General features: G+C 63.0%; 404 protein-coding genes and 11 pseudogenes (2 of these 415 only partly in view). 167 read left to right on the forward strand and 248 right to left on the reverse strand.

Going from position 1 to position 457,338, the window contains the following annotated elements:
- Positions 1-380, forward strand: the final stretch of a protein-coding gene (gene ilvD / locus SINAR_RS0103580; protein ID WP_027997780.1) for a dihydroxy-acid dehydratase. Its footprint begins 1,294 nt before the window's first position; 380 of the gene's 1,674 nt are visible here — the last part of the coding sequence; its start codon lies off the left edge, out of view; it ends in the stop codon at positions 378-380.
- A 260-nt stretch (positions 381-640) separates the two neighbouring features.
- Here the strand turns inward: ilvD and guaD are convergent, their stop codons facing one another.
- Positions 641-1,984 (reverse strand): guanine deaminase, encoded by a 1,344-nt coding sequence (gene guaD, locus SINAR_RS0103585; RefSeq protein ID WP_027997781.1) that lies wholly within the window; start codon positions 1,982-1,984, stop codon positions 641-643.
- Positions 1,981-3,219: a urate hydroxylase PuuD gene (locus tag SINAR_RS0103590; protein ID WP_027997782.1), complete on the reverse strand. Its 1,239-nt coding sequence runs from the start codon at positions 3,217-3,219 to the stop codon at positions 1,981-1,983. Before SINAR_RS0103590 ends, guaD begins: the two co-directional genes overlap by 4 nt.
- 148 nt (positions 3,220-3,367) lie before the next feature.
- Here SINAR_RS0103590 and SINAR_RS0103595 point away from each other — a divergent pair, with 148 nt between their 5' ends.
- Positions 3,368-4,315 carry a LysR family transcriptional regulator gene (locus tag SINAR_RS0103595; RefSeq protein WP_027997783.1) on the forward strand — a complete coding sequence of 316 codons (948 nt, stop codon included), beginning with the start codon at positions 3,368-3,370 and terminating at the stop codon, positions 4,313-4,315.
- A gap of 20 nt (positions 4,316-4,335) precedes the next feature.
- Here the strand turns inward: SINAR_RS0103595 and xdhC are convergent, their stop codons facing one another.
- From xdhC to uraH, 4 genes are read right to left on the reverse strand one after another with little or no spacing between them, the layout of a single operon-like run.
- Positions 4,336-5,181: a xanthine dehydrogenase accessory protein XdhC gene (xdhC, locus tag SINAR_RS0103600; protein WP_027997784.1), complete on the reverse strand. Its 846-nt coding sequence runs from the start codon at positions 5,179-5,181 to the stop codon at positions 4,336-4,338.
- 35 nt (positions 5,182-5,216) lie between these two features.
- Positions 5,217-7,553, reverse strand: coding sequence for a xanthine dehydrogenase molybdopterin binding subunit (xdhB, locus tag SINAR_RS0103605; RefSeq protein WP_027997785.1), 2,337 nt, complete (start codon positions 7,551-7,553; stop codon positions 5,217-5,219).
- 13 nt (positions 7,554-7,566) lie between these two features.
- Positions 7,567-9,048, reverse strand: coding sequence for a xanthine dehydrogenase small subunit (gene xdhA / locus SINAR_RS0103610; protein WP_027997786.1), 1,482 nt, complete (start codon positions 9,046-9,048; stop codon positions 7,567-7,569).
- A gap of 5 nt (positions 9,049-9,053) precedes the next feature.
- Positions 9,054-9,425 (reverse strand): hydroxyisourate hydrolase, encoded by a 372-nt coding sequence (gene uraH / locus SINAR_RS0103615; protein WP_027997787.1) that lies wholly within the window; start codon positions 9,423-9,425, stop codon positions 9,054-9,056.
- A gap of 167 nt (positions 9,426-9,592) precedes the next feature.
- Here uraH and puuE point away from each other — a divergent pair, with 167 nt between their 5' ends.
- Together puuE and alc are read left to right on the forward strand one after the other, a co-directional pair.
- Positions 9,593-11,008, forward strand: a complete 1,416-nt coding sequence (puuE, locus tag SINAR_RS0103620) for an allantoinase PuuE (RefSeq protein ID WP_027997788.1) — start codon at positions 9,593-9,595, stop codon at positions 11,006-11,008.
- Positions 11,009-11,017: 9 nt separating this feature from the next.
- On the forward strand, positions 11,018-12,040 hold the full coding sequence (gene alc, locus SINAR_RS0103625) for an allantoicase (RefSeq protein WP_027997789.1): 1,023 nt from the start codon (positions 11,018-11,020) through the stop codon (positions 12,038-12,040).
- 160 nt (positions 12,041-12,200) lie between these two features.
- Here alc and SINAR_RS0103630 read toward each other — a convergent pair whose 3' ends face one another.
- Together SINAR_RS0103630 and SINAR_RS0103635 are read right to left on the reverse strand one after the other, a co-directional pair.
- Complete coding sequence (locus tag SINAR_RS0103630; protein ID WP_027997790.1) at positions 12,201-13,493, reverse strand: NCS2 family permease; 1,293 nt, start codon at positions 13,491-13,493, stop codon at positions 12,201-12,203.
- Positions 13,494-13,758: 265 nt separating this feature from the next.
- A complete protein-coding gene (locus SINAR_RS0103635; protein WP_027997791.1) occupies positions 13,759-14,469 on the reverse strand; it encodes a phosphoribosyltransferase in 711 nt (236 codons plus the stop codon).
- A 151-nt stretch (positions 14,470-14,620) separates the two neighbouring features.
- Here SINAR_RS0103635 and SINAR_RS0103640 point away from each other — a divergent pair, with 151 nt between their 5' ends.
- Entirely contained in the window at positions 14,621-15,790 is a 1,170-nt protein-coding gene (locus SINAR_RS0103640) for a M20 aminoacylase family protein (RefSeq protein WP_027997792.1), read from the forward strand.
- A 6-nt stretch (positions 15,791-15,796) separates the two neighbouring features.
- On the opposite strand, the gene SINAR_RS0103645 is transcribed toward SINAR_RS0103640, so the two are convergent.
- From SINAR_RS0103645 to SINAR_RS0103690, 10 genes are all read right to left on the reverse strand, one after another.
- The gene (locus SINAR_RS0103645) at positions 15,797-17,578 is read right to left on the reverse strand and encodes an adenine deaminase (RefSeq protein ID WP_027997793.1); all 1,782 of its coding nucleotides are present in this window, start codon (positions 17,576-17,578) and stop codon (positions 15,797-15,799) included.
- Positions 17,575-18,498 carry a nucleoside hydrolase gene (locus tag SINAR_RS0103650; protein ID WP_027997794.1) on the reverse strand — a complete coding sequence of 308 codons (924 nt, stop codon included), beginning with the start codon at positions 18,496-18,498 and terminating at the stop codon, positions 17,575-17,577. Before SINAR_RS0103650 ends, SINAR_RS0103645 begins: the two co-directional genes overlap by 4 nt.
- A 6-nt stretch (positions 18,499-18,504) precedes the next feature.
- Positions 18,505-19,533 (reverse strand): ABC transporter ATP-binding protein, encoded by a 1,029-nt coding sequence (locus tag SINAR_RS0103655; RefSeq protein ID WP_027997795.1) that lies wholly within the window; start codon positions 19,531-19,533, stop codon positions 18,505-18,507.
- Entirely contained in the window at positions 19,526-20,305 is a 780-nt protein-coding gene (locus SINAR_RS0103660) for an ABC transporter permease (protein WP_027997796.1), read from the reverse strand. Before SINAR_RS0103660 ends, SINAR_RS0103655 begins: the two co-directional genes overlap by 8 nt.
- Positions 20,302-21,129, reverse strand: a complete 828-nt coding sequence (locus SINAR_RS0103665; RefSeq protein ID WP_027997797.1) for an ABC transporter permease — start codon at positions 21,127-21,129, stop codon at positions 20,302-20,304. Before SINAR_RS0103665 ends, SINAR_RS0103660 begins: the two co-directional genes overlap by 4 nt.
- An 86-nt stretch (positions 21,130-21,215) precedes the next feature.
- Entirely contained in the window at positions 21,216-22,238 is a 1,023-nt protein-coding gene (locus SINAR_RS0103670) for an ABC transporter substrate-binding protein (RefSeq protein WP_027997798.1), read from the reverse strand.
- Positions 22,235-23,275, reverse strand: a complete 1,041-nt coding sequence (locus SINAR_RS0103675; protein ID WP_027997799.1) for a LacI family DNA-binding transcriptional regulator — start codon at positions 23,273-23,275, stop codon at positions 22,235-22,237. The genes SINAR_RS0103670 and SINAR_RS0103675 overlap by 4 nt, the downstream gene beginning before the upstream one ends.
- Positions 23,276-23,431: 156 nt before the next feature.
- Complete coding sequence (locus SINAR_RS0103680; RefSeq protein ID WP_027997800.1) at positions 23,432-24,181, reverse strand: FkbM family methyltransferase; 750 nt, start codon at positions 24,179-24,181, stop codon at positions 23,432-23,434.
- A gap of 280 nt (positions 24,182-24,461) precedes the next feature.
- The gene (locus SINAR_RS0103685) at positions 24,462-24,926 is read right to left on the reverse strand and encodes a cyclic nucleotide-binding domain-containing protein (RefSeq protein ID WP_027997801.1); all 465 of its coding nucleotides are present in this window, start codon (positions 24,924-24,926) and stop codon (positions 24,462-24,464) included.
- A 96-nt stretch (positions 24,927-25,022) separates the two neighbouring features.
- Positions 25,023-27,734 (reverse strand): ABC transporter ATP-binding protein, encoded by a 2,712-nt coding sequence (locus tag SINAR_RS0103690; RefSeq protein ID WP_027997802.1) that lies wholly within the window; start codon positions 27,732-27,734, stop codon positions 25,023-25,025.
- A 286-nt stretch (positions 27,735-28,020) separates the two neighbouring features.
- On the opposite strand from SINAR_RS0103690, the gene SINAR_RS1000000137300 reads away from it, so the two are divergent.
- Complete coding sequence (locus SINAR_RS1000000137300) at positions 28,021-28,695, forward strand: hypothetical protein (RefSeq protein WP_027997803.1); 675 nt, start codon at positions 28,021-28,023, stop codon at positions 28,693-28,695.
- On the opposite strand, the gene SINAR_RS0103700 is transcribed toward SINAR_RS1000000137300, so the two are convergent.
- The 9 genes from SINAR_RS0103700 to SINAR_RS0103740 form a co-directional block, all read right to left on the reverse strand.
- Positions 28,692-29,858, reverse strand: a complete 1,167-nt coding sequence (locus tag SINAR_RS0103700) for a glycosyltransferase family protein (RefSeq protein ID WP_027997804.1) — start codon at positions 29,856-29,858, stop codon at positions 28,692-28,694. The genes SINAR_RS1000000137300 and SINAR_RS0103700 overlap by 4 nt on opposite strands.
- Complete coding sequence (locus tag SINAR_RS0103705; protein WP_027997805.1) at positions 29,840-31,087, reverse strand: glycosyltransferase family 4 protein; 1,248 nt, start codon at positions 31,085-31,087, stop codon at positions 29,840-29,842. Before SINAR_RS0103705 ends, SINAR_RS0103700 begins: the two co-directional genes overlap by 19 nt.
- 6 nt (positions 31,088-31,093) lie before the next feature.
- The gene (locus SINAR_RS0103710; protein ID WP_027997806.1) at positions 31,094-32,308 is read right to left on the reverse strand and encodes a glycosyltransferase family protein; all 1,215 of its coding nucleotides are present in this window, start codon (positions 32,306-32,308) and stop codon (positions 31,094-31,096) included.
- Positions 32,309-32,387: 79 nt separating this feature from the next.
- On the reverse strand, positions 32,388-33,563 hold the full coding sequence (locus SINAR_RS0103715) for an ABC transporter permease (protein ID WP_027997807.1): 1,176 nt from the start codon (positions 33,561-33,563) through the stop codon (positions 32,388-32,390).
- Positions 33,560-34,558, reverse strand: a complete 999-nt coding sequence (locus SINAR_RS0103720; RefSeq protein ID WP_027997808.1) for an ABC transporter permease — start codon at positions 34,556-34,558, stop codon at positions 33,560-33,562. The genes SINAR_RS0103715 and SINAR_RS0103720 overlap by 4 nt, the downstream gene beginning before the upstream one ends.
- Before the next feature lies 1 nt (position 34,559).
- Positions 34,560-36,461, reverse strand: a complete 1,902-nt coding sequence (locus SINAR_RS0103725) for an ABC transporter substrate-binding protein (RefSeq protein WP_027997809.1) — start codon at positions 36,459-36,461, stop codon at positions 34,560-34,562.
- Positions 36,458-38,350 (reverse strand): ABC transporter ATP-binding protein, encoded by a 1,893-nt coding sequence (locus SINAR_RS0103730; RefSeq protein ID WP_027997810.1) that lies wholly within the window; start codon positions 38,348-38,350, stop codon positions 36,458-36,460. Before SINAR_RS0103730 ends, SINAR_RS0103725 begins: the two co-directional genes overlap by 4 nt.
- A gap of 307 nt (positions 38,351-38,657) precedes the next feature.
- Positions 38,658-39,626 carry a polysaccharide lyase family 20 protein gene (locus SINAR_RS0103735; RefSeq protein ID WP_027997811.1) on the reverse strand — a complete coding sequence of 323 codons (969 nt, stop codon included), beginning with the start codon at positions 39,624-39,626 and terminating at the stop codon, positions 38,658-38,660.
- An 8-nt stretch (positions 39,627-39,634) separates the two neighbouring features.
- Entirely contained in the window at positions 39,635-40,984 is a 1,350-nt protein-coding gene (locus SINAR_RS0103740) for an adenylate/guanylate cyclase domain-containing protein (protein WP_027997812.1), read from the reverse strand.
- Positions 40,985-41,422: 438 nt separating this feature from the next.
- Between SINAR_RS0103740 and SINAR_RS0103745 the strand changes: the two genes are divergently transcribed.
- Positions 41,423-42,760, forward strand: a complete 1,338-nt coding sequence (locus SINAR_RS0103745) for a nucleotide sugar dehydrogenase (protein WP_027997813.1) — start codon at positions 41,423-41,425, stop codon at positions 42,758-42,760.
- Here the strand turns inward: SINAR_RS0103745 and SINAR_RS0103750 are convergent.
- The gene (locus SINAR_RS0103750) at positions 42,750-43,952 is read right to left on the reverse strand and encodes a DUF3095 domain-containing protein (protein WP_027997814.1); all 1,203 of its coding nucleotides are present in this window, start codon (positions 43,950-43,952) and stop codon (positions 42,750-42,752) included. The genes SINAR_RS0103745 and SINAR_RS0103750 overlap by 11 nt on opposite strands.
- Before the next feature lie 214 nt (positions 43,953-44,166).
- Between SINAR_RS0103750 and SINAR_RS0103755 the strand changes: the two genes are divergently transcribed.
- The gene (locus tag SINAR_RS0103755) at positions 44,167-44,997 is read left to right on the forward strand and encodes an MBL fold metallo-hydrolase (RefSeq protein ID WP_027997815.1); all 831 of its coding nucleotides are present in this window, start codon (positions 44,167-44,169) and stop codon (positions 44,995-44,997) included.
- A gap of 182 nt (positions 44,998-45,179) precedes the next feature.
- On the opposite strand, the gene SINAR_RS0103760 is transcribed toward SINAR_RS0103755, so the two are convergent.
- The 4 genes from SINAR_RS0103760 to SINAR_RS0103775 all read right to left on the reverse strand — a co-directional run bounded on the left by SINAR_RS0103760 (position 45,180) and on the right by SINAR_RS0103775 (position 50,697).
- A complete protein-coding gene (locus tag SINAR_RS0103760; protein WP_027997816.1) occupies positions 45,180-45,950 on the reverse strand; it encodes a polysaccharide deacetylase family protein in 771 nt (256 codons plus the stop codon).
- Positions 45,947-47,044 carry a glycosyltransferase family 4 protein gene (locus tag SINAR_RS0103765; RefSeq protein WP_027997817.1) on the reverse strand — a complete coding sequence of 366 codons (1,098 nt, stop codon included), beginning with the start codon at positions 47,042-47,044 and terminating at the stop codon, positions 45,947-45,949. The genes SINAR_RS0103760 and SINAR_RS0103765 overlap by 4 nt, the downstream gene beginning before the upstream one ends.
- An 84-nt stretch (positions 47,045-47,128) precedes the next feature.
- Positions 47,129-49,249 (reverse strand): mechanosensitive ion channel family protein, encoded by a 2,121-nt coding sequence (locus SINAR_RS0103770; protein ID WP_027997818.1) that lies wholly within the window; start codon positions 49,247-49,249, stop codon positions 47,129-47,131.
- A gap of 161 nt (positions 49,250-49,410) precedes the next feature.
- On the reverse strand, positions 49,411-50,697 hold the full coding sequence (locus SINAR_RS0103775) for a glycosyltransferase family 4 protein (protein WP_027997819.1): 1,287 nt from the start codon (positions 50,695-50,697) through the stop codon (positions 49,411-49,413).
- 396 nt (positions 50,698-51,093) lie between these two features.
- Here SINAR_RS0103775 and SINAR_RS0103780 point away from each other — a divergent pair, with 396 nt between their 5' ends.
- Positions 51,094-51,936 carry a sulfotransferase domain-containing protein gene (locus SINAR_RS0103780; RefSeq protein WP_027997820.1) on the forward strand — a complete coding sequence of 281 codons (843 nt, stop codon included), beginning with the start codon at positions 51,094-51,096 and terminating at the stop codon, positions 51,934-51,936.
- 20 nt (positions 51,937-51,956) lie between these two features.
- Here the strand turns inward: SINAR_RS0103780 and SINAR_RS0103785 are convergent, their stop codons facing one another.
- The 4 genes from SINAR_RS0103785 to SINAR_RS0103800 all read right to left on the reverse strand — a co-directional run bounded on the left by SINAR_RS0103785 (position 51,957) and on the right by SINAR_RS0103800 (position 55,963).
- Positions 51,957-53,165 carry a DegT/DnrJ/EryC1/StrS aminotransferase family protein gene (locus SINAR_RS0103785; RefSeq protein ID WP_027997821.1) on the reverse strand — a complete coding sequence of 403 codons (1,209 nt, stop codon included), beginning with the start codon at positions 53,163-53,165 and terminating at the stop codon, positions 51,957-51,959.
- A gap of 63 nt (positions 53,166-53,228) precedes the next feature.
- A complete protein-coding gene (locus SINAR_RS0103790) occupies positions 53,229-53,915 on the reverse strand; it encodes a PIG-L deacetylase family protein (RefSeq protein ID WP_027997822.1) in 687 nt (228 codons plus the stop codon).
- 52 nt (positions 53,916-53,967) lie between these two features.
- Positions 53,968-54,648, reverse strand: coding sequence for a sugar transferase (locus SINAR_RS0103795; protein WP_027997823.1), 681 nt, complete (start codon positions 54,646-54,648; stop codon positions 53,968-53,970).
- 61 nt (positions 54,649-54,709) lie between these two features.
- Positions 54,710-55,963, reverse strand: coding sequence for a polysaccharide biosynthesis/export family protein (locus SINAR_RS0103800; RefSeq protein WP_027997824.1), 1,254 nt, complete (start codon positions 55,961-55,963; stop codon positions 54,710-54,712).
- Positions 55,964-56,381: 418 nt separating this feature from the next.
- Here SINAR_RS0103800 and SINAR_RS0103805 point away from each other — a divergent pair, with 418 nt between their 5' ends.
- From SINAR_RS0103805 to SINAR_RS0103825, 5 genes and pseudogenes are all read left to right on the forward strand, one after another.
- The gene (locus tag SINAR_RS0103805; protein ID WP_027997825.1) at positions 56,382-57,734 is read left to right on the forward strand and encodes a lipopolysaccharide biosynthesis protein; all 1,353 of its coding nucleotides are present in this window, start codon (positions 56,382-56,384) and stop codon (positions 57,732-57,734) included.
- Between the two features lie 313 nt (positions 57,735-58,047).
- Entirely contained in the window at positions 58,048-58,887 is an 840-nt protein-coding gene (locus SINAR_RS0103810; RefSeq protein WP_027997826.1) for a sulfotransferase domain-containing protein, read from the forward strand.
- Positions 58,888-58,947: 60 nt separating this feature from the next.
- A complete protein-coding gene (locus SINAR_RS0103815) occupies positions 58,948-60,162 on the forward strand; it encodes a glycosyltransferase family 4 protein (RefSeq protein WP_027997827.1) in 1,215 nt (404 codons plus the stop codon).
- Between the two features lie 31 nt (positions 60,163-60,193).
- Positions 60,194-61,459: pseudogene (locus tag SINAR_RS01000000133030) on the forward strand (O-antigen ligase family protein); the annotation flags it as partial.
- Positions 61,460-62,043: 584 nt separating this feature from the next.
- Positions 62,044-64,032 (forward strand): polysaccharide biosynthesis tyrosine autokinase, encoded by a 1,989-nt coding sequence (locus SINAR_RS0103825; RefSeq protein WP_027997828.1) that lies wholly within the window; start codon positions 62,044-62,046, stop codon positions 64,030-64,032.
- Positions 64,033-64,180: 148 nt separating this feature from the next.
- Here the strand turns inward: SINAR_RS0103825 and SINAR_RS0103830 are convergent, their stop codons facing one another.
- The 3 genes from SINAR_RS0103830 to SINAR_RS0103840 all read right to left on the reverse strand — a co-directional run bounded on the left by SINAR_RS0103830 (position 64,181) and on the right by SINAR_RS0103840 (position 67,698).
- A complete protein-coding gene (locus SINAR_RS0103830; protein ID WP_027997829.1) occupies positions 64,181-65,635 on the reverse strand; it encodes a thrombospondin type 3 repeat-containing protein in 1,455 nt (484 codons plus the stop codon).
- Between the two features lie 191 nt (positions 65,636-65,826).
- Positions 65,827-66,753 carry a sulfotransferase family protein gene (locus tag SINAR_RS0103835; RefSeq protein ID WP_027997830.1) on the reverse strand — a complete coding sequence of 309 codons (927 nt, stop codon included), beginning with the start codon at positions 66,751-66,753 and terminating at the stop codon, positions 65,827-65,829.
- Positions 66,754-66,825: 72 nt separating this feature from the next.
- The gene (locus tag SINAR_RS0103840) at positions 66,826-67,698 is read right to left on the reverse strand and encodes a hypothetical protein (protein WP_033056979.1); all 873 of its coding nucleotides are present in this window, start codon (positions 67,696-67,698) and stop codon (positions 66,826-66,828) included.
- 473 nt (positions 67,699-68,171) lie between these two features.
- Here SINAR_RS0103840 and SINAR_RS01000000133035 point away from each other — a divergent pair.
- The 5 genes and pseudogenes from SINAR_RS01000000133035 to SINAR_RS0103865 form a co-directional block, all read left to right on the forward strand.
- A pseudogene (locus SINAR_RS01000000133035) lies at positions 68,172-69,092 on the forward strand (methionyl-tRNA formyltransferase); the annotation flags it as partial.
- Between the two features lie 463 nt (positions 69,093-69,555).
- Positions 69,556-71,658 carry a polysaccharide biosynthesis protein gene (locus tag SINAR_RS0103850; RefSeq protein ID WP_027997832.1) on the forward strand — a complete coding sequence of 701 codons (2,103 nt, stop codon included), beginning with the start codon at positions 69,556-69,558 and terminating at the stop codon, positions 71,656-71,658.
- 193 nt (positions 71,659-71,851) lie between these two features.
- Positions 71,852-73,078 carry a glycosyltransferase family 4 protein gene (locus SINAR_RS0103855; RefSeq protein ID WP_027997833.1) on the forward strand — a complete coding sequence of 409 codons (1,227 nt, stop codon included), beginning with the start codon at positions 71,852-71,854 and terminating at the stop codon, positions 73,076-73,078.
- A 69-nt stretch (positions 73,079-73,147) separates the two neighbouring features.
- Positions 73,148-74,230 carry a glycosyltransferase family 4 protein gene (locus SINAR_RS0103860; RefSeq protein WP_027997834.1) on the forward strand — a complete coding sequence of 361 codons (1,083 nt, stop codon included), beginning with the start codon at positions 73,148-73,150 and terminating at the stop codon, positions 74,228-74,230.
- Positions 74,231-74,496: 266 nt separating this feature from the next.
- Positions 74,497-75,660 (forward strand): calcium-binding protein, encoded by a 1,164-nt coding sequence (locus tag SINAR_RS0103865; RefSeq protein WP_027997835.1) that lies wholly within the window; start codon positions 74,497-74,499, stop codon positions 75,658-75,660.
- 158 nt (positions 75,661-75,818) lie between these two features.
- Here SINAR_RS0103865 and SINAR_RS0103870 read toward each other — a convergent pair whose 3' ends face one another.
- The 7 genes from SINAR_RS0103870 to SINAR_RS0103900 form a co-directional block, all read right to left on the reverse strand.
- Positions 75,819-76,757 (reverse strand): NAD-dependent epimerase/dehydratase family protein, encoded by a 939-nt coding sequence (locus SINAR_RS0103870; RefSeq protein ID WP_027997836.1) that lies wholly within the window; start codon positions 76,755-76,757, stop codon positions 75,819-75,821.
- Positions 76,758-76,760: 3 nt separating this feature from the next.
- Positions 76,761-77,753 carry an ATP-grasp domain-containing protein gene (locus SINAR_RS0103875; protein ID WP_027997837.1) on the reverse strand — a complete coding sequence of 331 codons (993 nt, stop codon included), beginning with the start codon at positions 77,751-77,753 and terminating at the stop codon, positions 76,761-76,763.
- On the reverse strand, positions 77,750-78,490 hold the full coding sequence (locus SINAR_RS0103880) for a PHP domain-containing protein (RefSeq protein WP_027997838.1): 741 nt from the start codon (positions 78,488-78,490) through the stop codon (positions 77,750-77,752). The genes SINAR_RS0103875 and SINAR_RS0103880 overlap by 4 nt, the downstream gene beginning before the upstream one ends.
- 47 nt (positions 78,491-78,537) lie before the next feature.
- Positions 78,538-79,377 carry a 3'(2'),5'-bisphosphate nucleotidase CysQ gene (gene cysQ / locus SINAR_RS0103885; RefSeq protein WP_027997839.1) on the reverse strand — a complete coding sequence of 280 codons (840 nt, stop codon included), beginning with the start codon at positions 79,375-79,377 and terminating at the stop codon, positions 78,538-78,540.
- Complete coding sequence (nodQ, locus tag SINAR_RS0103890) at positions 79,374-81,275, reverse strand: bifunctional sulfate adenylyltransferase/adenylyl-sulfate kinase NodQ (protein ID WP_027997840.1); 1,902 nt, start codon at positions 81,273-81,275, stop codon at positions 79,374-79,376. Before nodQ ends, cysQ begins: the two co-directional genes overlap by 4 nt.
- Positions 81,275-82,174 carry a sulfate adenylyltransferase subunit CysD gene (gene cysD / locus SINAR_RS0103895; RefSeq protein ID WP_027997841.1) on the reverse strand — a complete coding sequence of 300 codons (900 nt, stop codon included), beginning with the start codon at positions 82,172-82,174 and terminating at the stop codon, positions 81,275-81,277. Before cysD ends, nodQ begins: the two co-directional genes overlap by 1 nt.
- A gap of 206 nt (positions 82,175-82,380) precedes the next feature.
- Positions 82,381-83,610 carry an ROK family transcriptional regulator gene (locus SINAR_RS0103900; protein ID WP_027997842.1) on the reverse strand — a complete coding sequence of 410 codons (1,230 nt, stop codon included), beginning with the start codon at positions 83,608-83,610 and terminating at the stop codon, positions 82,381-82,383.
- 224 nt (positions 83,611-83,834) lie between these two features.
- Between SINAR_RS0103900 and SINAR_RS0103905 the strand changes: the two genes are divergently transcribed.
- The 6 genes from SINAR_RS0103905 (at position 83,835) to SINAR_RS0103930 (ending at position 90,074) form a co-directional block, all read left to right on the forward strand.
- Complete coding sequence (locus SINAR_RS0103905) at positions 83,835-85,073, forward strand: extracellular solute-binding protein (protein WP_027997843.1); 1,239 nt, start codon at positions 83,835-83,837, stop codon at positions 85,071-85,073.
- A gap of 235 nt (positions 85,074-85,308) precedes the next feature.
- Positions 85,309-86,190: a carbohydrate ABC transporter permease gene (locus tag SINAR_RS0103910; RefSeq protein ID WP_027997844.1), complete on the forward strand. Its 882-nt coding sequence runs from the start codon at positions 85,309-85,311 to the stop codon at positions 86,188-86,190.
- On the forward strand, positions 86,190-87,035 hold the full coding sequence (locus SINAR_RS0103915; RefSeq protein WP_027997845.1) for a carbohydrate ABC transporter permease: 846 nt from the start codon (positions 86,190-86,192) through the stop codon (positions 87,033-87,035). Before SINAR_RS0103910 ends, SINAR_RS0103915 begins: the two co-directional genes overlap by 1 nt.
- Positions 87,032-88,057 carry an SIS domain-containing protein gene (locus SINAR_RS0103920; RefSeq protein ID WP_027997846.1) on the forward strand — a complete coding sequence of 342 codons (1,026 nt, stop codon included), beginning with the start codon at positions 87,032-87,034 and terminating at the stop codon, positions 88,055-88,057. The genes SINAR_RS0103915 and SINAR_RS0103920 overlap by 4 nt, the downstream gene beginning before the upstream one ends.
- A complete protein-coding gene (locus SINAR_RS0103925) occupies positions 88,054-88,995 on the forward strand; it encodes a PfkB family carbohydrate kinase (RefSeq protein WP_209439296.1) in 942 nt (313 codons plus the stop codon). Before SINAR_RS0103920 ends, SINAR_RS0103925 begins: the two co-directional genes overlap by 4 nt.
- Positions 88,992-90,074 carry an ABC transporter ATP-binding protein gene (locus SINAR_RS0103930; protein ID WP_027997848.1) on the forward strand — a complete coding sequence of 361 codons (1,083 nt, stop codon included), beginning with the start codon at positions 88,992-88,994 and terminating at the stop codon, positions 90,072-90,074. Before SINAR_RS0103925 ends, SINAR_RS0103930 begins: the two co-directional genes overlap by 4 nt.
- Positions 90,075-90,172: 98 nt before the next feature.
- On the opposite strand, the gene SINAR_RS0103935 is transcribed toward SINAR_RS0103930, so the two are convergent.
- From SINAR_RS0103935 to SINAR_RS0103960, 6 genes are all read right to left on the reverse strand, one after another.
- Positions 90,173-91,033 (reverse strand): IclR family transcriptional regulator, encoded by an 861-nt coding sequence (locus tag SINAR_RS0103935; protein WP_027997849.1) that lies wholly within the window; start codon positions 91,031-91,033, stop codon positions 90,173-90,175.
- The gene (locus tag SINAR_RS0103940) at positions 91,030-91,413 is read right to left on the reverse strand and encodes a RidA family protein (protein WP_027997850.1); all 384 of its coding nucleotides are present in this window, start codon (positions 91,411-91,413) and stop codon (positions 91,030-91,032) included. The genes SINAR_RS0103935 and SINAR_RS0103940 overlap by 4 nt, the downstream gene beginning before the upstream one ends.
- Positions 91,414-91,449: 36 nt before the next feature.
- Complete coding sequence (locus SINAR_RS0103945) at positions 91,450-92,217, reverse strand: amino acid ABC transporter ATP-binding protein (RefSeq protein ID WP_027997851.1); 768 nt, start codon at positions 92,215-92,217, stop codon at positions 91,450-91,452.
- A 14-nt stretch (positions 92,218-92,231) separates the two neighbouring features.
- A complete protein-coding gene (locus SINAR_RS0103950; RefSeq protein ID WP_027997852.1) occupies positions 92,232-92,891 on the reverse strand; it encodes an amino acid ABC transporter permease in 660 nt (219 codons plus the stop codon).
- A gap of 5 nt (positions 92,892-92,896) precedes the next feature.
- Entirely contained in the window at positions 92,897-93,559 is a 663-nt protein-coding gene (locus tag SINAR_RS0103955) for an amino acid ABC transporter permease (RefSeq protein WP_027997853.1), read from the reverse strand.
- 97 nt (positions 93,560-93,656) lie between these two features.
- Positions 93,657-94,499 carry a transporter substrate-binding protein gene (locus SINAR_RS0103960; RefSeq protein WP_027997854.1) on the reverse strand — a complete coding sequence of 281 codons (843 nt, stop codon included), beginning with the start codon at positions 94,497-94,499 and terminating at the stop codon, positions 93,657-93,659.
- Positions 94,500-94,657: 158 nt separating this feature from the next.
- Here SINAR_RS0103960 and SINAR_RS0103965 point away from each other — a divergent pair, with 158 nt between their 5' ends.
- From SINAR_RS0103965 to SINAR_RS0103990, 6 genes are all read left to right on the forward strand, one after another.
- Entirely contained in the window at positions 94,658-95,716 is a 1,059-nt protein-coding gene (locus SINAR_RS0103965) for a D-TA family PLP-dependent enzyme (RefSeq protein ID WP_027997855.1), read from the forward strand.
- Positions 95,717-95,977: 261 nt separating this feature from the next.
- Positions 95,978-97,003, forward strand: a complete 1,026-nt coding sequence (locus tag SINAR_RS0103970) for a sulfate ABC transporter substrate-binding protein (RefSeq protein WP_027997856.1) — start codon at positions 95,978-95,980, stop codon at positions 97,001-97,003.
- Positions 97,000-97,866 (forward strand): sulfate ABC transporter permease subunit CysT, encoded by an 867-nt coding sequence (gene cysT, locus SINAR_RS0103975; protein WP_027997857.1) that lies wholly within the window; start codon positions 97,000-97,002, stop codon positions 97,864-97,866. Before SINAR_RS0103970 ends, cysT begins: the two co-directional genes overlap by 4 nt.
- Complete coding sequence (gene cysW / locus SINAR_RS0103980) at positions 97,856-98,731, forward strand: sulfate ABC transporter permease subunit CysW (RefSeq protein ID WP_027997858.1); 876 nt, start codon at positions 97,856-97,858, stop codon at positions 98,729-98,731. The genes cysT and cysW overlap by 11 nt, the downstream gene beginning before the upstream one ends.
- A gap of 15 nt (positions 98,732-98,746) precedes the next feature.
- Positions 98,747-99,850: a sulfate/molybdate ABC transporter ATP-binding protein gene (locus tag SINAR_RS0103985; RefSeq protein ID WP_027997859.1), complete on the forward strand. Its 1,104-nt coding sequence runs from the start codon at positions 98,747-98,749 to the stop codon at positions 99,848-99,850.
- A 138-nt stretch (positions 99,851-99,988) separates the two neighbouring features.
- Entirely contained in the window at positions 99,989-101,353 is a 1,365-nt protein-coding gene (locus tag SINAR_RS0103990; protein WP_027997860.1) for an FAD-binding oxidoreductase, read from the forward strand.
- 69 nt (positions 101,354-101,422) lie between these two features.
- Here the strand turns inward: SINAR_RS0103990 and SINAR_RS0103995 are convergent, their stop codons facing one another.
- The 19 genes from SINAR_RS0103995 to ehuR form a co-directional block, all read right to left on the reverse strand.
- On the reverse strand, positions 101,423-101,983 hold the full coding sequence (locus tag SINAR_RS0103995) for an RES family NAD+ phosphorylase (protein ID WP_027997861.1): 561 nt from the start codon (positions 101,981-101,983) through the stop codon (positions 101,423-101,425).
- Positions 101,984-101,989: 6 nt separating this feature from the next.
- Positions 101,990-102,361, reverse strand: a complete 372-nt coding sequence (locus tag SINAR_RS0104000) for an antitoxin Xre/MbcA/ParS toxin-binding domain-containing protein (RefSeq protein ID WP_027997862.1) — start codon at positions 102,359-102,361, stop codon at positions 101,990-101,992.
- Positions 102,362-102,437: 76 nt separating this feature from the next.
- Positions 102,438-103,223: a crotonase/enoyl-CoA hydratase family protein gene (locus SINAR_RS0104005; RefSeq protein WP_027997863.1), complete on the reverse strand. Its 786-nt coding sequence runs from the start codon at positions 103,221-103,223 to the stop codon at positions 102,438-102,440.
- Positions 103,220-104,089 carry a hydroxymethylglutaryl-CoA lyase gene (locus tag SINAR_RS0104010; protein WP_027997864.1) on the reverse strand — a complete coding sequence of 290 codons (870 nt, stop codon included), beginning with the start codon at positions 104,087-104,089 and terminating at the stop codon, positions 103,220-103,222. Before SINAR_RS0104010 ends, SINAR_RS0104005 begins: the two co-directional genes overlap by 4 nt.
- Complete coding sequence (locus SINAR_RS0104015; protein ID WP_027997865.1) at positions 104,086-106,074, reverse strand: acetyl/propionyl/methylcrotonyl-CoA carboxylase subunit alpha; 1,989 nt, start codon at positions 106,072-106,074, stop codon at positions 104,086-104,088. Before SINAR_RS0104015 ends, SINAR_RS0104010 begins: the two co-directional genes overlap by 4 nt.
- Before the next feature lie 18 nt (positions 106,075-106,092).
- Positions 106,093-106,476 (reverse strand): RidA family protein, encoded by a 384-nt coding sequence (locus SINAR_RS0104020; protein WP_027997866.1) that lies wholly within the window; start codon positions 106,474-106,476, stop codon positions 106,093-106,095.
- 14 nt (positions 106,477-106,490) lie between these two features.
- The gene (locus SINAR_RS0104025; protein WP_027997867.1) at positions 106,491-108,098 is read right to left on the reverse strand and encodes a carboxyl transferase domain-containing protein; all 1,608 of its coding nucleotides are present in this window, start codon (positions 108,096-108,098) and stop codon (positions 106,491-106,493) included.
- A gap of 49 nt (positions 108,099-108,147) precedes the next feature.
- Positions 108,148-109,311, reverse strand: coding sequence for an isovaleryl-CoA dehydrogenase (locus tag SINAR_RS0104030; protein WP_027997868.1), 1,164 nt, complete (start codon positions 109,309-109,311; stop codon positions 108,148-108,150).
- Positions 109,312-109,674: 363 nt separating this feature from the next.
- A complete protein-coding gene (locus SINAR_RS0104035; RefSeq protein ID WP_027997869.1) occupies positions 109,675-110,946 on the reverse strand; it encodes an MFS transporter in 1,272 nt (423 codons plus the stop codon).
- A gap of 416 nt (positions 110,947-111,362) precedes the next feature.
- A complete protein-coding gene (doeB, locus tag SINAR_RS0104040; RefSeq protein ID WP_027997870.1) occupies positions 111,363-112,367 on the reverse strand; it encodes a N(2)-acetyl-L-2,4-diaminobutanoate deacetylase DoeB in 1,005 nt (334 codons plus the stop codon).
- Between the two features lie 4 nt (positions 112,368-112,371).
- A complete protein-coding gene (gene doeA / locus SINAR_RS0104045) occupies positions 112,372-113,553 on the reverse strand; it encodes an ectoine hydrolase DoeA (protein ID WP_027997871.1) in 1,182 nt (393 codons plus the stop codon).
- Between the two features lie 45 nt (positions 113,554-113,598).
- Positions 113,599-114,588, reverse strand: coding sequence for an ectoine utilization protein EutC (eutC, locus tag SINAR_RS0104050; RefSeq protein WP_027997872.1), 990 nt, complete (start codon positions 114,586-114,588; stop codon positions 113,599-113,601).
- Positions 114,585-115,589 (reverse strand): hydroxyectoine utilization dehydratase EutB, encoded by a 1,005-nt coding sequence (gene eutB / locus SINAR_RS0104055; RefSeq protein ID WP_027997873.1) that lies wholly within the window; start codon positions 115,587-115,589, stop codon positions 114,585-114,587. The genes eutC and eutB overlap by 4 nt, the downstream gene beginning before the upstream one ends.
- The gene (gene eutA, locus SINAR_RS0104060) at positions 115,586-116,371 is read right to left on the reverse strand and encodes an ectoine utilization protein EutA (protein WP_027997874.1); all 786 of its coding nucleotides are present in this window, start codon (positions 116,369-116,371) and stop codon (positions 115,586-115,588) included. Before eutA ends, eutB begins: the two co-directional genes overlap by 4 nt.
- Positions 116,371-117,033, reverse strand: a complete 663-nt coding sequence (gene ehuD, locus SINAR_RS0104065) for an ectoine/hydroxyectoine ABC transporter permease subunit EhuD (protein WP_027997875.1) — start codon at positions 117,031-117,033, stop codon at positions 116,371-116,373. The genes eutA and ehuD overlap by 1 nt, the downstream gene beginning before the upstream one ends.
- A 2-nt stretch (positions 117,034-117,035) precedes the next feature.
- Positions 117,036-117,695, reverse strand: a complete 660-nt coding sequence (gene ehuC / locus SINAR_RS0104070) for an ectoine/hydroxyectoine ABC transporter permease subunit EhuC (protein WP_027997876.1) — start codon at positions 117,693-117,695, stop codon at positions 117,036-117,038.
- Positions 117,696-117,797: 102 nt separating this feature from the next.
- Positions 117,798-118,649 (reverse strand): ectoine/hydroxyectoine ABC transporter substrate-binding protein EhuB, encoded by an 852-nt coding sequence (ehuB, locus tag SINAR_RS0104075; RefSeq protein ID WP_027997877.1) that lies wholly within the window; start codon positions 118,647-118,649, stop codon positions 117,798-117,800.
- Positions 118,650-118,707: 58 nt separating this feature from the next.
- Positions 118,708-119,493: an ectoine/hydroxyectoine ABC transporter ATP-binding protein EhuA gene (gene ehuA, locus SINAR_RS0104080; RefSeq protein ID WP_027997878.1), complete on the reverse strand. Its 786-nt coding sequence runs from the start codon at positions 119,491-119,493 to the stop codon at positions 118,708-118,710.
- Between the two features lie 176 nt (positions 119,494-119,669).
- A complete protein-coding gene (gene ehuR / locus SINAR_RS0104085) occupies positions 119,670-121,055 on the reverse strand; it encodes a MocR-like ectoine utilization transcription factor EhuR (RefSeq protein ID WP_050577436.1) in 1,386 nt (461 codons plus the stop codon).
- Between the two features lie 104 nt (positions 121,056-121,159).
- On the opposite strand from ehuR, the gene SINAR_RS0104090 reads away from it, so the two are divergent.
- Positions 121,160-121,654: an Lrp/AsnC family transcriptional regulator gene (locus tag SINAR_RS0104090; protein WP_027997880.1), complete on the forward strand. Its 495-nt coding sequence runs from the start codon at positions 121,160-121,162 to the stop codon at positions 121,652-121,654.
- 134 nt (positions 121,655-121,788) lie between these two features.
- On the opposite strand, the gene SINAR_RS0104095 is transcribed toward SINAR_RS0104090, so the two are convergent.
- From SINAR_RS0104095 to SINAR_RS0104110, 4 genes are read right to left on the reverse strand one after another with little or no spacing between them, the layout of a single operon-like run.
- Positions 121,789-123,486, reverse strand: coding sequence for a dipeptide ABC transporter ATP-binding protein (locus SINAR_RS0104095; protein ID WP_027997881.1), 1,698 nt, complete (start codon positions 123,484-123,486; stop codon positions 121,789-121,791).
- A complete protein-coding gene (locus SINAR_RS0104100; RefSeq protein ID WP_050577437.1) occupies positions 123,483-124,382 on the reverse strand; it encodes an ABC transporter permease in 900 nt (299 codons plus the stop codon). The genes SINAR_RS0104095 and SINAR_RS0104100 overlap by 4 nt, the downstream gene beginning before the upstream one ends.
- Before the next feature lies 1 nt (position 124,383).
- Positions 124,384-125,355, reverse strand: coding sequence for an ABC transporter permease (locus SINAR_RS0104105; RefSeq protein ID WP_027997883.1), 972 nt, complete (start codon positions 125,353-125,355; stop codon positions 124,384-124,386).
- A gap of 50 nt (positions 125,356-125,405) precedes the next feature.
- Positions 125,406-126,107, reverse strand: a complete 702-nt coding sequence (locus SINAR_RS0104110) for a creatininase family protein (RefSeq protein WP_027997884.1) — start codon at positions 126,105-126,107, stop codon at positions 125,406-125,408.
- A gap of 177 nt (positions 126,108-126,284) precedes the next feature.
- Here SINAR_RS0104110 and SINAR_RS0104115 point away from each other — a divergent pair, with 177 nt between their 5' ends.
- From SINAR_RS0104115 to SINAR_RS0104150, 8 genes and pseudogenes are all read left to right on the forward strand, one after another.
- On the forward strand, positions 126,285-126,857 hold the full coding sequence (locus SINAR_RS0104115) for a MarR family winged helix-turn-helix transcriptional regulator (protein ID WP_050577419.1): 573 nt from the start codon (positions 126,285-126,287) through the stop codon (positions 126,855-126,857).
- Positions 126,858-126,936: 79 nt separating this feature from the next.
- Positions 126,937-128,520: an ABC transporter substrate-binding protein gene (locus SINAR_RS0104120; protein ID WP_234710562.1), complete on the forward strand. Its 1,584-nt coding sequence runs from the start codon at positions 126,937-126,939 to the stop codon at positions 128,518-128,520.
- Positions 128,521-128,749: 229 nt separating this feature from the next.
- Positions 128,750-129,709 carry an isoaspartyl peptidase/L-asparaginase family protein gene (locus SINAR_RS0104125; RefSeq protein WP_027997887.1) on the forward strand — a complete coding sequence of 320 codons (960 nt, stop codon included), beginning with the start codon at positions 128,750-128,752 and terminating at the stop codon, positions 129,707-129,709.
- Positions 129,702-129,892 (forward strand): annotated as a pseudogene (locus SINAR_RS1000000137645) (IS5/IS1182 family transposase); the annotation flags it as partial. The gene SINAR_RS0104125 and the pseudogene SINAR_RS1000000137645, both read left to right, overlap by 8 nt.
- A 318-nt stretch (positions 129,893-130,210) precedes the next feature.
- Positions 130,211-131,707 (forward strand): NAD-dependent succinate-semialdehyde dehydrogenase, encoded by a 1,497-nt coding sequence (locus tag SINAR_RS0104130; protein WP_027997888.1) that lies wholly within the window; start codon positions 130,211-130,213, stop codon positions 131,705-131,707.
- 120 nt (positions 131,708-131,827) lie between these two features.
- The gene (locus tag SINAR_RS0104135; protein WP_027997889.1) at positions 131,828-133,204 is read left to right on the forward strand and encodes an aspartate aminotransferase family protein; all 1,377 of its coding nucleotides are present in this window, start codon (positions 131,828-131,830) and stop codon (positions 133,202-133,204) included.
- Positions 133,205-133,215: 11 nt separating this feature from the next.
- Positions 133,216-134,289 carry an alcohol dehydrogenase family protein gene (locus SINAR_RS0104140; RefSeq protein WP_027997890.1) on the forward strand — a complete coding sequence of 358 codons (1,074 nt, stop codon included), beginning with the start codon at positions 133,216-133,218 and terminating at the stop codon, positions 134,287-134,289.
- Between the two features lie 245 nt (positions 134,290-134,534).
- Positions 134,535-135,704: an ATP-binding protein gene (locus SINAR_RS0104150; protein WP_027997891.1), complete on the forward strand. Its 1,170-nt coding sequence runs from the start codon at positions 134,535-134,537 to the stop codon at positions 135,702-135,704.
- A 227-nt stretch (positions 135,705-135,931) separates the two neighbouring features.
- Here SINAR_RS0104150 and SINAR_RS0104160 read toward each other — a convergent pair whose 3' ends face one another.
- The 5 genes from SINAR_RS0104160 to ugpB all read right to left on the reverse strand — a co-directional run bounded on the left by SINAR_RS0104160 (position 135,932) and on the right by ugpB (position 140,871).
- Entirely contained in the window at positions 135,932-136,564 is a 633-nt protein-coding gene (locus SINAR_RS0104160; protein WP_027997892.1) for a glutathione S-transferase family protein, read from the reverse strand.
- A gap of 108 nt (positions 136,565-136,672) precedes the next feature.
- Positions 136,673-137,722, reverse strand: a complete 1,050-nt coding sequence (locus SINAR_RS0104165; protein ID WP_027997893.1) for a sn-glycerol-3-phosphate import ATP-binding protein UgpC — start codon at positions 137,720-137,722, stop codon at positions 136,673-136,675.
- Entirely contained in the window at positions 137,722-138,570 is an 849-nt protein-coding gene (gene ugpE / locus SINAR_RS0104170) for a sn-glycerol-3-phosphate ABC transporter permease UgpE (RefSeq protein WP_027997894.1), read from the reverse strand. Before ugpE ends, SINAR_RS0104165 begins: the two co-directional genes overlap by 1 nt.
- 8 nt (positions 138,571-138,578) lie before the next feature.
- Positions 138,579-139,460: a sn-glycerol-3-phosphate ABC transporter permease UgpA gene (gene ugpA / locus SINAR_RS0104175; RefSeq protein WP_027997895.1), complete on the reverse strand. Its 882-nt coding sequence runs from the start codon at positions 139,458-139,460 to the stop codon at positions 138,579-138,581.
- A 115-nt stretch (positions 139,461-139,575) separates the two neighbouring features.
- Positions 139,576-140,871 carry a sn-glycerol-3-phosphate ABC transporter substrate-binding protein UgpB gene (gene ugpB / locus SINAR_RS0104180; protein ID WP_027997896.1) on the reverse strand — a complete coding sequence of 432 codons (1,296 nt, stop codon included), beginning with the start codon at positions 140,869-140,871 and terminating at the stop codon, positions 139,576-139,578.
- Positions 140,872-141,248: 377 nt separating this feature from the next.
- On the opposite strand from ugpB, the gene SINAR_RS0104185 reads away from it, so the two are divergent.
- Together SINAR_RS0104185 and SINAR_RS0104190 are read left to right on the forward strand one after the other, a co-directional pair.
- Positions 141,249-142,538 carry an SDR family oxidoreductase gene (locus SINAR_RS0104185; protein WP_027997897.1) on the forward strand — a complete coding sequence of 430 codons (1,290 nt, stop codon included), beginning with the start codon at positions 141,249-141,251 and terminating at the stop codon, positions 142,536-142,538.
- On the forward strand, positions 142,538-143,011 hold the full coding sequence (locus SINAR_RS0104190) for a DUF2269 family protein (protein ID WP_027997898.1): 474 nt from the start codon (positions 142,538-142,540) through the stop codon (positions 143,009-143,011). The genes SINAR_RS0104185 and SINAR_RS0104190 overlap by 1 nt, the downstream gene beginning before the upstream one ends.
- An 18-nt stretch (positions 143,012-143,029) precedes the next feature.
- On the opposite strand, the gene SINAR_RS0104195 is transcribed toward SINAR_RS0104190, so the two are convergent.
- From SINAR_RS0104195 to SINAR_RS0104215, 5 genes are all read right to left on the reverse strand, one after another.
- Positions 143,030-143,968: a choline ABC transporter substrate-binding protein gene (locus SINAR_RS0104195; RefSeq protein ID WP_027997899.1), complete on the reverse strand. Its 939-nt coding sequence runs from the start codon at positions 143,966-143,968 to the stop codon at positions 143,030-143,032.
- A 68-nt stretch (positions 143,969-144,036) separates the two neighbouring features.
- Entirely contained in the window at positions 144,037-144,867 is an 831-nt protein-coding gene (locus SINAR_RS0104200; RefSeq protein ID WP_027997900.1) for an SDR family NAD(P)-dependent oxidoreductase, read from the reverse strand.
- Positions 144,864-145,361, reverse strand: a complete 498-nt coding sequence (locus SINAR_RS0104205; RefSeq protein ID WP_027997901.1) for an acetone carboxylase subunit gamma — start codon at positions 145,359-145,361, stop codon at positions 144,864-144,866. Before SINAR_RS0104205 ends, SINAR_RS0104200 begins: the two co-directional genes overlap by 4 nt.
- A 3-nt stretch (positions 145,362-145,364) precedes the next feature.
- Positions 145,365-147,557, reverse strand: a complete 2,193-nt coding sequence (locus SINAR_RS0104210) for a hydantoinase B/oxoprolinase family protein (protein ID WP_027997902.1) — start codon at positions 147,555-147,557, stop codon at positions 145,365-145,367.
- Between the two features lie 17 nt (positions 147,558-147,574).
- Positions 147,575-149,704 (reverse strand): hydantoinase/oxoprolinase family protein, encoded by a 2,130-nt coding sequence (locus SINAR_RS0104215; protein ID WP_027997903.1) that lies wholly within the window; start codon positions 149,702-149,704, stop codon positions 147,575-147,577.
- 113 nt (positions 149,705-149,817) lie between these two features.
- On the opposite strand from SINAR_RS0104215, the gene SINAR_RS0104220 reads away from it, so the two are divergent.
- Positions 149,818-150,597 (forward strand): helix-turn-helix transcriptional regulator, encoded by a 780-nt coding sequence (locus SINAR_RS0104220; RefSeq protein ID WP_027997904.1) that lies wholly within the window; start codon positions 149,818-149,820, stop codon positions 150,595-150,597.
- Positions 150,598-150,613: 16 nt separating this feature from the next.
- On the opposite strand, the gene SINAR_RS0104225 is transcribed toward SINAR_RS0104220, so the two are convergent.
- Genes SINAR_RS0104225 through SINAR_RS0104235 form a run of 3 tightly spaced genes read right to left on the reverse strand, consistent with a single transcriptional unit; the run spans position 150,614 to position 154,742 of the window.
- Positions 150,614-152,854, reverse strand: coding sequence for a xanthine dehydrogenase family protein molybdopterin-binding subunit (locus tag SINAR_RS0104225; RefSeq protein WP_027997905.1), 2,241 nt, complete (start codon positions 152,852-152,854; stop codon positions 150,614-150,616).
- Positions 152,854-153,351 carry a (2Fe-2S)-binding protein gene (locus SINAR_RS0104230; RefSeq protein ID WP_027997906.1) on the reverse strand — a complete coding sequence of 166 codons (498 nt, stop codon included), beginning with the start codon at positions 153,349-153,351 and terminating at the stop codon, positions 152,854-152,856. Before SINAR_RS0104230 ends, SINAR_RS0104225 begins: the two co-directional genes overlap by 1 nt.
- A 2-nt stretch (positions 153,352-153,353) precedes the next feature.
- On the reverse strand, positions 153,354-154,742 hold the full coding sequence (locus SINAR_RS0104235) for a c-type cytochrome (protein WP_027997907.1): 1,389 nt from the start codon (positions 154,740-154,742) through the stop codon (positions 153,354-153,356).
- Between the two features lie 142 nt (positions 154,743-154,884).
- Here SINAR_RS0104235 and SINAR_RS1000000135010 point away from each other — a divergent pair, with 142 nt between their 5' ends.
- Positions 154,885-155,058 (forward strand): hypothetical protein, encoded by a 174-nt coding sequence (locus SINAR_RS1000000135010; RefSeq protein WP_084617026.1) that lies wholly within the window; start codon positions 154,885-154,887, stop codon positions 155,056-155,058.
- 33 nt (positions 155,059-155,091) lie between these two features.
- Positions 155,092-155,355, forward strand: coding sequence for a hypothetical protein (locus SINAR_RS0104245; protein ID WP_027997908.1), 264 nt, complete (start codon positions 155,092-155,094; stop codon positions 155,353-155,355).
- An 11-nt stretch (positions 155,356-155,366) separates the two neighbouring features.
- On the opposite strand, the gene SINAR_RS0104250 is transcribed toward SINAR_RS0104245, so the two are convergent.
- Positions 155,367-155,957, reverse strand: coding sequence for an alpha-ketoglutarate-dependent dioxygenase AlkB (locus tag SINAR_RS0104250; protein WP_027997909.1), 591 nt, complete (start codon positions 155,955-155,957; stop codon positions 155,367-155,369).
- 83 nt (positions 155,958-156,040) lie between these two features.
- Complete coding sequence (locus SINAR_RS0104255) at positions 156,041-156,604, reverse strand: metallophosphoesterase family protein (protein ID WP_336884847.1); 564 nt, start codon at positions 156,602-156,604, stop codon at positions 156,041-156,043.
- 100 nt (positions 156,605-156,704) lie between these two features.
- On the opposite strand from SINAR_RS0104255, the gene SINAR_RS0104260 reads away from it, so the two are divergent.
- From SINAR_RS0104260 to SINAR_RS0104270, 3 genes are read left to right on the forward strand one after another with little or no spacing between them, the layout of a single operon-like run.
- A complete protein-coding gene (locus SINAR_RS0104260; protein WP_033056988.1) occupies positions 156,705-157,271 on the forward strand; it encodes a (2Fe-2S)-binding protein in 567 nt (188 codons plus the stop codon).
- The gene (locus SINAR_RS0104265; RefSeq protein WP_027997912.1) at positions 157,268-158,251 is read left to right on the forward strand and encodes an FAD binding domain-containing protein; all 984 of its coding nucleotides are present in this window, start codon (positions 157,268-157,270) and stop codon (positions 158,249-158,251) included. Before SINAR_RS0104260 ends, SINAR_RS0104265 begins: the two co-directional genes overlap by 4 nt.
- A gap of 1 nt (position 158,252) precedes the next feature.
- A complete protein-coding gene (locus SINAR_RS0104270) occupies positions 158,253-160,544 on the forward strand; it encodes a xanthine dehydrogenase family protein molybdopterin-binding subunit (RefSeq protein WP_027997913.1) in 2,292 nt (763 codons plus the stop codon).
- Positions 160,545-160,617: 73 nt separating this feature from the next.
- Here SINAR_RS0104270 and SINAR_RS0104275 read toward each other — a convergent pair whose 3' ends face one another.
- Positions 160,618-161,946: a four-carbon acid sugar kinase family protein gene (locus SINAR_RS0104275; protein WP_027997914.1), complete on the reverse strand. Its 1,329-nt coding sequence runs from the start codon at positions 161,944-161,946 to the stop codon at positions 160,618-160,620.
- A 20-nt stretch (positions 161,947-161,966) separates the two neighbouring features.
- Positions 161,967-163,223, reverse strand: coding sequence for a 3-oxo-isoapionate-4-phosphate decarboxylase OiaX (gene oiaX / locus SINAR_RS0104280; protein ID WP_027997915.1), 1,257 nt, complete (start codon positions 163,221-163,223; stop codon positions 161,967-161,969).
- A gap of 137 nt (positions 163,224-163,360) precedes the next feature.
- Between oiaX and SINAR_RS1000000136440 the strand changes: the two are divergent.
- From SINAR_RS1000000136440 to SINAR_RS0104310, 7 genes and pseudogenes are all read left to right on the forward strand, one after another.
- Positions 163,361-163,495: pseudogene (locus SINAR_RS1000000136440) on the forward strand (transcriptional regulator NanR); the annotation flags it as partial.
- Between the two features lie 30 nt (positions 163,496-163,525).
- Positions 163,526-163,618 (forward strand): annotated as a pseudogene (locus SINAR_RS1000000135015) (RidA family protein); the annotation flags it as partial.
- A 246-nt stretch (positions 163,619-163,864) separates the two neighbouring features.
- On the forward strand, positions 163,865-164,164 hold the full coding sequence (locus tag SINAR_RS0104290; RefSeq protein WP_027997917.1) for a hypothetical protein: 300 nt from the start codon (positions 163,865-163,867) through the stop codon (positions 164,162-164,164).
- Positions 164,165-164,447: 283 nt separating this feature from the next.
- The gene (locus tag SINAR_RS0104295) at positions 164,448-165,719 is read left to right on the forward strand and encodes an efflux RND transporter periplasmic adaptor subunit (protein ID WP_027997918.1); all 1,272 of its coding nucleotides are present in this window, start codon (positions 164,448-164,450) and stop codon (positions 165,717-165,719) included.
- Positions 165,720-165,846: 127 nt separating this feature from the next.
- Complete coding sequence (locus tag SINAR_RS0104300) at positions 165,847-169,092, forward strand: efflux RND transporter permease subunit (protein WP_027997919.1); 3,246 nt, start codon at positions 165,847-165,849, stop codon at positions 169,090-169,092.
- Between the two features lie 47 nt (positions 169,093-169,139).
- A complete protein-coding gene (locus SINAR_RS1000000135020) occupies positions 169,140-169,289 on the forward strand; it encodes a hypothetical protein (RefSeq protein ID WP_419761319.1) in 150 nt (49 codons plus the stop codon).
- Between the two features lie 14 nt (positions 169,290-169,303).
- Positions 169,304-170,209 carry a dihydrodipicolinate synthase family protein gene (locus tag SINAR_RS0104310; RefSeq protein WP_027997920.1) on the forward strand — a complete coding sequence of 302 codons (906 nt, stop codon included), beginning with the start codon at positions 169,304-169,306 and terminating at the stop codon, positions 170,207-170,209.
- 8 nt (positions 170,210-170,217) lie between these two features.
- Here the strand turns inward: SINAR_RS0104310 and SINAR_RS0104315 are convergent.
- A pseudogene (locus tag SINAR_RS0104315) lies at positions 170,218-170,517 on the reverse strand (RuBisCO large subunit C-terminal-like domain-containing protein); the annotation flags it as partial.
- Between the two features lie 144 nt (positions 170,518-170,661).
- Here SINAR_RS0104315 and SINAR_RS0104320 point away from each other — a divergent pair.
- The gene (locus SINAR_RS0104320; protein WP_027997922.1) at positions 170,662-171,375 is read left to right on the forward strand and encodes a transcriptional regulator NanR; all 714 of its coding nucleotides are present in this window, start codon (positions 170,662-170,664) and stop codon (positions 171,373-171,375) included.
- Positions 171,376-171,560: 185 nt separating this feature from the next.
- Here SINAR_RS0104320 and SINAR_RS0104325 read toward each other — a convergent pair whose 3' ends face one another.
- From SINAR_RS0104325 to SINAR_RS0104335, 4 genes and pseudogenes are all read right to left on the reverse strand, one after another.
- Positions 171,561-171,854, reverse strand: a complete 294-nt coding sequence (locus tag SINAR_RS0104325) for a HigA family addiction module antitoxin (RefSeq protein ID WP_027997923.1) — start codon at positions 171,852-171,854, stop codon at positions 171,561-171,563.
- 13 nt (positions 171,855-171,867) lie between these two features.
- Positions 171,868-172,038, reverse strand: a pseudogene (locus SINAR_RS1000000135025) (type II toxin-antitoxin system RelE/ParE family toxin); the annotation flags it as partial.
- Positions 172,039-172,099: 61 nt separating this feature from the next.
- On the reverse strand, positions 172,100-174,094 hold the full coding sequence (locus SINAR_RS0104330; protein ID WP_027997924.1) for a glycosyltransferase: 1,995 nt from the start codon (positions 174,092-174,094) through the stop codon (positions 172,100-172,102).
- Complete coding sequence (locus SINAR_RS0104335) at positions 174,076-175,308, reverse strand: HlyD family secretion protein (protein ID WP_027997925.1); 1,233 nt, start codon at positions 175,306-175,308, stop codon at positions 174,076-174,078. Before SINAR_RS0104335 ends, SINAR_RS0104330 begins: the two co-directional genes overlap by 19 nt.
- 269 nt (positions 175,309-175,577) lie before the next feature.
- Between SINAR_RS0104335 and SINAR_RS0104340 the strand changes: the two genes are divergently transcribed.
- Complete coding sequence (locus SINAR_RS0104340; protein WP_027997926.1) at positions 175,578-176,552, forward strand: NADPH:quinone reductase; 975 nt, start codon at positions 175,578-175,580, stop codon at positions 176,550-176,552.
- Between the two features lie 50 nt (positions 176,553-176,602).
- Here the strand turns inward: SINAR_RS0104340 and SINAR_RS0104345 are convergent, their stop codons facing one another.
- The 8 genes from SINAR_RS0104345 to SINAR_RS0104380 all read right to left on the reverse strand — a co-directional run bounded on the left by SINAR_RS0104345 (position 176,603) and on the right by SINAR_RS0104380 (position 187,794).
- Positions 176,603-178,342, reverse strand: a complete 1,740-nt coding sequence (locus SINAR_RS0104345; RefSeq protein ID WP_027997927.1) for a M14 family metallopeptidase — start codon at positions 178,340-178,342, stop codon at positions 176,603-176,605.
- A 4-nt stretch (positions 178,343-178,346) separates the two neighbouring features.
- Positions 178,347-179,195 (reverse strand): ABC transporter permease, encoded by an 849-nt coding sequence (locus SINAR_RS0104350; RefSeq protein WP_027997928.1) that lies wholly within the window; start codon positions 179,193-179,195, stop codon positions 178,347-178,349.
- Between the two features lie 6 nt (positions 179,196-179,201).
- Positions 179,202-180,125, reverse strand: coding sequence for an ABC transporter permease (locus SINAR_RS0104355; protein WP_027997929.1), 924 nt, complete (start codon positions 180,123-180,125; stop codon positions 179,202-179,204).
- Between the two features lie 63 nt (positions 180,126-180,188).
- Complete coding sequence (locus SINAR_RS0104360) at positions 180,189-181,724, reverse strand: ABC transporter substrate-binding protein (RefSeq protein ID WP_027997930.1); 1,536 nt, start codon at positions 181,722-181,724, stop codon at positions 180,189-180,191.
- Between the two features lie 39 nt (positions 181,725-181,763).
- Complete coding sequence (locus tag SINAR_RS0104365; protein WP_050577420.1) at positions 181,764-183,605, reverse strand: ABC transporter ATP-binding protein; 1,842 nt, start codon at positions 183,603-183,605, stop codon at positions 181,764-181,766.
- Positions 183,602-185,380, reverse strand: coding sequence for an acetyl/propionyl/methylcrotonyl-CoA carboxylase subunit alpha (locus tag SINAR_RS01000000133045; RefSeq protein WP_050577421.1), 1,779 nt, complete (start codon positions 185,378-185,380; stop codon positions 183,602-183,604). Before SINAR_RS01000000133045 ends, SINAR_RS0104365 begins: the two co-directional genes overlap by 4 nt.
- Positions 185,377-186,981 (reverse strand): 5-oxoprolinase subunit B/C family protein, encoded by a 1,605-nt coding sequence (locus SINAR_RS0104375; protein WP_027997932.1) that lies wholly within the window; start codon positions 186,979-186,981, stop codon positions 185,377-185,379. The genes SINAR_RS01000000133045 and SINAR_RS0104375 overlap by 4 nt, the downstream gene beginning before the upstream one ends.
- A 45-nt stretch (positions 186,982-187,026) precedes the next feature.
- The gene (locus SINAR_RS0104380; RefSeq protein ID WP_027997933.1) at positions 187,027-187,794 is read right to left on the reverse strand and encodes a LamB/YcsF family protein; all 768 of its coding nucleotides are present in this window, start codon (positions 187,792-187,794) and stop codon (positions 187,027-187,029) included.
- A 276-nt stretch (positions 187,795-188,070) separates the two neighbouring features.
- Here SINAR_RS0104380 and SINAR_RS0104385 point away from each other — a divergent pair, with 276 nt between their 5' ends.
- The 6 genes from SINAR_RS0104385 to rpiB all read left to right on the forward strand — a co-directional run bounded on the left by SINAR_RS0104385 (position 188,071) and on the right by rpiB (position 193,158).
- Positions 188,071-188,742, forward strand: coding sequence for a GntR family transcriptional regulator (locus SINAR_RS0104385; protein ID WP_033056992.1), 672 nt, complete (start codon positions 188,071-188,073; stop codon positions 188,740-188,742).
- A gap of 331 nt (positions 188,743-189,073) precedes the next feature.
- Entirely contained in the window at positions 189,074-189,844 is a 771-nt protein-coding gene (locus SINAR_RS0104390) for a FadR/GntR family transcriptional regulator (protein ID WP_027997935.1), read from the forward strand.
- Positions 189,845-189,867: 23 nt separating this feature from the next.
- On the forward strand, positions 189,868-190,860 hold the full coding sequence (locus SINAR_RS0104395) for a TRAP transporter substrate-binding protein (RefSeq protein WP_027997936.1): 993 nt from the start codon (positions 189,868-189,870) through the stop codon (positions 190,858-190,860).
- A 71-nt stretch (positions 190,861-190,931) separates the two neighbouring features.
- A complete protein-coding gene (locus tag SINAR_RS0104400; RefSeq protein ID WP_027997937.1) occupies positions 190,932-191,399 on the forward strand; it encodes a TRAP transporter small permease in 468 nt (155 codons plus the stop codon).
- An 11-nt stretch (positions 191,400-191,410) separates the two neighbouring features.
- Positions 191,411-192,688 (forward strand): TRAP transporter large permease, encoded by a 1,278-nt coding sequence (locus SINAR_RS0104405; protein WP_027997938.1) that lies wholly within the window; start codon positions 191,411-191,413, stop codon positions 192,686-192,688.
- A gap of 23 nt (positions 192,689-192,711) precedes the next feature.
- Positions 192,712-193,158, forward strand: coding sequence for a ribose 5-phosphate isomerase B (gene rpiB, locus SINAR_RS0104410; protein WP_027997939.1), 447 nt, complete (start codon positions 192,712-192,714; stop codon positions 193,156-193,158).
- Positions 193,159-193,175: 17 nt separating this feature from the next.
- On the opposite strand, the gene SINAR_RS0104415 is transcribed toward rpiB, so the two are convergent.
- The 3 genes from SINAR_RS0104415 to SINAR_RS0104425 are packed head-to-tail and all read right to left on the reverse strand — an operon-like array spanning position 193,176 to position 196,123.
- Positions 193,176-193,856 carry an ABC transporter ATP-binding protein gene (locus SINAR_RS0104415; protein ID WP_027997940.1) on the reverse strand — a complete coding sequence of 227 codons (681 nt, stop codon included), beginning with the start codon at positions 193,854-193,856 and terminating at the stop codon, positions 193,176-193,178.
- On the reverse strand, positions 193,853-195,094 hold the full coding sequence (locus tag SINAR_RS0104420) for an ABC transporter permease (protein WP_027997941.1): 1,242 nt from the start codon (positions 195,092-195,094) through the stop codon (positions 193,853-193,855). Before SINAR_RS0104420 ends, SINAR_RS0104415 begins: the two co-directional genes overlap by 4 nt.
- A 6-nt stretch (positions 195,095-195,100) precedes the next feature.
- Positions 195,101-196,123 carry an efflux RND transporter periplasmic adaptor subunit gene (locus SINAR_RS0104425; RefSeq protein WP_027997942.1) on the reverse strand — a complete coding sequence of 341 codons (1,023 nt, stop codon included), beginning with the start codon at positions 196,121-196,123 and terminating at the stop codon, positions 195,101-195,103.
- A 133-nt stretch (positions 196,124-196,256) separates the two neighbouring features.
- Here SINAR_RS0104425 and SINAR_RS0104430 point away from each other — a divergent pair, with 133 nt between their 5' ends.
- Positions 196,257-196,949 (forward strand): TetR/AcrR family transcriptional regulator, encoded by a 693-nt coding sequence (locus SINAR_RS0104430; protein ID WP_027997943.1) that lies wholly within the window; start codon positions 196,257-196,259, stop codon positions 196,947-196,949.
- Between the two features lie 651 nt (positions 196,950-197,600).
- Here SINAR_RS0104430 and SINAR_RS0104435 read toward each other — a convergent pair.
- Entirely contained in the window at positions 197,601-198,608 is a 1,008-nt protein-coding gene (locus SINAR_RS0104435; RefSeq protein WP_027997944.1) for a LacI family DNA-binding transcriptional regulator, read from the reverse strand.
- Positions 198,609-198,786: 178 nt separating this feature from the next.
- Here SINAR_RS0104435 and SINAR_RS0104440 point away from each other — a divergent pair, with 178 nt between their 5' ends.
- The 5 genes from SINAR_RS0104440 (at position 198,787) to SINAR_RS1000000137650 (ending at position 204,474) form a co-directional block, all read left to right on the forward strand.
- The gene (locus SINAR_RS0104440; RefSeq protein WP_027997945.1) at positions 198,787-199,815 is read left to right on the forward strand and encodes an ABC transporter substrate-binding protein; all 1,029 of its coding nucleotides are present in this window, start codon (positions 198,787-198,789) and stop codon (positions 199,813-199,815) included.
- Positions 199,816-199,989: 174 nt separating this feature from the next.
- Positions 199,990-202,218 (forward strand): ABC transporter permease, encoded by a 2,229-nt coding sequence (locus SINAR_RS0104445; protein ID WP_027997946.1) that lies wholly within the window; start codon positions 199,990-199,992, stop codon positions 202,216-202,218.
- Entirely contained in the window at positions 202,215-203,276 is a 1,062-nt protein-coding gene (locus tag SINAR_RS0104450) for an ABC transporter ATP-binding protein (RefSeq protein WP_027997947.1), read from the forward strand. The genes SINAR_RS0104445 and SINAR_RS0104450 overlap by 4 nt, the downstream gene beginning before the upstream one ends.
- Positions 203,277-203,339: 63 nt before the next feature.
- Positions 203,340-204,140 carry an inositol monophosphatase family protein gene (locus SINAR_RS0104455; RefSeq protein WP_027997948.1) on the forward strand — a complete coding sequence of 267 codons (801 nt, stop codon included), beginning with the start codon at positions 203,340-203,342 and terminating at the stop codon, positions 204,138-204,140.
- On the forward strand, positions 204,127-204,474 hold the full coding sequence (locus SINAR_RS1000000137650; protein ID WP_234710565.1) for a sigma factor: 348 nt from the start codon (positions 204,127-204,129) through the stop codon (positions 204,472-204,474). Before SINAR_RS0104455 ends, SINAR_RS1000000137650 begins: the two co-directional genes overlap by 14 nt.
- On the opposite strand, the gene SINAR_RS0104465 is transcribed toward SINAR_RS1000000137650, so the two are convergent.
- The 13 genes from SINAR_RS0104465 to SINAR_RS0104535 form a co-directional block, all read right to left on the reverse strand.
- Positions 204,471-205,256, reverse strand: coding sequence for a COG3904 family protein (locus tag SINAR_RS0104465; RefSeq protein ID WP_027997949.1), 786 nt, complete (start codon positions 205,254-205,256; stop codon positions 204,471-204,473). The genes SINAR_RS1000000137650 and SINAR_RS0104465 overlap by 4 nt on opposite strands.
- Positions 205,243-206,541: a hypothetical protein gene (locus SINAR_RS0104470; protein WP_027997950.1), complete on the reverse strand. Its 1,299-nt coding sequence runs from the start codon at positions 206,539-206,541 to the stop codon at positions 205,243-205,245. Before SINAR_RS0104470 ends, SINAR_RS0104465 begins: the two co-directional genes overlap by 14 nt.
- A gap of 217 nt (positions 206,542-206,758) precedes the next feature.
- Positions 206,759-208,321, reverse strand: a complete 1,563-nt coding sequence (locus tag SINAR_RS0104480) for an adenylate/guanylate cyclase domain-containing protein (protein ID WP_027997951.1) — start codon at positions 208,319-208,321, stop codon at positions 206,759-206,761.
- 8 nt (positions 208,322-208,329) lie between these two features.
- Entirely contained in the window at positions 208,330-208,695 is a 366-nt protein-coding gene (locus SINAR_RS0104485) for a response regulator (protein WP_027997952.1), read from the reverse strand.
- A 24-nt stretch (positions 208,696-208,719) separates the two neighbouring features.
- Complete coding sequence (locus SINAR_RS0104490) at positions 208,720-211,473, reverse strand: response regulator (protein WP_027997953.1); 2,754 nt, start codon at positions 211,471-211,473, stop codon at positions 208,720-208,722.
- Positions 211,470-212,228: a Tll0287-like domain-containing protein gene (locus SINAR_RS0104495; RefSeq protein WP_027997954.1), complete on the reverse strand. Its 759-nt coding sequence runs from the start codon at positions 212,226-212,228 to the stop codon at positions 211,470-211,472. The genes SINAR_RS0104490 and SINAR_RS0104495 overlap by 4 nt, the downstream gene beginning before the upstream one ends.
- 113 nt (positions 212,229-212,341) lie before the next feature.
- Positions 212,342-214,261, reverse strand: coding sequence for a D-apionate lactonase (apnL, locus tag SINAR_RS0104500; RefSeq protein ID WP_027997955.1), 1,920 nt, complete (start codon positions 214,259-214,261; stop codon positions 212,342-212,344).
- Positions 214,258-215,292 carry a Gfo/Idh/MocA family protein gene (locus SINAR_RS0104505; RefSeq protein WP_027997956.1) on the reverse strand — a complete coding sequence of 345 codons (1,035 nt, stop codon included), beginning with the start codon at positions 215,290-215,292 and terminating at the stop codon, positions 214,258-214,260. Before SINAR_RS0104505 ends, apnL begins: the two co-directional genes overlap by 4 nt.
- A 39-nt stretch (positions 215,293-215,331) precedes the next feature.
- Positions 215,332-216,399 carry an ABC transporter permease gene (locus SINAR_RS0104510; protein WP_027997957.1) on the reverse strand — a complete coding sequence of 356 codons (1,068 nt, stop codon included), beginning with the start codon at positions 216,397-216,399 and terminating at the stop codon, positions 215,332-215,334.
- Positions 216,399-217,949: a sugar ABC transporter ATP-binding protein gene (locus SINAR_RS0104515; RefSeq protein ID WP_027997958.1), complete on the reverse strand. Its 1,551-nt coding sequence runs from the start codon at positions 217,947-217,949 to the stop codon at positions 216,399-216,401. Before SINAR_RS0104515 ends, SINAR_RS0104510 begins: the two co-directional genes overlap by 1 nt.
- Positions 217,946-218,590 carry a DUF2291 family protein gene (locus SINAR_RS0104520; RefSeq protein ID WP_027997959.1) on the reverse strand — a complete coding sequence of 215 codons (645 nt, stop codon included), beginning with the start codon at positions 218,588-218,590 and terminating at the stop codon, positions 217,946-217,948. The genes SINAR_RS0104515 and SINAR_RS0104520 overlap by 4 nt, the downstream gene beginning before the upstream one ends.
- A 209-nt stretch (positions 218,591-218,799) precedes the next feature.
- Positions 218,800-219,741, reverse strand: a complete 942-nt coding sequence (locus tag SINAR_RS0104530) for a D-ribose ABC transporter substrate-binding protein (protein WP_027997960.1) — start codon at positions 219,739-219,741, stop codon at positions 218,800-218,802.
- A 66-nt stretch (positions 219,742-219,807) separates the two neighbouring features.
- Positions 219,808-220,635 (reverse strand): phosphogluconate dehydrogenase C-terminal domain-containing protein, encoded by an 828-nt coding sequence (locus SINAR_RS0104535; protein WP_027997961.1) that lies wholly within the window; start codon positions 220,633-220,635, stop codon positions 219,808-219,810.
- Between the two features lie 193 nt (positions 220,636-220,828).
- Here SINAR_RS0104535 and SINAR_RS0104540 point away from each other — a divergent pair, with 193 nt between their 5' ends.
- The 6 genes from SINAR_RS0104540 (at position 220,829) to SINAR_RS0104570 (ending at position 230,057) form a co-directional block, all read left to right on the forward strand.
- Positions 220,829-221,437 carry a TetR/AcrR family transcriptional regulator gene (locus SINAR_RS0104540; protein ID WP_027997962.1) on the forward strand — a complete coding sequence of 203 codons (609 nt, stop codon included), beginning with the start codon at positions 220,829-220,831 and terminating at the stop codon, positions 221,435-221,437.
- Positions 221,438-221,543: 106 nt separating this feature from the next.
- Positions 221,544-222,698 (forward strand): efflux RND transporter periplasmic adaptor subunit, encoded by a 1,155-nt coding sequence (locus SINAR_RS0104545; RefSeq protein WP_027997963.1) that lies wholly within the window; start codon positions 221,544-221,546, stop codon positions 222,696-222,698.
- A 125-nt stretch (positions 222,699-222,823) separates the two neighbouring features.
- Entirely contained in the window at positions 222,824-225,973 is a 3,150-nt protein-coding gene (locus tag SINAR_RS0104550; protein ID WP_027997964.1) for an efflux RND transporter permease subunit, read from the forward strand.
- A gap of 177 nt (positions 225,974-226,150) precedes the next feature.
- Positions 226,151-227,107, forward strand: coding sequence for an AraC family transcriptional regulator (locus SINAR_RS0104555; RefSeq protein ID WP_027997965.1), 957 nt, complete (start codon positions 226,151-226,153; stop codon positions 227,105-227,107).
- Between the two features lie 276 nt (positions 227,108-227,383).
- Positions 227,384-227,842: a (2Fe-2S)-binding protein gene (locus SINAR_RS0104565; protein ID WP_027997966.1), complete on the forward strand. Its 459-nt coding sequence runs from the start codon at positions 227,384-227,386 to the stop codon at positions 227,840-227,842.
- A 1-nt stretch (position 227,843) separates the two neighbouring features.
- Complete coding sequence (locus SINAR_RS0104570) at positions 227,844-230,057, forward strand: xanthine dehydrogenase family protein molybdopterin-binding subunit (protein WP_027997967.1); 2,214 nt, start codon at positions 227,844-227,846, stop codon at positions 230,055-230,057.
- A gap of 713 nt (positions 230,058-230,770) precedes the next feature.
- On the opposite strand, the gene SINAR_RS1000000135030 is transcribed toward SINAR_RS0104570, so the two are convergent.
- The 4 genes from SINAR_RS1000000135030 to SINAR_RS0104590 form a co-directional block, all read right to left on the reverse strand.
- Entirely contained in the window at positions 230,771-230,968 is a 198-nt protein-coding gene (locus SINAR_RS1000000135030; protein WP_084617032.1) for a hypothetical protein, read from the reverse strand.
- Between the two features lie 9 nt (positions 230,969-230,977).
- Positions 230,978-231,157 (reverse strand): hypothetical protein, encoded by a 180-nt coding sequence (locus SINAR_RS0104580; protein WP_027997969.1) that lies wholly within the window; start codon positions 231,155-231,157, stop codon positions 230,978-230,980.
- Positions 231,158-231,226: 69 nt separating this feature from the next.
- Positions 231,227-231,730 (reverse strand): hypothetical protein, encoded by a 504-nt coding sequence (locus SINAR_RS01000000133055; protein WP_050577423.1) that lies wholly within the window; start codon positions 231,728-231,730, stop codon positions 231,227-231,229.
- 90 nt (positions 231,731-231,820) lie between these two features.
- Positions 231,821-233,038, reverse strand: a complete 1,218-nt coding sequence (locus tag SINAR_RS0104590; protein ID WP_027997970.1) for an MFS transporter — start codon at positions 233,036-233,038, stop codon at positions 231,821-231,823.
- Positions 233,039-233,155: 117 nt separating this feature from the next.
- Here SINAR_RS0104590 and SINAR_RS0104595 point away from each other — a divergent pair, with 117 nt between their 5' ends.
- Positions 233,156-233,749 (forward strand): TetR/AcrR family transcriptional regulator, encoded by a 594-nt coding sequence (locus SINAR_RS0104595; protein ID WP_027997971.1) that lies wholly within the window; start codon positions 233,156-233,158, stop codon positions 233,747-233,749.
- Between the two features lie 213 nt (positions 233,750-233,962).
- Here the strand turns inward: SINAR_RS0104595 and SINAR_RS0104605 are convergent, their stop codons facing one another.
- The 6 genes from SINAR_RS0104605 to SINAR_RS0104630 form a co-directional block, all read right to left on the reverse strand.
- Positions 233,963-234,754, reverse strand: a complete 792-nt coding sequence (locus SINAR_RS0104605) for a hypothetical protein (RefSeq protein WP_027997973.1) — start codon at positions 234,752-234,754, stop codon at positions 233,963-233,965.
- A 49-nt stretch (positions 234,755-234,803) separates the two neighbouring features.
- Positions 234,804-236,072 carry an alpha/beta hydrolase gene (locus SINAR_RS0104610; RefSeq protein ID WP_027997974.1) on the reverse strand — a complete coding sequence of 423 codons (1,269 nt, stop codon included), beginning with the start codon at positions 236,070-236,072 and terminating at the stop codon, positions 234,804-234,806.
- Between the two features lie 236 nt (positions 236,073-236,308).
- Positions 236,309-237,274: a formylglycine-generating enzyme family protein gene (locus SINAR_RS0104615; protein WP_027997975.1), complete on the reverse strand. Its 966-nt coding sequence runs from the start codon at positions 237,272-237,274 to the stop codon at positions 236,309-236,311.
- Between the two features lie 138 nt (positions 237,275-237,412).
- Complete coding sequence (locus SINAR_RS0104620) at positions 237,413-238,378, reverse strand: DUF2950 family protein (protein ID WP_027997976.1); 966 nt, start codon at positions 238,376-238,378, stop codon at positions 237,413-237,415.
- Positions 238,379-238,396: 18 nt separating this feature from the next.
- Positions 238,397-239,773 carry a DUF3300 domain-containing protein gene (locus SINAR_RS0104625; protein WP_027997977.1) on the reverse strand — a complete coding sequence of 459 codons (1,377 nt, stop codon included), beginning with the start codon at positions 239,771-239,773 and terminating at the stop codon, positions 238,397-238,399.
- 154 nt (positions 239,774-239,927) lie between these two features.
- Complete coding sequence (locus SINAR_RS0104630) at positions 239,928-240,797, reverse strand: hypothetical protein (RefSeq protein WP_050577424.1); 870 nt, start codon at positions 240,795-240,797, stop codon at positions 239,928-239,930.
- 390 nt (positions 240,798-241,187) lie between these two features.
- On the opposite strand from SINAR_RS0104630, the gene SINAR_RS0104635 reads away from it, so the two are divergent.
- On the forward strand, positions 241,188-242,189 hold the full coding sequence (locus tag SINAR_RS0104635) for an HAD family hydrolase (RefSeq protein WP_027997979.1): 1,002 nt from the start codon (positions 241,188-241,190) through the stop codon (positions 242,187-242,189).
- Between the two features lie 291 nt (positions 242,190-242,480).
- Here SINAR_RS0104635 and SINAR_RS0104640 read toward each other — a convergent pair whose 3' ends face one another.
- Genes SINAR_RS0104640 through SINAR_RS0104650 form a run of 3 tightly spaced genes read right to left on the reverse strand, consistent with a single transcriptional unit; the run spans position 242,481 to position 245,388 of the window.
- The gene (locus tag SINAR_RS0104640; RefSeq protein WP_027997980.1) at positions 242,481-242,873 is read right to left on the reverse strand and encodes a response regulator transcription factor; all 393 of its coding nucleotides are present in this window, start codon (positions 242,871-242,873) and stop codon (positions 242,481-242,483) included.
- A gap of 7 nt (positions 242,874-242,880) precedes the next feature.
- Entirely contained in the window at positions 242,881-243,546 is a 666-nt protein-coding gene (locus tag SINAR_RS01000000133060; protein ID WP_234710566.1) for a response regulator transcription factor, read from the reverse strand.
- Between the two features lie 9 nt (positions 243,547-243,555).
- The gene (locus SINAR_RS0104650; RefSeq protein ID WP_150851984.1) at positions 243,556-245,388 is read right to left on the reverse strand and encodes a sensor histidine kinase; all 1,833 of its coding nucleotides are present in this window, start codon (positions 245,386-245,388) and stop codon (positions 243,556-243,558) included.
- Between the two features lie 304 nt (positions 245,389-245,692).
- Between SINAR_RS0104650 and SINAR_RS0104655 the strand changes: the two genes are divergently transcribed.
- From SINAR_RS0104655 to SINAR_RS0104705, 11 genes are all read left to right on the forward strand, one after another.
- Positions 245,693-246,916, forward strand: a complete 1,224-nt coding sequence (locus tag SINAR_RS0104655; RefSeq protein ID WP_234710567.1) for a hypothetical protein — start codon at positions 245,693-245,695, stop codon at positions 246,914-246,916.
- Positions 246,917-247,038: 122 nt separating this feature from the next.
- Complete coding sequence (gene aspT, locus SINAR_RS0104660) at positions 247,039-248,727, forward strand: aspartate-alanine antiporter (protein WP_027997983.1); 1,689 nt, start codon at positions 247,039-247,041, stop codon at positions 248,725-248,727.
- Between the two features lie 24 nt (positions 248,728-248,751).
- Positions 248,752-250,338: a bifunctional aspartate transaminase/aspartate 4-decarboxylase gene (locus SINAR_RS0104665; protein ID WP_027997984.1), complete on the forward strand. Its 1,587-nt coding sequence runs from the start codon at positions 248,752-248,754 to the stop codon at positions 250,336-250,338.
- 126 nt (positions 250,339-250,464) lie between these two features.
- On the forward strand, positions 250,465-252,138 hold the full coding sequence (aspT, locus tag SINAR_RS0104670; protein ID WP_027997985.1) for an aspartate-alanine antiporter: 1,674 nt from the start codon (positions 250,465-250,467) through the stop codon (positions 252,136-252,138).
- A 141-nt stretch (positions 252,139-252,279) separates the two neighbouring features.
- Complete coding sequence (locus tag SINAR_RS0104675) at positions 252,280-253,251, forward strand: AAA family ATPase (RefSeq protein WP_027997986.1); 972 nt, start codon at positions 252,280-252,282, stop codon at positions 253,249-253,251.
- Between the two features lie 15 nt (positions 253,252-253,266).
- A complete protein-coding gene (locus tag SINAR_RS0104680; protein ID WP_027997987.1) occupies positions 253,267-254,262 on the forward strand; it encodes a DUF58 domain-containing protein in 996 nt (331 codons plus the stop codon).
- Positions 254,263-254,784, forward strand: a complete 522-nt coding sequence (locus SINAR_RS0104685; RefSeq protein ID WP_027997988.1) for a DUF4381 domain-containing protein — start codon at positions 254,263-254,265, stop codon at positions 254,782-254,784.
- On the forward strand, positions 254,771-255,775 hold the full coding sequence (locus tag SINAR_RS0104690; RefSeq protein WP_027997989.1) for a vWA domain-containing protein: 1,005 nt from the start codon (positions 254,771-254,773) through the stop codon (positions 255,773-255,775). The genes SINAR_RS0104685 and SINAR_RS0104690 overlap by 14 nt, the downstream gene beginning before the upstream one ends.
- A complete protein-coding gene (locus tag SINAR_RS0104695; RefSeq protein WP_027997990.1) occupies positions 255,772-257,340 on the forward strand; it encodes a VWA domain-containing protein in 1,569 nt (522 codons plus the stop codon). The genes SINAR_RS0104690 and SINAR_RS0104695 overlap by 4 nt, the downstream gene beginning before the upstream one ends.
- The gene (locus SINAR_RS0104700) at positions 257,337-258,677 is read left to right on the forward strand and encodes a BatD family protein (RefSeq protein ID WP_027997991.1); all 1,341 of its coding nucleotides are present in this window, start codon (positions 257,337-257,339) and stop codon (positions 258,675-258,677) included. Before SINAR_RS0104695 ends, SINAR_RS0104700 begins: the two co-directional genes overlap by 4 nt.
- Before the next feature lie 182 nt (positions 258,678-258,859).
- Complete coding sequence (locus SINAR_RS0104705) at positions 258,860-260,839, forward strand: BCCT family transporter (protein WP_027997992.1); 1,980 nt, start codon at positions 258,860-258,862, stop codon at positions 260,837-260,839.
- 281 nt (positions 260,840-261,120) lie between these two features.
- Here the strand turns inward: SINAR_RS0104705 and SINAR_RS0104710 are convergent, their stop codons facing one another.
- Entirely contained in the window at positions 261,121-262,779 is a 1,659-nt protein-coding gene (locus SINAR_RS0104710) for an arylsulfatase (RefSeq protein WP_027997993.1), read from the reverse strand.
- 314 nt (positions 262,780-263,093) lie between these two features.
- Here SINAR_RS0104710 and SINAR_RS0104720 point away from each other — a divergent pair, with 314 nt between their 5' ends.
- The gene (locus tag SINAR_RS0104720; protein ID WP_027997995.1) at positions 263,094-264,119 is read left to right on the forward strand and encodes an IS110 family RNA-guided transposase; all 1,026 of its coding nucleotides are present in this window, start codon (positions 263,094-263,096) and stop codon (positions 264,117-264,119) included.
- 285 nt (positions 264,120-264,404) lie between these two features.
- A protein-coding gene (locus SINAR_RS1000000135040; protein ID WP_234710575.1) for an IS630 family transposase occupies positions 264,405-265,350 on the forward strand; the annotation gives its coding sequence in 2 pieces (ribosomal slippage) (positions 264,405-264,743 and positions 264,745-265,350; 945 coding nt in all).
- A gap of 112 nt (positions 265,351-265,462) precedes the next feature.
- Here the strand turns inward: SINAR_RS1000000135040 and SINAR_RS0104735 are convergent.
- The 3 genes from SINAR_RS0104735 to SINAR_RS0104745 all read right to left on the reverse strand — a co-directional run bounded on the left by SINAR_RS0104735 (position 265,463) and on the right by SINAR_RS0104745 (position 272,215).
- Positions 265,463-265,915, reverse strand: coding sequence for a Ros/MucR family transcriptional regulator (locus tag SINAR_RS0104735; RefSeq protein WP_027997998.1), 453 nt, complete (start codon positions 265,913-265,915; stop codon positions 265,463-265,465).
- A 65-nt stretch (positions 265,916-265,980) separates the two neighbouring features.
- The gene (locus tag SINAR_RS0104740) at positions 265,981-269,031 is read right to left on the reverse strand and encodes an Ig-like domain-containing protein (protein WP_027997999.1); all 3,051 of its coding nucleotides are present in this window, start codon (positions 269,029-269,031) and stop codon (positions 265,981-265,983) included.
- Complete coding sequence (locus SINAR_RS0104745; RefSeq protein WP_027998000.1) at positions 268,937-272,215, reverse strand: cadherin-like domain-containing protein; 3,279 nt, start codon at positions 272,213-272,215, stop codon at positions 268,937-268,939. The genes SINAR_RS0104740 and SINAR_RS0104745 overlap by 95 nt, the downstream gene beginning before the upstream one ends.
- A gap of 251 nt (positions 272,216-272,466) precedes the next feature.
- Here SINAR_RS0104745 and SINAR_RS0104750 point away from each other — a divergent pair, with 251 nt between their 5' ends.
- A complete protein-coding gene (locus SINAR_RS0104750; protein WP_027998001.1) occupies positions 272,467-272,823 on the forward strand; it encodes an SPW repeat protein in 357 nt (118 codons plus the stop codon).
- Between the two features lie 314 nt (positions 272,824-273,137).
- On the opposite strand, the gene SINAR_RS0104755 is transcribed toward SINAR_RS0104750, so the two are convergent.
- The 6 genes from SINAR_RS0104755 to SINAR_RS0104780 all read right to left on the reverse strand — a co-directional run bounded on the left by SINAR_RS0104755 (position 273,138) and on the right by SINAR_RS0104780 (position 279,561).
- A complete protein-coding gene (locus SINAR_RS0104755) occupies positions 273,138-274,220 on the reverse strand; it encodes a Gfo/Idh/MocA family protein (RefSeq protein WP_033056997.1) in 1,083 nt (360 codons plus the stop codon).
- An 11-nt stretch (positions 274,221-274,231) separates the two neighbouring features.
- Positions 274,232-275,017 (reverse strand): ThuA domain-containing protein, encoded by a 786-nt coding sequence (locus SINAR_RS0104760; RefSeq protein ID WP_027998003.1) that lies wholly within the window; start codon positions 275,015-275,017, stop codon positions 274,232-274,234.
- Positions 275,018-275,340: 323 nt separating this feature from the next.
- On the reverse strand, positions 275,341-276,369 hold the full coding sequence (locus SINAR_RS0104765) for an ABC transporter ATP-binding protein (RefSeq protein ID WP_027998004.1): 1,029 nt from the start codon (positions 276,367-276,369) through the stop codon (positions 275,341-275,343).
- 15 nt (positions 276,370-276,384) lie between these two features.
- Entirely contained in the window at positions 276,385-277,215 is an 831-nt protein-coding gene (locus SINAR_RS0104770) for a carbohydrate ABC transporter permease (RefSeq protein WP_027998005.1), read from the reverse strand.
- A complete protein-coding gene (locus SINAR_RS0104775; RefSeq protein WP_027998006.1) occupies positions 277,215-278,201 on the reverse strand; it encodes a carbohydrate ABC transporter permease in 987 nt (328 codons plus the stop codon). The genes SINAR_RS0104770 and SINAR_RS0104775 overlap by 1 nt, the downstream gene beginning before the upstream one ends.
- A gap of 88 nt (positions 278,202-278,289) precedes the next feature.
- Positions 278,290-279,561, reverse strand: coding sequence for an ABC transporter substrate-binding protein (locus SINAR_RS0104780; RefSeq protein ID WP_027998007.1), 1,272 nt, complete (start codon positions 279,559-279,561; stop codon positions 278,290-278,292).
- 452 nt (positions 279,562-280,013) lie between these two features.
- Between SINAR_RS0104780 and SINAR_RS0104785 the strand changes: the two genes are divergently transcribed.
- Positions 280,014-281,030: a substrate-binding domain-containing protein gene (locus tag SINAR_RS0104785; RefSeq protein ID WP_027998008.1), complete on the forward strand. Its 1,017-nt coding sequence runs from the start codon at positions 280,014-280,016 to the stop codon at positions 281,028-281,030.
- 21 nt (positions 281,031-281,051) lie between these two features.
- Here the strand turns inward: SINAR_RS0104785 and SINAR_RS0104790 are convergent, their stop codons facing one another.
- Entirely contained in the window at positions 281,052-281,711 is a 660-nt protein-coding gene (locus tag SINAR_RS0104790; protein WP_027998009.1) for a GntR family transcriptional regulator, read from the reverse strand.
- 87 nt (positions 281,712-281,798) lie between these two features.
- Here SINAR_RS0104790 and SINAR_RS0104795 point away from each other — a divergent pair, with 87 nt between their 5' ends.
- The 4 genes from SINAR_RS0104795 to SINAR_RS0104810 all read left to right on the forward strand — a co-directional run bounded on the left by SINAR_RS0104795 (position 281,799) and on the right by SINAR_RS0104810 (position 286,071).
- Positions 281,799-282,404 carry a TRAP transporter small permease gene (locus SINAR_RS0104795; RefSeq protein ID WP_027998010.1) on the forward strand — a complete coding sequence of 202 codons (606 nt, stop codon included), beginning with the start codon at positions 281,799-281,801 and terminating at the stop codon, positions 282,402-282,404.
- A complete protein-coding gene (locus tag SINAR_RS0104800) occupies positions 282,404-283,669 on the forward strand; it encodes a TRAP transporter large permease (RefSeq protein ID WP_027998011.1) in 1,266 nt (421 codons plus the stop codon). Before SINAR_RS0104795 ends, SINAR_RS0104800 begins: the two co-directional genes overlap by 1 nt.
- 28 nt (positions 283,670-283,697) lie before the next feature.
- The gene (locus SINAR_RS0104805; RefSeq protein ID WP_027998012.1) at positions 283,698-284,693 is read left to right on the forward strand and encodes a TRAP transporter substrate-binding protein; all 996 of its coding nucleotides are present in this window, start codon (positions 283,698-283,700) and stop codon (positions 284,691-284,693) included.
- 160 nt (positions 284,694-284,853) lie between these two features.
- The gene (locus tag SINAR_RS0104810) at positions 284,854-286,071 is read left to right on the forward strand and encodes a TIGR03862 family flavoprotein (RefSeq protein ID WP_027998013.1); all 1,218 of its coding nucleotides are present in this window, start codon (positions 284,854-284,856) and stop codon (positions 286,069-286,071) included.
- Between the two features lie 39 nt (positions 286,072-286,110).
- Here the strand turns inward: SINAR_RS0104810 and SINAR_RS0104815 are convergent, their stop codons facing one another.
- On the reverse strand, positions 286,111-286,338 hold the full coding sequence (locus tag SINAR_RS0104815) for a hypothetical protein (protein ID WP_027998014.1): 228 nt from the start codon (positions 286,336-286,338) through the stop codon (positions 286,111-286,113).
- Between the two features lie 193 nt (positions 286,339-286,531).
- On the opposite strand from SINAR_RS0104815, the gene SINAR_RS1000000135045 reads away from it, so the two are divergent.
- Both SINAR_RS1000000135045 and SINAR_RS0104825 read left to right on the forward strand, forming a co-directional pair.
- A complete protein-coding gene (locus tag SINAR_RS1000000135045; RefSeq protein WP_017266304.1) occupies positions 286,532-286,693 on the forward strand; it encodes a Thivi_2564 family membrane protein in 162 nt (53 codons plus the stop codon).
- A 145-nt stretch (positions 286,694-286,838) separates the two neighbouring features.
- Entirely contained in the window at positions 286,839-287,975 is a 1,137-nt protein-coding gene (locus SINAR_RS0104825; RefSeq protein WP_027998015.1) for a PQQ-dependent sugar dehydrogenase, read from the forward strand.
- A gap of 24 nt (positions 287,976-287,999) precedes the next feature.
- Here SINAR_RS0104825 and SINAR_RS0104830 read toward each other — a convergent pair whose 3' ends face one another.
- The 8 genes from SINAR_RS0104830 to SINAR_RS0104865 form a co-directional block, all read right to left on the reverse strand.
- On the reverse strand, positions 288,000-289,913 hold the full coding sequence (locus SINAR_RS0104830) for an adenylate/guanylate cyclase domain-containing protein (protein ID WP_027998016.1): 1,914 nt from the start codon (positions 289,911-289,913) through the stop codon (positions 288,000-288,002).
- A 239-nt stretch (positions 289,914-290,152) separates the two neighbouring features.
- Positions 290,153-291,052, reverse strand: a complete 900-nt coding sequence (locus SINAR_RS0104835) for an N-acetylneuraminate lyase (RefSeq protein WP_027998017.1) — start codon at positions 291,050-291,052, stop codon at positions 290,153-290,155.
- Between the two features lie 12 nt (positions 291,053-291,064).
- Positions 291,065-292,000 carry a dihydrodipicolinate synthase family protein gene (locus tag SINAR_RS0104840; protein ID WP_027998018.1) on the reverse strand — a complete coding sequence of 312 codons (936 nt, stop codon included), beginning with the start codon at positions 291,998-292,000 and terminating at the stop codon, positions 291,065-291,067.
- Entirely contained in the window at positions 291,997-293,274 is a 1,278-nt protein-coding gene (locus tag SINAR_RS0104845) for a TRAP transporter large permease (RefSeq protein WP_027998019.1), read from the reverse strand. The genes SINAR_RS0104840 and SINAR_RS0104845 overlap by 4 nt, the downstream gene beginning before the upstream one ends.
- Positions 293,275-293,793 (reverse strand): TRAP transporter small permease, encoded by a 519-nt coding sequence (locus tag SINAR_RS0104850; protein WP_027998020.1) that lies wholly within the window; start codon positions 293,791-293,793, stop codon positions 293,275-293,277.
- Between the two features lie 54 nt (positions 293,794-293,847).
- On the reverse strand, positions 293,848-294,819 hold the full coding sequence (locus SINAR_RS0104855) for a sialic acid TRAP transporter substrate-binding protein SiaP (protein ID WP_027998021.1): 972 nt from the start codon (positions 294,817-294,819) through the stop codon (positions 293,848-293,850).
- Positions 294,820-294,847: 28 nt separating this feature from the next.
- Positions 294,848-295,549 carry a transcriptional regulator NanR gene (locus SINAR_RS0104860; RefSeq protein WP_027998022.1) on the reverse strand — a complete coding sequence of 234 codons (702 nt, stop codon included), beginning with the start codon at positions 295,547-295,549 and terminating at the stop codon, positions 294,848-294,850.
- 150 nt (positions 295,550-295,699) lie between these two features.
- Entirely contained in the window at positions 295,700-296,059 is a 360-nt protein-coding gene (locus SINAR_RS0104865; protein WP_027998023.1) for a DUF2188 domain-containing protein, read from the reverse strand.
- Positions 296,060-296,470: 411 nt separating this feature from the next.
- Between SINAR_RS0104865 and SINAR_RS0104870 the strand changes: the two genes are divergently transcribed.
- Complete coding sequence (locus SINAR_RS0104870) at positions 296,471-297,454, forward strand: TAXI family TRAP transporter solute-binding subunit (RefSeq protein WP_027998024.1); 984 nt, start codon at positions 296,471-296,473, stop codon at positions 297,452-297,454.
- Between the two features lie 251 nt (positions 297,455-297,705).
- Positions 297,706-300,219, forward strand: a complete 2,514-nt coding sequence (locus SINAR_RS0104875; protein WP_027998025.1) for a TRAP transporter permease — start codon at positions 297,706-297,708, stop codon at positions 300,217-300,219.
- 7 nt (positions 300,220-300,226) lie between these two features.
- On the opposite strand, the gene SINAR_RS0104880 is transcribed toward SINAR_RS0104875, so the two are convergent.
- The gene (locus SINAR_RS0104880) at positions 300,227-301,222 is read right to left on the reverse strand and encodes a substrate-binding domain-containing protein (RefSeq protein ID WP_027998026.1); all 996 of its coding nucleotides are present in this window, start codon (positions 301,220-301,222) and stop codon (positions 300,227-300,229) included.
- Positions 301,223-301,373: 151 nt separating this feature from the next.
- Between SINAR_RS0104880 and SINAR_RS0104885 the strand changes: the two genes are divergently transcribed.
- The 3 genes from SINAR_RS0104885 to SINAR_RS0104895 all read left to right on the forward strand — a co-directional run bounded on the left by SINAR_RS0104885 (position 301,374) and on the right by SINAR_RS0104895 (position 304,941).
- Complete coding sequence (locus SINAR_RS0104885) at positions 301,374-302,723, forward strand: uracil-xanthine permease family protein (protein WP_027998027.1); 1,350 nt, start codon at positions 301,374-301,376, stop codon at positions 302,721-302,723.
- 113 nt (positions 302,724-302,836) lie between these two features.
- Positions 302,837-304,237 carry an amidohydrolase family protein gene (locus SINAR_RS0104890; RefSeq protein ID WP_027998028.1) on the forward strand — a complete coding sequence of 467 codons (1,401 nt, stop codon included), beginning with the start codon at positions 302,837-302,839 and terminating at the stop codon, positions 304,235-304,237.
- Positions 304,234-304,941, forward strand: coding sequence for a sulfite exporter TauE/SafE family protein (locus SINAR_RS0104895; protein WP_027998029.1), 708 nt, complete (start codon positions 304,234-304,236; stop codon positions 304,939-304,941). Before SINAR_RS0104890 ends, SINAR_RS0104895 begins: the two co-directional genes overlap by 4 nt.
- A gap of 19 nt (positions 304,942-304,960) precedes the next feature.
- Here the strand turns inward: SINAR_RS0104895 and SINAR_RS0104900 are convergent, their stop codons facing one another.
- A complete protein-coding gene (locus tag SINAR_RS0104900) occupies positions 304,961-306,040 on the reverse strand; it encodes an NAD/NADP-dependent octopine/nopaline dehydrogenase family protein (protein WP_027998030.1) in 1,080 nt (359 codons plus the stop codon).
- Between the two features lie 202 nt (positions 306,041-306,242).
- Between SINAR_RS0104900 and SINAR_RS0104905 the strand changes: the two genes are divergently transcribed.
- From SINAR_RS0104905 to SINAR_RS0104940, 8 genes are all read left to right on the forward strand, one after another.
- The gene (locus tag SINAR_RS0104905; RefSeq protein ID WP_027998031.1) at positions 306,243-307,226 is read left to right on the forward strand and encodes a LysR family transcriptional regulator; all 984 of its coding nucleotides are present in this window, start codon (positions 306,243-306,245) and stop codon (positions 307,224-307,226) included.
- Between the two features lie 87 nt (positions 307,227-307,313).
- Positions 307,314-308,414: an extracellular solute-binding protein gene (locus SINAR_RS0104910; RefSeq protein ID WP_027998032.1), complete on the forward strand. Its 1,101-nt coding sequence runs from the start codon at positions 307,314-307,316 to the stop codon at positions 308,412-308,414.
- A gap of 76 nt (positions 308,415-308,490) precedes the next feature.
- Positions 308,491-309,474, forward strand: coding sequence for an ABC transporter permease (locus tag SINAR_RS0104915; protein ID WP_027998033.1), 984 nt, complete (start codon positions 308,491-308,493; stop codon positions 309,472-309,474).
- A 10-nt stretch (positions 309,475-309,484) separates the two neighbouring features.
- Positions 309,485-310,276, forward strand: a complete 792-nt coding sequence (locus tag SINAR_RS0104920; protein ID WP_027998034.1) for an ABC transporter permease — start codon at positions 309,485-309,487, stop codon at positions 310,274-310,276.
- A gap of 2 nt (positions 310,277-310,278) precedes the next feature.
- Positions 310,279-311,349, forward strand: a complete 1,071-nt coding sequence (locus SINAR_RS0104925; RefSeq protein ID WP_027998035.1) for an ABC transporter ATP-binding protein — start codon at positions 310,279-310,281, stop codon at positions 311,347-311,349.
- An 81-nt stretch (positions 311,350-311,430) separates the two neighbouring features.
- Entirely contained in the window at positions 311,431-312,897 is a 1,467-nt protein-coding gene (locus SINAR_RS0104930) for an NAD(P)-binding domain-containing protein (protein WP_027998036.1), read from the forward strand.
- A gap of 31 nt (positions 312,898-312,928) precedes the next feature.
- Positions 312,929-313,432, forward strand: coding sequence for a CMD domain protein (locus SINAR_RS0104935; RefSeq protein ID WP_027998037.1), 504 nt, complete (start codon positions 312,929-312,931; stop codon positions 313,430-313,432).
- A gap of 1 nt (position 313,433) precedes the next feature.
- Positions 313,434-314,012, forward strand: coding sequence for a peroxidase-related enzyme (locus tag SINAR_RS0104940; RefSeq protein WP_027998038.1), 579 nt, complete (start codon positions 313,434-313,436; stop codon positions 314,010-314,012).
- Positions 314,013-314,126: 114 nt separating this feature from the next.
- Here SINAR_RS0104940 and SINAR_RS0104945 read toward each other — a convergent pair whose 3' ends face one another.
- From SINAR_RS0104945 to SINAR_RS0104975, 7 genes are all read right to left on the reverse strand, one after another.
- Positions 314,127-315,053, reverse strand: a complete 927-nt coding sequence (locus SINAR_RS0104945; RefSeq protein WP_027998039.1) for a MurR/RpiR family transcriptional regulator — start codon at positions 315,051-315,053, stop codon at positions 314,127-314,129.
- Positions 315,054-315,061: 8 nt separating this feature from the next.
- Positions 315,062-316,108: a C45 family autoproteolytic acyltransferase/hydrolase gene (locus tag SINAR_RS0104950; protein WP_027998040.1), complete on the reverse strand. Its 1,047-nt coding sequence runs from the start codon at positions 316,106-316,108 to the stop codon at positions 315,062-315,064.
- A complete protein-coding gene (glnQ, locus tag SINAR_RS0104955) occupies positions 316,098-316,826 on the reverse strand; it encodes a glutamine ABC transporter ATP-binding protein GlnQ (RefSeq protein WP_027998041.1) in 729 nt (242 codons plus the stop codon). Before glnQ ends, SINAR_RS0104950 begins: the two co-directional genes overlap by 11 nt.
- Positions 316,823-317,479, reverse strand: coding sequence for a glutamine ABC transporter permease GlnP (gene glnP, locus SINAR_RS0104960; RefSeq protein WP_027998042.1), 657 nt, complete (start codon positions 317,477-317,479; stop codon positions 316,823-316,825). Before glnP ends, glnQ begins: the two co-directional genes overlap by 4 nt.
- A gap of 163 nt (positions 317,480-317,642) precedes the next feature.
- Complete coding sequence (gene glnH, locus SINAR_RS0104965; protein ID WP_027998043.1) at positions 317,643-318,389, reverse strand: glutamine ABC transporter substrate-binding protein GlnH; 747 nt, start codon at positions 318,387-318,389, stop codon at positions 317,643-317,645.
- Positions 318,390-318,618: 229 nt separating this feature from the next.
- A complete protein-coding gene (locus SINAR_RS0104970) occupies positions 318,619-319,962 on the reverse strand; it encodes an aspartate aminotransferase family protein (RefSeq protein WP_027998044.1) in 1,344 nt (447 codons plus the stop codon).
- Entirely contained in the window at positions 319,959-320,849 is an 891-nt protein-coding gene (locus tag SINAR_RS0104975; RefSeq protein ID WP_027998045.1) for a MurR/RpiR family transcriptional regulator, read from the reverse strand. Before SINAR_RS0104975 ends, SINAR_RS0104970 begins: the two co-directional genes overlap by 4 nt.
- 92 nt (positions 320,850-320,941) lie before the next feature.
- On the opposite strand from SINAR_RS0104975, the gene SINAR_RS0104980 reads away from it, so the two are divergent.
- The 4 genes from SINAR_RS0104980 (at position 320,942) to SINAR_RS1000000137655 (ending at position 322,616) form a co-directional block, all read left to right on the forward strand.
- Entirely contained in the window at positions 320,942-321,802 is an 861-nt protein-coding gene (locus SINAR_RS0104980; RefSeq protein WP_027998046.1) for a beta-keto acid cleavage family enzyme, read from the forward strand.
- A gap of 165 nt (positions 321,803-321,967) precedes the next feature.
- Positions 321,968-322,153, forward strand: a complete 186-nt coding sequence (locus tag SINAR_RS0104985; protein WP_027998047.1) for a membrane protein — start codon at positions 321,968-321,970, stop codon at positions 322,151-322,153.
- 14 nt (positions 322,154-322,167) lie between these two features.
- On the forward strand, positions 322,168-322,395 hold the full coding sequence (locus SINAR_RS1000000138260; RefSeq protein ID WP_084617047.1) for a hypothetical protein: 228 nt from the start codon (positions 322,168-322,170) through the stop codon (positions 322,393-322,395).
- A gap of 32 nt (positions 322,396-322,427) precedes the next feature.
- Positions 322,428-322,616: a hypothetical protein gene (locus SINAR_RS1000000137655; RefSeq protein WP_027998048.1), complete on the forward strand. Its 189-nt coding sequence runs from the start codon at positions 322,428-322,430 to the stop codon at positions 322,614-322,616.
- Between the two features lie 70 nt (positions 322,617-322,686).
- Here SINAR_RS1000000137655 and SINAR_RS0104995 read toward each other — a convergent pair whose 3' ends face one another.
- The 11 genes from SINAR_RS0104995 to SINAR_RS0105045 form a co-directional block, all read right to left on the reverse strand.
- On the reverse strand, positions 322,687-323,895 hold the full coding sequence (locus tag SINAR_RS0104995) for an MFS transporter (RefSeq protein ID WP_027998049.1): 1,209 nt from the start codon (positions 323,893-323,895) through the stop codon (positions 322,687-322,689).
- 226 nt (positions 323,896-324,121) lie between these two features.
- The gene (locus SINAR_RS0105000; protein WP_027998050.1) at positions 324,122-324,553 is read right to left on the reverse strand and encodes an OsmC family protein; all 432 of its coding nucleotides are present in this window, start codon (positions 324,551-324,553) and stop codon (positions 324,122-324,124) included.
- Positions 324,554-324,632: 79 nt separating this feature from the next.
- Entirely contained in the window at positions 324,633-325,661 is a 1,029-nt protein-coding gene (locus SINAR_RS0105005; protein ID WP_027998051.1) for a trans-3-hydroxy-L-proline dehydratase, read from the reverse strand.
- A gap of 65 nt (positions 325,662-325,726) precedes the next feature.
- Positions 325,727-327,418, reverse strand: coding sequence for a cis-3-hydroxy-L-proline dehydratase (lhpI, locus tag SINAR_RS0105010; RefSeq protein WP_027998052.1), 1,692 nt, complete (start codon positions 327,416-327,418; stop codon positions 325,727-325,729).
- Entirely contained in the window at positions 327,415-328,416 is a 1,002-nt protein-coding gene (locus tag SINAR_RS0105015) for a 4-hydroxyproline epimerase (protein WP_015243442.1), read from the reverse strand. The genes lhpI and SINAR_RS0105015 overlap by 4 nt, the downstream gene beginning before the upstream one ends.
- A gap of 14 nt (positions 328,417-328,430) precedes the next feature.
- Complete coding sequence (locus tag SINAR_RS0105020; protein WP_027998053.1) at positions 328,431-329,672, reverse strand: NAD(P)/FAD-dependent oxidoreductase; 1,242 nt, start codon at positions 329,670-329,672, stop codon at positions 328,431-328,433.
- Entirely contained in the window at positions 329,672-330,394 is a 723-nt protein-coding gene (locus SINAR_RS0105025; RefSeq protein WP_027998054.1) for an amino acid ABC transporter ATP-binding protein, read from the reverse strand. The genes SINAR_RS0105020 and SINAR_RS0105025 overlap by 1 nt, the downstream gene beginning before the upstream one ends.
- Positions 330,387-331,040 (reverse strand): amino acid ABC transporter permease, encoded by a 654-nt coding sequence (locus SINAR_RS0105030; RefSeq protein ID WP_027998055.1) that lies wholly within the window; start codon positions 331,038-331,040, stop codon positions 330,387-330,389. The genes SINAR_RS0105025 and SINAR_RS0105030 overlap by 8 nt, the downstream gene beginning before the upstream one ends.
- 12 nt (positions 331,041-331,052) lie before the next feature.
- Positions 331,053-331,718 carry an amino acid ABC transporter permease gene (locus SINAR_RS0105035; RefSeq protein ID WP_027998056.1) on the reverse strand — a complete coding sequence of 222 codons (666 nt, stop codon included), beginning with the start codon at positions 331,716-331,718 and terminating at the stop codon, positions 331,053-331,055.
- Between the two features lie 67 nt (positions 331,719-331,785).
- The gene (locus tag SINAR_RS0105040) at positions 331,786-332,592 is read right to left on the reverse strand and encodes an ABC transporter substrate-binding protein (protein WP_027998057.1); all 807 of its coding nucleotides are present in this window, start codon (positions 332,590-332,592) and stop codon (positions 331,786-331,788) included.
- Between the two features lie 184 nt (positions 332,593-332,776).
- Positions 332,777-334,294 carry an aldehyde dehydrogenase (NADP(+)) gene (locus SINAR_RS0105045; RefSeq protein WP_027998058.1) on the reverse strand — a complete coding sequence of 506 codons (1,518 nt, stop codon included), beginning with the start codon at positions 334,292-334,294 and terminating at the stop codon, positions 332,777-332,779.
- A gap of 245 nt (positions 334,295-334,539) precedes the next feature.
- Here SINAR_RS0105045 and SINAR_RS0105050 point away from each other — a divergent pair, with 245 nt between their 5' ends.
- Both SINAR_RS0105050 and SINAR_RS0105055 read left to right on the forward strand, forming a co-directional pair.
- Entirely contained in the window at positions 334,540-335,577 is a 1,038-nt protein-coding gene (locus SINAR_RS0105050) for an Ldh family oxidoreductase (RefSeq protein ID WP_027998059.1), read from the forward strand.
- A gap of 58 nt (positions 335,578-335,635) precedes the next feature.
- A complete protein-coding gene (locus tag SINAR_RS0105055; RefSeq protein ID WP_027998060.1) occupies positions 335,636-336,007 on the forward strand; it encodes a YkvA family protein in 372 nt (123 codons plus the stop codon).
- 90 nt (positions 336,008-336,097) lie between these two features.
- Here the strand turns inward: SINAR_RS0105055 and SINAR_RS0105060 are convergent, their stop codons facing one another.
- The 3 genes from SINAR_RS0105060 to SINAR_RS0105070 all read right to left on the reverse strand — a co-directional run bounded on the left by SINAR_RS0105060 (position 336,098) and on the right by SINAR_RS0105070 (position 339,132).
- Positions 336,098-337,060 carry a dihydrodipicolinate synthase family protein gene (locus tag SINAR_RS0105060; RefSeq protein WP_027998061.1) on the reverse strand — a complete coding sequence of 321 codons (963 nt, stop codon included), beginning with the start codon at positions 337,058-337,060 and terminating at the stop codon, positions 336,098-336,100.
- A 121-nt stretch (positions 337,061-337,181) separates the two neighbouring features.
- A complete protein-coding gene (locus tag SINAR_RS0105065) occupies positions 337,182-337,892 on the reverse strand; it encodes a GntR family transcriptional regulator (RefSeq protein ID WP_027998062.1) in 711 nt (236 codons plus the stop codon).
- A 181-nt stretch (positions 337,893-338,073) separates the two neighbouring features.
- On the reverse strand, positions 338,074-339,132 hold the full coding sequence (locus tag SINAR_RS0105070) for an adenylate/guanylate cyclase domain-containing protein (RefSeq protein WP_027998063.1): 1,059 nt from the start codon (positions 339,130-339,132) through the stop codon (positions 338,074-338,076).
- Positions 339,133-339,302: 170 nt separating this feature from the next.
- Between SINAR_RS0105070 and SINAR_RS0105075 the strand changes: the two genes are divergently transcribed.
- From SINAR_RS0105075 to SINAR_RS0105095, 5 genes are all read left to right on the forward strand, one after another.
- Positions 339,303-339,752 carry an SRPBCC family protein gene (locus SINAR_RS0105075; RefSeq protein ID WP_027998064.1) on the forward strand — a complete coding sequence of 150 codons (450 nt, stop codon included), beginning with the start codon at positions 339,303-339,305 and terminating at the stop codon, positions 339,750-339,752.
- A 147-nt stretch (positions 339,753-339,899) separates the two neighbouring features.
- Entirely contained in the window at positions 339,900-340,451 is a 552-nt protein-coding gene (locus SINAR_RS0105080) for a DUF1003 domain-containing protein (protein ID WP_027998065.1), read from the forward strand.
- A 176-nt stretch (positions 340,452-340,627) separates the two neighbouring features.
- Positions 340,628-340,903, forward strand: coding sequence for a hypothetical protein (locus tag SINAR_RS0105085; RefSeq protein WP_027998066.1), 276 nt, complete (start codon positions 340,628-340,630; stop codon positions 340,901-340,903).
- A 48-nt stretch (positions 340,904-340,951) separates the two neighbouring features.
- Positions 340,952-342,016 carry a polysaccharide pyruvyl transferase family protein gene (locus tag SINAR_RS0105090; RefSeq protein ID WP_027998067.1) on the forward strand — a complete coding sequence of 355 codons (1,065 nt, stop codon included), beginning with the start codon at positions 340,952-340,954 and terminating at the stop codon, positions 342,014-342,016.
- The gene (locus SINAR_RS0105095; RefSeq protein ID WP_027998068.1) at positions 342,003-343,427 is read left to right on the forward strand and encodes a Coenzyme F420 hydrogenase/dehydrogenase, beta subunit C-terminal domain; all 1,425 of its coding nucleotides are present in this window, start codon (positions 342,003-342,005) and stop codon (positions 343,425-343,427) included. The genes SINAR_RS0105090 and SINAR_RS0105095 overlap by 14 nt, the downstream gene beginning before the upstream one ends.
- On the opposite strand, the gene SINAR_RS0105100 is transcribed toward SINAR_RS0105095, so the two are convergent.
- The 3 genes from SINAR_RS0105100 to SINAR_RS0105110 form a co-directional block, all read right to left on the reverse strand.
- Positions 343,340-344,302 (reverse strand): glycoside hydrolase 5 family protein, encoded by a 963-nt coding sequence (locus tag SINAR_RS0105100; RefSeq protein WP_027998069.1) that lies wholly within the window; start codon positions 344,300-344,302, stop codon positions 343,340-343,342. The two genes, SINAR_RS0105095 and SINAR_RS0105100, sit on opposite strands and share 88 nt — an antisense overlap.
- Positions 344,303-344,371: 69 nt before the next feature.
- A complete protein-coding gene (locus SINAR_RS0105105) occupies positions 344,372-344,971 on the reverse strand; it encodes a histidine phosphatase family protein (protein WP_027998070.1) in 600 nt (199 codons plus the stop codon).
- Positions 344,968-346,071, reverse strand: coding sequence for an inositol-3-phosphate synthase (locus tag SINAR_RS0105110; protein ID WP_027998071.1), 1,104 nt, complete (start codon positions 346,069-346,071; stop codon positions 344,968-344,970). The genes SINAR_RS0105105 and SINAR_RS0105110 overlap by 4 nt, the downstream gene beginning before the upstream one ends.
- A 150-nt stretch (positions 346,072-346,221) precedes the next feature.
- On the opposite strand from SINAR_RS0105110, the gene SINAR_RS0105115 reads away from it, so the two are divergent.
- Positions 346,222-347,961, forward strand: a complete 1,740-nt coding sequence (locus tag SINAR_RS0105115; RefSeq protein ID WP_027998072.1) for a protein kinase family protein — start codon at positions 346,222-346,224, stop codon at positions 347,959-347,961.
- Between the two features lie 21 nt (positions 347,962-347,982).
- On the opposite strand, the gene SINAR_RS0105120 is transcribed toward SINAR_RS0105115, so the two are convergent.
- Positions 347,983-349,008, reverse strand: a complete 1,026-nt coding sequence (locus tag SINAR_RS0105120) for a Gfo/Idh/MocA family protein (protein ID WP_027998073.1) — start codon at positions 349,006-349,008, stop codon at positions 347,983-347,985.
- On the reverse strand, positions 349,001-349,993 hold the full coding sequence (locus SINAR_RS0105125) for an MDR/zinc-dependent alcohol dehydrogenase-like family protein (RefSeq protein WP_027998074.1): 993 nt from the start codon (positions 349,991-349,993) through the stop codon (positions 349,001-349,003). Before SINAR_RS0105125 ends, SINAR_RS0105120 begins: the two co-directional genes overlap by 8 nt.
- A 328-nt stretch (positions 349,994-350,321) precedes the next feature.
- Between SINAR_RS0105125 and SINAR_RS0105130 the strand changes: the two genes are divergently transcribed.
- The 8 genes from SINAR_RS0105130 (at position 350,322) to SINAR_RS0105165 (ending at position 358,862) form a co-directional block, all read left to right on the forward strand.
- The gene (locus tag SINAR_RS0105130; protein ID WP_027998075.1) at positions 350,322-351,428 is read left to right on the forward strand and encodes an NAD-dependent epimerase/dehydratase family protein; all 1,107 of its coding nucleotides are present in this window, start codon (positions 350,322-350,324) and stop codon (positions 351,426-351,428) included.
- On the forward strand, positions 351,425-352,546 hold the full coding sequence (locus SINAR_RS0105135; RefSeq protein WP_027998076.1) for an NAD-dependent epimerase/dehydratase family protein: 1,122 nt from the start codon (positions 351,425-351,427) through the stop codon (positions 352,544-352,546). Before SINAR_RS0105130 ends, SINAR_RS0105135 begins: the two co-directional genes overlap by 4 nt.
- A gap of 74 nt (positions 352,547-352,620) precedes the next feature.
- Positions 352,621-353,694: a glycosyltransferase family 4 protein gene (locus SINAR_RS0105140; protein ID WP_419761324.1), complete on the forward strand. Its 1,074-nt coding sequence runs from the start codon at positions 352,621-352,623 to the stop codon at positions 353,692-353,694.
- Between the two features lie 4 nt (positions 353,695-353,698).
- Positions 353,699-354,829, forward strand: coding sequence for a CgeB family protein (locus tag SINAR_RS0105145; RefSeq protein ID WP_027998078.1), 1,131 nt, complete (start codon positions 353,699-353,701; stop codon positions 354,827-354,829).
- Positions 354,826-355,911, forward strand: coding sequence for a CgeB family protein (locus SINAR_RS0105150; protein ID WP_027998079.1), 1,086 nt, complete (start codon positions 354,826-354,828; stop codon positions 355,909-355,911). Before SINAR_RS0105145 ends, SINAR_RS0105150 begins: the two co-directional genes overlap by 4 nt.
- Positions 355,908-357,026, forward strand: coding sequence for a CgeB family protein (locus SINAR_RS0105155; protein ID WP_027998080.1), 1,119 nt, complete (start codon positions 355,908-355,910; stop codon positions 357,024-357,026). Before SINAR_RS0105150 ends, SINAR_RS0105155 begins: the two co-directional genes overlap by 4 nt.
- Before the next feature lie 19 nt (positions 357,027-357,045).
- On the forward strand, positions 357,046-358,086 hold the full coding sequence (locus SINAR_RS0105160) for a UDP-glucuronic acid decarboxylase family protein (RefSeq protein ID WP_027998081.1): 1,041 nt from the start codon (positions 357,046-357,048) through the stop codon (positions 358,084-358,086).
- Between the two features lie 2 nt (positions 358,087-358,088).
- Positions 358,089-358,862 carry a TIGR04290 family methyltransferase gene (locus tag SINAR_RS0105165; RefSeq protein ID WP_027998082.1) on the forward strand — a complete coding sequence of 258 codons (774 nt, stop codon included), beginning with the start codon at positions 358,089-358,091 and terminating at the stop codon, positions 358,860-358,862.
- A gap of 57 nt (positions 358,863-358,919) precedes the next feature.
- On the opposite strand, the gene SINAR_RS1000000136450 is transcribed toward SINAR_RS0105165, so the two are convergent.
- The 5 genes from SINAR_RS1000000136450 to SINAR_RS0105190 form a co-directional block, all read right to left on the reverse strand.
- Positions 358,920-359,111, reverse strand: coding sequence for a hypothetical protein (locus SINAR_RS1000000136450; protein ID WP_033046178.1), 192 nt, complete (start codon positions 359,109-359,111; stop codon positions 358,920-358,922).
- Between the two features lie 57 nt (positions 359,112-359,168).
- Complete coding sequence (locus SINAR_RS0105175) at positions 359,169-359,513, reverse strand: hypothetical protein (RefSeq protein WP_027998083.1); 345 nt, start codon at positions 359,511-359,513, stop codon at positions 359,169-359,171.
- 95 nt (positions 359,514-359,608) lie between these two features.
- A complete protein-coding gene (locus SINAR_RS0105180; RefSeq protein ID WP_027998084.1) occupies positions 359,609-360,739 on the reverse strand; it encodes an NAD(P)/FAD-dependent oxidoreductase in 1,131 nt (376 codons plus the stop codon).
- A gap of 78 nt (positions 360,740-360,817) precedes the next feature.
- Positions 360,818-362,326, reverse strand: a complete 1,509-nt coding sequence (locus tag SINAR_RS1000000138145; RefSeq protein ID WP_027998085.1) for an amino acid ABC transporter permease/ATP-binding protein — start codon at positions 362,324-362,326, stop codon at positions 360,818-360,820.
- A gap of 60 nt (positions 362,327-362,386) precedes the next feature.
- Positions 362,387-363,223 (reverse strand): ABC transporter substrate-binding protein, encoded by an 837-nt coding sequence (locus SINAR_RS0105190; RefSeq protein ID WP_027998086.1) that lies wholly within the window; start codon positions 363,221-363,223, stop codon positions 362,387-362,389.
- Between the two features lie 224 nt (positions 363,224-363,447).
- Between SINAR_RS0105190 and SINAR_RS0105195 the strand changes: the two genes are divergently transcribed.
- The gene (locus tag SINAR_RS0105195; protein ID WP_027998087.1) at positions 363,448-364,518 is read left to right on the forward strand and encodes a LacI family DNA-binding transcriptional regulator; all 1,071 of its coding nucleotides are present in this window, start codon (positions 363,448-363,450) and stop codon (positions 364,516-364,518) included.
- A 61-nt stretch (positions 364,519-364,579) separates the two neighbouring features.
- Here the strand turns inward: SINAR_RS0105195 and SINAR_RS0105200 are convergent, their stop codons facing one another.
- From SINAR_RS0105200 to SINAR_RS1000000135055, 4 genes are all read right to left on the reverse strand, one after another.
- Positions 364,580-365,554 carry a DUF3618 domain-containing protein gene (locus SINAR_RS0105200; protein ID WP_027998088.1) on the reverse strand — a complete coding sequence of 325 codons (975 nt, stop codon included), beginning with the start codon at positions 365,552-365,554 and terminating at the stop codon, positions 364,580-364,582.
- The gene (locus tag SINAR_RS0105205; RefSeq protein WP_027998089.1) at positions 365,551-365,970 is read right to left on the reverse strand and encodes a phage holin family protein; all 420 of its coding nucleotides are present in this window, start codon (positions 365,968-365,970) and stop codon (positions 365,551-365,553) included. Before SINAR_RS0105205 ends, SINAR_RS0105200 begins: the two co-directional genes overlap by 4 nt.
- On the reverse strand, positions 365,963-366,535 hold the full coding sequence (locus SINAR_RS0105210) for a hypothetical protein (protein ID WP_027998090.1): 573 nt from the start codon (positions 366,533-366,535) through the stop codon (positions 365,963-365,965). The genes SINAR_RS0105205 and SINAR_RS0105210 overlap by 8 nt, the downstream gene beginning before the upstream one ends.
- A 189-nt stretch (positions 366,536-366,724) precedes the next feature.
- Entirely contained in the window at positions 366,725-366,898 is a 174-nt protein-coding gene (locus SINAR_RS1000000135055) for a hypothetical protein (protein ID WP_084617055.1), read from the reverse strand.
- 158 nt (positions 366,899-367,056) lie between these two features.
- On the opposite strand from SINAR_RS1000000135055, the gene SINAR_RS0105220 reads away from it, so the two are divergent.
- The gene (locus SINAR_RS0105220; RefSeq protein ID WP_027998091.1) at positions 367,057-367,740 is read left to right on the forward strand and encodes a BON domain-containing protein; all 684 of its coding nucleotides are present in this window, start codon (positions 367,057-367,059) and stop codon (positions 367,738-367,740) included.
- 97 nt (positions 367,741-367,837) lie between these two features.
- Here SINAR_RS0105220 and SINAR_RS0105225 read toward each other — a convergent pair whose 3' ends face one another.
- Positions 367,838-368,341 (reverse strand): DUF4142 domain-containing protein, encoded by a 504-nt coding sequence (locus SINAR_RS0105225; protein WP_027998092.1) that lies wholly within the window; start codon positions 368,339-368,341, stop codon positions 367,838-367,840.
- Positions 368,342-368,568: 227 nt separating this feature from the next.
- Here SINAR_RS0105225 and SINAR_RS0105230 point away from each other — a divergent pair, with 227 nt between their 5' ends.
- The 4 genes from SINAR_RS0105230 to SINAR_RS0105245 all read left to right on the forward strand — a co-directional run bounded on the left by SINAR_RS0105230 (position 368,569) and on the right by SINAR_RS0105245 (position 371,652).
- Positions 368,569-368,748, forward strand: a complete 180-nt coding sequence (locus tag SINAR_RS0105230) for a hypothetical protein (RefSeq protein ID WP_027998093.1) — start codon at positions 368,569-368,571, stop codon at positions 368,746-368,748.
- Positions 368,749-369,009: 261 nt separating this feature from the next.
- Positions 369,010-369,411, forward strand: coding sequence for a cupin domain-containing protein (locus SINAR_RS0105235; RefSeq protein ID WP_027998094.1), 402 nt, complete (start codon positions 369,010-369,012; stop codon positions 369,409-369,411).
- Positions 369,412-369,595: 184 nt separating this feature from the next.
- A complete protein-coding gene (locus tag SINAR_RS0105240; protein WP_027998095.1) occupies positions 369,596-370,333 on the forward strand; it encodes a response regulator in 738 nt (245 codons plus the stop codon).
- Positions 370,333-371,652, forward strand: coding sequence for an ATP-binding protein (locus tag SINAR_RS0105245; protein ID WP_027998096.1), 1,320 nt, complete (start codon positions 370,333-370,335; stop codon positions 371,650-371,652). Before SINAR_RS0105240 ends, SINAR_RS0105245 begins: the two co-directional genes overlap by 1 nt.
- Before the next feature lie 175 nt (positions 371,653-371,827).
- On the opposite strand, the gene SINAR_RS0105250 is transcribed toward SINAR_RS0105245, so the two are convergent.
- From SINAR_RS0105250 to SINAR_RS0105270, 5 genes and pseudogenes are all read right to left on the reverse strand, one after another.
- Entirely contained in the window at positions 371,828-372,568 is a 741-nt protein-coding gene (locus SINAR_RS0105250; protein ID WP_033057001.1) for a VOC family protein, read from the reverse strand.
- A gap of 142 nt (positions 372,569-372,710) precedes the next feature.
- A complete protein-coding gene (locus SINAR_RS0105255) occupies positions 372,711-373,757 on the reverse strand; it encodes an alpha/beta fold hydrolase (RefSeq protein WP_027998098.1) in 1,047 nt (348 codons plus the stop codon).
- Between the two features lie 121 nt (positions 373,758-373,878).
- Positions 373,879-374,258: pseudogene (locus SINAR_RS0105260) on the reverse strand (helix-turn-helix domain-containing protein); the annotation flags it as partial.
- Positions 374,259-374,304: 46 nt separating this feature from the next.
- A complete protein-coding gene (locus SINAR_RS0105265; RefSeq protein ID WP_027998100.1) occupies positions 374,305-376,059 on the reverse strand; it encodes a cytochrome c biogenesis protein DipZ in 1,755 nt (584 codons plus the stop codon).
- A 171-nt stretch (positions 376,060-376,230) separates the two neighbouring features.
- The gene (locus SINAR_RS0105270; protein WP_027998101.1) at positions 376,231-376,905 is read right to left on the reverse strand and encodes a type 1 glutamine amidotransferase domain-containing protein; all 675 of its coding nucleotides are present in this window, start codon (positions 376,903-376,905) and stop codon (positions 376,231-376,233) included.
- A 198-nt stretch (positions 376,906-377,103) separates the two neighbouring features.
- Here SINAR_RS0105270 and SINAR_RS01000000133070 point away from each other — a divergent pair.
- From SINAR_RS01000000133070 to SINAR_RS0105285, 3 genes and pseudogenes are all read left to right on the forward strand, one after another.
- Positions 377,104-378,034: pseudogene (locus SINAR_RS01000000133070) on the forward strand (LysR family transcriptional regulator).
- 142 nt (positions 378,035-378,176) lie between these two features.
- Entirely contained in the window at positions 378,177-378,890 is a 714-nt protein-coding gene (locus SINAR_RS0105280) for an SDR family NAD(P)-dependent oxidoreductase (protein WP_027998102.1), read from the forward strand.
- Positions 378,891-378,944: 54 nt separating this feature from the next.
- A complete protein-coding gene (locus SINAR_RS0105285) occupies positions 378,945-379,184 on the forward strand; it encodes a tautomerase family protein (protein ID WP_027998103.1) in 240 nt (79 codons plus the stop codon).
- Between the two features lie 66 nt (positions 379,185-379,250).
- On the opposite strand, the gene pqqE is transcribed toward SINAR_RS0105285, so the two are convergent.
- The 6 genes from pqqE to SINAR_RS0105315 form a co-directional block, all read right to left on the reverse strand.
- The gene (gene pqqE / locus SINAR_RS0105290) at positions 379,251-380,378 is read right to left on the reverse strand and encodes a pyrroloquinoline quinone biosynthesis protein PqqE (RefSeq protein WP_027998104.1); all 1,128 of its coding nucleotides are present in this window, start codon (positions 380,376-380,378) and stop codon (positions 379,251-379,253) included.
- On the reverse strand, positions 380,375-380,671 hold the full coding sequence (pqqD, locus tag SINAR_RS0105295; RefSeq protein WP_027998105.1) for a pyrroloquinoline quinone biosynthesis peptide chaperone PqqD: 297 nt from the start codon (positions 380,669-380,671) through the stop codon (positions 380,375-380,377). Before pqqD ends, pqqE begins: the two co-directional genes overlap by 4 nt.
- Positions 380,668-381,438, reverse strand: a complete 771-nt coding sequence (gene pqqC / locus SINAR_RS0105300; protein ID WP_027998106.1) for a pyrroloquinoline-quinone synthase PqqC — start codon at positions 381,436-381,438, stop codon at positions 380,668-380,670. Before pqqC ends, pqqD begins: the two co-directional genes overlap by 4 nt.
- Complete coding sequence (gene pqqB, locus SINAR_RS0105305; RefSeq protein ID WP_027998107.1) at positions 381,435-382,346, reverse strand: pyrroloquinoline quinone biosynthesis protein PqqB; 912 nt, start codon at positions 382,344-382,346, stop codon at positions 381,435-381,437. The genes pqqC and pqqB overlap by 4 nt, the downstream gene beginning before the upstream one ends.
- Positions 382,347-382,387: 41 nt before the next feature.
- A complete protein-coding gene (gene pqqA, locus SINAR_RS0105310; protein WP_003528714.1) occupies positions 382,388-382,483 on the reverse strand; it encodes a pyrroloquinoline quinone precursor peptide PqqA in 96 nt (31 codons plus the stop codon).
- 342 nt (positions 382,484-382,825) lie between these two features.
- Positions 382,826-383,767 (reverse strand): LysR family transcriptional regulator, encoded by a 942-nt coding sequence (locus tag SINAR_RS0105315; RefSeq protein WP_027998108.1) that lies wholly within the window; start codon positions 383,765-383,767, stop codon positions 382,826-382,828.
- Between the two features lie 101 nt (positions 383,768-383,868).
- Between SINAR_RS0105315 and SINAR_RS0105320 the strand changes: the two genes are divergently transcribed.
- From SINAR_RS0105320 to SINAR_RS0105360, 9 genes are read left to right on the forward strand one after another with little or no spacing between them, the layout of a single operon-like run.
- Positions 383,869-384,918, forward strand: coding sequence for a class 1 fructose-bisphosphatase (locus SINAR_RS0105320; protein ID WP_027998109.1), 1,050 nt, complete (start codon positions 383,869-383,871; stop codon positions 384,916-384,918).
- Between the two features lie 10 nt (positions 384,919-384,928).
- Positions 384,929-385,798 carry a phosphoribulokinase gene (locus SINAR_RS0105325; protein WP_027998110.1) on the forward strand — a complete coding sequence of 290 codons (870 nt, stop codon included), beginning with the start codon at positions 384,929-384,931 and terminating at the stop codon, positions 385,796-385,798.
- Positions 385,799-385,808: 10 nt separating this feature from the next.
- A complete protein-coding gene (gene tkt, locus SINAR_RS0105330) occupies positions 385,809-387,896 on the forward strand; it encodes a transketolase (RefSeq protein WP_027998111.1) in 2,088 nt (695 codons plus the stop codon).
- Between the two features lie 2 nt (positions 387,897-387,898).
- Positions 387,899-388,978 (forward strand): class II fructose-bisphosphate aldolase, encoded by a 1,080-nt coding sequence (gene fba, locus SINAR_RS0105335; protein WP_027998112.1) that lies wholly within the window; start codon positions 387,899-387,901, stop codon positions 388,976-388,978.
- Between the two features lie 32 nt (positions 388,979-389,010).
- The gene (locus SINAR_RS0105340) at positions 389,011-390,471 is read left to right on the forward strand and encodes a form I ribulose bisphosphate carboxylase large subunit (protein ID WP_027998113.1); all 1,461 of its coding nucleotides are present in this window, start codon (positions 389,011-389,013) and stop codon (positions 390,469-390,471) included.
- 39 nt (positions 390,472-390,510) lie between these two features.
- Complete coding sequence (locus tag SINAR_RS0105345; protein ID WP_027998114.1) at positions 390,511-390,900, forward strand: ribulose bisphosphate carboxylase small subunit; 390 nt, start codon at positions 390,511-390,513, stop codon at positions 390,898-390,900.
- Between the two features lie 11 nt (positions 390,901-390,911).
- Positions 390,912-391,847 (forward strand): CbbX protein, encoded by a 936-nt coding sequence (gene cbbX, locus SINAR_RS0105350; protein WP_027998115.1) that lies wholly within the window; start codon positions 390,912-390,914, stop codon positions 391,845-391,847.
- Complete coding sequence (gene rpe / locus SINAR_RS0105355; RefSeq protein WP_027998116.1) at positions 391,844-392,530, forward strand: ribulose-phosphate 3-epimerase; 687 nt, start codon at positions 391,844-391,846, stop codon at positions 392,528-392,530. The genes cbbX and rpe overlap by 4 nt, the downstream gene beginning before the upstream one ends.
- A gap of 3 nt (positions 392,531-392,533) precedes the next feature.
- Positions 392,534-393,124: a thioredoxin family protein gene (locus SINAR_RS0105360; RefSeq protein ID WP_027998117.1), complete on the forward strand. Its 591-nt coding sequence runs from the start codon at positions 392,534-392,536 to the stop codon at positions 393,122-393,124.
- A gap of 258 nt (positions 393,125-393,382) precedes the next feature.
- Here SINAR_RS0105360 and gfa read toward each other — a convergent pair whose 3' ends face one another.
- The 9 genes from gfa to SINAR_RS0105405 form a co-directional block, all read right to left on the reverse strand.
- On the reverse strand, positions 393,383-393,952 hold the full coding sequence (gfa, locus tag SINAR_RS0105365; RefSeq protein ID WP_027998118.1) for an S-(hydroxymethyl)glutathione synthase: 570 nt from the start codon (positions 393,950-393,952) through the stop codon (positions 393,383-393,385).
- A gap of 120 nt (positions 393,953-394,072) precedes the next feature.
- Complete coding sequence (locus tag SINAR_RS0105370) at positions 394,073-394,864, reverse strand: lanthanide ABC transporter permease protein PedC (protein ID WP_027998119.1); 792 nt, start codon at positions 394,862-394,864, stop codon at positions 394,073-394,075.
- Positions 394,861-395,589 carry a lanthanide ABC transporter ATP-binding protein PedB/LutE gene (locus tag SINAR_RS0105375; protein WP_027998120.1) on the reverse strand — a complete coding sequence of 243 codons (729 nt, stop codon included), beginning with the start codon at positions 395,587-395,589 and terminating at the stop codon, positions 394,861-394,863. Before SINAR_RS0105375 ends, SINAR_RS0105370 begins: the two co-directional genes overlap by 4 nt.
- Positions 395,576-396,223 carry an ATP-binding cassette domain-containing protein gene (locus SINAR_RS0105380; protein ID WP_027998121.1) on the reverse strand — a complete coding sequence of 216 codons (648 nt, stop codon included), beginning with the start codon at positions 396,221-396,223 and terminating at the stop codon, positions 395,576-395,578. Before SINAR_RS0105380 ends, SINAR_RS0105375 begins: the two co-directional genes overlap by 14 nt.
- Positions 396,220-396,981 (reverse strand): ABC transporter permease, encoded by a 762-nt coding sequence (locus SINAR_RS0105385; RefSeq protein WP_027998122.1) that lies wholly within the window; start codon positions 396,979-396,981, stop codon positions 396,220-396,222. The genes SINAR_RS0105380 and SINAR_RS0105385 overlap by 4 nt, the downstream gene beginning before the upstream one ends.
- The gene (locus SINAR_RS0105390; protein ID WP_027998123.1) at positions 396,974-397,945 is read right to left on the reverse strand and encodes an ABC transporter substrate-binding protein; all 972 of its coding nucleotides are present in this window, start codon (positions 397,943-397,945) and stop codon (positions 396,974-396,976) included. The genes SINAR_RS0105385 and SINAR_RS0105390 overlap by 8 nt, the downstream gene beginning before the upstream one ends.
- 63 nt (positions 397,946-398,008) lie before the next feature.
- Positions 398,009-398,452 (reverse strand): cupredoxin domain-containing protein, encoded by a 444-nt coding sequence (locus tag SINAR_RS0105395; protein ID WP_050577439.1) that lies wholly within the window; start codon positions 398,450-398,452, stop codon positions 398,009-398,011.
- A gap of 53 nt (positions 398,453-398,505) precedes the next feature.
- Positions 398,506-399,480 (reverse strand): YVTN family beta-propeller repeat protein, encoded by a 975-nt coding sequence (locus SINAR_RS0105400; RefSeq protein ID WP_027998125.1) that lies wholly within the window; start codon positions 399,478-399,480, stop codon positions 398,506-398,508.
- A gap of 1 nt (position 399,481) precedes the next feature.
- Positions 399,482-400,669: a lanthanide ABC transporter ABC transporter substrate-binding protein PedA1 gene (locus SINAR_RS0105405; RefSeq protein ID WP_027998126.1), complete on the reverse strand. Its 1,188-nt coding sequence runs from the start codon at positions 400,667-400,669 to the stop codon at positions 399,482-399,484.
- Positions 400,670-400,794: 125 nt separating this feature from the next.
- On the opposite strand from SINAR_RS0105405, the gene SINAR_RS0105410 reads away from it, so the two are divergent.
- On the forward strand, positions 400,795-401,304 hold the full coding sequence (locus tag SINAR_RS0105410) for a DUF3280 domain-containing protein (RefSeq protein WP_027998127.1): 510 nt from the start codon (positions 400,795-400,797) through the stop codon (positions 401,302-401,304).
- 39 nt (positions 401,305-401,343) lie between these two features.
- Here the strand turns inward: SINAR_RS0105410 and SINAR_RS0105415 are convergent, their stop codons facing one another.
- The 7 genes from SINAR_RS0105415 to SINAR_RS0105445 all read right to left on the reverse strand — a co-directional run bounded on the left by SINAR_RS0105415 (position 401,344) and on the right by SINAR_RS0105445 (position 407,693).
- Positions 401,344-401,889, reverse strand: a complete 546-nt coding sequence (locus SINAR_RS0105415) for a PQQ-dependent catabolism-associated CXXCW motif protein (RefSeq protein ID WP_027998128.1) — start codon at positions 401,887-401,889, stop codon at positions 401,344-401,346.
- Complete coding sequence (locus SINAR_RS0105420; RefSeq protein WP_027998129.1) at positions 401,886-402,755, reverse strand: substrate-binding domain-containing protein; 870 nt, start codon at positions 402,753-402,755, stop codon at positions 401,886-401,888. Before SINAR_RS0105420 ends, SINAR_RS0105415 begins: the two co-directional genes overlap by 4 nt.
- Positions 402,712-403,242, reverse strand: a complete 531-nt coding sequence (locus tag SINAR_RS0105425) for a c-type cytochrome, methanol metabolism-related (protein ID WP_027998130.1) — start codon at positions 403,240-403,242, stop codon at positions 402,712-402,714. Before SINAR_RS0105425 ends, SINAR_RS0105420 begins: the two co-directional genes overlap by 44 nt.
- A gap of 78 nt (positions 403,243-403,320) precedes the next feature.
- A complete protein-coding gene (gene xoxF5 / locus SINAR_RS0105430) occupies positions 403,321-405,126 on the reverse strand; it encodes a lanthanide-dependent methanol dehydrogenase XoxF5 (RefSeq protein WP_027998131.1) in 1,806 nt (601 codons plus the stop codon).
- A 176-nt stretch (positions 405,127-405,302) separates the two neighbouring features.
- On the reverse strand, positions 405,303-405,713 hold the full coding sequence (locus tag SINAR_RS0105435; protein ID WP_027998132.1) for a c-type cytochrome: 411 nt from the start codon (positions 405,711-405,713) through the stop codon (positions 405,303-405,305).
- Positions 405,714-405,726: 13 nt separating this feature from the next.
- Positions 405,727-406,557 (reverse strand): S-formylglutathione hydrolase, encoded by an 831-nt coding sequence (fghA, locus tag SINAR_RS0105440; protein WP_027998133.1) that lies wholly within the window; start codon positions 406,555-406,557, stop codon positions 405,727-405,729.
- A gap of 8 nt (positions 406,558-406,565) precedes the next feature.
- Positions 406,566-407,693: an S-(hydroxymethyl)glutathione dehydrogenase/class III alcohol dehydrogenase gene (locus SINAR_RS0105445; protein WP_027998134.1), complete on the reverse strand. Its 1,128-nt coding sequence runs from the start codon at positions 407,691-407,693 to the stop codon at positions 406,566-406,568.
- A gap of 170 nt (positions 407,694-407,863) precedes the next feature.
- Between SINAR_RS0105445 and SINAR_RS0105450 the strand changes: the two genes are divergently transcribed.
- Positions 407,864-408,493 carry a hypothetical protein gene (locus tag SINAR_RS0105450; protein ID WP_027998135.1) on the forward strand — a complete coding sequence of 210 codons (630 nt, stop codon included), beginning with the start codon at positions 407,864-407,866 and terminating at the stop codon, positions 408,491-408,493.
- A gap of 58 nt (positions 408,494-408,551) precedes the next feature.
- Here SINAR_RS0105450 and SINAR_RS0105455 read toward each other — a convergent pair whose 3' ends face one another.
- Entirely contained in the window at positions 408,552-409,613 is a 1,062-nt protein-coding gene (locus tag SINAR_RS0105455) for a quinoprotein relay system zinc metallohydrolase 2 (protein WP_027998136.1), read from the reverse strand.
- 206 nt (positions 409,614-409,819) lie between these two features.
- Here SINAR_RS0105455 and SINAR_RS0105460 point away from each other — a divergent pair, with 206 nt between their 5' ends.
- Positions 409,820-410,641 (forward strand): quinoprotein dehydrogenase-associated SoxYZ-like carrier, encoded by an 822-nt coding sequence (locus SINAR_RS0105460; RefSeq protein WP_027998137.1) that lies wholly within the window; start codon positions 409,820-409,822, stop codon positions 410,639-410,641.
- A gap of 55 nt (positions 410,642-410,696) precedes the next feature.
- Here the strand turns inward: SINAR_RS0105460 and SINAR_RS0105465 are convergent, their stop codons facing one another.
- From SINAR_RS0105465 to SINAR_RS1000000138150, 7 genes are all read right to left on the reverse strand, one after another.
- Positions 410,697-411,050, reverse strand: coding sequence for a hypothetical protein (locus SINAR_RS0105465; protein WP_027998138.1), 354 nt, complete (start codon positions 411,048-411,050; stop codon positions 410,697-410,699).
- Entirely contained in the window at positions 411,047-411,724 is a 678-nt protein-coding gene (locus SINAR_RS0105470) for a hypothetical protein (protein WP_027998139.1), read from the reverse strand. The genes SINAR_RS0105465 and SINAR_RS0105470 overlap by 4 nt, the downstream gene beginning before the upstream one ends.
- Positions 411,725-411,819: 95 nt before the next feature.
- Positions 411,820-414,063, reverse strand: coding sequence for a PAS domain-containing hybrid sensor histidine kinase/response regulator (locus tag SINAR_RS0105475; protein WP_027998140.1), 2,244 nt, complete (start codon positions 414,061-414,063; stop codon positions 411,820-411,822).
- A complete protein-coding gene (locus tag SINAR_RS0105480; RefSeq protein ID WP_027998141.1) occupies positions 414,060-415,229 on the reverse strand; it encodes an FIST signal transduction protein in 1,170 nt (389 codons plus the stop codon). Before SINAR_RS0105480 ends, SINAR_RS0105475 begins: the two co-directional genes overlap by 4 nt.
- A 42-nt stretch (positions 415,230-415,271) precedes the next feature.
- Positions 415,272-415,961: a response regulator gene (locus SINAR_RS0105485; protein WP_027998142.1), complete on the reverse strand. Its 690-nt coding sequence runs from the start codon at positions 415,959-415,961 to the stop codon at positions 415,272-415,274.
- A gap of 213 nt (positions 415,962-416,174) precedes the next feature.
- Positions 416,175-416,384: a hypothetical protein gene (locus SINAR_RS1000000137670; protein WP_027998143.1), complete on the reverse strand. Its 210-nt coding sequence runs from the start codon at positions 416,382-416,384 to the stop codon at positions 416,175-416,177.
- 337 nt (positions 416,385-416,721) lie between these two features.
- Entirely contained in the window at positions 416,722-417,141 is a 420-nt protein-coding gene (locus tag SINAR_RS1000000138150; protein ID WP_027998144.1) for a substrate-binding domain-containing protein, read from the reverse strand.
- 129 nt (positions 417,142-417,270) lie between these two features.
- Here SINAR_RS1000000138150 and SINAR_RS0105500 point away from each other — a divergent pair, with 129 nt between their 5' ends.
- Complete coding sequence (locus SINAR_RS0105500; RefSeq protein ID WP_027998145.1) at positions 417,271-418,302, forward strand: four-carbon acid sugar kinase family protein; 1,032 nt, start codon at positions 417,271-417,273, stop codon at positions 418,300-418,302.
- Positions 418,303-418,305: 3 nt separating this feature from the next.
- Positions 418,306-419,007 (forward strand): FadR/GntR family transcriptional regulator, encoded by a 702-nt coding sequence (locus tag SINAR_RS0105505; RefSeq protein ID WP_027998146.1) that lies wholly within the window; start codon positions 418,306-418,308, stop codon positions 419,005-419,007.
- Positions 419,008-419,091: 84 nt separating this feature from the next.
- On the opposite strand, the gene SINAR_RS0105510 is transcribed toward SINAR_RS0105505, so the two are convergent.
- Genes SINAR_RS0105510 through SINAR_RS0105520 form a run of 3 tightly spaced genes read right to left on the reverse strand, consistent with a single transcriptional unit; the run spans position 419,092 to position 422,347 of the window.
- Positions 419,092-420,198, reverse strand: a complete 1,107-nt coding sequence (locus tag SINAR_RS0105510) for an iron-containing alcohol dehydrogenase (RefSeq protein WP_027998147.1) — start codon at positions 420,196-420,198, stop codon at positions 419,092-419,094.
- The gene (gene pdxA, locus SINAR_RS0105515) at positions 420,195-421,160 is read right to left on the reverse strand and encodes a 4-hydroxythreonine-4-phosphate dehydrogenase PdxA (RefSeq protein WP_027998148.1); all 966 of its coding nucleotides are present in this window, start codon (positions 421,158-421,160) and stop codon (positions 420,195-420,197) included. The genes SINAR_RS0105510 and pdxA overlap by 4 nt, the downstream gene beginning before the upstream one ends.
- Positions 421,157-422,347, reverse strand: a complete 1,191-nt coding sequence (locus tag SINAR_RS0105520; protein ID WP_027998149.1) for a sialidase family protein — start codon at positions 422,345-422,347, stop codon at positions 421,157-421,159. Before SINAR_RS0105520 ends, pdxA begins: the two co-directional genes overlap by 4 nt.
- Positions 422,348-422,664: 317 nt before the next feature.
- Here SINAR_RS0105520 and SINAR_RS0105525 point away from each other — a divergent pair, with 317 nt between their 5' ends.
- The 5 genes from SINAR_RS0105525 (at position 422,665) to SINAR_RS0105545 (ending at position 428,621) form a co-directional block, all read left to right on the forward strand.
- Complete coding sequence (locus tag SINAR_RS0105525) at positions 422,665-424,164, forward strand: ABC transporter substrate-binding protein (protein WP_027998150.1); 1,500 nt, start codon at positions 422,665-422,667, stop codon at positions 424,162-424,164.
- Positions 424,165-424,248: 84 nt separating this feature from the next.
- Complete coding sequence (locus SINAR_RS0105530) at positions 424,249-425,163, forward strand: ABC transporter permease (RefSeq protein WP_027998151.1); 915 nt, start codon at positions 424,249-424,251, stop codon at positions 425,161-425,163.
- A 14-nt stretch (positions 425,164-425,177) separates the two neighbouring features.
- The gene (locus tag SINAR_RS0105535) at positions 425,178-426,101 is read left to right on the forward strand and encodes an ABC transporter permease (RefSeq protein WP_027998152.1); all 924 of its coding nucleotides are present in this window, start codon (positions 425,178-425,180) and stop codon (positions 426,099-426,101) included.
- Positions 426,094-427,740 carry an ABC transporter ATP-binding protein gene (locus tag SINAR_RS0105540; RefSeq protein ID WP_027998153.1) on the forward strand — a complete coding sequence of 549 codons (1,647 nt, stop codon included), beginning with the start codon at positions 426,094-426,096 and terminating at the stop codon, positions 427,738-427,740. Before SINAR_RS0105535 ends, SINAR_RS0105540 begins: the two co-directional genes overlap by 8 nt.
- Positions 427,740-428,621 (forward strand): dihydrodipicolinate synthase family protein, encoded by an 882-nt coding sequence (locus SINAR_RS0105545; protein WP_027998154.1) that lies wholly within the window; start codon positions 427,740-427,742, stop codon positions 428,619-428,621. Before SINAR_RS0105540 ends, SINAR_RS0105545 begins: the two co-directional genes overlap by 1 nt.
- Positions 428,622-428,823: 202 nt before the next feature.
- Here SINAR_RS0105545 and SINAR_RS0105550 read toward each other — a convergent pair whose 3' ends face one another.
- From SINAR_RS0105550 to SINAR_RS0105570, 5 genes are read right to left on the reverse strand one after another with little or no spacing between them, the layout of a single operon-like run.
- Complete coding sequence (locus tag SINAR_RS0105550; RefSeq protein WP_027998155.1) at positions 428,824-429,774, reverse strand: carbohydrate kinase family protein; 951 nt, start codon at positions 429,772-429,774, stop codon at positions 428,824-428,826.
- A 57-nt stretch (positions 429,775-429,831) separates the two neighbouring features.
- Entirely contained in the window at positions 429,832-431,034 is a 1,203-nt protein-coding gene (locus SINAR_RS0105555; RefSeq protein WP_027998156.1) for a trans-sulfuration enzyme family protein, read from the reverse strand.
- Between the two features lie 43 nt (positions 431,035-431,077).
- Entirely contained in the window at positions 431,078-431,914 is an 837-nt protein-coding gene (locus SINAR_RS0105560) for a carbohydrate ABC transporter permease (protein WP_027998157.1), read from the reverse strand.
- Entirely contained in the window at positions 431,911-432,819 is a 909-nt protein-coding gene (locus SINAR_RS0105565) for a carbohydrate ABC transporter permease (RefSeq protein WP_027998158.1), read from the reverse strand. Before SINAR_RS0105565 ends, SINAR_RS0105560 begins: the two co-directional genes overlap by 4 nt.
- A 58-nt stretch (positions 432,820-432,877) precedes the next feature.
- A complete protein-coding gene (locus SINAR_RS0105570) occupies positions 432,878-434,128 on the reverse strand; it encodes an ABC transporter substrate-binding protein (protein WP_234710568.1) in 1,251 nt (416 codons plus the stop codon).
- Between the two features lie 140 nt (positions 434,129-434,268).
- Between SINAR_RS0105570 and SINAR_RS0105575 the strand changes: the two genes are divergently transcribed.
- From SINAR_RS0105575 to SINAR_RS1000000138265, 6 genes and pseudogenes are all read left to right on the forward strand, one after another.
- Positions 434,269-435,123, forward strand: a complete 855-nt coding sequence (locus SINAR_RS0105575; RefSeq protein WP_084617072.1) for a MurR/RpiR family transcriptional regulator — start codon at positions 434,269-434,271, stop codon at positions 435,121-435,123.
- A gap of 19 nt (positions 435,124-435,142) precedes the next feature.
- Positions 435,143-435,820, forward strand: coding sequence for a phosphoribosylanthranilate isomerase (locus SINAR_RS0105580; RefSeq protein ID WP_027998161.1), 678 nt, complete (start codon positions 435,143-435,145; stop codon positions 435,818-435,820).
- A 153-nt stretch (positions 435,821-435,973) separates the two neighbouring features.
- Positions 435,974-437,074 carry a glycosyltransferase family 4 protein gene (locus SINAR_RS0105585; protein WP_027998162.1) on the forward strand — a complete coding sequence of 367 codons (1,101 nt, stop codon included), beginning with the start codon at positions 435,974-435,976 and terminating at the stop codon, positions 437,072-437,074.
- Between the two features lie 127 nt (positions 437,075-437,201).
- Complete coding sequence (locus SINAR_RS0105590) at positions 437,202-439,406, forward strand: amylo-alpha-1,6-glucosidase (protein WP_027998163.1); 2,205 nt, start codon at positions 437,202-437,204, stop codon at positions 439,404-439,406.
- A 164-nt stretch (positions 439,407-439,570) separates the two neighbouring features.
- Positions 439,571-440,296 (forward strand): ribonuclease activity regulator RraA, encoded by a 726-nt coding sequence (locus SINAR_RS0105595; RefSeq protein WP_027998164.1) that lies wholly within the window; start codon positions 439,571-439,573, stop codon positions 440,294-440,296.
- A 2-nt stretch (positions 440,297-440,298) separates the two neighbouring features.
- Positions 440,299-440,486: pseudogene (locus tag SINAR_RS1000000138265) on the forward strand (2-hydroxyacid dehydrogenase); the annotation flags it as partial.
- Positions 440,487-440,502: 16 nt separating this feature from the next.
- On the opposite strand, the gene SINAR_RS0105605 reads toward SINAR_RS1000000138265, so the two are convergent.
- The gene (locus tag SINAR_RS0105605; protein WP_027998165.1) at positions 440,503-441,459 is read right to left on the reverse strand and encodes a dihydrodipicolinate synthase family protein; all 957 of its coding nucleotides are present in this window, start codon (positions 441,457-441,459) and stop codon (positions 440,503-440,505) included.
- A gap of 67 nt (positions 441,460-441,526) precedes the next feature.
- On the reverse strand, positions 441,527-442,258 hold the full coding sequence (locus tag SINAR_RS0105610) for a FadR/GntR family transcriptional regulator (protein ID WP_027998166.1): 732 nt from the start codon (positions 442,256-442,258) through the stop codon (positions 441,527-441,529).
- A 101-nt stretch (positions 442,259-442,359) separates the two neighbouring features.
- Here SINAR_RS0105610 and SINAR_RS0105615 point away from each other — a divergent pair, with 101 nt between their 5' ends.
- The gene (locus SINAR_RS0105615; protein WP_027998167.1) at positions 442,360-443,064 is read left to right on the forward strand and encodes a GntR family transcriptional regulator; all 705 of its coding nucleotides are present in this window, start codon (positions 442,360-442,362) and stop codon (positions 443,062-443,064) included.
- A gap of 198 nt (positions 443,065-443,262) precedes the next feature.
- Here SINAR_RS0105615 and SINAR_RS0105620 read toward each other — a convergent pair whose 3' ends face one another.
- The 9 genes from SINAR_RS0105620 to SINAR_RS0105665 form a co-directional block, all read right to left on the reverse strand.
- On the reverse strand, positions 443,263-445,065 hold the full coding sequence (locus SINAR_RS0105620) for an NAD(P)/FAD-dependent oxidoreductase (RefSeq protein WP_027998168.1): 1,803 nt from the start codon (positions 445,063-445,065) through the stop codon (positions 443,263-443,265).
- Positions 445,066-445,133: 68 nt separating this feature from the next.
- Entirely contained in the window at positions 445,134-446,207 is a 1,074-nt protein-coding gene (locus SINAR_RS0105625; protein ID WP_027998169.1) for a 2,3-butanediol dehydrogenase, read from the reverse strand.
- A gap of 170 nt (positions 446,208-446,377) precedes the next feature.
- Positions 446,378-448,252: a sigma-54-dependent Fis family transcriptional regulator gene (locus tag SINAR_RS0105635; protein WP_027998170.1), complete on the reverse strand. Its 1,875-nt coding sequence runs from the start codon at positions 448,250-448,252 to the stop codon at positions 446,378-446,380.
- Between the two features lie 165 nt (positions 448,253-448,417).
- Complete coding sequence (gene lhgD, locus SINAR_RS0105640) at positions 448,418-449,632, reverse strand: L-2-hydroxyglutarate dehydrogenase (protein ID WP_027998171.1); 1,215 nt, start codon at positions 449,630-449,632, stop codon at positions 448,418-448,420.
- A gap of 295 nt (positions 449,633-449,927) precedes the next feature.
- Positions 449,928-451,562, reverse strand: coding sequence for an alpha-amylase family protein (locus SINAR_RS0105645; protein ID WP_027998172.1), 1,635 nt, complete (start codon positions 451,560-451,562; stop codon positions 449,928-449,930).
- On the reverse strand, positions 451,559-451,954 hold the full coding sequence (locus SINAR_RS0105650; RefSeq protein WP_027998173.1) for a sensory rhodopsin transducer: 396 nt from the start codon (positions 451,952-451,954) through the stop codon (positions 451,559-451,561). The genes SINAR_RS0105645 and SINAR_RS0105650 overlap by 4 nt, the downstream gene beginning before the upstream one ends.
- 8 nt (positions 451,955-451,962) lie before the next feature.
- Positions 451,963-453,192 carry a D-arabinono-1,4-lactone oxidase gene (locus SINAR_RS0105655; protein ID WP_027998174.1) on the reverse strand — a complete coding sequence of 410 codons (1,230 nt, stop codon included), beginning with the start codon at positions 453,190-453,192 and terminating at the stop codon, positions 451,963-451,965.
- 1 nt (position 453,193) lies between these two features.
- Entirely contained in the window at positions 453,194-453,571 is a 378-nt protein-coding gene (locus SINAR_RS0105660) for a sensory rhodopsin transducer (RefSeq protein ID WP_027998175.1), read from the reverse strand.
- Positions 453,572-453,718: 147 nt separating this feature from the next.
- Positions 453,719-455,536: a thiamine pyrophosphate-binding protein gene (locus tag SINAR_RS0105665; protein WP_027998176.1), complete on the reverse strand. Its 1,818-nt coding sequence runs from the start codon at positions 455,534-455,536 to the stop codon at positions 453,719-453,721.
- 143 nt (positions 455,537-455,679) lie between these two features.
- On the opposite strand from SINAR_RS0105665, the pseudogene SINAR_RS0105670 reads away from it, so the two are divergent.
- A pseudogene (locus SINAR_RS0105670) lies at positions 455,680-457,333 on the forward strand (phospholipase D-like domain-containing protein).
- Here the strand turns inward: SINAR_RS0105670 and SINAR_RS0105675 are convergent.
- Positions 457,228-457,338: the 3' end of a putative bifunctional lysylphosphatidylglycerol flippase/synthetase gene (locus SINAR_RS0105675; RefSeq protein ID WP_027998178.1), read on the reverse strand. It continues 831 nt past the right edge of the window; only the last 111 of its 942 coding nucleotides appear in the window; the start codon falls outside the window, past its right edge; it ends in the stop codon at positions 457,228-457,230. The pseudogene SINAR_RS0105670 and the gene SINAR_RS0105675 overlap by 106 nt on opposite strands.

The raw sequence follows: 457,338 nt of genomic DNA on the forward strand, positions 1-457,338 counted from the left end.
TTGTGCTGCGCTATCTTGGGCCGAAGGGTGGTCCCGGAATGCCGGAAATGCTAGCGCCAACCTCTGCAATCGTCGGGCAGGGGTTGGGCGACAAGGTCGGTCTTATCACCGACGGCCGGTTCTCTGGCGGCTCCTGGGGGCTGCTGGTCGGCCATGTCACCCCGGAAGCGTTCGAGGGGGGCACGATCGCTCTGGTCGAGGAGGGGGACCTTATAACGATCGACGCCGAGGCCCGCCTGCTTCAGCTCGAAATTGATGCCGAGGAGATCGAGCGCAGACGCCGAAACTGGCGTCAGCCGCCGCCGCGCTACACGCGAGGTGTGCTGGCTAAGTTCGCCGCGCTCGCCAGCCCGGCGAGTAAAGGAGCAATCACAGGGTAGAGCGGCCCGCAGCAGAAGTCGGTGCAAAGCGTGCACGACGGAACCTAATGGAAACTCCGCAATGGATATGGCTTATATCGCGTTAGATACGGTGCGCCTGCGGTCAAGAGCGATCTGAAGCTTTTCGCGTATCAGATGGCGGGACAATGGTTCGCATCGTTTCAACGCGAGGCGCCGCCGCCTATTTCCGGCTCGGTGATTACGCTATCAGGATCCGCTAGGAGGCGGATGAGGGCGGATTGCCACTGCAGGTTTCCTTGCTATGCCGTCGCCAGTGCCCTGACGGCCTCCGCCCTTGCCTGGCGCCGACCGCTCTTCATCGGTCTGCCCGCCACGTAGACCTCCGCTACCGAGCGGTCGTCGCCCATTGTCTGAAGAATGAAGAGCTCTTCGGCAAGTGACGAGGCTACCTGCATCCTGAGCTCCATCGCCGGCTTGGCCCGGCTGTCGAGGACAACAATATCCGCATCCGCGCCGGCATGCAGCGAGCCGATCCGATGTCCGAGATCGAGCGCGCGCGCGTTGCCGAGCGTCATCCTATAGAAGGAATTGAGTGGGGAGAGCCGCTGGCCCTGCAGGTGCAGAACCTTGTAGGCCTCGCCCATCGTTTCCAGCATCGAAAAACTCGTGCCGCCGCCGACATCGGTCGCAACCGCGTGGCGCGCGCCGAGCCTGTCGAAGCGATCGCGGTCGAAGAGGCCGCTCCCCAGGAAAAGGTTGGAGGTCGGACAGAAGACTCCCACCGACCCCGTCTCCGCGAGCACCGAGATCTCGCGGTCGCTCAGATGAATGCAGTGGCCGAGCAGGGTCTTGCGACCGAGAAGCTCGTAGCGTGAATAGATGTCGGTATAGTCCTTCGCCTCCGGATAGAGCGAAGTCGCGAAAGCAATTTCGTCGCGGTTTTCGGATAGATGGGTCTGAACGTAGCAATCCGGATGTTCGGCGGCGAGCACGCGGCTCGCCTCCATTTGCTCCGGAGTCGAGGTGATCGCAAAGCGCGGACTGATCGCGTAATGCGCGCGGCCGCGACCATGCCACCTGGCGATGAGTTCCTTCGTCTCAGCATAGCCCTTCTCTGGCGTATCGCGCAGCGCGTCCGGAGCGTTGCGGTCCATCATCACCTTGCCGCCGATCATCAGCATGCCGCGCTCTTCCGCTGCAGTGAAGAAAGCGTCGACGCTTTCCGGATGCACCGAACAATAGGCCACTGCGGTCGTCGTTCCGTTAGAGAGGAGCTCGTCCATGAAGCGGCCGGCGATGAAGGCGGCGTGCTCAGGCGCCTTGAACTTCTGCTCCTCCACGAAGATATAGGTGTTCAGCCACTCGAGGAGCTGCGCTCCATAGGACGCGATCGCCTGTGTCTGCGGGAAATGCAGGTGCGTATCGATGAATCCGGGCAGCACGAGGTGCGGCCGGTGATCGGCAACTTCCGCGGTGTGCCCGGCCTGTTCGGCCACGTCGGCGTAAGGGCCGACGCCCGCGATCTTGCCGTTCCTAACGAAAACGGCGCCGTCCTCGAAAAAGCGATAGGAGCCGGCATCGTCATGGCTCTCGGGCTCCTTGACGAAAGTCAGCACGCGGCCGCGGATCAAGAGAACGCTCATTGGACTTTTCCTTCCTTTACGGTCGTCTCGTACCAGGTGGCGATAAGTTGGCGTTCCTCCTCGGAGATGCCGGTGACATTGGCGGGCGGCATGGCATGCGAGCGCCCCGCCTGCAGGTAGATTTCGCGGGCATGAGCGACGATGTCGCCGTCGGCTTCGAGGACCACACCCTTCGGCGGCACGATAATGCCTTCCCAGCCGGGCTCGCGCGCATGACACATCGAACAGCGGCCAAGCACGGTGTCGCGCACTTTGGAAAAGTCCGGTGACGCGACGACGGCCTCGGTGGCCGTTGAAGCCCTGGCCTCTCCGCCTTCGGAGAGGACCTTGGGCACGGTGGAGAGCCACATGATGGCGATGAACAGAAGCACCGTCGCGAGCCAGGTCCAGGTCGGGCTGCCCTTGTTGGCGTGGCGCGTGTTGAACCAGTGGCGGATCGTGACGCCCATCAGGAAGACCAGCGAGGCGATGATCCAGTTGTATTGTGTGCCGAAGGCGAGCGGATAATGGTTCGACAGCATCAGGAACAGCACGGGCAGCGTCAGATAGTTGTTGTGCGTCGAGCGCTGCTTCGCCTGCTTTCCGAGAGCAGGATCGGGCGTGCGGCCCGCGATCAGGTCTGCAACAACCTTCTTCTGGTTCGGAATGATGATGAAGAACACATTGGCCGACATGATGGTCGCCGTGAAGGCGCCGAGATGCAGATAGGCGGCACGACCCGTGAAGAGCTGGGTGTAGCCCCAGGCGACGGCGACGAGGATGAAATAGAGGAGCACCATCAGCCGAGTATTGTCGCTGCCGAACGGCGAGCGGCAGATCATGTCATAGGCGAGCCAGCCGAAGCCCAGCGAGGCCAGCGAGATGGCGATCGCCACGGGCTTCGAGACGTCGAGCACGCTCGGGTCGATGAGATAGAGGTCCGCGCCGGCGTAATAGACGAGCGCAAGCATGCCGAAACCGGAGAGCCAGGTGACGTAGGACTCCCATTTGAACCAGATCAGATGCTCCGGCATGTTTTTCGGCGCGACCAGATATTTCTGGATGTGGTAGAAGCCGCCGCCATGCACCTGCCACTCTTCGCCATAGGCACCCACCGGCAGGCCCGGACGCTGCTTCAGCCCCAGGTCGAGCGCGACGAAGTAAAAAGATGAGCCGATCCAGGCGATGCCGGTGATGACATGCAGCCATCTCACCGCAAATGTCAGCCAGTCCCAGGCGATGGCATACTCGTACATTGAGTTCTCCCCATTTCTCTCGCACTCATTATGTGTCATTGCTTGGGGAGGCGGGAACGGCGCCATCGCACCAACTCTTTCAAAAAAAACTATAAAATCGAAGAGGAACCGGGGCGTTAGGTTGCCGCGGAGGAACAGAGGCGGAAGCATGTCCTATCTCGATAATGTGCGCGTGTTCGTGCGCGTCGTGGAACTTGGAACGCTGTCGGCAGCGGGTCGCGATCAGCGCGTCACGCCGGCGGTTGCCAGCAATAGAATCAAGGAGTTGGAGCGGCATATGGGCGTGCGCCTGTTCAACCGCACGACCCGTAAGCTGACACCCACGGAGCACGGCCGTGTCTTCTATGAAGGCGCGGTCAAAATTCTCGAGGCCGTCAACGAAGCGGAGAGCGCCATTGCCGATCTTTCAAGAAATCCGAAGGGAGCGCTGAAGATCACCGCCCCGCTCGGCATCGGCCGGCGGCTGATCGCGCCCGGAATACCGGAATTCCACGATCGCTATCCCGACATCGAGGTACGGTTGCGTCTCTCCGACCATAATGTCGACATTCTCGCCGAAGGCGTGGATATCGCCTTCAAGCTCGGCATACTCGAGGATTCGAACCTGCGCATGCGCGGCATCATGAACTGCGACCGCGTACTCTGTGGCTCACCGCGCTATTTCGAAAGGCGCGGCATCCCTTCGTCGCCGGACGACCTCCTCAGCCACAGCCACGATTGTCTCCTGCTGCGCTATCCCGGGTCGAAGGAATATTACTGGACGTTGCAGACAGCGGATGGCGTTCGCAAGTTCGAGGTCGGCGGTCCCTATGATTCGGATGATGGCGACGTGCTCACCCAGTGGGCGCTGGACGGACGCGGCATCGTCAACAAACCGCTCTTCGAGGTAAAGCAGCATATCGACGAGGGCTTGCTCGTCCCGGTGCTCGAGGAGACGCCGCCGCTCGGCGCACAGCTCGCTGCGATCTACCCGCACAAGCGCTTCCAGGATCCGAAGGTCCGGCTGATGATCGACTTCATGGCCGAGCGCTGTCAGCGGCTGATCGGCAAGATGCTTGCCGATCCTGGCCCACCGGCGGCCGAGACGGGGACATGAGAGGCGACGACTCCGGCGAGCTACGCGTTCACCGGCTTCCGTCTGTTCTGAGGGGGCAGTGGCTCACGATTCAGCGCTGCAGTCATGATCTCGGCCGCGGCAAGCGCCGCGATCACCGGCGGCCTCTTGTCCTTCACCGCCGTACCGCCGATCGGGCAGACGAGCCACTTGCAAAGCTCAGGACGATTGACCTCTCGCGACAGCCAGTTCTTGAAAGTCGCGCGTTTCGTCTTCGAGCCTATCATCCCGACGTAGCTGGCGTCTTCGCGGCCGAGGGCTTCGGCCGCGATCAGGAAATCGAGTGCGTGATCATGGGTGAGGACGACGAAGGCGCTGCCCGGCGGGGCATCGCGTACGATGGCTTCGGGCATTGCAGTCAGGCAGGTTTCGATACCCGGCACGTCTGCGGCAGAGAGTTCGTGCTCGCGCGTGTCTACGAGAACGGTCCTGAGGGGCACCAGCGACAGCGCCATGGCGAGCGCATTGCCGACATGGCCCGCCCCGAAAATATAGACATGCGGCCGCTGCGCGATTTCGTCATCGCTGCGCTCGATTAGCCTGGCGCGCGTCTCCTTGTCGGCGATCCTGAAGGAAAGCGCGACGCGCCCGCCACAGCACTGGCCGATTTCCGGGCCGAGCGGGATGTTCAGGCGGCTGTCAGCCGCTCCCTGAAGGAGCTTTCGCGCATGGTCGATCGCCATATATTCCAGCTGGCCGCCGCCGATCGTCGCGAAGGTGCGCTCCCTGGAAACGAGCATCCAGGCATCGGTGTCCCGCGGCGTCGAGCCTGCGGCTCCCGCCACCTCGACAAGAACGCAGGCCGATTCACGGCTCAAGAAGTCCCGGATGTCCTTTCTGCCCGTCATCTCAGTCATCCATTCTCTTCGCTGGGCGATCGTCTCTACCCCGCTTTGACGGCGGCGCGAAGGCGCTCGACCGCCATCAATACGCGCTCCGGCGTTGCCGGCGCATCGATGCGCGGCGGAATACGATAATCGGCGACGCTCGCCGCCGCCATGGATATCGCCTCCAGCACCGAAATCCCCAGCATGAACGGAGGTTCCCCGACCGCCTTCGAGCGCCGGATCGTCTCCTCACGGTTCACCGACCATTCAGCGAGACGCACGTTGAAGACGCGCGGGCGGTCGGAAGCGAGCGGAATTTTGTAGGTGGAAGGCGCATGCGTCCGCAAGCGGCCCTTGGCATCCCACCAGAGCTCTTCCGTCGTCAGCCACCCCATGCCCTGGACGAAGGCGCCCTCGACCTGGCCGAGATCGAGCGCCGGGTTCAGCGACTTTCCGGCATCGTGGATGATATCGGTGCGCTCGACCTGGTATTCGCCGGTCAGCGTGTCGACGCTGACCTCGGAGCAAGAGGCGCCGTAGGCGAAGTAATAGAACGGACGGCCACGGCCCTCGGCGCGGCTCCAGTGGATCTTCGGTGTCTTGTAGAAGCCGGCCGCGGAAAGTTGTACGCGGGCGGAATAGGCCGCCCTGACAAACTCGGAGAAGGCGATGCGTTCGGCACCGATCCGGACCGTATTCGGCTCGAAGGCGACATCCGCCTCGCTCACGCCGTAACGTTCGGCCGCGAAGCGCACGAGCCGCTCCTTGATCTGCTGGCAGGCATTGGCGGCTGCCATGCCGTTCAGGTCCGAACCGGACGAAGCGGCCGTCGCCGAGGTGTTCGGCACCTTGCCGGTCGAGGTCGCCGTCACCTTGATACGGTCGAGATCGACCTGGAATTCGTCCGCCACGACCTGCGCCACCTTGGTGTAGAGCCCCTGCCCCATCTCGGTGCCGCCGTGGTTCAGCTGGATCGAACCATCCGTATAGACGTGGATCAGGGCGCCCGCCTGATTGTATTCCGTCTTGGTGAAGGAGATGCCGAATTTCACCGGCGTCAGCGCGATGCCGCGCTTGACGACGGGGCTCTCGCGGTTGAAGGCGATGGCCGCTTGCCGCCGGGCGGCATAGTCGGACGAAGCCTCGAGCTCTTCGATGATGCGGCCGATGATGTTGTCTTCGACTGTCTGGTGGTACGGCGTCAGGTTGCGCCCTTCGCCGCCGTAGAAATTGAGCTTTCGGATTTCGAGCGGGTCCTTGCCGAGCGCATAGGCGACGTCTTCGATCATCCGCTCGCCGCCGACCATGCCCTGCGGTCCGCCGAAACCTCGGAACGCGGTATTCGAGACCGTGTTGGTCTTCAGCGGGCGCGAGCGCAGCCGGACATTCGGGTAGAAATAGCAATTGTCGGCGTGGAAGAGCGCGCGATCGGTCACCGGTCCGGAAAGGTCGGCCGAGAAGCCGCAGCGCGCGGCGAAGACCGCGTCCACCGCCTCGATCCGTCCGTCGTCGTCGAAGCCGATCTTGTAATCGACATGGAAGTCGTGGCGCTTGCCGGTTGCCGTCATGTCGTCGTCGCGGTCGGGGCGCACCTTGACCGCACGACGGAATTTCCTGGCGGCCACCGCAGCCACCGCTGCGAAGAGGTTTGCCTGCGTCTCCTTGCCGCCGAAGCCGCCGCCCATGCGGCGGACATTGACGGTTACCGCATTCGAGGGCACCCCCAGCACATGGGCCACCATGAGCTGGGTCTCGCTCGGATGCTGGGTCGAGGAGAAGACCGTGACTTCATCGTCCTCGCCGGGAATGGCGAAGGAGATCTGGCCTTCGAGATAGAAATGATCCTGGCCGCCGATGCGCATCTCGCCCGAAACGATGTTCTTAGCCCTGGCGAAGCCGGCATCGATATCGCCGCGTTCGAGCTTCAGGGGATCGATCACCAGCGGATAATTCGCGGCGGCCGCCTCGAGGACATCCGTCACATGCGGCAGATCGCGATAGGCGATCTTCGCCTTCGCCGCCGCGCGGCGGGCGGCCTCGCGCGAGGTGGCGATGACCGCGAAGATCGGCTGGCCGTGGAACTCGACCTTGTCGGTCGCAAAGACCGGATCGTCATGCTTGTGCGCCGGGCTGATGTCGTTCTCGCCGGGTATGTCCACCGCCGTGAGTACACCCACGACACCAGGAGTGTCACGCACCGCCTCGAAGTCCATCGACAGGATTTCTGCATGCGCGCGTTGCGACAGCCCCAGATAGCCGTGGAGCGTACCGGAAGGCTCCGGAATATCGTCTATGTATTCGGCCGTTCCGGAAACGTGTTTGTGGCCGGATTCGTGGCGTTCCTTGTCGTGTACGCCGCCGCGGACGCGATCGAGTGGCTGCATCACATTCATGGGTCCACCTCCTCTAGATCGCCACCGCAACGGTGCGGTCGATCCGGACATTGCGCGTTTCCTGCGTTTCCAGATGGAAGCGCCGCAGGAGGTTCCTGGCGACGAGCATCCGATATTCAGAAGAGGCGCGCCAGTCGGTGAGCGGCGTGAAGTCCTGCTCGTAGGCCGCGAGGCCAGCCTCGATCGCAGCGTCGTTCCACTGCGCGCCCTTGAGAACGGCTTCCACATTCGACGCACGCTTCGGCGTGCCCGCCATACCTCCGAAGGCGATGGCCACGTCGGCAACCCTGCCGTCGCCGTCGAGCTTCACGCGGAACGCGCCGCAGACTGCGGAAATGTCCTCGTCGAAGCGTTTCGAAATCTTGTAGACCGCGAAGCGGTCGGCCTTGCCCGGAAAAGGAATCCGGACGGACTCGAGGAATTCGCCGGGTTGGCGATCCTGTGTGCCGTATTCGATGAAGAACGCTTCCAGCGGCAGCGTGCGGCGGCTTGTTCCCTTGCGCAGGGTCACCGAAGCGCCAAGTGCGATCAGCGCAGGCGGCGTGTCGCCGATCGGCGAACCGTTGGCGATATTGCCGCCGACCGTGCCCATATTGCGCACCTGCTCGCCGCCGATGCGGTCCCAGAGTTCGCGCAATTGCGGGAAGTGCCGGGCGATGACCGGATAAGCTTCCGTGTAGCTTACGCCGGCAGCAAGGGTGACCCCATCGGCGTCGACGGAAATCCGCCGCAGCTCTTCAAGATGCGAGAGATGCACGACCGGCGCGATGTCGCGCATGAATTTCGTGACCCAGAGACCGACATCGGTCGAACCGGCGACGATCGTCGCCTTGGGGTTTGCCTCGATAACCGCAGCGAAATCGTCCAGCGAGGCCGGCAGCACGATGCGCTCGTCTTCGCCGCCGATCTCGACGCGGCGGCCGTCCCGTAGCGCCTCCAGCTGTCGCGTGATCTCCTCGCGCTCGACAATCAGCGGGTCTTTGCCGAGCTCACCGACCGATGCGACCGCCTCCGCCGCGCGGATGATCGCGGCATAGCCGGTGCAGCGACAGAGATTGCCCTGCAGCGCTTTCTCGATTTCCTGAACGCTCGGCTTTGCATTCGCCATCCAGAGACCGTAGAGCGACATTACGAAACCGGGTGTGCAGAAACCGCATTGCGAAGCGTGGGTGTCGACCATCGCCTGCTGCACGGGATGCAGCGGCCCGTTCGGCTGCGCAAGCGCCTCCACCGTTACCACATGGCAGCCGTCGAGGGACGCGACGAAGCGGATGCAGGCGTTGACGGATTCGTATTTGAGCTTGCCGTCGAGAAGCCTGCCGACGAGTACGGTGCAGGCGCCGCAGTCGCCTTCCGCGCAGCCTTCCTTTGTCCCGCGCAGCTTGCGGTCGATGCGCAGGAAGTCCAGCAGCGTTTGCACCGGCGAGACATCGGCAAGCTCGACGGACCGGTCATTCAAAAGGAAGCGGATGGTATTGCGGATTTCGGTCGTCATTGCCGTCAGCTCCCGCGATAGGTGGAATAGCCGTAGGGCGAAAGCAGCAGAGGCACGTGATAATGCGTGGCGCGATCGGCGATCCCGAAGCGTATCGGGATCACGTCGAGAAACGGGTGCGCGCCGCGCTCGGCCGCGGGGCCCAGATATTCGCCGGCATGAAAGTGCAGTTCGTAGGCTCCGGTTTCCATCGTGGAGCCGCTGAGAAGCGGCGCATCGCAGCGCCCGTCATCGTTGGTGCGGGTCGAAGAGAGAAGCTCCGTCCGTTCGCCTTCGATCCGGTAGAGATCGATGCGCAGGTTGCCTGCCGGTTTCCCGCTCGCCGTGTCAAGCACGTGGGTCGTCAGACGCCCGGGCGTTCCGTCTTGAACTTCCATTCTGTCGCTCCTCCGAAATTCAGCATCGAGGATAGAGTATCCGAGGCGCGGGCGCCCTTGTGTAGCGGGCTCAACCTTCGAGACTTTCAAATTTTTCGGGGGGAATGACAGAGCGGGATTCTCGCTACGAATTGGACGACGAGACAATCTCTGGAGGAGCTGCTGCTATGAGATATCCCCGCGATCTCCTGGGCCATGGTCCGAACCCGCGTATCGCCTGGCCCGAGGGCGCCCGGATCGCCGTGCAATTCGTGATCAATTACGAGGAGGGCGGAGAGAACTGCGTGCTTCACGGCGACGCGGCTTCGGAGGCCTTTCTCTCGGAAATCGTCGGCGCTCAGGCCTGGCCCGCCCAGCGCCACTGGAACATGGAGTCGATCTACGAATACGGCGCGCGCGCCGGTTTCTGGCGGCTGCACCGGTTGTTCACCGAGCGGCAAATACCAGCCACGGTCTACGGCGTCGCCACGGCCCTCAAGCGATCGCCTGCCCAGGTGGCTGCCATGCAGGACGCCGGCTGGGAGATCGCCTCCCACGGCCTCAGATGGATCGAACACAAGGATTTCGACGCCGAGCGCGAGCGCGCCGAGATCGCCGAGGCGATCCGCCTTCACACGATCGTAACGGGCGAACGGCCGACCGGCTGGTATACCGGCCGCTGCTCCGTGAACACGCTCGACCTCGTGACAGAGGCGGGTGGCTTCGACTACGTCTCCGACGCCTATGCGGACGACCTGCCCTATTGGCATGAACATGCCGGCCGGCACCAGCTCGTCATCCCTTACACTCTCGACGCCAACGACATGCGCTTCGCGACCCCGCAAGGCTTCAACAGCGGCGACCAGTTCTTCAGCTATCTGAAGGACAGTTTCGACGTTCTCTATGCCGAAGGCGTCGCGGGGTCTCCGAAGATGATGAGCATCGGTCTGCACTGCCGTCTCGTCGGGCGACCCGGCAGGGCCGCCGCCCTGGCGCGATTCCTCGACTATGTGAAGAGCCACGACAGGGTCTGGCTCGCCCGCCGCGTCGACATTGCCCGCTACTGGGCAGAGACCTATCCGTTTCAACCGAACGAAGACCGGCCGTCGCGACTGTCGAAGGATGACTTCATTGGTCGCTTCGGAGGGGTATTCGAGCACTCCGACTGGATCGCCAGACGCGCCTTTGCGGGTGAGCTCGGCCCGGTCAACGACACGGCGACGGGACTGCACGCGGCACTCTGCGCGGTTTTCCGCGAGGCAAGCGCGGAGGAAAGGCTTGCCGTCCTCAATGCCCATCCCGACCTGGCCGGCAAGCTCGCCCAGGCGAAGCGCCTGACCGAGAGCTCGACCTCGGAACAAGCCTCGGCCGGCCTCGACGCGCTGACGGATGGGGAGCGCGAGCGTTTTACGAGGCTCAACGATGCCTATGTCGAGAAGTTCGGCTTTCCCTTCATCATGGCCGTAAAGGGGCGCAGCAAGGACGAAATCCTCGCCGCCTTCGCGAGCCGCATCGGCAACGAACGCGACGCCGAATTCGACACGGCCTGCCGCCAAGTGGAGCGGATCGCGCTGTTGCGGCTGCGCGACGTGCTGCCGGACTAAGTCGGGACCATGACACGTGCCGACGAAGTCCTCCCCGGCTTTGCAGCGGGGAGGATCAACCTCGCTTCTGCGGGCCTTGGCGCACGGGCGCTCCTTGCGACGGACGAATTCTTCGGCCCGCCGGAGCGCATGCTCAAGGACGAGCCGGCCGTATTCCACTCCGGACTCTATGACGACCACGGCAAATGGATGGACGGCTGGGAAACCCGCCGCCGCCGCGGTGCCGGCCACGACTACGCGATCATCGCGCTCGCCGCAAAAGGGCGGATTGCCGGCTTCGACGTCGACACGTCGCACTTCACCGGCAATTATCCGAGCGCCTGCTCAATAGAAGCGTGTCATTCGGCGGAGGGCCCGGACGAGGCGACCGAGTGGGTTCAGTTGCTGCCGATCAGCGACCTCGGCCCGAACGCGCATCACTTCTTCGCTGCGCAATCCGACGCGGTCTACAGCCACGTCCGGCTGCGCATCTACCCGGACGGCGGCGTCGCCCGGCTGCGGGTCTACGGCACTCCGGCACTCGACCTCAAGGCTGCGGCGAACGATACGATCGATCTCGCCTCCTGCCTGTCCGGTGGCCGGGTCGTCGCCTTCTCCAACGGACATTACGGCCACGAGCGGCTCATTGCGCCCGGCCGCGGTGCGAATATGGGCGACGGTTGGGAAACGCGCAGACGGCGCGAGCCGGGCTACGACTGGATCATCGTCAAGCTTGCCGCACGCGGCCACGTCGAGCGGATCGTCGTCGACACGGCGCACTTCAAGGGCAACTACCCGGATGCCTGCTCGCTGCAGGCGGCTGATCTCACAGGCGTTGCTGCCGGGTGCGACATGCTCGCTGCCTCCTCTGCGATGTTCTGGAACGAGCTTCTGCCGCACCGGAAGCTTTCCGCCGACAGTATCCATGAGTACGGGGCCGATATGCTGCGTTTTGCCGATCCGGTCACGCATGTGCGCCTGAACATCTACCCGGACGGCGGCGTCAGCCGGCTGCGCATCTACGGCCGGATCGCCGAGGAGAAGCGCGGGTAGGTCTCTCGGCGCGCCGAACGACTGCCGAAATGACGGTCCAACTCCTCGATTCTGCTTCTCCGTAACCCCCAAAGGGTCCTGGTGCCGGCGATCCGACGGTCGTCGGCGCCTTTGGCCGGGCGGCGGCCCGGCCAAAGGCATACCGCGCGCAACTGTTCCGTCACTCGGCGAAGAAAGCGAAGCGGACGATGAACAGTGCCGCGACAAGCTGGGTCGCCGGGTGGATGACGTTCCACTTGCCGGTGCAGACCTTCAGGACGACATAGCTGACGAAGCCGAAGGCGAGACCGTTGGCGATCGAATAGGTGAACGGCATGGCGATCGCCGTCAGGGCGGCAGGCGCCGCTTCAGTCAGGTCGTCCCATTCGATCTCCGTGAGCTCGCGCATCATCAGGCCGGCGACGTAAAGCAGTGCCGGCGCGGTCGCATAGGACGGGACGGCGGCAGCAAGCGGCGAGATGAAGAGTGCAGCGAGGAACAGCACCGAGATCGTCAGCGCCGTGAGACCGGTGCGCCCTCCCGCCTGCACGCCCGAGGCGCTTTCGACATAGGCGGTCGTGCTGCTGGTGCCCATCAGCGAGCCGGCGACGATGGCCGAGCTGTCGGCAAGCAGTGCACGCCCGAGACGGCTGGGCTTGCCCTCGCCCACCAGTTTCGCACGCTTGGCGACACCGATCAGCGTCCCGGTCGCGTCGAAGACCTCGACGAGCACGAAGACGAGAATGACATGGACGAGACCGCCATGCAGGGCGCCCATGATGTCGAGCTGGAGGAAGGTCGGCGCAATGCTCGGAGGCGCAGAGACGATGCCCTGGAATTCCGACACGCCGAGGAACATCGACAGGACCGTCACCACTAGGATGCCGATGAGGATGGATCCGCGGACATTGAGTGCGTCGAGGACGGCGATGACGAAGAATCCGAGGATCGCGAGCAGCGGTCCGGTCTGCTTGAGATCGCCGAGGCCGACCAGCGTCGCCGGGTTGTCGACGACGATGCCGGCGTTTTTCAGGGCGATGATGCCCAGGAACAGGCCGATACCGGTCGCGATCGCGCTGCGCAGCGAGTGCGGTATGCCCGCAATCAGCCAGCTTCGGACCCCCGTGACCGTCAGGAGCAGGAAGATGATGCCGGAGATGAAGACGGCGCCGAGTGCCTGCTGCCAGGTGAAGCCGAGGGCGGCCACGACTGTGAAGGCGAAGAATGCGTTGAGGCCCATGCCGGGCGCCATGCCGATCGGCCAATTGGCGACGAGCGCCATGACGGCCGAGCCGAGGGCGGCGGCAAGACAGGTCGCGACGAAGATCGCGTTGCGGTCCATACCCGTGGTCGACAGGATGTCAGGATTGACGAAGATGATGTAGGACATCGTAAGGAACGTCGTGACGCCGGCGATCACTTCCGTGCGGACGGTCGTGCCGTGCTCCTTAAGCTTGAAGAGTCGTTCAAACATTTTTCCTCCCTTGGCAGACGTCATCTCGACGCAGCCGAACGACAGAGACCGGGTGTGTTGCTCCTCCAAGAGCCCGGCCGTTGCATGTTGATCGCGCCCCGCTTTTCTTCGGGTATGATCCAGGCCGTGCGGCCTCGCCGGATGGGATGCCATCGCAAGCACCCGATTGTGCGTTTTCGCGCGCATGATCGCTAGCCACCGATTTCGACGCCGGATGCGAAAGACTTTCAAGTTTTCCAGAGCATTCCCTCGGGCACCGGGGATGCTAGATCCGGGTATCGGACGCCGTCCAGGTACCGTCGCCGTCGCGGACGAGCATCGGCGTCGCGAAGACGCCGACAGTCCGATCCGGCCATTGCGGAGAGAGATCGGCGAGCGGCCGGCGCCACCGTTCCGACTGCAGCATGGCGGCACCGATCGCGACCGGCTCGACGCCGCAGGCCGCCATCAGCGACAGGCCGGCAAGGATCGAGGCTCCGCTCGATATCACATCGTCGATCAGCACGACGCGCCGACCCTGCAACAGCGGCAGCATGCGGGGATCGAGATAGAGCCGCTTTTTCTGACCGGGCGTCGTGATGGACGACAGGGGAACGGAGAGATCGTCGGCGTACCAGAACTTTCGCGAGGTTCCGAGCGGCACATAGCGCTTGTGGCCGAGCTTGCGGGCAACGGCTGCGGCGAGCGTCAGGCCGAGTGTCGGAAGACCCGCGACCATTTCCGGTCGGAAGGGCGCCAGTCGGGCGGCCAGTTCCTCCGCGAGCGCGTCCTCCACCTCGAAGCTCGCCTGATTGATGATCAGCGAGGCCAGCGCGTGCCTGTCGTCCGCAAGCGGCCGGATCGGCAGGAGGATCTGGCGTCCGTCCGCGAGAGTGGCTGGATATGAGGTGCGGAAGCCGCCGTCCCCGGCAAGGCTACCGGGCGGAAAGACCTCCTGCCAGTAATCGTGCGGCTCAATCGCCTTCGTTTGCGTCATACCAAGCGTCCATTCGGCTGAGTAAAAGGTTCTGATCCCCGAGTTTTTCGTCTATACCGATTGCCGCTTCGATCAAACCGAAAGGGCACACCCGAGCGGCCAAAGCTGGGGAATTCAGGCCCTTTCCAGACTGCTCAAGGAATGCCTGCCGATGCGCGTGCCCCCCGGGATTGCCGACGATCTCAACTTTCTCACGGCCATTCGCCGCGACCTGCACGCTTATCCCGAACTCGGCTTCGAGGAAGAGCGGACGAGCGATCTTGTAGCGAAGCTCCTCGGAGAAGCAGGCCTCAAGGTCCATCGCGGCCTCGGCAAGACAGGCGTCGTAGGCACGCTGCAGGTCGGCAACGGCACGCGCGCGATCGGCCTGCGCGCCGACATGGATGCGCTCGCCATGCCGGAACTCGCCGATCGGCCCTACAAATCCACCGTAGCGGGGAAGATGCATGCCTGCGGCCATGACGGCCATACGACGATGCTGCTCGGCGCGGCGCGCCACCTTGCGGCGACGCGCAACTTCTCCGGCACGGTCCATTTTATCTTCCAGCCCGCCGAGGAAGGCCGCGGCGGCGCCAGGCGCATGGTGGAGGACGGGCTGTTCGGCCTTTTCCCTTGCGACGCGGTCTACGGTCTGCACAACATGCCGGGCCTTGCAGTGGACGAGATGGCCGTCGTGGCGGGACCGCAGCTTGCCTCCTCGGACAGCTGGCGCATCACCTTCCGCGGCGTCGGGACGCACGGCGCAAAGCCGCATCTCGGCCGCGATCCGATCACGGCGGCAGGGACGTTCCTTGCTTCCCTGCAAACCGTGGTCGGCCGCGTCGTCGACCCGCTGCAGCCGGCGGTCGTCAGCGCCTGCGCCCTGCAAGCAGGCGATCCCAAAGCGCTGAACGTCATCCCCGACACGGTCGAGATCGGCGGCACGGCGCGAGCCTATACGCCGCATGTGCGCGATCAGCTGGAAGAAGAGATCGGCCGCTTGGCGAAAGGGACCGCGGCGATGTACGGCATCGAGGCCGATTATCGTTTCGAGCGGCGTATCCCCCCGGTCGTCAACGATGCGGACGCGACGGCACGCGCCCTTTCGGCAGCCCGGTCCGTCGTCGGCGAGAAGGCGCTGACCAGCTTCCCGCCCTCGACCGCCGGTGACGACTTCGCCTTCTTTGCGCTGGAGGCGCCTGGCTGCTATGTCTGGCTCGGCAATGGCCCCGCCGTCGACGGCGCGCTGCACCATAACAGCGCCTACGACTTCAACGACGCGGCGATCGGTCCCGGCGCTGCCTTCTGGACCGCACTGGTGGAACAGGAGCTCAAGGCCTGAAGAGCGTCAGAACGTCTCCAGGACCGGGCTTTCCAGCAGCTTGCCGGTCGATACGTCGGCAATGCCGCGATCCGTCTGGTGCGGCCCGGCATTGCAGGCGAGCGTCGCCCCGAAGCAGGCCTTGAACACGAGATAGGGAGGCTGCCACTCTACGATGCGGCCGGCAGCCTCGCGAATGGCCGCAAACCCTGCTGCGACCTCGGCAAGCGGCGCATCGGAGACAAGTCCGCAAAGCGGCAGCGGCAGCAGCGCCTCGATCTCCCCTTCGGCAACGACCGCCATTCCGCCGCCGGCGTCAATCACCGCATTGGCGGCTATCGTCATGTCGCGGGGGTTGCCGCCGAAGACCGTGAGATTGTGGCTGTCATGCGAAACGGTCGTCGCAAAGGCGCCGCGCCACGTGCCCCAGCCTTCAAGCAGACCGACCCGTGGACGGCTGTCGGCGCGGCCATGCCGATGGGCGACGGCAATCAGCGTCGTGCCGTCAGGCGGCACCAGATGTCCGCCCGCAACCTCGGCACTCGCCTCGCCCCATCGGGTGAAGCGCGGCCGGTCGATCGTTACGACGCGTGCCGTGCTGCCGGAAGCAGCGATGCGGAAGTCGTCCTCTGCCAGTCGTTCGATCTTCATCGTGTTTTGCAAAGGCGAGACATCGGCCGCGACGGGCGTCTGAAGCATCTCGCCGCCGCTCGCCACCAGTCTGCCGTTCGCCAGCACATGACGCGCGCGGAAACCCTTGATGTCCTCGAACAGGACGATGTCGGCACGGCGGCCCGGTGCGATCAGGCCGAGATCGGCCCTTCCCAGCCGCCGGGCGGCATTGAGGGTTGCCGCCTGCAGCGCCCACTCGGCCTTCAGTCCGTAGCGGACGAGGCGGCGGACCACGTCGTCGAGGCCGCCGTCGCGGTGAAGGTCGTCCGGGAACACGTCGTCGGTACAAAGCGTGACCGTCTGCGGCAGATGCCCGAGAGCCCGGAGCGCCGTCACGAACTCGGGAAGAAGATGATCGTGCGAGCCGCGCAGCTCGATGGTCAGTCCCGCGCGAAGTTTGGCAATGAGGTCCTCACCCGAGACGAGCTCGTGATCGGAGCTGACGCCGGCCGTCACGAAGGCTTGCAGATCGGCTCCCGCCAGGCCGCGCGCATGCCCGCTGACGGGTTTGCCCGCCTTCAGTCCCGCCTGGACGATCGCAGTCATGCGCGGATCGCCGTCGATGACGCCGCGCATGTTCATGACCTCGGCAATCCCACCGATCTCCGGCCAGGACAGAATATCCGCGACGGCAGCGGCGTCGAAATCCGCGCCGGCGACCTCCAGACCGGGAGCGGAGGGTACACAGGACGGCGCCAGCACAACGGCGCGCAAGGGCAGACCACCCATTGCGTCGACGGCCCAACGCACACCGGCAATTCCGCTTACGTTGCCGAATTCATGCGGGTCCCAGACCACAGTCGTCACGCCGCGCGGCACCACGGCGGCAGCGTAGACCGCGGGCGTCACCATCGAGCTTTCGACGTGCATATGCGTGTCGATAAGGCCGGGCGAAAGATAGGTTCCCGACGCATCGATCAGCGTGTCTGCGTCGCTGCGCGACCCGGGCGCATGCACGCTCGCGATCAGGGCGCCGATGATCCCCACATCCGCTGCGCGGCATTCGCCAGTCACCACATCCACGACGGTAGCGCCCGCCACGAGCACGTCGAAGGACGCATCGCCACGTGCGGCGGCAGCGGCGCGCGCCCGCAAGCCGGCGTCATTGAGGTCGGCGGGTTGCTCCAGCGCAGTCATCTGGCGGCTTCCTTCGCGAGCGCATCGAGCAGACGCCGACGGGCATTCTCCGGATCGACATCCACCGCATAATGGGCATTGAACGTCGCCTGGCTCGCCCGGGTTTCAACTACGGTCCGCCCGCGCGTCAGGGTACCGGCAAGCTCGACATCGATGCGCGCAGGGTGAAACGACACTGCGTTTCCATCGACCAGTGCGACGGCCGCACAGGGATCGTAGATCGCCATGCCGGCCCGTCCGCGGCTCGTGCCGATCGCGATGTAGCCGGCGAGAAGATCGGCAAGCAGCGGTGCCATAGCGCCACCTGCGGCGCGTATGGGCTCCACATCCCCCGGATAGGCGACGACTTTCCGGCAGAGTTCGAGATCGACCATCCTCAGTGGCAGGCCGTGGGCAAGCACGATAGCGAGCGCTTCCGGATCGGCAAAGGCGTTGAACTCTGCGGATGCCGTATGATTGCCGCTGGAAACGCCGCCGCCCATCCAGGTGAGTTCGTCGATCCGGCCGGCAAGGTCGGGACGCGCCAGGGTAATCGCCGCGATATTGGTCAGCGGACCGAGCGCCAGTATACGACGGGGGCCGTCGCTCTCCTCCAGCCAGCGGCAGAGCGCAAGGAAAGCGTCGCTGTCCCGCAGGGCGGGTGCATCGGGGAGGCTCAGCCCCGCCGTCGGCATGCCTGTCTGCCCGAGAATGCGCTCCGCCGTCTCGAGCTTTCCGAGCACGGGGAGCGCCCGTCCCTGATGGATCGGAAAGGTCCACCCGAAGGCTCGCGCCGCGGCGGCGGCGTTGCGCTTCACCTGTCCGAGCGGCACATTGCCGAAGACCAGCGAGACGCCGTCAATGGCCTCATTGGCGTGAAGGACGACGAGCATCGCGCCGATGTCGTCGAAGCCCATATCCGTGTCGATCCAGATGCCCATGGCGGATCAATTGAACCTTTCCAGCTTCGCGGCCCTTTCGACCGGCAGATCGAAGGCGAGCGTGGTGCCGGCGGCGTGTGCCGGTACGGCCGCATCGACTTCGGCCTTGACGGCGCCGAGCGGCGTATCGAGCAGGTATTCGCGCGTGCTGCCGGAAAAAGAGGCCCCGCGCACGGTGCCCTGGAAAGGACCTGACCCCAGGGTCACCATGCGCGGACGCCAAGCCAGCCCCGCCGCATCATGCGGCAAAGACCCGGCAAGCTCGATCGGGCCGTTTCCGGCGCGAAGTTTGCCGCTTTCCACGGCAAAGATGTTCTCGAAGCCGACGAAATCGGCCACGAAGGCGGAAGCCGGCCGGTTATAAATCTCCTCGGGCGTGCCAATCTGCTCGATCGCACCGTTCAGCATGACGACGATGCGGTCGGCCAGTGACAGCGCCTCGCCCTGATCATGGGTGACGAAGATCATCGTGACACCGGTTTCCCTCTGAACCCGCTGCAACTCCGTGCGCATCTCGAGCCTCAGCCGCGCGTCCAGATTCGAAAGCGGTTCATCGAGAAGGAGCACCTTCGGCTCCATCACCATGCTGCGCGCAAGTGCCACGCGCTGCTGCTGGCCGCCGGAAAGCTCTGCCGGCTTCCGGTCGGCAAAGCTCGTCAGCCCTACGGATTTCAGGCCGGCACTTACCCGGTTTTCGAGATCCGCTCCGGAGAGACCCTTCAGTCGCAAACCGAAGGCGACATTCTCGAAGACGGTAAGATGCGGGAAAAGCGCATAGGACTGGAAGACCAGACCGACGGATCGCCTGTTCGCAGCGACGCGGGTGATGTCGGCACCGTCCAGGCCGATACGGCCCGATTGCGGCTTCAGCAGGCCGGCGATGGATCGCATCGTCGTCGTCTTGCCGCAGCCCGAAGGCCCGAGAAACGCGACCAGCTCGCCTTTCCGGATCGATAGGTCGAGATCCTTCACCGCGACGGTGTCGCCATAGGCGAGCGTCAGTTTTTCGAGGCTGAGGAAGGCGGGATCAGACATAGCGGGAAAATCCTAGGAAACGCTCGGCGAGGAAGACGATGCCGATGGACAAGAAGGCAAGCAGCGCCGACAGCGCCGCGACCGAGGGGTCATAGGTGATCTCCATATAGGAGAGCATGTCGATCGGCAGCGTGCGTACGCCGGGGCCGGAAAGGAAAAGCGAAACCGGCACCTGATTGAAACTGGTGACGAAGCCGAGAATGAAGGCGGCGAGAATGCCGCTGCGGATATTCGGCATGACCACCCGGAAAAAGGCGCCGGCACGCGAGGAACCGAGCAGCACCGCGGCCTCCTCGATATCGGAGCGCAGATTGTTGAGGCTCGCCGAGACGACGCGCACCGCATAGGGCAACACGAGCGCCGTGTGAGCGAGGAAGAGCGCGAGCGTGATGTTGAAGCCGAACGGAACGACGAGATAGCGCAGCAGCGCCAGGCCGACAATGATGCCGGGCACGATGATCGGCAGGGCGACCACCGTGCGAACCGTTTCGCCGAAGGGCAGCCGGTAGCGCGAAAGCGCGTAGGATGCCGGGATCCCTAGGATGAGTGCTGTGGCCGTCCCGCCGATGGCAAGCAGCATCGACATGGCGAAGCTCTCTCGGAAACTCTCGACCGCGAAAACCTTCGCGACCCACTTCAGCGACAGGCCTTGCGGCGGAAAGGCAAGCGTTTCGCCCCCGGACAGGGATGCCGCGACGATGATGAAGAAGGGGCCGATCAGAAAAGCGGTGACGAGAACGAGCACCGCTGCCGGGAAGAGACGGGAATTCATCGCTTGCTCCTCGCGGTGGCGAGCCGCTTCAAGAGAAGGTTGGCTGCGAAGCTCATGACGATCAGAATGAAGGCGATGACGCTTGCAGAGACGAAATCATTGGCAACGGTCACGCGTTGATAAAGCAGCGTCTCCAGCATCAGGACCTTGGAGCCTCCGAGGATCGCCGGCGTGATATAGGCCGTCAGGGAGCCGGTGAAGACGAGCGTTCCGCCGATGACCAGACCTTCCTTCGTGAGCGGCAGAATGACCTTCCAGAAGACTTGGAACCAGTTGGCGCCGAGTACCCGCGCGGCGGGGATCGCATCCTTCGGCATGTTTTCGAGCGCGCTGATCAGCGCCAGGATCATCAGCGGCAGGAAAAGTTGCAGAAGCCCGACGAAGACCGCCGTCTCCGTGAAGAGGAAGCGCACCGGTTCGTCCGTAAGGCCGACGCTCGTCAGTGCCTGATTGACGATCCCGGTCCTCCCCAGAATGACGATCCAGGCATAGGTGCGCGCGACCGGCGATATCATCAGCGGCAGCACCACGAGACCGATCATCCGGCCCTTGCCTTTCGGCGGCAGGTTGACGATCGCAAAGGCTGCGGCATAGCCGATGACGGCAGCGACCACGGTTACCGTCGCGCCGAGCCTCAGCGTGCGCAGGAACACCGTCCGATTAAGCGGATCGGAAAGGAAGCCGGTATAGGCGGATACGGACCAGCCATCAGCATTGCGGAAGCCTTCGGCGAGCAGGATGACAACCGGCGCCAGAAAGACGACGGCGGCGAATACGGCCGCCGGCAAGGCTAGCGCCAGCGCCTCGGCCCGGTTGTGGAACATCTCGAAACCTTTCCGCGGGAATGCCGCAGTTGAAAAGGGGCGCGACGCCAACAGGTCAGGCGTCACGCAAGGACAGGACCTCGGACTTACTGACCAACCTTGGCGTTCCACTCGGACAGCCAGACGTCCCGGTTGTCGAGTGCCACTGCCGACGGGATGAGCTTCAGGTTCTTGACCGTTTCTTCCCCGTAGGTCAGATTCTCAGCGATCTCCGGCGAAACCTTCACTTCCTTGTTGGCCGGGCTGTCGACGAGCTTTTCGGCGAGCGCCGTCTGAATTTCCGTCGACAACCAGAAGTCCATGAACTGAAGTGCCAGATCCTGGTTCTTGGAGCCCTTGGTCAGGACCATGACGTTCATGCCGCCGGTCTGACCTTCCTTCGGAGTCGCCCACTTGATCGGCAGGTCCATCTTGGTGAAGCCTTCCCAGGAGAACCGGCCGATGGGCGCCGCCCAGATTTCCTCCTGCTGCATCAACTGCACGAGCTGCGAGGATTTGACGTAGAACGTGACGATATCGTCCTTCTTCTCGCCAACGGCCGCAATCGCCGCCTTGAGGTCCGGCGTATTCTGGCCCAGCGCTTCACCGATCATGTATAGCGTCGGCGGCCCCTGGTTGGTCGTTACGTTCGGGAGTGCCACGTGGCCGGCGAGTTTGTCGCCGAGCAAGTCGGCCCAGGACGTGACTTCCACCTTGTCGGATCGATAGACGATCGAGGTGGCGTAGAAGGTGTAGCCGATGCTCATGCCGTCGCCGTTCGGGTCCTTGGCGACGTCGTAGAGCTTGTCGAAATTGCCAAGCTTCGATGTATCGATCTTGTCGATCAGGCCGGAGCGTGTAGCGGAAAGCGCATCCGCCATGGAAACGACCGCCATGTCCACGACCGGATTCGCCTTGTTGGCTTCCATCTTGGCAAGGCGTTCGACGCTGTTGCCCGTTTCGACGACGAGCTTGCAGCCGCACTTGGCCTCGAAGGGATCATAGACCAGTTCCTTGAACGCGTCCTGGGCGAAGCCGTAGACGGAGATGGTCAGGGTCTTCTCCTGAGCGGACGCGGCATGGGCGCCGATCAGGAGGAGCGCGCTCGAGGCGAGCAGGATTTTGTTCATGGCTGCGGTTCTCCTTCGCTGACAAGTGGTGGCGTCGCCGAGGACTGGCGAACGACGAGCTGCATGGGCACTTTCGATATGGTGGCGGCGACGGGCGCGCCGTCGGATGGAGATCCAGTTTCGCGGGAACCGATCGCCTGCACCAGCGCCTCGACGGCGAGCGTCGCGATACGCTCCATATCCATCCGGATCGTGGTCAGCGCCGGCGTCACCACCGGCGACCAGATCAGGTCGTCGAACCCGGTGACGCTCGCCTGCTCGGGGACATGGATGCCGGCGCGTTGCAGCTCCGTGAGCGCGCGCAGCGCATGAAGGTCGGAGACGGCCGCAAAGGCCGTTACCCCTTCCGCCACCTTGCGGGCGAGCCCGAGCGAGCAGCCCTTGCCGTGTATCTGCTCCAGTCGTTCGATCCACAGCGTCTCCGTTTGCACGCCTTCGCGCGCGCCCGAGCGAAGGCCGCCGACGCGATCGTTCTGCACGTTTGACGCAGGGTTGTTGCCGATGATCAGCAGGCGCCTGTGGCCGAGGCCGACCAGATGCTCGGCGATCTGCCTTCCGCCATCCCAATGGTCCGCCGCCACGGTGTTTCCAGGCGTCGACGGCGTGTCCACGACTGCGACCGGGCAACCGACGTCGGCAATCCGGGTGCCGCGACGCGGCACGATGACCATGCCGTCGACGCCCCGCTCTATGAGCCGTTCGATCGCCCTCGTCTGCACGGTGACGTCGCCGCGGGAATCGGCGATCAGGACGCCGTAGCCGGCCGAAGATGCCGCATACTCGATTGCCTGGGCGATCTGGGGAAAGAGCGGATTGCTGATATCGGGCAGAACCAGTCCAATGACGGCGCTCCTGCCGGTCCTGAGCGCCCTTCCAGCCTGGCTGGGCACGTATCCGATCTCGGCCGCGATCGAGCGGATTCTCTCGGCAAGTTCCGCGGAAACGCGCCCCTTGCCGGAGAGCGCATTGGAGACCGTCGCCGCGGAGACGCCAAGAGTGGTGGCGATCCTCGTCAGTTTGGGTCCGGAACGTGCCAAGGCCTTGTCCTCCGCCGCAACGGATGATTAAACGATTAAGCAGCGATACATCAGCCGTTCGTGCCTGTCGAATCTTTTTTGCCGCAGATCTGAGGCGAGCCCACAGAGATCACCCATCCGTGGGTGCGGAAACGGCTCAGCACCCGGGCGCCGCCCTCAACGCGCGACGAAGAGCAGGTCGAAGCCCCTGAGTTCGCCTCTGGAGACCGATTTGCGGATCGCTCTCAAGAGCGCCGACGGGTTCTCCAATCGGAAGCCGCGCATGCTTCGGACAAGGCGGAAGGTCGCCGCCGCAGTCCTGATCAAGCGCAGGACGGCGGGTCCGGAGAGCGACGCCGCCAGGATCTGCGGGTGTACGGCGAGAAGCACGCCCGCGGTCCTCTTCCGGTCGATCGCCCGAAACTGCTCGAGAACTTTGTATTCGTAACCCTCGATATCGATCTTGAAGCAGAGCCGGTCGGTCCTTGCCATCGCCTGAAGCTCAGGAATGGTGATCGTCTTTGCCTCGATCGACATGCCGGTGTCGTCGGCGATGAGCGCCGACGTTTCCGAACTCCCGAAACCGCCGCCCACCGAATTGAGAACGAGACATTCGTCCTGCGAAAGGGCGGCGTTGACCAGTTCGACCTCACCGGTGTTGGCGCTTTTCATCTCTGCGAGAATGCCGAAACAGACCGGATCAGGTTCGACGACAATAACGTTGTCGGCAGTCTGGGCCGCCCAATAGGGCGTGACCCCGATCCAGCCGCCTATATCGATATAGGTCGTGCTGCCGTCGACGAAGCGCGCGAGGTTGCGAAAAGTTCCGGGCTCCCACTGACCGGCCTGCAAACGGCAAAAGAAGCGCGCCTTTTCCGGCTTGTCTGGGAAATAAACGGTTCTCTGGAAATAGGTTATGGCGCGCATCGCGCTTCTCTAGAGCATTTTCCAGCGAAGTGGAAACCGGTTCGCGTGAAGAAAATGCGGTAAATGAGAACGGGACCACCGTTCCGATCCATCGGGGCGAAAAGGCTCTCTACAGCGCCGCGCCCCTTATCAGACGCGCAAAGGTCGCAGCAGCGCGTTGATCTGCTGCATTGCCCTTCAACCGATTACGATCAAAGGAAACATGCAGCAGCACATGATCTCATAATCGGGACCGTTTTCCGGGAGGAAGTCGCGGGACTGAGAAATGGGCGGATGAGGCTCAGGCCTCTGCCCTCTGGGCGCGGCTGCGCGCCTCCGTCAACTCGGAAGTCGTCTGGCTGAGGCGGTCGGCGAGCACCCGCATGATCTCCACTGCCATCTCCGGGAAATCAGCCAATAATTTCAGGAAATCGTCCTTCCGGATGCGCAGTGCCTCGAGTGGAGTGGTGGTCTTGACCGTTGCCGTGCGCGGCGTATTGCAGAGAATGGCGATCTCGCCGACGATCGAATTCTGCTCCACTTCGGCTACTTTCAGCTGTCCGTTCGACGTCGATACGAGCACATCCGCATTGCCCGACAGGATCACGTAGGCAGCGTCGCCGATGTCCCCCTGATGAAACAGATCTTCTCCCGCGCTGTACATCACCCGATCGGAGGTGAAGGCCAGAAGCTTGAGCTTCGCAGGCGGTAAGCCGGAAAACAACGTTATCCGGCGCAGCATTTCCACTTCATCTTTTAGGAGCATAACAGTCCATGTCTCCGAATGCGTCGCGGTTGGTGCAAACAGGTCCTAACCCGTGCCGGCGGGAACATATGCTTGCCTCCTGACGACAATATTACATCAAGATGCCAGTTCCTTGTAGTCGCTGTCTTTTGAGCGCGTTTCCACCGGTTCGTCGCGCACCAACCGTCCGTTTTCGAAATGCGCAACGCGGTCGAAGAGTTCCGCCAGGTCCTGATTGGCAAGAACCCACAATATGGCGGGCTTGCGCTCACCTTCCCTCAGGAAGGCAAAGGCCTTCCGGGTGATCTGGTCCTGCGTGCGCTGATCGAGCGCCAGAAGCGGCTGATTGAAGATGTAGAAATCCGAGACCCGGATCAAGGCACGCGCGAGATTGAGCTTCTGGCGCTGGCCGGACGTCAGCCGCTTGCCGCCGGCGCCGACGTCGAAGTCCAGCCCGAACACAAGCACCTTGTTGTAGAGCCCGAGCGACTCGAAAAGGTCGCGCACGATTGCGCGTATCCGCTCCGAGCCGTCCGTATGTTTGTGCCCGATGCGCCCGAAGAGCACGTTATCAATGATCGTCGCCGAGGCCATGTAGCGGTCCGGCTGATAGTGCTCGATAATTCCGACGAGGTCGGCCGGAAGTCCATCGCTGAACTCACGCCGCGCCTCGACGATCTTGCGCATGAGATCGTCCGTCAGCAGACCGAAACGATGCCGCGGCTCGATATAGCCGAAGCAGAGGCGGATGATCCTGATGGCATCGTCCTCGGACACTTCTTCGAGCGGCCTTCCCCTCACCTTCTGCAGAAGCGCCTCGTAGGCGGGTATTTCCTCGGCCGTCATGAAGGTGAGTTGCTGGAAGAACGGATGGTCGGGCGGCAAGTCGCGGAACAGTTCCACGACGTTCTCGGCGATCTCGAGCCCCATTTGGTAGAAGGTCTCGTGCAGGCCGGCCCGCTTCAGAACGGTCTTGAAGAAGGGATGATCCTCGAGCGCGATCTCCCAGCGGTTGCTGTCGGTGACCGTCCCAAAGAGCAGGTTCTCCCCGACGGTCGCCTCGATATTGTAGGAACCGGGTTCGAAGAAGACGACGAGATCGCTGAGCTTCTCGGCCTCGAGCCGTTGCCGAAGCGCACTGCGCATCGCCACGATCTCGCCGGCGAAAGCCTCGTGCTCGGTCGGATCGATGGTCGAGCGGACAGCCAATGCCAGGACGTCGTTGCTCAATAGAACGATGTCGAGCACAGCCCTGATTTTCGCGAAGAGGTCGTCCGGGCCGGTCGCGCCGGCGGCCTCATAGTCGATCCAGTCGCTGTTCAGGTCGTAATGCGGATTGCCGGCGAGCTTCGCCTCCACCAACTCCCATCTGCGGTGAGCTTCCCGATCGCCCTCATAAACCACCTCCGTCAACGGAGCATGCTTGAGCCCGTAGAGGAGGTTGTCGCCGAGACTGCCCTGAAAGGCGAAGACGTCGGATGAGGCGTAGGAGATGCGCCGACCCACCACCGCTTCGGGCAGATCGTGAATATCAGCGTCGCCGATGACGATCCGTCCGGTCGCAGGCCAGGTCAGCCGGCCGAAAGCCTCGGCCAGCGCCTCGCCGCCCCCCGACGTGCCGCCGGTAATCGCGACCGTTTCGGCGGGCCTGATCTGCAGCGACACATGCTCCACGACCTTCGAGCCGCCATCGTCGGCGACCGAAAGGTTGACGGCCGCCAGCGCTCCGGTGAGCGGCGTTGCCGGGTGCACGGAGATCGCCTGCACCTTGGGGTCTATCAGCGGTTCGACGCTGAATTGCTCGACGACCTGGGCATATTTGACCTGCACGTCCTGACGCACCTGGTCCCAATCGATCAATTCCTTCAAGGGGCCCGGAAGATCCTTGTAGGCGCCGATGACCGCGACAAGCTGGCCGATATCGAGACGGCCCTGAAGCGCAAAATAGCCGCCGATCGAATAGAACAGGAACGGCGTGACCTGGGCCAGGAAGTTGTTCAGGAATTTGACCAGAAACTTCCACTGATAGAGGTCGTAGCGGATCTTGAATATCCGGCCGAGGCGCGCGGCGATGTCGGCCCGCTCGTAGTTGGACGTATCGTGGGCACGGATCGTACCGATGCCGTCGACGATCTCGCTCACGCGGCCCGACAGTTCGCGGGCCGTCAGCTGGCGTTCGCGCCCGAGCACCAGCAGCCGCCGGCGCATGCGCGGGATGATGACCGCCTGAACCGCGACGATCGCAGCGGCAATGATACCCAGCCAGAAGCTCTGGAGGAGGATGAAGATCAGCGCCGTCAGGGCCTGGCCGCCGAGAAGAGCGGGCTGCACGAAGGCGTCTCCCGTGAAGCCGCCCATCGGCTCCACCTCGTCCTTGATCATGGTCGAGATCTCGGCCGGCTTCACGCGCTTGAGATGGCCGGGGGGGAAGCGCAGGACCCGGTCGATAAGTTCGAAGCGGATGCGCCGCAGAAGCCGCTCGCCGAGCCGGCCCTTATAGGTGTTGATGTAGAATTTGAAGAGCCCGTTGATGATGACGAGCACCAGGAACACCAGGCTCAGGGCCAGCAGCATGCCTTCCCTGCCGAGATCGAACCCCGAGAAGAGGTTGACCTCACCGAAGAACGGCAGATCGAAGGAAATCGGCAGGAACGGTTGGGTCGCCTCGGGGCTGTCGAAACCTGCACCCTGGATGGGTCCGTTGACGATCTGCTTCGGCAGATCGAAGGAGAGGAAATAGGGTACCATCGACAGCGCCACGACCAGCAATATCCAGAGCTGCTGCTTGCGGGTGTGAGTCCAGATGTAGCGGGAAAGACGTGGTTCCATGTGCCGGTAAAGAGACCTATCTGAAATTCGGGATCGCACGGCGATTCTGCCGGCGGACTACAGCGCCGCACTTGGTGCCGCTCCGTCTGATCGTCAATGGGCCTGCGCTACCTCCACGAAATCGTGACCACCCGGCATGAGAGCAAAGCGATGCGCCATGTCAAGCCTCCGACAGATCTGCAGCACCGCCTGTTGTTACCCAGGCCCCTTGCCTCCGACTTGATCCTGCGGCCCCGCATCCGGCGGGCGGCTTGCGCTCGCCAGACCGTGAGCTTACAACAGCCGCATGACGCAGGCCAGCCACTCTCCGCACCTTCCCGAAGATTGGCGCGAAAACGCCCATGATCTTGCCCGGGGGCTGGCTGCCTATTCCGGCAGCAGGCTCGTCGGTGGCATAGCCAGGGTCATTGCGAAGCATCCGCAAGCGAACATCGCCAACGCCTTCAACCACAAGCAGGTCGACTGCAAGATGTGGGCCCGCGACAAGCTCTTCGAGAGCACCGGCGCAGACTGTCGCCGGGTCATCGTGCTCGGCGGCTGGTACGGCGTTCTGTCGGCCATGCTGCTCGAAGATTCGCGCTTCGACATCGAATTCGCCGTGAGCTGCGACATCGATCCCGCGGTTGAGCCGGTCGCGCGCACACTCAATGCAACCTTCGGCGACAGATTCCATGCGATGACGGCCGATATGCACACGCTCGACTATCGCGCCCTGAATGCGGATCTGCTGATCAACACGAGCTGCGAGCACATCGCCGAACTGCGGAACTGGCTGGACCTCCTTTCGCCCGGCACGCGCGTCCTCCTGCAATCGAACGACTACTTCAGCGAGCCCACCCATATAAGCTGCGTCGGGTCGCTCGAGGAGTTTCAAGCGCAGGCGCGTCTCGCGCGGATCGACTTCGCGGGAGCGCTGCCGACGAAAAAATACACGCGCTTCATGCTGATCGGGTCGGTCTAAGTCCTGACGGACTGTCTCGACGAAAGCCGCTCGCCGATGATCCTCGCCGTTCCGGCGGCTCCGTCGAGGTCGAGCGGCGGGATGGCCGGCCTCGGCCGTGCAAGCATCGCCCTCACCTTCGCGGCCAGAAGCTCGGACGTGATCCCCTCCTCCGGCAGCACGCCGGCGAGATCGAGCTGTTCGAGCCGTGCCGCCCGCGTGCTCTGTTCGGTTTCGCCACCGGCGGTAAATGGGATGAGGAGGCACGCGCAGCCGGCACGCAGAATGTCGCACACGGTGTTGTAGCCGGCCTGCGAGACGGAAAGGCGGGCACCGCCGAGCAACCCACCGAAATCCTGCCGGAAACGAAAGAGACTGACGCCCTCCGGAGCAGCGGCCGCGAATGTATCGAAATCCGCCTGCGGCAGGTTCGGGCCGGTTAGCAGACACCAGCGAAGTGCATTCGGCAGAAGTTTCGCGGCCTCGAGCGCCGCGCCGATCAGCTCCCTGCCGACAGCGCCTCCGCCCGCCGATACCACGATGTCGAATTTCTCGGCCGCTTCATTCGGCGGCGGCGGGGCGACGAGGCCCGTATAGACGACCTTGTCGCGGATTTCGCCCGCAAGGGGAAATGTCTCCTCGATACGGGCGAATCCGGGGTCGCCGTGAACGAGTACGAGATCGAAATGGTTTTTAACGAGTTCGACGGTCTCCTCGGCCCTTCCGGGCTTGACCCTCTCCTGCAGAATGTCGCGCAGCGATGTCGCCACGAGCGGTGGCCGGTCGCTCGCCGCAATTTCGGCGAGCAGCGGCAGCAGTTCGAACCGCATCTGACGACGCCCGAAGGGGAAGGCCTCGATGATGACGACGTCCGGTTCCGTGCGACGGAAGGCCTCGATGAGCAGATCCCTTCGGTGCTCCTGCAAAGCGGCCGTGACCGGGTTTCCGCCGCGGTCGACAAGCCCGGAAAATCCTTTGTCGCCGGCGGTCACCGCCGGCAGTGCGACGGTTTGCACACCTTCCCCCGGAAAGCCCGGCACCGGCGTGCCGCCGGTCACCATCGTGACCTCGAAATCCCGCTCGGCCAGCGCTCCGGCAATGCGGCTCGCGCGGGCCAGATGCCCTATACCGAGAAGATGCTGCACATAGAAAAAGACGCGAGGCCTCAAGGACTTCTTCTCCATTCGCTTTCGAAGAGCGCGACCAACTGACGGACGCTGGAGTGGTGGTCGAACTCGCTGCGCACGCGCCGTTCCCCCGCGGCGCCAAACCGCCGGCGCAGCTCCGGGTCGCGGATCAGCCGCTCGAGTGCCGCGGCAAGAGGCTCCGGGCTTTCCGGTGGCACCACCAGGCCGTTTTTGCCATCTTCAAGCAATTCAGGAATGCCGGAGACTGCAGTCGAGACACAGGCAAGCCGCTGGCTCGACGCCTCCACGAGCACATTCGGCAGGCCGTCGCGGTCACCATTGGCCGCCACCCGGCAGGCCAGCGCGAAGATGTCGGCCTCGCGGTACCGGCCCAAAACATCCTTCTGATCGAGTGCCCCGTGCCAGCGGATGCGATCCTCCAGGCCAAGCTTTGCGGCAAGCTTCCGGAGCCCGCCGGTGAGCTCTCCCGCACCGATATGCTCGAAGCGCCAGTTGAGATCCGCAGGCAACAACGACAGCGCCTTCAGGAGGACGTCGTATCCCTTCTTGGGAACGGCGCGCCCGACGCTGACGATGCGCACCGGATCGTCGGGATCCGAGCCGTCGCGCCGGGAATGCTCGCCTTCGAAGCCCGGGAATCGATCGAGATCGAGGCCGTGATAGCTCAGATGGACCCGGGTCTGGTCCTTCGACAGGTCCCGCAGATGCTCATAGCCGCTTCGGGTGCAGGTCACCGTCCAGCGGGCCCGGTCGAGCTTGCTCGAAAGCTCCCAATCCTCGGAGGTCCAGATGTCCTTTGCATGGGCGGAGCAAGTCCAGGGTATGCCGGTGATCATGCTGGCATAGTCCGTTACCGAGGCCGGCGTGTGAATGAAGTGGGCATGAAGCCACGCGGCGTCTTCCGGCCATTCGGTGACAAGCACCAGCGCCTGGCCAAGACGGCGGAAGCGGTTGCGTGAAACGTCTCGCGCGAGGTCCCGGAGGAACTGCCCGAGCACCCGCCGGAAGCCTGGCTTCGGGACGGTCTTCACCAAGGCGCGGAAAACGCGCCACGGCTCCTCATGGAGATATTCAGGCAGGTAATGGACGGCCGCGCGTATTTCGTCATGGACGGGATGGCGTTTCCTGTCGGTCGGACGGCGCAGGGCGATGAGGACGAGCTCATGCCCTGCTTTTTCGAGGCCCAGCAGTTCCTGGGCGATGAACGTTTCCGAAAGGCGTGGATAACCCTTCAGCACGACGGCAATCTTCGGTTTCGGCGACACGTGTCTTCAGTTCGATCTTTTCACGACGGCCAAATGCTCGATCGATCTGTGATCGAGCCATTCGCCGACGATGTCGGATATGTGGACGAGCCCTTCCAGCCTCAGGCCATTGGCGCGGAGCGACGGCGGCGCGCGCTGCGGCAGCGCCTTCAGGGCGGCAGCAAGGCGTAGCGGTTCTTCCGCCTCCTGAGGAAGCAGCATGTCGACGAGCCCGAGTGCGGAGGCACGCTGGGCACGGATCAACTGTTCTTCCCGCGGCTGAAGGCGCGGCACGATGAGAGCCGGCTTATCGAAGGAAAGGATCTCGCAATAGGTGTTGTAACCGCCCATCGATACGACGCCCTTGGCGCCGGCGATCAGCTCCTCCATGCGATTGTCGAACTCGATGATCTTGATGAAGGGGATCTTGCCTCCCTTCTTGATCAGCTTGTTGCGCTGCTTTGCAGGCATATAGGGGCCGAGGACGACGAGCGCGTTATGCGTGAGTTCGGGATCGTCCTGATAGGCGTGGATTACGTCATGGATGAGGTCCGCTCCGTCGCCGCCGCCGCCGGTGGTGACCAGAATGTAATCGCCTTCCGGCTTGTGGCCGGGCAGCCCGTCGTGAGGAACGCTCCTTTGCAGAAAACCTACGAAGTTCATGCGGTCGCGCACGGCTCCCGGCACATCGAGCCCGACCAGCGGATCGTAGAAGTCCGGCGGCCCGTAGACCCAGATCGAATCGTAGAATTGTTCGATCTTGCGCATTGTGTCGCGCCGCTTCCATTCCTCTTCGAGGAGGTGCGGCGCGTCCATGATTTCGCGTAGGCCAAGCACCAGCCTGGTGCCGTGCGTCTTCAGGTAGGCGAGCGTATCCTCCACCTCGCCGCGCAGACCCATCGGCTCCTTGTCGACGACGAAAATATCCGGCCGGAAGGTTTCCGCTGTCGAACGGATGATCGACTGCCGCATTTTCAGCGTCTCGTGCAGCTCGATGTGGCGGTCCAGCGAGGTATATTCGCCGTTTCGGAGCTTTATGACGCTCGGGATCTTCACGAAGTCGACGCGGGCGCGATAATCGAAGGCGCCGGCGATGGTCGCACCGGATATGATCAGTATCTGCAGTCCGCTGTAGTCTTCCACCAGTGCATGGGCGATGGCGCGACAGCGTCTGAGATGGCCGAGCCCGAAGGTATCGTGGCTGTACATGAGGATGCGGGCATCCTCGAAGCGCCGTGTCATACGAAAAACCTTTCGCTCAAAGATAGAACCGTCGAAGTCTATTGCAGCGATCGCTTGCAGCCAACAGCGATACCGGGGCTTATTTGTAGGGATCGGCGGCGTCGCGCAACCCGTCTCCCAGGAAGTTGAACGCCAATATCACAAGAATGACAGGGATCGTGGGGAAAAGCAGCCACGGATAGAAGGCAATGACGCTGACGCTCTTTGCCTCGGTGAGCAGGATGCCCCAGCTGGTTATCGGAGGACGTAGCCCGAGGCCGAGGAAGCTCAATGCCGTTTCTCCGAGGATCATACCGGGTATGGAGATCGTTGCCGTGGCGATGAGATGGGACATGAAACCCGGAACGAGGTGGCGCCCTATGATGCGTCCGCTTTTGGCGCCCATCAACTGCGCGGCAAGGACATAATCCTCCTCCCGGAGTGCAAGCAGCTTCGAGCGCACGGCGCGCGCCAGGCCGGTCCAGTCGAGCAGGCCGAGAATGACGGTGATGCCAAGATAGATGAGAAGCGGGCTCCATGTCGCCGGCATGATCGCCGCCAGAGAGAGCCAGAGCGGAATGCTCGGTATCGACTGCAGGACTTCGATCAGTCTCTGGACCACAAGGTCGAAGATCCCGCCATGATATCCGGCAAGCCCGCCGATGACGATGCCGAGAACGAAGCTGACGGTGATGCCGAGAAGTCCGATCGTCAGCGATATCCGCGCGCCGTAGATGATCCGCGACAGCACGTCGCGGCCGAGACGGTCCGTGCCCAGGAGGAAAAGCTGCCCTCCCTCCGCCGGGCAAACCAGATGCAGATTGCCTTCGAACAACCCCCAGAAACGGTAGTCGTCGCCGCGGCAGAAGAACCGGATCGGCTCGACGACCGACGTATCGTCCGCGTAGTTGCGCTTCAGCGTATCCATGTCAAGCGTCATCGTCCGCCCATAGACGAAGGGGCCGACGAACTCACCCTCGTGGAAAAAGCGAACGCTCTGCGGCGGCGCATAGATGAAATCGACATTGCGCGTGTGCAGGTCGTAGGGCGCGAGAAACTCGCAGATCAGGATCATGCCGTAGAGCACCGCGAGGAAGATGCCCGAGACGAGCGCGATCTTGTGGCGCTTGAACTTCCACCACATCAGGCGCAGCTGCGATGCCTGGTTCACCCGCACCTGCTCCTCGGTCATGACCTCCACGGAATAGGGGTCGAAGGGCGCGGTCGAAACGTAGTGCGGAAGGGGCTCGCCGGGCGCCGGGATCGGTGACGTCACTTTGTGCTCCTGCCTTGCAGACGAATTCGAGGATCGAGGACGGCGAGCGCCAGATCGGAAACCAGCACTCCGATCACGGTGAGGAACGCGAGGAACATCAGGAACGACCCGGCGAGATACATGTCCTGGCTCTGCAGCGCCTTGATCAGCATCGGTCCGGTGGTTTCGAGGGACAGCACGATCGCCGTGATTTCCGCGCCCGAAATGATCGCCGGCAGGATCGACCCGATGTCCGAAATGAAGAAATTGAGCGCCATGCGCAGCGGATATTTGAGCAGGGTCCGCGTGGGCGAAAGCCCCTTGGCGCGGGCGGTCACGACATATTGCTTCTGGAGTTCGTCAAGCAGATTGGCCCTGAGGCGCCGGATCATGCCGGCAGTACCGGCCGCGCCGACGATGATGACCGGGATCCAGATATGCTCCAGTATCGACTTCGCCTTTTCCCAACTCATCGGTTCGGAAAGATACTTCTGGTCCATCAAATGGCCGATCGAAGTTCCAAACCATATGTTGGCGAAATACATGAGGACCAGGGCCAGCATGAAATTCGGGACTGCGATGCCGATGAGGCCGATCAGCGACAGGCCGTAGTCGCCCCAGCTGTACTGGTGCGTGGCAGCATAGATGCCGATCGGAAAGGCGATGACCCAGGTGAAGATGATGGTGACGAAGGAGACCAGAACCGTGAGCCATAGGCGCTCGCCGACGACCTCGCTCACCGGCAATTCATATTCGAAGGAATAGCCGAAATCGCCCTGGAGCATCCCCGCGACCCAATGGACATAGCGCAGGATCGGCGGCTGGTCGAAGCCATACTGCTTACGCAGCGCCTCGATCTGTTCCATGTTGACGCCTTCGCCCTGCGCCCTGATCTCAGCAATGTAGCTTTCGAAATAGTCGCCCGGGGGCAGCTCGATGATGGTGAAGACGAGCGCGGAGATGATGAGGAGCGTCGGGACCATGACTGCGATGCGCCAGAGAATGTATCGCAGCATCTCAGTCGTCCTGTTCCAACCAGAAGGTGTCGGGCTTGTAGGCGCCGAGATAGCTCGTCGGATCGAAACCGTACAATCCCTCATCGGGGAAATTGCGCAGCTTCTTCGTGACGAGGATCGGCTGCAGCGAGCTGTTGACCAGCCCGATCGAGAAGACCTGGTCCGTGTAGATGGACAACATCTGTCTCCAGATGTCAGCCCGCTCGGCATCGTCCGCGGAATGCCTCCAGCGCTTGAGCAGGTCCAGGAGCTCGACGACCGGGGGAAGGTCGGGCGCCTCGCCCATTTCGCCATGCGACATATAGTTCAATCCCCAGACGGGCCACTGCAGCTGGTCGTCTGTCGTCGGTGCAAGCTGGGCGGGGCTCATGTCCGCGGTCGGCACGCCGTTGTCGATGCCGAACCACATCGACATGATGATCTCGCCGCCGACCGCGCGGCTGCGGAAGGTATCGCGCTGCGAGGTGCGAATGAAGAGCGAAATGCCGATCTCGCGCCAGTAATCGGTTATGAGCTGCAGCACATCGGTATCGAGCGTGCTTTCGCCGGCCGTCTCTACGACGATCTGCGCCTTTCGGCCGTCGGGAAGGATACGGATTCCGTCGCTGCCGCGCTTGGCCAATCCAGCCGCGTCGAGCAGTGCATTCGCCTGCTCCGGATCATGGGCGATCCAGGCACTTGCGAATTCGGGCCGGAAGAGAGGACTTTCCGGCAGCACCGTGTCGGCGCTTTCCTTCGTCAGCCCATAGAAGGCCGCCATGTTGATTTCGCGACGGTCGATTGCAAGCGACAGCGCACGACGGACGCGCACGTCTCTGAGCAGCGGCCGCCACACCGGGTCGGCAGAGTTGAGGTTCGGCAGCAGCGCCAGGCGTGATCCCGACGTTTTCTTCCAGAGCTTCACCTCGACCGGGTGCCGTTTCTCCGCATCTTTGAGATAGGTATAATCGACGAAATCGATCCCATATGCCTGCAGGTCGCTTTCGCCCGTGCCGGTCTTTGCCGGAATGAGCGAGGACGAGCTGACGCTGAGCACGAAGCGGTCGATATAAGGCAACTGCAAGCCGTTTTCGTCCACCCGGTGGTAGTAGGGGTTGCGTTCGAAGACGAATTGTTCGGCCGGCAGGGGCGTGGTGTTGCGCCACGGGTCGAGGGTCGGCAGATCCGGATTCTCGGGCCGGTAGGAGCGCGCCATGCGCATGTGGAGCTGGCTCCACTTTTTGACCCGCTGCTCCTTCAGGAACGCCTTCAGCTTGTCCTCGTCCTGATATTTCGTGTGGAATTGCTTAAGATAGGCCGAAGGCATGACGACGACCAGTGGCTGCGGTGCGGCGAGTTCCTGCAGGAAAACCGGATTCGGCCTCGGCCAGGAATAGCGAACCGTTCGCTCGTCTACGATTTCGAACTTCGCCGCCTGTCCGTCCATGACCATCGCCGGCGGCAGGCCGGCCGGGGTAAGATCCTCGTTAAGGAGCACGTCTTCGAAGCAGTAGCGGAAGTCCTCGGCCGTCAACGGCGAGCCGTCCGACCACTTGTGGCCCTCGCGCAGATGGAAGGTGAAGATGCGGTCCTCGACCGTCTCGTAGCTTTCGAGAATGTCGGGCAGGAGATTGAGCTTCTCGTCGTAGCCGACCAGGCGGGTATAACCGTAGATCGTCATCAGGCGAATGTCCTTCGCACTGCCGATCAGGCTGCGGATCGTGCCGCCGTGGCGGCCGGGTTTGCGTCCCATCGCTGCGACATCGATCACCCGCGGCGTCTTCGGCAATCGTTCGCCGACGGGCGGAAGCTTGCCTTCCTGGACGAGGGCGGCGAGCGCGTCGGGTCCCGCCGCCGCCGCAAGCATTGCTTTCGGAAATGCAGCCGAAGCGAGAATACCGAGCGCAGTTCTTCGGGTGATCATCGGCGTAACTCCCTGGCATCCACCGATCTGCGGGCGAGGACATAATGCCCGCCACCGAGATCGGCGGGAATAAGAGCTTCGTTCTCGCCGCCGTCGGAGAATTGCGCACCCCAGCGCTGCTGGTCCGATCCACCGCTCGCCTGAAGGGAATCGAAGTCGAGCTTACGGTCGAGGTCGGGATAGGGAACTGCGGCGAGGAGCGACTTCGTGTAGGGGTGGACCGGATTGCGCATCAGCACCTCACGCGGTGCCAGCTCCACGATCCGGCCCGCGCACATGACCGCGATCCGGTCGGCCATGTAGTCGACCACCGCGAGATTGTGCGAGATGAACAGCATCGTCAGGCCGAGCTCTTTCTGCAAGTCCTTGAGAAGATTCAGGATCTGCGCCTGCACCGAAACATCGAGCGCAGAAACGGGTTCATCGCAGATCAGAAGCTGCGGCACGAGCGCGAGCGCCCGGGCAATTCCGATGCGCTGCCTTTGGCCGCCGGAGAAGCTGTGGGGATAGCGATTGATGAAGCGCTGGTCGAGCCCGACCGACTGCAACAGGGCGCGAACGTGTTCCTCGCGTGACTTCGGCGTCCCTCGACCGTGAATCTCCAGCGGCTCGCTGAGGATGTTCTTCACCGTCATGCGCGGCGAAAGCGAGGAGACGGGATCCTGGAAGACCATTTGGATCTTCGCCCGCAAAGCTTTGAGTTCCCCACCGTCGAGCTTCAGAACGTCGAGCGCGCCGTCCCCGTCGTCAAAGGTGATCGTCCCCTTATCAGGCGTCACAGCCCGCATCAGGATCTTGCTCACGGTCGTCTTGCCGCAGCCGCTCTCGCCGACGAGCCCCAGGCATTCGCCGCGGCGGATGTCGAAGCTGACATTGTCGACAGCGCGATGCCGATATGCGGTGCCGCTGCCGAACCAGCCGGAGCTGCGCGTGGAAAACGTCTTCGAAAGGTTGCGGACGGACACGAGGACATTGGGACCCGCGGCTTTCCTGACTTCGCGGTCGCCGACGATCGCGCCGGCCTTGACCGGCACCTCGCGCAACGCCTTCAGCCGCTCGCCGGGTTTCATGTCGAAGTGCGGCACGGCAGCCATCAAACCCTTGAGGTAGGGATGCCGAGGATTGCGGAAGATCGCATCCACAGGTCCGGCCTCGACGATCTCGCCATGGTAGATAACGACCACCTCGTCGGCCATGTTGGCCACGACCCCAAGATCGTGGGTGATCAGAAGCATGGCCATGTTGAGCTTGCTTTGAAGCTCGCGCAGGAGCTGCAATATCTGCGCCTGAACCGTCACGTCGAGTGCCGTCGTCGGTTCGTCCGCGATGAGCAGTGCCGGACGACAGATCAGCGCCATCGCGATCATCGCGCGCTGTCGCATGCCGCCGGAAAGTTCGAAGGGATACATGTCGTATGCCCGCTTCGGATTGGAAAAGCCGACATAGCCGAGCAGTTCCTCCGCCCTCTCGCGGCGCCCCGCCTTGTCGACGTCCGTATGGATCTTCAGCACTTCGGAGATCTGGTTGCCGATCGTGTGAAGCGGCGACAGCGATGTCATCGGCTCCTGGAATATCTTGCTGATGCGTGCGCCGCGGATCTGCTGGATATCGCGCCCGTCCGTATCCAGCGAAAGCAGGTCGACGGGCTTCGCCTCGGCTTCGGGATCGTTGAACAGCACCCGGCCGCCGACACTTGCCACGCTCGGCAGGATGCCCATGATCGCCTGGCTGATCGCCGACTTGCCTGAGCCCGACTCGCCGACGAGGGCTGTAACCCGCCCGGGCAGGATTCTGAAATTTGCTCCCCGGACGGCTTCGACCTCGCCGCCGAGCACCGAGAATGTGATCCGCAGACCCTCAACTCGCAGCAGGTCCGCTCCTGACGTCATCGCAGCACGCTTCCCTCAATACCCCTCCTGCACGATCCCAACTCGAGGCCGCCCCCAAATAAAATCATGCAGCCATTTCCTGCAGCGCCGCGTCTGATCGGACGCGCAAAGCTCGCTGCCCCCCTTTAGCGCTGCATGCCTTTGCCTTTTGATCGGCTAGGATCGACGGAAACATGCAGTAGCCTAACAGCGAAGTTTGCTCGCCCCGCCGGGCGCACTGCAACTTTTTGCCACTGAAAAACAGTAGCCTAGGTTAAACGGGCTGTCCAGCATGCCAGCCGAAAGGTCCGGAAGCGTCGAAGCGGCCTTACGAAAACGGGCAGCTGCCGTTGGTCAGGACGTCCTCGCAGCGCGGGGAACGCCGGAAATCGTCGTAATAGAGCGTCCAATCGGTCGTGTCGGCGGCCCGATAAGGTCCGAACTTGAAGTACTGGTTCTCACCGAGACCCTTGTCCGCATGGCCCACATGGCCCTTGACGGTGATGATCGGCTGGCCGTTGGCAAAGAGCTCTATGTGGCCCGAGCCGTCGGGACCAGGTCTCGTGAAGACGACGAAATCGATCCAGCCGGACTTCGGGTCCGGCAAGGGATTGCCATGGTTGGTTATGGTGATCCCGTCCGTGCATGAATTGAAGAGGGTACCGTCTTCCGGCTTCCAGTTGCCGTCGGTCGCCACCAGCATGCGCATCTGGTTGACTTCCGGACGGAGCCAGACCGGCGCCTGGCCTGGCGCGCAACGCGCCGGTACGCCATCAAGGCCGGCGGAGACCGGAGGCAGATGGTTGGTTTCGACCGTGGCGAAGAGCTTTCCGAAGTTCATGCGCAGCGCCAGGAAGGGGCTGAAGTCGCCCTCGGCACCGGGATCGATCTCCCGCTTCCACTGCGCGATGAGATAGCGGTGGTCGTCGCTCGGCACCGGATCGTCGAACTTTACCGAGAAACCGTACCATACCCCCTTGTCGTAGGGCACACGCAGCTCGGTCTTTTCCCAAATCTCCGCGCGCTCGCTGCAGCCATCGTGATCGGCTGGGCATCTGGGGACGATGCTGAGCTTCAATCCGCCATTGCCGGAGTGCTTGACTGCGCTCTGGAACTCGTATGTGCCGGCGCTCTGCTCGAAATTCTCCCGGTAGTAGAGCCCGCCTTCGGGTGCAAAATCCGTACCCTCGAAACCGTCGAACAATTTCCGTTCGTAAGCTGGCGGCTCATCCGCCGACTGGGCATAAGTAACACCCGGCGAGGCAATCGCCGCCGCCAGCAGAGCTATACGAAACATCGGTCCCCTCATTGAAGCATCTTGTCGATCAGACCGCGTGGGCCAGGCGGCCGTTTCTTGTTGCGGTAGAGCAACATGACATGTTCAGCCTCGGAAAGTCCATCCTCGGTTGCATCATATGCCCGCTCCTGCGCGATTGCAGCAAGGGCGGTATCCCGCGGGTAGAGGACCGTGAACTTCTGACGAACCCCGCGCAGTTTCTCCTGCCCGAGCGTTTGCCATTCCCCGCCGCAATAATTCACGAAGGCCTCGCTCGCGACGACGCTGTGGGCGTATTTCTTCGTCAGGTTCTGCAGCCGCTGAACCTCGTTCACCGCGGAGCCGAACACCGAGAAGGTCAGCCGGTCGCGCAGGCCGACATTGCCGAACATGACGTTCCCGACATGCAGGGCGATGCCGTAGCCGATCGGCTCGCGGCCCTGCCTCCTGCGTTCCGCGTTGAGGGCCGCCATGCGCGCCGTCGCCGCGCCCACGGCGGCGAATGCCTCGCGGCTGGCCATCTCCGACGGCTCCTTGTGTCGGCCGCAGGGATAGACGCCGATGAAGCCGTCGCCGATGAAGCTCAGGATCTGCCCGCCGTTGCGGTTGAAGGGCGTGGCGATCGCGTCGAAGAAACCGTTCAACGACTCGATATAGGCCTGCCGGCCTTCCTTTTCGGCAAGCATCGTCGACTGGCGCATATCCGCCATGACGAGAACCGCGCGTACCGTCTCGCCGTCGCCGCGCCGGACCTGGCCGCTCATCACGCGGCGCCCGGCATTGGCGCCAAGATAGGTGGTCAGCATGTTGTCGGCGAGCTTGCCAAGTACCGCCACCTTGGCGGCGATCGCCAGATGGTTCTGAAGCCTCAGAAGGGCGGCGATGACGTCGTCGTTGAAGCCGCCCTGGCGGTCCGTCGTCCAGGAGCCGACCATGCCGTGTTCGGATTCTGCCCCAAGGGGCTGCATGAAGGCTATGTAGTCGGTCGCTCCCTGCTCCTTCAGCTCGTCGAAAATCGGGAACTCCGACGGCAAGGACGGATCGATTCGGCGCCTGACATGGTCGAGATTGTTGCTGAGCAGGTAATAATAGGGGCTGCGCAGGAATCGCTCGGGATTAAGCGCCAATTCCTCGTGGCGCAGGCCACTCACCTCTACGCCCTGCCCTCGCCACCAGGTAAAGCCTAGGGCGTCGTAAAGCGGATGGAGCATCGAGAAAGACAGATGGACGCGCATGAGCGGCAGGCCTGCCGCCGCCAGCCGCTCGCAGAACCCGCGCACGATGGTTTCGAGCGTTTCGTCGCTGAGCGAGGTTCGCATGAGCCAGTCAGCGACCTTGTCCAGGAGGATTTGGGAAACGTTGTCGTTGATCGGGCTCATGCCATATCCTCATCGTCGCGGCAACGGTCTCCGCCAGCGTCGACCGCGAAGCAGCGATCGCTCGCTCGCGGCAGCACTGAAGTGGGTACCCGTCGGTGAAAGAAGGCTCCCGCCGCCTCCCGCGGCCGTTCGTGCAGCGATCGGGTCACCGCTGCGCTCCTGCAGATATTCACCGCAGAACACATTTTCCAGAGACCACGAGCGATTTTTGATCGTTGCCGGATCGTACACGCAACGGCCCTGCACATTGCACCCTGAAATTGCTGGGGTCCCTCATGACCGCATGCCTGCCCGGCCAGACAAAACGACGCAGGCCGTCGGGCGTGCGGCGCCGCAGAGCGCTTGACTTGCGGTGGCTTTCCCGCCAACAAAACGGCACCGGGGTCCGCAGCCGGATCGCTGAAACGGCCCTCCCGGCAACAGAACTGGAAGCCAATCTTGACCTCTCCGCATCACGACAGGCTGCTCGAATCGATTTCCGGCCGCACCGCTCACGTCGGCGTCATCGGCCTCGGCTATGTCGGCCTGCCGCTTGCCGTTGCAATCGCGCGCTCCGGCTTCCATGTCACCGGTTTCGACATAGACCCGGGCAAGATCGTCGCGCTCGACGCCGGGAGCTCCTATATCGAAGCAGTTTCGGACGCGGCGCTTGCCCGCGAAGCCGGCGCCGGGCGCTTCCGCTCGACGACCGACTTTTCGGACCTTGGCCTTTGCGACGTCATCATCATCTGCGTGCCGACGCCGCTCACCAGGCACCGCGATCCCGACCTCTCCTTCGTGGAGAATACGTCACGCGCGATCGCTGACCGCTTGCGGCCGGGTCAGCTCGTCGTTCTGGAGTCGACCACCTATCCCGGCACCACCGACGGTATCGTGCGCTCCATCCTGGAGGAAACGGGGCTCAAGTCCGGCACCGACTTCTTCGTCGGCTTCTCGCCGGAGCGGGAAGATCCGGGCAATCGCGCCTACGAGACCACGAGCATTCCCAAGGTCGTGGCCGGAGACGGCCCAATGGCCGCAGCGCTGATGGAGCGGTTCTACGCCGCCGTGGTCACGACGGTGGTACCGGTCTCGTCCAACGCGACCGCAGAGGCGGTGAAACTGACCGAGAATATCTTCCGCGCCGTCAACATCGCGCTCGTCAACGAGCTCAAGGTCGTCTACGAGGCGATGGGCATAGATGTCTGGGAGGTCATCGAAGCCGCCAAGACGAAGCCGTTCGGCTACATGCCGTTTTATCCGGGGCCAGGACTCGGCGGGCATTGCATTCCGATCGATCCCTTTTATCTGACATGGAAATCCCGCGAGTACGAGCTGCCGACACGCTTCATCGAGCTCGCCGGCGAGATCAATTCGGCAATGCCCCGTCACGTCGTCGCCAGGCTCGCCGAGGCCCTCGACCGGCGGGAAGGCAAGGCGCTCAGCCGCTCGGCGGTCCTCGTCATCGGGCTTGCCTATAAGAAGAATGTTCCGGACATTCGCGAAAGCCCCTCCCTGAAGCTGATAGAACTCATCGAGGAACGCGGCGGCAAGGCCGCCTTCTACGATCCTCATGTGGAAGAAATTCCCTCGACCCGCGAACACCTGGCATTGAAAGGCCGGCGGTCGGTCGTTTTCGACGAAGCGAGCGTGCGCCGCTTCGACGCCGTGCTTATCGCGACCGACCACGATGCCGTCGACTATGCCGCGCTTGCCGGCTGGTCACCGCTGATCGTCGACACGCGCAATGTTTTCGCGCGCCACGGCCTTGCAGCAGAGCACATCGTCAAGGCTTGACTGCCTTGGGCATGTCCCCTTCAAGTGACAGGTCCCCTCCGGAAAGCGCGGCCTTCAGGTTCCGTGCGGCCACCGCGTAGCCGCCCGCCGCACCGTCGATGAAGTGCATGTGGTCTCTGCTCATCGGTGTCGGAACGATGCATGTCATCAGTGCCGAATCTTGCCGGTGGAGGCCATAGCGGCAGATGCCCGCTGCCGCTCCCTGCTGCAGGCGTTCCTCGATGCGGCACAGGCGATCGATGCTGACGTCGATCGTCATCTTCAGCCCGTCGTCGAACTTGCGGAAGTCGGAGTTGCTGGCGAGGTCGCGCCTATATCGCTTGACGTCGAACCGTGCGAAATTGATGCCGAGCCTGAAACAGAGAAACAGTGCAAGGCTCTGCGCGGCAACGAAGGACCAGGTCAGGAAGCGCCGGCCCCGCGGAGCGGCGGCGCGCGATTCCACCGTAATGCCGCGCATGGAAAGATGCGGCTCGGGACCATTTTCCGGCACCGGATGCCCGCCCCGCTCCTCGCCCTCAGCCAGGTGCACGATATCGCCGATCAGTGTCTGGAACTCAGGACCGACGCCGCGCGCTCCGGGCACCGCGATGATCGATACGATCGCCCCATGGCGCGAGACGATCGGGTCCCAGCGGCAGGACAATCCGGTCAGGTCGGGTCTCGTCCCAGGCGCAGCGGCCGCGATCTGGTAGCGGCCCGCCTTCATTTCCGTTTCCGCCCAGCTGGCTCCGCCGCCGGAAAACATGGCGTAGGAGACTTCGTTGCTCGCCTTGAAGCGCGCGACACGCATGTCGAACCCGTTGGCGCGCACATCGGAGACCGGGACGATCGCGGCGCGAAGCTCGAGGTCCAGCTCTTCCGCCACCCATGTCTTTGCCGCGGCGAGTATCTCTTTCGCCTTCGCGGCCAACCCTCCGGGCACGGCAGCGAGTGCCCCGTCGCCGCCGAAGACGAAGGCGAGATTCTTCTCGTCGAGCCCGTTCATGAGTGCCGAGATAACGCTCGCACCCGCCATGTTCACGCTCTTGTACCGCCCCTCAGCGATCGCTCCTGTCGAATCGACGATATCGGCCAGGGCGAGAAACCAGCCCTCAGGCAAGGGCCGGTAGTTGGCCTCGTCGGCGACGCCCTCGAAGGCCTCGAACAAAGGAAGGCTTGCGTAAAATTCCCTGTCGGCCGGCTGCACCATGGTGCCAAACTCCTGGATCTCGATGATTTCAGGTGGGATCGACTCAAAATCATGATCGATAATGCACCTTCTCTTCGAAGAATAGTTTCCCCTTCGTGCCATGCAATCCGCACGCGACCGTACCAATGGCATTGCAGGACCCTCATGATTTGTGCTTGTCTAATCACTGCGCCCGGGCAAAGTGCTACGGCAGGCAGGATAAAGCCGGAACGGAATGCAGGACGATACACTTCGAGTGAAGTTTTGGGGCGTACGAGGCAGCTTGCCGGTATCCGGCGAGCAGTTCCTGCACTACGGAGGAAATACGCCCTGCATCGAAATTCGCTGCGGCAAAGAGGTGTTGATCTTCGACGCAGGATCGGGCCTGCGCGAAGCCGGGCTGTCGCTGATGTCCGAAGGCGTATCCGAATTCGACGTTTTTTTCACCCATACCCACTATGATCACATCATCGGCCTGCCCTATTTCAAGCCGATCTACCGCTGCAGTTCCGCTGTCCGCTTCTGGTCCGGCCACCTCCACGGCAAAATGTCCACGGCCGAAATGATCAACGAATTCATGAGGCCGCCATGGTTCCCTGTCAGCACGGGCATCTGTCAGGCGAGCCTCGACACCGTCGATTTCCGCCCGGGCGAAACGCTGTCGCCGCGAAAGGATGTTTCCATCCGCACCATGAGCCTCGTGCATCCCGGCGGATGCGTCGGCTACCGTATCGAATGGGGCGAACGGGCGGTCGCCCTCATCTACGACACGGAACACGAACCCGGCATTCTCGATCCCGCGCTTCTCGAGTTCATCGCCGGAGCCGATCTGATGGTCTATGACTGCACCTATCTGGAGAGCGAGATGCCGACCTTTCGCGGCTATGGGCACTCGACCGGAATGCATGGATCACAGCTCGCCAAAGCTGCCGGCGTCGCGCGCCTCGCCATGTTCCACCACGATCCGTCGCGCACCGACGCGGCGCTCGCCGCCATGGAGCAGGAAGTCCAGGCTTTCTTCTCGGGCGCCTTCGCCGCGTGCGACCGTCAGGTGATCGATCTATAGGACCGCAGACCCTGGTCTTTTAACCGGCTGAAGACGAAGAGTGGGATACGCATCAGAAGTGAAGATTGCGCAAGGCGAAACGAACGCATGATCTGTCAGGCGGTTACTGGTCCTCGCAAGCTTACGGGGGTCCGAACTTCGGGCAACCGGCCGTGCTCCTTAGCAAGGCATTGCATGCCTGACTACCGATCCAAGAGCTCAGCGATCTTGCGCCAGCGGCACGCCGCGTGCGAGGCGGTGATGTCGAAAAGCCTGGAGAGGAATTCCCATACGCTCTCGTCGTGAACGAGGTGATGGGTGAGAATTCCCACCGTCCCGCCCCCCTTTTCGATTTCGTCCAGCCGGCGATCGATGTCGCGAAGGATATCGCCATGAGGGCGGCAGCCGCGGGTGCCGTGCCAATCCAGCACGTCCACATGGGCGTTTATGAGCTGCAGCCCCGGGACACGCAGCGCGGCGGACTTCCCCCCGTCCTCCGGTCCGAAAACCGAAAGCGCCGCAAAGCCGATCTCGCGCAGTCGAGGGACCAGACCCGGATCGATCCGGTTCCATGGCGGAACGAGGAGCGGCACCAGACCGGCGGGATAAAGCGCGCGCAGGCGGGCCCATCCGGCCTGCAAGTCGGCGGCGACCGCCTCGCGCGGCCTGTGAGCGCCGAGCTCCTGGCGTTTTTCAGTCGCCGGGGCATGGTTTCGATGCGACCATCCGTGGACGGCAACTTCGACATGCGGACGTCCGGCGAGGCAGCGCGAAAGGCGCTCGTCGGTATTTGCCGGTATGACGGCCAAGGTCACCGGCACCGAAAAGCGCCCGGTGAGGTCAAGCAACCGGTGGAGAGCGGCCGTCGGTTCGACGGCATCGTCATCCCGTAGCCAGAGATCGATAGATTCGCCTGCCTCCTGCAGGCGATCGAGCCTGTCGACGAGCGTCTGCCACATCGGTTCCGTCGTCATTTCCTGCTCCCCAAGAAGTCGGTGAATATCTCGGCAAGACGTGCGGCGGCGGAAGGAAGCGAGCGGTGCTCGAAAACGAAGCGCCGCGCGCGGTCGCCAAACTGCCTGCGCGAGGCTCCGTCCACCAGGAAGTGCCGAACCGCCGACGCCAGGGCGCCGACGTCGCCGGCCGCCGTCAGATATCCCGTTTCACCGTCACGCACCACTTCCGGCACACCCGCCGTGTGCTGCGCCACGACAGGGAGGCCGGCAGCCTGCGCCTCCAGATAGGATAGTCCGTAGGCCTCTCCGCAGCCCGGCCAGGCATAGAGGTCACCGCCGGCAAGAATCTCGGGAATCGCCTGAGGCGCCCTTTCGCCAAGCCAATCCAGCCGTTCTGCGGGAATGGCCGAGAAGGCGTCCATGACCTCGGCGCGTGCAGGACCGTCGCCCACCACCGTAAGCGTCCAGGGCGCATCGGCGATGAGGGCGAGCGCGCGGGCAAGCATGCGGTAGCTATCCATCTTGTCGCCCGGACGCATCATCGCGACGGCGAGCAGCCGGTTCCCTTCGGCCCCGGTTCTTCGCAGGTCGCGAAACGGAGACACATCGATGAACGGCGCGAGCAGCGCAGAACGCACCTCCGGTATAGCCTCTTCGAGCCCCTCCCGGTCACGATGGGTGAAACAGATGTTGACCGCAGCCTGCCTTGCCCCGGCGGCGACCTCATCTTGCGCGAGTTTCCAGGCGCCCAGGTTGCGCCGGTACGAATAGGAACTCTCGGCGGTGACGTAAGGAATGGAAAACTCCGCCGAGAGTGCGGGGCCGATGAGATCCGGAGCCTTGTAATAAGGGTGATAGCAGAACCAGACGTCTGGCGCGCCTCTCCACCGCCAAAGTCGCCGCAGCCGGGCGATCTCCCGCTGCGCTTCCTTGCGCAAGGCAGACAATGCCTGGTCCGACGCTTCGCGCGAGAAGGTGCGCAATTGGGATGCGATGACGATATCGTGCCCTGCCAGCCGGAGCGCTTCGATCAGCATGCGCGCCATCTGCCTGTCACCGGAAGGGACGGGGTGGTCAGGCGACTTCAGCGGCGCGTGAAAGGCGATCTTCATGCAGCGCGAGCTATCCCCGCGTTCCATTCCGATGTCAACAGGCTCTTATTCGCCCCAGCGGCGGTCCGGCGGCAGCAATCGCCGCTATTCCGCCGCGGCCTCCCCGCCTTGGGCGAGCGCCGCGTTCTTCCTGGCGATCGCATCGCGTGTGGCGGCAGCCGCCGCCGGCGCCGATTGCGCGTCGTCGCCGGCCACTTGAACCGTCGGCGAGGCAAACTGGATGCCGTGGGTCTTGAAGGCCTCCTTGATCATGGCCTGGGCCCGGCGCCTGACCTGGGTCTGATGGCCCGGCATGGTCTTCATGGCGAAGCTCAGGGTTATGCCGTAATCGCCAAACTGCTCCACGCCCTTCATCTTCACCGTTTCGATGATCATCGGCGCGAGCTCCGGGTCCTCGAGCAAGGCGGCTCCGACTCCCTTCACCACCTTTTTCACCTTGGCGACATCGGAGTCGTAGGAAACATTGATCAGGAACTTGTCGATAACCCAGTCGCGGCTCATGTTCTGTACCGCGCCGAGCGAACCGAAGGGCACGGTAAAAACCGGTCCGCGGTGATGCCGCAGCTTCACGGAGCGGATGCTGAAAGACTCCACCGTGCCCTTGTAGCTGCCACTTTGAATATACTCGCCGACCCGGAAAGCGTCATCCATCATATAGAAGATGCCGCTGATGATGTCCTTGACGAGCGTCTGAGAGCCGAAGCCGATGGCGACGCCAAAAACGCCGGCCCCGGCGATCAGCGGGCCGACCTCAACGCCGAGGCCCGAAAGCACCATCATGCCGGCGACGACCGCGATGAAGGCCGCGAGAAAATTGCGTAGGATCGGAAGCAGCGTGCGCAGGCGCGTGTTGCGCGCGAGCTCCGCGGAATCCTGCACGGCCAGGCTTGCGCGCGCCATGCGGAGGTTGATGGATTCCTTCGCCAGCTGCCAGACGAGATCGGCCGCCAGGAGTATGACGATGCCGGCCAGCACGCCGCGGAAGATGCGGTTGATTGCATCGTCCTGCATCATCTGCGCGCCGTCTAAGCGGAAGACCATGGCGAGCCATACTGCCGCGATCGCGATGATCACGAGTCTCGCCCCTCGCTCGATCAGAACATTACGCAGGACGCGGAAGTCCTCTGCGGCGGCGGCATCGAGCATCGTCTTGGTCGCTGCGCTGGTGAAGCGAAGCAAAGGCGGCAGCCCGAGGACATAGACGCCGAGCCAGAACAGCACCTCCATGCCCGCAACCCAGAAGAACCAGAGCAAGACCAGGAAGGAAACGACCAGTGCATTGCGGAGGACGCGGCGCGCGGGCGCCATCGCGGCGACCGGCCGTCGCAACGTCGTGTCGATCGCAAGTCCGAGAACGACGAGCCCCAGGACCGCGGATGTTAGGTCGCGGACGTCTTCGGGGAACGCAAGCGCCCGCATCATGTCGCCGATGGCCCATACGGAAGCGACGATACAGATGAAGAGAACGGACCGTCTGAGCCAGTAACGGGCACCATCCGGAGTAAGCGACCCATACAACCTCGCCGGATCCGTGGTCGCGGCGCCCCGGATTGCAGGCGTCAAAACGGCCGACGCAACCGCGATCAGTATGCGCGCCATGATCCAGGCTATCAGCAGCGGCGCGACCGCAGCCCCAAGGTTATGCGGCCAATCGGCGGCCACGAAAGCAGCTACAGCAGCAATCGCAAAGGCCACAAGCGGAGCGATGCTAACGAAGGCGGCCAATCCGCTCGCCGCTTGCGCGTTGTTGCGTCCGGCACTGCGCCGCAGGACATTGCGCAGAAGGAACTCCGCGCCGTAGCCGATCAACAGAACCAGGGCAAAAGCCCATATGATCGGCAAGCCTCCCTGACTCTCCAGGTCGCCGGATACGCGCTCCCTCGCCGCCCGCCATTCGGGCAGCACACGCGGAGCAGCGCTCATCAGCGCCGTGATGTGCCTCCTGGCTTCGGCCGTCCAGCGTGAAGCGAAGCTTTGGGGCGGCGCGACGGCAACAGGCTCGGAAGCCGCCTGCCTGGTCTCGATCCATTGACGAACCTCGGGGTCGTCCAACAGCCGGATGAGCTGCTGGACCTTGGCAGGAGGCGCGGTCGCCGGCTCCTGAGCCGCCAGGGGAACGGCAGCAGCGAAGGTAAATTGAAGAAGGAAGACGACAACTGCTGCGAAGACGGCGCTCCGTCGGCCGCTCCTTGCACCTGCACTCATGCGATAGCCCCTCTCATCGCCCGAACATTCGGCGACAATAGTGGCATATCAACACTTACGCGTCACCCCGCAATCCCGTGCGCTTCGAAAGGGGATCGGTGCTCCGCGCCAGACGCCGGCGCGCCCATGCCGGCATGAGCCCTCGGGTATATGATTGGGCCTCAGGCCGGGTCAGGTTCGACAGCCGCAACGGTGGCGGCCTTTTCGCGGGAGGAGTGTTTCAGGGCCGACGAAGCGACTGCGTCCCATTGCGAAAGAATGCGATCCGGCAAATATCTCTTCGCGCTCGCCTCGGCATTTGCAGCAAGCCGGCTTCTGAGCTCGCCGTCGCCGAGCACGCTGGACAGCGCTTCGGCAAGCGCATCCACATCGTTGCTGGGAACGAGGAGACCATCCTCGCCGTGCTCCACCATGTCCGACGGGCCCCACTCGCATGCGAAGGAGACCACGGGAAGCCCCGCAGCCATTGCCTCGAGCAAGACTATGCCCCAGCCCTCGTAGCGGGACGACAATACGAAGACGTCGGCCGTCTCCACCCATAGTCCGGGTCTTTGCGTCACGCCCGGCAGCTCCACCCTGCCTCTCAAATCCAGCGCATCCCGCAGCGCCTCGAGCGATTTCCTGTCATCGCCCTCGCCCCAGATGACGAGCTTCCATTCGGGGTGCCTGGAGGCGATCCGCGCAAAGGCCTCGATCAGGAGATCGAAACCTTTCTGGCGCGTGAGCCGGCCAACCGCGGTCAGGATATTGTTGCCGCGTCTCTTCTGCCATTCGCCCGGCAGATCGACGGCATTGGCGATCACCCATCCCCTGCTGCGCATCTTCTCCGGAAAGTAGTCGAGCGCCCCTCGGGTCATCGTCACGAGGCCGAAGGCGCGCGGATACAGCCGATGCTGAACCCATTTCCAAACCGCACCGAAAGGCTGCAGCGCCGGATTGTTGCGTTCGGATACGATCACTGGAACCGGCAGCCCGATCGTCGCCAGCAACGTCAGCACGTTCGTTCGGGTCAGGAAGCTCAAGACGAAATCGGGCTGCGAACGGCGAATGGCGGACCGCAGGCGATGGATCCTCTTAAGCACGAGCAGGCCGCCCTCGATCTTCCCGGTCCTTTGCGGCGGCAGACCGAGACGTTCAATTTCGATCTTCGGATCCAGCTCGTAGTAAGGTCTCGCATCCGGGGGCTCGAGAGTGACGAGCGTCACCGCGCAGCCCAGACCGGCCCAATGGTTGGCGACCAGTTTTACCACATGCTCCGTGCCGCCAGCGCCAAGGCCCGGCAGCACGATTGTTGCACGCGCTCCGGAAATGTCCGGTGCCTCAAGCGCGGGAGAATTCGAGGTGTCATTCTCCTCTAAATGCCCCTCCCCTGCAGGCTGGCGAGCGTCACGGACCGGATTCGTGGCTGCGGCGGCAGCGACGGTTTCTCTTCGCCAAAGGGACGTCATCTGGTGGCTCCATTCCGCCTTCGCGATGCAAAACTCGCGATCGTGACCAATGCTGATTGGAATGTTTGCGGGCGCGCCTCACGCCCTATGCATTGACAGAATGCGTGTTTTTCATTTCATATTCAAATTGCTTAAACGAATGCCTGAAAATGCCAGCCGTGGAATTCCCCCGGCACCGCAAGTTTATTTATTTGTTTCGAAGAATCAATACCGCACAACACGAACGACCGCTGCCAACGGTAAGTATTTCCTGTTTTCAGCCCAAGTCCCATTGAGAAATGGGTTGTAGAATTATTCCTGACACACTGTTCTGTACCGCGCAATCATCGCACCAACACTACACTAACCGAAACATACGCTCAGCGGTGGTTATCTCGAGTTTTATGGAGACGTACGATGGCTAGCATTCTCAGGCGGGCATGGCGTCGGGTGGAGAAGCGGGTACGGCTCACCGCCTATGCGGCGCGAGCTGACAGTTTCCTGATCTCCTATCCAAAATCGGGCCGCACCTGGTTCCGCTACGTTCTTTCCCACTATTTCGCGGCCACCTCCGGCGTGCCGGAGCCGATAGACCTTCACAACATGTTCTCTATCGTACCGAATTTCGATCTCGACCCGGTGCGGGGAATGCCGGGCTACCGCTTCCGCGAAGCGGAAGGCGCCATTCCAACGATCCTCGTCAGCCACCTGGATTATCGCCCCAGCCTGTTCCTCAGGCGCCCGGTCATTATGATGGTAAGAGATCCGCGCGATGTGATCGTTTCGGCCTATTTCCATGCAACTCGGCACAAGCACCGCTTCGCCGGCACCCTCACGGAGTTCATAAAGGACCGTGACCAGGGCATGCCCGCGATGATCGACTACCTCAATCGCTGGGCAGGCGGCTTGTCCAATCGCGCCCACTTCGTTCTGAGCTATGAGGGTCTCTCCTCCGACACGGAAGAACGAACCAAGGCGGTACTCGAATTCCTCGGCTGTCCCGTCGACCGGAGGGCGCTGCGGGCAGCGGTCGATGCCGGGCGGTTCGAGGCCATGCAGGACAGAGAGCGGGTAGAAGGCATTCCGGCTCATGACTACGATCGAAGCGACGTGGAAAGCCTGCGCATGCGGCGTGGCAAGGCGGGCGGCTTCAGAGACTATCTGGACGGGGCGCAGGTCGCAGAGGTCGAGCGTTTCTGTTCGACCGATCTGACAATTGACGCCAAGCGTCTCGTCGGCCACACCGGACTAAACGTCTGATCCGGCGCCTGCGCCCCCCACTACCGCGTAGAACTGCTTTGAACTGACGCAGTGTCGAGGGCTGGCCTGCCGATGCTGGCCCTTGCAAACACCTCCCGCAGGACATGCGCCGTCTTCTCCATTGCTGCGGTATCGAGCGCCGGGTCGACAAGGAAGGCCAGGCTCGTCTCGCCGAGTTCCCGTGCGACCGGCAATCTCTGCGCCGGGGTCATGCCGATGTCCGTAAAGGCCTTTTCCCGGTAGATTTCCGAGCAACTGCCGCTGAAGCATGCAACACCGGCGCCGTTGATCTCGGCAATGATCCGGTCCCTGTTCCAGTCGGGCCGCAGACGCTCCGGCCGCACGAATGTGTAGAACCGATACCAGGCGTGCTGAATTCCACGGGGCGGCAACGGCGTGCGCAAAGCCTCGATCTCCCCGGCCGCTCTGGCGATAATGGCCGCATTATGCGCTCTTATGCTGCGCCACTCCGCCAGACGCTGCAGCTGACGCGACCCCATGACCGCCTGGATCGACATCATGCGCCAGTTGGTGCCTATGGACTCGTGCAGCCAGCGGAAGCCGGGAGGATGCTCCCTGTTGTAAACGGTCTCGTAGGACTTGCCGTGGTCCTTCCGGCTCCAAGCTTTCTTCCAAAGCTCGTCGTCGTTCATTGCCACAAGCCCGCCCTCGCCTCCTGTAGTGATGATCTTGTCCTGACAGAAGGAGAAAGCCGCGACATCACCGAAACTGCCGACCGGCCGGCCGTCGATCTCGGCCCCGTGCGCCTGAGCGCAATCCTCTATCACCCAGAGACCCTTCTCGCGGGCGAGTGCCATGATGGCAGGCATGTCGCAGGGCCAGCCGGCCAGATGCACGACGACGACGCCCCTGGTTCTCGGCGTCAGCTTGGCCCTTATGGTTTCGGCGGTGATGTTCTGGCTGTCGCGATCGACATCGGCAAAAATGGCGACTCCGCCCGCCATCGGTACGGTGGAGGCCGAGGCGATGAAACTGCGCGGCGTCACGATGACCTCGTCGCCGGGCTCCAACCCAAGCGCGAAAAGCGCCAGATCCAGCGCCACCGTTCCATTGGCGAGAGCCACCGCATGCTTGACGCCCAGGAATTGCTCGTAGGCAGCCTCGAAGTTGCGTACGTGCGGACCCGTCCAGGCATTCACCTCGCCCGATCTGAGGATCGACACGACATCCTCGATCTGCTCCTCGTCGTACACCGGCCAGCGTCCCATCTGTCCCTCCAATTGAATTGGTCTTAAGGCAATGACTGAATGATCCGTCCGATGCCGCGTCGGCTAAACGACGTGACGGATCAGAACGAATCCTTCGGCCGCTTTCCGCATGACTGTCGCGCCGCGCAAGGTCGCCAGTGCTCTGAGAGTTGCGATCGAGCGTTCATGCGGCGGCTGGCGCACTTGCGAAGCAAACATCTCCATCGCGTCGAGCTTGGCCTCGATATGGTCGCTGATATCGACGAAGACATTCGGCACGAACGCCGGCGACAGATAGGGCGCGTTCCAGTTGGTCTCGGACAGGGTTTCGTAGGCGAGGATGAGCTTCGGGAACTCTGCCTGATGCGGCCGGCAGGCGACCAGCGCCGAGGTGAAGGTCAATTGATGGTCCATATGCATGTCCCCGACGAAGGGCAACAATACGGTCTGCGGAGCCAACCGGCGGACAAGCTCGAACAGGGCGGCATTGACGGTCGCATGCGCCGTTTCCGCGAGCTGCGCCGCCGGCAGCCGCAACCATATGGTTTCCTTCACGCCAAGGGCGCGATGCGCCTGCTTCGCTTCGGCCTGTATTCGGGCAGTTCCCTCCGGCTCGAAGGCGGGGGGCTTTCCCTCCGTCACGACGGCGACGAAGACCTCCTCGCCCTCCGTCGCCAGCCTCGCGATCGTCCCGCCTGCGCCGAGCACCTCGTCATCGGGATGCGGGGCGACGACCAGAGTGCGCCCGAAAGATATCTGCCCGCCACCCATGAAACCTCCTGATCAAAATATCTGGCGCCTTGGCGCGTGCGCATCCAGCGCATCACGCCTTCGGCATCTCTGCACCGAGGCGCCGCGAGAGAAACTCCTTGGCTTCCTGCAGGTGCCTCGCATGAACCCGCTCGCCGGTGACCAGCGTCTTCAACGTCAAAAGAAGAATCCGCGCATCGAGCCAGAGACTGGCATGTGCGACATACCAGAGATCGAGAGCGATCTTCTCCTCGTCCGAAAGCCGCGTATTGCCGTTCACCTGTGCCCAGCCGGTCATGCCCGGAGCGACGCGGCAGCGCATGCGGCCGAGTTCGCCGAAGCCTGAGATAGTCGCTAAGGGAAGCGGGCGCGGGCCTACCATCGACATGTCGCCGGAAAGCACCGCAATGAGTTGCGGCAGTTCGTCGACGCGCAGCCGCCGCAACAGCGCGGTAGACGCAGTCTGCCGCAACTCATCCGGCAGAAGCGTACCGTCGGGTGCGCGCGCATCCGTCATCGTGCGGAACTTGGCAACCGTGAAGACAAGCATCCCCGCACCGGCGCGCGCCTGAGTGAAGAACAGCGGCAAGCCCAGGCTCGCCCACACGACGGCCGCGGTGCCCGCCATCAGCGGCAGGCACAGTACGAAAAGGGTTCCGGCGAGCAGGGCGTCGAGAAAACGCTTGAGCCGGTAATATCCCAAAGAAGCGGGCAAACCGAGGCTGACGGCTGCAGGTTCTCTATAGGTTTTCAACTCGATATTCCCTTGGCGCGCGAGCGCGTAGAGCGTTTTTCGAAATCTCTGAAATTAAGTCTTACATTCCGGCAATAGCCACCATGAGAACGTCGCCCGGAACGAGTTCCGTCAGGGGCGATGCCTTTATGCTGATCGGCGTACCGCCAACCGGGTTTCGGCGAATCTCATAGGTGTATGAAACCTGCTTCTTCTTGGACTCGTCTTCGGCCACAGCGGCCATCAGGAGTATTTGCTCTTCGGCGGAATGCTTTCCGGCAATGAGCTTTTTGACAGCGATCTCACGCGCTTGAAGCTGAGTCAGGATGTCCTTCTCGCGGTCGGCTGCAAGCTTTGCCAGTTCCAGCTTCAACCCGCTCAGCTCCTGGCGCGAGCGCGCAAGCGTGGCGAAGGTCTGGAGAAGCTGCGCCTGCTCGGCCGAAGCATTGTTTTCCGCGCGGGACAGATCGCTTTCGGTGTTCAGCCCGCGCTTGCGCAAGGTAGCGATACGCTCCACGTCTTCCTTGCTGTTCTGGACCACGTCCTTTTGCTGCAGGATGAGTTGGTTCAGTATCTCTATTCCACCTTCGGACTGGGCGATGCCCTCCGTCAGTATCTGCGCTTGCGACTTGTTGGCCGCCAAGTCCGCCTTCAGGATCCTTTCCTCGAGTTCTATCACGCCAGCGAGCGGCACGCCGGTCACATAGTCCCTTGCGACCTCAGGCACATCGGCGAGATTGATCTTGTCGCTCGATTTCAACTGGGCCACGAGCCTGGCCGCATAGATGGCCTCGTGAACGATCTCGGCATTGGCGGCTTCGACCTCCGCGCGCAAGCGGGCGCGTGCGATGATCCGGTCGGACGCGCTCGCCGCAACCACCTGAATGCCTCCCGCAAGACCAATTGCCTGTTCGACCGTCAGCCCGCTGTAGAAGGGGAACGAGCCCGGAGTCTTGACCTCACCGAGAACGAAAATCGGCCGGAAAGTCGAAATATCGAGAGCAATTTTCGGATCGACGAGAACGTCGCGCCTGCGGTACTCGCCGCGAAGCCTCTCCAGAGCCTCCGGCACCGTGAGTCCGACGACTTTGACCCCGCCGATAAGCGGAAATTGCGCTTCGCCGGAACCGGAGATGGCCGCGGTGACCGGCAACTCGGCATCGTCGAGGAAATCGAAGGTCAGAACATCTCCGGTGTTCAGCCGGTAATCACCGGCCTGAGCGGGCATTGTCCCGATCAGCGGCAACGCAAGCACCCAGAAAACCATCAGCAGCAGGAACGCGCCAAGCTTCCAACGGGGCAAAATCGCCCCATAAACGGCCGGTGAAATCCCCATTCCACAGCCTCCAAAAAGCAATAAAAGAAAACTCTACCAAAAAATATTGGGCGACTATATTCTTCGACGCGCTGTCACGTCAAAGGTTTTTAAATATTCTCGGCCCTCCGCTGCCGAATTTGCTCCTTGAGCCATTCCTGTATGGGAATAAAATTTTTTAACGATTCAAGCTGTTACCCAAATTCATTGCATCTCTAGAGGAAGTTTGTCGGGGAAAGAACGGTTCACCTTGCATTAGACGCGGACAGCTCGTGAGCCTGCCGGAAAGGTTGTTCGCCGCCTCTTTCTCTGACGAAATTCACGCGAGTCTATGCGAGAAATCAAGTGGCCGACCCTGCCGTGAGCGGCGTACGACTGTCGGCTCCAGCAGAACATTTGCATATACTTATTGTGTTCCCTTCAACGACAGGCGGTTCCAGTGGCGTTCCGAAAGAAGCTCCTCAAAAAAATCGGCGGATTGCGGCAAATTCTCAGCCGAGAGAAAACGCTGCTGGAGCGCTTGCAGAGCATCGCGCACCTGCTCACCGGAAACATGCTGAGCTCGGTTATCGGTCTCATCGGCTTTGCCCTCACGGCCAGGGCACTCGGCCCGGCGGGCTACGGCATCCTCGCACTGTGCTTCTCCTATACGCGCGCTGTCGAGAGGATCGTAAGCTTTCAGTCGTGGCAACCGCTCATCAAGTATGGCGCGCATTCGCTCGCGGAAAACGCCGACGACGCGACTGAGCTTCGGTCCCTGCTCAAGTTCGGCCTGCTGCTCGATCTTTCCGCAGCACTTGCGGGGTGGCTGCTTGCCGTCCTGCTCATTCTGACGGCTGCGCCCTGGCTTGGTATATCGGAGGACGGAGCCAGCCTTGCCATCCTCTACTGCGCGGTCCTGCCGTTCCAGGTCTCCGGCATGCCGACCGCCGTTTTGCGCCTTTACGGGCGCTTCATGGCGATCGCCTACGGCCAGGTTATCACGAGCCTCCTGAGGGTCGCTCTTTGCACGATCGGCGTCGCCACCGGCGCCGGACTTTTAGAATTCACGCTGATATGGATGGCGTCGCAAATCACCGGGACGCTGGTCGTCCTCGTTCTCTCGCTGTTGGAATTGCATCGGCATGGCATTCTTTCGGGCCTGATGAGCGCTCCGCTTCGCGGCATTACGGCAAAATTTCCGGGGCTCTGGAAGTTCGCGATCTCGGCGAACCTCTCACTCACCATTCGTTCGAGCGCCAACGAACTCGACACGCTTCTCGTCGGCTACCTCGCCGATCCGACTTCCGCAGGCTTGTATCATATCGCCAAGCGCATTGGCCGGATCGCGCAGCAGGCTGGGGTGCAGGTCCAGGCGGTCCTCTATCCGGAGCTCGCCCGTGCCTGGGCTACCAAAGCGGTCGGCGCCTTCCATCGGGCGGTTGCGCAGATGCAGGGGCTCCTCCTCGCTTTCGGCCTGCTTCTCATCGGCGGCCTCTATCTTCTGATCGGGCCGCTGCTCACCTGGGCCGCCGGGCCGGATTTCGCGGCTGCGGGGCCCCTCGTCGTGGTGCAGTCAATCGCGGTCACCATGACCCTGTGCGGCGCCGTCATCCGCTCGGCACTTCTCGCAATGGGACGCGAAAACGAGATCCTGCGCAGCGTCACAATCGCCGCAATCGGCTTTCATGCGACCGCATTTGCCCTCATCCCGGCCATAGGCGCCATGGGAGCCAACGTCGCCCATATCGTCATGGCCTCCATCTGGCTGTCTACGATGATGCTGAGCTACCGCCGAACCCCGGCGGCCTGAGCCTTGAAACGCCAAAATTAAAGAAGCATCTTGCCTCCGGCATGTTTTTCTGTGAAATTCCTCTCCAGATTTTATTCATTTCAACTATTGCTAGGATTAACACTTAAACTGAGGTCATCTTTACCGGATTCTCGCGCAGATTCTGCTGCTTCGCCGCGGAACATCAACCTATACATTCACACAGACAGACGGCCGTAGCGACACCTCGTTCGCGCAACGATTTCGGAACTGTTGACCCAGCTGCCCCTTGGAAGGCGGCGCGCCGATCATTTCGGCGCAATTGCCTGCGAGGCGATCGACGAAAGGGCCACAGATGGAAATGCGGGATATCGACTTCCTGATCATCGGTGCGACGAAAAGCGCAACGACCTGGCTTCAGCAATCCCTGCAGCAGGACGCCGGAATATTCATGCCGGATCCCGAACTGCATTACTTCAGCCGTTATTACGACCGCGGCGACGAATGGTATCTCGAACATTTCGCAGGACAGGAACACCGGCGGCTGCGCGGTGAAAAATCAAACTCCTACATGGACCTGCCGGAAGCGGCAGAGAGAATAAAGGAAAAGCTGCCCCGGGCGCGGCTGATAGCGCAGCTTCGCAATCCGGTAGACCGGGCCTATTCCGACTACTGCATGCTTTACCGCCGCGCCGAAGTCGGGCGTGATATCGCCCAGTACCTCGACCCGCGACAAGGGGCCGGCGGACGCTTCCTGAACGGCGGCCTCTACTTCCAGCAGCTGCAGGGTTATCTCGACCGCTTCCCCGTGGATCAGCTTCTCGTGCTCCTCTACGAGGACCTGAAGGTCGATGCCGGCGCGCAGCTCGCCCGCGTCGGCAGCTTCCTCGGGGTCGAAACCGATGTGCCGGTGAAGCCGCTTGCAAAGAAGGTGAAGGACAAATCTGAACCGGTCGTCAGTCCCAACCTGCGCCGGCTCCTGCGCCCCTTGAAGCCTGTGGCTGCTCCGTTCCGGCAGAATGCCGGCTTCAAGAAGCTGCGATCGCTGATTGCCGGCGAGCTTCAATATGCGCCGCTCAGCCGTGACCTGCGCGAGCGGATGACGGACTACTTCGCGCCTGAAACGGAAAAGCTTGGCGCCCTCGTCGGAAGGGATCTGACGGACTGGCTCAGGAACAGAAGCATCGAGAAATGACATCCGGCCCGGCTGACCCGGGCCTCCAGACCTTTCAGCAGTTCCTTTGGGATCTAAGATATGACGTCTTCTGTCACACTTGATCTTCGGCAACCGGAAACGCCCACCATAAGCAGCGGCGCGCGACAGGCGGTCGTGTGTCTTCCATTCATCGGAGATCTGGTCGGCGGAAGCCACATGTCCTCGCTCGGCTTGATACGAAATCTCCCCAAGTCCCGTTTCGCACCGCTGGTCGTGCTGCATCATCCCGATGGGCCGGTCGCAGATCTGTTCCGCCGGGAAGGGATCGACTTCGTGGCCGCTCCGGTTGTGAACCGGCTGGAGCGGGCGGCTCCGCGCGACGGCGCCGCAGTCGTCAACGTCATGCGCACAGTTCCGGCCCTTGCACGATTCCTGAGAGCCAGCAATGCCTCGATCGTGCACACGAATGATGGCCGCACACATCTCATCTGGGGCCTTGCTGCCCGGGCCGCGGGTGCGAAGCACCTCTGGCACCACCGCGGCGACGCAACGTCGTTCGGACTGCGCCACGTCGCGCCCTGGCTTCCAAATCGGCTGGTGGCCGTATCGAAATTCGCATCTCCCCGGCCCGGGTTTTTCTCGGCCGCGGGCAAATGCAGCGTCGTTCACAGTCCCTTCGACGTCAGCAAAATGGCGGGATACGAACGCGAAGAAGCCCGCCGCAACGTGCTCGACGCCATCGGGAGTTCGCCCGAGACGAAACTTCTCGGTTATGTCGGAACCCTGGTGGACCGCAAGCGGCCGGTCCTGTTCGTCGAAGCGGTCGCGGCCCTGAGGCGGCTGTCGCCCCAGACCAAGGTTGCGGGCCTGTTTTTCGGCAACGCGCTCAACGGGCTCGACGATGCTGCGAGATCGCGCGCCGAGGCGCTTGGGGTTACCGATTGCATTCATTTCATGGGATTTCGTTACCCGGGCGAGCCCTGGATCGCAGGACTGGACGCTCTCCTGGTAACGGCTGTGAACGAACCGCTCGGAAGAACCCTTGTCGAAGCGATGCTGCTCGGCACACCGGTCGTCGCGAGCGACTCCGGTGGAAATCCGGAGGTGGTCGAAAATGGCCGGACCGGCATGCTCGTTCGCGCGGACGACCCGGATGAGTTCGCCAGGGCCTGCCTGACGCTGTTCGGCGATGCTGAACTTCGCGGTCGCATCGTGGAAACGGCGCGCAGCGAAGTACGCACCCGTTTCAGTTACGAGCGCCACCTAGATGCGATTACGTCGATCTACGACGAACTGATAGGTGCGAGCCCGTGACGGGCACCCCGATAAACGGCGTGAGGCGGTCGTGTCAGAGACAGATATGACAACGGCACATCAACTTCATTTTGGTAGCCAGCCCAACAGAGTGAATCTCCGCCTTGCGGCGATCGAACGCAGCATCGCCTATTTGGCCGTTTTTCTGGCGCCCTACGCCACATTACGGTTTTCCGAACTCTTCTTCACATTCAGCGATTTCTTTTTTTGCGTCAGCCTGTTTCTTCTTTTGATCACCGGGCGGATCAGGAGCAGACCGCTCGAACAGACGACGTCGATTTGGATCTTCGCCTTCACCCTGTTGTTCGTCGGCATGATGCTTGGCAGCCTGTTCCACGGCAGTCCTCAGCGAGGGCTGATCGTGATGGCGCAATATCTCTTCGCCTATCTGATCCTGATGGTCATCCTCATCCGTGACGACCCGACGGAAGCCTATCGGCTCGCCGGCGTCTTCCTGGCCAGTGTCATTCTCATCGATATTCATGGGATCATCACGTTCTATACGGTGGGGTATGTGCCCGGCGAGGGCAAGGGCGTCGTGACTGGCGGCAAGCGCCTGGCCACCCTGTTGCGCAATCCCAACCTGGCCGCGGCGATAAACGCCCTGACGCTGCCGATTCTGCTGTTTTTCTGGTCCTCGGGCCGCGTAAAATCATATCTTGCCTTGCCGGCCCTCGCGATAGTCATCGTCACCGTCGTCCTGACAAGTTCGAACAGCGGGCTGTTTTCAACGTCGCTTTGCCTTGCCGTCTACATTGCCATGATCTCGACGCCGCGGCTGCTCCTGCGTCTGGCACTGGGAATGGCCATTGTCGTTGGCGGCGCGGCACTGTTCGGCAATAAGGAGATGCTGCCAAAGACATTCCAAACACGCGTTTTGGGCGCATTGTCTTCCGGTGACATATCCGAAGCCGGGACGTTTCTTTCGAGAGCCGCACTGATGGAGGAAGCGGTCCATATCATTTCAGAGGAACAGATAAAGCTCGTGGGGCTCGGTGCGGATCAATTCCGTGAGAGAAGCGTTCAAAGCGCTCCGGTTCACAACCTCTATCTTCTCCTCTGGGTCGAGGGCGGATTGCTCGCCCTCATCGGCTGGCTGATGTTTTCCGGTGTCGGCATGCTGCTGGGACTCGCGATCCTAAGGGTCGGCGGGGACAAACGCGCACTAGCGGCAGTGGTCACGACAGTCCTGGTATTTCTCGTGATAGCTTTGTTCAATCCGCATATGTATGCGAGATATTGGACCATGCCCATGCTGCTGTCTTTCGGAGTCGGTCTTACGCAGCTGCGTGGTGCGGTAACGGGTCAGGGTTCCCTTCCGGTCACCCGCGGTCATGATCGCCGGGAAGGTCGGCCCGGAGCGAACAGCCAAGATCGGCGAAATCGCCGACGCGATGAGGCCGAGGGAGCGTCGGGGAGACTGACGACCAAATGGGACGGCACTGACTACAACCAGGATTGACTGTTTCGCCGACATCGGCCACCCGCGAGGAGGCCGACCCCATCAGGTGGAACGGAGCGTTCGATCTTCCCGGAGGAGTTGTTGCTCCGGTGTTTCTTTCGACGGCAGTGGACAGGAATCCAATGACCCGAGCTCCGACCCCCAATGGGGGCACATGAGAACATGCAGGGCGCGGTTTTTGCTGGTCGAGCTGCAAAAACCGGGTTACTGTTGAGACTGCTCCCCGCGTTTTGATCGGAGCGCATTGACTTGGCCTCTGCGACTTAGTTTGGCCTCGGCCTGCCGAGGACACCGGTCAAAGAGGACATGCTTGTGCCGCCAAAGTAGATTTGGCGCCGTTGAACTAATTTATTGCACCTTACTCAACATTTTACTAAAGTAACGAAATACAGAAAATTTTTTGATATTTGCAGGTTTCCATGACGACATTCGTTCCCGATGGCGGCCTATCTGCCCGCGCTCATCACCGAGAAACTGTGGATTTCGCCCCTCAGCAGAGCGGGGCAACCGTCGGCCTTTTCGATCTCTGGGCCGTGGTCAAGCGGCGGTTCTGGCTTCTTGCTTTCATCATAATCGGCTGCACGCTACTATCTGCGATTGCATCATTCACGCTCCCCAAGTCCTACACGGCCAGTTCGGAAGTGGTGCTGGAGCGCAAAGATGTCCGACCCTTTGCCACCGATGCAGCTTTGACATCCATCGAGCGCGACCGGTCGGCGGCTGAAACAGAGATGGACGTCTTGCAGTCGCGGAAGTTCGCCGGCCGTATTGTGGACCGGTTGAACCTCATCGATCATCCCAACTTCAATCCGTATGCGCCAGGCGGGGAGAAGTCGGGCGCCCCGAGCGTCGTGGACCGCATCAAGGATCTCATCGGTATTCGCCGTGCCTCGACCTCCGACCAAGTCGTGCCGGATACAAGGACACAGCGGGATCACGCGATCTCCGCACTGCTGTCCCAGTTCCAGGTAAGCCGGACGGGCGAAAGCCTCGCCGTGCGGCTTGTTGTAACCAACCAGGACCCTAAGCTGGCCCAACAAATCGCGAACACGATTGCCACTCTCTATGTCGAAGCCTCGCTCGAATTCAAACAGGACGAGCGGGTCGCGGACAAGGAGCGCGCACTCAACACCGGCGGTGCAGTGGCTTTCCTTCGGCAAAGCATGACGCAGCCGCTTTTGATCACGTTGCGCAACGAAGAGGCCCGGCTGCTGCAGAGCAAGGCCGAACTCGCCGCCAAGTACGGCAAAAATCATCCTCAGATGATCGATGCGGAATCACAGATTGCCGGTATCCGCAGCATGATTGAGGATGAAGTCCAGCGTATTCTGTCCGACCTCGAAGCCGAGTCCCTGAAGCCCAGCGCGCGGATCGTGTCGACAGCGGAACTCCCCAATTCACCGTCGTTTCCCAAGCCCGGCCTTATCATTCCGGCGGCATTCGCCGGTTCCACGCTGCTGGCCTGCGTACTCGCGCTGTTGCTGGAGACAACCGACACACGTGTCCGCAGCGGACAACGAGTCGCGCAGCTGCTGCGTATCCCCAATCTCGGTTATGTACCGAAGGTACCGAAGCATCTAATCTCTCCGGGCGCAAAGCGATCCTCGTGCATTCCGGACTGGAGCAACTTCACCTCCGCCGAAGCGGAGCGGGCGGTTTACATGGCTTGCCGCTTTTCCGACGCGAAGCAACTGCGGCGCATTGTGATGGTAACCTCCTGTATTCACGATGTTGCAAACGCGTCGACGGCCTGGGGAATCGCAACGGCCGCAGCGGCGGACGGCCGCCCGACCGCCTTCGTGAATCTTGATTTCAATCGTCACAATGTTCCCTACCTGAAAGGCATGGAGCGTTCCCCGGAAACGATCGAACGCTACCTCAGGAATCAGGCGGTCATAGGCGAGGTCGTGCAGTCCATCCCGACCTTGCCCGGCTTTGGATTCATCGACGCGACGCACGTGATGACGGAACCATTCAGATCGCTGGACTCCGACAAGCTCTGTGAACTCATCATGGACCTGAAGCAAACCGGATATGACTTCATCGTGCTGCATGCTCCGCCGGTGCTCGCCTCCGGGGATGCAACGTGGCTGGCGCCTTTTGTCGACGGTGTGATTCTCATGGCCAATTGGGGCAAGGCGACTGAAGAGCAGCTGCTGGAAGCTGCCGCACAGCTCCGGATGAACCATGCGCATCTGATCGGTACGGTGATTAACCAGGTCAATCCCGATATCCATAGACGTCACCACTATGGCGGCTTCGTCATAACCTCCAAGCGTATCCCCGTCAGCCGCTGGCACCAAGTTCGCGGCAATGGAGCACTCCCGGAGCGTGGGGACGCAGACGTCAACACGCTTTACACTCCCGCAACCAGACCTTCGATCACGCGTCCGTCGAATGTCGCTTAGAGCGGTTCCAGGAGAAGTGCATAGCGGTTTGCCGTCCCCCGACTTGCGGTAAAGCAAACGGTCAGAGCATTTCCGCGATTCGGAGAAAAGCGGAAACGCTCCGGGCGCGTCAGTAAATGAAGCAATACAGGTGACGCCAGGGGCCGCTTCAATCGCGAACGGCCGGCATCCCGTCCGCGACATCTCCCGCCATGAAATGGAGAAACGCCTCGAGGTTTGTCCAGCCGTCGCCATCCTTGTCCTGAGGTCCATCGCCGGCATCTGTCGGGTCGGTGCCGTGCTCGACCTCCCAGTCATCTGAAATGCCGTCCATGTCGCTATCCCGGTAGGGCACTCCGGCATCGAGTTCCGGCCAACCGCCGACGTCCTCCGGATCGCTCGCAAGCAAACGTCCGCTGCGGTTCCTGACCGCCTCTATGATGCGGCGGTCGACGGCATCGCGCTGCGGCTTTGTGGCACCGGCACTTGCCAAAACGTCCTCGTAAGCAGTTTCAGGCGAGGTGGCGCGGATCGCCGGGGCAGCAAACGCTGTCGCCGAAACGAATCTCCTTTGCTCCTTCGCCAAAACGAGGCTCTCATCCTGCCCGGGGTCGGTCCGGTAGGGTTCGTCGTAATTGTCCTTCAGGTAAATCGCGTGACCGCGTCCGCTTTCTTCGAAGAGATGGACCATGTGGTCGTTTCGCAGCTTCTCCCCCGCGATCTTGTAGTTACCGACCACATTGGCCTGAATACGCGCCCATTCATCGCCGAGGCTCAGGACATATTGCCACTTAGGCGAGAAAAACACGTTGTTCACGATATCCGCGACCGCGCCGGGAATTTTCATTTTGATCAGCGGATTTCTGAACTGGCCGAAAGCAAAGAGGGAGTGATGGACCGAGACGTTGCCGCCTTTCGTGAACAACATGTTGCGTGCACGCTTGTCTTTCCCGGGGCCGCCCCGCAGGAGCGGTTCGCTCGCGATACCCCACTGCCAGGTAAAATTGCTCGCATCTTCCGAATCGATCGTCTCATCCGATCCCCAGCTGGCGGAGATATGATCAAGCATGATGTCTCTCGCCGCCTCGGAGTACATTCCAAGCCCTCCGGAACAACAAGCCTTCACGGCATGCGGCCCGGGGCGAAGACGAATGTGCCTGATGATCACGTCATTGGTCACGATTTCTATCGAAGGACGAATCTGCGTCTCGCCGTTCCGGATGGCGATCCCGCCCCCCGGCGCCGTTTCTCCCGCAATTGTCAGGAATGGATTACGAACGACGAGCGATCTTTCGCGAAGAACAATGGTGCCCCCTGTACGCAGGATACAAACGCGCGGTCCGGACGCTTCGATGCACGCGCGCAGGGAGCCCGGCCCTTCCTCATTCGTGTTGACGACGTAGATTGCCTTGCCCCCTCGTCCGCCGAGAGAGCCGGCGCCGAAGCCCTCGGCCGTGGGAAAGGCGCGTTGTCTGCCGTCGGGCAGCTTGGGTGGAAGAGGCTCGGCCAGAGCTTCGCGCGAGATGCCGGCCCATGGTCCGCAGAGCAAGCCCGCCAAGATCAGGCAACGGGCTATCGTGGAACCCAGTGCTCTTACATCATGCGACTGAAAGATCACCGTCATGCTCTCGCGCCGCCAGGCCGAAACTGAAACGCTTTGATTGCCGAAGCATCCGGCTGCGGCAGTATTCTCGAATGCTGCTGAAAGCACCATGCGAAGCCACGGCCAAGCCGCGCCATAGCGGGACCCTCGAGGTTCTTGCGAAAGCGCCCGACGAACATAACAGAACCCCCCGCAGAGATACGGCACCGACTTCACAGATAGCCGTAGCGTCGGAGCATCCAGCCGCCCAGCCGCCGAAAGGAAACCTGCTGACCGGCCGGCATCCGCGTTCGCCAGGCCTCGTCCTTGTTGAGCGCGATCGATGCGTTCATGCGCAGCCGGTTGCCTGCCACCTGATGTCCCGGCCCCATCGCCTCGCCATTGCGCAGCGATGTGCCTATCCGGCTCAAATCGAGCTCGAGGAACGCGCCGATTTTCTGCATCACAGTGACAGGATCGGATGCGAAATCCTCGTATCTGACACGCATGACCCTCTCGGGGCCCAATTTCCGCGAGAGATACTCCACCGCAAGATTGACCATGCTCCATCGCACGGCTGTTCTGAAGACCGACTTCGGCTTGATTTCCTTCTGCAGGCCCGATTTGGCGTCGCGCTCATAGCCCTTCAGCAAGGACCAAGCTACACCGCGCCCGTCGCGCACCAGATGAATGACCCGCATATCGATCCCGGGGATCTGCGCAACGGCCATCGCTCTCCCCGGCAGCTTCGAAGAATCGACGATCATTTGCCGGCCCGAACAGGCCTGCATCGCGCTGAACAAGCGTTTCGTATGAAGCGTGTAAAGCGAAAATCGTTTCCCGAGACCGAAGCCGCTGAGCAATCTCGTCAACATCGAAAGCCCTTCGAACTTTTGCTGGAGGGCGCAATACTCCTCCATCAGCCCGGACTCCTGGCCAATGGACCACTCCTGGAGAACCGAGTTCCAGAAGGAACAGTCGCGAATAGCATTGCCGCATGCACAATATTCGTTGTGACGCCACACGTGCCGTGTGAGCGAGGTTATCTCTCCCGCTCCCATCACGGCGGCATGCTGTCCTAACGCAATGTCCAGGATGGTCGACCCGCTGCGTCCGTAACCTGCGATATATGCGATGCGAACTGGTTGCGAGGACATCATAAAGCCTTTCTAGAGGTTTGATTTCGGCTCCGGAAAACGGTGACATTCCGGTTCGGGCGCGTCGGGCTCGCTTCACGGTGCCCGGAAGTCCAGCAGAAGCTTTTCGATCTCCGATCCGCCACCGACCCGCTCCAGCGCGGCGAAGGAACCGTCCTCCTTCAATTCGAACAAGGTTCCGGCGTTCTCCTGTGCGCGGTTCGTACGGGTCACCACGACCAAGGCGCCCGGGCCGCGAAGATAGGAGTGGATGTTCTCGATTGCCGTCCGGATCTGGTCCGGCGAAAAGTAGTTCGTATTCAAAATATTTGCGGCTCTCACAAAATCGAACCGCCCGGCCAGGTGCGCCGACCGGCTCATGATATCGTCTTCGACGAAGTTTATTTTGCCGTTGTCAGCCAATGATCGTGTGATCATTTGCACCTGCCTGCTCTTGCCGGCCCGCACTCGGGCGCGCAGACGCGGTTGCAACAGCACTCGCGCCAACAGGAGCGGCGCGAATGCCAGCGTCACATAATCCAGCCTTCTGATCCAGGGACGAACGATGATGCCGCTCAGATCATATTGTAGCGGCCATCCTTCCGGGTCGCAGAAGACGGTGATCCCAGGAGCAAATTCGACGATGTGGGCCTCTACGAAGAGATCAGTTGCCGTAATGCGGACCGTGGCGCCGCAACTTTCGAGGAACCTGGCCAGTTCCACCGTCGTCAAGCCGGTGGAAACACCCACATCCATGACCTGTTGGAGAGAAGCCGCGCGCTCGGCAATGAAGGGCCGAAACGCGACCTCCAATTCCCGAAATCGAGACGGCTGGGTCAGCTTGAAGGTGCCGTTGCGCATCTTCAATCTGGCAAAGAAGGCTGATTCCGATACCAGGTCGATCGTGTTGGCAGTCAACGAATAAAATTCTTTCGCACTTACGGTCATGGCGCAACAACCCGTTTCCATTCAACCAAAAGTGAACATCTTCGGAACCTGAAATACCGTTCCGTTGCAGGGGCCGGTGTCGCCCCTCCTGAAAATCCGCCACCAGGGTGGCGACGTTCTATGCGTTTCGAGTATTCAAAAAATCTTATCTAATGCGCGGGATTCCTGCTGGCTTTCACCCGCTCCGGCAAGAGGTATCATAATTTCCGAGGCGCAGCAATTTGCAACGTTAGCTGGTGTTCGGCAATGGCCATTTTGGACGAAACTCGAGTTGCAGCTCGTGGATCACGATGATCGTCGTTCGGGCCGCACCAAAATCCTAAACGCGATCGGCTCCGAAAAGCGCGATGCAGGCGCAAACTTGCACGCATTTCCTCATCCGCTCTGGACTTCCGCACCGTAGTTGTGTTCGATAGGCCGATATTGTTCTTGTATTTTTATGCCGTCGGCTCGACGGCCGTCAGTCATTTCATAATCAGCTTTGTGGTGTGACCATGCGTATCGTATTCGTCGGCGCCGTCGAAAGTTCCAAGATCGCCTTGGAAGCGCTCATAAGGGCGAAGCGCACTCCGGTGCTGGTGATAACGCTGCCACCGGAAGCAGCGGGGCGCCATGCCGACTTTGTGGACCTCGGAGAGCTCGCGCGAGCCGCCGGGACCGCGATCCATTACACGACGGACATCAATGCCCCTGAGACGCTGGAGGCCGCAGCAGCGGCTGCCCCGGATCTCTCGCTCGTCATCGGCTGGTCGCAAGTCTGCCGGCAGCCGTTCCGGGAAATCGCGCGCGAGGGCACCGTCGGCTTTCATCCGGCAGCCTTGCCGCGCCTGCGGGGTCGCGGTGTCATTCCCTGGACCATCCTGCGGGGTGAGGAGAAAACAGGCTCGACCCTTTTCTGGCTGGACGACGGGGTCGATTCCGGACCGATTCTATTACAACGGCAATTTCGCCTTGTTCCCGACGAAACTGCGCGCAGCCTTTATACAAAGCACACTGAAAATCTCGCTGAGATGGTCGTCGAGGCCGCGGCCCAAGTCGAGGCGGGAAACGCCGCGCGCATTGTACAGGACCAGACGAAGGCGAGTTATTGCGCAAAGCGCACGGCGGAGGACGGCTTGATCGATTGGCGTCAGCCCGCCGCGTCCGTATTGCGCCTGATCCGCGCGGTCGGTGCCCCCTATCCGGGTGCCTTCACATTCTGCAACGGTCAGAAAATTCGCATCGATGCCGCAATCCCGGTCGAGAACTCCGGGCAATATATCGGGTTGACGGGCCAGATTCAGGCCGATACCAAACGAGGATTCATCGTGCTGTGCGGCGACGGGGAATGCATTGAAGCGCTCGCCTGGGAATGGGCCTCGGAAAGACGGCCTCCAACCCACGCCAAGCTCGGCGGAACGATCTTGGACGAGGCCCGGCGACCCGCGACGACCGTATCTCGGCCGGGAATCGACCCTGCTGCAGACCAAAGTCAAACGTCCCGAAATACATAAGAAAAGTAGAAAAACGATAATCGACACAATACTCGAAACCTGTTTACAACCCGTTAAAGACGTGCTTTTTTATTAACGTACTTGAATATGACAAGGAATTTTGCGCCGCGATCAAACCGATCGCGTGTGCGCCTATTTTTGTTGAACTCAATTTATCCAGCCTTTCGAGCAAGTCGAAGAGACAAACTTACAGACGCACTGTTCTTGCCCACCATAAGAGCTTTGGGGTCGTGCGTTCGTCGTTCGGCGGAACGATAGGGCTTATAAATATTAGGAAGGGGCCGTCATGCAGCGTATACACGCCGCCGCGAAGGCAGTTCGTAATCATTTCCTGATGTTGCCGTCTATGTTGGGAGGGGAGAGGAGCAGCAGAGCACCGGCCGGAATGTTTTGGGCGATCAGCGGAGCCGCCCTTGATATCGGCTTCAGAAGGATAAGGGGAGCGGTCCGCAGCGTTCAGAAATATCCTGCCCTCTATCTTACCGACCTGGCATCGGTCGGCGTCGCACTCGCCGTGGCATTGTTGCTGCGCTACGGCATTGCAGAACTTTCTGCACGCCCGGGCACCGCTTCGGTGCTGCTCTGGTCCGGCGCGCAATACCTCGTCATATGCGCGGTCGTCTTCCCGCTTTCCGGCCTTTACAGCCGGAATTGGAGATATGGCTCCATTTCCGACCTTTTCATCATCCTGCGGGCAGTGTTGCTGACCTCCTTGCTTCTTGTCTCGCTGCTGTTTTTCTCGACGAGACTCACCGACATCCCCCGCACTGTCGTCCCGATGCAGTCCCTCCTGCTCATCGCCTTCCTCGCAGCTGCGCGGCTGAGCTTTCGCGCCGAGGAATTCGCGCTGAGAAGGCCCATTTTCAAGTCCGGGCGCAACAAGGACGAACAAGGCGACAATAATCGAATTCCGCTGCTTCTCGTCGGTGCGGGCGATGCAGCCGATCTTTACCTTCGGGCGCTCGCACGTGATCCCAACGCGACGTATACGCCCGTCGCTTGCCTGGACGGAAGCGAGGATCAGATCGGCATGAGCCTGCGCGGCGTGCCGATCGCCGGCCGTATTCAGGACTTCGAGCAGGTGGTTGCGGAGTTGCAGCAGCAGGGCAGACAGCCGCGCCACATCGTCTTCACGGAGGCCCCAGCAGGCTTCGGCGAGGAAGCATCCGACGACCTGTTGAGATCCGCCGAACGACTGGGCATTGCCGTTTCGCGCCTTTCCCAGATGACGGAGCTGAAGCGCGCCAAAGGCGACAACCCCTACGAGCTGCGCTCGATCGAACTGACCGATCTCCTGGAACGACCGCAGGCGGCCCTCGACCGGGAGGCTATCGGTCGGCTCGTTCGCGGCCGCAGGGTGCTCATCACTGGAGCCGGCGGCTCGATCGGCAGCGAGCTGACGACCCAGGTCGCCGCCTGCGATCCGGCGGAGATCGTCATGATCGACAACACCGAATACAATCTTTACGCGATCGACATGACGCTTACCGAAAGCTTCCCGGAGGTCCCGCGTTGGAGCTATCTTTGCAGTGTCCGGCGCAGTCAGCGCGTGGAAGAGATATTCGAGCGGCACCGGCCTGAACTCGTCTTTCATGCCGCGGCTCTGAAACATGTGCCCATGGTGCAGATGAATCCCTGCGAGGGCGTGCTCACCAACGTCGTCGGCACAATGAACGTCGCGAATGCGGCTAAGAAATACGGCACGCTCGCAATGGTCCAGGTGTCGACCGACAAGGTCGTCAACTCGACCAGCGTCATGGGCGCGACGAAGCGTCTTGCCGAGCTCTACTGCCAGGCGCTCGACCTGAACGGCCTCGAAACGGGTCTGGGCCCGCGCTTCATGACGGTCCGCTTCGGCAACGTGCTCGGTTCCAGTGGTTCGCTGATCCCGCTCTTCAAACGGCAATTGGCTCGCGGCGGTCCGCTGACCGTGACCGACGCGAATATGACGCGCTTCTTCATGACGATCCGAGAAGCGGTGGAACTCACCCTGCAGGCCTCCGCCTATGGCTTTGAGAAGCAGCTCGGTCAGGGCGAAATCTTCGTTCTGGACATGGGCGAGCCGATCAAGATCATCGATATCGCCCGCAGGATGATCCGGCTTGCCGGCTTCACCCCGGACCGGGAGATCGAAATCAAGATCATCGGCTGCCGACCGGGCGAAAAGCTCTTCGAGGAGCTTTTCGACGAAACCGACAAGCGCATAGATTCGCCGGTGCCGGGCGTTCTCGGCGCAGTCCCCGAGCCCATACCCCTGCCGACGCTGAGGGACGCTTTCGCGCGCCTCCAGCGCCATTCGGAGCGGGGCAACGAGGCCGCAGTCGTTGCGGTCATGCGCGAGTTGCTGCCGCGATATGAGCATGAGGCCGAACACACGCGGGCGGCCGCCAGCAAGCGCACGCCGTCACGAGCCAAGAGCCGCGTCAAGGCCAAGGCGGGCAAGTCAGGATCCGGCTATGGCGCGGAGCTCCGCTTGCCCGGGAGGTGAGGACGACGCGCACGATCGGTGCGCTCGCATCTGACGGCTGTCGCGGCTAGGCAGACCGCCGATCGCAGGCCGCGTCGTGGCCAGATTTTGCGGCAGACGAGAAGAGTGTCCTGGCGCAGCCCGCATAGGCGGGCGACGCAGCAAGACGTTTGAATACCACCGCTCAGAGGTGGAGCCATCCGGGAGACGAGCAGTGAATCTTGTTGAAAAGACTTCTCGCACCAAGACCGAACACATCACGCAACGTCCGGCGAAACACAGCGGAGCGGTTTGCCCGTCTCGGCAGAAGCGAGTGATCGCCGTCGTCGCCAGCCTGACGGCATCTCTCGTGATCTTTCGGCTTGAACTGCTGAAGCGATTGGTCGCAGCCGGACACGACGTCATAGCCTTCGCCCCCGAACGCGACCCCCGGGTCGAGCAGGAGCTTGCGCGCATCGGGGTAGATTTCGTCCAGATCCCGATGGCGCGCACCGGCCTCAATCCCCTGGAGGACCTGCGGACGTTCTGGGCGCTGCGGCGACACTTCGCCCGCCTGAAGCCGGACATCATCCTTCCCTACACCATGAAGCCGATCATCTATGCCGGAATCGCGGCCAGGACGCTTGGAATAAAAGAGCGCTGCTTCCTCGTAACAGGCCTCGGACACATTTTTTCGGACGCCGCCGGGGGCTCACTCAAGGCGCGGGCCATCCGTCACCTCTGTGTTCGGCTGTACCGTGTGGCGCTGCGGGGTGCCCGCGTCGTCTTCGTTTATAACGACGCGGATGCGAACGACATTCGCCGCTACCGGATGCTGCGGGGCGATCTCTCGCCGACGATGATTTCCGGGTCAGGCGTCGATCTCGACCATTTCACCTTCTCCAAGCCGCCCCGCGGCGGGCCGACCTTCCTGATGGTCGCGCGACTGCTGCGCGACAAGGGCGTCGTCGAATATGTCGAAGCCGCGCGGATCGTGCGACGCGCTTTCCCGCATGCCAGATTTCAACTGCTCGGCCATTTCGACAGCAACCCGACGGCGATTTCCCGCGAGGAGATCGATGGCTGGGTGCGCGAGGGGATCCTCGACTATCTTGGCACGACAGTGGACGTAAGGCCGTATCTTGCGGCGTGCAACGTTTTCGTTCTGCCGTCCTATTACCGCGAAGGAATTCCGCGGAGCATTCTCGAGGCCCTGGCGACGGGACGGCCCGTGATCACGACCGATCTGCCGGGCTGCCGCGACACCGTGCGGCCGGGAGCCAACGGCATGGCCGTGAAACCGCGCGACGTCGCCGCACTCGCCGACGCGATGGCCTCCTTTGCGCAGGACCCGGACCTGGCAGAGAAAATGGGAAAGCGGTCGCGAGAGCTCGCGGAAACGACGTTTGACGTCCACATGATCAACGCAATGCTGTTCGCTGGCATGCATCTAGCCGATTGAAGAGGCTTTCATGGCGCCGCAGATCGGCCACCGAGAGCATCGCCGGAGCGGCAGACAAAAGGCGCTGCGATGATAATGCATGTCATAACCAACTTCACCGCGAGTGCGGGCGCCGAAACGATGCTGGCGCGTCTGCTGCACGGAGCGACGGACGAGCGCATCATCGTGGTTTCCCTCATCGGCGTTTCCGAGAGGAACCGTCGTCTCGCCGACAATCCGCGAGCTGCCTATGTTTCGCTGGGAGCCGAATCGCTTGCAGCGCTTCCGGGCGCGATCCTGCGGCTTTCCAGGCTGATCCGGAAGGAGCGGCCCGACGTGATCCTCTGCTGGATGTACCATGCGATGGTCGCCGGCACCCTGGCTGCGGGCATGGCGCGGTATCGGGCTCCGGTCTTCTGGAACGTCCGCCAATCCCTGGACGATCCCACCTCCCTTACGCGCAGTTCCCGAGTCGCGATTGCGGCTGCGAAACTGCTGTCGCACCGGCCGGCGGGAATAATCTACAACAGCGCGCGCGCTCTCGATCTGCATCGCGCCTATGGCTATTCAAACCGGAACGCGGTGGTGATTCCCAACGGATTCGAACTTCCGCATCTCGCGGCCCCCGAACCGCGAACGCCCCGGCGCATCGGCATTGTGGGCCGCTTTCACCCGCAGAAAGATCACGGAACGTTCTTCAAAGCGGCCGCTCAAGTGGTGAAAACTCACCCGCAGGCAGTCTTTTTCGCAGCCGGCAACGGACTGGTTCGCGACAATCCGGCCGTTACCGGGCTGATGGCGCAAGCCGGCCTTCCGGCTCACGCCGTCGATCTCCGGGGAGAGATCAACGATATGCCCGCATTCTATCAAAGCATCGACCTCCTGGTTCTCTCATCGCGGACCGAAGGCTTCCCGAACGTTATTGCGGAGGCCATGAGTTACGGTAAGCCGATCGTCACGACGGACGTCGGCGATGCGGCCGCAGTTGCCGGAAAAGCCGGCATTGCCGTACCGCCACGCGATCCGCAAGCGCTCGCCGATGCAATGCGCGCCTTTCTCGACCTGCCGGAAGCGGAGTATGCGCGCTATTCGCGTACCGCGCGGGAACGCATCGAAAATGAGTACGCAATTGCCGCCGTGGCTGCAAAATATTCAGAATTCCTAATGGCTTAAAGTGAAGAATTGCCCACAACCAATCCATCTATTCCTGTCGCGTTTTCAGCGTTTTTCCGCAGGCACATGCAATCACAAGTGATTGCGAAAGATCTTCCCACGCAGTTGAAAGTATTTTGGCATTTCTAAGATAAGTAGTGTATACAGCTTTTCCTTGGGAAAGTGAACGTAACCTTGTCGGCAGGGCGCGACTATAGGCTGAGGATCACTTTTGCGCCCTATTCTCAATTTACCCGCTCTCCGGCACACAGCTAGAGGAGATCGAAATGATTCTGAAGGGAACCAATCTGTCCGACACGATCCGCGGCACCCTGAGCGATGATGAGATTTGGGGCTATGCGGGCGACGATTACCTCTACGGCGGCGATGGCAACGACCAGATCTTCGGCGGCGACGGTAACGACTACATCGTCGGCGGCCTCGGCGACGACTATGCCGAAGGCGGCGATGGCGACGACCGGTTCGACGGCGGCCTTGGGCACGACACGTTCAAGGGGGGATTGGGGAACGACATCTTCGATGGCGGTGACGGCAGCGACACCCTCGAAGGCGGAGACGGTCATGACCAGATCCTGGGCGGCCGGGGACACGACAAGATTTTCGGTGGCGCGGGCGAAGAATACATCGACGCAGGCGACGGTGACGACATCATCTATGCCGGCTCGGGAGACGACGGCTTCAACAACCGGGTCAATCCCGCAACCGGACAGGTCACGCAGCAGGCGGTCGCCGGAGGCGCCGGCGACGACAGGATCTATGGTGAAGAAGGCAATGACGCTCTCAAGGGCCAATCCGGCAATGATTGGGTCTATGGGGGCATCGGCAATGACATCGTCGATGGCGGCGACGGGAACAACTATCTCGACGGCGGCGACGGCGACGACATATTGGACTCCGAGGGCGGCGTCGACGAGGCGCACGGGGGCAGCGGCAACGACCGGATCGCCGTAGGCGCCGGCAACGACGTGGCCTTCGGGGATGACGGCGACGACCTCATGTCCGGCGAACGGGGCGACGATGTGCTGAGCGGCGGCAACGGCCACGACCGCCTTTTCGGCGGCGACGGCAACGACACCCTGCGCGGCGACGCGGGCAGGGACGTTCTCGTTGGCGAGGCGGGTGCCGATTTTCTATGGGGCGGAGCCGATTCCGACCGATTCGTCTTCAAAGGTGCCCCGGTTCTCAGCGGCCAGGACACCATCATGGATTTCCAGGACGGCGTCGATATCCTCGTCATCGAGAAGCTCGGGGTCGCCCAGTACTCCAGTTCAGGCGCCGCGGGCACCGTCTACGCCTATGACGCCACCGGCGGCGACGTGCTGGTACAAGGCTACGACTCCACCGGCCAAGCCTTCTCCATTCTGGTGGACGATCCCAACGGCACCCTTAGCGCCGCGAACTTTTCGAGCAGCGATTTCCTCTTCGCCTGATCGCCGAAGGGGGCGTCGGCGCTGCACGTCCAGAGCGTTTCAGTGTTCGTTGAAATACCGGAACGCTCCAAGTTTTTGAACCTAAACACTTCCAGGCGGAAAGCGGCGAGACTTCGCCTGGAAGTGCTGGGTGGAGGGCGTTGCGCGGCGAAATGCCCTTACGCGGTCGTACTCCCATCCTGGAAATCCGTCAGACCCGTTATCGATCTCCATGCTTCGATCCCCTCACGGAAGGAGAGCGGCGCATAGTTCAGCTCGCTTGCGGCCTTGGAAACGTCGAGAGCCCTGAAGCCGCGCGGCTGCGCGTCGACGCTGCCGCCCTCAACTGAAATGAGATGGCGTTCCGCACCGACGGCATCGGCGACGATCTGGGCGGCTTCCAGCGACGTGGAAGCACGCCCGCTTCCCGCATTGAAGACGCCGCCGCCCTCTGCCTGCTCCGCGGCATCAAGCGCCAGCGTCACGACATCGTCGACATAAACGAGGTCGACGCTGTATTGCCCTCCGTCCTGAATAATCAGGGAGCGCCCGCTTCCAAGCGTGCGCACGAAAGTGGGCACCATTCCGGTGCCGTGCATGCCGGGGCCGTAAACCGAAGCGAGGCGGAGCACCGTCACCGGCATCGCGCCGGATTTCCCGAAGGCGATCAGACAAATCTCGGCGGCGAGCTTGCTTGCCAGATAATAGCTCGCGCGGTGCACCGGAAAGGCCGGACTCGCTTCCGAAGCGGGGCCTGGGCCAGGAGCATAGACCTGGGCCGATCCGAACTGGACAAATCGCTTCACGCCTTGCGAGGCCGCATCCATGGCGACGTGGATGGCCCCATTCGTGTTGATCTCGAAGCAGCGCGCGGCCTGACGCGCATCGCTGAGATCGGCGGGAATGTAGGCGGCAAGATGAAGAACGGCGTCGGATCGCCCCAGCGGAGGAAGGGGATCGCCGACCGACCATCTCTCGACGCGGAGACCCGCGCCCGTTCTGACTGCGGCCCGCTCGGGATCACGCACGAGTGCAGTGACCTCGCAACCTCTCTCCAGAGCGCGATCGATCAGTCTGGCACCGATGAAGCCGGTCGCGCCGGTAACCGTCAGCCGCATTCCTCACACCGTTTCGTCGAGCTTCGCTGTGGCGGTAACCAGATCACCGGGTCTCACTACGGTTTCGGACCAGTGCCGCAATATCGTCACCGGCGTGATCGGGGGCTGCTCGACCGGCTCGCCGAAGAGGAGATGGCGGATGCACATCTCCACCTCGTTGAAACCTGCATGGATCCTGACGGCCGTCGTTCCGGAAAACCGCGCATTAATCTCGAAAATGCGGGGAACACCGTCGTCCAGACGAAACTGGAAGTTAGCCGGGCCATAGGCGCCGAGAGCGTCGGCAGCTTCCGCCATCGCCTCGTTCAGTGCGGGGAAAGGCTCGGCAAATGCCCTGTAGGTATTGCCGTCGCGCAGGTCTCTGCGCATGACGATCGTCGCACGGCACTTCCCGCCGAAGGTCAGCGTCCCGGCGGTATATTCGCTCGTTTCGGAACCGACATATTTCTGGATGACGATGTCGGGCTGCTCTTCGACCGCACGCGCCAGTTGTTCGCGGTTGCGAATGACGCTGAATCCGATCGAACGTGCCCCGACTCTCGGCTTGACGATGAGCGGAAATCCGCAATCCCGTATCAGCATGTCTTCGTCGCCCGGCAGACAGGAGGGAACATATCCCAGGCCCCGCTCGCGAAGGAACTCGGAAGTCAGCCACTTGTCGTTGGCGATGGACACCACCCGCGGCGAACTGATGATCACTTTGGTTCCGTAGGTTCTCTCGATCGTTTCCCTGTTCGCCGCAAGGACCGGGAGTTCCACGTCGGTGCCCGGGATCAGGATGTCGGGCCGTTCGGCATGCAGGAGCTCTCCAAGACGGTCCAGATATGAAGGGTCCCTGGCCATTGGCACGAGATAGGCGGCATCGCCCCAGTAAAGCCCCGCCGAGAGCGGGCTTGGGTCCCCCACGATTATCCTTGCGTTCAAAGCAGAGCGCCGCAAAGCGCGAATGATGCCCTGCCCGAGCAGGGCACCTGCCCCAGTGATAAAGACCTTCATGACCGCCCCGCTCCCAATTCCAGTAGCTGATCTCTGCAATGGCCCAGTTCGTTCAGCCGATGCGCATCGGAGCCGATCGAAACGAACGGATTGACCTCTTCGCACAACCCGAGAAATGCCGGCATATCGACGAGGTAAGACGAATTGATCTCGATGGCGATCCGCCGTTCGAGCGTCGCCCTCATCATGTCCCGGAAGTAGGATTCCGGGAAGCGGCCGTGCTGCCTCAGGCTCATTCCGCCCGGATGCGCCAGGACGTCGATGGGCGCGTTCCTGACCATCCCCATCGACAGGCGGAACTCGATCTCGGCGGTCTCTTCATAGGAGAGCTGCTTGAAGTCCAGATAGCTGCCGCGGCCGTCCGGGAGCCTGTGAACGACTCCCAGAACGATGTCGCACTGATCCAGCACATCCTGCGACACGTCGAGCCTGCCGTCGTCATCCATAGCTTTCGTCTCGCAGCCGACATAGACGCTCATATGGTCGAAACCACGCGCAGCGGAACGGATCTCGTCCCGGAATTGGGGAAACCACGATGTGTCTTCGCGCACGTGCTCCGTGAACGCCAGCGCTGCGAGACCGCGTTCACTGGCCGTTTGCAGGATTTCAAGCGCAGTCGCCTGTCCGTCGGTCCAACGCGTGTGGACCTGGAACTCCACGTTCAATCGCTCTCCGTCGAGATCCCTGTACCGGCAGAAAACGGGCTTGCCGGCGCGAATTTTCTCCTGCCCGTCCATGCTTCACCCGGCCCTTTGACAATCGCTTTCGGCTGACATTTCGCTGTTTACGACAGCACGTGAGCCGCCTGGAGGCTCTCGGCACCCGACCGGTGGAGTAAAGGCATGTCGGCCCAGGCGATGAAATGCGGATTTGCGAAGTCGCTGTCGTCGTCCTGCATCGTCTTGCCATAGAGCAGGCGCGAGCCGTCCAAGCGGACAACCGAGCCGCCCGCGGCTCTGAGCACCGCGTCGCCGGCGGCCGTATCCCACTCCATCGTGCGGCCGAAACGCGGATAGACGTCGGCCCTGCCTTCCGCCAAGAGGCAGAATTTGAGCGACGAACCTACGGAAGCGTAGTTCATGACGCCATGGCCGGCGAGGAAGGCTTCCGTCTCGGAACTGTTGTGCGAGCGGCTTGCAACCGCCGTCAGCTCCGCACCCCGCACCCGCGCCCGGATGGCCTGCCGGTGCTCGAGTTCCCAAGCCGCGTCGAGCAGAAGCTTCTCCGCCCTGCCGCCATCGGCGACATAGGCGCAGCGCAGCGCGGGCGCGTAGACGATGCCGGCAACCGGCACATTGCCCTCGATGAGGGCAATGTTGACCGTGAAATCGTTGCGCCGGTTGATGAATTCCTTCGTGCCGTCGAGCGGATCGACAAGAAAGAACGTGCCGCCGCTGATATCCGGGACACGGCCGGAGCAGACTGACTCCTCGGCTACCACGGGGATCTGCGGGAACGCCGCTGCAAGCCTCTCGAGAATAATCGCCTCGGCCCGCTCGTCGGCTTCGGTGACGGGCGAGTGATCGTCTTTGTAGCAGACCCCCGGACCGGCATCGTAGACCGAGAGAATTGCCGTACCCGCGTCGAGCGCCATGCGCTCGAGCATTTCGCAAAGGGGCGTCATCTGTCCTCCATCCTGCGGTCGAGGAATTCCTCGATCGCGAGCGCCAGCTCGGTTGGTTCATGACCGATGGTGCGTATATGAAGTTCCGGGTTTTCCGGGGCCTCATAGGGCGAGGACACGCCGGTGAAATTCGCGATTTTGCCGGCGAGCGCCTTTTCGTAAAGCCCTTTCGGATCGCGGCGCGCGCACTCGTCGAGCGGAGTATCGACGAATATCTCGATGAACTCGCCCTTCTCCATCAATTCCCGTGCCATCCGGCGCTCGTCGCGGAACGGCGAGATGAAGGACACGAGAACGATCAGACCGGCATCGGCCATGAGCTTGGCCACCTCCGCCACGCGGCGGATGTTCTCGACCCGGTCCTCTTCGGTGAAGCCGAGGTCCCGGTTGAGGCCGTGACGGACATTGTCGCCGTCGAGCAGGTAGGTATGTTTGCCCTGGGCGTGGAGGATCCTGTCGAGCTCGTTGGCGATGGTCGATTTCCCGGAGCCGGAAAGCCCGGTGAACCAGAGAACGGCAGGGAGCTGGTTTTTCATGGCGCTGCGGGCGCTCTTGTTCACCTCGAGCGCGTGCCAGTGGACGTTGTCTGCGCGCCGGAGCGGAAAATCGATCAGCCCCGCGCCGACTGTAGCGTTCGTTACCCGGTCGATGATGATGAAATTGCCCGTGGCCCGGTTGTCCCGATAGGCGTCGAAGGCGATTGGCGCCTGTGTCGAGATATTGCAGACGCCCACTTCATTCATCTGCAGCGACTTCGCGGCCTCACGGAAGAAGCTGTTGATGTTGACCTGATGCTTGAGCGTGGTGATTGTCGCGCTGACGCTGTCGGTCTCCGTACGCAGAATATAGCTTCGTCCCGGCATCATCGGGTTCGTATCGAACCAGATCACATGCGCCTGAAACTGGTCCGCCACGAAGGGCCGGGAGGCAGAGGCGACGAGCATGTTGCCGCGGGACGCATCCACCTCGTCGGCGAGGACCAGCGTTACCGCCTCGCCCTCCCCTGCCGTTTGCAGCTCGCCGTCATAGGTCACGATCGCCTTGACCGATGTGCGCTGCCCGCTCTTCGCGACGACGACGGGATCGCCCACGGAAATCCTGCCGGAAGAGATCTGCCCGGCATAGCCGCGAAAATCCGCATTCGGCCGCACGACCATCTGTACCGGGAAGCGGAACGGCTTGGCCTTGTCCATCGGGTCGAGTTCGACCGTTTCGAGATAGTCGAGAAGCGCCGCGCCCCTGTACCAGGGCGTATTGGCCGAAGCAGAGATGACGTTGTCACCATATCGCGCGGAGATCGGGATCGGCCGGATGCTGGCGAAACCGAGTTCTTTCGCGAAGGCCATGTAGTCGGCGACGATCTCGTCATAGACCTGCTGGCGAAAATCGACGAGATCGATCTTGTTGACGGCCAGTACGACATGGCGGATGCCGAGCAGAGCCGCGATATAGGAATGGCGCCGGGTTTGCTGGAGAATGCCCTGCCGGCTGTCGATGAGTATAATGGCGAGATCCGCCGTCGAGGCGCCGGTTACCATGTTGCGCGTATATTCCTCGTGGCCGGGCGTGTCGGCGACGATGAACTTGCGCTTGGACGTGGCGAAATAGCGATAGGCGACGTCGATGGTGATGCCCTGCTCGCGCTCGGCCTCGAGTCCGTCGAGAAGCAAGGCGAGGTCGATCTCCTTGCCGTTGGCGGCACCGGGAGAGCCGACGCGCCCGAGGCTTGCGAGTTGATCCTCGAAGACCAGCTTCGCATCGTAAAGCAGCCGTCCGATAAGGGTGGATTTGCCGTCGTCGACCGAGCCGCAAGTGATGAATCTCAGGATCGACTTGTGGTCGTGCTCGGCCAGATGCGCTTCAATGTCATGCGGCGGTATGGATTGAAGATACGACATCAGAAGTAGCCCTCCCGCTTCTTTTTCTCCATCGCCCCGACCTCATCCGTGTCGATGAGGCGGCTCTGCCGTTCGGACGTGCGCACCGTCAGCATCTCCCGCAATATATCGGGGACTGTGGCGGCCTCGGACTCGATCGCCCCGGTCAGCGGGTAGCAGCCAAGCGTGCGGAAACGCACCAGCTGTTCGGTAACCTCCTCTTCGGGATGGATGGGCATGCGGTCGTCATCGACCATGATCAGCATGCCTTCGCGCCTGACGACCGGCCGGCGGGCCGCGAAATAAAGCGGCACGATCGGAATTTCCTCGCGCAGGATGTATTGCCAGATGTCGAATTCGGTCCAATTCGAAAGCGGGAAGACACGCATCGTTTCGCCCTGGCCGACACGCGTATTGTAGGTCTTCCACATTTCAGGACGCTGGCGCTTCGGATCCCAGCCGTGCTGGGCGCTGCGGATGGAGAAAATGCGCTCCTTGGCCCTCGACTTCTCCTCGTCGCGCCGCGCGCCTGCAAGCGCCGCGTCGAAGCCGTATTTTTCCAGCGCCTGCCGGAGGGCCATCGTCTTCATGACGTGGGTATGAACATTGGAGCCGTGCGTGAAGGGCCCGATGCCCTGATCGATCCCGTCCTGATTGACGTGCACGAGGAGGTCGAAGCCGAGGTCTCGCGCCATCCGGTCGCGGAACTCGATCATCTCCCGGAACTTCCATCTGGTGTCTACATGCAGAAATGGAAAAGGCGGTTTGGCGGGGTAGAACGCCTTCATCGCCAGATGCAGCAAGACCGAGGAGTCCTTGCCGATCGAATAGAGTACGACCGGGTTGGAAAATGTTGCAACGACTTCTCGAATGATATGAATGGCTTCGGCTTCAAGCCGCCGAAGATGGGGAAGAGACATATCGCAATCCCTCTGATTTTAAATAATAAAAATTGGTATGCGAATAAAAACGCTGCCGCCTGCGAAATATTGCAAGGGCTATCAAATAATCGTACAGCAGTTAAATGTGGTTCCGCCGACTGGGCGCATTTAAGCGCTATCTCGCTAATATTTCAAGTAAGAATAGCAATCCTTTTTCCGCGAGCGAATGGGCACGTCGGTAGAAATCACGGCGATCCGGCGGACCGCGTCTTCAGGATCGCCGAAAAGCGCGGGTCGAACGTCCGGCTGATCGGCTCGGCGGCGGCACCGATCGCAACCGCCCACGGATCCGTGAAACCCAGTTGCAGCCGCGGTGCGCTGCGCTGCCGCCGTTCGGCAATCGACGGCAGCAGCGGATGAAGGACGTCCATCAGAAGGCGGGCAAGCCCTGGGGGCATTCCGCCGCACAGAATGATCGTCTGGGGATCGAAGACCGTTTCGAGGATCTGGATCGTCGCCTGCAGTTCGTAGGCCGCGTCTTCGACCCAGTCAGCAAGACGGCTATCCTGCAAAGCTGCGGCGGCATCGATGCGGCCATAGAGATTCGGATCGGCAGGGTCGATCTCGAGAATGTCGCAGAGCGACGCGATCGATATGCGATGCTCGAGCGGCGTCCTCCTGTCGTCGGTCCCGCCGCGCGGCCGGCACAGGATCATGCCGATCTCGCCGGCATTGCCATGAGCGCCACGGTAGAGTTCGCCGTCGAGAATGAGCCCCGCACCGAGCCCGTACCCAAGATAGACGCAGAGGGCATGGTCCAGCCCATGGGCAGCACCAACCAATTTCTCCGCAGTCGCAGCCGCCGCCGCGTCGTTCTGGAGCCGCACGTCGAGGGCCGTCCCCGCCGAGAGCCGTTCCAGCAAAGGAAAGCTCTGCCAGGCAGCCATCATCCAGGGATCGTCGGCGTCGGAATCAATTCCGAACGGGCCCGGCATCGCAACGCCCAGCCCCACCAGACGATCTCTCGATTCCGGCGCGATCGCCGCCAGCTCCTGCCGTGTCTTGTCGATCAGAGACAGTATGGCCTCGACACCCACCTCAGGACCGCCGGCCGGCAGTTTCGCATCCTTGCGGGTGAGCACTGTGCCGATCAGGTCCACGGCAACCGTGCGCGTCACGTGGCGGTCGATCTGCAGACCAATCGCAAAGGCGCCTTCCGGCACCAGCCGATAGGGAGTCGATGGCTGTCCCCGCCCCTTGCGCACTGCGGCAAGCGACGCCACGAGCCCGTCGTTTTCGAGCTCGTCCACGATGTTGGAGACGGCCTGTTTGGTGAGTGCGGTCGCACGCGCCAGCTCGGCCCGCGACAGGTGCCCGTTCAGCCGCAGGGCATCGATCATGACACGGCGGTTGTGCGCGCTCGTACCTTCCTGATTGGTACCGCTCTTGGCCCGGATCGGGCGGATCTCGTTCATGAACAAATCCTCTTGACACATCTGGACTATTGAACAAGAAATAAGTCAAGACAATTGACTTATTAAGAGGTCGGAGAACCTCGGGGGAACGATAGCGGCCCGGAAATGCCCGCGAACGCTCCGGTTTGATTTGTCGAAGGCGGCCGCGAAAAGCGGCAGAATTCCTGTTTGGCGTGCGCCAAGCGCGCCGCGAAGACTGCAACGGTCAGCTATTGGAGGCGACAATGTTGAAATCCACACGCAACGCTTTGATCGGCGCGACGCTCATGGGGGCCGGTTTCGCCGGCCACGCCCAGGCGGAGACGACGCTGAACGCGCTTTTCATGGCGCAGGCCGCCTATAGCGAGGCCGATGTCCGCGCCATGACGGACTCCTTTGCCAAGGCCAATCCGGACATCAAGGTCAATCTCGAATTCGTCCCCTATGAAGGGCTGCACGACAAGACGGTGCTCGCGCAGGGCTCCGGCGGCGGTTATGACGTCGTCCTCTTCGACGTGATCTGGCCGGCGGAATACGCGACCAACAACGTTCTTCTCGACGTCACCGACCGCATCACCGACGAGATGAACAAGGGCGTGCTGCCGGGCGCTTGGACGACGGTGGAATATGACGGCAAACGCTACGGAATGCCGTGGATTCTCGACACCAAGTATCTCTTCTACAACAAGGAAATCCTCGAGAAAGCCGGCTTCACGGAACCGCCGAAGACCTGGGAGGAGCTTGCCGAGCAGGCCAAGACCATCAAGGACAAGGGGCTGCTCGAAAGCCCGATCGCCTGGAGCTGGTCTCAGGCGGAGGCGGCTATCTGCGACTACACGACGCTGGTCAGCGCCTATGGTGGCAAATTCCTCGACGGCGGCAAGCCGGCCTTCACCGCCGGCGGCGGGCTCGATGCGCTGAACTACATGGTGACGAGCTACACGTCGGGACTCACCAACCCGAACTCCAAGGAATTCCTCGAAGAGGACGTGCGCAAGGTTTTCCAGAACGGCGAAGCCGCCTTCGCGCTCAACTGGACCTATATGTACAACCTCGCCAACGATCCCAAGGAGAGCAAGGTTGCCGGCAAGGTCGGCGTCGTCCCGGCTCCGGGCGCCGCCGGCAAGAGCGAGGTCTCGGCCGTCAACGGATCCATGGGGCTTGGCATCACGACGACCAGCAAGCATCCCGAAGAGGCGTGGAAATATATCGTCCACATGACCTCGCAGGAAACGCAGAACGCCTATGCCAAGCTGAGCCTCCCGATCTGGGCCTCTTCCTATGAGGACCCCGAGGTGACCAAGGGCCAGGAAGAGCTGATCGCCGCCGCCAAGCGTGGACTTGCCGCCATGTATCCGCGCCCGACGACGCCGAAATATCAGGAGCTTTCGACCGCACTGCAGCAGGCGATCCAGGAAGCACTGCTCGGCCAAACATCTGCGGAAGACGCGCTGAAGAGCGCCGCCGAGAATAGCGGTCTCTGATCCGATCCGCCGTGAACGGTCGTGTCCCTGATTTGCGTGAGGGTTCTGTCAGCCCAAGGACTTGGGCTGACTGGATTCCTGTGACTAGCACGGGAATGAGGAAGTCCACTGGCGCGACGGCATCTGAAACGCATCGGGGGATTGCACCCGCCCCTCCTCCCTCATCCCTGTGCGCCGTGTCCGCGGCGCGGGAGAGAAACCTTGCCGTCCGCAACCGAAAAAGAGGTTTCCATCCTTGACCGGCACCTGGATTTCGACGCGCGCGTGGCTTCTGATGTTGCCGCTCCTCGTGGTGATGACCGCCGTCATCGGCTGGCCGCTCGTCGACACCGTTCGGCTCTCCTTCACCGATGCGAAGCTCGTCGGCACCGAGGGCGGCTTCGTAGGAACGGCCAACTACATCAAGATGCTGGGCGGATCGAATTTTCAGCGGGCACTCGTCACCACGACCTGGTTCGCAGTCATTTCGGTTGCCGCAGAAATGGTGCTCGGCGTCCTTGCCGCACTTCTTCTCAACCAGCAATTTCGCGGGCGAACGGCGCTTCGTGCATTGATGATCCTGCCATGGGCACTGCCGACGGTGGTCAACGCGACGCTCTGGCGGCTCATCTACAATCCGGAATACGGCGCTCTCAATGCCGCGCTGACGCAGCTCGGCCTCCTCGACAGCTATCGCTCCTGGCTCGGCGAGCCGGGAACGGCGCTTGCCGCGCTGATCGTCGCGGATTGCTGGAAGAACTTTCCGCTGGTGGCGCTGATCGCACTCGCGGCCCTGCAGGCGGTGCCGCGCGATATCACCGCCGCGTCGCTCGTCGACGGTGCCGGCCCCTTCAACCGCTTCCGCTTCGTCATCATGCCCTATCTCGCCGGCCCGCTGCTGGTGGCGCTGGTGCTGCGGACCATCGAGGCATTCAAGGTCTTCGACATCGTCTGGGTGATGACGCGCGGCGGACCGGCGAACAGCACGCGCACGCTGTCGATCCTCGTCTATCAGGAGGCGTTTTCCTTCCAGCGGGCCGGCTCCGGCGCGTCGCTGGCGCTCATCGTCACCCTGCTCGTGACCATTCTGGCCGCCGCCTATGCGGCGCTCCTCCGAAAAGCCGCCGGAGCTTCGTGATGGAACGCCAAAGCCCCCTCTTTTCCGTATTCATCCATGCGAGTGCCCTGCTTCTCGCCTTCGTCATCCTCGCGCCGGTCGCGTGGCTGTTGATCATGAGCATTTCGCCTGCCGCGGACCTCAGCGCCAAGCCGCTGGCCTGGTGGCCGAGCGACATCGACCTCTCGCGGTACCGCACCCTTTTGTCGGCGGTCGAGAACAGCGCCGGTGCGGCCTTCATCGCGTCGCTCCTGAACAGCCTCAAGGTCGCCGGCATGGCGACGCTCGCCGCAATCGTCGTCGCTGTACCGGCCGCCTGGGCCGTGTCGCGCACCCCGGCCGTCTCCTGGTCGCTCTATGCGGTAATCGCCACCTATATGCTGCCGCCCGTCGCCCTCGCCGTACCGCTCTATATGGGTCTTGCCTATCTCGGACTGCTCAATTCGGTCTACGGTCTGGCGCTGGTCTATCTCACCATCCTCGCTCCTTTCACGACGTGGCTCCTGAAGTCGGGCTTCGATTCCATTCCGCGGGAGATCGAAAGCGCCGCGATGATCGACGGCGCGCGGCTGGATCAGATCCTGAGGCTCCTGACGCTGCCGCTTGCCGCCCCCGTCATGGCGACCTCGGCGCTCTTCGCCTTCCTGCTTGCCTGGGACGAATTCTTCTACGCGCTGCTCTTCACCTCCGACCAGCGCGCCAAGACCCTCACGGTCGCCATCGCGGACCTCGCCGGCGGTCGTGTTTCGGACTACGGGCTGATCGCAACTGCCGGAGTTCTTGCCGCCCTGCCTCCGGTGCTGATCGGCCTCATCATGCAAAGGGCCCTGATTTCCGGGCTCACCAGCGGCGGCGTCAAGGGATGACCATGAGCATATCGAATGACCGCCCGGCCGGACTCCTTGCAATCGATCGGGAGATGGCGCGCCAGCATGCCGACGCGATCGCCTCCTATGAAGGAGCGGCAGTCACAGCACGCCGGGTCGCCGCATCGCTGACATCGACAGGCCGGCTTCTGCTGCTCGGCATGGGCGGCTCACATGCAGTCGGCCGTGCAGTGGAGCCGCTCTATCGCGCTCTCGGCATCGACGCGGTCGCGCTGCCGCTTTCCGAGCAGCTCGGCCAACCGCTTTCGATCGAAGGCAAGACCGTTCTCGTCACGTCGCAATCGGGCGAAAGCGCGGAAGTGCTGCGCTGGTTCCGGGAAACGGACGGCGGCACAAGCGAGACATTCGGTCTGACGCTCGAAGAGGATGCCTTCCTGGCCAAGGCCGCACCATCGCTTGTCGGAGCAGGCGGAACGGAGCGGGCCTTCGCCGCCACCCGCAGCCTGACGGTGACCTTCGCGCTGCACCTGGCGATCCTCGCCGCCCTCGGCGCCGATCCGGCAGACGCACTTCGCGCGCTTGCGGCTCCTGAGGCACCGGCAATCGACGGTGCCCTCGCAACGCTCGCCGATGTCGGCGCGATCGTCACCTCCGGCCGCAAACTGCAGGGTCTCGCCGAAGCCATCGCCCTTGGGCTTACGGAACTCTCCCGGCTCCCCTGCTTTTCGCTCGAAGGCGGCCAGTTGCGCCACGGACCTATGGAGATGCTGGGTCCTTCCATCGGTGTCGTTCTCTTCCGCGCAGCCGATCCAACCGCCGCGCTGGTCGAAGCCATGGCGATTTCGGCAGTCGAAGCGGGGTCGCCGGTCGTCGTCTTCGACGCATCGGGCGAACCTCCGGTCGCGGGTGCCACGACGATCCGCTTCAACCCGGCGGCGGGCATGGCCGCGATTTTCGCAATGCTGCCCGTCGCCCAGTCCCTGATGGTCGCCTTTGCCGATGCCCGCGTCGAAAATGCCGGCACGCCGGTGCGATCCTCCAAGGTCACCCGGAGCGAATGACGATGCGTCCGCTTGCAGCCATCGGCAACGTCAATGTCGATCTTATACTCGGCCCGGCCGAACCCTGGCCGAAGCCCGGCACCGAGGTCATCGTCGATCATGACGAGCTGCGCGTCGGCGGCTGCGCGGGCAACAACGCGCTCGCCTGGGATTCGCTTGGCGTCGACTACGTCATCGCCGCCAATGTCGGCAACGACCAGTTCGGCGCCTGGCTCAAGGAGGCATTCGGCGAGCGGTCCCGCAGCTGGCCGGTGGAAGCCGTCGGCACGACGCTTTCCGTCGGCATCACCCACCCCGACGGGGAACGCACCTTCTTCACCACCCGCGGGCATCTGCCGCTGTTCAGCTTTCCGGAAGTGCGCTCGATGCTCGACGGGGATCGACTCCGCGGCGGCTATGCGCTGCTCTCCGGTTCCTTCCTGACGGACGCGCTCAGCCTTGCCTATGACGAGCTATTCGACTGGGCGGATGCGCACCGGATCGCCCTCGCGCTCGACACCGGCTGGCCGCTCGAGGGCTGGACGGAGGCCAACAGGCTGAAGACGCTGGGCTGGCTGAAACGCTGTCACTGCGCCCTCTTCAACGAGGTGGAGACGACCACGCTGACCGGGCGTTCCGATCCGGCCGAAGCCGCGCTGAGCCTGAAGTGCGAAATGCCCGACGACGCCATCGTCGTCGTCAAGCGCGGCCCCAATGGGGCGCTCGCCATCGATCGGGACGGCGGAATGTTTTCCGTACCGGCGCCGCAGGTTCAGGTCGTCGATACGATCGGCGCCGGCGACGTCTTCAATGCGGGCTTCCTGGCGGCACTCGCCGCCGAGATGCCGCTCGAAGCCTGTCTCAAGACCGGGGTCACGATCGCCTCGGAAGCGATCTCCACCCTTCCGCGCCGCTACGGCAAGCCCCTTTCGGCCTTCCTCGAGGAATCCAGGCGATGAGCGCTCTCGAAATCCGCAACATTCATAAGCGCTACGGCGAGGTGGAAACGCTGAAGGGCATCGACATCGCACTCGAAAGCGGCGAGTTCCTCGTGCTGCTCGGCTCCTCCGGCTGCGGTAAGTCCACGCTCCTCAACATCATCGCCGGGCTGGCCGAACCGAGCGGCGGCGACATCCTGATCGGCGAGCATTCGGTCCTGGGAGTCCATCCCAAGGATCGCGACGTCGCGATGGTGTTCCAATCCTATGCTCTCTATCCGAACCTGAGCGTCGCCCGGAACATCGGCTTCGGCCTCGAAATGCGCGGGGTGCCGCGGACCGAGCGCGACAAAGCGGTGCGCGACGCAGCAGGGCTGCTGCAGATCGAGAACCTGCTCGACCGAAAACCGAGTCAGCTTTCCGGCGGCCAGCGTCAGCGCGTCGCGATCGGGCGGGCCTTGGTGCGCAATCCGCAGGTCTTCCTCTTCGATGAACCGCTGTCGAACCTCGATGCCAAGCTCCGGATGGAGATGCGCACCGAACTCAAACGCCTGCACCAGATGCTGAAAACGACGGTCGTCTACGTCACCCACGACCAGATCGAGGCGATGACGCTCGCAACCCGCATCGCCGTGATGCGCGACGGCCGCATCGAGCAGCTCGCCACGCCGGAAGAGATCTACGACCGCCCCGCAACCCTCTATGTCGCCGGCTTCGTCGGCTCGCCCCCGATGAACACTCTCGACGCCGAGATGACCGCAAACGGCCTGAAGCTCGACGGCTGCGAGGAGATGCTCCCACTGCCGGCCGCGTTCAAGGGCAGTGCCTCGGCGGGACGGCCGGTCAAGGTCGGCATTCGGCCGGAAGCCTTGCGGCTTTCGGGTGATTCACAAGGTCCTCAATTGACCGCCCATGTCGAGGTCGTGGAGCTCACCGGACCGGAACTCGTGACCACCGCCACGGTCGGAAAACAGCGGATCACCGTTTGCCTGCCGCCACGTACGGCGCTGAGTGTGGGATCGGCCCATGTCCTCACTTTCGATGAAACGGCCCTGCATCTGTTCGATCCGGAAAGCGGGCGCTCACTGCTGCCGGGATGAGGCGAAGCCCGATCTACCACCGCCAACGCAGAGGGGGTGTCAGCGCCCTCCTACAATCCGATCGATCGCGCTAAAATCTTTGACCGGTTCGGTTCCGTTCAAAGACCGCCAGCCGCCCGGGCCATCGCCGCGGGGTCATTGCGATAGCCAAGCTTTTCGGAGAGTTCGCCTGCCCCCTCGATCAGCACGCGGAGATAGGCTTCGCGATTGCGCAGGCCGTCCTCCTTCGGCGCGACGAGGCAGAGCGTTGCGATGCAGATGGCTTCCGCGTCGTAGACCGGGACGGCGAAGCAATGCGTGAAGCTGTCTACGATACTGTTGAAGGTGAAATAGCCTTCCTGCTTGGCCTTGCGGACCTGGGCAATGAATTCGGAGGGATCGAGGCGCGTGCCATCCGGCAGAACGAAATCCTCCGTCGGTATAAAGGCCAGTATTTCCTCGTCGCTCATGTGATCCACGAGTAGGCGGCCGGACGCGGTCCACGGGATGGCGACGGGCTCGCCGATATTGGTGGAGATGCGGAACGGGCGGCTCCCCTCGTTCATCAGGACGACGGCATATTTGTTGCCCTCGAGCTGGCACATCTGCGCCGTCTCGCGCGTCTCCTCGGCGATCCGCGCCAGAAGATGCTCGCTTTCGCGCATCAGGTCGAACTGTTCGGCGTATGCCGCACCGAGGAAATAGAGCTTGCGGCCGAGAAAGACGCGGCCGTCATCGCCGCGATATTCGATGATCCCCTGGCGGATGAGCAGGTTGACCAGCTCATAGACCGACGACCGCGGCGCACCGATCCCTTGCGCGATTTCGTTGGGGCGCAACGGCTGACGCTGCAAACGCAGGAAATCGAGGATCTCGAAAGCCCGGTCGAGCCCCCTTGCCCTGCGATTGGTCGTGTCTTCCGCCTCCGCCACCGCGCCCTCCTTGCCGCTTCTATCCCGGCCCTTCAGAACTGACCTCATTTAGCCTTGTAGGCGACGCAGTCAACTTCCACCTTGCAGTCGACCATCATGCGCGACTGGACGCAGGCCCTGGCCGGGGGGTTCGCGTCGAAATATTCCGCATAGACGCCGTTGAAGGTCCAGAAGTCCCTGGGATCGTCGAGCCAGACGCCGACACGCACCACATGTTCGAGCCCATAGCCGGCTTCATGCAGGATTGCGATCATGTTTTCGATCGCCTTGCGGCTCTCCGCGACGATCCCGCCGCCGACGATCTCGCCCGCCTCCATTGCGACCTGACCGGAAACATAGAGCCACCCGTTCGCCTCCACGGCGCGTGCAAATGGCAAGGGCTGCTTGCCCGCACCGGTTTCGCCCGTTCCATAACGCTTGATCGTCACGCTTCACTCCACTTCTTCATCAAATTCGTCGGTTTGTCAGTTGAACGTCGAGGTCTTCAGAAACTCCGCGAGACGCTCGGTCCTCGGTTTCAGGAACATCTCGCGCGGATTCCCTTCTTCGCCGATGCGCCCCTGGTTCATGAAGATCACCCGGGACGAGACCTCGTAGGCGAAGCGCATCTCGTGGGTAACGATCAGCATGCTCATTCCATCCTCGGCGAGCCCCTTGATGACCTGCAGCACCTCGTTGACGAGTTCCGGATCGAGCGCCGAGGTCACTTCATCGAAGAGCATCAGCTTGGGATTCATGGCAATGGCACGGGCGATCGCCACCCGCTGCTGCTGGCCGCCGGAAAGCTGCCCGGGATAATGATCCTTGCGCGAGAGCAGGCCGACGCGGTCGAGCCACTTCTCGGCAAGCAGCCTTGCCTCGTCGCGGCTCATCTTCTTCACCTTGACGAGCCCGAGCATGACGTTGGCCGCGGCGGTCATATGGGGAAACAGGTTGAACTGCTGGAAGGCCATGCCGGTCAGTGCGCGCTGGCGGGCAATCTCCCGCTCCGGCTTGCGCCGGCGGGCGCCGCCGACTGTCTCGTAACCGATTTCCTGGCCGTCGATCGCAATCGTGCCGCCCTGAAATTCCTCCAGCATGTTGATGCAGCGAAGCATCGTCGTCTTGCCCGAGCCGCTGGAGCCGATAATGCTGATCACCTCCCCCTGGCGCATCGAGCAGTCGACGCCCTTCAGCACCTCGACCGCGCCGTAGCGCTTGTGCAGATCGCGGATTTCAAGAAGATTGGTCATCGGATTGCGAAACCTCACGATGGAACGGCGGTCTTGCGCTCGACGTAACGGCCGAAGCGCTCGATGCCGTAATTGATGGCGAAATAGAGAAAGCCGGCGAAGAAATAGAATTCGAGGCTCATGAAGGTGCGGGAGATCACTTCCTGCGTCCGCAGGAGCAGCTCGCCGACGCCGATGATCGAAAGCAGCGTCGATGCCTTTACCATCTCGGCGGCCGTGTTCACCCAGGCCGGAAGCGCCTGCCGCAGCGCCTGCGGCCCGAGCACATAGGTAAAGGTCTGCGCGAAGGTCAAACCAATCGCCTTGGCGGCTTCGGTCTGTCCTTTGGGGATCGACTGCAGTGCGCCGCGCACCAGTTCGCCGACATGCGAACTGCAGAAGACGGCAAGCGCCAGAACACCGGCCTGGAACGGCCCGAGGTCGATGCCGATGGTGCTCAGGACGTAATAGCTCGCGAGCACCAGGACGAGCACCGGCGTGCCGCGGATGAAATCGGTATAGCCACGCACGATCCATCTGACGGGCCGATATCCGTAGACAAGCGCCAGACCGACGAAAACGCCCAGCACCGTGCCGACGGCGATCGAGAGAAGGGAGATAGAGACGGAAATGCCAAGTCCCTTGACGAGCGGAATGCGGGCGAGCCAGAGCTGATCGAGAAAGGAGAATTCCATAACGGTCACCTTGGCACGGCAAGACGCCGCTCGACGGCGCGCATCAGCGCGGCCAGCAGCGAACAGGTTGCGACATAGAGGCAGCTTGCGACGATCCAGGTTTCGATGACGCGGAAACTCTCGACGTTGATCTTGCGTGCCTCGAAAGTGAGTTCCGGAACGGCGATCGCGGCCGCGAGCGACGTATCCTTGAAGAGCGAGATCATCGTACTGCTGAGCGATGGCAGGACGCTGCGCAACATCAGCGGAATGATGATCGAGGTGCGGATCTGCATCTCCGTAAGGCCGATCGCGAGCCCCGCCTCGCGCTGGCCGGGCGGTATGGCGATGAGGCCGCCGCGAAACACTTCGGCTAGATAGGCTCCCGAATAGATTGCGAGCGTCAGCACGAAGCTCTCGATCTTGCCGAGCCGGAGCCCGAGCTCGGGAAGCGCAAAATAGCTGAAGAGGACGAGGACAAGGATTGGCGTGTTGCGGATTACGGTAACGTAGAGCCCGGCAGGCTTGCGCAGCAGTGCATTCCTGGAAACGAGCCCGAAAGCGGTAATCATCCCGATCGCGCAGCCGGCAAGGATCGCGACGAGCGCCAGGCCGAGACTGAGCGCGAGCCCTTGGAGAAGCAGGTCGAACGAGCGCCATACAGCGGCGAAGTTCAAGGAATAGGTCATGGGAGCAGCCATTTCATGGAGCAAGGCAGCGCCGCCTTGCCCCTTGCGCGCCTGACGGAGCGCGGTGTGGTAAGGCGGAGTCGCCCGTCGACAGAGCTCACTTGTACTCGACGGGGAAGCCTATCTGCGGCGGCGCGAGGTCCTTGCCGAACCAGGTCTTGAAGGACTTGGCATAGAAATCGAACTCGACACCGGTCATCGCTTCGTGCAGCGCAGTGTTGACGAAGTTCAGCCAATCCTGATCGCCGCGCCGGACGCCGCAGGCATAGGTTTGCGGGTTCCAGCCGTATCCTGCGTCCCTGTAGCGCCCCGAATTCTGGGTCATGTACCAGGCGAGCGACGACTGGTCGGTCGCGGCGGCATCGGCGCGACCGGACTCGAGCGCCTGATAGATCAGGTCGACGGAGTCATACTGATCGACGGTCGCCTCCGGCAAGGCCGCATGGACCATGTCCTCGGCATAGACGTTCTGCAGTACGGAAATCGTCACCGACGACCCGGCAGCCTTCAGCGCTTCATAATCGGCATATTTGCCGTCCGCCTTCAGCATCAGGCCGACGCCTTCGCGATAATACGGAATGGTGAAGGCGATCTGCTGAGCGCGCTCCCCGGTAACCGTCATGAACTGGCAGGTGATGTCGACCTTGCCGGTAGTGATGTTCGGAATACGGGCATCGGACGATTGGTTCACGAATTCGATCTTTTCCGGATCGCCGAACAGCGCCTTTGCGATGATGCGGCCCATATCGATGTCGAAACCCTGAAGCTTGTCTTCGGTGCTCTTGAAGTGCCACGGCGCGTTTGTGCTGCCGGTGCCGAGTATCAGATGGCCGCGACTCAGGACTTCATCGAGCTTGCTCGAGGCCTGCTGCGCTTGAGCTGGCATGGCGGCCAGCGCGGCCGCGACGAAGCTCGCGGCTACCGTAAGTTTCCTGAGCATTGAAAATTCTCCCCTTTTGTTCCCACTCGCTTATTCCGATATATTGGACATACGTCCTCAATAACGGATTGACCCATCAAATGCCTTGGGCCATTACTTGTCAAGCAGGATCGGCTACATTCGCGGCCGATCCATCCGGAACGAGGAACGACGCCCGCATGACCCTGCCGATCGAAACCCCCGCCGTGCTGGTCGATCTCGATATCGCCCGGCGCAACATTCTTGCGTTTCAGGCCTATGCGGACCGGCACGGTCTCCGCGTGCGCCCCCACATAAAGACCCACAAGCTTCCTCAGATGGCCGAACTGCAGCTTGCCGCCGGTGCGATCGGCATCACCTGCCAGAAGGTGACGGAAGCGGAGGCCATGATCGACGGCAGCGCCCGGATCAGGGACGTGCTGATCACCTACAACCTCCTCGGCAAGGAGAAGCTCGCGCGGCTCGCACGGCTCTGCGAAAAGGTGACGGTTAGCGTCGTCGCCGACAACGCGACCGTCATCGACGGGCTCGCCGCGTTTTTCGCCGAAGCCGGCAAGCCTTTGACGGTGCTTGTCGAATGCAACACCGGAGCCGATCGCTGCGGAGTCGGGACTCCGTCCGAAGCGGCGCGCCTTGCCCGGCGCATAGCCGAGGCACCGGGACTTCGCTTCGGCGGATTGATGACCTATCCGCCGGCCGATGGCGCCGGGCGCGTTCAGGCCTTCATGAGCGACGCGAAGCGGCTGATCGAAGCCACGGGGCTCGACGTTCCATGCATTACGTCGGGGGGCACGCCCGGCATGATGCAGGCGGCCGAAGCGCCGATAGCGAGCGAGCACCGTCCGGGTACGTATATCTATAACGACCGCTCGCTGGTTGCCCGCGGCGCGGCGTCCTGGGACGACTGCGCCCTCACGGTCCTCGCCACCGTCGTTTCGGTTCCCAGCGACAACCGGGCTATCGTCGATGCCGGCAGCAAGGTGCTGACCTCCGACCTGCTTGGCCTTACCGGCTACGGCCACGTGCTCGGCCGCGACGACCTCCGTATCGACCAGCTCTCCGAGGAGCATGGCCGCCTCGTCTCGGACGGTCCGATCGGTCTCAAGGTCGGCGAAAAGGTCCGCATCGTTCCGAACCATGCCTGCGTCGTGACCAACATGGTCGACGCGGTCCACGTGATCGAAGACGGTGCGCTGAAAGGAACATGGCCGGTCGTCGCCCGCGGCCGCATCCTTTGACCGGACGGCCCGCGGCGCACTCATGGGAGAACGAGGGACCCTTCAGTCCGCCCGGGCTATTAGTCCACTATTTTAGTGCATTTCTAAAATGCCGTGCTATCTTATCGGCTGAAAGGGCCCGGACCAATGACGGGCACGACATTCCTTCAACAGCTCGCAGAACGATAGGACTTTTCAAGAAACCACCTCGAAGCGTCATAAGTTTGCGTTGAAGTAGTCTACCAAATCGGTAGCTTTATCTGGCAAAGGATGGAGGTCGAAATGAGCTCGAATGGTCTTGCCGGAATAATGAAACTAGCGCTCGTTGTCGGAAGCCTGCAGCTTGGTTCAATTACCCTCGCGCATGCGGATACGACGATCCTGAACGTGTCCTACGACCCAACTCGGGAACTGTACAAGGAATTCAACGCGGCCTTTGCCGAAAAGTGGCGGGCCGACACCGGCGAAGCCGTGACGATCCAGACATCGCACGGCGGTTCGGGCAAGCAGGCACGCTCGGTCATCGACGGCCTCGGGGCCGACGTCGTGACGCTGGCACTCGAAGCGGATATCGACGCGATCGCCAAAGAGAGCGGCAAGATCCCGGCCGATTGGAAGTCCCGTTTCGAAAACAACAGCTCCCCCTACACCTCGACGATCGTCTTCCTCGTCCGCAAGGGCAACCCCAAGGGCATCAAGGATTGGGGCGACCTCGTCCGGGAGGACGTGCAGGTGATCACGCCCAACCCGAAGACCTCGGGCGGCGCTCGATGGAACTTCCTCGCCGCCTGGGCCTGGGCGCGTGCCGCCAATAACGGCGACGATGCGAAGGCGCAGGAATATGTAACGCAGCTCTTCAAACATGTGCCGGTTCTCGACACCGGCGCGCGCGGTGCGACGACCACTTTCGTCCAGCGCGGCCTTGGCGATGTGTTGCTGGCCTGGGAAAACGAAGCCTATCTGTCGCTGGAAGAGCTGGGCCCCGACAATTTCGACATCGTCACGCCGTCGATCTCGATCAAGGCGGAGCCCCCCGTCGCGCTGGTCGATGGCAATGTCGACAGCAAGGGCACGCGCAAAGTTGCGGAGGCCTATCTCGCCTATCTCTACAGCGATGTCGGACAGAAGATCGCGGCCAAGCACTATTACCGGCCGTTCAAGCCAGAGTTCGCGGATCCCAAGGACATCGAGCGCTTCAGCGAATTGAAGCTTGTCACGATCGACGACTTCGGTGGCTGGAAGGAAGCACAGCCGAAATTCTTCGGCGACGGCGGCATCTTCGACCAGATCTACAGACCGGGGCAATGATATCCATGGCCGCTCGCAGCACCACGCGGTGGCAGTTCCGGCAGCCGAGCGTCATTCCGGGTTTCGGATTGGCGCTCGGCGTCACGCTGGCATGGCTCACTCTTATCGTTCTCATTCCTCTCTCCGGGCTGCTTTGGCGCTCCAGCGGCCTCGGATGGTCGAAATTCGTGGAACTGGCGCTTGACGAGCGCACGGTCAACGCATTGACGATCAGCTTCGGCACGGCCCTCGTCGCAGCGGTGGTCAATCTCGTCTTCGGCGTGCTCCTCGCCTGGGTCCTGGTGCGCTATCGCTTCCCCGGCAAACGCGTGATCGACGCGATGGTCGATCTGCCCTTCGCCCTGCCGACGGCAGTCGCCGGTATTGCGCTCACGACGCTTTATGCACCGAACGGCTGGATTGGCGCGCTGCTCGCACCACTCGGCATCAAGATCGCCTTCACGCCCGCCGGTATCGTCGTGGCGCTGATCTTCGTCGGCCTCCCCTTTGTCGTGCGCACCGTGCAGCCGATCATGGAAGAGATCGACAAGGAGGTGGAAGAGGCGGCGGCGACCCTGGGCGCCACCCGCTTCCAAACGATCAGCCGGGTCCTGCTCCCGGGCCTCCTGCCCGCCGGATTGACCGGCTTCGCACTCGCCTTTGCCCGTGGCGTCGGCGAGTATGGTTCGGTGATCTTCATTGCCGGCAATCTCCCATACGTCTCGGAGATCGCGCCGCTTCTGATCGTCATCCGCCTGGAGGAATTCAACTATCCCGCGGCGACTGCGATCGCCGCGGTGATGCTCCTGCTTTCCTTCCTCATGCTGCTGGTCATCAACGTGATCCAGGCGTGGAGCAGACGGAGATACGGTTATGGCGCATGATGCCGGTTTCGCCTCTAATACGCTCGTGTCGGCCGCAACGTCGGAAACTCGGCTTTCGCGCTTTATCCTGACCATCGTCGCTCTCGGTTTCGTGGCGCTTTTCCTGCTTCTGCCGCTCGCCACGGTCTTCATCGAGGCCTTCCGAAAAGGTGCGGCGGAGTTCTTCACGGCGCTCAGCGACCCGGAGACCTTTTCCGCAATCCGCCTGACGCTGCTGGTCGCGGGGATCGCCGTGCCGCTCAATCTCGTCTTCGGGGTGGCGGCCGCCTGGGCGATCGCGAAATTCGAGTTCAAGGGCAAGGCATTCCTCACGACGCTCATCGACCTGCCCTTCTCCGTTTCGCCTGTCATCTCGGGCCTCGTCTTCGTGCTGCTGTTCAGCTCTCACAGCCTGCTCGGCCCTATCCTGCAGAGCTACGGCATACAGATCCTCTTCGCCGTTCCGGGCCTGGTGCTCGCCACCGTGTTCGTGACCTTCCCGTTCGTTGCGCGTGAACTGATCCCGCTGATGCAGGAACAGGGGACGGCTGACGAGGAGGCGGCGCTGTCGCTCGGCGCCACCGGCTGGCAGACCTTCTGGCATGTGACGCTTCCCAACATAAAATGGGGTCTGCTCTACGGCGTGCTTCTTTGCAACGCCCGCGCCATGGGCGAGTTCGGCGCGGTTTCGGTCGTCTCCGGCCATATCCGCGGCCAGACGAACACCATGCCGTTGCAGGTCGAAATCCTCTATAATGAGTATAATTTCGTCGCCGCCTTTGCGGTGGCTGCGCTCCTTGCGCTCCTTGCGCTGGTAACGCTCGTTTTGAAGACTGCCCTTGAACTTCGCTACAGCGACGAGATCGCTGCCAGCCGCAGGCATTGAAAGGTCCAGACCTCCATGGAAGTCCGCGTCCAGAACATACGCAAGGCATTCGGCCGCTTCCCCGCGCTCGAAGACGTTTCCCTCGACATCCGGTCCGGCGAACTGATCGCGCTCCTCGGTCCCTCCGGCTCCGGCAAGACCACGCTGCTCAGGCTCGTCGCCGGGCTCGAAAGTCCGACGGAGGGCACGATTTTCTTCGGCGATGAAGATGCGTCGAAGAAGACCGTGCAGGAGCGCAACATCGGTTTCGTTTTCCAGCACTATGCGCTTTTCCGCCATATGACGGTGCTCGACAATGTCGCCTTCGGGCTGAAGGTGCGACCCGCCAAACGCCGGCCAGCGGCTGCCGAAATCCGCCGCAGGGCGCTCGATCTGCTGGAGCTCGTGCAACTCTCTGGGCTGGAGAAACGCTACCCGGCCCAGCTTTCCGGCGGGCAGCGCCAACGCGTCGCGCTCGCCCGCGCCATGGCCGTCGAGCCCAACGTTCTGCTTCTCGACGAGCCCTTCGGTGCGCTCGATGCGCAGGTGCGCAAGGAACTGAGGCGGTGGCTGCGCGAAATCCACGACCGCACCGGCCACACCACGATCTTCGTCACGCATGACCAGGAGGAAGCACTCGAGCTTGCCGACCGCGTCGTCGTGATGAGCAAGGGTGCGATCGAGCAGGTCGGCACACCCGACGAGATCTATGACCATCCGGTCTCGCCCTTCGTCTATGGCTTCATCGGCCAGTCCAACTGTCTCGACGTCACCCTCGCCAATGGCGAGATCTGGCACGAAGACCGTCCGATCGGCCTTCGCGCCGGAAACGAACAGGACGGCGCCGCGACCCTGTATTTCCGCCCACACGACGTCGAACTCATCGACGGCTGCGGCGGTTGCCTCGCCGGTCTCGTCACGGCTAGCCGGCGAGTGGCCGGCACCCGGCATCTCGAACTCGATCTCGGGCGCACGCACCCTCCGGTCGAGATCGAGCTGCCGCCCGAACGCGCCGCCTCCACGGACCACACCCGAGTCGCCTTCCGGCCCACGAGATGGAAGCTTTTCCGCAAGGGCGATCAAAAGAATGCCCTACGGATACAAGCGGAGGTGCCCGCGCTCGCGGCGACCGGCACGTGAGTGAGTGTGGGCGGACTTGCGCTGTCGCCGCGCGGGATTCGTCCCTTCCATGCGCCGAGGGTTGCTTGCCGCAGGAGTTTGATCCGTCGCCGAATTAACCGGTTCCGATCAAAGGAATCCTGCGGTAGAAACCGTCCCATGTCCGTTATCGAAGAACTCACAAACGCACTCGGCGATGCCGTGCTCACCGGCGACCGCATCGCCGAACGCTGCCGCAGCGATGCAAGCCTTACGGGCCGAGCCTTGCCCCTGGCGGTCGTTCGCCCGGCAAGCGTTGCCGAGGTCGCCGCGGCTCTCGATATCTGCAATTCGCATCGCCAGACGGTGGTCCCGCAGGGCGGCTTGACAGGGCTTGCCGGCGGCGCCAATCCGCGGGCCGGCGACATCGTGGTTTCTCTGGAGAGACTTTCCGGCATCGAGGAGATCGATGCCGCGGCGGGCACGATGACGGTTCTCGCCGGAACGCCGCTCGAAGTCGCGCAGCGCGCCGCCGAGGATGCGGGTTTCCTGTTGCCGATCGATCTTGGCGCCCGCGGCTCCTGCCAGATCGGCGGCAATCTGGCCACCAATGCCGGCGGAATTCGGGTCATCCGCAACGGTGTGGCACGGAGCAATGTGCTGGGGCTCGAGGCCGTTCTTGCCGACGGGACAGTGATCTCGTCTATGAACAAGATGATCAAGAACAACACGGGCTACGACCTCCGGCAGCTCTTCATCGGTTCGGAAGGCACGCTCGGCATCATCACGCGGGCGGTGCTCAGCCTGCGCCCCTTGCCCGCGGGGCGGCTGACGGCGCTCTGTGCGCTCGAAAGCTACGGGGAAGTCGTCGCCTTGCTCAAGCGCGCGCAGAGGGAGCTCGCCGGCCTCTCCGCCTATGAGGCGATGTGGGAGAGCTATTTCCGTTTCAACTGCGAGGCCGAGGGGCTCCGGCTCTTCGAAGCCACTCCCCCTTTCGCCGTCATTCTGGAGCAGGACCTGCAAGGCCATGAAGCGGAGCGCGAGCAGTTCGAAGCGTTTCTGGGCCGGGCCCTGGAGGAGGGCGTAATCTACGATGCGCTGATCGCGCAATCGCAGAAGGAGGCGCAGACGTTCTGGCGTATCCGCGAGGGCCAGGCCCTGGACCGGCTGCCCCTGCTCCTCAACTTCGATGTCAGCCTGCCGATCGGCGACATCGGCCGCTTCGCCGATGAATGCGGCAAGGCGCTCCAGGCCAGGTTTCCCGCGGCGCACGTATCCTTCTTCGGCCATGTCGGCGACAGCAACCTTCACATTGCCTTCTCGGTTCCGGGCGCAACCGAAGAAACGGCCCACGCCGTTGACGTCCTCGTCTACGGGCTTGTCGGAACCTATAGCGGATCCGTTTCGGCCGAGCACGGAATCGGCCTTCTGAAGCGCGACTTTCTCGATCGCTCACGCAGTCCGGCGGAACTCGAACTCATGCGGCGCATCAAGAAGGCGCTCGACCCCAACGGCATTCTCAATCCCGGCAAGGTCTTAGGCTAGCGCGCGGCCCCTCGTCCCGCCTATGGGGAGAAGGTGGCCGGCAGGCGGGATGAGGGGCACTTTTGGGACTCAAACCCATGAGGCGGGCGATTTCGGCAGCCGGCCGTCGGGATCGATGACGTCGAGGCGCGGTTCTTCCGGACCGTTCCAGCGCCAGAGCGCGACGCAGGTGCCGCCGGGCGACATGAAGGATGGATAGATCACCCCGTGATAGTCGCGCGCCAGAAGCTCCGACTGGAGCCTGTGGGTCTCCGGCACGGCGCCCATGTCGAGCGCATCACGCCATTCACAGCGATGGATCGCCTCGTCCACACCAAGCTCCACAAGAAAACTGGCATCCGTGAGGTCCGCGAGCCGCGCCCCGCGCAACTCGAGCTGCACGATGAGTGCCGGATGCTGCACGAAGCCCTGATTATATTCCGCCCAGGCGGTCGACAGTTCGCGCGCGGCATAGATCGCCGGCAGGCCGACCGGGTTCCAGCGCCCCCCGAAACGAGCGGCGCCCGCGCCGGATAGCGGCATATGTGCCCAGCGCGGCACGAAGGCGCGCCAGAGCGCCATCGGCTCTAACGGCGGCGCGGCCTCGGGATCGGGATCGGGCAGCAGCGCGGACGGGACGTCTTTTCTCATCCCGTCTTAAGCATAAACGCCGGCGCGGACCGATTCGAGATAGGCAAGCACCTTGTCGGCCTTGCCCTCGCCGACGAGGTCGAATGCGGTCTTGCCGGCCCAGCCGGGGATAGGCTGGTGCTTGAACCATATGACGGCGCGGGCTTCGTCGCCCGCCATTTCGGAGGCCATGGCAAGAATGCGGACGATCTTACTCAGGGCGCTGTCGACCTTTCGGGCGCCGGATTTCGCCGTCAGCGTATTGCGGGCGACACCGATCAGCTTTGCGAGTTCGGCAAGCGTGACACCCAGCCGGTCGGCCACAAGCCGGGCCGAAAGGAACGGGGAGTGATCGTCCCCGAAACGGGCTGCAGGTATCTGGAAATCGACGGCCATCATGAGAAATCGACCCTATTTTGATCGGAACCTTATAAAAATAGGATCGATTTCCCATCAATTCAAGCGCAAACGCGGCTCATTGCCGCCACGAGGGATTCCGCCGTTCGAAAAAGGCCGACACGCCCTCCTGCGCTTCGTCGGTTTCCCAGCTATCGGCAAGCTGCTCTATGGTGGCGGCGATGACGGCGTCGGTAATGGGAAGACCCAGCGACCGCGCCAGCCGCTTTGCCCGCCCGGCAGCGCCCGGAGCCGCGACGAGATAAGCCGTCACCGTGGCTTCGACCGCCCCGTCCAGCATACTGTCGTCGACGACCGTCGTCACGAAGCCGGCGGCCTTCGCCTCCTCCGCACTGAAAAGGCGCGCCGACATGAACAGCGGGCGCGCCCTCGCCTCGCCCGTCCGCGCGATGACATAGGGACTGATCGTCGCCGGGATCAACCCGAGGCGCGTCTCCGTCAGGCCGAATTGCGCGCTCGAGGAGGCGATCACCGTGTCGCAGACGCTGATCAGTCCGACGCCGCCGCCGAAGGTGTTCCCGTGCACGCGTGCGATGAGCGGCTTCGGCAGATCGTTCAGCGCCTTGAACATCATCGCAAGCCGCGTCGCCTCGGCGATCCGAGTCGTCCGGTCTGCCGAAAACTGCTCACGCATCCATTCGAGATCGCCGCCGGCGCAAAAGCTCTTGCCTTCCGCATCGAGAATGACGGCCCTGACCGATGCATCTGTTGCGATCCGGCCCGCCACAGCCGTCAGCTCGCCGATCATCGCGGCGGAGAGCGCGTTGTGCTTTTCCGAACGGGCAAGCGTCACCCGGGCCACGCCCCGCTGGTCGACGGCAAAACGGATCGTATCGAAAGTCATGCTGCGCTCCTCAACGATCGCGCAAAAGCTGCGGCCCGATCGAGCTTTTCCGCGTCGAGCCCCGTGGCAAAACCCCGCGCCTCGAGAAAGGCGTTCACCGCAAGCGTGTCGACATTGCCGGCTGCGCCCGGCGCATAGGGACAGCCGCCGAGCCCGCCAGCGGCTGCGTCGAACACCCTGAGGCCGCGTTCCAGCGCCACGCCGATGTTCTCCAGTGCCCGGCCGGACGTGTCGTGGAAATGCCCGGCGAGCTTCGCGGCCTCGATCTCGCCGAGCACGGCCGTCAGCATGCGATGGACCGCCTCCGGCGTGCCGCGCCCGATGGTGTCGCCGAGGCTGATCTCGTAGCAGCCGAGATCGGCGAGCAGCCGCGCGACGCGGGCGGCGGCTTCCGGCTCGATTATGCCCTCATAGGGGCATTCGACGACGCAGCTTACATAGCCCCGCAGGGGAATGCCTTGGCGGCGGCTTGCCTCGGCGACCGGCCGAAAACGCTCTATGCTCTCGGAGATCGAGCAGTTGATGTTCTTCTCGGAGAAACTTTCCGAGGCGGCGGCGAAAATAGCCACCTCGTCGGCGCGTGCGGCGAGCGCCGCCTCGAAGCCGCGCATGTTGGGCGTCAACGCCGCGTAACGCGTGCCGGGACGCCGCGCGATACCGGCCATGACGGCCGGCGCGTCGGCCATTTGCGGCACCCAGCGCGGACTGACGAAGCCCGTCACTTCGATGCGCTCGTAACCGCAGTCGGAGAGCAGATCGACGAGCCTGACCTTGTCCTCGGTAGCGACGAGCCGGGACTCGTTCTGCAGCCCGTCGCGCGGCGCCACCTCGACAATCGTGACCTGCTCCTTTGCCGGCGCCGTCATTGCGCAGCCTCCTCCATCAGCGTCACGAGCACCGTCCCTTCGCTGACCTGGGCGCCTTCCGCCACATGCACATTCGCGATCGTGCCCTCGCGTGAGGCCGAGAGCGTCAGCTCCATCTTCATCGCCTCCATGACGACGAGGGGCTGCCCCTTGGCGACCGCCTCTCCCGGCCCGACGCGAACCAGTTTCACGAGACCCGGCATTGGCGCGACCAGTTCGTCGTCGGCGATCTCGCTGCTTTGCCCGCCGGTCAATCCGTCCGGCACATGGAACACCAGGTTCCGCCCGTTATGGAAGAGCGTCAAGGCCTCGCGACCTCGCACGAAGCGGATCAGGCGCTTCTGCCCGGCGACTTCGAGCCGGGCACCACCGTCGAAGCGGTCCAGCACAAGGACCGGCAGAGTGCTCCCGCCGGCCCGCACCGCGAACTGGTCGCGGCCGCGCGAGGCCAGCGTTACGCTTGCACGGCCGCCCTCGTGGTCGATCGCCACGGAGCGGTGCGCATCGCCCCATATCTGCCAGGAGCCCAGTGAAGACCAAGGATCGGTCGACATGTTCGGCTCGAGTGCCCCTGTCGAAATGATCGCCGCCAATGCCAGCGCCTCGTCGCCCGGCACGAACGGCGCGGTCAGGCGCTCGATCTCCCGGTCGATCAGCCCCGTATCCGGATGGCCCGAGCGGAAGTCCTGCTCTGCCGTCAGGCGGATGAGGAAGTCCAGATTGGTGACCGTACCGCCGATGCGGCATTCCTTAAGGGCGTCCTGCAACCGGCCAAGCGCCGCCGAACGGTTCGGGCCATGCACGATCAGCTTGGCAATCAGCGGATCGTAATAGGGCGATATCGTATCTCCCTGCCGGACGCCGGAATCGACCCGCGCAGTGTCGTCGGGAAGGCTTAAATGCGCCAGCCGCCCGGTTGCCGGCAGAAAGCCGCGTGCCGGGTCCTCCGCGTAAAGACGCGCCTCGAAGGCCCAGCCGTTCATGGAAATGTCCGCCTGGTTCTTCGGCAACGGCTCGCCGGCGGCGATGCGCAACTGCCACTCCACAAGATCGATGCCGGTGATCGCTTCCGTAACGGGATGCTCCACCTGCAGCCGCGTGTTCATCTCCATGAAGTAGAAGTGGTTCGGCCAGAGCCCGTTCGTCACATCGGCGATGAATTCGACCGTGCCTGCGCCGACATAGCCGATCGCCTGGGCCGCCCGGACCGCCGCATCGCCCATCGCCCGGCGGACCTCCGCAGTCATGCCCGGCGCAGGGGCCTCCTCGATCACCTTCTGGTGGCGCCGTTGCAGCGAGCAATCGCGCTCGAAAAGGTGGACGATATTGCCGTGCCTGTCTCCGAAGACCTGCATTTCGATGTGACGCGGCTTCGTCAGATAACTTTCCAGAAGCACCGAACCGTCGCCGAAGGCAGCTTCGGCCTCCCTGCGCGCCGCCTCCAGCGCCGGACCGAAGTCCTCCTGCCGCTCCACGCGCCGCATGCCTTTGCCGCCGCCGCCCGCACGCGCCTTGATCAGTACCGGATAGCCGATTTCCCGGGCCCTGTCGGCAAGAAAGGATGCGTCCTGCTCTTCCCCATGGTAGCCGGGCACGATCGGTACGCCAGCCCGTTCCATGAGCGCCTTGGCCGCATCCTTGAGGCCCATGGCGCGGATCGCGGCCGGCGTCGGCCCGATGAAGACCATGCCGGCATTTTCGACAGCTTCGGCAAAGTCGGCGTTCTCGGAAAGGAAGCCGTAGCCGGGGTGAATCGCCTGCGCGCCGACGCTCCTTGCCGCCTCTACAATCCGTTCGATCGCGAGATAGCTTTCGGCGGCGGGCGCCGCCCCGATCCGGATCGCCTCGTCGGCGAGGGCCACATGCAAGGCATCGCCATCGGCATCGGAATAGACGGCGACGGTGCGAATACCGAGCCGCTGCGCGGTGCGTATGATGCGGCAGGCGATTTCCCCGCGATTGGCAATCAGGAGTTTCGAAAACATGCGCCTTCTTTTCCGTTTCTATTGTGCCGCGACCACTTCGACTTCCACGAGCCAGGCGGAATCGAAAATGCCGGCGATCACCACAGTCATCGCCGGTGCCAGGGAGCCGAGATATTCGTTACGTATTTCACGGTTCTCGATGACATGCTGCCTGTCGGCCAGATAGGTCGTGACCTTGACGATGTCGGTCTTCGACATGCCGGCCGCTTTCAACTGTGCATCGACGTTCAACCAGACCTGGCGGGCCTGCGCCTCGAAACCTTCCGCCACGACGTCCCTCGACGTCACGGGAATTTGGCCGCTGACGAAAAGGACGCGCCGGAAATCCTCGATGCTGACAGCCTGCGAATAACCGCCGCGGGGCTGTGGTGCGTTCAGGGCGTTGATGTTGTCGCGCTTCATCTGGTGGCCTCTCGTCACATCCTGAACAATCCGAAGCGCGTCTCCTCGATGGGCGCGTTCAAAACCGCAGACAGCGAAAGCGCCAGCACGTCGCGACTCTTGCGCGGATCGACCACGCCGTCATCCCAAAGCCTTGCCGATGCATAGAGCGGATGGCTTTGACGCTCGAAAAGGTCGAGCACCGGCTGGCGAAAGCGGGCCTCCTCCTCTTCGCTCCACGGGTTCCCCGAACGTTTCAGGGCTTCGCCGCGCACCGTCGAGAGAACGCCTGCCGCCTGTTCGCCGCCCATCACCGAAATGCGGCTGTTCGGCCAGGTCCAGAGGAACCGTGGCGAGAAGGCCCGTCCGCACATGCCGTAATTGCCTGCGCCGAACGATCCGCCGACCAGCATGGTGATCTTGGGGACCTTCACGGTAGCCACAGCGGTCACCAGCTTGGCGCCGTGCTTGGCAATTCCCTCCGTCTCGTATTTGCGCCCGACCATGAAGCCGGTGATGTTCTGCAGGAAGACGAGCGGAATTCCGCGTTGGGCGCAAAGCTCCACGAAATGCGCCCCCTTGACGGCTGATTCCGAGAAGAGCACGCCATTGTTGGCGACGATGCCGACGGGGATGCCGTGGACATGGGCGAAACCGCAGACGAGCGTGGTGCCGAAGCGCGCCTTGAACTCATCGAAACGGGAACCGTCGACGAGCCGGGCGATCACCTCTCGGATTTCGTAGGGTGTTTTGAGGTCGGCGGGAACGATGCCGGCAATCTCCTCCGGATCGTAGAGCGGCGGTTCCGGCCCGAGCCGCTCGATCGCCCAGGGCTTGTTCTTGTTCAAGGCCGAAACGGCACGGCGCGCCAGCGCCAGCGCATGGGCATCGTCGCGCGCCAGATGGTCTGCAACCCCCGAAAGACGCGTGTGGACGTCGGCTCCGCCCAAGTCTTCCGCTGATACGACCTCGCCGGTCGCCGCGCGAACCAGCGGCGGACCTGCGAGGAAGATGGTGCCCTGCTTTTCGACGATGATCGCTTCGTCGGACATCGCAGGCACATAGGCGCCGCCCGCCGTGCAGGAACCCATGACCACCGCGATCTGAGGAATGCCCGCCGCCGACATGTTGGCCTGGTTGTAGAAGATGCGGCCGAAATGGTCCCGATCCGGAAAGACCTCGTCCTGGTTCGGCAGGTTCGCGCCACCGGAATCGACAAGATAGATGCAAGGGAGCCGGTTCTCCGCCGCGATCTCCTGCGCCCGCAAATGCTTCTTTACCGTCATCGGGTAATAGGTGCCGCCTTTGACCGTCGGATCGTTGCAGACGATCATGCACTCGCGGCCGGAAATCCGGCCGATGCCGGTGATCAATCCCGCGCCCGGCGCATCGTCGTTGTACATCCCGTAGGCGGCGGTGGCTCCGACCTCCAGAAAAGGCGTGCCCGGATCGATGAGGGTGGCAACCCGGTCTCGCGGCAGAAGCTTCCCCCGACTGACGTGGCGCTCGCGCGCCCTTTCTCCGCCGCCGGCAGCGGCAAGCCGCACGGCGTCCTCGATGGTCGCGATGGCCTCCGCCATGGCCGCGCGGTTCGCCTTGAACTCCTCCGAGGACGGCGAAATGTGCGAACGCAATACTGTCATGCTCCCCCCAAAGCGTTACTCTGCCCGGCCGTGCGGCACCGCCGCTCTCCTATTTCGTTTCGGCGAAAAGCTCCCGCCCGATCAGCATGCGGCGGATCTCGCTCGTGCCCGCGCCGATCTCATACAGCTTGGCGTCGCGCAGCAGCCGGCCTGCCGGATAATCGTTGGTGTAGCCATTGCCGCCCAGCGCCTGGATCGCTTCGAGCGCCATGGCAGTCGCCCTTTCGGCCGCATAGAGAATGCAGCCGGCCGCGTCCTTGCGCGCAGTCTCGCCGCGGTCGCAGGCGGCTGCCACAGCATAGACATAGGCTCGGGCGGCATTCATCGTCACATACATGTCGGCAAGCTTTCCCTGCATCAACTGGAACTCGCCGATCGGTTGTCCGAACTGCTTGCGCTCATGGAGATAGGGGACGACGACATCGAGGCAAGCGGCCATGATGCCGAGAGGTCCGGCCGAAAGCACGACCCGCTCGTAGTCAAGACCGGACATCAGCACCTTCACGCCCTCGCCTGCGGCGCCAAGCACGTTCTCCTCCGGCACCTCGCAATCCGTGAAGACGAGTTCCGACGTGTTCGAACCGCGCATACCGAGCTTGTCGAGCTTCTGACCGGTCGAGAAGCCGGGGAATGCCTTTTCGACCAGAAAAGCGGTGATGCCGCGCGGGCCGGCCGCCGCATCGGTCTTGGCGTAGACGACCAGGACGTCGGCGTCCGGGCCGTTGGTGATCCACATCTTGCTGCCGTTCAGGACATAACGGCTGCCACGCTTGTCGGCCCTGAGTTTCATCGAAACGACATCGGATCCGGCACCCGGCTCCGACATGGCAAGCGCCCCCACATGCTCGCCCGAAATCAGCTTCGGCAGATATCTCTTCTTTTGTGTGGGGTTGCCGTTGCGGTTGATCTGATTGACGCAGAGATTGGAATGCGCGCCGTAACTCAGACCTACCGACGCGGATGCACGGCTGATTTCTTCCATCGCCACGCAATGGGCCAGATAACCGAGCCCTGCACCGCCATAGGCTTCGTCGGCGGTGATGCCGAGCAGGCCGAGTTCCCCCATCTCGCGCCAGAGCGGCATCGGAAAGGCATTGTTGCGGTCGGCGTCATCGGCAAGCGGCCCGATTCGCTCGCCCGCGAAGCGGCGTACGCTCTCGCGCAGCGCATCGATCTCCTCGCCGAGAGCGAAATTCAATCCACCTTCAAACATTTCACTTCCTCCCGATGTCCGCTCCACGATCTCCCCGTCGTCGAGCAGAGGCGAGCCGCCGCGATCGGTCGCGCAGCAGGCCCATCATCGCGAACGATAACATCGTGGCCGGCTAATTTCCTTCCAAAGAGCAGGCGTGCCAAGCACGATCCGCAAAATTCGGGGCCGCTTTATCGATTCCCAGAGCATTGTGGGTCCGTCCCGGCGCTGACACCTCTCGCAAGAAAAAAAGCCCGGCACTGGGTGGCCGGGCAGTGGGCAGGGAATTGGCGGTCCCTGCAGGGAAGTCAGATCGCGCCCGATCGTCGCGCGCGAGGGGGGTGGGCCGCTGTCGACCGCGGCGGCAATTTCAATCAGAAGGACTCACCCGGCAAAGGCGCCCGCCGGCATGCCTGCCACGCGGCGCTTCAGTTGCCGGATCGAGACGTTCATCCAGACCATGGAAACGGCGACGATCACGAAAAGCAGCATGAAGCAGCTCGACCAGAGGCCCGTCACGTCCTTGAGATAGCCGAAGGCGATCGGCAGCACGAAGCCGCCAAGGCCACCCATCATCCCCACGACACCGCCTACCGCGCCGACATGCGCAGGATAATAGGCCGGAATATGCTTATAGACCGCTGCCTTGCCGAGGCTCATGACAAAACCGAGCACGAAGGTGACGCCTACGAAAACGGCCGGAGTGACGGCGATGGGCACGGCTGCGCCCGCCGCCCCGGCGGGTACGGAGAGGATGAGCGTCGCGACGGCGGACACGGCAAACATCGCGTACATGATCTTGCGCGCGCCGATCCTGTCCGACAGAGCGCCGCCATAGGCGCGAAAGATGCTGCCGGGAATGGAATAGGCGGCTGCGATCATTCCCGCCGTCTCGATGTCGAAGCCGTAGACGCCGACGAGGTAGCGGGGTAGCCACAGCGCAAGTGCGACGAAGCCGCCGAAGGCAAAGAAGTAATAGAGCGAGAAGCGCCAGACCTGGATGTTCTTCAGCGGCTCGAATTCGCTGAGCAGGCTCTTCCTGTGCTGGCGGACATCGCGGCGGGCGCGGAATTGCGGATCATCTTCCGTCGAGAACCAGAAGACAACCGCCGTGACGAGAAGCGCGGCCGCCCAGATCTCCGCGACCGCCTGCCAGCCGAAGGCGACGAGAACGAATGGCGCCAGGAATTTCGTGACCGCGGCACCGACATTGCCGGCACCGAAAATCCCGAGAGCCGTGCCCTGTTTTTCCGGCGGAAAGAAGGGCGAAACATAGGCCACGCCCACGGCAAAAGAGCCACCGGCCAGGCCGACTCCCGACCCTGCGAGAAGCATCTGCGGATAGGTCGTGGCATAAGCAAGCAGGAAGGTGGCGAGTGCCGCCGCCAGCATAGTGAGCGTGTAGACGAGACGGCCGCCATAGCGGCTGGTCCAGATGCCCAGCACGATGCGCACCAGCGAGCCGGTCAGGATCGGCATGCCGATCAGGAGCCCGAATTCGGCTTCGCTCAGGCCGAGTTCATCCTTGATGCGCACGCCGATGATCGAAAAAATGGTCCATATTGCAAAACAGACCGTGAATGCGCCGGTTGAAATCCACAGGGCGCGTGCTGGCACGCCGCTATAGGCTGATTGCGTCTGGTGAAGAGCGGACATGGTATCTCCTTGCGCGATACCCTCGCGCGATACGCGTCGTTGATCATGGGAACAGCCGCGAGCAGGCTTCGCGCTCACCCGAACGGGCGCGTCGATCCTCTCCAGCAACCTTGCTCATGGCGCGCGACATTGGGCGCCACCGGTGGTTTGCCCGGGCTCAAAACCGTGGATGCAAGCGGCATGCCAATCGGCAGAACCCGGGGAAAGCGTGCGCGAATCCGGGAAAACAGGGCGGCTCAGGTTCGCCGCGCTTTCTGGCATGGTCAAATATTAGCCGACCGGCATCGCCCCGCCCAATTATCAGGCAGAGGAAGCTCTCGCCTTATCGACAGGCAGAGACCCGCCCTCCGGCGCAGGCCGGCCTCGGCGGGTCTCGTCGCAACAAACAACAGGGACAAGAAAGCCGCGGGGGCCGGCTACACCTCGACGCCCAGGACGCCGCAGCAGTCTCCTGGCTTGATCAGCCCCGGGAAATGCCGGGCCACCAGAACGCCGTTCATCTTGGCCCGGACCTCGACGGGTTCCATGCCCGTGCGTCCGACCGGATAAATCCGCGCGATCGTTGCGCCGCGTTCGACCGTCTCGCCGAGATCGGCCAGGAACTCGACGAGACCTCCATCCTCCGCGAACGCGAAGCAATCGTCGCTCGGCATGTCCAGCCATCTGGTGGGTTCCGCCTCGGCCTCGCCCTTCAGGATTCCGGCATGCTTCAGGACGTTCCGGACACCGCGCTTCGCTATCACCGCAGTCCGGGCGGTGGCCGAACCGCCGCCACCGAGCTCCGTCGTGATGAAGATCTTGCCCATCTCCTCGGCCGCCGTGTCATACATTCCGACCGCGTCGATCTCCAGCATCTTCATCGAATAGGGCGCACCGAATGCCCGGACGAATTCGAAGGCTTTTTCCTCCTGCACTTTGTCGGGCAGGATATGCGCGGCGCAGAAAGGCAGGAAGTCGAGCGTCTTTCCGCCCGAATGGAAATCAAGGACGATGTCGGCAAGCGGCAGCAGGACACGCTGGAAGTAATCCGCGATCTTCTCGGTGACCGTACCATCCGGCCTCCCGGGGAAGCTCCGATTCATATTGCCCTTATCGATCGGCGATATCCGCGTCTGGGCCTGGAAGGCAGGATAGTTCATCGCCGGCACGATGATCACCCTTCCCTCCACGTCGGCCGCATCGAGCTTGCGCGCGAGATCGAACAGCGCGATCGGCCCCTCATATTCGTCGCCGTGATTGCCGCCGGTCAGGAGGGCTGTTGGGCCCTCTCCATTCTTGACCACTGTGATCGGAATCATCACCGACCCCCAGGCGGAATCGTCGCGGCTATAGGGAAGGCGCAGAAAACCGTGCTGGACGCCATCGGCCCCGAAATCGACCGTGGCGCTGATCGGCGATGGCCGCAAGTGATGCTCCCTCATGCTTTCAATCCTTGACCATCAGCTTGCGCGGCACGGAGGCGAGGCACTCGACACCGCTCTCGGTGATGAGAATGCTCTCCGTCGTCTCAAAGCCCATGTCCTCGAGCCAGAGCCCCGTCATGAAGTGAAAGGTCATCCCCGGCTTCAGTTCCGTCTTATCGCCCGGACGCAGGCTCATCGTGCGCTCGCCCCAATCCGGCGGATAGGAAAGACCGATGGGGTAGCCTGTGCGGTTGTCCTTGACGATTCCGTATTTCTTCAGCACGGCGAAGAAGGCGTTGGCGATGTCCTCGCAGGTGTTGCCTGGCTTCGCGACGGCGAGTCCTGCCTCCATGCCCTCCAGCGTCGCCTTCTCGGCATCCAGGAAGGCCTGGGTCGGCTTGCCCAGGAAGACCGTGCGCGACAGCGGCACGTGATAGCGATTGTAGCAGCCGGCGATCTCGAAGAAGGTGCCCTCTCCCCGCTTCATGGGCCGATCGTCCCAGGTCAGATGCGGGGCAGAGGCCTCCACGCCGGAGGGGAGCAACGGCACGATCGCCGGATAGTCGCCGCCGATGCCGTCGACGCCGCGCGTTCCCGCATCGTAAATCTCGGCAACCAGGTCGCATTTGCGCATACCTACTTCGATCTTGTCGAAGATTCGCTGATGCATGGCTTCGACGATCCGCGCCGCATTGCGCATATACTTGATTTCCGTCTCGCTCTTGACGGCGCGCTGCCAGTTCACCAGCGCCGTCGCGTCGATGAAACGCGCATTGGGCAGGTGTTTCTGCAGCGAGGCGAAGGCGGCCGCCGAGAACCAGTAATTGTCCATTTCGACACCGATGCGCAGCGAGCCGAAGCCGCGATCGGCGAGAATCCCCGAGAGATAGTCCATCGGGTGACGTTCGGTCGACTGAACGTAATGGTCGGGATAGCCGACGATGTTCTCATGGCCGAGATAGGCGGTAAACTTCGCCCCATTGGCATCCTGGCCGCGCCCGAACCAGATCGGCTCGCCCGAAGGCGGCACGATCACCGCCTGATGCACATAGAAGGACCAGCCGTCATAGCCGGTGAGCCAGGCCATGTTGGAAGGATCGCTCACGATCAGGAGGTCGACGCCTTTCGTCTCCATGGCCTGTCGCGTCTTTGCGAGCCGCGCTTCATATTCCCCAAGGGAGAATTTGAGGTTGGGTTGGGTCATGTCTCTTCCCTCGTTCTTCCGGTCCCGTTTCTCCGGGTATCCGGGTCAACTTTCGAATGTGCTACCTGCGTCCGCCGCGGCCGCCCGCGCGAAGGCGAGCGTGGCGATGGCGGTGTCCTGGATGCCGGTGCCGGTCAGGTCCGCGATGGTGATCTCGTCGGCGCGCGTGCGTCCGGGCCTCAGTCCGGCTATCACCTGGCCCAGTTCCGCGAACGCGGCATCCGCCGATACGAGACCAGCGGCAATCGCGTGATGCAGCTCGCCCAGACGCCGCGTCTGCCCGAGGCTGTCGGCGACGTAGGTGGCACGCACGATCGCATGCGGATCGAGCTCGTTCTTGTGCTCGGCGTCCGAACCCATCGCCGTGACGTGCTGCCCCGGCTCGAGCCATTCGGCCTTGAGAACCGGTTCCTCGGACGGTGTCGTCGTAATGATGATGTCGGCGCCGGTGACGGCCGCTCTCGGATCGGTTTCGGCCCTGACCGGAAACCCGAGCTTCCCGGCAAGCGCATGCGCGGCCGCTTCGGCCTTGGCCGCGTCGCGGGCCCAGACGCGCCCCTCCCGGATCGGACGCGCGAGCGCGAGCGCTTCGAGCTGAAGCCTTGCCTGCATGCCGGCGCCGAAGACCGCGGCCACCGAGGAGTCTTCCCGTGACAGATGTCTTGCCGCAACCGCTCCTGCGGCCGCCGTCCGCACGTCGGTGAGATAGCCGTTGTCGAGCAGCAGTGCCTGAACCAGCCCGGTTTTGCTGGACAGAAGCACCATCATGCCGTTGGTGCTCGGCAGCCCGATCTTCGGATTGTCAAAGAAGCCGGGGCTGATCTTGATCGCAAAACCGTCGAGCCCCGGCACGTAGGCCGTCTTGACGTCCACCTCGCCGCGATGTTCCGGAATATCGAGCCTCAGAATTGGCGGCATCGCCACTGCCCTGGTGGCCAGGGCGTGAAACGCATCCTCGACGCAGGCAACCGCTTCGCGATCGAGCGGCACGATGGCGCGCAATTCCGCCTCGGTCAGAATCTTCATCCGTGTCATGCCTCCTCCTCGCGGAATGGGTCCGTTTCGCCGTTCATCACGCGCAGGTGCAGATCCATGTCGACGTTGCGACCCGATAGGATGACCGCGATCGGGCCGTCGATCCCCTCGATCTTGCCGGCGAGAAGCGCCGCGATGCCGACTGCGCCCGCCCCCTCGACGATCTCGCGCTCCTCGGCATAGGCATGGCGCATGCCGGCGGCGATTTCGGCTTCCGTCAGAAGGATGATGTCGTCGAGGAGATCCCGGCACATGCGGAATGTGACGCGATTGTCGAGGCCGATTCCACCACCGAGCGAATCCGCAAGGCTCGGCTGTTCTTCGACGAGCACGGGTCCGCCGGCCGCAAGGCTCGCCTTCATCGCCGCGCCGCGCTCCATCGTCAGCCCGATCACGCGCGTCGCCGGTCTGCGCGCCTTGACGGCCGCCGCCACCCCGGCGGCCAGCCCGCCGCCCGAGACCGGCACGAGCACCATGGCAACGTCCGGCATCTGTGCGACGATCTCAAGTCCGAGCGTCCCCTGCCCGGCGACGATCGCCGGATGGTCGAAAGGCGGTACCGTCACAAGACCCCGTTCCGCGACAAGCCGGTCGACCTCCTCCTGCGCCTCGTCCTGGGACTTGCCGACGATCCGCACATTGGCGCCAAGACGTCTGATTTCGGAGACCTTGTTCACGGGCACAAGATGCGACATGCAGATGGTCGCGACCGAGCCCTCCGCCTTTGCCGCATGGGCAAGTGCCCGGCCATGGTTGCCGGTCGAGGCGGCGATCACGCCGAGCGCCCGGTCGCCGGCAGAAAGCGAAAGCACCGCATTGGTGGCGCCGCGCAGCTTGAAGCTCCCCGTCGTCTGGTGGTGCTCGAGCTTCAGGCCGACCGGCACGCCGCAGAGTTCGCTCAACGAACCGGATGTTGCGAGCGGCGTGGTAAGTACACGGCCTGAAATACGCCGTGCCGCCACTTCGATATCGTCTATCGTCACAGGAAGAGAAGCACTCACGACCATTCTCCCCTAAGCGGCAGTGCCATCAACTGGCCAAGCTCCGGCCGCACCGACCGATCGCCGCAAAGACGAAGGCAGGCCCAGGCGGTGGCGTAATTGCTGCTGACGACCGGCTTGCCGATCGCCTGTTCAATTTGAGCGACGACGCCGGCGGCGCGAACGGCTGTGCAGGAAACAAAGAGCGCATCCGATTCCGGTGCCGCCGCTTCCTTTGCGAAGGCCACGATCTCCTCCGGGCGGATCCGCGCCATTTCGCGATCGTCGGTGAGGCCCAGGCAGGTGAACCTGTCGATCGCGAAGCCGAGATCGGCGAAATAGTCGGCCATGGGCCGGCTGGTCTCGATCGTGTAAGGGGTGAGAACCGAAATCCTGGTTGCGTCCAGTGCACGCAAGCCTTGGACCGACGCGGCCGTCGGCGTGACCACGGCCGCCTCCGGCTTTGCGGCCTTGATCGCCGCAGCAACCTCCTTGTCGCCGATGACCACGGAGGCCGAGGTGCAGGAATACATGACGACGTCGAGCGTTTCGTCCGGCAGGATCAGGGCTGCCGCCGCGGTGAGCGACGGCTGCATCGCCCGCAGATTTTCCGGCGTCACCGGATTGGCGTAGGGAATACGCGTGACATAGACGCCGATCCGGTCCGACGCGACCATGCGCTGGAAATCGACTTCCGTCGTATGGTCCGTGGCGAGGATGACGAGGCCGATCCGCTTGTCGAGCGGCCGTTCGTCGCGGCGCGGGCTCCGCGCCGCCAGCGAGAGCGTGACCGGGGCTCTCATCAGCGCTGCTCCGCCCGGGCATAGCGCTCTTCCAGCCAGCGCAGGAAGAAGACGGAGATCAGGCTCATGATCAGGAAGAACACGCCGACCAGCGTCATCGGTTCAATATAGCGGTAATTGCTGTTGGCGATGCTCTTCGCCTGGTTCATCAGTTCAAGCACGGTGATTGCCGACAGCAGCGGCGTTTCCTTGAACATCGCGATCAGGTAGTTGGCGAGCGCGGGTATCATCGGCGGAATCGCCTGCGGCAGGATGACGTGCATCCAGGTCTGGCGGGCGGTGAGGTTCGTCGCCTTGGCCGCCTCCCACTGACCGCGGGGCACGTTCTCGATGCCGGCACGATAGACCTCGGCGGCATAGGTGCCGTAATGGATGCCGAGGCCAATGACGCCGGCGACCAGGGCAGGCAGACGGATTCCGATGTCCGGAAGCACATAAAAGATGAAGTAGAGCTGGACGAGCAGCGGCGTGCCGCGGATGAACTCGACGGCAAAGCTCGTGGCGCGCGCGATCGGGGGCGGCGCGGTCATGCGCAGGATGGCGAAGAGGAGGCCGATCACCGCGGCGACGACCGCACCGAGCGCCGTCGCGAGGATCGTGATCTTCAACCCCTCGATGAGGGTCGGCATGATCTGGCGGACGAATTCCCAATCCCATTCCATGGTCAGACCCTCACACCGTCCAGGCCGCGCGTAACGCGCCTCTCGAGCCACCGCATGCCGAGCGAGATCAGCCAGGCCATGACGAAATAAAGCAGCAGGATGGTCGCGAAGGGGATCAGGGTGCTGCCGGTCTGGGCGCGGACCACCTGGGCCTGAAACGTCATATCGCTAAGCGAGATCAGCGAGACGACCGCCGTCCCCTTCAAGAGCTCGATGGCGTTGTTGCCGAAAGTCGGCAGCATCAGAGGCAGCGCCTGGGGCAGTACGATGTGGCGCATCGCCTGGAAGCGCGTGAGATTGAGCGCGATGCAGGCCTCGCGCTGCTCGCGGCCGATCGCCTTCACCGCACCCCGTACGACCTCCGCTCCGTAGGCGCCCACATTGAGGCCGAGCGCGAGAACGCCTGCCTGCAGCGGCGTCAGCGTGATACCGGCGAAAGGCAAAACGAAATAGGCCCAGAAGAGCTGCACGAAAATCGAAGTGCCGCGGAAAAACTCGATATAGGTCGTGGCAAGGGCCCGCACGGCCATGAACCGGCTGACTCGCCCGAGCCCGGCCGCAAAGGCGACCACGACGGCAAGCGCCGAGCCCATCAGGGTCAGCTGCACGGTCACCCAGGCGCCCTGGAGGATCAATCCGATATAGCCGGACCAGTCGATCATCGTTTCGTTGTTCCAGTCAGAGTTTCGGCTTGGTTGCCGCCGCCCACGCCGCCTTCCTCCGCATGGTGCGAACGGAAGGCGGCGGGAAGCCCCAGCCAGGGCTTATTTCGCGGCGCAGAGCTTTTCGCGGGTGGTCGACATCGCGGCCTTGGCCGAGAAGCCGTAGGGCTCGATGATCTTTGCGAATTCACCCGACTCCTTCAGCTTGGCGAGCTCGACATCGAAGGCGTCCCGGAGCGCCTCGTCGCCTTTCCTGAAGGCGGCCCCATCGCAATAGACCGGCGCACCCTCGACGGGCGCAACGACCTCGATGTTCGGGTCATTTGCCTTGGAGACGAGATCGTTGATCGAAAGGACCGGAAGCGAGTAGACGTCGATGCGGCCGTCCTGCAGCATTTTCAGCCCGCTCTGGCCGTCCGGCACCACGATGACACGGTCGCGCGGCACGCCGGCTTCGAGTGCCAGCTTCTCCTCGGTACCGCCGCCCGGCGCACCGATCTTGGCATCCGGATTGTCGGCGATGTCCTTGTAGCTTTTGAGACCGAGCGGGTTGCCTTTCTTCAGCGCGAAGGCCTCCGCATCGCAGAGGATCGGCTGAGAATAGGCGACAGCGGCGCAGCGCTCCGGCTTCATAAAGAGTCCGGCGGTGATCGCGTCGTGTCGGCCGGCCTGAAGGCCCGGGATCATCGCGCCATACTCGGAAATGGAAGCGACCACATCCGCAACGCCGAGCCGCTTGAAGATCTCGCGGGCGACATCCGGTGCTGCACCGGAAACCTTGCCGTCGGCTCCGACGGCGGTAAAGGGCGGTTCGTTGGCGATGGCGATGCGCGCAAACCCCTGTTCCCTCAGCTCTTCGAGCTTGTTCTCATCCGCCGCGGCTGGCGTCGCCACAGCAATTGCCATCAATGCCGTGGCGCCTGCCGCCATTGCCACCCAATCTCTCAGTTTCATCGTTCCCAACTCCTCTGTTCTCTCGATGTTTTCCTTGAGGCAATGTCGGCCGTAAGGCTTAGACGCGGTGCCCTGCCGCTATGATCTTGCGCAGGAACGTCTGTGTGCGCTCCTGCTTTGGATGCCGGAAAATGTCTTCAGGCTTTCCCTCCTCCACGATCTTGCCGCGGTCGAAGAAAAGCACCCGGTCCGCGAAATCATGGGCAAAACCCATTTCGTGGGTTACGAGCAGCATCGTCATGTCCGTCTCGGCCGCGAGCTTGCGCATGACGCTCAGGACCTCCTCGACGAGCTCGGGATCGAGCGCGGAGGTCACCTCGTCGAAAAGCATGATCTTGGGAGAGAGTGCCAGCGCCCGGGCAATCGCGACACGCTGCTTCTGCCCGCCCGAAAGCTGTGCCGGCATGCTCCTGGCCTTGTCGGCCATGCCGACCATGTCGAGCAATTCCATCGCGCGCTTTTCCGCAGCGGCACGCACCACGCCCTTGGTCAGCATCGGCGCCAGCGTCACGTTGTCGAGAACGCATTTGTGAGGAAACAGGTTGAAGTGCTGGAAGACCATGCCGATCTTCTCGCGCATCTTGTGAAGATGCCGCTCGTCGGCCGCTACGAGGCTGCCCGCCTTCTTCATGTGATAGAGCTGCTCGCCATCGACCTGGATGAAGCCCTCGCTGATCGTCTCCAGCGTCATAAGAATGCGCAGAATGGTCGTCTTGCCCGAACCGGATGGCCCGATCAGAGCCAGCTTCTCGCCCGGCATCACCTCCATCGACAGACCGTCGAGCACGGTCAGCGGACCGTATCGCTTGACTATGTTGTCGATGCGAATGATCGGCTGGGACATTCACGCCTCTCCCTTTAGAGACCCCTGAAGCGCAATGGCGCCGCTCCGAAACCGCTGCGCGCTGCCGGGCGCCATGCGCTAATGTCCTAACGATGATCCGGTTCCGAAATCATGTCAATGTGAATAATAATATCATGACAATTATTCGGAAAATGCGCGAAAGCTGGGCATTCGCCTCAAATGACGAGCAGCAAGGCCTCCGGCTCGCCGAGCGCCAGGGAGGCGACGATGCCAAGCCCGGACTTCAGTTCCTGCTCCGTAGTCGAGCCGAGCGATATCCTGACGGCCGGACGCCAGCCGCTGTCGGCTGTCCGGAAGGACGCACCGGGCGCGATCGCCACCCCGCGCAAGCGCGCCTGCGAAACGAAGGCGTCCTCCTGATGCCCCTCGGGCAGCGGCAGCCAGACATGCAGGCTCTGCGGGTGGTTTTGGTGGGCAAGGCTCGACAGCATCTCCTTGGCGATCGCATGGCGAGCGGCCAATGCCCGGCGTTGCCAGTTCACCAGCTCGAGCGCCGTGCCGTCGCTCACCCACTGTGTCGCGATCTCCGCGATCGCGGGGGTCGCCATCCAGTTCGAAACCAGATGCCGGTTGGCGACTGCGGCCACGTAACGGTCAGGCGCCACAAGATAGCCTATCCGCAGGCCCGGCACGGTGATTTTCGTGAAACTCGTCACATAAAGCGTGCGTTCCGGCGCCAGCGCGGCGACCGGAGGCAACCGCTCTTCTACCAGGGGTCCGAGAATGTCGTTCTCGATGATGGCGATGTCATGCCGGCGTGCCACCTCCGCCAGCGCCGCCCGACGCTCGGCACTCATCAGGGTCGCGGTCGGGTTGATCACCGAGGGCTGCAGGAAGACCGCGCGGATCACGCCTTTGCGGCAGGCTTCGTCCAGCGCATCCGGGATCATGCCGTCGCCGTCGATCGCGATGCCCTGAAGATGGATGCCGAGATAGGTCGAAAGGGGCACGAGCGTATGATGGCTGATGGCCTCCGTCGCGACCGTCGAACCGGGCGGCGCGACGCTCATCAGCGCCACGGTCATGGCCGAGGTGGCGCCATTCGTCAGGTTGACGTTGAGCGGCGAAACATCGAGGCCGCAGCGCAAGAGCCATTCGGCAGCGACGTTGCGGTGGCGTGGGAAAACCATGTTCGGCCGGAACGAGAGGGCCGAACTGGGCGGCAGATTCTCGGCGAGCCAGGCGAAGCCCTGCCGCATCTTTTCCAGATGGTACTGCTCGCAAACGGGCTTCAGGATCGAAAGATCGATCAGTTCGCCCAGGCGTTCCGGCAGATAGGGCGGCTCCGGTTCGCGCTGACGCGTCTGTACGAAACTTCCGCGTCCGACCTCGCCGGAAATCAACCCGCGCCGGATAAGCTCGTCATAGGCGCGACTCACCGTCTGCACCGACAACTTCAGGTCGTCGGCGAGCTTGCGGTGCGTCGGCAACCGCGTGCCGTTCTGGAGCCTGCCCTCCTGTATCGCGCGGGCGAACTGGTCCGCCAGCGAGAGATAGGCGGGGCGGCGCAGAAGTGTCGTGTCGGGCGTCCAATTTGTCATGATTTTAACAGTGATCAAAATCAGCTCAATTGACAATGCAAAAGTGAGCACCCAATGTCTTTTCCCGGCTTCGGCATGACCAGTACCTGCGGAAGGACCCTTTTATGAAGCTCGATGCGATCGATCTGCGCATCCTCGAAGCGATCCAGGCCGACGGGCGGATCACCAAGCTGGCACTCGCAGAGAAGGCCGGCCTGTCTCCGACGCCATGCTGGATGCGGCTCAGAAAGCTGGAAAGAGCCGGCATCGTCACCGGCTACCATGCCCGCGTGGCGCTGCGCCGCGTGGCGCCGGTCGCCAGCGTCATGATGGAGGTCACTCTCGGCAATCACCGTCAGGCCGATTTCGACCGCTTCGAGCGCGCCATCGCCGCGATCCCCGAGGTCGTCGCCTGCTGGTCAGTCGGCGGCGGGGTCGACTATATCCTCAAGGTCATGACCGCCGACATCGATGCATACCAGCGGCTGGTGGACGGCATGCTAGAGCGCGAGCTCGGCATCGACCGCTATTTCACCTACATCGTCACCAAAACGGTCAAGGAGGAGACGGTGCTGCCGTTCGGTTCGCTCTTGCCGCAGGCGTCGGCGGGGCAGGAATAGGCGGCAGTGGGTTTCTGCACCGCCGGACTCTGCAGCCGCACGCCTCTCGAGCCTGGTCGAAATTAAGTTTTGTTCAGCGGTACGCGTACTGGCGCTCGGCGGAATGGAAGTGAGAATCCGACAACGGCCAGGGATCAGCTTGGCTGAGTCTCCAACTTCGGAACGGCATCGAGCAGCATCTGTGTGTAGGAATGTAGGGGCGTGGTGAAGACTTGTGCCGCAGGTCCCTGTTCCACGATCTCACCGTAGCGCATCACCACGACGCGGTCGCACAGATGATGCACGACCGACAGGTCATGGCTGATGAATAGCAGCGTGATGTTGAGATTGCGGCGCAGTTCCATCAACAGATTGATGACCTGCGCCTGTATCGATACATCGAGAGAGGCGACGGGCTCATCGCAGATGATGACCTCAGGCTGCATGGCCAACGCCCGAGCTATGGCGATGCGCTGGCGCTGGCCGCCCGAGAACTGGTGGGGATAGCGGTCCGCCAGCGCCGGGTCGAACGCGACGGCGCGAAGCCATCTGTTGACGTAATCGCGCGCATTGGCGCGCGTGCAGAAGCCGTGTGCGACAGGCCCTTCGGCGACTGATTGGAAGATGGTGCGGCGCGGATCAAGCGAGGCGAAAGGATCCTGAAAGATCATCTGCACATGGGTGCCGAGTTTGCCCGTCGCCGATCGCACCGGCTTGCCGCCGACGCTGACCGTGCCGGAGGTCGGCGGATAAATGCCGCACAACATGCGCCCGAGCGTGGATTTGCCGGACCCGGATTCGCCGACGAGACCGAGGATTTCACCACGGGCGATGGTGAGATCGGCCGATATCACCGCATGAACGGGGCTAGGCTCCCGCAACAGGCCCCACCGTATGCCGAGACCCCGCAGAAAACCGATGCGCGGGGCGAAGATCTTGTCGATTGCCTCCGCCTTCACGAAGGCGGCGTCGGGTGCAGCACCGATTGCAGCGCCGCCGAGCCCACTCAAATCCATTGGGCCCGCTGCTTCGGTAGCGGCAGATGCCAACGGCTCGCCTGGCCTCGAATGTGCCGGCAGCGCGTCTAGCAGGCCTCGCGTGTAGGGGTGCTGCGGACTGTGCAGGACCTGCCGTGCCGGCCCTGCCTCGACGATCTTGCCGCGCCGCATCACCGCGATGGTGTCGGCGATCGAGGAGACTGTAGCAAGATCGTGGCTCACCCAGATCAGGGAGGTTCCCATCTCGGCCACCAGCGCCTTCACCATGCGTAATATCTCGGCCTGAACGGAAACGTCGAGCGCGGTAGTCGGCTCGTCGGCGATCACGAGCTGCGGCCTATGAAGGAGCGCGATGGCGATGGCCACACGCTGGCGCATGCCGCCGGAAAACTCGTGCGGAAACTGGTCCACCTTGGCTTCGGGGTCGACGATCTTGACCTTGTCCAGAGCCTCGACCGCGCGACTGCGTATTTCGGCGTCCGACACCTGCTCATGCGCTCGGATCGCCATCCCGATCTGATCGATGATCCTGACCACCGGGTTCAGCGTCATCATAGGGTCCTGGAACACCATCGAGATGTCCTTGCCCCGTACCTTGCGCAGTTCCTTCTCATCGAGCCCGACGAGTTCGCGCCCGTTCAAACGGATGGAACTGCCCGGTTGAATGCAGCCGGTCTCCTCCAGCAGGCCGATCACCGAGAAGCCCGTAACGGATTTGCCCGAGCCGGATTCGCCGACCAGCCCCATGACCTCGCCACGCTTCAGCGTGAAGGAGATGTCATCCACCGATTTTACGGTGCCCTGGTCGGTCTCGAAGTAGGTCCGCAGGTTACAGACATTCAGAAGATGCCTCATTTGCGCAGCCTCGGATTGAGCTGATCCCGAATCTGGTCGCCGACTAGGTTGATCGCCATGATCAGGATGATCAGCGCCACGCCCGGATAGATTGCGATCCAATAGCGTCCCGACATCAGATACTGGAAGCCGTTGGCGATCAGCATGCCGAGCGACGGTTCCGTCGGCGGCAGGCCGACGCCCAAGAAGGAAAGGGTCGCTTCCAGCGAAATGGCAGAGGCGATCTGCACCGTGGCAACCACGATGAGCGGCGGCAATGAGTTCGGCAAGATATGGCGGGTAACGACGAACCAGCCGCTCATCGGCACCGATAGGGCCGCCTGGACATAGTCCTTCTGTCGCTCGGCGGCGGCAGCGCCATGGGCGGTGCGCACGAAATAGGCATATTGGGCAAAGACCAGAGCAAGGATGAGCTGTGACTTTCCCTGTCCGAGGATCGCGGCCACGACGAAGGCCAGCAGGATCGCCGGGAAGGAAAGCTGGATGTCGACGATGCGCATGATGGCGGATTCTGTACGTCCGCCGACATAGGCGGCGAAGCACCCCACCACGGCACCGATCGAGAAGGCGATGGCGCCAGCCACTAGCCCCATCTGCAGGGAGATTCTCAGGCCGTAGACGATGCCGGAAAGCAGATCGCGCCCTTGGCTGTCGGTGCCGAGCAGATGCACGATGCCGCTCGAGCCGACATAGCCCGGCGGACGGCGAGCGTCGCGCAGCACCAGCGACTTCAGGTCATAGGGATCTTGCGGCACGACGAGTGGCGCAAAGACCGCCGCGAGAATGATGGCGACCACCACCGAAAGGGCGGCGACCGCGACCTTGTTGCGGCGAAAGGCGTACCAGAACTCGGCCAGCGGCCTGACGGATTTCACCGCATGGGATTCCATCGACATTTCAACGCCTTCCCTGGCGCAGGCGCGGATCGAGCGCCGCATAGGCGATATCCACGCACAGATTGATGACCACGAAAAGCGCCGAGACCAGCATCAGATAGGCGACCATGACGGGCCGGTCGAGCGAGGTGATGGAGTCGACGATCAGCTTACCGAGCCCGGGCCAACTGAAGATCGTTTCTGTGACCAGCGCGAAGGCCAGTGTCGAGCCAAGTTCGAGTCCGAACACCGTCACCAGGGGGATCGAGATGAGCTTGAGCACATGGCGGCGCAGGATGGTGCCCTCGGAAATACCGGCCGCGCGCGCGAACTTGATCGTGTCGGTCAGCATCACCTCGCGGGTGCCTGAGGCTGCCAGCCGGCACATCATCGACAGCTTGAACAGAGACAGGTTGAGAGCCGGCAAGATGAGATGCGACCAGCCATCCAGAGTGAGGAAGGAAAACGGTATGCCGAACAATTCCCCGGTCTGCCCTCGACCGCCGGCAGGCAGGATGCCGAGTTGCACAGCAAAAACCATGATCAACATCAGGCCGATCCAGAAGGTGGGCACCGAGAAGCCAAGGATCGACACTGCCATGATGGCCTTGGCGACGAGACTTTCGGGCTTGTAGCCGGCATAGACCCCGAGCGGAATGCCTATGAAGGAGGCGAACAGAACCGCGATAAGAGTCAGCTCCAGCGTCGCCGGCAGGCGCTGGGCGATCAGCGTGACGACCGGCATGTTGAAAACGAAGGAGCGCCCCAGATCCCCGGTCACCAGCCGCTGCAGGAATTGGAAATATTGCTCCCACAAGGGCAAGTCGAGCCCGTATTGTTCGATGACCCGCTGGCGCATTTCCTGCGTCACATCGGGCGAGATCAGAACGTCGACCGGATTGCCGATGACGTAAACGCCCATGAAGACGAGCATGGACATGACCAACAGCACTAAGAATGCTTGTCCCAATCTGCGAAGAATAAAGGATGCCATGTCTGCCCCTGGGTTGTCGTCCGCAATGAGTGCCGAGCGCCTCCAAAGCTTCAGTGCCAGCCGTTTTCGATCTCGTGGCGAGTTTCCGTGACGCCAACCTGCCAGAGCGCCAGCATGTCCGCACCGGACCGCTGGAAGACACCGTGATAGTTGCCTTCGGCGAGACGCTCGCGCTTGCGGCCGGCGTCGACGCGCGCCGTAGCAGCAAAATCAATCCGTTCCTTCTGGAAATCGGGGATCGGCGCGCCTTCGAGGCGGGTCCAGGGGAAATTCTCCATCCAGCTCGCATGCGAAGCGGCAGGATCGATCTCCAGCACCTTGGCCATGGTCTTCGGCGCGCGCCACCAATCATGCAGCTTGACCGAGGTGTCGCGGTTGCGGTTCATCCACTCGCTGATCACCGGACTGACCGGCGTGTTGCCACCATGGCCGTTGACGATGAGGATGCGCCGGAAGCCGGAGCGATAGATGCTGTCGAGTATATCCTCGAGCACACCGATATAGGTGCGGAGCGACAAGCTCACGGTACCGGGGAAATCGGCAAAGCCTGAGGCCATGCCGTAGGGCAGGCACGGGAATACCGGCACGCCCGTCGGCTCGGCCGCTTCCACGGACACGCGCTCGGCCAGGATCATATCGGTAGCGAGGCTGAGATAGGCATGCTGCTCAATGGAGCCTATCGGCAGAACGCACCGATCGTCCTCCTTCACCCGCTCCTCGATCTGACTCCAATGCATGTCCTGAATGCGCATTTCCTGTCCTTCTCACTGGTCGGCCACGCCTTCGGGCGTCGCCCGCCCTTACTGCCTCGCAAGGATCCATCAGTTGATTTAGTTCTTTATGGATCAAAAATTGCTGTTGACGCAAGGCTTTCTTGCCAAATAAAGTTCCATTCGAGATCATTTTCAGTTTTTGCGCCGGAGAGCGAAATGGATGAGGCGACGCGTCAGGCGCTGTTTGAGGGACGGGCGGGCCGGGAAGAGCCCATGGCCTCGCCCGGCACGAAAATCGAATCTCTCATGCACGCGAAACTGTGGGACAATCCCTGCTGGTTCTCGTTCCGCCTCAACTATTTGGCGCTTCATTTCAACAACCCGGTCTACGGATATATCCAGCAGCACCTAGGCCTGTTGCGCCCCGAATTCGTGGTGCTCTGGTCGCTCTATCTGGGCGGAAGCTCGACGCTGACCGAAATCGTGCGCTCGTCCGGCTTCCCGAAGAATACGTTGAGCCGCGCGGCCAACAAGCTGTTCCGTCTGGGATTGATCGATCGTCAAGTCGACCAGGACGATCAGCGCCGCATCACGCTCGGCCTGACCGAGAAGGGGCAGGAGGCGGTAGAGTTCACCAAGGGCATGATGATCGAGCACGAGCGCCGTATGCTTGAATGCCTAAGTCCCGCCGAGCGGCTGAGCCTTTCTGAAATCATGACCAAACTGGTCACGGCATCGGGCCAGCGGCCGCAGACAATCGATGGCGCACAGCCGGACGAAGGCCTGTGATCGGCATTTCGGTCCGGTCCAAGCCGGACAGCGGCAGGCACGCCAATACCGCGTCTAACGAGAGAGGAAGCGAATGATAATGAAATCCATGCTCCGGGCTGCCCTGGTGGCCACCATCCTGTCCTCACCCGCCGCTGCGCTCGCCGCCGAACTGGTGATCGCAACGAAGAACGGTCCGGCTTCGATGGATCCGCATTTCACCGCAACCGCGGCCAATGCCGAAGCCACCAAGCACATCTTCGACACTTTGCTGCGCTCCGGGAACAATCTGGAGATTCTGCCGTCGCTGGCGACAAGCTGGCAGACGCTGGACGACACGACCTGGGAATTCAAGCTGCGTCAGGGCGTGAAGTTCCACGACGGCTCCGATTTCACCGCCGAGGACGTCAAGTTTTCCATAGAACGCATCCCGAACGTTACCGGCCCAAACCCATCGACCATCTATGTGAGGCGCGTCGCCGGCGTCGAGATCGTCGACGACTATACGGTGCGCGTGAAGACCAATGGCCCCGCCCCCACCCTGCCGAACGATTTCGTGCGCCTGTTCATTGTTTCCCACAAGGCCGCGGCCGATTACTCGACCAAGGATAGCTCGGCCGAAGGATTCAACATGGGCAGGGCGACCATCGGCACCGGCCCGTACAGGTTCGTGAGTTGGGCGCCGACGCAGGATCTGGTGCTGGAGAAATTCCACGGCTACTGGGATGGTCCCCAACCCTGGGACAAGGTGGTTCGCAAAGAAATCCCCAACGACGCAGCCCGTGTCGCCCAGTTGAGGGCAGGCCAGGTCGACCTCATCTCCAAGGTGCCGGCGACCGATCTGGCCAGCATCGAGTCCGATTCCGCGCTGCAGGTGATCAAGACGGAATCGATCTACATTCCCTATTTGGAGTTCGACTTCCGTGAAAACTCCCCGCAGGTGTGGGACAATGCCGGAAAAAAGCTCGACAAGAACCCCTTTCTCGATCCGAGGGTGCGGAAAGCCTTCGATCTGGCGCTCGACCGCGAGACCATCGTAGAATTTGCGCTGGAAGGCATGGGCGTCGTATCCACACAGCTCGTCAGCCCCAACATCTTCGGCTACAACCAGGATATCGCAGCACCGGCCTTTGACCTCGAGGCAGCTCTCAAGTTGATGGCGGATGCCGGCTATCCCGACGGCTTCGAGGTTGCGCTCAGTTATGCCAACGACCGCATGCCGACCGAACTCGGGCCGACTGTCGCGCAGCTCCTGGCCGCGATCAATGTCACGGTCAAGGTGCAGGGTGTGCCGGCCGCGGTGTTCAACCCTGCCAAGACGCGCGGCGAATATTCGCTATACATGGCCTCCTGGGGCACGCTGACAGGCGAATCCAATTACATGCTCTCGTCGCTGATGCATACCAACGATGCGGCCAAGTCGCTCGGAGCCTTCAACGTGCGCGGCTATTCGAACTCACAAATGGACAAGCTGATCGAGGATGCCGCGATCGAAATGAACGAAGCCAAGCGCCGGGCTCTGCTCGAGGAAGCGAACATGCTCGTAGCGACCGACCGACCCGACCTGCCTCTGGCGACCAATCTATCCGCCTGGGGCGCCAAAGCCGACAAGGTGACCTACGATCCGCGTTCGGACGAGGATACGCTGGCAATGGATGTCCAACCCAAGCAGGAAGCCGAGTAATCTGCCTCAAGGGGCACCGGCGACCGCAGGTGCCCTTTCTCATGTGCGCCTGTAATGGGAAGCTCCTGCGGGTGGAAGTCCCCCGTAAGCTGGTCACGGTTCGTGACGCGAGGCGCAAGTGCATTAGGGCAACCGATCGCGAGTCCGGCAGCCTGGAGCGTAAGCCGCGTCCAATGGGCAGGAACTGGATAGGCGGCGGTGCCTGCCCCTATAGGATCGGAGGTTCTTCATGACGAAATTCGCCCTTGCTATCCATGGCGGCTGCGGCGTGATGGCAAAGCTGGACCTCAGCGAGGCCGAATGGATCGCGGCCCGGCGCGATCTCGGGCGCGCGCTGGAAGCGGGCTATGCCATTTTGGAACGCGGCGGTCGCGCAATTGACGCCGTGCAGGCCGCCGTCGTCGTCATGGAGGACAGCCCGCATTTCAACGCCGGCCACGGTGCGGCGCTGAACGAAAATGGCATCCATGAACTAGATGCCTCGATTATGGACGGAGCGACGCTGGCCGCCGGCGCGGTCTGCGCTTCGCGCCATATCCGCAATCCGGTGCTTGCCGCACGCGCCGTCCTCGAACACGGCGATGCCGTCCTGCTCGCCGGCCCCGCCGCAGATCGATTCGCCGAGGCCAGAGGATTGGCGGTGGAGGAGCAGGCCTATTTCACCACCGGCCGGCGCAAGCGGGCACTGGCTGCTATGAAGGCGCATATTGCCGCCGGCACACAGGCTTCTGCCAGCGAGTCGGAAAAGCACGGTACGGTGGGCGCGGTCGCGCTCGACCAGCATGGCCATCTGGCCGCCGCCACGTCGACCGGCGGCTATAGCAACAAGCCCGACGGGCGGGTCGGCGACAGCCCGGTCGTCGGCGCCGGCACCTATGCCCGTGACGGCGTCTGCGCCGTCTCCGGCACCGGCAAGGGTGAGTTCTTCATCCGCCATGTCGTGGGCCACGAGGTCGCCGCGCGCATGACCCATCTGGGCGAGGACGTGAGGACGGCATCTACGAAGGTCATCATGGGGGACCTTAGGCCGCACAATATCGGCGCCGGCCTCGTCGCCGTCGGTGCGGACGGCTCGATCGCCGCACCTTACAATACGGAAGGCATGTTCCGCGGCTGGGTCACCCACAAGCAGAAGTTCCATGTCGCCTCTCATGGCGAGGTTATTCGCCATGAGCCGGACGGCCGATAGAAGACCAAGGGGTCGCAAGCGGCATATCCTTGGCGACAAGCAACTTAATCTGGTCCATGCCTGATCGACACCGGAACCGTCGCCCTGGCTGCAGAAGTGTCCAGATGCTTCCCCTGGCTGCACCACGTCTTCGCCGATGGCGGTTACGCAGCCGAAAAGCTTCGCGATGCTCTGCTGCGCATCAGCCTCCGCCTGGCTGTTCATCGTCTCGGCTCACCTCTTCGCCGCCGCATCGCAAGAGTATGAAATCATGGTCGATAATTTCGACCCCAGCCCCTACTGCGTGTTTCCTTTAATCCTAATCGATCGAAGGGAAAAAACATGCAGCAGATCAAATTGTCTGCAGCGACCTTTGCGCGTCTGATAAGACGCGCGGCGCTGTAGACAATCTCTCTCTCCGCTGCCCCCACTTTGGTCAAACTCTCTTCGCCATCGCCGCCGATTGGACAATCTCTCCGGGGAACGATGGCACTCTTCTCCCAACAGTCGAGGAGAACCGATATGACCGCCGTATTTGCGCGCACAGCCTTTCACGACGCGTTGAAAAACCTGAACGACCGCCAATTGCTGCGGGAGCTTGCCTATGTCGGCGGCCGCTGGGTTGCCGGGCGGGACGGTACATGCGTGGAGGTGAGCGACCCGGCAAGCGGCGCAGCCCTGGCCTTCGTCGCCTCGCTCGACACCGCCCAGACCTCCGAAGCGATCGACGCGGCGGAAAAGGCGTTCAGGCCCTGGCGCAACATGCTGCCGCAGGCACGCGCCGCCATCCTGCACAAATGGCACGATCTGATGCTGGAAGCCCGCGAGGATCTCGCCCTGTTGATGACCCTCGAACAGGGCAAGCCGCTTGCCGAGTCGCGCGGCGAGATCGATTACGCCGCATCCTTCATCGAGTGGTATGCCGAGGAAGGCAAACGCATCAATGCCGAAAGCGTGACGAGCCATCTTGCCGGCGCCGAAATGATCGTGCGCCGCGAAGCGCTCGGCGTTGTCGGCGTCGTCACGCCCTGGAACTTCCCCTCCGCAATGATCACCCGCAAGGCGGCCGCGGCCCTTGCCGCCGGCTGCACCGTGGTGGCGCATCCCTCCTCCGAAACTCCTCTTTCGGCTCTCGCCCTGGCTGAGCTCGGCGAGCGCGCCGGGTTTCCCGCAGGCGTCTTCAATGTCGTCACCGGCAAGGCCGCAACGATCGTCGGGAGAATGTGCGAGGACACACGGATACGCGCGATGAGCTTTACCGGCTCCACCGAAATCGGCCGGCTGATCGCCTCGCAATGCGCGCCGACGATGAAGCGCCTGGTCATGGAGCTCGGCGGGCATGCCCCCCTCATCGTCTTTGCGGACGCGAATGTCGAGAAAGCCGCCGATATCGCGATCGCCGCGAAGTTCGCGACGTCAGGACAGGATTGCCTTGCCGCCAACCGCATCTACGTCGAGCGGCCCGTCCTCAAAGCTTTCCAGGAGGCCTTTGCCGCGCGGATTGAGCGTTTGAAGGTCGGCTCCGGGATGGAGCAGGACATGGATATCGGGCCTCTGATGCACGAGCGCGCCGTCGCCAAGGTCGAGGAACAGATTGCCGACGCATTGACGCTGGGCGCCAGGCTTGCCGCCGGCGGCAAGCGCCACGCCGCCGGGCCGCTCTTCTTTCAGCCGACGCTTCTGACGGATGTGCCCGACGACGCGCTGATCATGCGCGAGGAGACCTTCGGCCCGGTCGCCGCCGTGACCGGATTCGACAGCGAGGACGAAGTGGTCGCGCGCGCGAACGACACCGAATACGGGCTCGTCGCCTATGTCGTGACCGAAAACGGCGCCCGTCAGATGCGGCTCGCCCGCGCCCTCGAATACGGTATGGTGGCGATCAATCGGGTGAAGATCACCGGCGGGCCGATCCCCTTCGGCGGCTGGAAACAATCGGGTCTCGGCCGCGAAGGCTCCCGCCATGGCATGGAGGCCTTCACCGAGCTCAAATATCTCTGCATCGACACCGCTGCCTGACCTGAGCAATTCCGGCAATACTGTGTAACGGTTTTGCGTCTGGAATTTGCGTGAAAACAACAGGATAGAGCGTTTTCGCGGTTCGGCCGAAATGCTCCGGATTTCATGAAAGGAAAGACCATGCTCGAAAGAAGCAACGAACTCACCGCCTGGGACCGCGACCACTTCTTCCATCCCTCGACCCATATGGGGATGCATGCGCGCGGCGAGACCCCGACCCGCGTGATCGGCGGCGGCGAAGGCGTCTACATCACCGATATTTCCGGCAAGCGGAGCCTCGATGCCTTTGCGGGCCTCTATTGCGTCAATGTCGGCTACGGCCGCCAGAAGATCGCCGACGCGATTGCCGAACAGGCTAAGAACCTCGCCTACTACCACGCCTATGTGGGCCACGGCACCGAAGCGTCGATCCGGCTTTCCAAGATGATTATCGACCGGGCGCCGGAAGGTATGAGCCGCGTCTATTTCGGGCTTTCGGGCTCCGACGCCAACGAAACCAACATCAAGCTGATCTGGTATTACAACAATATTCTCGGCCGCCCGGAGAAGAAGAAGATCATCTCGCGCTGGCGCGGCTATCATGGCTCGGGCGTGATGACCGGTTCGCTGACCGGGCTTCATCTCTTCCACAACGCCTTCGACCTGCCGCGGGCACCGATCCTGCACACGGAAGCGCCTTACTACTTCCGCCGCCCCGATCGCTCGATGAGCGAAGAGCAGTTCTCGCAACATTGCGCAGACAAGCTCGAGGAGATGATCCTCGCCGAAGGCCCCGACACCGTTGCCGCCTTCATCGGCGAGCCGATTCTCGGCACCGGGGGGATCGTGCCGCCGCCGAAGGGCTATTGGGAGAAAATCCAGGCGGTGCTTCAGAAATACGATATCCTGCTCGTCGCCGACGAGGTGGTCACCGGCTTCGGTCGTCTCGGCACCATGTTCGGTTCCGACCATTACGGCATCAAGCCGGACCTGATCACCATCGCCAAGGGCTTGACCTCGGCCTATGCGCCGCTTTCCGGCACGATCGTCTCCGACAAGCTCTGGCAGGTGCTGGTGAAGGGTTCCGACGAGCTTGGCGCAATAGGCCATGGCTGGACCTATTCGGCCCATCCTATCTGCGCTGCGGCCGGCATCGCGAACCTGGAACTGATCGACGAACTCGGCATCGTCGAGAATGCCGGTTCGACGGGTGCCTATTTCCGGGCCGAACTGCAAAAAGCCGTAGGCGATCATCGCCATGTCGGCGAAGTGCGCGGCGACGGCCTGATGGCTGCGATCGAGTTCGTCGACGACCGTGACGATCGCGCCTTCTTCGATCCGGGCCGCAAGGTCGGACCGCAGGTCGCAGCAGCGCTCCTCGAACGCGGCGTCATCGGCCGCGCCATGCCGCAGGGCGACATTCTCGGCTTCGCGCCGCCGCTCTGCCTGACGCGGGACGAAGCTGACATCGTCGTCAAGGCGGCAGCCGACGCCATCCAGTCCGTACTCGGTCGCTGAGGAAAATGCCCATGATGCATTCGGTTCCGAAGACCATGACCGCGGTGCTTCTGACGGGGCACGGCGGCCTGGAGAAGCTCGTCTACAGCCGGGACGTACCCGTCCCGGCTCCGGCTGCGGGCGAGGTGTTGATCAAGGTAGCAGCCTGCGGCATGAACAACACGGACGTCTGGGTGCGCGAAGGCGCCTATGGGACGGAAGACGACCCTTCCGCCGTCTCGACCTGGCGCCGCCACGGCAATACGCTGACCTTCCCGCGCATCCAGGGCACGGACACGGTCGGGCATATCGTTGCCGTGGGCGAGGGCGTCGACCCGGCGCGCATCGGTGAGCGCGTCATGGTCGACTTCTCGATCTACAACCGCGACGACGACAGTCTGGCCGACATCGACTACATGGGTCATGGCCGCGATGGCGGCTATGCCGAATATATGGCGCTTCCGGCCGAAAACGCCCATGTGGTCGCGACCGACCTGACCGATGTCGAGCTTGCCACCTTCTGCTGCGCCTATCTCACCGGCGAGCGGATGCTGGAACGGGCGCGGCTTGCCGCCGGCGAGACCGTGCTCGTGACCGGCGCCTCGGGTGGCGTCGGCTCCGCGATCGTCCAGCTCGCCCGCGCCCGCGGCGCCGTTCCGATTGCCGTTGCCGGACCGGGCAAGGAAGCGGCGATGCTGGAAATCGGCGCGCAGGCCGTCGTGACCCGCGGTCAAGGCGACCTCGCCGAGGCGGTGGAGGCGGCAAGCGGCGGCCGGCCGATCGATGTGGTCGCCGACCTCGTCGGCGGCCCCCTCTTCAACGACCTCCTGAAGATCCTGCGCCCGGAAGGCCGCTACACCACTGCCGGCGCGATCGCGGGGCCGGTCGTGCAGCTCGATCTCAGGACGATGTATCTGAAGCAGTTGGAACTGCACGGATCGAGCCAGGGGAGCCGCGCCGACTTCCGCCGCCTCGTCCGCTATATCGAGGAGAAGAAGATCCGGCCGCTCGTCGGCGGCATCTATCCGCTATCGGAATTCCATCGGGCACAGACGGACTTCATGGCGAAGAACTTCGTCGGCAAGCTCGTGGTGGTGCCCGATTGAGGTCCCCATCGCTCCAGATCACGATGTTTTAGGTCTGGTCGACGTAGAACCTGTACGTGATCGATTCCAATAGGTTGAGACCCGGGGTGCGGGCGGAAAACCGCACGCATCTTTCCTCATCTCGCTCCAGTTCCCCCTCTTCTCCGTGCTTGTCATGGAGACCCGGCAGCGCCCTGTCCGCGATGACCACGAACTGCCAAGATATTAACCTTGAAATTATGGAACATATATCCATAAATGCGAGGATGATCCGCCGAAGAAAAGCCACACAGCTTCTCGAGCTGCTAGATACCAATCCAGCTGTTGCGCTTCTGGGACCTAGACAAGTTGGGAAGACCACGCTCGCCCTTGAGATTGGCGAAGGTCGGCCGGCGGTCTATCTGGACCTGGAATCCGACGGCGACCGGGCAAAGCTTGCTGAACCCGAACTGTACCTTTCAAATTTCGAAAACCAACTTGTCATCCTGGATGAAGTTCACCGCATCCCGGACCTATTCCAGAACCTGCGGGGACTGATCGACCGCGGCCGGCGCAAAGGCATTCGTACCGGCCGCTTCCTCCTACTCGGATCAGCATCGATCGATCTTTTGAAACAGTCTGGCGAAAGCCTCGCGGGCCGCATCGCGTATCTCGAACTCGCACCGATTGATGGGCTCGAAATAGCAGAAAGTGACTTTCAAAATCTGTGGCTCCGAGGAGGGTTTCCGGACAGTCTGCTTGCAGCGAGTAATCGGGTCAGTCTGCGTTGGCGCCAGGACTTCATTCGGACATACCTCGAGCGCGACATTCCGATGCTTGGTCCCCGAATTGCGTCCGAGACATTGCGACGTTTCTGGACAATGCTGGCTCATCATCAATCGGGGCTGTTGAATGCAGCGGAATTCGCGCGATCGCTTGGCGTCGATGGCAAGACAGTCGCTTCTTATCTCGACCTGATGGTCGACCTGCTCTTGGTCCGGCGACTTGAACCCTGGCATAGCAATGTCGGCAAACGACTGGTCAAATCCCCGCGCGTCTATGTTCGAGACTCCGGCCTCCTTCACGCGCTACTTGGACTGGAAACCCTGGACGACGTCCTTGGCCATCCAGTGAGTGGAGCGAGTTGGGAAGGCTTTGTAATCGAAACGTTGATTTCGGCCATGCCTGAAGGTTCTCAGCCGAGTTTTTATCGCAGCTCGGCTGGCGCCGAAATCGATCTGGTTCTAACGCTGCCTCGTCAAAAGCAGTGGGCAATCGAGATCAAGAGAAGCCTCAGCCCGAAGGTTGAGCGCGGCTTCCATCACGCGTGCGAAGACATCAATCCAGAGCGCCGTATCATCGTCTATCCCGGTCGTGATGCTTACCCGTTCAACGCGAAGACCGACGTCCTTCCATTACGTCAGTTAGCAACCGAACTGGCCGAACTCGGCCAATGAAATGACGTGGAGCGCAAATGCTGACGTTCAGTTGTATCGACATTTTCCGGCCTTATGTCGACCACATGGACATCTTGTTTGCCCCCACCTCCTTCACGAAGCAGCGCTCGGTGCGGTAGACCGTGGAGCCGCCGACCACCGCCCGCGGTGGCGATGGTCGCTTGTCGACTACAAATGCTCGTTTGCCTCCTGTTAGGCGCACAGCAGTGAGGGAGTATCGGAGAACGTCAGGCGCCCGCCTGCATTCTCTCAAATGCCTCCGCGATCCGCTGCGGCGCCTTGGGACGCGCATACATCCGCTCGAGATATGCCTTTAGACTCGGAAAGCCGTCTATCAGTCCGTTTTCATTGCCCCAGTCCAGAACATAGGCGGTGACGCAATCAGCGATGGTTATCCTGTCGCCGACGATGAATTCACGCCCGTCCATGTGACGCTCAAGCACTGCCGCCATCGCCGCGAATTCTTCTCTGGCCAGAGCAATGTCACCGGGCAAACGCTTGTCTTCCGGATACAGGAATGTGTGCTTGGCCATCCGCCAAAGCGGCTGTTCAAGCTCGGTAACCGCAAACAGAGACCAGCGATATGCCTGCGCGCGTTCTTTCAGGTCGGCGGGCATCAGCCCTTTGGCACCATACTTCTCCGCCAGATACATCACGATCGCGGCGGATTCCGTGAGGACGAAGTCACCGTCCACCAGCACCGGCAGCTTTCCGGCTGGATTGAGACGCAGGAAGTCTGGGTGACGGTTCTCGCCGGCCGGGAGGTTGACCGGCACGAACTCGAACTCCGCATCCAACTCCCGAAGCGCCCAAAGTGCGCGAAGAGAGCGCGTCGGACCCATTCCATACAGCTTCAACATCTCGGTTCTCCTGCTTGTTTCATCGAAGTGGCCGGCCCAAAGGACGTCGGAGGAGAGCCCGCGCCGACATCGGGTCGCAAAAAACTTGATGAGCGGAGCGCGCTCGCGCTACAGGCGCCGGCCGGCGGCGTCGAACCAATGCAGGCTTTCCAGCGCCGCTGCGACATCGACCTCCTCGTCGGTCACCATGCGGGAGCGGCCGGCAACCCTGAAGACAAGCGGCTCGCCGTTCGCCAAGGTGCCGTGCACATAACTTTCGGCTCCGACCAGTTCGACAGCGCCGACGCGCACCCGGGCCTTGAAGCGGTCGCCGCCGTCCGTGTCACCGGCGAGGGTGATGTCCTCAGGTCGGATTCCAATCGTCGCAAGCCCCGGCTTCCCGAAGAGCGCCGCCGGAGCCGACCAGGCAGCATTGGCGGTGTTGAGATCGAGAAGGTTCATCGACGGCGAGCCTATGAATGTTGCGACGAATGCCGTCGCCGGCTTCTCGTATAGCTCGATCGGCGTACCGACCTGCTCGATCCTGCCGCCGTTCAGTACCACCAGGCGATCGGCGAGCGTCATCGCTTCCAGCTGGTCGTGGGTGACGTAAACGCTGGTCGTGCCGAGCGCCCGCTGGAGGCGCTTGATTTCGACGCGCATCTGGACCCTGAGTTTGGCGTCGAGATTCGAAAGCGGTTCATCGAACAGGAACGCGGCAGGTTCCCGGACGATCGCCCGCCCCATGGCCACACGCTGGCGCTGTCCTCCTGAAAGCTGCCGCGGCTTTCGATCCAGGAAAGGTTCTATTTCCAGGGATTTTGCCGCCTTGGCTATGCGCCGCTCGATCTCGTCCTTCGGCGTGTTGCGGTTCTTCAGGCCATAGCTGAGATTCTGACGGACAGTCATATGCGGATAAAGCGCGTAGTTCTGAAAGACCATGGCAATGTCGCGCTCGGAGGGCTCCAGCCCATTGACGACACGGTCGCCGATGGCAACCTCGCCGGACGTGATGCCTTCGAGCCCCGCGACCATCCTCAGCAGCGTCGACTTTCCGCAGCCGGAAGGTCCGACGAGCACGATGAACTCGCCATCGGCAATCGCCAGCGAAACGCCGCGGATCGCAGCGATGTCGCCGTGATAGGTTTTGTGGACATCCGTAAGAGTGATTGTTGCCATTACTTCTCCGTTTCGACCAGGCCCTTGACGAACCAGCGCTGCATCAGGACGACCACCGCGACCGGCGGGATGATCGCGAGGATCGCGGTCACCATCACATAGTTCCAGGGGGTCGACGCATCGGTGAAATCCACCATCTTCCTGAGGCCGATGATGATCGTGTTCATTCGGCTGTCATTCGTGACCAGCAGCGGCCAGAGATATTGCGTCCATCCATAGATGAAGAGGATCACGAAAAGCGCCGCGATATTGGTCTTGGAAAGCGGGAGCAGGATATCCCGCATGAAGCGGAACGGCCCGGCATTATCGATACGGGCCGCTTCCACGAGTTCGCCCGGGATAGTGAGAAAGAACTGGCGGAAGAGGAAGGTCGCCGTCGCCGACGCCATCAGTGGCAGCGTCAGGCCCGCATAGGTGTCGATCAGGCCGAGGTCGACGATCACCTTGTAAGTCGGCAGGATCCGCACCTCGACCGGCAGCATCAACGTGATGAAGATCATCCAGAAAAAGGCCATGCGCAGCGGGAAACGGAAGAACACGATGGCGAAGGCCGAGAGGAAGGAAATGACGATTTTGCCGACGGCGATCGCGATCGCCACCACGAATGTGTTGAACAGCAGCCGTTCGAGGCTGACGCCGACCATACGCTCGACGCCATCGGACAAGGCTTCGCTGTAATTCTCGGTGAGCCGCGTACCGGGAACAAGCGACATCGGCGGGCGGATGATCTCGACCGAGCTCATGCTCGAGGCGACGAAGGTGTAATAGATCGGAAACACCACGATGATGATGCCGATGATCAGCATCAGGTGCCCGATCAGGTTGGAGATGGGGCGCTTCTCAATCATTGGCGATCTCATCCATAGTGGACCCGCCTTTCGACGAACCGGAACTGAAAGGCAGTGAGGCCGATAACGATCGCCATGAGGATCACCGACTGCGCGGCGGACGAACCGAGGTTCAGGTTGACGAAACCGTCATTATAGACCTTGTAGACCAGTGTTTCGGTCGCCTTTGCCGGACCTCCGCCGGTCACTGAATGGATGATGCCGAACGTATCGAAGAAGGCGTAGACGGTGTTTACCACCAGCAGGAAGAAGGTGGTCGGCGCCAGCAGCGGGAAGATGATCGTCCAGAAACGCCGGGTGCCGCGTGCTCCGTCGATCGCCGCCGCTTCGATGAGCGACTTCGGGATCGCCTGGAGCCCGGCGACGAAGAACAGAAAATTGTAGCTGATCTGTTTCCAGGCGGCGGCAACGACGATCAGGATCATGGCGTGATTGCCGTTCAGCAACGGATCCCAGTGAAAGCCGTTGCGCCTCAGCATGTAGGCGAAAGTGCCCATCGCCGGATTGAACATGAAGAGCCACAGCATGCCGGCGACGGCCGGTGCGACGGCATAGGGCCAGATCAGCAGGGTGCGATAGAAGGTCTGGCCGCGCACCACGCGGTCGGCGGCGGTGGCGAGAAGCAGGGCCACGCCCATCGCCAGCAGAGCCGTGAGGACGCTGAAGATCACCGTCACTTTCAGCGAGTTCAGGTAACTGGCGTCCGAAAGCACGGTGCTGAAATTGGCAAACCCGACGAAGCCGCTTTTCAAACCGAACGGGTCTTCACGGATCACCGATTGGTAGAGCGCCTGGCTGGCAGGCCAGAAGAAGAAGACGATCGTCAACGCGATCTGCGGAGCGACAAGCAGGTAGGGGAGGACTTTGTTCGGAAAGACGACACGCTGCACGAGCAATCTCCTGGATCACGATGATCTCGGGTCGGATCGCCCGAGATCACGTCAGGGTGGCATGACCGCAGGACGCCTGGCGCCATCGGACGACGGCGCGCGGCACCTGCATCGATCAATTGCTGATTGCTGCTGCGATCGCGGCGTCACCGCGTTCGACCGCCTTGTCGAGCGCCGTCTTGGCATCCTGTTGCCCCGACAGCATCGCTTCGAACTCTTCGTTGAGGATGTCTCTGACCTGGGGCAGGTTGACCAGCCGGACGCCCTTCGAATTCTCGGTCGGCGCCTTGCCCATCATCTGCAGGATCGGCGTTTCACGCCCCGGGTTCTTCTCGTAGAAGCCCGACTTCTTGGTTTCCTCGTAAGCGGCCATCGTGACGGGCATATAGCCCGAGACCTGGTGCAGCTTGGCCTGAATCTCGGTCTGGGAAAGGAAGTTGAAGAACTCCGCTACGCCCTTGTATTCTTCGTCGGACTTGCCGCCGAATACCCAGAGGCTCGCCCCACCGGGAATCGTGTTCTGCGGACCATGCCCCTCGTAATAGGGCAGCTGGCCGATACCGTAGTTCACGCCGCTCTTGACGATATCGCCGAGTCCGCCCGAAGATTCGGTCAGAATGGCACATTCACCTGATGTGAAGAGCTGTTTTGCCTCCGAGGTGCGTCCGCCATAGCGGAAGACGCCGTCCTTGGCGAGATCGGCAATCGCTTGGAAATGTTCCACGTAAAGGGGCGCATTGATCTGCAGGTTCACATCGGTGCCGCCGAGCCCGTTTTCATTGGTTCCGTACGGCACGTTGTTCCAGGCGGCGAAGTTCTCGGTCTGAATCCACGTCAGCCAGGTCGACGTCATCCCGCAAGGGGCCGCGCCGCTCGTCTTGATCTTCTTCGCCGCTTCGAAGACTTCCGGCCATGTCTTCGGCGGGCTGTCGGCATTCAAGCCTGCCTTCTGAAAAGCGTCCTTGTTGTAATACAGGATCGGCGAGGAGGAGTTGTACGGAAAGGACAGCATCGTGCCGTCCGGCTTCGAATAATAGGCGACGATCCCGGGCAGGTACTGCGACTTGTCGAAGGTGAAGCCACCCTTTTGAAGGATCTCCGCTGCCGGCACGATCGCGCCCTCGGCAGCCATCATCGTACCGCTGCCGGCATCGAACACCTGAATGATCGCAGGCGGCTGCTTCGAGCGGAAAGCCGCGATCCCGGCATTCAGCGTCTCGGGATAGGTGCCCTTGAACACAGGCACCACCTTGTAGGTGTTCTGGCTCGCGTTGAACTCCTTGGTGAGTTCCTCGATCATTTCGTTATTGGCACCGGTCATTGCGTGCCACCACTGCAGTTCCGTTGCCGCCTGCGCCTGAAAAGCGAAGCCGAAGACCGCAACCGTTGTGGAAATGGAAATCAACCGCATAATATTTTCCTCCCTTGTACTCAAACACACCCGGCACGCTCGCAGACACTCCCGATGTCAAGCGAGCGAATCGGCTTTCTCCTCCACTGCATCTTTCCTCGAATCCCAGTTGATTCAATGACAAAAACATGCAGCAAATCAAAGTGCTGCAGATCACTTTACGCGTACAGCCTCCGCTCGGTCCAAATAGAGTAAGGCCGGCGATTGTCGAGAGCCTTCGCGGAGAGGGTCCTAAGACTCTTTCAGCGGGAGAGTGCCGCATAGAAACCGGGGGCTCAAGTTAAAAGGAACATCTTCCTTGCCGCGGTTGTTTTGGCGTCGGACGTGGGGCCGGCCGAATGTAAATTAGCGGCTCCGCCCGAAAATGGTGAGGACGAATGATGAGAGTGCTTGTGGTCGGCGCATCCGGCCTGATCGGCTCCGCAATTTGTGCGGCGCTCCATGGTCGTGGAGCCGAGATCGTCCGCGTGATCCGGCCGGGCTCGGCACCAGGGCCCCGCACTGCCGGCAAGGTCCTGGAACTCGACCTCCGCGCTGCCGATGGTGAGGCCTGGCTGCCGCATCTTGTCGGCATCGATGCCGTGGTGAACTGCGCGGGAACGCTTCAGGACGGTCCCGGTGAAGACACCGCAGCAGTGCATGCGCGCGGCCCCGCCGCCCTCTTCAAGGCCTGCGAGCAGGCCGGCATGCGCCGCGTCATCCACTTCTCGGCAATAGGGGTCGACAGGGCCCAGCCCTCCCCCTTTTCGCGCACCAAGCTTCAAGGCGACGAAACGCTGATGGCATGCGATCTCGACTGGGTCATCCTGCGCCCCTCCGTCGTGCTCGGACCTGGAGCCTACGGCGCCAGCGCTCTTTTCAGGGGCCTCGCCGCACTGCCCTGGCTGCCGGTCATGCCGAATACCGGATTGCTTCAGGTCGTGCGCCTCGAGGACGTGGTGCGCACGGTCGAGATGTTCGTCGACCCGGATGCTCCTTCGCGGCTCACCCTCGAGGTTGCCGGGCCTGAGGCCCTGTCGTTCAAGGACGTGGTGGGCACCTACAGGAACTGGTTCGGATGGCCGGCCGCCCGCGTCGTGAACATGCCCGCTCCGCTCGCGAATCTCACCTACAAGCTCAGCGACGTCGCCGGGGCGCTGGGCTGGCGCCCGCCGACCCGCAGCACCGCTCAGAAAGAGATCGTGCGCGGCGCCGTTGGCGACGTCCGGCCGTGGATCGAAAAGACCGGAATAGAACCGTCGGCGCTCGCAGACGCGCTGGCGAGAACGCCCGTCCCGGTGCAGGAGCGCTGGTTCGCCAAGCTCTATCTGCTCAAGCCCGTCATCTTCGCCGTCCTCTCCCTCTTCTGGATCACGACGGGCGTCATCTCGCTCACATCGGGATATGAAATCGGCGTCGACCTGATGGAACGGGGAGGCGCCGGCGTTCTTGCGGGGCCGAGCGTCATCGCCGGAGCCCTCGCCGATATCCTGATCGGCATGGCAATTGCGTTTCGCCGCACCAGCCGCATCGGCCTTTATGGCGCGGTCGGCCTCTCGCTTTTCTATGCGATCGCCGGAACGGCCCTGCTCCCGGAATTGTGGAGCGAGCCGCTTGGACCGCTTCTGAAGATCTGGCCCATCCTGGTGCTGCATCTCGCTGCCCTTGCAATCCTGGAGGAGCGTTGATGCTGTACTTCGTTCTGAAGTTTCTGCACATCATCGGCGCCTCCGTGCTGCTCGGCACCGGTGCCGGGATCGCCTTCTTCATGCTTCTGGCGCATCGGACCGGCCGCACGGAAACTATCGCGGCCGTGGCCCGCATCGTCGTCATCGCCGATTTTCTTTTCACTGCCACCGCCGTGGTTCTGCAGCCCGTCACGGGGATCGCCCTTGCATGGAACGTCGGTTATTCGCTCACGGAAGGATGGATCCTGTTTTCGCTTATCCTCTACGTGATCACGGGTGCATTCTGGCTTCCGGTCGTGTGGATGCAGATGGAGATGCGCCGGCTCGCCGAGACCGCAAGCAAGGCCGGCGAGCCGCTGCCGAAGCGCTATTATCAACTCTTCCGCCTATGGTTCGTCTTCGGCTTCCCGGCCTTCGGCGCCGTCCTCGCAATCTTCTGGCTCATGATCACGCGGCCGGCGCTCGCATGGTGAACCCGATGGCGCCTCGCTCTAGCTTTTCAACGCGCTTTCAACCGCTTCCTTTGCCGGTGCGCCATCAAACGTCGTCACCCCTTCAAGCCACGGAGCGACTGCCTCCGGATGAGCCTTCAGCCAATCGGCTGCGGCGTTCTTCGGGTCTTTGCCGTCGTTCAGTATCCCGTTCATGATCTCGTTTTCCATCTCCAGTGTGAAGCGCAGGTTGGTCACGAACCTCGCGACATTCGGGCATTCCTGCGCATATCCAGCCCGGATGTTGGTATAGATATCGGCACCGCCGTAATTCGGCCCGAAATAGGCGTCGGCGCCCGAAAGATAATCGATCTGGTAACGCGTGTTCATCGGATGCGGAGCCCATCCGAGAAAGACGATCCACTGGCTGTTCTTTGTCGCTCTTGCGACCTCGGCGAGCATGCCCTGCTCGGAGGACTCCACGAGCTCCCAGCCTGTGAGCCCGAAGTCGCCCTTGTTGATCATGTCGAGGATCATGCGGTTGCCATTGTTGCCGGGTTCGATCCCGTAGATCTTCCGGCCGAATTTGTCGGGAAACTTTTGAAGGTCGGAAATGTCTTTGACGCCTGCGTCGGCGACGTATTTCGGCACGGCGAACGTATATTTCGCGCCGGTGAGGTTCGGACCGATCACCTCGACCGACTTGTCCTCCAGGAACGGCTTGCGGTCGGCTTCCATGCTCGGCTGCCAATCCCCGAGATAGACGTCGATGTCCTTGTTCTTCATGCTCGCATAGGTGACGGGGATCGACAGGAGCTTGCTCTGCGGGGCATAGCCGAGCGCTTCGAGAATGGTTGAGGCGACAGCCGTCGTCGACGTGATGTCGGTCCAGCCGACATCGGAGAAGCGGACGGTCTTGCAACTCTCCGGTTCAGCGGCAGTGGCGACGCCGATGGTCATGAGCAGTCCAGCGGTCATTGCAGTGATCTGTTTCAGCATTGTCATGTTCCCTCTTCTTAGGTTCTGTATGCACTGCGAAACTCACGTCAAAAGACCAGAAAGGCGGCTCACCAAAGTGCGCCGCCCGTGATCTGTATGTTCTCCATGGTAATGCCCCTTGCGCCCTCGCCGCAGAGGAAGGCGGCAAGGGCCGCTATCTCGTCGGGTTGAATGATGCGGTTCTGCGGGTTCTGGGCGGCGATATCCGACATCGCCGCCTCCATCGTCCGCCCCCTGCCCTCCCTTTCGACGACCTGCTGAACGTTGCGGCGCATCAGTTCCGTTTCCACCCAGGTCGGACTGATCATCACGCAGTTGACGCCATGCGGCGCCCCTTCGAGCGCCACGCAGCGGGTGAGCCCGAGCAGCCCCGCCTTCGAGGCGCAATAGGCCGGATTGTCCTTCCAGCCGACGGTGGCAGCCGTCGAGCCGATATTGATGATCCGGCCCCATCCGCGCCCGATCATCCCGGGCAGCAGCCGGCGCGTCATTCGGAAAGCGCCGTTCAGATTGGTGTCGATGATCTTCAGCCATAACTCGTCAGGATGGCCCGCCACCGGCTGCTCGGCGGTCGTCCCTGCTGCATTGACGAGAATGTCGGCCGGACCGCATGCGGCTTGCGCCGCCGACACGAATTGCTCGATCGCGTCGCTGTCGCGAACGTCCAGATGGCCGGCGTAAACAGCCGTTCCGGCAGCGGCGAGCCGCTGCCGGACTTCGACGATCACCTGCGGGTCCGGATAGGCCGCGGCATCGCCCTGCCGCCCGGCCGCCTCGCGGACGAACGATCCTACGGCGACATCGGCACCCTCGGCGGCAAGCGCCTCCGCAATCGCCAGCCCCTGCCCCGTCAACCCGCCGGTGATGACCGCACTGCGGCCCTTGAGCCTGCCCGTCATGATAGATCCTTCAAAGGCTTGCCGAGCCAGTCGCGATAGAACCCTTCGAGGTCCGGCTCGAAATCATGAACGATCGGATAACCGGGGGCTGCCGCTTCGACTTCGTGCAGATGCGCACATTCGGGGCAGAAGAACTCGCGGATCTCCATCCATCTCGGATCCGGGATATCGCTGTTCGGGTAGATTTCGCGCAAACTCTCCTCGGTATCGCGCACGTTGATTACCGCGTTCAGCTTCCAGTTCCTGCGATAGTCGCCGAAGGAATGGCCGCATTCGCAGCGGGTGACCCGCCCCTCGGCGCTGTCGCAGATGAAGAGGCGATCGCCGACCGGCAACAGGATCGGATCGCTCCAGGAAACGCGGTCCTGCAGCACTGCCAGATATTTGAAGAACCGGTCGTCGTCCTTGTAGGCGCTCATGATCCGCCGCGTCTGCGCCCAGGGGAGCGTGCCGTTGACGAGGTCGTTGATGACTTCCTTCGAGTATCCGGTCATGGCTCAATTCTCCCCGGCGATGGCGAAATCGGAGGCAAGGCCCCAGAATTCCTTGAAATCCTTGGAAAAGCGCAGCGAGAGCTTCATCGCGCTGCGGTACATCTTTGCGACCTCGGGAGCGAAGTCCGAAGCCTTCACCCGCCGTCGCTCCCGGGCGATCCACTCGGATACCGGAATCGCCTTCTTCAGCCGTTCCTTGCGCATCTGTTCGCGCCGGACTGCCGTCGCCTCGATGTCGGCCTGCGGGTAGCCTTCGGCATCCTCCCGGAGAATTATGCCGAACACTTTTTCTGCGGCTTGGCGCGTCAGGAACCCGTTCTCCACGTCCCATGCCGTCTTGACCGGATCGCGCTCCAGCACGTCGCCGAAGCCGCCGCCGCCATTATAGGCATGGCTGAAGATGTCTCCGGCCTTGTGCGGCCGGGTAATGTAGGGACCCTCCTCAAAGACCTGCTCTCCTTTGTAGATGCGTTCGAAATCGGAGACCAGCGGGTCGGTGCCCGGCGCATGTGCGAGCGACTCCCGGCGTTCGGCGCGCTCGTGAATATCGGAGTTCCTGACCGCGTGATGTTTCTCGCAGGTCGGTGCCGGATAGCCGCCGCACAGGCCGCCATTGTCGAACACCCGCGAGGAATGCTCAGATGTAACGAGGCGCAGGTGATCAGTCTTGTTGATGAGCCATGTCGAGATGAAGGCGCAGCCGCCGCGGTACTTTCCGGCGCCGCCGGAGTTCGGCACGATCGAGCGGCCGATATAAACCATCGGCATATTCTGTTCCCAGATCTCGATATTGCCCATGTCCGATTCCGGGTTCCAGCCGACATAGGCAGTGTCGAGACCGTCCTTGATCGCCAGCGCTCCGGAGCCCGCGGCCGCGCATTCGAAATGCGCCATGCCGAAGCCGGTGCCGTACTGGCTGATACCCCCCATCTCGATCATCGGAGAGTTCACCTGACCGACAAAGGCTTCCTCGACAAAGCCCCGGGCGATGAAACCCCGTGAGAGCAGCCGCTGGAAAACGCCGTAGGCCGGAAGCAGCAATGCCCAGGACGTGGCTGTCGCCGCCATCTCGTTGTCCGGATTGGTCCAGGTGCCGTGCGGAATATTGATCTCGGTCGCCATCCATGCGCCGTCATTGACGAGCCCCTCGAAGTTCATGTGCTGGGTGAGGGTCACGAACATGCCGCCGTCCATTCCGGCCGGCGTGCAGTTCATCGAATGGTAGCCCCAGGGCTGTGTGCCATCAAAGTCGAGCCTGATCTTGCCCTCGCTGGTGATCTCCATCTCGATCGGGATATTGTAGAGCCAGTTCGGGTCGGCAAGCGGCTGAAACCCCGGCTTGCCTTCGGTCACATGGCCGTAGAAGGTGTGGCCGCGATAGATGCCGGGCACGGTCAATTGCCGTGTCCGGGCAAGCTGTGCTCTTCTGCCCTCTTCGATGAATTCCTTGGAAAGCCGCTGCCAGTATTCGAGGCCGACCTCGTTGATCAGTTGTTTGACGCTCTCGCGCATGTCGATGCAGGCGGCGACCTTGGCCTTCTCGTCCAGCACCCAGTAGATCGGCATGCGCAGATTGCGCTCGCAACGGATCACGTAGTCGCGGCGGATCTCGTCATTCTCGCCGATCTTTTCGGCACAGACGAAAAGTCCCTCGGTGAAGCGTTCCTGCGCAAGGCACACATCGCCGCCGGGCGTGATCCCACCCGCCTCGAGTTCATGGCAGACCGCGCCCGCCCAGCCGACTAGCGTGTCCTCGTGGAAGATCGGTACCACATCCATCACGTCGGGCACCTGGACTGTGCCTATGAAGGCGTCGTTGTTGGCGAAAATGTCGCCGTCGCGGATGCATGGATTCTGCTCGTAGCCGTTTCTGATCATCCACTTGATGAAGCGGCTCATTGTGTGCACATGCACCATGATCCCGTTCGAAAGCGCGATCGCGTCGCCTTCCGGCGTGTAGATCGCCACCACCATTTCGCCGACTTCCCGCACCCCCGGCGAGGCGGAGATGCGGCGCGCCATTTCGCGAGCCGAGACGCAATAGGCGCGCAGCTTCGTGTGGAGGGTCTCGAATTTCAGCGGATCCTGCCTGCGCAGCCGAAGTTCGGTGATCCCGTCATAGCAGCCGGTCTCCTCCATCAGCCGTTCGGATTCGAGCAGCCGCCGCTGCAGGGGATTTGCCGTTTTGTCCAGCATGTTTGTCATCCTTCAGCTCAGGCGTGGTTGTAATGAAGCAGCGTCCATTCATCGATGAAGACGCGGTCGTTCGGATGCACCACCAGCGTCGTTGCCGGATGTTCGATGATCGCGGGGCCGATCACTTCGTGCCCCGGCTCAAGCCGATCCATTTCGTAGAGGTCTGCCCTGTGCCAGCGGCCGCCGATATAGGCTTCGCGCACGCCCTTGTGGGCGGATTGCGGATCGGCTGTCCCGAGAGGCCGCCTGACAAGCACCGGCTTGATCTTCTCGGCGGTGGCGATGACGCCGAGTTCCATCAGCGAGACACCCGCCTCGCCATATCTCGACACGCGGTGATTGGCCTTGGCATAGACGTCCTCGAACTGCGCAAGCACCGCGCGCATGTCGTCTGCGGTTCCGACCGACGACAGCGGCGCCAGTACCTCGACGTCTTCCAATTGGCCGGTGTAACGGGCCATGAAGAAGGGAACAGTTCTGATCTTCTCCCGCGCATGGCCGTCGGTCAGCATCTCGTCGACGGCGGCCTTTTCGAGGTCTTGCCACACCTGGGTGACCTGCGCGCCGGCTGCAGCGAGCCTGTCGTCGGAGGCGCGTGCGCCGATATCGATCTGGATCGAAACCGAATGCCGGCGCATATAGTCGGCCGTCGTACAGCCGAAGGCGGAGAAAGCGGCGGCAAACTGAAACGTGATGATGTCCTTGAAGCCGATGCCCCTCGAGCAGCCGGAAAGATGCAGCGGGCCCGAACCGCCATAGGAAAGAAGCGTGAACTCGGAAGGATGGATGCCCTGGCCCGAGATAACGCGTCGCAGCGCGTTATTGGCGTCCTGCTCCAGCATGTCGATCATGCCTTCAGCCGCTTCCTCCACGCCGACGCCGAGCACGTCCGCGCATTTTTCCTTGAAGGCCGCGCGTGCTTTCTCGACCTCGAGCACCACCTTGCCCCCGAGGAAGTAATACGGGTTCAACCGGCCGAGGATCGCATCGCAATCGGCGATGGTCGGCTCCGTGCCACCCTTGGCAAAGCAGATGGGGCCCGGGTCTGCGCCTGCGCTTTCGGGTCCGAGCGACACCTTCCTGGTCAGCGGGTCGACCTTGAGGATCATGCCGGCGCCTGCCCCGATCGTGTCGAGATGAAGGGTCGGCACATTGAGCTTGAAGCGGTCCATCAGCGGCTCGTTCTCGATGCGGGTCTGGCCGCGCGAGATGACGCCCATATCGAAAGAAGTCCCGCCCATGTCCGAGCAGATCAGCGAATCGTTGCCGATCAGCTTGCCGACATAGGCCGCCCCGAGGATTCCGCCGATCGGGCCCGAGATCATCGTCTCGTGCAGGCGCGGATGGTTGATCGAGGTCAGCCCCCCGAAGGAGAGCAGCGTCTGCACGCCATATTTGAAACCGTATTTCTGCGACGCCTCCTCGATACCCTTGAGCTGCTTGCGGCCGCGCGAGGTCGCATAGGCTTCGATCAGCACCGAGTTCAGCCGCGACTGCTCCCGGATCACCGGTCGGACCTCGTGGCTGGTATAGATGTTGATCTCGGCCCCGGCGGCGGCGGCCTCTCGGCGGCAGATCTCGGCGATGCGCTTCTCGTGCACAGGATTGACATGGCTGAAGATCGTCATGATGCAGATCGCGTCCACCTTGTCGCGGATCAGCGCACGGGCCGCCGCGGCTGCCTCGTGCTCGTAGAGCGGCAGCACGATATCGCCGAAATGGTCGACGCGTTCGGTAACGCCATGAGTGCGGCGGCGCGGCACCAGCGGATCGGGGTGGGCGTGGGTCACGGCATGCAGCCGGTCGGCATAAGAGTAATCCGCCCAGGCCTGCAGGCCGCGGCCCATCAGCACCATGTCCTCCATGCCTTTAGTGGTGATCAGACCAAGCTTGCGCCCGGTGCGCGAGAGCAAGGTGTTGAGCATGCCGGTACCGGAATAGAGCACCACGTCGAGACCGGAAAAAAGACTGTCGAGGGAGATACCCCAGGCGTCTGCGGCATCGGCAGCGGACGAAATGAAGCCTTCGGCCTCGTTTTTCGGCGTGGTCGCGGCCTTGCCGATCTTGAAGTGCCCGTTTTGATCGACAAGGATGGTGTCAGTCATCGTACCGCCCGCGTCGATGCCGATCACGATTGGGTTTTCCAAGGTCCTGCCCTCCATGGCTTTAGCAAGGGAGGGAGCGTAGATGCGAAATTTCGGCTGAGAAATGTGCCAAAAGGCACAATGACCGGCAGGGGGGAACCGTGCTAGACGAGCGTATGAACGGCGAAGGGTTCTGGAATATCCTGGCGCAGGCGATCAGCGCCACCGGCACCGACAGGCATGTCGACCGGCTGATCGACATGGTCGGAGCCGTGGTGCCGCAGAACCTAATCACGGTCACCCGCTATTCCGCCACCCGCAAGCCCGAATTCGTCAAGCACCGAGGCTACTCCGACGAGATGGTGGCTCGCTACCTCGATACCTATTATGTGTTCGATCCCTTCTATGCCTATTGGCGCCTGAACCGGCGCGCCGGCATCGTGCCCCTCAAGCGCCTGGCGGACGGCGCACCCAAACGCGGCCGCTACATAGCGGAGTTCCTGGCGCAATCCGAAATCTGCGACGAGGTCGGCATCATGCTGGAAGACGGGGACGATTGGTGCCTCGGCATTTTTCTCGACCGTTCCACATCGATGTTCAGCGACGGCGAGGTCGCCGCTCTGCGCAGCCGCTTTCCGGTTTTCGAAGCACTGCATGCAACCGATACGCGCACGCGCGACCCCAGTCTGAGGCGAACCAGCACGCCCGAAGCCATGGGGGAGGCGCCGGTGAGCGCCGTCCAGGCCTCCCTGATCCTGTGGCCGGACCTGACGGCACGGGAGCGGGAACTCGTCGCCCTCATTCTGCAGGGACATCCGAACGCCACCATCGCCTCCAGGCTCGGGATCGCCCCGGGCACGGTCAAGAACCACCGGGCGCGCATCTATGAAAAGCTCGACATCACGACGGAGCGCGAACTCTTCCTGCAGGTCTTCCAGCAATACCGGCTGTCGTGAGGACCTGCTGCTGCGATCACGCACGCCCGACGGCGCTTCGAATTCGGTCCCTCGTAAAAGGCAGATCGTAAAGGCGCTTGCCGGTCGCATTTTTGATCGCATTGGCGACGGCTGCGGCGGCCGGGCCCTGGGCCGCCTCCCCGGTGCCGAGGAAAGGTTCCCCCGGACGCTCGATGATATGGACCTCCACGCTCTCCGGCACACTGGCGAAACGCAGGATGGGATAGCTGGACCAATCGGTGCTGGTGATCCTGGTCCGGTCGAAGGTCACAGCCTCATAGAGCGTCCAGCTGATCGCCTGCAGAATCCCGCCTTCGGTCTGATTGCGGATGCCGTCCGGGTTGACGATCTCGCCGCTGTCGATGGCGGAAACGGCGCGGATCACATGAACACGGCCCGTCTCGGGCTCGACATCCACCTCCATCGCCACCGCCAGATAGGCGGCAAGGTTCTTGTAGCGGGCGAAGCCGAAGCCGCGTCCGCGGTTGCGGGGCATTTGCGCCTTGTCCCAGCCGAACCGCTCCGCGGCCAGCTCGATCACGGCACGGGCCCTCGCATCGTCCATGTGGCGGAGGCGGAATTCGACCGGGTCTGCTTCGGCCATCAACGCCAGTTCGTCGATCGTGCTTTCGATCGCGAAAACATTGGCGTAGGCCCCGAGCGCGCGAAGCGCCGATACGCGAAGCGGCATCTCGGCCAGGAAATGCCAGAGCACGCGCTTGTTCGGGATCACATAGAGCGGATTGGCATTCCGGTCGCCGTTGCCCGCCGGGCTGATATTGAGCTTGGCAGGCTTCGGCTGGAAGGCTTCGGCCTTGTGGCGCGCCGCCAGGAGCGCACCGGCTCCGCCCGGCCGGGTGGAGTGGGTATTGCTCCAGAGGTCATAGGCCCAGCTGGCGATCCTGCCCTGGTCGTCCAGTGCGGCGCTGACCTTCATGAGCATTGCAGGACCATAGGGTTCCCAGCTGTGCTCCTGCTCCCGCATCCACTGGACCCGGATCGGCTTGCCCGGCAATTTGCTGGCGATAAGGGCCGCATCGGCCGCTGCGTCATCGGCGCCATTGTGACCGTAACAGCCCGAACCTTCCATATGGATGACATGGACCCTGTCTTCGGGCATCGCCAGCATCTCGGCGATCGCCGCCCGATCGGGAAAGACGCCCTGCGTGTGCGACCAGACCTCCAATGACCCGTCCGCCTTCATCCGCGCGACGGCGCAGGACGGACCGATCGAGCCATGGATCTGATAGGGCCGGCTAAACGTCGCCTCGAAGACCTTGCCATCAGACGAAAGCATGCCGGCCTCGGCAACCGTTCCCACCTCGCTCTCGAGCCTCTGCAGTTCCGCCGGCAGGTCGGTCTGGTCGGGGAGCGTCTCGCTTTCCTGCCACCGAGCGGCCGCCGACAGCACGCGCATGGCGTTCACCGCCTGGAACTCTTTCGAGGCCACCACCGCCAGGAAATTGCCGTCGCGCACGACCGAGACGACTCCCGGCAGCGCTTCGGCGGCGCTCGCATCCACCTCCGCAAGCCGGGCAGCGGGGCTCGGAGGGCGCACGACGCGCGCATGCAGCATACCTTCCAGGCGAAGATCATGAACATAGGCCGGCTGTCCGGTTACCTTACCGGGAATGTCGACGCGCGGCAGTGTTTTGCCCATCACGCGGAAAGTACCAGGCGGCTTCAAGGCCGATTGCGGTTGAGCTTCCACGTGCAGCATCTGTCCGGAAACGAGCTCGCCATAGGTCGCCCGCCGTCCGTCTTTTGCCAGCACCGCCTTGTTTTCCGCCCTGAGTTCCGTTGCTGCCGTGCCGAAGCGCCTGGAGGCTTCGGCCAAAAGCAGGGCCCGCACCTGCGCCGCAGCGTTCCTGATGGCGGTACCGCTGTTTTGCATCGATTGGCTGCCGGCCGTGAAGCCTTCATTCGGGGTTCGTCCGGTGTCGGCCGTTATCAGCCGGATTTCCGCGGGATCGACTTCGAGCTCCTCGGCGGCGACCTGCAACAGGGCCGTTCGAATGCCCTGGCCGAGTTCCACCTTGCCGGTGAAGACCGTCACGGAATTGTCGGGGTCGATGCGTATCCACGAATCGAGCAAGCGCTCGTCGTCAAGGCTGCCCGGCAGCGACACGGGCGGAGCCGGCGGCATTGCCGGCAGCGGCTCCTGGGCAAATGCACGGCCGAGCGAGAAACTGACGACAAGCCCGCCGGCGCCGCCGATGAGGCTGCGGCGGGTGATCTCTTCCTGAAGAATGCCCATCAGCCGGCGCTCCCTTGATCAGTGGCAGGCAACGAGGCGGCCCGCATCAATTCGCCGGCGCGCCGGATCGCCGCCAGAATCCGCAAATGGGTGCCGCAACGACAGAGGTTGATCGCCAGCGCCTCTCGGATCTCCTCTTCGCTTGGCTGCGCATTACGGCGCAAAAGCGCGTGGGCGCTCATCATCATGCCCGGAATGCAATAGCCGCATTGCGCCGCCTGCAGCTCGATAAAGGCCTCCTGCAGCGGCCCCGGCTCGTCGATCGTTCCCAGGCCCTCGATGGTGGTGATCTCCCGCCCTTCCAGCAGCATCACCGGCACCATGCAGGAAAGCACCGCCTCGCCATCGACGACGACGGTGCAGGAGCCGCACTGCCCAAGGCCGCAGCCGTATTTGGCCCCGTTGAGCGCCAGCTCGTCACGCAGCACGTAGAGCAGCGGCGTCGCCGGGTCTGCCTCGATCCGATGCGGGCTGCCGTTGACTGAAAGCGATACCATCTTCAATCCTCCTCGGCGCCGACATGGTGCGGCGCCCTTTCAATGCCGTCGGAGGGCCGGACTGCCACCTTGTAGGTCCCGGAACGGGTTCTGGCCGTCTGCTCGACGAGCCCCGCCCAGGGTGGTTCCTCCGAGAACCGCTCGCGCATGTAGGCAAGGAGGTCGGCCACCTGCTGATCGTTGAGCAGATGGCGGAAAGCCGGCATCACGGCGCTCGCCTCTCCGTCGGCCGGCGGCAGGCCGAACAGCACCACGTTGACGATATTTTGCGGGTTCGGCGCATTGACGGCGGTGCTGAGTTCGAAATTCAGCCCTCCGAAGGGCTGGCGCCGCCCGCTCTCGTGACAGCTTGCACAGGCGGCAAGGTAGATCGCCTCGCCGGGGTGACCGCCTGCCGCACTGACCGGGGAGCGCTGGCTGTCCGCGGCCTGCTCCCGGTGGTCTCCTTCGAACTGCTCGCGCAACTGCGCCGCCCTTTGCGCGCGTTCCGGCGCAGGAGCGCCCATGATCGACATGACATAAGTAGCGATCGCCGCGATATCGCTGTCCGGCAGGAAGCCGAGATTGCCCGTCACCTCAGCCATCGGTCCGCGCGAAACGCCATGGAATTCGTGCCAGCCATTGCGAAGGTAGAAGGCGAGGCTTCCCTCGTCCCAGGGGATCGGAGCCTTCGACTCCGTGTTGATCGCATAGGCCTGCCAGCCCTCCGCTTCACCGCCGCCGAAATGCCGCTCACCGTCTTCGGCGCCGAGAGCGTTGCGCGGCGTGTGGCAAGCGCCGCAATGGCCGAGGCCCTCGGCAAGATAGCGGCCGCGGTTCCATGCCTCGCCCTGGCCGCGATCCGTTTCCTGTTCGCCGCTGTCGAGGAAAAGCAGTTTCCAGCCGGCAAGCAGGGGCCGGAACCTCAGGGGAAACGGAAGGTCGTTCTCCGGCGCTTCGGCTTTCACTGCGACACGGGTCATGACAAAAGCATAGAGGGCGCGATTGTCCTCTGCCGAAACACGCGTGAAGTGCTCATAGGGGAATGCGGGGTAGAGGTGCCTTCCCTCCCGGTCGACACCTTCCCTCATGGCACGCTCGAAGGCCGCCTCGCTCCAGCCGCCGATGCCCGTTTCGCGATCAGGGGTGATGTTGGTGGAATAGATCGTGCCGAACGGGGTGGGCAATGCAAGACCGCCGGCAAATGCCGGTCTCCCCGGGACCGTGTGGCAGGCGATACAGTTGCCGAGCGCCGCCAGTTGCGCCCCCTTGGCGACGAGTTCCGGAGCAAAGCGCGCCTCTGCCGCCGCGGTGTCTTCGGGGATCTCCGAACGCCACGCAAATAAAAGGAAAGCAGCGGCAGCCACAAAGATGACCACCACGATGGCGATCGCCACCCTCAAAGCTCGCATCGGGAATCTCCGCCGATAGCGGGAAACGCCGCAATTGCCGATCTGTTCCGAGCGGCTTTGATGTTTGCGCGACGTAGCGCAGACCGGAACAGATGCGCGCGCCTGTGGTTACACAGCGAGCCATATCGGAGGAGTTCCCAAAATGAGCAAGACCAATGTCGAGCAAGCCCAGAAGGATGCACGAAAGCAGGCCGAAAACACGAGCGGCGGCGGCCATTTGGGTGGCACCTATTACGGCCAGGAGCCGGATGCCAAGACAGCGACGACTGTGAAGAAGAAGGGTGACAAGGCAAGGCCGAACGACGGCGGGAATTAACCTTGCCGCAATCAAGGATCCAGGAGGTCTCCCATGCCCGTCTATCAGCGGCTTCCGGCAAGGCCCGTGCCGGGCGCCATGGTCGTGAAACTCTACCACTCCGGCGATACGGTGCGGGGATATGTGCGAAAGGTCACCGATCCCTCCGAGGATGACGTCATTTTTCCCGGAGAAGAAATGGAGGCTGAGTCGGCCTTCAGGCTGGCGGCAAGCCACAGCGAAGGCTCAATCCCCGTCTATGTCGAGCTCGTCGAGGACGTCGAATGGGATCCGTCCTGGGGCACATTGACCGGCTGATATCGACAGAGTCACGCACGGCCGCCGGCGGCAATCCCTGAGCGCAGCTCCCGGAAAGTGACCGAATAGCGCAGGCGCTCTACCGGCGGGATGGAATGCTCCCATTCGGATCTCGCAGTGCCGGAGAGAAGATATGCCGAGCCCGGCTCGAGAATGACGGAGGTCCGCTCCCAGCCGCCGGCCCGCTTTCGGCGTAGCCTGAATGTGCAGGAGGCGAGCAGCGATACCCCGACGTCATCGCCGAACACCGGCTTGTCCCTGTGCCAGCCGATCGGGGCCCCGACATCGTATTCGGTGACCAGCGCCTGCTGAAGTCGCTCCGCCGGCAGTCCGGCAAAGTCGGCCGCCAGTTGCCTGAGCGGCAGAAGCAGCGGGGGAATGGCATCGATCTCCCGGACCGATTCCGTGTCGAAATCGTACTTCCAACCGAATGAAACCACGCGCCTCTTGCCCTCGTAGCCGTGAAAGTCGAAAGGCTTGAAGGGGAGCCCCGGCAGCGCCTCCAGCAGTGCCTCCTGGAGCTTCTGCGGAACGATACCCGCTTGGTAGCGGAAGCCGTCAGGCAGATTGCCGGGCGGGTTTCCGAACAGGTCTCCTTGCATTGAATCACCTCGCATTCGACGCAGGCCCTCACCTCGAACAGCAACCGAGCCCGCACGTTCCCGCAGCGCAAAGCAGAAACGCTCTACCGCGCGGATTGGGGGAGAATGTCAGCCAGGCTGACCGGACGCAGGCCTCTCGCATCCACTCCCACATCGAACTGCCGCGGCATCGGCTTCAACCTGCCATGGGAGTGCCCGTGCAGATTGATCGACTTCTTTCCCATCTGGTTCCAGGTCCGGAACGGATAATGGCATAGGACGAGCAGCCGCCCATCGACCACCAGCTCCGCATAATGCTGCACGCTGTGCCAGCCGCTCGCCCCGGTCGTGTCGATCGGATCGTTGTTGCCCACGATCAGATGCTTGCGGCCGTTCAGCCTGGACAGAAGATCTTCGGCAAGGCCGGCTCTCTTTGCCGCGAAGTCGCCAAGGTGCCAGACGTCGTCCTGCGGCGAGACGGTTTCGTTCCAATTGGCGATCAGGGCGGCATCATGCTCGGGCATGTTGGAAAATGGACGGCGGTCGATGCGAAGCACACGCGGGTCGCCGTAATGCGTGTCGCCCGTGAAATAGATCATCTCGACAATCGTTGTCCCTGCCCGGCCACCGCGGTCTCGCCGCGTGCGAATAATCTTCGGAACATTCATCCGATTGCCGGGTTCTGGCAACCCCTGCCGCCTCGCGCGACTGACCTGCGCCGCTCCGGGCGCGAGATGGGCGGCCGATGCAAATCGAGAGGGTGTGCTCATGCCATCTCCCCACCCAACGCCGAAGGCGGCACCCATCCCGCCTGCCGGCTCAGCGCTGATCCTGCTGAAGATCAACGGCGTCGACCATTCGCTGTCGATCGACCCGCGCACCTCCCTGCTGGACGTTCTGCGCGAGCACTTGAGCCTTACCGGGCCCAAGAAGGGATGCAACCAGGGGGCCTGCGGGGCCTGCACGGTTCTGGTGGACGACCAGCGCGTTCTGTCCTGCCTGTCGCTGGCGGTTCAGCTCGAAGGCCGGAAGATCACCACGATCGAAGGCATTGCCAACGGCGAGCTTCACCCGCTTCAGGCCGCCTTCATTGAGCATGACGGTTTCCAATGCGGGTATTGCACGCCCGGCCAGATCTGTTCGGCGATCGGAATGTTCCAAGAATTTCAGAACGGCTTGCCGAGCGCCGTGACCGGGGACGTGGCCGCAGCCGCGATCGAGTTCTCGGATGCTGAGATCAAGGAACGCATGAGCGGCAATCTCTGCCGTTGCGGGGCGTATGTCGGCATCTGCGAGGCGATCCACAGCGCCTTTGACCGCGAGGTGGGGAAATGAAGAGCTTCGCCTATACGAGGGCGGCTGATCTGGAAAGCGCGGTGCAGCTCCTCTCCAAGACGCCGAATGCGAAGCTCCTCGGCGGCGGCACCAACCTTGTCGATCTGATGCGCGAGAACATCGAACAGCCGGACGCGCTGGTTGATGTGACCGGGCTGCCCCTGGACCGAATTGAAGAGCGGCCGGACGGCGGCCTTGTTATCGGTGCGACGGTGAGGAACACGGCGGTCGCCAGCCATCCGGTGGTGCGGGACCGCTATCCGCTTCTGGCTCAGGCGGTCGTGTTCGGGGCATCGGGCCAGATCCGCAATATGGCGACGGTTGCGGGCAACCTCATGCAGCGGACGCGTTGCCTCTATTTCTACGACCACGCCGCCCGCTGCAACAAGCGTGTACCGGGAGCGGGATGCGATGCGATCGGAGGCTTCAATCGGATGCACGCGATCCTCGGGGCATCGGACAGCTGCATCGCCACACATCCGTCCGATATGTGCGTCGCCCTGGCGGCTCTCGATGCGAAGGTGAACGTCGTCGGGCCGAGCGGCGAACGCGCGATTGCCTTCGGGGACTTCCACAGTTTGCCGGGGGATACACCCCATATCGAGACCGACCTGCAGCCCGGCGAACTCATCACCGGCGTCGAGATCCCGCCGCTCAGCTTTGCCAGGCGCTCGCTTTACAGGAAGGTCCGCGACCGCGCGAGCTATGCTTTTGCCCTGGTCAGCGTGGCCGCCGCTCTGGAGGTCGACGACGGCAAGGTCAGGAACATCCGCCTGGCACTCGGCGGCGTGGCCCACAAGCCGTGGCGGGCTACCGAAGCCGAGCGCGTTCTGGCGGGAGCGAACGCTGGCGCGGAGAGCTTCAGACAGGCGGCGGAAGCCGAACTCGCGCCGGCAAGAGGTCTCGCCCATAACGAGTTCAAAATCGAGCTGGCGAAGCGCACGATCGTCGGCGTGCTGAGCGAGTTGGCGGGAGGGTAAGATGAGCGTCCTGCAGAAGCTTATGGAAACCGTCGTCCAGTTCATGCCCGACAAAGCGCCGGACCCGCTCATCCACAAACATGGTTACCTCGGCACGCCCGTCAGCCGCGTCGACGGGCAACGGAAGGTGAAAGGCGAAGCGCGCTTCGCCGCGGAATTCGAGATCGAAAATCTGGCTTACGCCGTTCCCGTCTGCAGCACGATCGCCAAGGGCCGGATTATCGAAATCGACGCCTCCGATGCCGAGCGGAGTCCAGGCGTCCTAACGATCGTCACTGCCGAAAACGCCCCGAAGATGAAACGGCCGCCACTCATGGACGTAAGGCACATGGACAAGGGCTTCGCGGCCAGCGACTTGGCTGTTCTGCAGGACGACGAGATCAGTTGGGATGGGCAGCCCGTCGCGGTTGTCGTTGCCGAGACGCTTGAACAGGCGGAGCATGCGGCTTCGCTCCTGCGCGTCGAATATGAAGAGAAAGCAGCGCGCGTCTCCTTCGAGGACCTCAAGGCGGAAGCGACCGTGCCGCCCACCGTTCTGGGCGAAGATCCGGAACTCGAGATCGGCAACGCCGAGAAGGCTTTCGCGGCAGCAGCATTCAAGGTCGACAACCTCTACCGGACACCGCACTACAACCACAACGCCATAGAACCGCATGCGGCGATCGCCGCCTGGGGCGAAGACGGCAGGTTGACCGTTTTCGACTCGACCCAATTCGTAAACGGCTGCAAGCATGCACTCGCGGGCATGTTCGGCCTCAACGGGGACGACGTGCGCGTGATCGCGCCTTTTGTCGGCGGCGGCTTCGGCGGCAAAGCCGCCTTGTGGAACCACACGGCGCTCTGTGCGGCGGCGGCTAAGGTGGCCAATCGCCCGGTCAAGATGGCGCTCTCGCGCGAAGACGTTTTCCGCCTCATCGGTGGCCGCACGCCTTCGGAACAGCGCGTCGCGCTCGGCGCCGGCGAGGACGGAAAATTCGCGGCGATCATTCACACCGGGGTGACCGCGACGACGACCCACGCCAGGTTTCCCGAACAGTTTTCATTGACTCCGCGGCATCTCTACGCCTCGCGAACAATGTCCGTCGGTCAGAAGGTCGTCAATCTCGATACCGTCGCCAATACATGGATGCGCGCGCCGGGGGAATCGATCGGCACTTTCGCTTTGGAATCGGCCATAGACGAACTCGCCTTCGCGATGAAGATCGATCCGGTCGACCTTCGCTGCTTGAACGAGCCCGAAAAGGATCCGACGAAAGGCACGGAGTTTTCGAGCCGTCATCTCGTCGAGGCCTACCGGCGCGGCGCGGAAAAGTTCGGCTGGAGCGGGCGGCCCGCCGAACCGTGCTCGCAGCGCGATGGAAAATGGCTGATCGGACAGGGCGTGGCGACGGCCTATTACCCGGTCTTCCGCTTTCCCGCCGCGGTTCGCCTTCGCATATCCGCCGACGGAAGCGCAGTCGTGCAAGCGGCGGCGAACGAAATGGGCATGGGAACGGCGACCGTGCAGATACAGCACGCAGCCGACCGTCTCGGCCTGCCGCTCGAGATGGTTTCCTTCCGCTATGGAGACTCCGACCTGCCGGATTCTCCGATCATCGCCGGCGGCTCCAGCCAGACCGGCAGCATCGCCGCGGCGGTGCAGATGGCGGTCGAAAAGGCCCATCGAGAACTCGTCAAACTCGCGGGTAACGGCTCGCCGCTGGCAGGCGCAAACGTAGAGATCGAGGCGCGTGACGGCGGGCTCTTCCTGTCCGGCGAGGGAAACAAGGGCGAAACCTATGCCTCGATCCTGAAGCGTGCGGGTCGTGATTTCATCGAGGTGGAAGAGGCTTCGGGAATGCCGTTCGAGGTGATGAAGTACTCCATGGCCTCCTATGGCGCGCAATTCTGCGAAGCTCGCGTCAATCAGGAATCTGGCGAAGTGCGTATCTCGCGCTGGCTCGGCTCCTTCGATTGCGGCCGGATTCTCAATCCGAAAACGGCCGTGAGCCAGCTTCGCGGCGGGATCGTCATGGGGATCGGCATGGCTCTCGCGGAGGAAACCCTGCTCGACACGCGCCGCGGGCGGATCATGAATCCGTCACTCGCCGAATATCATGTCCCGGTGCATCTCGACGTGCCGCATATCGAGGTCATCTACAACGACATTCCGGACGAGCATACACCCCTCGGCGCACACGGGGTCGGGGAAATCGGCATAACGGGCGCGGCGGCGGCAATCGCGAATGCCATCTTTCACGCGACTGGAAAACGCATTCGCGATCTGCCGATCACGCTCGACAAGCTGCTGTGAGAGCGTTGAGGGCGTCGGCTTGGAAAGCGCACACTCCCGGACACGAAACCGATACGCACTTTTCCTCCTCCCGCTAAGCCCCTCCGTCCCGGATCATCGAAAAATAGTCGTCTAGCCCGACCTGACCGCCCTTCAGAGCGACCTCCATGCCGTCCACCCTCGGATCGGCGCTATGCGCGGTACAGAGGGGCGATCCCGGCGATTGCGGAAGCGGCAGCCGCAATGTCAGCGCGTCGACAGAAAGCCGGCCAAGGGCGTGGCTCGACGTATCTCCCCCGGCGATGACGGCCCGGCGGAGCCCGGTGCGCGTCACCAGTTCCCTCAGCAGCGATCCGAGCCGTTCGCCGATGCGGTGGCGGGAGCCATCCTCCAGGGGAATGGCATCGCCCCGATCGGCAGAAGGGCCGAGCGCAGTATAGAGAAGCACGCTCCAGCCCCTCTCCAGACAGGCGAGCCCGCGCGCGACCGCATCCTCGATGGCCGAGCCGGCGTCCGTCGCCGCGAACGCGGCGGCATCGAGCGCGATCCCCTCGAAGCCGTTCTCCAGCGCATGGCGGATTTGCCGCTCCGTCGTGGGTGAGACGCTGCCGGAAACCACCGCGATCCGGTCGACCGGTCCAGGCGGCGTGAATGCCGGCGCTTCGCCGATCAGACCAAGGCGACGCCATTCGCGAACGAGTGCATATTCGACGCCGGACGAGCCGCAGACGAATTGCCCTTCCGCCGCTCGCTTGCGCCAGAGCTGCCGCCCGACGACGGCCTGGCTCCCCTCGTCCGCGACGTCGAGAAACACGAGTTGGTGATCCGCGAAAGCCGTGTCGGCGAACGCGTCCACGTCCGGCGACGCGAGTTGCACCAGATCGACAAGAGCCGCGTCGAGCGCTGTCTGATACGAAAGGTGAAGACGGATATCCGCTTCGCTCATTGGCGTGACCGGATGCCGGCTCATCACCGGATGGCGGTCAATGCGATAGGTTTCGCCGCGAAAGGCGGCGAACAGATTGCCGAAGGCAGTGTAACGGCGGATCTGCGGCGCACCGATGACGATCGGTACCGGTGCGGCGCCGAATACATCCCGCCCGATCTCGATCGCCTTGCCTATATTGCCGACGGTGAGGCTCGAATCGAATGTCGAGCAGACCTTGTAATGGGCGATCTCCGCCTGCAGCGACTTCAGCCATAGAAATGCCGGCGGAAGGTTTTCCGCCATCCAGCCCGGCGTCTGGCTGCGGCTGGAGCCCGCGAGTCCGAAGGCGCGGCAATGGCCGAAGCGATCGAAGAGCGACGGCTCGGGGATCTTGAGAAACAGCACGGTTTCGACGCCCTGGGAAGAGAGCGCCTCCATCACGTCGGTCGAGCCCGTCAGGTCGTCGCCGTAATAGCTGAGCAAAGGAATGTGCATCGGGATCTCCGGTAGCGAAATCAGGCGCCGTTGCCGTCGGCGAATTTGTCGAGCGATTGCGCCAGTTCCGGATGATCCCTGGCGTAGTCCGCCAATGGGATCCCGGCGACTGCCGCCTCCCAGGCCTGGCGCACGGCCCTGACGCCGGCACCGGCGCCGCCCGGATGGCTGACGATGCCGCCGCCGCAGAGATAGAGCAGATCGGTCGTATGCCCAGTGCGCGCATAGGTCTCGGGCGCCTGCCCTCCCCATTGACCCGAACACACGACCGGCAGCGGGCAATCCGCCTTGGCAAACAGCGGCGTGCTCACCGCCTTGAAGGACTTCACGAAACTCTCGTCAGGCTCCCAGTATTTGACGCGGATGCCGTTGATCTGGAACTGATCCACCCCGAGGAGACGCCAGAACTGCTGCCAGACCGAAAACTCCATCCCCAAGCCGCCATGGCGCGTGAGAATGTCCCAGCCGTTGCGATGGGCATGGAGCACCAGGCCGGAGCGCTTGCGCAGGAAGGCGACGCCGCCCATGCCGATGGAATTGATGTTGACGACCGCCGCATTGCCCCCGGCTCCGACGACCAGATCGTGGTTCCGCATCATCTCGTCCGGATCCGCATGGGATATGCCGAAGGCATACATGACCTTCTTGCCCGTCTTCTGCTCGTGGTCGAGGATCCTCGGCATGATGGCGGCGATCCGCTCTTTCAGCGGCGAATAGGCCGGGCTCATCAGCTTTTCGTCGTCCTTGATGAAGTCGACGCCGGAGGATAGCAGATCGCCGACGAGCGCTGCCGTTTCCTCGGGCCGCAAACCCAGGGCCGGCTTGACGATCGTGCCTATGATCGGGCGGCCTTCGACACCCGTCAGGCGCCGGCTGCCGGCGACGCCGAATTGCGGACCCGGATGCGCTGCCGCAAACTCCGGCGGCAGCTTCATATCGACGACGCGGATGCCGGTCATGCCCTTGATGGAATAGACGCCGCCGATCGCAATGGTCATCAAGGCTGACAGGTCCGTGCCCACCGCATCGAGGGGGAACGCGATTTCCGCATCGGCCCGGTTGAAGCGCGTAGCGTCTCCCGCCTCGTCGGGCAGCGAGGCTCGAGCGGCGGGTTCGAGGTGGTGAATGGCCAATACACGGGCGGCCGCCCGCGCCCTCAGCTCTTCGGTTTCGCCCGGCACCGGCACGAACGTCCCCGTCGACTGGTCGCTTGCGATCTTTCTCGCCAGGACCTCGACGTCTCCCGGGGTCTCGATGCGGTAGGTAATGCGGATCACGGGCAGCACTCTGTGTTCGATCTGGTAGCGTCTTCACGTCAACTGGTATAATGAGTATCTAAGTACAGGCAAGAGGAATCTCGCCTGCCGAAGGAAACCTGCCTATAGAGAATGAGCCGTAAGCTGCTGGAGTTCACATGGGCATGCAATCCGAACCCATTGTCCGCAGGAAATTATCCGACGAGGTGTTTGCGCGATTGAAGGCTTTGATCGAAGCCGGCGAACTGCAACCGGGAGACGAAATGCCGTCCGAACGGATGCCTACGGAACGTCCGACTTCGCCGACCAGGTCAGGCGGACCTGCGTCCCTGCCGGCGCAGACCCTGGTCCCCGTTCCGAGGCTCGCGATCAGCCCGATGCTCTTCGAGATCGAAGCAATCGTCGTGCTGGGCTGACGCGGAAAGCGTTGCGGGCTTTCCATCCGCAGTCAGCGCCAAACTTTGCAAATTTGTAAACAGGCCGACGAGTAGGCTCAAACTGTGCCCGCTACATTCTACGCGGGATACGGAATGGAAACCCTGCCGGAACCGTCTTCCTTATATCGTCTGCCCAAGAACTGACCTCCTTGGGCAGACGATGGCCGGCATTCGGAATATCAAATCAAGATTGAAGTGTGCATTTTGTTCAGGCGGAAATCAGTAATGGCGGCGCTGGCGTTTCTGGCCTTGACCGTTATTCCGCTCATCGGTTCGGCCGTGCACGTGTTCGGGAATGTGAGCCCGTACTCATATGTCGAGACCTCTCAGGACGAGAGCCGGGACGAGGGATTTACTTCCGAAGCCGGCTATAAGGGCTGCGGTCACGGGCATTGTCAGGCGACCCATGGGCTTCTGCATGCCGCAACCCAGGCTGCCCGTCCGTTCTCGACATATCTGCAGCCGGACAGCGACGCTACCGCCGCGCACACGCCCGATGGTCTGATGCGTCCGCCCAAAGCCTGACGCATACGGATCGTGCCACCGGCACGGTCGCTCTGGACTTGTCCGCGTTCGTAAATCTTCTCCGCGCATGTCGTTCGGCCGGCTGCCATCTGCGGCCGCCACCCGCGTGACGCCCGTTGCGGGCCGAGTCCGCTTCGCATTCGGATGCGATCGCAACCCGGCGAGAATTGAAGCCGCAAACGCAAGCCTCTCGCGTCAACGCAAAACCGATCTTGGCAAAGCCGAACTTGGCAAAACCAAACTTGCGCACCCGAAGGCCATGCTCCATTTCGAGGAAGCATCGATGTCACCAAAGAAAATCACGCTCCTGTGCGGAGCGGTCCTGCTCGTCGCATTCGGCGCCGGTTTTGCTTATTCCGAACTGACGCGGCACACGGATTATGACGCCTTCGCCGAGGATCATACCGAGGCCGAGGGCGCCGCTCATGCAGAGGGGAAGGCCGAAGGCGCCGCTCACTCAGAAGGCACCGCTCACGCCGACAACGACAGCCATGGCGAAGGCAATGATCCCGATGCGCCTGCCGAGCACGCGGGTGAGCAGGAAACCGGCGACGTCGTCGTCCTGACGGAGCGCCAGGCCGAGGCAGCGGGGATCGGCGTCGTCGCGGTGGGCCGCGGCGGCGGCAACGAGACCCGCCTCCTGGGATGGGTCGAACACGCCCTCGGCGCGCGCACGACGGTCTCGTCCATCCCGGGCGGCCGCGTCGAGGATGTGCAGGTCACGATGGGCGCGTCGGTCAAAGCCGGCCAGACGCTGGCCGTGGTGATCAGCAGCGAAGCCGCCAGCCTGCGCGCCGATGCCGTGGCTGCGGTCGCCGCGGCCGAAGCCGCCCGGCTGGAATATGAACGCGCGTCGCAGCTGGCCGCCCGGGGCGTGTCCGCGCAGCAAAATCTCGAAGTGGCCCGTGCCCGCTCCGTGGCCGCCGATGCGGCGGCAAAGGCGGCCGAGGCCCGGGTGGAGGCGGTCGGCTCGCCCGACATAGAGGGCCGCGTCGCCATCCTCTCCCCAATCTCCGGTGTCGTCGGCAGGATTCATGTCACGCCCGGCGGCTACGTCGCCGCGGGAGGCATCGTCGCCGAGGTTTCGGATCCCAGCCGCACCGAACTCGTCTTCACGGCGCCAGCGGTGCTGGCAGGAAAGGTGACCGCCGAATCCCGCATTGAAGTCACCGGCCCGTCCGGCAGCTTCGAGGCGGCGGTGATCGGAGTGGCTGCCGACGTCCGGGAGCAGGGAAACGCCACGTTCATCCGGGCATGCGCTGCCTCGGGCACTCTCCCGCCGGCCGGCTCGCCGGTCACGGGCATCATCGTGACGGACAACAAGGAAGACGGGCTGACGGTTCCCGCCGATGCGGTACAGACCTTGGAGGGACAATCCGTCGTATTCGTCGCCACGGAAAAAGGCTTCCGCGCAAAGCCGGTGCTCGCCGGACGCAGGGCCGGCGATGAGATCGAAATACTGCACGGGCTCGACGGCTCGGAGCGCATCGTCGGCACCAACGCCTTCCTTCTGAAGGCCGAATTCGCCAAGGGCGGGGCCGAGCACGGTCACTAGCGCCTTCTCGCATCTCCAAGAGCCGCGAAAACCCAAGAGTCGCGAAAAGGCTCTATCCCTTTGTTATCGTACGATATTTTCCGAAGCCGCTTCGCACTTTCGGGATCATGATTCAGGAAGACGGCCCATGTTCAAGCTCATTATCGAAACCTCGGTGCGCCTGCGCTGGTTCGTGATCATAACCGCGGCGGCAATGGCCGCTTACGGTCTGTTCGAATTGAAGCGGCTGCCGATCGACGCCGTGCCGGACATTACCAACCGGCAGGTGCAGATCAACACGGTGGCGCCCTCGCTCGCACCCGAGCAGATCGAGCGGCTGGTCACCTATCCCCTGGAAACGGCGCTGGCCGGCATTCCCGGCCTGACCCATACCCGTTCGCTGTCGCGCAACGGCTTTTCCCAGATCACCGCGGTCTTCACGGATCAGACCGACATCTACTTCGCTCGTCAGCAGGTGGCGGAGCGGATGCGTGAAGTCGAGGAGGACCTGCCCGCCGACGCCGTCCCCATGATGTCGCCGGTCACCACCGGACTTGGCGAAGTGCTCATGTGGACGGTCGATTACGCACCGTTCGAAAGCGCGAACCTCGCCGAGCCCGGCCAACCCGGTTGGCAGAAGGGCGAGATCTATCTGACGCCCGAAGGGCAGCGGCTGACGACGCTCGAAGAGCGCGCCACCTATCTGCGCACGGTGCAGGATTGGATCGTCGCCCCTCAGATGCGATCCACACCGGGCCTGGCCGGCGTCGACACCACCGGCGGCTATGTCAAGGAATATGCCGTACGGCCCGACCCCGCCAGGCTGGCCATCCATAAGCTCAGCCTCGGCGATCTGGTCCAGGCGCTGGAGCGCGCCAACGTCCAGGCCGGCGTCGGCTTTATCGAGCGCGGCGGTGAGGGCATCGTGGTTCGCGCCGATGCGCTGGCCTCGACGGTGGAAGACCTCGCCCTGGCGCCGGTCGCCAATCGCAACGGCCTGGTCGTCCGCGTCGCCGATGTCGCCACCGTCGAACTCGGGAGGGCACCGCGCCTGGGTGCGGCGGCGCGCGACGGACACGAAGCGGTGCTCGGCACCGCGCTGATGATTGCCGGCGGCAACAGCCGCACCACCGCTCAGGCAGCCGCCGCGCGGTTGACGGAAGTGAGCCGGACGCTGCCGCCGGGCATCGTCGTGGAGCCCGTGCTCGACCGCAGCGTCCTGGTCAATGCCACCATCACGACGGTCGCCAAGAATCTGACCGAAGGAGCACTGCTGGTCATCGCGGTTCTCTTTCTGCTCCTCGGCAATTTCCGCGCGGCGGCGATCACGGCGCTGGTGATCCCGCTATCCTTCCTGCTTGCCGTCATCGGCATGAACCGCTTCGGGATCAGCGGCAACCTGATGAGCCTGGGGGCGCTCGATTTCGGCATTCTGGTCGATGGGGCGGTGATCGTGGTCGAAGCAACCCTTCTGATGCTCGGCAAGCGAAGCCACGAACTGGGACGGCCGCTGACCGTTGCGGAACGCCTCGATATCGCCATGCAGGCCGCTCGCAGGATGGTCCGACCCGCCGCCTTCGGACAGCTCATCATCCTGCTGGTATTCGCGCCGATTCTGACGCTCGAAGGCGTGGAGGGAAAGACATTTCAGCCCATGGCCGCCACGTTCATGCTGGCTCTCGCGGGTGCGTTCATCTTCTCATTCACCTTTGTACCGGCCATGGCGGCACTGTTCATACGCGAGCCCAAATCCGTTCCTGCGGCTGACGAAGGCGACCATGAAACCCGGATCATCCGCTTCGCAAGGCAGCGGATCGAGCCGGCGATCGGCGCCGCCGTCGCGCATCCTGCAATCGTGCTCGGTGCGGCTCTCCTGGCGTTGGTTCTCGGAACCTCGGTTTTCGGTTCGCTGGGACGAGAGTTCACGCCGACGCTGGACGAGGGGGACATCGCCATGCAGGCGCTCAGAGTGTCATCCACGTCCCTCGAACAGTCGTTGAGCATGCAGATGGCGCTGGAGCAGGCAATCACCGCCCTGCCTGAAGTCCGCACGGTGTTTTCCCGTACCGGCACCGCCGAGGCTGCGGTAGACCCCATGCCGCAGAACATCTCCGACGCCGTGATCATGCTCAAGCCGCGCGAAGAATGGCCGGACCCGTCGCTCGACAAGGAAGCTCTCGTCGAACGGATCGCAGCCGTCGCCGGCGAAAGAATCGGGAATGTCTTCGAGTTCAGCCAGCCGATCGAACTGCGTTTCAACGAACTGATCTCGGGCGTGCGCACCGATCTTGCCGTCATGGTCTTCGGTGAAGATTTCACCATCCTTCAAGGGATTGCGGATCAAGTCGCGGACAGGCTGCGCCGGATCGAAGGGGCTGCGGATGTGCGCGTCGAGCAGGTGTCGGGACTGCCGACCCTCACCGTGCAGATCGACCGGTCGGCCGCGGCTTCCTACGGGATTGCCGCTGCCGATGTCAGCGAAGCGGCGTCCATCGGAATCGGCGGCCGCGAAGCGGGGCGCATCTTCGAGGGCGATCGCCGCTTCGACGTGGTGGTCCGGTTCGCGGACGATGTGCGTAACGATCCCGCCAGCTTGGCCGCATTGCCGATTACGACGACGACCGGGGCAACGATACCGCTGTCGTCGGTCGCCCGCATCCAGGTCAAGGAAGGGCCGAACCAGATCAGCCGGGAGAACGGCAGCCGCCGCATCGTGGTGCAAGCCAACGTCCGGGGCCGCGACCTGGGAGGTTTCGTGGCACAGGCACAGGCGTCCGTGGCGGACATCGATCTGCCTGCCGGCATTCGTCTCGCTTGGGGCGGCCAGTTCGAGAACCTGAAGCGCGCCGAGCAGCGGCTGATGGTCGTGGTTCCGTCCATCTTCGTGCTAATCGGCGTGTTGCTGTTCATGGCTCTGGGAAGCATCAGGGAAGCCGGTCTTGTGTTCGCCTGCGTTCCTCTCGCGCTGGTGGGCGGGGCACTGGCTCTGCTGGTACGCGATATGCCCTTCTCGGTGTCGGCCGCCGTGGGCTTTATCGCCGTGTCCGGTGTGGCAACGCTCAATGGCTTGGTGCTGATGCAGGCGATTGGCGAGCGGCTGACCGCCGGCGATCCGCCGCTTGAGGCGGCCGTCGCCGGTGCCGCCAGCCGTCTGCGGGCCGTCCTGACCACGGCGCTGGTCGCCATCGTCGGCTTCGTTCCAATGGCGATCGCCACCGGCTCCGGCGCCGAAGTCCAAAAGCCGCTTGCCACCGTCGTGATCGGCGGTTTGCTGACCGCGACGGCACTGACCCTGCTGGTGCTGCCCGCCTTCGCCGCCCGCATCGCGAAGCCGCGCGCGGTTACGAAGGACGTCACGATAAAGGAGAAGACGGTCTATCCCGAGACCGCTTGAGCAGCTATTGATCATGCAGGTCACACGAACCGACCCCCAACGGCAAAATGCCGGCCGACACCCATCACCTCGCCCCGGTCCTCACCGCCTACGTCATTACGGCGGGCAGTCCCGGTCCGGGCAACATGCTCATCATGGGAATCGCCATGAACGAGGGCCGCAAGGCTGCAGTAAAGCTTCTTCTCACCCGCATCTGAAAGGATCTCGCCGCATGTCAATTTTTCAGGGCCTTTCGGCATTCCCGATCACGCCTGCCGACGCTTCCGGCCGGATCGACACCGCGGCGCTCAGCCACCTCCTCAACCGCATCGCGGAAGCAGGGACGGACTCCATCGGCCTGCTCGGCAGCACTGGAGCCTATGCTTTCCTGACGAGAAAAGAGCGCCGTCGCGCCGTGGAATCGGCGATGGATGCCGTCGGCGGAAAAATTCCGGTGATCGTCGGCGTGGGCGCCATCCGGACCGACGAGGCAGTGGCCCTCGCACGCGACGCAAGGGACGCGGGCGCCGATGGCCTGCTCCTCGCTCCGGTTTCCTATACGCCGCTCTTCGAGAACGAGGTGTTCGAACACTTCTCCGCCGTCGCCGAGGCGGGACGGTTGCCCTTGTGTATCTACAACAATCCGGGCACGACCAAGTTCACCTTCAGTCGGGAACTGATCTCCCGCCTGTCGAAGGTCCCGAACATCGAGGCCGTGAAGATGCCGTTTCCGTCCGGCGGGGACTTTGCAACCGAGATCGCCTCCCTCCGCTCAACGACCGGGCCGGCATTCACGATAGGCTACAGCGGGGACTGGGGCGGAGCGCCGTCGCTGCTTGCCGGAGGCGATACCTGGTATTCCGTAGCGGCGGGACTCTTGCCATCCCAGACTCTTGCGATGGCCCGGGCGGCGCAAGCAGGCGATGCCGCCACCGTCGGGCGCCTGCAGGCGGCGTTCGATCCCCTCTGGACGCTCTTCAAGGAATTCGGTTCCTTCAGGGTCATGTACGTCATCGCCGGGGCGCTGGACCTCTGCGACGTCGACCCGCCCCGCCCGGTTCTGCCGTTGCCCGAAGAGGCGCGCCGCCGCGTTACCGCCGCGCTCGATTATCTCGGCGAGAGGCTTTCCGGCGAATAGGCCTAACCCATCAGCTTTTCGTCGTCCTTGATGAAGTCGCCGCCGGAGGATAGCAGATCGCCGACAAGCGTTGCCGTTTCCTCGGGCCGCAAACCCAGGGCCGGCTTGACGATCGTGCCGATGATCGGACGGCCTTCGACACCCGTCAGGCGCCGGCTGCCGGCGACGCCGAATTGCGGACCCGGATGCGCTGCCGCAAACTCCGGCGGCAGCTTCATATCGACGACGCGGATGCCGGTCATGCCCTCGGTTGATGGAACAGACGCCAGGACCTCGACGTCTCCCGGGGTCTCTATGCGGCAGGTAATGCGGATCACCGGCAGCACTCTTGTTCGATCTGGTAGCGTCTTCACGTCAACTGGTATAATGAGTATCTAAGTCAGGCAAGAGAAATCTCGCCTGCCGAACGAAACCCGCCTATAGAAAATGAGCCGCAAGCTGCTGGAGTTCACATAGCCATGCAATCCGAACCCATTGTCCGCAGGAAATTATCCGACGAGGTGTTTGCGCGATTGAAGGCGTTGATCGAAACCGGCGAACTGCAACCGGGAGACGAAATGCCATCCGAACGGATGCTTATGGAACGTTTCCAGGTCGGCCGCCCGGCCATTCGCGAGGCGATGCAGGCGCTTGCCAATATGGGGCTCATCGAGATTTCGCATGGCGAGCGGGCCAAGGTGCTGCAGCCAACGGCGCGGTCGCTGCTCCGGCAGGTGGATGCCGCGGCCAAGATCATGCTTGCAGCTTCCTCGGACTCGCTCGAACACCTGAAGAGCGCGCGCATATTCTTCGAACGCGGCATGGCGCGGGAGGCGGCGAGCCGGGCCGACGCCGCCGACATTGCGGCTCTGGAGGAAACCTTGGAACGCCAGCAGTCGGCACTCAGTGATTCGGATGCTTTCATCGCCGCCGACATGGCGTTCCACACCCGTATCGCTCAGATTTCCGGCAATCCGATATACACCGCCGTCAGCGAGGCGATGCTCGGCTGGCTCAAAGAGTATCATACGGAGATGCTGATCTGGACCGGTCGGGAGAACGTGACCCTTGCGGAACACGAGGAGATCATCGACTGCATCCGTCGCGGTAATCCCGACGAAGCCGAGCAGGCGATGATAAGGCATCTCGAGCGGTCCCGCGCGCTCTACGCGCCGAAGGGCCGGTAGATCGCGATGATGAGGAACCGAACCAATATGGGGAACGGTACTCAAGCGAAACGGCAGCCAGTTACTCCAACCTCAGCGCGCAACCGGCTGCGGGAATATGGCGGCAGAACGTCTCACGCCGATCGGCACGGAACCCTCGTGCTGATCCAACAGGCCTGTTCTACAGCGCCGGCCGCTGCGTACCGTCAGACGATTTGCTGCGGCCGAACCGGGAGGGCATCGATTTCCGCGCCTGCCATCTGCTCCGCCACGCGCAGATCGTACGACGTCTGCAGGTTCAGCCAGAACTCGGGACTGGTCTGGAACCAGTGACCCAAGCGAAGCGCGGTATCGCCCGTGATCCCGCACCGGCCGCGAATGATCTCGCTGATGCGGTTCGGCGGCACCTTGATCTGCTGCGCGAGCTGACTGGCGTTGATTCCAAGCTCGTCCAGCTCGTCCGCGAGGATTTCGCCGGGATGTATCGGTGGTCTTGCCATGGCTTCTCCTCCTTTAGTGATAATCCACGATTTCAACATTCAACGGGCCCTGGGCGTCCTGCGGCCATTCGAAACAGATCCGCCACTGACCGTTAATGCGGATGCTGTACTGTCCCGCCCGGTCGCCTCTTAGCGCCTCCAGTCGATTGCTCGGAAGGCCGCGCAGGTCGTTCAGGCTTGTCGCTAACGATTACCGCGCCGCGAACGAGCGGAAAGTTTGCCTTTGTCACATGACCCGATGTGGATCAGGCGGTCCGCGTCCGGCCGAAGGCGCGCAACAGCAGGTTTACGGACACGGCGATCTTGTCGATGTCGGGAACATCGCGGGAATAGCGCCCCGTATAGAGCTTGATGATCATCTTGTCGCGCTCGAATCCGCGCAGGTCGTAGTGAAGATGAAGATAGTAGCGCTGCTTGTCGCCGGTCCGCGTGATATCTCCACGCCGCTGCGTCACCTGCTTCAGATCCGCCTCCAACGGCTCAAACCCTTCGATGCTCAGCCTGACTTTGGTCGTTTTGAACCGCGCTTCCGTCGAAACCGCCACCACCGCCTTGTCCAGCGAAAGGCTAACGATTCGGCCTTCGACACCGTCCACGTCCACCGGCTCGTCGAGCTTGAAAGCCTGCAGCAGACGCCGCGGCTTCTCGAAGCAGATGAGCGAGGCGATGATCAGCACCACGATGTTGATACCGGCCCAAAGCGCCGCGATCGCCGAGAACGAACCCTCTATTCGCGCCGTCTCCGGAACGATGTTTATCAGGAGGCCCAGCGCGGTGACCACGATGAAGCCGGCAATCCAGGTGAAAGTATAGGCGTCGAAAACGTTCTCCTCGTTACTGCTGCCCTTCGGGGTCACCTTGAAGGGCTTGCCGAAGGGCCTGACCAGGCTTGAAAGGACGGTCGGCAGCATACGAAAAGTCGAGAAGGTACCGACGGCGGTGGAGACCAGCGGAAGGTAGCGCGTCGGGGTGAGCCAGAACATCAGCAGGAAATAGGCCGCCAGCAGGGGCACCTGGTTCGAGACGTAGTCGGCGACGTCAGTGAAATAGAGCGGCAGGGCGCCGAACCAGAAATAGACGATGGGAATGAGGAGCACGATGAAGCGGACCAGATATTGCACGAGCCAGGACATCGGCAAGAACATGACGCGCTGGAAGAGCGAGAGGCCCGGCCCGCGCAAGGGGCCGTTGTGCAGGTAGAGCGTCTGGATACCGCCCTGACACCAGCGCTCGCGCTGGACGAAATAGCCGGTGAGATTCTCGGCCGCCAGCCCCATCGAGAGCCGCTCGTTGAGATAGCGCGTCTTGAAACCCCTGTTGAGCATCGACAGCGTCGTCAGTAGATCCTCGGTGATCGACTCGGTCGGAAAACCGCCGATGGCGTCTACCGCCTTGCGCCTTGCGATCGAACAGGAGCCGCAGCAGAAACTGACGTCCCAGCCGTCGCGGCTCGGGGCGATCTCGTCGAAAAACAGGCGCTGCTCATCGGGCCATAGGTTCTCCAGCCCGAGATTGGACTGGATCGGATCGACATTGAAGAAGTGCTGCGGCGTCTGCACGATGCCGATCGTCTCGTCCATGAAGAAAGGCAGGGTGCGCCGGAGAAAACTGCGATAGGGCACGAAATCGGCATCGAAGACGGCGATGAAATCGCCTGAGCTGACGCGCAATCCGTTGTTCATGTTCCCGGCCTTGGCATGCGCGTTGTCGCTGCGCGTCACATGGATCGCCCCCCGCCCCTCGCAGAAGGTCCTGAGCCAGTCGCGCCGGCCGTCATCAAGCACATAAACCTTCAGCTTGTCCTTGGGATGATCGAGCGCAAGTGCCCCGACGATCGTCCGTTCGAGAACGTCGAGAGGCTCGTTATAGGTCGGTATGAAGACGTCGACCGTGGGGAGTTCCCGTTCATCCCGCTCAAAAAACTGCCGCTCCAGCCGATCCCCCTCGGCGCTGCGGTCGACGTAGCGGCTCATCAGGATGAGGAAGAGCACAACCTCCGAAAAGGCGAGGACCTCGACGATGAACACGAACCAGACCCAATAGAAATTGGCGCCGTCGTTCGGATAAGGAAGGACGGTCTCGGTGAAGCGCCAGAGCATGTAACGCAGCGCGATGGCAGCGACGAGGGCGCAGGTGACAGCGCGCGACCAGCTCCTGTGGCGCGACCAGTTGAACGGGCCGAGGAGAAAAAAGGCGACCACGAGTAACGTCGGCGCCAGCGCTAGAAGAGACTGAACCACAAGCTTTGAACCCACTGCGCGAGGTGAAGACTACGCTTGGAGAAACGCACCTGCGCCGTCCGGCCAACCTGACAGAAATTCGCAAAATCGGTGTTGAGTGACGACGGCGCGAGCGTAACGCGGATGCGCGCATTTCGCTCCTCTGTCTCCGGCTCGTTGGCTGCCAGCGCGTCCTTCTCCACCACGGCGGACGACCCCTTGACCGCCTGTACGCGGCCCCGGAAGACGTCGCCGCGACCGAAGAGCCGGACCTCCGCCTCGCGGCCGGGATAGATCTCGTCATAATCGACCTCGGGAACCAGAATATCGACGAACAGCTCGCGGCAATCGAGGATACGCATCATCTCGTTGTTCAGAATGACATTGGAGCCGCTGATGACGTTACGGGTCCACACGACGCCATCGAAAGGCGACGGGATCGTCGCAGCCTCGAGACTGAGTACCCGCCTCTCCTCCTCGGCTATCTGTTGGTCCGTCTGTTCTGCACGTGCCTCATTCTCTGCGATTCGCGTGTTGAGATCGTGGATGCGAACGATCACCTCGTCCTGGCGCTGCCGGGAATAGGGCACGTCGTTCTGGCCGTCGCCCATGACGAATATGCCCTGACGCACGGCGTCGAGGCGTTGCTGCAGCAATTCCACCGTCAAATTGCTGATCTCGAGCTCGCCGCCGGCGGCCACGCCGGCAGCTTCGGCCGCCTCCACCATCTTGCGGGTGAAGATCCCCTTGGCCTCCAGGTCCTGCCGCCGGTCGAGATCGACCCTCGCCACGGCGTCCTGCGCGCGCGATACCTCGACCCTTTTCTGGAGGATCTGGACCTCGCGCTCCAGGCTGGCGATGGTCGCGTTCCTGAAGATGTCAAGCCGCCCCGCAAGGTCATCCCTCAAACGCACGAGTTCATCCCGCTCCCGCCGCAGCGCCGCGACACGCTCGACCGCGGTTCGATGATCGGTGCGCAGCGACGCCAGGATCGCCCTGTTGACCCGCGGGTTACGGATTGTCGCGAGCGTTTCGCCCTCTGCCACCGGAGTACCGATTCGAGGCGCCGGTTTCTCGATCTCGCCGTCGATCGGCGCGTTTATGACGGCCAGGCGTGCGTTTACCGTCCCATCCAGACTGCTGTAGCCGGTCAATCCGGGCAGCAGAACGGCAATTGCAAGCGCCAGGAGCAGGATGCCGACGGTGATGCGTGTGAGCCGATGATTGAGGATCATGTCCAATTACTCACTGAGGACAGCCGGTTCGGCTGATACGCTGCCGCAACTATTCCGCGACGCCGTGCCCGGACCGGGCCCTCGCCGCGTCCTGTCACGATTGAATGGTATTCTGTGTCGAGCAACCCTTAAATTTGTATGTTTCGGTGGCGAACAGAGCAAAACTTCGGCGGGTGATGGAGAGTACCGGCCTTACTCTAAGGTTTAGGGATAGCGCGCTGGCGTTTTTCTGCGATAGGCCGGGAGGCGGCCGCCCGAAAGGAACGACAATGAGAGCTGCATGGTACGAGAAGAATGGCGCTGCCCGCGATGTCCTCAAGGTCGGCAGCCTTCCCGAGCCTCTCCCCGGCCCCGGAGAGGTCCGCGTCCGCATACATGCCTCCGGCGTCAACCCGTCCGATGTCAAGGCGCGGGCAGGACGTCCGCTCCTTGCACCGCGAATGATCCCGCACAGTGATGGCGCAGGCATTGTCGATGCCGTGGGAGCGGGGGTGGCAGGGGAGCGCATCGGCGAGCGGGTATGGACCTGGAATGCCGCCTGGCGGCGGTCGAACGGTACGGCTGCAGAATATGTAGTCCTTCCACAGGATCAGGCGGTTCATCTGACTGATAACCTATCTTTCGAGGAGGGCGCCTGCCTCGGCATTCCAGCTCTGACGGCACTTCGCGCGGTAACCATGGACGGATCCGTATTGGGAAGAACCGTTCTGGTCACCGGAGGCGCGGGCGCCGTCGGCGCTTACGCGATCCAGTTCGCCAGGCTTTACGGCGCGGCGCGCATCGTCACGACCATCAGTACGGCGGAGAAAGCCGAAATCTGCAGGAAGCTGGGAGCCGACCACACGATCAACTACAAAACGGAAGATGTCGCCGACCGGATAAGGGGCATCACCAACGGGCGCGGCGTCGACCGAATTATCGAGGTGGACGCCGCCGCAAACGTCGAGATGCTGCCGAACATCATTGCGCGCGACGGGCTTTGCGTGATCTACGGCTCCAGCAAGCCGGAGATCTCATTCGAGTTCTTTCCGATGATACTCGCCGGCGCTGCGGTGCGGTTCTTCATCGTCTATGAGATGTCGCCGGAAGTGCGCGAGCAGACCGTCGGCGCTCTTCAGGGGCAGCTCGCATCCGGGCTTCTCAGGCATCACATCGCCGAAACATACGCGCTGGACGACATCGCCGCGGCCCACGAGGCGGTCGAAAACGGAAAAACCATCGGCAATGTCGTCGTTTCTCTCTGACACAGCCCGGCGCTTCGTCTCGTTGCATGTCCCGGCAGCATTCCAGGGCGTCAGGACGTTCTCCCCCGGACGACTATCTGTTGCCACGCATCGTAAGCGGATAGGACGGTCTCCATCTGCGCCGTGTGGCCGTTAATGAAGTCGTCCAAGTAGATCGTCTCGTCCGGATATTCCGTGATCAGTGTCAGCGGCACGGTGTGGCGATCATCCTCCGACGACAAGCACGGAAAACCGTTGATGAGCCGGAAGCCGGTCTCGCCTGCATGAATCTCATAGAGCGCGATCTGCCGGTCGTTGTAGTCGAGAAGGCCGGGGATCGAGCCCAGGTGCCGGGTCACGTATTGCAGCAATGCCTCGGCCTCTTCGCGCCAGCCTTTATGGTGCCGGACCACCAGGAAAAAGCCCTTCGGCAGAGTCCACATGGCAAAATTGCGCGGTACATAGCCCGAAAGCGGCCGTGTCCATTCGTGCGACGGATAGCCGTGCAGGTTCACATGCAGCTTGGCACCGCTCAGCTCTTCCGCCTTGACGCGGATTTCCTTCTCGCCGAGATGGGCGCCGGCGTCTTTCCCGCCGCGATATTCGAGATCGTCGCCGAGCGCCGTGTAGCGGGCGGCATGATGCATGTGCCTCGGGTTGGCGACGCAAAGACGCTGGTGCAGCGCATAGCCGTCCGGATTTTCGAGCGGCGAGATGGTGAAGTGCGCATTCGGCCTACGGCTCAGACGACGGGCGGCGCGGATCGCACCGACAATGCCGGTCGTCTCGTTCGGATGCTGGCCGCCGCTGATCATTACCGGCGCATCGTCACCTTTTATGTAGCGCGCCGACAGATTGCGTCCCGAGCGCGAGCGCGCCGAAAGCGCCTCGCCGCCGATCTCCGCGAGCATACCGTCGAGCTGATGCGCCGGCGGGGGCTCGATCGCCGTGTCGATCGCCTGCTCCCTGCGCTCGGGGAAACCGCTCGTCAACGGCCGGACCTCGACGCGTAGCGAAATCTCTCCGCCACCGCTCATGACGATCTCGGGAACGATCTGTCCGGGTTTCAGGCCCCGGTCGCCGGAGACACGACCGGATCTCTTCTGGAAAAATTCGAGAAGCGAGAAATAGAAATCTTCGTGCAGCGCTTCGCGCAGACTGACGGCCTCGTGGCCGACGTCGAGCGGCTCGTCCTCGGCCGGATGGGCCACGCTGATGTTCAGCTCCTCGAAATAGGGTTCCGCATCGCCCCAATCGTAGCCCGCAATCGCCCGGATGGCGCGGTCGAACAGGCGCTCGTAGTCCGTTTCCAGGCGTGTACCGGTTTTGTCGCCGGCCGGGCGCAGCCAGCCTGTCGGCGACACGTTGATCTCGCCGACGAGATCCACATGGATCCGGTTTGGGGCCAGAACCTCGAGGCTTTCGGTCCTGCCGTCGCGCGTCAACGTCACGTCGTAGAAAAATCCACCGTCGTCACGAGGGATGAAGTTGATCGCAGCCGCGCCAACCAGGGCCGCCAGCGGATAGGCTTCGAGCCGGAAACGATTCTCGGGGGCGTTGCCATGCACGGGATAGCGAACCTCGATCGCCGAGACCCCGGCGAGGTCGACCTCCTCGAGGAAGGCAAACAGGAGCGGCTTGTAGGCGCTGCGGATGCGGGCGGTGACGCCCTTTTCCCTCAGTGCCTGTTCGGCAGCGCGGCGGCTCTTGGTATCGTCGAAGGTCCAGGCTTCGAACGACTGGCCCGGAACGGCGCGGGCGACGAGTTCTTCGAGGCTCCGCTCGAAGGTCGCTTCCAGGATCACGGTCATGGGTTCACCTCGATGTTCTGCCGGTCGGGTCGAGACTGTCGCGCAGCCAATCGCCGAGCAGGTTGAGACCGAGTACGGTGAAGAGGATTGCAAGCCCCGGGAAGACGCTGACCCACCAGGCGGTCTGTAGATAGGTGCGGCCGTCCGCCAGCATTCCGCCCCAGCTCGGAATAGTCGGGTCGACGCCCATGCCGAGAAAGGTCAGGCTGCTTTCGAGCAGGATGTTGTTGGCGACGTTGAGTGTCATCAGCACGATGACGGGACCGATAAGGTTCGGCAGCAGGTGCTGGAAGATGATCCGCCAGTCCTTCACGCCGATGGCGCGAGCCGAAAGAACGAACTCGCGTTCGCGGAGCGTCAGAACGGAGCCGCGCACCAGACGGGCGTATTGCACCCATTGCGAGACGATCAGCAGGACAATGGTATTCATCAGGCTGCCGCCGACGATGGCGATGAAGGTGATCGCAAGCAGAATGAAGGGCATGGCAAGCTGTATGTCGGCAAAACGCATCACCAGCATGTCCCAGAAGCCGCGATAATAGCCGGCGACGAGCCCGACGAGAACGCCGAGCACGACGGCGCCGAGTACCGAGGTGACGCCAACCAGCAGCGAGATCTTGCCGCCCGCCGCCACGCGCGCCATCACGTCGCGGCCGAGCGGATCGGTGCCGAACGGATGGGCGGCGCTGGCAAACGGCTTTGCCAGGCGCGCCATCAGGTCGATCTTGTCGGCGCCGCCCGGAAACAGCATGTCGGAAAACAGGACGGCGAGGCAGATGACGAGGGTCAGGAGCGCCCCGAGAAGGAATTCCAGGTTGCGGTAGCGCGACAGACGGGAAGTCTTGGCAGCCATCTCGAATTACTCCGTACGAATTCGCGGATCGATCAGCCCGTAAGCGATATCGACCAGAAGATTGATGCCGACGATCATCAGCGAAAGGACGGTGATCACGCCTTGGAGAACGGGAAAGTCGCGCGCACCGACGGCATCGAATGCGAGCGTGCCGAGGCCGGGCCAGTTGAACACCCGCTCGATGACGACGATGCCGCCGAGCAGACCGCCGAACTGAATGCCGAAATAGGTGATCAGCGGGATGGCGCAGTTGCGCAACGCATGCTTGTAGAGGACCTTGGTTTCGCTGAGCCCCTTGGCACGGGCAACCATAATGTATTGCGACTGCAGCGTTTCCAGCATCGAGGTGCGCACGAGGCGGACATTCGTCGCCGTCAGGATCACGCCCATGGTGACGGCCGGCATTATGTAGCTGGAAAGACCGGCCATGCCGCTTGGCGGCAGCAGGTTGAACGTGATGGCAAACAGCAGCACCAGCATGGTCGCCAGCCAAAAGTTCGGGAAGGAGAGGCCGACCAGCGAAAGGATGCGGATCAGTTGGTCGGCCCACTTGCCGCGGGCCGTCGCGGCCTTGATCCCGAGCGGGATGGACAGGACTATGGAAACGGCGATCGAGATGAACGCGAGCAGCAGCGTTGCGGGCAATGCCTGGGCGATTAGGCCGGTCACCGGTGCATTTCCCGAGAAGCTGCGGCCCATGTCGAGCGTCACCAGCCCCTTGAGGAAAGTGAGGTACTGTTCCAGAAACGGTTTGTCGACGCCGAGCGCCTGGCGGATGCGGGCCAGATCGTCCTCCGTCATACTGCCGCCGCCCTGGAACATCGTCACCGCCGGATCGCCGGTCAGGCGGATGGCGAAGGATACGAGAAGGGTGATGGCGATCACGACGAAAATCGCCTGAAGCAATCGTTTGATAAGGAAGCCGGCCACGTTCTTGTCCCCGAAACGAATTTGGGGCGCCGCCGAAGATCTTGGCGGCGCCCGGTCTTCAGATTATTCCACCGTGACGTCGGTGAACTTCATGCGGTTGTCGGGAGCCGGTACGAACCCCTTGACGCGCTTGCTGATGCCGTAGATCGCCTTGGTGTTGTAGAGCGGCATTTCCAGCGCACGGTCGGCGGCATAGGCCGCGATTTCGCGTAGGATCCTTTCGCGCTCGGCGCGATCCGTCAGCGGGCGCTGCGATTCCAGGAGCTTGTCGAGGGTCTCGTCCTTGTCGTAGGGGTTCCAGCGCTCGCCGGAGTGGTACATCGAGTAGGCGGTGTTGTCGTAGTCGAAAGTCCAGCCGCCCCACTTCTGCTGGAACATCGCGCCGGTCTTGCCCTGTGGAATGATGTCGTTCAGCAGAACGTTGGTTTCGTAGGGCTTGATCGTCGCGTTTACGCCGACGATCTGAAGATAGCTCGCAACGATCTGCGCAACTTCGTTCATCGTTGCGTCATTGCCGCGGATGTCGATCTGCACCGCCGTGCCCGGCGCGACGCCCGCTTCGGCGAGGAGCTTCTTCGCACCTTCCGGATCAAATGGCAGCGGCTTCAGTTCCGGATCGTAGCCGAAGGACAACTCTCCCTGGAAGGACGCGATTTCCGTCGCCTGGCCGGCCAGCAGCGACTGCACGATGCTTGCCCGGTCGACGGCCATGATCAACGCCTTGCGCACTTTAGGATCGGCAGTAATGCCGTCGCGCGTGTTGAAACGCAACGCATCGACGGTCGGGCCCGGAACCGAGAGGACTTCCAGCTTTGAGTCGCCCTGAATGACCGGAAGCATGCCGATCGGGATGGTCGGCGGGATGACGAGATCGACGCGACCGGCCTGCAGTTCCGCGACGGCGGTCGAGGGTTCGGTGATGAAACGGTATTCGAGTTCCGAAAGCTTCGGTGCACCGCCCCAATAGTCCGGGTTGGCTTCGAGCTTGATGTTCACTTTCGGCGCATAGGAGACGAACTTGAAGGCACCCGTTCCGACCGGGTTGATGTTGAAGTTGTCCTCGCCCTTTTCCTGGATGTATTTCGGCGGAACGATCATCGCGCCATAGCCGGCGAGCTTGGTGAGCAATACCGGGTCCGGTGCCTTGAGCTTCATGTCGACCGTGAACGGATCGACGATCTCGATGCTTTCGATCGCCGTGTAGTTCGAACGCTGCGGTCCCTTGGCACCCTCTTCGCCGAGCAGGCGATCGAAGGTGAACTTGACGGCTTCTGCATTGAACTCTTCGCCATTGTGGAACTTCACGCCCTGGCGCAGCTTGAAACGGATGCGTTTGCCTTCGTCCAGTTCTTCCCAGGATTCCGCCAGACCGGGGACCAGCTTCAGGTCGGGTCCGCGATAGGTCAGGCCGTCGAAGATATTGGTGGCAACGGCTGCCCACTGTACCAGAAAGGTATCGACCGGATCCCAGCTGCCCGGATCCTGCGGCGAGGATACCGTCAGCTTGCCGGCCGCAAGCGCCGGCGCCGGCGAAAAGGCCGCGCCGGCGAGAGCGATTGCCATGAAGGTCGCCGTTATTCCCCTTTTGATCGTTCCCATTATCTGTTCCTCTTCAGATGTTGCGATGGTTCGCAGGTTTCAGGCGCTCTTCGCGACGAAGTGCCCCGGATTGATTTCCTCGTGAGCAAGAATGGCCGGCTCGTCGCCGACGCGGCGGACAGGATTGGGGATTTCGCCCTCGATCAATGCCGTATTGCGCTCGGCGGTCGGGTCGGCGACCGGCACGGCGGACAGGAGACGGCGCGTATACGCATGCGTCGGAGTTTCGAAGACCTGACGGCGCGAGCCCATCTCCATGATCTGCCCGAGATAGAGCACGGCGACGCGGTGGCTCATTTTCTCCACGACAGCCATGTCGTGGCTGATGAACAGATAGGCGAGGCCCCGTTCCGCCTGCAGATCCATGAACAGGTTGATGATCTGCGCCTGGATCGACACGTCGAGGGCCGACAGCGCCTCGTCGGCGATTATCAGCTTCGGATCCGAAGCCAGCGCACGGGCGATGCAGACGCGCTGACGCTGGCCGCCGGAAAATTCGTGCGGATAGCGCTCGGCGACCGCGGAACTCAGGCCCACGCGCTCCAGCAATTCGTCGACGCGGCGGCGCACGGCCTTCCGCTCCAGGATAAGGCCATGCGTGCTGATCGGCTCGGCGATCGAGAAGCCGACCGTCTTGCGCGGATCGAGCGAGGCGAAGGGGTCCTGGAAGATATACTGCACTTCCTGCCGCATGCGGAAACGCTCCGCCGCGGACATGGACGAATAGCCTTTGCCGTTGAAGAAGATCTCGCCCGACAGCGAGCTCTGCAGTTGCTGGATCGTACGGCCGATGGTCGATTTTCCGGAGCCGGATTCGCCGACCAGTGCCAGGGTTTCTCCCGGGTGAATGTCGAAGCTTACCTTCTGCACGGCGCTCAGGCGGTGCGTCGCCCTGCCGAACAGGTTCTTGCGGATGTCGAAGCGGACGAACAGGTCCCTGACCGAGAGCAGCGGCTTCTCGTCGTATTTCGCAGTGTTCTGGACGCGCTCTTCGCCGACGATCGTCGGCTCGCCGTCCTGCAGCACGGTCAGCGGCATGCGCTTCGGAAATTCTTCCCCGGACATGCTGCCGAGGCGCGGGACTGCGGCAAGCAGCGCGCGGGTATAGGGATGCTGCGGATTGGCGAAAATCTCTCCGACCGGGCCTTCTTCGACCTTCCTGCCCTTCCACATCACCACGACGCGGTCGGCCATCTCGGCGACGACGCCCATGTCGTGGGTGATGAACACCATTCCCATGCCGAGCGTTTTCTGCAGATCTCGCATGATGTTCAGAATCTGCGCCTGAATCGTGACGTCGAGTGCGGTGGTCGGCTCGTCGGCGATCAGCAGTTTCGGGCGGCAGGCGAGCGCCATCGCGATCATCACGCGCTGGCGCATCCCGCCGGAAAGCTGGTGCGGATAGCGGCCGAGAAGAGCGGCGCCGTCCGGCAGCCGCACCATGTCGAGCAGGCGCCTGGCCTCGGCCATGGCCGCGGACTTGCCCATCTTCTCGTGCAGGACAAGCACTTCGCAGATCTGATCGCCGATGGTGAAGACCGGATTGAGCGAGGTCATCGGCTCCTGGAAGATCATGGCGATCTCCTTGCCGCGGATCGAGCGCATCTCCTTCTGCGAGGCCTTCAGCAGATCCCTGCCGCCGAACAGGATGCGGCCGCCTGCGAACCTGGCGCCCATCATGTCTGCAAGCCGCATGGCCGACAGCGACGTGACCGATTTGCCGGAACCGGATTCGCCGACGACCGCCACCGTCTCGCCGGCCTCGACTTTGAACGACAGATCGTCGACGACGCGGCTCTCGCCGAATTCGACGCTCAGGTCTTCGACCGACAGAAGCGGCCTGCAGTTTTCCATCGGGCGAGTGTCCATGGACGACGTCATGTCCGTGTCTCCGACTTGGCCTGTGCAGTGCTGGTCCCGGTTGTGCCATCATCGCTGGCGATCCGGGCGATGAGGGCGCCCAATGTCTGGGTGGAACCGGCTTCAGCGAGGATGGTGACGATGCCGGCGGCCGGCGCAGTCACGGACGTCTCCATCTTCATCACGTCCATCATTGCCAGCACATCGCCCTTTTCCACAAGGGCGCCGTCCGAAACATTCCAGTGAGCGAGCAGTCCGGGCACGGGCGCCAGCACGGCTCCGGCGTCGTGCTGCTCGCGTCTTTCGGCGACAGAACTGCCCGAAGCGGGCATCGGGCCGAACAGGCGCAGGAAGGCGCCGGGAATGCCGATCTCGACACGCTTACCGCCTATCTCGACATGGCCGCGCAAAAGACCGGTGCCCTCTGCCGGGGCGGGACGGCTGGCGGCTTCCAGCGTCTGAGCGAAATCCGTCTCGATCCAGCGCGTGTGAACACGGAACGCCTCGGCAAAGTCGGCGTGGCGGATGACGGTGCGGTGAAAGGGCAGGACCGATGGAACGCCTTCGATTTCGAACTCGTCAAGCGCTCGACGGGCGCGTGCAATCGCCTGTTCGCGGGTTGCACCCCAGACGATCAGTTTTGCCGACAAGGAATCGAACATCGGCGGAACGGCCGAACCGGTGACCACGCCGGAATCGATGCGTATGCCCGGGCCGGACGGCGCGGTGAATTGGGAAATCGAGCCGGCGGACGGCAGGAAACCGCGGCCGGGATCTTCCATGTTGATGCGGAATTCGATTGCGTGGCCGCGCGGCGGCGGCATCTCGGTGATGCTGATCGGCAGGCCCTCGGCGATCCGGAACTGTTCCACGACGAGATCGAGACCCGTGGTCTCCTCGGTCACGGGGTGTTCGACCTGAAGGCGGGTATTGACCTCGAGGAAGGAAATTACGCCGTCGGCGCTGAGCAGGAACTCCACTGTTCCGGCGCCGGTATAGCCGGCCTCGGCACAGATGTCGCGTGCCGCGGTGTGAATCTCGTCGCGCTGCGCGTCGGAAAGGAATGGCGCAGGCGCTTCCTCGACGAGCTTCTGGTTGCGCCGCTGCAGCGAGCAGTCACGGGTGCCGACGACCAGAACGTTGCCGAGGCGGTCCGCAAGCACCTGCGCCTCCACATGCCGCGGGCGATCGAGAAACTGTTCGACATAGCATTCGCCACGGCCGAAGGCGGCCACCGCTTCGCGGGTCGCCGATTCAAACAGCTCTTCGACCTCTGCGAGGTCCCGGGCGATCTTCAATCCGCGACCGCCGCCGCCATGTGCCGCCTTGATGGCGACAGGCAGACCGAACGTCCTGGCGAAAGCCACTGCTTCCGAGCTATCGGAGATCGCACCGTCGGACCCGGCGACCAGAGGTGCGCCGACCTTGCGGGCGATGCTGCGCGCCTTGAGCTTGTCGCCGAGCGCTTCAATGACCTGCGGATCGGGGCCGATCCAGGTGAGGCCGGCATCGATGACCGCCTGTGCGAATTCGGCACGCTCCGACAGGAAGCCGTAACCCGGATGAACGGCATCCGCGCCCGAACGTTTCGCGGCGGCAATCAGCTTGCCAATGTCGAGATAGGTGTCCCTGGCGGTGCCCCCCGAAAGCGCATAGGCTTCGTCCGCCAGCGCCACGAAGAGCGCATCGGCATCGGCATCGGCGTAAACGGCGACTGAGGCCAGGCCGTAATCCTTGCAGGCCCGAATGATCCGCACCGCGATCTCGCCGCGATTTGCTATCAAAACCTTCTTCATGCGGATTTTCCTGGAATGGTGCGGGGGGTGAAGCTGCTGACCGCGTTGAACCGGATACGCGCTCCGGTAGGTACCTGACCGGTGAGATCGAGATGATACCCGGCGACATTGGCAATGACGGGATAGCCCCCGGTCAATGGATGATCGGCGAGGAACAGAACGGGCTGGCCGCTGGCCGGCACCTGGACGGCGCCGCGCACGGTGGCCTCGCTCGGAAGTTCGCCGTCGTTTCGCCGCGCGAGCCCTTCGCCCGACAGACGGATGCCGACGCGGCTCGACTGCGGCGTGACGAACCATTCCTGCGCCAGGAAGCTCTCGACGGCCTTTTCGGTGAACCAGTCCGTACGGGGTCCCATCACGACGTCGAGCACGACCGTTCCGGCCATGTCAGGCATGAGTTGCTGCGGCAGTTCCGACGAGACGAGCGAACCGGCGCGTGCCGGCAGGATGGTGACGACATCGCCGGCGCCGAGCGCGGCCGGGCCGATCTGCGACAGCGTGTCGTGAGCGGCGCTCCCCAGCACCGGCGCGACATCAAAGCCGCCGCGCAACGCCAGGTAGGAGCGCATGCCCGTCGTCGGTGCGCCCAGCGAGACCACATCCCCGTCGTCAAGCGCGATTGGGCTGTGATGGGGAGCGGAAATCGTCCTGCCGTCGGCGCCGGTGATGGCGATCGGTGCCGTTGCGCCCGTCAGCGCCATCACGCCCCGGCCGCGCACCCGGAAGCGCAGTGAACCGAGCGTTATTTCGAGCGCTGCAGCACCGGCCGCGTTGCCGACCAGCCGGTTGGCGGCCTTGAAGCTCGTCCGGTCCGCTGCGCCGGAGACGCTGATGCCCTGCCTGGCCTGCCCGGGACGGCCGAGATCCTGAAACAGAACCGGCAGGCCCGTGGAGACGATTTCGATGGCAGCCCGTCCCGTCCCCGCATGGGCCTGCGCCTTGGGCTTTGCGGAAATCCCTGCCGCCGGTTTGATCTCGTAGGCGTTTTCCTCCGCCATGTTTCGGAAGCGTACCCGGCTGCCGGGTTGCAGCAGCGAGGCCGGCATACGGTCGACGTCGAACATCGCCAGCGGGGTCGTGCCTATCAACTGCCAGCCGCCGGGGCTGGCCTTGGGGTAGACGCCGCTGAATTCTCCGGCAAGGCCGACCGCACCGGCCGGCACCTGCATGCGCGGCGTCTTGCGGCGCGGTACCGTCAGGCGCGGATCGCCGCCGGTGAGATAGGCGAAGCCCGGCGCAAATCCGGTCAGGGCGGCGACGTAATTGCTTTCGCAATGCAGGCGGACGACTTCGTCGGCGCTCATGCCGAGAATGCCGGCGACTTCGGGAAGGTCCTCCCCGTCATAACGAACCGGGATTTCGACGAGCGGGCCGACTGCCGCTTTGCGTTCGCCGCCGGCCAGCGACGCGACGACTTCCGCCAGCCGGTCCTCGGAAACCACCGCCGGATCGAAGGAAATCAGCAGCGTGCGTGCCGCCGGGATGAATTCCCGGATGCCCGCGACCGGGTGGTTTTCCAGCGCCTCGAACAGCGACAGCGCCTCGCCGAGTTCGGCGAGCTCCACGAGAATGCAGTCGCCCCTCACCGGAAGGATACGCATCGATGTATTTCTACGGGAGGAAGGCGCTACGGGTTGCATGGCTGTTCAGGACGCCCTGGTAAACGGCCGGATGGCGAGGCCCGCCTGTTCGAATGCCTCGCGCAGGCGCCTGGCCATGCCAACGGCGCCCGGGCTGTCGCCGTGAACGCAGATCGACTGGGCGGCAATTTTCGTCAGCGTGCCATCGATCGCTTCGACGACCCCTTCTCTGACCATACGGACCATGCGCATGGCCACGAGCTCGGGATCATGCAGGACGGCGCCCTTTTCGCGGCGAGAAACGAGATTGCCTTCCGGCGTGTAGGCGCGATCGGCAAAGGCCTCGGCAACGACCGTGAGCCCTGCGGCGCGGGCCTGTTCGACGAGGGGCGAGCCCGCCAGAGCCATCAGCACCAGCGACGGGTCGATGGCGCGGACTGCCGCGATGACGTCGGCGGCCTGACGCCGGTCGACGGCGATCGTGTTGTAGAGCGCGCCATGGGGCTTCACATAGGTGACGCGCGTGCCGGCGGCCCGGGCCAGGCCCTGCAAGGCACCGATCTGGTAGATGACGTCGGCGATCAGTTCTTCGCTGGTAGGATCCATGTTGCGGCGACCGAAGCCGGCAAGATCGCGGTAGCCGACATGCGCACCGACCGCCACGCCGCGGCCGGCTGCGGCCCGCAGCGTCTTCAGAATGCCGGCGGGGTCGCCCGCATGAAAACCGCAGGCGACATTGGCGCTGCTGACGATGTCGAGCATGGCGGCATCGTCGCCCATCGTCCAGGCGCCGAAACTTTCGCCCAGGTCGCTGTTAAGGTCGATGCTCGGCATTAACGGTTCTCCTGTCCCCATGATTAACGCTAGCAAGGGAGGACAATGTTGTCCATACTGTTGAACAATTTTTCTGTATTGCTCTACAACGCGTGGAGGCGCATGGCTGATTTCTGCACGGCTTAATTCCACATGGATGCCAATTGCACTTGTGGGCGCTGCCGAAGCGCTTTACCGGGGAAGCGGCAATCTGAACCACAGGGGGGCCACTGCTTGGCTTCACGCAGACCGCTAAAGAACGAGGGGAGGCCTTCCGGCTTTGCTGAGGGCGACGCAATGCCCGCGTCACGTTCCTCGGAGCCGGTACAGACATTGGCCGAAACCGTTGCGGGCCGTATCCGCGAACAGGTGATTTCCGGCAGGCTCACGCCGGGAAGCCATCTGTCCGAACTGACGCTCAGCGAAGAATTGCAGGTCTCGCGCAATACGCTCCGCGAGGTCTTTCGCATTCTCACCAAGGAGGGCCTGCTGCGCTACGAAGCCAATCGCGGCGTCTTCGTCTCGACGCCCGGCATGTCGACGATCATCGATATCTATCGGGTGCGACGCCTGATTGAATGTCCGGCGCTGGCACAGGCCCATCCGGGCCACCCTGCGGTGAAGCGCATGCGCGCGGCAGTTGAGGACGCCCGGCAATGCCGCGAATCGAAGGACTGGCTCGGTGTCGGCAGCGCCGACATCGCATTCCATGCAGCCATCGTCGAGCTTGCCGACAGCCCCCGGCTGTCGAGTTTCTATGCGCAGATCTCGCTGGAACTGCGCCTCGTCTTCGGCCTGCTGCAGGATCCCGAATTTCTGCACGGCCCTTTCATCGACCAGAATCTCCAGATCGTGACCGAACTCGAGGCCGGTCGCGCAATCGCAGCTTCTGAAATGCTGGAAACCTACCTGCTGCGCGCCGAACGGTTCATTCTCGGCGCCTACGCCCGGATTACCGCTCACTCCTAGAGCGATGCTTAGGGAAGATCGCTTCAACAAGGGTCGGCAACGGTTTCGAGAAGGGCGTGCAGATGGGCCCGCTCTGCCACGCCCGACGCTCCGGTTCGACCATGTCCCGTAGTGAACATCTTGCAAGCGAACGAGCATGACGATCGTGTTCGAAGTCATCGATACCGGCGCCGATCCGGTGCGTCGCCACATCTCAAAATCGTTGTGAGCCACGCCCCTGCCCGGTCCGCCGGACCGGCCATTCGCAACAAATTTCCAAGAATTCAAGCAGCGCACTTGACCGACGACTGCATGTGGTCCATTACTGGTAATACCAGTTGGAACCATTTCCATGAACCCTGTGCTGTCCGATAGTGCCGACGAAATTGCGGGAACGGAAAAGGTGCTCTCCTTCTTCCGGGAGCAGCTGTTGTCCGGTGCGCTCAAGGTGGGCGACAGGCTATTGGGCGAGAGGGAGCTTTGCCTGGCCCTCGGCGTATCGCGGCCGGTACTGAGGGAGGCTTTGCGGTCGCTCGCCAATCTCGGCTTTCTCGATATCCGGCACGGCAAGGGCGCCTTCGTGCGCAAGGCCGACGTGGGCGTCTTCGGCGATTTCCTGACGTTCTGCCTGGCGCAGCAGCCAGACATGCTCGACGACATCATGCAGGCCCGGGTCGCGATCGAATGCCAGGCCATCCGTCTTGCCTGTATCCGCGCGACGGACAGCGACCTCTCACGCATCGGCGGCCTGCTGACGCGGTTGATGGACACGCTTCACAATGCCGAAGACGGCGGTGCCGCGGACTTCGCCTTTCATATGGCGATCGTCGAGGCCAGCCGCAGTCCCGCGCTTGTCACCGTCTACCGCTCGATAGCGGAACTTCTGAAGCGCAGCCATGTCCAGAGGCGCGCCGAAACGAGCGACGCGCCCGGCATCACCGACTATCTCGTGGAGGCCCATCGGGAGGTCTTCCTGTCCATTCTCGCGCGCGATCCGGACAAGGCGGACAGGATGCTGCGCGAACATTTCGCCATCGGCGACGAGCTTCGGCGCAAAAGCTACATAGCCGCCTTCACCAGGAAGGGCGCGCCGCAGGAAGAGGAAAAGGAAGCAGACAGCTAGTTTTATCCAGGGAGGAGGAGAGCATGCTGAACTTTCTGAAACATGGCCGGATAGCCGGCGCCGTTCTGGGAACCGCTTTATTGGCCGGAGCCGCCTCGGCAACCGAACTGCGCTATGCGCATGTGGGCGCCGAGGGAGACATCCAGACGGTTTATGCGGCACAGGCGGCGGAAGGCATTGCGGCCGCGACCGGCGACGAAATTACTGTCACCGTCTATCCCGCAAGCCAACTCGGCGGGGTCGCGGAAATGGTGGATGGCGTGCGCATGGGCTCGATCTCGATGGGCCATCATGATTTCGCCTCCCTCGCCCGGCTGGTGCCTGAGGTTGCGGTCTTCAACGCGCCTTTCATCTATCGCGACGGTGCACATGCGCTCGCTGCAACGGATCCGCAGGCGTCGCCGGCCCTCCAGGCGATCAATGAGAAGCTCATCGCACAGGGCGTGCGGATCATCGGGCGCATCTATCGAGGTGACCGCCACATCTCCTCCAACTTCCCGGTAAAGACACCGGCGGACCTTGCCGGCAAGCCTTTCCGAGCGGTCCCGCTCGAGCTGTGGGTTTCCATGGTCAAGGGCTTCGGCGCGATCCCCACTCCGGTCGAGGTTGCCGAACTTCCGACCGCGCTGATGACCGGCGTGGTGGTCGGCCAGGAGAATCCGCTGACCATGATCGCCTCCAACAATCTGAACGAGGTGCAATCGCATCTGTCGATGACGGGTCACATGCGAGCCGTGCTCGCCGTCTTCATCAATGAGGAAGTCTGGCAGGGATTGAGCGAAGAGCAGCGTGCGGCTCTGACGAAGGTTCTCGATGAGGAGGCTCAGAAATCGTTGAAGATGGCGACGGAATCCGAGGCTGATCTGGTGAAGGAACTCAAGGGCCGCGGTATGACCGTCATCACCGAGGCGGAAGGCCTTGACGTGGCGGCCTTTCGGGAGAAGGTCAGTGCGCAGATCCGGCAGGACTTCCCGAATTTCGCGCCACTCATCGAGCAGATCGACGCGGTGAAGTAACTCCGCGCTGCAGGGACAAGCCATTGTCCCTGCAGCGCCTGCATTTTTCAGTCGTATTCGGAGGGGGGAAGATGCGTCTGCCCGAACGTGTCCTGACGATTGTCGTGGTTGCCGTGATGGCGGGGCTGGTCATCGTACCGACGGCCCAGGTCGTCATGCGCGGTGTCTTCAGACTGCCTTTCATCGGCGCGGAAGAGCTGACCCGCTTCCTGTTGATCTGCCTCGTTTTCCTCGCCTATCCCCTTGTCGTCAGGCATGGCGAGAACATCGTCATGGGCGAATTCAAGGCGGCCATGCCGAAGAAGGCGCGCGCGATCGTGAATTTCGCGATTTCGATCGGTGCGATCGGGGCCACCGGGTTCATCGGCTGGGTCACGGCTATGAATATCACCCGAAACCTGACCAATGCCACACCGACGCTCGGCATTCCTTTCTGGATATTTCTGGGCGCAGCGCTTTTCGGTTTCGTGGGAGCGGCGTTCGTCCATCTTCTCCATCTGCGCAAGCCGCCGCAGGCGGACAAGAACGTCGCAGTCTGAGAGGTCGTTCCATGGGCTTTCTGGTCGTTGCGGCCTTTCTCGGCCTCTTCATGCTCGGATTTCCGGTGGTCTACGCCATTCTGCTGCCGTCGATCCTCTATGTTCTTGTCGAGGGGTTGCCGTTCGGGCTGCTCGCGCAGCGGGTCACCTATGCACTGGATTCGTTTCCGCTGGTCGCCGTGCCCCTCTTCATCTTCGTCGGCAACCTGATGAATCTCTCCGGCATCACCGATCGCATCTTCCGGTTTGCCTATACGCTCGTCGGGCGAATGCCGGGCGGCCTGGCGCAGGTCAACGTGTTCGGAAGCCTCGTCTTCTCCGGGATGTCGGGTGCGGCGCTGGCGGACATCGGCGGCCTGGGCCGCATTGAGATCGACGCGATGAAGAAACGCGGGTTCGACCCATCCTTCGCCGGCGCGGTAACTGCCGCATCCGCAACACTCGGGCCAATCTTTCCGCCCTCCATACCGCTCATCGTCTACGGCTCGGTCACGAGCGTGTCCATCGTGCAGCTCCTCGTGGCCGGCATCATGCCTGCCGTGCTGTGCACCGCCCTGCTGATGCTCGCCGTGCTGATCGTCGCCGTCCGCCACGGCCATGCGCGCGCGGAACGCTGGCCGACGGTCGGCGAACTGGTCGCCGCGCTGGTGCCGGCGCTGCCGGCCATTCTTGCCCCGGCCCTCATGGTCGGCGGCATGACGGCCGGTGCTTTCACGCCGACCGAGGCGGCCGCGATAACGGCGGTCTATGTCATCTTCATCAGCGGCGTGCTTTACCGCGAGCTGACGCTCGCCCATCTATGGCATTCTGCTGTTCTCACGGCGCGCAGTTCCAGCGCGATCCTCATCATCGTCGCTGCTGCGGCGCTTTTCGGCTGGATCCTGGCGGTCGAGCAGGTGCCCCAAACCTTTGCGGCGACGCTGCTTGGATGGTCTAAGGATCCGCTCGTGCTGTTGATCATCGCGAATTTGATTTTTTTCGTCGCAGGCATGTTCCTCGACTCGACGACCGCAACGCTCCTTCTCGTTCCCATCATCGCCCCGCCCCTTGTGCTGGCCGGCGTCGACCCGGTTCAACTCGGCATAGTGGCGATCTTCAACCTGATGCTCGGTCTGCTGACGCCGCCGATGGGTCTTTCGCTGTTCCTCGTGTCGGATATCGCCGACGTGTCCATCCGGCAGCTGCTGCGGGCACTTGTGCCTTTCTACATTCCGCTGGTCACCACGCTTGTCATCCTTACGTTGGCGAAGGACTTCACGCTGTGGCTGCCGCGCCTGATCGCCCAATGATCTTTTCTCCAGGAGACACGAATATGCGCATTGTCATCGGTTCCGACCATGCTGGCTTCCACCTCAAGGCAACGATCGTCGACCACGTCATCTCTCTCGGCCACGAGGTATACGACGCAGGCTCATACGATGCGAAGCCGGTAGACTTCCCCGATATCGCAAAGACGGTCACTTCCTCGATCATCGAGGGCAAGGCGGATCGCGGGCTGATGGTCTGCGGCACCGGCGTCGGCGCTTCTATCGCGGCGAACAAGGTGAAGGGGATCCGCGCAGCGGTCTGCCACGACGTGCATTCCGCCCATCAGTCGGTAGAGCATGACGACGTCAACGTCATGTGCATCGGCGCGCAGATCGTCGGGGCGTGGTTGGCGAAAGATCTCGTCGAAGCCTACCTCGCTGCCGAGTTCTCCACCGACGAGGATTTCCGGCGCCGCGTTCGCAAACTTGCCGAAATGGACGAGCAGCGCTGAGCACCCGCAAGGCGCAACTACTCTTCCTCGCTGACCTCACCATCCACGAGATGGATTCGCCGATCCATGCGAGCGGCCATGTCGAGGTCGTGCGTCACCGCGACGACCGTCTTGCCGCGCTTGCGAACGAGCTCGTCGAGAATTTCGAATACCTGCTCCGAACTCCTGCTGTCGAGACTCCCGGTCGGCTCGTCTGCCAGGATCAGCGGCGGGTCGTTGGCAAGCGCCCTTGCGACAGCCACGCGCTGGCGCTGGCCGCCCGAGAGCTGATCCGGCCGCTTGTCGAGATGGTCGGCGAGGCCGAGCGAAGTCAGCAGCTCCGTCGCCCGCACCCGCATCGCGCCGCGGTCGAGTCGGCCGAGCTTGCGCATGGGAATCTCGACGTTCTCGCGCGCGGTAAACTCCGGCAGAAGGAAATGGAACTGGAAGACGAAGCCCATGGTGGCGAGGCGCGTTTCCGCCCGCTCCTTCTCGCTCATAGGTTCGGTGTCGCGTCCACGGACGCGGAGTGTGCCCTGGGTCGGCCGATCGAGCAGTCCCAGCAGGTAGAGCAGCGACGACTTTCCCGATCCCGAGGGACCGGTAACGGCTACGAACTCGCCTTCCTCAACGGACAGGTCGATGCCCTTCACCAACGTCACCGGAACCGTCTCTTTGAGGATGCGCGTGAGGCCGCGGGTTTCGATCAAGGGGCTCATGTCGCGCCTCTTATGATGTCCACCGGATTGACACGAGCTGCGCGGCGGGCCGGCAGGTAGCCGGCGACCGCTGCCGAAGACAGGGCGAAAGCCGTCGCCACCACATAGTGTGGAACGCTCCAGGCGATCGGCAACCTGGTCATCTCCTGGCCAGTCGCCGCGATTTCGAACCGCACCAGGGACAGCGCGTAGGTTATCGCAAATCCGAGTGCCCAGCCCAGAAGCGAGCCTGCGATGCCGATCGCAAGCCCTTCGATCACGAACAGACGCCGCATGTCGGCTTCCGAAAAGCCCAGCGATTTCATGATGGCAATGTCGCGCGCCTTCTCATGCGTTATGGTCGAGACGATGTTGAAGATGCCGAAACCCGCAACCAGCATGATCGCGGCGACCACCGTGTACATGATGACGTTGCGCACGACGAGCGCTTCGAGAATGGACTCGTTCGCCTCCTGCCAGGCGACCGCCTTGTAGCCAAGCTCGGCCTCCACCCGACGCGCGATGGCGGGCGCGGCGTCCGGGTCGTCCAGCTTGATGCGGATCTCGTTGATTGCATTCGGCCTGTTGGACAGGATTTGGGCGTTCTTCAGCAGGACATAGGCCTCGCCTTCGTCGCGCGCCGTGGTGCCGGTATGAAACAGGCCGACAATTTTGAAATTGCGGGCAAGGCCTTCCGAAGACACGGCGGTAATCGTATCGCCGAGGCCGGCGCCCAATCTCGAGGCCATGGTGTCGCCGATCACGACGTTATTGCCGCCCGCCGCAAGCGCAGCGAAGCTGCCGGCCTCGAAGTCCTCGACGATGGGCGAGACCCTCACTTCCTTCTCCGGCTCGATGCCGATCACGACGGCACCGACTTCGCGGCCGGAATAGCGGATGACGCCTTGCACGTTGAGGACCGCGGCAAGCCTGCCGGGTATCCACTCCTCCAACCAGGAGGCCGCTTTCGTTGGATTGATGATGCCGCGTCGGTCGTCCCTCGGCCTGAGCCCCGAGATCGCCGCGGCATCGAAGAGATCTTCCGCCGGCTGCCGCCGCGCAGCGCGCTGCTCGTCGGTAACGTCGACATGCGGCATGGTGTCGACGAGTTGACGAACGAAATCGTCCTGTCCGCCCTGCATCAGGGCCGCCATGGCGATCGAGAAACCGACGCCGACGGCGACACCGATAACCGCAACCAGCGTCTGGCGGCCGCGACCGGCGACGTGCGTCAAGGCGATATCGAGGATCAGGCGCATGGGTGTTCAATTCGTCGCTGTCTGCACCACGTCCACCCGCGTCCCGTCAGCGAAATCGGGAGGCAGGGGAGAGACTATCCGTGCGGTATCCTCCAGTCCCGAGAGGACCTCCACGCCGTTCGTGCCGCGGATGCCGGTCTCGACATCGCGCAGCGTCGCCTTCCCGCCCTCGACCACCGCGACCCTGGTTCCGCTCACGGCCGCCGCGGGAATGATCAGTGCATTGCGCGACAGCCGGACTACGATGTTCACATCGGTCGACATGCCGATCCTGAGCGGTGTGTCTTGCGGCAGGCGAAGGCGAACGCGGTAGGTCTTCGTAACAGGATCGCCCTTCGGCGTAATGCTGTCGACAACCGCCTCGAGCGCGCGCCCTGGAAAGGCGTCCGACCGCAACAGGGCATTCTGCCCGACTTCGACGCGCGGAATATCCTCCTCGTTCACCTCTGCCTCCACGATCAGCGGCCGCGCCTCTCCGACCCAGAAGAGAACGGTCCCGGGCTCGGCAACCTCGCCGATCTCTCCGTCCTGCCGGAGCACCCGCCCCGCATTCGGAGCGCGCAGCACATAGGCAGCAAGCCGCGCCTCCTGGCCGGCGATCAACGCCTCCAGTTGAGCAACGTCGGTGCGCGCCCTGTCCACCGCCTGCTCGCTTATCGTGTTTTTCTCCGCCAAGGCGAGCTTGCGGCGGTATTCTTCCCGGGCAAGCGACAGGCGCACATGCAGTTCGCTCAGTATCGCTCGCGCCTCCGTATCGTCCAGGCGCGCGAGCACATCGTCCTTTTCCACACGATCGCCCTCGCAATTGCACTGCTCGACGATCCGTTCGCGCACCGTCGACGTGACCTTTGCCCACACGCGCGGCTCTACGACGCCGCTCGCATAGACGATCTCCGCCGCATCCCCGCGCTTTGGCGTCACAACGGAAACGGGTAGTGCCCGGGAGGCATACCAGAAGGCGGCTGCACCGGCCGCGGCGGCGATCGCCACACCCACCGCGTAGCGCCTCATCTTCTGCATCAACCGCACGAATTACTCCTGAAACTCACCGCATTTATCTTTATGATAGCATTAGACCGACCGTCGGTCTACAATCGAGGACGGGACTTCGCGCAGCCCTCCAACCCGTGTAGAACGTACTCTTACGGTTCAGGACAAACCCATGGTTCGAGTTAAGAAATCGCCTGACGTCAGAACGAACGAGCTCATAGACTGCGCTGAACGCCTCTTCTTCGAGCAGGGATACGAAAACACGACTGTCAACGACGTCATCCGGGAGGCGAATGTCTCCAAGGGGGCGTTCTATCACTACTTCGTTTCGAAGGAGGCGCTGCTCGAGGCGGTCGCAGCGCGCATGGCTCGCCGGAGCCTGGAGGAACTGAAAACCGTTTTCGAGGATCCCTCGCTCGATGCCGTCGGTCAGCTGAATGCGCTTTTCGCGGGTTCGCGGCGCCTGAAAGTGGAAATGGCGCCGCAATTGAAGAATACGTTCAACGCACTCTTCAAGCCGGAAAACATCGTCCTCTACCATCGCATCGACGCGGCGGTCAGCGCCGTGACACTCCCGTTCCTAACCGAACTTCTGAGGCGAGGTCACAAGGAAGGGAGCCTCGATGCTCCCGATCCGGAGGCCCTTGCGCTGATGTTGCTGTATCTGCGGCTTGGTGTCGCCAAGACAATGCACCGCGCATTGCAGCAGACCGAAGCCGGAGACCTGGATGGTGCGGCGCGAACGCTGGATGGCTGGATGCGCACCTACGGTATGGCCGTAGAGAGGGTGCTGAAGATCCCTGAAGGAGCGATCGAGGTAACGGAACCGGGGTTCGCGCGCGCATTTCTGGAAGCCACCGTCTAGAGCGTCCCGTTATCTCAATGAAACAGCGCGGCGCTCCAGGACTTTGGACTACGCATTTTCAGACGGAAAGCCGTTACACATTTTTCCTGGTCGCGCTCCAGATATCCCCGATATTCACCGGCGATAGCCCAGATGGGCAAGTGGAGGCGCCGTATCGTGCGTGCTACTGCATGTTTCCTTTAGTCTAATCGCAATCGGTCGAAGGGCAAAACATGCAGCAAACCAAAGTGTTACAGCGACCTTTGCGCGTCCGATGAGACGCGCGGCGCTGCAGTCCTTCGTTTCCCGTCCGGACCGGGAAAGGGCGTTTGAGGCTTGGCGCGACGCCGGCAGTGACTGGCCTCCCGGGATCGCGTTCGGAGAGGAGCGGAGATGCTCTGGAAGTCGCCGGATCGTTTTCGGTTATCATCTTGCAAGGCAAGGCCCTGACCGGCGTCGGTCAGGGCCCATTCATTTCCCACCAGCTCAATAAGAGAGCACGGACACGGCAATACGTTCTCCCGCACAGCCCATTACAAGCCATAGCAATGCAAGAAGATGTGTCGGTGCACGTGGGATATTACACAAACGTATTATCATAACCAGTAACAAATTGGGGGTATTCGCAATAAAAGGCCATTGCATACCATTTGTACTAGGCGCGTGCCGGGGCTACCCTCCCCGAACGGATGAGCGCCAGACGAGATCAGGCTGGAAGCGGACCGACTGGCGAACCGGCTCCTGTCCGCTCTCATTGACGAGCCAGGCCACGGCCTCCCCGGCTATCAGCTCGACCGGCTGCGCGAAAGTGGTCAGGTCGTAGGAGGACCAGGCCGCCTGTTCTATATCGTCGAAACCCACGACGCAGAGCTGATCGGGAATGGAGACCCGGAACTGGTGGCGCGCGGCATCCATGAAGCCGCAGGCCAGGAGATCGGTCGCACAGAAGACCGCGTCGGGGCGCTCGTCGAGCGTCAGCAGCCGCTGCGCCAGAACGCGGCCGCTCTCATAACCCGTGGGCCCGTGGCGCTCGACCAGAACCGGGAGGCCCATCGCTTTCGCCGCCACCACGAAACCGTGTTCGCGCGCCATCAGGCTCGGGGTGCCGGCTTGCGAATTCGCAAAGGCAAGGCGCCGGCATCCCGCCCGCACGAAGGCGGTGACGACCCGCCCCGCGGCTTCCGCATCATCGAGGTTGATGCGAAGTGGTCCCTGCTGGTCGTCGTCGCGGTTGATGAGGACGAGGCGCTGGCCGTTCTTCAGGCAGAGCTGCGTAATCGACCGGTCGGGCATGCCGGACAGAATGATCGATGCATCGGCGCGGTACCGGATCGCCTGGCGCAAGGCGAGATCGACGCTGCTGTCGGAGCGGTCGGTGTTTATCAGCATGGCGATCTTGCCGGCGTTCTGCAGTTGCTGGGTCATCGCCCGGATCAAGTTGGCACGATAGGGCGTACTCATCTCCGATACGATGAGGCAGACGATGCCACTCTCGTTGCGCATCAGCCCGCGCGCGAGATGATTGACGTGATAGCCGAGCGCTTCTGCAGCCTCTACCACTCTCCGCCTCGTTTCGGGCGAGACGCTCGCACCGGGCGTAAAGGTGCGGGAGACGGCCGAACGTGATACGCCCGCCCGCTCTGCGACTTCCTGGGCGCTGACAAAGGGTTTCTGCGGCATCGCAACCTCACTTCGATCCTGCACGCAGATTTGCACTATTTTGCAATTGCGTGCAACGCGAACACATCACGGGATTTGGAACAATTTCATTGACACCTTCAGTATCATCGTGCAGCATTTGCACGCGCTTGCAACAGCGCCCGGCATGGAGGCGCCGGCACAATCTGGGAGGAAACCGATGGGTTTGGTTAAACTGGCTGCGGCAGCACTCGCCGCGGGCGTGACGTTTGTTGCCTTTTCCGCGCAGGCCGATGGAAATCTCAATCTGATCTGCTCGGCCGACGTGGTGATCTGCGAGCAGATGAAGGGCGCCTTCGAAAAGGAGACCGGGATCTCCGTCAATATGGTCCGCCTGTCGTCGGGCGAAACCTACGCAAAGATCCGGGCCGAGGCGCGCAACCCCAAGACGGACATCTGGTGGGCCGGTACCGGCGATCCCCATCTGCAAGCCGCCGCGGAGGGGCTGACGCTCGAATACAAGTCGCCGATGCTTGGCGAGTTGCATGACTGGGCCGTCAAGCAGGCCGAGAGCGCCGGCTACCGGACGGTCGGTGTCTATGCCGGCGCGCTCGGCTGGGGCTACAACACCGAAATCTTCAAGCAGAAAAACCTCAAGGAGCCGAAATGCTGGGCGGACCTCCTCGATCCGTCCTTCAAGGGTGAAGTCCAGATCGCCAACCCCAACTCTTCCGGCACCGCCTATACGGCGCTCGCGACGCTCGTACAGATCATGGGCGAGGACGAGGCTTTCGACTACCTGAAGAAGCTGAACGCGAACGTGTCGCAATACACGAAGTCCGGGTCCGCACCGGTGAAGGCCGCAGCGCGGGGAGAAACCGCAATCGGCATCGTGTTCATGCATGATGCGGTGGCGCAGACGGTCGAAGGCTTTCCCGTGAAGTCGGTGGCGCCCTGCGAAGGCACCGGCTACGAGATCGGCTCGATGTCGATCATCAAAGGCGCAAAGAACCTCGACAGCGCCAAGAAATGGTATGACTGGGCGCTCTCTGCCGACGTGCAGTCCAGCATGAAGGAGGCCAAATCGTTCCAGCTTCCTTCGAACAAGACGGCCGAGGTGCCGGAGGAAGCGCCGAAGTTCGAGGACATCAAGCTGATCGACTACGACTTCAAGACCTATGGCGATCCAACGAAGCGCAAGGAGCTTCTTGAGCGCTGGGATCGGGAGATCGGCGCAGCCGCCAACTGATTGCGCTCCGCACCCTCCGAACGGGTTCGATTCGTCGGGAAACTGTCGGCTCGAACCCGGAAAATCTCGGTCGGATGATCTGTTCCGGCCGCATCGCGCTCTTATCCGGCGGCAGCGGCTTCGCCTGCTTCGGGACAACTCATCCATGACACGGCGGCACGGACAAGCCTATCCATGAAAACTCACAACCGCAGACTGGATATGGCGCTGGCTCTCGGGCTTGCCGCCTTCGTCCTCCTTCCCTGGTACAGGATCGACGGCGGCTTCTTTGGCTTTGGCTGGCTTTCCACCTTTCCTGACGAGCCGGCCGCAGCGCCGGGTTTCGTTCAGATCGCTTCCCTTGGCAAATGGTGGCTGATGCTTCCGGCTCTGGCCATTGTGGCGGCCGCCGCGGCCCGATTCGTCAGCGATCCGGCGCGGCGAGGAAGCTTCCTTGCCTGGACAGGAGCCTGCGGCATCGCCGTTCTGGCTCTTCAGGGTCTCGCCATCGGCTTTTCCGGCTGGAACTGGACGATCAGCGAAGTCCTGTTCGGCGCGCTTGCGGACGGCCAGCCCTCCATGGGTGCGGGAGCGGTGCTCGCGGCGCTCGTCTTCGTCCTCCTTTTCGCCTTCGGGCTCGCCGAACGCGGCGTGATGAAGGGCGACGCCTTCGTCGTCTCGGCCATCTCGCTGCTTGTCTTTCTCGTCGCCGTCTTCGTCTTCTACCCCGTCGGGAGCATGCTGGTGGGCGCGTTCCAGGATTTCGACGGCTCCTTCAATCCGCAAGGCTTCACCCGCAATATCGTGGATCCGTCGATCTGGAGCCTCGACTGCGTCGTCGGCGGCGGGCGCTGCGGCGTCGCTTGGCGGACCTTTTGGCTGGCGGTGATGACCGCGGGCGGCTCGACAATCCTCGGGCTCGCCTTCGCACTGGTCGCCACCCGTACCGGCTTCCGTTACAAACGGAGCCTCAGGCTTTTGACGGTGCTGCCGATCATCACGCCGCCCTTCGTGGTCGGCCTTGCGCTCACTCTGCTCTTCGGTCGTTCCGGCGTCATCACCGAAGCCCTGTCCACGCTGATCGGCGTCGAGCCCGGCCGCTGGCTCTACGGCCTCACCGGCATCTGGATCGCACAGGTTCTATCCTTCACGCCTATTTCCTTCCTCGTTCTGATCGGGGTCGTCGAGGGCGTCAGCCCGTCGATGGAGGAGGCATCGCAGACGCTAAGGGCGGACCGCTGGCGCACATTCTGGCGCATCTCGCTGCCGCTGATGAAGCCGGGGCTCGCCAATGCGTTCCTCATAGGTTTCATCGAAAGCATGGCCGATTTCGGCAATCCGCTGGTACTGGGCGGCAGCCACGGCGTACTTTCGACGGAAATATTCTTCGCCGTCGTCGGCTCGCAGAACGACCCCTCCCGCGCCGCGGTGCTCGCCATCATCCTCCTGTGCTTTACGCTCACGGCCTTTCTGGCACAGCGCTTCTGGCTTTCGGGCAAAAGCTTCGCGACGGTCACCGGAAAGGGCGACAGCGGCGCCCACGCCGCCCTGCCCCGCACGGTTTCGATCGCCGTCCATGCCCTGGTCATCCCCTGGGCGTTCTTCACGCTCGTCGTTTACGGTATGATCCTCGTCGGCGGCTTCGTGAAGACCTGGGGGCTCGACAACTCGTTGACGCTCACCCATTACATCAAGGCCTTCTCCGTCGAATTTCGCGATGGCGGCATCGCCTGGACAGGGGTTGCCTGGAACTCCTTCTGGACCACGATGGAGATCGCGCTCATATCGGCACCGCTGACAGCAGCCGTCGGCCTCCTCACCGCCTATCTGATCGTGCGCCAGAGATTCGCCGGCCGGGAACTCTTCGAGTTCGCCTTGATGATGAGCTTCGCCATTCCGGGGACAGTCATCGGCATCAGCTACATCATGGCCTTCAACCTGCCGCCGCTCGAAATGACCGGCAGCGCGCTGATCCTCGTTGCCTGCTTCGTCTTCCGCAACATGCCGGTCGGCGTGCGCGGCGGGGTGGCGGCGATGAGCCAGCTCGACCGCAGTCTCGACGAAGCGTCTCTCACGCTCAGGGCCGACAGCTTCCGCACCATCCGCAAGGTCATCCTGCCGCTTTTGCGACCGGCGATCACGGCCGCCCTCGTCTACTCCTTCGTGCGCGCCATCACTTCGATCAGTGCCGTTATCTTCCTGGTCAGCGCCGAATACAACATGGCGACGGCCTACATCGTCGGGCTGGTCGAAAACGGCGAATACGGCGTGGCGATCGCCTATTCCTCCATGCTGATCGTGGTGATGATAACAGTCATCGCCGGCTTCCAGCTCCTCGTCGGCGAACGCAGGCTTCGGCGCGAAAACCGCGTCCAGGCCGTTGCCGGCGCGCCCGTTCCCCTTCCCCAGGAGAAAACCGCATGACAATCGTGGCTCCAGGTTCCGTCGTCTTCCGGAACATACGCAAGCAGTTCGGCGCCTTCACAGCCATTCCCGACCTGTCGCTGACCATCGAACCAGGCACGCTCGTCACCCTGCTCGGGCCTTCCGGCTGCGGCAAGACAACGACGCTCCGGATGCTCGCCGGCCTCGAACATCCGACATCCGGCCGCATCCTGATCGGCGGCAAGGATGTGACGATGCTGCCCGCGAACGAACGCGACGTCTCGATGGTCTTTCAGTCCTATGCGCTGTTCCCGCACATGAGCGCCCTCGACAATGTCGCCTACGGCTTGGAATCCTCCGGCAGGAAGCGCAAGGAGGCGCGGCAGAGAGCCGAAGAAGCATTGGCGCTCGTCGGTCTCCCCGGCATGGGTCAACGCCTGCCCGCCGAACTCTCCGGTGGACAACAACAGCGCGTCGCAGTTGCACGCGCGCTGGTGCTGGAGCCGCAGGTTCTTCTCCTGGACGAACCGCTTTCCAATCTCGATGCGAGACTGAGGCGCCGCGTCCGGACCGAAATCCGGGAACTGCAGCAGCGGCTGGGCTTCACCGCTGTTTATGTCACGCACGATCAGGACGAAGCGCTTGCCGTCTCGGACCGCATCATCGTCATGAAGGACGGGAACATAGCCCAGGAGGGCGCGCCGCGCGAACTCTACGAGACGCCGGCTTCCGCCTTTATCGCCGATTTCATGGGCGAGGCTAACGTCGTTGCCTGCGACGTCATCGACGTCGACGGTCACGAGGCCACGATCCGCGTGGAGCAACTGACGCATCGCGTGAGCGGCCGCGGCATGCGTCGCGGGCCGGCAAAGCTCGCGGTCCGTCCGAACGCGATCGCGCTGGAGCCTTCGGCCGGCGGCAGTTTTTCAGGCGAGATCACCCACACGGCCTATCTCGGCGACCACGTCGAGTACGAGGTAAAGACGGCCGCAGGGACGCTGTTCGTGGTCGACCCGGCGGTGGAGCGGGCACTTGCGCCGCAAACCAATGTGGCAATCTCCTTCAAGGAGCGCGGCATAGCCGTCATCAGCGGCTGACATGAAGGAAATAACACCGGCAGCTTTGCCACCACCGGCATTTTTCAATCAAGGAAATTCCTTATGACATCTCACGTCGTCCCCGGGCTCGAAGCCCGCCTGGCATTGGCCGAAACCATCGGGCGCGAGGCAGGCACGATGGCGCTCGACTTTTTCACGCGCCGCGAAACCCTGATCATCGAAACAAAGCGCGATCCGCAGGACCTCGTTTCCATCGCCGACCGCGAGGTCGAAAATCTCATCCGCGACCGGATCGCGGAGGCCTACCCGGAAGATGGAGTGCTCGGCGAGGAGTACGGCCTCGTTTCCGGCAGCTCAGGCTTCACCTGGGCTGTCGATCCGATCGACGGCACAAGCCCATTCGTCAACGGCATGCCCAATTGGTGCGTCTCCATCGCCCTTGTCCATGCCGGCCTGCCGGTGGTGGGCGTCATCGCCGCACCATGCCACGGCGAACTCTATGCGGCAGCACTCGGGCTCGGCGCAAGGCTGAACGGCAAGGCCCTCGCACTCGACGGATCGCGCACCATACGCAACCACGTGACCGGGCTCGGCGCCAATAACTACGTTAAGCCGGCTTTCGTCGGAAGGATGGTCGAAAACCTGCTGGATGCGGGCGGCACGTTCATTCGCAACGGCTCCGGCGCGCTCATGCTGGCCTATGTCGCGGCCGGCCGTCTGGTGGGCTATTACGAGCCCTATATGCACGCGTGGGATTGCCTCGCCGGCTATTGTCTCGTCCGGGAAGCGGGCGGCTGGTACCTGCCCTTCCCCACTGAGGGAGAGGGATTGACCCGCGGCTCGATCGTCCTTGCCGCCGCGCCCGGCGCAGTCGACGACCTGAGGAAGCTTGCGGGCGTTTGAGGCTCGCGCCGCTGCTTCGACGTCACTTGAAAATGCCCGCCGGCGTGCCCCCCGCGCGCCGGATGTGATCGAGCATGGCGCGGTATCGTGGAACGACCAACACAAACTCGGCGGCGACCGGACGCAGGTAATCGGCATGGAAATGCGCCACGAGGTCTATATCGCCAACCGCCCAGCGCTGGTGGCCTACGCCACGCGGATCATCCGATCGCGAGAGGCTGCAGAGGATATTGTCCAGGATGCTTTTCTTCGGCTCGCCCCGGCCCAGGCCAATGCAACCTCGCCTAGCCAGATGCTGTCCTATCTCTGCGAAGGCGTGAGAGGCTTCGATTAGCCCTTCGTCTTGGCTGTCGCGACCGGCTCCGTGGTCAGATGAAAATCAGCCATCTCCTTTTCAGTAAGGTAATAGAGCCGGTCCGGCGGCGTTTCGAGGGCGTTGATCCAGAGGCTTGGGCCGACTCCCATCGTATCGAGATGGCGGACGACTCTGGCCGTGGTGGATTGTGCGAAGGACATGGCCTGTGCCGGTGTCGGCCGTTCCTCGCCGCCGCTGAAAACCTGATGCACGCCGATCAGCGCGTCCTTTTCCGCCACACGCGCCACGCCCCCGGCAAAGACGATCGGGCAGGAGGACGCGCAGAGCGCCTTTGCTGCCACTTTGGTATCGAGCTTCTTCTCGCGGATCAGTTTCGACATCGCGAGCGCATCGTCCACCGAACCGCCCGGCGAGTTGAAGGTCACGGTTTTCACATATTCGCCGCGCGCTTCGATCTCTTCGGCGAAGCGCGAACCGGCGCCGAGGTCGATCGTGCCCTCGGCGAGCAGAACGCCGCCGGGTCGGAGATCGAACTTCATCGGTTGGCGCAGTACTTCGTCAGAGCTTCCGGGTTGGACCGGCGGACCGTTCGGCGCAGCTTCGGTCACTGCAGGAAGCAGAACCGGCCGATCCTCGAGCATCGGATCGAAGCCGGACAGCTCGGCGTTCTGGGCAGCCAGGTCGCGCAAGTCGATCAGCAGGAAGGTCCCGGCGGCCATCAGCATCACGATGAAGGCGCCGCGCATCAGCACACCGTCGTCGAGTCGCATGAGCGCCTTAACGGTTTCATCGATCCTCATGCGACCGGTCCTTTGCACGCGTCCTCGGGTCGAGGCTTGTGATGTTGTTCGGTTCCTCCGCTTTGCCCGCCGCTTCCGCCATTTCGCTGAGTGGCACCCCGTTCGCCGTCACGGCGCGCTGCACTTCCAAGGCCTGCAGAAGCTCGGCCGCCGTAATGCGCTCGGCAAAGGGTAGCTTCTCCTCCTGCCTTCGGATGGCTCCGTGCACGGTCGCCAGAATGAAAACCAGCACACCCGGCAGCAAGTCGATGGAAATAGCCCCGGCCCAGGCGGGAATGAAATCGTTCCCATAACGCAACACGGCTTCTGCGGATGACAGCGGGACGAAGCGTCGCTCGTCCACCGGCGCACGCGCCAGGATTTCGTCTGCCGCTTCGGAGAGGACTTTGGATTGTGCTGCAACCGAGGCCCGCACCGTCTCCATGACCTGATCCTGGCGGTTGACGAGATCGGCATTGCCGCCGTCGGCCACGGGTGCGATGAAGCCGAGAGACAGGTCGTCTGCGGCGCGGCGGATCGAAGGCGCGATCGATGTCTGCCCGAGCGACGTAATCACCCCTGTGAGCGCCACCACTTCGGAGGAGAACTGATCGGCACGCGGCGCGATCGCACCGGGGGCCGAGACCAGCGTGCGCATCGTCTCGAGCCGCTTCTGGCCCTGGTTGAACAGCATCGTCACCTGTTCCCGGGAGGCATTGATGCCATTTTCCAGATCCTTCATCTGTGCCGACATTTGCGACAGCAGCTGGACCACGCTTCCGGATCCCGTCGTGCCGGTGAGCGCTCCCGACTGCCGCTCCGAGGCGGCAAGCTGGGCGAAGCGTTCGGATGCGCGCTGGATGTCGGGCAGCAGACTCTGGGCCGCGAGCGCGTTCTGATGCGCCTGATCGAGGTCGGCCGTGTAGTCCTCCACCGTTTCCGCGAGATGCTGTTCGAGCGCGGCCGAACCGGCCAGCGCCGCCGCATTGAGCCAGCTCGACATGGCGATGATCATGGCCGCGCCCAAAGCCATCACACCGAGCATGGCGGCCCGGCCCATATGCGTGGTCACGTGCGGATAGAAGCGTGCCATATAGGACCAGAAGGCGTAGATGCCGACCGAAACCGAAGCCGAGTAGATGATCGCCGCGAAGAAGACCGACGTCGGGGAGCCGTCGAGAATGCTGCGGACGCCGAGATAGGTATAGACGCCAGAGGCGAGCGCCAGCACTGCCAGTGCAAAACGCGTCATCGTTTCGACGGCCGCAACGCCATCATGCAAACGTTGGGATGCGCCGAGGGCCATAAGCACGATCTCCGCAGAGGAATGTATTCCTTAACAGAGAATGAAGAAACGGGCGGAATAAAGGCTGCCCGCGAGGCCACGGCGCTGCGCGTCGGACAAGATGCGCAAATATCGCTGCAGCACTTTGATTTGCCGCATGTTTTTGCCCTCTAACCCTATGGGATTAAAGGAAACAGCATAGGGACACTGTTTCAATCTGCTTGCACTCCAGTTGACGCTATCCAACGAGATAGGTCTCGACCATGCCGATTCCTCGCAGGTCCAAGGCGCAACGCCGCTCAAGCGCCCATTCGCCACGAAGAGCGCGCCTCGTCGCCTCGGAGATCTGTATGCAGTCGGCAATCCCCTGGGACTCGAGGCGGCTCGCGATGTTCACCGTTTCCCCCCACACGTCGTAGACAAATCGCAGCCGCCCGATGAGCCCGGCGACGACAGCGCCTGAATGTATCCCGATCCGAATCCGAAAACGGTCGGTCCCGGCTTCCGTGTCCTGCAGCGATCGCAGCATGGACATTCCGAGAGCCAAGATCCTGTCGGCGTGATCCGGTGCAGGCTCGGGGATCCCGCAGGCGGCCATATAGGCGTCTCCGATGGTCTTGATCTTCTCGACGCGATGCTGCTCGGTCAGCAGATCGAACTTCCTGAACATCCCGTCGAGGCGCCTGACCAGATCGGACGGGGAGAGCTTTGCCGCAATGGGCGAAAAGCCGACGATATCAGCAAACAGAATGGAGACCTCTTCGAAGCGGTCCGCGATGATCTCTTCGCCATCCTGCAGCCGGGCAACGATCTGGTCTGGCAATATCGCTCGAATGAGCGAATCCGACCGCATCTTTTCCGTTTTTATCTGCTGGAGATAATGGCGTTCCCGATCGAGCCAGCGCTTCTTCTCAAGCGTGGAGTTGATCCGTGCTCGCAAGAGTATCGGATTGAAGGGTTTCGTCAGGTAGTCGTCGGCTCCGGCCTCGATGCAGCGGGCTACCGCCGTGACTTCACTCAGGCCCGATATCATGATGACCGGAACGTGCTGCCACCGCTCCTCGGACTTCAGTCGCGACAGCATCTCGATGCCGTTCATGTCCGGCATGAGAATGTCGAGCAGGATCAGGTCGAACTCGTCTTCGGCCAATTTCGCGAGGGCGGACAGTCCGGATTCGGCGGTGACGACGCAATGGCCCTCGCGTCGCAGCCGCCGGGACAGGAGATCGCGGTTGCTGGCCACGTCGTCGACGAGAAGGATCCTGCCGCCCCGTTCCGGCCATGCAACCTCCTGCGCCTTGAACAGAAGCTGCTCAAGCCCTGCCGCGTCGATCCCGGTGCGTTCCACCGTCTGAAGCATGTCGACGGTCTCGCCGCGCGACAGTCTGGCGATGGCGTCGACTTGCCTCAAGAGCTCCGCCGCCGCCGAAAGTATCACCTGGAGATCCTCGGCCAGCGCATGCTGCTGCGCATCCCTTGCCTCCTCGAGAATCATTTCGGAATAGCCGATGATGGCGTTGAGCGGCGTGCGCAGATCATGCCGGAGCCTTGCCTCGGCCTCCGCTTCCCCCTCCTCCAGAGCGCAGGCCGTGCCATCGAGAAGGCGATCGATAAGGCCGTTCAATTGCTTCGCTGCAGAGCCTATCCGATCCAGGTCGCTCCTTACGTGATGCAGACCCAGATCCCGCGCCTGCTCGACGAGCAGCTCCTGGAAACCCAGGATTGCCCGCGCCGGCCCGGCCAGCCGCTGGTCCACGTGAGCGGCAATCGCCTGGCGCTGAAAGTCGTTGCCGGTGGCCATCTTTCCACCTATGTCGCGAGCAACTGCTCGATCTTACGGACGAGTTGGGGCAAGTCGACCGGCTTGCTGTCGTAATCGTCGCAGCCGGCGGCAAGGGCCATCTCCCGGTCGCTCGCCATGGCGTGCGCCGTCAGCGCGATGACCGGTATTCCCGATGTAAGCGGATTGGCCTTGATCCGCCGCGTTGCTTCCCATCCATCCATCACCGGCAGACTCATATCCATGAGGATGAGGTCCGGCATTTCCGTCTTGGCAAGTTCGACGCCGGCCTTTCCGTTCTCAGCAATCAGCACGTCGAAGCCGCGACGTGACAGCCGCCGCGAAAGCATGTCGCGGTTCATCTCATTGTCTTCCACCAGAAGGATTCTCGTCATTTGCGGCTCTCCTCCTGCCTGTGCTCAGCCGTTCGCGAGGGCGTTGCCGGCCAAGGCGCCCGATCCGATCTGACGCTCGAGTGCCTCGACCAGTTGGGACCTGCTGTTTGCGCCCTTGTTCACGACGGCGACCGCCCGGTCGCGCAACCATTTCAGCTCGTTTGCCGAGAGGTCCTTCGAAGTGACCACCACCACCGGAATGTTCTGCAGCTCCGGAATCCTCTGCATTTCGCTCAGCGTCTGGAATCCATCCATTTCCGGCATCAGAAGGTCGAGCAGCACGAGACGCGGCAGAAGCCGCTTCATCATTTCCAGCCCGCGAATGCCGTCGCTCGCCTCATGTACGGTCCATTTTCTCTTGACCAGAATGCGCCGGAGAAACTCGCGGGAGGCCTGATCGTCGTCGACGATCAGCACGTCGTCCTTGCCGCCCCCGAATGCCTCGATCGTCCGGACCAGTTTGTCGGTGTCGATGGGCTTCGTCAGATATTCGACCGCGCCCAGCGAAAGACCCAGTTCGCGATCCGCAAGGATCGTCGCCAGGATCACCGGGATCGTGCATAATTCGGGATCGTTCTTCAAAGCGCGCAGGACCGACCAGCCGTCCTGATGCGGCATGATGATGTCGAGAATGATTGCGTCTGGCCGATGCTCGCGTGCGGCGACCAATCCCTCCTGTCCGTTCGATGCTTCGATCGAAGCGAGGCCCGCTTCTGCCAGCGCCTTTGCAATAAGGCTGCGCGCAGCCGGCTCGTCGTCGATGATGAGTGCGGTGCGGCCTGACCGTACCTGCGGTGCCGGTGCGGCCGGTGGTCTGTCGGCCTCTCTCTCGCACTGCGCCGGCACCTCCATCGTGAACACCGAACCCTTGCCGACCTCGCTCCTTACGGTGACGACCCCGCCTATCATGCGGCAGAAGCTGCGCGTGATGCTCAGACCGAGGCCCGTGCCGCCGTAGTTTCGGGTGGTGGAAGCATCGGCCTGGGTGAAGGCATTGAAAAGCCGTTCCTGCTGCTCCGGTGTCATGCCGATACCGGTGTCGGAGACCTGGAATACAAGCCAATCACGCTCCGCTCTCTGCTCCCGCCATACCTTCAGGGTCACCCGCCCGCCAGTGGTGAACTTGGCGGCATTGCTGAGCAGGTTGAAAAGGTTCTGGCGCAGCTTGGTCTGGTCGGAATGCATCTCGCCGAGATCGGCCCCGAAGTCCTGCGTGAATTCGTTTCCGTTCTTGGCCATCAACGGCGCGACCGTTGCGGCAACGTCGCGAAGCAATGCGGCAACGCCGAAGGTCTCGCGGAAAACCTCCATTTTGTTCGCCTCGATCTTCGACAGGTCGAGAATGTCGTTGATAAGCGAAAGAAGATGCCTGCCCGCAGACGCTATTTTATCGAGGTCCGGGACAAGCTCCTCATCCCCGTGGTCGCGTGCCTCCTCCATCAGCATCTCGCTGTAGCCGATGATCGCGTTAAGCGGCGTGCGCAACTCGTGGCTCATGGAGGCGAGAAACCGGCTCTTGGCCTCATTTGCCGACTCTGCACGGCTCTTCGCACGCTCGAGTTCAACCTGCCGCTGCTTGAGCTCGGTAATATCGGTGTAGACGGCCACCGTCCCACCGTCCGGAATCTTGCGCTTGCTGATACGAACCCATTTATCGCCGAACCGCTTCTCATCGACGAGCCCGGCAGGATCCCCGTGGAGCCTTACCCGCTCGTCGAGCCACTCCTTCGGCGACTTGCCTTCGAGGTCCACCTGGCCCATCTCCAGGTTCTGCTCCACGATCTCGCGGAAACTCCTGCCGCGAAGCGTATTCGGTGTGTGGCTCGGGAAGATTTCGCAATACTTGCTGTTGGCGACCAGTATCCTGTCTTCGGAGTCGTAGAGGACGAAGCCGTCCGAAATCACCTCGAGCGCGGCCGCGATCGTCCGCCGCTGCCGCTCCGCCTCGTCTTCGAGCTTTTTCTTTTCGATCGCGCTTTCCCGGAAAAGCGAAAGCGTCCTTGCCATTGCTCCGAGTTCGTCGCCGCCCCCCTCGGGGATCTCGACCTCGTAGCGCCCTTCCGTCAGATCGCCGATGACGCGATTGAGACGCCGCAGAGGGCCGACGATCGAGCGCAGGACGAGAAGCGTCAGCAGCGAGCCGATCAGCAACACGCCTCCCACCAGGATGGCGGCGGTCGTGGCGGTCTTCTCGGTTTGCGCGACAACCTCGCTGCGGGCGGCTTCCGCCTCGGCCTTAACCTGTTCGACGAGCCTGTTAAGATCCGCATCGACCTTCCCGCTGTGGGTGCGCGCTTCGGCCAGCAAAGCATTGCCGACGATACGGTTGTCCTGGGTGTAGCTGTCGGCTGCCTGCATCGCCGTCTCTACATAGGCGTCGACCTCGGCGCGAATTTCCTCCACCGCCTCGGGCGCGTGCCTTGCAAGGCGGGCCAGTTGCACCTGCAACCGTTCGCGTGCCTCGTCGGCATTGCGCTGGGAATTCATCAGCAGACTGACGGAGAGGTCCGTCAACCAGTATCTGAGATCGCCAAATGCCACATGGGCCGAGGCTGCCGATGCCGCCCGGTCGAAAAGCTCCCTGGTCTCGGCCATGCGCTCGGCGCTGCGATAAAGCGCCTGCGTGAGAAACAGGGATGAAAGAACAAGGCTGATCAGGCCGGCCGCCGTAAGCGCAGCCACGCGGGCAGAGATCGGCAGATCGGTGATCCGGCTGTCGAGCCGTTTCGCGGGCCCGCCGGCCTCTGCCGACCGCAGCTCATGCCCGAGCGCGCTCATTTGAACAAGACGATGCTGATGGCACCGCCCAGATCACCGGCCTTGCCGCCTTCCTTCGGATAGCCGGTGACGTCGATTTCGCCTTTCGGCGAACCGTGACAGGAAAGGCACGACTCCGTGTAATATTCCGGCAGCAGCATCCGGAAGGCAGGACGGCCGTCCACCTGCGTCACTTCCGTATAGAGTTCACCCTTCGGCCTCTGCGGATCCGAAAAGACCTCCTTGATGACCCGCGCTTCCCAAGCGTCGGGAAGCGACTTGCGGTTGCGGACCAGCACCTCCGGCGCCGTAACGCGGACCAGCGCCTCATTGCCCGCCTTGACGGCAAATTTCTCGTTCATCAGGCGCGCGAAAATGGCCGGGACGAAGCCCTTGAACCCGATTCCGGGCCGGTTTATGTCGTCCTGCTCTTCGTTCACGACCTCCCGCATCGCCTCGATCTGCGCCTGCAGAAGCTTGCGATCGCGCTCGCCGAGGTCATCCGAGGTCAACCTGTGGCCGGTGCGCTCCGCATAGAGGGCGATCGTCTCGGCAGTGAAACGCTCGCCGTCGAGCTTCTTGTCTCCGATTGCAGGATCATTGATGAGCGACTGGTAGTTGGAAAGGACGTTCCGGGCGGCACGCAGCAACTCGGCGAGCCGTGTACCGGTGGCGATATCGGCGGCGTCCTCAGCAGCAACCGAAGGTACGAAGAGCGCGCAACCGCACAATACGGCAACCATGCAGTTTCGCGCCAGGGCTGAAAGGGCTTCCATGTTCTCTCCCCCCAGGAGGAAGCACAAGCCGGGAGGATATCACAGGAGGGCCGGCGGAAGGAGTCATCAGGATTCGCGCTCTCGCGCTCAAGCCTTGATCCGACTGCCGTGATTCAAAGCACATCGATGCGGGCAGCCGCATAAGCGGGCAGGTCGAGCCTGTCGCCTTGGTGCGCTTTCGCCTCCGGTTCTTTCGCGCCATCGCGCAACCAGGTCTCGTCGACAAGCGTAAGCCTGCGCGCGCCAACCTCGGAAAGCGTCACCCGTTGCGGATCGGGTGTGAGATTCGCAAGCAGCAAGGTGGTCGTTCCGTTCAATGTCGAACCAAGCCCGACAACGCGCTCGGGCGCGGATGTTTCAACCGCGATCCGTGCGCCGTCAGAAAGCTGCGTGAGCCAGTGCAGCACATGAAACAACGGTCTCGTCCGACCGGCTCCGACCGGCTCCCCGGCGCCGGCGATCAGTCCGAATGATCCGGCGAGCGTCGAAAGCGTCAGTAGCTCGGGCTCCGCATCGGCGACCGCCGCGGCGTAGGCAAGCGTCCACGCCGCTCCGAAGAGAGCGTTATGTCGCGGGTCCTTCGCCGCCATGGCGATCCGTTTGCCTAACCGATTGTCCTTCGTCGCATTGCCATAGGGGTTCTGGCGCATGGCGATCGTGGAAGGACCGATGCGATAGGGCTTCGCGCCGTAAATGGCGCGAACGGACCGGGTTACGTCCCGGAGTGCCTCGAAGGTCTGCATCACGCTTATGTCGTCGGCGGCATGGACGATCGGATTGGTGCAGTGGGTGACGTAGGAAAGCCCTTCGGCGGGCACGCGCTTGCGGTTGAGTTCGGTGAAATAGCTGAACATGCCGCCGCCGATCGGCACGCCCGGAAATGCCTTCCGAGCGGCCGCATAGACTTGTTCGAGCGGCGGGCATTCCGGCCAGATGCTGCCGGGCGGGGTCGACTGCCGGTCGACCGATGGGGAGACGGCAAGGCTTGCGAGCGTGAGGCCGCTTTGGCGCACCAGCTGCGCGATCTCGCCGAGTTCCTCTTCCAAGGGCCGCCTGCACGGAACGAAACATTCGAGCATCACCACGCAGCCCGCCGTATCCGCCACCTCCCGGAAATGGCGAAGAGCGGCCGTACCGTGACCGGCGTCCGGGTCGAAGTGACAGACGAGATGCCGTGCGCCCAGCTGCTTCAGAAGACCCGCATGGTGCCGCTCTTCGGCTGCAGTGTCGGGCCGCAGACCGACGCCGATCTGGGGTAATCGCCCGGCGTCGCGCCTGAGTGAGAGACGGATCTCTTCCTGCCCTCGCTCTTCCGCTCCAGGCGCCTCCCCCGCCGTGCGGATCGAAAGCGTCACGCTCTGCTGTACCGTCTCTCCCGCCTTCATTAGATAGGGCCAGGGCAGTTCCAGCGGGCGAACGTAGGTCTTGTAGGAGCCGTCGGTCCAGTTCCGCTGATCCTCCATCTCGAACACGTCGCCGGCGAAGCGGCACTCGGCCCTGATGCCGGACGAAACGTCGTGCGTGATCGCCGCGATCTCCTTGAATGGCTGCCAGGGCTCGATGAGTTCAGGAAAGACGGACTGTTCAACCGTGCCGTCTCCATGCTCCACATCGACGGGCCGCCCGGCCAGATCGGCGATCGGATGCAGGACTGCGAAGCCGGCGCGCGCCGTTTCGAAATCGCGGTCCGGCGTGAAGCACGCGTCGAAGGCGAGGCGATCGGGCGTCAGGTCAATGGTTGCGCTGCAAACGAGGAGAGCCCCATCCGGCGACCGGAACCGGGCTGAATAACGAATGGTCGTTCCCGTGTGGCCATCTTCGACGGTCAGATCGCCGATTGTCGCCTCGCAGGTGCCCCAATCCCGGTCACGAACGAGAAAGGAGATGGCCCTGAGCACTTCTTTCCCGGCAAAGCGGATGCCGCGCAGATTGCCGCCCACGACCTCGGCGCTCAAGCGGCCTGCCTCGATCCTGCGCGTCTCCGGCTCCTTCTCGTCGGTGCCGCAGAGGAGAAAGGCACGAGAAACCATCATCCGAGAACCTCCGCCAGTGAAACGGTCCGGCTCTCGGCCGCGCTCAGATAGGAGGCCTCCACAAGCGCGAAGGTCTGGAGATTGTCGCGGCCGGACGTATCGGGCTCGCGCCCGGACTGCAAGGTTTCGACCCAATGCTGCTGGATAAGCGCAACGCTTTCCTGAATGTTGTGCCAGGGAGGCGACGCCCAGGAGAGGACGGGCGGCTCCACATTCGTCAGCGCCGTCCCGCCCTTCGAGTGCACCGCAAGGCGATAGCCCTGCGTTAGCCGCAGGGTGCCCTCGCTCCCGTCCACCTCGATGAGAGTTTCGGGAAAGGGCTCGACCGGCAACCTGGTCGCGTAACTGCAGTCGACGATCGAGGTGATCCCTCCGTCATGGTCCAGGAGCATCGTCGCGACATCCTCGCCGGCAATCGCCGGATTGACCCGGCGTGTGCGCGCGGTCACCGCCGTTGCGTCGCCGAAGATGTAGCGTGCGACGTCGAGCGCATGAATGCCGAGATCTTCGATGATGAAGCGCTTGCCCGTGGCGAGATAGGGTTGGCCGGAAAAGACGTCATAGCCGGACCGGAAGCTTACCCGTCCCCAGAACACATCGCCGATCGCGCCGCTGTCGATCGCCGTCTTTACCGCCCTTATCGGCGACTGCCAGCGGAAATTCTCGTGGACCATGAACGGCACGCCTGATTTCGCGCAGGCGGAGACCATTGCCTTGGCGTCTTCCATGGTGGGCGCGATCGGCTTCTGGCAGATCGTCGCGATCCCGTGTCGCGCGGCCATTTCCACCAACGCCCGGTGGCTTCCGGCCGTCGTGGCGATGTCGACGAAATCGAAGCCGCCATCGGCAAAAAGATCTTCGGCCGAGGTGTAGCGCCGCTGAATGCCGAACGCGTCGCCGACCGCCTTCAGCCGCTCCGGATCGCGATCGCAGATGGCAACGATGCGCGCCCCTTCGGCGTCGCGCCAGCCATGCATCTGGTTGACCGCGAAGAAACCGCAGCCGATCAGCGCGCCTTTGAGATCACTCATGCGGTCGCCCTCTAAGCTCAAAGTGCCCCTCCCCAATCCTCACCCCTTTTTCGCAAGCTGCATCAGCGTGACCTGCTGCTGCAGTCGGCGTTGCGCCTGATCCACGACGACGGCGACGATAATCACGATCCCCTTGATGACCATCTGCCAGAAAGAGGAAATGCCCATCATGACGAGACCGTCAGAAAGGATGCCGATAACGAAGGCGCCGATAATGGTGCCGCCGATCGTCCCGCGGCCACCGGACATCGACGTGCCTCCGAGAACCGCTGCGGCGATGGCATTCAGCTCGAAGGAATTGCCCGTCGCCGGGTGTGAGGCCATCAGCTCCGACGAGATGACCAGGCCGACAATCGCGGCGCAGAAGCCGGAGAACATGTAAACGAACATCTTCACCCGATCGACCCGGATACCGGACATGCGGGCGGCGCGCTCGTTGCCGCCGACGGCGAAGATGTGCCGGCCGATCGGCGTGTACCGCGCGACGTAAGCGGCGGCGAGCGCCACGACGATGAGGATCCAGATCGAAACCGGCAGTCCGAGAAGCCGGCCGGAGCCGAGGAAGGCGAACCCCGTGGTCGCGAGCTCCGGCTTGCCGACGAGGTTGGGAAAGGTCTGGCCGCCCGAAGAGAGCAGCGCAAAGCCCCGCGCGACATAGAGCGTGCCGAGCGTGGCGATGAAGGGTGCGACGTTGAGCTTGGTGATCAGCAATCCGTTGACCGCACCGATGACGATGCCGACGGCGAGCGTGATGAGGCAGACCTCGACGACGTTGAAATAGACCGTGTAGCCGAACTGCAGGTCGATGCCATTGAGGATGAGTCCGCCGGCGACCATGCCGCAGAGCCCGACGATCGAACCGACGGAAAGATCGATGCCGCCGGTTATGATGACGAAGGTCATGCCCATGGCCAGAAAGGCATTCAGCGCCACGTGCTTCGACATCAGGATGATATTCGCAGTCGAAAGAAAGTTCGGTGCGAAAACCGAGAAGAAGGCGATCACCGCGAAGAGGGCGATGAACGTTCTGAGTTTCATCAATGTGAGCAGCACCGAGCCGCTCGCGGCGTCCGTGGCGTCGGTGGTCGTCGTTGCCGTCGTCGTCATCAGGCGTGTTCCCTTGTCGTTTTATGACCTTCGGCCGAAGCCTTCACGATCATCTCCTCCGTCGCCTCAACGCGGTCAACGACTGCGACCAGCCGTCCGTTGCTCATGACGGCGATCCGGTCGGAGAGCGCCATGACCTCTTCGAGGTCGGAGGTGGAAAAGAGGATTGCGAGCCCCTCGCCGGCAAGCCGCCGCATCGTGCGGAAGACATCGGCCTTGGCGCCGACATCGATGCCGCGGCTGGGCTCGTCCATCAGCAGCACCTTCGGCTTCGTCATCAGGGCCTTGCCGATGACGACCTTCTGTTGGTTGCCGCCAGACATGGAGGTCACTTCGAAATCCGGGTTAGGGGCTTTGATGGAGAGGTCGCGAATGGCCGCCGCAATCGTGGCCTGCTCCCGCGCGCCGACGATATGGAAGCCGAAACGGACGAAGCGGTCGAGGCTCGCAAGCGTCAGGTTGCTGGCGATCGAAAGTGCCTGGACGAGGCCCTCGCGCTGGCGATCTTCCGGTATGAGCGCCAAACCCGCACCGATCCTTCCGGAGGTGTCGCTGGCGTCGACCTCCGTCCCGTCGACAAAGACCCGCCCCGAGCAATGCGGGTGCTGGCCCATGACGCATTCGAAGAACTCGCTGCGGCCCGCCCCCATCAGTCCGTATATCCCCAATACCTCGCCGGCACGCACCGAGATCGAGACATGATCGACCGCGAGGCCGCCGGTCCGGCGCGGCAGGCAGATCTCCTCGGCCCGGAACGCCTCGTCGCCGAGACGGTGGTCGACCGATTTGGCGAAGTCCTTCGCATCCGAGCCAATCATCGACCGGACGATCCATTTGGTGTCGATGTCCTTGACCATGGCCTGGCCGGTGATCTGCCCATCCCGGAGCACGGTGATGTAGTCGCCGATCCGCATCAGCTCTTCGAGCCGGTGAGAGATGTAGACGATCGCCACCCCTTGTGCCTTCAGCTCGCGGATGACCTTGAAAAGGACGTCCACCTCCGCAGCCGAAAGTGCCGATGTCGGTTCGTCGAGAATAAGGATGCGGGTGTCGAGCGAGATCGCCTTTGCGATCTCCACCAGCTGCTGCTGCCCGATCGGCAGATCTTCGACGAGCGTCTCGGCATCGATCCCCGCATCGAGCCTGTCGAGGAACCCGGTGGCCCGCTCGACCTGGGCGCGATGATCTATGCCGCGAATGCCCCGTGTCAGTTCCCGGGTCGCGAAGATGTTCTCGGCAACCGAGAGATTGCCGAACAGATTGAGTTCCTGAAAGACCATGCCGATGCCATTGCGCTGCGCGTCAGCGGGCGAATGGAATTCCACCTCCTGGCCATCGAGCAGGATGCGGCCGAGCGACGGCTTCTCGACACCGGCGATGATCCGCATCAGCGTCGACTTGCCGGCACCGTTTTCGCCGACGAGCACATTCACGGCGCCTCGCCGGAGCGAAAGGTTCGCATGGCGCACCGCAACGATGCCCGAATAGACCTTCGTCACGTCTTCGAGGCGCAGGACGCATTTGTCGTCGTCACCTGGGTGCATGATCATCCGCCCACCGTCAGCTGAGCCGGAACGAACATCGGCAATTGCCCCTTGGCGGGCAGCGGATAGGCGCCGAGAGCGTCGAGCTTCTTGCCGACGAGCCCATCTCGGGACAGCTTTTCCAGCACCAGCCCGTTGATATGCGTGTTGAAGGCCTTGCCGAATTGCGCCCATTCGATCTGGTTCTTGAATTCGTTGAAGTTGACGAAGTCGAGACTGTCACGGATCGCCGTACCGCGGATCGCCGGGCCGATCTGCACGCGCGCATCCGCCTTGCCGTCGTCGTTTGCATCGACCTCGACATAGGCCGAACGCGACTTCGTCTCGGCTGTAACGATGGTGCCGGAAAGACGCGCCGCAAAGGTCCAAGGGGCGCTCCCCTGCTTTTCCTTGTGGCCGTATCTGGCACCCGCCGCCTGCGGATCGCTCTGAGCAAGAGCCGCGACCTCGGTGAATGGACCGGCCTTTTTGTCGAGATAGGGAAGCACCTTGGCGTCCCAGATCTCGGCGACCATGCGATCGGGATTGAAGCCGCCCGATGCAGCCTCCGCGGCCTCTTGGGCAGTCGGCGTCTTGATGATCTTGCAGCCCGAGAGTGCCATCACGCCCGCAGCCACAAGCGTGGCCGCGACCTTAAACTTCGGCATCGAAATTCACTCCATGACAGACGCGCAGCGTATCCGCCGCCTGCCTAAGCATCGGCCCGAAATCGAATCGACTTTCGGAAAGCACGAGGCGTAGGTCCTGATAAGTTGCGACGCGGGATGCGGGCGGAAACCGCACGCTTTTCCCCATCCCGCCGTAGAGCAGGTGCGGACGGTTGCCGCCCGCTCCCGCTCCAACTCTTTGGAACCGATCAATCGGCCAGCGCGAAGGTCTCGAGCTGGTCGGCGTTTTCGCTGTTGATCAGCACGCAGTCCATGAGCTGCTTTTCTTCCGCCGGTGCCTTGCCGGTGGTGATGTATTCGTGAGCCTGTTGCACCGCCATCTGCGCCTGGGCATAGGCCGGCTGCAGGACCGTGGCCTTGATACCGCCGGACTTGATCGAGTCGCGGACGTCGTTCGAACCGTCGAAGCCGACGACGATCACGTCCTTGCGGCCGGCCGCCTGCAATGCGGCGATCGCGCCCATTGCCATCGTGTCGTTGCCGGAGATCACGCCCTTGATGTCGGGGTTCGCCTGAAGGATGGTCTCCATCTTGCTGTAGCCCTCGGTCTGGCTCCAGTTCGCCGATTGCTGCGCCACCATCTTCATCTCGGGATATTCGTCGATGACGTCGTGGTAGCCCTTCGAGCGGATGCCGGCGTTGAGATCGGCTTCGCGGCCGAGCAGCTCGACATAATTGCCGGATTCGCCCATCAGCTTCACGAACTCCTCGGCGCCGAGCTGCGCGCCTTGATAGTTGTTGGAGACGATCTGCGAGACGGCAACGCCGGTCGCGTTGATCTCACGGTCGATCAGGAAGGACGGCACGCCCGCATCTTTCGCCTTCTGAACCGCGGCAATGGACGCTTCCGAGCCCGCATTGTCGAGAATGATCGCTTTCGCGCCGCGGCCGATTGCGGTGTCGATCAGCTGCGACTGCTTGTTGGCATCGTCGTCATGTACGAGGACCAGCGTTTCGTAGCCGAGCTCCTTCGCCTTGGCCTCGGCACCCACCGCTTCGGCCTTGAAGAAGGGATTGTCGTGCGACGGGGTGATAATCGCGATGAGATCGGCCGCGTAGGCCGGAATGGCGGAACCCGCCGCCAAGACCGCCGCAAATGCGGCGATGGTCATTCTGCGTGTCAGTGTCATCTGCATTTCCTCCCAGGTTGAAAAAGTCGGAGCCGTCCTCAGGACTCCCGTATTCCATTCGCGCGCTCAGGTGATGCGCCGGATGCTGTCGGCGATCTCCTGCGGCTCGAAGACGCGTTTCCAGTCTTCGCGCATGAGCATCGGCTTGCCGAATTCGATGGCTTTGTTGCAGGCGTCGGAAAAGACGCCGGGCGTCTCCTCGAAGATCACCGCGCCAAGTACGTTCATGTGGCCGAGCAGGAAGTCGCGCGCTGCTTCTCGCGGCACGCCACGCTTGACGCACTCCTCCATGGCCTCGCGCATGACGACCAGCAGCGAGGCGCAGACCGTTTCCGAAAGGCCGGGCTCCAGGAGTGCGATCTGCTCGACCGTCACCCGATGCGAGCGCATCACCGGCGCCCAGATGACCTTGGCGATCTCCTCGCCGAGCACATAGGCCTCTTCCGGCCCCTGCATCAGCGCGGACACGATATGCTGCCTGGCGGCGACGCCGCCGAAGAAATCGCGCTTGGCCGCCGGGTCCGTCTCGTCGTTGAAGATCGGCGGATGGCAGGGATGGGTTACGAAATAGGTTAGGTCGTCGCGCTCCGGCAGATGACCGGCGAAAGGTGCTGCGGCGTCGAGGACGATGACCATCGTGCCGGGCTTCAGTTTACCCACAATCGCGGACGCGACCTTGCCGATCGCGGTGTCCGGTACCGCCAGGATGACCACTTCGGCGCCATCGAGCGCCTCATCCGCAGGGACGGTCGAGAGCCCGAGCTCCTCGGACAAGCGCGCCCTGCCCGCTTCGCTCACTTCGACATGGCGTACGTCGAAACGCGAGCCTTTGAGGTTCTTGGCCAGACGGCAGCCCATCTTCCCGCCGGCGCCGAACAGGGCAATCGAGGTCATATGCATCTCCTCAGCAATCTTCGTCATCCGATTAGCGCAGCTGGTATGATGAGTCAATGAGTATATCAGCGGATGAAGATCATCGTTCACACGCCGGCCGAGCCGGCAATCGGAGCGTTGCGATTGACAAGTCATCGCTATCGGATTATGACTGACGAAATTCAAAATTCGTCACTCATCATCAGGAGACAGGATGAGCGATCTCGCAGATAACGCCTTGGATGCCGCCCGGCAGGAAAACGTGACGCGGATTCTTGAGGCCGCCGAGCGGCTGTTCCGCTATTACGGCTATGCCAAGACGAACGTCGCCGACATCGCGCGCGAGCTCGATATGTCGCCGGCGAACATCTACCGTTTCTTCGCGTCGAAGACTGAAATCCACCAGGCCCTTTGCTCGCGGATGCTCGATACAAGCTACCAGCAGGCCTACGACATCGCGCAGCTGCCCCTCAGCGCCTCCGAACGGCTGAGGCGCTACGCGCAAGGCCAGCACAAGCTGACCGTGGAGACCATGCTCGACGAGCAGAAAGTCCATGAGATGGTCGTCGTCGCGATCGAGCGCGACTGGCACGTCATCGAGAAACATATCAGCCGTCTCGACGAACTCCTCGCAGGCATCATTCGCGAAGGAATCGATGCCGGAGAGTTCGCCGATCTGGACCCTGCGGTCGCCGCCAGATGCTTCGGCGCCAGCGTCGTCACCCTCTGCCATCCGCAGATCGTCGCGCAGTGTCTTGCCAAGGAAAACCGCGCCACACCCGAGCAACTGATCGAGTTCGCGATCCGGGCGCTGCGGAAATAATGCACGTCCTCCCGAAGCGTGGAGCGGCTTTGCGGCAACGACATGCACAAGAACTGCCGCGCCGCCCATGGCAGTCAGGGCAAGGCGGCCAAGGAGAGTAAGAGCGATGTTTTCACGAAGTGCCCTCAACCGACCGATCGTCGCCCGTCTCCTGACCGCGATCCTGCTCGGTGCCGCTCTCTCCGGCTGCTCGGAAGAGACGGTCGAGACGAAGGAGATCATCCGCCCGGTCAAGGTCGTGGAGATCGCCGCGACCGGCGAGCCGCGGGAGCTTCATTATTCCGGTTCGGTCAGAGCGCGCACGGAAATGAACCTCGGTTTTCGCGTGGGCGGCAAGGTCACCGAACGACTCGTCAATATCGGCGACCGGGTCAAGCCGGGTGACATTCTCGCCCGCGTCGACGCCACCGACTATCAGCTTGCGGTCAGGAGCGCGGAGGCAAATCTTCTCGCCGCTGAAAAGCAGGTGCAGACGACGGGGCTTGCGAAACTCCGGGCCGAACAGCTTTTCAGCAAAGCGTTCTCGTCCCAGGCTCAACTCGACCAGGCAAGGCTGCTTTACGATCAGGCGGTCTCGACTCGAGACGCCGCTGCCTCTTCCCTGGGCCAGGCAAAGAACCAGGTGATCTATACGGACCTCAAGGCCGATCAGAACGGCATCGTCACGGCCGTAAGCGCCGATATCGGGCAGGTTGTCGGAACGGGAACACCCGTGCTGACCGTCGCCGTCGACGGCGAGAAGGAAGTCGAAATCGCAGTGCCCGAAATAGACATCGCCGAATTCAGATCCGGAAAACCGGTCCGGGCACGTTTCTGGTCAAACGACATGCTCGTGCTGGACGGCCATGTGCGCGAAGTCTCCGGCAGTGCCGACCAGCGTTCGCGCACGTTTGCCGTACGCGTCAGCCTGCCGGACGACGAGCGCGTGCTTCTCGGCATGACGGCGACGATCGAGGCGGCTGCAGCAAGCTCGACGCCGCTCGTTTCCATTCCCCTGAGCGCGCTGTCGAAAAAGGACGGCCAGAATATCGTCTGGGTTGTCGACCGTGACTTCTCGACCGTGCATGCACGCCCGGTCAAACTCGCCGATTTCGCCGATAGCGGCGTGCGCGTCGTCGAGGGCCTCGGCGCCGGCGACCTCGTCGTTGCCGCAGGCACACAGTTCATGGCCGAGGATCTGAAGGTGAGACTGCCGGCGGCCCAACCGCAATCGGCCGAACAGCAGTCCGCCCGCGCGGAAACGCCCGAAATCCTCCGTTAGAGCGCCTCTTCGTCGAAACAGAGAAACGCACTAACACCTTGAAACTATGCACTTCCGAACGGAAAACCGGCACCCCGCTTTCCTGGAAGTGCTCAACCACCCACCGATAGAACGGGACGACGATCATGCATGCCTCCACCGGCGATAAGAAACCGTTCAATCTTTCGCGCTGGGCGATCGGGCATCCGAGCATCGCGCGGTTCCTCCTGGCGCTGATCATCGTCACGGGCGCGCTCGGGCTGTTGCGCATGGGGCAACGCGAGGATCCGGAATTCACGTTCCGCGTCATGGTGGTGCAGGCCGTATGGCCCGGGGCATCCATCCAGGAAATGGAAGACCAGGTCGTCAACAAGATCGAGCGCAAGCTGCAGGAAACGCCGCATCTCGATTTCGTCCGCTCCTATACGCGCGCCGGCAGCGCCATCATCACCGTCCAGATCGAGGGCGACACCAACGCAGACGAGGTCGCCGACACGTTCTACCAGGTGCGCAAGAAGGTGGGCGACATCGCCAACGAACTCCCCGACGGCGTGCTGGGCCCCTATTTTAACGACGAGTTCGGCGACACCTTCATCACGCTGCATTCGATCAGCGGCGACGGCTACAGCTATCCGGAACTCAAGCGCTTCGCGGTCGAAGGCCGCGACATGCTGCTGACGACATCAGGCGTCGAGAAGGTGGTAATCCTCGGGGACCAGCCCGAGAGAATCTATATTGACGTTTCTTCCAAGACACTCGCAGAGAGCGGCCTGACATTCAACGACCTGCGCAATGCGGTCGCGGGCCAGAACAATGTCGATTATGCGGGCTCGGTCGACACGGGTGCGCGCTCGGTACGCATCTCCGTCGAAGGAGGTGTCACCAAGGTCGACGACATAAATGAGCTGCGGCTGAGGGCGGGTGACCGGACCATCCGCCTCGGCGACATTGCGACGGTGACGTCCGGGCTGGAAGATCCCTATTCGCGGAAATTCCGTTTCAACGGCCACGACAGCGTTCAGATCGGCGTCGTCATGGCCAAGGGCTTCAACGTCACCGATGTCGGCAAGGCTGTCGACGCTACCTATGAACGTTTCGAGTCCGCGCTCCCCTACGGCGTATCGGTCGATCAGGTCTCCAATCAGCCGGAGGTCGTCACTGAAGCGATCAGCGAGTTCAGTCACGCGCTCGTCGAGGCGCTGATCATCGTCCTCGTCGTCTCTTTCCTGTCGATCGGCTGGCGCTCCGGTCTCGTGATCGCGATCGCCATTCCGCTCGTGCTCGCAGCCACCTTTGCCATCATGTACGAACTCGGGATCGACCTGCAGCGCATCTCGCTTGGGGCGCTGATCATCGCGCTGGGCCTTCTTGTCGACGACGCGATGATCGTGGTCGAGATGATGGAACGGAAACTCGAAGAGGGGCTGGAAAAGATCGATGCCGCGAGCTTCGCCTATTCCTCGACCGCCTTTCCCATGCTCACCGGCACTCTGATCACCACCGCCGGCTTTATCCCTGTCGGCTTCGCGGAATCGACTGCTGGCGAGTATGTCCGCTCGCTCTTCTACGTCGTCGGCATCGCCCTGGTGGTCTCCTGGTTCGTGGCAGTCTATTTCACTCCCTGGCTCGGCTACATGATCCTGAAGCAGCGCCACCACGCCGGCACTCATCACGACGTTTTCGATACGCGCTTCTATCGCCGCCTGAGGACGACCGTCAGCTGGGCAGTGCGCCACCGCATCGTCGTGCTCCTGTTGACGCTCGCCATCTTCGCGGCCAGCCTCTGGGCATTCCAGTTCATTCCGAAGAATTTCTTCCCGCAATCCTCGCGGCCGGAAATCCTCGTCGATCTCTGGCTGCCTGAGGGAACGAGCATCAAGGAGGTCGAAAAACAGGCGAAGGCGCTCGAGGAGCGCATGATGGATGATGAGGACAAGCGCTTCATCGCCACCTATATCGGCGAAGGCGCGCCGCGCTTCTTCCTGCCGCTCGATCAGCAGCTTCGCAACCCCAACTTCGCGCAGCTCCTCGTCATGGCGAAGGACGAGCCAGCCCGCGAGCGGCTGATCGCCAAGCTACGCACGATTCTTGCCGAGGACTTCCCATCAATCCGCAGCAAGGTGGACCGATTGTTCCTGGGCCCGCCGACTGGCTGGCCGGTGCAGATGCGAGTGATGGGACCCGACCGCGAAGTGGTACGCCGCATCGCCGACCAGGTAAGGGCGAAATTCCAGGAAAACCCGCTGCTTGGCGCCGTGCATGACGACTGGCTGGAGCCTGTGCCCGCGATGAAGCTGGTGATCGACCAGGACCGCGCCCGCGCCCTCGGCATCACTTCGCAGCGCATCCGCCAGATGCTGCAGGCGGCAATGTCCGGCGTGCCCCTCGGCAGCTTCCGCGACGGCGAAGAAACGGTCTCGATCGTGGCGCGGGAACCCGCCGGCACCCGTCAGCTGCTCTCTGCCGTCCAGTCGGTCTATGTGCCCACCGATGTCGGTGGGTTCGTCCCCGTCTCGCAGGTCGCCAAGGTCGTGCCGGTCATCGAACAGGGTATCGAGTGGCGGCGGGACCGGCTTCCCACGATCACCGTCCGCGGGACGCTGCCCGACGGCGTGCAGCCGAACGATGTGACCATGAAGCTCTTCGACGAGCTCAAGGGGCTGAGGGACGGCCTGGCACCCGGCTACAAGGTGGAGATCCAGGGCGGTGCCGAAGATAGCGCCGAGAGCCAGGCCTCGATCGCCGCCAAGGCGCCGATCATGCTGGTGGTGATCGTCATCCTCCTGATGGCGCAACTCCAGCACTTCGGCAAGGCGATGCTGGTGCTCGCGACCGGTCCGCTCGGGATCATCGGTGCGGCGGCGGCGCTGCTCGTCAGCGGTGCACCCTTCGGTTTCGTCGCCATCCTGGGCGTCATCGCGCTGCTCGGCATCATCATCCGCAACTCTATCATTCTGGTGGACCAGATCGATCAGGACATCGCCGCCGGGATGGAGCGCCGCGAGGCGATCGTCGGTGCGGCCGTGCGCCGCTTCCGACCGATCATGCTGACGGCGCTCACCGCGGTGCTGGCTCTGATCCCGATCTCCCGCGGCGTATTCTGGGGACCGCTCGCCTATGCGATGATGGGCGGCATCCTGGTCGCCACCGTTCTGACCATCCTCGTGCTGCCGGCCGGCTACGCACTCTTTTTCGGCAAGGAACCGAAGACACGCAAAACGGACCCGGAGCCCGCCGCGCAGATCGGTGCGGACCAGGACCGCGAGGGCTACCCGGTCCCGCTTGCGGCGGAATGAATTTCGAGACCGGTCGACGCGGGCCGCGATGCCCCGGCGTGACCCGATATCGCCCCGCCTGCGCGAGCACCCGCAGGCGGACCATTATTGCCTGATTCTGTCGAAATCAAAATAATGTGATAATGCTCCTGGAATTCGATCTTATAATGGAAACGGACGAGCGGAGGCAGGAGAGGAATGAACACGATCATGTTCCCGCAGAGGGACTCGCGCGAGGAAACCGCAGCACTTCGCGCACAGATCCTCGACAAGCTGTCACAATTGTCCTGGGATGGGCTCTCATTCAAACACCCCGTCCCGGGCCTGTCGCTCTATCGGATCGTCGAGCCGGCCGGCCCCTTTTCGAGCGTATACGAGCCGAGCCTCTCCTTCATCATAAAGGGAAGCAAGAATGTCCGCGTTGGCAACGAGACGCTCGTCTACGATGAAGGCTGCTTCTTCCTGACCGCCGTAGGCCTTCCCGTTACCGCACAGATCTGCGCGGCAAGCGAAGGGGAGCCCTACGTCGCCGCGGCCTTGCGCCTGGACATGGAAAAAGTGCGGCGCATCATAGCGGATCACGACATATACCCGACCGACATTCCCGAACGCGATCTGGGCGTCGCCGTCGGCACCGCCACCCGCGAGCTCTTCGACGCCCTGTTCCGGCTGATTTCGCTTGCGAATTCGCCGGCGGACATTCCCTTCCTCGCCGGCCATATCCAGAACGAGATCATTTATCGGCTTCTCACCGGCGAGCAGGGGGCCCGGCTGCGGCGCTTCGCGCTCGCGGGCACGAACAGCAACCGCGTGGCCAAAGCCGTCGCGTGGTTGAGGGAAAACTACACCAAGCCGCTGCGGGTGGAGGAGCTGGCCGAGATTGCCAATATGGGCGTCTCCACGCTGCACCACCACTTTCGTGCGATGACTGCGATGAGCCCGCTGCAGTTCCAGAAACATCTGCGACTGCACCACGCACGGGAACTGATGCTTTCCCAGTCGCTCGATGCGGCGACGGCTGCGCTGCGGGTCGGCTACGAAAGCCCGACCCAGTTCAACCGGGAATACCGCCGGGCCTTCGGCCACCCGCCGCTGCGCGACATCAGGGCAATTCTCAATTCCGGCGATTCGACCAGGCGGAACTCCGCAGGCTGAGTAATCGGCGCGCGGCAGCGATGATCACGATCCCGTCATCCCGGCAGGAATGGGCAATAATTCGGCAGGATTGAACCTATCAGTCCGCGGGATGGTCTTCTAAGCTCCGGGTCTCGTTCATGGTCTTAGGTCAGGTCGGCCTGAGTCATGAACGCGAGCGATTCCAAGAGCTTGAGCGGAATGTGGCCGGAAAGCCTTGCCATATCCGCGCCAGCGGCAGTCCGGCACGTGGCAGCGGCACCCCGCATTCACGCGCCGAAACGCGAGGAGAACACCATGGTGACTGTTAAGATCAACGGCGTCGAACACAAGATCGACGCCGAGGCGGATATGCCGCTTCTGTGGGCGATCCGCGACCTTGTCGGATTGACGGGCACGAAATTCGGCTGCGGCATGGCGCAATGCGGCGCCTGCACCGTTTATATCGACGGTTCGCCAACACGGTCCTGTCAAACCTTCATCGGCGACATCGAAGGAGCCGAGGTGACGACGATCGAGGGGCTGCAGGGGAAGGTAGCAGAGACGGTCCAGGCCGTCTGGGCCGATCTCGATGTTCCCCAATGCGGCTACTGCCAGTCCGGCCAGATCATGTCGGCTACGGACCTTCTGGCCAACAATCCCAAACCGACGGACGCCGACATCGACGCCGCCATGTCCGGCAATCTCTGTCGGTGCGCCACCTATCATCGTATCCGCGCGGGCATTCACGAAGCCGCGAAGCGTCTGGAGGCCTGACATGATACCGAAACTGATGCAATCGATCGCCCTTCCCACCGTCCGGGTCGAAACGTCGCGGCGACAGTTCCTCCTCGGCGCCCTCGCGGCCGGCACTGGCATTGCCGTCGGATACAGGGTTCTCTCCGCTTCACCGGCGTTGGCGGGCGATGCGGAGACCGAGAGCGGATCACACGCGTTCTCTCCCTATCTGACGATCGGCGCGGATGGAAAGGTCACCGTGCTCTCGTCCCAGTTCGAGATGGGCCAGGGCTCCTATAACGGCCTCGCCACGCTGGTCGCGGAAGAACTCGACGCCGACTGGTCGACGATCGACGTCAAGGGCGCGGCCGGCAACATACCGGCCTACGGCAATATCGCCTTTGGCGGCACGATGCAGGGCACAGGCGGTTCGACGTCCATGACGACCTCGTGGGAGCGCTACCGCAAGGCGGGTGCTGCCGCCCGGGCGATGCTGATCGCCGCCGCTGCGGCCGAATGGGGCGTCGATGCGGCCGAGATTACCGTCGAGAACGGTACCCTTGCCCATCCCTCGGGCAAAAGCGGCGGTTTTGGCGCATTTGCGGCCAGAGCGGCCACCCTGCCGGTGCCGAGCGACGTCAAGCTCAAGGAGCCGGGCGACTGGAAGCTCATCGGCAATGCCAAGCTGAAGCGTTTCGACAGTGCACGCAAGGCAAACGGAACCGAGCAATACACGATAGACGTAAAGCTTCCTGGAATGCTGACGGCGGTGATGATCCACCCGCCTCTCTTCGGCGCCAAGGCGAAGTCCTTCGACGCTTCGGCCGCCCGCGCCGTCAAGGGCGTGGTCGACGTGGTGGAAACGCCGCGCGGCGTGGCGGTTGTAGGCGAGCATATGTGGGCTGCGATCAAGGGCCGCGAGGCGGTCACGGTCGAGTGGGACGAGACGGACGCCGAAAAGCGGGGAACGTCCGAGCTGATGTCCACCTATCGCGACCTTGCCGGCAAGACGCCGGCGGCATTCGCACGTAAGGACGGCGATGCCGAGGCTGCCTTCACATCGGCGGCCAAGGTCGTCGAGGCGACATTCGAGTTCCCCTATCTGGCGCATGCCGCCCTGGAGCCCCTGAATGCGGTTGCGCGCAGGAACGAAGACGGCACGATCGAGATCTGGGGCGGGCACCAGCTTCCCGACGTATACCAGCAACTCGCCAGCGAGATTGCCGGAGTGCCGCTCGAAAAGGTCCGCCTCAACGTCATGAAGACCGGCGGCAGCTTCGGGCGGCGCGCAGTGTTCGACGGCGACGTGGTGGTAGAGGCCGTCCACGTGGCGAAGGCCCTCGGTTTCCGTGCACCGGTCAAGGTGCAATGGACGCGGGAGGACGACACGCGGGCCGGCCGGTACCGGCCCGCCTATGTGCATCGCCTGAAAGCCGGGGTCGACGAAGGCGGCAAACTCGTCGCCTGGAGCGATCACATCGTCGGCCAGTCGATCATGGCGAAAACGGCATGGGACGGCATGGTCCAGAACGGGGTCGACCCGACCTCCGTAGAGGGAGCGAACAACCTGCCCTATGCCATTCCAAACCAGACGGTCGGGCTCACGACCACCGACGTTCGCGTGCCGGTTCTCTGGTGGCGCTCGGTCGGCTCGACGCACACCGCATTCGCAGCCGAAGCCTTCCTGGACGAAGTTGCAGAGGCTGCGGGACGCGATCCGCTGGAGTTCCGCCTGTCGATGCTGGAGCCGCAGTCGCGCCATGCGACCGTTCTCAGGCTTGCGGCGGACAAGGCCGAATGGCAGAAGCCGCTGCCCGAGGGCCGCTTCCGGGGCGTTGCCGTCGCCGAGAGTTTCGGTTCGGTTGTGGCACAGATCGCCGAGGTTTCCACCGATGGCGACGGCATCAAGGTCGAGCGGGTCGTTGCTGCCGTCGATTGCGGTCTGGCGATCAATCCGGATCAGGTCCGCGCTCAGGTCGAGGGCGGCATCGGTTTCGGGCTGAGTGCCATTCTGGGCGAGGAAATCACGCTTACCGGCGGAAAGGTCGATCAGGGTAACTTCGACATGTACACGCCACTCAGGATCGATGCGATGCCCAAGGTGGAGGTCCATATCGTCGCCTCCGCCAACGCGCCTTCGGGAATCGGCGAGCCGGGCGTTCCGCCGATCGGCCCTGCGGTCGCCAACGCCGCCTCCAAGGCGCTCGGCAAGCGGATCCGCGTCATGCCCTTCGCGAAATCGCTCAACGCCTGAACGCGCATGCTGCTCCATGCGCTCAGCAATCGAAGAGCCACAGCCGCCCGTCTGAGAAGACGGGCGGCTGCAGGCGGCCGGCATTCTCTCCGGTTGCTGCATCGCTTGTTCAGTGACGCAGCGCGTATATCGGGAACCGACGGACGCCGCTGCGGCTGCGGGAGGGGTATTCGGTCTGAAGAATTGCCGGGCGGAAGTTTTTTCTAGGAACCATCCGTGATGCAGCGTGTTAGGCGCCGTCGCTTTGCCCAAAGCGACTTGTCCAGAAGAACGGATCGGCTCCTGTCCCTCCGCTAAGCCGGGTCGATCCGGGCGGCGTCCCTCCCTCCTCCCCTCCCCAGGGGCGCCGCTGGTCGCTGCGGAGTATGCCTCCTCCGCAGCGCCGTCATCCGGGCGTGCTTTCAATGGGTTAGAGCGTTTCACCGTGTCAATGAAACAGGGCGCCTCTCTAAAAGAGGTCGGCGGTTCTGGGCGACATCCTTCGGATTTCACCCTTTCGACGATACGATCTAGGCGAAGAACAGGGATGCGACCATGATCGCCGAAACCAGCACAAGGGCGGCGATAAGCAAGATCAGGTCGACCGTCGGATAATGGCGCAAGCCGCGTCGCATGGCGAACTCCTCAACCCGTTTCGGGTCAAACAGAACGCCTGCGATGCGGAATTGTTCATCCCGGAGCCGTCCCCCAGGCATCGAGGCAGCGGTGATCGGTCAATGCCCGCCCTTGCGCCTCGGGTCGTGGCTATGGTGGCGGTCAGGCTCGCCGCCACCGCCGGAAACCTTGCTGCGCGTGCGGCGCTCGGAGTCGGCTGGCGGTTTCGGTATTTGCAACGGTTCCTTCGCATTTTCGTGCGATGCCCCCGGGCCGCCTTGGCGGATGCTTGCCGGTGTTTTCTTGGAAGTGGACATGCCTCTGCCTCATCTGTCCTGTTGGTAGCCCTGATGGGTCGTATTGACCTTCGTATTCCCCTGCTGGCCCTTTTTGTCGGGGTCCTCGGTCACGTCCGGCTTCTTCGACTTGGCTGACACGCTTCCAGGTTCTCCCGTACCCTTGTCGCTGCGATTGTCCGCAGGGACTGGCGGTGGTCGGCTGCTCATTGGAAACCTCCTCACTCATGTGTCGTCCCGTTTCGGAACCGACATCCTGCTGTTACCCGGCCTAACCGGTCAGGCCGTGCGATGTTCCTGGCCACGAAGGCGGTGAGGCTCTGCCGCCGGCCGCAATGCCGTATGCAGAAAGGCGCCCAGGGCAAGGCCGCAACCAAAGGCGATATAGGCCATGGCCAGGTCGGATTTCGGGAGGGCGAGTTCCCAGCCGGGCGTGAGGCGCTTCGGGACCAGACCGTAATCGACAACTGCTGCGAGCGCAGTCGTGCCGACAGCAGCAGCAATCACCCGTTGCGGCGAAGGCTGCCCGCTTCGCCCGATCATGGCCGAGAACGGGAGCGCCCACCAGAATGAGGCGAGCATATGCGTCGCGAAGCCGGTGCCGGTGTGAGCAAGGTCGAAACGCGACACCGAACCGGCGTGATCACCGTGTATCCAGTGGCTCGTCGCGTTGATCGGCCGCCACGGCCTTTTCTTTCGGCGCTCGGCCGAGACGACAAGCACCGCTACCGCGGCGAGACCGGCGCATAATCCGCTTGCAGCAACGCGTGATCCATATGCCATCGATCTCTCCCATAAGGCCTGACCGGCCGACGGATGAACCGGCGGCCGGCCTGTTTGTTCCGACCCGCCGATGGGTCGACGCAGGCTGCACTACTCCGCGGGCTGCGGAACCGCAGCGGGCAGCGCTTTACTTCCGGCAAGGCTACGCTGACCGGCCGCTATCGTCACGACGGTCGCCGCCCCGGCCGCCACCGATACCCAGAAGCCGTTCTGCGCACCGAAATTGTCTACAACCCAGCCGGAGACGAAAGCGCCTAGAGCCATGCCGATGCCGATCCCCGTCATCACCCAGGTAATCCCTTCCGTCAGCATCGATTCGGGTACCCGGCGCTCGATCAGGCCGAAGGCCGTGATGAAGGTCGGTGAAATGGCAATGCCGCTGACGAAAACCGCCAATGCGAGCAGAGGCACCGTGTCGGCGAAGAGGAGGGGTACGGACGTAATGGCTATGACGCTTACGGCGATCAAAAGCTGCCTATGCAGCGGCATCGTGGGGTTAATGGCGCCAAGCGCCAGGCCCACCACGAACGATCCGACCGCATAGACGCCGATGACGAGGCTGGCTGCCTGCGGCTGACCGAGCTCTTTCGTCACCGCTACGGCGCTCACTTCCGCCGTCGCGAAGATCGAACCTACGAAGATGAGGGCAAGGGTGATGATCTGCACCGGACGTTGACGGATCGCCGACGTTTGCCGGACGCCTGCCTCCACTGGACGCACCTTCGGCTCCGTCGAGCGCTGGAGAATGAATGCTGCGGTTCCAAGGGCAAGGAATATCGTGCTGATCAGCATGCCGGCTTCAGGAAACAAAGCGACCGCCAAACCCACCGACAATGACGCGCCGGCAATATAGACCAGTTCGTCTGCCGAGGACTCGAAGGCGAAGGCGGTGTTCAGTTGCGGACGGTTGCGGAAGATTTCGGTCCAGCGGGCACGCACAAGGGCAGGTATGCTGGGCATCGCCGCGGCAAAGAATGCCGAGGCGAACAGTGTCCATGCGGGCCAATCGCGGTTGGTTGCAAGGATCAGTGCAAGAAACGCCGCGACCGAGACGATGGTCGCCGGCGCGACCACGGCCGTCTGTCCGAGGCGGTCGACCAGCCGTGATATCTGCGGGGCAACCAGCGCGTTGGTGAGGCCGAAAGTTGCCGATACCGCGCCAGCCAGCCAGTATTCGCCGTGGGTCTGGGACAGCATGGCGACGATGCCGATCGGGGCCATCGCTATCGGAAGACGTGCGAAGAAGCCGGCTGCCGAAAAGCCCTTGGCTCCCGGCGCCCGGAATATTTCTCCGTATGGATTGGACATTATACGCTCCTTGGAAATTCGGGGGCTAGATGACATACGCGGCGTATGTCATCTAGTTAGTTGCATACGCCTCGTATGTCAATTAAAATACGCCGCGTATGTGAAATGGGAGCCGTAATGAACAAGCCGCGCAAGGAAATGATCGCCGAGACCCGCGCAAAGCTGATCGCGGCCGCGCGGCGCGCCTTCGGCACCGTCGGCTTTACGGAATCGTCCATGGACGATTTCACCGCCGAAGCCGGATTGACCCGCGGCGCGCTCTATCATCACTTCGGCGACAAAAAGGGGTTGCTGCAGGCGGTGATCAGGGAGATCGACGCCGAGATGACGGCGCGCCTGAACAAGGTCTCATTGGAAGCGCCTACGCCGTGGCAGGGGTTCGTCGACGAGTGCGTTGCCTATATCCGCATGGCACTCGAGCCGGAGATCCAGCGCATCATGTTCCGTGACGGCCCCGCCGTGCTCGGGGACATATCGCAATGGCCGATGACAGAAGGTTGCATTGCGGCGCTGTCGGGAAGCCTGGACCGGCTCAAGGCCGATGGTGTGGTGATCGACATCGACACCGAAGCGGCCGCCCGTCTGATCAATGGCGCGAGCAGCCACGCAGCGCTATGGATCGCCAATTCCGACGAGCCGCAGGAGACCTCGAAAAAAGCCGTCGAAGGCTTCCGTGCCCTGCTCGACGGATTGAGGACCACGAAGGGTTGATGGGCACGAAGATGAGCGCGGCAGACGCGGCGCTGCCGGATCTCTGTGACGAGCACGGAGATGAGAGTTCGAAGTGCCGGTACATTCCGCCCTTCCCCAGCCCACAAGCCGAGCAATCCGAGATACGGCGGCATACCCGTCAGCGGAAGCTGCCGTTGAGGCTTGGCCTCCTCAGCTGACAATGCAATGGCCGCTGGCCGCGCTTCCTTCGACTCAGAACCGCACCGACAATCCGAGGATCGGCCCCTGCTCGACGACGTCGAAGACGAATCCGTCCTTGCTGTAGTCAACGCCGAGTGCGCGGTAGCCGGCAAGGGCCGAAACCGTGTCGCTGAACCGGTAACCGATCGCCGCGGCGACATCCCAGTCGAGGTCCGCGCCGCCGGCTCCGGCCAAACCCCATCCGGTCAGATAGATTTCCGGAGTGATCGAGTAGGTTCCGCGAAAGCCGGCCATCCCGTCGACCCAGGTCGCATCGTCCGTTCTCGACCGACCGTCGAGCACGCCGCCGCTGAAGGAGAGTTCGCTTTCGACGGACCACACGCGCAGGCCGCCGACGATGTCGAGCCGCGAGGCGCCGTCGTCGAATATCGCGTAACCGGCACCTAGCAGGCCCGCAAAGGTCTCGGTCGCAAGCTCGACGTCGTCAGCAAGGACTCCCCTCGGCGTCCCGCCCTGCCCGGACAGCTTGATATACATCGCGTCGCCGAAGATGCTGTAAGGGCCGTTGCGCGCCTCTCCCGTGGCCATCAAGGCGAAATCCAGGTGGTCGAAGACGTCGCTGAAACTCGCATCGACATCGACGGCGGGCAGTCCGAACTGCTGAAGGTCGCCCGAGAGGCCCGCGGCCCAGAAATATGGCGCGAAGGAAAACGTCCAGCCGCTCTCCGTCGTGGTCTCCTGCATCTGCGGTGTCAGCGGCGAATACAAATCGGCGGCCATGGCGCTGCTTCCCAGCAGGCAGCCGGCGGCAAATGCCAGATGGCGAACAATGCAAGACATCATAATATCCTCCAAAAATATCTGCCGGCGCGGCCGGTCCTGATCGCAAGTCTCACGGCGCCCCGGCTTGCGAGCGTTCTTCACTGTCGAGGGTTTCATCCAAATAGACCTTCTTGGGCGGCACGCCGCGGCCCTCGATTATGGTGACCGGCGCGGTGATCGTGGCGGCCGCCACGGTGCCGACGTTCTTGGCAGTACCGGCAACGACGGCGGTGATCCCCTCGCCCAGACTGATCTCGGAGTCTGTCAGCGTCTGGCCCTTGATGATCCGTTGCCCGATCAGTTGAACGATTTCGGGGCTCTCGGCGAACTTACCGTGGTGCAGGCCGTCGTCCGTCTGGACCTTGGTGAGGTCGATGGCCGTGATGCCGGCATCCTCCAGCTGCGTCCGATAAGGTTCCGCAGTCGGATCGATCGCACCGAGCCGCGACACGTCCCCGGAGATCAGCCGCGAAAGCGCCAGCGCGCGGTCGTCCTGCGAGACGAAGATGGTGAACTTCGGCCGCGCCTTGCCCATGTCGACCCATTGCTTGGCGAAGACGTCGAGATCGATATCCGGCGAAGCGAGGACCACGTTCTCGATCTTCGGCGCGATCTTCCCGTCGCGGATACCCATCTGGCGCAGCGCCTCCATCGTCAGCCAGGTTCCCATGGAATGGGCAAGGATGGTGACGTCCTTGACCTTCGGGGCTTCCGCCAATGTACGCAGCGTATCCTCGAGCGCGGTTCGCGAGTAATTGGTGCTTTCCTTGTCGTAATTATAGTCGAAGACCCGTGCCCGCGACGGCCAGGTAAACAGGATCGGCGTCGCCTGGGCACCGGAATCGTGAACAATCTGCGCCAGCCGGAAGACCGCATCCTCGTAGCGGTTGTTGAAGCCGTGTACGAAGAGAAGCACATGGCCTTCCTCGTTATGCACCTGGAACCAGCTGCGCGCCTCGTCATCGGATGCCAGTTCGCGCACGCGCGTGACGGCGAAATCGGTTTCGGGGTTGGGAGGCAGCTTTCGCGGCCATTGCACCGTCCCCGGCTGGCGGCGCGAGTCGGGCGGTATCGAGACTGCCACATCGGTCATCGAAAGCGTCGGGCTGCGTTCTCCCGAAAACAGTGTAGCCGGATCTCCCGAGGGCTGGCGTGTGGTCGCGACAAGCATGTCGACCTGCGAAGTCGTCGATGGCTGCGCCAGAGCGACCGGAGTCATCACGCCTTTTGGGTGGCCCCCGCAGCCCGCCAACAGTGCGAGCGCGAGAAACGCCGATAAGATCGATCCCCCGGCTTTGGCTACACGGGACCCGTCGCCGCGCGAGCTTACGTCACTCAAACCACGCCTCACAAATTTCGGACGCCGTCGCGCCCCCCACTCCACTCGGCCCACGCCCGCCTGCGTGCGGCCCGTTCGACGCCATCCCAGAAGCGACTATCGAGCAAGAACGAATCGCGCCGGAACGCGACCAATCCCCTCTGCAACCTACTGCATGTTTCCTTTAAGCGTAACCCTTTTGGATAGAGCGGGACGAGGAAACTGTGCACGGCTTTCCATCCATCCCACTCTTATTTTCATGAGCTTCGAACGCGCCTGACACATCGGAAACCGACATGGCTGGTCGTCGTATCGATCTCCTGGGCATGCCTTGCCGCAGGGCGGTACCGCCGGCAATAGTTCGGCGCGCAGAGATGCGATCCACCCTTGAGCACCCGGCGCGGAACTCTCACTCTGGCCGCCGGATCGATGCTCGCATCGGCGTCGGAGTTGCGAGGATTGCTGGGAATGCAGCAAGGCATGGCGGCCGCTTCCGGATGACGTACGGACCAGTAGTCCGTGGTCCACTCCCAGACGTTGCCGATCATGTCATAAAGCCCATGGCCGTTCGGCGGGTAGACTTTCACCGGCGACGTCCGCGCGAAACCGTCCTCCATCGAATTCTCGATCGGAAAGCTGCCCTGCCAGGTATTGGCCATATGCTTTCCGCCCGGCACCAGTTCGTCGCCCCAGGCAAACTCGGCCGCATCGAGACCGCCGCGGGCCGCCAGCTCCCATTCGGCCTCGGTCGGGAGATCCTTGCCGGCCCATTCGGCATAGGCTTTGGCGTCGCTATAGGCGACATGGACGACCGGATGATCCAGGATTGCTCCGATGCTGCTCTTGCGCCCCAGGGGGTGCCGCCAGTTGGCGCCCAAAGTGAAGACCCACCATTGCGATATGTCGGTTCCCTGCAGCGGGCGTTTCGGGGGCGTGAAGACGAGCGAGCCGGCCCTCAGATTGGAGGGGGGCGCGCCTGGATAGTCTTCGGCGCGCGGCTTTCTTTCGGCAAAGGTCACATGCCCGGTAGCATTCACGAATTCGAGAAACTGCCGGTTCGTTACCGGTGTCTGGTCGATCCAGAACCCGTCGACGATTACCGGGTGCGCAGGCGCTTCCTCGGGGTAATGGTCGTTCGACCCCATCATGAAGGTCGCACCGGGAACCCAGACCATCTCCGCCGCGGGTTCAAGGTCGACCACGCTGTTCAAAGAAGGCTTCATCGGCAATCTCTCCTGCTACCAATTCCTGCTGCCGTGCGCGGCAGCGCTTTCCAACGCTCCGGCATCTTGCCCCAGGCTCGCAGTCTTGTCCGCATTCACGTGCCCGGCAGACAGGCTTTTCGAAGCCTGGCCGTTTCCTCAGTCCTGGACGACCGCCCAGTCGTCGTTCGGGTTGAACGTACGGATGGCGGCGGCGGTCTTCTCGGTGTCCTCGCCGAGATCCGCCTCATAGAGGACGCCGCTGCGATCGACCAGGAAGGTTTTCACTCCGGTGACGCCGTATTTCACTGGCCAGGCCACGAGGCCGAAACCGGCGATCATGTTGCCATTGATGACGTAGTCGAATTTCCCCCCGGCAATATTGTCGCCCTGGCCCGTCAGGATGCGATAGCGGTAGCCTTGAAAGCCCTGGCCGGCCTTGGCCCGGTCCACCGCATCGCCATCGGCCAGCGCCGCTGCGGCGGGGCTCGCCACGCCGGCGAACTCCTCCGCGGGCCAGTAAAGGCCGTTCTGCTCGCCTTCGTCGCTGATCAGCTTCTGTGCGTATTCCAGGACGCCGTCGCCGTCATGGTCGACAAGCGCATATTCCTCCTGCGCTCCGACATAGGCACGCATGGTGGCAATCGTCACAAGCTCGTTATCGCCGACCCGACGGTTGGCGATCTCTTCCAGTCCGACAAAGGTGTCGAACGCCCATTTGCCGTCATCCCCCTTCGAGATCGGGAAGGGGAACGGCCACAGTTCGTCGCCGATCTCGATGACCTTGCGGCCCTCCACATCCTCAACGACGACCTTCTCCTTCACGCCTTCGCGAATGTCGGCATAGCTCTCCATCACCCCCTCGCTGGACCTGGTCCTGGCCGGGTCCAGGCCGAGAAGGGCCGCGAGCTTGTCAAAGTCGCCGCCATTGACGGTCTGCTTGAAGGCCTCGACCGCCAGTTCCGGCGTATCGAAGACGGGCGGGTCCTCTGCCGCCGCATAATCCGCAAGCGGCGCATCGTCACCCGCTTCCTGTGCCAGGGCCACCGGCGCAATCGCGACGCCGCCGAGAAGGATCATCCCGAAGAGCGAGAGAGCGATCCCGTCACGAATGGATTTGGTCATCGTAGCCTCCCGATCTGATTACCGCCGACGTCCGCCGCCACGCTTCACCATCTTGTGCCCGCCGCCGCCCCGATGGCCGCCGCCCATGGAATGATGCCCACGGTTGGACGAGATATGCGTCTGGTGCTTGCTGCCCACCTTGCCGAGAGCCGAATGCTTGCCGCCTGAGGAATGGCGCACGTTCGCGCCGGGCTTCGGCGCATGCGCCTTGCGGTGGACGTTCGACCGGGCGCCCGCGGCCTTGCCGGTGCTTGCGCGGGCGCGGTTCGCCGCCGGCCCGCCATCCCGGCGCGGTGCGTCTACGCGCCGCTGGACATTTCCCGGCCGCTCGCGTTCGGCCCGGGCGCGGCTCGCATCGACCTTGCTTTTGCGGATGTCGTCGACGGAAACCTTGCCGGATCTGCGGGCGATTTCTCCGCCGCCGCGCACATCCTTCGCGCGGTTGGCGATGTTGTTGTTGCGGTTGGCCTTGAAATCGTTCTTAAGCTTGTCGCGATCGATATTGGCGAGCTGGTTTCTGTCGAACTTGATTTTGGACCGGTCGACGTTCTTCCAGTCGACGTCGTTCATCTTGAACTTGTCCCGGTCGATATCAATGTCGTTGAAGCAATTGTCGCAATCGATGTCGACATCGCCGTCCCAGTGTCCGCCCCAAACGCCCCAGTCGTCCCAGTCGACCGCTGCCGCCCATATGGCGGCACCGGTGATCGCGGCGGCAAAGTAGGGCGCCGACGGATAATAGTAATTCGGATAGGGATCGGGGTAATAGGCAACTGGCGCCGGGGCATAGCCCGGCTCATAGAGCATTTCCGGCTCGTATCTCGGAACATAGATCTTTTCCGGATCCGCCGCCTGGATGACGATCTTGTCGCCCTCGTTGACGACTTTCACTTTTTCGTCGGTCTTTATGACGCCATCCGCTACGGCCTTGTCGCGCAAGGTCTGGATCGCGATCAGCACGTCCTTCTGCTGGTAGGCGAGCGCGCTTCCCAGTGCCTGGGTCCAGTCGAGGTCGTCGCTCATCATCTTGACGATCTCGGGATAGTTGAGAAGCGATATCACACTGTCGTCCCAGCTATCCTTCGGCTGCAGGTCCTTGGCCGTCTTCTTCTCGTCGATGAATCGGGCGGCCTCCACGATCTGCAACGGATAGAGCGAAGCCGAACTGACGAGGGCGACGAGCTCGTCCGGGTAAAGCGCTATGCGCGCGACCATGATTTCGAGCTCTTCCTCGGTCAGGAGATCGGGTTGGCCCTCGCTGGGCGCACTCGCCTCGCCCTGGGTGGCCCCCTGGGCAAGACCTCGGGGAACCGAGGTTGGGCTGGCAGCCATCAAGATCGCCAGGCCCGCAACACCGATCGGACGGGCGATCAGTCTGAGCAACTCAGTCGGCATAGCCTCACTCCCTGCTTTGCGCTTCAGGTTACTGTCTCGAGCGACCGCCCGATCTCATCTCGTGCTTTGCTCTGCGGCAGCCCGGCATGGGTGCTGAGCAAGGCGGATTGGACTCGCCGCGAGGCGCTTCCGGAGAACTCTGCGCGGACACCACTCATTTCGGGAACAGGAACGTGACGGCGAGGCGCGCGCCCCAGCCCTGCGGTCCGTTATCGGGTGCCGCCGCCCAATAGCGGGCGCCGGCAGTAATGCTCACCGGCTGCTCGCCGACCTTGACCAGCTTGGACACCTGGAAGTTGATCGGGACGGACCACTCGTCGCTCTCCCAGTCGTAGGTGCTTTCGGTATTGACCGCGAATGTCCAGGCGTCCGGCGTCGTGTAGGACAAGAAGGGCTGCAGGAAGGTCGAATTGACGTCTGCCCTGTCGTCGTCGCCGGCGAAGGACCAGATGTGGTTTGCGAGCGCTCCATATGTCCAGGGACCGTCCTGCTTCAAGACGACGGCGGTGGGACCGATGCCCCATTTCTCGCCGCCGAGAAGATCGTCGGTTCCTGTCGGAATCAGGAACACGGGACCGGCACCCCAGATGATCCCGCCGGCGGTCGGCTCTTTGGGGGAGAAGAAAAAGCTCTGCACGGTATCGCCGAGGCCGAACTGATCCCCCGAAGGCCCGGCAATGTCGCTCTGCGAGATCACCGGCAAGATCGTGCGCGAAATCAGGTTCCAGTCCTCGTTGAGGCTCACCGGTATCACGGGCTGGACGTTCAGCGTGACCCGATGCCCGTCATCCGGGCCGAAGCCGCGATCGTAGTTCAACTGGAACGGCACGCTGATCAGCGAGGCGATCGGGTTCGACAGTTGCTTGGCGAGGTCTGCGCCCGAGGAATCCTGTGCCTGGGCAACGCCGCAAGCCGCGGCAGTCGCAACAGCAGCAATCGCCGCAAGCCGGACGTTCAAAGCCTGCTTTCCCGCCCCACGCACCGAACCGTATACTCCCGATCGTGGACAGCCAGGATAATCCATGATCTCTCCTTGCCTGCAACTGCGCATCCGCGAAAGCAACCAGACGCGAGCCTCGTGCGCCCACCGATGGCTGGCATCCCGTCCGAGCCTGTCTGCACGCCAACCATCGCGAGTACCTGCGGACTTCCCTTACTGGCCTGGGCCAAACTATTACACCACTGGCACTGCTTGCGAGTTACGCGGCGAATTGAACAGCGGCAAGTTGGCCTTTGGTCCAACTATCACTGCTCCGAAAACAGCCGGATGATATTGTGGGCGGTCGCCTGACGAAGGAATGCCTCATGATGCTGCGTTTGGTCCGCGAGCCATACTCATAAGGCCCTCCCGGCGGCGTCCTCCCGCAAGCCACCTCCTTCCTTCTCCGGCAACGCCAGTCCAGAGAGATAGAACATGCTCGAGATCAGCCGCCGTTCGGCATTGCAAATCGCCGCGTTCGCCGTTGCCGCCTCCTCGATACGCCCGGCACAGGCCGAAGACTCCGCGATCCTGCCCTCTTGGGCCGATGGTGAGGCGAAGGCAGGCATCATGGATTTCGTGGCGGCGACGACGACGGAGGGCAGTTCCGATTTCGTCGAGCCGGCGGCGCGCATTGCGGTGTTCGACAACGACGGTACGCTTTGGGGCGAACAGCCCATGTATGTGCAACTCGCTTTCGCGCTTGACCGCGTCAAGCAGCTGGCGCCGCAGCATCCGGAATGGCAGACGACCGAACCCTTCAAATCGGTGCTCGCCGGAGACATGGCCGGTGTCGCGGCCAGCGGCGAGCGTGGGCTGCTCGAACTCGTCGCCGCCACCCACGCCGGCGTGTCCGCCGAGGAATTCGAAAAGATCGTTTCCGACTGGATCGCAAGTGCCCGGCACCCGGCGTCGGGCAAGCCCTATACCGCGCATATCTTCCAGCCGATGGTCGAACTGATCGACTATTTGAAGACCAACCAGTTCGAAGTCTTCATCGTCTCGGGCGGCGGCGTGGAATTCATGCGTCCCTGGACCGAGCGCGTTTACGGTATCCCGCCGGAAAACGTCGTCGGCTCCAGCATCAAGACGAAATACGAGCTGCGCGACGGCGTACCGGCGATCATGCGCCTGCCGGAGGTCGACTTCATCGACGACGGCCCCGGCAAGCCCGCCGGCATCAACAAGTTCATCGGCAGACGCCCGATTGCCGCCTTTGGAAATTCCGACGGGGACTTCGAAATGCTGGAATGGACGACCGCCGGTCCCGGACGCCGGTTCGGCCTTCTCGTCCATCACGACGATGCAGAGCGCGAAAATGCCTACGACCGCCAGTCCCACTTCGGCCGGCTGGCGCGCGGCCTCGACGAGGCGTCCGCGCGCAGCTGGACGGTAGTCAGCATCAAGAACGACTGGAAGATCGTGTATCCGGAGTAAATCCGGGTCCCGCAGCGGCGCTCCTCTCCAGCCGACGAGCGCGAAACGGCCGCTCTCCTTTAATAGGGGCGGCAATGGGCGAGCTGATGACCCGCAAGCAGGAAGCCGGTATCCGCGTCGGACTCGACGAGTGGGCGACGTCATTCTACGAAGCCGACGCACCAGCAAGGGATGGTCAATCCGACGGTCGGCGCCGGGCAGATCTACAAGCTCAATGTTTCAGAGCATGTGCCGGTCGTCCAAGGTTCTTGGGCGTCGCCACAACCGAATGTGGGAAGTTAAGCGGTCGCTTCACCCTTGGAGGAGGCGCATGTCTTTGCCTCTCACCGCTTCGATTGCCGAGGTGAGCGAGTCGCGGGAGAGCGGCTTGTTGAGGAAGCCTGCTGCGCCGGCCCGCATGCAGCTCTCCCGCACGCTATCGTCATCTGCGCCCGTGATAACGATGACCGCAGCCTCGAAGCCACGGGCGCCAAGCTCGTGCAATATGTCGAGGCCATTCATGTTCGGCATGTGAAAATCGAGGAGAACGCAGGATGGCCTGGCATCTTCGAGATGCTGCAGAAACGCCTCGCCGGAGGCAAATGCCACCGGTTTCAAGGACAACGACAGCACGAGACGGCAGAGCGCGCGACGAACCAGTTCGTCATCGTCCACGATCGCAACAATGCGCTGTTTCTCGCTCATCCATCATTCATATATCATGGCCTTGTCTGATCGTAGTTGGACTTGGGCCCAATGCCTCACCTGCCGGCTCTGCAACCGCAACGAGGCGAACGAGGTCGGCGACCGTTCGCACGCCCAATTTCGCCATCATGCGACCGCGGTGAACTTTGATCGTCTTTTCCACCGTCCCGAGATCGGCAGCTATCTGCTTGTTCAGGAGCCCGGCCACGACGAGATGCATGACCTGCGTTTCGCGCGCCGTCAGGCTGTCGAGCCGCTTCAGCACGCTCGCCCTCTTCTCCTCCATTTTACGCCGGGAGCGTGAGAGCTGGCGCCCCACGTCCACGGCGGCAAGCAGCGCATCGGCCTCGACCGGCTTGGTAAGGAAGTCCACGGCCCCCGCTTTCATCGCCCGCACACTTGCCGGGATATCGCCCCTGCCCGTCAGAAAGACGATCGAGTGGCTTCCGCCTGCCGCGGCGAGCGCTTCCTGCACGCGGAAACCGTCGGAGTCCGGCAGGCTGAGGTCGAGGATGATGCAATCGGCCGTATCGAGATCGTCGGATGCCAGGAATGCTCGAGCGCTCTGATACACGGTCACGAAGTAACCCGAAGCCGAGAGCAGCCTCCTCAGCGACCGCAACACGAGCTCGTCGTCGTCGAGCAGCAATATTTTGCCGGCGCTTTCCCCCATGATGCACCTCTAGGCTGAAGGTAGAATTACAACGGCCCTCGCCCCTCGCTTCACACCGTCGTCAAAGAATAACTTTCCTCCCTGCGCCTCGACGATGCTTCGACAGATTGCGAGGCCGAGGCCAAGTCCGCCCTTCTTCGAACTCACGAAGGGCTTGAACACTTCGCTCCGCATCTCGACCGGGATGCCGGGTCCCATGTCCGCCACGGAAAGTTCACAATATCCATTCTTGCCGCTGTCGACCGCGATTTCAACCCGCCGTTGTCTCGGCGGGATGTCTGCCATGGCGTCGGCCGCATTTACGAGCAGATTGAGGATCACCTGCTGGAGCTGCACGAGGTTTGCCTTGACCCGAACGCTCGTAAACTCGTCTTGTACCTCCACCTCGGTGCGCCGCGCCACCATCTCTGCACGGGCCAGAGCAACGGTCTGGCGGACCGCCTCGTTCAGGTCCAGGATTTCCTGCGTTGCTTCACCCTTCAGCATCATGCTGCGCAATTGCGAAATGACCGAGGAGGCCCGTCTGTCGTCCGCCGCGATATCGTCGAAAATTGCACGAATCTCATCCATATCCGGGACCGGTTCCGTGGCGAGCTTCTGCCCGGCCTCGGCGTTGGCGAGAATGGACGTCAGCGGTTGCGTCAGTTCATGCGCGAAGGCGCCGGAAAGTTCGCCGAGTTGAGAGCGCCTCGAGAGATGGGCAAGCTCCACGCGTTCGGAGGCAAGAGTGGCTTCCAGTCTGCGGCCCCGCTGGTTTTGATAGACAAGCGCGGCGATCGTCAGCATCTGTGCCGCGATCACCAGCAGCGCCGCGCTGATGGGCACCCGGTAACGCTCCCAGGCGCTCGGCGAATAACTCAGGATTTCGGCATCTTCGGGTATCAAAACGTCATCGATTCCGAGACGCTGGACTTCACCCCAGTCGACGATCGCCGTCTCCCGGGCGGGCGTGGTCCGGGGCGCCGAAAGATCGCCGCGCATCATCTCCAGCGCCAGTGCCGCCATTTGCGCTCCGACCGACTGGAAGGTGCCCACATAGCCGCCCACGACATTTTTCCCGAAATAGGAACTATAAACCGTGTAGACCGGCGCGCCTGAGGCTTCCGCGATCGTCCTCGCCGCGTCCCGCGGGACGAATTTCGTGCCCTCCGCGTCCTGAAACACGGTGAGTATCACCAGGGCTGCGTCGGAGGACAGTCCGGCGGCGGTCTTCCTAAAACCATCGATCGAAAGGCCGGACACATATTCGACATCAAGACCGGCGTAACGCTCTCCCAGAACGGCGAGCGCCGTCTCGCCCCATTTCCGGTCGAAGGGCGCCGAACCATACATGACCACCACCTTGCGCGCCCTCGGTTGAAGGCGGCTGGCCAGCTGGACGGTCTTGCCCAGATCGAAGCGGCTGACGACGCCCTTCACATCGGCCGGCAGGTTCTCGGCGACCGAACCCTCCGTGACCGCACCGAAGACCACGGGGACACCCTTGGCAAGACGCTCGCGCATCTCCAGCACAAACCGCAGGGCGCCCGGGCCGCCAGTGACCACGACGTTCAGATCCATTTGCCCGTATTTGGCCTCCAGAAACTCTGCAACACGGCGTGAATGATCCGTCGACGAAAATCGGAGAGTATCGAGATATTCGGTATAGTATTCGATGTGCTCAGCCGCGTTCGCATCCATGTATTCGCCGAAACCCGACGCCAGTTGCCTGGCGGCGAGGAGCGTGCTTTCGCTTTCATAGATCAGGAGCACGCGTTTCGGATGATCGGCACGACCTCCGAAGGCCCCCGCCAGCAGAACGAACAACGTAAGGATGACCGCTCGCGGTCGAATTCGCAGCACTATGCCCCCCTGGCCGTCCTCGATGCATTCAACCAGCCGGTCCGCCAATTATGACGGAATACTGATGTCAAGCCGGTGACAATGCAACGTTGTGCGGGTTGCATCACTCAATTGCAAGCCATCAGGATTTAGGGGTTCCCAACCGCCAGCGGACATCCGCCGCCGATCGTCGGCCAATATTCGGCGGGCTTGGGTTGGCCCTTGGTCCATCTATCGCTCATACGGAAAATCGCTGATGGATAGATCGTGGGCTCGCCGGCATGGGAATGCCGGGGCCATGCTTGGGCAATGAGCTATGGTGGTCATGAGCGTGAACGGCGTTACGCATCCGTCGACGGACAATGACGCGGTAACGGGATCTCCCTCTCCCGGGCTTGCCGACTTTCGTGCTTCGCATGGCGGACCGTTTTTCGAGCTGCAGGCGCAGTTGAAGCTCCTTCGAGAGAACACGCTTCGGTCGGGGATGAGGGCGACCCTTTTCGTCGCGCTGGCCTGGGGCGTACCCATCCTGCTCGGCATTCCGCGCAGCTTCTCCCTCGATCACAGCCAGAATGCCTATCTTGCGGACCCGGGAGTATGGGCGAAGTTCTTCATCGGCATTGGCGCTTTCATTCTGGCGGAGCAGCAGGTCGAGCGCGGTCTCAGAGCCCGACTGGCGCAGTTCGTGCGCGCTCCGATCATCGCGCCGACTGCGATGGACCAGGCTACGCTCGATCTGTCGCATGCGTTGCGCCAGCGCGATTCGCGCGGAGCGGAGCTCGTCTGCCTCGTGGTTGCGATATTCGCCGCAGCCCTGTCCTACCTCAACTTCCACACGGTCGACGTGTCTTCCTGGGCGGTCGAGCACCGGCCCGAAGGCAACAGGATCACTGCAGCCGGCTGGTGGTCGATCTGCGTCAGCCTTCCCCTTTTCGTCTTCCTCTTCCTGCGAGGCATGTGGCGGCACCTCGTCTGGGCGCAACTGCTGCGCCGCATCGCCAGGCTCGAGCTTCGACTCGTTGCGACGCATCCGGACGGCAAGGCGGGAATGGCCTTTCTCGCGCGATACCCGAACGCCTATGTCTTCTTTGTCTTCGGCATGAGTTCGGCAATTGCCGCGGCGATCGCGAAAAACCTCCTGCAGGAAGGGCTTTCGATGACGACGTTCAGCATGGTCATGACCGGCTGGCTGGCGATCGTCATCGCATTCTTCGCCTACCCGCTTTCGGCCTTCACCCCTCCGCTATCCCGCTTGAAGCAAAAGGGCCTGGCATTGCTCGACGCGCGGGCGACGCGTTACCACCGGGCGGCCGAACGCAAATCCGTGGGCCGAAACATCTTCGAGGACCCGACGCCCGAGCCGGAGGAAGATATCCCCGATCCGAGCAAGCTTTACGACGCGACGCAGAAGCTCAAAACCGTTCTGGTCAGCCGAGAGGCCGTAGTGCCGGTGGCGGCAGCCGCGCTCATTCCCTTCGCCGTCGCCGGCGCAACGAAGCTGCCCTACAAGGAGGTCTTTTCCGTGATGAAGAAGCTGCTCCTGTTGTAAGGAGCGGTGTCGGGGTCAGTTCGACGCTCCTCAGGTGTATTGATCTTCTCACTCGTATAAATTGCCATCGCACCCAGTCTGCACGTTCGTGTTCTTTCAAATGGTTTTCAACGGGGGCACCAGTGACATTCATCCAGTCTCTTCTGCACCAGTCTCCCGAAATTGCGCTGTTTCTGGCGCTCGCGGGCGGGTATTGGATCGGCAAGTTCCAGTTCGGCAAGTTCCAGCTTGGCGGCGTGGCCGGTTCGCTCCTCGTTGCAGTCCTGATCAGCCAAGTCGGCGTGACCATCGACAACGGCGTCAAGGCCGTCCTGTTCGCGCTTTTCATTTATGCTGTCGGCTTCGAGAGCGGGCCCCAGTTCTTTCGTTCGCTCGGCCGGCAATCCATACGCGAAATCATCATGGCTGCGGTGCTGGCGATCACCGGCCTCCTCACCGTCGTCGTTCTTGCCCGCCTGTTCGGGCTCGACAAAGGCCTTGCCGCGGGTATTGCCGCCGGCGGCCTGACCCAGTCCGCGATCATCGGAACGGCCGGCGCAGCCATCGGGAAGCTCGGCCTTGCCGCCGAGGAGGCGCAACGGCTGCAGGCCAATGTCGCCATCGGCTATGCCGTCACTTACATTTTCGGCTCCTTCGGCGCGATCATCGTCTGCGTGAACATCCTCGAATGGTTTATGGGCCGCAGCATCCGCGACGAAGCCATCAAGGCGGAAGCGGAGATGCTGGCCGGTGCCAGCGTCTACGGCATCGGCGAACAACCTGCGCTGCCCATGCTGGTCGGTCGCCTTTTCAGCATCGAGAAGGCAGCCGGCCGGACAATCTCCGAACTCGAGGGTCGGGGACCGGCGGCAACGATTTCGATCGAACGGGTCAAACGCGGCGGAAAGCTCATCGGCAACGACCCGGGGCTGAAGCTTGAACCGGGCGACATCGTGCTTGTCGTCGGCCGGCGCGATGCCGTCGTTTCGGCTGCGCCGATACTCGGTGCCGAGCTTCAGTCCTCCGAAGGAATGGACGTCATCGTCGTCACACGCGACGTCGTCATCTCAAACCGCGATTTCGTCGGCCACACGGTGGCGGACATTCGCGAGAAGACCAGTCCTGAACTGAAGCATGGAATCTTCGTAATCGAAGTCAAGCGTGGCGGGCAGAAGCTACCCCTTGCCAAGGACACGCTGATTGCGGCCGGCGACGTGGTGACCCTCTACGGCACGACCGACGACGTCGCGCGCGTCGCAAAGCGCGTGGGCACGACCATCGTTCCGAGCGACAAGACCGACTTCGTCTATCACGGCCTCGGCCTGGTCTTCGGCCTTCTCATCGGTCTGATCGTGATCCGCCTCGGCTCGATACCGCTGACGCTTGGAAGCGGCGGCGGCGCGCTTCTTTCGGGCCTCGTCTTCGGTTGGCTGAGGACACGGAATATGGCCATCGGCAACATGCCGACCGGCGCTTCGACGCTTTTGCGGGACCTCGGCCTGGCCGGCTTCGTGGCAGTGGTCGGGCTGCAATCGGGGCAGCAGGCGGTAACCACCATCGCCGAACACGGCCTGTCGATCTTCCTGATCGGCGTGGTGGTCACCATCCTTCCGCTGCTCGTGACCATGGCGGTGGGCAGATATCTGCTGCGCTATGACAATACGGCCATCTTTGCCGGCGCCCTGTCCGGCTCCCGCAGTGCCAATCCGGCCTTCGGCGAGGTTCTCGACAAGGCCGGCAACTCCGTTCCGACGGTCCCGTTCGCAATCACCTATGCCCTGGCGAACGTCTTCCTGACGCTGCTCGGGCCGCTGGTCGTCGCCTTTGCCTGATCTCGCTCATGAGGGAGAACCGCGATGAAGACAGATTATAGCCGCTATTCGAAACTGAGCCCCTTCGAGCTGAAGGACGAACTGATCAAGCTCGCCTCGGCCAGACAGAACCGCCTGATGCTGAATGCCGGCCGCGGCAACCCCAACTTTCTCGCGACGCTTCCGCGCCGGGCTTTCTTTCAGCTCGGCCTGTTCGCGACCGCCGAGTCGGAGCTTTCCTTCTCCTATCTCCAGAGAGGTATCGGAGGACTGCCCAACATTGAGGGCATCGAGGCCCGGTTCGAACGGTTCGCCTCGGAAAGCCATCACATGGAGGGCGTTGCTTTCCTGGCGCGCGCATTGAGCTACGTACGCGACCAGCTCGGGCTCTCCGCTTCCGAATTCCTCCATGAAATGGTCGAAGGCATTCTCGGCTGCAACTATCCGGTTCCGCCGCGAATGCTCAAGATGAGCGAGGAAATCGTGAAGCATTACGTCGTCAAGGAGATGGTCGGCGGCTTTCTGCCGCCGGCGAGTATCGATCTGTTCGCGGTCGAAGGCGGAACGGCAGCGATGACCTACATCTTCAACACGCTCAAACAGAACCAACTTGTCAAAAAGGGCGACAAGGTAGCGGTCGGCATGCCGGTCTTTACGCCCTACATCGAAATTCCGGAACTCGATGAGTACGCGCTGGAGGAAGTGGCGCTGAATGCGGATCCGGCAAAAGGCTGGCAATATCCCGACGAAGAACTCGACAAGCTGAAGGATCCTGCGATCAAGGTCTTCTTCTGCATAAACCCCAGCAATCCCCCGTCGGTGAAACTCGACGACAGGAGCCTGAAGCGGATCGCCGACATCGTCACCAACGACCGGCCGGACCTCATCATTCTCACGGACGACGTCTACGGGACCTTTGCGGATGACTTCCGATCGCTCTTCGCGACCTGCCCGCAGAACACGATCCTCGTCTATTCCTATTCGAAGTATTTCGGCGCGACAGGATGGCGGCTCGGCGTGGTCGCCACGCATGCTCAGAATATCCTCGACCGCAAGCTTGCCGATCTGCCGGAGGAGGCGAAAGCGGTGCTCGACCGTCGTTACGGCTCGCTCTTGCCGGATGTGCGCTCTCTGAAATTCATCGACCGTCTCGTCGCCGACAGCCGCACGGTGGCCCTCAATCACACCGCCGGCCTCTCGACGCCGCAGCAGGTTCAGCTCGTGCTCTTCTCCCTATTCGCGCTGATGGACGAAGCCGACAGCTACAAGACATCGCTGAAGAACATCATCCGCAAACGCGAGGCGGCCCTCTATCGCGAGCTCGGCTTGTCCCTGGAGGCAGACCCGAATGCCGTCGACTACTACAGCCTGCTGGACCTCGAGGATATCGCCCGCAAGCTTTACGGCAAGGAATTCGCCAAATGGGTCACGAAGAAGTTCAACGGCCGGGAACTTCTGTTCCGCATTGCCGACGAGACGGGCATCGTCCTCCTGCCCGGAACGGGCTTCGGTACGCAGCAACCGGCCGGCCGCGCCTCCCTCGCAAACCTCAACGAGTACGAATACGCCGCGATCGGGCAGGCCCTCAAGCGGATGGCTGATGAATTGCACGAAGAATACGAGAAGGGCTGAAAGGCTTCGGCAGGCGTGCGGGCGGCAACGTCGCCTTCGCGCGGATGAGTGAAAGCAGGCGCGGGAAATACGATCCCCGCGCCGATCCAGGATTACATCGAACGTCGATGCGCAACGGACTTGTCCATGTCGTTTCTCACTGACCCGGTCATAGCGCTCTTCATATCGCTCGCGCTGGGCTATCTCATAGGTCGGTTGAAGGTGGGTCCCGTCCAGCTAGGCGGGGTCTGCGGCACGCTTTTCGTCGCGCTGGCGCTTGGACAGCTCGGCGTGCGGATAGGCCCCGACCTCAAGGACGCCGCCTTCGCACTTTTCATCTACGCGCTCGGCTTCTCGGCCGGACCGCAATTCTTCGCCAATATCCGCGGCGGATGGCGATATGGGGTCTTCTCGATCATCGAGGTGGTCTGTGTCCTCCTGCTGCTGGCGATATCGATCCTCGTCTTCCGACTCGACGTGGGCACCGCCGCCGGCCTTTTTGCGGGGTCGGCAACCGAGTCGGCCGTCCTCGGAACAGCGTCGGAAGCGATTTCGCACCTTCCTCTGCCGCCTGGGGACATAGATCAGTTCCAGGCCAACATCGCGACCGCCTATAGTCTCACCTATCTCTTCGGCCTCATCGCCATCGTCATTTTCACGACCCAGATCGCGCCGCTGATCCTGAAGGCCGACCTCAGACAGGAGGCGCAGAAGCTCGCACGCAGGCTCGGATCGACCGAAGACGACGAGGACCAGGCGGAAGGCCTTCCCGTATTCGTCGGGCGCGCATTCCTGTCCGGTCCCGCCGCGGGCCGGACCGTCGGCGAATTCGAGAAAAGCCGGAACTTTGCCGTCGCTCTCGAACGCGTGAAGCGCGGCGGCGAAATTCTCGAAACGACGGCCGATTTCCTGCTGGAGCCGGACGACGTCGTCTTCGTCCGCGGACGCCGCAACGCAGTGATCGCGGTTCGCGACCGGCTGGGCGAAGAAGTGCCGGTTCCCCAGGAGACGAGTTTCGCTCTGGCGACCCGCGAGGTCGTACTCGTGCGCAAGGAGGCTTTCGGCCGCCAGATACGGCAATTGAGGCAAATGGCGGCGCCCGAGTTGCAGCGCGGCATATTCATCTCGAGCGTCCGGCGGATGGGACAGCACATCCCCGCCCTCTCCGGGACGATCCTCCAGCAAGGGGACGTCATCACGCTCTACGGCCCCGAAAAGGCGGTCGACAGGGCTGCAGCCGAACTCGGCAAGACGCTTCCCCCGGGAGAGAGGACCGATTTCATCTTTCTCGGGCTCGGCATCGTCGTCGGCCTCCTGATCGGCCATTTCAATCTCACGATCGGCGCGCTGGAGCTGACGCTCGGCTCGGGCGGCGGCGCCCTGATCTCCGGCCTTGCATTCGGTTGGCTCAACATGCGCAACCCGGCGCGTGCAAGCCTGCCGGTCGCCGCAGCGGATTTCGCGAAAGAGTTCGGTCTGGCAGCGTTCATCGCCGCGATCGGCCTCAGCGCCGGACCCGACGCCATAAAGCTCGTCATGCAATACGGCCTGATCCTGCCTGTCCTGGGCCTGCTCGTCTCCTTCATCCCGGCCTTCGTATCGTTGTTGGTCGGCTGGAAGCTGATGAAGATCGAAACGCCCATTCTCCTGGGCGTGATCGCCGGCCAGCATTGCAGCACGCCGACGATAAGCGCGCTCGTTTCCCAGGCGGGGAATTCTATCCCGGTGATCGGATATACGGTCACCTACGCGATCTCGAACGTATTGCTGCCGCTGATGGGACCTGTGGTGGTCGCCCTGGCCATGGTGCTGGCAAGTTAACGCGCGTCAGGGAGCGCTGCGCAGCCTTGGCGCGATATTTTGTTCTGATGTAGCCTTGACGTGCGCCGCATCGTCGCGCCGTGGACCGAAGGAACGGGTGAATACGCAACACGCATACGCGAATGCACAGAGGGAAGCACGATGGGAAATCGGGAAGACATCCAGGCGCTCGGCAAAAGGATCGGGCAATCGATCATCGGTCAGGAAGCCATGATCGAGCGTCTGCTGCTCGGCCTGCTCGCAAATGGCCACCTTCTCGTCGAGGGTCTGCCCGGGCTTGCCAAGACCAGGGCGATCAAGAGCCTGGCCAAGAACCTCGAAGCGAGCCTGTCGCGCATCCAGTTCACCCCCGACCTGCTGCCCTCCGACATCACGGGCTCCGAAGTCTATTTCAGCGAGGGCGGCAAGGGCGAGTTCAAGTTCCAGCAGGGGCCGGTCTTCGCCAATCTGATCCTCGCCGACGAGATCAACCGCGCGCCGGCAAAGGTTCAGTCGGCATTGCTCGAGGCGATGGAAGAACGGCAGGTCACGGTCGGCGGGCAAAGCCATCCGCTGCCGCCGCTCTTCCTTGTCATGGCAACGCAGAACCCCATCGAGCAGGAGGGTACCTATCCCCTGCCGGAGGCTCAGCTCGACAGGTTCCTGATGCATGTCCGCGTCGACTACCCGGATGCGAATTCGGAAATCGCGATTATGGAGCTCGTCCGTTCCGAGGAAAAGGCGCCGCACGCCAGGAGCGCCGAGGCGCAGAGGCTCGCCGCGGACGTCGTGCTCGCCGCGCGCAGCGAAATAACCGAGGTCGCCGTCTCCAAAGCGGTCGAGGACTATATCGTCGCGCTCGTCATAGCGACGCGCTATCCTGACAGGATCGATCCGGAGCTCGCCAAATGGATTCAGGTCGGCGCCAGTCCGCGTGGCGTGATCGGGCTCGACAAGGTCTCGCGTGCACACGCCTGGTTGAAGGGTCGCGATTTCGTGACTCCGGACGACGTCCAGGCAATCGTGCACGACGTGTTCCGGCACCGGCTCGTGCTCTCCTATGAAGCCCATGCCGGCGGCATCACCGCGGACCAGGCCGTCGACCGGATCGTGGAGAAAGTGGCGACCGCCTGATTGGGAGGACTTGCGATGGCAATTTCTCTGCCCGCATTCGGAAGAACGAAGGAGATCGTACGCCGGGCCGCAGGCGATACCGACGGCGCCTACGTTTCCGTCGACAATCTCGTCGCGCTGGAATCGATCGCCTCCGACCTGACGTTCCTGCGCAAGGCCCCCGTTCGCCGCTTCCTCGCCGGACGCCATGAATCGCGCATGCGCGGTCGTGGCCTAAGCTTCGAGGAGCTTCGGACCTACATGCCGGGAGACGACGTCCGTACGATAGACTGGCGCGTCACCGCCCGCACCGGGCAGCCATTCGTGCGCGTCTACAACGAAGAGAAGGACCGCCCCGCCCTCATCATCGTCGACCAGCGCACCAACATGTTCTTCGGGAGCCGCCGGTCGATGAAATCGGTAGCGGCTGCCGAGGTCGCGGCGCTATGCGCCTGGCGCGTGATAGCGCTCGGCGACCGCGTCGGCGGCGTGGTCTTCAACGACACGAAACAGGAGGCCGTCCGGCCGCACCGGAGCCGCGCAGCGGTGATCCGCTTCGCCGAAGCGATTTCGGTCCAGAACAACGCGCTGAGCGCAAGCTCCGATGTCGAGAGGTCGCCCGGTCAGCTGAATGCGGTCCTCGCCAAGGTCGCGGCCTTGGCCCGGCACGACCATCTGATCATCGTCGTCAGCGATTTCGACGGGCACGGGCCGGCGACACGCGACCTTCTCTTGCGGATGTCGGTCGCAAACGACGTCATCGCCATACTCGTCTACGATCCGTTCCTCCTCGACCTGCCCCGGCAGGGCGAGATGGTCATCAGCGGTGGCGCGCTCCAGGCCGAGCTGCAGTTCGGCCGCAGCAATGTTCGCGACGCGGTAGACAGCTTCGCCCGTAACAGGGGCCGCGAACTGCTTTCGTGGCAGGAGGAAATGGGGCTGCCCATGCTGCCCGTTTCCGCGGCCGAGGAAGTGGCACCGCAGTTGCGCACGCTTCTCGGTCAGCTCGCCTGGCGGCAAAGGAGACGATAGATGGATCCGACCCCCGCGCCCGACCCTATGCTCACCGCCACCTTGAGACAGATGGCCGACATCGCCTTGCCGCCGCCCGTGTCGATGATGCCGGCCACATGGGGCTGGGCGGTTCTCTTCGCGGCCGCCGTGCTCGTCCTCGGCGGTTTCCTCTGGCGCTGGCTCCGCCAGCGTGCGCGCAACCGTTACCGGCGCGAGGCGCTTGCAGAACTCTCGAGACTGGAAAAAGCCATCGACCAGCCGGCCGGGCGCAGACACGCCCTGCAGAGCCTGCCGGCGCTTCTCAAGCGCACGGCGCTCGCGGCCTGGCAGAGGGAAACGGTCGCCTCCCTCAGCGGAAAAGCATGGTCCGACTTCCTCCAGGCACATGCCGGCACGGCGAGGATCGACTCCGAAACCTATCGCTTCTTTGCCGAGGGCGAATACCGCCCGGCGGCGCTCGCCTCCACGGATGAGGCCAGGGCGCGCCAGAGGCTCGCGGCGGCACGCCAATGGATCGAGGCTCACGATGTACGTTCTTGACCATCCCTGGCTGCTCATGCTTCTGCCCGTGCCCTTTCTCGTCTGGTGGCTGCTGCCGCCATACCGGGAGCAAACGCCGGCCGTGCGCATCCCGTTTTTCGAGGACATCACCAAGGCAGCAGGCATCGGCCCGACGGAAGGCTCGGTGGTGCCGCGCGCCGACCTGCTTCAGAAAATCATCGCGCCGATCTGCTGGCTCCTGGTTCTGACGGCGCTCGCCCGCCCGCAATTCGTCGAGCCGCCGATCGAGAAGACCGAGCCCCAGCGCGACCTCATGCTCGCCCTCGACCTTTCACAATCGATGGACACCCGCGACTTCAGCGATCCGCAGGGCAAACTCGAGGCAAGGGTCGCCGCGGTGAAGACGGTGGTTGCGGAGTTTGTCGACCGTCGTCCGCATGATCGCCTGGGCCTGATCGCCTTCGGCGACGCTCCCTACCCGCTCGTTCCCTTTACCATGGACCATGCTACCGTCCGAACCATGCTGACCGGTGCCTTGCCCGGCATGGCCGGCCCCCGCACCGCGCTGGGCGATGCGATCGGACTTTCGATCAAGCTGTTCCAGGAGAGCCAGGCGCCCGACAAGGTGCTCCTCGTTCTGACCGACGGCAACGACACCGCAAGCAAGATGCCGCCCGACAAGGCAGCCGAGATCGCGAGCCAGAACCACATCCGGATCCACACCATCGGCATCGGCGATCCCAATGCCGAAGGGGAGGAGAAGCTCGACACGGCAGCTCTGCAGAAGGTCGCCTCGGCGACCGGGGGCCGCTATTTCTTCGGCCAGGACCAGCAAGCGCTTGCCGATATCTACGCGCTGCTCGACAGCATCACGCCGGCGAACCAGAAGACGCTGAGCTGGCGGCCGCGCATCGAGCTGTTCCACTATCCGCTCGGTGCCGCCGTGCTCCTCGTGCTCGGCTATCACTGTCTGATGTGGCTGCTGTCGATCCGTGCCGCCCACCGGCGCGAAAGCGAGGCAGACGCATGATCGCCGATTTCCACTTCCTTCGCCCCTGGTGGCTGCTTGCCGTTCTGGCGGCGGGACTGCTCGTGTGGCTCATGCGGCGGCAATCGGATATGCGCTCCCGCTGGAAGCACCTGATCGCTCCTAATCTGCTCGATCACCTCCTGATCGACCGCAGCCGGTCGCGCGGCTTTCGGCCCGCCTATCTGGTGGCCGGTGTGATTGCCCTCTCCGCCCTCGCCGCGGCCGGCCCGACATGGGAACGGGAGCGTCCGCCCTTCGTCGAAGACACGGCGCCGCTGGCGATCGCGGTCGACCTCGGTCAGACGATGAACGCGACCGACATCTCGCCGACGCGGCTCGAGCGTGCCAAGCTCAAGGTGCGCGATATCATGGCAAGACGGAAAGGCGCCCGCACGGCATTGTTCGCCTATGCCGGCTCGGCCCACATGGTGCTGCCACTGACCGAGGATGCGTCTCTCGTGGCCACTTATCTCGCAGCCCTGTCGCCCGCGCTCATGCCCGTCGAAGGCAAGGATACCGCCAAGGCGCTCGAAGCCACCGAGGGGGCCCTTGCAGACGAGGAGGCACCGGGCACGATCCTGTTCCTGACGGACGGGGTCGAGCGGGGTGCGTTCGCCGCTTTCTCGCAATACGAGGGCCGCAATGACCTGATGGTGCTGGGCATCGGCACCGAGGAAGGCGGCCCGGTGAAGATCGGGAGCGGGGCGTATCTGACCGACGGCACCGGCGCTCGCGTTCAGGCGCGGCTCGACGTGGACGCTCTCAAAGAACTCCAGTCCTCCTCCCCTGCGCAGGTGGCGACGGTCACTCTCGACGACGGCGACGTCGACTGGATCGTCCGGCGTATACAGACGTCCTTCGCACAACGAACGGAGCAGGGTCTTACCCGGTGGCGCGACATGGGCTGGTACCTGACCATCGCAGTCGCGATCCTCGTCGCGTTCACCTTCCGGCGGGGCCAAAACGTCCGTTGGCTCGGGGCGGTCGCGCTGTTCCTCACTTTCGCCATGCCCGGCCGGGCAGACGCGGCGGATTTCATGGATATCTGGCTGACGCCCGACCAGCAAGGGCAGCGGGCCTTCTCTCGCGGCGACTATGCTGCCGCGTCAGAACACTTCACCGACCCGCAATGGCGCGGCGCTTCGCTCTACCGAGCCGGCCGCTATCAGGACGCGATCGACGCTTTCGCTCAGTCGACCGAACCGGAAAGCTATTTCAATCAGGGCAATGCCCTGATGCATTTGGACAAGCCGGACGAAGCAATCGCGGCATACCGGCAAGCGCTCAAGCAGCGCGACGGCTGGACCGAGGCGAAGACCAATCTGGCACTGGCGGAACGGCGCAAGAAGGAGAAGGACAAGCAGGAAGAGGAAAGGCAGCAGGAGGCCGCCGGGCTGGACCCGGACGAGGTCCAGTTCGACGACAAGGCCAAGCATGGCAAGGAGGGCCAGGTCCAGGCGGGCGCGCAGACGGCCGAGATGTGGATGCGCAACATCCAGGTTTCGCCGGCCGCCCTTCTGGCACGCAAGTTCGCGATCGAGGCATCGGAAGGGGACCGGCAATGACGACCCCCGCGTTTCGTCCGTACCGGCTGCTTGCAGCCCTGTTCTGTTGGCTCGCCGCTGCGGGCCCGGCATTTTCCGCCGATCCGTTCGCCCGGGCAGCGCTGCAGTCCACGGGAACCCTCTATGTCGGTCAGCAAATCCTCGTAGACGTGGACGTGCTTGTTCCGAACTACTTCCTGCAACCGCCGCAGTTCCCCGCGATCGACCTGCCGGGCGCCATCGTGACGCTTGACGACGGACGGGCGCTCAACCTCAACGAAACGATCGACGGAACCTCCTATTCCGGCATCAGGCGCACCTATATGATCACCCCCCAGTCGGCGGGCGAATTCACCTTGCCCCCTGCCGTAATCACTTTCGGCTACGCGGCCGTGCCCCCCCAGGCCGCCCGGGGCCAGGTCACGGTTCCGCCGCTGCGCTTCACGATCGAGGCCGCACCGGGGAGCGCAGGCGAAAGCCCCGGCGTCGTTGCCGCAAAGGTCGGTATCAGCCAGGAGCTGGACCAGGAACCGGCAGCTCTTAAGGCGGGGGACACACTGGTCCGGACGGTCAGCGTCCGCGCCGAGGGCCTTCGCGCCATGATGATCCCGGAACCGGAATTTTCCGCGCCTCGAGGCGTGCGCCTCTATCGCCAGGATCCTGTGCTCTCTGAAGAGACGGACCGCAACGGCCAGGCGGTTGCCGGCCTGCGCAAGGACGTTGCCAGCTACCTCTTCCAGGATCCCGGCACCTATATCCTGCCTGCGGTGACCCTGAGCTGGTTCGACCCGGCCTCGGGGACGACACAGTCGGCAACGGCGCCCGCCGTCCGCGTGACCGTTGCGGCCGCGACCACCCGTTCCCCGGCCATTGCGCCTCCGGCGCACGAGCCGCAACCCCCTCCCTTCGACTGGCTGCATCCGGCTGTGACCGGCGGCGGCGTATTGATCAGTGCACTCGTGCTCTGGGCGGCCGCCAACCGATTGACCAGGCTGCAGGCACGGTGGGAAGAGCGCCGCTCGAAAGAGCGGCAGTCGGAGCCGGCGTTCTTCCGGCACGTGGAGCAGGCGTGCAGGAACGGTCCGGACGAGGCGATCGCACGCGCGCTCGACGCGTGGTCGCGCAAGGCAGGAGTGATGCCGCTCGAATCCTGGCTTGGCCGTTTTGCCGACGCCGGGACGCAACGGATTTACCAGATCAGGCAGCGTGCGCTTTACGGCCCTGAGGAGGCATCTTCCCGGTCGGACGCGTTCCTTCCCGGGCTGAAAAGAGCACGTCAGCTTTGGTTGAGGCAGGGCGCGAAAGCGCCCGGCCGACGCGAACCCGCCCTGCTGCCTCTCAACCCCACCATGCGGTGACTTGAAGAATTCGAGGCCCCTTGCAGTCGATGTTAGTAACGGTTTCCGTCCCGCGAAGCACTGAAGCGCTCTGATCAGAACGTCCGTCTCCGATCAGGTATGCTACTGTAGGCAAACGGGGATTCGGGGAGATCCTGTCCTCGTCCCGCTCTTGCGCGCAAAATCAGGGGAGGTGGCGTTTGGTGCAGCGTTACAAGTTGAATTTGCCGGTATTCATCGGGTCGGTGGCCGTCATCGCCCTGTTCGTCGGAATAGGTGTGATCGCACCGAAAAGAGCCGAATCGATTTTCAGCGGAATGCAGTCTGCCATCCTCTCCAGCTTCGGCTGGCTCTACCTGCTCGCAGTCGCCATCTTTTTGTTTTCGATGATCTTTCTGGCATTCAGCCGCTACGGCGAGCTGAAGCTCGGACCGGACGATTCCGAACCCGAATTCAAGTACCTGTCCTGGATTGCGATGCTGTTTGCCGCCGGCATGGGCATCGGCCTCATGTATTTCGCCGTCGGCGAGCCGATGACGCATTTTGCCTCGCCGCCGGAAGCCGAACCCCTGACCATCGCCGCTCAGCGCGAGGCAATGAGCGTGACTTTCTTTCATTGGGGGGTGCACGCCTGGGCGATATACTCGGTCGTCGGGCTGTCGCTCGCCTATTTCGGCTACCGATACAATTTGCCGCTGACCGTCCGGTCCGGCCTCTATCCACTCCTCAAGGAAGGCATTCACGGGCCGATCGGACATGCCGTGGATATTTTCGCGATCTGCGGGACAATGTTCGGGCTCGCGACCTCGCTCGGATTCGGCGTCCTTCAGATAAACTCCGGCCTGCACTATCTGCTGGGCGTTCCCCAGTCGATTTACGTCCAGCTCCTGCTGGTTACCGTGGTCACGGCAATCGCTACCGTCTCAGTCGTCACCGGCGTCGAAAAGGGTGTGCGTATTCTCAGCGAAACCAATCTGCTCTTCGCGGTAATGCTGATGCTTTTCGTGCTCGTCGTCGGACCGACGAGCACTCTGATGCGAGACTTCGTCCAGAATATCGGCCTTTATCTCGATGGCCTCGTTCTGCGAACCTTCAACATCTATGCCTATGAGCCGCGCCCGTGGATCGACAGCTGGACCTTGTTCTATTGGGCATGGTGGATTTCCTGGTCGCCCTTCGTCGGCATGTTCATCGCACGCATCTCCCGCGGACGCACCGTAAGAGAATTCGTCACCGCCGTCCTCTTCGTGCCCGCCATGTTCACATTCCTCTGGATGACCGTTTTCGGAAATACGGCGATCTACGTGGATACGACCATCGCCAACGGCGAACTGGCGCGTGACGTGAAGGCGGACCTGTCTGTCGCCCTTTTCCAGTTCTTCGAGTATCTGCCTTGGTCGGCAGTGACCTCGACGCTCGCGGTTCTGCTCGTCAGCATTTTCTTCGTGACCTCCAGCGACTCGGGCTCGCTGGTGATCGACACGATCGCGTCGGGCGGAGAAACGGCGACACCGGCTCTTCAGCGGGTTTTCTGGTGTTCGCTCAGCGGCATCGTAGCGGCCGTTCTGCTCTCCACCGGCGGACTGACGGCACTCCAATCGGCCACGATCTCCACGGCGCTTCCGTTCAGCCTCGTGATGCTCATTCTCGTGTGGTCGCTGTTCGTGGGCATGCGGGCGGATCTCGCGCGCAAACACTCGCCCGGCTCGGTCGGTCCGCGGGCCTATCCTGCCTCCGGCGTGCCCTGGCAGCGGCGCCTGGCGATGACCCTGAGCACGCCGGACAAGCCGGCCGTGGAGACATTCATGCAAGTCTCCGTTCTTCCGGCGCTGGACGCGGTGGCCAAGGAACTGACGCGCCGGTCCCGGCCGGCTTCCGTCGCCAGAGATGACGAAACGGGAACGCTGACGCTCACGGTTCCTGCCGAAGGCCACCGCGACTTCGTCTATGGCGTGCAGATGTCGGAACACAAGCTTCCCGCCTTCACCGCGTATGAGGCGACCATGGCTGATGTCCGCTATGAGGCGCGCACCTTCTTTTCGGACGGCAGTCGCGGCTATGACATCATGGGCATGGCGCACAGCCAGGTCATCAACGATGTCCTGTTTCAGTTTGAGCGCTACACAGGCTTCGTGCGGTCTCCGGAGGCTTCGCTGCTGGCGACCTCGCCCGAGCAGCAATGAGCATTTTCCGGATTGCGCAAAAAGGGAAGGCGGGAGGAACCTCCCGCCTTCCCAGGGACCGCACCTGGCTGGGACATGCGATCCCTACTGCATGTTTCCTTTAATCGTAATCGATTGAAAGGCGAGAACATGCAGCAGATCAAAGTGCTACAGCGACTTTTGCGCGTCGGATAGGACGCGCGGCGCTGTGGAGCGCCGTGCGCCCGAATGGACGCAAAGGGCGCTCCAACGCTTCTGCGAGGGCTGCGCCTGTCCGAGCGCCGCCCTTCGGCCGGTCCTCATCACCGTGGCGCCAGGCTCTCCAGCTCGCCAAGCCGCTTCAGCGCTGCCTGCTGTTTCAGCCAGGTGTAGCTGATGCCGCTGGCGTTCAGCGTGCTGCCCGCCTGATAGGGATACTGGTCGAAGTCCTCGAAGAACTCCTTGATCTTGCCCTGGATCGGGACAAGGAGCCACATGTTCCGAGCGATGAAGTCCATGGCCCCTCCCCCTTCTTTCGTACCCCGCTCATAGGGATCCATTCTCAGGTTTGCGATATTGGCCCAACTCGGCGTCTCGCGGGTTGCGGTAGCGATGTTGCCTTCACTGTTGACTGCAAAGCTAAGCTTCCAGTCGTTCCACCGGATCGCATTCAGGTTTCCGCCCTGATCGAAATAGTAGACCGCTTCGCGAGGCGGCGTCGTTGCCTCACCGTTCAGGAGAGCCGTCAGGTCATAGCCGTCGAGATGGACCTTGAAGTTCTTGTCGCCGGACTGGAAGCCCGTCTTCATCTGCTCTTTGATGTCGGGGATGCCCGCGGCGGTCGCGAAGGTCGGCAGCCAGTCCATAAGCGTCACGGGATCGTTGATCTGGGTCCCCGGCTTCACGACCCCCGGCCAGCGCACCATCATGGGAATGCGGAAGCCGCCTTCCCAGGTCGTGCCCTTTTCGCCGTGGAACATCGTCATGGCGCCGTCCGGCCACAGGGCGAGCTCAGCACCATTGTCGGTGGTGTAGAGCACGATCGTGTTTTCGGTGATGCCGAGATCGTCGAGCTGCTGCAGCAGCTGACCGACATGGCCGTCATGCTCCACCATGCCGTCCGCATGGATGCCCTTGCCCGTCTTGCCCATGGACTCCGGCTTCAGATGGGTGAAGACGTGCATGCGCGTCGAGTTGAACCAGCAGAAGAACGGCTTGTCGGCCTTGGCCTGGCGATCGATGAAGTCCTTCGCGGCAGCAAGGAACTCTTCGTCGACGGTCTCCATGCGCTTGGTGTTGAGCGCGCCGGTATCCTCGATCTTACCATCCGCGCTGGACTTGATGACGCCGCGCGGCCCGAAGCTCTTCCGGAATTCGGGGTCCTTCGGATAGAAGTAGCCTTCCGGTTCCTCTTCGGCATTCAGGTGGTAGAGGTTGCCGAAGAACTCGTCGAAACCGTGGTTTGTCGGCAGGTGCTCGTCCCTGTCGCCCAGGTGGTTCTTGCCGAACTGGCCGGTTGCGTATCCCTTGGACTTCAAGACGTCGGCAATCGTCGGCATCCAGTCCTGAATGCCGTGGGGGTCGCCGGGCATGCCGATCGTCAGCAGTCCCGTGCGAAACGGCTCCTGTCCGAGGATGAAGGATGCCCGCCCTGCGGTGCAGCTCTGCTGACCGTAGGCGTCGGTAAAGATGGCACCTTCCGACGCGATGCGGTCGATGTTCGGGGTGCGATACCCCATCAGGCCCATGGTATAGGCGCTGATCTGCGGGATGCCGATATCGTCGCCGAAGATGACGAGAATGTTCGGCGGTTTGCCGTTGCTTGCCGCCGGTTGCTCCTGAGCCTTTGCGCTACCAACGGCTACCGCCCCGTTTGCTGCAGCCGCAGCAGCAAGGATCGTGCCGCCCAGCAGGAGGCTCCGACGATCTATAGAGATGGAAGCCTGGGCATTTTCACGCTTTTCAGCATCTGGAAGGCTCATGCTTTACTCCTTGATTAAGCTGGTGCGTCCGGAGACATGCGGCTTCTGCCGCGTTGGAGCTTTCCAGATTATCGGCCGAAGCGGCCGGCGAGAGAAGTTGGACCAAGGGGCAACACGCGCTCCGCTGCCCGCCCATTCTGACTCTGCGCGGCATGCTGAGCTGAGAGAACTCTGCCGCTTAGAGTCGGTCAGCCTTAAGCTGAATCGGATCGGGATTCCCTTTTTGCTGTTATTGTGATTATGGGATGGCCCGCCCCTCTCTGGAGCGCGATCCGTTAGGATTGCTCTGTTTGGAACGAGAGAGGAACGGACCGATGTCGATATTTGTGCTCGGAATTGATCTTGGCAAGAACGTCTGCAGCCTCGTCGGGCTCGACGCGACCGGCGCCGTGGTTCTGCGCCGTCGCCTTCGGCGTGATGGTGTTGCGGACTTCGTCGGCAAGATGGAGCCCTGCATTGTGGCGATGGAAGCCTGCTGCGGTGCACATCACCTTGGGCGGGTACTTGGTGCCAGGGGTCACACGATCCGGCTGATGGCGCCGGAATATGTGCGGCCCTATGTAAAGGCGAACAAGAACGACGACCACGATGCCGAGGCGATCGCGGAAGCCGCAACGCGGCCGACGATGCGGTTTGTGCCGGTGAAGAGCGAGGCGCAATCGGACATCCAGGCGCTGCATCGGGCGCGCTCGCGCCTGGTGGCGGAGCGCACGGCGCTGATCAACCACCTACGCGCATTGTTGCTGGAGCGCGGCATCGTCGTTGCCCAGGGCCGGCGCAAGCTGGAAGATGTGCTTGGGCTTTTCGCCGATGAGGACGATTCCCGGCTGTCGTCGCGCATGCGGCTGCTGGTCGAGGACCTGCGCGCCGAGTGGCGCAGCCTTGATGAACGGATTGCCGCCTTCGATGCTGAGTTCGTGCGGATGGCGCGTGACGACGAAGCGGCCCGTCGCCTTTCGACGATCCCCGGTATCGGGGTCATCAATGCCACCGCACTTGTTGCCGCGGTCGGCGACGCGGCAAGCTTCGGGCGCGGTCGTGATCTTGCCGCCTGGCTCGGCCTCACACCCCGGCAGGCGACCACTGGAGGCAAGCCCCGGCTGCTCGGCATATCCAAGCGCGGCAACCGCTACCTGCGAGCAAACCTGATCCATGGTGCTCGCGCAGTCCTGCCGCGCATCATGGCTCAGGATACGCCGCTGGGCCGATGGGCCCGTGGTCTGCTGGAACGGGCGCACAAGAACATCGTCGTCGTCGCGCTGGCGGCCAAACTCGCACGTATCGTCTGGGCGATGCTGCGCAAGGAGCGTAGCTTCGATCCGGCGATCGCTGCGGCGTAGAAATAGGAGATCATCGGATGCTGATCTGATGGTCGCGATAATCTGCGGGTGGTGAGAAGAAGATGGCCTGACAGTCGAACGGTAGCCTGGAAACCTGAACCATTGAACGGCCGATCGAGGCCGGTGTGATTATGAGGACCAGGCTGCGCGGATCTCCATCTTGGCCGGGACAAGATCCCGAGACCGGATACGTTGACGCAGACTGAACAGAGCTACTTTCAAAAACCCTTGCGGATGGGGCGGGCCATACGTTCAAGATCATTGCTGGTGAGGAGGCCAGCAATGATGGCGCGACCTCTTTCTCTTGATTTACGCCAGCGCGTCGCCGACGCATTGGCCGGAGGCATGACGGTGCGGACGGCCGCCTTGCGCTTTGGAATATCAGCGGCGACGGCGGTGCGGATCGGCCAGCTCGACCGGTCCGGCCGCGGTTTGGCGCCGGCGAAGATGGGTGGCCATGTCAAACCCATGCTACGGGGCGCGGCGGCCGATGAGGTTCACCGCCGGCTGGCGGCCAAGCCCGATTGGACGGTGCGGGCGCTTGCCGCCGATCTGAAGGCGGCCGGGATCGATGTCTCCCATGACACCGTTTGGCGTTTCCTGCGCCGCGAAGGCAAGACATTTAAAAAAAACGCTGATCGCCAGCGAGCAGGACAGGCCGAAGGTGGCGCGCTTGCGAAGCCGCTGGAAGACCCATCAACATCGACTTGATCCGCGCCGCCTGGTGTTCGTCGACGAAACCTGGGTCAAAACCAACATGACGCGCACCCGCGGCTGGTGCCAGCGCGGCCAGCCGCTGTTCGCCAGAATACCGCATGGCCATTGGAAGACGCTGACCTTCCTCGCCGGGCTGCGCCACGACCGCATCGTCGCGCCCTTCGTGCTCGATGGTCCGATCAACGGCATTGCCTTCACCGCCTGGGTCGAGCAATGCTTGGCACCAACCCTCAATCCCGGCGATATCGTCATCCTCGACAATCTCGGCAGCCACAAGGGCAAGCCGGCGCGCAACGCCATCCGCGATACCGGCGCCCATCTGTTCTTTCTGCCGCCTTACAGCCCCGATCTCAATCCGATCGAGATGATGTTCGCCAAACTCAAGACCCTGCTGCGCAAATCCGACGAGCGCAGCGTCGACGCCACATGGAGGCGCGTCGGCGAACTCCTCAAAGCGTTCAGCCCGCACGAATGCGCCGCCTACCTCAGGCATGCAGGATACGTTTCAACATAAACCTGACAGACTCTAGGGGACACGGCGCTGTACGCGCTCCGTGGCAAGCATAGAGCGCGTACAAAGGCATTATGGCGCTATGGCGCTATCGCGCAATCCGACAGGATCGCGCTCAGGATTTCCTGCCCAGACCCGCCACCCGCGCCAGGTACGAGCGCTTCTGCGAGTAGTTTGGCGCGGTCATCGGATAATCGTCGGGGAGGCCCCATTTCTCGCGGTAGCGTTCGGGGGTGAGCCCGTATTTGGCCATCAGATGCCGCTTCATCGACTTGAACTTCTTGCCGTCCTCGAGGCAAATGACGAAGTCATCGGTGATCGACTGCTTGACCGGCACGGCCGGCACGGCCGGCGCTGCCGAAGTCCTGACGGGACGCATCAGGCCTCCCATGCCGGCGAGGAAATCGTCGTTGAGCGGCGCAAACGGGTCGTTCAACGAGGCGTAGACCTGCTCGATAAGCGGTCTCAAGTCAGCGGCGGGAATGGTGTTTCGGCTGAGATACGCCGTGACGATCCTGCTCGTGAGCTCGAGTTTCCGTTGCTTGGCGGCCGAATTGGATTCGGTCAATGCACTACTCCCTGCATAAATTGTCGACATTCCGGTACGGGCGCATCCATTACGGCCAGCCTCCTTTAATCCACGAAGCGTAACGACAGCGCTTTTGCGAGAGCCGCCGCATCGTTGCTTGCACGAGTCGTCTCCGCCTGGAGCGCATCCGAGAACAGCGGGCCGCCGAGGTCCGCGCGTCTCACGGCAACATGGTCCTGAACGGTGGCCGTCAGCAGATCGACGCGGAACGCGTCGCTCAGCACCGTGTCGCCGACGCTCGCCTGGACGCGCAGCTCGATGGACGGCATTCCCGCGGGCGGTGTGCCGACAGCCACGCCCTGGCGCGTCATGGCGAGCCAGCCGGGCAAAGCGCGCCCGTCCGCGCGTGTTACGCGAATTTCCTCGGCCGCCCCCCGCGCATCCGTAATAAGGATGTAGACCGTGTTGCCGCGCTTGAAGGCCTCGGCAGAGAACCAGGTACCGTCCCTGCTCCCGTCACCGGTGATTATGCTCGAGCCTACGCCTTCCATGTGGATGTGTTCCACGTCGTCAAGCTGACCGAAGCTGGTCCAGGCGGATACCTGCTCAACGGCAGCACCGACGATTCCGTTGGTGCCGAGGGTACCAGTGCCGTTCAGGAGCTGCGTTTGATTGACGGCCGTATCGACGACGCCCTGCACATCCGTGGCGCTCCCTTCTTCGACCGCATCCAGCACGGCGCCCTCGACGGAAATTGCGACCGGAGGCAGGGCAACGCCGTTATCATAGGGAAGCTCGTCGGGCGGATCGCGTTCCAGAAGCGGCGGCTCACTGTCGTCGCTGACCGTGATCGCCATCGTGTAGGTCACCGTCACAGTCCCGTCGCTGACGGTGTAGGTGAAGCTGTCGCTGCCGACGAAGCCCGGCGCGGGGGTATAGGTGAACGTCCCGTCAGGCTCGATCTCGACCGTGCCGTGGTCCGGCTGACTGCCCACGCCATAGGTCAGCGGGTCCCCATCCACGTCGGTTGCAGACGGCAAGTTGCCCGTCAGCGGCCTGTCCTTCTCCGTCTCGCCGGCACCGTCCGCTGCGACGGGCGCATCGTTCACGCCCTCGACGGCGACGGTGACCGTGTAGGTGACCGTCTCCGTTCCGTCGGTGACGGTATAGGTGAAGCTGTCGGTTCCGGAGAAATCGGGATCCGGTATGTAGGTATAGCTGCCGTCCGTGCCGATGGTGACGGTGCCGTGGCTCGGCGGAGAACCTTCGCCATAGGTCAGCCGATCGCCGTCGACATCCGTCACCGGCGGCAGCTTTCCGCTTGCCGGCGTGTCCTCGGTCGTGGAGACGGTCGTATCCCGGCCCACCGGCGCATCGTTGACCGGGGTGACGGTGACCGTCACGGTCGCCGTCGCGGTGCCGCCGTGACCGTCGTCGACGAGGATGTCGAACGTGTCGGTGCCGCTGAAGTCGGGCGCCGGCGTGAAGAGATAGCTCCCGTCCGGATTGACCACCACGGTGCCGTTGGCCGGCCCGCTGGCCAACGTGAAGGTCAGCGCGTCGCCGTCCACATCGGTCGCGACGACCCGGCCGGAAACCGGAGTGTCTTCCGGCGTCGTATGCGCGGCATTGCCCGTCTCCGGCGCATCATTGGCGGAGCCTACGAAAATCACGGCATTGTCCGTATCGATCAACGCGCCGCCGGCACCCGTATTGCCCTGGTCGTCCGTCGCCATCGTCAGGATGACCGGGCCATTGAAATTCGATACGGGCTCGAACACGGGCGCCGACGCGCCCGCGAGATAGGCGTTGATGCCGGCGAGCGTGCCCTGCAGCACGATCGCGCCCGTGCCCGATCCGGAGACCGTCACGCCGCTTGCCGACGAGGCCGAGAGGCGGCCGGAGTCGACGGAAAGCGTCACGCTGATCGGGCCGTTTGCCGCATCGACATCGGCTACCGACAATCCCGTCAGCGTCAGCGGCGTGTCTTCCTTGGCGTCGAAGCTTGCCGGCAGCGTGTTGGCCGGTGCATCGTTCACCGGATCGACGTTGAAGGTGAAGGTGTTGGCAGTCGGGTCGGCGGCGCTGCCGTCACTCACCTGAAAACTGAAGGTGCTGTAGGCCCGACCGGTTTCATCGGCGTCCGGCGTGAAGGAAAGCTTGGAAATGTCCCCGGCATTCACGACCTGGCCGGCGGCTACGGCAACTCCGTCCAGGGTAAGCATGCCATTGGTTGGAAGAGTGGTGATCGTCACGCTCGACAGCGCATCGCCTGTATCGGCGTCGCTGAAACCAAAGTCGGCGAGGCTGAAGCCATAGCTCGCGTCCTCGGCGATCGTCACCGTCTTGTTCGCGCCGGACGGCACGTCATTGACCGGGTTGACGACGATGCTCACCGTCGCGGTGGAGCTTCCGCCATTGCCGTCGTCGATCCGGTAGACGAAGCTGTCGGTGCCATGGAAATCGTCTGTCGGCGTGTAGCTGAAGGTGCCGTCGGCGTTCAGCGCCAGCGTACCGTTGGCCGGGCCCGTGACCAGCGAAACGGTGAGCGGATCGCCGTCCGGATCGCTGTCGGGGCCGGAGCCGTTGTCGGCGAGCACGTTCCCGCCCGCGAGCGACGAGTCTTCGTCTACCGTGAAGGCGTCGTCGCGGGCGGTCGGTTGCGGGTTCGTCACCGTCCAGTCGAAGCTGCGCGAAACCGTGCCGCCGTTACCGTCGCTTGCCGTGACCGTAACGCTGTAGACGCTGGTTCCCGTCGATCCGGACGCGCCGCGGTCGATCGATCCGCTGATCAGGCCGGTGCTCGCGTCGTAGCTGAGCCCCGGCGGCAGGCCGGTGACGACGTAGCTCAGCGGATCGCCGTCCGCATCGCTGAAAGCGTCCGCGGCCGCGACGGAAACCGCCGCACCATCGGGGTCGCTGCGCGGCGAAAGCGATGTCGCGGTGGGTGCATCGTTGGCGCCGGCGACGACGACCGTCAGCCTCGCCGTATCGGTGCCGCCATTGCCGTCGGAAACGGTATATTCGATGCTGGTCGCGCGGCTTTCGCCCGCCTTCAGGTCATCGAAGTCCGTTCCCGGGTCGAAAGTGAAGTTTCCGTCCGCGCCGATCACGAAGGTACCGCCGCCGGAGCCGGTGACCCCGGGGGCCGACATTCGCGCCGGAACCGTTCACCGCGGCAACGACCAGGGTGTCGCCGTCGATGTCCGTGTCGCGGCCGGCCAGGTTGTGAAGAACGTTGCCGGAGACGGGTGTGTTCTCAACCGTCGAGGCAGTATCGTCGTTGGCAACGGGGGCGTCGTTCACCGGGTTGACGGTCAATAGAACGACGGCCGTATCCGTGCCGCCCGCGCCGTCGTTCACGGTATAGGTGAAGCTCGGCGTGCCGACGAAATTGGCACTCGGCGTGAAGGTCAGCGTGCCGTTCGCATTGAGCGTGACCGTTCCGCTTTCAACCGCCACACTGCCGCCGGATGCGATCGGCTGCCCGTTGATCGCGCCGATCGTCAGCGGATCGCCGTCCACATCCGTATCGTTGAGCCGGGGATCGAAGGTGACCGGGACATCCTCGTCGGTGACGACGGTGTCGTCGGCCGCAACCGGCGCGTCGTTGACCGGCGCCACTGATATCGTGGACGTCGCGGCGGCGGAGACCGCATCCAGCTTGTCCCTGGCGGTGAAGGTCAGCGTCCGGTCGCCGGCGGTCGGGTCTTCGGTCGTGCTTTGATAGGTGATCGCCCGCAGCAGCGCGGTCACGTCCTCGCCCGGCATCGGGACCGCGGCGCCCGAAACATTGGTGAAGGCAAGGCCGGTTGCCGGGTCGTAGCGGTAGGCGAAGGTCGTGTCGCCGAAGGTGACGGTGCCGCTGCCCGCGACGCCGACGGTGACACTGTCCGCGGCACCGATTCCGATCACCTCCGCCGAGCCGTCGGCGAAGCCGCCGAGGGTCACATCGAGCCTGACGATCTCGTCCTCGGCGTCGAAGGCCGCCGCATCGCCGTCGGCAATGGCAACGGGCGCATCGCCCTCCGTGAAGGTCGCGCCATGGCCGAGCCCGGTTCCGGAAGCGTCGAGATCGACCACCGGCGGATCGTTCACCGCCGTCACGGTTACCGTTACCGAACCGGTGCTGTAGCCCCCCTGCCCGTCGGTGACGCGATAGGTGATGGTGTCGGTACCGTAGAAGTCGGGATCGGGCACATAGTGCAAGGTGCCGTCGGCATTGATCGTCACCGTTCCGTTGCCCGCCGCGGGCGGCACCATGGTGTCGACGGACAGGACGTCGCCGTCCGGATCGGTGTCGTTGCCAATCACCGCAATGTCGACGGGCGTATCCTCTGATGTGGTCGCCGCATCGTTTTCCGCGGTCGGCGCCGGGTTGGTCACCGTGAAGGTGAACTCAGCCGAGACCTGGCCGCCCTGACCGTCATCGGCGGTTATGGTTACGGTATAGGGACTCATCGTCGAGGCGTTGCTGGCGATCGTGCCCGTGATCTCCCCGGTCGCGGCGTCGATCGACAGACCGGCCGGAAGCCCCGTGGCGCTGAAGGTCAGCGTGTCCCCCTCGGCGTCCTGGAAATAATCGGACATGTCGAGCGCATCCTCGCCGGAAAGCAACGTGCTGTCGGCTTTGGTCACGTCCGGCAGGCCGTCCGCATCCGCCGTCGGGGCATCATTGACGCCCGTAACGATGACCGTGAGCGTTGCCGTATCCGACAAGCCGTCCGTATCGGTCAGCGTGTAGTTGATCTTGGTGACGCGGCTTTCGCCGGCCTGGAGATCCTCGAAAGCGCCGTCAGGCGTAAAGCTGTAGCTGCCGTCCGCGTTTACCACGAAGGTGCCGCCGTTCGATCCGGTCACCGTCGCGGGGCTTCCCGGCGCCACCGGCGTCTCTCCAACCGCCGTCACGCTGAAGGCGTCTCCGTCGGGGTCGCTGTCGTTACTCAGCAAGCCGTCGGCCTTAGCGACCGACGTCGTTGCAGCATCTTCCGAGACCGAACCGGTGCCGGGTAGCGTGTCGTTGACCGCCGATGGCGGCATGTTGGAGATCACCCATTTGAAGGTCTGCGTGACTGTGCCGCCATTGCCGTCGTCAGCGGTCACCGCGACAGTATAGACGCCGTCGTTGTTCGGTCCTCCTTGGCTTGCATCATTGTCAATGGTGCCGCTGACGATCCCGGTGTCGGGATCGATGGACAGCCCGCCCGGCAATCCGGTGATGCTGAAGGTCAGGTCATCCGCGTCTACGTCCTCAAAATAGCTCGACAGATCGACCGCCGCTGTGCCGGTCTTCGTCTGGCCATCGTCGTCGGCCTCGTCGGGTATGTCCTCTGCCACCGGCGCATCGTTGACGGCCACGACAGTCACCGTGACTTGCGAGGTAGAGACGCCGCCATTGCCGTCGGAGATCGTGTAGGTGATCGTGTCCGTGCCGTTGTAATTGGCGGCCGGCGTGTAGGTGAGCGTGCCATCGGCATTGACCCTTACCGTGCCGTTGCCGGCATTGGCCGAAGTCACGCTCAGCGGATCGCCGTCCGGGTCGCTGTCGTTCTCCAGGATGGATATCGTGACCGGAGTGTCCTCGTTCGTTGTCGCCGCATCGTCCTTGGCCGTCGGAGCGGGATTCGACACCGACATGTCGAAGCTGGTCGTCGCGGAAAGGCCCGCCGCGCCGGGCCGGTCATAGGCCGTGACCGTGACGGTGTAGAGGCCGTCCGAATTTGGGCCGTTCTGGCTGGCATCCCGGTCGATCTGACCTGAGATCACCCCGGTGGCCGGATCGTAGGTCAGGCCGGCGGGCAGGCCGGTGACGACGTAGTTCAGCGGATCGCCGTCGGGATCCGTGAAGAACGGCGACAGATCCAGGGTGAAGCTGTCGCCGTCCGCCCGCACGACGTCGCCAACCGGGTCGGCACTGGGAGTGTCGTTGACCGAGTCTATCGTTATGTCGACCGTCGCGGTGGCGGTTCCGCCGCTGCCGTCGGAAATCGTATAGGTGAAGCTCGTGCTGCCGTTGTAGCCGACGTTCGGCGCGAAGGTCAGCGTGCCGTCGCCGATATCATCTGCGATACGGCACGCAACGGCGGCCGGTTCAGCTACGTCGCGCGCGTCAAAGGCCGGAACTCGTCCTCCAGTTTCGTCGTCGCTGCCGGCGAAACCCGGGTGGCTGCGGATGGGAAAACCGGCCGGATCCGCGGGGTATTCCTGCTGCCCCGGCTTGCCGTCGAGTCTGCCGCCGAATAACGACTCTCCACGACGACCCAGTTCGGCCAGTCGTGCCGGACTCCGCCATACCCCAACCCGGTCCCGGTCATCGGAACGGCGATTGGAGGAAGCCATGCCATCACGGCCGACGAGGCGCGCAGACGAATGACTGCCCTGTTTCCAAGAACCATCCCTGCTCGGTGAAGGCCGCCGTCGTCGGGAAAATTCGCAGTTGAGGGATTCCTTGAAAGCCCCGCGGTTTACGAGTAAAATTACGGCAGCAATTCAAAGCGTTACAGGACCGTGCGATCTGAAGCGAACGGAGTTGCAACCCAAGCTGCACGCGAGTGGTGACGCTTTGTCAAACTTCACATGTGGAGGTTGTCATGCCCAGCACTCTGATGGCAGGAAGAAGAAGCCAGGATTGGGCAAATCTGATCTTGGCAGCGTGCCTGTTCCTCTCTCCCTGGGTCATCGGCTTTGCGGCTGAAGCCGCGCCGACATGGAACGCCTGGATCGCCGGCATCGTGCTCGGCGCCCTTGCGGTCGCGACCCTTTCGGCATTCGCCGAATGGGAGGAATGGGCCAATATGGTGATCGGCCTGTGGTTGATTGTTTCACCCTGGCTGCTCGGCTTTACGGGAAATGTGAATGCGATGTGGACCCACGTCATTCTCGGCGTGCTCGTCGCCGCAATCGCAGCCTGGGCGGTGTGGGACTATCGTCACCACTCGCACGCCTGATGCATGTCACCAAGGGTGTTGCGGCACTTTTGGCTGACGATCGGCACGAAAATAGCAAACTGAAGCGCGTTGCGTGAATACGGCGACTACGACGCGCTTCAGCGCCGCCGCGCCCGCCTCTTGCCGGTCCGATTCGCAGCGTGGGGACAGTCCAATCAGCAAAGGCCGCTTGCCTCGCGGCTGAATTCCAAGCCATGACCGTCAGAAAGACCTGTCGCGGTTTTCCGTCCGGTGTACTCGGTCCAGCGAGCCGGAGGCCGCCCCGGTAAACGGCCTCCATTCCTGATCTCAGGACTGATCGCGGAGGTACCGCCCTACCCCACTGCGCGCTCTTCCACCACCGCGTCGATGTCCGGCACGCTGAGTTCGCGGCGTGAGCGCTCCGTCTCGATCGCGAGATCGAGCACTTTCTGCAGGTCCGCGGCATGGCGGAAACTCGGCTCGACGCTTCGGCCGGCCTTCACCGCCTCGACGAAGCGCTGGTAGTTGGTGGGCACGGCACCGGCATCGACGGTCCGCCAAACGGCCTTTTCGACATCGGCCCCCATGCAGGCGCGCAGGCTCGAACCGTCCGGCGTATGGATCACTTCCAGAGCGCCCCTGTCGCCATGCAGCCTGAGCCTCAGCTCGTTGAGATGGCCCGTCGCCCAGCGGCTAGCATGGATCACCGCCATCGCGCCGTTTTCGAACTCCGCAGTCATGGCGAAGCTGTCATTGGCGTCGAGGTCGTACTCGCCGATGCGGTTGCCGGGCGCCTTGTCGAAGGCTTTCAGGCGGGCGAAGACCCGTTCGACCGAGCTGTCGGCCCCGTAGCCGGCGAAGTCGAGGATGTGGATGCCGACATCGCCGAGAACGCCGTTCGAGCCGTGTTTCGTCGAAAGACGCCACAGCCATTTCGACTCGCTTGCCCAATCTCCCCAAGCCCTCGACACCAGCCAGCTCTGAAGATAGGAGGCCTCCAGATGCCGCACCCGGCCGATTTCGCCGGCAACCACCAGTTCGCGCGCCTTCTGCAGCGGCGCGACGTTGCGATAGGTGAGATTGACCATGGTGACGAGTCCGGCCCTCTCGGCAGCGGCCGCCATTTCTGCGGCCTTCTCGTAATTTTCCGCCAGCGGCTTTTCGCACAGTACATGCTTGCCGGCGGCAATGAGCGCCAGGGTGGTCGGGTGATGTGCCTTGTCGGGCGTCACGTTCGTCGCCGCGTCGAACTCTCCCCAGGCGATCGCCTCGTCGAGAGAGGTGAAGGTGTTCTCGATGCCGTGCGTGGCGGCAAAGGCCTTGGCACGGGACGGGTCCACGTCGACGGCGCCGACCATCTCGACGCCTTCGATCTCAGCAAAGGCTTTCGCATGGCTGTTGGCCATGCCGCCGGTTCCGAGAATAAGCAAACGCATGGGATTTCCCTTCATCGATATCCGGCCTCGCCGGCCCGATGCAGTTTCGGGCCGCGCTCGACGATCGGCTCCAGTGCCTTCTCCACCGGGACGTTCGGCGCATCGTGGATCGCCTTGTACGTGCCCTGCGGGTTATACGCCCATTTCACCGCGTTCCGCAGCACCTTGTGTACGGTCGCGTCGTGATAGGTCGGGTAGGTTTCGTGGCCGGGGCGGAAGTAGAAGATGTTGCCCGCGCCGCGTCGCCAGGTCAGACCGGAACGGAAGACTTCACCGCCGGCAAACCAGGAGATGAACACCGTTTCCAGCGGTTCCGGCACCGAGAACTGCTCGCCGTACATCTCCTCGTTCTCGATGACGAAATTCTCGCCGAGCCCTTCGGCGATCGGGTGGCGCGGATTGACCACCCAGACGCGCTCGCGCTCTCCCGCCTCGCGCCATTTGAGTGCGCAGGGCGTGCCCATCAGCCGCTTGAACACCTTGGAGAAGTGGCCTGAATGAAGGACGATGAGCCCCATGCCTTCCCATACGCGTTTGGCGACACGCTCGACGACGGCATCGTCGACGGCGCCATGATCCTTGTGGCCCCACCACAGGAGCACGTCGGTCGAGGCGAGCCGCGCCTCGCTCAACCCGTGTTCCGGCTCCTGCAATGTCGCCGTCGTCGCATCGATCCCCGGGTCGGAATTGAGTGCGGCCGCGATGGTGTTGTGCATGCCGTCCGGATAGATCTCCCGAACCACCGCATTCGTCTGCTCGTGGATGTTCTCACCCCACACGATGGCATTGATAGACAAGGTCATTCTCCTCGTTGTTGGGGCACCCGCTGCCGGATGCCAACTGTCCGTGACTTGAAGTGTGGGCGCCGGGTGGGGCCGGGAAACCATGCGAGGTCCCGCCCTTTCCTGCCCTAACGTTTTAGACTTTGGAATGATCCGAGATCGCGGATCAGACCTCGTTCGAAGCTTTCCGCGGGCCGGATGAAATCCGTGCGGCCCGCGGGAATTCACCTGGCTCCAATCTGAAGCGTGCTGCATCCGGCCGAATTCTTACGATGGGCTTTAGGTCATTTTTTGTGCATGCCACCCAAAAACCTCTGCGCTCGCCTGGGCGACATGCATCAGGCCGCACCCCGCATTTCCATCCGCCCGAGCGCCCGGCCGCCAGCATCGAAACGGTGAACCTGGCCGGCAGCCGGCGATATCCTGATCGCCTGTCCGGGCTGATGCCTGGCAATGCCGCTCTCGCGGACGATCACCGGCTCGCCGGTTCCGATGTCGAGATAAATATAGCTGTCGGAACCGAGCATCTCCGAGTGGATGACGGTCCCACTCCACTCACCGCCTTGTTCATCGATCTCCAGGTGTTCCGCGCGGATGCCGATCGTGGCGGCCTTGTATGGCTCCGCAACGGCGCCGGAAAGGAAATTCATCTTCGGCGAACCGATGAAGCCGGCGACGAAGACCGAATTCGGCGTCTCGTAAAGCTCCAGCGGCGTGCCTATCTGCTCGACGAGACCGTCCCTGAGGACGCAGATCCGGTCGGCAAGCGTCATCGCCTCGACCTGATCGTGGGTCACATAGATCATCGTCGTCTTGTGCATGCTGCGATGAAGCTTGGCGATTTCGAGGCGGGTGGCGACACGCAGCGCCGCATCGAGGTTCGAAAGCGGCTCGTCGAACAGAAAAACCTTCGGATCGCGAACGATCGCCCGGCCGATCGCCACGCGCTGGCGCTGCCCGCCCGAGAGCTGCCGCGGCAGACGTTCGAGATATGGCGTGAGCTGCAGCATTTCCGCCGCCGCCTCGACCCGGTTCCGGCACTGTTGCTTGTCTTTGCCTGCAAGCTTCATACCGAAGGCCATATTCTCGTAGACGGTCATGTGCGGATAGAGCGCATAGGACTGAAAGACCATGGCGATCCCGCGGCGCGACGGCGTCAGCTGGTTGACGATCTGGCCGTCGAAGGCAAGCGTTCCCGAGGTGATTTCCTCCAGCCCTGCGATCAGTCTCAGGAGGGTGGACTTGCCGCAGCCGGAAGGGCCGACGAAGACCATGAACTCGCCCGCCTTGATGTCCATGCTGACGCCCTTGATGACTTCGAAGGCGCCGAAAGACTTGCGGATATCCCGCAACTGAAGCTCTGCCATTTTTGGTCTCCCACGTTAACCCTTGACGCCGCCGGCGGTGAGGCCGGAAATGATCCGCCGCTGAAAGATGAGCACGAGCACCACGAGAGGCACGGTGACGATCACGGACGCCGCCATGATGTTGCCCCAGGGAATCTCGAACTGGCTCCCCCCCGTAAGCAGGGCGATCGCGACCGGCACGGTGCGCTGCGTGTTCGACGACGTGAATGTCAGCGCGAAGAGGAACTCGTTCCAGGCCGCAATGAAGGCGAGGAGGCCGGTGGTCACCAGTGCCGGCCACATCAGCGGCATGAACACACGGGTGATCACCACCCAGGGAGAGGCGCCGTCAACGATCGCAGCCTCTTCGATCTCGATCGGCAGATCCCGCATGAAGGTGGTCAGTACCCACACGGTGAACGGCAGCGTAAAGATCATATAGGAAAAGATGAGCGCCAATGGCGTGTTGAATATCCCGACGAAGCGGATGAGCTCGAAGAGACCTGCCAGAACGGCGATCTGCGGGAACATCGAAACCGACAGGATGGTCAGCAGAAGCAGCCCCCGGCCGCGGAAACGCACGCGGGCGAGCGCATAGGCGGCAGTAACGGCAAGAAGCAGCGATATGGCGACCACCAGCGTGGCGACGAGGAGCGAATTGCCGAGGTTGCGCACGAATGTTCCATGCGAAAAGATGTCGGCATAATTGGTGAGCGAAAAGTCGGTCGGCCAGTAGTCGACGCGGAACAGCGCCGTCCCGGACTTCAAGCTCGTCAGGATCGCATAATAAAAGGGGAAGACGGCGATGACGATGATGACGGCCACGAGGGCGTAGAACGCGGTCCGCTTGGCGAATGTGGCAACCATCAGCGTTCTCCTCCGCTCAGGTTGAGGCGCCCGAGCCACATGTAGAGGATCGTGACCGTCGCGATGATCAGGAACAGCATGGTCGAAGCCGCCGCGCCATAGGCGAACTTGTCGAAATCGAAAAGGTTTTCGCGCGCCATGACCGACATGGTCTTCGTTTGCGCGTTGTTGGGCGTCAGCACGTAGATGAGGTCGAAAATGCGCAGCGCGTCGAGCATGCGGAAGATGACCGCGACCATCAGCGCCGGCCGGATCAGCGGCAAGGTGACCCGCCAGAAGACGCGTACCGGGTGGACTCCGTCGATTCTGGCTGCTTCATAAATATCGCCCGGCACCATTTGCAGACCGGCGAGGATCAGCAGCGCCATGAAGGGCGTCGTCTTCCAGACGTCCACGATCAGAACAGCGGTCATGGCGGTGTCGGGGCTGGCGGTCCAGGCGATCTTTTCGCCGATCAGGCCGAGGCCGAGCAGCATGTCGTTGAGGATGCCGAATTGATCGTTGAGCATCCATGCCCACATTTTCGCGGAGACGATGGTCGGGATCGCCCAGGGGATCAGGATGGCGGCACGCACAAGTCCGCGCCCGGGAAACTGCGCGTTGAGTACCAAGGCGACGATGAGGCCCAGCGCCGTTTCGATGCTGACGGAAAGAACCGTGAATTTGAGCGTGTTCCAGACTGCATTCCACCAGGCGGGGTCCGCAAGCAGGCCCCGGTAAATGGTGCGTCCGCTCTTCAGGGTGATCCATGAGAGATAGTTGGAGAAGCCGACGAATTCGGCGCCCGACAGATCGGTCAGCGTGGCGTTGGTGAAACTGAAATAGATGGTCCTGATGAGCGGCCAGCCGGCGACGAGCGCCAGGACGAGGAAGGTGGGCGCGAGAAAAAGCCAGGCCGAACGAACCCGTTGCGCCTGCAGGTCCGAGCCTATCCTGCCGCCATGCGCGAGCGCAGCCGGCCGATCTGCGAGGGAAAGATCAGTCATGACGTGAGCCTACCGGTTGGCGCGGATTCGCCCGTGCCGTTTGATCCTGACCCGGACGGCAGAGCTGCCATCCGGGTCTCGCAACTTCCTACCAGGCGTCGCCCTTGAGTTCGGTCAGCTCGACTTCGAGAAGCTCGAGGTTCTCCGCGGCCGTACCGTTGCCCGAGAGGGTGTTGTGCACGGCGCTCCAGAACTTGGAGGACACTTCGTTGTACTTCACCTTTGCCACGGCCGAGGGGCGCGGCACGGCGCTCTGGAAGATCGGCTTCCAATGCGGCATGAACGGCTGGGCGGCCGCGATGTCGGGGTCGTCGTACAGCGCCGCAATCGTCGGCAGGTTCGAAAGCTCGATCGCGCGCACCTTCTGGGTCTCGGGCGAACCCAGGAACTTGACGAAGGCGATCGCAGCCTCCTGCTCGTCGGAATATTTCGAAACCGCGAGGTTCCATCCGCCGAGTGTCGAAGACGGCTGGTCGCCGTCGGTTGCAGCCGGAAGCGGGGCGACCTCGAACTTCCCCTTGACGGCACTGTCGTCGCCGTTGCCGAGTGCGTAGGCATAGGGCCAGTTGCGCATGAAGACGGCGTTGCCGGTCTGCCAGACGCCGCGCGATTCCTCCTCCTGATAGGCAAGCACGCCCTTGGGCGCGATCGTGCCGATCCATTCCTTGACCCGCTCGACGGCCGCTGCAGCCTTTTCGTTGTTGACGGAGATCGTGCCGTCGGGTTCGACGATCTGGCCGCCGCCCGAGGACTTGATCCACTCGAGCGCATTGCAGGTGAGCCCCTCATAGGCATTGCCCTGGAAGACGAAGCCCCAGATATCGGCATTGCCGGCGGCACGTTCCTTGTCCTGAATGTCCTTGGCGGTCGCCGCCAGTTCATCCCAGGTCCTGGGTGGCGACTTGCCGTGTTTGTCGAGCAGGTCCTTCCGGTAATAAAGCGCCGGGGCGTCCGTATAGAAGGGCAGAGCGACCAGTTTGCCGTTGACGGTCTGCGACTGGATGATCGAGGGGAAATGAGCGCCGACCACGTCCTTCGTCGCCTCGGTCAGGTCGACGAACTGCTCGGCGAGCTGCGGAGCCCAGATGACGTCCGTCTGGTAGACGTCGACATCCTTGTTGCCGGCGGCGAGCCAGAGTCGGTACTGGCTGAACTGCTCGCTGCTCGAAGCCGGCATCGTCACCAGATTGACCTTGTGCCCCGTCTCCTTCTCGAACTTGGCGATCTGTTCCCGCAGAAAGCTCAGATTCTTGCCGGTCGAATTGGCCGCCATAGACAATTCGGCGGCCTCAGCAAGGTCGACTGCACCGACGATCGCGGCGCAGGAAATCAGCGTCCTTACAAAAGGCTTCACGTTCATTGGTCCCTCCAAAATTCCCCCCGGTCCCGTTGGCTCCTCAGCAATTCGAAAACGGTTTGGGTGCGCAGAAGCTGTCAGAAGGCTCATCTGCTGTCAAGCAGAGGTTGCACCGGAAGCAGCCGCCATGGTCATCTCAGATTTTCCGTTGTATATTCCGAGCGTTAAGCTAGACGCGCTTCGCGTGGCTCCACAGCCCGGCCCGACGGTCAACCGGTTGCGGGAAAATTCGTCCACAGGAATTTAAAACGATTTGGATCGCGCCCGGATAGCTTTCCCGATCAAGTCCCGGCGGTGTGCGCGACGCAAAGGCATGGATTGTGACTGCCGGCGAACCGGGTATAGTCCGGCGCGAATGTCTGCAGCGCCGAGCGCATGCAGCATTTCGAATTGCTGCGTGACTTTTTCGGGAAACGATACCCGGACAACACGCAGAAGGGGCGCAGGGAAAAACAGTGAAGCTCAAGGAATTCGCCCAACAGTTGGGGCTCTCTCCAACAACGGTCAGCCGTGCTTTGAGCGGCTATCCGGAGGTCAGCGAGAAGACCCGCAAGCGCGTTGCCGAGGAGGCCGTGCGCCTCGGTTACCGGCCGAACATCAACGCCGTGCGCCTCGTCACCGGCCGCGCAGGCGCGATCGGCGTCGTTATGGGCCGCAACGAATTTCAGTTCTCGGAATTCATGAGCGGCATGGCCGAACGGCTGGACAGCGAGGATATCGACATTCTCGTGAGCCCGGTTGCCGACCAGGACATGAAAGCCGAGATCCAGCTCTATAGCCGCCTGGCGACGAGCGGGCGGGTCGACGCCGTGATCATCCATTCGCCTAAGCCGAACGACGAGCGCATCCTGCTGCTCCACAAGCTCGGTATTCCCTTCCTGGTCCACGGACGCTCCGAGACCGACGTGCCGCACGCCTGGCTCGACATCGACAACGAAGGCGCGATTCGTCGCGCCACCTCGCATCTTCTCGATCTCGGCCATAGGCGGATCGCACTCATCAACGGCCGCGACGGCCTCACTTTCACGCTCCACCGCGACAAGGGCTATCGCGAGGCGCTGGAGCATCGCGGGCTGCCTTTCGATCCGCGCCTCGTCACGCATGGCCAGTTCACCGACGAGATCGGCTTTCGCTCGGCCCGTTCCTTCCTCGAACAGTCCCCTCGCCCGACTGCTTTCGTCGCGGGCTCGATGATGACGGCGCTCGGCGTCTATCGCGCCGTGCGCTCGCTGGGCCTTGTCGTCGGGCAGGACATATCCGTCATCGCCCATGACGATGTCTTCCCCTATCTCACGGCCGACAATATGGTCCCATCCCTCTCCACGAGCCGCTCGTCGCTGCGCGCCGCCGGCGCGCGTTCGGCCGACCTTACCCTGCAGCTGCTGACCGGACGGCCCGCCACGGAGATTCACGAGCTCTGGCCGGTCGAGCTGATCCTGCGCGAGTCGACAGGTCCGGCGCCGGAGGCTTGACCATCCTTCTCTGGCGGGGCTCTACTCGCGTCCCTTCAAGCGGAACAGCAGGTCCTCGTGCACAGCCTTGAGGTGGAAGACCAGGAAACCCGCCGCCTCTTCGAAAGCGCCTGCGCGGCAGAGGCGGATCAGCTCGGCATGCTCTTCCATCGCCCGGGTCATCGCTGCGACGCTTGAGAGCTGAACGCGCGTGTAGCGGTCGCTCGTCTGCAGCAGCGAGGCGACGATCTGCTGCGTCCGGGGCATGTCGGCGCGCCGGTAGAGCGCCATGTGCAGTTCGGCATTGAGCTGGCCGTAGGAGTCGATTTCTCCTGCGGCCGTCGCCTTGAGGAACCGGTTTTGAACCTCCTCCACCCGTGCGAAATCATCGCCGTCGAGAAGCGGCGCCGACTTGCGGAAGAGGCGCGGCTCCAGAAGCGCACGCAGCTCGAACACGTCGTCGATCTCGGCCAGCGACAGTTCGGAGACGATCGCCCCCTTCTGCGGCACAATCCTGACCAGGCCTTCGGCCTCGAGCTGGAACAGGACCTCACGCACCGGAATGCGGCTGACGCCATAGGTTTCGGCCAGCGCATCCTGCCGCAATTGACTGCCGGCCGGATAGCGGCCGGAGAGAATCGCCTGCCGGATTTCCTCGATGAGTGCCCCGGAGAGGGTGCGATGCTTCAGATGTGAGACCATGGAGGCTTGCTACAGGAAGACCGTTTAAAAGCATATTGACTCGCAGAATGTATAAAATCTACTTTATACGCAAATAAGGGAACGGTCATGAAGCATTCAGCCGCGCCGCCGCTTTTTGCGCGCGCCATCCTCGCACTCTCCGAAGCCTTGCTCGCGCTGGAAAAATTGGTTGTTGCCGGATTGATGTGCGTGCTCCTCGCGCTCATCCTCCTCAACGTCGTCACCCGATACGGCGGGCATCCGCTTTACTGGGTCGATGAATCGGCGGTCTACGCCATGGTGTGGCTCGCCTTCGTCGGAGGCTCGGCGCTGACGCGCCTCAGGCTCGATTTTGCCGTGACGCTGCTGACGGATTATCTGCCGCCTGCGGCGGCGCGCTGGATGCGCGCCGTTTCGACGCTGCTCGTCCTCCTGTTCGCACTTGCGCTTGCGGCATTCTGCTGGATGTGGATGGACCCCGCCGGCATCATCCGGGCCGGCTTCGACGCGAAGGCCTTCGCGGCCGAGAGCTTCAACTTTCTCTATACCGAGCGCAGCCAGACGCTGAATTGGCCGATCTGGGCGATCAGCCTCGTTATTCCCCTCTTCGCCGTGACCATGACCGTTCATTGCGCCGCCAATCTCGTCGAAGACCTGGGTCTGTCGCCTCAGCGTGAGCGGCGCGAACTTTCGAGCGCCGAGGGAGTGAACTGATGCTCACCACCGCCGTCTTTCTCGCCTTCATGCTCGTCGGCGTTCCGATCGGCGTCTGCCTCTGCCTCGGCAGCATCGTCTATATCTTCGCCTCCGGAAATCCCCTGCTCTTCCAGAGCTTTCCGACGCAGCTCTTCGGCGGCGTCGACAATTACGGCCTGATCTCCATTCCGCTCTTCGTGCTGATCGGTGAGATCATGAACGGCGGCGGCATCACCCGGCGCATCATCGATATGACGATGGCCTTCGTCGGCGCCATGCGCGGCGGGCTTGCCTATGTCAACCTGCTCGCCAACATGTTCGTCTCCTCCATACTCGGCTCGGCCACGGCGCAGGTTGCCGTCATGGCGCAGATGATGGTGCCGGAGATGGAGAAGAAGGGCTACGACAAGACTTTCGCCGCCGGGATCACCGCCTATGCGGGCATGCTCGGCCCGATCATTCCGCCATCGATCATGTTCGTCGTCTACAGCGTGCTCGCGCAGGTTCCGGTAAGCGACATGCTGGCCGCGGGAATTGTGCCCGGTGTTCTGTTGACCGCAGCCTTCTGCCTCGTCATCGCGGCGATGGGGTTCGTCTACAACTATCCTCGCGGCGAGCGCATGAAGCTCAAGGAACGCGTCCGCATCGTGCTGGACGCGTTGCCGACGCTCCTCATCCCGTTTGTCATCGTCGGCTCGATCCTGTCCGGCCTCGCCAATGCGACGGAAGCCGCGGCCGTCGGAGCGGTAGCGGCGGTGCTCGTCGGCCGCTTCTGGATCGGCGAGCTCAAATTCTCCGATCTTCCGAGAATGATGCTGCGGGCCGGCATCTATTCGGCCGTGGTCCTCTTCCTTGTTGCCGCCGCCGCGGTCTTTTCCTGGGTCCTCGTATACGGCATGGTGCCGCAGCAGGTTGCCGGCTGGGTCCAGACCGTCGCCTCGGATCCGGTCACCTTCATGCTGCTCGTCAACGTCATCCTGCTCGTCATCGGCACGGTGATCGACGGCGCGCCCGGTCTCATCATGACCGTGCCCATCCTCCTGCCTATCGCCACCGAGGTCTACGGCATCGACCCCATCCATTTCGGCGTCGTCGTGGTCGTCAACCTCGTCCTCGGCTTCCTCTCGCCGCCCGTCGGGCTCTGCTTCTTCGTGGCCGCCGCGGTGACCGGCGCCAAGCCCGGCAAGATGTTCCTGGTGACGCTGCCATTCTTCTTCGTTTCCTGCCTGATGCTCGTGCTCCTGTCGCTCATTCCCTCGCTCTCGACCTTCATCGCCCGATAACCACAACGAACCAGCCAGAGGACCTTCCATGACATTCTCCCGCAGAACCTTCCTTGGCGGCATCGCCGCCGGCGCAGCCCTTTCGCTCGCCACGCCATCGCTCGTCCGCGCCCAGGAACCGCGCACCCTGCGCCTCGGCATCGTCACTCCGCCGGGACATCCCTGGAACAATGCCGCCCTCAAGGTTGGCGAAACCCTCAAGGCCGAGACAAACGGCCGCCTGTCGATCTCGGTGTTTCCGGCCGGCCAGCTCGGCAACGAAGCGGCGATGCTGCAGCAGATGCAGAGCGGCGCGCTCGATCTCGGCTGGATCATGACCGCCGAACTCGGCTCGCGCATTCCCGCCGTTGCCGCGATCAACGCGCCCTGGGTCGTCGATTCGACCGCCAAGGTCGCCAAGCTCGTGCGTGAGCCGGTCGCCATGAAGCTCCTCGACGTTCTCCCCGCCGAGACTGGAACGGTCGGTCTTGCCTGGGGCATTACCACCATGCGCGTCGTCTTCTCGGCCAAGGAGATCGCCGGACTCGACGACATCAACGGCATGAAGCTGCGCATCAATACGACGCCCGCGTATCGCGATTTCTACCAACTCCTCGGCGCAGCACCGACGCCGATCCCGACTCCGGCCGTTTTCGACGCCATGTCGAACGGCCAGGTTGACGGTCTGGAAGCCGACCTCGACTTCTCCTGGAACCAGCGCTTCGACAAGGTGTCCAAGACCATGCTGAAGATGAACGCCATCTTCATGCCCTGCGTGGCGCTGGCCTCAGGCCGCGTGTGGCAGACCCTCCCCGAGGCAGATCGGGAGATCATCGCCCGCCTCACCAAGGCAGCGCTTGACGAGCAGATCGATGCAACCGTCGCCAACGAGCCGGCTCTCCTCGAAAAGTTCGACGGCGCAGGCATCCCGATCAAGGATGTGACGGTCGCCGACGCCGGCCGGATCATCGCCGAATACGACAAGATTTGGCTGCCGAAGGCGCCGGTTCTCGCCGAGCTGCGCAAGGTCGGCGCGACGCTCTGACGCCCTCGCGGGGATCGCGGCGCCCGCCGCGTTCCCCATGCGGTTTGCGGACATCGCCGCCGGCCGTCGAGCCCGCGTGCCGCGCACAACGCCTCAATCTGCTTGCGCCCCGGCGCGCCGCAGGCCAAGAGAGCCTGAGGAGCTCCTGGATGTTGGACAGATGGAAAGAAAACAAGTCGCAATTATCGGCGGTGGCCCCGCCGGTCTGATGGCCGCGGAAGTCTTGTCCCGCTCGGGCCATGCGGTGACCGTCTATGAGGCGATGCCGACCGCGGCGCGCAAATTCCTGCTCGCGGGAAAATCCGGCCTGAACATCACCCATTCCGAAGATTACAAGGATTTTGCGACGCGCTTCGGCGATGCTTCGGCAAGGCTGCGCCCGGTACTCGACGTTTTTACCCCGCAGGACGTGCGCGCCTGGGCGGCCGGACTGGGTGCGGAGACCTTCGTCGGCTCCTCCGGCCGCGTGTTTCCTAGGGCCATGAAGGCCTCGCCGCTGCTGCGCGCCTGGCTCCGCAGGCTGGAAACGCAAGGCGTCCGGCTTCTCACCCGCCATCGGTGGACGGGTTTCGCCGAGAACGGCTACATCTTCGAAACGCCGGTTGGGAAAGAAGTCGTCCGTTGCGACGCGGTTCTCCTGGCGCTTGGCGGCGCGAGTTGGCCGCGGCTCGGCTCCGACGCCGCCTGGGTGCCGTTGCTGCGGGCGAGAGATGTGCCGATCGCCGATTTCCGCCCCGCCAATTGCGGTTTCGAGGTCGCCTGGAGCGAAATTTTCCGCGCGCGCTTTGCCGGTCAACCCCTGAAAGCCGTCACCGCCGCATCCGATGCGGGCACGATCCCGGGCGAATTCGTCGTGAGCCGCGATGGCATCGAAGGCAGTCTGATCTATGCCCATGCGGCGAGCCTGCGCGACCGGCTGGAACGCGACGGTAAGGCAGCGCTCCTGCTCGACCTTGCGCCTGGACGGACGGCCGAAAGGCTTGCGCGGGATCTCGCGCGGCAGGATCGCAAGACCAGTTTCTCCAACCGTCTGCGCAAGGGCGCGGGGCTCGACGCCGTCAAGACCGCGCTGTTGCGGGAGCTTTTGCCGGATGCTGCCATGGCCGCTCCGGAGCAGCTCGCTGCACTTATCAAGGCTGTGCCCGTTCCGGTACGCGGGACACGACCGATCGCCGAAGCAATCTCGTCGGCCGGCGGTATCCGCCTCGATGCGATCGATGAACGCTACATGCTGAAGGCGCTCCCCGGCCTCTTCGCCGCCGGCGAGATGCTCGACTGGGAAGCACCGACCGGCGGCTATCTCCTGACCGCATGTCTTGCCACGGGCCGCGCTGCGGCGCGTGGCGTCGAGGCATGGCTCGCTCACGGGAAGCCGTAAGCGTGTCGAATCAAGTCGATTAAACGCGACGCGCTTGGCTTAACCCGCCTCCGGTGCCGGCGGGGATTCGCCCGCCGTCAACATCTGCATGAGCGCGAGTTCGCTCCGTACGCCCTGCTGGTAGAGATGGAACAGCATCTTTCCTAATTCCGCACCGTGTTCGCTTTCCGGCTCCAGCTCCCTTGAGGAGCAGGCATAAACGTGAACACGTCGCAACATCGAGATTTCGTCGTCGTCAATGGCGAGATCCGAGAAGCGCAGCGACATTTCCTTTGATCCTCCAATCAAAGTGACTCTGTTGATGATGGCTTAATATCGGTATGGCGGGGGCACGAATCCAGAGCCTGCAACATTCTTCGGGGAAGGCGAGGCAGGTGAGCGCCGGCCCCCACTTGCCTTTTGCCCTGCCTCCCATAGTTGAAACAGAAGACAGCGTTTTTCAACGAATGGGGCAGACAATATGTCGGTACTGATCAGCATCCTGATCACCTTTCTCGTCGTCATTCTGGTTCTTTATCTCGTCAACCGCCTTCCCCTCGACGGGCGCACCAAGCAGATCGTCCAGGCCATCGTCATCATTATCGGCATTCTGTCGCTGCTGCGGTATCTTGCCGTGTTCTGACTTCGATCGGTGTTCCGGCCCACAATTTCTTTCAGGGCGGCAGCAAACATGTGAACGCGCCCTTCGGATCCACCGGGAACCTTGGCCCGGCTTCCCTATTAGGCTCGAGTGAACAGTCCGGTTCGTGAAACGAACGGAGGCGGCCATGATACGGGCAGCTGTTTTCCTGGCATTGGCGGCGACAATAGCTGTTGCGCGACCCGAGACGGGGATCGCCCAGGATTCGCCGCGTCTGCTCGACACCGAAAGCGGCCCCATCGATGTCGAGATCTTCGCCGGCGGCCTTGAGCACCCCTGGGGTGCTGCGCTTCTGCCTGATGGCGATATGCTGGTGACGGAACGTCCCGGCCGGCTGCGCCTCGTTTCGGACGAAGGCGCGGTAAGCGAACCGATCGAAGGGGTCCCGGATGTATTCGCACAAGGCCAGGGAGGACTCCTCGATGTCGCCCTCGACCCGGACTTCGCGACGAACAGGACCATCTATCTTTCCTTTGCCGAGGAAAGGCAGGGCGGCGCGGGGACCTCGGTCGGTCGCGGCCGGCTGAACGAGGATGCCACGGCGCTTTCAGATTTCGAGATAATCTTCCAGCAGGAACCGGCGGTTTCGGGAGAAAACCATTTCGGCGCCAGACTGGCCTTCGCGCCGGACGGCAAGCTTTTCATCACACTCGGCGAGCGCTTCGACATGCAGGAGGCCCAGGATCCGGGCAACCATCTCGGCACGGTGGTCCGCCTCAATCCCGATGGCTCAATACCGGACGACAACCCCTTCGTGGGCCGGGAAGGCGCCGACGAGGTCTGGTCCTATGGCCACCGCAACGTCCAGAGCGCCGCCATTCATCCCGAGACCGGCGTGCTTTGGACGGCCGAGATGGGGCCCAGGGGCGGAGACGAGTTGAACATACCCGAGGCCGGCAACAACTATGGCTGGCCCGTAGTAAGCTGGGGAAGACACTATTCGGGCAAAAGAATTCCCGACCCGCCAAACCGGCCCGACCTCGCTGGCTCCCTCCACAGCTGGACACCGGTGATCTCGCCCTCCGGAATGATGTTCTATACCGGCGACCTGTTTACGGACTGGCGCGGCGATCTCCTGATCGCCGGCCTGTCGGCGGGAGGTATCGTCAGGGTGGAGACGGACGGGGAGAAAGTGACTGGCGAGGAAGTTCTTTCGCTGGGGGCACGGGTGCGCGATCTTCTGCAGGCCTCCGATGGCTCGGTGCTCGCCCTCATCGATGCCGCATCCGGCAGGATTTTGCGCTTGAGGCCGGCCAACGATTAGCTACAGTTCCGGCGCAAGCGCCTCTTAGGTCTGTGATTGCGTGCGCGGATGAACCAATCCGCTCGTCACGTCCGGAGCATTGGCCTCGGCAAGCCGAGAGAGGAATTGCTCCATCAGCGCGGAATCGCCGAAGCGACGCAGGGACCGCTCGCTTGCGAGGGAAAATTCCGGATCCACTGCGGTCAGGCGCTCCATTGTGCGCTGCGCTTCCTGGACGTCTCCTCGCTGGCTCAGAACCGCCGTCTGTATCAGCAGGCAATCCGACTCCTGCGGCGCGCGGATCAGGCATTCCCGCAAGACCTCGTCGGCCTCATCGAGGCGACCGGCAGCATAGAGTGCCTGGCCGTAGACATAGGTATAGTATTCCGGCGCCATGGGATGCAGCCGCCGCGCCCGCTCGGCGTTTCGCACCGCCTCGTCATAGCTGCCGAACCGGACCTGCGCCTTTGCCAGGGCCATCAGGCTGTCCGGATCGTTCGGATTGAGCTCGACGGCCCTTTGTGCCGCCTGCATGGCGCCGGGGTAGTCGCCGGTGGCAGAGAGGCCGAAGCTGAGAACCTGATAGGCCGCAGCCAGATTCGGATCGAGGCGAACGGCCTGGCGTGCCTCGCTGAGGCCGGTTTCCACGTCGGTCATCGTCGCCCTGCCGCTGAGCTTCTGCACGAAGTCGACGATGTAGGTCATCCCGAGATTGGCACGCGCGGCGGCATAACCGGGATCGAGCTCCAGGGCCTGATGAAGCAGCGCGCGGGCAGCCATCAGCGCCTCGCCATCCCTCGAACCATGCTTGTAGCGGTCACGGGCTTTGAGAACGAGGTCGTAAGCCTGGAGATTCTCGGTGGGCCGTTCTGCCGCATTCGATACTTCCGACTCGCGCACATAGGAAACGAGATGCGAGACGATCTCGGCGGTCAGCTCGGTCTGGACCGCAAATATGTCCTCGACCCGGCGATCGTAACTGCGCGACCAGAGATGCGCACCGCTGCGTGCATCGATCAGCTGCGCCACCACGCGAAGCTGGTCGCCCGCGCGCCGGGCACTGCCTTCCACCACATAGCCGGCACCGAGTCTTTCGCCGATCCGGCGGATGTCCTCTGCCTGGCCGCGCAGGGCGAAGGTCGAATTGCGGGCGATCACCTGAAGCTCGGGGTTTCGCGCGAGATTGGCGATTATGTCCTCGGTAAGCCCGTCGGCGAAGTAGCTCTGACCGGCGTCGCCGCTCATATTGTCGAAGGGCAGCACCGCAACCGTCGGCCTTGCGTCAGCAAGTTCGCCGCCCGTCAGGCGCGCGAGGCTACCAGCAAGGTCCGCTCCGATGGCTCTCACCTCCGGCGCCTGGGCTGCGGCAGCGACGAGGACGAGCGCCGCGGCACCGACAACGTAGGGCAATGCCGCACGCCGGCCACGGGCGAACCGCCCGATCCAGCCGCCACCGCTCTTTTCACCCGCATCGAGCCGCACCGCGTAAACGGCGAGCGGCTCGGGAATGTTCTTCGCCTGTCTCCGGCCGATACTGTAGAAAAGCTTGCTGCGGTTTCGGTCGGCGCTGCGGACGACCGCCTCGCTTACGAAAATGCCGCCCGGTTCGGCCATCGCTTCAAGCCGCGACGCGACGTTCACGCCGTCGCCGAACATGTCGCCATCGGCTTCTATGACGTCGCCGAGATTGATGCCGAGGCGCATATCGAAGGGCTGCTCGGAAAATCCGTTCTGGATTTCGATCGCGGCGTCGAGCGCCTCGTTGACGCTCGGAAACGTCGCGAGAAAACCGTCGCCCGTCGTCTTGAAGGTGCGGCCGCCATGCTTCTCGACCGCAGGCATGATCAGTCCGCTGAAAGTCGCCCGCAGGGCGGCATAGGTCGAGGATTCATCCTCGGACATCAGGCGGGTATAGCCGACGATGTCGCCGGCTACGATTGCTGCGAGTTTACGTTCCATCACGAGCCTCGACAGTCTTCACGCGCATATTTATTGGACCGACCCCACCCGTCCACTCAAAACTCCGTGTCCGCCCGAGGCTTATTCTGCGATCGACGCGTAGGCTTTCCAACTCGCCGCTGACAAGAAATTGGATGATTGGCCGCAAAGAGCAATGCTACGTCGCAGGATGCGAAGGGTCGTTCACACACTGCACATGATTGCGGCCTTTGGGTGGCGGAAACTCGATTACGGCCGGTTTAGCCGCTCGGCGCGATACGATCCTTGCGCCACGCGAGAACGGGCGCCACGGCCTCATGGAGAGCTGCGATATCCGCCTCTGCGACCTTCCGGAAGGGGCGTCTGGAAGCCCCCCCGGGAAGACCCATGATGCCGAGCAGCGCCTTGGACCCCGGCATGACGCCGACCTTGATCAGCACCTGGATCACACGGTTCGCCATGGCCTGGAGCCGCCGCGCCTCTTCGATCCGCCCTGCCGCTGCACAGGCCTTGAGCGCGACGAACACATCGCCCATGAAGTTGTAGGTGGTGCCTATCGCGCCCTGTGCGCCCATCGCGAAGCCGGCCAGGCACATTTCGTCATAGCCGTTGTAGACGATGGCGTCGGGCACTGCATGCCGGATGCGCTCGAGCTGGAACATGTCGCTCGACGTGTGCTTGATGCCGATGATGTTGGGATGCGAGAGAAGCTCGACCAGTTCCGGCAAGGTGAAGCCGCTGGTGCGGGCGGGGAAGTTATAGACGATCAGAGGCAAGGCCGAAGCATCCGCCAGCTCCCGGTAATGCGCCATGACTTCGGGCCGGGAGAAGTCGTAGTAGAAGGGCGGGATGGCCGAGACCGCCTGATAACCCGATTCGGCCGCGTGCTGCGAAAGTCCGAGCGCATCTCTCGTCGCGATCGTGCCGACATGGGCGATCAGCTTCAGACGTCCGGACGCGGCGGCGGCGACGTCGGAGAGGTAGTCCGCGCGCTCCTCGAGCGACTGGAGCATCGCTTCGCCCGAGCTGCCGCCGACATAAACACCGTCGACGCCGAGCCGGACCTGAAAATCGACGAGCGCTCCGATGGCCTGCCGGTCGATGCTTTCGTCTTCGCAAAACGGAGTAAGGAGGGCGGAATAGATCCCTTCGAATTTCATCGTATTTCGCTTTCACTGGCTCGTGGAAAAAAGCTCGGGCAATTGGCGGCGGGCAGCGGCGCCAAGCGCGATCACCGCAGCATCGGGGGCGGAACTGTAGGGCCAGAGTAGCTGAGGCCCGATGGGGCACCAGCGGCCGGCGGCAGCCATCGCCTTGTCGAGCGCCGCGTTGGACAAGCCATGGCGCGCAGCAAGTGGCAGGACATGCTCGCTCATGAAGCCGGCGACGCGGGCCTCGAATGCCAGGGCGCCTGCCGGATCCTCCCGAAGCTGATGCCACCACCTGACGGCGCCGGCGGGGCTCAGGCAGGCGACGTTGGAATAGGAGCCGCGGCCACCCGCGAGACATCCGCTCGCCATAAAATGTCCGGGAATGAAGACGGCGAGATCCGGCAGCTTGCGCCGAAGCTCCTCGTACCAGAATTCGTTGCCGCCGGGCAGTTTGGCGCCGACGAGCATGGGGAGACCGGCCTTCAGTCTTGCGATCTCGTCTAAGTTCAGCCGGCGCTTGGCGTGGGGCGGATTATAGAGGATCAGCGGAACCTTTGGGGCCGTTGCGGCCAGGCCGGCGAAGAAATCCTCCGCCTCCTCGTAGCTCGGCGCCCACCAGTCCGGCAGGGTGACCTGAACGGCATCGGGTCGCAGAGATGCGACGCGCGCCAGGCGTTCGCGTGCGACACGCGCATTCGAATGCGAAACGCCGATCTGGAACGGCAGGGCGACGGCATGGCAGAATTCGGCGACCATTTGGCTCAGCCGATCGAATTCGTGCTCCGTCTGGCTGTGGAATTCCCCGGCAGTGCCGTTGGTGTAGATACCTTGAAGTCCGCTGCCGCGAAGCGCCCGCAGCTGCTCCTGCAAGGCGGACCATTCGATTTCCCCTCGTCGGTCCACCGGCAGAAGCACTGCTCCCCAGACGCCTTCGGGAGGCTTGGCTTGCATGATCATCGGGCGGCTCCGAGCTGATCGGGTACGAAGGTGACGAGTGCCGGAAAGACCGTGATCAGCACCAGGACGAGGATGAGAGGCACGAGCAGCGGCAGGATACCGCGTGCAAGTACGCCGAAGGGTATGTGGGCGACCTTCGAGACGACGAAGAGCGCCACGCCCATAGGCGGCGTCAGAATGCCGATCATCAGGTTGAACACGACCACTACGCCGAAGTGGACGGGATCCACCCCGAATTGCAGTGCGGTCGGGACCAGCACCGGTACGATCAGCAGCAGGATTGCAAGGGCCTCGATGAAGGTCCCGAGCGCAAACAGCATGAGGTTGACCAGGATCAGAAACGTCAGCGGGTCATCTGCATAGTTGAGGAAAAACGCGGCGACGTGCTGGGGTATCTGTTCGCGCGCGATCACATAGCCGAACAGCGACACGCCCATGATGAGAAGACCGACGGCGGCCGTATGGCTGACAGTCTCGCGCAGCACGGTCACGAGTTTGGCGAACGTAATTTCACGATAGACCACAACCCCGAGGAAGAGGGCATAGCTGGCCGCGACCACCGCAGCCTCGGTCGGCGAGAAAATCCCGGCAAAGATGCCACCTATGATGATGAACGGCGTGATGAGCGGGAGCAGCGCATGCCAGAAGGTGGACCACACCCGGCGAAGGCTGGCGCGCTTTTCGGTCGCATAGTTCCGGCGCCAGGCGATCACATAGACCATGAGCATGAGAGAAGCGGCGCAGAGAAGGCCTGGCACGATGCCGCCGAGGAAAAGGCCACCGATCGAGGTATTGGCGATCACGCCATAGACCACGAGGGGAATGGAGGGCGGAATGAGCGGGCCAATGATCGCGGATGCGGCCGTGACCGAGCCGGAAAACTGCTCGTCATAGCCCGCATCGCGCATAGCCTTGATCTCGAGCTGGCCCAGGCCGGCCGCATCGGCGACGGCCGAACCGGACATGCCGGAGAACATAACGCTCGCCATGATGTTCACATGGCCGAGCCCGCCCCTGATATGACCTACGAGTGCCTTGGCGAAGTCGAAAATGCGCTCCGTCACGCCCGAAAGGTTCATCAATTGCGCAGTGAGGATGAAAAAAGGGACCGCGAGAAGCGGAAAGCTGTTGAGGCCGGCGATCATGCGCTGGCCGGCGAAATTCAGCCCCGTTCCCTGCCAGAGCATATAGGCGAGCGCCGCCACGATCAGCGTGAAACCCACCGGCATGCCGACGATCAGAAGGGCAAACCATCCCCCGAAGAGCGTCGCCATCTAGAGATACCTTTCGCAAGATGCATCGGCCGACGGACGGCGGCTGCCAAAGAGCAGCCGGGCATCCCGAGCCATGACAAGCGCGATCCGGATGGCCGACAGCAGTCCGAATACGGGAAGGGCGCCGTAAAGCCACGACTCCGGTACGCCGATCGCGATCGACATCACCTTGTGGGCGCGCATGGCCCCGAAGGTGCCGTAGTAAACAAGGAAGAGCAGCGCGGCGAGCACCAGGACATCCAGAACGAGCCGCAGGAAAAGCTGCGCCCGCTCCGGGAGCAATCGCGGCGCGATATCCATGGTGATGTGCGTCCGTGAGGTTACTCCTTCTGCTGCGCCAAGCGCCACCAGCCAGACGAAAGCATAGCGCGCAGCCTCCTCCGTCCAGAACATCGGATCATGGAAGACGAAGCGGGTGACGATCTGCAGCGCAATCACGACGAAGGCGAAGACCAGGAGGATAGCAGCCAGAGTCTCTGCGATATGGGCAAAGCTTCGCCAGCGGCTTGGATGGGCCATTGCTGAACTTCCCGAAATGGGGCGCGGCCGCCTCGGGCCGCGCCTGCAGGGTGGTTAACGAAGGTCGAGCAGCGTCTGCACCGTACCTGCACCGAACTTTGCGTCGAGATCGGCGTAGACGGGCTTCATCGCTTCCTGGAATGGCGCCTTGTCAGGCTCGACCACGGTGATGCCGCGCTCGCGAAAATCGCTGACGAGGTTCGCTTCCTTGTCGCTGACCAGCTTGTCGTTGAGGGCGCCGCCCGCCTCGAATGCCTCCATCACGACCTTCTGGTCGGCGGGCTCGAGCGCATTCCACGTGTCTTCCGACATGAGGATGAGCTGGTCCTGCACCAGATGCCCTGTCAAGGAGACATGGGACTGTACCTCGGTGAACTTCATCGCGTCGATGATGGGCAGGGGATTTTCCTGGCCGTCCACCTGATTGGTCTGAAGTGCAAGATAGACTTCGGCGAATGCGACCGGCGTCGGGCTCGCGCCCATCGCCTTTGCCCAGGTGAGAAGCGGCGCCGAGTTCGGAACGCGCAGCTTCATGCCGGCGAAATCTGCAGGCTTTTCGATCGGTTTCTTTGCCGTCGTGTGCCGCGTTCCGAAGTACCAGGAGTCGACCATGCGCCACTTGTGCTCGGTCCGCATCTCGTCGACGATTCCCTTACCCCAGTCGGAGGCGATGATCTTTTGAAGGTGATCGAAGTCGCCGACGACATAGGCGGTGCTCGCCAGGACTGCCCGGGGAACCCAGGCATCCATGCCGCCGAACGGATTCAGCGTGAAGTCGAGCTCGCCGAGCGTCACCTGCTCCATCATCTCGGTGAAGGTGCCGAGCTGCGAGTTCGGGAAGATTTCCAGCGTCAACCGACCGCCGGATTTCTCCTTGATGACGCGCGCGGCCTCTGTGACGCCCTCGAATTGCGGGTCCCCGGCCGTACCCTGCATTCCCAGCCGCAACGTGCGCGCTTCCTGCGCCGTGGCTTGCGACGCCATCAGCACGCCCGCAAGCGCGAGCGAAATCAGTCCCGTTTTCATTATTGCTCCTCCCATTGCCGGCCCGATGCTACGGGCGCGTTTGCCTGTATTTGCGCGCGGCACTCTCCAGGTGCTCGCGCATGACCCGTCCGGCACGCTCCGCATCTCGCGCGCGGATGGCCTCCACGATCGCCACGTGCTCTTCGAAACTCTCCCGGTTGGAAATCTCCGGCCTGCTCGGCAGAGGCCGCTGGGCGATCAGCCAGTCCACAAATGCGTCATGAACCGCGACGAAAATCGGGTTCGAGACCATCTGGGTCAGCGTGCGGTGAAAGGCGACATCGGTGGCGGCAAAGGCGCGAGCCTTGCCGATCGCGGACTCGTTACGCGCCAGCGCGGCATCGATCGCCTCGATCTGCTCCGCTGTCGCGTGAGCCGCCAGGTGCCTAGCGCAACTCTCCTCCAGGAACAGACGCGCCTGCTCGAAATTGGCCACGCCCTCCGGACGGCCAAGCAGCATGCGGGCAGCGCCTGCTAGCGAAGCCAGGAAGTGGTCCGGCGTCGGCCGCGTGACTTTCGCACGCTCGCCCGTGCTGATCTTCACGAGGCCCATGCGCTCCAGAGCGTACAGCGCTTCGCGGATCGAGGGGCGCCCGACCCCGAACATTTCCATCAGGTCCCGTTCGGAGGGAAGCGTCGCCCCCAGGGGATAGATCTCGTCGCGGATCATCTCCTCCAGTTTCGACCGGACTTCGTCAGAAAGTTTTTTACGGACGGCGAGTGTGCTCATGGGGTAATTGTTAAGGTGTTATACCACTCGAGTCAAGAGAACCTCGCGTCTGGAGCCTATCCGCCTTCAAGCTCGTCATTAGCCGCACTGTGCCGCCACCCCGCGGAGAGCGCATTGTCCAGGGTGATGGAGGTTCGGCGCCAACCTGCCTCAATGCCTGCGAAGAAGGAACGCGATCGCCAAGCCGAGGCCGGCGAGTATTACGGCGGTCTGGAGAGGGCGGCGAGGTTCGGCGGTGCTCGGGCGATCTGTCGCGCGCCGGGCCGCCGGGGTATCGACGACCCTGGTGTGCGGGCGATCGAAGCCGGAGGCGACTTGCTCATGCCAGCGGCCGTCGGGGTCCTGGAATTCGATGGCCTCGGTCGAGCCGGGAAGTTCGTGGTGACGCGCCGCGATTTCGGCTGCGGCCAATGCATCGGCATGGGTAGGAAAGGCCTCGGAGAAGACGTCGTCGACTTTATAGGCCCAGCCCCCGTCATGCTCTACGATTTCATAGCGTACAGTTGCCATGGCGCTGCTCCCGTTAGATGGGAGAAACATCCGGCACCTTTCTTGGTTCCGCGATCGTCAGCATCCGCGGGCCAGCTTGTTGCCAGCTCCCGGCCGGAAATTCGTGACGGCATGTCGATGCCGGACGCGAGGCCGGGGCGCGAGCGAACGCCATCGGGCGCGACGGTCGCCGCTGGCACGGGCGCCGTCAGACGAGACGGCCGCTTCGATCAACCGTTTTTTCGATCGACCGATTTGCCAAGTATTCCCCTTGCTTGATAAAGCGCAACGATCGTAACATGCGCGCACGTGCCTTCTGCGTGTATTACAAACTGCCGCTGCGACCTTTGCGCGTCCGACAAGACGCCTGGACCTGCAGGCATAAATCTCGGGACGGCTGCAATGGCACGCGAAGCATTATGGGAGAAATTGATGAAACATGAACGGATTACCCTGCGCGGAGCGCAGATCGCCGCTCTCTCGGCAGCATTGTTGTTTTCGGGCAGCGCCATGGCGCAGCAGAAGTTCGTGACGATCGGCACTGGCGGCGTCACCGGCGTCTACTATGCCGCGGGCGGCGCCATCTGCCGGCTCCTGAACAAGGACCGCAAGACGCACGGCATCCGCTGTTCGGTCGAATCGACCGGCGGATCGGCGTTCAACGTGAACACGATCAAGGAAGGCGAACTCGACTTCGGCATGGCGCAGTCCGATGTCCAGTTCAACGCTTTCAAGGGCGAGGAGGCGTTCAAGGAGGGCGGCGCGCATTCCGACCTCCGGGCAGTCTTTTCGATTCATCCGGAGCCGTTCACCGTGCTGGCTCATCCGAATGCCGGCGTAACGAAGTTCGAGGACTTCAAGGGCAAGCGCTTCAATGTCGGCAATCCGGGTTCCGGAACGCGCGCTTCCATGGAGCGTCTGCTCGGCGCGATGGGCTGGACGCTCGCCGACTTCTCGCTCGCATCCGAACTCAAGGCGGACGAGCATGGACCGGCGCTTTGCGACGGCAAGATCGACGGCTTCTTCTACGGCGTCGGGCACCCCTCCGCCAATATTCAGGATCCGACGACCACCTGCGGCGCAAAGCTGGTGCCGCTGACCGGCGAAGCCGTCGACAAGCTGGTCGCCGACAATCCCTATTATGCCAAGGCGACCATCCCCGGCGGCCTTTACAACAGCAATCCGGAAGACACGCAGACCTTCGGCGTTCTGGCCACGCTCGTGACCTCCGCCAATGTTCCTGAGGAAAGCGTGTACGCCCTGACGAAGGCGGTTTTCGAGAATTTCGACGAGTTCAAGTCGCTGCACCCGGCATTCGCCAATCTCGAGCCCGCCAAGATGATCAAGGACGGCTTGTCGGCGCCGCTGCATCCGGGCGCGGAAAAATACTACAAGGAAAAGGGTTGGCTGAAGTAAGCTTCGCCGTCTGACTCAACCGGCGGGCTTGCAGCGCTGCGCGTCTGATCAGACACGCGAAGGTCGCTGTAGCCCTTGAATGCCGCATGTTCTTGTCCTTCAATCGGCTACGGCCAAAGGACGCATGCTGTAGGCCCGCCGGCAAAAAAGCATGGGAGGGTGTCACGAGCGAAGTTCAAGGAAAGCAGGTCGATGTCGACCTCCAGCAGCTGGTCGCCGAAGCGGATACCGGTGGACGCAACGCCAAAGGGTTGACGGGGCAGATATTGCTCTGCACCGCTGTGGCTTGGTCGCTGTTCCAGCTCTGGTACGCGTCCCCACTGCCCTTCGTCTTTGGCTTCGGCATCCTCAACGATACCGAAGCCCGCGCCATCCATCTCAGTTTCGCGCTGTTCCTGACCTTTCTTGCCTACCCCGCGCTCAAACGGTCGCCCCGCGACCGGGTACCGCTCGCCGATTGGGTGCTCGCAGCGCTCGGCGCCTTCGCCGGCGCCTATCTGTTCCTCTTTTACGGCGCGCTTGCCGGCCGGCCCGGCCAGCCCTCGACGCTCGATCTCGTCACCGGCACCGCCGGCATCCTGCTTCTGCTCGAAGCCACACGCCGCGCGCTCGGCCTGCCGATGGTATTCGTCGCCGGCGTCTTCATCTTCTTCACCTTCGCCGGCCAGTATATGCCCGAGGTCATCCAACACCGCGGTGCCTCTCTGGTGAAGTTCATCAACCATCAGTGGCTGACGACGGAGGGCGTGTTCGGCATTGCGCTGGGCGTGTCTACGAGTTTTGTTTTTCTCTTCGTCCTGTTCGGAACGCTGCTCGAGAAAGCCGGTGCCGGCAATTGGATGATGCAGATCTCGATCGCGCTGCTCGGACATTTGCGGGGCGGACCGGCCAAGGTGGCGGTGGTCTCATCGGCGTTGAACGGCGTGGTGTCCGGTTCATCGGTCTCCAATGTCGTGTCGGGCGGCATCTTCACCATTCCGCTGATGAAGCGCACCGGGCTTTCCGGAGTGAAAGCCGGCGCGATCGAGGCCACGGCCTCGATAAACGGCCAGATCATGCCCCCCGTCATGGGCGCCGCCGCATTCCTGATGGTCGAATATGTCGGCATTCCCTACGCGGAAATCATCAAACATGCCCTGCTGCCGGCGGTCTTCTCCTATATCGCCCTTCTCTACATGGTGCATCTGGAGGCGGTGAAGCTGAACATGCAGCCGATCCCCCAGCGCCCGACCCCGATGCGCGAACGGTGGCTCCGCATGGGCATCGGGCTTGCCGGCAGCGTGCTTTCAATCTGCCTTCTCTATTACGGGATCATTGCCATCCGGGCCGCCTTCGGAGCAGGCGCACCTTTACTGCTCGCGATTGCCGGGGTGGCGCTCTATATCGCGACGATCTGGTATTCGTCGCGCTATCCCGACCTGGAGCTCGACGACCCCGACACGCCGATCCTGGAGCTGCCGCGGGCCTGGGATGTGACGCGAACCGGGCTCGATTTCCTCATCCCCATCATCGTCCTGCTCTGGTGCCTTATGGTCGAGCAGCTTTCGCCCGGGCTTTCGGCCTTCTGGGCGACGCTGACGATCATCGCCATCGTCGCCACCCGCAAGCCTCTGATGGCGATTTTCCGCAACGAGCATCTTGCAACTGCCCTCCGCGCCGCCGCCTGGGACCTGACCGACGGGCTGGCGCTCGGCGCGCGCAACATGATCGGCATCGCAGTCGCCACCGCCACGGCCGGCATCGTCGTCGGAACGATCACACTCACGGGCCTCGGCCTGATGATGACGGAACTCGTCGAGTTCATCTCGGGCGGCAACGTCATCATGATGCTTGTCCTCATCGCCGCGATCAGCCTGGTGCTCGGAATGGGGATTCCGACCACCGCCAACTACATCCTGGTGGCCACGCTGATGGCACCTGTCGTCGTCGAACTCGGCTCGCAGGCGGGCCTCGCCATACCGCTGATCGCAGTCCACCTCTTCGTCTTCTATTTCGGCATCATGGCCGACATCACGCCGCCCGTCGGGCTGGCCTCCTTCGCCGCGGCGGCGATTTCCAAGGAAGACCCTATCGCCACGGGCTTTCAGGGCGCATTCTATTCGCTGCGCACCGCGATCCTGCCGTTCGTCTTCATTTTCAATCCGGCGATCCTGCTCATCGGCGTCGATACCTGGGCGCACACGATCTGGATTGCCGTCATATCGCTCGCCGCCATTCTCATCTTCTCGGCTGCGACGATGAACTGGTTCGTCACGAAAAGCCGGCTGTGGGAGAGCGCGGTGCTGCTGCTCGTCTGCTTCACGCTGTTCCGCCCCGATTGGTGGCTTAACCAGATCACGCCGCCCTACGAAGAGCTCCCGGCCTCCGAGTTCCTGCGGGCCGTCGAGGAGGCGCCGGCGAAGGGCCGGATCAACTTCGTGGTCCAGGGCTTCGACCTGATGGGCGACGAGGTTCGCAAGACCGTCAATGTGCCGCTCGGCGAGCCCGGCGAACCGCTTCAACGGTTGCGGTCGATCGGACTTACGGTCACGCCGGCGGGCGACAGTTTGATGATCAGCAATGTTGCCTTCGGCTCCTACGCCAAACGCATCGGCCTCGATGTCGGCTATGATGTCGTTGCCGTGTTGAAAAAGGCCGATCAGCCTTCGAGCGCTATCCCGGTGGGAATTGCCCTGGCTCTGACTGCCGGCATCGCCGGCCTGCAATTCGCGCGAAAAAGGGCCGACCGCAGCCGAGCCGGCCTGCCGGGGGCCGCGCGCAAATAAGGGGCAGTCACGCCGCCGAAGATTCCCGGACGACCAGTAGCGGCGGGGCGATCGCATGCTGTGGGGGCTCCTTGCCCTCCATCGCTGCGATCAGAAGGTCGATCGCTGCTTCCGCGACCTGATCCAGATGCAGGTTGACAGCTGTCAATGGCGGCGTCGAGAGTTTTGCCCGCATCCCGTCGTAGCGCGTGGCGAGTCGCAGCCCATGCGGAACGGAACGGTCGAGCGATCGGGCGGCATCGAGCACGCCCGTGGCGAAGGCGTCGACAGGTACGCATAACGCGTCGATATCCGGATTGCTCCGAAGGAGCGTTTCAGCAGCCGCCGCCGCCTCGGAGTCGCCACCGCCTTCGTCGACCCGGATTGCAACGGGTGAAAACCCTCTCTCCGCGGCGAAAGCGGCATAGGCGGCTTCGGTCTCGATGTAGGAATTGCGCCGCTGCTCGCCGGTGATCAGACCGACGCGGCGGCTATTCGCGCCAAGGTGCTCCAGCATCAGCCGGGCCGTCGCAGTGCTCTGGATATCCACCGACGGAATGTCCTTCCTCCCCGGCGCTCGCCCGATCGAGACAACGGGCACGCCGCGGGCCGAGAAGAAGTCAAGCAGACGGTCTTCAACCATTGGCTCGACGATGATGGCGCCATCGACCTCCAGCGAATCGAGATTGGAGTCGGGCTCCAAAGGGGGCACCAGGCAGAGAGCGAGATGCCGCGAAAGAGCCGTAACGGCAGCGGCGGCGGCGATCTCCATCAGGAAGCCCAGCCTCGCAGGGCCAGCAGCGACCGCAAAGGGCATTGACGATGCCAGCGCGATGATCCCCGCCCCGCCCGTTCTCAGTCTGCGGGCCCGGGGATTGGCCCGGTAACCCATCTTGTCGGCCAGCGCCACAATTCTGGCCTTCGTCTCGGGGTCGACATAGCGCCGTCCGCTGAAGGCATGGGAAACCGTGGTCGGCGACACGCCTGCCGCCTTCGCCAACTCCACGATCGTCGATCTTGCCATGCGAACACCCCGTCCATGAACCGGCCCGGATGATGGCATCGCGACGCCGATTTTACAAATCGATTTGCTAACGGCAAAAAACGTGTTATCACGTCCTATGCAAAACGATTTGCATAGCCAGCAGGAGAGAGGCTGGCGTGGAGGAGATCAAATGACCGGGAACAAAATCGATTCAATCGACCCGACGGACGAAGTGCTGCCGCCGCGCAGCCTGGTTCTGTTCGGTCTTCAGCATGTGCTGGTGATGGCTGCTTCGCCGATTACCGCCGTATTTCTGGTAAGCAAGGCGCTCGGTTTCTCCGACGCTCTGACGGTGTCGCTGATCAGTGCGACATTTCTGATCTGCGGGCTGGGCACCATCCTGCAGAGTTTCGGGCCGGCCGGCTTCGGCGCACGGCTGCCTTTCATCATGGTGCCGGGTGGCGCGCCGATCGCGATCTTTCTTGCCATCGCCCAGCAGACCGACGTGCAGACCGCCGTCGGGGCGGTGATCCTCACCGCCGGCTTCTACTTCCTGGCGCTGCCGGTATTCCGGCGGCTGCTGCGCTATTTCCCGCCCATCGTGGTCGGGACGATGCTCCTCCTCGTATCGGTGAACCTCGTGCGCATCTATGGCGGCACGATCACCGGCAAGCAGGGGAGCGAAGGCTTCGCCGATCCGATGAATGTCGGGCTTGCCCTTGCCACGATCGCGCTGACGGTCATCTTCGCAAGAGTCTTCACGGGTACGCTCCAGCGGATTTCGGTGATGCTCGGTCTCATCGCCGGTTCGGCAATCGCCATCGGAGCCGGTCACATGGACCTTTCCGGCATCTTCGAGGGACCGGTGATTGCAGTGCCCCAGCTTCTTCCGTTCGGAATGCCGAAGTTCGACTTTTTCGCCGCCCTTCCGCTGATCGTGTTTTCGATCATATCGATGGCCGAAGCTACGGGGCAGACCGTCGCCACCGCCGAGATCGTCGGCCGCCGGGGCGACGCTCACGCGATCGTGCCCTCGACCATCCGCGGCGATGCGGTCGCCTCGCTCGTCGGCGGCCTGTTCGGAACCTCGCTCATCATCACCAGCGGCGAAAATGTGGGGATCGTCCGGGCAACCAACGTCAAGTCCCGCTACGTCACCGCAACGGCCGGCGTAATCCTCGTCCTCATCGCCCTGTTTGCGCCGGTCGGTCGCCTGGCGAATGCCCTGCCCGGCCCCGTCGTCGGCGGAACGGCCGTGATCGTGTTCTCGATCATCGGCGTGATCGGAATCGATCTTCTGCGTCGCGTCGATCTGCGCGAGCACGGCCCGATGTTCACGCTCGCGGCGGCGCTTTCCATGGGGCTTCTGCCGATCCTTGTCCCGGGCGTCTACAGCCAGTTTCCGCAATGGAGCCAGATGATCCTGGCCAACGGCCTTGCCGCCGGAACCATCACGGCGGTGATCGTCAACGCTCTTTTTCAACACCTGCCTCTAGAGCAATTCCAGGAAAAATGCGCAGCGGTTTTCCGTCCGGAATAGCGGCAAAACAAAGGGTCAGAGCATTTCCGCGGTTCGGAGAGAAACGGGAATGCTCTGGTCGCCGCCGAAAAGGCCACAGCCAGCGTCGAAGCTGAAATTTAAGGGAATACAAAGTGACGGAACTGCGCGACAAGTTACTGGCCAGCGGTGATTTCCTGCTTCACCCCGGCCAGGTTCTCCTGCCGGACGGGCCCCGATCCGGAATGGGTGTAGTGGTCCGTGACGGGCGCTTCACGGACATCGGTGCCGTTGGGCTCGTCGGCAGCCGGAACCCAGATCTGACACCGATCGACCTGCCGCATCATCTGGCGATGCCCGGCTTCATCGACACACATACCCATCTCACCCAGTCCCTCGGAAAATCGCTTGTTTTCGGCGAGCCTTCCGAGATCTTTCGCCGGATATGGGTGCCGCTCGAAGGCAGTCTCGACGAACGGATGGTTTATCTTTCCGCAAAGCTTGCGGCGCTCGAGTGCCTGCGCGGCGGCTTTACCGCCGCCGTCGATGCGGGCACGCGTTCTGCCGGCCACAGCGACGCGCTGATAAGGGCAGCGCGGGAAACCGGCCTGCGCAGCGTCATAGGCTTGATCTGCAACGACCTCGGCGGAGCCGCCGTCGTCCCCGAACGCACGACGATCCTCAAAAATGCAGCCAGACACCTGGCCGCCTTCGAGGGCGACCCTCTCGTTCATGCCTCGCTCGCTGTTTCCATTCCGGAGGCGGCCAGCGACCATATGTTGGCCGACGTTTCGCAGATGGCACGTGAAGCGGGAGCGATATTCCAGACCCATGTCAACGAACACCTCGTCGCCGTGGAGCGCTCGCTGGTCGCAAACGGCCGACGTCCGCTGGAGCATCTCGCCCATCTCGGCGCGCTCGGCCCGCATGTGCTGATCGCCCATTCCACGCTCGTGACGCCGCACGAACTGAACCTGTTGCGCGACAGCGGCACGGCCGTCGCCTACAATCCGGTCGCGAGCCTCTGGAAGGGCAATGCCATCGCGCCCGCCCTGCAGATGGCCGCACTCGGCATCCGCTTCGGATTGGGGACGGACGGGACGCGCGCCGACGGCTTCCGTCTGATGGATGCCGCAGAAGGCCTGCAACGCGCCGGCTTCGGCCTCGCGACAGGCGACTCCTCCTGCGGCGGCGGCTGGCTTTGGGTCGAGCGGGCAACCGCTCAGGCAGCCGATGCCGCAGGTCTCGCCGGAGCGACCGGTGCGATCCGCACGGGGCTTGCCGCCGATTTCCTTTTGGTCGACCTGGATCGTCCTGAATTCACCCCCTCCCACGATCTCATGTGGGAGCTCGTGCGCTACGGCAATCGCGACCAGATCGACGCAGTCTTCACCGCCGGGCAGCTCCGTCTCTGGCAGGGCTGGCCGGTCGGATGGGATGCACACGCTCTTCTTGCCGAGGTGCGCGAGGTTACAGCCGATGCCATCGCAAGGGCGCCGATCCAGCGCGTCCACAAGCTGTCGGCCGAGCATCGGGCGCTGGGGCATTTCGGATGACCCTCGGCCTTTTTGCGATCCTGAGCGCCGTAACCTTCGTCTCGTCGTTCATCCAGGGTGCGCTGGGCATCGGTTTCGCACTGATCGTGGCGCCCGTCGTCGGTCTCCTGAAGCCCGAACTGCTGCCGGTGACGCTGCTTCTTCTGATGCTGCCGCTCAATTTCCACGTCGCCTGGCGGGAACGGTCGGCGGTAGATTGGTCCGGCGCGAAATGGATCACGCTCGGCAGGTTTGCCGGCACCTTTGCCGGTCTGTGGCTGCTCGCCGCGCTCTCGACCCAGCAGCTGGACCTGGCCGTCGGCTGGTTCACGGTCATCGCGGCCGCCGCCGCACTCTTCGCACCGCCCTTCGAACCGGGTCGCCCGAGCGCGCTCGGCGTCGGACTGTTCACCGGTGTGACCGAAACGGCGACCGGCATTGGCGGACCGCCGCTCGCTCTCCTCTACCAGCATGCCCAGGGACCGATACTCAGGGCAACCGTGGCGGTGTGCTTCTTTGTGGGCGAAATCATGTCGCTCGTGATACTCGCCTTTGCAGGACGTCTCGGAGCGGACCAGCTCTTGGCTGCGCTCTACCTCGCACCGGCGGTTCTCCTCGGAAGCGCTCTGTCGCGGCTGACGCACGACCATATTCGCGGCCGCGGCCTGCGCTTGGGCGTGCTTACCTTCGCGCTGGCCAGCGGGGCCTTTCTGATCGTGCGGTAGGCCCCACGCCTCCTCGCCGTCAGGCCGTGAAACCCTGATCGCACAGCTCTCCGAGGGCGGCGGGCGAGAGACTGTCGAGCGCAAGCTCCGGCAGCAGGTCGTTGTCGGCGGCAAGGTTGCGGTTCATTGCAGCGGAAAACAGGCTCGTTCCCGCTTCGTGCAGAACAGCGGGGTGGCCGGCGATCCTTCCAAGCAGACCGGTGGGGACGAGCCCGAAGGGCACGTCCTCATAGATGTACCGGCTGTCGGCCGTGGCCGGGCCGAAACCGCCTCTTCCTTCGATGTGCATCTGCTGGTTCATGTCCGAAACCGTGCCGATCGGCACATGGAAGGACAGGGAGAAATGTTCGCGTACGGTTCTGACCGACAGACCGAAGCTTTCGGCGATCTTCAGCCGCTCCGCGTCGAGAGCTTCGATCAATTGTCCAACAGCCGGCGTCACATGCTCGCCCTGCCCCCATTTCTCGCCCTTCTCCATCCGGGTCAGGTTGAGAAGCGCGATGCCCAGATGGTTCTGCGGGTTGAGATTGGAAAGCGAAATGGCCAGAAGCCCATCGCGCTCGACGAAGCGGTCGCCGAAGAGTTCGGTGCACAGCGCCTTCCCCTCGGCTGCGGCAGCCTTCGGCAAAGTGGCGACGTCGATTTTCTGGCGAACCGTATTGACGGAAACGCTTGCGCCGTCCGGCTGCTGGCGGCCGGTCAGAAGGGTCGTGCCCCAGACGATAATGGGCAGGGAAACCCGGCGCCCGGCCAGCCGCTTCGAAAGATAGAGCGCGCCGAAGGAACTGTGCGAGCTGACGATTACGGGCTGGCCGGACTTCAGGTGCGGCAGCGCGGCATCGAAGGCCAGGCGGTGGCCATTGGCCGGCAGGGCAACGATGACCGCGTCGGCATCCGCGACCGCCTCTCGGCCGTCGCGGGCAACCGCCACCCGGCCGGAAAACTCGACGGCGCCTGTCGCCGTCAGCGGCTCCCCCTCAGCCAGTTTACGCGTGCGCGCACCGGAAGGAGACCACAGGACCGGGTGATGACCGGCTTTCGCCAGGAAAGCCGCCATGCCGAAGGCGATCGCCCCGGCGCCGAGAATACCTATACGCATCGTGGTTCCGACTTCCTTTCTCGGATGACGTCCATGTTTTTTCGCCCTTGCCCTCACGGTCCCCAGCCGCTCGTCGCGAAAGCATCCGGCCGGGAAACCGCAGATTTTTCACTGGATAGCACCGAAAAGAAAAATTGTCCTTTGTCACTGGCGCTTAAGATACGTTTTATGCAGTATGAGACAGCTATAATGCACTGGGCGCATGATCCTTATGGAGATACGGGAACTCGAGGCCTTTCTTGCGGTGATGTCCACCGGCAGCATCACGGGTGCGGCCCGGCTGCTCGATCGTTCCCAGTCGCAGGTCACGCGACTTATCCAGGATCTCGAAACCTCCGTCGGCTTCGCGCTCTTCGACCGCAACGGTCCGAAGATCGCGCCGAGCGAAAAGGGGATCGCGTTCCACGCGGAGGCCGAGCGCTTTCTGAGCGGCATCGGCCATTTGCGGGAGCGGGCAAGGACAATCGCGGAAAAGGAGCCGCAGCCGATAGAGATCGTCGCCATCCCGGCTTTCGCCAGCGGCATCATCCCTTTGGCGCTCGCGGCGTTGCCGGAAAAACTGCTGCCGCGAAAGATCCATCTGCGCAGCCTGCCGGCAGAGGCGGCGGTGCAATCGGTATTGGCCCGCACGGCGGATTTCTGCGTCACGTCTCTGCCGGCCGACCAGCCGGGACTGGAAGCGCACGGTGTGTTCCAGGGGCCTTGCGTTGCCGCCGTGGCGCAAGACGATCCTCTTGCCGCCTGCGAGGTGATTTCGATAGGCGACCTTGCCGGACGCAACATCATCACGATGGCCAATCCGTTCCGCCTGCGCCGCCGCGTGGACAAAGCGTTGGAGGCAGCGAATATCCGCCCGGCCAGGATCATCGCGACCAGCGTTTCGGTCAATGCCGTACAGATCGCAGCGACGGGGCTCGGCGTCGCAATCGTCGAGCCTGCGACAGCCTACGGCTTGAAGCTGGCCAATGTCGCGGTCCGTCCGCTCGACGTCGACATTCCCTTCCCCTGGGCGATCTTTTCCGCCGCCGCGCGCCCGTTGTCCGACAGCTCACGCGAACTGATCCAGGCGATCATCCAGATCGCTTCCGCCTGCATCCCGGGATTTACCGCTCACGACCCGCGCCACGCCAATCGCGCCGCTGAAATGATCTTGGGAGGAGATCAGGCCGATCCAGACGCACGCTAGCGCGCGAAACCGCTCTGCTGCAGAGCCAACCCCAAGAAAGCATCCGCTGCACAATAACGAGACTTAGAACCAAAAGAGGAGAATGACATGAAGGACTTCACCGCAACCCGCCGCTCCACGCTGAAATTTCTCGCCGCCGGCACGGGCGTGCTGGCGGCGCCAGCTATCATCCGCCCGGCATTTGCCCAGTCCAAGGTCGTGAACATCACCACCTATGACAAGTTCGTTCCGCAGTCCTTCATCGACCAGTTTCAGAAGGATACGGGCATCGAAGTGCGCATTCGCCTGACCGACGATCAGGGCAAGCAGTACAACGTGCTCTCCGCCGAAGGCGAGACGCCCTCGACGGACATCGTCACGGTCACCGGCCATCGTCTGCCGCAGTTCATCGGCTCCAATCTGCTCTCGCCGCTCGACACCGGCCGGCTGAAGAACTGGGACAAGCTCGCCTCCGCATACAAGGGTGCACCCCAGCTTACCGTAGACGGTTCTGTCTACGGCGTGCCGCTGCTTGCCGGCTTCGAAGGCCTTGCCCGCAACACGGACTATACCAAGGCCTCCGACAGCTGGGCCATCATGTTCGACCCGGAATACAAAGGGCTGACCTCCTACATCATTTCCGACTTCCTTCAGATCACCATGCGCTATCAAGGCAATGACGGCGACTTCGTCGCCTATGAGGGCAAGCCGGAGGAGGCGCAGGCCGCAACCAACAAGGCGCGCGACTTCCTGATCCAGCACAAGGACATGGTACGCAAATACTATGACGCCGGCTCCGAGGTTCAGCAGATGTTCGTCAACGAGGACATCTATGTCGGCCATAGCTGGTCCGGCCCCGCCGCGAAGCTGATCATGGACGGACATCCGATCGAGATATCGGTTCCGAAGGAGGGGACCTATGGCTTCCTCTACTCCTTCAACGTGGTGAAGAACGGACCGAATACGGATGCCGCCTATACCTTCCTCGACGCTATCCTCTCCTCCCCGGAAATCGGCGCTGCGATGAGCCGCCAGTCGGGCTTCGCTTCCGCATTCGACGGGGTGGACAAGGTGCTGAACGACAAGGAGCGTGCCGCCATGTCCCTGCCGCAGGAACAGACCGCGCGCATCCAGTTCTTCAGCTCCGTAAACCGCGACATGAAAAACGAGATGGTCGACAAAGCGGTGGCCGAGATCAAGGCGGCCTGACCGATCGCCGAAGCCCGACACGGCCGGTCCCCTTTGGCCGGCCGTGAGAGAGCGCTTCTCCCGAGCTGGAACGACAATGGTAGACACAACGACAACGCATGCCCGATCCGCGAAGACCGCGCCGACGCCCCGTTATGCCGGATGGATCGGCAAGGCGGTCGGGTCGGGTCTTTATCGCCACACCATCGGACGCCTTGCGGACAGCCGCCGCGTGCGCCTGGCAATGCTCGCCGGCGTCCCCCTGCTGTGGATTGCAGCGCTGCATATCGGGCCCATCTTCCAGATGGGCCGCATCAGCTTCATGGCGGATTATCCGCCGGCACCGGACGGAGGCTCCGCCTACACGCTGGCCAATTACGAGCTGTTCTTCTCCGACCAGCTCTATTTCATGCCCTTCGTCCGCAGTCTCATCTTCGCGGCAGTGGTCACGGTCTCGACCTTGGTGCTCGTCTATCCGGTCGCCTACTACGTTGCGAAGATCGTTCAGCCGAAGAACCGCATGCGCGCCCTGCTGCTTCTGCTCATTCCGTTCTGGGCGGGAGAACTGATCCGCACCTTTTCGGTCATCATGCTTCTCGCCAACCGCGGCGCGGTCAATGTGGCGCTGCGCGAACTCGGCTTCATCGACCGGCCGATCCCGATGCTCTACACCTCGTTTTCACTGAGCTTCGGCGTCATCTACCTGCTGGCACTCTATATGTTGCTGCCGCTCTATTCGGCTATCGAGAAGATACCGACACCGCTCATTCATGCGGCGGCCGACCTCGGCGCCGGCCCATTCCAGCGCTTCCGCCGCGTGATCCTGCCCTTGTCCAAGGACGGCATCGTCTCCGGCTGCAGCCTCGTCTATCTCACCTCCGTCGGGGTCTTCGCGGCACCGCTCCTGCTCGGCGGTCCGAATACGGTCATCTTCCCCGAAGTGATCGCGACGCTCTTCCACTCCTCGAACGACAAATGGCCCGAAGGCGCCGCCTTCGCCATGCTGCTGCTCGCAGTTTCGCTGTCGACGGTCGGTCTTTTCATGCGGGTGATCGGCGGCCGTTCCGTCCGGCTGATGTAAGGAGACCACGATGCGACCATATTTCGCCGACCTCCCGAAGACCGCCCTCGGCGCTGCCTACTGGCTGTTTGCGGTCTATCTCCTGTTGCCGCTGGCGCTGATGACGGCCATGAGCTTCAAGGATGCGAGCTTCGTCGCCTTTCCGATAACGGACTGGACGCTCAACTGGTATGCCCAGGTGCTCAACGACAAGCAGTTCATCGAAGCCTCCCTCTATTCGGTCGGGATCGCGCTGGCGACCACCGCGACGGCGACGGTCATAGGCGTCTGGATCGCGCTTCTGGTCTCGACGGAAGGCATATGGGGCAAGGCGATCATCTTCGCACTCGCCTGCCTGCCGGCAGTCGTTCCGGGCCTCATCAACGCGATCTCCATGCGGATATTCATCCGCACCGTCGACATCCCGACCGGCACGGCGGCGATCATCCTCTCGCATGCCGTCCATGCGGTGCCCTTCGTGGTCATCATGGTGCTCACACGGCTGCGGTCCATGCCGGCCAATTTGATCGATGCGGCTCGCGATCTCGGGGCCGACCCGCTCGTCGCCTTTCTCAGGGTCACGATCCCCTATCTGATGCCGGCGCTCCTCGGCGGCATGATCTTCTGCGTGTTGACCAGTATCGACGACTTCGTCCGCACCTTCTTCCTCGGGGGCTACAAGCCCACGCTCCCCATGCTCATTTTCGCAAAGGTGCAAGGCGGCATGTCGCCGGAAATCAACGCCATGGCGACGATCGTACTGATCGTAACCGCCGCTGTCGGCCTCTATGCGGAGCGCCTCACCCGCCGTTCAAGGAACTGACGATGCAGCCTGTGGTCCAATTCGAAAACGTCAACAAATATTACGGCGCCTTGCCCGCGGTCGATGGGCTGGACCTCGCCATAGAACCCGGGCAATTCGTGACGCTGCTCGGCCCCTCCGGCTGCGGCAAGTCGACGACGCTCAGGATGCTCGGCGGTTTCGAGCAGCCCTCTTCGGGAGAGATCTATCTCCAGGGCAAGGCGATCTCACACCTGCCGCCCAACAGGCGCAACGTCAACATCGTCTTTCAGGACTATGCGCTGTTTCCGCATCTCACCGTCGGCCGCAACATCGCCTTCGGCCTGGAGCTTAAGGGGCTGTCTTCGGATGCCATCCACAAGCGGACGATGGAACTGCTTGCCTTGGTCAAGCTTCAGGATTTCGCCGACCGCATGCCCGACCAGCTCTCGGGCGGGCAGCGCCAGCGCGTCGCGCTGATGCGCGCGCTCGCCCCCGACCCGAACGTCCTTCTGCTCGACGAGCCCCTTTCGGCGCTCGACGCCAAGCTGCGCCAGCAGATGCAGATCGAGTTGAAAACCATCCAGCGGACCACTGGCAAGACCTTCATCTTCGTCACCCACGATCAGGAGGAGGCGCTGACCATGTCCGACGTCATCGTGGTGATGAACAAAGGCAGGATCGAGCAGATGGGCGGACCGAACGAGCTCTACTCCCGCCCGCGCAGCCGCTTCGTCGCCAACTTCATCGGGCAGAGCAACTTCCTCGAGGGAAGGGCTCTCTCCTTCGACGGGACCACTGCGGCAATCGACTGGAACGGAATCGTCATCCGTGCCGACGTCAACGGGACGAAGCCGGCGGTCGGCAGCGGCGCGACCGTCGCGCTTCGTCCGGAGGCGCTCTACTGCGTCGCGGAACGGCCCAAGGACCGGTTCGCGCTGAAGGGGCGCATCGTCCGGCGCGTCTTCAAAGGCGCCCACACCTCTCTCACAGTCGGGCTCGAAAATGGCGCGGAGCTGGCCTTGCAGCTCGATCCGGTGGCCCTTTCGCACCTGGAGACGGACGAGGTTTGGGTGGGCTGGCGCGAGCGGGACGCGGTCGTTCTGGCCGACTGACGCGCCAGAATTTCGGCGACGTCAATTCAGGGACCGCCGGCAGCGGCGGTTCCGAAGCGGATTTCAGGAGCAATGGTTGTTATGACGAATGAACAGCATGGGCGGCTTGCGGAACTGAATGCGAGGGTCAAGCGGGACCTCGACTATCTCAATTACCCGGCCGCCAACTGGTCGAAACCGGTCACGACAACTGACGGAAAGCCGGTGAGCGACGTCGTCATCATCGGCGGCGGCATGTGCGGCATGGTTGCCTGGTTTGCCCTGACCCGGGCCGGTATTGCCAATCTGCGCATCCTCGACCGTGCCCCAAAAGGCAAGGAGGGCCCCTGGGTCACCTTTGCCCGAATGGAAACCCTGCGCTCGCCGAAGAACCTGCTGGGTCCGGCGCTCGGCATGGCCTCGCTCACCTTCCGCGCCTGGTACACCGCGCTCTTCGGTGAGGCGGCGTGGGAAACTCTGTTCCGGATTCCCCGCCCGATGTGGATGGACTACCTGAGATGGTATCGCGAAATCCTGTCCATTCCCGTCGAGAACGACACGCATGTCACCCGCGTCCGCCCTCGCGAGGATGGTCTCCTGGAGCTGGAGATCGCCGGCGGCGGCAAGCCTTCCATCGTCACGCGCAAGCTGGTTCTGGCCACGGGACGCGACGGTCTCGGTGAGCCCGCCATTCCGGATTTCGTCAAGGGTATGAGGCGCCACACGTCCTGGGCCCACTCCGCCGACGACATCGATTTCGAGGCGCTCAGGGGAAAGCGCGTCGTCGTGATCGGCGTCGGCGCCTCCGCAGTCGACAATGCGGCCGAGGCGCTGGAATCCGGCGCCGGTGAGGTGCGGCTGCTCGCGCGCCGCAAGGAGATGCCGACCGTCAACAAGCTGATGGGCATAGGCTCCTACGGGGTGACCGCGGGTTTCGCCAGGATCGATCCAGAGTGGCGCTGGCGGATCATGGACTATTCGGTCAAGCAGCAGACACCGGCCCCGCACAATTCGACGCTGCGCGTCAGCCGCCATCCCAACGCCTTCTTCCATTTCGATTGCGCGGTCGGCTCGATGCGCGAGGAAGGCGGCGAAGTGGCGATCGCCACCACGAAGGGCCGCATCTTCAGGACCGACTTCGTCATCCTCGGAACCGGCTTCACGGTCGACCCGCTCAGCCGCGATGAACTCGCGCCCTATCAGGACAGGATCGCCTGCTGGGACGACCGTTATACGCCGCCGGCCGGCGAAGAGAATGCCGGCCTCGGCCGTTTCCCCTGGCTCGACGACGATTTCTCCTTCACCGAGAAGGAGCCCGGCACCGCGCCATGGCTCAAGGACATCCACTGCTTCAACTACGGTGCCTCGATCAGTATCGGCAAGGTGAGCGGCGACATTCCGGCGATCAGCGAGGGCGCACTCTGGCTTGCGCGCGGGATCGCCGCCTCGCTCTTCATTCGCGACGTCGATTACCACTGGGAAGCGCTGCTCGCCTATGAGAAGCCGGAACTCGACGGCTCGGAGTGGACGGACGCCGACGCCCCGGAGCCCGCGCACCGGACTGCCTGATTTGAACTCCTGCCGAAGCTGAAGGATTACGATGACCGTTCCTCCGAAAACCGATGTGATCGACGCCGTCCTCGGCCTGGATCCGTCCTCGCCCGTTCATGCGCTGCGCGAACGGCGCGCCAAGCTCAAGCATTTCACCCAGACGAGCCATGACGCAGCACTAATTCCCGCCGAGCCGGGTAATTTCTCCTATGCCATGAGGGCGGCTCTCGCGGCCCGCATCGCCGGCCTCTGGCGATCGACGGAGCTCGCGGCCCATTACAGGGAGCAGCTCGAAGAGAAGGGAGCGACACCCGACCTGCGATCGATCGCCGATCCGGCTTTCCGGCCCGAGGGCGACAAGCGGCTCGCAACGATCCTCGCGCATGTCGATCTGGTGACGCTCAAGCCGAAGGAAGCGACGCGCGCCAATATTGAAGCGCTCTACGCCGCCGGCCTCGACGACCGCGATATCGTGACCCTTGCGGGTCTCATCGCCTTCGTGAATTACCAGGTGCTGGTCGTGGCCGGCCTCAAGATGCTGAGGGACAACTGACATGTCGAAAGCCGTACATGAATTCACCCTGGAGCCGCTCGACTGGCAGCCCTATGTCAGGCCCGTCAATCTCGACGAGGCGACGCCGGAGCAGCTCGAAGCGCTGAAAGTGACGCCCTCGAACACCAAGGTTTCGAACTACGTCCTGGTTCTGGCCAACGAAGCCGAGATGCTCACCCAGCGTACGCCGCTCTTCAACGACATCATGTATAGCGAAGGCGGGCTCTCGCGCGGCGGCCGCGAAATAGGCGCGCTTGCGGCTTCCTTCGTCAACCGCTGCATCTACTGCGCCTCGGTACATGCCAACCGTTATATCCAGCTTGAAAAACGGCCGGAGGTGGTGGACGAAATCTACGGCCGCGGCCTCGACGCGGACCTGCCGGATTTCGAGCAGGCGCTCTTCAATTTCGGCGTGGATCTGACGGCGCACCCGGACAATGTCGGCGTCTACCAATTCTACCACCTGCGCGAGATCGGCCTCGACGATCTGGAAATCCTCGATCTGATCCATTCGATCGCGATCTTTGGCTGGGCGAACCGTCTGATGCACACGCTGGGCGAGCCGCACCTGAAGGAGTGAACGAGGAGAGCCGGCGGATCCGGAGATCACGCGCTGCGCATGGCAGGGGCTCTGGCACATTCCGTTGCTCGCTCGCCCGCGGTCGAGACGTTCTGCTGCGTCGCTTCGTTGGAATCAACCGGTCTCGATGCCCATCGCATCGATCAGCTTCTCCCTTGCAGCAAGGGCGTCGATGGCGCGGTCGCCCAGTTCGCGCGCGACCAGATTGAGAAGCCCCTCGCAGAAGACGATATAGGCACCCATGCTGTTGCTGAAGAAACTGCTGGCGTGAGGGATGAAGAAGGCATGCCGCGCCGGTGGAACAAGCGGGGAAGAGCGGCTGTCCGTGATTGCGATGACGTTAAGGCCGATGCCTTTGGCCACCGTGGCCACCTCCGCAACGCTTCGGGTATAGGGCGCGCAGCTCGCCACCAGCACCAGGTCCCCGGGAGAAAGCTGCGACAGCGCCTCCGCCTCGCCGAGGCGCGGTGCGTCGAGCAGAGCCACGTCGCTGCGCAGCATGCCGAGACCATAGACCATGAAGCTCGCGAAAGCGTGAAACTGGCGCACCCCGTGCACGCGCACACGCGGCGCGGTCGCGAGCAACCGCGCCGCCCGCTTGAGTGTCCCGGCGTCCATTTGACCCAGAAAGCCGTCGATATTCGCCTTCGTCTCCTGGGCGATGCGCTCGAGGACATGCACCTCTTCCCGCTCGCCGCGCGTGACCGACATCAGACGACCGGCCTGGCGGCTGTAGAAATAGCGTTCGTCGTCGGCGATCGCCTGGCGGAAGACGCTCTGGAAGTCACTGAAGCCGGCATAGCCGAGCCGCTTGGCAAGCCTGGTAAGCGTCGACGCATTGACGCCCTGCCCGTGTGCGAGTTCGGATATGCTGCGCACCGCCGTCTGTTCGGGCGTATCGACGAGGCGCGCCAGCACGTCGAGCGCCTTGCTGCCGAGAGCGAGGTCGATTTCCTTGCGCTTGATCCGGAGCGTCAGGTCGCGCAGTTCCTCGATCGTGCGGGGCCGGGACGATGCCGGCTGGCTGTCGGGCGGTGCCATCATGAACCTCAATCGGGCAGCAACCGCCTTTCCTCGAAGCGAAAGAGCGGTGCGGCGTTCGCCCTGTCGTAGATCTCGCATGCGATTCTGTCCATGTCGATACGGAAGACGGCCGTCGCCAGCGTGTTCTCGCCGTCCGGATCGTCAGGCTGTTCGCGGTAGATCGGCAGGGCCGTTCGCTGCCTGTCCCAAAGGACGGTGAGAGGATCGGAAGCTGGACCGCCGCCCGCAAGGATCTCCTCTCCACGTTCCTGCCGGGATTGGGAAGAGGCGGTGATGCGTTGGCACTCGTCGCGGGTGCCTTCATGGATCAGGTGGTTCGCGTGCACTGCGGCTCTGTCGAACTGTCGGACCGAACAGGCCGAATGCGTAAATTCGACGCTGTGCACGTCCCGCGCTCCGCACTGCGCCAGGGAGATATGGAAGGCGCCCGCACGCGGGGAGCTCGCCAGCATCTCCAGGGCCTCGCCGGCCGTAGCGCAGTCGAGAACGGCACGGCCGAGGACCATGCGCGGAAGCCCGGTCCCGGTCCGGCGCGAGCGGATATTGTTGACGGTCATGGCGAGCCCGGCATCGTTGAGCGCGAAAGTGTGCCCGGGAAGCGAGCCGGGATAGACAAAGGCCGAGAAGGCACGTCCGCCGGCGGATGCGATCCGGGCCACGGCACAGCCCGGCCGAAGTCCCGGATCCCCATCTTCGTTATGCGCCAGCACGGGGCATTCGCCGGGCAACAGCACGGTGGTGCACCCGTCGGGTGCGATCGCGCGGATGTCGCCGCGGCAGTTCCACGCAAAGACCTCGTCGAAGGGCAGTTCGAGGCCGCTTGCCAGGCCCTCGAGTTCCTCGAAATAGCGCGGGAAGCGAGACTCCACGAGCGCTCTTGCCGCGGTGATGCGTTCATGATGCGCGAAGGCCATTACGCTTGCCCAAGCGTGCGTCTTGACAAGATGGCGATGCACGCACTCGCCTCCGTGCCGGCCGAGTGCAACCCCGACCTGGAATGGCGACCCTTCGATCTCGACCAGGGACAGGCTGCTTGGAACCTCAATGGACATGCTGGAGAAACTCACGAAGACGCGGATTTTCGGGATTGTCGAGAAGTTTGGCCGGATCGCCGTCGACGGAGATCCTGCCGCCCTCCATGAAGATCAGCCGGGAGCCCACCTGGCGCGCAAAGGCGATCTCATGGGTGACGACGATCATCGTCATGCCTTCCTCCGCAAGCGATTGCATCACCCGCAGAACCTCATGGCGCAGTTCGGGGTCGAGAGCGGAGGTCGGCTCGTCGAAGAGCATGAGTTTCGGCTTGACGGCCAGCGCGCGGGCGATGGCGACGCGCTGCTGCTGGCCGCCGGAGAGCTCTGAAGGATAGTGATGGCCGCGATCGGCCAATCCCACCTTGGCAAGCAGCTCTCTGGCTTGCCCGATTGCGTCGGCCTTGCCGACGCCACGCACGTATCGCGGTCCGAAAGCGACGTTCGCAAGCGCCGTCATCTGCGGAAAAAGGTTGAATTGCTGGAAGACCATGCCGGCTTCCTGCCGGATGAGTCTCACTTTGGAGCGTCCTTCGCGCACGCTGATACCGTCGACCACGAGGTCGCCCCCATCGATCTCCTCGAGCGCGTTGATGCAGCGCAGCAGGGTCGACTTGCCCGAGCCTGAAGGGCCGATGAGCACCACGACCTCACCGGCCTCTATGTTGAGGTCGACTTCCTTGAGCACGGTTACATAGCCGAATGCCTTGGTGACGTTCCTGAACTCGACAATGCTCATAGGATGCGCATCCTCTTTTCCGTCACGCGCAGGATCAGGGTCAGCGTGCTCGTCATGATGAGGTAGAGAACGGCGACGGCGGACCAGATTTCGACTGCGCGGAAATTCGACGCCATGATTTCCTGGCCCTGTCGGGTCAGTTCGCCGACGCCTATGACGATGAAGAGCGATGTGTCCTTGAGGCTGACGATGAACTGGTTGCCAAGCGGCGGGATCATTCGCCGGAAGGCGATCGGGCCGACAATGTAGGCGAGCACCTTCCAGACCGGTAAGCCGAGTGCAAGCCCCGCTTCCTTCAGTCCCTTGTTCACCGAGAGCAGCGAGCCGCGGACGATTTCGGCAATATAGGCACCCGCATTGACCACGATCGCCGTCACCGCCGCCGTCATAGGATTGACGCGGAGATCGGCGAGCAGCGGCAGTGCGAAGTAGATGAACATGACCTGCACGACGATCGGCGTGCCCCTGATCACCTCGACATAGGCAAAGGCGACGGCCTTCAGTACGGCGTTGCCATAGGCGCGCATGAAGCCGGCGACGACACCGACGGCGAGGCCGCCGGCGAGACCCGCCAGTGCTATCAGAACGGTCAGCCGCGCACCGCTCAGGAGAGCGGGCATGGCCTCCACGACCACAGACCAATCGAATTCCATTGAATTGCTCCGCTGCATCGCGATCTGCCCCCTGCGGCGATGGCGACGCGACCGATAGAGATTATGCACGGCTGCGTCGGCAGCCGCCGCGACTTTCCTGGAAGTGCTCTCGCCATTCCCCCGGGCGGGCCGGATCGATCCGGCCTGCCTCGACGCGAGAGACTCAACTCTTCGGCTCGACGCCGAACCATTTCTTGTAGATTGCGGCATAGCGGCCATCGGCCTTCAACTTGGCGAGCGCCTCATTGACCTTGGCGACGAGTTCGCTGCCTTTCGGGAAGCCGATGCCGTATTGGTGTGCCATCATCTGTTCGCCCACCGCGTTGACCTTGCCGCCGCCGGCGGTGGCCACGTAATAGAGGACGTTCGGCGTGTCGTGCATCGCGGCGTCGACGCGGCCCGTCTGCAGTTCCAGATAGGCGTTGTCGATGTTCGGGAACTGGCGAAGCTCGGTTTCCGTGAAGTTCTCCTTCGCATAGTCCGTGGCCGACGTGCCGGTCTTTACGGCCAGCGTCTTGCCCTTGAGATCCGCCGAACCGGCAATGGCGCTGTCGGTGGGCACCATCAGCATGAAGCCGCTGTCATAATAGCCGTCCGAGAAATCTATGACCTTCTTGCGTTCGTCCTTGATGGTGATGCCGGCGAGCGCGACATCGACCTGCTTCGTCTGCAGCGCCGGGATGATGCCGTTGAAGTCCATCGGCTGCAGCGTATAGGTGACGCCGATCTCGCTTGCGATCGCGTCCCAGAGATCGATATCGAAACCGACATATTTCTCGCCCTGCTTGAACTCGAAAGGCACGAAGGCCGTGTCGGTGGCTACGACCAGGTCCTCGGCAGCTGCCGGGCCGGAGAGCGAGAGTGCCGCGGCGAAAAGGCCCGCGAAGAAGTGGCGAAGTCTGTTTCTCATGATGGCGTTCCCCTGTTTTGCAGGCACCAGCGTTTGCCGCCGATGCACTTATGCAAATATAGAATGCTTTTTATGTTTTGTCGCAATGAAAATTTGCGTACTCCGCATCTGTTTGACGTCGCAGCTGAAAAATGCAGCGAAGAGTGACAGCTGCTGTGAGATTTACGAAAGCAGCGCCCTCTGGCCCGCCGACCAGGGGCGCGTCGCTTGCCGCTCTGGTACGCTTGCTCTAAACCGCAGCTTTCGTGAGCGAGGCAATGGCCGCATCGATGGCATCGCCGAGGCGCTCTACGATCTGATCGACATCTTCCCGGGCAACGATGAAGGGCGGCGCCAGGAGGACGTGGTCCCCTCGCTGACCGTCGATCGTCCCGCCCATCGGATAGACCATCAGGCCCCGGGCCATAGCTTCTTTCTTGATCCGTGCATTGAGCTTCAGGCCGGGATCGAAGGGGGATTTCGTCGCCCTGTCGGCGACAAACTCGACGGCACGGAAGAGGCCCCGGCCGCGAATGTCGCCGACGTGGTGGTGATTGCCGAGCCGCTCGACCAGGCATCTTTCGAGATAATCGCCCATCGACACGACGTTCTCGAGCAGCCCGTCGCGGCGGATGACTTCCTGGACCGCAAGGCCGGCCGCCGCCGCCATCGGGTGGCCCATATAGGTATGGCCGTGCTGGAAGAAGCCCGACCCTTCGGCAAATGCCTGGAAGATCGCGGAGGACAGCAGAACCGCGCCGACGGGCTGATAGCCGCCCCCGAGCCCCTTGGCGACGGTCATGAGATCCGGGACGACGCCGTCCTGTTCGCAGGCATGCAGCGTCCCGGTCCGGCCCATGCCGCACATCACTTCGTCGAGAAGCAGCAGCACTCCGTATTTGTCGCAGATTGCCCGGACGCGCTTCAGGTAGTCGGCGACGGGCGGGACCGCACCGGCCGTGGCGCCCACCACCGTTTCGGCAACGAAGGCGATCACCTGATCGGCGCCCAATTCGAGGATCTTGGCCTCGAGTTGGCCAGCGGCACGCGCGGCATAATCCGTATCGCTCTCGCCGGCTTGCTGCAGACGATAGGCGTAGCATGGATCGATGTGGTGCGTTTCGACGAGCAACGGCCGGAATTGAGCCCGCCGCCATTCGTTGCCCCCGGCCGCCAATGCGCCAAGCGTGTTGCCGTGATAGCTCTGGCGCCGGGCGATGACGTGGCGGCGTTGCGGCTCTCCCTTCTCCACGAAATACTGCCGGGCCATTTTCAGCGCCGCCTCGACCGCTTCGGAGCCGCCGCTGACCAGGTAGACGTGATCGAGCCCGTCTGGCGCATCGGCAACAAGGCGGTCGGCAAGCCGTTCCGCCGCCTCGGTGGTGAAGAAGCCGGTATGGGCATAGGCCATACGGTCGAGCTGCCTGTGCAGGGCCGCAAGCACATCCGGATGAGCGTGACCGAGGCAGGAGACGGCTGCTCCCCCGGAGGCGTCGATATAGGACTTGCCCTCGGCATCGAAGAGCCTGATGCCCTCGCCGCGGACGGCGACCGGCAGTTTCGCATGGATGGCGCGGTGGAGAAGACGGGTCATGGCGCTCTCTTGGAGTTGCGGGATTGGAGATGGGTGTTCAGCGCCGCGAGTTGTCGGTCGAGGTGCTTCAGAGCCGCGAGCGTCGCTTCGCCGCCCCGCCCTGCGATAAGCGCGCCGAGCACTTCCGCGACGGCAAAGGCGGGCGACATGGCGTGCAGGAAGGAAGGGCTTTCGGTCGGCACGACGATGATCGCCTCGGCGATCTGCGCAAGCGGCGCCACTTCGCTGTCGGTCACAGCGACGACCGGAACGCCGCTTGCCCGCGCATATTCGGCAAGTTCGATCGTCGCCCGGGTATAGGGAAGAACGCTGGCCACGAGCAGCACGTCCGCGTTCGTGGCACGCCCGAGGGCATCCGCCCCGATGCCGCCGATGCCGTCCAGCATCACCGTCTTTTCTCCGACCAGCGACAGGATATAGTGGAACTGCCACGCGACCGCATGGCTCGAGCGCAGCCCGAGACAGTAGACCCGCCGGGCGCGGGCCAGGCGGCTGGCAGCGGTGACGATGCGATCAAGCGCAGCCGGTTCTGCGAGCCGCGCAATCTGCGCTCCGATCATGCGCAGCATATCGGCTGCGAGCGCATGGTCGCCCTTGAGCATCTGGCTCCGGGCCTGCTCGCCGGCCTTTCCGGCAAAGCCGGCATCGCCCTCCCGCAACGCTTCGGCATAGCGTTCGCGGATGTCATCGTAACCGCTGAATCCGAGTTGCTTGGCAAGACGGGTCATCGTTGCGGGCTGCACTCCCGCCTGGCGCGCCTGTTCGCGCATGGAGAGAAGGGCGACGTCGCGGGGATGGTCGACGATATAGCGGGCCGCCGCCTGCAATTGCGAGGAAAGCCCGTCGAAGGCGGTGATAAGCGTGTCGCTGAGCGGCCCCTTGTCCATAGCTCTTTCTACGACCATTCGACACGTGTTGCAACATATGTTTCATTATGCGACCATGCGATCCATAAGGATCATAGTTAAACGGTGCTTGAATGAATGCTGTCAGCGATTTTCCGGGGGTTTCGATCGCCGTCGCCCCTAATGGCGGACGCCGGACGAAGGCCGACCATCCCGCCATACCGCTGAACCCGGAAGAACTGGCGCTTACCGCACGCGACTGCCTCGAGGCCGGCGCGGCGATGATGCACGTTCACGTGCGCAAGGAGGACGGAAGCCATCTTCTCGATGCCGACGCCTATCGCGCCACGATCAGGGCGATCCGGGCTGCCGTGGGCGATCGCATGGTTGTCCAGATCACCAGCGAGGCGCTGGGCATCTATTCACCGGCCGAGCAGATCGCAGTCGTGAAGGCAGTCCGCCCCCAGGCCGTATCGCTGGCGCTCCGAGAACTGCTCCCGGACGAAACGCATGAGGCCGCCTTCGCCGATCTTCTATCATGGGCGGCGCGGGAGGAGGTCTCGCCGCAGATCATCCTCTATGATCCGGAGGAAGCGGTGCGGCTGGCCGGTATGCGCCGGCGAGGCCTGCTCTCCAGCGACGACATTCCTGTGCTTTACGTGCTCGGCCGATATACGCCCGGGCAGACGTCCCTCCCCCGTGATCTGCTGGCCTTCCTGGCGCCGGGCATGCCCTCCTTCGCCCATTGGAGCGTCTGCGCCTTCGGCCGCCACGAAGCGGCATGCGTCGCCGCCGCGGCACTTCTCGGCGGCCATGTCCGCGTCGGCTTCGAAAACAATCTCCGGCTGCCGGATGGAACGATCGCCGCTTCCAACGCCGACCTCGTCCGCGCAGTTGCGGCAGCCCTGCGGCCGTTGTCGGTCCCGCTGATCCAGGGGCCGGCGCTTGCAGACATGCTTGCCCGCATTGGTTCTGCAGGCCCGCCGAGAGGCTGATGTGCCTCATCTTCCGTCGCCGGCCTTTGGAACCGGTGAACGCCGGTTTCGTTCTCCCATAATGACAGCGCCGTGCGTCCTGTCCGACGTGCGACGTCGCTGAAACACGTTGGAGCTGCATGTTCTTACCCTTTCAAGAGACATGCAGTCGTATGGGAGTGCACGATGTTGACCCAGGACGATCGCAACATGCCCGAAAGGCGCGCCACAGCCGCGTTTCCGATAGGCCTCATACTGCTCGCGATATGCGCCATCTTCGCCTATCTCGCGATCGGCGGTGCGATGCTGAAAGATGAAAGCGGAACGGTCGTCTATACACCGCCGATCGCCGACGCGCCGCAACCTCGGTGAGAGCGAGACCTTCGATGACACCCGATCCAATCGGCCCCGGCCCCGGCCCCGGGCCCGGGCCCGGGCCAGGAATAATTCCGCCGAACCCGGTCCCTCCACTCGGCATTCCCGATCCGCCGCCCAACGAGCCGCAGCCCGACAAAGGTCCTGAGGACGACTCTCAGACCCCGCCGGAAGAGGAAGAGCCCGCCCCTGGCCGCTCCTCCTCGCAGGCAATGCTTGACTCTTGCCATCGGGAATGAGAACATAACGTGAACATTCTGGAGAGTCTCTCATGACCCATGCAGAGGAAGTCATTGAGCGCGCTATGGCCGCCGTCGCTGAGGCAAGACGCCGGCGGGAACGCGAGCAGGAGTGGCGCCGAAAAACCTTCGGACGGATTCAGGTCGGTATACCGCTCCCGCCCCTCAAGCGCGGCGGTGTGCAGCTTTTGCTGCAGCTTGACCGCCCGAATGGGCAATGAGACCTGCAGCCGATCGGCTCATCGGTAAAATGCAGCGAGGAAAACCGTGGCACGGTCTTCCTCACGATGGTTAGGCAACGGCCAATGCGGGCCGTTCCTTGGGAAAGGGCTTGAAGGTCAGCGCGATCAGGAAAGCACCGATGCCGATGCCCCAGGCGCCGATATAGAGCCAGCCGTAGCTGGCGAAGACGTCATAGATCAGACCCCCGGCGACCGGGCCGATCGCCATTCCGAGACTGCCGGCCATCGCCGTGCCGCCGATGACGGTGCCCATCATGCGCAGCGGGAAATTCTCGCGGGCGATCACGGCATAAAGCGGCATGACGCCTGCATAGATGAAGCCGAACACGGCAGCCACGGCGTAGAAGGCGCCGAGGTCGCGCACGAAGAAATAGGCGAGCGCGCCGAAAGCCTGCAGCAGCAGCCCTGATACCAGAATGCGCTTGGCGCCGTAGCGGTCTCCGAGGATGCCGAAGGCCACACGGCCGCCCATTCCCGCCAGACCCTCGAGACTGTAGATGGAAACTGCGGCCATCATCGGGATCCCGCAGCTCACGGCATAGCTCACCGTGTGGAAAATCGGCCCCGAATGGGTGGCGCAGCAAAAGAAGTTCGTCAGCAGCAGTATGACGAATTGCGGCGATCTCAGCGCCTGGCCAAGAGACATGTCCGGCTGCCCTTCACTTACGGAGACGGCACTCGGATCTTCGAGGACCGGAGGGCGCCGCAGCAGCAACGCGGCCGGAATCATCGTGACGGCAGCAAGGGCGGCTATGATCTGCAGCGATGTCCGCCAGTCGTAGATCGTAACCAGCCACCCGGCCAATGGCGACATGGTCATGGGCGCCATTCCCATGCCGGCCGACACGAGAGATACGGCAAGGCTGCGATGCGTATCGAACCAGCCCGTCACGCAGGCCATCATCGGCGCGAATATCGCCGCGCAGGCACCCCCGACGGCCACGCCGAAGACGAGCTGAAATGCGATCAACGATGTCGCAAGACTGGAGAGTGCGAGGCTTGCCGCAAGGAGCGCGGAGCCGATCAGTACGACCGGGCGCGGTCCCCAGCGGTCGGAAGCGCTGCCCCAGATCATGCTTGCCAGAGCCATGGCGATGAAGCCCACGGTCATGCCACTGGAGATGCCGGTCACCGACCATCCGGTATCTCGTGAGATGGGTACGAGAAAAACCGGCAATGAAAACATGGCACCTATTGCGATACAGCCCAGAAGGCCGCCGGCTGCAACGATGACCCAGCGATAATGCGCATCGATCATTTCTCGTATCTCCGCTCAGGGCAATCCGGCGCGGCATTGTTCTCAGCCCCACGCCAAATGTGCCGATCAAATCAAGGGCATTCTCCCGTCTGCGGCTGTGCCGCGCATACAATAGACGAACAGCGCCCAAGTGCGCCGACATGGGGGTGGAAATTTTTGCAGGATACATTGCGCTGGATGCGGTTGAATCCGAACGGCGCACAGCGGAGGTCTCGAACGCGCCCTGTCAGGCCGCCGTATTCGACGTGTCGACGACCTCGAAATCATGCGTGATGGTCGCCGTCTTTGCGAGCATCGCGGATGCCGAGCAGTATTTCTCGATAGACAGGGCGACCGCCCGCTCGACCTTCTTGGCAGCCAGACCACGGCCCTTGACGATGAAATGCATGTGGATGCGGGTGAATACGCGCGGCTCCTGATCCGCACGGTCGGCATCCATCTCTACCACGCAATCCTCGACTGCCTCCCGGCCCTTCTCGAGGATGTGGACGACGTCGAAAGCCGAGCAGCCACCGGTGCCGATCAGCACCATCTCCATGGGGCTCGGCCCCGGTGTCGGATCATCCGGGCCGGTGGCCGTGCCGAGAACGACCTTGTGGCCGCTTCCGGATTCCCCGACGAAGGTCCTGCCTTCGACCCATTTGATGCGTGCCTTCATCCGATTCTCCCTCCTGCCGCGCGTTCATCATAATGCGTCTGGGGCAAGCGCGCGGATTTTTTCCCCCGGAGCCATCCGTTCAGCGCGCGCCCCAGGTATCGGTCAGCCGGTAACCCTCGGGCCACGGGTCCGATGGATCGAGCATGTGCTGATGCGTGCCTGTAATCCAGGCACGACCAGAGATTTCCGGCAGAACGGCAGGGCGTCCGCCGATCTCCGTGGTGCCCAGGATGCGGCCGGAGAAGGTGGAGCCGATCAGCGAGACCGCCGTCAGCCGGTCCGCGAGCCCCATACGGCCGCGGGCATGCAGCACGGCCATACGTGCCGAGAGCGCGGTGCCGGTCGGCGAACGGTCGACCTTGCCCGGCTGGATCGCGACCGCCGCACCCGCCTGCAGGCCTCCCGCCGTGCGCTCTACGGGACCGGCGAAGAGGCAGAACGAGATATGCCGCCAATCGGCGTTTTCCGGGTGATGGAAGCCCAGCTGGGCATTGGCCGCATTAGTGATCCTCACGCCGATCCGGGCGATGTCATGCGCCTCGTCCGGCTTCAGGGCGAAGCCCATAGCGGCGGCGTCCACGATCACGAAGCTGTCGCCGCCATAGGCGGTGTCGACTGTGAGGGTCCCGAGCCCCTCGACCTCGAGCTTCGCGTCCAGCCGCTCGGCAAAGCTCGGCAGGTTCTGCACGAAGATACGTTCGGCCTTGCCGTCACGGCACTCGGCGCGCACGCGGACGAGACCGCCGGGCGCCTCGAGCGTGATCTCCGTCACCGGCTCCTTCATCGGCAGGATGCCGCTGTCGAGCAGCACCGTGGAAACGCAGATCGAGTTGGAGCCGGACATGGGTGGCGTATCTTCCGGTTCCATGATGATGAAGGCGGCATCCGCATCCGGATGCTTCGGCGGCACCAGCAGATTGACGTGGCGGAAGACGCCGCCGCGCGGCTCGTTCAGAACGAAGTTGCGCAGGGTCTGATCGCGGGCGACCCAGCGGCTCTGTTCCCAGATCGTGTCGCCCGGCGGCGGCGCGACACCGCCGACGATCACGTCGCCCACCTCACCCTCGGCATGGGCGGAAATGACATGGATGGTCTTGGTGCTGCGCATCACGAACTCCTCATTTCAAGAAACAGCGCGGCTGCGGGCGGGAGAACCGCACACAGTTTCCCGCTCTACGATAACCAGTCCGGCAGCCGGGGCGGGGCACGGCCCGTCAAAGCCGCGGCGACGCAATCGGCAATGCTGCCGAAGCGCACCGCACGGCCGGAAAGACCGGGACCGTAATGGGCGTATTTGCCGGAATTGGTCATGACCGTCCGGGTGCGCGTCGGGAACACGGGCTCTGAGATCGAGCACCAGCAGAGGTCGGGCAGCACCTGGACGCCGCTCTCCTGAAGCCGCGCGAGAATGCCCTCGGCGCGCGCTGCGGCAATGACCTGGTGCCCGGCCGTGACGATCATCGCCACGTCCGGATGCCGCCTGCGGCCGTCGAGCGCCTCGGCCAGCGCCCGACATTCGGCGAGAGACGCGTGCGGACTGCCGATTGCCACGAGGTCCACCTCACCCGGTCCCCTGTTCAACTCGGACCATGCGGCAGTCAGTTCGGCGCGGGTAATGGTCGCATGGTCGGCGTCCCTGGCCGCCGCGCCGCCGGCCTCCGGCGTCACGCCCTCCACATGCAGCATCGGCGCGGCCGAGGTGGTGCCGAAGGCGGCGCAGAGCGCTTTCAAGTCGTCGCGCGAAGGCGCAGCCGCGGCAAGCCCGCGGATGAGAGGGATGCGATCGGGCGCCGCCCGCCCGGCGAGATAGCCGATCAGCGGCCAGAACGCGTCGTCGACGCCAGCGGGCAATTCGACGTCTATGATCCGCCGTGCCTTGCGGTGTTCGTCGAGATAGACGCCGGAGAGCGGCGCGCGTCCGGTGAGCGCGACGCAAAGGTCGAGGAAGTCCGGGTGCTTCGCCGTCCGCGCACCGAGCACGCTATTGGCGAAGATCACGGCATTGGACTCCGCCCAGGCAACGGATTCGCCCGTTCCCGGCGCGCTGTCGAGCAGATAGGGGGAACAGGTGAAGGTCGGCCGGCAGCCCATGCGGACATATGCGTCGGCGAGCCGCGCCGCAGGGTCGCCGAAAGACGGCGGCACACCTTGCCTCTGCCAGTTGGCGTGGTCCACGGAAATGGCGTTCATCGTCGCCGGGACCCGCACCTTCGCGCCCATCTCCACCATCTTCTCGGCAAAGGTCAGGTTCGCGGGGCTGGCATAGATACAGCCGTCGATATGAACCTGCGTCACATCCACGAGGCCTTGTGCCCCCTGCTGTGCCGCCATGGCCGAAATGATGCGCATGGCCTGCGCAGCCGCAACGCCTGACTCTCCGTCGAGCATGGCGCGGTCGCCATCGGTGAGGTCAAGCGCAGCGGTCGCCGGCGGGACGATGGGGATCGTCAGTCCCTCGGCTTCTATCGTCCTGTCGCCTATCCGCGCCGTCTTCGCACGAGCGAGCGCCGCAAAGCCTTCCGGCGCAAGACGCAGTACCGGCAGCGGCTTGCCGAACATCTCGGAAGCGATCAGCGCACCGAGGGTCAGCACATCTTCCGGCTCCGAAAATACGAGTGCGGCCGGGGCCCGGCCGGTCAGCACGAGGTCGAGCAGCACGCCCGAGCCCGTGCAGGAGCCGCGGCTCGACGGCAGCATCAGGATGGAGCCGGTGAGCGGGACGCCATGCAGCGGGTGGTGCACATCGATCACGCAGCCCGTCGCGGGGTCGACCCCGCCCCAGAAACTCAGCGCCTCCCCGGTCGCGATGACCGGACCCTCGGCCGAACCCTCACGGATGCTGCGGGCGGGACTGAGACCGTTCATTTTACGACGAAGCCGTGGGCGAAGGGATCGCGGTCATCGATGAAGATGGTGTTGATGCCGGTCATCCTTGCCCAGCCGGCGATCGACGGGATGATCGCATCGCGATCGGCGACCTTCGCCGCCGCTTCGACGCGGCCCTTGAACAGCGATCCGATGATCGACTCGTGGACGAATTCGTCGCCGACCTTCAGCTTCCCCTTGGCGGCAAGCTGCGCGATCCGGGCCGACGTGCCGGTGCCGCAGGGCGAGCGATCGATGGCCTTCTCGCCGTAAAACACCGCGTTGCGGGCGTGGGCCTCCGGCTGCGTCGGCTTGCCCGTCCACTGGATATGGCTCAAGCCCCGGATTTCCGGGTGTTCGGGATGAACGAACTCGTATTTGGCGTTCAGCGCGGCCCTGAGCTTGGGGCTCCAGCCGACCAGTTCTCCCGCCGTATGGTCGGCCATGTCGCGGAAGTTCTTCTGCGGCTCTACGATGGCGTAGAAGTTGCCGCCATAGGCGACGTCCACCACGATCTCGCCGAGCCCCTCGACCTCCGCCGTCAGCCCTTCCGCATAAAGGAAACTCGGCACGTTGGTAAGGCGCACCTCCTCGACGAAGCGGCCCTCCTGGCGGTAGGTGATGTCCACCTTGCCCGCAGGGGCATCGATCGACAGCTTTCCGGGCTCGCGCGGGGTGATCAGACCGTTCTCGATCCCCATGGTGATGGTGCCGATGGTGCCGTGACCGCACATCGGCAGACAGCCGGAGGTCTCGATGAAGAGCACCGCCACGTCGCAGTCGGGCCGGGTCGGCGGATAGAGGATGGAGCCCGACATCATGTCGTGGCCGCGCGGCTCGAACATGAGGCCGGTGCGGATCCAGTCGAATTCCTTCAGGAAATGCGCGCGCTTTTCCAGCATGTTCGCGCCTTCGAGACGCGGGCCCCCGCCCGAAACCAGGCGGACGGGATTTCCGCAAGTGTGGCCGTCGATGCAGGAGAAGGTGTGGGTGGCCATGGTCGAAACCTCTGTCAGAATCTTTGCGGCGAAAAGGATGCAATGTCGATGGCCGGAGCCCGGCCGGTCAGGAGATCGGCGACGATCCTTGCGGTGCCCGCCGATTGGGTGAGCCCCAGATGGCCGTGACCGAAGGCATAAATCACCCGCGGCGTCGCACGGGCGCGGCCTATGGCGGGCAGGCTGTCGGGCAGTGAGGGCCGGAAGCCCATCCACTGCACTCCGCCTTGGGGCTTCAGCCCCGGCAGGAAGGCCTGCGCCTTCTTCAGCATCGCTTCCGAGCGGCGGAAGTTCGGCGGCAGATCGAGCCCGCCGAGTTCGACCGCACCGCCGACCCGGATACCGGTCGACAGCCGTGTCACGACGAAGCCATGGCCGCCGAAGGTGATCTGCGTGCGCAGGTCGAACGCGTCGGCGAGAAGCGTCGTGTTGTAACCGCGCTCGGTTTCGAGCGGAATGCTTTCGCCGAGCGTGCGCGCGACGCGGTGCGAGAAAGCGCCCGCCGAGAGCACGACCTGCGCCGCGCGCCGGGTGCAGCCGTCGACGCACAGGACTTCGACCCCGCCATCGACGGGCTTCATCGCCGTGACCTCGGCGCGCTCGATCACCCCGCCGATCATGCGGAAATGGTCGGCAAGCGCAAGCGTGTAGAGCTTCGGATCGGCGATGGAGTACCAGCCGGGCGTGAAGGTGGCGTGGGTGAAACGCGCCGCCAGGCCCGGCTGGATTTCGGCAATGCCCGCGGCATCGAGATGACGGAACTCGATGCCGTGATCCTCACGCGCTTTCCAGCCGGCAAGGGAGGCCTTGAATTCCGCCTCGCCCTCATAGACCTGGAGGTTGCCTTCCTTGCGCAGCATCGGGGCGGTACCGGTCTCTCTGAGGAAGGGCTCGAGTTCCGCTTTCGACAGGTCCATCAGTGCAGTCTGCGCAGCCGTCGAATGGGCGACGCGACCCGGCTGGCAAGCACGCCAGAAGCGGAACATCCATGGCGCGATCTTCAGCGCATAGGCGGGCGGCACGGTCAGGGGTCCGAGCGGATCCAGGAGCCATTTCGGCGCCTTTTTGAGAATACCCGGCGAGGCAAGCGGCAGAATATCGGTGAAGGCGAATGCCCCGGCATTGCCGGCGGATGCGCCGGCCGCCGGTCCCTCGCGGTCCAGCACGGTGACCGTCAGGCCCCGGGTCACGGCGGCGATCGCCGCCGAGAGGCCGACGACGCCCGCGCCGACCACAATGACATCCGCTTCGGCCATTACCGTACGCTCGCCAGGAACTTCTGCGTCTCGGCGTTCTGCGGCGCGGCGAAGATCTGGTCTGGCGCGCCGATCTCCGCCATCACGCCCTGATGGAAGAAAGCCACGCGATCCGATACGTCGCGGGCGAAGGCCATTTCATGCGTGACGCAGATCATCGTCATTCCTTCTTCCGCCAGCATCTTCAGCGTGTCGAGCACCTCGCCGACCAGCATCGGGTCGAGCGCCGAAGTTACCTCGTCGAACAGCATGTATTCCGGCGACATGGCGAGCGCCCGGGCGATCGCCATGCGCTGCTGCTGGCCGCCCGACATGCGGTTCGGGTAAACCTTGAGCTTCTCGCCAAGACCGACATGGGTCAACTGCTTCACGGCGATCTCCTCGGCCTTGTCCTTCGAAAGGCCGAGCACCTTGCGCGGGGCGAGCATGACGTTTTCGAGCACCGTCAAATGCGGGAAGGCGTTCCACTGCTGAAACACGATGCCGACCTTACGGCGCAGCTTGTTGAGATCCGTGCCCTTGGCGTGAACATCTGTGCCGTCGATCACGATCCGGCCGGAGTCGATCGGCTCCAGCCCGTTGATGCAGGTGAGCAGCGTCGACTTGCCCGAGCCCGAGCCGCCGATGATGGTGACCACTTCACCCTTGTTGACGGTCAGGTTGATGCCCTTGAGAACCTCCAGCGAGCTGAAGGATTTACGGACGTTTTCGATCTCAATCATTGGGGGACCACCGTTTTTCGAGATACCCGCCAAGCCGGGCGACGGGGAAGCTGAGGATGAAGTAGATGGCGCCGCAGATCAGCAGGATGAAGAGCGGCTCCTGCAGACGGGTGACGAGAATCTGCGACGCACGCAGGAGCTCGACCAGACCGAGCCAGAGCACCAGTGCGGAGTCCTTCATCACCCCGAGCGTCAGTCCGATCCAGGACGGAAGCGAAACGCGGGTGGCAAGCGGCGCCACGATGTAGCGCATGTCCTGCCACCAGGTCATGCCGAGAGAGCGCGCCGCGCGGCGGGTCGTCGCCGGCACCGAGGAAATCCCGCCGCGGACGATCTCCGCGCAGAACGCCGCCGTATAGAGCGAAAGCACCACTCCTGAGGTGGTGAAGGCGCCCCAGCCGAGCTTGATTATGGACTGAAAGGCGTTGCCGAGCACGAGCTGTATCAGCAGCGGCACCGAGCGGAACACGTCGAGCAGCAAAGTGAGGGGTGCCGACCAATAGGGTCCGAGCTGGAAACGGATGACCCCGAAGAGGATGCCAAGCAGCGTGCCGGCGGTGACGGCGACGGCGGTGACGGCCAGCGTCATCCCCGCGCCCTGCGCGAGAAAGGCGAGATCGTTCCAGGTGAGGGCAGTATCAAACATCTCTCACCTCTCTCAGTAACGGAACATGCGCCAGGCGAAGGCCCGGGCGGCTAGCGTGACGGCCTTGGCGATCAGGTAGTAGATCACCGCAGCGAGCGCGAAGAATTCGAATGTGCGGAACGAGCGGGCATTCAGCTCCTGCGTGATACCGGCGAGATCGGTGTTCATCCCGACCGTCACGCCGAGCGACGTCATCAGGATGGCCCAGACCATCTGGTTGGTCGCGGGCAGGAAGGCCACGCGCAGCATCTGCGGCAGAACGATCAGCCGGAAGGCCTGCAGCGAGGTCATGCCGAGCGACCGGCCTGCGCGTGCCTGCGTATCCGGAATGGCCTTGAGCGCGCCGCGGAAATTCTCGGCAAGATAGCCGGCATTGTTGAAGGCGATCCCGACCAGGAGCGCCGTATAGGGGCTCAGGTGGATCCCGAAGTTGCCGAGGCCGAAATGGGCCATGTAGATCTGGAACAGCGCGGGTGTGTTACGCGCGACCTCGACCCAGGTCGCGGCGATGCCGCCAAGGATGCGGCTGCCGGACAGGCGGAACACGGTGAGCGCGATCGCGCAGGCGACACCGATGACCATCGACAGCACCGCGACCTGCAGCGTGACCACCGCACCGTCGAGCATCTGCGGCAACGCCCTCAGCGCCTGGTTCCAGTGGAAGGTGTAGTTGAACATTCCCGTCTCACCCCTCGGAATGCGGCGACGGTGCGGGGACTACCCGCACCGTCGGAGGATCCTCGGATCAGCGATAAACGCCGTTCACCGCCAGCGACGGAGCCTCGCCACCGACCCACTTCTCGTAGAGTTCGGCATAGCGGCCGGTACGAACCTGCTGATTGACGAACAGGTTGAGGTAGTCGAGGAAGCCGTATTCCTCACGGTTGGTGAAAAGCGCCACGTAGTCGATGTCGAAGGGTGCCTTGTCTACCACGGAGATGCCGGGGAACTTGCCGCCCTTGACGTTGGACTGCGCGACGGTCGAGGTGGAGACGGTGGCGTCGAGCTGGCCCTGGCTAAGCGCCAGGAATACGTCGGCCTGCGTCTGGTAGGGGCGGAACTCGCCCTCGCCCCAGGCCTTGACCTGGTTTTCGAGTGCGATGGCCTCATAGGTGCCGGCGGTGGCGCCGACCACCTTGCCCTTCATGTCCTCGAAGGACTTGATACCGGACTTCTCGTTGGCGGTGACCGCCATTTCGAAGGCAAAGTAGGGCACCGTCATGCCGACGGTCTTGGCGCGCTCGAGCGTGTCCGAGGTGGAAGCGACACCGACGTCGACACGACCCGACATCAACGCCGGAATGCGCTCGGGGAATGGCGTCTCGACGATCTCGGCGGTGACGCCCAGCGCCTTGGCCAGATCGTTGCAGTAATCCACGTCGAAGCCGATCGGCTCGTTGTTCTCGTCGCGCGAGCCCATCGGCGGGAAGTCGAGCACCACGGCGCAGCGCAGCGTTCCCGAAGCGATGATGTCATCCAGCTTGTCGGCGTGGGCGGGGCTCGTCAGAGCGGTGGCGGCGACGAGGCCGAAGGCGAGGACCGAGGTCTTCATTATTGTTCTCTCCCTGAGTTGTCAGCCGGTTTGACGGCGTCCGCACTATTCCGCGTCAGGAGGAACAAATCAATTCAAAAATACAAATAGTATACAAAACGTATATAACCGGACCCATTTTCGCAATCAAAAGGGGCTTTCCCTTGTGGAAAAGCCCCTTTTGTTGCGTAGCCGGCAGGCTGGATCAGGCGAGGAAGTCCTCGGGCAGCAGGCCCTCCGGCATGTTCTGGTACGCCACCGGACGCAGGAAACGCCGGATCGACATCGTGCCGACGCTGGTTGCGCCGAAGTTGGTCGAGGCTGGATAGGGGCCCCCATGCACCATCGAGTCGACCACTTCAACCCCCGTCGGGAAACCGTTGACCAGCACCCGGCCCGCTTTGCGCTCCAGGATCGGGCGCAGCCTGCGCGCGGTTTCCAGGTCGCCTGCATCCATATGGATGGTCGCGGTCAGCTGACCTTGGAAGCCGCGCGCGAGCTCTTCCATCTCGGCCGTCGATCCCACCCGGACCACCAAGCCGAGTGGGCCGAAGACCTCTTCGCCGAGCGCATGATCGGCCAGGAACTGCGCACCCGTCGTCTCGAAGAGATTCGGCGATGCGTCACGGCCCGATGACTCGGTCGCAAGCAGCGGCTTGACGGCGTTGCGCGTCGCGAACCGCGCCTGGCCGTCGCGGTAAGCCTTGGCGATACCGTCCGTCAACATGGTTTGCGGCGCCACCTTGGCCAGGGCCTCGACAGCGGCGGCGGTGAAGCGGTCGGCGTCCGCGCCTTCGGCGACGACGGCGATACCCGGATTGGTGCAGAACTGCCCGGCGCCCATGGTGAGCGATCCGGCCCACCCCTGACCCAGGCTTTCCGCACGCGCCTTCAATGCTTCCGGCAACAGGAACATCGGGTTCACCGAGCCGAGTTCACCGAAGAACGGAATCGGCTCGGGGCGCGCGGCGCAAAGATCGAAGAGTGCGCGTCCGCCGGCAAGCGAGCCGGTGAAGCCGACGGCCTTGATATGGGGATGCTGCACCAGCGCGTGGCCAACGTCACGGCTGCCGCCCTGGATCAGCGAGAAGACGCCGGCATGGACTCCCGTCTTGCGGATCGCGGCCTCGATTGCCTCGGCGACGATCTCCCCGGTGCCGGGATGCGCCGAATGGCCCTTGACCACCACCGGGCAACCCGCCGCGAGCGCGGCGGCCGTATCGCCGCCGGCGGTCGAAAAGGCCAGCGGGAAATTCGATGCACCGAAGACGGCGACAGGGCCGACGGGACGCTGGATCAACCGTATCTCCGGTCGGGGTGCGGGCTGGCGCTCGGGCAGCGCTGCGTCGAAGCGGCGGTCGAGATAGTCACCCTTTTCGATATGGTCGGCGAAGAGCCTGAGCTGCCCGGTCGTACGGCCCCGTTCGCCGTTGAGCCGCGCCTCCGGCAGGCCGGTTTCCTGGCTGCCGATCTCGGTAATCGCCTCCGCCCGGGCCTCGATCTCGTCGGCGATTGCACGCAGGAATGCGGCGCGCTCCTTGCGCGAGGAATAGCCATAGGTCCAGAAGGCTTCCTCGGCCGCCTCGCAGGCCCGGTTCACCAGTTCCACGGTGCCGACGGCAAAATCATGCGCCGGACCGTGCGCCGGAGCCGAAGCGAAGGTGCCCGCCCCGTCGAGCCATTCGCCCGCAACGAGGTGTTTTCCTTTGGGGGTGAAAACCATCTGACTTTCCTTTCTCTGGATCACGATGATCTTGGTCGATTCGGCACAAGATCATAAAGACGCGTCGATTCCCGCAACGAAGCGGGATTGCCGGCGAAAAATCGCATACACTTTCCTCGCCCGCTCCGGAACCGCATAGCTTTCGGCCCAACAGGCGAATTGCACTTGCCAAGGGTTTGTATACTCTATGTATGCAGAACATCAACCGCCTGTCCCTGAATCAGGCCCAGCACGAGAGACAAGATATGAGCGAGACCACCACCCTTACGATTGCCGCGCTTCAGGAGCGCGTCGAGGCGATCTTCCGCAAGGCGGGCCTGAATGCGGTCCAGGCGGGCGCGCTCGCCCGGGTGATCGTCGCCGGCGAGCGGGATGCCTGCAAGTCACACGGTGTCTACCGCATCGAGGGCGCGCTGCGCACGGTCAAGGCCGGTAAGGTCAAGCCGGACGCGGTGCCGGAAATCGTTGGGCAGGAGGCGTCTGCAATCGTCAAGGTAGACGCCAGAGGCGGTTTCGCAAACCCCGCCTTCGAGCTTGGCCTGCCGGCGCTTGCAGAGCGGGCCCGCAAGCACGGAATCGCCGCACTCGTCATCAATGACTGCACTCATTTTTCGGCGCTCTGGCCCGAAGCGGAAGCGCTCACGGGAGAAGGGCTTGCCGGCCTCGTCATGTGCCCGAGCTACGCGACGGTTGCGCCGACCGGCGGCAACAAGCCGCTGCTTGGCACCAACCCTTTCGCCTTCGGCTGGCCGCGCGCGGGCAAGCCGCCCTACGTCTTCGATTTCGCGACCTCCGTCGCGGCGCGAGGCGAGATCGAGCTGCACCGCCGGGCGGGCAAGCCTCTGCCCGAGGGCTGGGCCATCGACGCGGACGGCAATCCGACGACCGACCCCGAGGCTGCGCTCGCCGGCGCCATGCTGCCTTTCGGCGGGCACAAGGGCTCGGCCATCGGCACGATGATCGAGCTGCTGGCGGGCATCATGATCGGCGACCTGACCAGCCCCGAAGTGCTGGACTATCTCGGCACCACGACTCTCGCCCCGTTCCACGGCGAATTGATCGTCGCATTCTCCCCCCAGGCCTTCGCCGCCGGCAGGCCGGGAGATCCCTTCGCCCGGGCAGAGATGCTGTTCGAAGCGATCGTCGGCCAGGGCGCCCGCCTGCCTTCGCAGCGCCGCTTCGCCGCGCGCGCGATGTCGGAGGCCCAAGGCATCACGCTGACCGAAGCCGAGATCGACCAGCTCGACCGGCTGCTTGCGCTCGGGCTCGAAGCCGTGGCGTAATGACGGCCCGGCGCCCGCGCTGGTCACGGGGATGCGGAATGGAGGAGAACCAGCAGACATGACGTGGCTGGATCGGGCACGCCAATGGGCAAGCGGCATCAAGCGGGACGTCGTCGTCCTTTGGCTGGCGGCGCGTGACCGTCGTGTGCCGTGGTATGCCAAGCTGGCCGCCGGCGCGGTCGCGGCCTATGCTTTGTCGCCGATCGATCTGATACCCGACTTCATTCCGATATTGGGATACCTCGACGATGTGGTCATCGTTCCGATCGGCATCGTCGCCGTGCTCACTCTGATCCCGGACGACGTCCTGGCCGATCTGCGCGCCGAAGCGGCTAAGCGCACCGAACGACCGGCCAGCCGGGCCGGTCTCTTTGCGGTCGTTGCGACCTGGGTTCTGATCGCGGCTCTGTTGGTCTGGATTGCGATCTAGTCACCATGGAGTTGTGACGCCGCCGCTTCGCGCACGTCGCGGCGTCACAACGAGGGCCCTTTGCGGGAAGGGCCTCATCTCAAGACCCGATCAGGCCTTGTACTTCTCGACGGCGCCCGGGAGCTTGCTCCACTCGGCATACCAGGTGTTGAACAGCTTGAACTGTGCCTCGACATAGCCGCGCTGGCTTTCGGTCAGCGCGTCGGTCTCGTTGAAGTGGAGCGTGTATTCCTTGTCTCCCTTCAGCACCATCATATGCTTGAAATAGAGAACGAGATCCGGTCCCTCATCGAAGGAGGAAAGCACCGCAAGCGCCTGCTCCAGTTCCTGTGCACGCTGACGTGCATCGACATCGCCGGCGGCGGCGGCCTGAGACAGGTTGCAGAGGTGAATCACCTCCTTCGGCAGTACGTTGCCGATACCGGTGATGGCCCCGGTCGCGCCACAGTTCACGAAGCCGTGGAAGACAGCCGTATCGACGCCGATCATCAGCGAGACGCCGTCGTCACGGCTGGTGATGTGCTCGGCCGCATAGCGCATGTCGGCCGTGCCCCCGAACTCCTTGAAGCCGACGAGGTTCGGATGCTCCGCGCGCAGGGCGAAGAACAGATCGGCCCGGGTCGCGAATCCGTAATAGGGGCTGTTGTAGATCACCGAGGGCAGGTCCGGCGCTGCAGCCAGGATCGCCTTGAAATGCGCCTTCTGCGCGACCAGCGAGGGCCCGCGCGAAAGCACCCGGGGGATCACCATCAGGCCCTGCGCGCCAACCTTCTGGGCATGCGCCGCATGCGCGACCGCCGAAGCGGTGTTGACGGCACCGGTGCCGACGATCACGGGGACGCCCGCCTTTACCAGGCGCTCGACGCCTTCCATGCGCTGCGCATCGGTCAGGAGCGGCCAGTCGCCCATCGAACCGCAATAGACGACTGCCGACATGCCATCGGCAATCAACGCCTTGCCCTTGCGGACAAGGGCATCGAAATCCGGCGTGCGGTCTTCCTTGCAAGGGGTCATCAGGGCGGGGATCACGCCCGAGAAAATCTTGGCCTTCATTTCAAACTCCTATTGGCCTGACGGATGGCAGAAACAGGGGGGCCGGAACCGGCGCCCTCGTCTGTGCTTCCAAAAGAAAATACCATTTGTATTTTATTTGTCGACAAAAATCGTCCTGAGCTCACAGGGCAATTTCGAGCCGGTCGTTGCGGGCGAAAAGTTTTTGAATCTGCTGCACGATCTGCTCCGCATGAGTGCGCGCCAGACGATCGGCCGCCTCGACGTCACGGGCGGCGATAACGGCGATCATGTCCTCATGCTCGTCGACGAAGCGCTGCGGCAGCCGGTCGTCGTAGGATTGATAGTAGAGCCTGAGTATCCGCCGTCCCTCGTCGAGAAGCCTGTTGAAGAGCCCTGTGAAATAGGGATTGCGACCGGCCTCGGCGATGGCCGAATGGAAAGCGGCATTGGTGGCGATCATTGCCAGCGCATCCTGCGCCTGAACCGCTGCGGCGAACTCGGCCTGGCGGGCGCGGATCACCTCGAGATCCTCCGAGCGGTGGTGTTCGGCCGCCAGACGCGTCGTGACGCGATACATCAGCACCAGCGCATCGAAGAAGGTATGCAGGTTCAGGAAATCGATGTTCGACACCATCGTCGATCTGTTGGGGAGCGTGGCGATCAGCCCCTCTCCCGCCAACCGCACCAGCGCCTCGCGGATCGGCGTGCGCGACATCTTGAACCGTTCGGCAAGCTGCACTTCGTCGATCGGGCTGCCGGGCGGCAGAACCAGATCGAGTATTTCATCGCGCAGAAGGTCATAGACCATCTTCACGCCGGAACCGCGCTTGCGTTCGGGGACCGAATTGGTCTCGGTATCGTTGTCGGTCATGCAGCCTCCTTCTTGTCGACAAAAGAAATACTTCTCCGCGATGACAGGATCAACGGGCTCTCCCGCATGTTTCACTGAATCGATGCCGATTTACCGATAATAATCGCCACCGTCGCTGCCCGTCATGATCCGGCATGGGACCATGACAGGCATTCTCGCCCGCAGAGGCACCGATTGCCATTCAGGCATCCGGCAGGGTGAAGACCGCGCAGGGCGCCGCGACGCCGCGCAATGCGTGGTCGCCGAGCGGCACCAGCGGGGTCGCGGTCTCGGCGGCGAGCGCGCCCGAAATCAGCACCGAGTATCCGAGCGGCCGACACAATCCCTCCAGCCGGCTCACCAGGTTGACGGCGGGACCGATGGCGGTGAAGTCCAGCCGGTCGATCGACCCGACATTGCCCCACAATATCTCGCCGAGATGCAGCGCCGTACCGAACCGCAAGGGCGGCAACTCCTGCTCCTGGCGCAGGCCGTCGAGATGCGCCATGCCGGCGCGGGCCGCAACGACCGCGTGCAGCGCCCGATCGCAAGCCTCCGCGGGCGCACCGGCGACAGGGAAGATTGCCAGCACGCCATCACCGATGAACTTGAGCACCTCGCCTCCGAAAGCGTGGATCGCACCCGCAAGCCGGTCGAACCAGGCATTGAGCGCCGCGATCACAAGGGCCGGCTCGTTCTCCTCGGAGAGAGCCGTGAAGTTGCGCAGATCGGCATAGAGAAGCGCGGCGCGGATGCTCTCTCCGGTACCCCGGCTGAGCGCCCCCGCCTGTACACGGGCTGCACTGCGGCGGCCCAGATAGGCTTCGAGGAGGGCGGCGCGTGTCGATCGTTCGGCCAAAGCGGCCAGGGGTGCTGCGGCGAAACGCGCCGTCTGGCGCAGCCGTTCGACTTCGGCGGGGCCGAACGGCCGCTTCCCGGCCCAGCCCAGCACCACGTTCTCCCCCGTCCGGCCGACCACGTCCTCCTGCACCGGACCGAGCCCTGCCAGCCAGTCTCGCCCGGCGTGGTCAACCGGCCCTTCGGCAAAGCCGAGCGCCTCGATAACCGCGCCGTTCTCCGCTCGCCAAAGCCAGGTGCGCCGGGCAATGATCGGATGCGGTACCGCCAGCGTCAGGGCACCGCCGGCCAGCGGAAGACCGTCGGCGAGCAGACGGTCTCCAAGCTCTGCCAAAAACCGGTCGGGGCCGGGTGAGGTGCCGGCCTCGTCCAGAAGCCATGCGAGGGGTGCGGGCAGATCCATGCGGTGATCATAGAGCAGTTGCAGGAAATATGTGAGCCGATCTGTGACACCGTCCGCTCAGCAGGCAGTGGCGCAGGCGCTCCAGCCGGGATATGATCGGCCCCGTCCATATCCGGCGCCCGGCCCTCCTGGTTCCGCCGGCGCTCGATGGCAACCCGAAGGGGAGTCCGATGCAAGAAGCCCTCGTCGTCCGCCGCGAGACACATGTCTCGGCGCCGCCCGCCGCGGTGTTCGCCCTGCTCACCGATCCCGAAAAGATCCTGCGCTGGATGGGAACGGAGGCCGAGGTCGAGCCGAAGCCGGGCGGGCTCTACCTCGTCAATGTCACCGGAGCACGCTTCGCTCGCGGCTCCTTCCGCGAGGTGGTCCCGGTGCACCGTCTGGCCTACAGCTTCGGCTGGGACGGCAGCGATGCCGTGCCGCCGGGATCGAGCCTAGTCGAGATCGACCTGATCGAGCAGCCGGACGGAACGCTGGTGCGGCTGACCCACTCGGGCCTTCCCAATGCCGAGCAATGTGCCGGTCATGCGGAAGGCTGGGCCCATTACCTCGATCGGCTGACCGCGGTCGCGGCTGGGCGCGATCCGGGGCCCGACCCCTGGTACGGCCGCAAGGATTGAGTCCTTTATCCGGCCTCTGGCCGGCAGAAGAAGTGCCTTCCGACCGCCGTCGCCCCGCTGCACCCCGCGCGGAACTTTGGGGAGCCTGATGTGTTTGCCGGTAGCCGCCGGCAACAAGGCGGACCGCAACGTGTCGCGAGTGTTCGGATGGCAACGAGAAGGAACCCCGCTGAGGAGCAATCGTCCGCAGCTCGAGCCATGCCGCGACTCGAGCGCAACATAAGCGCGATTCTGAAGCGACGCGAGGAAAACGAGCGCGGACGAAGGGCGCACGACAGGGTCGCCCAGGCGATCACGAACTTTGCGGGTTCCATGACTTTCGTCGGCCTGCATGTCCTGGCGTTCGGGGCCTGGATCGCCGTAAACCTCGGGCTGGTTCCAAACGTGCCGGTGTTCGATCCGACCTTCGCAGTCCTCGCCATGGTTGCCTCGGTAGAGGCGATCTTCATTTCCACCTTCGTTCTGATCAGCCAGAATCGAATGGCGGAAAAGGACGACGAGCGCTCCGATCTCAACCTGCAGATTTCTCTGCTTGCCGAGCAGGAGGCGACGCAACTGCTTGCACTCCTTCGCGAGGTTGCGGCCCGGCTCGGTGTGAAGGTGGATGGCGAGGAGGATATCCGCGAGCTCGCCAAGGAGATCACTCCCGAAGAGGTCCTCAACCGACTGGAGGACCGGAAGGTCCGACCGGGCGATTAGACTGGAGTGGAATTAGGGGGAGACACGGTTTTCCTGCCAGCGCCCTGCTCCGACTCTTGCCGCAGGAACAATTGGCCTGGTCCGCCATTAGTGCCCATGCGTGTCGCCAAAAGTTGCAGCGGTTTTTGGAACAACCGGCATGTTCAGAACGATCACCGACAGCGAAGGAGAGTGAGATGGAGGAGTCACAAGCCATTTCCCGTCCGCAGCGCGCTTCCGATTACCCCGGTCGGCAGATGGACTGCATTGCCGCTCTGCGGCCGGCCGTTGCGGACCTGGCGGCAACGTCGCAGGACAGCATCGTGGCGGCGATGAGCGGGGAACTGACCGGCGACCTGCTCGCGCTCGCCCATCGAGCCGAGAAGGCCGGATGGACGTTCGAAGAGGCTTCGGCTGCGATCGAGGAGCTTGCGCGCGAATATGAGGGCGCGAAAGGGACCATTTTCGACTGAATCCGGCTGACCTGCCGACCCGCTTCCATGACCAGGAGACAAAGGCCGTTGGCGAAACTCGGCATTTTGACCTTTCACCGCTGCATCAATTTCGGATCATTCTGGCAGGCGCGATGTCTTGTCCACGGCCTTCGTTCGCTCGGCGCGAACCCGCTTGTCCTCGACCATCATTCCAGCCGCGTCACGCGGGCCGAGTGGCGTTGCGCCATGCAGCCGCTCCTGCCGGCGAGAACCCCGCGCGCGGACATCCCGCGCTATGCTTCAAAGATCAGGAAATTTCAGAGCGCGCTGGCGTCATTGCCGATGAGCGCGCCCTTCGCCCTTGACGACCCTGCCGGCGCCGAAGAGTGCGACATCGTGGTGGTCGGCAGCGACGAGGTCTGGAACTTGCGGCATCCCTGGTACGGCGGCTGCTCGGTTTTCTTTGGAGAGAGCCTCGCCGCGAAGAAGATCGTTTCCTACGCCGCGACGTTCGGAAACCACCCCGCAGCCAATGGCCTCGAACCATACTGGGCCGACAGGCTGCGGAAATTCGATGCAATTTCCGTCCGTGACGGGAACTCAAGAGCGATCATCGAGGAGGATGTGGGGCGCGAGGCGACGCTTGTCCTCGATCCGTGCCTGCAGTTTCCCGAAACGATCTCCTTCGGCCCGAATGCCCTGGCTTCGCGCCCCTATATCGCCGTCTACGGACATTCGTTCCCGCCCTGGTTTCAGCACGCGGTTCGCCATCTGGCCACAGCCCGTTCGCTGCCCCTCGTCAGTTTCGGCTATCGCAACGATTGGGCGGACGAACAATGGCTCGATGCCGGACCCTACGAGTTCGCCGCCGGCATCGCCGGTGCCGAGGCCGTCGCGACGAATTTCTTCCATGGCTGCGTATTCTCCCTTCTCAATGCCAAGCCATTCGTCACGGCCCTGTCCCACTATCGTTCCAACAAGGTTGCCGATCTCGCACATGCGGCCGGCGCGGAACGCCACGTGGTGTCGCAGGAAACGCCGCAGGCGGACTACGAGACACTCCTCGCGGAAGCGCCGAGCGCGGCGGTTGCGCACCGTCTCGCCGAACTCCGCCGGCAATCAAGGACATATCTCACAGATGTCCTCGCCTGAGCGCCCAGCACCCGCCTCGAAGAGCGTCTGGCTCTCGCCAGGGCAGATGGCCAAGTCCGGGCTTTGCATCGGTTGCGGCATCTGCGTAGCGCAATCGGGCGGCAGCGCCGCGATGCGTCTCGACCGCTATGGCCAGCTCAAACCGGCCACTTCACATCGCCCCGACGGGTTCGCCGAGTTGTGCCCCTTTTCGCCCCACGCCCGCAGCGAAGACCAGATCGCCGAGGCGCGCTTCGGATCGGCGCGATTTTACGATCCGCGGATCGGCCGCTTCGAGATAGCCTATGTCGGCCATGTCCGCGAAGGCACCTTTCGAGCGGACGGCAGCTCCGGCGGCATGGCCAGTTGGACCGCCACGGAGCTTCTGAAGAGGAACCTGGTCGACGGTGTAGCGCATGTGGTCCCCTGTTCAGGCGCCGGCGAGCGTCTGTTCGAGTATCAGATCGCACGGACCGCGGACGACCTGCGCAAGGGCGCGAAGTCGCGCTATTATCCGGTGGAGCTTTCCGGCGTGATCGCCGAAATGAAGCGCCACCGCGGCCGCTATGCGGTCGTTGGGATCCCCTGCTTCATCAAGGCACTCCATCTCCTCTGCCGCAAGGAGCCGGTGCTCGAGGAGCGCCTTGCCTTCACAATCGGCCTCTTCTGCGGGCACATGAAGAGCACACGCTTCGTCGAAAGTTTCGCCTGGCAGATGGACGCGGAAATGAACACCGTGGAAAGCGTGGACTACCGCCTCAAGGATCCAGGAAGACCTGCGAACTGGTACACCGCCCATTTGCGGCTCAAGGACGGAAGCACGCGGAACAAGGACTGGTGGCACCTCGTCGACGGAGACTGGGGAGCCGGATTTTTCCAGAACTCCGCCTGCAATTTCTGCGACGACGTGGTTGCCGAAACCGCCGACATCTCCTTTGGCGATGCCTGGGTCGAGCCCTATTCCTCCGACGGCCGGGGTACGAATGTCGTCGTCGTTCGCTCACCCCTCCTGCGCGCGCTCGTGGCCGATGCGATCGACCAGGGGAGGCTCGAACTCAGCGAGGTCGACAGCGCTTTCGTCATAGAGACACAGGCGGCCGGCTTCAGGCAAAGACGGGAGGGGCTCGCCTTCCGGCTGGCCTGGCCGCGGTCCGGCATAAGACCGCGGAAACGCGTTGCCCCGAAGTGGAAGGGACTGTCCGCACGCCGGATGCTGGTCTACTGGCTGCGCAGCACGATCAGCGCGGGAAGCCATCGGGTCTTCTGGCTTGCCAGGGCCCTGAAGATACCGGCCGCCTATATTCGCTGGGCGTCGGCGATGCTCGCCCTCTACCAGGGAGTGGCTTATTCACGCGGTTGGATCGGAAAGCTCATCGACGGCATCTCCATGCGAGGGCGCAGGGCGTCGAAGGACGACGGGACGGGCGCATAACGCGCCGTCATTTCGGCACAGAACTCGGCAAATTCCTCCGGTACGAGCGGCGCGCTCGTGTGGTGCGGGGCAACCCCCCGGTGCTCGGGCGTGAAGCAGAACGTGACGGTGACGTCGAATTCCTCGAGCGCCTCCATCTGGCGATCGAACCACTCGAGGGCGTTCGGCCGGAAGCGATCGGCCCAGGAGAGCCCGGTGCGCAGATATGTGACACCGAGGCGCTTCATCCAGGCGACGGCATCCTCAAGACGCGGGTCCTCGAAGTGGAACCATTGCACGAGCCCGATCTCCGGCGTGTGCCGTGCAAATTCCTCGAGCGCCAGTTTCGGCGAGCCGTCCTCGCGCAGCAGCCCCATGTAGAAATGCCGGTAATAGGACGAACCCTCTGCCTCCCTGTGCCGCGTCGTCGCCGGCCAGGCCCGCGGCAGATCGTAAAGGCTGTACCATTGGATCCGTTCCACCCGGCCCTTCAACAGTTCGGCGGTTCTTTTCAACCCCCAAAGCTGCACTTCCTCGGCGCCGAAGGTGGAGACGCCGACCTCGCTCACCCAGACCGGCAATTCGGTGACGCTCTTCAGTTCATCGAGCTTCTGCGGCCATTCATGGATCTGCCAGAGGTTCCAGTCGAGCGGGAAGCCGTGGGCCGCAACGGCGTCGACGTGGTCAAGCACGCCGTGGGATTTCATCAGTGCGAGGAAGTCCGGATCGATCGGCGAAATTCCGCCGAGCACGCGCGTGAGCCCGGGGTTGACCTCCCGGATCGCCGCCGCGGCCAGCTTCGCCATATCGGCAAAACGGCTCCAGTCCGGATCGACCTCCGGATCCCAATGCGACTTGTTGTTCGGCTCGTTCCAGATCATGGCGGCTTCGATCATGAGTACCTCCAAATTGCTGAAAAGCCGGGCCGGTCCTCGGCCATCGCGACACCGGCGCGACGTGGCCAGCTACGATACGTTTTCATTCAGCGTCAGGATTTTCGCGCCCCAGTCGCCCATCACCGCCACCGAGACGGAGGCAGGCGCGATGTCGAAGCGCGGCCAGGCGTCGGCCGAAAGGCCGAGGACATGGCAGATCAGGGTCTTGATGACGTCCGCGTGACTCACGAGGACGACCTTCTCCCGGCTGTGTCGCTGCGCCAGCGCCGCGACTAGCCCCACCACCCGGCATTGCACGTCCAGCATCGTCTCCCCGCCGGGAGCGCGTACGAGGCTTCGCATGGCGTTCCATCGCCGCCAGAGCGGGTCCGTATCGAGTACGTCGAAGGCTTTGCCCGACCAGGCGCCGAAATCGACCTCGTCGAGCGCGTCGGTCGTCAGAACTTCTGCGCCCTCCGATGCCGCAGCGATCGCCGCAGCCGTTTCCTGCGTGCGCTTGCGCGGGCTGGCATAGATCGAGCCTATGCCTTCGCCGGCGAGGCGCGCCGCCAGCCGCTGCGCCTGCTGCCGGCCGGCAGCGCCGAGCGGCACATCACCGGTCCGCCCGGCCAGAAAGCAGCCGACCCTGTCATGAGCGGCATGCCGCACCAGAAGGAAAGTGGTCGTCACTCGGCCGCCCCCAGGAGTACGTCGGTGTCGCCGGCGATGAATTCCTCCAGGCGCCTGCGCGCCTCGGCATCGGTAAATTGCTGCGGCGGCGATTTCATGAAGTAGCTCGAAGGGGCAATCAGCGGTCCCGCCATCTTCCGATCGATCGCGAGTTTGGCACAGCGCACCGCGTCGATGACGACGCCGGCGGAATTCGGCGAGTCCCAGACTTCGAGCTTCAGCTCGACGTTGAGGGGAACGTTACCGAACGTCGTGCCCTCGACGCGAATATAGGCGAACTTGCGGTCCGCAAGCCAAGGGACGTGATCGCTCGGGCCCACGTGAATATCGCCGGGAGCCAAAGGAATATCCATCTGGCTGACGACCGATTGGGTCTTGGAAATCTTCTTCGATTCGAGGCGCTCCCGCTCGAGCATGTTGAGGAAGTCGGTATTGCCGCCGAAATTGAGCTGGTAGGTCCGATCTATGCGCACCCCCCGGTCACGAAAGAGATTGGCAAGCAACCGGTGCACGATGGTCGCGCCGACCTGGCTCTTTATGTCGTCGCCGATAAGCGGCAGGCCGCGCTCGGCGAATTTCCGTTGCCACGACCTGTCCGAGGCGATGAAAACGGGAATGCAGTTCACGAAACCGCAACCTGCGGCAAGCGCCTGCTCCGCATACCAGCGCGTGGCGACCTCGGAACCGACGGGAAGATAGGAGACGAGCACGTCGGTTTCGGTCCGCCGCAGGATCTCGGCGACGTCGGCAGCGGGCGCATCGGACTCCTCGATCTCCTCGCGCAGATACCGCCCGATACCGTCGAGCGTTCTGCCGCGCTCGACGACCACACCGGTCAAGGGAACTTCTGCGAAGCGGAACGTATTGTTGGGGGCCGCGTAGATGGCTTCCGCAACATCGCGGCCGACCTTCGAAGCGGAGACGTCGAAAGCCGCGGAGACCTCGATATCGCCGACATGGTATCCGCCGAGATTGGTGTGCATCAGCCCCGGAACCGGCTCGTCTTCCCTCGCGTTACGATAGAATGTCAGCCCTTGGACGAGGGATGATGCGCAATTCCCGACACCGACCAGCCCGACCCGAATGGAGTTCGATCGCATCTGTCCACTACTCCTGCGCAGTATCTACAATGCTTGCCAAACCCGCGCGCAACCGTTTGGTTCCTTCTTCATTCTCCCGTTTCTCGCGCATCGCGGATCGAATTCAGCCGCAGCGCGTTGAAGGACGGACAGCAAAGTGAGCGAAAATTCATGCTCGTATACGGTGACACAGAGCGCTTGGAGCGCTCCGACATGCTGTGTGCGGAGATCGCCTCAAGGCTGCGGGCGGTCGAACGTCAGCCGGCGGGTTTCGAGCGGCACGCCGAGCTCGTCGCCGTCCTGCTCAGGGCCGGGGAACTCGTCCAGGGGATTGCCGATCTGGAGCTGAAGCATACGGGGGCCGACGAATTCTCCGCATCGCGCAGGACCGGCGACCGCCTCCTCCTCGACCTTGCCGGGCTCGTCGTCGGGTCCTGGCGCAAGAGCTTCGCCGGACCGGTGGTCGTGCCCTCCCGCGTTAAAAGCGCGCTGGCGGACAGACCGGAACCGCTTCCCCTCAATATTCGCGAGCCGGAAGGCTATGCCTTCTACGCTCTTTACCCGGAGAGCTATCTCGAGGCCGCGGCAGGTTCCGGGCTTCCGGCCAATACCGTGGTGATCGGCCTGCGCAGCATCGGGACAACGCTCTCGGCCATTGTCGCGGCTGCCATCGGTGCCGCGCCGCAGCTCACGCTGCGGCCCGTTGGCGATCCCTTCCGAAGGCGGCTTGCAATCGCGCCGCAGCTTAAGGAACGGCTGCTGCGCGACCAGGCGGCCGATTTCGCGATCGTCGACGAAGGACCCGGCCTTTCCGGCAGCTCCTTCGGATGCGTCGCGGATTGGCTGGAGGATCACGGCGTCAGCGACAGGCGCATTCATTTCTTCCCCAGCCACAAAGGCGGCCTCGGTCCGCAATCCTGCGCCCGGCACCGCGAGCGCTGGACCGCGGGGCCGCGCCATGTCGTCGACGCCGACGATCTCCTGATCAAGCCCGTCCGCTCTCCGCGCCACCTCGCCGATTGGGTCGCTCGCCTCGTCGGACCGCTCGAACGGCCGCTCGAGGATATCTCAGCCGGCTCATGGCGCAAGGCGCTGCCACGCGATCGCTGGCCCCCCGTCGACTGCAGGTTCGAGCGCAGGAAATTCCTGGCGCACGCGGCCGACGGTGCCTGGCTCGTTAAGTTTGCCGGCCTTGGCGACGCCGGGCAGCGCAAGCTCGAAAAGGCGCGTCTTCTTGCCGAGGCAGGCTTCGCGCCCCCGGTCGCCGGATTGTGCCATGGTTTTCTCGTTCAGAAATGGGTTGCGGCGAGACCGATGGTGCCGCCGGAATTCCGGCGGCCGGCCTTCCTCGCGCATCTCGGCCGCTATCTGTCCTTCCGGGCGCGAAAGTTCCCGCCGGCAACGCACGGAGCCTCGCTTTCCAAATTATGCGAGATGGCGGCGATCAACACCAAAGAGGCACTGGGCTCGGCGGCGGCGTCACGACTGAGGAGCAGGCTTGGCGATGCCGGGCGATACAAATCGGCAATCATGCCGGCCGATACGGACAACCGGCTTCACGCGTGGGAGTGGCTCGTCGAAGGAGACCGGTATTTTCTCAAGACCGACGCGCTCGACCACAGCAATGCCCATGACCTCATCGGCTGCCAGGACATCGGCTGGGACATTGCGGGAGCGTACGTCGAACTCGACCTGACGGCGCAGGAGACGGCCGAGCTCCGCGCAGCCGTTTCCGATGGTTGCTCGCGCAGTGTCAACGCCGGGCTGCAGGAGATCTTCGAAATCTGCTATCTCGCATTCCAGCTCGGTCTGTGGGCCTCGGCAAGGCCAGCGGCCGCCTCCGAGGAAGTCCCCCGGCTGGACGCCGCCACCGCGCGCTATGCGAGGCTCCTTCGATACCGCATCGTATGATCTGCGGCTTTCGCATCTGCGCTACCGGCCGTAAATCCTATCGAGCACATCCGCTACCGTGACCAGATATTCGCTGCCGGGATCGAAGCGTTCCCCTGCAGCCAAGCGCTCGGCCCAGCTGGCCGCCGCACGTCCACCCCAGGCGTCGGGCGGAACCGTCAGCACCTCCCGCTGGGTGCCGCGATAGCGTTCGGCTGTGAAGTCCAGATACGATCCGTTGACGTTTCTCAGGCTGGCGCCGCCTTCGGTGCCGTAGAAATCGGCGCTTATCACCGCGTCGCATCCGGCCTGCAGATGCCACGAACATGCTACCCGGGCGATGACGCCGCTCGCCAGTTCGACGGTAGCGACGGCGTAATCCTCAACCTCGTCACCATCCGGGCGGATGGGAAGACCCTTGGCGAAGAGCCTGCTCTCCACCCGGACGACGTCCGGGAACCCGAGGACCCAGAGAAGCAAATCGACCAGGTGCACGCCGAGGTCTATGACGCAGCCGCCGCCGGAAAGCGCCTTGTCGTAGAACCACGGCTTGCTCGGCCCGTAGGCATTGTGAAAGGTGAGGTCCACGGCGAATACCGTTCCGAGTTCGCCGGAAGCGATCAAATCGCGGATCTGCCGCATTCCGTCGGTGTAGCGATAGGAAAGATCGACGCTCAGGAGCCTGTCGACGTGTCGGGCCGTTTCGACCACGGCCGCGGTCTCGTCGCGCGTGCGCCCGAGCGGCTTCTGGCAGAAGACAGCCACGCCCTGCTCCAGGGCTACGATCGACTGGGCGGCGTGGAGCGCGCTTGGCGAGGCGATGACGATGCCGTCGAGCTCTTGGTCGAGCAGTGCCTCGAGCGAGTTCACAACCGAGGCCTCCGGCGTCAGCTCGCGCGCCGCCGCGGCCATTTCGGGCGAGGGGTCGAAGATGGCGACGGTTTCGACGGAACCGGTCTCGACCACCGCTTTCATCCGGTGGAAGCCAATTCTTCCGACGCCGAGAAAGCCGACGCGGGGGCGGATGGTGGCCTTCGGGCTCGTTGCAAGCTGCATCGCGTCACTCATCGCAGATCACCAGCGCTTTGATGAAATCTTCCGGCCGGTCGCGCGTCATGTCGAGTGCGGCGGCGAGTTCTTCGAGCGCGAACCGATGGGTGTAGAGCCGCGAGGGAGAAATCCGCCCTGCCGCGGTCGCCTCGATCGCCTCGTTTATGCCGCGCATGTAGACGGCGGGATCGCGTTCGTGAGCATTGATCACGTCGAGGCCGCGCCAGTTCCAGAGCTGCATGTTCACCTGCCGCGGACCGTCCTGATGATAGCCTGCAACAACGAGTCTGCCGCGCTCCTTCGTCAATTCGCCGGCCAGATCGAGTGGCCACTGTTTGCCGACCGCCTCCATGACGCAATCGCACAAGCGCCCGTCAGTCAGTTGCTTCACTTCCTCGATGATCCGCCAGTGATCGTCCATGGCAATCGCTGCGCCCGCACCGGCCTGCTTGGCCGCGGCGAGTGAAGACGGCCTGCGCGATATGGCTATCACCCGTGCGCCCGCGGCGCTCGCAAGCTCGGTCAGAAGAATCCCGAGAAAGCCGATGCCGACGATCGCCACGGTCTCTCCAGGAGTGATCCCGCTCCGCCGGAAGATGTTGAAGGCACAGCCAAGCGGTTCGCCGGGAAACGGCTGACCGGCAAGGGCCGTCGGCAAGGGCGCGATCGCGCTCTGATCGGCGATATCGTGCGTGGCATAGGCATGGTAGGAAAGTGCCGCGACGCGATCGCCCGGCGCGAAGCCCTGCACGTCCTCGCCGACCGCGTCGATTACTCCCCAGCCCTCGTGGCCGAGCGCCCCCGGTTCCGTCGGAAACTGCATCCATTCCGGACCCGACCAGGGAACGAGATTGGAGGCGCAGACGCCGCAGCCTTCGAGCCTTATCCGGACCTGGCCGCGATCGGGCTGCGGCAACGGCAACGTCTCTATGCGCAGCGTGCCCGGCCCGGTTACGATAGCGGCGGACATCGTGTCCGTCCGCTGAGATATGCTGATGTTCATGTCAGCTCCTTCCCTCGGTGGAGACCTGTCGGCAGCCCGAAAAGGCATTGCGAGGTCCCTCGGACCCGCCCCTGCCCCGACCAAAGCAGGCTCTGAGCAATGTTCAAGAGCCTTCCGCCCTTAACTTGATGTTGCAGCTTTTGTTCCTGGTGCCCGCAGTTCGCGTGGAACACTCCCGCGAAAGAGAGGTTTGTACCTTGGCATGGGCAACGCCCGGCTGGGGATCAAAGAAGAACATCAAAGAAGAAGTCAAAGAAGAAGGAACATTTGCGACGCAGGTTTGTTGGAGGTTTGTCTCTATCTCTGATTGGTCATCGTCAGGTGCATTATGACAAAAGTACTTGTTACCGGCGGCTGCGGCTTCATAGGCCGACATGTGGTCGAAGAGCTTCTCTCAAGGAACTACGAGCTGCGCGTCCTCGATGCGCTGAACGATCAGGTCCACGCGGATGCGCAAATCACGCTGCCACCGGAAGTAGACATGCGGCGCGCGGACATATGCGACGCAGACGCAGTGAAAAGCGCACTGAAGGACGTCAGTCACGTCATCCATCTTGCCGCGGAAGTCGGAGTCGGACAGTCGATGTACGAAATCGCCCGCTATGTGGGCGTGAACGACCTGGGCACCGCCGTCCTGCTCGAGGCGATGATCGGCATGCCGATCCGGCGGATCGTCGTCGCCTCTTCCATGAGCGTTTACGGCGAGGGCCTGTACGAGACGGCGGCCGGTGAGCGTCGCGCGCATATCCGTCGGTCCCCCGCCGAGATCAAGGCCGGCACATGGAATCCCTCCGGTCCCGACGGCGAGAACCTGAGGCCTATCGCGACCGACGAGCACAAGCCCGTCGATCTCGCGTCCATCTACGCGCTTACGAAATATGCGCAGGAGCGGCAGGTCCTCATATTCGGGGAGGCCTATGGCATAGACGCGGTGGCGCTGCGGCTTTTCAACGTCTACGGCGCCGGGCAGGCGCTTTCCAATCCCTATACCGGCGTTCTAGCCAACTTTGCCTCGCGGCTCGCCAACGGGCAATCGCCGATGGTCTTCGAGGACGGGCGCCAGAAACGTGACTTCGTTCATGTCCGCGACGTGGCGCGCGCTTTCCGGCTCGCGCTCGAACAGCCGCAGGCCGCCGGCCACGTGATCAATGTCGGCAGCGGGCACGCCTACGCCATTGCCGATGTCGCCTCGTTGCTTGCCGAAGCCATGGGCGTAGCGGAGATCGAGCCGGAGATCATGAATAAGGCCCGTTCCGGCGATATCCGCAATTGCTTCGCCGATATTGCCAAGGCGCGCGAACTCCTCGGCTTCGAACCGGTCCACCGGCTCGAGGAATCCCTCGCCGATTTCGCACAATGGGTCCGCAACGCAGGCGCCATCGACCGCGCCGCCGAGATGAAACGCCATCTGGAAGCACGGGGGCTGGTCCTATGAGCGGCCGGACCGTCGGCACAAAACAGCATCTGGCGACGCCTGCCCTCCCAGGCAAGGCGGCGCCGATCCTGGTCGTTGGCGGCAGCGGCTTCCTCGGTAGCAATCTCGCCGACAGTTTTCTGCGCGACGGCGAGCACGTGATCGTTCTCGACAATCTCAGCCGCGCCGGCGTCGAGCGAAACCTCGAATGGCTGGTAAGCACTCACGGCCGTGCCGTCGAGACTTTGATCGCCGATATTCGGGACCGCGCGGCGATCGAACCTGCCTTCAGGAACGCCAAGGCCGTATTTCATTTCGCGGCGCAGACGGCGGTAACCACCAGCCTCGAGCGGCCGACCGAGGATTTCGAGACGAATGCGCGCGGCACGCTTAACGTACTCGAGGCGGCTCGCCTGGCCGGGCGGCGCGCCCCCGTCATCTTCGCCAGCACCAACAAGGTCTATGGCGCCCTCGGGCACATGGAGATGAGGGACGTCGCGGGCCGCTATATGCCGGCCGGAGAGGCGACGCGCGAGCATGGCGTCGGCGAGGACCAATCGCTCGATTTCTGCACGCCCTACGGCTGCTCGAAGGGCGTCGCTGACCAGTATGTGCTGGATTATGCCCGCTCCTTTGGCTTGCCTACGGCCGTGCTCAGGATGAGCTGCGTCTATGGTCCGAGGCAGTTCGGCACCGAGGACCAGGGCTGGGTTGCCCATTTCCTCATTCGCGCGCTCGCCGGCGAACCGATTTCGATCTATGGCGACGGCAAGCAGGTCCGCGACATTCTGCATGTCACCGATGCGGTCGCAGCCTATCGGGCGGTCCTGAAATCGATCGACCGCCTGAAAGGGCGCGCCTTCAATCTCGGAGGCGGGCCCGGCAACGCCGTCAGCATTGCCGAGGTGCTGAGCGAGATCGAGCTGTTGACCGGCCGCCGGCTCTCGACGGCAAAAAGCGACTGGCGCGCCGGGGACCAGCTGTACTTCGTCGCCGATACGCGCGCGATCGCCGATGCGCTCGGCTGGAAGGCCGGAGTACCATGGCGGGAAGGCCTGCGCGATCTCTACGCCTGGCTTCACGACGATTGGGGCGAGGTCAGCAGGATCCGGCATCTGCCGCGGAGGGTCACCGCATGAGCCTTTGCACCGCTACCGCTGCGACATTCGAAGTCCGCCACAACGCCCCGGACTCGCTGCCGCGACGGGTGTTGATGACCGTCGATGCGGTGGGCGGCGTGTGGCGCTATGCGGTGGATCTCGCCGAAGCCATGCGGGCTTCCGGCGTGGAGACGCTGATCGTCGGCCTCGGCCCGGAACCTTCCGCTGAGCAGCGGCGCGAGGCGAGCCGCATCGGCGGATTCGAATGGCTGACAGCGCCGCTCGACTGGATGGCCGAGGACGAGAGCGAACTCGACCGCGTTCCGGAGCTCCTGGGCGAACTTGCACTCAAGCATTCCATCGATCTCCTGCACCTCAACCTGCCGTCTCAAGCCGCGGGAATAGCGGCCGAGATACCCGTCGTCACCTTCTCGCATTCCTGTGTCGCCACCTGGTTCGAGGCGGTGCGCGGATGCGGGTTGCCTGACGCCTGGCGCTGGCAGAAGCGATTGAACCGGCTGGGATTCGACCGAGCCGACCTGGTGCTCGCGCCGAGCCGAAGCCATGCCGCGTCCCTGACGCGCTCCTACGGTCCAATTCACGATCTCGCAGTCGTCTACAATGCGAGCCGGGACGCATGCTCAGTCACCGCCAAGGAAAACTTCGTTCTGGCAGCCGGTCGCTGGTGGGACGAAGGCAAGAACGGCGCCGTACTCGACAGGGCCGCCGCCGACATTAGCTGGCCGGTTGTGATGGCCGGTGCCTGTGAGGGGCCGAACGGACAGCGCCTGACGATCATGCATGCCGACCACAAGGGCGAACTCAGCCATGATCGGGCGATGTCGCTCATGTCGAAGGCCGCGATCGTCGTCTCTCCATCGCTCTACGAACCCTTCGGCCTGGTGGCGTTGGAGGCGGCACGTGCCGGCGCGGCACTGGTTCTCGCCGACATCGAGACCTATCGCGAGCTCTGGGACGGAGCCGCCCTTTTCGCCGACCCCGGCGATCCCCAAGCCTTTGCCCAGGCGGTCAACCGGTTGGCGCGGGATGCAGAGCTCAGGAAGGACCTCGGGCGCCGGGCACAGATGCGCTCGGCCGATTTCTCCCTCAAGACCCAGCGCGATGCGATGTTTGCCGCCTACCGGCGTGTGACGCGCGGATCAAATCGTTTGACGGCAGCGGAGTGAGCGGATGCGATTTCTCTTCTACACCCACTCATTGGTTTCCGACTGGAACCACGGCAATGCGCACTTCCTGCGCGGCGTCATGCGTGAACTCATCCGGCGCGGTCACGAGGCCATGGCGCTCGAGCCGAGCGATTCCTGGAGCCGGCGCAATCTGGTTGCCGATCAAGGTCTCGGACCGATCGCAGCCTTCCGCAAGGCCTTCCCCGGTTTGCGCGTCGGCATATACGGGGCCGATTTCGACCACGAAGCTGCGGCCGGCGAGGCGGACATGGTCATCGTGCACGAGTGGACCGATCCCGATCTGGTCGCCGAGCTCGGTCGCATTCGCTTGACGGGTGGCCGCTTCACGCTCGCTTTCCACGATACCCATCACCGCGCCGTCAGCGCCAAGCGGGATATCGCCCGGCTCGATCTTTCGGGCTACGACTTCGTTCTGGCTTTCGGTGAGGCCCTGCGCGAGCGTTATCTGCACGCGGGCTGGGGAAGGCACGTCCACACCTGGCACGAGGCCGCGGATACTTCGCTGTTCCGGCCGATGCCGGAGGTCGAAAAGCAGGGCGAACTCATCTGGATCGGCAATTGGGGCGATGACGAGCGCAGCAGCGAGATCATGTCCTTCCTGGTCGAACCGGCGAAAGAGCTGAAACTCAGGACGACCGTCCGCGGCGTGCGTTATCCCGAGACCGCGCTCAGAGCCTTGCGCGCCGCCAAGATCGTCTATGGCGGCTGGCTCGCGAATGCCGCCGTTCCGCGGGCTTTCGCCGAGCACCGGGCCACCGTGCACATCCCGCGCCGGCCCTATGTGGAAGCCCTGCCCGGGATACCGACCATCCGGGTCTTCGAGGCGCTTGCCTGCGGCATTCCGCTTATTTCGGCGCCATGGACCGATGCCGAAGGGCTCTTCCGTCCGGGCAAGGATTTCTGCATCGCCAAGGACGGCAAGGAGATGACGCGCCTTCTGCGGCAGCTGCTCGCCGAACCCGCCTTCGCCGCGGAAATGGTCGCCTCGGGACTGGAGACGGTCCGGGCGCGCCACACATGCGGCCATCGCGTCGACGAACTTCTCGCCATCGCCGCCTCCTACAGGCCGCGCACCGGCGTGAAACGGACAATTCCGGAGGAGGCCGAGGTATGAGACTGGCATTTTACGGATCGAGTCTGGTTTCGGCCTATTGGAACGGGGCCGCGACCTACTATCGCGGCCTGCTGCGCGCACTTGCCGAGCGGGGGTATGAGATCACCTTCTATGAGCCTGATGTCTACGACCGGCAGGCGCACCGCGATATCGATCCTCCCTCCTGGTGCCGCGTCGTCGTCTACGAAGGGACAATCGAGGCATTGAAAAGTGCGGCGCGGGAAGCAGCCAAGGCGGACATCGTCGTCAAGGCAAGCGGCGTCGGCTTCGAGGACGAGCGGCTGCTCGCCGAGGTGATGGCAGCGGCAGACCCGGCGGCGCTTAAGATATTCTGGGATGTCGATGCACCTGCCACGCTTGCCGAGCTCAGGGCCTCCCCCGATCACCCGCTTCGCCGCGCACTGCCTTCCCTGGATCTCGTGCTGACCTATGGCGGCGGCGAACCCGTGGTCGAATCCTATCGCGCGCTCGGTGCCCGCGAATGCGTGCCTATCTACAATGCGGTCGATCCGCAGACGCACCATCCGGTTTCGCCGGACCCGCGCTTTACAGCCGATCTCGCCTTTCTTGGCAACCGCCTGCCGGACCGCGAGGAGCGGGTGGAAGCCTTTTTCCTCGAACCGGCGCAACAGCTCTGGCAGCGGCGTTTTCTGCTCGGCGGGGCGGGCTGGCACGACAAATCGCTGTCCCCGAACGTCGCCTATATCGGGCACGTCCCGACCGCCGACCACAATGCCTTCAACACCACCCCGATGGCCGTCCTCAACATTTCACGCGCTAGCATGGCGGAAAACGGCTTCTCGCCGGCCACCCGCGTATTCGAGGCGGCGGGCGCAGGCGCCTGCCTGATCACCGACCACTGGGAGGGCATCGAGCTCTTCCTGACGCCCGGAGAGGAAGTTCTGGTCGCCAGGGACGGCCGCGACGTCGCCGAGCTGATGCAGAAGCTGACCGCCGCCACCGCCAGGGCGATCGGCGAACGGGCGCTCCGCCACGTCCTCGCCGAGCATACCTACGCACATCGCGCCGCGGAGGTGGACCGCGTCTTGAGGCAGGCGCGCCGGATGGAGGCCGCCGAATGAACCGGCCGCTCGACATCGTCATTCTCGGTCTCTCGCTGTCCTCCTCGTGGGGCAACGGTCACGCGACGACCTATCGTGCATTGCTCCGCGCCCTCGACGCTGCCGGGCATAGGGTGACGTTCCTCGAGCGAGACGTACCGTGGTATGCGAGCAATCGCGACCTGACCGCGCCGGACTTCTGCGACCTCGTCTTCTATGCGGAACCGGACGAACTCATCGGGCGACAGGCGCGCAGGCTTGCAAATGCCGATGCCGTCATCATCGGCTCCTATGTGCCCGATGGCGTGGAGGTGATCGACGCCGTCGCGGACCTCGGACCGAAACGCCTGTGCTTCTACGACATCGACACGCCCGTGACGCTTGCCAAGCTCGAGCGCGGCGACGAGGAATATCTCGCCCGAAGGCAGGTTGCGTCCTTCGACCTCTATTTTTCCTTCTCCGGCGGCAGAACGCTCGACCGGCTGCGGGACGAGTTCGCGGCGCGGCGCCCTGCGCCCCTCTACTGCGCCGTAGATCTCGACGCCTACTGCAATACCGGCGCGGCCGCGGAGTGGGACCTCGGCTATCTCGGTACCTTCAGCCCCGACAGGCAGCCCGCGCTGGAACGCCTGCTTGTCGAGCCGGCGCGCCGCCTGCCGCAAATGCGCTTCGTCGTCGCGGGGCCGAGCTATCCTGACGACATCGACTGGCCGGGGAACGTCGAGCGCATCGAGCATCTGCCGCCCGGCAAGCATGCCGAATTCTATAGCCGTCAGCGATTCACCCTGAACGTGACGCGCGCCGACATGGTGGCCGCCGGCTGGTCGCCGAGCGTTCGCCTCTTCGAGGCCGCCGCATGCCGCACGCCTTTGATCAGCGACTGGTGGGAAGGCATCGAAAGCTTCTTTCCGGCCGGCGAGGCCGTGATCATCGCCCAGAGCAGCGACGATGTCGTCGCAGCCCTGACCGGCCTCAATGAAAGGCAACGCAAAGCACTCGCCGATTGCGCTTATCGACGCGTAGCCGCCGCGCATAGTTCCGCGGCGCGCGCACGCACCTTTGTCGAGGCAATCGAAAGCGTCGCCGCCAGGACCGGCCTCGCCAACAGGCGTTCCGAGCGGCGGCTTCCCGTTTAACCCGAAAGGAGAACGGCCGATGGCTAAAAGAAACAAAGCAAGCCGAGGAAAGATCATCCTGGTTGCCGGCGGCGCCGGCTTTGTCGGATCGCACCTTTGTTCAGCACTTCTCGGCGCCGGCAACCGGGTGATCTGCCTCGACAGCTATCTCACCGGCTCCCCTGCCAATCTCACCGGCCTGAAGAACGACCCCTATTTCGCTATGGTGGAACAGGACGTCTGCGACGAAATCGACGTCGATGAACCGGTCGACCAGATCTACAATCTGGCCTGCCCCGCCTCGCCGCCGTCCTACCAGGCCGATCCCATCCACACGATGATGACCAGCGTGACCGGGACGGGAAACCTCCTGCGGCTCGCCGAGAGGCACGGAGCCACGCTTCTGCAGGCCTCCACAAGCGAGATCTACGGCGATCCGGAGGAACATCCGCAGCAGGAGAACTACTGGGGTCACGTCAACTGCACCGGCCCGCGAGCCTGCTACGACGAAGGCAAGCGCGCCGCCGAGGCTCTGTGCTTCGATAGCCTGAGGTCGGGAAGCGTCGACGCCCGGGTCGCCCGCATCTTCAACACCTACGGTCCGCATATGCGCCCTAATGACGGCCGGATCGTTTCGAACTTCATCGTCCAGGCGCTGAGGAACGAGCCGCTCACCGTCTACGGCAGCGGCGAGCAGACGCGCTCCTTCTGCTACGTATCCGACCTTGTGGACGGGCTGATCCGGCTGATGAACCGCAAGGAGAACCCCGCCGTGCCGGTGAACCTCGGCAATCCGGGCGAATTCACCGTCGTCGAGCTGGCGGAACTGGTCCTCTCGAAGATAAAAACGGCTTCGACGATCATCCATGAGCCGTTGCCGGCGGACGACCCGCAGCGGCGGCGGCCGGATATCACGCGCGCCAGGAAGCTGCTCGGCTGGGAGCCCAAAGTTCCTCTGGAGGACGGGCTGACGCACACGATCGCCTGGTTCGAGAGCGCGCTTGCCGGCAGCAGGGCGGAACGCCGGTCCGGCCGCACCCGTCGCCAGCCGCAACTTTCCGCCGTCACTCAGGATCTGTGATCATGGTTCAGGAGACGAAAGACCGATCGGCCATTGCGGAAGAGATCGCGGCGCTCGGTCCCTGGTTCCACAACATGCGGATCGGGGGTATCGAAACAGCGCCCGGTCACTTCCTCGGGGACTATCCCGCGGTGAAATGGAAGGCCTTCAGGCATGTCGTGCCGGACGACCTCGAAGGGAGGAGCGTCCTCGACATCGGCTGCAATGCCGGGTTCTACACGCAGGAGATGAAACGCCGAAATGCCGGACGCGTGCTCGGGATCGACTCCGACCCGCACTATCTCCGGCAGGCCAAGTTCGCCGCGGAGCAGGCGGGAGTCGACATCGAATACAGGTTGATGTCGGTCTATGACGCGGCGCGGCTGCGCGAGAAGTTCGACCTGGTCATCTTCATGGGCGTGCTCTACCACCTTCGCCATCCGCTGCTGGCGCTCGACCTGCTCTACGAGCACGTCGTCAGGGACCAGATGCTCTTTCAGTGCATGCAGCGCGGGTCGGACTCCGTGGCAGCCCTCGAGGATGACTACGATTTCCGGGAGTGGGAGATTTTCGACCGGCCGGACTACCCGAAGCTTTTCTTCGTCGAACACCGCTTCGCAGATGACCCCACCAACTGGTTCATCCCCAACCGCGCCGGCGTGGAGGCGATGCTGCGAAGCGCCGGTTTCGTCATCGAAGCCAATCCCGAGCGGGAAGTCTACCTTCTGCGGCGCGGCGAGCGCCCCTATCTGGACGAGCCCACCCTCAGAATTCTCGGAGGTTCGGCAGATCACTAGAGCGCTTCCGTGGGCGCCTTTCCGCCCCCGTCCCGCTCCCTGCCTGCTTGCCGGATCTTATCCGAAACGACGAAGCTGCGCCGCTTCCTTCTCGAGCAGGTCGGCCACTTCCTGGAGCGTCATATGCGTCACGCAGAGATGGATGGCGCATTCGAGAAAGCGCGTCGACGAGCGCCGCAAATACATGGCTTCCTCGCGCGCGGCCAGTTCCGATAAAGGATCCTTCGATGGGCGTCGACGGTCAGGCATTTGGAGACTCCTTCGATTCGCGTGTTTGGAGAACTCGGGCGGTGGTCAAACCCGCTTTCATGGCGAGAAGAGCCCGCCGGCATAGATCAAGGCGCCTATCACGACGGCCATGCCGACGATGGCCAGACTCAGTCCGAGCCGTTGCTTGTTCGGTCCGGCGGTCTCCGCAGCCGCAAGCGGCCGCATTGCGTCGTTGTACTCGGTCGAGGTGTCGGCCGGCCTCCCCTCCTCTTGCCCGGCTCTCGCGTTCCGGACCGCTTCCGGGCCGGGGGGCGTACCGGCTGCTTCGTCGTCGGTCTCGAGGGGCGCCGCCGCGGGGTCGAACCCGCGCCTTTTGTCACCAGTCCTTCCATGCTGGATGTCGCCACGCACCTGCGCAGGATTGCTTTCCGGCTTGGACATGGTCGCTCCTTTCCGCTTCGCGACACAACCGGCTTTCACGGCATTTGTTCCCTGCTCCTCCGCGGTGTCGGGGCTGACGTGATCGTCGCCTTCCGCTACTGCGACGTGAAGCGTTCTGGACGAAATGTGGCGAGCATCGGATGCTCAGCACCCGTTGCGATCTCATAAGCCAGAAGCTCACCAACGATAAGGCCAAGCGTCGCACCGCTGTGGCTGAAGGCCACGTAGTAGCCGGGAATGGCCTTGAGCGCTCCCAGCACCGGTTCGCCGTCTCCTGGAATGGGTTTGCCGCCGACGCCGATGGAGGCGATCTCGAGCTTCGGATTGCCCCCCATCACCTTTGACGCCTCGGCCAGGAGGGCATCTACGACGGCCGCATCGATGTCGCGACAACCGCCCTCGTGCATCTTCACGCCTTCATCCGCCGCCCAATCGGCATCCAGCGAGAAGGTGCCGCCCGGCGCGGGGCGGACGGCGACACGCGGCGTGTTCAAGACGGCGCGCAAAGGATGGGCAAGCGGCTTCGTTCGCACCAGAAGCGCGACCGGCGTTGCATCGTCGATGGTTTCGCCGGCTTGCTCCACCATCTTCGGCACGGCTGAGCCGGTGGCCAGCAGGACGGCATCCCCCAGGAAGCGATTGCCCGCGGCCGTTTCGGCGCCGACCGCCCTACCGCCTTCGACAACGACCCTTGCCGCACCCTCATCGGTCACGAGCGTGCCGCCGAGCTTGGCAAACTCTTCGATAAGCAGGTTGATCAGGATCGGCAGATCGACCCACCCTTCACCCGGATTGAAGATCGCGCCCTGAGGCGTGATCGCGCGCGCGTCGAGACCCGGCGTCACTGCCGCGACTTCGCCCGGCGCGAGGCGCTTTGCATCATAGCCGAGCGAGACTTCATGGCGATAGGCTGCGTCGATGCCGTTGCTCGAGTCATCGGCATCCCAGGTCAGGCCACCGTCGAAGCGAAGCCAGTCCGCATCGGGGAAGCGAGCCGAGAGCGTGCGGTAGCGATCGATGCCCGCCATGCGCAGCCGGTGATAGGGTTCGGAGCGAATACGCGACGAGTTCAACCAGGAGAGCGAGCGGCCGGAAGCGCCGCCGGCCGGCGGGCCATCGTTCAGGATGGTCACGCGAATGCCCCGCCGGGCAAGCTGCACTCCCGTTGAGACGCCGAAAATGCCGGCGCCGATGATGACCGCCGAAGTGATGATGTTATCCGTCATGGTTAATTGTCTTTCGATCCGTTGGACAGGTCAGGTGATGCGAGGATGGGCCCTCATGGTCGTCTTCTCCCCTTGCCTTCAGAGCACTTCGGCGAGGAAACGCTGAAGGCGTGGGCTCTGCGGATAGTCGAAGATCGCCTCGGGCGTGCCTGCCTCGACGATGCGCCCCTCGTCCATGAAAACGACCTGGTCGGCGACACGTCGGGCAAAGCCCATCTCGTGCGTGACGACGACCATGGTCATGCCGCCTTTACCGAGATCGGCCATGAGGTTGAGGACACCCTTAACGAGCTCGGGGTCGAGCGCGCTCGTCACCTCGTCGAACAGGATGACTTCGGGTTCCATGGCCAGCGCGCGGGCTATCGCGACACGCTGCTGCTGCCCGCCGGAGAGACCACCGGGGCGATGATGCTGGCGGCTGGCGAGACCGACATCGGCAAGCCGCACCTTGGCGATGCGTTCCGCTTCGGCCTTTGGCAGACCCTTTATCTTCGTCAGCGACAGCATGACGTTTTCGAGAGCCGTGTGATCCGGAAAGAGGTTGAAGTGCTGGAAGACCATACCCACCCGGCGGCGGAGCCGCTCCGGCTTCATTGTGAGAATGCTGTCGCCGTCGAGCAGGATGTCGCCGCACTTCGGTTCCACCAGACGGTTGAGGCAGCGCAGAAGCGTCGACTTGCCCGAACCGGAAGGGCCGATGATGCAGGTGACGCTGCCGGGCCTCACCGAGAGGTCGACGCCCTTCAGCACGTCGAGCTCGCCATAGGCCATGCCGAGATCGCAGACTTCCAAACTGCCGCCCTTGAAGGCAATCTGCGAGGCGTGATCGGCGCGATCGAGTTCGCTAACCTCCTCCAGCCCGCTCGTAATGGCCGCCGATTGCTGCTTGCCAAGCCTGAGACGACTGTCGATGGCGTTGACGAAATGCGTGAGCGGCACCGTGACGAAGAGATAGAAGACGCCCGCGAGAAGGAGCGGCGAGAGATTGCCGGTCACCACGGCCTGATCCTGGCCAACGCGGAAAATCTCGCGTTCGGAAGCCAGCAGGCCGAGGAAATAGACGAGGCTCGAATCTTTCACATTGCCGATGAACTGGTTTACCAGTGCTGGGAGGACCCGACGCACGCCCTGCGGCACGACGATAAGGCGCATGCCCTGGCCGTAGCTCATACTGAGCGCCCGGCACGCCTCCATCTGGCCGCGTTCGACGCTCTGGATGCCTGAACGGAAGATCTCGCCGATATAGGCGCCCGCTATGAGGCTGAGCGCGAGAACGCCGAGAGGATAAGGCGACGGACCGAACAGTTCGCGGCCGATGCGCGCAAAGCCCTGACCTATCAGCAGGATGGTGACAATGGCCGGCAGACCGCGGAAGATGTCCGTATAGATGCGGGCCGGGATACGCAGCCAGGGCGACCGCGAAATGCCCATGATGGCGAGCACCATGCCGATGACGATGCCCAGTACCGTCGAGGCGGCCGCCAGGATCAACGTGTTTTTCAGACCGACCGTGATCATGGTCGGCAGGACTTCGGCCATCGCGCCCCAATCGAGGAAGCTGCGGCGAAGGTTTTCAAGCCAGTTCATCAGGCGGTTCCCTGAAGGAAAGGCCGGTCCGACCGACGACGATCGGACCGGAACGCGGGATTAGGGCTTCGGGAGATAATCGGCTGGCATCGGCGTGCCGGGGAACCATTTTTCGTGCAGGGTCTTCCAGGTCCCATCCTGCATGGCGGCCTGCAAAGCTTTGTTCAGGGCCTCCCGCAGGGCATCGTTGCCCTTGCGGATGACGAAACCGGCCGGCGCGTCGAAGCTCGGAATATTCACCGCCACTTTCAGGTCCTCATACCGGCCGGCATAGTCTTTTGCCGCCTCGTAATCGAGGAAATGCGCATCGATCGTGCCGTTGTTCAGTCCGGATACGGCAGAGTTATTGTCTGGGAATTTGACTAGATCGGTGCCCGTGAAGTTCTTCTGTGCATAAATTTCCTGGAGCGTGCCTTGCACGACCCCAAGCCGCTTGCCCTTTAGGCCTTCAGCGCCGGTGATATCCGCGTCCGCGGTGAGCACGGAAAGGTAGCCTGCCAGATAGCCGTTGGAAAAGTCGACCGTTTCCTTGCGCTTCTCTGTCGTTCCGATCGCGGCCGCCGCCACGTCGAAACGGCCGTTGGCGACCGAGGGCATGAGGGCCGAGAAATCCTGCCCGGTGAAGATCACCTGTTCCCTCTCGAAGCCGATCCGCTTGGCCACGTCGAGAAGGAGTTCGATGTCGAAGCCGGTGAAATTGCCGTCAGCAGTTGAGAACGCGTATGGCTTGGCATCACCCATCGTACCGACGCTGATGGTTGTGGGGTCGATCAGACCAAAGGGATTGTCCTGAGCGGTGGCCGGTGCCAGGGCACCTGCCGCAAGGCCAAAGACTATCGCAGCGATGGCCGCGCCCAACCTGGCGAGCGGCACATACGAGACTTGGAATGAGTTCATCGGTTTTTCTCCTCTGGTGGTGTTTTTGCAATGTTGAAAGGACAAGGCCCTCCCAGGACGACCGGATCACCCGCGCATCCCGTAGCTGCCATCGCATGCCCCTATCAGGAGCTTTTTTGTTCTTGGAGACCGGTCTCACTTCAATTGAGACCGGTCTCATTTCCCGTTGCAATTGTTATCTTCGTGTTTGCCAGTCGTCAATATGTCTTGTAAGGCTAGCAATCATGGACCGGAATCCGTCCCGCCCCACCTCCGTTACCGTTGCCGACGTCGCGCGTCGGGCCGGCGTCTCGAAGGCGACGGCAGCACGCGTTCTGGGCGGCTACGGACCGGTCAGCGATCGGGTGCGCGAAGCCGTGACCGCCGCCGCCCGTGCGCTCGATTACCGGCCGAACGAGCTTGCCCGAAGCATGACGACGGGCCGATCGGGCACGATCGGCGTCGTGGTCGGCGACATCGAAAACCCGTTCTTCAGCCTGGCCGTGCGGGGCATCGCCGACGTCGCCCGGCAAGCGGGCTTTACCGTCATCCTAATAAATTCGGGCGAGGACGTCGGCACGGAGAAGGCGGCGATCCGTACGCTGCTTGCCAAACGGGTGGACGGCCTGATCGTGTCACCCGCCAAGGAAAGTGAACTTGACCACCTGCAGGAAGCGGCCCGCTCGGGCCGGCCGCTGGCGCTGCTCGACCGCGGCAGCGAGACACTCGACGTCGATACCGTTATCGCCGACGACAGAGACGCTGCCGAGGGCGTCACGCGTAGGCTTCTTGCGCTCGGCCACCGACGGATCGCCTACCTCACCGCCTGCGACACGCCCGATCATCTATTCCGCACGCCGGCCGATATCAATACTGGGTCGGTACGGCGACGTATCGAAGGATTTCTCGCCGTTTGCCGAGAGGCAAGCCTGGGCGACATGGAAAGGTGGGTGCATGTCGGCGCATCCTCGCCGGAGCATACGCGCCGTATCGCCACCAACATGTTGCGGGCGAGCGTGCGTCCGACGGCGATCATAGCCTCCGATAGCTTGATCGGACTCGAGGTCTTCAAGGCAAGCCGCGCGATCGGCCTTGCTATTCCCAGCGACCTGTCGCTCGTCTCGTTTCATGACGCTGACTGGACGTCCGTGACATCGCCGCCTGTCACGGTGGTCAGGCAACCGGTTTACCGATTGGGCGAAAGGGCCGCCCAATTGCTTGTTGAGCGCCTCAACGGGAACGACATAGAGGCCCGCCGCGTCGTTCTGCAAACGGAAATCGTCGAACGTGCCTCGGTCGCTGAAGCGCCGGCGTAATCCTTTCGACGCTCGGTTGGGGAAGTTCCGCGTTCAACGAAGGGCGGAACTCCCAGGGAGGCTACTCCCGGACGGACTGCTGCAGGCGATCCTTGGCCGCGTCATGCGCTTCCAGCGCCGCATCTCCGGCCTTGTCCAGCATCTCCTGCCCGGCTTCCATGGCTTGCGCCACCCCGGCATTCGCTCTTGCCGCGAGATTGGACCTCACATCTTCCGCCATTTCGCCGATGGCCTCATCCTCGGCTTCGCTGTGGGGAAGCGCCGCCCCGATGGCCGCGCCTACGGCAAAGGCGAGTGCGCCACCGACCAGCGGCTGGTCGCGGAAGTGCCTCATGATGGCAGCGTTGAGATGCGCGCCCTGTTCTTCGAGCGACCGGCCGGCGTCCTGCATGCTGCCGGCGAGAGACCTGCCGGCTCCCGTTACGGAGTCGGACATCCGGCTCGCCGTGGCGCTCACCTGTCTCCACGTTCGCGACGCCCAGCCGGATGCCTCGTCGAACAGGGCACCGGTCTCGTCCCTGATATCTTCGATCTGCTTGCCTGCCGTGTCGACAAAGCCGCGATAGACCTTTCCGGCCGGGTCGACGAAATGGCTCGCGCGCCGGCCGGCGTCATCCGTCAGGGCGCGAAAGCGGCTTCCGCTTTCATCGGTGAAGTGGCTGTAGCGTTCGCCGAAACTCGCCTCTACCGGACCCACTCGCCGGACGGACCCCCTTACGGTTGCAAGCGGATAATCGTCCGCGCCGTCGTCCTTCTCCCCGTGTCGCGGCGCGCGCGAGGCCGGGTTTGCGATCAGCCAGGCGAGGCTGACGCCCATTAGGGCAACCGGGATCGGGTTCGACTTGAGCGCCACGCCGAGATTGCTCAGATATTCGGATCCGCCACTCGTTTTGGCATATTCGAGCAGTTCGTCCATCAGTTCTCCTGGCGACATGCGCTCCTGAATTTCGTGAAGCTTTTCTTCGATTCGCTGGCGGTCGGCCTCGATCTCGCGCTGCAGCTCGGCAGCGGAGTGGGTATGTGCGGAATCGTTCATTGCAGTCTCTCCTTCACCACGTTCGCATCGCGCTGCAGGGAGGCGGCGGTCCTATCGAACTGGATGCTGCTGCCCTTGAGCGTCGAGAGGCCGCGCGAAATCATCGCCCAGGCAAGCAGGGCGACGACCACGCCGACGACGGCCGCCGACAATGCATCGGCATTCGCTTCGGTCATGCCTTGGGCAACGAGGAAGGCGCCCAGCCCCTGGACGACCGCACTCAGCAACACGCCGACGGCGCCTATGGCAAAGATCAGACCCACGAGCAGCGTCTCGAGGCTGCCGACCGCTCGATTCAGGTTCTCGGAGGCCTCGGCTTTTGCGAGGTCGATTTCCTTCCGGAAAAGCCCGGATATATCCGCCACCAGACCGGTCATCAGTTCCGTCAGGGGGCGCTCGTCCCGATGATTAGCCATTGTAGCGTTCCTTCTCGCTTGATTGACGAATCTGTGCCGAAGCATCCCGTCCGTCACGGCGTGGAGGCGAAGCGGTGAGGAACCGGCTTGCGGCCAGTCCTGCGATTGCGGCCATGCCGAGGAAGGCAAGCGGCTGCTTTCGGCCGAAATCTTCGACCATTCCGGCGATCTCGCCGAAGTTCCGGCCCTCGGCCTTGCGTGCGAAGCCCTGGAGCGACGTGCCTATCTGCTTGGCATAGCGGCCAATGGCCCGCTGATCCGATTGCTCGAGCTCGTTTCCGACCTTCTCGAGCGCCGCAGCAACACCGCTCAACTGGCGTGCAGCGACGTTTTTCTCCTCCTCGACGGCGCGGCCCACCGCCGCCTTTGCCTGCTCCGTCTGTTGATCGGCAAATTCCTTGAACTCGTTTACGTCTTCACGCACAGCGTTCTGGAGACTTCGCTCGCCGGTCTCCGCACCGGTGTCGCCGGGTTGCACGCCGCTCACTCGCTCAACGCCTTGCGCGGACGTCAAAGGCCTGCCCAAAGGATCGCCCGAGCCGCGGCCGCTTGTGTCATTGCTCATTGTCGGCTCCTCCCATCTGTAACGGGGATCGTTATCGTCTACGCAATCAAACGAGCCATTTAGAACCTTGTTCCCTTCAAAGCGCCTCGGGCCCGCCCAAGCCCGAATCGCTCATTCCGAGGGCCCGCCGTGGCAGCCTTGTCCAGAACGATGGCTGCCGGCGCGGCGCCCAGGCCGGCGGCTGGGCAATCAGCGGGGCCGGTTCTCCGATGACTGCTCGTAAAGTTCCTCGACCTTCTGCTTCTGCGCTTGCCTCTCGGCCCGCGAGAGCGGCCGCTGTTTCAAGATGGCATAGGCGACCGCAGCACCAAGAATGAAGGCACCGCCGCCGGTGACAAAAAGCCAGAAATAGTTCGTCAACATCGTCGTACCTCCTCATAGGAAGCCAACCGATGCGATCGCCGAAGGTTCCAGAAAGGCATGATTCCCGGCATGTTCCGGCGGCGCCGGAGCTGCCATTGCACCGGAACCGAGTGCCTGCTCGCGGGTTTGAGCGACGTCAGCGAACCAAGGAGGAACTCATGGCCAGGAACAGGAACCGGAGCCGCGACATCTATGAGCGCTATCCAGAGCCGGACCGGCGCGGCGGATCCTACGAGGACGAGAGGCGCCGCTCCCTTATTGGAGGTCCAGGGCCTGCGGATTACGGGAGCCCTGAATATTTTCCGGGTGCCGAGCCTGGGCGTGCCGGCACATATCGCGGCGCAGGGGAGCGCCTTGGCCGTTGGGACCGGGAGCCTGCCTATGGGCCGGACTACTTCGGCGGTGGAGGCTATTATCCCGAGGACGACTATGGCGATCGCTATCGCGGCAGAGGCTACGGGGAGCGCGGCTTTCTTGAACGCGCCAGCGACGAGGTCGCGTCCTGGTTCGGCGATGAGGATGCCGAGCGCAGACGGGTGATGGATCAGCATCGCGGCAAGGGACCGAAGGGATACACCCGTTCCGACACCCGCATCCAGGAGGATGTGAGCGACCGTCTGAGCGACGAGGGGATGCTCGACGCGTCCGATATAACGGTTTCGGTTACGAATGGCGAAGTCCAATTGAGCGGATTGGTCGATTCCAAATGGGCGAAGCGGCGCGCCGAGGACTGCGCCGACGCCGTCTCGGGCGTGAAGCATGTCCAGAACAATCTCCACATCCGCCCATCGGGAGGATCGCCCGGCTGGAATGCCGGCAACACCGACCGCAACATCGCTTGAGAGGCAGGCATCCGTGGAAAGCGGCTGGAATGAGCATCAGCGGACCCAAGGTGGTCGTCGGGCCGAAGGCGGCCCACCTTGGGCCCGTCGGAAACGCTCATCGGGATGTCATGGACTGAACCTGGATCAGATGGGTTCTGACCGTCGGATAGGTGGCCGCGGCGAAGGCCTTCAGCGCGCCGGCCTCGCCTTGTTCCGAATAGGCTTTGAGAAGCTCCAGAGCATCTTCATGCGCGGTGACCTGGGAGGACAAGTAAGCCGGATCGAATTCGGCACCGCTCAGCGCCCGCAACGCTGCAAGCCTCTCCTCCCCAGCCTTGTCGAGCGACTGGGAAGGCTCGACTCCATCCTTGCGTGCGGCCTCGGCGAGTTCCTTGGCGGCCCGCGCGTGATCCGCAAGCATCCGCTCGGCGAATTCCAGCACCTCGCGCCCCTTGGCGCGCTGCCGCGCCAGTTCTGCGGCCTTCAGCTCGAAGAGGTTCGACATCGACATCTTCTGCGCGAATTCCCGGGGCTGCGACGGTTCGCCCTGAGCGGACACGGCCTGCAACGGTGCGAGGCACAACACTATCGCGGCGAGGGTGGCGTTGATGGTTCTCATCGGGGATACCTCCGGAGGCCACCTAACCTGCGGCCTGGGTGAATCGTTCCGGACACCGCAAGGAAATTGCCCGAGCGCGGCACCGCTCCCATCGCATGAAGTCACAGCGAGTGCGTGCGCGACCCTAGGCGCGGGCCAAGGAACTTTCTTGGAGCCATCCGGTTGTAAGAACCGAGAGGCCGCACAACGGCCGATAGGAGCGGTCACTCGCGTGACCGACGAGGCTTATGCAAACGGCATTGTTCATCGCGATTCCCGCCCTCCCGCTCGGAACGGCGCTCGTGCTTCTGTGGTTCGGCCCGCTGTGGCGCCAGCAGGCGAGCCCATGGAACCGCTCGTCCATCTGGTGCCCGGGATCGACCTTTCTGGATCGTCAGGCGCCATGGCAGACCTTCGATCGGGTCTGATGCAGTCGGGCCGACGAATAGCGCGCCGATCGCCGGCGTGGCAACCGGTCCGAGCCGCTCGTATCTCTTCGGTTGAAAGTGCTGCGGGGAAGGCCTATCCGCACGTTCCCCGAATTGCTTTGACGCCGCCTTCGCCGCACCGCTGACACATGCCGTTACAAAAGTCCCTTCCGGCCGACACATCGTCAATACATGCGGTCATTCAAATAGCCGCACTGGCATCGAGGACGGGCCTCGGCCAATGCGGAAAGGATGACCTCTATGAAAACATCTCGGATCTTGGCGGCCGCACTGCTGGTCGTTGGAAGTGGATTGGCGCTGCAAGCGGCCAAGGCTCAACAGGCGGGACTTCACCGCACCGATCTCCTGCAGCACGATCTCGGCCAGCCGGGCCGCGAAACAGTCCAGGTGCGCGTCGACTTCGATCCCGCTGCAGTCTCCATCAAGCACTCCCATCCGGGCGAAGAAGTGGCCTATGTGCTCGAAGGCTCGCTGGAATATCAGCTCGAGGGGAGAGCGCCGGTCACGCTGCATGCCGGAGACGCCTTGTTCATTCCGGCGGGGGTGGCTCATATCGCGAAAAACGTTGGCAGCGGCAAGGCATCGGAGCTCGCGACATATATCGTCGAAAAAGGCTCCCCGCTCGTCGTTCCCGTCAAGTGAGCGCTCAGTGAGCCGGAGTGCGTGCTGAGTCGCGACGAGCTTCTCGACCGCATAACACTCTATAGGCTGAGGACCTCCGGTTCTTGCATTGCCCCGGCGTTACGGCACAGGCACGAGCCGGTGAATACTGATGTCACGGCATCCTCGTTCTGATAAGAAATTGCGGTCAAAGGGGTGTCTTGCCATGGAGCACATCGATCACATCCTGATCGTCGACGACGATCGGGAAATCCGCGAGCTTGTGTCGGCTTATCTGAAGAAGAACGGTCTGCGGGTGACCGCCGTCGCCGACGGGCGGCAGATGCGGGCCTTCCTCGAGGCGAATACGGTCGATCTGATCATTCTCGATCTCATGATGCCGGGCGACGACGGCCTCGTCTTGAGCCGCGAGCTGCGTGTCGGCAGACACAAGGCGACGCCCGTCGTGATGCTGACCGCCCGCTCGGACGAGATGGACCGGATCATCGGGCTGGAGATGGGCGCCGACGACTATATCGCCAAGCCGTTCTCGGCACGCGAACTGCTCGCCCGCATCAAGGCGGTCCTGCGGCGCGCGCGGATGCTGCCTGCGAATCTGCAGGTCTCGGAGGCAGGTCGGCTGTTGCGTTTCGGCCAATGGAGGCTCGACACGACGGCAAGGCATCTCATCGATGCGGACGGTACTGCGATTGCGCTCAGCGGCGCCGAATACCGGCTGCTGCGTGTCTTCGTCGATCATCCGCAGCGCGTCCTCAACCGCGATCAGCTCCTCAACCTCACACAGGGGCGCGAGGCCGAACTCTTCGACCGATCGATCGATCTCCTGGTCAGCCGGGTCCGCCAGCGGCTCGGCGACGATGCCCGGGAACCGGCCTATATCAAGACCGTCCGCAGCGAAGGCTATGTTTTTTCGGTGCCGGTCGAGATCGTGGAGCCCCGCTGATGACGGCGCGATCGCTTCTCGATGGTATTCACCTATGGCCGCGCACGCTCAGGGCGCGGCTTTTTGTTATCCTTCTCGCCGGCCTGACGATGGCCCACGCGATGTCCTTTGCGGTGCTGTTTTCCGAACGCTACATCGCCGCCAGATCGGTGATGTTCAATACGCTCGAAACCGACGTCGCGACGTCGATTGCCATTCTCGACCGGCTCCCCGCTGCCGAACGCGTCGCCTGGCTGGGCCGGCTCGATCGCGGATCATACCGCTTCGTCCTCGGGCGGGGCATTCCGGGCAGTCCCGTGCTCAATGAGGCCGATGCCGAGGTCGCCGACAAGGTCCGGGCTGCAATCGGTGCGAAATACCCGATCGAGGTCGAATCCATTCCCGGCGGCGTCCGCCGTCTTCAGGCCCATCTTCGTTTGAGCGATGGTGAGCCGCTGACGTTAGACATCACGCCAAGAGGCGTCATGCCGGTAGCCGACTGGCTGCCTTACGTGCTTTTCGCTCAGCTTTCCCTTCTGGTCCTTTGCAGCTGGTTTGCCGTGCGGCAGGCCACCCGCCCGCTCGCGGACCTGGCGAAGGCCGCCGACACGCTCGATCCGAACAGCAAGACGCCGCGCCTCAGCGAGACCGGACCGAGGGAAGTCGCCTATGCGGCAACGGCGTTCAATGCGATGCGGGATCGCATCGCGCAGTATCTGGAGGAGCGCGTGCAGATACTGGCCGCGATCTCGCATGACCTGCAAACACCGATCACACGGATGAAACTCCGCGCGGAAATGGCCGAAGCGTCCATCGAGAGAGACAAGCTGATGACGGACCTCGACGAGGTCGAACGTCTCGTCAGGGAAGGCGTCGCCTATGCACGCAGCGCCCATGGCAAGGACGAAAAGGCTTCCCGCATCGATCTCGCCTCCTTCATCGAGAGTTTGGCGTATGATTATCAGGATACCGGCAAGGCCGTCACGGTCGGCAAATTGGGGGACGGCGCAATCGTGACCCGGCCGCACGCCTTGAGACGGATTCTTACCAACCTGATCGACAATGCGCTGAAATTCGGTGGCAGCGCCGAGATCGAGGTCGAGCGCCGCCCCGAGGGCACCATGATCATAAGCGTCCTCGATCGTGGCCCCGGCATTCCGGAGGACCAGCTCGATGCGGTTCTGCAGCCCTTCTTCCGTCTGGAGCAATCACGCAGCCGGGATACCGGCGGGACCGGACTCGGTCTCGCAATCGCCCAGCAGCTCGCGACGGTCATCGGCGGCTCCCTGATCTTGCACAACCGTGACGGCGGCGGACTTGCGGCGGAACTTGCCCTCTAACGCTTTGAAAACGACCCACTTCCGGACGGAGATCCGTTACACACTCTTCCCGTAAGTGGTCTCGCCCGCCTGAGGAACGATCGACCCCGTCCGATCCGCAGGACGGGCGGCTTAACAAAGGAACGGGGCGGTCTCGGCCGCCCCGCTACGCATGGTCGCTTCAGGCTGCAGTGCCTCAGGCCGGCTGCGGCTCGCCGGACTGCTCCCGGACAATGTAATCGGCGTACCAGATGGGCCAGTCCTCGTCCCTGTGTCCGAGCTGCTTCTCGTATTCGCCATGGGCTGCTTCGGCGCGGCGGAACGCGGCTGCGAGATCGGCGGCCGAGCTGAAGGCCGTGGCGTTCGCGTCGACGCGGCCGGGCAATCGCGCGGTGACCTCCTGCAAAAGCCAGCCATTGCCGTCCGGGTCGCGGAACGAAGCGTAGGAACGATAGCTGCGGCGCTCGGGATCGGGACCGCCGACACGATGCGTCCCGAACAGATAGGGCTCGTCGCTGCCGGCATTCACGTCCCCCGCGTGGAACACCTCGCTGATCTCGACGCCGCGACCGCGCAACTCCTCGCGGGCGGCCTCGATGTCGGAAACGATGAGGTACAGTCCCTGCGCAGAACCGGGCTGCGCATTGGTCACATGCCTTCCGAAGATGACCGAGGCACCGGATCCGGGCGGGGTAAACTGTATCACCCGGTAGTCGTCAGCGCCGGCAAAGTCGGCGTCGAGCCTCCAGCCGAGGCTCGCGTAGAATTCCTTTGCGCGTTCGACATCCGACACGGGCACGACGATAACTTCGAGCTTCATATCGACGGGCCGGGCTCTTTCGCTGTTGATTGCAGTGGTCATGTCATTCTCCTCTTGTTTGGGAGGCGCAAGGCGCCTTGTGTCTTCTCGGTTGACGATGCGGGACGGAAGCTTCATGCCTCGTCCGACTGTCGAGAGACATATGCCGGCCCGCATGTGTAAGGGATGTTTCGCAAGGGGCGGAAATTGTAAGCCAATCCTCACAGACCGCCGGCGGATACAGTTCGATACGAAGACATTGCTCCGCATGCGAAGGCGATCAGAAACGATCGACGTCGACAACCGCCTGGGCAAAGGCCTGTGGGGCTTCCTGCGGAAGGTTATGACCGATACCGCCCGAGATCAGCCGGTGCTCGTACCTGCCGGAGAACTTCCTGGCATAGGCCGCGGGCTCTGGATGCGGGGCGCCATTGGCATCGCCTTCCAATGTGATCGTCGGAACGCCGATCGCCGGCAGTTCGGCAAGCCGGGCCTCCAGACCATCGTATTTGCTCTCGCCGTCGGCAAGGCTGATCCGCCAGCGGTAATTGTGGATGGTGATATCGACATGATCCGGGTTGTCCAAGGCCTCAGCGCTTCGATTGAAGGTGGCGTCGTCAAAATTCCATTTCGGCGATGCGAGCTGCCAGATGAGTTTCGCGAAATCCTTCCGGTACTGTTGATAGCCCGCCCGCCCGCGCTCCGTGGCGAAGTAGAACTGGTACCACCAGGCAAGCTCCGCCTTCGGCGGCAAAGGCTTCTTATTGGCTTCGCGGCTGCCGATCAGGTAGCCGCTCACCGACACCAATGCCTTGCAGCGCTCCGGCCAGAGTGCGGCGATGATATTGGCGGTTCGCGCGCCCCAATCGCAGCCGGCGATGACCGCCTTCTCGATGCCGAGCGCATCCATCAGGGCGACGATGTCGGCGGCGATCGCCGCCTGCTGGCCGTTGCGCGGTGTGTCGCGGGAGAGAAAACGCGTCGTGCCGTAGCCGCGCAGATAGGGAACGACGACTCGGTAGCCGGCCTTCGCGAGCAGAGGCGCTACATCGGCATAGGTGTGGATGTCATAGGGCCAGCCATGCAGCAGGATGACCACAGGCGCATCGCTCGCGCCCGCCTCGGCATACCCGACGTTAAGGACACCCGCGTCAATCTGCTTGATCTTGGCGAAAGATGTATTCGTCCCCGGCGTTGTCGCCGGAATGCGGGCCTCGCTCGTCGATTTTGCGAGGGCGGCGCGTCCAACGCCGAAATGCGCCGCAGCGACGGTCAATGCCGCCACTCCCATGAACCGCCGCCGCCGTAGATCGAATTCGTCTGTCATCTAACTTCTCCGGATTGTGTGAACCACAGCCACGGAGTGCGATGTTCGTGTATCCCGATTGTGAGCCCGCCCATTGCGATTTGAAAGCCCGTGTACCGTCCACGGCCGCCGATACATTAGGCTACAATTCGCTCGCGCCGGATCTCACCGACGCGCTCTCGCGGGCGTTCCGGCGGATCGTCTGAGGCGGCTGCCCGAGCGTGCGGAGAAATGCCCGGCGCATGCGATCGGCAATGGCGAAACCGGTTCCTCCGCAATCACGTCCATCGAGTGGCGGCCCTGCTCCATCATCAGCCGAGCCGCCTCGACGCGGAGGTTCTTCACCGCCTTGGCAGGCGACTGCCCTGTTTCGGCACGGAAGGCGCGGCTGAGTTGGCGGGCGCTCAGGCCCGCCGCATCGGCCAGTTCTTCCACTGACAACCCCCGCCGGAGGGTCGCCTTGGCGTAATCAATCGACCTTTGGATACGGTCGGACTTCGGCTCCAGCTCGAGCAATGCCGATGGCAAAGCCGGTTACAAGAATCCGCATGGACTCGCCTTTCTCCTTTCATCCGAATGTAAAGACGAATGCTTCGACACCGGGATCGAGAAAGCGGATCTCGAACGTCCGTTCCCGCACTTCTCCCGACTGCCGTACGAGCTGATAGAGCCGCGTCTCTCCCACCGTTCCATAGCCGTCGGAATCGATGTCCGAACCGTGATCCGGGCCCGGTGCAGCACCGTCGACCTTCACCTGAAAGCGCAACGTCCTGCCACTTCCCCCGGGGCCGAGGACGAGGTGCAGATCGCGCGCGCTGAACCTGTAGGTGATTGCGCCCCCGGCCCGATTGAGTGTCGCCTGCTCTGCTCCAACCGTCCAGTTACCGGCGAGGCTCCATTGATTGAGCCTAGGCTTGCCGGCGGTATAATCGTGCGCCGTATCGGCTGCGACACGTTCCGGCGATACGAAGCCTGAAGCACGCATGTAGCCGACGTAATCCTCGCGGGACTGGAGATTGGCGAGATCGGGCGCGGCTTCGGCACCCGCCGCATCCGGCTGCACGAAACCACTGTCGCCGCGGCGGCTCCCTGCCGCTTCCGCCAGCAGCTCCTGTATGACGCGCTCCGACCGCGCATAATCGCCCTCGCCGAAGTGATGGTGTCTGATCCGTCCTTCTGCATCGATGAAATAGTGCGCGGGCCAGTAGCTGTTGCCGAAGGCGCGCCAGATTGCGAAATTGTTATCGATCGCAACGGGATAGCGGATACGGAAATCCGCCACTGCGCTCTTGACGTTGTCGATGCGTTTTTCGAAGGCGAATTCGGGCGCATGCACGCCGATCACCACCAGCCCCTGGTCCCGATACTTCTCGGCCCAGGCGCGGACATAGGGGATCGTACGGATGCAGTTGATGCAGGAGTAGGTCCAGAAATCGACGAGCACGACCTTGCCGCGCAGCTGTTCCACGCTCAAGGGCTTCGAATTCACCCATTCGACGGCGCCGTCCAGCGGCGGGAACATGCCTTCCACCGGCAAGCCGCTTCGGTAGGCCGGTCCCTCGCCGTCGCCGGCCGTTAACGCGCTCGCCCTCTCCTCGACGAAACCGCCCCGCACACGGTCGAGGAGCGACTGCTCGAGGGCCGCGGTGCTTGCATAGGAGAGGCGCGCAAGCTGCCCCGTATCGAGCCCCAGCGCGATTGCGGCAACGCCGGCAAGTACGGCAATGCCTAGGCCCTGCCGGAGACGCTCGCCAAGGCCGAGTGAGCGCTTCATCGCCGCAAACACTCTCCCTCCCGCAAGAACGGCCAAGGCCAGCGAAGTCGCCGCGCCGGCAGCATAGGCCGCCAGCAGAAGCGTGGTCTCGGCATTGGCACCATGGAGGGCGGCGCCGGTCAGCACCAAGCCCAGAATTGGGCCCGCGCAGGGCGCCCAAAGAAGTCCGGTTGCCACACCGAGAAGGAGAGACGCTCCGACGCTCGGCTGCTGACCGGCCACTTTTTGCGAGAGCCGGCTACCGAGTGCCACGGCCGGACGAGTGAACAGGGCCGCGGCCCGGGCCGAAAGCAGGGTCACGCCGAAAGCGGCGAGCACTGCGATCGCCGCATACCGCCCGGCCACATTCGCCTGTATCGCCCAGTCACCACCCAACGCGGCGAGTGTGGCAACGCCCGCGAATGTGAGAACCATTCCGGCGAGCATCGGAAGAACGCTCCTGGCGAAGGGCTGGCCGGCCCGCGAAAACACGAAGGGCAAGACCGGGAGGATGCAGGGGCTGAGGATGGTCAGCACACCTGCGAGATAAGCTGTTGTGAAAAGGATCATTTTCGTCCCTCTGCATTGGACCTGCGCCTTTTGCGGCGGCGGTCGCGCTTGACACGCGGAGCATGGGACCAGAGCGAGGTATCCCGATTGTGTCTCGCAACACGGGGATCTGTATCGAAGTGCAGAAGGCCGCACGGGCCTTCTGCAACGTCATGCCGACGGCGAGGAAGACTACTGCAGAAGCTTCAGCAGTTCGCTGGCGGCGGATGTGGACGAAGACGGGTTCTGGCCGGTGACCAGCCTGCCGTCCACAACCGTGAAGTCGGCCCAATCCTCGGCCCTTTCGTAACGCCCGCCGAGGCGCTTCAATTCGTCCTCGACCAGGAAAGGCACGACATCGGTCAGTTGAACGGCCTCCTCTTCGGAATTGGTGAAGCCAGTGACGCGCCTTCCCTTGACGATGGGCTCGCCGCGATGAGTGACCTGCGTCAGGACAGCCGGGCCATGGCAGACGGCGGCGACCGGCTTGCCCGCGTCGTAGAAGCCTTCGATAAGGACGATGGAATTCCTGTCATTGACGAGGTCCCACATCGGACCGTGTCCGCCCGGATAGAACACCGCGTCGTAGTTCTCCTGTTTGACGTCACCGAGCTTCAGAGTGTTTGCCAATGCTTTCCTGGCGGCGGGGTCGTCCTTGAAACGCCCCATCGCTGCAGTCTGGCTGGCCGGCTCGTCGCTCTTGGGGTCTATCGGCGGCTGGCCGCCCTTGGGCGACGCGAGCGTGACCTCCGCCCCGGCGTCCTTGAACACGTAATAGGGCGCAGCAAACTCCTCCAGCCAGAAGCCGGTCGGCTTGCCCGTGTTGCCGAGCCGGTCATGCGAAGTCAGAACCATCAGGATTTTCATGGTCATTCTCCTTCGTTGAGGCGTTTCCAAGCGCAGGATCGCGAGGACAGGCAGCCTATTCTCGAGCCGTGACCGTATATTGGCGAGGCTCCCGCAGAATTGCCGGCCAGCACAGCTTTGCCACCATTATTTGCGCATTGCCGTTTTCGGGTGAATACTCGCTCCGTGGCAGTCACTATCCCGGGGATCGGCAGAATAATGGACCGTATCGATGCAATGAAAGTTTTCGTCGCGGCGATCGACGAGGGCAGCCTCGCCGGGGCGGCCCGCCGCCTGAAGCGCTCGCCGACGGCGGTGAGCCGCGCCTTGAGCTTCCTTGAAGCGCATGTGGGCGTCGAGCTTCTGCATCGGACCACCCGCACTCTCAAGCTGAGCGAAGCAGGCCAACGCTATGCGTCCGCCTGCCGACGGGTACTGACCGATCTCGAGGAAGCCGACATGCTCGCAGGAGGGGAACGCTCCGCCCCCCGTGGGATATTGACGATTTCTTCGCCACCAGTCCTCGGGGAGGAAATAGTTCGTCCCATCCTGGACGATTTCCTCGATCTCTACCCGACCGTTTCGGTCCGACTTCTTCTCCTCGATCGCTTCGTCAACTTGGTGGACGAAGGCGTCGACATTGCGCTGCGCATCGGTCAACTGGCGGATTCGTCGCTCATCTCCACCCGGCTCGGCGGCGATGTGCGGCGCGTCGTGGTCGCCTCGCCTCGCTACCTCGCCAATCACCCCCGCATCGAAGAACCGGCCGATCTCGCCAAGCACCAGATCCTGGCCTTCACCAATTTCGGCCTGGAGTCCTGGAGCTTCACACCGGCGAAGGGCTCGTCGATCCCGAGAACGATCCAGTTTACGCCGAGGTGCATCGTCAACAGCGTGCGCGCTGCCGCCGCTTCGGCGGTTGCCGGGCGCGGCCTGACGCGGCTTTATTCCTATCACGTGGCGGAATATGTAAGAGACGGGCGCCTCGAGATCGTGCTCGCTGACGCCGAGCACCCGCCCCTGCCGGTGCATCTCATCGCGCCGCAGGGCCGAATGTCGGTACCCAAGGTTCGCGCCTTTCGACTTTGCGGCGCCGCGTCTGCGTTCCGAATTTGCGCGCATGGCAGCGGAGGCTGGCACGCTCACCTGATTGTGCCGATATTCGGTCGAGTGTCGATCAAGTAGCGACAATTCTCCCAGATAACGCATCGATCTAATTTCGATTGCACCAACGCCGGAGGGCGGAGGGCGGACGCCGGAAGCGGCCGCTGCGATCGAGAAAGGATCACATCATGCGTAACGAACAGAAAGTCGTCGTCATCACCGGCGCCTCGCAAGGAATCGGCGCCGGTCTGGTTCGCGCCTATCGTGAACGGAACTACCGCGTCGTCGCGACCTCCCGGTCCATCGAACCGAGCGCCGATCCGGATATCCATACCGTCGCGGGCGACATCAGCAAACCGGAGACCGCCGACCGGATCGTGCGCGAGGGGATCGAGCGGTTCGGCCGCATCGACTCTCTGGTGAACAATGCCGGCGTTTTCCTCGCCAAGCCGTTCGTCGAAATGACCCAGGAGGATTACGACCACAATCTCGGGGTGAATGTCGCCGGCTTCTTCCACATCACCCGGCGTGCGGCAGCGGAAATGCTGAAACAGGGTTCGGGTCATATTGTCAGCATCACCACCAGCCTCGTCGATCAGCCGATGGTCGGCATGCCCTCCGCGCTCGCATCGCTCACCAAGGGTGGCCTGAACGCGGTGACCCGGTCGCTGGCGATGGAGTTTTCCAGGAGCGGCATTCGCGTCAACGCGGTTTCCCCAGGGGTAATCAAGACCCCGATGCATCCGGCTGAGACGCATTCGACGCTCGCCGGCCTGCACCCGGTCGGCCGGATGGGCGAAATTCGCGACATCGTCGATGCCGTCCTCTACCTCGAAAACGCGGGATTCATCACCGGCGAGATCCTCCATGTCGACGGCGGTCAGAACGCCGGGCGCCGGTAAACGGCATATCGCCCCCGTGAGGAAACACGAACCAAAACCGCAAAGGAGACTACGATGCCTATCGTCACCGTACAGGTTACCCGCGAGGGAAGCGCACCCGGCCGCAACTCGGTCACCGCCGAGGAGAAGGCCGCGATCATCAGGGGCGTCAGCGAGGTGCTCCGCGATGTCCTGAACAAGCCGCTCGAATCCACCTATGTGGTTATCGAGGAAGTCGATCTTGATAATTGGGGCTGGGGTGGCCTCCCGACAGTGCAGTACCGCCGGAAACGCGCCGACGTGGCACAATCCTGAAGCCGGCAACATCTGTCTGGCACGCTCCACCGTCCGACCAGTGAAGCGTGCCGGCACCGCTTACGGCTACGCCCGGCCGCGATAATTCATGGCGACGGCCGACGGCGCCGAAAGCTGTTCCACTTCGCGCGTCAGGCTTTCGCGAAGCGGCGATCGGATGCAAACCGGATCCGTTGCGCTCGCGTCGCCGGCAAGCGCCATCGCCTGACAGCGGCAGCCACCGAAATCCACCTTCCTGCGCTCGCAGCTCCGACAGAGCTCCGGCATCCAGTCCTCGCCGCGATACGCATTGAAGGCGGCGCTGTCATACCAGATGCTGGAAAGCGAGTTTTCGCGCACGTTCTCGAAGGAGAGGCTCGGAATAGTTTCCGCGGCGTGGCATGGGAGCACCCGCCCCGACGGCGTGACGTTCAAGCCGACGCGGCCCCAGCCGCCCATGCAGGCCTTTGGATACTTCGAATAATAATCGGCGGGCACATAGTCGATCACCAATATGCCCTCATACTTCACGCGCGCTTCGGCGACGGTGCGCGTGGCGCGCTCCACCTGCTCGCGCGTCGGCATGAGAGCCTCTTTGTTGCGCTCGGCCCAACCGTGGAACTGCACGGTGGCGACTTCGATGCGGCGCGCCTTCAACCGGATCGCCAGTTCGATCATCTCATCGATCTCGCCCATGTTCTGTCTGTGGCAGACGGCATTCAGCGTCAGCGGTATGGCGGCATCGGTCGCCCAGCCTGCGACCGCCATTTTCCGTTCATAGCCGCCTTTGTACCCGCCGATCCGGTCGGCACTTTCGGGAGAAACGCCCTGGACGGAAAGTTGGATATGGTCGAGCCCGGCTTCGGCGAGGCCGCTCATCCTCACCTCCGTCAATCCCACGCCCGATGTGATCAGGTTGGTGTAGAGGCCGAGCGAACTCGCCGCCTGCGTCAATTCCACAAGGTCGCGGCGCGCGGCCGGCTCCCCGCCCGACAGGTGCAGATGCAGGACGCCGAGATCGGCGGCTTGCGCGAAGACGCCTGTCCATTCCTCTGTCGACAGTTCTTCCTTGGCTTGCGTCAGGGCGATCGGATTGGAGCAATAGGGACAGGCGAGCGGGCAGCGATGCGTCAGTTCCGCCAGCATGGCCATGGGAGGCGGAACACGCGGCATGGCGCGCTCGGTCTCGGCTGGCCCTGCCATAATGTCGCTCATCGGACGATCTCCAGCATGCGGCGGACGGAGAGCTCCTGGACGAAAGTCCTGACGTCCTCGGCGATCTCTTCGACGGGGGCGTCGAACTTCTCGGCAAAGTCGGCCGCGATCCGGTCGAGGCTGCGTTCGCCGTCAAGCGCCTGAACGATCGCGACGGCGATGTCGTCCACGGCCATGGCCCGTTCCGGGGCCAGCAGCACGGTCTGGCCGCGAACCGTATCCTCGTGCAACCGGACCCCTCGCGCCAGCTTGACGACACTCGATCCTGAAATCACGGGCACGTCGGCCGTCATTCCGCTGCCTCCCGCGCTCTCGGGTCGCGGATCACCCCTTCCTCGCCGTCCCAGGCCCCCGGCGGAATGCGCCCCGGCGCGACATAGGCCGAATAAAGTGCATCAAGCTGTGCCCATAGGACCTCCGTCTTGAAGGTGAGAGCCTGAACGGCAGCGTCCTGTTTTTCCCGCGTGTCGGCATGGTCGAGAACATAGGCAAGGCCGAACTCGACATCCCGGGGCGCCTCCGCCAGCCTCTGGCGGAAGTAAGCGAGCGCCGCATCATCGGCGAAGGCGTAATGCTCCAGCAGGCCGGCAATGCGCTCCGAGTGGATCTTCGGCGCAAAAAGCTCGGTCAGCGAGGATGCCACCGCCTCGAGGAGCGGCTTCTCACGCACGAAGGAGACATAGGCGTCGACGGCAAAGCGGGTCGACGGCAGGACGCCCCTTGCCGAGGCGACATAGGCGGGATCGAGCCCCACGGCTTCGGCGAGACGCAACCAGCGACGGATGCCGCCGCCTTCTTCGACGCCGCCGTCATGATCTTCGATGCGGGAGCGCCAGGCCCGGCGCATATCCGGGTCGTCGCAACGCGACAGGAAGGCCGCATCCTTCATGGGAATGCGGCTCTGATAATAATAGCGGTTGATCACCCAGGCGCGGACCTGGGTCGTCGTGCAGCCGCCGCCATGAAGCATCGCATGAAACGGATGCCTGTCGTGGTAACGCTCCTTGCCGACCTCCAGCAGGCGGGCATGGAATGCTTGCTTGTCAGTTGCCGTCGTCACAGCCGGACCTCCATGCCGTCATAACCGATCTCGAAACCCAGGGCCTCGACGCGGTGGCGCTCGCTGCCGACGCGCCAGACCGGGTTGGTGTTGTTGATATGGACATAGATCTTTCTCCGGATGTTCAAGGGATCGAGCGCATCGAGGCTGCCGCCTGCACCGTCGATCGGCATGTGTCCCATGCGGCGGCCGGTCTTGCGGCCCGTGCCGGTCAGAATCATCTCGTCATCGGAAAAGAGGGTGCCGTCGAAGAAGACCGCATCGGCATCGCGCAGACGCGCGGCGAGGCTATCCGTCATCATGGCGCAGCCCGGAATGTAGTAGATCCGCTTGCCGCCCGCCCCCAGCTCGACACCGACCGTGTGCTCGCCCTCGATGCCCAGATCGGGCTCCCCATCTTCCAGAAAAAGCGGCACCTTGCCCGGAACGGCGAAAAGCCGTGCCTCAAGTCCTGGAAGCGGCGAGAATGCCTCATCGATTTCGATGGTCTTCCTTGAAACTAACTGCGGATCGAGGACCTGGAAGACCGGGTTGTCGGCGACGATCCGGCCGACTGCGCCGGTCGAAAACAGTGTGAATGCCTGTTTCTCCCGCAAAACGAGAAGTCCTGCCAGATGATCGATGTCGCCATTGGTCAGCACCACGCTCTCGATAGGGCTGTGGCGCAGGCGGCACGGTTGCAGCTGGCGATTGGTCTGGATTTGCTGGCGGATGTCCGGAGAGGCGTTGAAGACGGTCCAACTCTCGCCGTCGAGGCTCACCGCAAGCGACGACTGTGTTTGCGGCTTGAGCCCCGAGCTCGGATCGCGCGCCATCGCGCAGTTGGGACAGCCGCAATTCCATTGCGGGAGACCGCCGCCGGCGGCGGCCCCCAAGACGATGACACGAAGATCGGACGTTTTGTTCACCGGAATACCTGATGCTTTACCGATCCTCGTCGAGCTGGCCTTCAGAAGAGGATCGGTTCATCCCCGTCCGCAGGAGCGTAGCGGGTGATTTCCATAGCGCAGCTGACTTCGATGAATTTCGGTTTATGCCAGGCCATACTTCCTCCATTCGCCCGTGGGGTCGTTGTGCTCGCTCCCGTTCCTGCAGGCGCCCGTGCGGTCGGGGCGGGCATGAAACCAGGCAGGGCCCGTAGCAGGCCCTGACCGGTGAACGGCCGGAACGACAATTCGCTGCTCCGGCAGAGCCCGGCGGCGCCGTGGCCGGGCTTTTCGGCAAAGTGCAATCTCCTCTTGGGGCGCATGGTAGCAAGCGATGTGGTACCCCACAATTACGACCTAGGTGTCGGTCGGCGCCGCTTTTCGCCCGCATGGCGCTCTAACGCGCCAGTACCGGTCGTGTTCACGAACTTCCGGCCGAACAGGTCTAAAATCATCGTGATCTAGCCGAATGCGTTGGCCGGATAAGGCTTGCTGACGACCGGCAGATAGCGGGCGCCGGAGGCCAGCACGAACCGCTCGAAGGCCTGCATAGCGGGTGTCGCGGCACGGTCCAGGCGCGATACGGTGAACCACTGCCGGCGGATCGGCGTGTCGACCACATCGAGTATCACGAGCCGGCCGAGCTTCACCTCCTGCTCGATCGTATGGGCCGAGATGAAGGCAAGCCCGAGACCCGCGATGACGGCCTGCTTGATCGTCTCGTTCGAGGCGATCTCCGTGCCGAGCTCCTCAAGCTCGTGCGGCGTGTCGCTCAGGAAGATCTCGAGCGATATCCGTGTTCCCGATCCCTTTTCGCGCACGAGGAACTGTTCCTGCGCAATCCGGTCCCGTGAAATCTCCAGCATGCCCGCGAGCGGGTGACCGGAGGGAGCGATGAAGACCAGGGGATGATCGCCAAATACCTGCGCCCGCACCTCGAAGTCACGCGGCGGCCGCCCCATCAGAGCGATGTCGATCTCGTGGTCCCGCAGCTTGGCGATGATTTCGGCGCGGTTGCCGATGAAGAGATTTATCTCCACGGCGGGAACCTGATCGCGAAAGGCGGCAATCAGCTGCGGCGCGAAATATTTCCCGGTCGATACGACTCCGAGGCGCAATCGCCCTGTTCTGAGCCCCTTGATGGCGTCGATCGAATCCTCGAGGGCGATGAGGCTGTCCTCGATCGCCCGCGCAGCCTCAAGAAAGGCAAGGCCGTAAGCCGTGGGCACCATGCCGCCGCGCGTGCGGTCGAAGAGCGCAACACCGGCATCCCGTTCCAGATGCTGAATCTGCAGGGTGAGCGCCGGTCCGGTCAATCCCAAGGCTTCGGCGGCAAGGTTGATCTTTCCCAACCGGCAAACGGCTTCGACGGTGCGGAGCTGGCGGAAGGTCACGTTGCGCATGGCTCAGAGTAAGAAAATTTAACTTATGAAGTCAAACGAATAAATTTTACAAACTCCCCTTTTGCGCCATCCTTCCCTCGACAGCGTGTGGAGGAGACATCATGTCAGGCGCAACTCTCGAAGCTCACCTCGCTTCATACACGGCCCGCTGCGACGACATCTCGCGGGATGTCGCCGCCGTGATCCAGAGGCTGGCGAAGGCCGCCCTCGACATCCGCAAGCTCGTCAGCCAGGGAGCGCTCGGCACCGCTTTCAATGGCACCCGCGGCGGCAGCAACACGGATGGCGATCTGCAAAAGGATCTCGACATCCTGTGCGACGACCAATTCCTGTCGTCGCTGCAAGGCGCCCCCGTCGCATGCTATGCCTCGGAAGAACTGGAGCACCCCGTCCTGCTCGATCCGGCTGCACGCCTCGCGGTTGCCATCGATCCGCTGGACGGCTCGTCGAACATCGACAACAACGTCTCCATCGGCACGATCTTCTCCGTGCTTCCCGCCGCCAAGGGGCCGGACGTGGACCCCTCCCAGTCCTTCCTGCAACCGGGAAGCCGGCAACTGGCGGCGGGCTTCTTCATTTATGGACCTCAAACCGCTCTCGTGCTGTCGCTCGGCAGGGGCACGGAGATCTTCATCTTCTCCAGCAGGCTCGGATGTTTCGTCGAGGCCTGCAAGTCGGTCAGCATCCCGGAGCGCGCAAACGAATTCGCCATCAACATGTCGAATTACCGGCATTGGGAAGAAGCGATCCGGCTCTATGTCGACGACTGCCTGGCTGGCTCCGAGGGCCCCCGCGAGCGGGACTTCAACATGCGCTGGATCGCCTCGCTCGTTGCGGAAACCTATCGCATCCTCATGCGCGGCGGGATCTTCCTGTACCCCGCCGACGGCCGGAAGGGATACAGCCAGGGACGGCTGCGGCTGGTCTACGAGGCCAACCCGATCGCCTTCGTCGTCGAGAATGCCGGTGGCGCAGCCACGACATCCGTCGACCGCATACTCGATCTTGTTCCGGAAGATCTGCACCAGCGCGTGCCGCTGGTCTTCGGTTCGCGCCGCGAGGTGGCGCGCATCACCCGCTACCACGTCGACCCGAACATGATCGGCGAACGCGCTCCGCTCTTCGGCAAGCGCGGTCTGTTCCGCGCCTGAGGAGACCAGCATGTCAGCCAAGTATCCAATCATCTCGATCACGGGCTCGTCCGGCGCCGGCACCACGACCGTCAAGGACACGTTCGAAAAGATCTTCAAGCGTGAGAACATTTCGGCATCCTTCATCGAAGGCGATGCCTTTCATCGCTACGACCGGGAAACGATGCGCAGCAGGATAGCCGAGGAAAAAGCCAGAGGCGTCGACTTCACGCATTTCTCCGCCGAGGCGAACGAACTGGAAATCCTCGAAAGCGTCTTTGCAGAATATGGCCGGCGCGGGGTCGGGCGCACCCGTCACTACGTGCATGACGAGGCCGAGGCCGCGAAATTCGGCTCGGACCCCGGCACGTTCACGGACTGGGAAGAACTCCGCGACAGCGACCTTCTGTTCTATGAGGGGCTGCATGGCTGCGCCGTCACCGACACCGTGAACCTCGCGCAGCATTGCGATCTGAAGATCGGCGTCGTCCCCGTGATCAATCTCGAATGGATCCAGAAGATCCACCGCGACAAGGCGACCCGCGGCTACTCCACCGAGGCCGTGACCGACACGATCCTGCGGCGCATGCCCGACTATGTGAATTACATCTGCCCGCAGTTTTCTTTGACGGACATCAACTTCCAGCGCGTGCCGATCGTCGACACGTCCAATCCCTTCATCGCGCGCTGGATACCGACACCCGCCGAATCCATCCTGGTCATCCGCTTCGCCAAACCGCAAAGCATCGATTTCCCCTACCTGCTGTCGATGCTGCACAACAGCTACATGTCGCGCGCCAATTCCATCGTGGTGCCGGGCGACAAGCTCGATCTCGCCATGCAGCTGATCTTCACCCCGCTCATCCACAAGCTGCTTGAGCGCAAGCACCGCATGTCGTGAGGAGAACATCATGAATGTTTCGCAGCAGATCGGATCCCGCGCCGCCGCATCGGAGGGCAGCATGGCCGATGCCATCCGGTTTCTTTCCATGGATGCCGTGCAAAAGGCCAATTCCGGCCACCCCGGCATGCCGATGGGCATGGCCGACGCGGTGACCGTGCTCTTCAACCGCTTCCTCAAAATCGATCCCTCGCGGCCCGACTGGCCGGATCGCGACCGTTTCGTCCTTTCTGCCGGCCACGGCTCGATGCTGCTCTATGCCATCCATCACCTGATCGGCTTTGCCGACATGCCGATGGCGGAGCTCTCGGCGTTCCGCCAGTTCGGCTCGAAGACGGCCGGCCATCCCGAATATGGCCATGCCCTCGGTATCGAGACCACCACCGGCCCGCTGGGTCAGGGGATCTCGACCGCTGTCGGCATGGCTATCGCCGAACAGATGATGGCCGCCCGCTTCGGCAGTGCGCTCTGCAACCACTTCACTTACGTGGTCGCCGGCGACGGCTGCCTGCAGGAGGGGATCAGCCACGAGGCAATCGACCTTGCCGGACATTTGAAATTGCGCAAGCTCATCGTGCTGTGGGACGATAACCGGATATCGATCGACGGCTCAACCGATCTCTCCACCTCGATGAACCAGCTTGCGCGTTTCCGCGCCGCCGGCTGGGACGCGCAAGCGGTCGACGGCCACGACCCTGATACGGTGGCAAAGGCCATCGAACGGGCGCGCCGGACCCGCAAGCCGTCGCTGATCGCCTGCCGCACTCGGATAGGCAAGGGTGCCGCCAGCATGGAGGGCTCGCACAAGATCCACGGCGCGGCGCTCGGCGAAAAGGAGATCGCTGCCACGCGCGAAAAACTCGGCTGGCCGCATCCGCCCTTCTTCGTTCCGCCCGAGATCAAGGCCGCCTGGCAAAAGGTGGCGGCGCGGGGCCGCATGGCCCGGGAGGCCTGGGAAATCCGCCTTGACGCTTCGCGCTCGAAAAAGCGCTACGAGCAGACCATAGAGCGGCAGCTCGATGGCGAGCTCGGCGATCTGCTTGCAAGATTCCGGAGGGCGCATCGCACAAGGGCTACGAAGGTCGCGACGCGTCAGGCCTCGCAGATGGCTCTGGAGGTCATCAACGGCGCCACCGCTTTGACGATTGGCGGCTCGGCCGACCTGACCGGCTCCAACCTGACGCTGACCTCGCAGACCCAGCCCATCTCGCCGGGCAATTTCAAGGGCCGCTACCTGCATTACGGCATCCGCGAGCACGGTATGGCGGCCGCCATGAACGGCATTGCCTTGCATGGCGGTTTCATTCCCTATGGCGGCACCTTCCTGGTCTTTTCCGACTATGCACGCGGTGCGATGCGCCTTTCGGCCCTGATGCGCCTGCCGGTCATCTACGTGCTGACCCATGATTCCATCGGGCTCGGCGAAGACGGGCCGACCCACCAGCCGGTCGAGCATCTGGCCATGCTGCGCGCCACGCCCAACCTCAACGTCTTCCGTCCGGCAGACATCATCGAGACGGCAGAATGCTGGGAGATCGCGCTTGGCGAAAAGAAGACGCCGAGCGTCCTCGCCCTTTCGCGGCAAGCCCTGCCGATGCTGCGCCGGACGGACGGGAACGAGAACCTGTCGGCGCTCGGGGCCTATGTCCTGAGGGAAGCGCGCGGCGACCGGGACATCACGCTTCTTGCCACGGGATCCGAAGTCGAGATCGCCGTCGCTGCAGCGGAGCGCCTGCAGGCCGAAGAAGGGATAGCAGCGGCGGTCGTCTCCATGCCGTGCTGGGAGAAGTTCGAGGCTCAGGACGCGGCCTATCGCAGCCAAGTCCTCGGAGATGCACCGCGCATCGCCATCGAGGCGGCGGGTCGCCTCGGCTGGGACCGCTGGATAGGCCCCGACTGTGCTTTCGTCGGCATGACCGGCTTCGGTGCCTCGGCGCCGGCCGGAGACCTCTACCGGCATTTCGGCATTACCGCCGACCATGTCGTCGCAGAAGCCTTGGAGCTTCTCCGCCGGGCATACCCGGAAACGCCGCCCATAGGCGGCCGCACCGGCCCGCAAACGGTCGCCCATATCGTCAGATCATCCGAGGAGGCATGACAATGGCCCGCATCACGCTTCGCCAATTGCTCGATCACGCCGCCGAACGCAGCTATGGCGTGCCGGCATTCAACATCAACAACATGGAACAGGGGCTGGCAATCATGGAGGCGGCGCGCGCCTGCGATGCTCCGGTGATCCTCCAGGTCTCGCGTGGCGCCCGCTCCTACGCAAAGGACGTCATGCTCGCCAAGATGATGGAAGCACTCGAAGAGATGTATCCGGACATCCCGCTGTGCATCCATCAGGATCACGGCAACAATGTCGCGACCTGCCTCACGGCGATCCAGCACGGCTTCACCTCGGTGATGATGGACGGTTCGCTGAAGGAGGATGCCAAGACCCCCGCCGACTACGATTATAACGTCGCGATCACGGCGGAGGTGAGCCGTCTCGCGCATATGGTCGGCGCCTCGGTCGAAGGCGAACTCGGCTGCCTCGGATCGCTCGAGACCGGCCATGGCGAGGCAGAGGACGGCCACGGCTTCGAAGGCGCGCTCGACCGTTCGCAGTTGCTTACCGATCCGGACGAAGCCGCCCGCTTCGTCGCCGAGACCGGCGTCGATGCGCTGGCCGTCGCCATCGGCACATCGCACGGGGCCTACAAGTTTACCCGCAAGCCCAACGGTGAGGTCCTCGCCATGGAGGTGATCGAGAAGATCCATGAGCGGCTGCCGGACACCCATATCGTCATGCACGGCTCCTCCTCCGTGCCGCGGGAATGGCAGGACGTTTTCAACGCCCATGGCGGTCAGATGCGCGAGACCTACGGCGTCCCTGTCGAGGAGATCGTCCGGGGCATCCGCTTCGGCGTACGCAAGGTCAATATCGACACCGACCTGCGCCTGGCCGCGGCCGCTGCCTTTCGCCGCGTCGCCGACACGAGCCGCGCGGAGTTCGATCCCCGCAAATTCCTGAAACCCGCCATGGACGCCATGTCGGCGGTTTGCAAGGCCCGCTTCGAGGCCTTCGGAACCGCCGGAAATGCATCCCGCATCAAGGTCGTGCCGATGTCGGAGATGGCCCGCCGCTACGCAAGCGGCTCCCTGAACCCCCAGACGGCGCGGTCTGAAGCCGCCTGATCGCATCCATTCAGAGGAAAGGACCCCATACTATGAACGCCGACGCAAAGACTGAGATCAAGGGCCGCGAACGTTACAAGGCAGGCGTGCTGAAATATGCGCAAATGGGCTATTGGAACGGAGACTACGAGCCGAAGGATACCGACCTTATCGCGCTCTTCCGGATCACGCCGCAGGACGGCGTCGATCCGATCGAAGCGGCCGCGGCCGTCGCCGGCGAAAGCTCGACGGCCACATGGACGGTCGTCTGGACCGATCGCCTGACGGCCTGCGATCAATACCGCGCCAAGGCCTATCGGGTCGATCCGGTGCCGGGAACGCCGGGGCAGTATTTCTGCTATGTCGCCTACGACCTCATCCTCTTCGAGGAGGGATCGATCGCAAATCTGACGGCATCGATCATCGGCAACGTCTTCTCGTTCAAGCCGCTGAAGGCGGCAAGGCTCGAGGACATGCGCCTGCCCGTCGCCTATGTGAAAACCTTCAGGGGCCCGCCGACGGGCATCGTCGTCGAGCGCGAACGGCTCGACAAGTTCGGCAAGCCACTTTTGGGTGCCACGACCAAACCGAAGCTCGGCCTGTCGGGCAAGAACTATGGCCGCGTCGTCTATGAGGGGCTGAAGGGCGGTCTCGACTTCATGAAGGACGACGAGAACATCAACTCGCAGCCCTTCATGCATTGGCGCGACCGCTATCTCTACTGCATGGAGGCCGTCAACCACGCTTCCGCAGTCACCGGCGAGGTCAAGGGGCACTATCTCAACATCACTGCCGGCACGATGGAGGAGATGTACCGCCGCGCCGAATTCGCCAAGGAGCTCGGTTCCGTCATCGTCATGGTCGATCTCATCGTCGGCTGGACGGCGATCCAGTCGATCTCGGAATGGTGCCGGCAGAACGATATGATCCTGCACATGCACCGCGCCGGTCACGGCACCTATACGCGCCAGAAGAATCACGGCATCTCCTTCCGCGTGATCGCCAAATGGCTGCGGCTCGCCGGCGTCGACCACCTGCATGCGGGCACGGCCGTTGGCAAGCTCGAGGGCGACCCGCTGACGGTGCAGGGCTACTACAATGTCTGCCGCGAGATGAAGAACGAGGTCGACCTTCCGCGTGGTCTCTTCTTCGACCAGGATTGGGCCGACCTCAAGAAGGTCATGCCCGTCGCCTCGGGCGGCATCCATGCCGGCCAGATGCACCAGTTGCTCGATCTTTTCGGCGACGACGTCGTGCTGCAATTCGGCGGCGGCACGATCGGGCATCCCATGGGCATCCAGGCAGGAGCCACCGCAAACCGGGTCGCGCTGGAAGCCATGGTGCTTGCGCGCAACGAGGGCCGCGACATCGCCCACGAAGGTCCCGAGATCCTGCGGGCGGCGGCAAAGTGGTGCAAGCCGCTGGAAGCGGCCCTCGATACCTGGGGCAATATCAGCTTCAATTACACCCCGACCGACACGTCGGATTTCGTGCCGAGCGTAACCGCGGCCTGACGGACCTGACCTGACGGGCACAAGAGAAGGAGAGACGACATGCGTATCACCCAGGGATGCTTCTCGTTCCTGCCGGACCTGACCGACGAGCAGATCACGGCACAGGTAGAATACTGCCTCGAAAAGGGTTGGGCGATCGGCGTCGAATATACCGACGACCCCCATCCCAGAAACACCTATTGGGAAATGTGGGGCAATCCCATGTTCGATCTCAAGGACGCCAAGGGCGTGATGATGGAACTGGAGGATTGCCGCAAGGCCCATCCGCAGGACTATATCCGCCTCAACGCCTTCGATTCCAGCCGCGGCCTGGAGACGGTGACGATGTCCTTCATCGTCAACCGCCCCGATAACGAGCCCAGTCTCAGGATGACCCGGACCGAGAGCAACGGCCGCAGCCAGCATTATATGTGGGAAACGCAGCGATAGGAGGAGCGACAATGCTGATGCCGGATGCTCCATCTACCACCGAGAGCCTGCCGACTTCGGTCGACCTCGCCGAGGAATACCAAGCCTCCGGCGTCGCCGAAATCCTCGACGAACTCGACCGGGAACTCGTGGGCTTGAAACCCGTGAAGCAGCGTATCCGCGAGACGGCGGCACTGCTTCTCGTCGAGCGGGCCCGCCGCGCAATGGGCCTCAGCCATGAGCCGCCATCGCTGCATATGAGCTTCACGGGGAACCCCGGCACCGGCAAGACGACTGTGGCGCTGCGCATGGCCAACCTGCTGCACAGGCTCGGCTATATCCGCAAGGGCCATCTGGTGTCGGTGACGCGCGACGACCTGGTCGGACAATATATCGGCCACACCGCACCCAAGACCAAGGAGATCCTGAAGAAGGCGATGGGGGGCGTGCTCTTCATCGACGAGGCCTATTACCTCTACCGCCCGGACAACGAACGCGATTACGGTCAGGAAGCGATCGAGATCCTGCTGCAGGTGATGGAGAACAACCGCGACGACCTGGTCGTCATTCTCGCCGGCTATGCCGATCGCATGGATCGCTTTTTCGAGAGCAATCCGGGTTTCCGCTCGCGTATTGCCCACCACATAGACTTCCCTGACTATGACGACGAGGAACTGCTGTCGATCGCCGAGAGCATGCTCAGCCGGCAGGGGTACCGCTTCGACAGCAAGGCGTCTGCCGTCATGAGCGACTATATCGCGCGCCGCCGGCGCCAGCCGCATTTCGCTAATGCGCGCTCGATTCGCAACGCGCTCGACCGGGCCCGGCTGCGACAGGCGAACCGCCTGTTCGAGGAAAGCGCCGGACCGGTCGATGCCGAACAGCTGTCGACCATAACCGCTCGGGACATTGCCGCAAGCCGCGTGTTCGCCACAGTCGAGCCCAGCCATACGGGGACAGCGCCATGAATGAGAAAACCATCATAGCCCCTTCCGTTCTTTCGGCCGATTTCTCGCGGCTCGGCGAAGAGGTCGAGGCCGTATGCCGGGCCGGTGCGGACTGGATCCATCTCGACGTGATGGACGGCCACTTCGTGCCCAATATCACTTTCGGCCCTCCGGTCATCAAGGCGCTGCGGGACCGCACGGACAAGGTGTTCGATTGCCATTTGATGATCGCACCACCCACGCCCTATCTCGGCGCTTTCGCCTGTGCCGGCTGCGACATCATCACCGTGCACGCCGAAGCGACCACGCATCTTGATCGCTCGCTGCAGGCCATCCGCGACGTCGGCTGCAAGGCGGGCGTATCGCTCAATCCCTCGACGCCGGAGAGCGTCATCGAATATGTGCTGGACCGGCTGGACCTCGTCCTCCTGATGACGGTCAATCCGGGCTTCGGCGGTCAGGATTTCATTCCGGCCGTGGTCGACAAGGTGCGGCGGGTGAAGTCGATGATCGGCGGCCGTCCGATCCACATAGAAATAGATGGCGGCGTGACGCCGGAAACCGCACCGCTCGTTGCCGCGGCCGGGGCCGATGTGCTGGTTGCCGGCTCGGCGGTATTCAAGGGCGGCGGCGAGGAGCACTACGCCAGGAACATCGCCGCCATCCGCGCCGCCTCCGATGGGGCCATCAGGAAGGCAGCGTGAACCATGGCCGCTATACCGCCCCTTTGTGATTTCGGCTGGCCTGCCATCGACGCCAAGCTTCCCGGCGTCGATGGCTTCACCCACTCCATATTCGAGCAGACCGGCCCGAAGGGGCTGGTCGTTGCCTTTATCTGCAATCACTGCCCCTATGTGAAAGCGGTCATCGCCCGGATCGTGCGGGACGCGATCGACCTCAGGGCCCATGGGATCGGCTTCGTGGCCGTTAACTCCAACGACGCCGGCAATTACCCGCAGGACTCGTTCGAAAACATGAGGCGCTTCGCTTCGCAAAATGCCCTGCCCTTTCCTTATCTCCACGACGAGGACCAATCCGTCGCCAAGGCCTACAGCGCCGTCTGCACGCCCGACTTCTTCGGCTTCAACAAGGACATGAGGCTGCAATATCGCGGGCGGCTGGACGCCTCGCGCAAGGAGATCGGTCCTGCCGATCTCAGACGCGATCTCTACGAGGCGATGGTCATGGTCGCGCTGTTCGGCAAGGGACCGGCCGAGCAGCAGCCTTCCATAGGCTGTACCATCAAATGGAAGATTTCGGCTTTTCAGCCGTTCACCATCGCGCCACGCGTCTTCTGATACGCCACGACGCACGACATCCGAGCAAAGACCCGTCGATACCACTGGCTCTCGTCGCAGCAGCGCCGCGTCTGCGGCGCGGAAGAGAATTCAGACCAGGAACTCGGCTGACTGAATTCCTGTGACAGGACAGGATAGAAAGCGACCGCGGAAACGCCTCAGCCCCGCCCGTCGAAATGCCTCTTCGATGAGAGGCGACGGGCGGGGTCCGAGGGAGGAGACGGTCGGCTGGCGGAGCGGAGTCCCCATGTCGACAGGTCAGGCCGGCAGGGCGCCGGTCTGTTTGGCGATATGCGTGGCGATCGCGTCCATCAGAGGCGGAGACAAGCAATCGTAGGGTTGCAAGCCGAGTTCCTTCAGCCGTGCCCGTATCTCCGGCATGCTCTCCGGGTTCACTCCGCTTTCGATGATCGAGGAAACGAAGGCAGCAAATTCAGGGGGCGACCAGCCCGTTTCGTTGCTAAGCTCGGTATGGACGAAATCGAGACCGTAGAATGGGTGCTTGGTGTTTTCGATCCGGCCATACATGTGCGTGCCGCAGTCGCGACAGGCGTAACGCTGGATCGTCGCGCTCGGGTCGACGATCTGCAATTTTTCCGCACCCGAGGTGACCTCCACGTTGTCGCGGCCGACGACGGCGATCTGCGCAAAAATGGCGCCCTCGGGTTTCCAGCATTTGGTGCAGCCGCAGGCATGGTTGTGCGCCGTCTGCGAGCCGATCCGCACGGTCACCGGATCTGTGGCGCATTTGCATTTCAGCGTACCGCCGGCAAAGCCTGGACTGGCAGGCGGAAAGCCGTTGTCGATGGACGGATGTAGCTTGAGCATTGGTTCCTCCTCGGCTTTGAACGTCCTTCGTTCGCAAGCAGGATCAGTTGAAATGCGGCTCGCGGCAATATAGCGGAAAGTGTCGGTTTTCGGCGTCGGACGCCCAGATGGCGCCCGGCTTCAGCCTTTTGGACGAAGCATGGCGCGGGCAGGATTGTAGCCCCAGAGTGCGGCGAGCATGAACAGGACGAAGCATGCGCCGACCCAGGCGAGTGCCGTCAAATTGAGTTCGCCGTATAGCGCGAAGCGTATCAGCTCGACCGCGTAGGTGAATGGATTGAGGGCGCAGATGTCGCGCAGCAGCGGAGAACTCTCGGCCATCTTCCACAGCGGATAAAGTGCGGAGGACAGGAAGAACATCGGAAAGATGACGAAGTTCATGACGCCGGCGAAGTTCTCGAGTTGACGCACGGTCGAGGATATCAGCAGGCCGAAGGCACCGAGCATCAGTCCGCTGATGACCAGGGCCGGCAGCACCGCGACGTAGCCGACCGGCGGCACGGTGATGCCGGTCAGCGCCGCGATTGCCAGGAACACCGCCACCTGCAGGATGGAGACGATCACCCCGGCCAGAAGCTTCGAGAAAAGCAGCCACCAGCGCGGCAGAGGCGAGGTCAGCAGGAGGCGCATGGACCCCATCTCCTGGTCATAGACCAGCGCCAGCGAAGATTGCATGCCATTGAAGAGCTGGATCATCCCGCAAAGGCCCGGAAGGATGTAGACCTCATAGGTGATATAGGTCTGGTAGGGCGGGATGATCGACACGCCGAGCGCAGCGCGGAAGCCGGCGGCAAAAACGATCAGCCAGACGAGCGGGCGGACGAGCGCCGCCAGAAACCGTCCGCGCTGGCGGACGAAGCGCAGGTTTTCCCGGGTGACGATTGCTGAAAGCGCGATCAGCCATGCCTTCATGCCGGAACCTCCCGCCCCTCGGCCGTCATCGACAGGAACGCCTTGGCGAGCCCCTGCCCGCCCGAGAGCTCTCCGGCGCTGCCATCGCTCAGCACCTTGCCGCGATGCAGCACCACGACCTGATCCGTCGGCCGGATCTCGTCGACCAGATGGGTCGCCCAGAGCACCGCCAGCCCGCTCTCGGCGAGCAGATGCACATGATCGGTGATCGCCTGCCGGGCGGCAGCGTCCAGCCCGACCGTCGGCTCGTCGAGCAACAAGATCTGCGGCTTGTGGATCAGGGCCCGTGCGATCTCCATGCGCCGCCGGTGACCGCCGTTGAGCGCACGTACCTGTTCGTCGGCCCGCTCGGCCATGCCGAGCTGCGTCAGCGCCGATTCGATCGCCACAGCGGCCTGCCGACCCGACAAGCCATGAAGCCCTGCGAAATAGCGCAGGTTGCGCCGCACCGAAATGTCAAGATCGAGGGTAGGCTGCTGGAACACCACCCCCATGCGCGCGAGCGCCGCACGCGGCTCGCGGGCTATGTCGAAACCGGCGACACCGATCCTGCCCGCGCTCGTCGCGAGCAGCCGGGTCAGGAGAGCGAACAGCGTCGATTTGCCCGCCCCATTCGGCCCGAGCAGCGCGCAGAACCGGCCGGTCTCCACGGAGAAGCTGACATCGTCGAGCGCCTTGGACTTTCCGTAGCTGTAGCTGACATGGCTGATCTCAAGCCCGATCATGGTGTCCTTCCCGGGAGGCCGGCGCCGGTCCTGCCGCAAACTCATCGACAATCGTCGCCGGTTTTCCGGCGAGACGGAGGCAACGCCGGGCAAGCCGCCGAGCCTCGGCCTCCGAATGGGTCACGAGAATGACCGCTGGGGCGGTTTCCGCGATCAGCGCCTCGGTCAACGTCAACATATCCTCGGCCATCGCGGGATCGAGCGACACATAGGGCTCGTCCATGACCAGAAGCTCCGGCCGTCCGGCAAAGGCCCGCGCGAGTGCCAGGCGCCGCTGCTGGCCGAGCGACAGCTGTCCGGGAAAGAGCCCGGCCTTGTCGAGAATGCCGGTCCGCTCCAGCGCCGAGAGCGCACCTTGCGTGCCGAGTTGCGGATGCACCAGTGTCAGGTTCTCGATGACGCTTCTCCACGGCAGAAGGACGGGTTCCTGGAAAACCATGGCAATGTTTTCCGGTCGGGTAATCTCACCGTCGAAAGCGGTGTCGATGCCGGCGATGAGCCTGAGCAGCGTCGATTTGCCGATGCCCGACGGGCCGAGGATGGCAACGGTCTCCCCGATCTCCATCTCGAAACGGATGTCCCGCAGGACCTCCTCTTCGCCGAACGCCTTTCGGCTGACATCGACCTTGATCACGCCGCCCTCCAGCGCCGCACCCGGCGTTCGGCCGGTTGCAGGAAAAATGCCTCCACCAGCAGCATCACGCCGATGAAGGAAAGCGCATAGACGAGCACCATGGCAACGTTAAAAAGCTGGAAATAGAAATGGATCTGGAATCCGATCCCGCTGGAGCGGCCCAGAAACTCGACCACCAGCACGATCTTCCATATCACGGCGATGCCGGACCGGGCGGCAGCGGCAATGAACGGCGCAAGCTGCGGCATGATCACGTGGCGCAGCCGCGCCAGCGGACGCATGCGATAAACCGCAGCCATGGAGTCGAGGTCCGGGTCCAGCGCCCGGGCACCCTCGCGCAGAAGCGTCGCGACATTCGGGATCTTGTTCAGCACGACAGCGGTAATGGCGGCCGCTTCGTTGAGGCCAATCCAGATGTAGCACAGCACGATGAGCACGAGTGCCGGCAGGTTCAGAAACACGACGAGCCACGGGTCGAGCCATCGATCGACGGAGGCAACCCGCCCCATCAGGAAGCCGATCGCCACGCCGATCACCATGGCCGGCACGAATGCGCAAACCACACGCCACAGCGTCATGCCGAGGTGATAGGGCAACGCGCCCGAACTGAACGCTTGCGCGAAGGGTGCCAAAAGCGCCCAGGGCTGGGGCAGGACGGACGCGTCGTCCGTGAAGCCGGCGGCCGCTATCCACAACAGCAACAGCAGCCCCAGCGACAATGCGCGCACCAAGGCAGGATGTTGCAGCGTCTTATTCAAGGTGCAGGAACAATCCGCTAGGCAGGCTTGTCGCCTTGCCGACGAGCTCTTCTCCGCCAAGTTCCGCCATCAGCCGCAGAAACCGGTCGGCCGCCGCCTCGTCGATCGGCTTGCCGCTCGGAATGCCGGCGCGATATCCATCGCGCAGGGCAATGAATTCAGCGTCATCGGCCGCATTCATCTTGTCCCGCAATTCCTCCCACACCTCGTCATCGCTGCGCAGCAGATCCTTGGCCGCGCGCGAGGCCTTGTAAAGCCCCTTCACGATCTCCGGATGGACCGCGGCATATTCTCCCTTCAACACATAACCGAGGAGCGGCGTGTCAGGATCGAGCTTGAGTGCCGCCGCAGCATCCGAGACGGAGATCAGCTCATGCATGCCCTTGGCCCTCATCTTCGCAAGGAAGTGCCAGAAATTGATGGTACCCGCCGTCTCGCCTGACAGCGCCGACTTGAAGATCAAAGGCGGAGCGCCGAACACCTGCTCGGTTTCGGATGCGAGATCCATGCCATGCTGCTGCTTGGCATAGGCGCGCAGTATCAGCCAGCTCTTGTCGAGCGGACCTCCAGCAATGCCGATCTTCTTGCCGGCAAGATCCGGCAGCGCCTTGATGCCGCTGTCGTCCTTGACCATCAGGCCGCCGACTGCCCGCGAATAGGGGATGAAAACATAATCCTTACCGGCGGCACGCTGGTTGGCCACCCAGATCCAGTCAGCCACCATGGTGTCGGCCTCACCGCCCTCGAAGGCGACGCGCGTCGCGCCGTTGTCCGCGTAGTCCCGGACTGCCAGCTCGAAACCGTTCTTACGGTCGAATTCGTGGGTCTTGATGGTGGATATTTCCCAGTTGACGGTTCCCGATGCAAGCATGGCCGCCCGCATTTGCGGCAGCTCCTCGGCTGCGGCCGCAGCCGGTCCGAATGCGAACAGGCAAGCGGCCACGATCAGTCTCAAGATCTTCATTTTTTCCTCCCCGGAACTGCCACCTTCGCGCGCCCTGTCCCGCGGACTTCTCGGGCGACAGTTTCACTGTATCGAAATCGATACTTTCTGGCTGTCGCTGGAGGTTTCCGGAATTTTCACTTCGTAGCTGCCCGGCTTTATCGCGATGAAGGACAGAGTTGCCGTGCCGGCTTCGTCGAATTCCAGACTGTCGATCGCCATTGGGCGAACCTCTATGCCGTTGACGACGATCTCGTTCATCCAGATCGCACGAAAGAACGGCGCACCGGTGATCGCCAGCTCCGCCGATCCGTCCGCCGTGATCCGCATTTCGTAGTATGCGCCGGACTGCAGCGTAATGGCACCCTTGCCGAGCGGTTTCCCTGACGCGAGCGTGATCTCGATCGGCTCACCGCGGTTGCATTTGGCAAGCAGCCCGGCAAAGCCGAAGTCACTGCAAAGCGGCGCGGCAACGGCCGGACTCGCCAGAAAGAGCGCGGCGAGCACCGCAAGAACCGATTTACGCACGATGAATCCTCCCCATTGGTATCTGTCCATTGGTATCTGTCCACTGCTCCCCCTCAATCCGGCGCGACCACGACGCCCCAGGGCTGCTCGCCCACCTGAACCGAGCGGATCACCTTTTCCGCCTTCACGTCGATGATGCTGATATCATTGGAATTGCCATTGGTGGTGATCAGGAATTCCTCGCCCGGCGTGAATGCCATCTGCCAGACCCGCTGCCCGACAAGCAGGTAATCGAGCACTTCGTCGGTCTCCCCGTCGATCACTGCGACACGGTTTGCGGGTCCAAGCGCCACGAAGATGCGCGAGCCGTCCCGGGTGGCCTTGACGCCGACCGGCTGCAGCCACTCCGGCAGAACACCCGGCACTTCGAACGTGATCTTCTTGGTGATTTTCGGCTCGGCCGCCGACACGTCGATCACGGAAACCGTGCCGCCGATCTCAGCGCTGACGTAGAGCTTCTTGCCGTCCGCCGTGAACTCCGCGTAACGCGGCCGCTGGTCCACGAGCACGTTGTGGACGATCTTGTAGGTCGAGGCGTCGATGAAATGCGCCATATTGGTGGTTTCAGATGTATTGATGATCGTCTTGGCGTCCGGACTGACGGCGACACCCTCCGGCTCGACGCCGACGGGCACCTCGGCCAGTACCTGATGCGTCTTGACGTCCACGACGGTCACGAGATTGTCGTCCTCATTTGCGATGTAGAGCGGATTGCCCGAAGGATCGAGGGCGAAAAGCTCCGGATCCGGACCCGACGGGAGAGTGTGCAGTTCTTCGTAGGTCTCAGGATCGAAGACCCGGACGGTGTCGTCGTCAGACGCGCAGACATAGAGTTCTTTGCCGTCGGGACTGATGGTGATGCCGCGCGGTCTGTTTCCGGCCGGAAACGTGGCGATCACTTCCCAGCTTTCACTGTCGAGCACGGTCACGCTGTTGCCGCGCTCGTTGCTCACGAAGACCTTGTTGGCCTCGGCGGAGCCGGCAGACAGCAGAACGGCAGACATGATCGCCAGTGCGGTTCTGAGCATCTTATCCTCCAAATACGTGGCAGGCCGTCTCCGGCGCATCGATACCCAGCGTGTCGAGTGGGGAATGCTGGTGCAGGAAGCCGTCCTGTGGCGAGACGGAAACGGTCACCCGGCCCTCGGTCAAAAGGACCGGCTGCCGCAACTGTCCGTTCCAGGTGCGGAAGGTCAATTTCTGCCCCTTGAACGCAGCCAGTTCGAAATCCTCGGAAAGAGCATAGGCCCGCACAGTCGCGGGATCGGCCTTGCCGGACCGCGTCACCGCCTCGCCGATCACCCGCATCGCAAGCCATGCCTGATAATCCTCCTCGCGCATGTAGCGGCCGGTGAGTTTTTCGAAGCGGCGCTGGAACTGGGTCGCACCCCAGGCCTCGTGAGCAGGATGCCAGGAGACCGGGCGCAGACCCGCCGAGCCCGCAACCGGCCTCGGATCCCACGTGTGATAAGGCAGATAGGGCGCGAACACGCCGGCCTCGTCGGCCGCGACGATCGCGTCATATTCCTCGGCCTCCTGAGTGAAGACGGGAATCTGCTTTTGCACCATGACATGACCGGTATCCGTGCGCCGCCCTCCGCCGGTGTCGACGAACTCGCGCTCCTCGACGATTTCAGCACCGAATTTGGCTGCCGATTTGCGATAGCTTTCGGCAAGCAGCTTGTCTTCGGGATGCGAGCCGTGGATCAGCAGGATGCGCGACCACTTCTTCCATATGAGAAACTGGACGATGCTGTCGCTGAGCATCGAACGGCTCGGCGAGACGTGCAGCACATTGGCCCGGCAATCGGCATCGCGCAGCCCGTCGTCGCGAGCGCCTGCATTGAAAAGCAGAACGTCCGGGCCGGCCTTGTCGGAGAGCGCCTTCAGCATGCTGCCCTCGGCGATCACCGCGATCAGGCCGACTCCTTCCGCCTTCAGGCCGTCGAGCGCCGCCTCTGCTCGCTCCGGCGCGACTGCCTGCGTTTTCACTGTGTAGTCCATGCCCGTGAAGGCGCCGGTCGTCCGGTTGTCCTCGTTCCCCAGCATGGCACCGGCAAAGCCCAGATCGGCCGGCGGCGCATCGAGCCTGGAGATCGGCGGACCGGCGGCACGATCGATCCGCAGCACAGCCGTCTTCACCTCCACCGCCTGCACCGGGGACGTGACCAGCACCGTCGTCCAGAAAACGGCAAGCAAAAGCGATAGGTTAGGCATTGCCGGAACGACCTCCCAATCTCCCTGACACTCCCTCGGAGATGGAGACTAACAGCGCAATATGTGCCGCAAAACCGATACTTAAGGAGCGTAGTTTAGCGAGTTGCGTGTGCTAGGCTCGACCCATGCGGCAAACCCTGTTAGCACTTGCCTTGATGCTTTCTCCAGCGCTTGCCCTGGCTGCGCCGGATACCCCGCTGACGCGCGGGGCCAAGGTGGCGTTCCTGGGCATGACCTTCGTCGATCTGTCTACGGAGGGCGCATATAATGGGGTGCGCGCAGACGAGACGGCGCGGCTCCAGCTCATCGAGAATACCACGCGCGATCGTTTCGCTCAGGAGGGATTCGTCGTCCTTTCGAACGATCCCGTGGCGACCGAGCTCGCCAGCACGGTCAACCCGGCCGACTGTTATGGCTGTGACGTGCGCATGGGTGAGCGGCTTGGCGCGGACTACGTGCTTGTCGGCGAGGTGCGGAAGGTCTCCAACCTCGTGCTTTCGATCAATCTCGTTCTTCGCGAGGTGGGTTCCGGCGAGATCCTGCGCGGCATTGCCGTCGACATCCGGTCGAACACCGACGACAGCTGGCTGCGGGGCATTCGCTACATCTTGAAAAACCACTTCTTCAAATCATGAATGCACGACGCGCGTGCCGCTACGGGCACGGCGTTCGCGTCACCGGCCGCCCGGCTCCGGTTCGACCCGTTCCGTCGGATAGCCTGCCGCCGTCCAGCCATCGGTGCCTGCGGGATACCAGAAGACACGCCTATAGCCGTACTCCAAGGCGCGCTTGCCTGCATTCCACGACATCCAGCAGCGGTCGAGGCAGAAGAACAGTACAGGCCGGTCCTTGTCGCCATCAGTCGCCTTTTCCAGACCGGCACGAAAATAGTGGTGCATGACGTCGGCCAGCCGGCCATAACCGACATTCGGCAGCCATAGCGCGGATGGAACGGACCGGCGCGGCTTCTCGTTCCAGACCGTTCCCTCGGGGAGCTCGGCGGGCTTCGGCGGCCGCGGCAGGACGTCGACGAAGGCCACCTGACCCGTCTTCCACAACGCATGGGCAGTTTCGGTCGACACGACGGTCGCCCCGGAAAGCGTCGCAGGCACCTCGGCGCGGTACTCACTCTGCCGGTAGCCGGCAGGCTCCTCGGCCGCCGCCGCGGGCAAGGCGACAAGCAGGAGCAGGACCAGCGGATGGAGCCGCAGGCGGATCATTTTGTCGCCTCGAGCGGGCCGGTTCCCATATCGTTCAGGAGCGGCACGCCGGCATCAGCAAGGATCGCGTTGATCTCGGCCTGATTGCGACGAATGAGGGAATTCAGCTTGCGCTCCCAGACCTTCTCGCCCTGCCGCACGCCCATGGTGATGCGGTAGAAGAGCCTTGGCGGCGTGGACTCCGACAGGAGCGGGGTCGCCTTCAGGTCCGGATGGCTCGCCTTGACGAGCGGTGCGCCGATCGGTCCCCAGAGGATGGCCGCGTCGATAGCGCCGGATTCCAGGTCCGCGAGCATGTCGTCGGCAGGGTCCTCGTAGCGCCGGTCGACCATCAGGTGATATCCCTTGGCTTTGGGCAGCAGGCCGTTTCTCGCCATATGGGTCGCCGGCGGCGTTCCCGCGACGATGCCGATCCGCTTGTCCTTGAGAAGAGGGTCGGCAAGCGTCGTGACGCCGGCCAGCGGACCGCCCGACGCAACGATCAGCACATAGGCCGAGGTGTAGTAGTGGTTGGTGTTCAGGACCAGTTCGTCGCCCTGGGCAAAACCGATGACCACATCGCACGCATTGGCCTGCAGGGTCTTGCGGACGAAACCGGTTGCCATAGGAAACCAGGTGTACTCCAGCGGCAGCCCGAGCTTGGATGCCATCAGTTCGGCGATCTTGTTCTCGTATCCCGTACCGGCGCGGTCCGACATCGGCAGATTGGCCGGATCGGCACAGACCCGAAACGCTGTCTTCGACACCAGGTCCGATGTCTGAGCTACCGCCATGTCATTGCCGGCGACCGTCAGCAGCAAAAAGCCGGCTGCCGCCAAGAGGCTACTCGTGACCGAGGCAAGCCTTTTCAGCATCCTTGATCGCATCGGATTTCGCTTCCTTCTTGGCCGGACGCCCCCGCGACAGCGCATCGGCTCCGCGCGCTTTCAGATAGACGTAGATGTCGTCGAGATAACACATCACGTTGACGTTCTCGCCGAAGGCCGGCATCACCGAGTTCTCGGCAGCGCTCACCTTCTTGCGTCCGTTCGTGACGACATCGACGAAATCGTAGTAGTCCATGTTTATCGCAGAGGTCTTCAAGGCCGGCGCGTAGCTCGACCCCTCGCCCTCCGGGCCGTGACAGACGTGACATTCCGAGTGGTAGCGTCGAAAGCCCGAATAGGTCAGCCAGTCGACCGTGCCGTCCTCGGCGATCTTGAAGGTGGGAACGTCGTCGGCGGTGTAGTAGCGCCCGTTTTCGTCGCGCACAGCGGTGATGTTGTCCTTTGGCGCATCTTCTGCGACTGCGGCGCCTGCCATAAACGTCAATACGGCGAGGATCATCGGTACGGCAGTTCTTGTTCTGGTCATCTTGCGTCCTTCTGGGGCTGGTATGAATCGGCGCGGGCTTCGGTGAGCCCGCGCCAACTCCCGGGCGAAGATTGCCTCTTAGTCCGGCAGCTTGAACACGGTCAGCGTGCCGCCGAGTGCGGTATAGTTGCTGAGGGCCGAGTAGCCGCCGACAGCGCCCAGACCTTCCGTCGGGTTGGTCAGGCCGGCTGCGAGACCGATACCGGCCCAGCCGCCGACACCCGAAAGCACGGCCACATACTGCTTGCCGTCACGGGCATAGGTCATCACGTTGCCGATCACTCCCGAAGGCGTCTTGAAGCGATAGAGCTCCTTGCCGGTGGCGGCGTCGACCGCCTTCAGATAGCCCTCGAGCGTCCCGTAGAAGACTACATCGCCGGCTGTTGCCAGAGCGCCGGACCAGACGGAGAACGGCTCCGGCAGAGACCACTTGATCTTGCCTTCCTTGTTGTCCCAGGCAATGAAATTGCCCATGCCGCCATGGCTGTCCTTCGGCGGATACATCGACAGAGTAGCGCCGACATAGGGCTGTCCGGCGGTGTAGCTCACCCGGAACGGCTCGTAGTCCATGCAGACGTGGTTGGTGGGCACGTAGAACAGCTCGGTTTTCGGCGAATAGGCCGCAGGCTGCTGGTCCTTGGTGCCGAGTGCCGCCGGGCAGACGCCGGTGGTGTTGGTGTCTTCACCGTTCTGCTCCGTCGAATACTGTGCCACGACCTGGGGCCGACCATATTGGTCGGAGTTCGGGTCCATGACCACTTCAGTCGCCCAGTTGACCGTCGGATCGTATTTCTCGGCCACGAGCAGCTCGCCCGTGACACGGTCCATCGTGTAGCCGAAGCCATTCCGGTCGAAGTGGGTCAGCAGCTTGCGATCCTTGCCGTCGATCTGCTGTTCGGTCAGGATCATCTCGTTGACGCCGTCATAGTCCCATTCGTCATGGGGCGTCATCTGATAGACCCATTTGGCCATGCCGGTGTCGACGTCGCGGGCGAAGATCGTCATCGACCAGCGATTGTCACCGGGCCGCTGGGTCGGGTTCCAGGTCGAAGGGTTGCCGGTGCCGTAATAGACCAGGTTCTCTTCGGGATCGTAGGAATACCAGCCCCAGGTGGTGCCGCCGCCGATCTTCCACTGATCGCCTTCCCAGGTGGTGAGGCCGGAGTCCTTCCCGACCGGCTTGCCAAGATGGGTCGTCTTCTCGGGATCCATCAGCGTATCGCTGTCCGGGCCCATGGAGTGAGCGCGCCACAGGAGCTTGCCGTCCGCAATCGAATAGGCGGTCACGTGACCGCGGACGCCGAACTCGCCGCCGGATATGCCGACGAGAACCTTGTCCTTCACGGGCATGACGGTGGCGGTATTCGTCTCGCCCTTGGAGGCATCGCCGTTCTTGACGCTCCAGATGACCTTGCCGGTTTTCGCGTCGAGCGCTACGACCGTCGTATCGGCCTGATGCAGGAAGATCTTGTTATCCGCATAGGCCACGCCGCGATTGACGGTGTCGCAACACATTACCGGGATCACGTTCGGATCCTGTTTCGGCTCGTATTTCCAGACGATCTGGCCATCCTTGCTGAGATCCAGCGCGTAGACCATGTTCGGGAACGGCGTATGGACGTACATCAGGTCGCCGATGACGAGCGGCGAGCCTTCGTGGCCGCGCAGAACGCCGGTCGAGAAGGTCCAGGCGACCTGAAGCTTGCCGACGTTATCCTTGTTGATCTGATCAAGCTTGGAGTAGCGCAGATTGGCATAGTCGCCGGTCTGGATGGCCCATTGATTGGGGTCGTCGATGAGCTTCTGCAAGTCATCATTGGCGAGAGCGACCTGTGCACCGCCGCCTATCGACATGATGGCAAGCATTGTAAGAAGTCGTTTCATTTCATCCTCCTCTTGGGTGCTGCCGATAGGGCCGTTCAACCCGCTCGCCCCGGAAAAACCTTGCGGTCTCCTCATCTTCCGGGATCGGCTTGCGACACTGCCCCTGCCGTCGGAAAAGCTCCGTCTGCCGCAGGGATGCCTTGCTTCTGTCCTTGTTTGCGGCTCCTCCTCTTCGTTCAGGGAAAGGTTGCCAGATATGCGATTATATCGGCGCGCTCCTGATCCTTGCGCAGTCCCGCAAAGGTCATCTTCGTGCCGGGTAGAAAGCCCTTCGGATTCGTCAGAAACTCCGCAACGTTTTCGGGCGTCCAGGTAAGTCCGGTCTCGGCTGCCTTCGTCATAGCCGGCGAGTAGGCGTAGCCGTCGATCTTGCCGGCCGACCGGCCGATTATCCCGTTCAGCAAGGGGCCGGCCTTCGACTTGGCATCCGGACCTACCGCATGACAGGCCTGACACTTGCGGAAGACTTTCTCGCCTGCCCCGGGATCTCCAATCGAGGGATCAAGGGCAAGTGCCGGCGCAGTCGCACCAAGAATTCCGCCAAGCAGGACGGTAGCGGTCAGTACGGTACCAAGTCTTGAAGCCATTCTTTCCTCTCCCTTACGCGGCATTCAGCCGCTCTGCATGCCAGCGCACGTGGTCTTCGCCGAAGCTCGCCACGAAGTAATAGCTATGATCGTATCCCGCTTGCAGCCGCACGACGCCGGCCTGCCGCCGCTCCGCCAGCAATAGGGCCATCGCCTCCGGCTGCAGCTCGGTCAGAAACTGGTCTGCAGCGCCCTGGTCGATCAGGATATCGCCGTGCCAGCCGAGTTCGTTGAGCAGCAGGCAGGCGTCATAGTTGCCCCAGTCGGCCTCGTCGTCGCCGAGATAGGCCGAAAACTGCTTGCGCCCCCAATCGGACCGGGTCGGGTTCACGATCGGCGCGAAAGCCGAAACGGAGCGGAACAGTTCCGGATTGCGGAAGGCTATCGTCAGGGCGCCGTGGCCGCCCATCGAGTGCCCGGTGATGCCGTTGACGCCGTTGAGGGGGAACTGCTCCTGCAGCAGGGCGGGCAATTCGGCGACGATGTAGTCATACATGCGATAGTGCGGCGACCAAGGCTTCTGCGTCGCGTTGACATAGAAGCCCGCACCCTGGCCGAGATCATAGGCCTCGTCATCGGCCACGCCGTCGCCGCGCGGCGACGTGTCGGGGAAAACCAGCGCCAGCCCCTGCTCGGCCGCATGCCGCTGCAGGCCCGCCTTGATCATGGCATTCTCATGGGTGCATGTCAGGCCCGAGAGATACCAGAGGAGAGGCACGGAGCGCGTCCGCGCCTGGGGCGGCATATAGAGGCCGAATGTCATCTCGACACCGCAGACCTCGGACGTGTGACGGTAGACCGACTGGGTACCGCCGAAACATTGGCTTTGCGTCGCAAGTTCCATTTTCGCGCTCAATAGAGGACCACCGAGCGGATGCTTTCGCCGGAATGCATGAGTTCGAAACCTTTATTGATGTCCTCGAGGGGCATGGTGTGGGTGATCATCGGATCGATCTCGATCTTGCCCTCCATGTACCAGTCGACGATCTTCGGGACGTCGGTGCGCCCGCGCGCGCCGCCGAAGGCGGTGCCCATCCAGGTGCGGCCGGTGACGAGCTGGAACGGCCGGGTCGCGATCTCCTGGCCGGCGCCGGCAACGCCGATGATCACCGACTTGCCCCAGCCGCGATGCGAGGCTTCGAGCGCCTGGCGCATCACGCGGGTGTTGCCGGTGCAGTCGAAGGTGTAGTCGGCGCCGCCGATCTGGTCGGCGCCGCGCTTCGTCAGGTTGACGAGATAGGGCACGATGTCGTCGCCGACCTCCTTCGGATTGACGAAATGGGTCATGCCGAACTTCTCGCCCCAGGGCTTCTTGTCGTTGTTCAGGTCGACGCCGATGATCATGTCGGCGCCGGCGAGGCGAAGCCCCTGGATGACGTTGAGGCCGATGCCGCCAAGGCCGAAGACGATCGCCGTCGAACCGATCTCGACCTTGGCGGTGTTGATCACCGCGCCGATGCCGGTGGTGACGCCGCAGCCGATGTAGCAGATCTTGTCGAAGGGGGCGTCCGGATTGACCTTGGCGACGGCGATCTCCGGCAGCACGGTGAAGTTCGCAAAGGTCGAGCAGCCCATATAGTGGTGGATCTTGTCGCCATTGAGCGAAAAGCGCGAGGTGCCGTCCGGCATCAGCCCCTGCCCCTGGGTGGCGCGGATGGCGGTGCAGAGATTGGTCTTGCGGCTGAGGCAGGAGGGGCAGGAGCGGCATTCCGGCGTATAGAGCGGGATGACGTGGTCGCCCTTCTTCACACTGGTGACGCCGGGACCGACGTCGACGACGATGCCGGCGCCCTCATGCCCGAGGATCGCCGGAAACAGCCCTTCCGGATCGGCCCCCGAAAGCGTGAAATCGTCGGTATGGCAGATGCCGGTCGCCTTCACCTCGACCAGAACCTCGCCGGCCCTGGGGCCCTCGAGCTCGACTTCAGTCACGACAAGGGGTTTTCCGGCCTCGACGGCCAGAGCAGCGCGAGTGCGCATGGATACCTCCGGTTACTACATTATGTCTGGGGCCTTGTGGGGCCTTGTGCACAGATTACAGACGGGCCAAAGCACAAAGACAATTGCGACCTTAGTGTGTAAAACGCGACCTTTGGCTTCTCCACCGGTCGCCCTATACTGACACCCCTGAGAACACGGAGACATCACGGATGAGAGTCGCCTGTCATGCGTCAGGCCACCTGCGCGGTTTGGCGCTCGGTCTGGCGCTATGTCTGACGCAAGCCCCCGGCGTCGCAGCCGCCATGGATTTTTCCGATCCGGATTGGCCCTGTATCCAGCGCAAGGTCCAGAATCTGTCCGCGAGCCTGATGTGGCCCGCACCGGTGACCCGCACGCCGCTGTCGCCCGAAGCGAAGGACCTCGTGGAAACCTTGTCGCTTCGCCGGGTCAGCCTCGAAGAGGCCGACGCGCATGTCCGCGCCTTCGCGGAGCGGAACAGCCGGGTCGACGGTCAACTGCTCGGCAACATCTTCTACGGCGTGTTCGACAATATCGCCGAAACCCGCCAGCGGCTGATCGCAGGGATCGCCCGATATTCCCGCAGCCAGATCGCCCTCTCGTCCCGTATTGAAGGCGCCCGGGTCGAGATGGCGAAGCTTTCCCGGGAAAAGAGCCAGGATTTCGACCGTATCGACAAGCTGGAGGAGCAGATAGACTGGGACGAGCGCATCTATCGCGAACGCTCGCAGGCGCTCACCTATGTCTGCGAGACGCCGGTGCTCCTGGAAAAACGCGCCTATGCCATTGCCCAGATTCTGCTCAAGCACATCCCGGATTGACCGGTCCAACCCGTTGAAATCCGTTCCACACTTTTCCTGGAAGTGATTTGAAAGTACTTCAGGGATCCCACTCCAGCTCCGTATAGGCGGCCGTGGCGTTACGCGGATTGTAGAGATCGAACAGACGCCAGCGGCCAGCCTCGCTTCGGCCTATGACCTCGCTTGCCGGCCCAAGGGCCAGACCCTCATCGAGCGCCTTGCGCGTGTCGGACTCCAGGACACGGAGGTAACGTTCGACTGGCTCGGCCGCCTGCGGCCACTCGAGCAGCGGCCCTCCATGGCCGGGCACGACCTGGCGTGCGCCGAGCTCCTTCATTTGCGAAAGAACGGAAAGCCAGCCGCGCAACGAGCCGTCGAGGGCCGGCGTGTGCGTGTCGAACAGCAGGTCGCCGGCGAAGAGGATAGCGGAAGTCCGGTCGAGCACAGTCAGATCGGAGGCGGTATGCGAGGACGGCCACGCGCGCAGCTCCAGTATCCGGCCGCCGAGGTCGATCACCTCCTCCTGCGCTATTGCCCGATCCGGCACGGGTACGCGGCTTCCCAGAAATCCCGCCTCGCCGATCAATCGGGAATAGTTCGCTCGATAGCTCTCGGCCCGGTCGGCAAGCGCCCGCGGCAGGTTGGCCTGGCCGAGGATCGTCGCGCCGGCCTCGCGAAGCGGTTCGGCGCCGAAAACGTGGTCCGGATGCATATGCGTGAGGATCAGGTGGCTGATCGGCAGGGAACTTCGCTCGCGGATCGCCAGATAGATATCCTCGCCCAGCTTGCGCGCGCCGCCGGAATCGATCACGGCGATGCTGCGCGATCCGATGATGAAAGCGATGTTGGAAACGTCGCCGCCATTTTCCGGGTCCGGTTCCGCCACCCGGCCGCGATGCACGAAGACTCCCCGGGCCGCCTCGCTGAAGGCGAGGGTCGAGGCAGGCCTCGGGGCGCAGAATGGCGGTTTCTCCGTCCAGTGGCCCGGCTGACGGGCAACCGGACGCAGCGCATGTTCGCACGCCGTCTTCGTGTCCGCCGAAAAGCCGGGCAGCAGTGCTTCACGGCAAGTCTGACTTACCTGCGGCGCTCCGGAGCCGGCCGCCGCAATGAGGCACATCGTCACGAACGCTTCGAACACTTCCAGCCTCCCCTTGCCGGCGACAACAGCGGCCTTTGTATTGTCTCGGCCGGCAGTCGGATACAATTGAACTCGAACCTTTTGCAGCAAAGCCTGTGGCCGCGGGTCGAAGCAGACAACACATCCGAAAGGCTCGGTTCTGCTCTCGACCATCTCGTCCTATGCTTGCGGGAGCCGTGCCCTGTCCTGCGAAAGGGGTTTGAACCATGAAGCTTATCTTCGCGTTTCTTCCCGTCATGCTGGCGGCAGGCTTCGCGTCGGCCGAGCCGGCGAAGCCGGACAACCCGCTCGTAGAGAGTTCTACCTGGCAAGACCTGAAAGGCGATATCGTCGGCGAGGCGGCCGTTTTGAACGGCGCCGCTCTGTTTTCCGTGGAGGCTCCCTACCGCGCCAACGACGCGGCAACGGTGCCTGTCACCATCGAGCAAACGGACCCGTCGGCGGGCCCCATCGAATCCATCAAGCTGGTGATCGACGAGAACCCTGCGCCGCTCGCCGCCGAGATCCGCTTCGGCCAAGCGATGGCGCCGCTCAAATTCGAAACCCGCGTCCGCGTCAACCAGTATTCCAACATCCGTGCCGTTGCCGAGACGCCACAGGGCCTTTTCATGAACGGCCGCTTCGTCAAGGCCTCCGGCGGCTGCTCGGCGCCGGCCACCAAGGATCCCGTCGCGGCCCTCGAGGGCATGGGAGAGATGCGGCTGAGGCTCTTCGACGGGGCCGCGGCGGCGGCATCGAAAGCGGAAGCCCGCCGCGAGGCGCAGATCATGATCCGCCACCCGAACTATTCCGGCCTGCAGCGAGATCAGATCACGCAGCTCTTCATCGGCGCGAAATTCATCAACGAGCTGGTCGTGAAACAGGGGGACGAGCTTCTGTTCAAGCTGGAAGGCGGGATCTCGATCAGCGAAAATCCGGTGTTCCGTTTCAGCTATACCGACAATGGTGCCCCGGCCTTCACGGTCCACGCCGTCGATACGGACGGCAATGTCTTCGACCGCGTCCTGCCGAAGACGCCGCCCGCCTGAATGAGGGCCGCTGTCCCTTCGACGAGAACCGCTACAGGCTTTTCCTGGAAGTACTCTAGAAACACAGCATCTCCGCCTCCGCCTGAGCGCGTCTCAGATCCGCTACCATGGTGCGCGACACCGCAGCCGACTTGAACATCGACAGTTGCTCGCCGCTTCCCTGCTGGAGAGACAAGACCGTTTCGGCCCGAACATATTTGTCATAGGGGAGGATCGAGGCGATCGTGTCGATCGAGCAGGCGCATTTGCTCAACACCTCGCGGCTTTGCCCATTGGCTGCCATGCAGCCGAAAACATAGTCGGCTCTCGCCTCGGTCGGGTAGTCGTTCAGGCGCTCCGACATGCTCTGCCCGCCTGCGGGGACCGCCGCTACCGCGATTGCCAGTGCCGACAGGGCGGCGCGCATCATGGCCGACCCTCCGCAGCTTCTTTCAAGGTGATCGCGTGGGAGTAGCCGGCCCCCGGCCCGCCTGCCGCCGAAGGTACGGTGGCGACCAGCGAATAATACCAGCCGGGAATGTCTTCCGACACGGTAACTGCGAGCGACAGTTGCGAGACCCGCCCCATCTGTTCGCGCGCCCTGTCGTGCTCGAACGGCCGGATCGTCACCTCGCGCGCGGCGATCTCGCGGTTGCGATAACGCAGCGATACCGGCTCGATCTGCGCACTCCGCAACAGGGCTTCCTTGATGCGGTTGCGCATATAGAAGGGGCTGCCGCCCGATTGTGCCGCAAGATCCGAAAGCACGCTTTCGAGAAAATACATGATCAGGGGATTGCCGACCGAACTGGGATAGTTGCCAAGCCCCCGGGACGCGCTGCCCTGATAGAGCGTCATCGAGACATTGTCGCCGGCTCCGAGCTTCAGGCCGACCGTGAAGCTGCCGCCTCTCTGCCCTGCATCCGCCCCGGACACGATCTTGTCGTAGACGAGCGTGCTCTGCGCAGCGTCGGATCCGCCCTTTGCCGCGTCCAGCCCCTGCAACGCCGCCGAATGGAAGAGAAGCTCGTAGGTTTCCGCAGCAGCCACCGGTCCGTGACCCGGTCCAAGCAAGAATAGGGCGATCAGGAGAAATATGCGCATCGCGGATCTACCGTCTGATTGAAGCCACCGTTTACCGGCATGGAGCCTAGCAGTGGCTCCGGCAATGTCATCGGCGACCTTTGTCTGTGTTTGCCCTACGCAACGCGGGTCCGGGTCTTCCAATCGATCAGCGCCCTGAGCCGCACCAGTTGCACCGGTTTGGTGAGCACGACAAAGGACATTTCGTTGCAGAGCTGCAGGAATTGCCGCTGCCGGTTGGCGGAAATGATGATTGCCGGGATTTCCGCGCCTGCAAGCGCGCGCAGAGTGCGGATCGTTTCGATGCCGTTATCGTCATCGTCCAATTGATAGTCGACCAGCAAAATGTCGGGCGCCGTTCCGATTTCCTGCATCAGGGCCGCCGCATCGGCAGTCGAGCCCGCGGCCAGAACGCTGGCTCCCCAGCTTTCCAGAACCTGTGTCATCGCGTGAAGTTCGTCGGCATCGTTTTCGACGATCATCACGATCAGATCCAGGCTGCCGTCGAGCGTCGGTTCCATTCTCGGATCCTCGCTGACGCTGGCACGGCCGGGCACGGCCAACGGTAGCTCGATCGAGAAGACCGAGCCTCGGCCGGGCCGTGAGGCCAGCCGGATGGGATGGTCGAGATGCCGGCATGCGCGCTCGACGATCGACAGGCCAAGTCCCATGCCGGGGCCCTTCGCCGCGCCACTGGCCCGGGTAAACTCCTTGAATATTCGTGTGCGATCCTCCTCGGATATTCCGACACCGGTATCCCAGACTTCTATTCGCACGGCATCGCCGGTCAGCCGGCACCCGACCAGCACCCGGCCGCGCTCCGTATATTGAATGGCGTTCACCACGAGGTTCTGGACGCAGCGCATCAGGTAGCGCTGATCGCTGCTGACCCAGCGCGAGGAGGGTACGATACGAAGATCGATCCCTCTCTCCGTCGCCAAAGGTGCCAGATCTTCGGCCACGCCCTGCAGCAGGTTTCCGAGATTGAACGAGGTGACGTTGAACTCGGCTCCCGAACTGTCGAGGCGGGAAATGTCGAGAAGCGCCTGCAGGAGCGATTCGATGGAGGTGAAGGATCGCTTCAGACGACTCACGACTTCTTCCCTGCCCGGCTGCCCCGCCTTGTCCGTCAACATCGAAAGGTAGAGCTTCGCGGCGTTGATCGGCTGAAGGAGGTCATGGCTGGCCGCTGCCAGAAAGCGAGTCTTGGATGTGTGAGCTGCTTCGGCGGCCTCTTTGGCGTGCCGAAGTGCCGCCTCGATCTTGGTCTGCTCGTCGGCGTGGATCTGCAGCAGGCGATTGGCCTCGGTCAGCTCGGCCGTCCGCTCCTGTACGCGTTGCTCCAGAAGCGCCGAGGCCTGGGTCTCCGCGGTCACGTCCATGATCGAGACTATGAACCCGTCGTCGGGCAGAGAATGGATGCGGATGTCGAGGCTCATCCCGTCGCGGCGGCGGAAACGCTCCTGGACCGCCTCGCCGCGGCGCACGGCCTTGAACCAGCCGGCGACCCTGGATCGGCGTCCTTCGCCGTCGAGAATCTCGTGGCGTTCGACATGTTCGACGATGCGCTGAAAGGGACTTCCCTTTTTCAGGAGCGAAAGCGGCACGCCGAGAAGCTCGCCGAACCGGCCGTTGCGGACCAGCAATTCGCCGCCCGATGAAAACGTGCAGATGCCGAGCGACATGTGATCGAAGGCCGCTTGCAGGAGATGGGACTGTTGGTCGATCAGGCGATTCTTCTCGCGCCGGTTCTCCCGCACGATATCGGTGATTTCGGTCTGCAGGACCGTGATGTTGCCGGAACTGGTCTGCCGGTAGGAGATCTGGAACCAGCGGTCGTTCCGCAGCACCATCACGAAGGACGAAAAGCGTTGGCCGGATCCCTGCTCCTTCGCCACGGGCTGTGGCCGACCGACAACGCCATTTTCCTCCCGGTTCAGATACTTGCTTGCATTGACGGCTGCGAGATAGTCATTGAAGCCGAGGCCGGGCTTGATCAGCGGCTCGACGTCGGGCAGCAAATTTCGGAATTGGGCGTTGCATACCTGCAGTCGCTCTTCGGAAAAGAGCGCGAAGCCGTCCTCCATCGCCACCATAGCGTCTGCAAGGTTTCTCTGGATTCGCTCCTGCGCCTGGTAGGCGACCTCGAGCTCGCTCGAGGCCCGGTCGAGCGTGTCGAGGGCCTTTTCGAGATCTTTGGTCTTTTCCCAGACCTTCGCCTGGAGGGCGATGGCGGATTCGAAGAGCGAATAGGCCGAACCACCCACTTCGTGGCCGCGCTCGGCCCGGTTGACCAGGGCCTCGATGATCTTGGCCTGCTTGGCGATCTGGAGTTCGTAGGGTTCGTTCGGATCGATCATAGCGGAGCGCCTTCCTTCGGCCGGAAAAAGGCGACGCCGACAAAGGTCTGGTTCACGTGCACGCCGAGATGCTGTTCGCCATAGGTGTTGAAGCCGACGACGCGGCGCTGCCGCAACTGCTCGGATACCTCGCTATCCAGCCCCTTCCGCTCGATCTCGAGCTTGCGCAGATAGCAGTCGAAACCCAGGATAAAGTCCGGCGCTTCGCCATCATGGCCGCTGACCGCCAGCCCCGCCTCGAGCGTGCGGATGATTTCCTTGCCGCGGCCGAGCCGCAACAGGAGACCATCGTCGATCGCCGACAGGAAGGTGAGCCCATGCTCCCCTTGAATCTGCTGAATCGCGCGGACGTGATAGAGATTGCCGTTGCGCACCAGAACCGGATTCTCGGCGAAAACCATCGGGGACAATTCGCCGACCGGGACCTTGACGAGCCGGGCATATTCCTCCGCCGCCGGCGAGCCGTTGATCTCCAGGACCAGTCGTTCCTCCGGGACGGCGCGCGTCACCACCATGCGCTGGTCGGTAGGTTGAAAATGGTCGAAGCCGAGACCGCTGAATTCCAGATCGGTCTCAAGCAGCAGGAGGAGGGCGGCATTGCTGTGGAATTCACCGTTGCGAAGCACCTGCGTGCGCTGGAACCGAAGCCCGTCGCCGGCCGAGCCGCCAAAAACGGGAATGTCTTTCAGTCCCGCCTCCAGGGCCGCCACCAGGATATCCTCCTGCTTGGACAGTCCGTCTGCGAATATCAACGCCAGCCGCTTTCGGCCCGGCGTCACGCGGAACTGGGTGGCCAGCCGCTCCGTCTGGGAAACGATATCGGCAATCGAGACCGGAGAAATCGGCTGGAACAGGATCGAGGCCACGCGGAAATGATGCCGCTGGAAGGCGACCGCCAGCAAAGTGTCGTTTTCATAGCCGCGCGGCGTGATCTGGCCGGCCGTCGTGCAGCCGAAGACCACCGTGTTCGGCAACGACTTCCGAAGGGCTGCGGCAAGGTCGTCCGGCTGTAGCCTGTTCGGCACGAACAGGAAGATGAAGCTCGGCCTGGCCGTGGCGAGCTGCCGTCTGATTTCAGCAAGAGCAGTGAACGCATCATCGGCACGTGACGTCGCAAGCCGCACCGCCTCCGCCGGTTTGCTGTCAAGATCATCGACAGCGGTCATGCACCGTCACCCTCCACTCCCATTCCGACACGCCGGCACGCTTCACTGCAGGCTGTGACGGATCGATACTTCGCGTACCAGCATCGCGGCCTGGGTGCGATTATGGACACCCAGCCGACGCAGAAGCGCTGTGATATGCGCCTTGACGGTTGCCTCGGCCAGTTGCATTTCGTAGGCGATCAGCTTGTTCGGCATGCCTTCGCAGATCAGGCTCAGAATACGGGTCTGCTGCTGCGACAGATGGGCGATCTTGCGTGAGATCGTTTCCACCGACTGGTCCGTGGCCGTCGCACGCGCCGGCCCCGCATAGCCCGGCGGCACATAGGTCTTGCCGTTCCAGATGTCCTGCATCGCCTCCTGGAAATCGTGACGGTCGATGTCCTTGGGAATGAACCCCGCAGCACCGGCAGCGATGACCGATTGAACGACGTCCTTCGACGTGAAGGCGGAGATCACGATGACCGGGATATCGGGCATTTTCTCCTTGATTTTCAGAAATCCGCTCAGGCCTGACGCATCGGGCAAGTTCAGATCGAGCATGATCAAATCGGGTGAAAAGCGCATCCTGAGCTGCTGCAGCGCCTCACTCAGCGAAGTCGCCGTTCTGATCCGGCGCGTATTGAAGGTACTTTCCATCGTCGCGGCCAGAGCATCGCAATAGAGCGGATGATCATCGATCACCAGGGCCGACTTTATCGAAGGCGAATGAACGGGCAAGGCTGTCCGTGGCATGGTTCTCCTCCCGAGATATCTCAAGGCCCTCGGAGCGACTCGAAGTCGTTCCGACATCACCTAAAATATCTCTCTCCCGGGCCGTCGCACTCTCCCCAGCACGACGCGAATCGTTGTCGCATAGTTTTCCACCACGGGCAATTCCCGAGATTTGACATGCGACGTATTCTGCCCGCGATGCGCTCAAGAGCGCCTGTTCCGGAGTGCCCGGGCTCAGGCGGACCGGCTCGCATCTGCGAGCCTGCATCGCCATTTCTTGACGCGAAGCGCCGGATGCTGCTCGGACCATTCGGCGATGTAAACGGCAGACTGGAACATGCATTGATTCAAGGACCTCAAGTCCTGAAACCGCAGCGTTTCCTCCCGGCACTTTTCGGGCGCCGATGCAAGGCACACGGTCAGTACGAGCGTTACCGGATCCATGGCTTCTCCCATTCCGGATGGAGTCTCCGCGCGGGCTAATATAACCGTCAACGCGTGAATGCGCCAGCCGCCGGCCAGAAGGGGCTCGGATTTCACCCCCCGCATCCGGACGAACGGCCCTGCCTGCTTCTGATCGCGACGGGACGATGCGAGCCGATTGCGCGCTGGTCTTCCTCGACGTCTTGCCAGGCGCGCCACGCTCCTTCACGGACCAGTGGGAGCCCTGCGCATGCGCAAGGACAAGGTGAATCTCGCGGTGCATTACCGGGTCGAAGCGGCTTAAACCATTCATTGCCGCATTGCGAGAAGAACCCGTTAGCAGATTTTCCCGTCTGTCCTACCGGCTCCTGCATGCGGTCCTGAGCATATGGATGAATTCGCTTGCCGGGGAGGCCACCCGCGGCTTCCAATGTCCGGAAGGTCCAGCCGCTGTCCCCGCCGGCGAGATCCTGAAACACGATACGAGTTGCGCGAGCCGTTCCGCTTCGGAATAACCGATGACCGCAAGATCGCCGGGAGTGCGCACACCCATTTCGGCGGCCAGGTTGAGCAGGGTGATCGCGTCAAGGTCGCTCCAGCAGACGACGGCGCGCGGCCTCTTGGCGTCTGCGAAAAACGCGCGCAGGAACTGCTCGCGCCTCGGGGGGATGTTGCCGTAGCCGCGGTCCAGGGGCGCCTCGATGGCCAGCTCCGCCCCCCGCCGCTCTTTCTGGCGTTCAGAAGGCCAGAACTTCCACAGCATCGTTTGCCGGTTCATGGCGTGCCGACTGCACCAGCACGAAGTCCTTTCCCGGCATATTTGTAAATTTAAATTGGCAAATCCTTGCAATGCATGTAGAAAATGCAACACTTAAGATAACAACAATCGGATGTGCAGCGTCTCCACATGCTTGTGATACTCGCGGATGATTTGACGGGCGCTCTTGATTCGGCTGCCCCTTTTGCAGGCCGCGGCCTTCATACGGAAGTCGCCCTCGCCCTGGACGCCGTGGATGCTGCAATCGCGGACCGTCCGGACATCCTCGCAGTCAACGTGCGCTCCCGCGAGATTTCCCCGGATGAAGCGCGCGAGGCGACGTCCGGCGTCCTGAAACAGGTTCCGGCTGATGCCCGCATTTTCAAGAAGGTCGACTCGCGGCTGAAGGGCAATATCGGGGCCGAACTCGACGCTACCCCTTTTTCCCGCGCGCTTGTCGCGCCGGCCATCCCCGATTTCGGCCGTATCGTGGTCGCCGGCCATGTCCAGGGGTTTGGCGTAGAGGCGCCGATTCCGGTCGCCGAAAGGCTCGGCCGGCATTCGGATCGGGTATTGATACCGGATACGGTGTCTCGCAAAGACATGCTCGCCGCCTTGGCAGGCGCCGAGACGGCCGGCTGCGACCTCATGATCGGCGCGAGAGGCCTTGCCGATGCTCTTGCCCATCGGATGACGGGTCTTGAAGCGCTGCCGCTGATACCGCTGCCCCGGCAGCCTGTCCTGATCGTCGTCGGATCGCGGGACCCGATCACAGTCGAGCAGGTCGACGTGCTGCGGGAAAACCACCCCACCGAATATGTCCCCGCCGCCGGAGGCAAGGTGCAGCAGCCGAGCGCTCCCGCAACCGGATCGGTGACCATCATTCAGGCGATCGAGGGCGAAACGCCGCTCGGCCCGGCCGAAGTCTCCGCCAACCTGGCCGATAGCGTCGTTCCGGCTTTCACCGGCGGGGCCGCGACCCTGCTTCTTACAGGTGGTGCGACAGCCGAGGCAGTGCTGGAAAGGATGGGCGTTTCCCGGTTCCGCCTTCTGGGCGAATGCATGCCCGGGATGGCGCTGGCCTTTGCCGGTGGCCGCTATATCATCACCAAATCCGGCGGCTTCGGCGGGCCGGATACGCTGAGTGACATCGCAAGGCAAATCATGGGGGAGGCGAGATAGACGATGGGACTGCAGGAAGGGACCCCCCGCAAGGGCCTGCCCGACATCGTGTTCGAAAGAATGCACCGCGCGATCAAGTCCGGGGCCTACAAGCCGGACGAGCGTCTGCCGACGGAGCATGAGCTGGCGACGGAGTTCGAGGTATCCCGGCCGATCGTCCGGGAAGCGTTGAGGCGCCTCCGGGAACAGGGGCTCATCTATTCCCGGCGCGGCGCCGGCAGTTTCGTGCGCGCCGTGGGCCTTCGCGAGCCGCTCGGTTTCGGCCAGCTGGAAAACGTCGCCGATCTCCTGAACTGCTATGAATTCCGGCTGACGCTGGAGCCTGCGGCCGCGGCCGCGGCGGCGCTCCGGCATGACGAGACGAGTCTCGCATCGATCCGCCGGGCGCTGGAACTGCTGCGCGACGCCACGAACCGGCAGTCCCACCGGGAGGATGCCGACTTCCAGTTCCATCTTGCGATCGCCCGCGCGGCCCAGAACAGCTACTTTTCGACCGCCATGGAGGCGCTGAAGGAGCACATCGCCGTGGGCATGAAGTTCCATGGCATCTCGGTCAAGCGCGAGGCAAGCGGCCTATCGAGGGTTTTCGCCGAACACGAGGCGATCGCCGATGCCATCGCCGCCGGCAATGCCGAAGAGGCCCGCATGCTGATGCTGAAGCATCTGACGGGATCGCGCGACCGCCTGTTCCTGGCCTCGCAGTAGCGGCAGAACCGGCCGGGGAAGGCGAAGGGAAGGAAGCATCTTCGACGAGAATTACCCCCGTCCCGTGCTGCTTGGACTAAACACTTAGAACGCCGCCCGATAGACCTCCAGCACATCCGCCTCGCTCATCTCGACCGGATTGTTGTCCATCAGCCGCCGGATCGCGTGCGCATCCGCGGCGAAGCGCGGCAGGTCGGTCTCCTTCGCGCCATTGGCGGCCAGAGACATTTCTATGCCGAGACCGGCGCAGAAACCTTTCGCGGCCGACAGCAGATCGCGTTGCGAGAGACCCTGCCCAAGCCCGAGGGCATCCGCGACTTCCGCCGTCTTTGCCGCGACGGCCGGCTGGTTGAAGGCGAGCACATGCGGAAAGATGATCGCGTTGGCGAGCCCGTGCGGCAGATGCAGGAGCGTGCCGAGCGGATAGGATATGGCGTGCCCGGCTGCCGTGTTGACCGGACCAAGACATATGCCGCCATAATAGGAGGCCAGCATCATGCCCTCGCGCGCTTCGGTATCTTCGCCGTCGCGCACGGCACGGGCGAGATATTGGCCGACCAGATTGAACCCCATCCGGGCGAAGCCGTCGATCATCGGATGGGCTTTGCGGTTGGTGAAGGCCTCGACGCAATGGGCCATGGCGTCCACTCCGGTCGCCGCGGTGACCGCAGCCGGCACGCTGTAGGTGAGTTCCGGATCGAGCACGGCGAGATCGGCGATCATGTGCGGACTTTCGACCGCGATCTTGCTGCCCTTGCCCGGATCGGTGATCAGCGAACGGATCCCGGCCTCCGAGCCAGTGCCGGCGGTGGTCGCGACCTGCGCCAGACGGATATTGCGGCCGGCGACGCGATCGGGCCCGGCGACATCGGCGAGCGATTGGCCGGAATCCCAGAGCACCGCGACCAGCTTGGCGACATCCATCACCGAACCGCCGCCGAGTCCGACGATCAGTTCCGGACGGGCTTTCCGCGCCGCTTCAAGCGCCGCCTCGAGTGTCGCGATATCCGGTTCGCCGGGAATGGCATCGAACAGGGTGATCCTGCCCGAGAGCTGCAGACGATCGGCAAATCCGGAAGTGACCGACGTCGCGATGACGAGCGTCGAGGCAACCTCGCCGGCCCACGCGCCGACCTGGCCGATGCTCCCGGCGCCGACGACGAGGCGGCGCGGCTGATGAATGGTGATCATGACGCTGCCTTTCTGCTTGCCCGGCCGGCCACGAGTTTGCGCGCATAGGCGATCGCGGAGTTCAGATTGCCGTGATTGGCGATGCCCTTTCCGGCGATATCGAAGGCTGTGCCGTGATCGACGGAGGTGCGGTCGATGGAGAGGTCCACGGAAACGTTGACCGCGGTATCGAAGGCAACCAGCTTGATCGGGATATGACCCTGGTCGTGATATTGGGCGACGACCAGATCGAAACTTCCCGAATAGGCGCGGTGGAACACGGTGTCGGCCGAGATCGGCCCCTGCACATCGATGCCTTCTTCACGCGCGGCTAACACAGCGGGCCCGATCTGATCGTCGTCTTCCGTGCCGAACAGACCGTTCTCGCCGCAATGCGGATTGATGCCGGCGACGGCTATGCGCGGGCGTTCATAACCGATGCGCTTCAGATGCGCGTCGCCGGCGCGGATCGTGGCAAGCACCCGCTCGGTGGTGGCGCGGCTGATCGCTTCCTTGAGCGACACATGGGTGGAGACATGAATGACCTTGAGGCGCTCGGAGGCGAGAAGCATATAGGCGGCGTTCGATCCGGTCAGACTGCGCAGCATGCCGGTGTGACCGTCGTAATGATGGCCGGCCATGTTGAGCGCTTCCTTGTTGATCGGCGCCGTGACGATGCAGCCGATCTTACCGGCCTCGGCATCGCGCACTGCGCGCTCGATGAAACGAAAGGCAGCGTCGCCTGCAACTGCCGAAAGGCTCCCCCAGGCGAGCGGCGCGCCCTCGACCGGAAGGTCTACGACATTGGGCAGAAGATCGACCGCGAGCCCAAGCGCCTCCCTTGCAGCCTCAAGCGTCGCGAGATTGCCGTAGATGCGCGTCGCCTCGCGGTCCGACACCGGCATTTCAGCGAGCGCCCGGACCGTGATCTCCGGTCCGACGCCGCAAGGGTCGCCCATGGTGATGCCTATGATTTCGCTCATCTGTTTCTCCCCTCGTCCGCCCAACCGGGAGGCAGACGGACATATTTGATCGCGCGCCGATGGAAGGTGTAGGCGATATGCAGGCTGCCATCGTCTCCCTCCAGAAGCCACGGATAGGACATTTCCTTGTTCTGGCCATCGGTGGAATTGTTGGAAAGGCAGGTCCCCGGTCCGTCCTCGATCACGATCCGTTCCGGGAAGGTCCGGCCATCGTCGACCGACAGGCAGACGCTCACCGGCGCCCTCGGCACGCCCCAGATCGGCACGCATCCGCCCGAAGGGTCGGCTTCCGGCCGGCCGTCGTCGTCTCCGAGCTCGTCGTAAAGGGATGCGCGGCGATCGGCCGAAAGCGCCGCATTCACGGGGTTGCAGATCATCGCCAGCCGACCGTCCTTGAGCCTGATGACGGCGATCGAAGAGTTGTTGTTCGGCACGTCGGTCGGCACAGGCCGGCCCCATGTCCGCCCGCCGTCGGCGCTCTCGACGCGATAGACATGATCCGCCTGGCGGCGGCGGAAGAAGGCTGCGTAGGCGGTATCGCCGACGGCCACCGGGCTCATGTGCACGCAACCGATGGAGCCGTCGAGATCGGCAAGCTGCCAGCTTCGGCCACCATCGGTCGAAATGCCGACAGCCGCATTGTCGTGGCTGCCGTTCCACTTCTGGCCGGGGCGCTGGATGCAGCGGAAGATCGGCATAAGCCAGGCGCCGTCATCTCTGATAACGAGCGGCGCGCGAATGAAGCAGCCGCGCGGCAGTTCGAGATAACGTCCCTCGGATGCCTCAAGTTTTGTCGGATCGGCAGCGTCCCTTTCGATTGCGGCCATACGGATGCGGCATTCGTCCTGGTTGCCCGAAGGCTGTGAGGTGTGGAATAGCCAGAGCCGCCCGTCAGGCGCCGTGAACAGCACCGGGTTCTGCTCGGAGTGGTCGGCATCGAAGCTCAGCCTCTGCGGCTCGCCCCATTCAGTGGCACCGGGAGCGAATACCGACGCGAAGATCGAAATGTCGGATTTCCCCTCGAGCGTCCCACCGAACCAGGCACAGACGAGGCTTCCGTCCTCGAGCCTGTGCAAGAAGGCCGCGTGGTTCTGCACCATGGGCGAGGGCAGAAGCGATTCCAGTCGTCCTCCACCGGCCTCCCGGAGCTTGCCGCTCATTGCGTTTGCGATTTCGTCAGGCGTCATGAATGCCTCCTGTTGCATCGGACAATCGCTAAATTTTGCAAGTTGTCAAGTTTTCTATTCGCCAAAAGCCTATCATGACGCGATTGACTGCGCATATAATTCGCTGTTTTCATTAGTGCTTTTTGATGTAGAATTTTTTCACTCATGAATGCCGTCGAAAATAATTTGACAAACTTAGCAAGAAATCGGATGGTCTGGGCAATTCGGGCGGCAGAAGGACGCCCAACGGCGAGGAGGCTGCTCGCCACCGATGCTGCATGGAGAGCGGCGCACCGGAGTCGCCCCAGACACGAGATCCAAGAGGGAGGAGAATGCAAATGAAGAGAACATTGATTTTGGGAGCCCTGATGCTGGGCTCCGCGCTCGCCCCCGCCTTCGCGGCATCGGGGCCGATCAAGATCGTCCTGCCGGAAGAGGCGGACCTGCTTGAACCCTGCATGGCCACGCGCTCCAACATCGGGCGCGTCATCATGCAGAATGTCAGCGAGACCCTGACCGAGCTCGACGTTCGGGGCGACAGGGGACTGATGCCGCGTCTGGCGGAAAGCTGGGAACAGAAGGAAGACGGCAGCTGGCGCTTCAACCTGCGCAAGGGCGTGAAGTTCTCCGACGGCACGGATTTCAACGCCAAGGACGTCAAGCACAGCTTCGACCGCGTGATGAGCGACAAGAACGCCTGCGAGTCGCGTCGCTATTTCGGCGGCATGAACATCAAGATCGATGTCGTCGATGACACCACCGTCGATTTCACGGTCGATCCGGTTCAGCCGATCCTGCCGCTGCTCCTCTCGCTGCTGACGATCGTGCCGGAAGAGACGCCGATGGAATTCGTTCGCGAACCCGTCGGCACCGGCCCCTACAAGCTGACGGACTGGACGCCCGGGCAGCAGATCGTGCTCTCCGCCCGTGACGACTACTGGGGCGAAAAACCGGAGGTCACGGAGGCCACCTATCTGTTCCGCGCCGATCCTGCGGTCCGCGCCGCCATGGTCCAGACGGGCGAAGCCGATCTTTCGCCGTCGATCTCGCAGACCGAAGCGACGAACCCGGCCACTGACTTTTCCTACCTCGACAGCGAGACCGTCTATCTGCGCATCGACCACAATATCGAGCCGTTGAACGACGCCCGTATCCGTCGCGCTTTGAACCTTGCAATCGACCGCGAAGCCTTCCTCGGTACGCTGGTGCCCGACAGCGCCGTCCTCGCCACCGCGATCGTTCCGCCGCCGACGCTCGGCTGGAACCCCGACGTGAAGGTCTTCCCCTACGATCCCGAGCAGGCCAAGAAGCTCATCGAGGAGGCCAAGGCCGATGGCGTCAAGGTAGACACACCGATCACCATCATCGCACGCACCGCGAACTTTCCGAACGTGACCGAGATCATGGAGGCCATCCAGGCGCAGCTGCAGGAGGTCGGGCTTAAGGTCGAGCTCAAGTTCGTAGAAGTCGCCGAGCACGAAGTCTATTATTCGAAGCCTTTCAAGGAAGGGCGCGGCCCCCAGCTGGTTGCCGCGATGCACGACAACTCGAAGGGCGACCCCTCCTTCTCGATGTTCTTCAAATACGACTCCGAAGGCACGCAGTCGGGCTTTTCCGATCCGAAGGTCGACGACATGATCGCCCGCGCCTCGGCGGCCGTCGGCGACGAACGCGCCAAGCTCTGGTCGGAGCTCATCGCCTATGTGCATGACGAGGTGGTGGCAGACGTGCTGCTGTTCCATATGGTCGGTTTCTCGCGGGTGTCCGAGCGACTGGATTTCAAGCCGACGATGGCGACGAATTCCATGCTGCAGCTCTCCGAGATCAAGATCAAATGATCTGAACCGCGGACGAGCGGCCATCCGAACGAAGACCTTCCGGCGGCGGGACCCCCGCCGCCTCATGCAAAATCGAGGGCTGCCATGCTCAGATTCATCCGCCAACGCGCGCTCGCAAGCCTGATCTCGCTTATCGGCCTGATCGTCATGGTATTCTTCCTGTCCCGGATGACCGGCGACCCGGCGGCCCTGTTTCTGCCCGTCGAAGCCTCCGCCGAGATGAAGGAGCAGTTCCGCGAGCTGCACGGACTGAACGATCCGATCCTCGTCCAGTTCGCCCGCTATGTGGGGGACGTCGCCACCGGCGACCTCGGTGAATCCCTGCGCAAGGCCCGCCCTGCGCTCGATGTCGTCCTCGAAGCCTTCACCTGGACTCTCTGGCTTGCCGTCATCACGATGGCCCTGGTCACGGGAGCGGCTATCGTCGTCGGTTCGCTGGGCGCCTTCCGCTCCGGCGGTTTCTTCGACCGACTGTCCTCGATGGTCTCGCTCATCGGTGCGTCGGTCCCGGACTTCTGGCTGGCGATCGTCGCCATCGTCATTTTCTCGATCAACTTCGCGATCCTGCCGACATCCGGCACCGGATCGGTCGTGCACTGGATTCTGCCGATCGCGGTGCTCTTCGTCCGCCCCTTCGGGATCATCGTCCAGGTGGTGCGCGGCTCCATGGTTAGCGCGCTGTCTTCGGCCTATGTGAAGACCGCGCGGGCCAAGGGCGTGAAGTCCGGGCCGATCATCTTCATCCACGCGCTGCGCAATGCGATGCTGCCCGTCATCACGGTGGTCGGCGATCAGGCGGCGAGCCTGTTGAACGGCGCGGTCGTAGTCGAGACGATCTTCGGCTTTCCCGGCGTCGGCAAGCTCATGATCGATTCCATTCTGCAGCGCGATTTCAACGTGGTGCTGGCGGCGATCCTCGTCACCGCCATTGCGATCTTCCTCATGAACGTGCTGATCGACCTCGCCTATGCGCTGCTCGATCCGCGAATCCGGCACTGAGGAGGCAACGGACCATGACCCTGGCAACCACCGATAATGTCATCGCCGCAGAGCCGTCCTTCCCGGTCCGCATGATGCGCATGCTGCTGGCGGACAAGTTCGCGCTTTGCGCGGCGATCTTCCTTCTCGTCGTCCTCGTCATAGCCCTCATCGGCCCGGCCTGGCTGGGCGACCTCGCGACGAAGCAGAACCTGCGCGGCCGCAACCTGCCGCCATTCGACTGGACCCGCACCTGGGTCTGGTGGATGGGGGCCGACGCGCTCGGCCGTCCGCTCTTCGCCCGCATCATCGTCGCCGCCCAGAACACCCTGATGGTCGCCGCTGGCGCCGTGATCCTCTCCTCGGTGATCGGCACCGTTCTCGGCCTCATCGCCGGCTTTTCCTCGCCGCGCATGAGCCAGATCATCATGCGTCTCGCCGACGTGATCATGTCCTTTCCGTCTCTGCTGATCGCAGTGATCGTGCTCTATGTGCTCGGCTCCTCGATCCTCAACCTCATGCTGGTGCTCGCCATCACCCGCATTCCGGTCTATCTGCGCACCACACGCGCCGAAGTGCTGGAGATCCGCGAGCGCATGTTCGTCCAGGCTGCCCGCGTCATGGGCGCCTCCAGCAAGCGCATCCTCTTCCGCCATATCCTGCCGGTCGTGCTGCCGACGCTGACGACGCTCGCCACGCTCGATTTCGCCTATGTGATGCTGGCGGAGAGCGCGCTGTCCTTCCTCGGCATCGGCATCCAGCCGCCGGAAATCACCTGGGGCCTGATGATCTCGCAGGGGCGGCAATATCTGACCAACGCCTGGTGGCTCTCCTTCTGGCCCGGCCTTGCCATCATTCTCACCACCATGTCGCTCAATCTGCTGTCCAACTGGATGCGGATCGCGCTCGATCCGGTACAGCGCTGGCGTCTCGAAATGAAGGGCGGCAAAAATGGCTGAACATCTGCTCGAGGTCCGTAACCTCTCCGTCGAGTTCCACACCGCGTCCGGCGTGGTCCATGCCGTGAAGTCGATCTCCTATCACCTCGACAAGGGCGAGACGCTGGCGATTCTCGGCGAAAGCGGTTCCGGCAAGTCGGTGTCCTCCGCGGCGATCATGAACCTCATCGACATGCCGCCGGGCCGCATCAGCGCCGGCGAAATCCTGCTCGACGGCAGGGACCTGCTGTCGATGCCCGCCGAGGAACGGCGCAAGATCAACGGCCGCCGGGTCGCCATGATCTTTCAGGATCCGCTCAGCCATCTCAATCCGGTCTACAGCGTCGGCTGGCAGATCTCGGAAGCCATGACCACCCATGGACTCGCCGCCGGCAAGGCGCGCGAGGAAGCCCTGCGCCTGCTGGGCCGAGTCGGGATTCCCGACCCGGAGCGGGCAATGCGCAAATACCCGCACGAATTTTCGGGCGGTCAGCGCCAGCGCGTCATGATCGCGATGGCGCTGGCGCTCCGGCCGGATCTCCTGATTGCCGACGAACCGACGACCGCGCTCGACGTAACCGTGCAGGCGGAAGTGCTGAAGCTTCTGACGGAGCTGCAACGCGAAACGGGTATGGCGGTGCTCATCATCACCCACGATCTCGGCGTGGTCTCCGAGATCGCCGACCGGGTCGTCGTGATGGAAAAGGGCGTCCTCGTCGAAGCGGGAACCGTGCGCGAGATCTACAAGAACCCGCAGCATCCCTATACGCAGAAGCTCATAGCCGCCGCCCCGGGCAAGGGCGTTATGCACGAACCCGGCACCCGCGCCGAACCCCTGCTCAGCGTGCGCGACGTGCGCAAGACCTACGGCTCCTTCGAAGCTCTGAAGGGCATCTCCTTCGATCTGATGGCGGGCGAGACCATGGCGGTGGTCGGAGAAAGCGGCTCCGGCAAGTCGACGCTTGCCCGTGCCCTGCTGCGTCTCGACGAGCCGGACAGCGGCACGGCGCTCTGGAAGGGCCGCGACCTGTTCACGCTGCCGCCGGCGGAGCTCTACAAGCTCAGGCGCGACCTCCAGATGGTGTTTCAGGACCCGACCCAGTCGCTCAATCCGCGCATGACGGTCTACCAGCTGATCTCCGAGGCCTGGGTGATCCACCCGGACATCCTGCCCAAGGCAAAATGGCGCGGGCGCGTGGCCGAGCTCCTGGTGCAGGTCGGCCTTTCGGCCGAGCACATGAGCCGCTATCCGCACCAGTTTTCGGGCGGCCAGCGGCAGCGTATCGCCATTGCCCGGGCGCTGGCGCTCGAGCCGGAGCTGATCATCTGCGACGAGGCCGTTTCCGCGCTCGACGTATCCGTGCAGGCGCAAGTGATCGAGCTTCTCGACAAGCTGCGCCGCGAGATGGGGATCGCCTTCATCTTCATCGCCCATGACCTCCCGGTCGTTCGCGATTTCGCCGATTACGTCATGGTGATGCAGCAGGGAGAGGTCGTCGAGCTCGGCACCGTCCGCGAGGTCTTCGATACGCCGCGGCAGGCCTATACCCGCGCCCTTCTCGCGGCCAGCCTCGATCCCGATCCGGATGCAAAGGCCGACCACCTCGCATCGGTGCCGGCCGAGGCTGCCGACATTCTCATCCCAAAGCGGAGTCACTGATGTCCAAGAAAGCCTTCGTCGCCCTCGTCACCTGCTTCAACGAGGACGAGACGATCAATTACGAGGCGACCCGTGCCCAGGTGCGCCGTCAGGTCGCCGCCGGCAACAACATCATGTGCGCCGGCACCAATGGCGATTTCACCGCGCTCACGCACGAGGAGAAGATCCGCCTTACCGAGGAAGTGGTCGACGAGGTCGGCGGCCGCGTCGATGTCATCGTCAATGCCGGCATGCCCGCGACCTTCGAAACGCTGCAGCTCGCGCGCGCCTTCGACCGCATCGGCGTCAGCGGCATCGCCGTCATCACCCCCTTCTTCATCGCCTGTACGCAGGACGGCCTGATCCGGCACTTCTCGACGGTCGCCGATGCCGTAGAGACACCGGTCTATCTCTATGACATTCCCTCCCGCACCCAGAACCACATCGAGCCGGAAACGGCGCTGAAGCTTTCAGCGCACGGCAATATCGCCGGGATCAAGGATTCCGGTGGTGCGCAGGATACGCTCGAGGCCTATCTGCAGGTGGCGCGCGACGTGCCGGGCTTCGAAGTCTATTCCGGCCCCGATCATCTGGTTCTCTGGTCGCTGCAGAACGGTGCGGCCGGCTGCATTTCCGGCCTCGGCAACGCCATGCCGGAGGTGCTTGCCGGTATTCTCAACGCGTTCAACAACGGGGACACGGCCGAGGCGGAACGCCAGCAGGCAATCTACACAGCCTTCCGCACCGAACTTTATGCCCTCGGCTTCCCGCCCGCTTTGGTCAAGCGCTCGCTCTACCTACAGGACTCCTCCGTCGGCGCTTCGCGCCAGCCGGCGCTGCTCCCGAACGAGAAGCAGGACGAAAGTATCCGGGAGATTCTGGTGCGGCACCAGCTGCTGTAAGAGCGGTTCCCCTACCCGTTCATCTCGAAGCTCTCGTTTACCGGACCGGTACAGGACCGACCCGGCAGTCAGCATTGCACGCCAACATGCATGGTTACCGGCCCGACAGGGCCCTCGACGGCGAAAATGAAGGAATTTCTCATGGGAGCGAGCCGCAAGCTCTCGTGATTTAGAGCACTTCCAGGTCCGTGACCGCGTGATTTCAGAATGTGAGATCATCCGCCGACCGGAGCAAGGCGAAGGCCTCGTCGATCGTCGGCATTACGCGCCCGGCCCCGCGCCGCGCAACCGCCAATGCACCGAAAGCGTTGGCCAGCCGGCAGCATTCCTGTCTCGTCATGCCGGCGAGGCGCCCATGGATGTGCCCGGCGGCAAAGGCGTCGCCGGCCCCGGTGGTATCGACGACATCTGCCGGCAGCCAGGAGGCGCTTTCCCGTCCCTGAGCGTCATAAAGCCATGACAGTCCCTCTTTCGCCTTCACGGCCACACGTTTTACGCCGAGGTCAAGGAGGGTGCGAACCGCCTCGTCCAGATCTATCCCGGACGGTTTGCCTGCGAGCGGGGACAAATCCGTATCGGCGAGTACGATCGTGTCCAGGCTTGGCAGCAGGGGCCTGACGCCCGACGCTAGCTCCGAAACGACACCGCCCGGAATGTCCAACGTGATCGGAATGCCCCGTGCGACGGCCATGTCGATTGCATATTCGGCGGCGTCGGACTGCGGGCTCTGCAGCAGGGCGTAGCCGGATAGATGGAAGAGTTCCGCGGCATCGAATACCGCGTCACTGAATGCGCCCGGTGAAAGTTGCACGTTGGCGCCCCGATAGGCGAACATCGTGCGCTCGCCGGTCCTGCCGACGGCCACGACATTGATTTGGGTCGGCTCTGCGTCGTCGCGACCGATCCAACCGGTGTCGATTCCCTCCGCCCGCAGATCGGAAAGGGCCTTATCGCCCCAGGCATCATTCCCGAGCCTGCCGATCAGCCGGCAACGGTGCCGCGACCGCGCAAGGGCAATGGCCGTGTTCGTCGCGGAACCGCCGAGAGCCGTTGTCTGGGCGGTCGCTATCGCCTCGCCGCCTTCGGCGGGATAGGCGGGGACATCGAGCACCACGTCGATGTTGATATCTCCAAGCAAGACGATAGCGGACATGTGGCTGCCTTAGAGCACTCCCAAGGTCTTTTCGTGGAAGCGCATAGCTGCAAAGAATCAGATTTCGATATGCATCTGCTCGATCGCCCGGTCCACATCGGCGATGATGTCGTCGATATGCTCGATGCCGACGGAGAAACGCACGAGCCCGTCCACGACGCCCATTGCCTCCCTCTCCTGGCTCGGAATGTCCAGGAAGGCCATGGTGGCGGGCACCTGCGTGGTCGTTCTGAGCCCTCCGAGGCTTGCAGCAAAGCTGCAAAGCTGCAGCCGCTTCAATAGCCGAACGCCCGACGCCTCGTCATCGACCTGGAATGAGAGCATCGCCCCGCCGCCGCGCAACTGCTTGCTGGCGGATACGTGGTTCGGATGCGAAGGCAGGCCGGGATAGAAGACGCGCTTGACCCTGGGGTGAGCCTCGAGATGCTTTGCGAGCGCCAGCGCATTTGCGCATTGCTTCTCCAGGCGCAGTGCCAGGGTCTGCGCCCCGCGCAAAAGCAGCCATGCATTGAAGGGCGAAAGCGGCGCTCCCAGCTTGTTTAACGTGTTCCAGCGCACGTCTTCGAGCCAGTCGGGCGGCAGGATGTCGGACTTGAGAGTGATGACTCCGCCCACCGCATCATTATGTCCGCCGATGAACTTGGTCGCGCTCTCGACGACGACGTCGACGCCGAAATCATGCGGCCGGCAGACCGCCGGCGACGCAAAGGTATTGTCGCAGATCACCACGATGCCGCGCGCATGCGCCAACTCCACGAGCGCCTTCAGCGGCGGCACCTTCATCGTCGGATTGGCGATGGCCTCGACATAGAGCACCTTCGTTTCTTCCGTAAGCGCATTCTCGACCGCCCTCACATCGGTGCAGTCCACCAGGCTCACCTTAAGCCCGAAATCCTGGGCGCGATGATCGAAGAATTCATGGGTACTCGAATAGGTCGTCAGATCCGCGACGATATGATCGCCGGCCTTCAGAATGCCGAACAATGCATGCGAGATCGCCGCCATTCCCGATGCGGTTGCGAGGCACGCCGTGCCGCCGGTGAGCTTGGCGATATGTTCTTCGAACCTGTACTCCGTCGGATTGCCGCAGCGCGAATAGATATTCACTTCCTTGCGCGCCCCGGCGACGATCCGATCGTAGATGTCCCCCTCATATTGGAAATTCGCCGACATATAGATCGGGTAGCTGATCGACTGGGAATGTTCCTCCGGCGCGTAGAAGACGGCCTGGCTTGCAAAATCGAGTTCTTTGGGGGACATCGCGACTCTCCTGGAAATTTGGCGGCGGCACCGGTTCGGCGGTTCACTCCTTGACGGCTCCGCCGATAAGGGCCGCCGTGATCTGGCGTTCGAAGAAAACGAAGAGGATGAGCGGTGCGATGGCTGCGATGAGGATCGCAGCCAGCATCACCGGGTAATTGGTTATGTGCTCGCCGACGAAATCGGTCAGACCCACGGGCAAGGTCTTGCGTGCCGGGCTGTTGATGAAGACGACGGGGAACAGGAAGTCGTTCCAGACCCAGATCATGTTGACGATTGCGACAGTAAACATGGCGGGGCGGGCAATGGGCAGCGCCACCCGCAGGAAGATCTTCCACTCCGAGGCACCGTCCATCCTGGCGGCGTCGAACAGGTCGCGCGGGAGCGTGTTGAAGAACGCCTGCATGATGAAGATCGAGACGGGCACGTTGAAAGCGGCTGTCGGCAGTATGACGCCGAGATGGGTATCGAGAAGGCCCGCGCCGCGCAGCATGACGACCAGCGGTACAAGTGCGACATAGGCCGGAATCGCCATTGCGGCGGTCATGCTCAATTCGACTGCCGGCAGCCAACGCGGCCGATAGGCAGAAAGCGCGAACCCGGCGAGTGTCGCAAGGATGACCGTTATCATGGTCGCGCCCGCCATGATCAGCAGCGAGTTGACGGCATAGCCCCCCAAGGCTCCGCCACTCCACGCGCCGACATAGGCATCGAGGGAGAAGCTCTTCGGCAGCGACCAGACGGAACGCATGAACTCCCTGTTGGTCTTGAAGGTGCTGTAAATCATCCAGACGAATGGAAAAATCACCATCAGCACATGCGCCGTCAGCACTGCCAGCACGATGGTACTTGTCAGATTCCAGCGGCGGACTGAGGTCATGACCAGGCCCCTGCGCCCGCACCCACCCGCTTCAGGTAGCGGAAAGCGATCCATGCTCCGAGTGCGGTCAGCACCATCTGGGCGAAGCCGATCGTCGCCGCGTAACCCATCTCGAAGCTTCCGAAGCCCATCTTGTAGAGATAGGTCGACACCACTTCGCTCGCGTGATTGGGCCCGCCATTCGTCAGGACGAAGACAAGAGAAAAGGTCTTGAGCGAACCGATGATCGCCAGAAGCGAATTGGCGCGCACGGCGTCCCACACCATGGGCATAGTGATCGAAAAGAACTTGCGGAACTCGCCGGCACCGTCGATTTCCGCGGCCTCGTAGACGCCTTCCGGCACGTTGCGCACGGCGGCCACGAAAAGAAGCACATAGAGGCCGAGATAGGTGAAGCTCATGACGACGACCACGGCGGAGAATGCGGTTGCGGATTCTCCGAGCCAACCGCGCTTGAGGCTGTCTAGACCGATTGCCGAAAGCGCCGCATTCACGAGGCCGAAATACGGATTGTACATGAAGCGCCAGAGCAGCCCGATGCAGATTTCGCTGACCATGACCGGCACGAGATAGAAGAAGAGGAAAATCCGGCTGAAGGCAGGAACGATACGGACGAGGCAATAGGCGATTGCGAGCGCCAGAAAGACTTGCAGAACGATTGCCGAGAGCGCCACCAGGATGTTGCGAAAGAGCGCTTGCCAGAAGATCGCATCACCGGCGAGACGCACGAAATTTCCCGCGGCAAGAAATTGCGGAGCCGAGGCACCATCCCAGCGGAAGAGAGAAAGCCAGCCTGCATAGGCCACCGGATAGGCGACGAAGGCGAAGACGAAGACCAAGGCGGGCGACAGAAAAAGAATGGCAGCCCGGTTGTATCTCTTTGCAAAGCCTATGCCAGCGCTCATGCTTTTCCCTCAAGATTCCGGCCGCAGGCCAGCGGCCGGAACGTTTGCCCAAGGCGGACTATTTGGCTGCCCGCAACGCATCCTCGAGGCGCTTGGCCGCGTCCGCGGGCGACAGCGAGCCGTCGAGCACCCCCTGCAGCGAACTGTAATAGATGTTTGTCGCCGCGGGCGGCATGGCGGTGTCGTAAAAGGGATCCAGGTGGCCGGCGCCCTTCATCAGGTTGCTGCTGATGTCGTAGAGGACCGGACCCGCTGCCGTTTCGGTGGTGGCGTCCTTGACGGTCACCATCGTCTTGCGCAACTCGACGTACTTCGTCATCACCTCGCGCGAAGTAAGAAACTTCAGCAAGGTAACCGCGTCGCCCTTGTCCTCCGCCTTCTGCGATATGCCGAAACTTGCGGCGACGCCGGCGAGCACGTCGGACTGGTCGCCGGCCCCGCCCTCGACGGCCGGGAAGGCGAAATAACCGAGGTCGAAGCCTTCCGGCGCGTCCGCCGATGCGCCGATCTGCCAGGTGCCGTTCAGCATCATGGCGGCCTGACCGTTGAGGAAGAGCATATTGGCTTCCTGGTCGCTCATACCGTTGAAGCCGATCGGGAAATATTCCTTGCCGGCAATTTCGGCGACCAATTCCATTGCCTTGGTCGCCTCGGCGCCAAGCGTCGCGTCCGGATCCTTGTTCGCGAAACTCGAGACGACACCCGAGCCCTTGAGCCGCATCTCGAGATACTGGAACCAGAACGTGGCCGGCCAGGAGTCCTTGTTGCCGAGCGCGAAGGGAACGAAACCGTCGCCTTTCACCTTCTCGGCAAGGGCGAGCAGTTCGTCATAGGTCTTCGGCACTGTCCAGCCGTTCTCGGTAAAAAGCGCCTTGTCGTACCAGAACACGACGGAATCGACGTCTACGGGCACGGCATAGGTCTTGCCGTCCTTGCTTGTCTGGGCGATCGCGCTTTCGAGAAAGCTTTCGCGCCACCCGTCCTTGGCGAGCTCTTCGTCGAGGGCATACATCTGCCCGCCATTGACGAAAGCGTTCAGGAAGCCGCCCGGCAGCGTGTAGAATACATCCGGAGGATTGCCAGAGGCCATGGCGGTATTGAGCTTCGTCTTGTAGGCCGACTGCTCGGCGGCGACCACGTCGAGCTTGACGTCGGGATGCGCCTTGGCGAATTCGCCGAGGGCGAAATCGATGAATTCGACCTTGTCCTGCTGCCCCGCATAGGCGTGCCAGAACGAAAGTTCTCCGGCGGAAGCCGGGATTGCGGTAAGCGCGGCGGCGGCGGCGATCAGAAGACGTTTCAGACTCACGGTATCCTCCCCGTTTTCGGCGGCCGGCCTGCCGCCATTTGCAGTGATGCCACAATAAAAATCCCGTGTCCATAGTGACACCACAACATACCCATGCTAACAGCAGGTCTTAGGACAGCTTCAGCTTGCAGAGAGACGCCATGACTGTTGACCTGCGTGGTCCCTCCGTTCCAGCCAGCAGCCGGCTGCGCAGCGTTTTGCCGAAATTGTCGGACTCCGAACGGCGTGTCGCACTGTGGATGCTGAAAAACGTCGACCTCACGATCCGGCAATCCATGTCGGCGATCGCGCAGGCAACGGATGTCAGCGACACGACTGTGTTGAGGATGTGCCGCACGGCCGGCTTCGAAGGCTTTACCGACCTGAAGCTGGCTTTGGCGCAGGAGCCTCGCGAAACGACCGGGGATATCTCGGGCGAGCCGGAGGCGAGCGATCTGCAGGCCGCGGGCCGGCTGTTTCGCGCGATGACACAGGCGCTCAACGACACGCTCGGCGTTCTCGACGAAGCGACCTTCGCCAGGGCGCTGGATCTGATCGCCAATGCAAAGCACATCCTGGTCGGAGGCGTCGGCGGTTCGGGCATCGTCGCGCAGGCATTCTATCAGCGCTGCATCCGGCTCGGCCTTCGTTGCGACGCGCCGGTCGATTCACAATTGCAGATCATGCATGCCGCGCTCACCGGCCCGGGCGATCTGGTGGTCGCGATCTCCTATTCGGGGATCACAAGCGATCCGGTTCTCGTGCTTCAGGAAGCGAAAGCGCGCGGCGCCTCCGCGCTCTGTATCACCGGCAACAGCAGTTCGCCGCTGGCGCGCCTGGCGGACGTCGTGCTTGTCAGCGTTTCCCACGAACAGGGCAGCGAACCGATGGCGGCGCAGATCGCACAGATGACCCTGATAGACGCCCTCTATGCGGCACTCGTCTCGCGCAATGCCGAGCGCGCCCAACTCACCGAGGAACGCATGGTCAACGCAATCCTTCCGAAGTCAATCTAATCTCGAAACGGATATCGCCTTGAAAATTCAGATCTATACGATGCAAACAGCGGCGGAGGCGGTTGCTGCTGCAGCCGCCGGGGTGGACTATCTCGGTGTCACGCCATCAAATCGCGGGCTACCGGGGGAGATCAGCTTCGCTGCGGCGCGCGAGATCGTCGACGCCCTCGAAGGCAAGGCACAGCGGGTGGCCCTGTCGGTGGAAAGCGACCTCGATGACATCGCCGCGATGGTCGAGGCGGTTCGTCCCGATGTCCTGCACCTGTGCGGCGATATCGCACTGGTGACACCCGAAAAGGTCGAAGTGTTGCGGGCCCGACTGCTCGCAAGACATCCCGCCTTGCGGATCCTGCAGGCAATTCCGATGACCGGTCCCGAGGCGCTTGATCATGCCGCCGCGTTCGAGCCCTTCGCCGACATGTTCATCCTGGACTCAGTTGCCGCGCATATAGGCGGCATCGGCGCTGCGGGAGTGACGCACGACTGGTCGCTCAGCCGCGAAGTCGTCGCCAGGAGCAGGCTCCCCGTCATTCTCGCGGGTGGTCTCAAGCCGGAGAACGTCAAGGCGGCCATCGAAGCCGTCCGCCCCTGGGCGGTCGATTCCCTCACCCACACGAACCAGCCGCTTCCCGGAGGCGGCTTTCGCAAGGATATCGACAAGATCGCGGCTTTCGTGGAGGCTGCAAGAGCGGCCTGAGCCCCACCTTCATAAAGAACAGATCCGTGATCATCCGGTCGCATCGGTTCGCCGTTGCTCTTGAAGAGCTCGGCGCATCGACTAGATCATAGATGTTGTCCACCCTGAGGCTGACAACGCTTCATGACATCCCGATCCGAAGGAGCGTCGTTCATGAAGATAGCCCAGATCGCACCGCTGTTCGAACGTGTCCCGCCGAAGCTCTACGGAGGGACCGAGCGCGTCGTTCACCACCTGACGGAGGAGCTCGTCCGGCAGGGCCATGAGGTCACGCTCTTCGCGAGCGGCGACTCGATGACCTCGGCAAAGCTCATCCCCTGCTCGGACATGGCGCTGCGATTGAACCCTGCGGTTCAGGATCCGATCCCCTATCACATGCTGATGCTGGAGGAAGTGCGCCGGCAGGCGAGTGGCTTCGACATACTGCATTTCCACGTCGATCTTCTGCATTTTCCGCTTGTCCGCGGCCTCGCCGGCAAGACGGTGACGACGCTGCACGGCCGCCTCGATCTGCCCGACCTTCAACCCTTCTACGCCGCCTTCCCGGATGTCCCCCTGGTTTCGATTTCCGACGACCAGCGAAAGCCGATGCCGCCGGTCAGCTGGGTCGCCACGGTGCATCATGGGCTGGCCCCGGACGTCCTCCCATTCACCAGTCGGCCGAGGGGTGATTATCTCGCCTTTCTCGGCCGCATCTCTCCCGAAAAACGGCCCGACCGCGCGATCGAAATCGCTGCCCGGGTCGATATGCCGCTGAAAATCGCCGCCAAGGTCGACAAGGCGGACGAGGCCTATTGGTTCAGCGAGATCGAGCCGCTTGTCCGGCGTTATCCGAATGTCGAGTTTATCGGCGAGATCGACGAATGCCAGAAGGCCGAATTCCTCGGACATGCACGCGCCCTCCTCTTCCCGATCGACTGGCCCGAACCATTCGGACTGGTGATGATCGAGGCGATGGCCTGCGGCACGCCGGTGATCGCCTTCCGCTGCGGCGCGGTGCCGGAGGTCATCGACCACGGCGTATCGGGCTTCATCGTCGACAGCATGGAGGAGGCCGTGAAAGCGGTCCGCAATCTCGACCGGCTGGATCGACACACGGTCCGTGCGACCTTCGACAGGCGCTTCACTGCCCGGCGCATGGCGGATGATTATCTGGACATCTATCGCGCCCTGGCGAGCTGCGGTCAAAGGGTCATGCCGATCCACGCGAGCAACGAAAGCGGTGCCGGCCCTGGATTCACCAGGGTCGCCTGATACCGGATCACGACGCGTTCGGATCGCCCCGAACGCTTCGCGAGTTACTGAGGGAGCGAGAGCGGGATGCGGCCGACAGGCCGCCCGCATTTTCCGCACCCGCTCCGATGCAACGGAGACCGATCCTATGGGAACCAATCTCTCCGGGGGGCCGGCCCAAGCCGGTCTCGACGCAACATCTGCGGACGACCTGGGGCCTGCAGCGGTCTCGCGCTATGAGCGCAGCTCCAGGTCCTTGAAGCACGGCGACACTTTCGCCGTGTTCGACCACAACGGCGATGCGTTCTCCTCTCCTTCCAACCCGGAGGGGATCTTCCATCGCGACACCCGCCACCTCTCTCAATTCGTGCTGACATTGAACGGCGCCCGGACGCTCCTGCTGAGTTCCACGCTCAGGGACGATAACGCGACACTCGACTGCGATCTCACCAATCCGGCTCTCGTGCTCAATGCCGCTGGCGAGGTCTTGAAGCATGACCTCATTCATGTGCGGCGTACCCGGTTCCTCTGGCAGGAGGCATGCTACGAACGCCTGGTGCTGCGCAACTTCGACGAAGTGCCCAGAAGACTGCAGGTCGAATTGTCCTTCGCCGCCGACTTCGCCGACCTCTTCGAGGTGCGCGGCACCCCCAGGCGGCGCCGCGGCACCCATCATAGCGCGCAGGTCGGCACCGGTCAGGTCGTCCTGGCCTATGACGGCCTCGACGGCCAGACCCGCAATACGACGCTCCGCTTCGACCCGGAGCCGCAGAGGCTCACCGGACAGGAGGCGAGCTTTGTCGTCGAGCTCGCACCGCATCAGGCCCAATCGATCTTCATCGAAATCGTCTGCAACAGTCTCGATGGCAATCCACACCCTCCGGCCTTCACCTTCTTTCTGGCGTTGCGGGATGCCAGGAGGGCGCTGCGCTATTCCGCCTCGCGCGCCGCCGCGGTCGTGACCTCCAATGCCGTGTTCAACGAGGCCGTGAGGCGCAGCGTCACCGACCTCTACATGCTACTCACCGAGACACCAGAAGGTCCCTATCCTTACGCCGGCATCCCCTGGTTCAGCACCGTCTTCGGCCGCGACGCGCTCATCACCGCGCTCGAGACCCTGTGGTTGGACCCGGAGATCGCGAAAGGCGTGCTCAGGCATCTCGCCGCCAATCAGGCGACCGACTTCGATCCCGCCGCCGATGCGGAGCCGGGCAAGATCCTGCATGAAATGCGCTATGGCGAAATGGCGGAACTCGGTGAGGTACCCTTCCGACGCTATTACGGCAGCATCGATTCGACCCCCCTCTTCATCATGCTCGCCGGCGCTTATCTCGACCGCACCGGCGACCTCGATACCGTGCGAAGCATCTGGCCGAGCGTGGTGGCGGCGCTTGACTGGATAGATCGTTTCGGCGACCGCGACGGCGACGGCTTCGTCGAATATGGAAGCCGCACCGCCAAGGGTCTGGTGAATCAGTGCTGGAAAGACAGCCACGACTCGATCTTTCATGCCGATGGAAGACTGGCCAAGGGGCCGATTGCGTCCGCCGAAGTACAGGCCTATGTCTTCGGCGCCTGGCAGGCGGCCGCCCGGCTGTCGCGCAAGCTCGGCCATGCCGAGGATTCGCTGAAGCTCGAACGGCGGGCCGAGGACCTGCGCCTCCGGTTCGACACGGCCTTCTTCGACGAGGAGCTCGGGACCTATGCGCTGGCTCTCGACGGGGACAAGAATCCCTGCCGTGTCCGTTCCTCGAATGCAGGTCATGCGCTCTTCACCGGCATCGCCCTGCCGGAGCGCGCCGGAAGAGTGGTGTCGACGCTGATGGCGCAGTCCTCGTTTTGCGGCTGGGGCGTGCGCACGATCGCCGCCTCGGAGGCGCGCTACAATCCGATGAGTTACCACAACGGCTCCGTCTGGCCGCACGACAATGCGCTGATCGCAGCAGGTTTCGTGCGCTACGGCTTTCAAGGCGAGGCGGCCAGCATCTTCGAAGGGCTGTTCTCGGCCTCCACCTATATCGACCTCAGGCGCCTTCCGGAGCTCTTCTGCGGCTTCGCGCGCCAGCGCGCCCGCGGCCCGACCTTCTATCCGGTTTCCTGCGTGCCCCAAGCCTGGGCGGCGGCGGCCCCTCTGTATCTGCTCCAATCGATGATCGGCCTCGGCTTCGATGCCGGAAGAATGCATGTCACATTGAACGAGCCGACGCTCCCGCCCTTCCTCGACGAGGTCGTGCTGAAGCGGCTGCGGGTCGGACCGGGGCTCGTCGACATAGCGCTGCGGCGATCGAGATCCCAGGTCGTCGTGGACGTCCTGGAGCGGAGAGGCGTCGTGAAAGTGCTGACGACGCACTGAGACTTCGAAATTATCCAAGCCGACCATCGTCCGGGTATCCCGATGGTCGATCTGTACTAGCAGGCCAATGAAGGTTGCGACTTCGTCTTTCTCGAAACCGCCTTCGGAACAGCCGTGGGCGAGCCCGACATTTTCTGATTTCACGAACTTCCCAGGGAGGAAAAATGACCGCCTATGTTCTGTCCGACGAGACACGCAGGAAATTCGAAGGGGTAAGCTGCGCCACCTTGTGCACCGCCCTCTTCAAGCGCGGCCTGCGCAACCAGTTCATCCAGGACGTTCATCCGGTCTCGCCGAAGGCGAAGAACATGGTCGGACAGGCCTTTACCCTTCGATACATCCCGGCGCGAGAAGACCTGAACCAGCTTTCCGTCTTTCAAAATCCCGAACACCCGCAGCGCACGGCCGTGGAGAAGTGCCCACCCGGTTTCGTCATGGTGATGGATAGCCGGAAGGACCCGCGGGCGGCTTCGGCAGGCTCGATCCTGGTTTCGCGTCTGATGGTGCGCGGCGTCGCCGGCGTCGTCACCGACGGCGGTTTCCGGGACAGCCCGGAAATCGGCGAGCTCGACATCCCCGCCTATCACAGCCGTCCTTCCGCGCCGACGAACCTGACGCTGCACCAGGCGCTCGACATCAACGTTCCGATCGGCTGCGGCGACGTCGCCGTCTGGCCGGGAGACGTTGTCGTCGGGGATCGCGAAGGCGTGGTCATCGTCCCCGCGCATCTCGCCGACGAGATCGCCGCCGAAGCCGTCGAGATGACGGCCTTTGAAGACTTCGTCACCGAGGAAGTCCTGAAGGGCCGCTCCATCATCGGCCTCTATCCCGCGACCAAGGATGAGACGAAGACGGAATTTGCGGCCTGGCGCCGGACCAAGGGACGCTAGGCATGGCGATGCTCCGGGACATAGCCATTCTTCAGGCCGCCGAACTGCCGGAAAAGACCTATCTGGAACTGTAGGAACCTTCAATACCGGCCAGCTGCCGAAGGATGCCTCGGCGATCGGGCAGCTTCTTTCCGAATACGGAGCGCGGATTCGCGGCATCGCCGTCAGGCACGCGCATATCGATGCGGCCACACGAAACTGTCAACTCAGGCCGAAGCGCTCGCGGGCACCTTCCCCGACCGGCTCAGGCACGCCGCTTCCGCCGCCTTCAAGGCCTCCACCGCAATGCCGACAGGGCCAAGCTTCGCAGCGCTCAGATTGGAGATCATGGGCATCAACGGGCCCGTATCCGCGATCCCTGCCAGCCGCATGCCGTCATGGAGCACCTGCAGGCCTCCAAGGTCGGCGCGAACTCTCTCGAATTCCAGGAAGGGCTGGCTGAGTCCCAATGCCTCGACGCCGCGCCCGGCCTTGTAGAGCTTGAGGAGCTCCATCGCGGCCGAAGGGGCGATGCAGACCGCGCCCGAAGTATAGGTCGTCAATGCGCGGCGGCCGAGGTGATCGTGGATCGGCGTTTCGCCCATGCCGCTGGCCAATCGGTCTTTTCCGATCGCCGCTGTCACGGCGTCGAGATAGGCATCCTGCGCCGGGTCAGCACGCTCCACCGCATATTTGACGAAATCGACGGCGCCTTCCGAAACCAGGCGGGCAAGCTCGTCCGGATCGACATAGTTCTCCCGCTTCAGATAAAGCACAAGGCCGTGACCAAGGACCGCCGCGAGGCGGCGCACGCCATTGGCGACGCCGGCCGGATCTGCCGGAAATTGCGTCGGGAGCAGCATCACGTTCTTGAAACCCAGATCGCGGGCGATCGGCGCCTGCGCCAAGGCTTTCCCGAAATCCGGACCGATCGACGTAACGATACGCGTCTGCGGCGAGGCGCCCGCGATCACCGCCTCCATGGCCGCGCGATAATCCTCCAGGCCGAAATGATAGAGATTGGCATTTCCGCCGTAGAGAAGGATGCGGACCCCGCCTGCCTCGATATGGCGGATGATCGCTGCATTGGCTGCAGAATTCACCGTCAGGTCCGCATTCAGCGCGATGGGTGGGACCGCCACCACCGAAGCTGCGTAATCACTGGCATCAAGTCGAGTTTGCATGAAAACCTCCTCCGTAAGTCGGTTTTCATTACAACATGACCACTGATTTGTAAATTATATTTACCTTTCAGGAGTCGATTGTTCCGTCCGTCATCCTTCGACGCGCCTTGATGATGTGCGTTTCCATGGCCACCCGTGCCCAAACGGCATCTTTCGTGCGGATCGCTTCGACGATCTCGGCATGTTCGGCGACGACGCGGCGGGCGCGCGCCTGCGAACCGGACCGGGTGAGCGCAAGCGAGACATTCATGAAACTGGTCAGCGAAACCTCCGGCCCCTCCAGCGCCTTCGCAAAAAACTCGTTTCCGGTTCCCTCGCAGACCGCAAGATGGAAGCGTCGGTCGCTCTCGGGGAGGAACGCCCCGCGGCCGACCTCATGGGCGAAGGTCTCGTGGGCTTCGAGGATGGCGGCAAGCTGCTTTTCCGTGCGCCGCTCCGCCGCCAGTGCTGCCGCCTGACCTTCCACGTAGAAGCGAAGCTCCTGATAGCGCAGGAAGCGCGAAATGTCCTCCAGATCGGCCAGCTCCGGCAGAGTCTGAGAGGGCCTGCTCAAGACATAGGTCCCGCTGCCGCGTCTCGCTTCCACGAGCCCATCCACCCTCAGCCGCGCAAGCGCCTCGCGAACGACCGGCCGCGAGACACCGAAGCGTTCGGCGAGTTCGTTCTCAGTCGGCAGCCTTGCACCCGGCTGAAAGATGCCATTCAATATGTCATGCAGGATGCGTCCATAGACCTGATCGGCATAGCTCGAAGGGCGGGCTTCGACGGGGCTTTCGAGGATGGGCGACTTCCCGGGCACGGCGATCCCTCCTGTCCTGCCGGCGGGCCGGCAGGTCCACTTCACACTAACACATTAATGCATTATTACAGGAACGGGAACCATCCTGGAGGAGTGGATTTTTGACATCGGAAGCTCCGACCGCCAAACATCGCAGCGGCCTTGATCGCACCCGGCAGATTGCGCCGCAAATTGTTGAATATCTTCGCGAGAAGATCCTGGCGCTGGAACTCGCTCCCGGTACGGCGCTCTCCCGCGTCGAGCTGCAGAAACAGTTCGGGCTCAGCCAGACGCCGGTGCGTGACGCGCTGATGCGCCTGGAGGAGGAAGGCCTCGTCACCGTCTATCCGCAATATGCGACGCTGGTCTCCAAAATCGATATCAACCTGGCGCGCCAGACCCATCTCATGCGCCGCGCCGTCGAGCAGGAGGCCGTCTTCAATCTGGCGGAGAAGGTCGACAGGCGGCAGATCGCAGACCGGCTGCGAGCGGCGAACACCAAGTTGAAAGCGCTCGCTTCGAAGGAAAATGCGGATTTTCTCGCAGCCGACCGTGCGTTCCACTTCATAATCTTCGAGGAAGCGGGGCTGGAGCACATCTGGCCGATCATCCGCCGCCACAGCGGCCATATCGATCGTCTGCGGCGCCTCAATCTCGTCAATGTCGGCACCAAACGTGTGGTGGACACTCACGACATGATCATCGAGGGGATCGAAAAGGGTGCGCCGGTCGAGGCCGCGCAGGCGATGAAGACCCATCTCTCCGGGACATTATCGATGATCGACGACATCGCGGCGCGCTATCCGGATTACATAGAACTCGGGTAAGAGACCCGCGAGCCGCCGAGAGGCTCCGCCGGCACGGTCATGACCCGGGAGCAAAGAGAGACGCTCCGGGGGGCGGCACCTGATCCCGCCATCGACAGCGGCGGGCGCTGCCACGCAAGCCGCACTCGGTCCGCACTCGGGATACCGAAATCCGGACCGCCGATGCCAGCCGGACTTCTCCGGCTGGCATCCTGCCGATCAGGAAAGGTGGTGGCGTTCCTGGAGGCCATAGACGGGCGTCGGTATGCCCTCGCAGCGCGCCTTCAACTGCAGCGAAAGATATTGCGAATAGTGCCGCGACTGATGCAGGTTGCCGCCGTGGAACCAGAGCGCCTCCTGCTGCGTCGGCTTCCACATGTTGCGCTGCTCGCCCTCCCATGGACCGGGGTCCTTCGGCGTGTCGGAGCCGAGGCCCCAGACCTTGCCGACCTTGTCCGCAACCTCCTTCGAGATGAGGTCGGCTGCCCAGCCGTTCATGGAACCGTAGCCTGTAGCGTAGACGACGAGATCGGCCGGAAGCACCGTGCCGTCCTTCAGCACAACGGCATCCTCCGTCAGATGGCTGACGCCGGAGCCGGATTTCAGCTTGATGCTGCCGTCGATGACGAGGTCGCAGGCGCCGACGTCGATATAGTAGCCGGAGCCGCGGCGCAGATATTTCATGAACAGGCCGGAGCCGTCGGCGCCCCAGTCGAGCATGAAGCCCGCCTTTTCGAGATCGGCATAGAACCGGGCATCACGCTCGCGCATTTTCTCGTAAAGCGGGATCTGGAACTCATGCATGATGCGGTAGGGGAGCGAAGCGAAGATCAGGTCGGCCTTGCGGGTCGTCATCCCGGCGGCAAGCGCCCGCTCGGAATATAGATCGCCGAGCCCGATCTCCATCAGCGTGTCCGAGCGGACGATGTGGGTGGACGATCGCTGCACCATCGTCACATCCGCGCCGCCTTCCCAAAGTGCGGCGCAGATATCGTGCGCGGAATTGTTGGAGCCGATGACGACGACCTTCTTGCCGCGATAGGCATCGGGACCGGGATGCTGGGACGAATGCTGCTGCTCGCCCTTGAATATGTCCTGGCCCTCGAGTTTCGGCACGTTCGGCTTGCCGGACATGCCTGTTGCGAGAACGAGCTGCTTCGGTCTGAGGACGACCTCCTCTCCATTGCGCTCGACGATCACCGTCCATTCCTTGGACGTTTCGTCGTATCGCGCCGACTTGCAGGTGGTGGAACTCCAATAATTGAGCTCCATCACCTTGGTATACATCTCCAGCCAGTCGCCGATCTTGTCCTTCGGCGCAAAGACCGGCCAGTTTTCCGGGAAGGGAATGTAGGGCAGATGGTCGTACCAGACCGGGTCGTGCAGGCAGAGCGACTTGTAGCGCTTGCGCCAGCTGTCGCCCGGGCGTTCGTTCTTCTCGATAATGATCGTCGCCACGCCCAGCTGCCGCAGCCGCGCGGCGAGCGCAATTCCCCCCTGGCCGCCGCCGATGATGACGACATAAGGCTGGGTCGTGTAACCGAGTTCGGCCGCTTCCGCTTCGCGCTTTTCCTTCCAGGTCTTGCGGTTGGGGTCATGGCCGTGTTCGGCGCCGAGCGGGCGTCTGAACCCCTTCGGCTCCTCATGACCCTTAAGCTCCGTCATCGTGGTCAGGAGCGTCCAGATCAGCCCGTTCTTGAGGCGGATATGGCCGTGGCCACGCGCCACCTCCGTCTCGAACTCGAACCACCCTTCGGTGACGCCGCCGTTGGCGCTTGCCGCTTCCTTCTCGTCCTGGCGCAGTCGCGCCGGTTTGATCGCCGCGAGCTGCGTCGTCAGCATGTCGCGGATCTGGTCCTGCCCCTCCATCGTTTTGAGATTCCAGGTGAAGGCGACGAGGTCGCGCCAATAGCAATCCGCCTGAAACAGGTTGACGGCCGCATCGATGTCGCCCTGCTCAAAGGCTTTTCCGAGTTTGGCGAGCGCGGTATCGATGCGGGTGCCGGGACTTTCTTCAAGCATGGGTATCCTCCTCTTCGCTTGGATGGCGCACGGGCGGCTCCTCAACCGCCCGCGCCGGATGCACGTGTTCAGTTCGTGAGATCGATCAGGATCTTCAGGTGCCTGCCGGCCGGGTCGAGAAGCGCATCGAAGCCGTCCGCCACCGCCTGATCGAGAGTAATGCGTCCGGTGACGACCCGCTTGGCGGGCAAAAGCCCCGAGGCGACCAGGCGGATTACGCGCGGCCAGTAATGGGTCGGATAGGCCCAGGAACCCCGCAGATCGATGTCCTTGAAGGTGACTTGGAACCAGTTGATCGGGTTTTCGTGGGGATGCAGCCCGGTTTGCACCACAACGCCCTGCTTGCGCACGGCGTCGACGCAGGCCTTGAGCGCCTGCTCGTTTCCGACGCATTCGATGGCGACGTCGCACCCGACCTTGCCCTCCGTAGCTGCGCGCACCACATCCCCTGGGTTGCTCCGGCGCGGATTGATCGGAACGGCGTCCGGGAGGATGGATGACACGAATTCGAGGCGAGCGTCGTTGATGTCGGAGACGAAGAGCTGCGCAGCACCGGCCGCGCGCGCGGCAAAAAGCGTCAGTACGCCGATCGGCCCCGCACCGGTCACGAGCACACTGCTTCCCGCCGTCACCCCGCCGCGATCGCAAGCGTAGACCGCGACGGCGCTCGGCTCGACGAGTGCCGCCTCCTCGTCGGTCATCTCGTCGGGAATCCTCTCGACATTGTATTCGTTGAGGAGCGCATATTCCGCCATGCCTCCCCATGCCCAGCTCAAACCCGCGAGCGCCAGATCCGTACTTAGATGGAAGAGACCGCGATCGGCGAAGTAGTCGCCGGCGCGCGGCATGATCAACGGCTGCACGGAGACCCGGTCGCCAGGGCGAACCGAAGTCACACCCTCGCCGACCGCCTCCACTACTCCGCCGAACTCGTGGCCAAGGACCTGGGGCCCATGGGCGCCCGTGAAAGGATGCGGCTCCTTTGGAATGAAAATCGGGCCATAGGCGTATTCGTGCAGGTCCGTTCCGCAGATGCCGACGAAGCGGTTGCGGACCAGCACCTGTCCTGCTGCGGGTTTGCCAGGCGCCGGGATGTTTTCAATCCTGAGATCCCGTGCCGCATGAAATCTGAGCGCTCGCATGTTTCCTCCCGATGGCTGTGGTGCCCGGGCAGCGAGTTGCAATGGCCGTGCCAATTGTCGGAATCAGGAAAATGCAATGTAATCAATGCCGGTGATGGCCGGACTTGTTGCACTCGGCCATCTGAATGCCACAGCTGCGGCACCCGACCTGTTGCGCGGGAGAATCCTGCTCAGCGCTTGAGGCGGTAGCGTTTGATCTGCCGGTGCACCGTCGAGCGATCGAGCCCCAACCGCCGGGCGGTCTCCGAAATGTTCCAGTCGCAAGCAGCAAGCATCAGCCTCAGGGCCGCGCTCGCCTCGCTTTCGCCGACGGTGTCCGCATTCACCAGGAGGTGGTCCGGCAGATCGCCGAGCTCCACGACGCCGTTCTCGGCAAGCGCTGCGGACACGGCGACGACATTGTCGAGCTCGCGAATATTTCCCGGCCAATCATGGGCCTTGAGCGCAGCCAAGGCGGCTTGGGACAGTATCAACTCACCGTCGCCGTGCCGTTTCAGGAGCTGCTCCAGGACCCAGTCGAAATCGGGCCTGTCCCTGAGCGCCGGAAGCGTGAGGGTCGCGGCATTGAGCCTGTAATAGAGATCTTCGCGGAATACCCCTTGCGCGACAAGCGTCTGCAGCGGCCGGTGCGACGCCGATACGACCCGTATACGCACCTTCCGCGGCGCCGTGCCGCCGACCGGTAACACCTCGCCCTCGGCAAGCACGCGCAACAGCCGGCTTTGCAGAGAGAGCGGCATGTCGCCGATCTCGTCGAGGAAGAGCGTGCCGCCGTCGGCCTGCTCGATCAGTCCCTTACGGCCCTTCGCCGAAGCACCCGTGAAAGCGCCCGGCAGGTAGCCGAACAGCTCGCTTTCGATCAGTTGCTCGGGGATCGCCGCACAATTGATGGCGACGAACTGACCGTCGAGACCGCTGCCCTCGTGGATGGCCCGCGCCAGATGTTCCTTACCCGTCCCCGTCTCGCCTTGAATGAGGATCGGCAGGCCCGTCCGCGCGAGCTTGGCGGCCTTGGCCTGCAGCGCCGCGATCACGGGCGCAGCGCCGCCGAGCCGCCGCAATGCCGGTGGAATCTGCTCGCGCGAGACGGCCGGTCCGCGGACGCTCGAGTGCGGTTCGATCGCATGGGCGAAGAGCGCATTTCCGTCCCGGGCGAAGACGAGCCGCTCCTGGGTCGGGCGCCGACGGGTAAGGTTGGAAAGATCATCGACCTCGATGTCGAAGAAGCGCGACACCGGCTCGCCGATCAGTTGCCGCGGATCGCGCCAGTCGAGGCCCGTCGAGCGCGCAAGGATTTTCGCCCCCGCATGCGTCATGCCGGCGATCCGGCCGAGACCGTCAATCGAGATCGCAGCCTCCGGATCGACGTCGAGGAATTCGGGCGAGCGGGAGAAGCGCAGCACCCATTGGTTCCGCGCCCGCGCCATCAGATTGGCAAGTTCGATGCGCCTTGCTGTTGCGGTCACCAGATGCAGCGCCAGGTTCTGGCTCGCCTTGAGGATCGGCGAACTCAACAGCGAGATGTCGAGGACGGCCGAGAGTTCGCCCTGGATATCGTAGATCGGGGCCGCCGTGCAGGAGAGCGGCGTGTGGGTGTTGTCGAAATGGTCGGTCTGGTGGATGGTCAGCGCCTCACCCGTTTCCAGGCACGCGCCGACGGCACAGGTCCCGGCGCGCCATTCGGACCATTCCGAGCCGAGATAGAGCCCCGCCTTGCGCAAACTGTTGCCGAAGAGGGGATCGCCGAGAAACTCGACCGTCACACCTTCGCGGTCTGACAGCAGCAGGACGTAATTCTGTCCCGCCACCTGACGGAACAGGTGCTCCAGCCCCGAACGCGCAATGCCGATCAGGTCCTCCGACTGCTGACGGTGCTCCCTAAGCCGCGTTTCCGGCACGATATAGGCTTCGCAGCTCTGCGCCGGATCGAGCCGGTGATGCTCCAGGCAGCGCAGCCACGATTTAACGACCTTATCGTCGCGGCTCACTGGAAGGCCGCGGCTGACGCGCTCGATTTCGCGGATATGCTCGGAATGTGAAATCACCATGCCCCGCCTCCCAACGGACCGCGCTCGCTCCTCCGGCAGAGTGTGCGCATGGCAGCGGCGAAAGTAAAGGAAACGGGCGCCCCTTCGTTCTTGGATCGAAGGCGTCGCGGGGATGACGGAGGGCATATCTCCGCCAAACCGACTGCGGGCCTGCCCTGCCGATCATTCGGATCGAGCCGGCCTGCGAGCAGCCCCCTCGAGCAGGCGATCCACGATCATGCGGCCGATCGGAATGGCAGAGGTCGCAGCCGGCGAGGGCGCATTGCAGACGTGGAGCATCCGTTCGGTCTCTTCGAAGAGGAAGTCGTGGACGAGGCTCCCGTCGGCCATGACCGCCTGCGCCCGGATGCCGGCCTGCGGGACCGCGAGATCGGCTATCGTGAGCGACGGGCAGTATTTCCGGCATTCCCGCAGATAGCGGGACCGCGATGCCGAATTGGCGAATTCCGTGATCGCCGAACGCCAGTTCCTCGCCGCCATCTTCCAGAAGCCGGGAAAGGTAGCCATGCTCGCCACATCGGCCGCGGCGAAGCTGCCCTTCGGGTAGCCCTCGCGGGCAAAGCCCAGTACCGCATTGGGCCCGACGGTCATGCCTCCGTCGATCGTCCGGGTCAGGTGAATTCCGAGGAAAGGCAGGTCCGGGTCGGGAATGGGGTAGATCAGGCGCCGGGTCACACCGGCCTTCGTTTCCGGCAATACGTAATATTCCCCCCGGAACGGGACGATCCGGTGGGCGATCCTCAGTCCGGCCATCAGGGCGATGCGGTCGGACTGGAGGCCGGCGCAGGCGATCAGTCTGCGCGTTTCGATGCGGCCCGACGCACTTGCGATCCGCACACCGCCGTCCTCCTCGGCAATGGCAGTCACTTCTATCCCGCGCCGAATTTCACCGCTCCGGGCTTCGATGCGCTCGGCCATCGCCCGGCAAACGGCCGAGTAATCAACGATCCCCGTCGCATGGACGAGAAGCGCACCAAGGCCGGCGATATTCGGCTCGTCCGATCGCAATTGGGATTTCGAAAGGCGAGTGTATTCGATCCCGTTCTGCTGCGCTCTTTCTTCCAGGCCCTCCATGCGCTCGATCTCGGCATCGTTCGTCGCCACCAGCAATTTGCCGCAGCTTTCGAAGGGGATGCCGTTTTCGGTGCAGAACTGCTTCGTCGCCTGCGCTCCCTCGCGGCACAGCTTGGCCTTCAGGGAACCGGGTGCGTAGTAGATTCCCGCATGGATCACGCCGCTGTTGTGGCCCGTCTGATGACGCGCGAGCTCCCGTTCCTTTTCCAGGAGCAGGATACTCGCGCCGGGCATCCGTTCCTGCAGCTCCATGGCGGTCGCGAGGCCGACGATGCCGCCTCCGATGATGCAATAGTCGTACAATCCGCAATCCCTCCCTCTCGGCGCAAGGCGGCCATCGATCCCTGTCTAGATCATTTCACAATTTCATTGAAGTGCGGCACCCGACGGGAGCATCACGGTTAGCGGATGCACTTCTTTTCTCATACCGCCCTTGTCAGAGGCATGACTATCGGGTGTGGCAGCGATCCAGGCGACGTGCCGTCCCGGATACTGATCGACGGTGATGAAGCCGCCGGCCCCTTCTGCCGTCTCGGTCGTCAAGGCCTGGCGATGAGCACGCGGTGCTCCGGGAGGGTGTCCGCCGCCCGCACCCAGTTCAACAGGTCCTTCCCGAATGAAGCCAGGCATAACCGAACGGACCGAGGCCTATCGCCAGGCGCTGACCGGAAAGCTCGACTTCACGGTCGCCGAGAATATCGTTGAGCCTGGCATCGATCGCGCCGGGCAGTTCGAGTTCCGCCCGTCTCTTCCCGTCCGAAAGATTGTGCAGCACGACGAACAGTTCGGTGCCGTCGGAATAGGCCAGCGCGAACAGCGCGGGATCTCCCGTGTGCAGAATGACCGGCCGTCCCTTGTGGAAGAGCTCGTGGCGGCGCCGCGCCAGGATCATCGCCCGGACACGGTTCAGGAGCGAGTTTGGATTCTCGCGCTGTGCTTCAACATTGACCCGCTTGAAGGAGAATGGGCCATCGGCCACCGGCGGCTGTACGAGCCTGGTGCGCTGAGCCGTGGAAAACCCGGCATTGGCACCCGCGTTCCATTGCATTGGGATCCGGACGGACTCGCGGCCGGGTCGGGAAGGGTCTTCGCCAAGGCCGATCTCGTCGCCATAGAGGACAAGGGGTACACCCGGCGAAGACAGAAGCAGGCTGAAGGCGAGCTCTATCCTCGCCTGATTTCCGTCGAGCATCGGCGCAAGCCGCCGCCTTATGCCGCGACCGTAGATCCGCATCTCCTCGTCCGCAGCGAAGGCCGCAAAGGTTTCCTCTCGAATGTCTGCCGGCAGGCGATCGAGGTTCAGTTCGTCGAGGTTGCGCAGGAAGTTCGCCCAACCGCAATGGGGAGGCGGCTCCGGCATGATCGAAAGCGCCTGACCGATGGGGTCGGCCTTCTGCCGCGCGAGGCTCGCGGCGAAAGCCGCGCACAACACGAAGTTGAACAGAAGGTCGAGCTTTCCCTCACCGAAATAGGGACGCAGCTTTTCCGGCGCGAGATCCGCTTCGCCGAGCAGAAGGCCCTCCTGGCGTCTGCCGTCGACGAGCGCGCGCATTTCCCTGAGAAGCCCGTGGGGATCCCTGGGATCCGCGTGCTCTATGCCGGTTTCGCCTATGACGAATGGCGCGGCATCCACCCGGAATCCGTCGACCCCCAGTGTCAACCAGTAGTCGACCACCCGGAGCAATTCGTCACGCACCGCCGGATTGGCGATGTTCAGGTCCGGCTGGAAATGGCGGAACTTGTGGAAATAATAGGCTTGGGCGAGATCGTCATAGGTCCAGACGCTGCTTTCCTCGCCGGGAAACGCCGTCTCGTTGTCCGGCGCGACCGGCGGCGGGCTTTCCGACCAGACGTAATAGTCGCGGAATCGGCAGCGTGCATCGCGCCGCGCGGCCTGGAACCACGGATGCTCGCTCGATGTATGGTTTGCGACAAGGTCGATGATGACGCGAATGCCCTGTTCACCGGCGGCGTGGAGGAATTCCAGGAAGTCGTTGAGCGTTCCGAGCGAAGGATCGATGGAATAATAGTCGCTGACGTCGTAGCCGTTGTCGGCGAAGGGGGACCTGAAGAAGGGCGAGAGCCACACGCAATCGATGCCGATATAGTGCAGATAAGGCACGCGCTCCTTGAGACCCACGAAGTCGCCGATCCCGTCGCCGTTTCCGTCGGCGAATCTGCGCACGTCGATTCCATAGATGACCGAGCTCGAAAACCACGGCGCCTCTCTCATTGTCGGCCCCCTCGAAGGTTTCGCTCGGCATAGGCCGCGGTCGCGACCGCGTTGCGCGGCTGCGCTCCGCCGTCAAAGCGGCTGAACTGCACGACCACCGGGACATCCGCCTCGATCACCGCGCCGAAATCCTCGCCCAGCGGCAGCGCCTCGGGAAAGATCAGGTCATTGAAGCGGATGCGGCGGACCCGCCGCCCGGCGACCTCCACCTCATAAGGTCCGACAGCCGGACGATCCGCATAATGAATGTGAATGCGCAGTCTGGCCGCCTTGCCTGAACAGTTGAGCACCGCGATCTCGTCGCGGCTCGTGAACGCGGGTTCCGGACCGTTGCTTTCAAGGGGGATGTGTCCTCCCGATATCGTCCATCGCCTCCTGCCGATCGCCTCCATACGTCCTCCTAACAGCCTAGAAGCCTGCGCAGATACGGCGTCAGGAAGCGTCCGTGCGGATCCATTTCCTGCCGGAGCGCGAGAAAGCGGTCCCACATCGGGTAAAGGGACTTGAGCTCGGCTGCGCGAAGACTGTGCTTCTTCGCCCAGTGCGGCCGCCCGCCGTGGTCGCGCATGATAGGCTCGAGGTCGAGAAAGAAGTCCCAGTAGGGGAGCGTCGCATTCTGATGGAGCGATATGCTCACGGAATCCCGTCCGTAGGCTTCGCTGAGCCAGCTGTCGTCGGCCTTTATGTAGCGATAGAGCAGGCGCCACCCGACCCAGCGGCGCCATCTTTCCTTGATCCGCGCGCGTAGCTTTCCGAGACATTCCGTCCCCGCCTCGGCGGTTATAGAGTACTCCATCTCCTCGAAGCGATGGGGAAGGTCGCTGTGCTGGGGAATGACCGCGTGCGGCGGGCCGGTTTCGTCCTTCGCCAGCCGCGCGAAGGCGCCGTAGTCCTTCTCCTCGCCTGGCGTGTTGAGGCACCGGATCTTCACTTCGTCGGAGCGGGGATACCAGTAGAAATCGAAGTTCCGGTTTTCGCGGGAGAGCCTGTCGAGCGCCTCCATGCAGGGCTCGAAGCCAAGGCACCACTCCTGGCGATGCAGGTCGTGCAGCGGCTCGAGCTCCAAGGTTGCCCAGGTGAGAATGCCGAGCGTACCGAAGGACACGCGCAAGGCTCGCAGGAGATCCGGCTCCTCATCAAAGCCGAGCGCCCTTATCTCTCCTTCGGCGGTGACCAGGCGGCCGCCGACGAGCATCATCGACAGGTTGGGGGAGTTGCGACCGGACCCATGCGTGCCGGTTCCGATCGCCCCGCCGACGGTCTGGGTGGCGACGTCGCCGAAATTGGAGAGCGTCATACCGGCCGCCTGCAGCTCTTTGCTGAGCTCGGTCAATTGCGAACCGGCGCCGACCGTGGCGCGATGGCGCTGCGCATCATGGTCGCCGAGCCCGCGGATTTTCGCCAGCGAAACCAGGATGTCGTCGGTCAGGTAGATCTCGCTCGACGAGTGGGCGGAACCGACCGGGCGAATACAGCGGCCCTGTCTCGCGGCCGTACGCACGAGCGCCGCCACGGCCTCCTCGCTCTCCGGCACCTCCAGACGCGAGGGGCGAAAGCGCAGACCTCCCGACCAGTTGTGACAATCCTGGTCGAGGTTATCAGAGGTAGCACTCCACGGCGTGTTCGGCATGCTACTCCTGGCAATAGGCGATGGTGCTCAAGAGAGCGTGGGGAGGTTGCCGCGAATCGAGCCGCGTCTGCTGCACGACGATCGGCCTGTCGGACTCGATCAGCGAAGCATAGGACGTGTCCCGCGGCACGCGCTCCGGATCGTCCAGATCGTTGAAGCGCAGATGCACGGTTCGGCGGGCCGCAACAGAAAGCCGGTACGGGCCCGCGGGCTCTCTGTCGGAAAAGAACAACGTGACCTCCACCTTGGCCGGCGTGTCTCCGGTGTTCAGGATACAGGCGCTTTCATGGGAGACGAGGGCGGGATCGTCGCTCGCGCCTGAAGAAGGAATATAGCCGTCGGCGATCGCCCATCGCCTGCTGCCGATCGCATGCGTCATTCTCGATCCTCGTAACAAATACTTCCGGTTCGAACCGGAGAACCGAGGCTTTGTTCCCTGAGGTACGAGCGGCCGCTTCCTGCAAAGGCGTGCAGTGGCCGCAGTGTGCATGGTGGCGTCTCATAAAACGCGCGGCGCCTGAGCCTTCTACGGAATCCCCGGCAGTTCGCCGGTATTCTCGTCCGGCGCCGCCTCGTGCGGCGGCTGCGGCGCCTCGTCCATTACCTTCTTGCCGACGGGTGAATGCTTGAGGTTTTCCTCGATCTTCTCGTGACCCGGCGTTTCCGGCAGTGCGGCGCGGAGGTTGCGGGCGTAATCTTCCGGCAGTTTCGGCGGCATCAGCGGCTCGTAGCGATCGACCAGCGCCTGGATGACCACCGGCCCCTGCGCGGCGAAGGCCTGATCCATGATCCCGTCGATTTCGCCGAAGGACTGGATCGTGAAGCCCCGGCCGCCCATGGCTTCTGCCGCCGCGGCGAAGTCGATCGGCGGCAGCTCGCAGGCGAATTGCGGATTGCCGAGAAACATCATCTGCTCCCAGGCGATCTGGTTCAGCATATCGTTCCGGATCACCAGGAGCTTCAAGGGAACCCGGTAGCCGACGGCCGTCGCAAATTCGCCGAGCTGCATGGCAAAACCGCCATCACCCACGACCGCATAGATCGGGCGATCCGGCATGGCGATCCCTGCCGCTATCGCATAGGGCAGGCCCGAGGCCATCGAAGCCAGGGCGCCCGACACTGCGAACATGTGGTCCGTGCCGAGATCCACATGGCGGGCGGCAAGTTCGGTGTTCTGCCCGGAATCGGTGACGACGATGCCGTTCTTCGCGATGCGCCGGCCGAAAGCGGCGACCGCCGCCTGCGGTTTCAGGGGGGAACTCCTGTCACCCTCCATCGCCCGCAATTCGCGCCGCCAGTTTCGCGTCTGCTCTTGCGCCCGCTCGAGGAACGACCGGTCCGCCTTGCGCTTGAGCCTCTCGTTGAGCATGCGAAGCGTCTCGCCTGCCTCGCCGACCAGCCCGACCTCGACCGGGTAACGCAGGCCGATGCGCTGCGGATCGTGGTCGATCTGGATTCCGGCGGCCGCGTTCCGCCTCGGATAGTATTCGATATAGGGGAACGTCGAACCGACGATCAGCAGCGTGTCGCATTGCTGCATGATCTCCTGCGATGGAGCGGTGCCGAGTATGCCGATGCCGCCCGTGGTGAGCGGATCGTCGTCGGGCAGCACGGCTTTGCCGAGCAGGGCCTTTGCCACGGGTGCGCCCAGCAGTTCCGCCGTCTCACGCAGAGCCTCCTTTGCTTCGAGCGCGCCGCGCCCCGCAAGAATAGCCACCTTCCTGCCCGCATTCAGGAGATCAGCCGCTCTCGAAAGGTCGGTTTCGAACGGCGCGAGCTTGCCGGCGAAGTATCTGCTCGGCATGTGCCCCGGGCGGTTGCGGCGGGACCGCCCGCCATCGGCCATCCGCTCCTGCACGTCGTTGGCGATCGAAAGATGCGCCACGCCGCGCTTCGAGAGCGCCGACCGGCAGGCAAGGTTTGCGAGATTCTCCATGTGGGCGGCATCGTTCACCTGCGCATTGTAGACGGCGACGTCTTCGAAGACGCGTGTGAGATCGACATCCTGCTGGGAGAAGGTCTCGATCAGATCGTGATACTGCATGCCCGTGATCGCGAGCACCGGCATCTGGTCCAGCTTCGCATCGTAGAGCCCGGTCAGAAGATTTGTGCCGCCCGGACCGGATGTGGCGAGACAGACCCCGAGCCTGCCGGTGAACTTGGCATAGGCGCATGCCATGAAGGCGGCGGACTGCTCGTGCCGCACGGAAACGAAGCGGATACGGTCCTGCCGCCTCCTGAGCGCCTCCATGATGCCGTTGATGCCATCTCCGGGCAGGCCGAAGACGACGTCGACGTTCCATTCAATAAGCGTGTCGATGAGAATGTCGGAAGCGTTCGGCATGTCCATCCCTCCGATCGGAAAGAGCGCGATTTTGCGGGTGTGCGTTGAAGGCTCGGGGTCTTCTAATCCCCTCCCCCGCGGAAATGTTCCGCCGTGGCCGAGCTCCGCGGCCCAGACCCGCCAGGCGGCCTTGTGCAACAACAATGCTGCCCCTGGAACAAATCCCGACCGAAAGGGATTCAATTTGCAGTCGCCACGCACGGGATGGGAAGCTTGGACTGGAAAAGCGCGTTCACCGGAAACACGGCCGGCCGATGGCGCCGGCCGAGCGGGCCGATCATCAAGGAGGCCGAGAATGTCTGGCGCAGCGCGCCCGCGCGGCATATGGCCTTCCTGGTGGACGCAGCCGCCTATTATGCTTGCCTCGACAGCACCTTTGAGGAAGCGGAAGAGCAGATCTGGATCACCGGATGGGACTTCGATCCGCGTATCAGGCTCAGGCCGGACGACCCGCATGGGGAATCGCTTGGCAGCAGGCTCGAGCGCCTGGCTGCGCAAAAGCCGAAACTCAAGATCCGCATTCTCGTCTGGGCGATGGGTCCGATCTATTCGGGCAAGTCGCTGAGGCTCTTTCGCAAGCAGCAATGGGCTGCACATACGCAGATCGAGCTTCGCTTTGCGAGCCATCGGGCGCTTCGCGGATCGCATCACCAGAAGCTCGTCTGCATCGACGACAGCATCGCATTTGCCGGGGGCATCGACCTGACGGCCCGGCGCTGGGACACGTCGGAGCACGCAGCCGAGAACGAGCTGCGCCGCGATCCAGACGGGAAACCCTATGATCCGGTGCACGACATCCAGGCAGTGCTTGAAGGCGAGGCGAGCCGCGCCATCGGCGACCTCTGCCGCGCCCGATGGAAAGCCTCTACCGGCGAAGAAATCGAAGCACCGCGCGCAAGGGCGCCGGTATGGCCGAACGGCACGATGCCCGTCCTCGAGAATTGTCCAGTTGCGATCGCCCGCACGGAGCCGCGGTCGCGCAAATGGCGCGGGCGACAGGAGGCCCTGCGGCTGACGCTCGATGCCCTGCGCAGCGCACGTCGCCACATCTACATCGAGAACCAGTATTTCGCGTCGGGAAGAATAGGGCAGTTGCTCTGCGATCGGTTGCAGGAGCCGGACGGCCCGGAAGTCGTGATCATCACCACCCGCAGCTCGCATGGACTTCTTGAACGCATCTTCATGGGCGGAAACCGCGATCGCCTGGTTCGGCGGCTGAAGCAGGCCGACCGTTACGGCAGGCTCAGCGTCGCCTATCCGGTCGTTCCCGCCGCCGACGGCTCCGAGCAGGAGGTGATAATCCATTCCAAGGTGGTCGCGATCGACGACCGCTTTTTCCGCGTCGGCTCGTCGAATTTCAATCACCGTTCGGCAAGCCTCGACACCGAGTGCGACGTCGCCGTGGAAGCCGCCGACGAAGGACATCGGTCCGCCATCGCCAGGATCCGCAACGGCCTGATCGCAGAACATCTCGACGTCGAAGCGGACGCCGTTGGAGAAGCATTGAGAGAAACGGACTCTCTCGTCGCCACCATCGACCGGTTGAACACGCGCCGGCGCGGCATACGTGCCTTCGACGGGATCGATAACGACGGCGCGACCAGTCTCGTCTGGGGCACCGAGATCGTCGATCCACAAAGGCCGATCCGGCCCTTTTACCGCACGCATAAACTGCTGAGGCGTTGGACGGGTCAGCTTTTCGCCTTGCTCACCAGACTTTTTTCCTCTTCCCGGCGGGCTGCCAACTCTGCAACGGAAAGTGAGATCAAACCCAGCGGAAGCGGCAGGAAGAAATAGATCGC

Origin of the sequence: Sinorhizobium arboris LMG 14919 (assembly GCF_000427465.1) — a bacterium.
In the GTDB taxonomy this organism is placed as follows: Bacteria; Pseudomonadota; Alphaproteobacteria; order Rhizobiales; family Rhizobiaceae; genus Sinorhizobium; species Sinorhizobium arboris.

Excerpts from the sequence above, each read along its gene's own strand:
- SINAR_RS0103905 (WP_027997843.1), top strand. The coding sequence starts at position 83,835 with ATGTTGAAATCCACACGCAACGCTTTGATCGGCGCGACGCTCATGGGG.
- xdhB (WP_027997785.1), bottom strand. The coding sequence starts at position 7,553 with ATGAATGTGATGCAGCCACTCGATCGCGTCCGCGGCGGCGTACACGAC.
- SINAR_RS0104380 (WP_027997933.1), bottom strand. The coding sequence starts at position 187,794 with ATGCCGAGCATCGACCTTAACAGCGACCTGGGCGAAAGTTTCGGCGCC.
- SINAR_RS0105140 (WP_419761324.1), top strand. The coding sequence starts at position 352,621 with ATGACCGTCGATGCGGTGGGCGGCGTGTGGCGCTATGCGGTGGATCTC.
- SINAR_RS0104335 (WP_027997925.1), bottom strand. The coding sequence starts at position 175,308 with ATGATCCTCAATCATCGGCTCACACGCATCACCGTCGGCATCCTGCTC.
- SINAR_RS0104025 (WP_027997867.1), bottom strand. The coding sequence starts at position 108,098 with ATGACAGTATTGCGTTCGCACATTTCGCCGTCCTCGGAGGAGTTCAAG.
- SINAR_RS0104835 (WP_027998017.1), bottom strand. The coding sequence starts at position 291,052 with ATGAAATTCGAAGGGATCTATTCCGCCCTCCTTACTCCGTTTTGCGAA.
- SINAR_RS0104530 (WP_027997960.1), bottom strand. The coding sequence starts at position 219,741 with ATGACACTGACACGCAGAATGACCATCGCCGCATTTGCGGCGGTCTTG.
- SINAR_RS0103660 (WP_027997796.1), bottom strand. The coding sequence starts at position 20,305 with ATGAATTCCCGTCTCTTCCCGGCAGCGGTGCTCGTTCTCGTCACCGCT.
- SINAR_RS0104805 (WP_027998012.1), top strand. The coding sequence starts at position 283,698 with ATGACATTCTCCCGCAGAACCTTCCTTGGCGGCATCGCCGCCGGCGCA.
- SINAR_RS0104855 (WP_027998021.1), bottom strand. The coding sequence starts at position 294,819 with ATGAAAACGGGACTGATTTCGCTCGCGCTTGCGGGCGTGCTGATGGCG.
- SINAR_RS0103635 (WP_027997791.1), bottom strand. The coding sequence starts at position 14,469 with ATGACGCAAACGAAGGCGATTGAGCCGCACGATTACTGGCAGGAGGTC.
- SINAR_RS0103950 (WP_027997852.1), bottom strand. The coding sequence starts at position 92,891 with ATGGAATTCTCCTTTCTCGATCAGCTCTGGCTCGCCCGCATTCCGCTC.
- SINAR_RS0104465 (WP_027997949.1), bottom strand. The coding sequence starts at position 205,256 with ATGAGGATCGATGAAACCGTTAAGGCGCTCATGCGACTCGACGACGGT.
- SINAR_RS01000000133045 (WP_050577421.1), bottom strand. The coding sequence starts at position 185,380 with ATGAAGAAGGTTTTGATAGCAAATCGCGGCGAGATCGCGGTGCGGATC.
- SINAR_RS0104590 (WP_027997970.1), bottom strand. The coding sequence starts at position 233,038 with ATGTCCAATCCATACGGAGAAATATTCCGGGCGCCGGGAGCCAAGGGC.
- xdhA (WP_027997786.1), bottom strand. The coding sequence starts at position 9,048 with ATGACGACCGAAATCCGCAATACCATCCGCTTCCTTTTGAATGACCGG.
- SINAR_RS0104690 (WP_027997989.1), top strand. The coding sequence starts at position 254,771 with ATGTACGTTCTTGACCATCCCTGGCTGCTCATGCTTCTGCCCGTGCCC.
- SINAR_RS0104235 (WP_027997907.1), bottom strand. The coding sequence starts at position 154,742 with ATGCGAGCTTTGAGGGTGGCGATCGCCATCGTGGTGGTCATCTTTGTG.
- SINAR_RS0104210 (WP_027997902.1), bottom strand. The coding sequence starts at position 147,557 with ATGCTGGACAAAACGGCAAATCCCCTGCAGCGGCGGCTGCTCGAATCC.
- SINAR_RS0103595 (WP_027997783.1), top strand. The coding sequence starts at position 3,368 with ATGTCCTATCTCGATAATGTGCGCGTGTTCGTGCGCGTCGTGGAACTT.
- SINAR_RS0104565 (WP_027997966.1), top strand. The coding sequence starts at position 227,384 with ATGGTGACTGTTAAGATCAACGGCGTCGAACACAAGATCGACGCCGAG.
- SINAR_RS0103990 (WP_027997860.1), top strand. The coding sequence starts at position 99,989 with ATGTCCGTTATCGAAGAACTCACAAACGCACTCGGCGATGCCGTGCTC.
- SINAR_RS0105345 (WP_027998114.1), top strand. The coding sequence starts at position 390,511 with ATGCGTATCACCCAGGGATGCTTCTCGTTCCTGCCGGACCTGACCGAC.
- SINAR_RS0104720 (WP_027997995.1), top strand. The coding sequence starts at position 263,094 with ATGTCGATATTTGTGCTCGGAATTGATCTTGGCAAGAACGTCTGCAGC.
- SINAR_RS0103790 (WP_027997822.1), bottom strand. The coding sequence starts at position 53,915 with ATGGGTGGCGGGCAGATATCTTTCGGGCGCACTCTGGTCGTCGCCCCG.
- SINAR_RS0104470 (WP_027997950.1), bottom strand. The coding sequence starts at position 206,541 with ATGGCCCTCGGCGCATCCCAACGTTTGCATGATGGCGTTGCGGCCGTC.
- SINAR_RS0103630 (WP_027997790.1), bottom strand. The coding sequence starts at position 13,493 with ATGTTTGAACGACTCTTCAAGCTTAAGGAGCACGGCACGACCGTCCGC.
- SINAR_RS0104360 (WP_027997930.1), bottom strand. The coding sequence starts at position 181,724 with ATGGGAACGATCAAAAGGGGAATAACGGCGACCTTCATGGCAATCGCT.
- SINAR_RS0103900 (WP_027997842.1), bottom strand. The coding sequence starts at position 83,610 with ATGAACGAGATCCGCCCGATCCGGGCCAAGAGCGGTACCAATCAGGAA.
- alc (WP_027997789.1), top strand. The coding sequence starts at position 11,018 with ATGACACGTGCCGACGAAGTCCTCCCCGGCTTTGCAGCGGGGAGGATC.
- SINAR_RS0105540 (WP_027998153.1), top strand. The coding sequence starts at position 426,094 with ATGGCTGAACATCTGCTCGAGGTCCGTAACCTCTCCGTCGAGTTCCAC.
- SINAR_RS0105375 (WP_027998120.1), bottom strand. The coding sequence starts at position 395,589 with ATGATCGGGCTTGAGATCAGCCATGTCAGCTACAGCTACGGAAAGTCC.
- SINAR_RS0104095 (WP_027997881.1), bottom strand. The coding sequence starts at position 123,486 with ATGAGGCATCTTCTGAATGTCTGTAACCTGCGGACCTACTTCGAGACC.
- SINAR_RS0105135 (WP_027998076.1), top strand. The coding sequence starts at position 351,425 with ATGAGCGGCCGGACCGTCGGCACAAAACAGCATCTGGCGACGCCTGCC.
- SINAR_RS0104845 (WP_027998019.1), bottom strand. The coding sequence starts at position 293,274 with ATGGCGACGCTCTTCGGGGGATGGTTTGCCCTTCTGATCGTCGGCATG.
- SINAR_RS0105155 (WP_027998080.1), top strand. The coding sequence starts at position 355,908 with ATGAACCGGCCGCTCGACATCGTCATTCTCGGTCTCTCGCTGTCCTCC.
- SINAR_RS0103735 (WP_027997811.1), bottom strand. The coding sequence starts at position 39,626 with ATGTTTCGTATAGCTCTGCTGGCGGCGGCGATTGCCTCGCCGGGTGTT.
- pqqE (WP_027998104.1), bottom strand. The coding sequence starts at position 380,378 with ATGAGCGACATTATGGCAGGGCCAGCCGAGACCGAGCGCGCCATGCCG.
- SINAR_RS0104030 (WP_027997868.1), bottom strand. The coding sequence starts at position 109,311 with ATGTTTGAAGGTGGATTGAATTTCGCTCTCGGCGAGGAGATCGATGCG.
- SINAR_RS0104015 (WP_027997865.1), bottom strand. The coding sequence starts at position 106,074 with ATGTTTTCGAAACTCCTGATTGCCAATCGCGGGGAAATCGCCTGCCGC.
- ugpB (WP_027997896.1), bottom strand. The coding sequence starts at position 140,871 with ATGCGGTTGATTTCCATTTCCACAACGGTTGCGGTCTTCGGCTTCGCT.
- SINAR_RS0104110 (WP_027997884.1), bottom strand. The coding sequence starts at position 126,107 with ATGCGCATTCAGGACATGCATTGGAGTCAGATCGAGGAGCGGGTGAAG.
- ehuA (WP_027997878.1), bottom strand. The coding sequence starts at position 119,493 with ATGTCCCAGCCGATCATTCGCATCGACAACATAGTCAAGCGATACGGT.
- SINAR_RS0104485 (WP_027997952.1), bottom strand. The coding sequence starts at position 208,695 with ATGACGAGAATCCTTCTGGTGGAAGACAATGAGATGAACCGCGACATG.
- SINAR_RS0104020 (WP_027997866.1), bottom strand. The coding sequence starts at position 106,476 with ATGAAGCGCGACAACATCAACGCCCTGAACGCACCACAGCCCCGCGGC.
- SINAR_RS0105575 (WP_084617072.1), top strand. The coding sequence starts at position 434,269 with ATGACTGTTGACCTGCGTGGTCCCTCCGTTCCAGCCAGCAGCCGGCTG.
- SINAR_RS0105585 (WP_027998162.1), top strand. The coding sequence starts at position 435,974 with ATGAAGATAGCCCAGATCGCACCGCTGTTCGAACGTGTCCCGCCGAAG.
- SINAR_RS0103670 (WP_027997798.1), bottom strand. The coding sequence starts at position 22,238 with ATGAACAAAATCCTGCTCGCCTCGAGCGCGCTCCTCCTGATCGGCGCC.
- SINAR_RS0104995 (WP_027998049.1), bottom strand. The coding sequence starts at position 323,895 with ATGATCGATGCGCATTATCGCTGGGTCATCGTTGCAGCCGGCGGCCTT.
- SINAR_RS0104125 (WP_027997887.1), top strand. The coding sequence starts at position 128,750 with ATGACGAAATTCGCCCTTGCTATCCATGGCGGCTGCGGCGTGATGGCA.
- SINAR_RS0104100 (WP_050577437.1), bottom strand. The coding sequence starts at position 124,382 with ATGTCGATGGAATCCCATGCGGTGAAATCCGTCAGGCCGCTGGCCGAG.
- SINAR_RS0104390 (WP_027997935.1), top strand. The coding sequence starts at position 189,074 with ATGAACCCTGTGCTGTCCGATAGTGCCGACGAAATTGCGGGAACGGAA.
- SINAR_RS0104195 (WP_027997899.1), bottom strand. The coding sequence starts at position 143,968 with ATGCTGAAACAGATCACTGCAATGACCGCTGGACTGCTCATGACCATC.
- SINAR_RS0104710 (WP_027997993.1), bottom strand. The coding sequence starts at position 262,779 with ATGAGCCTTCCAGATGCTGAAAAGCGTGAAAATGCCCAGGCTTCCATC.
- SINAR_RS0105545 (WP_027998154.1), top strand. The coding sequence starts at position 427,740 with ATGTCCAAGAAAGCCTTCGTCGCCCTCGTCACCTGCTTCAACGAGGAC.
- SINAR_RS0104830 (WP_027998016.1), bottom strand. The coding sequence starts at position 289,913 with ATGGAACGTAAACTCGCAGCAATCGTAGCCGGCGACATCGTCGGCTAT.
- cysW (WP_027997858.1), top strand. The coding sequence starts at position 97,856 with ATGGCGCATGATGCCGGTTTCGCCTCTAATACGCTCGTGTCGGCCGCA.
- SINAR_RS0105460 (WP_027998137.1), top strand. The coding sequence starts at position 409,820 with ATGAAGCTTATCTTCGCGTTTCTTCCCGTCATGCTGGCGGCAGGCTTC.
- SINAR_RS0104950 (WP_027998040.1), bottom strand. The coding sequence starts at position 316,108 with ATGTCCATTGAGGTTCCAAGCAGCCTGTCCCTGGTCGAGATCGAAGGG.
- SINAR_RS0103930 (WP_027997848.1), top strand. The coding sequence starts at position 88,992 with ATGAGCGCTCTCGAAATCCGCAACATTCATAAGCGCTACGGCGAGGTG.
- SINAR_RS0105390 (WP_027998123.1), bottom strand. The coding sequence starts at position 397,945 with ATGAAGATCTTGAGACTGATCGTGGCCGCTTGCCTGTTCGCATTCGGA.
- SINAR_RS1000000136450 (WP_033046178.1), bottom strand. The coding sequence starts at position 359,111 with ATGCCTGACCGTCGACGCCCATCGAAGGATCCTTTATCGGAACTGGCC.
- SINAR_RS0105470 (WP_027998139.1), bottom strand. The coding sequence starts at position 411,724 with ATGCGCATATTTCTCCTGATCGCCCTATTCTTGCTTGGACCGGGTCAC.
- SINAR_RS0103765 (WP_027997817.1), bottom strand. The coding sequence starts at position 47,044 with ATGAAGATCGCCTTTCACGCGCCGCTGAAGTCGCCTGACCACCCCGTC.
- SINAR_RS0105200 (WP_027998088.1), bottom strand. The coding sequence starts at position 365,554 with ATGAACGATTCCGCACATACCCACTCCGCTGCCGAGCTGCAGCGCGAG.
- SINAR_RS0105500 (WP_027998145.1), top strand. The coding sequence starts at position 417,271 with ATGCTTGTGATACTCGCGGATGATTTGACGGGCGCTCTTGATTCGGCT.
- SINAR_RS0104275 (WP_027997914.1), bottom strand. The coding sequence starts at position 161,946 with ATGCACATTCCTTTGCTCAGCTATTACGGCGACGACCTGACGGGCTCG.
- SINAR_RS0105475 (WP_027998140.1), bottom strand. The coding sequence starts at position 414,063 with ATGATCGATCCGAACGAACCCTACGAACTCCAGATCGCCAAGCAGGCC.
- SINAR_RS0104625 (WP_027997977.1), bottom strand. The coding sequence starts at position 239,773 with ATGCCGACTGAGTTGCTCAGACTGATCGCCCGTCCGATCGGTGTTGCG.
- SINAR_RS0105505 (WP_027998146.1), top strand. The coding sequence starts at position 418,306 with ATGGGACTGCAGGAAGGGACCCCCCGCAAGGGCCTGCCCGACATCGTG.
- SINAR_RS0104900 (WP_027998030.1), bottom strand. The coding sequence starts at position 306,040 with ATGCGTATAGGTATTCTCGGCGCCGGGGCGATCGCCTTCGGCATGGCG.
- SINAR_RS0105410 (WP_027998127.1), top strand. The coding sequence starts at position 400,795 with ATGCGGCAAACCCTGTTAGCACTTGCCTTGATGCTTTCTCCAGCGCTT.
- SINAR_RS0105420 (WP_027998129.1), bottom strand. The coding sequence starts at position 402,755 with ATGCGATCAAGGATGCTGAAAAGGCTTGCCTCGGTCACGAGTAGCCTC.
- SINAR_RS1000000138150 (WP_027998144.1), bottom strand. The coding sequence starts at position 417,141 with ATGAACCGGCAAACGATGCTGTGGAAGTTCTGGCCTTCTGAACGCCAG.
- SINAR_RS0105265 (WP_027998100.1), bottom strand. The coding sequence starts at position 376,059 with ATGATCCTTTTCACAACAGCTTATCTCGCAGGTGTGCTGACCATCCTC.
- SINAR_RS0105070 (WP_027998063.1), bottom strand. The coding sequence starts at position 339,132 with ATGGATCTGCCCGCACCCCTCGCATGGCTTCTGGACGAGGCCGGCACC.
- SINAR_RS0105565 (WP_027998158.1), bottom strand. The coding sequence starts at position 432,819 with ATGAGCGCTGGCATAGGCTTTGCAAAGAGATACAACCGGGCTGCCATT.
- SINAR_RS0104810 (WP_027998013.1), top strand. The coding sequence starts at position 284,854 with ATGGAAAGAAAACAAGTCGCAATTATCGGCGGTGGCCCCGCCGGTCTG.
- SINAR_RS0105535 (WP_027998152.1), top strand. The coding sequence starts at position 425,178 with ATGACCCTGGCAACCACCGATAATGTCATCGCCGCAGAGCCGTCCTTC.
- SINAR_RS0104780 (WP_027998007.1), bottom strand. The coding sequence starts at position 279,561 with ATGAACGTGAAGCCTTTTGTAAGGACGCTGATTTCCTGCGCCGCGATC.
- glnP (WP_027998042.1), bottom strand. The coding sequence starts at position 317,479 with ATGGAATTCGATTGGTCTGTGGTCGTGGAGGCCATGCCCGCTCTCCTG.
- aspT (WP_027997985.1), top strand. The coding sequence starts at position 250,465 with ATGTCGTTTCTCACTGACCCGGTCATAGCGCTCTTCATATCGCTCGCG.
- SINAR_RS0103870 (WP_027997836.1), bottom strand. The coding sequence starts at position 76,757 with ATGCGGCTGACGGTTACCGGCGCGACCGGCTTCATCGGTGCCAGACTG.
- SINAR_RS0105150 (WP_027998079.1), top strand. The coding sequence starts at position 354,826 with ATGAGACTGGCATTTTACGGATCGAGTCTGGTTTCGGCCTATTGGAAC.
- SINAR_RS0103945 (WP_027997851.1), bottom strand. The coding sequence starts at position 92,217 with ATGACCAATCTTCTTGAAATCCGCGATCTGCACAAGCGCTACGGCGCG.
- SINAR_RS0103700 (WP_027997804.1), bottom strand. The coding sequence starts at position 29,858 with ATGGAGAAGAAGTCCTTGAGGCCTCGCGTCTTTTTCTATGTGCAGCAT.
- SINAR_RS0104435 (WP_027997944.1), bottom strand. The coding sequence starts at position 198,608 with ATGCCGCAGAAACCCTTTGTCAGCGCCCAGGAAGTCGCAGAGCGGGCG.
- SINAR_RS0104225 (WP_027997905.1), bottom strand. The coding sequence starts at position 152,854 with ATGGGCATTCTTCAGGAAGAGATCACCCGCCGCAGCCTCATCGGCGGC.
- SINAR_RS0103970 (WP_027997856.1), top strand. The coding sequence starts at position 95,978 with ATGAGCTCGAATGGTCTTGCCGGAATAATGAAACTAGCGCTCGTTGTC.
- SINAR_RS0103925 (WP_209439296.1), top strand. The coding sequence starts at position 88,054 with ATGACGATGCGTCCGCTTGCAGCCATCGGCAACGTCAATGTCGATCTT.
- SINAR_RS0105320 (WP_027998109.1), top strand. The coding sequence starts at position 383,869 with ATGTCAGGCGCAACTCTCGAAGCTCACCTCGCTTCATACACGGCCCGC.
- SINAR_RS0103780 (WP_027997820.1), top strand. The coding sequence starts at position 51,094 with ATGGCTAGCATTCTCAGGCGGGCATGGCGTCGGGTGGAGAAGCGGGTA.
- SINAR_RS0105080 (WP_027998065.1), top strand. The coding sequence starts at position 339,900 with ATGGCAACGAGAAGGAACCCCGCTGAGGAGCAATCGTCCGCAGCTCGA.
- SINAR_RS0105625 (WP_027998169.1), bottom strand. The coding sequence starts at position 446,207 with ATGCGAGCGCTCAGATTTCATGCGGCACGGGATCTCAGGATTGAAAAC.
- SINAR_RS0104630 (WP_050577424.1), bottom strand. The coding sequence starts at position 240,797 with ATGGATTATCCTGGCTGTCCACGATCGGGAGTATACGGTTCGGTGCGT.
- SINAR_RS0104620 (WP_027997976.1), bottom strand. The coding sequence starts at position 238,378 with ATGACCAAATCCATTCGTGACGGGATCGCTCTCTCGCTCTTCGGGATG.
- SINAR_RS0103775 (WP_027997819.1), bottom strand. The coding sequence starts at position 50,697 with ATGACGTCCCTTTGGCGAAGAGAAACCGTCGCTGCCGCCGCAGCCACG.
- SINAR_RS0104200 (WP_027997900.1), bottom strand. The coding sequence starts at position 144,867 with ATGACGGGCAGGCTCAAGGGCCGCAGTGCGGTCATCACCGGCGGGTTG.
- SINAR_RS0104165 (WP_027997893.1), bottom strand. The coding sequence starts at position 137,722 with ATGGCAACAATCACTCTTACGGATGTCCACAAAACCTATCACGGCGAC.
- SINAR_RS0104445 (WP_027997946.1), top strand. The coding sequence starts at position 199,990 with ATGAAAACTCACAACCGCAGACTGGATATGGCGCTGGCTCTCGGGCTT.
- SINAR_RS0103755 (WP_027997815.1), top strand. The coding sequence starts at position 44,167 with ATGCAGGACGATACACTTCGAGTGAAGTTTTGGGGCGTACGAGGCAGC.
- SINAR_RS0104980 (WP_027998046.1), top strand. The coding sequence starts at position 320,942 with ATGAATGCTGTCAGCGATTTTCCGGGGGTTTCGATCGCCGTCGCCCCT.
- SINAR_RS0104850 (WP_027998020.1), bottom strand. The coding sequence starts at position 293,793 with ATGGCCCATCCAAGCCGCTGGCGAAGCTTTGCCCATATCGCAGAGACT.
- guaD (WP_027997781.1), bottom strand. The coding sequence starts at position 1,984 with ATGAGCGTTCTCTTGATCCGCGGCCGCGTGCTGACTTTCGTCAAGGAG.
- SINAR_RS0103985 (WP_027997859.1), top strand. The coding sequence starts at position 98,747 with ATGGAAGTCCGCGTCCAGAACATACGCAAGGCATTCGGCCGCTTCCCC.
- SINAR_RS0105510 (WP_027998147.1), bottom strand. The coding sequence starts at position 420,198 with ATGATCACCATTCATCAGCCGCGCCGCCTCGTCGTCGGCGCCGGGAGC.
- SINAR_RS0104935 (WP_027998037.1), top strand. The coding sequence starts at position 312,929 with ATGACCGTTCCTCCGAAAACCGATGTGATCGACGCCGTCCTCGGCCTG.
- SINAR_RS0104350 (WP_027997928.1), bottom strand. The coding sequence starts at position 179,195 with ATGGCTGCCAAGACTTCCCGTCTGTCGCGCTACCGCAACCTGGAATTC.
- SINAR_RS0105645 (WP_027998172.1), bottom strand. The coding sequence starts at position 451,562 with ATGAGAGAGGCGCCGTGGTTTTCGAGCTCGGTCATCTATGGAATCGAC.
- SINAR_RS0103680 (WP_027997800.1), bottom strand. The coding sequence starts at position 24,181 with ATGCGCGCCATAACCTATTTCCAGAGAACCGTTTATTTCCCAGACAAG.
- eutC (WP_027997872.1), bottom strand. The coding sequence starts at position 114,588 with ATGACACGGATGAAGATTCTGACCGAGGCGGAATTGCGCGCCATCGTG.
- SINAR_RS0104270 (WP_027997913.1), top strand. The coding sequence starts at position 158,253 with ATGAGCGTCCTGCAGAAGCTTATGGAAACCGTCGTCCAGTTCATGCCC.
- SINAR_RS0104415 (WP_027997940.1), bottom strand. The coding sequence starts at position 193,856 with ATGAGCCCCTTGATCGAAACCCGCGGCCTCACGCGCATCCTCAAAGAG.
- SINAR_RS0105280 (WP_027998102.1), top strand. The coding sequence starts at position 378,177 with ATGCGTAACGAACAGAAAGTCGTCGTCATCACCGGCGCCTCGCAAGGA.
- SINAR_RS0103860 (WP_027997834.1), top strand. The coding sequence starts at position 73,148 with ATGATAATGCATGTCATAACCAACTTCACCGCGAGTGCGGGCGCCGAA.
- SINAR_RS0103800 (WP_027997824.1), bottom strand. The coding sequence starts at position 55,963 with ATGGGGATTTCACCGGCCGTTTATGGGGCGATTTTGCCCCGTTGGAAG.
- cbbX (WP_027998115.1), top strand. The coding sequence starts at position 390,912 with ATGCTGATGCCGGATGCTCCATCTACCACCGAGAGCCTGCCGACTTCG.
- cysQ (WP_027997839.1), bottom strand. The coding sequence starts at position 79,377 with ATGACGCCCCTTTGCGAAATGCTCGAGCGCATGGCGCTCGACGCGGGT.
- SINAR_RS0104440 (WP_027997945.1), top strand. The coding sequence starts at position 198,787 with ATGGGTTTGGTTAAACTGGCTGCGGCAGCACTCGCCGCGGGCGTGACG.
- SINAR_RS0104685 (WP_027997988.1), top strand. The coding sequence starts at position 254,263 with ATGGATCCGACCCCCGCGCCCGACCCTATGCTCACCGCCACCTTGAGA.
- SINAR_RS1000000135045 (WP_017266304.1), top strand. The coding sequence starts at position 286,532 with ATGTCGGTACTGATCAGCATCCTGATCACCTTTCTCGTCGTCATTCTG.
- SINAR_RS0104115 (WP_050577419.1), top strand. The coding sequence starts at position 126,285 with ATGGATGAGGCGACGCGTCAGGCGCTGTTTGAGGGACGGGCGGGCCGG.
- SINAR_RS0104490 (WP_027997953.1), bottom strand. The coding sequence starts at position 211,473 with ATGAGCGCGCTCGGGCATGAGCTGCGGTCGGCAGAGGCCGGCGGGCCC.
- SINAR_RS0104775 (WP_027998006.1), bottom strand. The coding sequence starts at position 278,201 with ATGACTGATCTTTCCCTCGCAGATCGGCCGGCTGCGCTCGCGCATGGC.
- SINAR_RS0104595 (WP_027997971.1), top strand. The coding sequence starts at position 233,156 with ATGAACAAGCCGCGCAAGGAAATGATCGCCGAGACCCGCGCAAAGCTG.
- SINAR_RS0104105 (WP_027997883.1), bottom strand. The coding sequence starts at position 125,355 with ATGGCATCCTTTATTCTTCGCAGATTGGGACAAGCATTCTTAGTGCTG.
- SINAR_RS0105560 (WP_027998157.1), bottom strand. The coding sequence starts at position 431,914 with ATGACCTCAGTCCGCCGCTGGAATCTGACAAGTACCATCGTGCTGGCA.
- SINAR_RS0103840 (WP_033056979.1), bottom strand. The coding sequence starts at position 67,698 with ATGGAAACGGGTTGTTGCGCCATGACCGTAAGTGCGAAAGAATTTTAT.
- SINAR_RS0104750 (WP_027998001.1), top strand. The coding sequence starts at position 272,467 with ATGCCCAGCACTCTGATGGCAGGAAGAAGAAGCCAGGATTGGGCAAAT.
- SINAR_RS0105050 (WP_027998059.1), top strand. The coding sequence starts at position 334,540 with ATGAGCGAGACCACCACCCTTACGATTGCCGCGCTTCAGGAGCGCGTC.
- SINAR_RS0105175 (WP_027998083.1), bottom strand. The coding sequence starts at position 359,513 with ATGTCCAAGCCGGAAAGCAATCCTGCGCAGGTGCGTGGCGACATCCAG.
- SINAR_RS0103960 (WP_027997854.1), bottom strand. The coding sequence starts at position 94,499 with ATGCTCAGGAAACTTACGGTAGCCGCGAGCTTCGTCGCGGCCGCGCTG.
- SINAR_RS0105195 (WP_027998087.1), top strand. The coding sequence starts at position 363,448 with ATGGACCGGAATCCGTCCCGCCCCACCTCCGTTACCGTTGCCGACGTC.
- SINAR_RS0103815 (WP_027997827.1), top strand. The coding sequence starts at position 58,948 with ATGACGTCTTCTGTCACACTTGATCTTCGGCAACCGGAAACGCCCACC.
- SINAR_RS0105035 (WP_027998056.1), bottom strand. The coding sequence starts at position 331,718 with ATGTTCAACTACACCTTCCACTGGAACCAGGCGCTGAGGGCGTTGCCG.
- SINAR_RS0104885 (WP_027998027.1), top strand. The coding sequence starts at position 301,374 with ATGACCGGGAACAAAATCGATTCAATCGACCCGACGGACGAAGTGCTG.
- SINAR_RS0105595 (WP_027998164.1), top strand. The coding sequence starts at position 439,571 with ATGACCGCCTATGTTCTGTCCGACGAGACACGCAGGAAATTCGAAGGG.
- SINAR_RS0104245 (WP_027997908.1), top strand. The coding sequence starts at position 155,092 with ATGCCCGTCTATCAGCGGCTTCCGGCAAGGCCCGTGCCGGGCGCCATG.
- SINAR_RS0104555 (WP_027997965.1), top strand. The coding sequence starts at position 226,151 with ATGAACACGATCATGTTCCCGCAGAGGGACTCGCGCGAGGAAACCGCA.
- SINAR_RS0104615 (WP_027997975.1), bottom strand. The coding sequence starts at position 237,274 with ATGAAGCCTTCTTTGAACAGCGTGGTCGACCTTGAACCCGCGGCGGAG.
- SINAR_RS0105665 (WP_027998176.1), bottom strand. The coding sequence starts at position 455,536 with ATGCCGAACGCTTCCGACATTCTCATCGACACGCTTATTGAATGGAAC.
- rpiB (WP_027997939.1), top strand. The coding sequence starts at position 192,712 with ATGCGCATTGTCATCGGTTCCGACCATGCTGGCTTCCACCTCAAGGCA.
- SINAR_RS0104300 (WP_027997919.1), top strand. The coding sequence starts at position 165,847 with ATGTTCAAGCTCATTATCGAAACCTCGGTGCGCCTGCGCTGGTTCGTG.
- SINAR_RS01000000133060 (WP_234710566.1), bottom strand. The coding sequence starts at position 243,546 with ATGGGGGAAAGCGCCGGCAAAATATTGCTGCTCGACGACGACGAGCTC.
- SINAR_RS1000000135055 (WP_084617055.1), bottom strand. The coding sequence starts at position 366,898 with ATGTTGACGAACTATTTCTGGCTTTTTGTCACCGGCGGCGGTGCCTTC.
- SINAR_RS0105025 (WP_027998054.1), bottom strand. The coding sequence starts at position 330,394 with ATGATTGAGATCGAAAACGTCCGTAAATCCTTCAGCTCGCTGGAGGTT.
- SINAR_RS0104005 (WP_027997863.1), bottom strand. The coding sequence starts at position 103,223 with ATGACTTTCGATACGATCCGTTTTGCCGTCGACCAGCGGGGCGTGGCC.
- SINAR_RS0103955 (WP_027997853.1), bottom strand. The coding sequence starts at position 93,559 with ATGACCTATTCCTTGAACTTCGCCGCTGTATGGCGCTCGTTCGACCTG.
- SINAR_RS0104790 (WP_027998009.1), bottom strand. The coding sequence starts at position 281,711 with ATGGTCTCACATCTGAAGCATCGCACCCTCTCCGGGGCACTCATCGAG.
- SINAR_RS0103690 (WP_027997802.1), bottom strand. The coding sequence starts at position 27,734 with ATGGAACCACGTCTTTCCCGCTACATCTGGACTCACACCCGCAAGCAG.
- SINAR_RS0103655 (WP_027997795.1), bottom strand. The coding sequence starts at position 19,533 with ATGTCTGATCCCGCCTTCCTCAGCCTCGAAAAACTGACGCTCGCCTAT.
- SINAR_RS0104985 (WP_027998047.1), top strand. The coding sequence starts at position 321,968 with ATGTTGACCCAGGACGATCGCAACATGCCCGAAAGGCGCGCCACAGCC.
- SINAR_RS0104130 (WP_027997888.1), top strand. The coding sequence starts at position 130,211 with ATGACCGCCGTATTTGCGCGCACAGCCTTTCACGACGCGTTGAAAAAC.
- SINAR_RS0105085 (WP_027998066.1), top strand. The coding sequence starts at position 340,628 with ATGGAGGAGTCACAAGCCATTTCCCGTCCGCAGCGCGCTTCCGATTAC.
- SINAR_RS0104910 (WP_027998032.1), top strand. The coding sequence starts at position 307,314 with ATGAAGGACTTCACCGCAACCCGCCGCTCCACGCTGAAATTTCTCGCC.
- SINAR_RS0105360 (WP_027998117.1), top strand. The coding sequence starts at position 392,534 with ATGGCCGCTATACCGCCCCTTTGTGATTTCGGCTGGCCTGCCATCGAC.
- SINAR_RS0105000 (WP_027998050.1), bottom strand. The coding sequence starts at position 324,553 with ATGAAGGCACGCATCAAATGGGTCGAAGGCAGGACCTTCGTCGGGGAA.
- SINAR_RS0103740 (WP_027997812.1), bottom strand. The coding sequence starts at position 40,984 with ATGAGCCCGATCAACGACAACGTTTCCCAAATCCTCCTGGACAAGGTC.
- SINAR_RS0104815 (WP_027998014.1), bottom strand. The coding sequence starts at position 286,338 with ATGTCGCTGCGCTTCTCGGATCTCGCCATTGACGACGACGAAATCTCG.
- SINAR_RS1000000138260 (WP_084617047.1), top strand. The coding sequence starts at position 322,168 with ATGACACCCGATCCAATCGGCCCCGGCCCCGGCCCCGGGCCCGGGCCC.
- ehuC (WP_027997876.1), bottom strand. The coding sequence starts at position 117,695 with ATGATCGACTGGTCCGGCTATATCGGATTGATCCTCCAGGGCGCCTGG.
- SINAR_RS0104340 (WP_027997926.1), top strand. The coding sequence starts at position 175,578 with ATGAGAGCTGCATGGTACGAGAAGAATGGCGCTGCCCGCGATGTCCTC.
- ehuR (WP_050577436.1), bottom strand. The coding sequence starts at position 121,055 with ATGACAAATTGGACGCCCGACACGACACTTCTGCGCCGCCCCGCCTAT.
- SINAR_RS0103850 (WP_027997832.1), top strand. The coding sequence starts at position 69,556 with ATGTTTTGGGCGATCAGCGGAGCCGCCCTTGATATCGGCTTCAGAAGG.
- SINAR_RS0104695 (WP_027997990.1), top strand. The coding sequence starts at position 255,772 with ATGATCGCCGATTTCCACTTCCTTCGCCCCTGGTGGCTGCTTGCCGTT.
- SINAR_RS0104540 (WP_027997962.1), top strand. The coding sequence starts at position 220,829 with ATGAGCGATCTCGCAGATAACGCCTTGGATGCCGCCCGGCAGGAAAAC.
- SINAR_RS0104840 (WP_027998018.1), bottom strand. The coding sequence starts at position 292,000 with ATGATCATGCAAGCCAAGCCTCCCGAAGGCGTCTGGGGAGCAGTGCTT.
- SINAR_RS0104940 (WP_027998038.1), top strand. The coding sequence starts at position 313,434 with ATGTCGAAAGCCGTACATGAATTCACCCTGGAGCCGCTCGACTGGCAG.
- SINAR_RS0104400 (WP_027997937.1), top strand. The coding sequence starts at position 190,932 with ATGCGTCTGCCCGAACGTGTCCTGACGATTGTCGTGGTTGCCGTGATG.
- SINAR_RS0105230 (WP_027998093.1), top strand. The coding sequence starts at position 368,569 with ATGCAAACGGCATTGTTCATCGCGATTCCCGCCCTCCCGCTCGGAACG.
- SINAR_RS1000000137655 (WP_027998048.1), top strand. The coding sequence starts at position 322,428 with ATGACCCATGCAGAGGAAGTCATTGAGCGCGCTATGGCCGCCGTCGCT.
- SINAR_RS0105590 (WP_027998163.1), top strand. The coding sequence starts at position 437,202 with ATGGGAACCAATCTCTCCGGGGGGCCGGCCCAAGCCGGTCTCGACGCA.
- SINAR_RS0104140 (WP_027997890.1), top strand. The coding sequence starts at position 133,216 with ATGATGCATTCGGTTCCGAAGACCATGACCGCGGTGCTTCTGACGGGG.
- SINAR_RS0104205 (WP_027997901.1), bottom strand. The coding sequence starts at position 145,361 with ATGACCGGATACTCGAAGGAAGTCATCAACGACCTCGTCAACGGCACG.
- SINAR_RS0105435 (WP_027998132.1), bottom strand. The coding sequence starts at position 405,713 with ATGGCTTCAAGACTTGGTACCGTACTGACCGCTACCGTCCTGCTTGGC.
- SINAR_RS1000000138145 (WP_027998085.1), bottom strand. The coding sequence starts at position 362,326 with ATGAACTGGCTTGAAAACCTTCGCCGCAGCTTCCTCGATTGGGGCGCG.
- SINAR_RS0104580 (WP_027997969.1), bottom strand. The coding sequence starts at position 231,157 with ATGAGCAGCCGACCACCGCCAGTCCCTGCGGACAATCGCAGCGACAAG.
- SINAR_RS0105605 (WP_027998165.1), bottom strand. The coding sequence starts at position 441,459 with ATGCAAACTCGACTTGATGCCAGTGATTACGCAGCTTCGGTGGTGGCG.
- SINAR_RS0104545 (WP_027997963.1), top strand. The coding sequence starts at position 221,544 with ATGTTTTCACGAAGTGCCCTCAACCGACCGATCGTCGCCCGTCTCCTG.
- SINAR_RS0103915 (WP_027997845.1), top strand. The coding sequence starts at position 86,190 with ATGGAACGCCAAAGCCCCCTCTTTTCCGTATTCATCCATGCGAGTGCC.
- SINAR_RS0104090 (WP_027997880.1), top strand. The coding sequence starts at position 121,160 with ATGAAGCTCGATGCGATCGATCTGCGCATCCTCGAAGCGATCCAGGCC.
- SINAR_RS0105655 (WP_027998174.1), bottom strand. The coding sequence starts at position 453,192 with ATGCCGAACACGCCGTGGAGTGCTACCTCTGATAACCTCGACCAGGAT.
- gfa (WP_027998118.1), bottom strand. The coding sequence starts at position 393,952 with ATGCTCAAGCTACATCCGTCCATCGACAACGGCTTTCCGCCTGCCAGT.
- SINAR_RS0104260 (WP_033056988.1), top strand. The coding sequence starts at position 156,705 with ATGCCATCTCCCCACCCAACGCCGAAGGCGGCACCCATCCCGCCTGCC.
- SINAR_RS0105205 (WP_027998089.1), bottom strand. The coding sequence starts at position 365,970 with ATGGCTAATCATCGGGACGAGCGCCCCCTGACGGAACTGATGACCGGT.
- SINAR_RS0105340 (WP_027998113.1), top strand. The coding sequence starts at position 389,011 with ATGAACGCCGACGCAAAGACTGAGATCAAGGGCCGCGAACGTTACAAG.
- SINAR_RS0105520 (WP_027998149.1), bottom strand. The coding sequence starts at position 422,347 with ATGACGCCTGACGAAATCGCAAACGCAATGAGCGGCAAGCTCCGGGAG.
- SINAR_RS0104250 (WP_027997909.1), bottom strand. The coding sequence starts at position 155,957 with ATGCAAGGAGACCTGTTCGGAAACCCGCCCGGCAATCTGCCTGACGGC.
- nodQ (WP_027997840.1), bottom strand. The coding sequence starts at position 81,275 with ATGTCGTATCTTCAATCCATACCGCCGCATGACATTGAAGCGCATCTG.
- SINAR_RS0103770 (WP_027997818.1), bottom strand. The coding sequence starts at position 49,249 with ATGAGTGCAGGTGCAAGGAGCGGCCGACGGAGCGCCGTCTTCGCAGCA.
- SINAR_RS0104520 (WP_027997959.1), bottom strand. The coding sequence starts at position 218,590 with ATGCCGAAGTTTAAGGTCGCGGCCACGCTTGTGGCTGCGGGCGTGATG.
- SINAR_RS0103710 (WP_027997806.1), bottom strand. The coding sequence starts at position 32,308 with ATGACACGGCGCTTCGAGGATGCCCGCATCCTCATGTACAGCCACGAT.
- SINAR_RS1000000135010 (WP_084617026.1), top strand. The coding sequence starts at position 154,885 with ATGAGCAAGACCAATGTCGAGCAAGCCCAGAAGGATGCACGAAAGCAG.
- SINAR_RS0104010 (WP_027997864.1), bottom strand. The coding sequence starts at position 104,089 with ATGACGGCGCCGGCAAAGGAGCAGGTCACGATTGTCGAGGTGGCGCCG.
- SINAR_RS0104755 (WP_033056997.1), bottom strand. The coding sequence starts at position 274,220 with ATGCGTTTGCTTATTCTCGGAACCGGCGGCATGGCCAACAGCCATGCG.
- SINAR_RS0104570 (WP_027997967.1), top strand. The coding sequence starts at position 227,844 with ATGATACCGAAACTGATGCAATCGATCGCCCTTCCCACCGTCCGGGTC.
- SINAR_RS0105255 (WP_027998098.1), bottom strand. The coding sequence starts at position 373,757 with ATGACAGACGAATTCGATCTACGGCGGCGGCGGTTCATGGGAGTGGCG.
- SINAR_RS0105370 (WP_027998119.1), bottom strand. The coding sequence starts at position 394,864 with ATGAAGGCATGGCTGATCGCGCTTTCAGCAATCGTCACCCGGGAAAAC.
- SINAR_RS0104655 (WP_234710567.1), top strand. The coding sequence starts at position 245,693 with ATGAGCGTGAACGGCGTTACGCATCCGTCGACGGACAATGACGCGGTA.
- SINAR_RS0104430 (WP_027997943.1), top strand. The coding sequence starts at position 196,257 with ATGGTTCGAGTTAAGAAATCGCCTGACGTCAGAACGAACGAGCTCATA.
- SINAR_RS0104000 (WP_027997862.1), bottom strand. The coding sequence starts at position 102,361 with ATGATGGCCGTCGATTTCCAGATACCTGCAGCCCGTTTCGGGGACGAT.
- pqqA (WP_003528714.1), bottom strand. The coding sequence starts at position 382,483 with ATGGCCTGGCATAAACCGAAATTCATCGAAGTCAGCTGCGCTATGGAA.
- SINAR_RS1000000137300 (WP_027997803.1), top strand. The coding sequence starts at position 28,021 with ATGACGCAGGCCAGCCACTCTCCGCACCTTCCCGAAGATTGGCGCGAA.
- SINAR_RS0105110 (WP_027998071.1), bottom strand. The coding sequence starts at position 346,071 with ATGCGATCGAACTCCATTCGGGTCGGGCTGGTCGGTGTCGGGAATTGC.
- SINAR_RS0105225 (WP_027998092.1), bottom strand. The coding sequence starts at position 368,341 with ATGAGAACCATCAACGCCACCCTCGCCGCGATAGTGTTGTGCCTCGCA.
- pdxA (WP_027998148.1), bottom strand. The coding sequence starts at position 421,160 with ATGAGCGAAATCATAGGCATCACCATGGGCGACCCTTGCGGCGTCGGA.
- SINAR_RS0104745 (WP_027998000.1), bottom strand. The coding sequence starts at position 272,215 with ATGGCTTCCTCCAATCGCCGTTCCGATGACCGGGACCGGGTTGGGGTA.
- SINAR_RS0103880 (WP_027997838.1), bottom strand. The coding sequence starts at position 78,490 with ATGGACGGGCAGGAGAAAATTCGCGCCGGCAAGCCCGTTTTCTGCCGG.
- SINAR_RS0105650 (WP_027998173.1), bottom strand. The coding sequence starts at position 451,954 with ATGGAGGCGATCGGCAGGAGGCGATGGACGATATCGGGAGGACACATC.
- SINAR_RS0105245 (WP_027998096.1), top strand. The coding sequence starts at position 370,333 with ATGACGGCGCGATCGCTTCTCGATGGTATTCACCTATGGCCGCGCACG.
- SINAR_RS0104365 (WP_050577420.1), bottom strand. The coding sequence starts at position 183,605 with ATGACGTCGTCCATGGACACTCGCCCGATGGAAAACTGCAGGCCGCTT.
- SINAR_RS0104970 (WP_027998044.1), bottom strand. The coding sequence starts at position 319,962 with ATGACCCGTCTTCTCCACCGCGCCATCCATGCGAAACTGCCGGTCGCC.
- lhpI (WP_027998052.1), bottom strand. The coding sequence starts at position 327,418 with ATGAACGGTCTCAGTCCCGCCCGCAGCATCCGTGAGGGTTCGGCCGAG.
- SINAR_RS0104680 (WP_027997987.1), top strand. The coding sequence starts at position 253,267 with ATGGCAATTTCTCTGCCCGCATTCGGAAGAACGAAGGAGATCGTACGC.
- SINAR_RS0104310 (WP_027997920.1), top strand. The coding sequence starts at position 169,304 with ATGTCAATTTTTCAGGGCCTTTCGGCATTCCCGATCACGCCTGCCGAC.
- SINAR_RS0103590 (WP_027997782.1), bottom strand. The coding sequence starts at position 3,219 with ATGTACGAGTATGCCATCGCCTGGGACTGGCTGACATTTGCGGTGAGA.
- SINAR_RS0105240 (WP_027998095.1), top strand. The coding sequence starts at position 369,596 with ATGGAGCACATCGATCACATCCTGATCGTCGACGACGATCGGGAAATC.
- SINAR_RS0103720 (WP_027997808.1), bottom strand. The coding sequence starts at position 34,558 with ATGCTGCGATACATTCTCTGGCGCATCGCAGTCATGGTCCCGACGCTC.
- SINAR_RS0104915 (WP_027998033.1), top strand. The coding sequence starts at position 308,491 with ATGGTAGACACAACGACAACGCATGCCCGATCCGCGAAGACCGCGCCG.
- SINAR_RS0103810 (WP_027997826.1), top strand. The coding sequence starts at position 58,048 with ATGGAAATGCGGGATATCGACTTCCTGATCATCGGTGCGACGAAAAGC.
- xoxF5 (WP_027998131.1), bottom strand. The coding sequence starts at position 405,126 with ATGAAACGACTTCTTACAATGCTTGCCATCATGTCGATAGGCGGCGGT.
- SINAR_RS0104120 (WP_234710562.1), top strand. The coding sequence starts at position 126,937 with ATGAAATCCATGCTCCGGGCTGCCCTGGTGGCCACCATCCTGTCCTCA.
- glnH (WP_027998043.1), bottom strand. The coding sequence starts at position 318,389 with ATGAGAAACAGACTTCGCCACTTCTTCGCGGGCCTTTTCGCCGCGGCA.
- doeB (WP_027997870.1), bottom strand. The coding sequence starts at position 112,367 with ATGAGGGAGCATCACTTGCGGCCATCGCCGATCAGCGCCACGGTCGAT.
- SINAR_RS0104740 (WP_027997999.1), bottom strand. The coding sequence starts at position 269,031 with ATGTCGGCCCCCGGGGTCACCGGCTCCGGCGGCGGTACCTTCGTGATC.
- SINAR_RS0104190 (WP_027997898.1), top strand. The coding sequence starts at position 142,538 with ATGCTGTACTTCGTTCTGAAGTTTCTGCACATCATCGGCGCCTCCGTG.
- xdhC (WP_027997784.1), bottom strand. The coding sequence starts at position 5,181 with ATGACGGGCAGAAAGGACATCCGGGACTTCTTGAGCCGTGAATCGGCC.
- SINAR_RS0104770 (WP_027998005.1), bottom strand. The coding sequence starts at position 277,215 with ATGGTTGCCACATTCGCCAAGCGGACCGCGTTCTACGCCCTCGTGGCC.
- SINAR_RS0105405 (WP_027998126.1), bottom strand. The coding sequence starts at position 400,669 with ATGCCTAACCTATCGCTTTTGCTTGCCGTTTTCTGGACGACGGTGCTG.
- SINAR_RS0105660 (WP_027998175.1), bottom strand. The coding sequence starts at position 453,571 with ATGACGCATGCGATCGGCAGCAGGCGATGGGCGATCGCCGACGGCTAT.
- SINAR_RS0104860 (WP_027998022.1), bottom strand. The coding sequence starts at position 295,549 with ATGAGCACACTCGCCGTCCGTAAAAAACTTTCTGACGAAGTCCGGTCG.
- SINAR_RS0105190 (WP_027998086.1), bottom strand. The coding sequence starts at position 363,223 with ATGAACTCATTCCAAGTCTCGTATGTGCCGCTCGCCAGGTTGGGCGCG.
- SINAR_RS0103865 (WP_027997835.1), top strand. The coding sequence starts at position 74,497 with ATGATTCTGAAGGGAACCAATCTGTCCGACACGATCCGCGGCACCCTG.
- SINAR_RS0105145 (WP_027998078.1), top strand. The coding sequence starts at position 353,699 with ATGCGATTTCTCTTCTACACCCACTCATTGGTTTCCGACTGGAACCAC.
- SINAR_RS0105120 (WP_027998073.1), bottom strand. The coding sequence starts at position 349,008 with ATGAGTGACGCGATGCAGCTTGCAACGAGCCCGAAGGCCACCATCCGC.
- cysD (WP_027997841.1), bottom strand. The coding sequence starts at position 82,174 with ATGTCTCTTCCCCATCTTCGGCGGCTTGAAGCCGAAGCCATTCATATC.
- SINAR_RS0104920 (WP_027998034.1), top strand. The coding sequence starts at position 309,485 with ATGCGACCATATTTCGCCGACCTCCCGAAGACCGCCCTCGGCGCTGCC.
- SINAR_RS0104795 (WP_027998010.1), top strand. The coding sequence starts at position 281,799 with ATGAAGCATTCAGCCGCGCCGCCGCTTTTTGCGCGCGCCATCCTCGCA.
- SINAR_RS0103685 (WP_027997801.1), bottom strand. The coding sequence starts at position 24,926 with ATGCTCCTAAAAGATGAAGTGGAAATGCTGCGCCGGATAACGTTGTTT.
- SINAR_RS0104035 (WP_027997869.1), bottom strand. The coding sequence starts at position 110,946 with ATGTCCGCTCTTCACCAGACGCAATCAGCCTATAGCGGCGTGCCAGCA.
- SINAR_RS0104925 (WP_027998035.1), top strand. The coding sequence starts at position 310,279 with ATGCAGCCTGTGGTCCAATTCGAAAACGTCAACAAATATTACGGCGCC.
- SINAR_RS0105040 (WP_027998057.1), bottom strand. The coding sequence starts at position 332,592 with ATGAAGACCTCGGTCCTCGCCTTCGGCCTCGTCGCCGCCACCGCTCTG.
- SINAR_RS0105020 (WP_027998053.1), bottom strand. The coding sequence starts at position 329,672 with ATGGCCGAAGCGGATGTCATTGTGGTCGGCGCGGGCGTCGTCGGCCTC.
- SINAR_RS0103645 (WP_027997793.1), bottom strand. The coding sequence starts at position 17,578 with ATGACTGCGCTGGAGCAACCCGCCGACCTCAATGACGCCGGCTTGCGG.
- SINAR_RS0104135 (WP_027997889.1), top strand. The coding sequence starts at position 131,828 with ATGCTCGAAAGAAGCAACGAACTCACCGCCTGGGACCGCGACCACTTC.
- SINAR_RS0105100 (WP_027998069.1), bottom strand. The coding sequence starts at position 344,302 with ATGATCGAAGCCGCCATGATCTGGAACGAGCCGAACAACAAGTCGCAT.
- SINAR_RS0105030 (WP_027998055.1), bottom strand. The coding sequence starts at position 331,040 with ATGTTTGATACTGCCCTCACCTGGAACGATCTCGCCTTTCTCGCGCAG.
- puuE (WP_027997788.1), top strand. The coding sequence starts at position 9,593 with ATGAGATATCCCCGCGATCTCCTGGGCCATGGTCCGAACCCGCGTATC.
- SINAR_RS0105270 (WP_027998101.1), bottom strand. The coding sequence starts at position 376,905 with ATGAAAATCCTGATGGTTCTGACTTCGCATGACCGGCTCGGCAACACG.
- SINAR_RS0103760 (WP_027997816.1), bottom strand. The coding sequence starts at position 45,950 with ATGACGACGGAACCGATGTGGCAGACGCTCGTCGACAGGCTCGATCGC.
- SINAR_RS0104535 (WP_027997961.1), bottom strand. The coding sequence starts at position 220,635 with ATGACCTCGATTGCCCTGTTCGGCGCCGGCGGGAAGATGGGCTGCCGT.
- SINAR_RS0104825 (WP_027998015.1), top strand. The coding sequence starts at position 286,839 with ATGATACGGGCAGCTGTTTTCCTGGCATTGGCGGCGACAATAGCTGTT.
- SINAR_RS0104665 (WP_027997984.1), top strand. The coding sequence starts at position 248,752 with ATGAAGACAGATTATAGCCGCTATTCGAAACTGAGCCCCTTCGAGCTG.
- SINAR_RS0105250 (WP_033057001.1), bottom strand. The coding sequence starts at position 372,568 with ATGAAGCTTCCGTCCCGCATCGTCAACCGAGAAGACACAAGGCGCCTT.
- SINAR_RS0104385 (WP_033056992.1), top strand. The coding sequence starts at position 188,071 with ATGCCCGCGTCACGTTCCTCGGAGCCGGTACAGACATTGGCCGAAACC.
- SINAR_RS0103750 (WP_027997814.1), bottom strand. The coding sequence starts at position 43,952 with ATGGTGCAGCCGGCCGACAGGGAATTTTACGCAAGCCTTCCTTTGTTC.
- SINAR_RS0105620 (WP_027998168.1), bottom strand. The coding sequence starts at position 445,065 with ATGCTTGAAGAAAGTCCCGGCACCCGCATCGATACCGCGCTCGCCAAA.
- apnL (WP_027997955.1), bottom strand. The coding sequence starts at position 214,261 with ATGATGGTTTCTCGTGCCTTTCTCCTCTGCGGCACCGACGAGAAGGAG.
- SINAR_RS0105160 (WP_027998081.1), top strand. The coding sequence starts at position 357,046 with ATGGCTAAAAGAAACAAAGCAAGCCGAGGAAAGATCATCCTGGTTGCC.
- SINAR_RS0104700 (WP_027997991.1), top strand. The coding sequence starts at position 257,337 with ATGACGACCCCCGCGTTTCGTCCGTACCGGCTGCTTGCAGCCCTGTTC.
- SINAR_RS0105095 (WP_027998068.1), top strand. The coding sequence starts at position 342,003 with ATGTCCTCGCCTGAGCGCCCAGCACCCGCCTCGAAGAGCGTCTGGCTC.
- SINAR_RS0104550 (WP_027997964.1), top strand. The coding sequence starts at position 222,824 with ATGCATGCCTCCACCGGCGATAAGAAACCGTTCAATCTTTCGCGCTGG.
- SINAR_RS0105005 (WP_027998051.1), bottom strand. The coding sequence starts at position 325,661 with ATGCGCAGCACCAAGACCATCCATGTCATTTCCGCCCATGCCGAGGGT.
- SINAR_RS0105045 (WP_027998058.1), bottom strand. The coding sequence starts at position 334,294 with ATGGTTTTCACCCCCAAAGGAAAACACCTCGTTGCGGGCGAATGGCTC.
- SINAR_RS0104150 (WP_027997891.1), top strand. The coding sequence starts at position 134,535 with ATGATCCGCCGAAGAAAAGCCACACAGCTTCTCGAGCTGCTAGATACC.
- SINAR_RS01000000133055 (WP_050577423.1), bottom strand. The coding sequence starts at position 231,730 with ATGGCATATGGATCACGCGTTGCTGCAAGCGGATTATGCGCCGGTCTC.
- SINAR_RS0105525 (WP_027998150.1), top strand. The coding sequence starts at position 422,665 with ATGAAGAGAACATTGATTTTGGGAGCCCTGATGCTGGGCTCCGCGCTC.
- ehuD (WP_027997875.1), bottom strand. The coding sequence starts at position 117,033 with ATGGAATGGGATTGGGAATTCGTCCGCCAGATCATGCCGACCCTCATC.
- SINAR_RS0105325 (WP_027998110.1), top strand. The coding sequence starts at position 384,929 with ATGTCAGCCAAGTATCCAATCATCTCGATCACGGGCTCGTCCGGCGCC.
- SINAR_RS0105550 (WP_027998155.1), bottom strand. The coding sequence starts at position 429,774 with ATGTCCGCTATCGTCTTGCTTGGAGATATCAACATCGACGTGGTGCTC.
- SINAR_RS0105465 (WP_027998138.1), bottom strand. The coding sequence starts at position 411,050 with ATGATGCGCGCCGCCCTGTCGGCACTGGCAATCGCGGTAGCGGCGGTC.
- SINAR_RS0105065 (WP_027998062.1), bottom strand. The coding sequence starts at position 337,892 with ATGACCGACAACGATACCGAGACCAATTCGGTCCCCGAACGCAAGCGC.
- SINAR_RS0103965 (WP_027997855.1), top strand. The coding sequence starts at position 94,658 with ATGACCCTGCCGATCGAAACCCCCGCCGTGCTGGTCGATCTCGATATC.
- SINAR_RS0104800 (WP_027998011.1), top strand. The coding sequence starts at position 282,404 with ATGCTCACCACCGCCGTCTTTCTCGCCTTCATGCTCGTCGGCGTTCCG.
- SINAR_RS0103935 (WP_027997849.1), bottom strand. The coding sequence starts at position 91,033 with ATGAGGTCAGTTCTGAAGGGCCGGGATAGAAGCGGCAAGGAGGGCGCG.
- SINAR_RS0104220 (WP_027997904.1), top strand. The coding sequence starts at position 149,818 with ATGAACGGCGAAGGGTTCTGGAATATCCTGGCGCAGGCGATCAGCGCC.
- SINAR_RS0103825 (WP_027997828.1), top strand. The coding sequence starts at position 62,044 with ATGACGACATTCGTTCCCGATGGCGGCCTATCTGCCCGCGCTCATCAC.
- ehuB (WP_027997877.1), bottom strand. The coding sequence starts at position 118,649 with ATGAAACTGAGAGATTGGGTGGCAATGGCGGCAGGCGCCACGGCATTG.
- SINAR_RS0104975 (WP_027998045.1), bottom strand. The coding sequence starts at position 320,849 with ATGGACAAGGGGCCGCTCAGCGACACGCTTATCACCGCCTTCGACGGG.
- SINAR_RS0103875 (WP_027997837.1), bottom strand. The coding sequence starts at position 77,753 with ATGAAGGTCTTTATCACTGGGGCAGGTGCCCTGCTCGGGCAGGGCATC.
- SINAR_RS0104375 (WP_027997932.1), bottom strand. The coding sequence starts at position 186,981 with ATGCGTATCCTTCCGGTGAGGGGCGACTGCATTCTCGTGGAGCTCGCC.
- SINAR_RS1000000137670 (WP_027998143.1), bottom strand. The coding sequence starts at position 416,384 with ATGGATCCGGTAACGCTCGTACTGACCGTGTGCCTTGCATCGGCGCCC.
- SINAR_RS0104495 (WP_027997954.1), bottom strand. The coding sequence starts at position 212,228 with ATGGAAGCCCTTTCAGCCCTGGCGCGAAACTGCATGGTTGCCGTATTG.
- SINAR_RS0103730 (WP_027997810.1), bottom strand. The coding sequence starts at position 38,350 with ATGACGTCAGGAGCGGACCTGCTGCGAGTTGAGGGTCTGCGGATCACA.
- SINAR_RS0104395 (WP_027997936.1), top strand. The coding sequence starts at position 189,868 with ATGCTGAACTTTCTGAAACATGGCCGGATAGCCGGCGCCGTTCTGGGA.
- SINAR_RS0103785 (WP_027997821.1), bottom strand. The coding sequence starts at position 53,165 with ATGGGACGCTGGCCGGTGTACGACGAGGAGCAGATCGAGGATGTCGTG.
- SINAR_RS0105530 (WP_027998151.1), top strand. The coding sequence starts at position 424,249 with ATGCTCAGATTCATCCGCCAACGCGCGCTCGCAAGCCTGATCTCGCTT.
- SINAR_RS0104295 (WP_027997918.1), top strand. The coding sequence starts at position 164,448 with ATGTCACCAAAGAAAATCACGCTCCTGTGCGGAGCGGTCCTGCTCGTC.
- SINAR_RS0103995 (WP_027997861.1), bottom strand. The coding sequence starts at position 101,983 with ATGAGAAAAGACGTCCCGTCCGCGCTGCTGCCCGATCCCGATCCCGAG.
- SINAR_RS0104185 (WP_027997897.1), top strand. The coding sequence starts at position 141,249 with ATGATGAGAGTGCTTGTGGTCGGCGCATCCGGCCTGATCGGCTCCGCA.
- SINAR_RS1000000135030 (WP_084617032.1), bottom strand. The coding sequence starts at position 230,968 with ATGTCCACTTCCAAGAAAACACCGGCAAGCATCCGCCAAGGCGGCCCG.
- SINAR_RS0104635 (WP_027997979.1), top strand. The coding sequence starts at position 241,188 with ATGCTCGAGATCAGCCGCCGTTCGGCATTGCAAATCGCCGCGTTCGCC.
- fba (WP_027998112.1), top strand. The coding sequence starts at position 387,899 with ATGGCCCGCATCACGCTTCGCCAATTGCTCGATCACGCCGCCGAACGC.
- SINAR_RS0104230 (WP_027997906.1), bottom strand. The coding sequence starts at position 153,351 with ATGGTATCGCTTTCAGTCAACGGCAGCCCGCATCGGATCGAGGCAGAC.
- SINAR_RS0105315 (WP_027998108.1), bottom strand. The coding sequence starts at position 383,767 with ATGCGCAACGTGACCTTCCGCCAGCTCCGCACCGTCGAAGCCGTTTGC.
- SINAR_RS0104265 (WP_027997912.1), top strand. The coding sequence starts at position 157,268 with ATGAAGAGCTTCGCCTATACGAGGGCGGCTGATCTGGAAAGCGCGGTG.
- SINAR_RS0105125 (WP_027998074.1), bottom strand. The coding sequence starts at position 349,993 with ATGAACATCAGCATATCTCAGCGGACGGACACGATGTCCGCCGCTATC.
- ugpE (WP_027997894.1), bottom strand. The coding sequence starts at position 138,570 with ATGATTGAGAAGCGCCCCATCTCCAACCTGATCGGGCACCTGATGCTG.
- SINAR_RS0105415 (WP_027998128.1), bottom strand. The coding sequence starts at position 401,889 with ATGATCCGCCTGCGGCTCCATCCGCTGGTCCTGCTCCTGCTTGTCGCC.
- SINAR_RS0105485 (WP_027998142.1), bottom strand. The coding sequence starts at position 415,961 with ATGCCACGGACAGCCTTGCCCGTTCATTCGCCTTCGATAAAGTCGGCC.
- SINAR_RS0103835 (WP_027997830.1), bottom strand. The coding sequence starts at position 66,753 with ATGATGTCCTCGCAACCAGTTCGCATCGCATATATCGCAGGTTACGGA.
- SINAR_RS0105425 (WP_027998130.1), bottom strand. The coding sequence starts at position 403,242 with ATGACCAGAACAAGAACTGCCGTACCGATGATCCTCGCCGTATTGACG.
- SINAR_RS0104605 (WP_027997973.1), bottom strand. The coding sequence starts at position 234,754 with ATGATGTCTTGCATTGTTCGCCATCTGGCATTTGCCGCCGGCTGCCTG.
- SINAR_RS0103920 (WP_027997846.1), top strand. The coding sequence starts at position 87,032 with ATGACCATGAGCATATCGAATGACCGCCCGGCCGGACTCCTTGCAATC.
- cysT (WP_027997857.1), top strand. The coding sequence starts at position 97,000 with ATGATATCCATGGCCGCTCGCAGCACCACGCGGTGGCAGTTCCGGCAG.
- SINAR_RS0104880 (WP_027998026.1), bottom strand. The coding sequence starts at position 301,222 with ATGGCAAGATCGACGATCGTGGAGTTGGCGAAGGCGGCAGGCGTGTCG.
- eutA (WP_027997874.1), bottom strand. The coding sequence starts at position 116,371 with ATGAGAGCCCCGGTCACGCTCTCGCTGGCGGCGCGGAGCCCGCGCCGC.
- SINAR_RS0104895 (WP_027998029.1), top strand. The coding sequence starts at position 304,234 with ATGACCCTCGGCCTTTTTGCGATCCTGAGCGCCGTAACCTTCGTCTCG.
- SINAR_RS0104640 (WP_027997980.1), bottom strand. The coding sequence starts at position 242,873 with ATGAGCGAGAAACAGCGCATTGTTGCGATCGTGGACGATGACGAACTG.
- pqqD (WP_027998105.1), bottom strand. The coding sequence starts at position 380,671 with ATGACGGCCGACGTGCCCGTGATTTCAGGATCGAGTGTCGTCAAGCTG.
- doeA (WP_027997871.1), bottom strand. The coding sequence starts at position 113,553 with ATGACCCAACCCAACCTCAAATTCTCCCTTGGGGAATATGAAGCGCGG.
- SINAR_RS0104865 (WP_027998023.1), bottom strand. The coding sequence starts at position 296,059 with ATGGCAACTGTACGCTATGAAATCGTAGAGCATGACGGGGGCTGGGCC.
- SINAR_RS0105210 (WP_027998090.1), bottom strand. The coding sequence starts at position 366,535 with ATGAGCAATGACACAAGCGGCCGCGGCTCGGGCGATCCTTTGGGCAGG.
- rpe (WP_027998116.1), top strand. The coding sequence starts at position 391,844 with ATGAATGAGAAAACCATCATAGCCCCTTCCGTTCTTTCGGCCGATTTC.
- SINAR_RS0104930 (WP_027998036.1), top strand. The coding sequence starts at position 311,431 with ATGACGAATGAACAGCATGGGCGGCTTGCGGAACTGAATGCGAGGGTC.
- SINAR_RS0104450 (WP_027997947.1), top strand. The coding sequence starts at position 202,215 with ATGACAATCGTGGCTCCAGGTTCCGTCGTCTTCCGGAACATACGCAAG.
- SINAR_RS0105235 (WP_027998094.1), top strand. The coding sequence starts at position 369,010 with ATGAAAACATCTCGGATCTTGGCGGCCGCACTGCTGGTCGTTGGAAGT.
- SINAR_RS0105450 (WP_027998135.1), top strand. The coding sequence starts at position 407,864 with ATGAGAGTCGCCTGTCATGCGTCAGGCCACCTGCGCGGTTTGGCGCTC.
- SINAR_RS0104455 (WP_027997948.1), top strand. The coding sequence starts at position 203,340 with ATGACATCTCACGTCGTCCCCGGGCTCGAAGCCCGCCTGGCATTGGCC.
- SINAR_RS0105220 (WP_027998091.1), top strand. The coding sequence starts at position 367,057 with ATGGCCAGGAACAGGAACCGGAGCCGCGACATCTATGAGCGCTATCCA.
- SINAR_RS0104345 (WP_027997927.1), bottom strand. The coding sequence starts at position 178,342 with ATGACCGTGATCCTGGAAGCGACCTTCGAGCGGAGCCTCGAAGAACTC.
- glnQ (WP_027998041.1), bottom strand. The coding sequence starts at position 316,826 with ATGAGCATTGTCGAGTTCAGGAACGTCACCAAGGCATTCGGCTATGTA.
- SINAR_RS0105055 (WP_027998060.1), top strand. The coding sequence starts at position 335,636 with ATGACGTGGCTGGATCGGGCACGCCAATGGGCAAGCGGCATCAAGCGG.
- SINAR_RS0103665 (WP_027997797.1), bottom strand. The coding sequence starts at position 21,129 with ATGTTCCACAACCGGGCCGAGGCGCTGGCGCTAGCCTTGCCGGCGGCC.
- SINAR_RS0103725 (WP_027997809.1), bottom strand. The coding sequence starts at position 36,461 with ATGATCACCCGAAGAACTGCGCTCGGTATTCTCGCTTCGGCTGCATTT.
- SINAR_RS0105180 (WP_027998084.1), bottom strand. The coding sequence starts at position 360,739 with ATGACGGATAACATCATCACTTCGGCGGTCATCATCGGCGCCGGCATT.
- SINAR_RS0104505 (WP_027997956.1), bottom strand. The coding sequence starts at position 215,292 with ATGAGTGATCTCAAAGGCGCGCTGATCGGCTGCGGTTTCTTCGCGGTC.
- tkt (WP_027998111.1), top strand. The coding sequence starts at position 385,809 with ATGAATGTTTCGCAGCAGATCGGATCCCGCGCCGCCGCATCGGAGGGC.
- SINAR_RS0104765 (WP_027998004.1), bottom strand. The coding sequence starts at position 276,369 with ATGGCAGAGCTTCAGTTGCGGGATATCCGCAAGTCTTTCGGCGCCTTC.
- SINAR_RS0103640 (WP_027997792.1), top strand. The coding sequence starts at position 14,621 with ATGCGCGTGCCCCCCGGGATTGCCGACGATCTCAACTTTCTCACGGCC.
- SINAR_RS0104160 (WP_027997892.1), bottom strand. The coding sequence starts at position 136,564 with ATGTTGAAGCTGTATGGAATGGGTCCGACGCGCTCTCTTCGCGCACTT.
- SINAR_RS0105130 (WP_027998075.1), top strand. The coding sequence starts at position 350,322 with ATGACAAAAGTACTTGTTACCGGCGGCTGCGGCTTCATAGGCCGACAT.
- SINAR_RS0103830 (WP_027997829.1), bottom strand. The coding sequence starts at position 65,635 with ATGACGGTGATCTTTCAGTCGCATGATGTAAGAGCACTGGGTTCCACG.
- SINAR_RS0104480 (WP_027997951.1), bottom strand. The coding sequence starts at position 208,321 with ATGGCCACCGGCAACGACTTTCAGCGCCAGGCGATTGCCGCTCACGTG.
- uraH (WP_027997787.1), bottom strand. The coding sequence starts at position 9,425 with ATGGAAGTTCAAGACGGAACGCCCGGGCGTCTGACGACCCACGTGCTT.
- SINAR_RS0104405 (WP_027997938.1), top strand. The coding sequence starts at position 191,411 with ATGGGCTTTCTGGTCGTTGCGGCCTTTCTCGGCCTCTTCATGCTCGGA.
- SINAR_RS0104945 (WP_027998039.1), bottom strand. The coding sequence starts at position 315,053 with ATGGCACCGCCCGACAGCCAGCCGGCATCGTCCCGGCCCCGCACGATC.
- fghA (WP_027998133.1), bottom strand. The coding sequence starts at position 406,557 with ATGGAACTTGCGACGCAAAGCCAATGTTTCGGCGGTACCCAGTCGGTC.
- SINAR_RS0105445 (WP_027998134.1), bottom strand. The coding sequence starts at position 407,693 with ATGCGCACTCGCGCTGCTCTGGCCGTCGAGGCCGGAAAACCCCTTGTC.
- SINAR_RS0105285 (WP_027998103.1), top strand. The coding sequence starts at position 378,945 with ATGCCTATCGTCACCGTACAGGTTACCCGCGAGGGAAGCGCACCCGGC.
- SINAR_RS0104255 (WP_336884847.1), bottom strand. The coding sequence starts at position 156,604 with ATGAATGTTCCGAAGATTATTCGCACGCGGCGAGACCGCGGTGGCCGG.
- SINAR_RS0103650 (WP_027997794.1), bottom strand. The coding sequence starts at position 18,498 with ATGGGCATCTGGATCGACACGGATATGGGCTTCGACGACATCGGCGCG.
- SINAR_RS0104420 (WP_027997941.1), bottom strand. The coding sequence starts at position 195,094 with ATGCGCCTGATCCTCGATATCGCCTTGACGCACGTCGCCGGTCGCGGC.
- SINAR_RS1000000135020 (WP_419761319.1), top strand. The coding sequence starts at position 169,140 with ATGCCGGCCGACACCCATCACCTCGCCCCGGTCCTCACCGCCTACGTC.
- SINAR_RS0105480 (WP_027998141.1), bottom strand. The coding sequence starts at position 415,229 with ATGACCGCTGTCGATGATCTTGACAGCAAACCGGCGGAGGCGGTGCGG.
- SINAR_RS0105075 (WP_027998064.1), top strand. The coding sequence starts at position 339,303 with ATGCAAGAAGCCCTCGTCGTCCGCCGCGAGACACATGTCTCGGCGCCG.
- SINAR_RS0105060 (WP_027998061.1), bottom strand. The coding sequence starts at position 337,060 with ATGAAGGCCAAGATTTTCTCGGGCGTGATCCCCGCCCTGATGACCCCT.
- SINAR_RS0104870 (WP_027998024.1), top strand. The coding sequence starts at position 296,471 with ATGAAACATGAACGGATTACCCTGCGCGGAGCGCAGATCGCCGCTCTC.
- SINAR_RS0105165 (WP_027998082.1), top strand. The coding sequence starts at position 358,089 with ATGGTTCAGGAGACGAAAGACCGATCGGCCATTGCGGAAGAGATCGCG.
- SINAR_RS0105015 (WP_015243442.1), bottom strand. The coding sequence starts at position 328,416 with ATGGCCACCCACACCTTCTCCTGCATCGACGGCCACACTTGCGGAAAT.
- SINAR_RS0104905 (WP_027998031.1), top strand. The coding sequence starts at position 306,243 with ATGATCCTTATGGAGATACGGGAACTCGAGGCCTTTCTTGCGGTGATG.
- SINAR_RS0104325 (WP_027997923.1), bottom strand. The coding sequence starts at position 171,854 with ATGGCAAGACCACCGATACATCCCGGCGAAATCCTCGCGGACGAGCTG.
- SINAR_RS0104515 (WP_027997958.1), bottom strand. The coding sequence starts at position 217,949 with ATGATCATGCACCCAGGTGACGACGACAAATGCGTCCTGCGCCTCGAA.
- SINAR_RS0105555 (WP_027998156.1), bottom strand. The coding sequence starts at position 431,034 with ATGTCCCCCAAAGAACTCGATTTTGCAAGCCAGGCCGTCTTCTACGCG.
- SINAR_RS0104675 (WP_027997986.1), top strand. The coding sequence starts at position 252,280 with ATGGGAAATCGGGAAGACATCCAGGCGCTCGGCAAAAGGATCGGGCAA.
- SINAR_RS0105115 (WP_027998072.1), top strand. The coding sequence starts at position 346,222 with ATGCTCGTATACGGTGACACAGAGCGCTTGGAGCGCTCCGACATGCTG.
- SINAR_RS0104510 (WP_027997957.1), bottom strand. The coding sequence starts at position 216,399 with ATGACGACGACGGCAACGACGACCACCGACGCCACGGACGCCGCGAGC.
- SINAR_RS0105400 (WP_027998125.1), bottom strand. The coding sequence starts at position 399,480 with ATGCTCAGAACCGCACTGGCGATCATGTCTGCCGTTCTGCTGTCTGCC.
- SINAR_RS0104290 (WP_027997917.1), top strand. The coding sequence starts at position 163,865 with ATGGCGGCGCTGGCGTTTCTGGCCTTGACCGTTATTCCGCTCATCGGT.